General features: G+C 64.8%; 427 protein-coding genes, 8 tRNA genes and 4 pseudogenes (2 of these 439 cut by a window edge). 180 read left to right on the plus strand and 259 right to left on the minus strand.

Annotation, left to right across the window (positions count from 1 at the left end; all coding sequences use genetic code 11):
• The 3 genes in view from nthA to ACOIX3_RS20755 are tightly spaced (each overlapping or abutting the next) and all read left to right on the plus strand, a layout consistent with a single transcriptional unit that may run on beyond the window.
• A protein-coding gene (nthA, locus tag ACOIX3_RS20745; RefSeq protein WP_420971647.1) for a nitrile hydratase subunit alpha crosses the window boundary here: on the plus strand, positions 1 to 618 show its 3' portion. It extends 12 nt beyond the left edge of the window; 618 of the gene's 630 nt are visible here — the last part of the coding sequence; its start codon lies off the left edge, out of view; the stop codon is at positions 616 to 618.
• Positions 615 to 1274, plus strand: coding sequence for a nitrile hydratase subunit beta (nthB, locus tag ACOIX3_RS20750; RefSeq protein ID WP_420971648.1), 660 nt, complete (start codon positions 615 to 617; stop codon positions 1272 to 1274). The genes nthA and nthB overlap by 4 nt, the downstream gene beginning before the upstream one ends.
• The gene (locus ACOIX3_RS20755) at positions 1274 to 1651 is read left to right on the plus strand and encodes a nitrile hydratase accessory protein (RefSeq protein ID WP_420971649.1); all 378 of its coding nucleotides are present in this window, start codon (positions 1274 to 1276) and stop codon (positions 1649 to 1651) included. The genes nthB and ACOIX3_RS20755 overlap by 1 nt, the downstream gene beginning before the upstream one ends.
• A 421-nt stretch (positions 1652 to 2072) precedes the next feature.
• On the opposite strand, the gene queC is transcribed toward ACOIX3_RS20755, so the two are convergent.
• On the minus strand, positions 2073 to 2792 hold the full coding sequence (gene queC / locus ACOIX3_RS20760; protein ID WP_420971650.1) for a 7-cyano-7-deazaguanine synthase QueC: 720 nt from the start codon (positions 2790 to 2792) through the stop codon (positions 2073 to 2075).
• 128 nt (positions 2793 to 2920) lie between these two features.
• On the opposite strand from queC, the gene mazG reads away from it, so the two are divergent.
• Positions 2921 to 3775 (plus strand): nucleoside triphosphate pyrophosphohydrolase, encoded by an 855-nt coding sequence (gene mazG / locus ACOIX3_RS20765; RefSeq protein WP_420971651.1) that lies wholly within the window; start codon positions 2921 to 2923, stop codon positions 3773 to 3775.
• Between the two features lie 170 nt (positions 3776 to 3945).
• On the opposite strand, the gene mgtE is transcribed toward mazG, so the two are convergent.
• From mgtE to dusB, 9 genes are all read right to left on the minus strand, one after another.
• Positions 3946 to 5316 (minus strand): magnesium transporter, encoded by a 1371-nt coding sequence (mgtE, locus tag ACOIX3_RS20770; protein WP_420971652.1) that lies wholly within the window; start codon positions 5314 to 5316, stop codon positions 3946 to 3948.
• A gap of 158 nt (positions 5317 to 5474) precedes the next feature.
• Positions 5475 to 6650, minus strand: a complete 1176-nt coding sequence (locus ACOIX3_RS20775; protein WP_420971653.1) for an FAD-dependent oxidoreductase — start codon at positions 6648 to 6650, stop codon at positions 5475 to 5477.
• Between the two features lie 44 nt (positions 6651 to 6694).
• Positions 6695 to 8089 (minus strand): GTPase HflX, encoded by a 1395-nt coding sequence (hflX, locus tag ACOIX3_RS20780; RefSeq protein ID WP_420971654.1) that lies wholly within the window; start codon positions 8087 to 8089, stop codon positions 6695 to 6697.
• An 11-nt stretch (positions 8090 to 8100) separates the two neighbouring features.
• A complete protein-coding gene (gene hfq / locus ACOIX3_RS20785; protein WP_006020546.1) occupies positions 8101 to 8349 on the minus strand; it encodes an RNA chaperone Hfq in 249 nt (82 codons plus the stop codon).
• Between the two features lie 385 nt (positions 8350 to 8734).
• Positions 8735 to 10105 carry a sigma-54 dependent transcriptional regulator gene (locus ACOIX3_RS20790; RefSeq protein WP_342728992.1) on the minus strand — a complete coding sequence of 457 codons (1371 nt, stop codon included), beginning with the start codon at positions 10103 to 10105 and terminating at the stop codon, positions 8735 to 8737.
• 17 nt (positions 10106 to 10122) lie between these two features.
• On the minus strand, positions 10123 to 12588 hold the full coding sequence (locus ACOIX3_RS20795; protein ID WP_420971655.1) for an ATP-binding protein: 2466 nt from the start codon (positions 12586 to 12588) through the stop codon (positions 10123 to 10125).
• Between the two features lie 177 nt (positions 12589 to 12765).
• A complete protein-coding gene (gene ntrC, locus ACOIX3_RS20800) occupies positions 12766 to 14208 on the minus strand; it encodes a nitrogen regulation protein NR(I) (protein ID WP_029084144.1) in 1443 nt (480 codons plus the stop codon).
• A gap of 9 nt (positions 14209 to 14217) precedes the next feature.
• Complete coding sequence (locus ACOIX3_RS20805) at positions 14218 to 15384, minus strand: two-component system sensor histidine kinase NtrB (RefSeq protein WP_092114488.1); 1167 nt, start codon at positions 15382 to 15384, stop codon at positions 14218 to 14220.
• A complete protein-coding gene (gene dusB / locus ACOIX3_RS20810; protein ID WP_420971656.1) occupies positions 15381 to 16382 on the minus strand; it encodes a tRNA dihydrouridine synthase DusB in 1002 nt (333 codons plus the stop codon). The genes ACOIX3_RS20805 and dusB overlap by 4 nt, the downstream gene beginning before the upstream one ends.
• A 286-nt stretch (positions 16383 to 16668) precedes the next feature.
• Between dusB and ACOIX3_RS20815 the strand changes: the two genes are divergently transcribed.
• The 3 genes from ACOIX3_RS20815 (at position 16669) to ACOIX3_RS20825 (ending at position 19026) form a co-directional block, all read left to right on the plus strand.
• Positions 16669 to 17865 (plus strand): bifunctional 2-C-methyl-D-erythritol 4-phosphate cytidylyltransferase/2-C-methyl-D-erythritol 2,4-cyclodiphosphate synthase, encoded by a 1197-nt coding sequence (locus ACOIX3_RS20815; RefSeq protein WP_420971657.1) that lies wholly within the window; start codon positions 16669 to 16671, stop codon positions 17863 to 17865.
• Position 17866: 1 nt separating this feature from the next.
• Positions 17867 to 18466 (plus strand): CinA family protein, encoded by a 600-nt coding sequence (locus ACOIX3_RS20820; RefSeq protein WP_420971658.1) that lies wholly within the window; start codon positions 17867 to 17869, stop codon positions 18464 to 18466.
• Positions 18467 to 18639: 173 nt separating this feature from the next.
• Positions 18640 to 19026 (plus strand): BA14K family protein, encoded by a 387-nt coding sequence (locus ACOIX3_RS20825; RefSeq protein WP_420971659.1) that lies wholly within the window; start codon positions 18640 to 18642, stop codon positions 19024 to 19026.
• A 146-nt stretch (positions 19027 to 19172) separates the two neighbouring features.
• Here ACOIX3_RS20825 and ACOIX3_RS20830 read toward each other — a convergent pair whose 3' ends face one another.
• From ACOIX3_RS20830 to lipA, 3 genes are all read right to left on the minus strand, one after another.
• Complete coding sequence (locus ACOIX3_RS20830; RefSeq protein WP_420971660.1) at positions 19173 to 19637, minus strand: type II toxin-antitoxin system RatA family toxin; 465 nt, start codon at positions 19635 to 19637, stop codon at positions 19173 to 19175.
• Positions 19637 to 20176, minus strand: coding sequence for a DNA topology modulation protein (locus tag ACOIX3_RS20835; protein ID WP_420971661.1), 540 nt, complete (start codon positions 20174 to 20176; stop codon positions 19637 to 19639). Before ACOIX3_RS20835 ends, ACOIX3_RS20830 begins: the two co-directional genes overlap by 1 nt.
• Before the next feature lie 89 nt (positions 20177 to 20265).
• Complete coding sequence (gene lipA / locus ACOIX3_RS20840) at positions 20266 to 21225, minus strand: lipoyl synthase (protein WP_420971662.1); 960 nt, start codon at positions 21223 to 21225, stop codon at positions 20266 to 20268.
• Between the two features lie 132 nt (positions 21226 to 21357).
• Here lipA and ACOIX3_RS20845 point away from each other — a divergent pair, with 132 nt between their 5' ends.
• Positions 21358 to 21969 (plus strand): DNA-3-methyladenine glycosylase, encoded by a 612-nt coding sequence (locus ACOIX3_RS20845; protein WP_420971663.1) that lies wholly within the window; start codon positions 21358 to 21360, stop codon positions 21967 to 21969.
• Between the two features lie 9 nt (positions 21970 to 21978).
• On the opposite strand, the gene ACOIX3_RS20850 is transcribed toward ACOIX3_RS20845, so the two are convergent.
• From ACOIX3_RS20850 to ACOIX3_RS20885, 8 genes are all read right to left on the minus strand, one after another.
• Positions 21979 to 22749 carry a hypothetical protein gene (locus ACOIX3_RS20850; protein ID WP_420964085.1) on the minus strand — a complete coding sequence of 257 codons (771 nt, stop codon included), beginning with the start codon at positions 22747 to 22749 and terminating at the stop codon, positions 21979 to 21981.
• 250 nt (positions 22750 to 22999) lie between these two features.
• A complete protein-coding gene (locus ACOIX3_RS20855; RefSeq protein ID WP_420964086.1) occupies positions 23000 to 25867 on the minus strand; it encodes a valine--tRNA ligase in 2868 nt (955 codons plus the stop codon).
• A 234-nt stretch (positions 25868 to 26101) separates the two neighbouring features.
• Positions 26102 to 26851 carry a DUF2497 domain-containing protein gene (locus ACOIX3_RS20860; protein ID WP_420964087.1) on the minus strand — a complete coding sequence of 250 codons (750 nt, stop codon included), beginning with the start codon at positions 26849 to 26851 and terminating at the stop codon, positions 26102 to 26104.
• 330 nt (positions 26852 to 27181) lie between these two features.
• Positions 27182 to 28564 (minus strand): TolC family outer membrane protein, encoded by a 1383-nt coding sequence (locus ACOIX3_RS20865; RefSeq protein WP_420964088.1) that lies wholly within the window; start codon positions 28562 to 28564, stop codon positions 27182 to 27184.
• Between the two features lie 215 nt (positions 28565 to 28779).
• Positions 28780 to 29445 (minus strand): protein-L-isoaspartate O-methyltransferase family protein, encoded by a 666-nt coding sequence (locus tag ACOIX3_RS20870; RefSeq protein ID WP_420964089.1) that lies wholly within the window; start codon positions 29443 to 29445, stop codon positions 28780 to 28782.
• A gap of 135 nt (positions 29446 to 29580) precedes the next feature.
• Entirely contained in the window at positions 29581 to 29760 is a 180-nt protein-coding gene (locus tag ACOIX3_RS20875; protein ID WP_050404540.1) for a hypothetical protein, read from the minus strand.
• A gap of 133 nt (positions 29761 to 29893) precedes the next feature.
• Positions 29894 to 29968 (minus strand) — tRNA-Asn (locus tag ACOIX3_RS20880).
• Between the two features lie 355 nt (positions 29969 to 30323).
• A complete protein-coding gene (locus ACOIX3_RS20885; protein ID WP_420964090.1) occupies positions 30324 to 30809 on the minus strand; it encodes a DUF1772 domain-containing protein in 486 nt (161 codons plus the stop codon).
• A gap of 92 nt (positions 30810 to 30901) precedes the next feature.
• Between ACOIX3_RS20885 and ACOIX3_RS20890 the strand changes: the two genes are divergently transcribed.
• Together ACOIX3_RS20890 and ACOIX3_RS20895 are read left to right on the plus strand one after the other, a co-directional pair.
• Positions 30902 to 31573 (plus strand): TetR/AcrR family transcriptional regulator, encoded by a 672-nt coding sequence (locus tag ACOIX3_RS20890; RefSeq protein WP_420964091.1) that lies wholly within the window; start codon positions 30902 to 30904, stop codon positions 31571 to 31573.
• Positions 31574 to 31872: 299 nt separating this feature from the next.
• Positions 31873 to 32055: a hypothetical protein gene (locus ACOIX3_RS20895; protein ID WP_092114503.1), complete on the plus strand. Its 183-nt coding sequence runs from the start codon at positions 31873 to 31875 to the stop codon at positions 32053 to 32055.
• 43 nt (positions 32056 to 32098) lie between these two features.
• Here the strand turns inward: ACOIX3_RS20895 and ACOIX3_RS20900 are convergent.
• From ACOIX3_RS20900 to ACOIX3_RS20925, 6 genes are all read right to left on the minus strand, one after another.
• Positions 32099 to 32172, minus strand: a tRNA-Cys gene (locus ACOIX3_RS20900).
• A 55-nt stretch (positions 32173 to 32227) separates the two neighbouring features.
• Positions 32228 to 32953 carry a tRNA-uridine aminocarboxypropyltransferase gene (locus ACOIX3_RS20905; RefSeq protein ID WP_420964092.1) on the minus strand — a complete coding sequence of 242 codons (726 nt, stop codon included), beginning with the start codon at positions 32951 to 32953 and terminating at the stop codon, positions 32228 to 32230.
• A gap of 37 nt (positions 32954 to 32990) precedes the next feature.
• Positions 32991 to 36095 (minus strand): efflux RND transporter permease subunit, encoded by a 3105-nt coding sequence (locus tag ACOIX3_RS20910; protein WP_420964093.1) that lies wholly within the window; start codon positions 36093 to 36095, stop codon positions 32991 to 32993.
• Entirely contained in the window at positions 36092 to 39220 is a 3129-nt protein-coding gene (locus ACOIX3_RS20915; protein ID WP_420964094.1) for an efflux RND transporter permease subunit, read from the minus strand. The genes ACOIX3_RS20910 and ACOIX3_RS20915 overlap by 4 nt, the downstream gene beginning before the upstream one ends.
• 48 nt (positions 39221 to 39268) lie before the next feature.
• Complete coding sequence (locus ACOIX3_RS20920; RefSeq protein WP_420964095.1) at positions 39269 to 40732, minus strand: efflux RND transporter periplasmic adaptor subunit; 1464 nt, start codon at positions 40730 to 40732, stop codon at positions 39269 to 39271.
• Positions 40722 to 42218: an efflux transporter outer membrane subunit gene (locus tag ACOIX3_RS20925; protein ID WP_420964096.1), complete on the minus strand. Its 1497-nt coding sequence runs from the start codon at positions 42216 to 42218 to the stop codon at positions 40722 to 40724. The genes ACOIX3_RS20920 and ACOIX3_RS20925 overlap by 11 nt, the downstream gene beginning before the upstream one ends.
• A 589-nt stretch (positions 42219 to 42807) precedes the next feature.
• Here ACOIX3_RS20925 and ACOIX3_RS20930 point away from each other — a divergent pair.
• On the plus strand, positions 42808 to 43842 hold the full coding sequence (locus ACOIX3_RS20930; protein WP_420964097.1) for a cysteine synthase A: 1035 nt from the start codon (positions 42808 to 42810) through the stop codon (positions 43840 to 43842).
• Positions 43843 to 43988: 146 nt separating this feature from the next.
• Here ACOIX3_RS20930 and ACOIX3_RS20935 read toward each other — a convergent pair whose 3' ends face one another.
• The 4 genes from ACOIX3_RS20935 to ACOIX3_RS20950 are packed head-to-tail and all read right to left on the minus strand — an operon-like array spanning position 43989 to position 48504.
• Positions 43989 to 44729 carry an amino acid ABC transporter ATP-binding protein gene (locus ACOIX3_RS20935; RefSeq protein WP_029083902.1) on the minus strand — a complete coding sequence of 247 codons (741 nt, stop codon included), beginning with the start codon at positions 44727 to 44729 and terminating at the stop codon, positions 43989 to 43991.
• An 11-nt stretch (positions 44730 to 44740) separates the two neighbouring features.
• Positions 44741 to 46261 carry an amino acid ABC transporter permease gene (locus ACOIX3_RS20940; RefSeq protein WP_420964098.1) on the minus strand — a complete coding sequence of 507 codons (1521 nt, stop codon included), beginning with the start codon at positions 46259 to 46261 and terminating at the stop codon, positions 44741 to 44743.
• Positions 46258 to 47463: an amino acid ABC transporter permease gene (locus ACOIX3_RS20945; RefSeq protein WP_420964099.1), complete on the minus strand. Its 1206-nt coding sequence runs from the start codon at positions 47461 to 47463 to the stop codon at positions 46258 to 46260. Before ACOIX3_RS20945 ends, ACOIX3_RS20940 begins: the two co-directional genes overlap by 4 nt.
• Before the next feature lie 24 nt (positions 47464 to 47487).
• Positions 47488 to 48504 carry an amino acid ABC transporter substrate-binding protein gene (locus tag ACOIX3_RS20950; RefSeq protein ID WP_420964100.1) on the minus strand — a complete coding sequence of 339 codons (1017 nt, stop codon included), beginning with the start codon at positions 48502 to 48504 and terminating at the stop codon, positions 47488 to 47490.
• Between the two features lie 328 nt (positions 48505 to 48832).
• Between ACOIX3_RS20950 and metC the strand changes: the two genes are divergently transcribed.
• The 5 genes from metC (at position 48833) to ACOIX3_RS20975 (ending at position 54637) form a co-directional block, all read left to right on the plus strand.
• On the plus strand, positions 48833 to 50029 hold the full coding sequence (gene metC / locus ACOIX3_RS20955) for a cystathionine beta-lyase (protein ID WP_420964101.1): 1197 nt from the start codon (positions 48833 to 48835) through the stop codon (positions 50027 to 50029).
• 291 nt (positions 50030 to 50320) lie between these two features.
• Positions 50321 to 51124: a Flp pilus assembly protein CpaB gene (gene cpaB / locus ACOIX3_RS20960; protein ID WP_420964102.1), complete on the plus strand. Its 804-nt coding sequence runs from the start codon at positions 50321 to 50323 to the stop codon at positions 51122 to 51124.
• Positions 51125 to 51137: 13 nt separating this feature from the next.
• Complete coding sequence (locus tag ACOIX3_RS20965) at positions 51138 to 52604, plus strand: type II and III secretion system protein family protein (RefSeq protein ID WP_420964103.1); 1467 nt, start codon at positions 51138 to 51140, stop codon at positions 52602 to 52604.
• Positions 52605 to 52631: 27 nt separating this feature from the next.
• Positions 52632 to 53372: a CpaD family pilus assembly protein gene (locus ACOIX3_RS20970; protein ID WP_420964104.1), complete on the plus strand. Its 741-nt coding sequence runs from the start codon at positions 52632 to 52634 to the stop codon at positions 53370 to 53372.
• Positions 53369 to 54637 (plus strand): AAA family ATPase, encoded by a 1269-nt coding sequence (locus tag ACOIX3_RS20975; protein WP_420964105.1) that lies wholly within the window; start codon positions 53369 to 53371, stop codon positions 54635 to 54637. The genes ACOIX3_RS20970 and ACOIX3_RS20975 overlap by 4 nt, the downstream gene beginning before the upstream one ends.
• A gap of 27 nt (positions 54638 to 54664) precedes the next feature.
• Here ACOIX3_RS20975 and ACOIX3_RS20980 read toward each other — a convergent pair whose 3' ends face one another.
• The gene (locus ACOIX3_RS20980; RefSeq protein ID WP_420964106.1) at positions 54665 to 55489 is read right to left on the minus strand and encodes a tetratricopeptide repeat protein; all 825 of its coding nucleotides are present in this window, start codon (positions 55487 to 55489) and stop codon (positions 54665 to 54667) included.
• 139 nt (positions 55490 to 55628) lie between these two features.
• A complete protein-coding gene (locus ACOIX3_RS20985) occupies positions 55629 to 55874 on the minus strand; it encodes a PilZ domain-containing protein (RefSeq protein WP_021079298.1) in 246 nt (81 codons plus the stop codon).
• Positions 55875 to 56191: 317 nt separating this feature from the next.
• Between ACOIX3_RS20985 and ACOIX3_RS20990 the strand changes: the two genes are divergently transcribed.
• Complete coding sequence (locus ACOIX3_RS20990) at positions 56192 to 57874, plus strand: Na/Pi cotransporter family protein (protein WP_420964107.1); 1683 nt, start codon at positions 56192 to 56194, stop codon at positions 57872 to 57874.
• 19 nt (positions 57875 to 57893) lie between these two features.
• On the opposite strand, the gene ACOIX3_RS20995 is transcribed toward ACOIX3_RS20990, so the two are convergent.
• The 7 genes from ACOIX3_RS20995 to ACOIX3_RS21025 form a co-directional block, all read right to left on the minus strand.
• Entirely contained in the window at positions 57894 to 59699 is a 1806-nt protein-coding gene (locus ACOIX3_RS20995; RefSeq protein WP_420964108.1) for a M23 family metallopeptidase, read from the minus strand.
• A 198-nt stretch (positions 59700 to 59897) separates the two neighbouring features.
• On the minus strand, positions 59898 to 60236 hold the full coding sequence (locus ACOIX3_RS21000) for a lipid-A-disaccharide synthase N-terminal domain-containing protein (RefSeq protein WP_420964109.1): 339 nt from the start codon (positions 60234 to 60236) through the stop codon (positions 59898 to 59900).
• Positions 60236 to 61012: a glycosyltransferase family 2 protein gene (locus ACOIX3_RS21005; protein WP_420964110.1), complete on the minus strand. Its 777-nt coding sequence runs from the start codon at positions 61010 to 61012 to the stop codon at positions 60236 to 60238. Before ACOIX3_RS21005 ends, ACOIX3_RS21000 begins: the two co-directional genes overlap by 1 nt.
• A 67-nt stretch (positions 61013 to 61079) precedes the next feature.
• Positions 61080 to 61925, minus strand: coding sequence for a phosphatase PAP2 family protein (locus ACOIX3_RS21010; RefSeq protein ID WP_420964111.1), 846 nt, complete (start codon positions 61923 to 61925; stop codon positions 61080 to 61082).
• A 1-nt stretch (position 61926) separates the two neighbouring features.
• Positions 61927 to 63672, minus strand: coding sequence for an ArnT family glycosyltransferase (locus tag ACOIX3_RS21015; protein ID WP_420964112.1), 1746 nt, complete (start codon positions 63670 to 63672; stop codon positions 61927 to 61929).
• Positions 63673 to 63733: 61 nt separating this feature from the next.
• Positions 63734 to 65776 (minus strand): penicillin-binding protein 1C, encoded by a 2043-nt coding sequence (pbpC, locus tag ACOIX3_RS21020; protein WP_420964113.1) that lies wholly within the window; start codon positions 65774 to 65776, stop codon positions 63734 to 63736.
• A gap of 167 nt (positions 65777 to 65943) precedes the next feature.
• Positions 65944 to 71151: an alpha-2-macroglobulin family protein gene (locus ACOIX3_RS21025; RefSeq protein WP_420964114.1), complete on the minus strand. Its 5208-nt coding sequence runs from the start codon at positions 71149 to 71151 to the stop codon at positions 65944 to 65946.
• A 289-nt stretch (positions 71152 to 71440) separates the two neighbouring features.
• On the opposite strand from ACOIX3_RS21025, the gene ACOIX3_RS21030 reads away from it, so the two are divergent.
• The 4 genes from ACOIX3_RS21030 to ACOIX3_RS21045 all read left to right on the plus strand — a co-directional run bounded on the left by ACOIX3_RS21030 (position 71441) and on the right by ACOIX3_RS21045 (position 73869).
• Positions 71441 to 71517: transfer RNA gene (locus tag ACOIX3_RS21030), tRNA-Arg, on the plus strand.
• A gap of 557 nt (positions 71518 to 72074) precedes the next feature.
• Positions 72075 to 72530: a DUF992 domain-containing protein gene (locus tag ACOIX3_RS21035; RefSeq protein WP_420964115.1), complete on the plus strand. Its 456-nt coding sequence runs from the start codon at positions 72075 to 72077 to the stop codon at positions 72528 to 72530.
• A gap of 46 nt (positions 72531 to 72576) precedes the next feature.
• Complete coding sequence (locus ACOIX3_RS21040) at positions 72577 to 72858, plus strand: hypothetical protein (RefSeq protein WP_420964116.1); 282 nt, start codon at positions 72577 to 72579, stop codon at positions 72856 to 72858.
• Between the two features lie 714 nt (positions 72859 to 73572).
• Entirely contained in the window at positions 73573 to 73869 is a 297-nt protein-coding gene (locus ACOIX3_RS21045; RefSeq protein WP_420964117.1) for a hypothetical protein, read from the plus strand.
• A gap of 283 nt (positions 73870 to 74152) precedes the next feature.
• On the opposite strand, the gene ACOIX3_RS21050 is transcribed toward ACOIX3_RS21045, so the two are convergent.
• Genes ACOIX3_RS21050 through ACOIX3_RS21060 form a run of 3 tightly spaced genes read right to left on the minus strand, consistent with a single transcriptional unit; the run spans position 74153 to position 74956 of the window.
• A complete protein-coding gene (locus tag ACOIX3_RS21050) occupies positions 74153 to 74392 on the minus strand; it encodes a YdeI/OmpD-associated family protein (protein ID WP_420964118.1) in 240 nt (79 codons plus the stop codon).
• Positions 74392 to 74523, minus strand: coding sequence for a hypothetical protein (locus tag ACOIX3_RS21055; protein WP_420964119.1), 132 nt, complete (start codon positions 74521 to 74523; stop codon positions 74392 to 74394). The genes ACOIX3_RS21050 and ACOIX3_RS21055 overlap by 1 nt, the downstream gene beginning before the upstream one ends.
• Positions 74524 to 74542: 19 nt before the next feature.
• Positions 74543 to 74956, minus strand: a complete 414-nt coding sequence (locus tag ACOIX3_RS21060; RefSeq protein WP_092114531.1) for an SRPBCC family protein — start codon at positions 74954 to 74956, stop codon at positions 74543 to 74545.
• Positions 74957 to 75078: 122 nt separating this feature from the next.
• On the opposite strand from ACOIX3_RS21060, the pseudogene ACOIX3_RS21065 reads away from it, so the two are divergent.
• Positions 75079 to 75861, plus strand: a pseudogene (locus ACOIX3_RS21065) (IS5-like element ISBj2 family transposase).
• A 190-nt stretch (positions 75862 to 76051) separates the two neighbouring features.
• Entirely contained in the window at positions 76052 to 76357 is a 306-nt protein-coding gene (locus ACOIX3_RS21070) for a hypothetical protein (RefSeq protein ID WP_092114532.1), read from the plus strand.
• A 27-nt stretch (positions 76358 to 76384) separates the two neighbouring features.
• Here the strand turns inward: ACOIX3_RS21070 and ACOIX3_RS21075 are convergent, their stop codons facing one another.
• From ACOIX3_RS21075 to ACOIX3_RS21085, 3 genes are all read right to left on the minus strand, one after another.
• Complete coding sequence (locus ACOIX3_RS21075; protein WP_420964120.1) at positions 76385 to 77020, minus strand: 2-dehydro-3-deoxy-6-phosphogalactonate aldolase; 636 nt, start codon at positions 77018 to 77020, stop codon at positions 76385 to 76387.
• 10 nt (positions 77021 to 77030) lie between these two features.
• Positions 77031 to 77945, minus strand: coding sequence for a 2-dehydro-3-deoxygalactonokinase (locus tag ACOIX3_RS21080; RefSeq protein ID WP_420964121.1), 915 nt, complete (start codon positions 77943 to 77945; stop codon positions 77031 to 77033).
• A 175-nt stretch (positions 77946 to 78120) separates the two neighbouring features.
• Entirely contained in the window at positions 78121 to 78336 is a 216-nt protein-coding gene (locus ACOIX3_RS21085; protein WP_420964122.1) for a hypothetical protein, read from the minus strand.
• A gap of 208 nt (positions 78337 to 78544) precedes the next feature.
• On the opposite strand from ACOIX3_RS21085, the gene ACOIX3_RS21090 reads away from it, so the two are divergent.
• Complete coding sequence (locus ACOIX3_RS21090; RefSeq protein ID WP_171947593.1) at positions 78545 to 78721, plus strand: hypothetical protein; 177 nt, start codon at positions 78545 to 78547, stop codon at positions 78719 to 78721.
• A gap of 97 nt (positions 78722 to 78818) precedes the next feature.
• Here ACOIX3_RS21090 and ACOIX3_RS21095 read toward each other — a convergent pair whose 3' ends face one another.
• Both ACOIX3_RS21095 and ACOIX3_RS21100 read right to left on the minus strand, forming a co-directional pair.
• Positions 78819 to 79124 (minus strand): hypothetical protein, encoded by a 306-nt coding sequence (locus ACOIX3_RS21095; protein ID WP_420964123.1) that lies wholly within the window; start codon positions 79122 to 79124, stop codon positions 78819 to 78821.
• 140 nt (positions 79125 to 79264) lie between these two features.
• Entirely contained in the window at positions 79265 to 79477 is a 213-nt protein-coding gene (locus ACOIX3_RS21100; RefSeq protein WP_420964124.1) for a hypothetical protein, read from the minus strand.
• A gap of 150 nt (positions 79478 to 79627) precedes the next feature.
• Here ACOIX3_RS21100 and ACOIX3_RS21105 point away from each other — a divergent pair, with 150 nt between their 5' ends.
• Both ACOIX3_RS21105 and ACOIX3_RS21110 read left to right on the plus strand, forming a co-directional pair.
• A complete protein-coding gene (locus tag ACOIX3_RS21105) occupies positions 79628 to 79849 on the plus strand; it encodes a hypothetical protein (protein ID WP_420964125.1) in 222 nt (73 codons plus the stop codon).
• A gap of 203 nt (positions 79850 to 80052) precedes the next feature.
• Positions 80053 to 80409: a DUF6481 family protein gene (locus ACOIX3_RS21110; RefSeq protein ID WP_420964126.1), complete on the plus strand. Its 357-nt coding sequence runs from the start codon at positions 80053 to 80055 to the stop codon at positions 80407 to 80409.
• A 56-nt stretch (positions 80410 to 80465) separates the two neighbouring features.
• Here ACOIX3_RS21110 and ACOIX3_RS21115 read toward each other — a convergent pair whose 3' ends face one another.
• A complete protein-coding gene (locus ACOIX3_RS21115; protein ID WP_342728938.1) occupies positions 80466 to 80714 on the minus strand; it encodes a pentapeptide MXKDX repeat protein in 249 nt (82 codons plus the stop codon).
• A 347-nt stretch (positions 80715 to 81061) separates the two neighbouring features.
• On the opposite strand from ACOIX3_RS21115, the gene dctP reads away from it, so the two are divergent.
• Genes dctP through ACOIX3_RS21130 form a run of 3 tightly spaced genes read left to right on the plus strand, consistent with a single transcriptional unit; the run spans position 81062 to position 83990 of the window.
• The gene (dctP, locus tag ACOIX3_RS21120) at positions 81062 to 82084 is read left to right on the plus strand and encodes a TRAP transporter substrate-binding protein DctP (protein ID WP_420964127.1); all 1023 of its coding nucleotides are present in this window, start codon (positions 81062 to 81064) and stop codon (positions 82082 to 82084) included.
• On the plus strand, positions 82084 to 82635 hold the full coding sequence (locus ACOIX3_RS21125) for a TRAP transporter small permease (protein WP_420971768.1): 552 nt from the start codon (positions 82084 to 82086) through the stop codon (positions 82633 to 82635). The genes dctP and ACOIX3_RS21125 overlap by 1 nt, the downstream gene beginning before the upstream one ends.
• A complete protein-coding gene (locus tag ACOIX3_RS21130) occupies positions 82632 to 83990 on the plus strand; it encodes a TRAP transporter large permease (protein ID WP_420964128.1) in 1359 nt (452 codons plus the stop codon). The genes ACOIX3_RS21125 and ACOIX3_RS21130 overlap by 4 nt, the downstream gene beginning before the upstream one ends.
• A gap of 36 nt (positions 83991 to 84026) precedes the next feature.
• Here the strand turns inward: ACOIX3_RS21130 and ACOIX3_RS21135 are convergent, their stop codons facing one another.
• Together ACOIX3_RS21135 and ACOIX3_RS21140 are read right to left on the minus strand one after the other, a co-directional pair.
• A complete protein-coding gene (locus ACOIX3_RS21135) occupies positions 84027 to 84164 on the minus strand; it encodes a hypothetical protein (protein WP_158231348.1) in 138 nt (45 codons plus the stop codon).
• Positions 84165 to 84287: 123 nt separating this feature from the next.
• A complete protein-coding gene (locus ACOIX3_RS21140; protein WP_420964129.1) occupies positions 84288 to 85136 on the minus strand; it encodes an SMP-30/gluconolactonase/LRE family protein in 849 nt (282 codons plus the stop codon).
• A gap of 292 nt (positions 85137 to 85428) precedes the next feature.
• Here ACOIX3_RS21140 and ACOIX3_RS21145 point away from each other — a divergent pair, with 292 nt between their 5' ends.
• Positions 85429 to 87654 carry a transglycosylase SLT domain-containing protein gene (locus ACOIX3_RS21145; protein WP_420964130.1) on the plus strand — a complete coding sequence of 742 codons (2226 nt, stop codon included), beginning with the start codon at positions 85429 to 85431 and terminating at the stop codon, positions 87652 to 87654.
• A gap of 139 nt (positions 87655 to 87793) precedes the next feature.
• Here the strand turns inward: ACOIX3_RS21145 and ACOIX3_RS21150 are convergent, their stop codons facing one another.
• The 13 genes from ACOIX3_RS21150 to ACOIX3_RS21210 form a co-directional block, all read right to left on the minus strand.
• A complete protein-coding gene (locus tag ACOIX3_RS21150) occupies positions 87794 to 88762 on the minus strand; it encodes a tripartite tricarboxylate transporter substrate binding protein BugD (protein WP_420964131.1) in 969 nt (322 codons plus the stop codon).
• Between the two features lie 79 nt (positions 88763 to 88841).
• Positions 88842 to 90083 carry a threonine synthase gene (locus tag ACOIX3_RS21155; protein WP_420964132.1) on the minus strand — a complete coding sequence of 414 codons (1242 nt, stop codon included), beginning with the start codon at positions 90081 to 90083 and terminating at the stop codon, positions 88842 to 88844.
• Positions 90084 to 90251: 168 nt separating this feature from the next.
• Positions 90252 to 91673, minus strand: a complete 1422-nt coding sequence (lpdA, locus tag ACOIX3_RS21160; protein ID WP_342728931.1) for a dihydrolipoyl dehydrogenase — start codon at positions 91671 to 91673, stop codon at positions 90252 to 90254.
• Positions 91674 to 91690: 17 nt separating this feature from the next.
• Positions 91691 to 91933, minus strand: coding sequence for a hypothetical protein (locus ACOIX3_RS21165; RefSeq protein ID WP_420964133.1), 243 nt, complete (start codon positions 91931 to 91933; stop codon positions 91691 to 91693).
• Positions 91934 to 92110 carry a hypothetical protein gene (locus ACOIX3_RS21170; protein ID WP_420964134.1) on the minus strand — a complete coding sequence of 59 codons (177 nt, stop codon included), beginning with the start codon at positions 92108 to 92110 and terminating at the stop codon, positions 91934 to 91936.
• 12 nt (positions 92111 to 92122) lie between these two features.
• Positions 92123 to 93490 (minus strand): pyruvate dehydrogenase complex dihydrolipoamide acetyltransferase, encoded by a 1368-nt coding sequence (locus ACOIX3_RS21175; RefSeq protein WP_420964135.1) that lies wholly within the window; start codon positions 93488 to 93490, stop codon positions 92123 to 92125.
• A 2-nt stretch (positions 93491 to 93492) separates the two neighbouring features.
• On the minus strand, positions 93493 to 93798 hold the full coding sequence (locus ACOIX3_RS21180) for a DUF5076 domain-containing protein (RefSeq protein WP_420964136.1): 306 nt from the start codon (positions 93796 to 93798) through the stop codon (positions 93493 to 93495).
• Positions 93799 to 93803: 5 nt separating this feature from the next.
• Entirely contained in the window at positions 93804 to 95210 is a 1407-nt protein-coding gene (locus ACOIX3_RS21185; RefSeq protein WP_420964137.1) for a pyruvate dehydrogenase complex E1 component subunit beta, read from the minus strand.
• A gap of 45 nt (positions 95211 to 95255) precedes the next feature.
• Positions 95256 to 96275 (minus strand): pyruvate dehydrogenase (acetyl-transferring) E1 component subunit alpha, encoded by a 1020-nt coding sequence (pdhA, locus tag ACOIX3_RS21190; protein ID WP_420964138.1) that lies wholly within the window; start codon positions 96273 to 96275, stop codon positions 95256 to 95258.
• Positions 96276 to 96481: 206 nt separating this feature from the next.
• Positions 96482 to 96799, minus strand: coding sequence for an FtsB family cell division protein (locus ACOIX3_RS21195; RefSeq protein WP_092114550.1), 318 nt, complete (start codon positions 96797 to 96799; stop codon positions 96482 to 96484).
• 45 nt (positions 96800 to 96844) lie between these two features.
• Entirely contained in the window at positions 96845 to 97396 is a 552-nt protein-coding gene (locus ACOIX3_RS21200) for an NADPH-dependent FMN reductase (RefSeq protein ID WP_420964139.1), read from the minus strand.
• Between the two features lie 237 nt (positions 97397 to 97633).
• Positions 97634 to 98245, minus strand: coding sequence for a hypothetical protein (locus tag ACOIX3_RS21205; RefSeq protein WP_420964140.1), 612 nt, complete (start codon positions 98243 to 98245; stop codon positions 97634 to 97636).
• A complete protein-coding gene (locus tag ACOIX3_RS21210; RefSeq protein ID WP_420964141.1) occupies positions 98235 to 99980 on the minus strand; it encodes a YadA-like family protein in 1746 nt (581 codons plus the stop codon). The genes ACOIX3_RS21205 and ACOIX3_RS21210 overlap by 11 nt, the downstream gene beginning before the upstream one ends.
• A 238-nt stretch (positions 99981 to 100218) precedes the next feature.
• Between ACOIX3_RS21210 and ACOIX3_RS21215 the strand changes: the two genes are divergently transcribed.
• Together ACOIX3_RS21215 and ACOIX3_RS21220 are read left to right on the plus strand one after the other, a co-directional pair.
• Positions 100219 to 101352 carry a helix-turn-helix transcriptional regulator gene (locus tag ACOIX3_RS21215; protein WP_420964142.1) on the plus strand — a complete coding sequence of 378 codons (1134 nt, stop codon included), beginning with the start codon at positions 100219 to 100221 and terminating at the stop codon, positions 101350 to 101352.
• Between the two features lie 229 nt (positions 101353 to 101581).
• Positions 101582 to 102697 (plus strand): D-alanine--D-alanine ligase family protein, encoded by a 1116-nt coding sequence (locus ACOIX3_RS21220; RefSeq protein WP_420964143.1) that lies wholly within the window; start codon positions 101582 to 101584, stop codon positions 102695 to 102697.
• Positions 102698 to 102707: 10 nt separating this feature from the next.
• On the opposite strand, the gene ACOIX3_RS21225 is transcribed toward ACOIX3_RS21220, so the two are convergent.
• Together ACOIX3_RS21225 and eno are read right to left on the minus strand one after the other, a co-directional pair.
• Positions 102708 to 103847, minus strand: a complete 1140-nt coding sequence (locus ACOIX3_RS21225; RefSeq protein ID WP_420964144.1) for a zinc-binding dehydrogenase — start codon at positions 103845 to 103847, stop codon at positions 102708 to 102710.
• A 48-nt stretch (positions 103848 to 103895) separates the two neighbouring features.
• Positions 103896 to 105179 carry a phosphopyruvate hydratase gene (gene eno, locus ACOIX3_RS21230; protein ID WP_342728920.1) on the minus strand — a complete coding sequence of 428 codons (1284 nt, stop codon included), beginning with the start codon at positions 105177 to 105179 and terminating at the stop codon, positions 103896 to 103898.
• Between the two features lie 181 nt (positions 105180 to 105360).
• On the opposite strand from eno, the gene queF reads away from it, so the two are divergent.
• From queF to ACOIX3_RS21255, 5 genes are all read left to right on the plus strand, one after another.
• The gene (queF, locus tag ACOIX3_RS21235) at positions 105361 to 105837 is read left to right on the plus strand and encodes a preQ(1) synthase (RefSeq protein ID WP_420964145.1); all 477 of its coding nucleotides are present in this window, start codon (positions 105361 to 105363) and stop codon (positions 105835 to 105837) included.
• A gap of 313 nt (positions 105838 to 106150) precedes the next feature.
• Positions 106151 to 106333 (plus strand): DUF1059 domain-containing protein, encoded by a 183-nt coding sequence (locus ACOIX3_RS21240; protein ID WP_212314728.1) that lies wholly within the window; start codon positions 106151 to 106153, stop codon positions 106331 to 106333.
• A 119-nt stretch (positions 106334 to 106452) separates the two neighbouring features.
• The gene (locus tag ACOIX3_RS21245; RefSeq protein WP_420964146.1) at positions 106453 to 106749 is read left to right on the plus strand and encodes an antibiotic biosynthesis monooxygenase; all 297 of its coding nucleotides are present in this window, start codon (positions 106453 to 106455) and stop codon (positions 106747 to 106749) included.
• Between the two features lie 243 nt (positions 106750 to 106992).
• Entirely contained in the window at positions 106993 to 110115 is a 3123-nt protein-coding gene (locus tag ACOIX3_RS21250; protein WP_420964147.1) for a hypothetical protein, read from the plus strand.
• A gap of 207 nt (positions 110116 to 110322) precedes the next feature.
• The gene (locus ACOIX3_RS21255; protein ID WP_420964148.1) at positions 110323 to 110685 is read left to right on the plus strand and encodes a response regulator; all 363 of its coding nucleotides are present in this window, start codon (positions 110323 to 110325) and stop codon (positions 110683 to 110685) included.
• A gap of 1230 nt (positions 110686 to 111915) precedes the next feature.
• Here ACOIX3_RS21255 and ACOIX3_RS21260 read toward each other — a convergent pair.
• Together ACOIX3_RS21260 and kdsA are read right to left on the minus strand one after the other, a co-directional pair.
• Positions 111916 to 113124, minus strand: a complete 1209-nt coding sequence (locus ACOIX3_RS21260) for an MFS transporter (protein ID WP_420964149.1) — start codon at positions 113122 to 113124, stop codon at positions 111916 to 111918.
• A gap of 15 nt (positions 113125 to 113139) precedes the next feature.
• Positions 113140 to 114000, minus strand: coding sequence for a 3-deoxy-8-phosphooctulonate synthase (kdsA, locus tag ACOIX3_RS21265; protein ID WP_420971769.1), 861 nt, complete (start codon positions 113998 to 114000; stop codon positions 113140 to 113142).
• 165 nt (positions 114001 to 114165) lie between these two features.
• On the opposite strand from kdsA, the gene ACOIX3_RS21270 reads away from it, so the two are divergent.
• Entirely contained in the window at positions 114166 to 114501 is a 336-nt protein-coding gene (locus tag ACOIX3_RS21270) for a PAAR domain-containing protein (protein ID WP_420964150.1), read from the plus strand.
• Positions 114502 to 114556: 55 nt separating this feature from the next.
• Here the strand turns inward: ACOIX3_RS21270 and ACOIX3_RS21275 are convergent, their stop codons facing one another.
• Positions 114557 to 115501 (minus strand): LysR family transcriptional regulator, encoded by a 945-nt coding sequence (locus ACOIX3_RS21275; protein ID WP_420964151.1) that lies wholly within the window; start codon positions 115499 to 115501, stop codon positions 114557 to 114559.
• Positions 115502 to 115643: 142 nt separating this feature from the next.
• On the opposite strand from ACOIX3_RS21275, the gene ACOIX3_RS21280 reads away from it, so the two are divergent.
• Positions 115644 to 116726 (plus strand): alkene reductase, encoded by a 1083-nt coding sequence (locus tag ACOIX3_RS21280; RefSeq protein ID WP_420964152.1) that lies wholly within the window; start codon positions 115644 to 115646, stop codon positions 116724 to 116726.
• 93 nt (positions 116727 to 116819) lie between these two features.
• Here the strand turns inward: ACOIX3_RS21280 and ACOIX3_RS21285 are convergent, their stop codons facing one another.
• Positions 116820 to 117146 carry an NIPSNAP family protein gene (locus ACOIX3_RS21285; RefSeq protein WP_420964153.1) on the minus strand — a complete coding sequence of 109 codons (327 nt, stop codon included), beginning with the start codon at positions 117144 to 117146 and terminating at the stop codon, positions 116820 to 116822.
• 236 nt (positions 117147 to 117382) lie between these two features.
• Between ACOIX3_RS21285 and ACOIX3_RS21290 the strand changes: the two genes are divergently transcribed.
• From ACOIX3_RS21290 to ACOIX3_RS21305, 4 genes are all read left to right on the plus strand, one after another.
• The gene (locus ACOIX3_RS21290; protein ID WP_420964154.1) at positions 117383 to 120220 is read left to right on the plus strand and encodes a DUF3857 domain-containing protein; all 2838 of its coding nucleotides are present in this window, start codon (positions 117383 to 117385) and stop codon (positions 120218 to 120220) included.
• A gap of 128 nt (positions 120221 to 120348) precedes the next feature.
• The gene (locus ACOIX3_RS21295; RefSeq protein WP_420964155.1) at positions 120349 to 121023 is read left to right on the plus strand and encodes a response regulator transcription factor; all 675 of its coding nucleotides are present in this window, start codon (positions 120349 to 120351) and stop codon (positions 121021 to 121023) included.
• On the plus strand, positions 121020 to 122399 hold the full coding sequence (locus ACOIX3_RS21300) for a sensor histidine kinase (protein WP_420964156.1): 1380 nt from the start codon (positions 121020 to 121022) through the stop codon (positions 122397 to 122399). Before ACOIX3_RS21295 ends, ACOIX3_RS21300 begins: the two co-directional genes overlap by 4 nt.
• A gap of 121 nt (positions 122400 to 122520) precedes the next feature.
• Positions 122521 to 123183: a class I SAM-dependent methyltransferase gene (locus ACOIX3_RS21305; RefSeq protein WP_420964157.1), complete on the plus strand. Its 663-nt coding sequence runs from the start codon at positions 122521 to 122523 to the stop codon at positions 123181 to 123183.
• A gap of 19 nt (positions 123184 to 123202) precedes the next feature.
• On the opposite strand, the gene ACOIX3_RS21310 is transcribed toward ACOIX3_RS21305, so the two are convergent.
• Both ACOIX3_RS21310 and secG read right to left on the minus strand, forming a co-directional pair.
• Positions 123203 to 124834 carry a CTP synthase gene (locus ACOIX3_RS21310; protein WP_097676323.1) on the minus strand — a complete coding sequence of 544 codons (1632 nt, stop codon included), beginning with the start codon at positions 124832 to 124834 and terminating at the stop codon, positions 123203 to 123205.
• A 167-nt stretch (positions 124835 to 125001) separates the two neighbouring features.
• Positions 125002 to 125391 carry a preprotein translocase subunit SecG gene (secG, locus tag ACOIX3_RS21315; RefSeq protein WP_050419627.1) on the minus strand — a complete coding sequence of 130 codons (390 nt, stop codon included), beginning with the start codon at positions 125389 to 125391 and terminating at the stop codon, positions 125002 to 125004.
• A gap of 204 nt (positions 125392 to 125595) precedes the next feature.
• Here secG and ACOIX3_RS21320 point away from each other — a divergent pair, with 204 nt between their 5' ends.
• Both ACOIX3_RS21320 and ACOIX3_RS21325 read left to right on the plus strand, forming a co-directional pair.
• Positions 125596 to 126162 carry a helix-turn-helix domain-containing protein gene (locus ACOIX3_RS21320; RefSeq protein ID WP_420964158.1) on the plus strand — a complete coding sequence of 189 codons (567 nt, stop codon included), beginning with the start codon at positions 125596 to 125598 and terminating at the stop codon, positions 126160 to 126162.
• A 3-nt stretch (positions 126163 to 126165) separates the two neighbouring features.
• Positions 126166 to 126699 carry a GNAT family N-acetyltransferase gene (locus ACOIX3_RS21325; protein WP_420964159.1) on the plus strand — a complete coding sequence of 178 codons (534 nt, stop codon included), beginning with the start codon at positions 126166 to 126168 and terminating at the stop codon, positions 126697 to 126699.
• A 140-nt stretch (positions 126700 to 126839) separates the two neighbouring features.
• On the opposite strand, the gene tpiA is transcribed toward ACOIX3_RS21325, so the two are convergent.
• Entirely contained in the window at positions 126840 to 127592 is a 753-nt protein-coding gene (gene tpiA, locus ACOIX3_RS21330; RefSeq protein WP_420964160.1) for a triose-phosphate isomerase, read from the minus strand.
• A gap of 240 nt (positions 127593 to 127832) precedes the next feature.
• Between tpiA and ACOIX3_RS21335 the strand changes: the two genes are divergently transcribed.
• The 5 genes from ACOIX3_RS21335 to ACOIX3_RS21355 all read left to right on the plus strand — a co-directional run bounded on the left by ACOIX3_RS21335 (position 127833) and on the right by ACOIX3_RS21355 (position 135063).
• Positions 127833 to 129734 (plus strand): SurA N-terminal domain-containing protein, encoded by a 1902-nt coding sequence (locus ACOIX3_RS21335; RefSeq protein WP_420964161.1) that lies wholly within the window; start codon positions 127833 to 127835, stop codon positions 129732 to 129734.
• A 70-nt stretch (positions 129735 to 129804) separates the two neighbouring features.
• Complete coding sequence (trpD, locus tag ACOIX3_RS21340; protein ID WP_420964162.1) at positions 129805 to 130818, plus strand: anthranilate phosphoribosyltransferase; 1014 nt, start codon at positions 129805 to 129807, stop codon at positions 130816 to 130818.
• An 11-nt stretch (positions 130819 to 130829) separates the two neighbouring features.
• On the plus strand, positions 130830 to 131651 hold the full coding sequence (gene trpC / locus ACOIX3_RS21345) for an indole-3-glycerol phosphate synthase TrpC (protein WP_420964163.1): 822 nt from the start codon (positions 130830 to 130832) through the stop codon (positions 131649 to 131651).
• 4 nt (positions 131652 to 131655) lie between these two features.
• Positions 131656 to 132171, plus strand: coding sequence for a cyclic pyranopterin monophosphate synthase MoaC (moaC, locus tag ACOIX3_RS21350; RefSeq protein ID WP_420964164.1), 516 nt, complete (start codon positions 131656 to 131658; stop codon positions 132169 to 132171).
• A gap of 159 nt (positions 132172 to 132330) precedes the next feature.
• Positions 132331 to 135063: a bifunctional diguanylate cyclase/phosphodiesterase gene (locus ACOIX3_RS21355; RefSeq protein ID WP_420964165.1), complete on the plus strand. Its 2733-nt coding sequence runs from the start codon at positions 132331 to 132333 to the stop codon at positions 135061 to 135063.
• A gap of 141 nt (positions 135064 to 135204) precedes the next feature.
• On the opposite strand, the gene ACOIX3_RS21360 is transcribed toward ACOIX3_RS21355, so the two are convergent.
• From ACOIX3_RS21360 to ACOIX3_RS21385, 6 genes and pseudogenes are all read right to left on the minus strand, one after another.
• On the minus strand, positions 135205 to 136554 hold the full coding sequence (locus ACOIX3_RS21360; protein ID WP_342728902.1) for a S41 family peptidase: 1350 nt from the start codon (positions 136552 to 136554) through the stop codon (positions 135205 to 135207).
• A gap of 186 nt (positions 136555 to 136740) precedes the next feature.
• A complete protein-coding gene (locus ACOIX3_RS21365) occupies positions 136741 to 137928 on the minus strand; it encodes an NADH:flavin oxidoreductase/NADH oxidase (protein ID WP_420964166.1) in 1188 nt (395 codons plus the stop codon).
• A gap of 145 nt (positions 137929 to 138073) precedes the next feature.
• Complete coding sequence (locus ACOIX3_RS21370; RefSeq protein ID WP_420964167.1) at positions 138074 to 138223, minus strand: hypothetical protein; 150 nt, start codon at positions 138221 to 138223, stop codon at positions 138074 to 138076.
• 419 nt (positions 138224 to 138642) lie between these two features.
• Positions 138643 to 139659, minus strand: a complete 1017-nt coding sequence (locus ACOIX3_RS21375) for an ABC transporter substrate-binding protein (protein ID WP_420964168.1) — start codon at positions 139657 to 139659, stop codon at positions 138643 to 138645.
• Between the two features lie 199 nt (positions 139660 to 139858).
• Positions 139859 to 140771: pseudogene (locus ACOIX3_RS21380) on the minus strand (amino acid ABC transporter substrate-binding protein).
• A 107-nt stretch (positions 140772 to 140878) separates the two neighbouring features.
• Positions 140879 to 141808: a DUF2380 domain-containing protein gene (locus ACOIX3_RS21385; RefSeq protein ID WP_420964169.1), complete on the minus strand. Its 930-nt coding sequence runs from the start codon at positions 141806 to 141808 to the stop codon at positions 140879 to 140881.
• Here ACOIX3_RS21385 and ACOIX3_RS21390 point away from each other — a divergent pair.
• The 8 genes from ACOIX3_RS21390 (at position 141807) to ACOIX3_RS21425 (ending at position 149050) form a co-directional block, all read left to right on the plus strand.
• A complete protein-coding gene (locus ACOIX3_RS21390) occupies positions 141807 to 142022 on the plus strand; it encodes a hypothetical protein (RefSeq protein ID WP_420964170.1) in 216 nt (71 codons plus the stop codon). The two genes, ACOIX3_RS21385 and ACOIX3_RS21390, sit on opposite strands and share 2 nt — an antisense overlap.
• Before the next feature lie 10 nt (positions 142023 to 142032).
• Positions 142033 to 143454 carry a histidine kinase gene (locus tag ACOIX3_RS21395; protein ID WP_420964171.1) on the plus strand — a complete coding sequence of 474 codons (1422 nt, stop codon included), beginning with the start codon at positions 142033 to 142035 and terminating at the stop codon, positions 143452 to 143454.
• Positions 143451 to 144113, plus strand: a complete 663-nt coding sequence (locus tag ACOIX3_RS21400) for a response regulator (protein ID WP_420964172.1) — start codon at positions 143451 to 143453, stop codon at positions 144111 to 144113. The genes ACOIX3_RS21395 and ACOIX3_RS21400 overlap by 4 nt, the downstream gene beginning before the upstream one ends.
• A 1067-nt stretch (positions 144114 to 145180) precedes the next feature.
• On the plus strand, positions 145181 to 145813 hold the full coding sequence (locus ACOIX3_RS21405; protein WP_420964173.1) for an HAD family hydrolase: 633 nt from the start codon (positions 145181 to 145183) through the stop codon (positions 145811 to 145813).
• 19 nt (positions 145814 to 145832) lie between these two features.
• Positions 145833 to 147044, plus strand: coding sequence for a gephyrin-like molybdotransferase Glp (gene glp, locus ACOIX3_RS21410; RefSeq protein WP_420964174.1), 1212 nt, complete (start codon positions 145833 to 145835; stop codon positions 147042 to 147044).
• 243 nt (positions 147045 to 147287) lie between these two features.
• On the plus strand, positions 147288 to 147992 hold the full coding sequence (gene lexA, locus ACOIX3_RS21415) for a transcriptional repressor LexA (protein ID WP_092114589.1): 705 nt from the start codon (positions 147288 to 147290) through the stop codon (positions 147990 to 147992).
• Positions 147993 to 148248: 256 nt separating this feature from the next.
• Positions 148249 to 148677: a hypothetical protein gene (locus ACOIX3_RS21420; protein WP_092114590.1), complete on the plus strand. Its 429-nt coding sequence runs from the start codon at positions 148249 to 148251 to the stop codon at positions 148675 to 148677.
• A 145-nt stretch (positions 148678 to 148822) separates the two neighbouring features.
• Positions 148823 to 149050, plus strand: coding sequence for a hypothetical protein (locus tag ACOIX3_RS21425; RefSeq protein ID WP_092114591.1), 228 nt, complete (start codon positions 148823 to 148825; stop codon positions 149048 to 149050).
• Here the strand turns inward: ACOIX3_RS21425 and ACOIX3_RS21430 are convergent.
• Positions 149047 to 151332 carry a ComEC/Rec2 family competence protein gene (locus ACOIX3_RS21430; protein WP_420964175.1) on the minus strand — a complete coding sequence of 762 codons (2286 nt, stop codon included), beginning with the start codon at positions 151330 to 151332 and terminating at the stop codon, positions 149047 to 149049. The two genes, ACOIX3_RS21425 and ACOIX3_RS21430, sit on opposite strands and share 4 nt — an antisense overlap.
• A 107-nt stretch (positions 151333 to 151439) precedes the next feature.
• Positions 151440 to 151916 carry an L-2-amino-thiazoline-4-carboxylic acid hydrolase gene (locus ACOIX3_RS21435; protein WP_420964176.1) on the minus strand — a complete coding sequence of 159 codons (477 nt, stop codon included), beginning with the start codon at positions 151914 to 151916 and terminating at the stop codon, positions 151440 to 151442.
• A gap of 140 nt (positions 151917 to 152056) precedes the next feature.
• On the opposite strand from ACOIX3_RS21435, the gene ACOIX3_RS21440 reads away from it, so the two are divergent.
• Positions 152057 to 152665, plus strand: a complete 609-nt coding sequence (locus tag ACOIX3_RS21440) for a LysR family transcriptional regulator (protein ID WP_420964177.1) — start codon at positions 152057 to 152059, stop codon at positions 152663 to 152665.
• 154 nt (positions 152666 to 152819) lie between these two features.
• Here ACOIX3_RS21440 and ACOIX3_RS21445 read toward each other — a convergent pair whose 3' ends face one another.
• Positions 152820 to 153206 (minus strand): YybH family protein, encoded by a 387-nt coding sequence (locus ACOIX3_RS21445; protein ID WP_420964178.1) that lies wholly within the window; start codon positions 153204 to 153206, stop codon positions 152820 to 152822.
• Between the two features lie 35 nt (positions 153207 to 153241).
• Positions 153242 to 154921, minus strand: a complete 1680-nt coding sequence (locus ACOIX3_RS21450; protein ID WP_420964179.1) for a glutamine--tRNA ligase/YqeY domain fusion protein — start codon at positions 154919 to 154921, stop codon at positions 153242 to 153244.
• A gap of 179 nt (positions 154922 to 155100) precedes the next feature.
• Here ACOIX3_RS21450 and gltX point away from each other — a divergent pair, with 179 nt between their 5' ends.
• Positions 155101 to 156522: a glutamate--tRNA ligase gene (gene gltX, locus ACOIX3_RS21455; RefSeq protein ID WP_420964180.1), complete on the plus strand. Its 1422-nt coding sequence runs from the start codon at positions 155101 to 155103 to the stop codon at positions 156520 to 156522.
• Between the two features lie 159 nt (positions 156523 to 156681).
• Positions 156682 to 157983 carry a citrate synthase gene (gene gltA / locus ACOIX3_RS21460; RefSeq protein WP_092114598.1) on the plus strand — a complete coding sequence of 434 codons (1302 nt, stop codon included), beginning with the start codon at positions 156682 to 156684 and terminating at the stop codon, positions 157981 to 157983.
• Between the two features lie 176 nt (positions 157984 to 158159).
• On the opposite strand, the gene lpxB is transcribed toward gltA, so the two are convergent.
• The 3 genes from lpxB to lpxA are packed head-to-tail and all read right to left on the minus strand — an operon-like array spanning position 158160 to position 161009.
• Positions 158160 to 159341: a lipid-A-disaccharide synthase gene (lpxB, locus tag ACOIX3_RS21465; RefSeq protein ID WP_420971770.1), complete on the minus strand. Its 1182-nt coding sequence runs from the start codon at positions 159339 to 159341 to the stop codon at positions 158160 to 158162.
• On the minus strand, positions 159338 to 160195 hold the full coding sequence (locus ACOIX3_RS21470; RefSeq protein ID WP_342728855.1) for an LpxI family protein: 858 nt from the start codon (positions 160193 to 160195) through the stop codon (positions 159338 to 159340). The genes lpxB and ACOIX3_RS21470 overlap by 4 nt, the downstream gene beginning before the upstream one ends.
• A 19-nt stretch (positions 160196 to 160214) precedes the next feature.
• Positions 160215 to 161009, minus strand: a complete 795-nt coding sequence (gene lpxA, locus ACOIX3_RS21475; RefSeq protein ID WP_176531053.1) for an acyl-ACP--UDP-N-acetylglucosamine O-acyltransferase — start codon at positions 161007 to 161009, stop codon at positions 160215 to 160217.
• 148 nt (positions 161010 to 161157) lie between these two features.
• Between lpxA and ACOIX3_RS21480 the strand changes: the two genes are divergently transcribed.
• The gene (locus tag ACOIX3_RS21480; RefSeq protein WP_420964181.1) at positions 161158 to 161481 is read left to right on the plus strand and encodes a KTSC domain-containing protein; all 324 of its coding nucleotides are present in this window, start codon (positions 161158 to 161160) and stop codon (positions 161479 to 161481) included.
• A 68-nt stretch (positions 161482 to 161549) separates the two neighbouring features.
• On the opposite strand, the gene fabZ is transcribed toward ACOIX3_RS21480, so the two are convergent.
• From fabZ to dnaE, 12 genes are all read right to left on the minus strand, one after another.
• Positions 161550 to 162008, minus strand: coding sequence for a 3-hydroxyacyl-ACP dehydratase FabZ (gene fabZ, locus ACOIX3_RS21485; protein ID WP_016841580.1), 459 nt, complete (start codon positions 162006 to 162008; stop codon positions 161550 to 161552).
• Positions 162008 to 163069 (minus strand): UDP-3-O-(3-hydroxymyristoyl)glucosamine N-acyltransferase, encoded by a 1062-nt coding sequence (gene lpxD / locus ACOIX3_RS21490; RefSeq protein WP_092114606.1) that lies wholly within the window; start codon positions 163067 to 163069, stop codon positions 162008 to 162010. Before lpxD ends, fabZ begins: the two co-directional genes overlap by 1 nt.
• 32 nt (positions 163070 to 163101) lie before the next feature.
• Positions 163102 to 165645, minus strand: a complete 2544-nt coding sequence (gene bamA, locus ACOIX3_RS21495) for an outer membrane protein assembly factor BamA (RefSeq protein ID WP_420964182.1) — start codon at positions 165643 to 165645, stop codon at positions 163102 to 163104.
• A gap of 177 nt (positions 165646 to 165822) precedes the next feature.
• On the minus strand, positions 165823 to 166974 hold the full coding sequence (gene rseP, locus ACOIX3_RS21500; protein WP_420964183.1) for an RIP metalloprotease RseP: 1152 nt from the start codon (positions 166972 to 166974) through the stop codon (positions 165823 to 165825).
• 44 nt (positions 166975 to 167018) lie between these two features.
• Positions 167019 to 168245 (minus strand): 1-deoxy-D-xylulose-5-phosphate reductoisomerase, encoded by a 1227-nt coding sequence (dxr, locus tag ACOIX3_RS21505; RefSeq protein ID WP_420964184.1) that lies wholly within the window; start codon positions 168243 to 168245, stop codon positions 167019 to 167021.
• A gap of 4 nt (positions 168246 to 168249) precedes the next feature.
• Positions 168250 to 169038: a phosphatidate cytidylyltransferase gene (locus ACOIX3_RS21510; RefSeq protein ID WP_420971771.1), complete on the minus strand. Its 789-nt coding sequence runs from the start codon at positions 169036 to 169038 to the stop codon at positions 168250 to 168252.
• An 80-nt stretch (positions 169039 to 169118) separates the two neighbouring features.
• Entirely contained in the window at positions 169119 to 169877 is a 759-nt protein-coding gene (locus ACOIX3_RS21515) for an isoprenyl transferase (RefSeq protein WP_420964185.1), read from the minus strand.
• A 21-nt stretch (positions 169878 to 169898) separates the two neighbouring features.
• A complete protein-coding gene (gene frr / locus ACOIX3_RS21520) occupies positions 169899 to 170462 on the minus strand; it encodes a ribosome recycling factor (RefSeq protein ID WP_028334007.1) in 564 nt (187 codons plus the stop codon).
• A gap of 73 nt (positions 170463 to 170535) precedes the next feature.
• On the minus strand, positions 170536 to 171252 hold the full coding sequence (gene pyrH / locus ACOIX3_RS21525) for a UMP kinase (RefSeq protein WP_092114611.1): 717 nt from the start codon (positions 171250 to 171252) through the stop codon (positions 170536 to 170538).
• Between the two features lie 69 nt (positions 171253 to 171321).
• Positions 171322 to 172245: a translation elongation factor Ts gene (gene tsf / locus ACOIX3_RS21530; protein ID WP_212314810.1), complete on the minus strand. Its 924-nt coding sequence runs from the start codon at positions 172243 to 172245 to the stop codon at positions 171322 to 171324.
• A 128-nt stretch (positions 172246 to 172373) separates the two neighbouring features.
• A complete protein-coding gene (locus ACOIX3_RS21535) occupies positions 172374 to 173366 on the minus strand; it encodes a 30S ribosomal protein S2 (RefSeq protein WP_092114613.1) in 993 nt (330 codons plus the stop codon).
• Positions 173367 to 173585: 219 nt separating this feature from the next.
• Positions 173586 to 177110 (minus strand): DNA polymerase III subunit alpha, encoded by a 3525-nt coding sequence (dnaE, locus tag ACOIX3_RS21540; RefSeq protein WP_420964186.1) that lies wholly within the window; start codon positions 177108 to 177110, stop codon positions 173586 to 173588.
• A gap of 729 nt (positions 177111 to 177839) precedes the next feature.
• On the opposite strand from dnaE, the gene ACOIX3_RS21545 reads away from it, so the two are divergent.
• Positions 177840 to 178103, plus strand: coding sequence for a hypothetical protein (locus tag ACOIX3_RS21545; RefSeq protein WP_420964187.1), 264 nt, complete (start codon positions 177840 to 177842; stop codon positions 178101 to 178103).
• A gap of 198 nt (positions 178104 to 178301) precedes the next feature.
• Here the strand turns inward: ACOIX3_RS21545 and ACOIX3_RS21550 are convergent, their stop codons facing one another.
• On the minus strand, positions 178302 to 179036 hold the full coding sequence (locus ACOIX3_RS21550; protein WP_420964188.1) for an outer membrane protein: 735 nt from the start codon (positions 179034 to 179036) through the stop codon (positions 178302 to 178304).
• 294 nt (positions 179037 to 179330) lie between these two features.
• Here ACOIX3_RS21550 and ACOIX3_RS21555 point away from each other — a divergent pair, with 294 nt between their 5' ends.
• Both ACOIX3_RS21555 and ACOIX3_RS21560 read left to right on the plus strand, forming a co-directional pair.
• Positions 179331 to 179627 (plus strand): DUF3551 domain-containing protein, encoded by a 297-nt coding sequence (locus tag ACOIX3_RS21555; protein WP_420964189.1) that lies wholly within the window; start codon positions 179331 to 179333, stop codon positions 179625 to 179627.
• 117 nt (positions 179628 to 179744) lie between these two features.
• Positions 179745 to 180026, plus strand: coding sequence for a DUF3551 domain-containing protein (locus tag ACOIX3_RS21560; RefSeq protein WP_420964190.1), 282 nt, complete (start codon positions 179745 to 179747; stop codon positions 180024 to 180026).
• Between the two features lie 107 nt (positions 180027 to 180133).
• On the opposite strand, the gene ACOIX3_RS21565 is transcribed toward ACOIX3_RS21560, so the two are convergent.
• The 10 genes from ACOIX3_RS21565 to ACOIX3_RS21610 all read right to left on the minus strand — a co-directional run bounded on the left by ACOIX3_RS21565 (position 180134) and on the right by ACOIX3_RS21610 (position 191180).
• Complete coding sequence (locus tag ACOIX3_RS21565; protein WP_212314825.1) at positions 180134 to 180832, minus strand: ABC transporter ATP-binding protein; 699 nt, start codon at positions 180830 to 180832, stop codon at positions 180134 to 180136.
• 8 nt (positions 180833 to 180840) lie between these two features.
• Complete coding sequence (locus ACOIX3_RS21570; RefSeq protein ID WP_420964191.1) at positions 180841 to 182121, minus strand: lipoprotein-releasing ABC transporter permease subunit; 1281 nt, start codon at positions 182119 to 182121, stop codon at positions 180841 to 180843.
• Positions 182122 to 182193: 72 nt separating this feature from the next.
• Positions 182194 to 183513, minus strand: a complete 1320-nt coding sequence (proS, locus tag ACOIX3_RS21575; RefSeq protein WP_097673593.1) for a proline--tRNA ligase — start codon at positions 183511 to 183513, stop codon at positions 182194 to 182196.
• A gap of 164 nt (positions 183514 to 183677) precedes the next feature.
• Complete coding sequence (locus ACOIX3_RS21580; RefSeq protein ID WP_420964192.1) at positions 183678 to 185255, minus strand: copper resistance CopC/CopD family protein; 1578 nt, start codon at positions 185253 to 185255, stop codon at positions 183678 to 183680.
• Between the two features lie 3 nt (positions 185256 to 185258).
• Entirely contained in the window at positions 185259 to 185786 is a 528-nt protein-coding gene (locus tag ACOIX3_RS21585; RefSeq protein ID WP_420964193.1) for a YcnI family protein, read from the minus strand.
• Between the two features lie 7 nt (positions 185787 to 185793).
• The gene (locus ACOIX3_RS21590) at positions 185794 to 186321 is read right to left on the minus strand and encodes a copper chaperone PCu(A)C (protein ID WP_420964194.1); all 528 of its coding nucleotides are present in this window, start codon (positions 186319 to 186321) and stop codon (positions 185794 to 185796) included.
• 34 nt (positions 186322 to 186355) lie between these two features.
• Positions 186356 to 186853, minus strand: a complete 498-nt coding sequence (locus tag ACOIX3_RS21595; RefSeq protein WP_420964195.1) for a TlpA family protein disulfide reductase — start codon at positions 186851 to 186853, stop codon at positions 186356 to 186358.
• The gene (locus ACOIX3_RS21600) at positions 186850 to 188076 is read right to left on the minus strand and encodes an exo-alpha-sialidase (RefSeq protein WP_420964196.1); all 1227 of its coding nucleotides are present in this window, start codon (positions 188074 to 188076) and stop codon (positions 186850 to 186852) included. Before ACOIX3_RS21600 ends, ACOIX3_RS21595 begins: the two co-directional genes overlap by 4 nt.
• Positions 188077 to 188087: 11 nt before the next feature.
• Positions 188088 to 190475 (minus strand): TonB-dependent receptor family protein, encoded by a 2388-nt coding sequence (locus ACOIX3_RS21605; RefSeq protein ID WP_420964197.1) that lies wholly within the window; start codon positions 190473 to 190475, stop codon positions 188088 to 188090.
• Positions 190476 to 190559: 84 nt separating this feature from the next.
• Positions 190560 to 191180 carry a DUF2946 domain-containing protein gene (locus tag ACOIX3_RS21610; RefSeq protein ID WP_420964198.1) on the minus strand — a complete coding sequence of 207 codons (621 nt, stop codon included), beginning with the start codon at positions 191178 to 191180 and terminating at the stop codon, positions 190560 to 190562.
• 209 nt (positions 191181 to 191389) lie between these two features.
• Between ACOIX3_RS21610 and ACOIX3_RS21615 the strand changes: the two genes are divergently transcribed.
• The 4 genes from ACOIX3_RS21615 to ACOIX3_RS21630 all read left to right on the plus strand — a co-directional run bounded on the left by ACOIX3_RS21615 (position 191390) and on the right by ACOIX3_RS21630 (position 195587).
• Positions 191390 to 191815 carry a globin gene (locus ACOIX3_RS21615; RefSeq protein WP_420964199.1) on the plus strand — a complete coding sequence of 142 codons (426 nt, stop codon included), beginning with the start codon at positions 191390 to 191392 and terminating at the stop codon, positions 191813 to 191815.
• Between the two features lie 88 nt (positions 191816 to 191903).
• Entirely contained in the window at positions 191904 to 192938 is a 1035-nt protein-coding gene (locus ACOIX3_RS21620) for a sugar ABC transporter substrate-binding protein (protein WP_420964200.1), read from the plus strand.
• A 9-nt stretch (positions 192939 to 192947) separates the two neighbouring features.
• Positions 192948 to 194450 (plus strand): sugar ABC transporter ATP-binding protein, encoded by a 1503-nt coding sequence (locus ACOIX3_RS21625; protein WP_420964201.1) that lies wholly within the window; start codon positions 192948 to 192950, stop codon positions 194448 to 194450.
• A gap of 102 nt (positions 194451 to 194552) precedes the next feature.
• Complete coding sequence (locus ACOIX3_RS21630) at positions 194553 to 195587, plus strand: ABC transporter permease (protein ID WP_420964202.1); 1035 nt, start codon at positions 194553 to 194555, stop codon at positions 195585 to 195587.
• Positions 195588 to 196073: 486 nt separating this feature from the next.
• Here the strand turns inward: ACOIX3_RS21630 and ACOIX3_RS21635 are convergent, their stop codons facing one another.
• Together ACOIX3_RS21635 and mtnK are read right to left on the minus strand one after the other, a co-directional pair.
• Positions 196074 to 196253, minus strand: a complete 180-nt coding sequence (locus tag ACOIX3_RS21635) for a hypothetical protein (RefSeq protein ID WP_420964203.1) — start codon at positions 196251 to 196253, stop codon at positions 196074 to 196076.
• A complete protein-coding gene (mtnK, locus tag ACOIX3_RS21640; protein ID WP_420964204.1) occupies positions 196250 to 197554 on the minus strand; it encodes an S-methyl-5-thioribose kinase in 1305 nt (434 codons plus the stop codon). Before mtnK ends, ACOIX3_RS21635 begins: the two co-directional genes overlap by 4 nt.
• Positions 197555 to 197776: 222 nt before the next feature.
• Here mtnK and ACOIX3_RS21645 point away from each other — a divergent pair, with 222 nt between their 5' ends.
• Positions 197777 to 199066 carry a hypothetical protein gene (locus ACOIX3_RS21645; RefSeq protein ID WP_420964205.1) on the plus strand — a complete coding sequence of 430 codons (1290 nt, stop codon included), beginning with the start codon at positions 197777 to 197779 and terminating at the stop codon, positions 199064 to 199066.
• Between the two features lie 25 nt (positions 199067 to 199091).
• On the opposite strand, the gene ACOIX3_RS21650 is transcribed toward ACOIX3_RS21645, so the two are convergent.
• The 20 genes from ACOIX3_RS21650 to ACOIX3_RS21745 form a co-directional block, all read right to left on the minus strand.
• Complete coding sequence (locus ACOIX3_RS21650; RefSeq protein ID WP_420964206.1) at positions 199092 to 199367, minus strand: DUF1467 family protein; 276 nt, start codon at positions 199365 to 199367, stop codon at positions 199092 to 199094.
• Positions 199368 to 199373: 6 nt separating this feature from the next.
• Positions 199374 to 199778 carry a methylmalonyl-CoA epimerase gene (mce, locus tag ACOIX3_RS21655; protein WP_092114633.1) on the minus strand — a complete coding sequence of 135 codons (405 nt, stop codon included), beginning with the start codon at positions 199776 to 199778 and terminating at the stop codon, positions 199374 to 199376.
• Positions 199779 to 199820: 42 nt separating this feature from the next.
• A complete protein-coding gene (locus ACOIX3_RS21660; protein ID WP_420964207.1) occupies positions 199821 to 201491 on the minus strand; it encodes a ribonuclease J in 1671 nt (556 codons plus the stop codon).
• Positions 201491 to 202297: a biotin--[acetyl-CoA-carboxylase] ligase gene (locus ACOIX3_RS21665; RefSeq protein WP_420964208.1), complete on the minus strand. Its 807-nt coding sequence runs from the start codon at positions 202295 to 202297 to the stop codon at positions 201491 to 201493. Before ACOIX3_RS21665 ends, ACOIX3_RS21660 begins: the two co-directional genes overlap by 1 nt.
• Before the next feature lie 61 nt (positions 202298 to 202358).
• On the minus strand, positions 202359 to 203795 hold the full coding sequence (gene nuoN, locus ACOIX3_RS21670) for an NADH-quinone oxidoreductase subunit NuoN (protein ID WP_420964209.1): 1437 nt from the start codon (positions 203793 to 203795) through the stop codon (positions 202359 to 202361).
• A 10-nt stretch (positions 203796 to 203805) separates the two neighbouring features.
• Positions 203806 to 205320 carry an NADH-quinone oxidoreductase subunit M gene (locus ACOIX3_RS21675; protein ID WP_420964210.1) on the minus strand — a complete coding sequence of 505 codons (1515 nt, stop codon included), beginning with the start codon at positions 205318 to 205320 and terminating at the stop codon, positions 203806 to 203808.
• Positions 205321 to 207393: an NADH-quinone oxidoreductase subunit L gene (gene nuoL, locus ACOIX3_RS21680; protein ID WP_420964211.1), complete on the minus strand. Its 2073-nt coding sequence runs from the start codon at positions 207391 to 207393 to the stop codon at positions 205321 to 205323. It abuts the gene before it with no gap.
• A 7-nt stretch (positions 207394 to 207400) separates the two neighbouring features.
• Positions 207401 to 207709 carry an NADH-quinone oxidoreductase subunit NuoK gene (nuoK, locus tag ACOIX3_RS21685; RefSeq protein WP_027537255.1) on the minus strand — a complete coding sequence of 103 codons (309 nt, stop codon included), beginning with the start codon at positions 207707 to 207709 and terminating at the stop codon, positions 207401 to 207403.
• Positions 207706 to 208344 (minus strand): NADH-quinone oxidoreductase subunit J, encoded by a 639-nt coding sequence (locus ACOIX3_RS21690; RefSeq protein ID WP_342711418.1) that lies wholly within the window; start codon positions 208342 to 208344, stop codon positions 207706 to 207708. The genes nuoK and ACOIX3_RS21690 overlap by 4 nt, the downstream gene beginning before the upstream one ends.
• Before the next feature lie 9 nt (positions 208345 to 208353).
• The gene (nuoI, locus tag ACOIX3_RS21695) at positions 208354 to 208848 is read right to left on the minus strand and encodes an NADH-quinone oxidoreductase subunit NuoI (RefSeq protein ID WP_097673576.1); all 495 of its coding nucleotides are present in this window, start codon (positions 208846 to 208848) and stop codon (positions 208354 to 208356) included.
• 7 nt (positions 208849 to 208855) lie between these two features.
• Complete coding sequence (gene nuoH, locus ACOIX3_RS21700) at positions 208856 to 209926, minus strand: NADH-quinone oxidoreductase subunit NuoH (protein ID WP_223967244.1); 1071 nt, start codon at positions 209924 to 209926, stop codon at positions 208856 to 208858.
• Between the two features lie 10 nt (positions 209927 to 209936).
• A complete protein-coding gene (nuoG, locus tag ACOIX3_RS21705) occupies positions 209937 to 212012 on the minus strand; it encodes an NADH-quinone oxidoreductase subunit NuoG (protein ID WP_420964212.1) in 2076 nt (691 codons plus the stop codon).
• A 9-nt stretch (positions 212013 to 212021) separates the two neighbouring features.
• Complete coding sequence (gene nuoF, locus ACOIX3_RS21710; RefSeq protein ID WP_342728809.1) at positions 212022 to 213347, minus strand: NADH-quinone oxidoreductase subunit NuoF; 1326 nt, start codon at positions 213345 to 213347, stop codon at positions 212022 to 212024.
• Positions 213348 to 213366: 19 nt separating this feature from the next.
• On the minus strand, positions 213367 to 213591 hold the full coding sequence (locus tag ACOIX3_RS21715) for a hypothetical protein (protein WP_420964213.1): 225 nt from the start codon (positions 213589 to 213591) through the stop codon (positions 213367 to 213369).
• Complete coding sequence (nuoE, locus tag ACOIX3_RS21720; RefSeq protein WP_029080758.1) at positions 213591 to 214202, minus strand: NADH-quinone oxidoreductase subunit NuoE; 612 nt, start codon at positions 214200 to 214202, stop codon at positions 213591 to 213593. The genes ACOIX3_RS21715 and nuoE overlap by 1 nt, the downstream gene beginning before the upstream one ends.
• A gap of 41 nt (positions 214203 to 214243) precedes the next feature.
• Complete coding sequence (locus tag ACOIX3_RS21725; RefSeq protein WP_420964214.1) at positions 214244 to 215434, minus strand: NADH-quinone oxidoreductase subunit D; 1191 nt, start codon at positions 215432 to 215434, stop codon at positions 214244 to 214246.
• A gap of 2 nt (positions 215435 to 215436) precedes the next feature.
• Positions 215437 to 216054, minus strand: coding sequence for an NADH-quinone oxidoreductase subunit C (locus ACOIX3_RS21730; RefSeq protein ID WP_092114646.1), 618 nt, complete (start codon positions 216052 to 216054; stop codon positions 215437 to 215439).
• 10 nt (positions 216055 to 216064) lie between these two features.
• Positions 216065 to 216655: a NuoB/complex I 20 kDa subunit family protein gene (locus ACOIX3_RS21735; RefSeq protein ID WP_050402390.1), complete on the minus strand. Its 591-nt coding sequence runs from the start codon at positions 216653 to 216655 to the stop codon at positions 216065 to 216067.
• On the minus strand, positions 216646 to 217011 hold the full coding sequence (locus ACOIX3_RS21740; protein ID WP_018271860.1) for an NADH-quinone oxidoreductase subunit A: 366 nt from the start codon (positions 217009 to 217011) through the stop codon (positions 216646 to 216648). Before ACOIX3_RS21740 ends, ACOIX3_RS21735 begins: the two co-directional genes overlap by 10 nt.
• Positions 217012 to 217225: 214 nt before the next feature.
• Entirely contained in the window at positions 217226 to 217741 is a 516-nt protein-coding gene (locus ACOIX3_RS21745; protein WP_420964215.1) for a MarR family winged helix-turn-helix transcriptional regulator, read from the minus strand.
• Between the two features lie 132 nt (positions 217742 to 217873).
• Here ACOIX3_RS21745 and ACOIX3_RS21750 point away from each other — a divergent pair.
• Positions 217874 to 219063 (plus strand): annotated as a pseudogene (locus ACOIX3_RS21750) (Rieske 2Fe-2S domain-containing protein).
• A gap of 53 nt (positions 219064 to 219116) precedes the next feature.
• Positions 219117 to 220409, plus strand: a complete 1293-nt coding sequence (locus ACOIX3_RS21755) for a spinster family MFS transporter (protein WP_420964216.1) — start codon at positions 219117 to 219119, stop codon at positions 220407 to 220409.
• Here the strand turns inward: ACOIX3_RS21755 and ACOIX3_RS21760 are convergent.
• Positions 220406 to 221224, minus strand: a complete 819-nt coding sequence (locus ACOIX3_RS21760; protein ID WP_420964217.1) for an alpha/beta fold hydrolase — start codon at positions 221222 to 221224, stop codon at positions 220406 to 220408. The two genes, ACOIX3_RS21755 and ACOIX3_RS21760, sit on opposite strands and share 4 nt — an antisense overlap.
• A gap of 107 nt (positions 221225 to 221331) precedes the next feature.
• Positions 221332 to 222288, minus strand: coding sequence for a TRAP transporter substrate-binding protein (locus ACOIX3_RS21765; protein ID WP_420971772.1), 957 nt, complete (start codon positions 222286 to 222288; stop codon positions 221332 to 221334).
• Positions 222289 to 222544: 256 nt separating this feature from the next.
• Here ACOIX3_RS21765 and ACOIX3_RS21770 point away from each other — a divergent pair, with 256 nt between their 5' ends.
• The 5 genes from ACOIX3_RS21770 to ACOIX3_RS21790 all read left to right on the plus strand — a co-directional run bounded on the left by ACOIX3_RS21770 (position 222545) and on the right by ACOIX3_RS21790 (position 225023).
• Positions 222545 to 222748: a hypothetical protein gene (locus ACOIX3_RS21770; protein WP_420964218.1), complete on the plus strand. Its 204-nt coding sequence runs from the start codon at positions 222545 to 222547 to the stop codon at positions 222746 to 222748.
• A gap of 122 nt (positions 222749 to 222870) precedes the next feature.
• Positions 222871 to 223050, plus strand: a complete 180-nt coding sequence (locus ACOIX3_RS21775; RefSeq protein ID WP_420964219.1) for a hypothetical protein — start codon at positions 222871 to 222873, stop codon at positions 223048 to 223050.
• Between the two features lie 99 nt (positions 223051 to 223149).
• On the plus strand, positions 223150 to 223350 hold the full coding sequence (locus ACOIX3_RS21780) for a hypothetical protein (protein WP_050405629.1): 201 nt from the start codon (positions 223150 to 223152) through the stop codon (positions 223348 to 223350).
• 14 nt (positions 223351 to 223364) lie between these two features.
• Entirely contained in the window at positions 223365 to 223556 is a 192-nt protein-coding gene (locus ACOIX3_RS21785; RefSeq protein WP_173642771.1) for a hypothetical protein, read from the plus strand.
• A gap of 165 nt (positions 223557 to 223721) precedes the next feature.
• Complete coding sequence (locus ACOIX3_RS21790; protein WP_420964220.1) at positions 223722 to 225023, plus strand: hypothetical protein; 1302 nt, start codon at positions 223722 to 223724, stop codon at positions 225021 to 225023.
• A 76-nt stretch (positions 225024 to 225099) separates the two neighbouring features.
• On the opposite strand, the gene ACOIX3_RS21795 is transcribed toward ACOIX3_RS21790, so the two are convergent.
• Positions 225100 to 225978, minus strand: coding sequence for a methyltransferase domain-containing protein (locus ACOIX3_RS21795; protein ID WP_420964221.1), 879 nt, complete (start codon positions 225976 to 225978; stop codon positions 225100 to 225102).
• Positions 225979 to 226363: 385 nt separating this feature from the next.
• On the opposite strand from ACOIX3_RS21795, the gene ACOIX3_RS21800 reads away from it, so the two are divergent.
• Positions 226364 to 226552, plus strand: a complete 189-nt coding sequence (locus tag ACOIX3_RS21800) for a hypothetical protein (RefSeq protein WP_420964222.1) — start codon at positions 226364 to 226366, stop codon at positions 226550 to 226552.
• Position 226553: 1 nt separating this feature from the next.
• Here ACOIX3_RS21800 and ACOIX3_RS21805 read toward each other — a convergent pair.
• Positions 226554 to 226630, minus strand: a tRNA-Asp gene (locus ACOIX3_RS21805).
• Positions 226631 to 226961: 331 nt separating this feature from the next.
• Between ACOIX3_RS21805 and ACOIX3_RS21810 the strand changes: the two genes are divergently transcribed.
• Both ACOIX3_RS21810 and pepT read left to right on the plus strand, forming a co-directional pair.
• On the plus strand, positions 226962 to 227261 hold the full coding sequence (locus ACOIX3_RS21810; protein ID WP_016847738.1) for an HU family DNA-binding protein: 300 nt from the start codon (positions 226962 to 226964) through the stop codon (positions 227259 to 227261).
• 165 nt (positions 227262 to 227426) lie between these two features.
• On the plus strand, positions 227427 to 228683 hold the full coding sequence (pepT, locus tag ACOIX3_RS21815) for a peptidase T (RefSeq protein WP_420964223.1): 1257 nt from the start codon (positions 227427 to 227429) through the stop codon (positions 228681 to 228683).
• Here pepT and ACOIX3_RS21820 read toward each other — a convergent pair whose 3' ends face one another.
• From ACOIX3_RS21820 to ACOIX3_RS21845, 6 genes are all read right to left on the minus strand, one after another.
• Positions 228684 to 229535 (minus strand): class I SAM-dependent methyltransferase, encoded by an 852-nt coding sequence (locus ACOIX3_RS21820; protein ID WP_420964224.1) that lies wholly within the window; start codon positions 229533 to 229535, stop codon positions 228684 to 228686.
• A 34-nt stretch (positions 229536 to 229569) separates the two neighbouring features.
• The gene (locus ACOIX3_RS21825; protein ID WP_420964225.1) at positions 229570 to 229875 is read right to left on the minus strand and encodes a YciI family protein; all 306 of its coding nucleotides are present in this window, start codon (positions 229873 to 229875) and stop codon (positions 229570 to 229572) included.
• 22 nt (positions 229876 to 229897) lie between these two features.
• The gene (locus tag ACOIX3_RS21830) at positions 229898 to 230191 is read right to left on the minus strand and encodes a hypothetical protein (protein WP_420964226.1); all 294 of its coding nucleotides are present in this window, start codon (positions 230189 to 230191) and stop codon (positions 229898 to 229900) included.
• 58 nt (positions 230192 to 230249) lie between these two features.
• On the minus strand, positions 230250 to 230735 hold the full coding sequence (locus tag ACOIX3_RS21835; protein WP_420964227.1) for a hypothetical protein: 486 nt from the start codon (positions 230733 to 230735) through the stop codon (positions 230250 to 230252).
• A gap of 84 nt (positions 230736 to 230819) precedes the next feature.
• Positions 230820 to 230896: transfer RNA gene (locus ACOIX3_RS21840), tRNA-Val, on the minus strand.
• A 92-nt stretch (positions 230897 to 230988) separates the two neighbouring features.
• Complete coding sequence (locus ACOIX3_RS21845) at positions 230989 to 231393, minus strand: GFA family protein (RefSeq protein WP_420964228.1); 405 nt, start codon at positions 231391 to 231393, stop codon at positions 230989 to 230991.
• Positions 231394 to 231584: 191 nt separating this feature from the next.
• On the opposite strand from ACOIX3_RS21845, the gene ACOIX3_RS21850 reads away from it, so the two are divergent.
• Both ACOIX3_RS21850 and ACOIX3_RS21855 read left to right on the plus strand, forming a co-directional pair.
• The gene (locus ACOIX3_RS21850) at positions 231585 to 232253 is read left to right on the plus strand and encodes a GntR family transcriptional regulator (RefSeq protein WP_176530996.1); all 669 of its coding nucleotides are present in this window, start codon (positions 231585 to 231587) and stop codon (positions 232251 to 232253) included.
• 1 nt (position 232254) lies between these two features.
• The gene (locus ACOIX3_RS21855; RefSeq protein ID WP_420964229.1) at positions 232255 to 233466 is read left to right on the plus strand and encodes an MFS transporter; all 1212 of its coding nucleotides are present in this window, start codon (positions 232255 to 232257) and stop codon (positions 233464 to 233466) included.
• 81 nt (positions 233467 to 233547) lie between these two features.
• Here ACOIX3_RS21855 and lon read toward each other — a convergent pair whose 3' ends face one another.
• From lon to ACOIX3_RS21880, 5 genes are all read right to left on the minus strand, one after another.
• On the minus strand, positions 233548 to 235977 hold the full coding sequence (gene lon, locus ACOIX3_RS21860) for an endopeptidase La (protein ID WP_092114667.1): 2430 nt from the start codon (positions 235975 to 235977) through the stop codon (positions 233548 to 233550).
• Positions 235978 to 236296: 319 nt separating this feature from the next.
• Entirely contained in the window at positions 236297 to 237571 is a 1275-nt protein-coding gene (clpX, locus tag ACOIX3_RS21865; protein WP_024583449.1) for an ATP-dependent Clp protease ATP-binding subunit ClpX, read from the minus strand.
• Positions 237572 to 238025: 454 nt separating this feature from the next.
• The gene (locus ACOIX3_RS21870; protein WP_092114669.1) at positions 238026 to 238661 is read right to left on the minus strand and encodes an ATP-dependent Clp protease proteolytic subunit; all 636 of its coding nucleotides are present in this window, start codon (positions 238659 to 238661) and stop codon (positions 238026 to 238028) included.
• A 206-nt stretch (positions 238662 to 238867) separates the two neighbouring features.
• Positions 238868 to 240226, minus strand: coding sequence for a trigger factor (gene tig / locus ACOIX3_RS21875; protein WP_420964230.1), 1359 nt, complete (start codon positions 240224 to 240226; stop codon positions 238868 to 238870).
• Positions 240227 to 240389: 163 nt separating this feature from the next.
• Positions 240390 to 240474: transfer RNA gene (locus ACOIX3_RS21880), tRNA-Leu, on the minus strand.
• Positions 240475 to 240609: 135 nt separating this feature from the next.
• Here ACOIX3_RS21880 and ACOIX3_RS21885 point away from each other — a divergent pair.
• The 3 genes from ACOIX3_RS21885 (at position 240610) to ACOIX3_RS21895 (ending at position 243941) form a co-directional block, all read left to right on the plus strand.
• Entirely contained in the window at positions 240610 to 241941 is a 1332-nt protein-coding gene (locus ACOIX3_RS21885) for a multicopper oxidase family protein (RefSeq protein WP_420971773.1), read from the plus strand.
• 31 nt (positions 241942 to 241972) lie between these two features.
• Entirely contained in the window at positions 241973 to 243058 is a 1086-nt protein-coding gene (locus ACOIX3_RS21890; RefSeq protein ID WP_420964231.1) for an enolase C-terminal domain-like protein, read from the plus strand.
• Positions 243059 to 243230: 172 nt separating this feature from the next.
• Positions 243231 to 243941 carry a hypothetical protein gene (locus ACOIX3_RS21895; protein WP_420964232.1) on the plus strand — a complete coding sequence of 237 codons (711 nt, stop codon included), beginning with the start codon at positions 243231 to 243233 and terminating at the stop codon, positions 243939 to 243941.
• A 27-nt stretch (positions 243942 to 243968) separates the two neighbouring features.
• On the opposite strand, the gene ACOIX3_RS21900 is transcribed toward ACOIX3_RS21895, so the two are convergent.
• Positions 243969 to 244751, minus strand: coding sequence for a tetratricopeptide repeat protein (locus ACOIX3_RS21900; RefSeq protein ID WP_420971774.1), 783 nt, complete (start codon positions 244749 to 244751; stop codon positions 243969 to 243971).
• Between the two features lie 372 nt (positions 244752 to 245123).
• Positions 245124 to 246089, minus strand: a complete 966-nt coding sequence (locus ACOIX3_RS21905) for a LysR family transcriptional regulator (RefSeq protein WP_420964233.1) — start codon at positions 246087 to 246089, stop codon at positions 245124 to 245126.
• A gap of 101 nt (positions 246090 to 246190) precedes the next feature.
• On the opposite strand from ACOIX3_RS21905, the gene ACOIX3_RS21910 reads away from it, so the two are divergent.
• A complete protein-coding gene (locus tag ACOIX3_RS21910; RefSeq protein ID WP_420964234.1) occupies positions 246191 to 247018 on the plus strand; it encodes an oxidoreductase in 828 nt (275 codons plus the stop codon).
• 59 nt (positions 247019 to 247077) lie between these two features.
• Here ACOIX3_RS21910 and ACOIX3_RS21915 read toward each other — a convergent pair whose 3' ends face one another.
• The 3 genes from ACOIX3_RS21915 to ACOIX3_RS21925 all read right to left on the minus strand — a co-directional run bounded on the left by ACOIX3_RS21915 (position 247078) and on the right by ACOIX3_RS21925 (position 250781).
• Positions 247078 to 248673 carry a B12-binding domain-containing radical SAM protein gene (locus ACOIX3_RS21915; protein ID WP_420964235.1) on the minus strand — a complete coding sequence of 532 codons (1596 nt, stop codon included), beginning with the start codon at positions 248671 to 248673 and terminating at the stop codon, positions 247078 to 247080.
• Positions 248674 to 248833: 160 nt separating this feature from the next.
• Complete coding sequence (locus ACOIX3_RS21920) at positions 248834 to 249262, minus strand: GNAT family N-acetyltransferase (protein ID WP_420964236.1); 429 nt, start codon at positions 249260 to 249262, stop codon at positions 248834 to 248836.
• Between the two features lie 19 nt (positions 249263 to 249281).
• The gene (locus ACOIX3_RS21925) at positions 249282 to 250781 is read right to left on the minus strand and encodes an NAD(P)H-hydrate dehydratase (RefSeq protein ID WP_420964237.1); all 1500 of its coding nucleotides are present in this window, start codon (positions 250779 to 250781) and stop codon (positions 249282 to 249284) included.
• A 354-nt stretch (positions 250782 to 251135) separates the two neighbouring features.
• Here ACOIX3_RS21925 and ACOIX3_RS21930 point away from each other — a divergent pair, with 354 nt between their 5' ends.
• The 3 genes from ACOIX3_RS21930 (at position 251136) to ACOIX3_RS21940 (ending at position 253717) form a co-directional block, all read left to right on the plus strand.
• Positions 251136 to 251474: a P-II family nitrogen regulator gene (locus tag ACOIX3_RS21930; protein WP_011441447.1), complete on the plus strand. Its 339-nt coding sequence runs from the start codon at positions 251136 to 251138 to the stop codon at positions 251472 to 251474.
• A 150-nt stretch (positions 251475 to 251624) separates the two neighbouring features.
• Positions 251625 to 253034, plus strand: a complete 1410-nt coding sequence (glnA, locus tag ACOIX3_RS21935; RefSeq protein ID WP_420964238.1) for a type I glutamate--ammonia ligase — start codon at positions 251625 to 251627, stop codon at positions 253032 to 253034.
• 233 nt (positions 253035 to 253267) lie between these two features.
• Positions 253268 to 253717: a GNAT family N-acetyltransferase gene (locus tag ACOIX3_RS21940; protein ID WP_420964239.1), complete on the plus strand. Its 450-nt coding sequence runs from the start codon at positions 253268 to 253270 to the stop codon at positions 253715 to 253717.
• A 74-nt stretch (positions 253718 to 253791) separates the two neighbouring features.
• Here the strand turns inward: ACOIX3_RS21940 and ACOIX3_RS21945 are convergent, their stop codons facing one another.
• Positions 253792 to 254055, minus strand: coding sequence for a tautomerase family protein (locus ACOIX3_RS21945; protein WP_420964240.1), 264 nt, complete (start codon positions 254053 to 254055; stop codon positions 253792 to 253794).
• Between the two features lie 152 nt (positions 254056 to 254207).
• Here ACOIX3_RS21945 and ACOIX3_RS21950 point away from each other — a divergent pair, with 152 nt between their 5' ends.
• On the plus strand, positions 254208 to 255185 hold the full coding sequence (locus ACOIX3_RS21950) for a GlxA family transcriptional regulator (protein WP_420964241.1): 978 nt from the start codon (positions 254208 to 254210) through the stop codon (positions 255183 to 255185).
• A 185-nt stretch (positions 255186 to 255370) separates the two neighbouring features.
• Positions 255371 to 256600: an ABC transporter substrate-binding protein gene (locus ACOIX3_RS21955; RefSeq protein ID WP_420964242.1), complete on the plus strand. Its 1230-nt coding sequence runs from the start codon at positions 255371 to 255373 to the stop codon at positions 256598 to 256600.
• Positions 256601 to 256760: 160 nt separating this feature from the next.
• Here the strand turns inward: ACOIX3_RS21955 and ACOIX3_RS21960 are convergent, their stop codons facing one another.
• The 4 genes from ACOIX3_RS21960 to ACOIX3_RS21975 form a co-directional block, all read right to left on the minus strand.
• Positions 256761 to 257657 (minus strand): haloalkane dehalogenase, encoded by an 897-nt coding sequence (locus tag ACOIX3_RS21960; protein ID WP_420964243.1) that lies wholly within the window; start codon positions 257655 to 257657, stop codon positions 256761 to 256763.
• A 57-nt stretch (positions 257658 to 257714) separates the two neighbouring features.
• Positions 257715 to 258782 carry an ABC transporter substrate-binding protein gene (locus tag ACOIX3_RS21965; protein ID WP_420964244.1) on the minus strand — a complete coding sequence of 356 codons (1068 nt, stop codon included), beginning with the start codon at positions 258780 to 258782 and terminating at the stop codon, positions 257715 to 257717.
• 89 nt (positions 258783 to 258871) lie between these two features.
• A complete protein-coding gene (locus ACOIX3_RS21970) occupies positions 258872 to 259786 on the minus strand; it encodes a dipeptidase (protein WP_420964245.1) in 915 nt (304 codons plus the stop codon).
• A gap of 286 nt (positions 259787 to 260072) precedes the next feature.
• Positions 260073 to 262346 carry a PAS domain S-box protein gene (locus ACOIX3_RS21975; protein ID WP_420964246.1) on the minus strand — a complete coding sequence of 758 codons (2274 nt, stop codon included), beginning with the start codon at positions 262344 to 262346 and terminating at the stop codon, positions 260073 to 260075.
• Between the two features lie 345 nt (positions 262347 to 262691).
• Between ACOIX3_RS21975 and ACOIX3_RS21980 the strand changes: the two genes are divergently transcribed.
• Positions 262692 to 264986, plus strand: coding sequence for an NF038122 family metalloprotease (locus ACOIX3_RS21980; RefSeq protein WP_420964247.1), 2295 nt, complete (start codon positions 262692 to 262694; stop codon positions 264984 to 264986).
• A 64-nt stretch (positions 264987 to 265050) separates the two neighbouring features.
• Here ACOIX3_RS21980 and ACOIX3_RS21985 read toward each other — a convergent pair whose 3' ends face one another.
• A complete protein-coding gene (locus tag ACOIX3_RS21985; RefSeq protein ID WP_420964248.1) occupies positions 265051 to 265821 on the minus strand; it encodes a gamma-glutamyl-gamma-aminobutyrate hydrolase family protein in 771 nt (256 codons plus the stop codon).
• A gap of 276 nt (positions 265822 to 266097) precedes the next feature.
• On the opposite strand from ACOIX3_RS21985, the gene ACOIX3_RS21990 reads away from it, so the two are divergent.
• A complete protein-coding gene (locus ACOIX3_RS21990) occupies positions 266098 to 267267 on the plus strand; it encodes an AI-2E family transporter (protein ID WP_420964249.1) in 1170 nt (389 codons plus the stop codon).
• Here the strand turns inward: ACOIX3_RS21990 and ACOIX3_RS21995 are convergent.
• From ACOIX3_RS21995 to ACOIX3_RS22015, 5 genes are all read right to left on the minus strand, one after another.
• The gene (locus ACOIX3_RS21995; RefSeq protein ID WP_420964250.1) at positions 267260 to 267496 is read right to left on the minus strand and encodes a hypothetical protein; all 237 of its coding nucleotides are present in this window, start codon (positions 267494 to 267496) and stop codon (positions 267260 to 267262) included. The genes ACOIX3_RS21990 and ACOIX3_RS21995 overlap by 8 nt on opposite strands.
• Before the next feature lie 43 nt (positions 267497 to 267539).
• Entirely contained in the window at positions 267540 to 268757 is a 1218-nt protein-coding gene (locus tag ACOIX3_RS22000) for a diguanylate cyclase (RefSeq protein ID WP_420964251.1), read from the minus strand.
• A 246-nt stretch (positions 268758 to 269003) separates the two neighbouring features.
• Entirely contained in the window at positions 269004 to 269480 is a 477-nt protein-coding gene (gene rpsI / locus ACOIX3_RS22005; protein WP_097673499.1) for a 30S ribosomal protein S9, read from the minus strand.
• Entirely contained in the window at positions 269480 to 269944 is a 465-nt protein-coding gene (rplM, locus tag ACOIX3_RS22010) for a 50S ribosomal protein L13 (protein WP_050405657.1), read from the minus strand. Before rplM ends, rpsI begins: the two co-directional genes overlap by 1 nt.
• Positions 269945 to 270097: 153 nt before the next feature.
• Positions 270098 to 270526, minus strand: coding sequence for a PaaI family thioesterase (locus ACOIX3_RS22015; protein WP_342728767.1), 429 nt, complete (start codon positions 270524 to 270526; stop codon positions 270098 to 270100).
• 70 nt (positions 270527 to 270596) lie between these two features.
• On the opposite strand from ACOIX3_RS22015, the gene ACOIX3_RS22020 reads away from it, so the two are divergent.
• The 8 genes from ACOIX3_RS22020 (at position 270597) to nadC (ending at position 278514) form a co-directional block, all read left to right on the plus strand.
• On the plus strand, positions 270597 to 271424 hold the full coding sequence (locus tag ACOIX3_RS22020; RefSeq protein WP_420964252.1) for an enoyl-CoA hydratase: 828 nt from the start codon (positions 270597 to 270599) through the stop codon (positions 271422 to 271424).
• Between the two features lie 107 nt (positions 271425 to 271531).
• Complete coding sequence (locus ACOIX3_RS22025) at positions 271532 to 272116, plus strand: CoA-binding protein (protein ID WP_420964253.1); 585 nt, start codon at positions 271532 to 271534, stop codon at positions 272114 to 272116.
• 147 nt (positions 272117 to 272263) lie between these two features.
• Positions 272264 to 273544: an O-acetylhomoserine aminocarboxypropyltransferase gene (locus ACOIX3_RS22030; RefSeq protein WP_420964254.1), complete on the plus strand. Its 1281-nt coding sequence runs from the start codon at positions 272264 to 272266 to the stop codon at positions 273542 to 273544.
• A gap of 155 nt (positions 273545 to 273699) precedes the next feature.
• A complete protein-coding gene (locus tag ACOIX3_RS22035) occupies positions 273700 to 274104 on the plus strand; it encodes a hypothetical protein (RefSeq protein WP_420964255.1) in 405 nt (134 codons plus the stop codon).
• Between the two features lie 14 nt (positions 274105 to 274118).
• Entirely contained in the window at positions 274119 to 275078 is a 960-nt protein-coding gene (locus ACOIX3_RS22040; RefSeq protein WP_420964256.1) for an NUDIX hydrolase, read from the plus strand.
• 54 nt (positions 275079 to 275132) lie between these two features.
• Positions 275133 to 276119 (plus strand): quinolinate synthase NadA, encoded by a 987-nt coding sequence (nadA, locus tag ACOIX3_RS22045; RefSeq protein ID WP_420964257.1) that lies wholly within the window; start codon positions 275133 to 275135, stop codon positions 276117 to 276119.
• Positions 276116 to 277666 (plus strand): L-aspartate oxidase, encoded by a 1551-nt coding sequence (locus tag ACOIX3_RS22050; protein ID WP_420964258.1) that lies wholly within the window; start codon positions 276116 to 276118, stop codon positions 277664 to 277666. Before nadA ends, ACOIX3_RS22050 begins: the two co-directional genes overlap by 4 nt.
• Positions 277663 to 278514, plus strand: a complete 852-nt coding sequence (gene nadC, locus ACOIX3_RS22055; protein ID WP_420964259.1) for a carboxylating nicotinate-nucleotide diphosphorylase — start codon at positions 277663 to 277665, stop codon at positions 278512 to 278514. Before ACOIX3_RS22050 ends, nadC begins: the two co-directional genes overlap by 4 nt.
• 4 nt (positions 278515 to 278518) lie before the next feature.
• On the opposite strand, the gene ACOIX3_RS22060 is transcribed toward nadC, so the two are convergent.
• Positions 278519 to 279604 (minus strand): COX15/CtaA family protein, encoded by a 1086-nt coding sequence (locus ACOIX3_RS22060; protein ID WP_420964260.1) that lies wholly within the window; start codon positions 279602 to 279604, stop codon positions 278519 to 278521.
• A gap of 192 nt (positions 279605 to 279796) precedes the next feature.
• Between ACOIX3_RS22060 and ACOIX3_RS22065 the strand changes: the two genes are divergently transcribed.
• Positions 279797 to 280006 (plus strand): DUF2842 domain-containing protein, encoded by a 210-nt coding sequence (locus tag ACOIX3_RS22065; protein WP_029082837.1) that lies wholly within the window; start codon positions 279797 to 279799, stop codon positions 280004 to 280006.
• On the opposite strand, the gene ACOIX3_RS22070 is transcribed toward ACOIX3_RS22065, so the two are convergent.
• The gene (locus ACOIX3_RS22070; protein ID WP_420971775.1) at positions 280003 to 281031 is read right to left on the minus strand and encodes a polysaccharide deacetylase; all 1029 of its coding nucleotides are present in this window, start codon (positions 281029 to 281031) and stop codon (positions 280003 to 280005) included. The two genes, ACOIX3_RS22065 and ACOIX3_RS22070, sit on opposite strands and share 4 nt — an antisense overlap.
• A 168-nt stretch (positions 281032 to 281199) precedes the next feature.
• Between ACOIX3_RS22070 and ACOIX3_RS22075 the strand changes: the two genes are divergently transcribed.
• Positions 281200 to 282393 (plus strand): GNAT family N-acetyltransferase, encoded by a 1194-nt coding sequence (locus ACOIX3_RS22075; protein ID WP_420964261.1) that lies wholly within the window; start codon positions 281200 to 281202, stop codon positions 282391 to 282393.
• Positions 282394 to 282396: 3 nt separating this feature from the next.
• On the opposite strand, the gene ACOIX3_RS22080 is transcribed toward ACOIX3_RS22075, so the two are convergent.
• Positions 282397 to 283335, minus strand: coding sequence for a LysR family transcriptional regulator (locus ACOIX3_RS22080; RefSeq protein ID WP_420964262.1), 939 nt, complete (start codon positions 283333 to 283335; stop codon positions 282397 to 282399).
• Between the two features lie 324 nt (positions 283336 to 283659).
• Between ACOIX3_RS22080 and ACOIX3_RS22085 the strand changes: the two genes are divergently transcribed.
• The gene (locus ACOIX3_RS22085; RefSeq protein WP_420964263.1) at positions 283660 to 284997 is read left to right on the plus strand and encodes an MFS transporter; all 1338 of its coding nucleotides are present in this window, start codon (positions 283660 to 283662) and stop codon (positions 284995 to 284997) included.
• An 87-nt stretch (positions 284998 to 285084) separates the two neighbouring features.
• Here the strand turns inward: ACOIX3_RS22085 and ACOIX3_RS22090 are convergent, their stop codons facing one another.
• The gene (locus ACOIX3_RS22090; protein ID WP_420964264.1) at positions 285085 to 287421 is read right to left on the minus strand and encodes a GumC family protein; all 2337 of its coding nucleotides are present in this window, start codon (positions 287419 to 287421) and stop codon (positions 285085 to 285087) included.
• Positions 287422 to 287596: 175 nt separating this feature from the next.
• Between ACOIX3_RS22090 and ACOIX3_RS22095 the strand changes: the two genes are divergently transcribed.
• The 4 genes from ACOIX3_RS22095 (at position 287597) to ACOIX3_RS22110 (ending at position 292448) form a co-directional block, all read left to right on the plus strand.
• Positions 287597 to 288235, plus strand: coding sequence for a polysaccharide biosynthesis/export family protein (locus ACOIX3_RS22095; RefSeq protein ID WP_420964265.1), 639 nt, complete (start codon positions 287597 to 287599; stop codon positions 288233 to 288235).
• Positions 288236 to 288238: 3 nt separating this feature from the next.
• Complete coding sequence (locus tag ACOIX3_RS22100; protein ID WP_420964266.1) at positions 288239 to 289378, plus strand: glycosyltransferase family 4 protein; 1140 nt, start codon at positions 288239 to 288241, stop codon at positions 289376 to 289378.
• A gap of 115 nt (positions 289379 to 289493) precedes the next feature.
• Positions 289494 to 291035 (plus strand): undecaprenyl-phosphate glucose phosphotransferase, encoded by a 1542-nt coding sequence (locus tag ACOIX3_RS22105; protein WP_420964267.1) that lies wholly within the window; start codon positions 289494 to 289496, stop codon positions 291033 to 291035.
• 144 nt (positions 291036 to 291179) lie between these two features.
• Positions 291180 to 292448, plus strand: coding sequence for an O-antigen ligase family protein (locus tag ACOIX3_RS22110; RefSeq protein ID WP_420964268.1), 1269 nt, complete (start codon positions 291180 to 291182; stop codon positions 292446 to 292448).
• Here ACOIX3_RS22110 and ACOIX3_RS22115 read toward each other — a convergent pair.
• On the minus strand, positions 292420 to 292893 hold the full coding sequence (locus ACOIX3_RS22115) for a MarR family transcriptional regulator (protein ID WP_420971776.1): 474 nt from the start codon (positions 292891 to 292893) through the stop codon (positions 292420 to 292422). The genes ACOIX3_RS22110 and ACOIX3_RS22115 overlap by 29 nt on opposite strands.
• A 144-nt stretch (positions 292894 to 293037) precedes the next feature.
• Between ACOIX3_RS22115 and ACOIX3_RS22120 the strand changes: the two genes are divergently transcribed.
• Positions 293038 to 294237, plus strand: a complete 1200-nt coding sequence (locus ACOIX3_RS22120; RefSeq protein WP_420964269.1) for an FAD-dependent monooxygenase — start codon at positions 293038 to 293040, stop codon at positions 294235 to 294237.
• Between the two features lie 132 nt (positions 294238 to 294369).
• On the opposite strand, the gene ACOIX3_RS22125 is transcribed toward ACOIX3_RS22120, so the two are convergent.
• The 3 genes from ACOIX3_RS22125 to ACOIX3_RS22135 all read right to left on the minus strand — a co-directional run bounded on the left by ACOIX3_RS22125 (position 294370) and on the right by ACOIX3_RS22135 (position 297311).
• Positions 294370 to 295545: a saccharopine dehydrogenase family protein gene (locus ACOIX3_RS22125; RefSeq protein WP_420964270.1), complete on the minus strand. Its 1176-nt coding sequence runs from the start codon at positions 295543 to 295545 to the stop codon at positions 294370 to 294372.
• Positions 295546 to 295638: 93 nt separating this feature from the next.
• Complete coding sequence (locus tag ACOIX3_RS22130; protein ID WP_420964271.1) at positions 295639 to 296424, minus strand: DUF169 domain-containing protein; 786 nt, start codon at positions 296422 to 296424, stop codon at positions 295639 to 295641.
• A 92-nt stretch (positions 296425 to 296516) separates the two neighbouring features.
• Positions 296517 to 297311, minus strand: a complete 795-nt coding sequence (locus ACOIX3_RS22135; RefSeq protein ID WP_420964272.1) for a YdcF family protein — start codon at positions 297309 to 297311, stop codon at positions 296517 to 296519.
• Between the two features lie 66 nt (positions 297312 to 297377).
• Between ACOIX3_RS22135 and ACOIX3_RS22140 the strand changes: the two genes are divergently transcribed.
• From ACOIX3_RS22140 to ACOIX3_RS22155, 4 genes are all read left to right on the plus strand, one after another.
• A complete protein-coding gene (locus tag ACOIX3_RS22140; RefSeq protein WP_420964273.1) occupies positions 297378 to 298319 on the plus strand; it encodes an acetamidase/formamidase family protein in 942 nt (313 codons plus the stop codon).
• 87 nt (positions 298320 to 298406) lie between these two features.
• Complete coding sequence (locus ACOIX3_RS22145) at positions 298407 to 300233, plus strand: AMP-binding protein (RefSeq protein WP_420964274.1); 1827 nt, start codon at positions 298407 to 298409, stop codon at positions 300231 to 300233.
• A 173-nt stretch (positions 300234 to 300406) separates the two neighbouring features.
• Positions 300407 to 300607: a hypothetical protein gene (locus tag ACOIX3_RS22150; protein ID WP_016844973.1), complete on the plus strand. Its 201-nt coding sequence runs from the start codon at positions 300407 to 300409 to the stop codon at positions 300605 to 300607.
• Between the two features lie 48 nt (positions 300608 to 300655).
• A complete protein-coding gene (locus tag ACOIX3_RS22155) occupies positions 300656 to 301123 on the plus strand; it encodes a GcrA family cell cycle regulator (protein ID WP_420964275.1) in 468 nt (155 codons plus the stop codon).
• A 173-nt stretch (positions 301124 to 301296) separates the two neighbouring features.
• Here ACOIX3_RS22155 and ACOIX3_RS22160 read toward each other — a convergent pair whose 3' ends face one another.
• Complete coding sequence (locus ACOIX3_RS22160; RefSeq protein WP_420964276.1) at positions 301297 to 302259, minus strand: SDR family NAD(P)-dependent oxidoreductase; 963 nt, start codon at positions 302257 to 302259, stop codon at positions 301297 to 301299.
• 238 nt (positions 302260 to 302497) lie between these two features.
• On the opposite strand from ACOIX3_RS22160, the gene ACOIX3_RS22165 reads away from it, so the two are divergent.
• A complete protein-coding gene (locus ACOIX3_RS22165) occupies positions 302498 to 302629 on the plus strand; it encodes a hypothetical protein (RefSeq protein WP_420964277.1) in 132 nt (43 codons plus the stop codon).
• A 144-nt stretch (positions 302630 to 302773) separates the two neighbouring features.
• On the opposite strand, the gene ACOIX3_RS22170 is transcribed toward ACOIX3_RS22165, so the two are convergent.
• Positions 302774 to 302986, minus strand: coding sequence for a hypothetical protein (locus ACOIX3_RS22170; protein WP_420964278.1), 213 nt, complete (start codon positions 302984 to 302986; stop codon positions 302774 to 302776).
• A gap of 407 nt (positions 302987 to 303393) precedes the next feature.
• A complete protein-coding gene (locus ACOIX3_RS22175) occupies positions 303394 to 304929 on the minus strand; it encodes a porin (protein WP_420964279.1) in 1536 nt (511 codons plus the stop codon).
• 451 nt (positions 304930 to 305380) lie between these two features.
• Here ACOIX3_RS22175 and ACOIX3_RS22180 point away from each other — a divergent pair, with 451 nt between their 5' ends.
• Entirely contained in the window at positions 305381 to 305893 is a 513-nt protein-coding gene (locus ACOIX3_RS22180; RefSeq protein ID WP_171947606.1) for a MarR family winged helix-turn-helix transcriptional regulator, read from the plus strand.
• A gap of 64 nt (positions 305894 to 305957) precedes the next feature.
• On the opposite strand, the gene ACOIX3_RS22185 is transcribed toward ACOIX3_RS22180, so the two are convergent.
• From ACOIX3_RS22185 to ACOIX3_RS22215, 7 genes are all read right to left on the minus strand, one after another.
• A tRNA-Pro gene (locus tag ACOIX3_RS22185) sits at positions 305958 to 306035 on the minus strand.
• Between the two features lie 110 nt (positions 306036 to 306145).
• Positions 306146 to 306739 (minus strand): MerR family transcriptional regulator, encoded by a 594-nt coding sequence (locus ACOIX3_RS22190; protein WP_420964280.1) that lies wholly within the window; start codon positions 306737 to 306739, stop codon positions 306146 to 306148.
• 123 nt (positions 306740 to 306862) lie between these two features.
• A complete protein-coding gene (locus tag ACOIX3_RS22195) occupies positions 306863 to 307198 on the minus strand; it encodes an integration host factor subunit alpha (protein ID WP_021079083.1) in 336 nt (111 codons plus the stop codon).
• Between the two features lie 130 nt (positions 307199 to 307328).
• On the minus strand, positions 307329 to 308306 hold the full coding sequence (locus tag ACOIX3_RS22200; RefSeq protein ID WP_420964281.1) for a beta-ketoacyl-ACP synthase III: 978 nt from the start codon (positions 308304 to 308306) through the stop codon (positions 307329 to 307331).
• A complete protein-coding gene (gene plsX, locus ACOIX3_RS22205) occupies positions 308303 to 309364 on the minus strand; it encodes a phosphate acyltransferase PlsX (protein ID WP_420964282.1) in 1062 nt (353 codons plus the stop codon). The genes ACOIX3_RS22200 and plsX overlap by 4 nt, the downstream gene beginning before the upstream one ends.
• A gap of 321 nt (positions 309365 to 309685) precedes the next feature.
• Positions 309686 to 310273, minus strand: a complete 588-nt coding sequence (locus ACOIX3_RS22210) for a YceD family protein (protein ID WP_420964283.1) — start codon at positions 310271 to 310273, stop codon at positions 309686 to 309688.
• A complete protein-coding gene (locus ACOIX3_RS22215) occupies positions 310270 to 310821 on the minus strand; it encodes a ubiquinol-cytochrome C chaperone family protein (protein WP_420964284.1) in 552 nt (183 codons plus the stop codon). The genes ACOIX3_RS22210 and ACOIX3_RS22215 overlap by 4 nt, the downstream gene beginning before the upstream one ends.
• 137 nt (positions 310822 to 310958) lie before the next feature.
• Here ACOIX3_RS22215 and ACOIX3_RS22220 point away from each other — a divergent pair, with 137 nt between their 5' ends.
• Positions 310959 to 311438, plus strand: a complete 480-nt coding sequence (locus tag ACOIX3_RS22220; protein WP_420964285.1) for an outer membrane protein assembly factor BamE — start codon at positions 310959 to 310961, stop codon at positions 311436 to 311438.
• Between the two features lie 93 nt (positions 311439 to 311531).
• Positions 311532 to 312539 (plus strand): Bug family tripartite tricarboxylate transporter substrate binding protein, encoded by a 1008-nt coding sequence (locus ACOIX3_RS22225; protein WP_420964286.1) that lies wholly within the window; start codon positions 311532 to 311534, stop codon positions 312537 to 312539.
• Positions 312540 to 312613: 74 nt separating this feature from the next.
• Here the strand turns inward: ACOIX3_RS22225 and ACOIX3_RS22230 are convergent, their stop codons facing one another.
• The 9 genes from ACOIX3_RS22230 to glyA form a co-directional block, all read right to left on the minus strand.
• A complete protein-coding gene (locus tag ACOIX3_RS22230) occupies positions 312614 to 312769 on the minus strand; it encodes a hypothetical protein (protein WP_375789739.1) in 156 nt (51 codons plus the stop codon).
• Between the two features lie 127 nt (positions 312770 to 312896).
• On the minus strand, positions 312897 to 315017 hold the full coding sequence (locus ACOIX3_RS22235; protein ID WP_420964287.1) for a sodium-translocating pyrophosphatase: 2121 nt from the start codon (positions 315015 to 315017) through the stop codon (positions 312897 to 312899).
• Between the two features lie 223 nt (positions 315018 to 315240).
• The gene (gene thiL, locus ACOIX3_RS22240) at positions 315241 to 316242 is read right to left on the minus strand and encodes a thiamine-phosphate kinase (protein ID WP_420964288.1); all 1002 of its coding nucleotides are present in this window, start codon (positions 316240 to 316242) and stop codon (positions 315241 to 315243) included.
• Between the two features lie 149 nt (positions 316243 to 316391).
• A complete protein-coding gene (gene nusB / locus ACOIX3_RS22245; RefSeq protein ID WP_092114726.1) occupies positions 316392 to 316886 on the minus strand; it encodes a transcription antitermination factor NusB in 495 nt (164 codons plus the stop codon).
• A 2-nt stretch (positions 316887 to 316888) separates the two neighbouring features.
• Positions 316889 to 317380, minus strand: coding sequence for a 6,7-dimethyl-8-ribityllumazine synthase (ribH, locus tag ACOIX3_RS22250; RefSeq protein WP_092114727.1), 492 nt, complete (start codon positions 317378 to 317380; stop codon positions 316889 to 316891).
• A gap of 213 nt (positions 317381 to 317593) precedes the next feature.
• Positions 317594 to 318202 (minus strand): riboflavin synthase, encoded by a 609-nt coding sequence (locus ACOIX3_RS22255; RefSeq protein ID WP_420964289.1) that lies wholly within the window; start codon positions 318200 to 318202, stop codon positions 317594 to 317596.
• Complete coding sequence (gene ribD, locus ACOIX3_RS22260; RefSeq protein WP_420964290.1) at positions 318202 to 319374, minus strand: bifunctional diaminohydroxyphosphoribosylaminopyrimidine deaminase/5-amino-6-(5-phosphoribosylamino)uracil reductase RibD; 1173 nt, start codon at positions 319372 to 319374, stop codon at positions 318202 to 318204. Before ribD ends, ACOIX3_RS22255 begins: the two co-directional genes overlap by 1 nt.
• Complete coding sequence (gene nrdR / locus ACOIX3_RS22265) at positions 319371 to 319853, minus strand: transcriptional regulator NrdR (protein ID WP_176530931.1); 483 nt, start codon at positions 319851 to 319853, stop codon at positions 319371 to 319373. The genes ribD and nrdR overlap by 4 nt, the downstream gene beginning before the upstream one ends.
• A gap of 26 nt (positions 319854 to 319879) precedes the next feature.
• Entirely contained in the window at positions 319880 to 321181 is a 1302-nt protein-coding gene (gene glyA / locus ACOIX3_RS22270; protein ID WP_212315014.1) for a serine hydroxymethyltransferase, read from the minus strand.
• Positions 321182 to 321870: 689 nt separating this feature from the next.
• Between glyA and ACOIX3_RS22275 the strand changes: the two genes are divergently transcribed.
• Positions 321871 to 324099 carry a TonB-dependent siderophore receptor gene (locus ACOIX3_RS22275; RefSeq protein WP_420964291.1) on the plus strand — a complete coding sequence of 743 codons (2229 nt, stop codon included), beginning with the start codon at positions 321871 to 321873 and terminating at the stop codon, positions 324097 to 324099.
• 236 nt (positions 324100 to 324335) lie between these two features.
• On the opposite strand, the pseudogene ACOIX3_RS22280 reads toward ACOIX3_RS22275, so the two are convergent.
• From ACOIX3_RS22280 to ACOIX3_RS22290, 3 genes and pseudogenes are all read right to left on the minus strand, one after another.
• Positions 324336 to 326549: pseudogene (locus ACOIX3_RS22280) on the minus strand (TonB-dependent receptor family protein).
• 52 nt (positions 326550 to 326601) lie between these two features.
• Entirely contained in the window at positions 326602 to 326985 is a 384-nt protein-coding gene (locus tag ACOIX3_RS22285; protein ID WP_420964292.1) for a DUF2946 family protein, read from the minus strand.
• A gap of 130 nt (positions 326986 to 327115) precedes the next feature.
• Positions 327116 to 327397, minus strand: coding sequence for a hypothetical protein (locus ACOIX3_RS22290; RefSeq protein WP_420964293.1), 282 nt, complete (start codon positions 327395 to 327397; stop codon positions 327116 to 327118).
• Positions 327398 to 327863: 466 nt separating this feature from the next.
• On the opposite strand from ACOIX3_RS22290, the gene ACOIX3_RS22295 reads away from it, so the two are divergent.
• The 8 genes from ACOIX3_RS22295 (at position 327864) to ACOIX3_RS22330 (ending at position 333286) form a co-directional block, all read left to right on the plus strand.
• Positions 327864 to 328238, plus strand: coding sequence for a DUF2946 family protein (locus ACOIX3_RS22295; RefSeq protein WP_420964294.1), 375 nt, complete (start codon positions 327864 to 327866; stop codon positions 328236 to 328238).
• A gap of 57 nt (positions 328239 to 328295) precedes the next feature.
• Positions 328296 to 329300, plus strand: a complete 1005-nt coding sequence (locus ACOIX3_RS22300; protein ID WP_420964295.1) for a hypothetical protein — start codon at positions 328296 to 328298, stop codon at positions 329298 to 329300.
• A gap of 2 nt (positions 329301 to 329302) precedes the next feature.
• The gene (locus ACOIX3_RS22305; protein ID WP_420964296.1) at positions 329303 to 329653 is read left to right on the plus strand and encodes a copper resistance CopC family protein; all 351 of its coding nucleotides are present in this window, start codon (positions 329303 to 329305) and stop codon (positions 329651 to 329653) included.
• Positions 329654 to 329665: 12 nt separating this feature from the next.
• On the plus strand, positions 329666 to 330640 hold the full coding sequence (copD, locus tag ACOIX3_RS22310; protein WP_420964297.1) for a copper homeostasis membrane protein CopD: 975 nt from the start codon (positions 329666 to 329668) through the stop codon (positions 330638 to 330640).
• A 190-nt stretch (positions 330641 to 330830) separates the two neighbouring features.
• The gene (locus ACOIX3_RS22315) at positions 330831 to 331064 is read left to right on the plus strand and encodes a hypothetical protein (RefSeq protein ID WP_420964298.1); all 234 of its coding nucleotides are present in this window, start codon (positions 330831 to 330833) and stop codon (positions 331062 to 331064) included.
• A gap of 111 nt (positions 331065 to 331175) precedes the next feature.
• Entirely contained in the window at positions 331176 to 331565 is a 390-nt protein-coding gene (locus tag ACOIX3_RS22320; protein ID WP_420964299.1) for a PRC-barrel domain-containing protein, read from the plus strand.
• 683 nt (positions 331566 to 332248) lie between these two features.
• Entirely contained in the window at positions 332249 to 332629 is a 381-nt protein-coding gene (locus ACOIX3_RS22325) for a hypothetical protein (protein ID WP_420964300.1), read from the plus strand.
• A gap of 534 nt (positions 332630 to 333163) precedes the next feature.
• Positions 333164 to 333286: a hypothetical protein gene (locus ACOIX3_RS22330; RefSeq protein ID WP_342728721.1), complete on the plus strand. Its 123-nt coding sequence runs from the start codon at positions 333164 to 333166 to the stop codon at positions 333284 to 333286.
• A 320-nt stretch (positions 333287 to 333606) separates the two neighbouring features.
• Here the strand turns inward: ACOIX3_RS22330 and ACOIX3_RS22335 are convergent, their stop codons facing one another.
• The 4 genes from ACOIX3_RS22335 to ACOIX3_RS22350 all read right to left on the minus strand — a co-directional run bounded on the left by ACOIX3_RS22335 (position 333607) and on the right by ACOIX3_RS22350 (position 335912).
• Positions 333607 to 333828, minus strand: coding sequence for a hypothetical protein (locus ACOIX3_RS22335; protein ID WP_092114742.1), 222 nt, complete (start codon positions 333826 to 333828; stop codon positions 333607 to 333609).
• A gap of 20 nt (positions 333829 to 333848) precedes the next feature.
• A complete protein-coding gene (locus ACOIX3_RS22340) occupies positions 333849 to 334079 on the minus strand; it encodes a hypothetical protein (RefSeq protein WP_176530919.1) in 231 nt (76 codons plus the stop codon).
• Positions 334080 to 334266: 187 nt separating this feature from the next.
• Positions 334267 to 334785, minus strand: coding sequence for a transcriptional regulator LdtR (gene ldtR, locus ACOIX3_RS22345; RefSeq protein ID WP_018271925.1), 519 nt, complete (start codon positions 334783 to 334785; stop codon positions 334267 to 334269).
• Positions 334786 to 335450: 665 nt separating this feature from the next.
• The gene (locus tag ACOIX3_RS22350; protein ID WP_016845013.1) at positions 335451 to 335912 is read right to left on the minus strand and encodes a DUF6163 family protein; all 462 of its coding nucleotides are present in this window, start codon (positions 335910 to 335912) and stop codon (positions 335451 to 335453) included.
• Between the two features lie 208 nt (positions 335913 to 336120).
• Between ACOIX3_RS22350 and hemB the strand changes: the two genes are divergently transcribed.
• On the plus strand, positions 336121 to 337185 hold the full coding sequence (gene hemB / locus ACOIX3_RS22355; RefSeq protein WP_420964301.1) for a porphobilinogen synthase: 1065 nt from the start codon (positions 336121 to 336123) through the stop codon (positions 337183 to 337185).
• Positions 337186 to 337190: 5 nt separating this feature from the next.
• On the opposite strand, the gene ACOIX3_RS22360 is transcribed toward hemB, so the two are convergent.
• The gene (locus ACOIX3_RS22360; protein WP_420964302.1) at positions 337191 to 337781 is read right to left on the minus strand and encodes a DUF6151 family protein; all 591 of its coding nucleotides are present in this window, start codon (positions 337779 to 337781) and stop codon (positions 337191 to 337193) included.
• A 205-nt stretch (positions 337782 to 337986) separates the two neighbouring features.
• Here ACOIX3_RS22360 and ACOIX3_RS22365 point away from each other — a divergent pair, with 205 nt between their 5' ends.
• Together ACOIX3_RS22365 and ACOIX3_RS22370 are read left to right on the plus strand one after the other, a co-directional pair.
• Positions 337987 to 338544, plus strand: coding sequence for an RDD family protein (locus ACOIX3_RS22365; RefSeq protein ID WP_420964303.1), 558 nt, complete (start codon positions 337987 to 337989; stop codon positions 338542 to 338544).
• 86 nt (positions 338545 to 338630) lie between these two features.
• Positions 338631 to 339407 (plus strand): arginyltransferase, encoded by a 777-nt coding sequence (locus tag ACOIX3_RS22370; protein WP_092114746.1) that lies wholly within the window; start codon positions 338631 to 338633, stop codon positions 339405 to 339407.
• An 18-nt stretch (positions 339408 to 339425) separates the two neighbouring features.
• Here the strand turns inward: ACOIX3_RS22370 and ACOIX3_RS22375 are convergent, their stop codons facing one another.
• Positions 339426 to 340799 (minus strand): Nramp family divalent metal transporter, encoded by a 1374-nt coding sequence (locus ACOIX3_RS22375; RefSeq protein ID WP_420964304.1) that lies wholly within the window; start codon positions 340797 to 340799, stop codon positions 339426 to 339428.
• A gap of 121 nt (positions 340800 to 340920) precedes the next feature.
• Between ACOIX3_RS22375 and ACOIX3_RS22380 the strand changes: the two genes are divergently transcribed.
• The 5 genes from ACOIX3_RS22380 to ACOIX3_RS22400 all read left to right on the plus strand — a co-directional run bounded on the left by ACOIX3_RS22380 (position 340921) and on the right by ACOIX3_RS22400 (position 346828).
• Positions 340921 to 342051, plus strand: a complete 1131-nt coding sequence (locus tag ACOIX3_RS22380) for a PspA/IM30 family protein (RefSeq protein WP_420964305.1) — start codon at positions 340921 to 340923, stop codon at positions 342049 to 342051.
• Positions 342048 to 342710: an OB-fold-containig protein gene (locus tag ACOIX3_RS22385; protein ID WP_420964306.1), complete on the plus strand. Its 663-nt coding sequence runs from the start codon at positions 342048 to 342050 to the stop codon at positions 342708 to 342710. The genes ACOIX3_RS22380 and ACOIX3_RS22385 overlap by 4 nt, the downstream gene beginning before the upstream one ends.
• A 3-nt stretch (positions 342711 to 342713) precedes the next feature.
• Positions 342714 to 344471, plus strand: a complete 1758-nt coding sequence (locus tag ACOIX3_RS22390) for a flotillin family protein (RefSeq protein WP_420964307.1) — start codon at positions 342714 to 342716, stop codon at positions 344469 to 344471.
• 320 nt (positions 344472 to 344791) lie between these two features.
• Complete coding sequence (locus tag ACOIX3_RS22395) at positions 344792 to 345145, plus strand: PadR family transcriptional regulator (RefSeq protein ID WP_420964308.1); 354 nt, start codon at positions 344792 to 344794, stop codon at positions 345143 to 345145.
• Positions 345146 to 345580: 435 nt separating this feature from the next.
• Positions 345581 to 346828, plus strand: a complete 1248-nt coding sequence (locus tag ACOIX3_RS22400) for an MFS transporter (RefSeq protein ID WP_420964309.1) — start codon at positions 345581 to 345583, stop codon at positions 346826 to 346828.
• A 97-nt stretch (positions 346829 to 346925) separates the two neighbouring features.
• Here the strand turns inward: ACOIX3_RS22400 and ACOIX3_RS22405 are convergent, their stop codons facing one another.
• Positions 346926 to 348179 (minus strand): adenylate/guanylate cyclase domain-containing protein, encoded by a 1254-nt coding sequence (locus ACOIX3_RS22405; protein WP_420964310.1) that lies wholly within the window; start codon positions 348177 to 348179, stop codon positions 346926 to 346928.
• A 176-nt stretch (positions 348180 to 348355) separates the two neighbouring features.
• On the opposite strand from ACOIX3_RS22405, the gene ACOIX3_RS22410 reads away from it, so the two are divergent.
• On the plus strand, positions 348356 to 348547 hold the full coding sequence (locus ACOIX3_RS22410; RefSeq protein WP_420964311.1) for a hypothetical protein: 192 nt from the start codon (positions 348356 to 348358) through the stop codon (positions 348545 to 348547).
• Between the two features lie 45 nt (positions 348548 to 348592).
• Here ACOIX3_RS22410 and ACOIX3_RS22415 read toward each other — a convergent pair whose 3' ends face one another.
• From ACOIX3_RS22415 to recO, 4 genes are all read right to left on the minus strand, one after another.
• A complete protein-coding gene (locus tag ACOIX3_RS22415) occupies positions 348593 to 349396 on the minus strand; it encodes an N-acyl homoserine lactonase family protein (RefSeq protein WP_420971777.1) in 804 nt (267 codons plus the stop codon).
• Between the two features lie 148 nt (positions 349397 to 349544).
• A complete protein-coding gene (locus ACOIX3_RS22420) occupies positions 349545 to 350537 on the minus strand; it encodes a cation diffusion facilitator family transporter (RefSeq protein ID WP_420964312.1) in 993 nt (330 codons plus the stop codon).
• Positions 350538 to 350745: 208 nt separating this feature from the next.
• A complete protein-coding gene (gene parC, locus ACOIX3_RS22425; RefSeq protein ID WP_342728708.1) occupies positions 350746 to 353001 on the minus strand; it encodes a DNA topoisomerase IV subunit A in 2256 nt (751 codons plus the stop codon).
• A gap of 72 nt (positions 353002 to 353073) precedes the next feature.
• Complete coding sequence (gene recO / locus ACOIX3_RS22430) at positions 353074 to 353823, minus strand: DNA repair protein RecO (RefSeq protein ID WP_420964313.1); 750 nt, start codon at positions 353821 to 353823, stop codon at positions 353074 to 353076.
• A 355-nt stretch (positions 353824 to 354178) separates the two neighbouring features.
• Between recO and ACOIX3_RS22435 the strand changes: the two genes are divergently transcribed.
• The gene (locus tag ACOIX3_RS22435; protein WP_420964314.1) at positions 354179 to 354484 is read left to right on the plus strand and encodes a hypothetical protein; all 306 of its coding nucleotides are present in this window, start codon (positions 354179 to 354181) and stop codon (positions 354482 to 354484) included.
• A gap of 13 nt (positions 354485 to 354497) precedes the next feature.
• Here ACOIX3_RS22435 and ACOIX3_RS22440 read toward each other — a convergent pair whose 3' ends face one another.
• The 8 genes from ACOIX3_RS22440 to rpoZ form a co-directional block, all read right to left on the minus strand.
• Positions 354498 to 354878, minus strand: a complete 381-nt coding sequence (locus tag ACOIX3_RS22440) for a hypothetical protein (protein ID WP_092114758.1) — start codon at positions 354876 to 354878, stop codon at positions 354498 to 354500.
• Positions 354879 to 354922: 44 nt separating this feature from the next.
• A complete protein-coding gene (era, locus tag ACOIX3_RS22445) occupies positions 354923 to 355846 on the minus strand; it encodes a GTPase Era (protein ID WP_092114759.1) in 924 nt (307 codons plus the stop codon).
• On the minus strand, positions 355839 to 356660 hold the full coding sequence (gene rnc / locus ACOIX3_RS22450) for a ribonuclease III (RefSeq protein WP_050422613.1): 822 nt from the start codon (positions 356658 to 356660) through the stop codon (positions 355839 to 355841). The genes era and rnc overlap by 8 nt, the downstream gene beginning before the upstream one ends.
• A complete protein-coding gene (gene lepB / locus ACOIX3_RS22455) occupies positions 356657 to 357418 on the minus strand; it encodes a signal peptidase I (protein WP_420964315.1) in 762 nt (253 codons plus the stop codon). Before lepB ends, rnc begins: the two co-directional genes overlap by 4 nt.
• A gap of 281 nt (positions 357419 to 357699) precedes the next feature.
• The gene (acpS, locus tag ACOIX3_RS22460; protein ID WP_097673432.1) at positions 357700 to 358116 is read right to left on the minus strand and encodes a holo-ACP synthase; all 417 of its coding nucleotides are present in this window, start codon (positions 358114 to 358116) and stop codon (positions 357700 to 357702) included.
• Positions 358113 to 358886 carry a pyridoxine 5'-phosphate synthase gene (locus tag ACOIX3_RS22465; RefSeq protein ID WP_420964316.1) on the minus strand — a complete coding sequence of 258 codons (774 nt, stop codon included), beginning with the start codon at positions 358884 to 358886 and terminating at the stop codon, positions 358113 to 358115. The genes acpS and ACOIX3_RS22465 overlap by 4 nt, the downstream gene beginning before the upstream one ends.
• 94 nt (positions 358887 to 358980) lie before the next feature.
• Positions 358981 to 361272 (minus strand): RelA/SpoT family protein, encoded by a 2292-nt coding sequence (locus ACOIX3_RS22470; RefSeq protein WP_420964317.1) that lies wholly within the window; start codon positions 361270 to 361272, stop codon positions 358981 to 358983.
• A gap of 216 nt (positions 361273 to 361488) precedes the next feature.
• Positions 361489 to 361881, minus strand: a complete 393-nt coding sequence (rpoZ, locus tag ACOIX3_RS22475) for a DNA-directed RNA polymerase subunit omega (RefSeq protein WP_016844003.1) — start codon at positions 361879 to 361881, stop codon at positions 361489 to 361491.
• A gap of 360 nt (positions 361882 to 362241) precedes the next feature.
• On the opposite strand from rpoZ, the gene ACOIX3_RS22480 reads away from it, so the two are divergent.
• Positions 362242 to 362874 (plus strand): NYN domain-containing protein, encoded by a 633-nt coding sequence (locus ACOIX3_RS22480; protein WP_016844002.1) that lies wholly within the window; start codon positions 362242 to 362244, stop codon positions 362872 to 362874.
• Entirely contained in the window at positions 362855 to 363514 is a 660-nt protein-coding gene (locus tag ACOIX3_RS22485; protein WP_420964318.1) for a uracil-DNA glycosylase, read from the plus strand. The genes ACOIX3_RS22480 and ACOIX3_RS22485 overlap by 20 nt, the downstream gene beginning before the upstream one ends.
• A 40-nt stretch (positions 363515 to 363554) precedes the next feature.
• Here the strand turns inward: ACOIX3_RS22485 and ACOIX3_RS22490 are convergent, their stop codons facing one another.
• From ACOIX3_RS22490 to ACOIX3_RS22510, 5 genes are all read right to left on the minus strand, one after another.
• Positions 363555 to 364151: a peroxiredoxin gene (locus tag ACOIX3_RS22490; protein WP_420964319.1), complete on the minus strand. Its 597-nt coding sequence runs from the start codon at positions 364149 to 364151 to the stop codon at positions 363555 to 363557.
• A 49-nt stretch (positions 364152 to 364200) separates the two neighbouring features.
• A complete protein-coding gene (gene smpB, locus ACOIX3_RS22495; protein WP_173642523.1) occupies positions 364201 to 364674 on the minus strand; it encodes an SsrA-binding protein SmpB in 474 nt (157 codons plus the stop codon).
• A gap of 1 nt (position 364675) precedes the next feature.
• A complete protein-coding gene (mscL, locus tag ACOIX3_RS22500; protein WP_420971778.1) occupies positions 364676 to 365092 on the minus strand; it encodes a large conductance mechanosensitive channel protein MscL in 417 nt (138 codons plus the stop codon).
• Between the two features lie 59 nt (positions 365093 to 365151).
• Positions 365152 to 366042 (minus strand): 4-hydroxy-tetrahydrodipicolinate synthase, encoded by an 891-nt coding sequence (gene dapA, locus ACOIX3_RS22505; protein ID WP_420964320.1) that lies wholly within the window; start codon positions 366040 to 366042, stop codon positions 365152 to 365154.
• 245 nt (positions 366043 to 366287) lie between these two features.
• The gene (locus tag ACOIX3_RS22510; RefSeq protein ID WP_420964321.1) at positions 366288 to 366869 is read right to left on the minus strand and encodes a hypothetical protein; all 582 of its coding nucleotides are present in this window, start codon (positions 366867 to 366869) and stop codon (positions 366288 to 366290) included.
• Positions 366870 to 366873: 4 nt separating this feature from the next.
• On the opposite strand from ACOIX3_RS22510, the gene ACOIX3_RS22515 reads away from it, so the two are divergent.
• The 6 genes from ACOIX3_RS22515 to ACOIX3_RS22540 all read left to right on the plus strand — a co-directional run bounded on the left by ACOIX3_RS22515 (position 366874) and on the right by ACOIX3_RS22540 (position 371516).
• Complete coding sequence (locus ACOIX3_RS22515) at positions 366874 to 368883, plus strand: lytic transglycosylase domain-containing protein (RefSeq protein WP_420964322.1); 2010 nt, start codon at positions 366874 to 366876, stop codon at positions 368881 to 368883.
• 250 nt (positions 368884 to 369133) lie between these two features.
• A tRNA-Ser gene (locus tag ACOIX3_RS22520) sits at positions 369134 to 369227 on the plus strand.
• Between the two features lie 198 nt (positions 369228 to 369425).
• Positions 369426 to 369707: a hypothetical protein gene (locus tag ACOIX3_RS22525; RefSeq protein ID WP_420964323.1), complete on the plus strand. Its 282-nt coding sequence runs from the start codon at positions 369426 to 369428 to the stop codon at positions 369705 to 369707.
• A gap of 32 nt (positions 369708 to 369739) precedes the next feature.
• Positions 369740 to 370036 (plus strand): DUF3606 domain-containing protein, encoded by a 297-nt coding sequence (locus tag ACOIX3_RS22530; protein WP_420964324.1) that lies wholly within the window; start codon positions 369740 to 369742, stop codon positions 370034 to 370036.
• Between the two features lie 491 nt (positions 370037 to 370527).
• Positions 370528 to 371100 (plus strand): hypothetical protein, encoded by a 573-nt coding sequence (locus ACOIX3_RS22535; protein WP_420964325.1) that lies wholly within the window; start codon positions 370528 to 370530, stop codon positions 371098 to 371100.
• Positions 371101 to 371234: 134 nt separating this feature from the next.
• Positions 371235 to 371516 carry a hypothetical protein gene (locus ACOIX3_RS22540; protein ID WP_420964326.1) on the plus strand — a complete coding sequence of 94 codons (282 nt, stop codon included), beginning with the start codon at positions 371235 to 371237 and terminating at the stop codon, positions 371514 to 371516.
• A gap of 50 nt (positions 371517 to 371566) precedes the next feature.
• Here the strand turns inward: ACOIX3_RS22540 and ACOIX3_RS22545 are convergent, their stop codons facing one another.
• Complete coding sequence (locus tag ACOIX3_RS22545) at positions 371567 to 371791, minus strand: hypothetical protein (RefSeq protein WP_420964327.1); 225 nt, start codon at positions 371789 to 371791, stop codon at positions 371567 to 371569.
• A 160-nt stretch (positions 371792 to 371951) separates the two neighbouring features.
• On the opposite strand from ACOIX3_RS22545, the gene ACOIX3_RS22550 reads away from it, so the two are divergent.
• Positions 371952 to 372233, plus strand: coding sequence for a hypothetical protein (locus ACOIX3_RS22550; protein ID WP_420964328.1), 282 nt, complete (start codon positions 371952 to 371954; stop codon positions 372231 to 372233).
• Between the two features lie 98 nt (positions 372234 to 372331).
• On the opposite strand, the gene ACOIX3_RS22555 is transcribed toward ACOIX3_RS22550, so the two are convergent.
• Both ACOIX3_RS22555 and ACOIX3_RS22560 read right to left on the minus strand, forming a co-directional pair.
• Positions 372332 to 374056: a hypothetical protein gene (locus ACOIX3_RS22555; RefSeq protein WP_420964329.1), complete on the minus strand. Its 1725-nt coding sequence runs from the start codon at positions 374054 to 374056 to the stop codon at positions 372332 to 372334.
• A 270-nt stretch (positions 374057 to 374326) separates the two neighbouring features.
• On the minus strand, positions 374327 to 375232 hold the full coding sequence (locus ACOIX3_RS22560) for a DMT family transporter (RefSeq protein ID WP_420964330.1): 906 nt from the start codon (positions 375230 to 375232) through the stop codon (positions 374327 to 374329).
• Here ACOIX3_RS22560 and ACOIX3_RS22565 point away from each other — a divergent pair.
• Positions 375225 to 375854: an AraC family transcriptional regulator gene (locus tag ACOIX3_RS22565; RefSeq protein ID WP_420964331.1), complete on the plus strand. Its 630-nt coding sequence runs from the start codon at positions 375225 to 375227 to the stop codon at positions 375852 to 375854. The two genes, ACOIX3_RS22560 and ACOIX3_RS22565, sit on opposite strands and share 8 nt — an antisense overlap.
• Before the next feature lie 18 nt (positions 375855 to 375872).
• Here ACOIX3_RS22565 and gcvA read toward each other — a convergent pair whose 3' ends face one another.
• Complete coding sequence (gene gcvA, locus ACOIX3_RS22570; RefSeq protein ID WP_420964332.1) at positions 375873 to 376775, minus strand: transcriptional regulator GcvA; 903 nt, start codon at positions 376773 to 376775, stop codon at positions 375873 to 375875.
• Positions 376776 to 376998: 223 nt separating this feature from the next.
• Between gcvA and ACOIX3_RS22575 the strand changes: the two genes are divergently transcribed.
• The 4 genes from ACOIX3_RS22575 to ACOIX3_RS22590 all read left to right on the plus strand — a co-directional run bounded on the left by ACOIX3_RS22575 (position 376999) and on the right by ACOIX3_RS22590 (position 380364).
• On the plus strand, positions 376999 to 377478 hold the full coding sequence (locus ACOIX3_RS22575; protein ID WP_420964333.1) for a PaaI family thioesterase: 480 nt from the start codon (positions 376999 to 377001) through the stop codon (positions 377476 to 377478).
• Positions 377475 to 378737: an MFS transporter gene (locus ACOIX3_RS22580; RefSeq protein ID WP_420964334.1), complete on the plus strand. Its 1263-nt coding sequence runs from the start codon at positions 377475 to 377477 to the stop codon at positions 378735 to 378737. The genes ACOIX3_RS22575 and ACOIX3_RS22580 overlap by 4 nt, the downstream gene beginning before the upstream one ends.
• Before the next feature lie 57 nt (positions 378738 to 378794).
• Positions 378795 to 379511, plus strand: coding sequence for a helix-turn-helix domain-containing protein (locus ACOIX3_RS22585; RefSeq protein ID WP_420964335.1), 717 nt, complete (start codon positions 378795 to 378797; stop codon positions 379509 to 379511).
• Positions 379512 to 379584: 73 nt separating this feature from the next.
• A complete protein-coding gene (locus ACOIX3_RS22590; protein ID WP_420964336.1) occupies positions 379585 to 380364 on the plus strand; it encodes a sulfite exporter TauE/SafE family protein in 780 nt (259 codons plus the stop codon).
• 94 nt (positions 380365 to 380458) lie between these two features.
• Here ACOIX3_RS22590 and ACOIX3_RS22595 read toward each other — a convergent pair whose 3' ends face one another.
• From ACOIX3_RS22595 to gatC, 7 genes are all read right to left on the minus strand, one after another.
• Positions 380459 to 380725 carry a hypothetical protein gene (locus tag ACOIX3_RS22595; RefSeq protein WP_097673415.1) on the minus strand — a complete coding sequence of 89 codons (267 nt, stop codon included), beginning with the start codon at positions 380723 to 380725 and terminating at the stop codon, positions 380459 to 380461.
• A gap of 1527 nt (positions 380726 to 382252) precedes the next feature.
• Positions 382253 to 383740, minus strand: a complete 1488-nt coding sequence (gene gatB / locus ACOIX3_RS22600; RefSeq protein ID WP_420964337.1) for an Asp-tRNA(Asn)/Glu-tRNA(Gln) amidotransferase subunit GatB — start codon at positions 383738 to 383740, stop codon at positions 382253 to 382255.
• Between the two features lie 129 nt (positions 383741 to 383869).
• Positions 383870 to 385231: a patatin-like phospholipase family protein gene (locus tag ACOIX3_RS22605; RefSeq protein WP_420971779.1), complete on the minus strand. Its 1362-nt coding sequence runs from the start codon at positions 385229 to 385231 to the stop codon at positions 383870 to 383872.
• A 165-nt stretch (positions 385232 to 385396) separates the two neighbouring features.
• Positions 385397 to 385678 (minus strand): hypothetical protein, encoded by a 282-nt coding sequence (locus ACOIX3_RS22610; RefSeq protein WP_420964338.1) that lies wholly within the window; start codon positions 385676 to 385678, stop codon positions 385397 to 385399.
• Between the two features lie 3 nt (positions 385679 to 385681).
• The gene (gene gatA, locus ACOIX3_RS22615) at positions 385682 to 387157 is read right to left on the minus strand and encodes an Asp-tRNA(Asn)/Glu-tRNA(Gln) amidotransferase subunit GatA (protein ID WP_420964339.1); all 1476 of its coding nucleotides are present in this window, start codon (positions 387155 to 387157) and stop codon (positions 385682 to 385684) included.
• Positions 387154 to 387396: a hypothetical protein gene (locus tag ACOIX3_RS22620; protein ID WP_420964340.1), complete on the minus strand. Its 243-nt coding sequence runs from the start codon at positions 387394 to 387396 to the stop codon at positions 387154 to 387156. The genes gatA and ACOIX3_RS22620 overlap by 4 nt, the downstream gene beginning before the upstream one ends.
• 24 nt (positions 387397 to 387420) lie before the next feature.
• Positions 387421 to 387708: an Asp-tRNA(Asn)/Glu-tRNA(Gln) amidotransferase subunit GatC gene (gatC, locus tag ACOIX3_RS22625; protein ID WP_092114784.1), complete on the minus strand. Its 288-nt coding sequence runs from the start codon at positions 387706 to 387708 to the stop codon at positions 387421 to 387423.
• A 375-nt stretch (positions 387709 to 388083) separates the two neighbouring features.
• Here gatC and ACOIX3_RS22630 point away from each other — a divergent pair, with 375 nt between their 5' ends.
• Positions 388084 to 388260 carry a hypothetical protein gene (locus ACOIX3_RS22630; protein ID WP_342728675.1) on the plus strand — a complete coding sequence of 59 codons (177 nt, stop codon included), beginning with the start codon at positions 388084 to 388086 and terminating at the stop codon, positions 388258 to 388260.
• 29 nt (positions 388261 to 388289) lie between these two features.
• Here ACOIX3_RS22630 and ACOIX3_RS22635 read toward each other — a convergent pair whose 3' ends face one another.
• The 3 genes from ACOIX3_RS22635 to ACOIX3_RS22645 all read right to left on the minus strand — a co-directional run bounded on the left by ACOIX3_RS22635 (position 388290) and on the right by ACOIX3_RS22645 (position 390965).
• The gene (locus ACOIX3_RS22635; RefSeq protein ID WP_342728674.1) at positions 388290 to 388604 is read right to left on the minus strand and encodes an NIPSNAP family protein; all 315 of its coding nucleotides are present in this window, start codon (positions 388602 to 388604) and stop codon (positions 388290 to 388292) included.
• 102 nt (positions 388605 to 388706) lie between these two features.
• Positions 388707 to 389783, minus strand: a complete 1077-nt coding sequence (locus ACOIX3_RS22640) for an NAD(P)H-dependent flavin oxidoreductase (protein ID WP_420964341.1) — start codon at positions 389781 to 389783, stop codon at positions 388707 to 388709.
• Positions 389784 to 389939: 156 nt separating this feature from the next.
• Positions 389940 to 390965: an NAD(P)H-dependent flavin oxidoreductase gene (locus tag ACOIX3_RS22645; RefSeq protein WP_420964342.1), complete on the minus strand. Its 1026-nt coding sequence runs from the start codon at positions 390963 to 390965 to the stop codon at positions 389940 to 389942.
• Positions 390966 to 391082: 117 nt separating this feature from the next.
• Between ACOIX3_RS22645 and ACOIX3_RS22650 the strand changes: the two genes are divergently transcribed.
• The 3 genes from ACOIX3_RS22650 to ACOIX3_RS22660 all read left to right on the plus strand — a co-directional run bounded on the left by ACOIX3_RS22650 (position 391083) and on the right by ACOIX3_RS22660 (position 393460).
• Positions 391083 to 391973: a LysR substrate-binding domain-containing protein gene (locus tag ACOIX3_RS22650; RefSeq protein WP_420964343.1), complete on the plus strand. Its 891-nt coding sequence runs from the start codon at positions 391083 to 391085 to the stop codon at positions 391971 to 391973.
• A 75-nt stretch (positions 391974 to 392048) separates the two neighbouring features.
• Positions 392049 to 392531, plus strand: a complete 483-nt coding sequence (gene ruvX, locus ACOIX3_RS22655) for a Holliday junction resolvase RuvX (protein WP_420964344.1) — start codon at positions 392049 to 392051, stop codon at positions 392529 to 392531.
• Between the two features lie 2 nt (positions 392532 to 392533).
• Positions 392534 to 393460 (plus strand): AEC family transporter, encoded by a 927-nt coding sequence (locus tag ACOIX3_RS22660; protein WP_420964345.1) that lies wholly within the window; start codon positions 392534 to 392536, stop codon positions 393458 to 393460.
• A gap of 23 nt (positions 393461 to 393483) precedes the next feature.
• On the opposite strand, the gene ACOIX3_RS22665 is transcribed toward ACOIX3_RS22660, so the two are convergent.
• From ACOIX3_RS22665 to ACOIX3_RS22695, 7 genes are all read right to left on the minus strand, one after another.
• Entirely contained in the window at positions 393484 to 394695 is a 1212-nt protein-coding gene (locus ACOIX3_RS22665) for an ABC transporter substrate-binding protein (RefSeq protein WP_420964346.1), read from the minus strand.
• A gap of 216 nt (positions 394696 to 394911) precedes the next feature.
• On the minus strand, positions 394912 to 395670 hold the full coding sequence (locus ACOIX3_RS22670) for a CPBP family intramembrane glutamic endopeptidase (RefSeq protein WP_420964347.1): 759 nt from the start codon (positions 395668 to 395670) through the stop codon (positions 394912 to 394914).
• A gap of 65 nt (positions 395671 to 395735) precedes the next feature.
• Positions 395736 to 396506, minus strand: a complete 771-nt coding sequence (locus tag ACOIX3_RS22675; protein WP_420964348.1) for a CPBP family intramembrane glutamic endopeptidase — start codon at positions 396504 to 396506, stop codon at positions 395736 to 395738.
• A 10-nt stretch (positions 396507 to 396516) separates the two neighbouring features.
• The gene (locus ACOIX3_RS22680) at positions 396517 to 398160 is read right to left on the minus strand and encodes an acyl-CoA dehydrogenase family protein (RefSeq protein ID WP_420964349.1); all 1644 of its coding nucleotides are present in this window, start codon (positions 398158 to 398160) and stop codon (positions 396517 to 396519) included.
• A gap of 134 nt (positions 398161 to 398294) precedes the next feature.
• Positions 398295 to 398747: a hypothetical protein gene (locus ACOIX3_RS22685; protein WP_420964350.1), complete on the minus strand. Its 453-nt coding sequence runs from the start codon at positions 398745 to 398747 to the stop codon at positions 398295 to 398297.
• A gap of 35 nt (positions 398748 to 398782) precedes the next feature.
• Entirely contained in the window at positions 398783 to 399193 is a 411-nt protein-coding gene (locus ACOIX3_RS22690; RefSeq protein WP_420964351.1) for a hypothetical protein, read from the minus strand.
• Between the two features lie 129 nt (positions 399194 to 399322).
• A complete protein-coding gene (locus tag ACOIX3_RS22695; protein ID WP_420964352.1) occupies positions 399323 to 400069 on the minus strand; it encodes a M15 family metallopeptidase in 747 nt (248 codons plus the stop codon).
• Positions 400070 to 400276: 207 nt separating this feature from the next.
• On the opposite strand from ACOIX3_RS22695, the gene ACOIX3_RS22700 reads away from it, so the two are divergent.
• The 3 genes from ACOIX3_RS22700 (at position 400277) to plsY (ending at position 403359) form a co-directional block, all read left to right on the plus strand.
• Positions 400277 to 401230 (plus strand): aspartate carbamoyltransferase catalytic subunit, encoded by a 954-nt coding sequence (locus ACOIX3_RS22700; RefSeq protein ID WP_420964353.1) that lies wholly within the window; start codon positions 400277 to 400279, stop codon positions 401228 to 401230.
• Between the two features lie 4 nt (positions 401231 to 401234).
• Entirely contained in the window at positions 401235 to 402536 is a 1302-nt protein-coding gene (locus ACOIX3_RS22705) for a dihydroorotase (protein WP_420964354.1), read from the plus strand.
• Positions 402537 to 402762: 226 nt separating this feature from the next.
• Positions 402763 to 403359, plus strand: a complete 597-nt coding sequence (plsY, locus tag ACOIX3_RS22710; RefSeq protein WP_420964355.1) for a glycerol-3-phosphate 1-O-acyltransferase PlsY — start codon at positions 402763 to 402765, stop codon at positions 403357 to 403359.
• A 92-nt stretch (positions 403360 to 403451) separates the two neighbouring features.
• Here the strand turns inward: plsY and ACOIX3_RS22715 are convergent, their stop codons facing one another.
• Positions 403452 to 404690 carry an amidase gene (locus ACOIX3_RS22715; RefSeq protein WP_420964356.1) on the minus strand — a complete coding sequence of 413 codons (1239 nt, stop codon included), beginning with the start codon at positions 404688 to 404690 and terminating at the stop codon, positions 403452 to 403454.
• 101 nt (positions 404691 to 404791) lie between these two features.
• On the opposite strand from ACOIX3_RS22715, the gene dprA reads away from it, so the two are divergent.
• A complete protein-coding gene (gene dprA / locus ACOIX3_RS22720) occupies positions 404792 to 405907 on the plus strand; it encodes a DNA-processing protein DprA (protein ID WP_420964357.1) in 1116 nt (371 codons plus the stop codon).
• Positions 405908 to 406073: 166 nt separating this feature from the next.
• Here the strand turns inward: dprA and ACOIX3_RS22725 are convergent, their stop codons facing one another.
• On the minus strand, positions 406074 to 406472 hold the full coding sequence (locus ACOIX3_RS22725) for a winged helix-turn-helix transcriptional regulator (RefSeq protein WP_420964358.1): 399 nt from the start codon (positions 406470 to 406472) through the stop codon (positions 406074 to 406076).
• A gap of 99 nt (positions 406473 to 406571) precedes the next feature.
• Here ACOIX3_RS22725 and ACOIX3_RS22730 point away from each other — a divergent pair, with 99 nt between their 5' ends.
• Positions 406572 to 407180 (plus strand): FMN-dependent NADH-azoreductase, encoded by a 609-nt coding sequence (locus ACOIX3_RS22730; RefSeq protein WP_420964359.1) that lies wholly within the window; start codon positions 406572 to 406574, stop codon positions 407178 to 407180.
• A gap of 57 nt (positions 407181 to 407237) precedes the next feature.
• Here the strand turns inward: ACOIX3_RS22730 and ACOIX3_RS22735 are convergent, their stop codons facing one another.
• Together ACOIX3_RS22735 and ACOIX3_RS22740 are read right to left on the minus strand one after the other, a co-directional pair.
• Entirely contained in the window at positions 407238 to 407402 is a 165-nt protein-coding gene (locus ACOIX3_RS22735; RefSeq protein WP_420964360.1) for a hypothetical protein, read from the minus strand.
• A gap of 159 nt (positions 407403 to 407561) precedes the next feature.
• Positions 407562 to 408335 (minus strand): glucose 1-dehydrogenase, encoded by a 774-nt coding sequence (locus ACOIX3_RS22740; protein ID WP_420964361.1) that lies wholly within the window; start codon positions 408333 to 408335, stop codon positions 407562 to 407564.
• A gap of 109 nt (positions 408336 to 408444) precedes the next feature.
• On the opposite strand from ACOIX3_RS22740, the gene ACOIX3_RS22745 reads away from it, so the two are divergent.
• Positions 408445 to 408918 carry a winged helix-turn-helix transcriptional regulator gene (locus tag ACOIX3_RS22745; protein ID WP_420964362.1) on the plus strand — a complete coding sequence of 158 codons (474 nt, stop codon included), beginning with the start codon at positions 408445 to 408447 and terminating at the stop codon, positions 408916 to 408918.
• A gap of 369 nt (positions 408919 to 409287) precedes the next feature.
• On the opposite strand, the gene ACOIX3_RS22750 is transcribed toward ACOIX3_RS22745, so the two are convergent.
• Positions 409288 to 409539: a hypothetical protein gene (locus tag ACOIX3_RS22750; protein WP_420964363.1), complete on the minus strand. Its 252-nt coding sequence runs from the start codon at positions 409537 to 409539 to the stop codon at positions 409288 to 409290.
• 229 nt (positions 409540 to 409768) lie between these two features.
• Between ACOIX3_RS22750 and topA the strand changes: the two genes are divergently transcribed.
• Genes topA through ACOIX3_RS22770 form a run of 4 tightly spaced genes read left to right on the plus strand, consistent with a single transcriptional unit; the run spans position 409769 to position 416220 of the window.
• Positions 409769 to 412543 (plus strand): type I DNA topoisomerase, encoded by a 2775-nt coding sequence (gene topA, locus ACOIX3_RS22755; protein ID WP_420964364.1) that lies wholly within the window; start codon positions 409769 to 409771, stop codon positions 412541 to 412543.
• Entirely contained in the window at positions 412544 to 414904 is a 2361-nt protein-coding gene (gene rnr / locus ACOIX3_RS22760) for a ribonuclease R (protein ID WP_420964365.1), read from the plus strand.
• Entirely contained in the window at positions 414895 to 415332 is a 438-nt protein-coding gene (locus tag ACOIX3_RS22765) for a DUF983 domain-containing protein (protein ID WP_420964366.1), read from the plus strand. Before rnr ends, ACOIX3_RS22765 begins: the two co-directional genes overlap by 10 nt.
• A 36-nt stretch (positions 415333 to 415368) precedes the next feature.
• Positions 415369 to 416220 carry an NUDIX hydrolase gene (locus tag ACOIX3_RS22770; RefSeq protein ID WP_420964367.1) on the plus strand — a complete coding sequence of 284 codons (852 nt, stop codon included), beginning with the start codon at positions 415369 to 415371 and terminating at the stop codon, positions 416218 to 416220.
• On the opposite strand, the gene ACOIX3_RS22775 is transcribed toward ACOIX3_RS22770, so the two are convergent.
• Positions 416148 to 416663, minus strand: coding sequence for a hypothetical protein (locus tag ACOIX3_RS22775; RefSeq protein ID WP_420964368.1), 516 nt, complete (start codon positions 416661 to 416663; stop codon positions 416148 to 416150). The two genes, ACOIX3_RS22770 and ACOIX3_RS22775, sit on opposite strands and share 73 nt — an antisense overlap.
• Before the next feature lie 147 nt (positions 416664 to 416810).
• On the opposite strand from ACOIX3_RS22775, the gene ACOIX3_RS22780 reads away from it, so the two are divergent.
• The 3 genes from ACOIX3_RS22780 to ACOIX3_RS22790 all read left to right on the plus strand — a co-directional run bounded on the left by ACOIX3_RS22780 (position 416811) and on the right by ACOIX3_RS22790 (position 419073).
• Entirely contained in the window at positions 416811 to 418136 is a 1326-nt protein-coding gene (locus tag ACOIX3_RS22780) for an LLM class flavin-dependent oxidoreductase (RefSeq protein WP_420964369.1), read from the plus strand.
• A gap of 128 nt (positions 418137 to 418264) precedes the next feature.
• A complete protein-coding gene (rpmG, locus tag ACOIX3_RS22785) occupies positions 418265 to 418432 on the plus strand; it encodes a 50S ribosomal protein L33 (RefSeq protein ID WP_018271988.1) in 168 nt (55 codons plus the stop codon).
• 110 nt (positions 418433 to 418542) lie between these two features.
• Positions 418543 to 419073, plus strand: coding sequence for a hypothetical protein (locus ACOIX3_RS22790; protein WP_176530851.1), 531 nt, complete (start codon positions 418543 to 418545; stop codon positions 419071 to 419073).
• Here the strand turns inward: ACOIX3_RS22790 and ACOIX3_RS22795 are convergent.
• The 3 genes from ACOIX3_RS22795 to ACOIX3_RS22805 form a co-directional block, all read right to left on the minus strand.
• Positions 419070 to 419198, minus strand: coding sequence for a hypothetical protein (locus ACOIX3_RS22795; protein ID WP_263009972.1), 129 nt, complete (start codon positions 419196 to 419198; stop codon positions 419070 to 419072). The genes ACOIX3_RS22790 and ACOIX3_RS22795 overlap by 4 nt on opposite strands.
• Before the next feature lie 71 nt (positions 419199 to 419269).
• A complete protein-coding gene (locus ACOIX3_RS22800) occupies positions 419270 to 420667 on the minus strand; it encodes an ammonium transporter (protein WP_420964370.1) in 1398 nt (465 codons plus the stop codon).
• 504 nt (positions 420668 to 421171) lie between these two features.
• Positions 421172 to 422404 (minus strand): MFS transporter, encoded by a 1233-nt coding sequence (locus ACOIX3_RS22805; protein WP_420964371.1) that lies wholly within the window; start codon positions 422402 to 422404, stop codon positions 421172 to 421174.
• 133 nt (positions 422405 to 422537) lie between these two features.
• Here ACOIX3_RS22805 and ACOIX3_RS22810 point away from each other — a divergent pair, with 133 nt between their 5' ends.
• Both ACOIX3_RS22810 and ACOIX3_RS22815 read left to right on the plus strand, forming a co-directional pair.
• Positions 422538 to 423140: a TetR/AcrR family transcriptional regulator gene (locus ACOIX3_RS22810; protein ID WP_420964372.1), complete on the plus strand. Its 603-nt coding sequence runs from the start codon at positions 422538 to 422540 to the stop codon at positions 423138 to 423140.
• A gap of 131 nt (positions 423141 to 423271) precedes the next feature.
• Positions 423272 to 424477, plus strand: a complete 1206-nt coding sequence (locus ACOIX3_RS22815) for a serine hydrolase domain-containing protein (RefSeq protein ID WP_420964373.1) — start codon at positions 423272 to 423274, stop codon at positions 424475 to 424477.
• A 215-nt stretch (positions 424478 to 424692) separates the two neighbouring features.
• On the opposite strand, the gene ACOIX3_RS22820 is transcribed toward ACOIX3_RS22815, so the two are convergent.
• Both ACOIX3_RS22820 and ACOIX3_RS22825 read right to left on the minus strand, forming a co-directional pair.
• A complete protein-coding gene (locus ACOIX3_RS22820) occupies positions 424693 to 426066 on the minus strand; it encodes a PleD family two-component system response regulator (RefSeq protein ID WP_420964374.1) in 1374 nt (457 codons plus the stop codon).
• Positions 426067 to 426081: 15 nt separating this feature from the next.
• Positions 426082 to 426447: a response regulator gene (locus ACOIX3_RS22825; protein WP_016845968.1), complete on the minus strand. Its 366-nt coding sequence runs from the start codon at positions 426445 to 426447 to the stop codon at positions 426082 to 426084.
• 228 nt (positions 426448 to 426675) lie between these two features.
• Between ACOIX3_RS22825 and ACOIX3_RS22830 the strand changes: the two genes are divergently transcribed.
• Both ACOIX3_RS22830 and ACOIX3_RS22835 read left to right on the plus strand, forming a co-directional pair.
• Positions 426676 to 426975: a DUF3572 domain-containing protein gene (locus tag ACOIX3_RS22830; protein WP_050425563.1), complete on the plus strand. Its 300-nt coding sequence runs from the start codon at positions 426676 to 426678 to the stop codon at positions 426973 to 426975.
• On the plus strand, positions 426954 to 428270 hold the full coding sequence (locus tag ACOIX3_RS22835) for a DNA polymerase IV (protein ID WP_420964375.1): 1317 nt from the start codon (positions 426954 to 426956) through the stop codon (positions 428268 to 428270). The genes ACOIX3_RS22830 and ACOIX3_RS22835 overlap by 22 nt, the downstream gene beginning before the upstream one ends.
• A gap of 97 nt (positions 428271 to 428367) precedes the next feature.
• On the opposite strand, the gene ACOIX3_RS22840 is transcribed toward ACOIX3_RS22835, so the two are convergent.
• Together ACOIX3_RS22840 and ACOIX3_RS22845 are read right to left on the minus strand one after the other, a co-directional pair.
• The gene (locus tag ACOIX3_RS22840) at positions 428368 to 428769 is read right to left on the minus strand and encodes a RidA family protein (RefSeq protein ID WP_194460999.1); all 402 of its coding nucleotides are present in this window, start codon (positions 428767 to 428769) and stop codon (positions 428368 to 428370) included.
• Positions 428770 to 429011: 242 nt separating this feature from the next.
• Complete coding sequence (locus ACOIX3_RS22845; RefSeq protein WP_420964376.1) at positions 429012 to 429875, minus strand: cell envelope integrity EipB family protein; 864 nt, start codon at positions 429873 to 429875, stop codon at positions 429012 to 429014.
• A 263-nt stretch (positions 429876 to 430138) separates the two neighbouring features.
• On the opposite strand from ACOIX3_RS22845, the gene ACOIX3_RS22850 reads away from it, so the two are divergent.
• The 4 genes from ACOIX3_RS22850 (at position 430139) to ACOIX3_RS22865 (ending at position 433259) form a co-directional block, all read left to right on the plus strand.
• Positions 430139 to 430606 carry a RidA family protein gene (locus ACOIX3_RS22850; protein ID WP_050404836.1) on the plus strand — a complete coding sequence of 156 codons (468 nt, stop codon included), beginning with the start codon at positions 430139 to 430141 and terminating at the stop codon, positions 430604 to 430606.
• 3 nt (positions 430607 to 430609) lie between these two features.
• Positions 430610 to 431362, plus strand: a complete 753-nt coding sequence (locus ACOIX3_RS22855) for a glycerophosphodiester phosphodiesterase (protein WP_420964377.1) — start codon at positions 430610 to 430612, stop codon at positions 431360 to 431362.
• A 167-nt stretch (positions 431363 to 431529) separates the two neighbouring features.
• Positions 431530 to 432780 carry a GNAT family N-acetyltransferase gene (locus ACOIX3_RS22860; protein WP_420964378.1) on the plus strand — a complete coding sequence of 417 codons (1251 nt, stop codon included), beginning with the start codon at positions 431530 to 431532 and terminating at the stop codon, positions 432778 to 432780.
• 53 nt (positions 432781 to 432833) lie between these two features.
• Positions 432834 to 433259 (plus strand): HIT domain-containing protein, encoded by a 426-nt coding sequence (locus tag ACOIX3_RS22865; protein WP_420964379.1) that lies wholly within the window; start codon positions 432834 to 432836, stop codon positions 433257 to 433259.
• A gap of 234 nt (positions 433260 to 433493) precedes the next feature.
• On the opposite strand, the gene tsaA is transcribed toward ACOIX3_RS22865, so the two are convergent.
• The 6 genes from tsaA to ACOIX3_RS22895 form a co-directional block, all read right to left on the minus strand.
• The gene (gene tsaA / locus ACOIX3_RS22870; RefSeq protein WP_074128941.1) at positions 433494 to 433985 is read right to left on the minus strand and encodes a tRNA (N6-threonylcarbamoyladenosine(37)-N6)-methyltransferase TrmO; all 492 of its coding nucleotides are present in this window, start codon (positions 433983 to 433985) and stop codon (positions 433494 to 433496) included.
• A gap of 3 nt (positions 433986 to 433988) precedes the next feature.
• Positions 433989 to 434969: a Bug family tripartite tricarboxylate transporter substrate binding protein gene (locus ACOIX3_RS22875; protein ID WP_420964380.1), complete on the minus strand. Its 981-nt coding sequence runs from the start codon at positions 434967 to 434969 to the stop codon at positions 433989 to 433991.
• 60 nt (positions 434970 to 435029) lie between these two features.
• Positions 435030 to 435374 carry an AzlD domain-containing protein gene (locus ACOIX3_RS22880; RefSeq protein ID WP_298368903.1) on the minus strand — a complete coding sequence of 115 codons (345 nt, stop codon included), beginning with the start codon at positions 435372 to 435374 and terminating at the stop codon, positions 435030 to 435032.
• On the minus strand, positions 435371 to 436123 hold the full coding sequence (locus tag ACOIX3_RS22885; protein WP_420964381.1) for an AzlC family ABC transporter permease: 753 nt from the start codon (positions 436121 to 436123) through the stop codon (positions 435371 to 435373). The genes ACOIX3_RS22880 and ACOIX3_RS22885 overlap by 4 nt, the downstream gene beginning before the upstream one ends.
• A 238-nt stretch (positions 436124 to 436361) precedes the next feature.
• Positions 436362 to 436856 carry a protein-tyrosine phosphatase family protein gene (locus tag ACOIX3_RS22890; RefSeq protein WP_420964382.1) on the minus strand — a complete coding sequence of 165 codons (495 nt, stop codon included), beginning with the start codon at positions 436854 to 436856 and terminating at the stop codon, positions 436362 to 436364.
• A 95-nt stretch (positions 436857 to 436951) separates the two neighbouring features.
• Entirely contained in the window at positions 436952 to 438055 is a 1104-nt protein-coding gene (locus ACOIX3_RS22895; protein ID WP_420964383.1) for a transglycosylase SLT domain-containing protein, read from the minus strand.
• Between the two features lie 91 nt (positions 438056 to 438146).
• Here ACOIX3_RS22895 and ACOIX3_RS22900 point away from each other — a divergent pair, with 91 nt between their 5' ends.
• Entirely contained in the window at positions 438147 to 439076 is a 930-nt protein-coding gene (locus ACOIX3_RS22900) for a glycine/sarcosine/betaine reductase selenoprotein B family protein (RefSeq protein WP_420964384.1), read from the plus strand.
• Between the two features lie 156 nt (positions 439077 to 439232).
• Here ACOIX3_RS22900 and ACOIX3_RS22905 read toward each other — a convergent pair whose 3' ends face one another.
• Positions 439233 to 440222, minus strand: coding sequence for a bile acid:sodium symporter family protein (locus ACOIX3_RS22905; protein WP_420971780.1), 990 nt, complete (start codon positions 440220 to 440222; stop codon positions 439233 to 439235).
• Between the two features lie 119 nt (positions 440223 to 440341).
• Here ACOIX3_RS22905 and ACOIX3_RS22910 point away from each other — a divergent pair, with 119 nt between their 5' ends.
• Positions 440342 to 441193, plus strand: a complete 852-nt coding sequence (locus ACOIX3_RS22910) for a LysR substrate-binding domain-containing protein (protein ID WP_420964385.1) — start codon at positions 440342 to 440344, stop codon at positions 441191 to 441193.
• Between the two features lie 571 nt (positions 441194 to 441764).
• On the opposite strand, the gene ACOIX3_RS22915 is transcribed toward ACOIX3_RS22910, so the two are convergent.
• Both ACOIX3_RS22915 and ACOIX3_RS22920 read right to left on the minus strand, forming a co-directional pair.
• On the minus strand, positions 441765 to 442817 hold the full coding sequence (locus tag ACOIX3_RS22915; protein ID WP_420964386.1) for a phenylacetaldoxime dehydratase family protein: 1053 nt from the start codon (positions 442815 to 442817) through the stop codon (positions 441765 to 441767).
• A gap of 30 nt (positions 442818 to 442847) precedes the next feature.
• Entirely contained in the window at positions 442848 to 443855 is a 1008-nt protein-coding gene (locus ACOIX3_RS22920) for a carbon-nitrogen hydrolase family protein (RefSeq protein WP_420964387.1), read from the minus strand.
• A 208-nt stretch (positions 443856 to 444063) separates the two neighbouring features.
• Here ACOIX3_RS22920 and ACOIX3_RS22925 point away from each other — a divergent pair, with 208 nt between their 5' ends.
• The 3 genes from ACOIX3_RS22925 to ACOIX3_RS22935 all read left to right on the plus strand — a co-directional run.
• Positions 444064 to 445020: a helix-turn-helix domain-containing protein gene (locus ACOIX3_RS22925; protein WP_420964388.1), complete on the plus strand. Its 957-nt coding sequence runs from the start codon at positions 444064 to 444066 to the stop codon at positions 445018 to 445020.
• Between the two features lie 152 nt (positions 445021 to 445172).
• Complete coding sequence (locus ACOIX3_RS22930) at positions 445173 to 445526, plus strand: PilZ domain-containing protein (RefSeq protein WP_420964389.1); 354 nt, start codon at positions 445173 to 445175, stop codon at positions 445524 to 445526.
• 130 nt (positions 445527 to 445656) lie between these two features.
• Positions 445657 to 446933, plus strand: partial view of an MFS transporter gene (locus ACOIX3_RS22935; protein ID WP_420964390.1) — the 5' portion only. The gene runs 145 nt beyond the window's last position; only the first 1277 of its 1422 coding nucleotides appear in the window; the start codon lies at positions 445657 to 445659; its stop codon lies off the right edge, out of view.

A 446933-nucleotide genomic window follows, 5' to 3' on the forward strand; every position in this document is an offset into this window, starting at 1 on the left:
GATCATCACCACCACGATCACGACCATTCCGAACTGTCGGAGACCGAACTGCGCGTCCGCGCGCTGGAATCGATCCTGACCGAAAAGGGCTACGTCGAGGCTGCCGCGCTCGACGCCATCGTGCAGGCCTATGAGACCAAGATCGGCCCGCACAACGGCGCCAGGGTCGTCGCCAAGGCCTGGACCGATCCAGCCTTCAAGAAGGCGTTGCTCGAGGACGCCAGCAAGGCGGTCGGCACCCTCGGCCATGTCAGCCGGGTCGGCGACCATCTGGTCGCGATCGAGAACACGCCTGGCCGCCACAACATGGTCGTCTGCACACTCTGCTCCTGTTACCCCTGGGAAATGCTCGGCCTGCCGCCGGTCTGGTACAAGGCCTCGCCGTATCGCTCGCGCGCGGTCAAGGATCCGCGCGGCGTGCTCGCCGATTTTGGCGTCAGCCTGCCGAAGGAGACGGAAATCCGGGTCTGGGACTCGACGGCCGAAACACGCTTCCTGGTGCTGCCGATGCGGCCCGCAGGCACTGAAGGCTGGAGCGAAGACCAGCTCGCCGACCTCGTGACGCGCGATTCCATGATCGGCACCGGCTTCCCGAAAACCCCGGGAGCACCGTCGTGAACGGCGTCCACGACATGGGCGGCATGGACGGGTTCGGCAAGGTCGAGCCCGAGCCGAACGAGCCGATGTTCCATCAGGAATGGGAATCGCGGGTGCTCGCCATGGTCCGCGCGATGGGCGCGGCCGGCGCCTTCAACATCGACGCGTCGCGCTTCTATCGCGAGACCCTGCCGCCGCAGGTCTATCTGTCGAGCTCCTATTACAGGAAATGGCTGCTCGGGCTGGAAGCCCTGCTGCTCGACAAGGGCTATATCTCCAAGGACGACGTCGCGGCTGGACATTCCGTCGCGCCGGCGAAATCGCTCAAGCACGGCAAATTCTCGATCCCCGATGTCGAGCGCATCATGGTGCGCGGCAAGTTCGGCCGCGCGGCACCGGCGCCGGCGAAATTCAAGGCCGGCGATCGGGTGCGGGCGAAGAACATCCATCCCGCCACCCACACGCGGCTGCCGCGCTACGTGCGCGGTCATGTCGGGGTGGTCGAGCGGGATCATGGTTGTCACGTGTTTCCCGATACGGCGGCCAACGATGCCGGCGAGCATCCGCAATGGCTGTACACCGTCGTGTTCGATGGACACGAACTGTGGGGACCGGACTCCGATCCGACCATCAAGGTCTCGATCGACGCATTCGAGCCGTATCTGGAGGCGGTCTGATGGATGCCGGCGCCGCCGCACGCGCGACCAGCGCCGTGTCCAGCATTCCCCGCGATCAGGACGGCCCGGTGTTCCGCGCGCCGTGGGAGGCGCAGGCCTTCGCCATGGCGTTGACGCTGCATGACCGCGGTGTGTTCACCTGGCCCGAATGGGCCGCGGCGCTAGCCGATCAGATCAAGCGCGCGCAGGCGGCCGGCGATCCCGACACCGGCGAGACCTACTACCAGCATTGGCTGGCGACGCTCGAGCACCTCGTGGCCGCCAAGGGCGTCACGACGAGGGACGCGCTGCACCGCTACCGCGACGCCTGGGACCGCGCCGCCGACCGCACCCCGCACGGCCAGCCGATCGTGCTGACGGCTAAGGATTTTGGGTAGCGGTTAGACGCCCTTTTTTCGACATCGCCATAGCTGGCCGGACCTAGTTGCTGCTGTCGTCCCTGCGAAAGCAGGGACCCATACGCCGCGGCGGATGTTGTAGGCGGGACTCGTCGTTGCAGTGACGCTAGCAATTTGCATTTGTGGTTATGGGTCCCTGCTTTCGCAGGGACGACGACTGGGATGATTCTCGCTTGGTGTCATCAACCGCGTAGGCGTAGGCGGACGATCCAGCATTCCAGAGCCAGCAGGGGCGCCCGGTACGAGCCGCGCTTGCACGATTTCGGAATAATAGAAGAATATCGCTCAGTTGCCCGACGTGTCAAGCTGCCCGTGTCGAACGCCGGCAGCCGCCTACTTTGCATGGGGTTGTTTTCGATATTTTGGCAGTGCGCCCCTGCGGACGGCTATCCGCCCACGGTTACGGGCCATCCTGCGCGACATACTCCCGCCAGCCCCTGGCCCGCAGGCTGCAGGCCGGGCATTCGCCGCAGCCGTAACCCCAATCGTGCTGGGCACCGCGTTCGCCGAGATAACAGGTGTGCGAGTGCTCGCGGATCAGGTCGACCAGCCCTGCCCCGCCGAGTTCGTGCGCAAGCCGCCAGGTCGCCGCCTTGTCGAGCCACATCAGCGGCGTATGCAGCTCGAAGTCCCTCGCCATGCCGAGGCTGAGCGCGGACTGCAGCGCCTTGATGGTTTCGTCGCGGCAATCCGGATAGCCGGAATAGTCGGTCTCGCACATGCCGCCGATGATGTGGCGGATGCCGCGCCGATAGGCCAGTGCGCCAGCGAAGGTGAGGAACACCAGGTTGCGGCCGGGCACGAAGGTGTTCGGCAAGCCGTCCGCGCCCATTTCGATGGCGACGTCGCGGGTCAGTGCGGTGTCTGATATCTCCGACAGCGTCGGGATCGCGAGTGTGTGGCTGTCGCCGAGCTTCGCTGCCCAGTCCGGCCGCAGCGCCCTGATGCCGTCCAGCAGGCGGTCGCGGCAGTCGAGCTCGATCGCGTGGCGCTGGCCGTAGGTGAAGCCGAGCATCTCGACGCGCGCGAAGCGGTCCAACGCCCAGGCCAGACAGGTGGTGGAATCCTGGCCACCGGAAAACAGCACCAGCGCGGTGTCGGACTTGTTCTGATCGGTCATGGAACGCGATTTAGCACCTGACAGCGCCGCGGCCAATCCGTGGACAGTGCCGTGTTTCCGGCGTGTTTTGCTGGGATCGGGAGGGGTGTTTTGGCATAAAGCCAGGACCTCCCTGACGCCGGTGGCCCATGACCCCTTCCCGCGACATTTCCCGCCTGATCGAGATCATGGCCGCGCTGCGCACGCCGGTGACCGGCTGCCCATGGGACCTCGTGCAGAATTTCGAGACCATCGCGCCCTACACGATCGAGGAGGCCTATGAAGTCGCGGATGCGATCGCGCGCGGCGACTTCGAGGATTTGCGCGAGGAGCTCGGCGACCTCCTGCTGCAGGTGGTCTATCATGCAAGGATGGCCGAGGAGCAGAACGCCTTTGCGTTCGGAGATGTGGTCGAGGCGATCACCAAGAAGATGATCCGCCGTCATCCGCATGTCTTTGCCGACAAGGACGGCAACATCCAGCCCGCCGGCGTCAAGAGCGCCTGGGAGCGCATCAAGGCCGAGGAGAAGGCCGAGCGCGCCGCGCGGCGGCCGCCGGAGGAGACCGCGCACAAATCCTTGCTGGCCGGCGTGAAGGCCGGCCTCCCTGCCCTGACGCGGGCGATGGAATTGCAGCGCAAGGCGTCCACCGTCGGCTTCGACTGGAACGACCCGCGCGCGGTGCTCGCCAAGATCCGCGAGGAGGCCGACGAGATCGAGGCCGCGCTCGACCGCAACGACAGGGCGGAGATCGCGGAGGAAACCGGCGACCTGATGTTCGCACTGGTCAACCTCGCCCGCCACGTCGATGCCGATCCGGAAACCGCACTGCGCGCGACCAATGCAAAGTTCGAGCGACGGTTTGCCTATATCGAGAAGGCCCTCGCGGCGAAGGGCCGTTCGCTCGACGGCGCGACGCTGGAAGAGATGGACGCGCTGTGGAACGAAGCGAAGACCGCTGCCACCGCTGTCGTCCCTGCGAAAGCAGGGACCCATACCGCGTGATCTGACCTTCGGGTGACGATGACAGTTCCGCGCGAGTCATCGGCGGGCGAAGTTGTTAGTGTGGACCTGCGACCGAGCGCAATAACGATGGCCGGTGGTTATGGGTCCCTGCTTTCGCAGGGACGACATCGAATGTGTGGCGGCCGCGTCAAGATGCGCAGTCCCTCACCTCACAGCAGCGTGCCGTGCAGGATGACCGCCGCAACGCCGAAATAGATCACGAGGCCGGTGACGTCGACCAGCGTCGCGACGAACGGTGCGGACGCGCTCGCCGGATCGAACCCGATACGCTTGAGGATGAACGGCAGCATCGACCCGGACAGCGAGCCGAAGGTGACGATGCCGACCAGCGCGGCGCCGACGGTGATGGCCACCAGCATCCAATGCGGGCCGTAGTCGAACAGGCCGAGCGTCTGCCAGAGCGTGATCCTGACGATGCCGATCAAGCCCAGGATGGCGCCGAGCACGATGCCGGTCGGCAGTTCGCGCATGGCGACGCGCCACCAGTCGCGCAGCCGCACCTCGTGCAGCGCCAGCGATCGGATCAGGAGCGAGGTGGCCTGGGAGCCGGAATTGCCGCCGGAGCTCATGATCAGCGGGATGAACAGCGTCAGGACGATCGCCTTCTCGAGTTCGCTCTGGTACGACTGCATCGCGGTTGCGGTCAGCATTTCCGAGAGGAACAGCGCGCACAGCCAGCCGCCGCGCTTCTTGATCATTTCGAGGAAGCCGATCCGCAGATAAGGCTCGTCGATCGCTTCCATGCCGCCGAACTTCTGGGCGTCCTCGGTCGATTCCTCGACGATGGCGTCGATGACGTCGTCGACCGTGACGATGCCGAGTATATGGCCGGGGCCGTCGACGACGGCAACCGCGAGCAGATCGTAGCGCGAGATCAACCGCGCCGCCTCCATGCGGTCGGCCTCGGGCGAGATCATCAGCGGCTTCCGCGCGGGAGCCGCGGTGAGCACGTTGGCGTGCGGATCGGCCGAGATCAGGCGGCGCAGCGGCACGGCCTGGATCAGTGTCTTCTTGACCGGGTCGATCACGAAGATCGAGTAGACGGTCTCGCGGGTGCGCTCGACCATCCGGATGTGATGCAGGACCTCGGCGATGGTCCAGTTCGAGGGCACGCTGACGAATTCGGTCGTCATGATGCTGCCGGCGCTGCGCTCGGGATAGGCCAGCAGCGCTGAGATGACGTTGCGGGTCTCCGGATTGAGGCCGTTCAGCAGCGTGGTGCGCAGCGGCTCGACCAGTTCCTTGAAGATGTCGGCGGCGCGGTCGTCGGAGACGCCTGATAGCAGCGACACTGCGGCGTCCTTCGGCAGCTCGGCCAGGATCTCGCAGGTGTTGTCGAGCCCGGGCAGGTCGAGCACCTCGATCGCCTTCTCGGCCGGCAGCGATTGCAGCAGCTTCGCCGCATCCGCCGGCTCCCGGGCATTGAGGGCATCGACGATCTCGGGCGCCCGCACATGGGCAAGGTCCCCGTTCTGGCCGGCGAGCGTGTCGTGGGTGATGGTGTCGCTGGTGTCCTGCATCGATCGGCCTCGGCTTTGCGTCCTGCAGCGCAATGAACCAAGGCGGCGCAGATTTCAAACAGAAAGTGCGGCGGCACGTCGCAGGCGCCGTCGAGTGAGGCCGCGTCACGGCGCCGTCACAATTCGGGAGATTGCGCGGTGCCGTGCCGGAGCGCCGATCAGGCCCGGCTGAACAGTTTCGCGGCGTCGTCTACCGCCTGGCGCGCGGCGGCGAGATCCGGCGTCTCGTTGTCGTCGTTGAAGCCGAAATAGTCGTTCTCGCCGACCGGCTGGACCACGATGCCGTCGCGGCGGCCGAGCACGCTGAGGTTGCGGTAGAAGACGCCGTAGTTGACGTCCGGCTGGGGAATGAGCCAGGCGATCTGGCCGCGCACCGGAACGATGCTCTCGTCCCGAAACAACGCACGGGCGCCGTAGCCGGTGCAATTGACAATGACGGTTTCGCGGATCTTCGAAAGATCGGACGGCGCCTGCAACTCGATCGGCACGAACAGCCCGCCGGCGCGCTGAAACTCCGCTTCGAGCTGACGGTAGAGATCCGTGACGTTGTAGGTGAGCGAGGCGCTCTTCCACCCGTATGGCGCGGGAAACGGATTCGATCCGGCGGCCAGCAAATCCCATCGCGGCGTGAGCGACCTGATCCGGCCGCGCAATTCGAGGAATTTCTTCTGGCCCTCGCCCGCGGCATGCTGGCGCCGGAGCGGACGGCCGTCGGCGTCGGGCGCATCGTCGGAGAGCAAATAGCGATCGGTCCATTCGATCGGATTGCCGGCAAGGCCGAGATAGCTTTGATGGATGGCAAAGGTCGTGCGCGCCATCCTCTCCCAGCGGTCGGCAAAGTCCGGTGCGACGTCTGCTTCCATCGCGATACGCGAATCCGGCGACCAGTCCCCGGTCGCACGCGCCGAGCGCACCTGGGGGAAACGCTCCTTGGCGTAGATCGTGACGGTCGCGCCCATCCGTTGGGCGGTGATCGCCGTCGTCAGACCGATCGCGCCGGCGCCGAGGACCGCAATGTTGCGCGCGCTCAATTGCAGGGCGAGCGGCACCGCCTCCTGCGCGGCGCCCCAGGACAGCGACCAGCCGCTGCCGCCGTGTCCGTAATTGTGGACGACATATTTGCTGTCGATCCACTCCGCTTCGATGCGCGGACCGGCGGCGCGGAACGGACGCAGACATACGGTGACACGAAACATGCGGTCCGGACGCGCAAGAACCGGCCGGAGCGCGGGCGGGTCGACGAAAGCAGCGTTGTCGGCAACGCCACGCGTTGAGATCCCTGCGACCGCAGCGCTTGCCAGGCCGCCGCCGAGAAATGCTCGACGGTTGAACATCGATGCCACTTCGATCCCCCTTGCCGCCACGGACTTCCGGGACGTTACGTCCCGTGCGGAAGAGCATCGAATCGTGACATGACGATGTCGCGCTTGGTCTCGTCGACCCGCACCGTCATGTCGAAGCGCTCGCCATTGAGCTCCTTGTTCAGGACCTCGGCATTGCGATGCAGCCAGCTGATGCCGGCGCCGTCGGAGGCATCGATCGAAAGATTGAGCGTGATGCGCTTGGCCGCGAGGCGATCCTCGATTGCGGTCAGGAGCTCCTCGATCCCCTCGCCGGTCACAGCCGAGACCAGGAAGCACGGCCGCTCCGGCGGCCGGCGCGCGGCGATGTTGCGCAGATTGTCCCGTTCCTCCGGATCGAAGCGGTCGATCTTGTTCCAGACCTCGATAATGCGCTGGCCGCCGTCGGCGTCGGGATCGATGCCGAGCTGGTGCAGCACCGCCTCAACGTCACGCTCCTGCGCCTCCGCATCCTCGTGAGAGATGTCGCGTACATGCAGGATGATGTCGGCTTCCAGCACCTCCTCCAGCGTGGCACGGAACGCGGCCACGAGCTGAGTCGGCAGATTGGAGATGAAGCCGACCGTGTCCGACAGCATCGCCTTGCCGCCATGCGGCAAGTTGAGCGCGCGCAAAGTCGGGTCGAGCGTCGCAAACAGCATGTCGGCGGCCTGTACGTCGGCGCGCGTCAGGCGGTTGAACAGGGTCGATTTACCGGCATTGGTGTAGCCGACCAGCGCAACGACGCGGTACGGCACGCGCTGGCGTCCGGCGCGATGCAACCGCCGCGTCGCCTGCACTTTCTTCAGCTCGTTCTCAAGCCGCGTGATGCGGTCGCCAATCAGGCGGCGGTCGGCCTCGATCTGGGTCTCGCCCGGGCCGCCCATGAAGCCGAAGCCGCCGCGCTGGCGCTCGAGATGGGTCCACGAGCGCACCAGGCGGCTGCGCTGGTAATTGAGATGGGCAAGCTCGACCTGCAACGCGCCTTCCTTGGTCTTGGCGCGGCGGCCGAAGATTTCCAGGATCAGGCCGGTGCGGTCGAGCACCTTGGTGCTCCAGGCCTTCTCGAGGTTACGCTGCTGGATCGGCGACAACGCGCAATCCATCACCACGAGCTCGACCTTGTCGCCGGCGACGAGGCCGTTGATCTCCTCGACCTTGCCCTTGCCGAGATAGGTCGCGGGCCGAATTTGGCTGATCGGCGCGACGACGGATTCCACCACAGTGAGGTCGATCGCACCGGCGAGACCGGCGGCTTCCTCGATCCGCGCTTCGTAGTCGCGGACAGAGGAATCCGTTTGCGCATCGCCGTCGCCACGGCGCATGCGCAGGTACGGGCCGATGACGATCACCCGCCCGGTGCTCAAGTCCCCCGCCGACCCGGGCCTAGACTTAGTCCGGTCGACGCCCCCTTCAGGATTGAAGGGTTCCAATCAGTTCACTCTCAAGCCGGTGCGTCCTCACCACCTTCGAACAGCTGAATTGGAGCGCCGGGCATGATGGTCGAGATCGCATGCTTGTAGACAAGCTGCGAGTGACCGTCGCGCCGCAGCAGCAAGCAGAAATTGTCGAACCATGTGACAATGCCCTGCAGCTTTACCCCGTTGACCAGAAATATCGTCAGTGGCGTTTTTGTTTTACGAACGTGATTAAGGAAGGTGTCTTGTAGATTTTGTGCGCGGTCTGCCGCCATTGTTTTTGTCCCGCAGGCTTGTGCTTCTTTTTATTGAACCGGTTGCGGCTCTCTGACGGAGCCTCCTCCGGCCGCTCACCTGCCCTGAGATCCCCCTCTGGCAGGCGTAGCGGTAGGATTAGAGGCTACGCGCGGTTTTTAGGCAAGCCGGTTCGCGGTGCAGTCGGTAGGAACACGGTGGCAATTCTAAGAAAGTGCAGGGAAAGAGACGAATATTCTCGTGGAGAGTGGATAAATCCCCCGGTTGTGCCGGCCCTGCCCTCGCCTCGTTCGCCCGCCCGGACCCAACCTGGCCCTGCTTCCCCGGCGGGTGACCGCCGAGGCTTCGCGCCAAGTCGCCGGCGATTGCCGACCTGGGCGTATCGGGGTCAGCCGACCCCGAGCGTTAGCCGACCCCGAGCGCCTTCAGCTTGCGATGCAGCGCCGAGCGCTCCATGCCGACGAACTCCGCGGTGCGCGAGATGTTGCCGGAGAAGCGGCTGATCTGGGCGATCAGGTAATCGCGCTCGAACACTTCGCGCGCCTCGCGCAGCGGCAGGCCCATGATGTGCTCGCCATTGTTGGAGGTCGGCATCGCCGGCACCATGGAGCCGACGTCCTGCGGCAGCATGTCGGCGGTGATGATCGCCTCCGGTCCGCCGCCGGCCAGGATCATCACGCGCTCGACGTTGTTGCGGAGCTGGCGGACGTTGCCAGGCCAGACATGCGATTGCAGCACGGCCATCGCGTCCTGCCCGATCTGCCGCTTCGGCAGGCCGGTGGCCGCCGAGATCTGGTCCATGAAATAGTCGATCAGCTCGGGGATGTCCTCGCGGCGCTCCGACAGCGGCGGCACCCGGATCGGCACCACCGAGAGGCGATGATAGAGATCCTCGCGGAAACGGCCCGCCGCGATCTCCTCCTCGAGGTTGCGCGCGGTCGAGGAGATGATGCGGACGTCGACATGGACCTTGCCGGTGCCGCCCTGGCGCTGGAAGGTCTGATCGACCAGCACGCGCAGGATCTTGTTCTGGGTCTCGCGCGGCATGTCCGCGATCTCGTCGATGAACAGCGTGCCGCCATGCGCTTCCTCGAGCGCGCCGGCCTTGCGCTGCTGCTCGCCGTTCGATCCCTCGATGCCGAACAGCTCGATCTCCATGCGCTCCGGCGTAATCGCGGCCGCATTGATCACCACGAACGGCCCTTCGGCGCGCCCGGAGGCATGATGCAGCGTGCGCGCGGCGAGCTCCTTGCCGGCGCCGGACGGGCCGACGATCAGGATGCGGCTGTTGGCCTTGGCGGCGCGGTCGATGGTCTGGCGCAGCTGGTTCATGCAGGCCGAGCGGCCGGTCAGGACGCTGGCCGCCGGCGCCAGCTGCTTGAGCTCCTTCACCTCGCGCTTGAGCCGCGAGGTCTCCAGTGCCCGCGTCGCCACCAGGATCAGCCGGTCCGACTTGAACGGCTTCTCGATGAAGTCATAGGCACCGCGCTTGATCGCGGCGACGGCGGTTTCGATGTTGCCGTGGCCGGAGATCATCACGACCGGCAGATCGGCATTGTCCTTCTTGATCTGCTCGAGCAGCTGCAGGCCGTCGAGCTTGGAGCCCTGCAGCCAGATGTCGAGGAAGATCAGGTTCGGGCGGCGGTTGGCGATCTCGGCAAGCGCCGAATCGCTGTCGCGCGCGGTGCGCGTGGAGAACCCCTCATCGTCCAGGATACCCGCAACGAGGTCACGAATGTCAGCTTCGTCGTCGACAATCAGAATGTCACTTGCCATGGGTTACACCTGCGTTGTCAGTCGCCCGTCGCGGCTTTGAGTCTTGGCTGTTGGCTTCTTGGCTCTTGTGCATTTGGCTCTTGGTTATTTGGTTCTTGCTGATCGGGTTGTTGGATTGGTTCTTGGACTGGTTCTTGGATTTTTGGTTCATTGTTGGTCGCCTGTGCCGGGCCGTTGGTCGGCTCTTGCGGCGGAATTTTTTCGCTGACGGGGTCGGATGATTTGACGTCCGGCTTTTGTTCCTTGTCCGGCTTGGCCGCCTGGCCCGTGACGGAAAAGCGCAGCCGCATCCAGGCACCGCGCTGGCCGTCGCGGAAATCGGACGCGTCCTTGAGCTCGATGCGGCCGCCATGGTCTTCGAGAACGCGGCCGACGATCGCAAGCCCAAGCCCGGTGCCCTTGGCCCGCGTCGTAACATAGGGCTCGAGCAGCCGCGCGCGGGCGACCTTGGGCAGGCCGATGCCGTTGTCGACGACATCGATCAGGATGTCGTCGCCTTCGCGCTGCGCCACGACGTCGATGCGGCCCTTGCCGAGCTCCTCGCGCGGAACCTGCTCGATCGCCTCGGTCGCGTTCTTGATGATGTTGGTCAGCGCCTGCGAGATCAGCCGGCGGTCGAACTGTGCCGGCAGCGGCGACTGCTTGATGTCGGCCTCGATGTCGAGATCGGGATGCGCGACCTTCATCAGGAACACCGCCTGACGCACCACGTCGGCGACGTCCTCGCCTTCCATCACGGGCTTCGGCATCCGCGCAAAGCGCGAGAACTCGTCGACCATGCGCCGGATGTCGTCGACCTGGCGCACGATGGTGTCAGTGCACTGCTCGAAGATCGACTTGTCCTTCTCCTCGGTGATGGTCTTGCCGAACTTGCGGCGGATCCGCTCTGCGGAGAGCTGGATCGGGGTCAGCGGATTCTTGATCTCGTGGGCAATGCGGCGGGCGACGTCGCCCCAGGCCGAGGTACGCTGCGCGGAGACCAGTTCGGTGATGTCGTCGAGCGTGATGATGTAGCTGTCGCGCGACTGGCTGGTCTGCTCGGCCGAGACGCGAACCGACAGATTGCGCTCATTGCCATCGCGCAGGATCGTGACCTGCCCCTGCACCAGGCGCTGCGTGCCCTCGCGCGCGGTCTTCATCATCTCATCGAGCTCGGGCAGCACGTCCGAGAGCGGATGGCCGAGCGTCTCCGACTCGGCATGCCCGATTAGCTTCTCCGCCGACCGGTTGAGCACGCCGATGGTGCCTGAGGCGTCGACCCCGATGATCCCTGCGCTGGCCGACGACAGCACCGCCTCGATGAAGCGGCGGCGGCTGTCGATGGTCTCGCTGGCGTCGACCAGCTCATTGCGCTGGGTGCGCAGCTCCTGGGTCATCTTGTTGAAGATTTCGCCGAGCATCGCGAGGTCGCTTGCCGATTTGTGGACCGGCACCTGGACATTGAGGTTGCCGGTCGAGACCTCGCTCGCGGCGCCCATCAGCTGGCGGATCGGCGACACCAGCCCGTTGGCGAAATTCAGGCCGATCAGCACCGAAGCCATCAGGATGGTCAGCGCGATCACCGCGAACATCAGCGCGAACGCGACCTGGATGCCGAGCCGGCGGGTCTCGAGCTGGGCATACTCGGCGGCACTGGTCTGGGTCTGCTTGAGCTGGGCGACGACGGCCGGATCGAGCAGACGCGCCACATACAGGAACATGTCGTCATAGGCCCGCAGCCGGACCACCGAGGCGACGTAGTTTTCGGGAAAGACCGAGATCTTCGGCTCGGTCTCGTTGATGTCTTTGAGGATATCGGGTGGCGGCGCTTCATAGTTGAAGCGAACGCCGGTTTCGGCGCTGGCGACGATCTTGCCGTCCTTGTCCATCAGCACCGCGACCGGCAAGTTGCGCGACTCGGCGCCGGCCGTCATCAGCTGCAGGAACGTCATGCGATCCTGATCGTAGAGCGGCCGCGCATGGGCGAGGTCGTTGGCCATCGCCAGCGTGTCGCCGTTGATCAGCTGGGCGTGCTCCTGCATGTAGGCGCTGGCGATCGTCAGCGAGTTCTGGATCACCTGCTTGGTGGGGCCCGAGAACAGCCGGTCGAGGCCGCGCTCGATGGTGACATTGGCGACGATCGACACCAGCACGGCGGGCAGCACCGCGATCACCGAGAACAGGCCGACGATCTGGACATGCAGCCGCGCCGCCGCCCGGCCCCGCCGTCTCGCCTGCACCATCTGCCAGACTTCCCGGACGATGATGCCGACCAGCAGCAGGATCGTGGCGGCGTTGATCATCAGGAAGGAGCGGACGACGTCCGAGGTCGGCTCGATCGGGGTCAGGCCGGTCAGCACCACGAAGGTCAGGAAGGCCGACAGCAGCGCGATCGCCACGGCGAACGGCGCCAGCCAGCGCCGCAGCGGAAAGCCCCGCGCCTCTGCAGTGGGCTCGGCCGGGGGCGCGTGTAAAGTTGAAGCGGTGGTCTCTGCGCTGGTCATACCGGCAATTGAGCTGAGTGCGATCGCCCGCGGGAATTGCGAACTGATGCAATCATATCACAATGTTGCCGAATTGCGACATTTCCGCGACGCAAACCGAGGTGCGGCGCCGTGTCCTCAAAACCATTTGTGACTACTCAAAAACGGTAGCGAGGCTCGCGCCCCGCCCCGCCAACCCTAGCCGCCGCTCCGGTAGACCTGGATATCGAGGTCGCGGATCTTCTTGCGCAGCGTATTGCGGTTCAATCCGAGTAGGTCGGCGGCCCGGATCTGGTTGCCGCGGGTCGCCGCCAGCGCGGCGGTCAGAAGCGGGATCTCGATCTCCTTGAGGATGCGGTGGTAGAGGCCCGGCGGAGGCACGCCGTTCGGGAAGCCGGAGAAGTGCGAGGACAGATAGGCCTCCACGGCCCCACCGAGATTGTCGACGCCGACGGTCGCGGTGCTGCCCGAGGTGACCGCCGGCGGCGCCAGCTCGCCGTCGATCACCGAGGCGGTGATGACGTCCTGCGGATAGAGCGCGGCGAGCCGCCGGGCGAGATTTTCCAGCTCGCGGACGTTGCCCGGCCAGCGGTGCTGCTTCAGCCGCTCCAGCGCCTGGGTGTCGAGCTTCTTCGGCGGCAGGCCGTCCTTCTCGGCGAGCGAGAAGAAGTGGCGGATCAGGTCGGGCAGATCCTCGATCCGCTCGCGCAGCGGCGGCAACCGCAACGGCACCACGTTGAGGCGGAAGAACAGATCTTCGCGGAACAGGCCCTGCTGGATCAGGATGCGCAGATCCTTGTTGGAGGCCGCGACGATGCGCACGTCGGTCTTGATCGGCGTGCGGCCGCCGACGGTGGTGTATTCGCCCTGCTGCAGCACGCGGAGCAGGCGGGTCTGCGCCTCCATCGGCATGTCGCCGATCTCGTCGAGGAACAGCGTGCCGCCCTCGGCCTGTTCGAAGCGGCCGGAGGCGCGGGTGTTGGCGCCGGTGAAGGCGCCGCGCTCATGGCCGAACAATTCGGATTCGATGAGATCGCGCGGGATCGCCGCCATGTTGACCGCGACGAACGGGCCGTTGCGGCGCCGGCCGTAGTCGTGCAGCGCGCGGGCGACCAGCTCCTTGCCGGTGCCTGACTCGCCGGAGATCATCACGGTGAGATCGGTCTGCATCAGCCGCGCCAGGACGCGGTAGATTTCCTGCATCGCCGGGGAGCGGCCGACCAGCGGAATCGAGTCGAACTCGCCGTCGTCGGCGGGACTGGAAACCCGCTCCTTCGGCTCGGCCAGCGCGCGGCCGACGATGGTGATCAGCTCCTTCAGGTCGAACGGCTTCGGCAGGTATTCATAGGCACCGCGCTCGGAGGCGCGGATCGCGGTCATGAAGGTGTTCTGCGCGCTCATCACGATGACAGGCAGGTTCGGCCGCATCTTCTTGATCCGCGGCAGCAGATCGAACGCGTTCTCGTCGGGCATTACCACGTCGGTGATGACGAGATCGCCCTCGCCCTGGCTGACCCAGCGCCATAGCGTGGCGGCGTTACCGGTCAGGCGCACCTCATAGCCGGCGCGCGACAGCGCCTGGTTCAGGACTGTCCGGATGGCGGTGTCGTCGTCAGCGACAAGTATGCTACCTGCAGGCATTGTTGTTCCTCATCGTGAGGCAGGCGAGGACGTACCCGGAACGTCATCGCGGTTGCTATGGTCGTGTTGCTTGGCGGCGCTGTACATCGGCATCAGCACGCGGAAGGTGGTTTTGCGCGGCTGCGACTCGCATTCGATGATGCCGCCGTGATCGCCGACGATCTTGGCGACCAGCGCGAGGCCGAGCCCGCTGCCGGTCTGCTTGGTGGTGACGAAGGGATCGAACAGGTTCGGCAACAGGTCTTCCGGCACGCCTGAGCCGTTGTCCTTGACGCAGAATTCCAGCGGCAGCGAGACCCGCGATTTCTTGCCGGGCACCGACAGCCGCACGCCGGGCCGAAACGCCGTGGTGAGGTGGATCTCCGCATCGGTGCCGAGATCGGCAACCGCTTCGGCGGCGTTCTTCACCAGGTTGAGGAACACCTGGATCAGCTGGTCCTGGTTGGCCAGCACCGGCGGCAGCGACGGATCATAGTCCTCGATGAAGCGGACGTTGCGGGCGAAGCCGGATTGCGCCAGCCGCTTCACGTGGTCGAGCACCGAATGGATGTTGACCGGGCCACGCGCCACCGGACGGTCGTCGCCGAACACTTCCATGCGGTCGACCAGCGTCACGATGCGGTCGGCCTCGTCGCAGATCAGCCGCGTCAGCAGCCTATCCTCTGAGGAAGCCTGCTGCTCGAGCAGCTGCGCGGCGCCGCGGATGCCGGACAGCGGGTTCTTGATCTCATGGGCGAGCATCGCGGCCAGCGCGATCACCGAGCGCGCCGCGCTGCGATGGGTGAGCTGGCGGTCCATCTTGTCGGCGATGGTGCGCTCCTGCAGCATCACCACGATATGCCCGGGCCGCTCGGTCAGCGGCGCGACGTGCAGGTCGACCTGACGGTCGCCGCCGATCCGCGGCGTGCCGAGATCGACCTTGTATTCGTTGACCGGCGAGCCGCTCGCCCGCACCTGCTCGATCAGCGCGAGCAGCGGGCTGCCGAACGGCACCAGCTCCTTCAGCGACTGCCGGCGCAAGAACTGCGTCGAGATCTCGAAGAAGGATTCGGCGGCGATGTTGGCATCGACGATCCGCCCGTCGGGTGCGACCAGCAGCACCGGATTGGGCAGCGCGTTGAGGATGGCCTCGCCGTCGGTGGGCACGGGCCGGCGAAATTCCATGGCTGACGTCATGCGGCAGCACTCCAGGCGAAATCATCGTAGGCGTCTTCGAGCGCGCGATGCACGCTGGACGGCTGCTCGGCAGTCAGGATCGCCTGCCGCCAGGTCTTCAATGTTGCTGCCGGCGCGCAGCTATAGGCCGCAGCGGTTTCCAGCGCCCAGCCGAGATGCTTGCGCGCATGCCTGAGCCCGATGCGCAGGCCATAGTGGCTGCAGACCTCGTCATAGAGCGCGCGAACATGCTTGAGCTGCTCGGCAAGCGACGGCGCGGCCTCGGCGACCCCGGTCTCGAGCCGGCGACCGATCTGGCCGGGCAGCCAGGGCTGGCCCTGCGCGCCGCGGCCGATCATGACGGCGTCGGCGCCCGACATTTCCAGCGCGCCGAGCGCCTTGTCGAACGAGGTGATGTCGCCATTGACCACGACCGGGATCGTGACGGCGTCCTTGACCGCGCGCACGGCGCTCCAGTCCGCTTCGCCCTTGTAGAACTGGCAGCGGGTGCGGCCATGCACGGTGATCATCTGCACGCCAGATGCCTCGGCGCGGTGCGCCAGCTCGGGCGCATTGAGCGAGCGATCGTCCCAGCCGAGCCGCATCTTCAGCGTCACCGGCACCTTGACCGCCGACAGCGTCGCCTCGATCAGCGTGACCGCGTGGTCGAGATTGCGCATCAGGGCCGAGCCTGACTGGCCGCCGGTCACGTGGCGTGCCGGGCAGCCCATGTTGATATCGATGATGTCGGCGCCGGCGCCCTCGGCGATCCGCGCGCCCTCCGCCATCCAGTGGGTCTGGCAGCCGGCAAGCTGGACCACATGCGGTCCGATCCCGGCTGCCTCACAACGCAGCTTCGACATCGGCTTGCCGTTCACCAGATCGTCGCTGGCGGTCATCTCGGAGACCACCAGGCCGGCGCCCAAACTGGCCGCGAGTCGCCGGAAGGGCGCATCGGTGATGCCGGACATGGGCGCGAGGAGAACCCGGTTGGCGACAGCAATATCGCCTATCTTCAATGGGTTACGAGGAGTACTTTGCACGCCGGTCACAGCCGTCTCGTCGTTCTGTCAGCCACGCCATTGCAGCTGACGCCGTCTATTCTGCGCACAATTCTTGTGCAGTCAAGGCTCATGCCTACGGTTTAGACATTCCTAGCACCTGTGCAAGTGCACTGCAACAAAATCTGCTTTTCCCACAGTCATCGGCAAACGCTCTGTTTTTGCGCAGCGGTCATGCTAAGGGCTGTGCGCGGCGGTCCCCCGCCGCTCCCCTCATCCCCGATTCGTCTGTCACTGGTTCAACATGTCGAAGCCTGAGCGTACCGCAGCCATCCTTGTCGCAGCCGGCCGTGGACTGCGCGCCGGCGCAGGCGGACCGAAGCAGTACCGAACGATCGGCGGACAGACGGTGATCTACCGCGCCATGGAGGCGTTCTCCGGACACCCCGGCGTGTTTGCGGTGCAGCCGGTGGTTAATCCCGATGATGCCGCGCTGTTCGACGAAGCGGTGGCGGGCCTCCGCCATCAGCCGCCGACGCCGGGCGGCGCGACGCGGCAGGCCTCGGTCCATGCCGGGCTCGAGGCGCTCGCCAGCGAGAAGCCCGACATCGTGCTGATCCACGACGCCGCGCGCCCCTTCGTCACCGCGGCCGTGATCTCCCGCGCGATCGCCGCGGCCGGCCGAACCGGCGCTGCGATCCCCGTGATTCCCGTCACCGACACGATCAAGCTCACCGGCGATACCGGCGATGTCGAGGCGACGCCGGAGCGCGCCCGCTTGCGGATCGCGCAGACGCCGCAAGCATTTCGTTTCGACGTAATATTGGAGGCGCATCGTCGTGCCGCGCGCGAGGGCCGCAGCGATTTCACCGACGATGCCGCGCTTGCTGAATGGGCGGGATTGACCGTTGCGACGTTTGAAGGCGATGCTGCCAACATGAAACTCACCACACCCGAAGACTTCGTGCGCGAGGAAGCGCGGCTCGCGAGCCAGCTCGGCGACATCAGGACCGGCACCGGTTACGACGTGCACGCCTTTGGCGACGGCGACCATGTCATGATCTGCGGCGTGCGCGTGCCGCACACGAAGGGATTCCTGGCGCATTCCGACGGCGATGTCGGGCTGCATGCGCTGGTCGACGCAATCCTCGGCGCGCTGGCCGACGGCGACATCGGCTCGCACTTCCCGCCGAGCGACGCCAAGTGGAAGGGCGCTTCGTCCGACCAGTTCCTGAAATATGCCGTCGAGCGCGTCACCGCGCGTGGCGGCCGGATCGCCAATCTCGAGGTGACGCTGATCTGCGAGCGGCCGAAGATCGGCCCGCTGCGCGACACCATGCGGGCGAAGATCGCGGAGATCTCCGGCGTCCACATCTCGCGCGTGGCGGTCAAGGCCACCACCAGCGAGCGGCTCGGCTTCACCGGCCGTGAGGAAGGCATCGCGGCAACGGCAAGCGCCACGGTCCGTTTGCCCTGGGATGAGAAAGGCTGGGGTGCCTGACATGGGCGGCAGCGACGCTCGTGCCCTCTCCCGCGCGCTGCTTGACCTGTGCCGGATGCGCAAGCTGACCATCGCGACCGCCGAATCCTGTACCGGCGGCCTGGTCGCGGGCGCGCTCACCGATATCCCTGGATCTTCCGACGTGATCGATCGCGGCTTCGTCACCTATTCGAACGAGGCCAAGCGGGCGATGCTCGGCGTCAAGGCGGCGACGCTGGAGACGTTCGGCGCGGTGAGCAAGGAGACCGCGACCGCGATGGCGATCGGCGCGCTGGAAAAGGCCGGCGTCGACCTTGCGGTCTCGATCACCGGGATCGCGGGCCCCGGCGGCGCGACGCCTGGCAAGCCGGTCGGCCTGGTGCACTTCGCCGTCGCCGCGCGCGATGGCCGCATCGTTCATCGGGAGCAACGATTTGGCGCGATCGGCCGCAGCACGGTGCGGCAGCGCTCGGTGGTCGAGGCGCTTCGCATGCTGATGGAGCTCGCGCGGCCGCCGCAGGCCGCAAAGCCGCGCCGCGAGGCTGCCAGCCGGTTGCGGCCACGGGTGGCCCGTTCGCCGCGAAGCCACACCGCGAAACGCCGGCGGCCGCCGCGCGGATAGGCCTACGCAAGTCGCATCGCGCGAAGGCCAACCTCACACTACCCTCAAGTCAACTGCGACCCAGTGCCGCCTATCTCAGGTGGAACTGCGACGTCGCTTCGCCGTTTTCTATTGTTCCAACTCTGCTGTTTGAATTGTTCGTCCAAGCAGCAAAATCCCACAACAAGGAGAAAATGATGAAGTTGGGAACTTTGGTCGTGGCCGCAATCACCGCTGGCGCCATGACGCTGTCGACGATTGCCCCCTCGTTCGCCGCCCCGCTCGCGCCCGCGCGGTTGCAGGACCGGCCGACCTCCGTCGAGCACGTGCAGTATCGTCACTGGCATGGCGGCCCGCGTCACGGCTACCGCGGCGGCTATTATGGTCATCGCCATGGCGGCGGTGGAAACGGCGCCGCGATCATCGGCGGGCTTGCCGCCGGCGCGATCATCGGCGGCGCCATCGCGGCAAGCCAGGCCAAGGCCAACAACGACGCCTATTGCTCCCAGCGTTTCCGCACCTACGACCCGGCTTCGGGGACCTACATCGCGTCCGGCGGCGTGCGGCGTTCCTGCCCGTAACGGAGCACAAAGGGGCATACCGCTGAAGGCGACGATGCCCCTTCTCTCTGTCCGTCATTGCGAGGAGCGACAGCGACGAAGCAATCCATCTTCCTGCGCATGCGGTGCGGTGGATTGCTTGGCTCCGCTCGCAATGACGGATGGGTCTACGACACGGCCGGCTTGCCGTAGACTTGGTCGGCACGTTTCTCGAACGCGGCGGCAAAGCGTGAGAATGCGGCATCGAACATCGAGCCCATCAGCATCGCCAGCATCCGGCTCTTGAATTCGTAATTCAGGAAGAAGCCGACATCGCATTCGGTCTCCGACTTCGGCTCGAAGGTCCAGCGGTTCTCCAGATTGCTGAACGGGCCGCGCAGATATTCGACCAGGATCTTCAGATTGGGCCGGTCGAGCGTCACCCTGCTGGTGAAGGTTTCGCGCACCAGCTTGAACGAGACGGTCATGTCGGCCACCACGACCTCGGTGCCGTCGTCCTTGGGCGTCCGCTGGCGGACCTTGAGCGCCTGGCACAGCGGCACGAATTCCGGATAGCGCTCGACGTCGGCGACCAGATCGAACATTTGAGGTGCGGTGTGGCGGACCCGCCGCTTGCTTGAGAATCGTGGCATCAGTGGATACTCGCACGGTTTTGCTGGCGTGCGAGACGCTGCAGATAATCGTCCGCCTGGGCCCGATCGGTGAAGCAGACCAGCGATTGATCGGCGCGCAAGCCCGAAAAATACTCGATCAGCTTTGGCCGCTGCTGCTGACGATAGGTCCAGACATAGCGGAAGAACTCGAGATCGATCTTCTCCGGGCAGCCTTCCGCCATCTCGGGGCGAACCTGGCCATAGCTGCCGGCAATCCGCCCCAGGATTCCGAGCATGCAGGTCAGCCGCGGCAGGTCGAACCAGATGATCGTATCGGAGAGCTGCCGGCGCAGTTCACCTGCACCGCTCTTCATGTAGTTCCCATCCATGATCCAGCGCGGCGCTTGCGTGACCTCGACCATGCGGCGCTCGAATTCATCCTTGTCGGACTCGACCCAGCCCGGCTTCCAGAACAGCGCGTCGATCGACACGGTCGGGATGCCCGTCATGGCGGACAGCCGTCGCGCAAAGGTCGACTTGCCGGACCCCGACGATCCCATCACCAGCACGCGTTGCATTGGTCCCGTCCAAGATTCGGTCAAGGTTCGGTCGAGGCTCGATCAGGCAACGGCGCGTGGCGGCGCCGGCCTCCTGCCGTTTACAAAATCTAGCGGCCGCGAGCCGTGCGCGCCGCCTGCAGCTTCGCAAAATCCTCGCCGGCATGGTGCGACGAGCGCGTCAGCGGACTCGCCGACACCATCAGAAAACCCTTGGTATAGGCGACACGCTCGTAGCCCGCGAATTCGTCCGGCGTCACGTAGCGCATCACGGCGTGATGCTTGCGCGTCGGCTGCAGGTACTGGCCGATGGTCAGGAAATCGACCTCGGCCGAGCGCAGATCGTCCATCACCTGCAGCACCTCGTGCCGCTCCTCGCCGAGGCCGACCATGATGCCCGACTTGGTGAAGATGGTCGGGTCCATCTCCTTGACCCGCTGCAGCAGCCGGATCGAATGGAAATAGCGGGCGCCGGGACGGACCGTCAGATAGCGCGACGGCACGGTTTCCAGATTGTGGTTGAAGACGTCGGGCTTGGCCGCGACCACGCGCTCGAGCGCGCCGTCCTTGCGCAGGAAGTCCGGCGTCAGGATCTCGATCGTGGTGGTCGGGCAGCGCGCGCGGATGGCGCGGATCGTCTGCGCGAAATGCTCGGCGCCGCCGTCGGCGAGATCGTCGCGATCCACCGATGTGATCACGACATGGGTCAGACCCAGCTTCGAGACCGCCTCGGCGACGTATTCGGGCTCATGGGCATCGAGCGCGCCGGGCATGCCGGTCTTGACGTTGCAGAACGCACAGGCGCGCGTGCAGGTGTCGCCCATGATCATGAAGGTGGCGTGCTTCTTGTCCCAGCATTCGCCGATGTTGGGGCAGCCCGCCTCCTCGCACACCGTGACGAGGCCGTTCTCCTTCACGATCCGGCGCGTCTCGGCATAGCCGCGCGTGTTCGGCGCGCGGACCCGGATCCAGTCCGGCTTCGGCGGCGACACGGCATCCGGCCGGTTCACCTTTTCGGGGTGGCGCGGGCGGAGCTGAGTGGTGGAGATGGTGTCGACGATGGTGACCATTTGTGCCTGCAAGTCGCGAGAGGCCATAGCTAATCGGTGTTGACGCGGCTCGCAACCCGCCCTGCGACCCTAGCAGACCAGCCCATATATTGGCAGTGTTGCGGTCCGTTCCACGCCGATTCCCACCTCAAAATGGCTCAAAAACCCCGATCGACCCGCGCGACCGCGCCGCGCCTCGGCAAAGCTCTGAAACGCGCCTTCTTCGATCGCAGCGTCCATGAGGTCGCGCCCGACCTGATCGGCGCGACCTTCCTGGTCGGCGGTGTCGGCGGCATCATCACCGAGGTCGAGGCCTACCATCACACCGAGCCGGCGGCCCACTCCTTCAACGGACCGACCCCGCGTAACCAGATCATGTTCGGCCCGCCGGGCTTCTCCTATGTCTACCGCTCCTACGGCATCCATTGGTGCGTCAACTTCGTCTGCGAGGCGCCGGGCTCGGCCAGCGCCGTGCTGATCCGCGCGCTCGAGCCGACCCACGGCTTGGCCGCGATGCGCCGGCGGCGCGGGCTGGAGGATGAGCGCGCCTTGTGCTCGGGGCCCGGCAAGCTCTGCGAGGCGCTCGGCATCACCATCGCAGACAGCGAATTGCCACTCGACCGTCCGCCGATCGCGCTCCACGCGCGGCTAGAGGTGCCCGACATCGTCACCGGATTGCGGATCGGCATCACCAAAGCCGTCGACCTGCCCTGGCGCTACGGGCTGAAGGGATCGAAATTCCTCAGCAAGCGGTTTCCACCGTGAGACGCCCGGTCAGCGCCGGTCGATGGTGACGATCCCATACGGATTGAACTTGAAATCGTCTGGTTCATAGGCGGTCTCATAAGACAGCTGCGCCTTGCGGTCGGCGAGCACCGCCTCCAGCCCGTTTTGCGCAAGCTGGTCACCGACCTCATCCATCAGCGCAACCACCTCTCGTTCGCTGCCATAGGCTTTGGCCACATATACTTCGGGAAGCCCGACGAGGTGAAAGCCGACGGTCTCCAGGTGGGTTGCGCCGGCCAGCGGCCGCTTGGCGAAGGCCAGCCGGCAGGCCAGACGCAGAGCGATGTTGTCATCCGATTGCAAAGCTGAGGCCGCCTCGTGAGCGAGCGCGACCCAACGCGCGAGGCCGTGGGCAACGCCTGCGCTTTCACCCTTGGCAGCCGTCGCACCTGCCTTGATCACGGCGTCGACCAGAAACAACGCGCCGGCCGAGCACATGACGGCATTGTCCGCCGACATCGGCGGTCCCAGCACATAGAGAACGGACTTGTGGTTGGCGACAGCCGCCTCGTCGGCGTCGGTCCAGGCATTCGGCGCGACGCGATCCCAGCACACGCCGAATGAGCGGCTCATATTGGGATCCGCCTTCCCCTGCGAATAGGTGCTATCGACGCTGAAGCCGGCCGCGAATTGTTCGATCGCACGCGAGGCTGCATCCTGCAGCCGCGGCAGCTCGCCTTCGCCGCCGAGCAAGCAGAGCACGTGGCGCGGCTTGACCGTCGATGCAGCCGCCTGAGCGCGTTCGCCGAAACCTGGCATTGGCAAGACTCCTGTCGCGATCAGCAGCGTTCTTCGGGATATTGTCACGATGATCTCGCGGCTTGGGGGAGCCGGAACGAATTGAACGGCCGACCTCTCGGCTGGTTGGTCGGATGCCGGTGCGACCAGGTTCACACCGCGTGATGGCAGGCTGCCTCGATCCGGTTGCCGTCGGGATCGCTCAGGAACGCCGCATCATACGAGCTATGATCGTCGCGCAGCCCGGGCGCACCGTCATCGGTGCCGCCCGTTATGACGCCCGCTTCAGCAGCTCGATCGCCTCGAGGATCTTGGCCCGGCGCTCCGTTGCTGCCGCGCGCTTTTCCTTTTCTTCCTCGACGAGTTCTTCCGGCGCGTTGGCGACGAATTTCTCGTTGGAGAGTTTGGCGTCGACCCGCTTGATGTCGGCGTCGGCCTTGCCGAGCTCCTTCTCCAGCCGCGCCCGTTCGGCCGCAAGGTCGATCACGCCCTTCAGCGGCAGCGCGACGACTTCGCCGCGCACCAGCAGCTGCATGGCGCCTTCCGGCGCGGCGTTCGCGAAGGAAATCTCCGACAATCGAGCGAGGCGCTTGATGGTGTCGTTCCAGCGCTGGGCGCGGTCGCGCGTCTCATCGGAGGTGGTCACGATCACCAGCGGTGTCAGCGTCGACGGCGAGATGTTCATTTCCGCCTTCACCGACCGCATCGCGGTGACGAGATCGACCACCCAGCCGATCTCGGCCTCGGCTGCGGGATCGCTGAACTCGTCCGCGTCGAGCGCGGCAATGACCGGCGGAATGATCGGATCAACAATCGGCCCCGCCGTTGCGACCGCCGCCAGCTGCTCGCCGGTCACGCCCTGCTTCCGCGGCCAGGGCGCCAGCACCAGGAGGCCGTCGCGCTTCGCGGTGACAGCCCACAGCTCTTCGGTGATGAAGGGCATGAACGGATGCAGCAGCTTGAGGATCTCGTCGCGCGCCCAGGCGATCATGGCGCGGGTCTCGGCCTTGGCCGCCCCCTCCTCGCCCATCAGCACCGGCTTTGCGAGTTCGACTTGCCAATCGCAGAACACATTCAGCACGAAACGGTAGATTGTACCGGCCGCGTCGTTGAAGCGATGGTCCTCGATCGCCTCAGTCACCTCGCGGGTGACGCGCGAGGTTTCGTGCGCGATCCAGCGGTTCAGCGTTTCCTTCGCGTCCTTCGGATCGAAACCGTCCGGCTTCACGCACTCGTTCATCTCGGCGAAGCGGCAGGCGTTCCAGAGCTTGGTCGCGAAATTGCGGTTGATCTCGACCAAATGCGGCGACAGGCGGATGTCATGGCCCTGCGCCGCCTCGCGGGTCAGCGCGAAGCGCAGCGCGTCGGCGCCATACTCGTCGATCACGCCGAGCGGATCGATGACGTTGCCCTTCGACTTCGACATCTTCGCGCCCTTCTCGTCACGGACGAGACGGTGGATGTAGACGGTCGAGAACGGCGCCTCCTTCATGAAGTGGAGGCCCATCATCATCATGCGGGCGACCCAGAAGAAGATGATGTCGAAGCCCGTGACCAGCGTGTTGGTCGGGTAGTAGCGCGCGACCTCCGGCGTGTCGTCCGGCCAGCCCAGCGTCGAGAACGGCCACAGCGCCGAGGAGAACCAGGTGTCGAGCACGTCCTCGTCACGCGTGATGAAGCCCTCGCGCTTGGCGGGGTCGACCGCCATGTCGTGGCCCTGCTCCGGCGTGATGACTTCCTGTTCGACGTAATAGCCGAGCGCGTTGCCGACCGCTTCTTCCTCGGTCTCGGCGACGAACACCTTGCCGTCGGGCCCGTACCAGGCGGGGATCTGATGGCCCCACCAGAGCTGGCGCGAGATGCACCAGGGCTGGATGTTCTCCATCCACTCGAAATAGGTCTTTTCCCAGTTCTTCGGCACGAACGTAGTTTCGCCCGAGCGCACCGCCGCCATCGCCGGCTGCGCCAGCGTCTTGGCGTCGACATACCACTGGTCGGTGAGGTACGGCTCGATCACGACATTGGAGCGGTCGCCATGCGGCACCATGTGGGTGTTGGGCTCGATCCGCTCGAGGAAGCCGAACTCCTCCAGCCTTGCGACGATCTTCTTGCGCGCCGCGAAGCGCTCGATGCCGTGAAACTCTGCCGCGAATTCGTCGGCGCCCGCCGGCAGGCCGCGCAGATAGTCCTCGTTGCCGGTGAGGCTAAGGCAGCCTTCCTGGTCGAGCACGCTGATCTGCGGCAGGCCGTGGCGCTTGCCGATCTCGAAGTCGTTGAAGTCGTGCGCCGGCGTCACCTTGACCGCGCCCGAGCCCTTCTCCGGATCGGAATAGTCATCGGCAACGATCGGAATCTTGCGGCCGACCAACGGCAGGATCACGTGCTGGCCGACCAAGTCGGTGTAGCGCTCATCGTCCGGATGCACCGCGACCGCTGTGTCGCCGAGCATCGTCTCCGGACGCGTGGTCGCGACCACGATGAACGATTTGGGATCCTCGGGGCTGAAGCTGCGGCCTTCGATCGGATAACGCAGGTACCAGAGGTGGCCCTTGACCTCGACCTGCTGCACTTCGAGATCGGAGATCGCGGTGAGCAGCTTCGGGTCCCAATTGACCAGGCGCTTGTCCTTGTAGATCAGGCCCTGGCGGTGCAGCTCGACGAACACCTTGACGACGGCGCGCGACAGGCCCTCGTCCATGGTGAAGCGCTCGCGCGACCAGTCGCAGGACGCGCCGAGGCGCTTGAGCTGATTGACGATGGTGCCGCCGCTCTCGGCCTTCCACTGCCAGACCCGCTCGAGGAACTTGGCGCGGCCCATGTCGCGCCGGCCCGGCTCCTGCCGCTCCATCAGCTGGCGCTCGACCACCATCTGGGTAGCGATGCCGGCATGGTCGGTGCCGGGCTGCCACAGCACGTCACGGCCGCGCATCCGCTCGAAGCGGCACAGGATGTCCTGCAGCGTGTTGTTGAGCGCGTGACCCATGTGCAGCGAGCCGGTCACGTTCGGCGGCGGGATCACGATGGTGAAAGGCGCGGCGTCCTTGCGCTCGGGCCGGCCGGCCTTGAACGCACCGCTCTGCTCCCAAAGCTGGGCCATCCGGAGCTCGATATCGGCAGGCTGGTAGTTTTTCTCGATCATGACAATGCGCTGTGGACCATGGGGAAAGGGTAGAAAGCCGCCAGAACGCACCGAGTCAACCGGACCGGCACGTCAAAACGGCATTGAGAGCGTTTTCGAGCGAAGTGGACACCGGTTCGCGTGAAGAAACGGGTCGAAACAGGGAACTGGCGCTTCGGGTCTGATCCTATCAGAACCGAAACTCTGGGGCATTTGGGGGCTGAATGAGGGCTGCCAAGCCCCCTGCGGCAGGAGCTACCGCCCGCGGGAGACCCGCTCGATCTCGGCCTTCACGATCCGCTCGACCAGCCCCGGCAGATTGTCGTCCAGCCAGGACTTCAGCATCGGCCGCAGCATCTCCTTGACCAGATCCTCCAGCGTCCGAGCATTGTTGCTCAGCACGGTGTTGGCCAGCGAGTTGAAGGCGGATTCGACCGCCCGCATCGTGGTTCCCGAGATGATTTGCTGCATCGGCGCGGTCTCGATTGCCGGCGGTTCTCGCTCTCGAACCGGTTCTCGCATCGGCTCCGGCGCCCGTGCGCGGGCTTCCGTGAACTCGACGTCGTCCTGCGGCTCGACCTTGCGGAACGATGGTACGGCCGCCGGCTCCGGCAGCGCCATGTCGTCGGTGAGCTCGAATACGTCGGCTTCGGGCTGGGCTTCGGGCTGCGGCGACGGCCTGATCTCGGACGCGGGCGTCGCCTCGTCGAGGCTGGCGAGCAGCGAGTCGATGTCGTCCTGATTGTTACTGGCCGGCGCCGGCGCGGGTGGCGGTGATTTCGGCGCTGACGCGGCGGGCTTCGCGGCCGGGGGCGCTGCGGGCGGCGGGCTCTTGATCGCGGGCTTGGCAGCTGGTGGCGGCGATTCAACCTTTGGCGGCGGCGCAGCGACGGCCGCAGGTTTCTCGGCCGCGGCCGGCTTCGCCTCGTCGTCGGCAATGATGCGACGGATCGACGCCAGAATCTCCTCCATCGAGGGCTCTTGGACCTTCGCAGGTTGCGTCATCTCCGACTCCACATCGAAACTTATTTTACATCAAGCCCGAGAGGATTCGCCGGTTCCGATGAAGCGGGCGGAGATTTTCATTGCTCCCGCCCGACTTGTCCCCAGATCAAGCCCGCCCGAGGCTTTGTGCAAGCTTCGTGTCGCCCAATGCAGCGTGATCACAGGTGGCGTCGCACCTGCCATCACGCAACGCCGGCGCGAATCGCCTTGCTGCCCGACAAAACGGTATGTCAGGCCAATTATCGATTGCAAGCAAACGCGCCAGTCTGTGGTCCTGATTAACTCAGAACCACAAACATGGCGCGACAAGCGGTGTTGACGTGAAGGTGTTTAGCGGCCGTCGGGCGTGCGTACGCCGGCCCAATTGTCGCGCACCTGCTGGTAATGCACGCTGGCGTCATAGACGTTGGTCGAAAGGCCCATCACCTGCGGTGACAGCCGGCCAATCGCGCTCAGCACGTTATAGGATGCAACGACGCGGTCGTGTTGCGCGGTGACGAGTGCGTTGCGCGCATTGACCAGCGCTTGCTGCGCGTTGAGCACGTCCAGCGTGGTGCGCTGGCCGGCCTTGGCCTCTTCGCGGACGCCGTTCAGCGCGATTTCGGACGCGGTGACCTGCGCCTGCGCCGACGCGACCTGCGACTTGCCGGCGACCAGCTGGCCCCAAGCGGTGACAACGTTGGCGCGCGCCTGATCCCTGGTCTGTTCCAGCACCAGACGCTGCTGCGCCAGTGATTCCTTGGACTGCCGGATCAGCGAGTATTCAGCACCGCCCTGATAGATCGGCACCGACACCTGAACCTGCGCCGCCGCATTGAAGCTGCGGTTCACCGACAATTGTTGCTGGTAGCCTTCGGTCACCGACGCCTGCAACCCAACCGTCGGCAGCAGCGCGCCTTCGGCAACCTTGGTCTGCAGGAAGTTGACGTCGACGCCGTACATCGCGGACGTGACGTTCGGATTCTGGGTCAGGCTGAGCTCGACGGCGGCCGCAAGCGTCGCCGGCAGGAAGCGATCGACCGGCGAGCCGGGCGCGAGATTCTGCGGTTCGTTGCCGATGATGCGGCGGAAGTTCGACCGCGTCGTGGTCAGGTTCGATTCCGCGGTGAGCTGCTGGGTCTTGCCGGCCGCAAGCTGTGCTTCGGATTGCGCAACGTCCGTGCGCGTCACCTCACCTACGTTGAAGCGATCCTGGGTCTGCTTCAGCGTCTGCTCAAGCACCCGCGTGTTGCTGCGCTGGACCTCGACGATAGCGGCGTCGCGCAGATAATCCATGTAGATGGTGGCGGCGCTCAGGATCACGGTCTGCTCGAGCACGCGCAGACCTTCGCGCGCCGACGACACCTGGCTTTCGGCCGCGCGCACCTTGTTCGGGGTCTGCGCGTTGTACAGCGACTGGTTCACCGTCAGGCCCGCGCTGGCGGGATTCTGGGTGCCGTGGATCGCGTCCTTGCTGCCCGTCTGCTGCTGGTCGGTGTACTGATATCCGCCGCTTACGGTCAGCGCGGCTCTCGGACGATAGCCCGAGAGCGCCTGGGGAACGTTTTCGTCAGTTGCCCTCACCAGTGCGCGCTGCGCATTCAGCTGGGGATTGTTCTGGTAGGACCGCACCAGCGCGGCCTCGATAGAATCGGCGAGCGCGGGCACGGGGCCCATCTCCGCCAACAGAAGGACGGCAGTCGCAGCCGCGGTGATAAGCTTCACCCCACGCATCCCCGGTAATCCAATCATTGTAGTCGCCGTCTCCACAAGCAAGTCAGTTCCGGCGGTCGCTTCAGACGAAGTGAGTCCCGCCTCACCTTAGTCCGCAGCTAAGGGCAACGGAACTACCCCGCAACGGAACGCGGTGGAAACTCTTCACATGGGGCAAACGGGCCACACTTCTGATTCAGAACGGGATTTTATCAGCTGGCGCAGCGCGGTAGCGGTCAGAAGACGAACGCCGGAACCCGCTCGAATCCGGGCAGCACGGGGGCCGTGGCGTCGAACAGCTCGCGATGGCCGAAATCCCCGTGGGAGTGAGTCACGAGGGTGGCACGCGGCGGCGGCGTCAGGCCGAACACCCCGACCAGCCGGCCCCCCTCCTTGAGCTGGCTGAACAGCCCGGTCGGGATAATCTCGGTCGCACCGTTGAGAACGATGACATCATACGGCGCGCCGGCGGCATCACCGTCGGCAGCGGCCGCGGTCTTGACGGTCACATTCTGGATGCCGAGCTGGGCGAACGCTGCGGAGGCCTTTGCGGCCAGCGCCGGATCGCTTTCGGTTGCGCTGACCTCGCCGGCAAAGCGCTCCACGATGGCGGCGGCGTAGCCGGTCGCGCAGCCGACCACCAGGACGCGGTCGGTCGCCTTGATCTCGGCGGCTTGCAGCATCCTGGCGAGCAACGCCGGCGTGATCAGGCAACGCCTGGCCGCGCCGCCCTCGGTCACGTCGAGATCGAGGTCCAGATAGGCCAGCGCCTGCTTGCCGGCCGGCACGAACACCTCGCGCGGCACGGTCAGCATGGCTTCGAGAATACGATCGTCGGTCACGTCGCTCGGACGCACCTGACCATCCACCATGTACTGGCGCGCGGTCGAAAAACCGGTCATTGGCGGGACCCTGCAAGTCGCGGCATTGCCGCTGGAGAAGCTAGAACAGGGCCATCTTTTGGAACAAGCTCCGCCAAAACGCAACACGCCGTTGGCGTGCAAAACCCGCTCCCAAAATGCGCGCCGCGGTGTGCTCTACTCGATCGTGACGGCAAGCCGGCCGATCAGGCGGGCCACTTCATCGAGATGCTCGGAATCATGCTCCTCGACGGCCCTCGCGAGCCGGCGGACACACTCATCATCACTGATGTCGGGAGCATCGCTCGGAACAAGCGTCGGCTGCGGCATCGACAGGTCGATCAGGTTAATGGCCATCAAAATCACCTCTCAAGACCCGGCAGGACGAAGTGTTGACGGTTATTGAGTCGATTTGACGACGTATTTTGTCTGTCCGTAGCGGACCACAGGCTTGTGATGGGCGTTGAAGGGGTCTTGATGGGGCCAAAACTGGCTCCCCGGGCTGGATTCGAACCAGCGACCATTCGATTAACAGTCGAATGCTCTACCGCTGAGCTACCGAGGAATAGGCGAACAAAACGTTCGCGAGCGGGCAGCGTATAACAAAGCCTTTCGGCCTTGCAAAGAACCAAATGGGGCTCCGGCGAAACTTTAGCGTGGCACGGTAAACCTCTGCGGTGCAAGGCTTTGCCGGCGTTCCAGGGCGATGCAGGCCTGTCCCGGCTGTCCCGATATCGACGCCGCGGGCGCCTGGAAACACCCGCCGGGCGCGGCCATTTCGCCGCGCCGCCGATTCTTCCGCGGGCACGCCCCGCCCCTGATGTCATTCCGCGATGAACGAGGTGGTCTTGGTGCCGGGGTCGTAACGCAGCCTCAGGACGTCCCAATCGACCTTGCGAAGCGCCTCCCTTGAAAGCGCTCTATCGCGCGGCGATGGCGACGATGAACAGCGCCGTCGCCGCAAGCGAGGCGATGGTCCGCACGTGGTTCCAGAAGGTCCAGTCGGTCAGGTAGCGCGCCCAGACCGGCGCGGCCGCGGTGCTCGCGGGGTCTGTGGCCGCAAGCTGATCGTTCAGCGGCACGTTGAAGACGGCCGTGACGACGAACATCCCGACGACATAGAGGCCGCCGCCGCAGATCATCGCAAGCGCGCCCGGCTCCTGCCATCGCAGCCCGCCGAGCACGACCAGCCCGGCGCAAGACAGCGTGGTGCCGAGGAAGACTGGCATGAACAGCGAGCGCACGATGTCGACATCGATCGCGTTCATCGCCGAGATGCCGGCGGCCTGGTCGATGCGGCCGAGCGCGGTCATGACGAACGCCGAGAACGCGAAATAGACCCCGGCAAGCAGGCCGCAGCCGAGCGCGGAAAACCACAGCAAGCCCGAGGTCAGGATATTGCGCATCGCTCCACCTCCAAACGCGAGAGATGCTCGCATTTGTCAAATGCGATAAACTCTCGTATTTGAGACGTCAACCCCGATTGCGGAGGAGAGAGATGGCGAGACGAAAGGCCGCGCCGGCGGCAACGGCAAGGGCCGCGCCCGCGGTGGAAGCCCCCCTGCCCGGGCTGGCGCGGCTTGCCCCAACGCAACAGCGCAGCCGCGAGCGGTTCGAGCGCATCCTCGCCTGCGCGACCGAGATCATGGCGGAGAAAGGCAGCGAGGCCTTCCGCATGAGCGACATCGTCGAACGCAGCGGCGTCGCATTCGGCTCGCTCTATCAATATTTCCCCGACAAGGCCGCGATCATCGGCACGCTGGCGGAACGGCATAACGCCATCGGGCGCGATTGCGTCAGGCGCGATCTGGCCGCGGTCTCGTCGGCGCACGACCTGCATCCGGCGCTATGCCGGATCGTCGACAGTTACTACGAGATGTTCATGCGCGAGCCTGTGATGCGCGACATCTGGCAGGCGACCCAGGCCGACCGCGCCCTGCAAAAGCTCGATGCGGACGACATGGACGTGCTCTCAGGCCTGTTGTCCGACGCGATCAGGCGGGTTGCGCCCGGCATGCCGGCCGTCACTCTCACGAGCTTCTCGGGACTGACGATGACGCTGATCGCAGCCGCCGTGCGTCACGCGATCACGCTGCCGCCCCGGAAGGCGCGGCAGGTGCTGACGCAATTCAAGACCATGCTGCCGGGAGACCTCACCGGGCTGGCATGACCACGACCGCGCCGACGCCGGGAATTTGCCGGGATTGCCTCCACTGTCACGTCTCCCTAAAATTCCTGCGATATTTGACGGCTATGAATATTGCCGGGAAGTCCGGGAAGAGTTTTTCGCAAGATGTGATTTGTCTCACACGAGGAGCGGCCTTGCCGACCTAGGTTCCCCGAGGGGTCATCAGACATTTATTTACCAAAGCGGGCGCCATCGTTCTTTTCATAAAATTCGAACGAATCGCTCAATCCGGACCGAAGACAGTTTTGCGACCATGGCGCTCTCGAACCTCGGAGAGCGCGATGAGCGAAGTCGAATTTGATCTGCTGCTGGACGCCGTGCGAACGGCGATCGCGCCTATTGCTCAGGAGGATTTCGTGGCTCGACCCTCGCCCCGCATTCAGCCGCCGCCGCGCGCGGCGAATGACAACCAGGCGCCGTGGCCGCTAATTCCGTTTCCTGAAGGCTGGTACGCCGCAAGCTAATGCGGCTTCTCATTTGTCGGCTGCAAGCCATTGATGAGATGAGTGGAGGCCACGACCAGAATTGAACTGGTGTACACGGTTTTGCAGACCGTTGCGTAACCACTCCGCCACGTGGCCCCTTGCGGCGCACTTCATATACGCCCTGTCTGCGATAGGCAACCAAGCCGGACAGCTAACGCCGGCGCTTCCGGAAGTCCCGCTTCTTCGGTTTTGGCGCCAATTCCGGCATTTCGGCCTGCACTTCGCGGAATCTCGCCAGCATCCGCTCGAAACTATCAGTTAACGCTGCCGCGATATCAGGCCGCTTTTCCAGCCCTGCCAGCAGGACCGCGGCCGCCTCGATGGTGGACAGGCCGTCGCGCCGCGGTTCCCGGCGCAGCTTGCCGTACAGCGAGGGCCGTTTCGGCCCGAGAATCACCCGCTGGCACTTCAGCATCCAGGCATTGCGCCACCACAGCGCCTTGGCCTGGCTCCAAGTGCCGTCGAGTAGCACGATGCCCTCGATGTCGGAGAGGATCCCGCGCTGGTGCGGCTCCAGCTCACCCTTGCGGTTGATCGCGACTATCTCGGCGTCGGTTTCGAGGTCCTCGACCTTGGCCGAGCCGAGATAGAGCACCGCCCAGCGCGACGGATCGGCCACCCGCCGCCCGAGCGCCTTGGAGAGGCTGGGCCAGGACAGCCCGATTCGCACCACGGCGTTCTCGAAATGCCGCGCCAACAGTCGCGCGGTGCCGAGCGCCCTGTCCTGCTCCTGCGGATGGATCAAGATCAGGAGCTGGATCCGGCTTTTGATCGGCGTGACACTGTCGCAGATGCACAGCGGCATCGGCTTGCCGCAATGCGGGCACTCCGGGATCTCGGTGGCAAGTTCGGACTTTGCTTCGGTCGGTTCGGACATCGCTTCGCTATACGCGTGCAGAGCCGTTCAATCCAACCTATTCCGCTGGTGCGTGCACGCCTGACGGCGCCGGGCGCCGGCGCAACCGGTCGATCAGGAGATAGATCACCGGCGTGGTGTAGAGCGTCAGGATCTGCGACACGAACAGGCCGCCGATGATGGTGATGCCGAGCGGCCGGCGCAGCTCGGTGCCCGGGCCGGTCGCAATGACCAGCGGAATGCCGGCGAACAGCGCGGCCATCGTCGTCATCAGGATCGGGCGGAAGCGCGCCCGGCAAGCCTCGAAGATCGCATCCCGTGACGACAGGCCCTGATGCCGCTCGGCCTCGAGCGCGAAGTCGACCATCATGATGCCGTTCTTCTTGACGATGCCGATCAAGAGGATGATGCCGACAAAGGCGATCACCGTCAGCGGCGTGTTGGTGACCTGCAACGCCAGCAGCGCGCCGAGGCCGGCCGACGGCAGTGTCGAGATGATCGTGATCGGATGCGCCAGGCTCTCATAGAGCACGCCGAGCACAATATACATCGCAACCAGCGCGCCGAGGATCAGCAGCGGCTGCCGCCCGCTGGTCTTGTTGAAGTCGCCGGCATTGCCGTCGAAGCTGCCGCGAATCCCCTCGGGCATATGCAGCTCATCGACCGCCTGCTGGATGTTCGTGGTCGCGACCTCGAGCGGCACGTCCGGCAGCAGGTTGAACGACACCGTGGTCGAGGGGAAGCCGCCGGAGTGATAGACCGCGAGCGCCGACAGTCCGCGCTGGTAATGCACGAGCGCCGACAGCGGCACCTGCACGTCATTGGCGCCGGCGACATAGATGCGCTCGAGGTTCGACGGGTCGCTCTGGAATTTTGGATCGATCTCGAGCACCACCACGTACTGGTTGCGCTGGGTGTAAATGTACGAGATCTGCCGCTGCGAGAACGCGTTGTTGAGCGCGTTATCGATGTCCTGCACCCGGACGCCAAGGCTGGAGGCGATCTTGCGGTCGATCACGAGGTTGAGCTGCAGGCCGCCGGGGTCGCGATCGGCGGAGACATCGGTGATGCCCTCCACCGTCTCCATGCGCTTGGCGACGAGCGGCGCCCATTTCTGCAACAGATCGAGATCGGTCGAGGCGAGCGTGTACTGGTAGTCGGAATCGCTCTGCCGGCCGCCGGTGCGGATGTCCTGGGCCGCGAACATGAACAGGCGGATGCCCGGCACCATGAACAGATTGCGGCGCAGCCGGTCGATCACCTGCGCGGTCGACAGGCCTGCCCGCTCCTCCGGCGGCTTCAGACTGATGAACATGGTGCCGCGGTTGGAGGTGGCGCCCCCCGGGCCGCCGCCGGAGCCGACCGACGAGCCGATGCCGGCGACCGCGGGGTCAGCCATCACGATGTCGGCGAGCCGCTGCTGCAGACCGAGCATCGATTGGAACGAGATATCGGCGGACGCGCGGGTCGCCCCGATCACGAAGCCGCTGTCGTCGGTCGGGAAATAGGCCTTCGGCGTCTTGACGTACAGCACCACCGTCAGCGCGACGGTGGCGAAGAACACCACCAGGGTCAGGAAGGGATAGCCGAGCACGATGCGCAGGGTCGACGCGTAGAACGCCACGACCCGCGACAGCGTGCCCTCGATGACGCGATCGTACCAGGTAGCACGATCCGAGGTTGCCTCCTTGATGTAGTGCGCGCAGATCATCGGCGTGATCGTCACCGACACCAGGGTCGACACGATGATGGCAAACGTCAGGGTCAGCGAGAACTCGCGCAGCAGGCGGCCGACGATCCCGTCCATGAAGATCAGCGGCGTGAAGGCCGCGATCAGCGACAGCGAGATCGACAGCACCGTGAAGCCGATCTGCTTGGCGCCTTCGACCGCGGCCGGATATGGCGCCATGCCCTGCTCGAGATTGCGGTACATATTCTCGATCATCACGATGGCGTCGTCGACCACGAAGCCGACGGAGATCGCGAGCGCCATCAGCGACAGATTGTCGATCGAGAAGCCGGCGAGCCACATCCCGGCGCAGGTGCCGGCCAGCGCCAGCGGCACCGAGACGCCGGCGGCGATCGTCGGTACGATCCTGCGCAGGAACACGAACACCACCACCATGACCAGCATGGCGGTCGCCAGCAGCGTGAACTGCATGTCCTCGACGCTGGCGCGGATCGTTCCGGTACGATCGACCAGGGTCGAGATCTCGACACCGGCCGGGATCCACTGCCTCAGTTCCGGCAACATCCTGCGAACGCCGTCGACGGTGTCGATGACGTTGGCGTCGCCCTGCTTGGTGATCTGGATCAGCACCGCCGGCTGCTTGTTGAACCAGGCGATCGAACGCGAATTGCGGACGGAATCTTCGACCTCGGCAACATCCGAGAGGCGGACGAAATTGCCGTTCGAGCTCTTGATGACGATGTCGCGGAACTCGGCCGCGGTGCGCATCTGCTTGTTGATCGAAAGCGTCTCGCTCAGCCGGTCGCCATTGAAGATGCCGACCGGGCCCAGCGGATTGGCATTGATGATCGCAAGCCGGACGTCGTCGGTCGCGATCCCGGCATTGGCCAGCGACACCGGATTGAGCGCGATGCGCACCGCCGGCTGGTCGGCGCCGCTGACCGTTACCTCGCCGACACCCGGCACCTGCGAGATGCGCTGCGCCAGCACGGTATCTGCGACGTCGTACATCGCGCTGGTCGAGATCGTCTTCGAGGTCAGCGCCAGCACGAACACGGGTGCTGCGGCCGGATTGGCCTTGCGGAACTTGGGCAGCGACGGCAGGTCGCTCGGCAGATCGGCGAGCGAGGCATTGATCGCGGCCTGCACGTCGCGCGCGGCGCGGTCGATGTTGCGGCCGATCGAGAACTGCACCTGGATGCTGGTGGTGCCGAGCGAACTCGTCGAGGTGATCTGGTCGACCCCCGAAATGGTGCCGAGCTTGCGCTCCAGCGGCGCCGCGACAGTCGCAGCCATCACCGAGGGATCGGCGCCGGGCCGCGACGCCGACACGCGGATGGTCGGGAAGTCGACATTCGGGACCGACGACACCGGCAGAAACTCGTAGGCGACGATCCCGACCAGGAACAGCCCGATCGCCAGCAAGGTGGTGCCCACCGGCCGGCGGATGAAGGGCTCGGAGATCGAGATCACTGCATGCCCTCGGTGGCACCCGCGATCGGCGGGCCGCTGGGACCTGCCTCAGGCACGGCCCGCTCGATCCGGCGGTTGAGCCGGTCGAGCGCGAGATAGATCACCGGCGTGGTGTAGAGCGTCAGCAACTGGCTCAGCAGCAGGCCGCCGATGATCGATATGCCGAGCGGGAAGCGCAGCTCGGCGCCGGTGCCGCTTTCGATCGCGAGCGGCAGCGCGCCGAACAGCGCCGCCAGCGTCGTCATCATGATCGGCCGGAACCGCAACAGGCAGGCCTGGACGATCGCGTCATAGGACGACATGCCCTGGTGCCGCTCGGCCTCCAGCGCGAAGTCGATCATCATGATCGCGTTCTTCTTGACGATGCCCATCAAGAGGATGATGCCGATCAGGCCGATCACCGAGAGGTCCTGCCCGCACAGCATCAACGCCAGGATGGCGCCGACGCCGGCCGAGGGCAGCGTCGACAGGATCGTGATCGGGTGGATGTAGCTCTCATAGAGCACGCCGAGCACGATGTAGATCGTGATGATTGCAGCCAGGATCAGCCAGGGCTGCCCGGCCAGCGAGCGCGCGAATTCGGCGGCGTCACCGGAATAGATCCCGACGATGCTGCCGGGCATCCCGATCCGGGTCTCGATCGCCTTCACAGCCTCGACCGCGTCGCCGAGCGCCTCGCCCGGCGCCAGGTTGAAGCTGAGCGAAACCGACGGGAATTGTGCCTGGTGCGAGATCGCGAGCGGCGCCGTGGTGCGGACCAGCGTCGCGACCGCGGACAGCGGCACCTGCGCGCCGCCGGCACCGGGCAGATAGAGCTTGTCGAGGATCGAGGGATCGCGCTGATACATCGGCAGCGCCTCGAGCACCACGCGGTACTGGTTGGCCTGGCCGTAGATCGTCGAGATCTGCCGTTGCGCGAAGGCGTCGTTCAGCGTGTCGGTGACGCCCTGCAGGCTGACGCCGAGCTGGCCGGCGCGCTGGCGATTGATGTCGAGCGCCGCACGCAGGCCGCCATCCTGCGCTTCCGACGAGACATCGCGGAAGATCGGATCGCGCCGCATCTCGGCGACGAGCTTCTGCGACCATTGCGAGACCTCGGCGGCATCGGTCGCGGTCAGCGTGTACTGGTATTGCGAGCGGCTTGACTGGGTCGAGATCTGCACGTCCTGCACCGGCTGGAAGTAGACAGTCATTCCGGGGACCATTGCGATCTTCTGCTTCAGCCGCTCGATCACCTTGACGACGCCGTCGCGCCGCTGGTCGAGCGGCTTCAGCGTCATCACCAGACGGCCGACATTGGTGGTCGGATTGACCGAGCCGGCACCGATCACCGAGACCACGCCGACCACGTCAGGGTCGGCCTTGATGAGATCGGAGACCTCGCTCTGGCGGCGCTGCATCTCGGCAAACGAGACGTCGGGGCCGGCCTCCGTCACCGCCGTGATCGAGGACGTATCCTGCAGCGGCAGGAAGCCCTTCGGCGCCAGCACATACATGATGAGCGTCAGCGCGATGGTCGCGAATGTCACCAGCAGCGTCGCGCGCTGGCGCTGCAGCACCCAGAGCAGCGTGCGATGATAGAACTCCACCATGCGGTCGATGAAGCGGCTGACCGCGGCAAGGCCCGGGACCGCCATCTCCTCATGGATGTTCTTGAGCAGTCGCGAGCACATCATCGGCGTCAAGGTCAGCGAGACGATCGCCGAGGTCACGACCGCGATCGTCAGGGTCAGCGCGAACTCGCGGAACATGCGGCCGACCAGGCCGGACATGAACAACAGCGGGATGAACACCGCGATCAGCGACACCGTCAGCGAGATCACGGTGAAGCCGATCTCGCTGGCGCCCTTCAGCGAGGCCTCCATCACCGTCTCGCCGCCTTCCATGTGGCGGACGATGTTCTCGATCATCACGATGGCGTCGTCGACCACGAAACCGGTTCCGATGGTCAGCGCCATCAGCGACAGATTGTCGAGGCTGAAGCCGGCGAAATACATGACGCCGAAGCTCGTGATCAGTGACAGCGGCAGCGCGACGCCGGCGATCAGGGTCGCGCGCAGCGACCGCAGGAACAACAGCACCACCAGCGTCACCAGCACGACGCTCAGGATCAGCGTGAACTGCACGTCGTGGACCGAAGCGCGGATCGTCACGGTGCGGTCGGAGACGATGGTCAGCTTGACGCCGGCCGGAACGGCCCGCTGCAGCCGCGGGATCTCGCCGCGGATCTGCTGGACGACGTCGATGACGTTGGCGCCCGGCTGGCGCTGGATATCGATGATGACCGCCGGCGTGCCCTGGTACCAGCCGCCGGTGCGGTCGTTCTCGAGCCCGTCGACGATCTGCGCAACGTCGCCGATCGTCACCGGCGAGCCGTTGCGATAGGCTATGATGATCGGCCGGTAGGCGTCGGCGGCGGCGATCTGGTCGTTGGCGGCGATGGTGTAGGATTGCTGGGCGCCGTCGAGCGAGCCCTTCGGCCCCGACACGTTGGCGCCGGCGATCGCGTTGCGCAGATCCTCCATCGCGATGCCATAGGCCGCAAGCCGCGCCAGGTCGGCCTGCACGCGCACCGCAGGCTTCAATCCGCCGAGGATCGAGACCCGGCCGACGCCGGAGATCTGGCTTAGCCGCTGGCCGAGGATGGTATCGGCAAGATCGCTCATCGCCCGCAGCGAGATCGTGTCCGAGGTCAGCGCCAGGGTCATGACCGGCGCGTCCGCCGGGTTCACCTTGGCGTAGACAGGTGGATACGGCAGCGTCTTCGGCAGAATGCCGGCGGCGGCATTGATCGCGGCCTGGACGTCCTGGGTGGCGCCGTCGATGTCGCGGTTGAGGTCGAATTGCAGCGAGATCTGGCTGACGCCGAACGAGCTGGTCGAGTTCATCGACGACAGCGACGGAATTTGCCCGAGTTGCCGCTCCAGCGGCGCGGTGATCAGCGAGGCCACCACGTCGGGGCTCGCGCCCGGCAGTTGCGTCGTCACCTGCACGGTCGGGAAGTCGACCTGCGGCAGCGCCGAGACCGGCAATGCCCAATAGCCCAGCGCGCCGCCGATCAGCAGGGCGATGCCGAGCAGCGAGGTGGCGATCGGCCGGCGGATGAACGGTTCGGAGACGCTCATGGTTGCGTGCTCGCTGTTGGGTCGGACATTACGAGGTCAGGATGTCGGTCATGGCTGCGCCTTCGGCGCGCCGCCCGACTGTTCGCCCCCTGCCGCCGGCGCGGGCGCCGGTCCGGTCTGCCCCTTCTGATCGCCCTCGCTGTGGTCGCGCCGGCCGCGATGCTCGCCGCCCTGCCCGTCCTGCTTGGCGTCCTTGCTCTGATCCTTGCCCTGGTCCTTGCTTGGGCCCTCGCCTTGTGCCCCGCGTTTGCCGTCCGGAGTACGGCCGCGCTTGCGCGGCGCGAGATCGGCGGCCGGCGGCCCGTCGTCCTTGCCGACCACGACCTTGGAGCCATCCGCGAGATTGGCAAAGCCCGTCGTCACGACGCGGTCCGACGTGGTCAGGCCGCTGGCGATGACGGCTTCATGCTCGTTCTGCTGCGTGACCGTCACCGGCTTGGCGGTGACGGTATTGTCCGCGCCGATCACATAGCTGAAGGTTCCTGCGGGACCGCGCTGCACGGCCGAGGTCGGCACCACGATCGCCTGCGGCAAGGTCTCGACCTTGAGCCGGACATTGACGAACTGGCCGGGCCAAAGCTGGTAGCTGGCATTCGGCAGTTCGGCCTTCAGCTTCAGCGTGCCGGTGGTCGGATCGACCTGGTTGTCGATGCCGGTCAGCTTGCCGGTGTCGACCACGGTGACGCCGTCATTGCCGAACACATCGACCGCAAGCTGGCCCTTCGCGGCCGCGGCGTTGACCCGCATGATCTGCTGCTGCGGCAGGCTGAACCACACCGCGATCGGTTGCAGCTGGGTCAGGATCACGAGCCCGGTGGTGTCGGAGGCGTGGATGATGTTGCCCTGGTCGACCTGGCGCAGGCCGGCGCGGCCGGAGATCGGCGCGACGATCTTGGTGTAGCTCAGGGTGGCGTGCGCATTGTCGACCTGGGCCTGATCAGCCTTGATGATGGCTTCCTGCTGCGCGACCAGCGCACGCTGCGTATCGGCCTGCTGCTTGGAGCCCGCATTGGTCGCAGCGAGCTGCTCATAGCGAGCGAGGTCGATCTTCTGATTGGCGAGCAGCGCTTCGTCCTTGGCCTTCGTGGCCACCGCCTGGTCGTATTGCGCCTGATAGATCGCGGGATCGATCTCGCCCAGCACGTCGTCCTTCTTGACGTCCTGGCCCTCGACGAAGTTCACCTTGAGCAGCTTGCCGTCGACCTGCGAGCGCACCGTGACGGTGTTGAGCGCCTTCACCGAGCCGACGCCGTCGAGATAGACCGGCACGTCATGCACCTGCGGCGTGGCCGCAAGCACCGGCACCGGCAGATCGGGCCGCGCACTCGCGCCGCGCCCGCCGCCGCCATTTTGCTTGGGCTGGAAAGCGAGCCAGCCGAGATAGCCGAGCCCGCCGAGGATCACGAGCGTGATGAGCAGCGATACCATGCGCCCAAGCAGGCGCGAGAGGAGGCTTCGCTTGCGTGGGGCAGTGCTTTTCTCGTCGTCCGTCGAGTCGGGCTTAAAGAGCATCGACCGGTCTTTCCATCTTCGGTTCCCAGCCGCCCCCCAAGGCCTGATACAGGCTCACCATCGCCAATAGCCGGGCCAGCTGGGCCTGGGAATAAGCGTCTTCCGCCTGGAACAGGGTCAGCTGCGTGTTTAGCACAGTTACGATGTCGGCAGTGCCGGCCTTGAGTTGCTGCTCGGCCAGGTCGAAGGCGCGTCGCGACGACGACAGCACGTCGCGCTGCAGCTGCAGCCGCCGCGTGGTCTCGCGGATCGCGACCAGCGCGTTGTCGACATCGGTGAACGACTGCACGACCGTCTTGCGATAGGTCTGCAGCAGCTCATCCTGCCGCGCCTTCGCGTTCTCGAAATTGCCGAGGATCCGGCCGCCGTCGAAGATCGGCTGGGTCATGCCGCCGACCAGGTTGAAGAAGGCTGCATGCGGCTGGAACAGCGAGACCAGCGCCTGGCTCTGGTAGCCGCCCGTCCCGGTCAGCTGGATGCTCGGGAAAAATTGCGCCCGCGCGCTGCCGACATTGGCGGTGGCAGAGGCGAGCTGCGCCTCCTGCCTGCGGATATCCGGACGCTGGATGAGCAATTCGGACGGCAGGCCCGGCGTGACGCGCGGGATCGCGACCGAATTGAGCGAGCCGCCGGCGACGCGCACGCTCTCCGGCGGTCGCGACACCAGCACCGCGAGCGCGTTGATGTTCTGGTCGAGCGACTGCCGCAGCGGCGGCACCAGCGCACGCTGATTGGCCAGCACGCTCTCCTGCTGCGCGACATCGAGATCGGAGCCGGTGCCGGCCTTGAAGCGGTCCCGGATCGCATTGAGGATACGCTCGGCGCTGGCGATATTGCGCTGTGCGGTGCGCAGCCGGTCCTGTGCGGCGAGCACCGTGAAATAGGTGTTGGCGACGCTTGCGAGCGTGGTCAGCGCCACGACCTCGCGGTCGAACCGGTTGGCGACGGCGGTCTCCTCCGCCGCCTGCGCGGCGTCGCGATTCTGGCCCCAGAAGTCGAGCTGGTAGCTCGCGCTCAGCGAGGCGCTGTAGTTCACCACCTCGCGCCCGCCATTGGTCAGGCCGCTGGCGCTGGAGCCCGAGGTGCGTGAATAGGTTTCGGACCCGTTGAGATTGACGGTGGGCAGCAGCGCCGCGCCGGCCTGCCGCGCCAGCGCGTCGGCCTGCCGGAAGCGTGCGACGGCGGCGGCGATGTCGAGGTTGACGGTTTGCGCCTCCTCCATCAGCTGCGTCAGCTCCTTGGAGCGGAAGCCTCGCCACCAGTCGAGCGTCGGAAGCGCGTCGCCCGGCCGGCCCAGCCGGGCGGCCTTGTAGCCCTGCGGCACGTCGAGCGCGGGATCAGGGATGTCCTGGGTCAGAATGCAGCCGGCCGAACCCGCGACGAGGCCGAGCGCGACCAGCGATCGTCCCGCCAGCCGTCGCATGCGGACGGCGAGGCCGAACCGGCCTCCAGGCGCCATCACGGACGCGGGCTGGGTCACACCCATTCTCCGCCAAAGCCAGACTTCGCCCGTGGCGCGCGAATGACGCAGTCAGCAATGGTCTGGGTGACGTGCACGGGGTAATGCTTCCAATGGAACCTGGCTGTCCCATCCTACCCTTGGGACGATAGGGCGGACAGCCCTGTCACGATTGTGCGACGTCGCATCGCAAGCGATTCGTGGCTACCGGGAATGCCGACTTTTCCCTATTTTTACGGCATTTCCGCGCGTCTCAGACCGGTGCCGGAAGTCATCTTTCTTACAAAGATTTCATGGGGATTTCTCGGCCCTGTTGCTCCGAATCCGCAACATGCGCCGGAGTGACAACGATCTCGCCGCGCCAGGCGACGCCTCGTCAGGCCTTGACTTGGTCGATCGCGCGCAACTGACGCAAGAGCGCCGGCCGCAGAACGATTCTGCCAGACGACCCGCCCGCTGCAAAATTGCCTCCTCCGCGATGCCCCTGTGGTGCGCGCCAGTCGGGTTCGGCGTGGTGAACCCGCCATTTGCCGCAGTGCGAAAGCCCTTCCCTTTTTCGATCAGCACACTAGGTTCGCCGCAAGCAAGACACAGACCGGCAAAGAAATTCCCCGACATGGCATTCAACAAAGACGTCATTGAAGCGATCGGCAACACCCCCCTCATCAAGCTGAAACGCGCATCCGAACTGACCGGCTGCACCATTCTCGGTAAGGCCGAATTCATGAATCCCGGCCAATCCGTAAAGGATCGCGCCGGCAAGGGGATGATCCTGGAGGCCGAAAAGCGCGGCGATCTGAAGCCCGGCGGGCTCGTGGTCGAATCGACCGCGGGCAATACCGGCATCGGACTTGCGGTCGTGGCCAGTGCGCGGGGCTACCGCACCCTGATCGTCATTCCGGAGACGCAGAGCCAGGAAAAGAAGGACATGCTGCGCCTGTGCGGCGCCGAGCTCGTCGAGGCGCCGGCGCTGCCCTTCTCCAATCCGAACAACTATCAGCATCTCGGCAGGCGCCTCGCCGAGCAGTTGCGCAAGACCGAGCCGAACGGCGTGCTGTTCGCCGACCAGTGGAACAACCTCGACAATCCCAAGGCGCACTACGACACGACCGGACCGGAGATCTGGCAGCAGACCAACGGCAAGGTGGATGGCTTCATCTGCTCGGTCGGCACCGGCGGCACGCTCGCCGGCATCAGCCGCTATCTGAAGGAAAAGAACAAGGACATCGTCACCGCCTGCGCCGATCCACACGGCTTCGCGATGTACGAGCTGTTCAAGAACGGCCAGGTCAAATCGACGCCGGGTGACTCGATCACCGAAGGCATCGGCCTCGGACGCAAGACACCGGTGATCGAGACAGCGAACGTCGACGATGCGTTCCTGGTCTCAGACGAGGAAGCCGTGACCATCATCTATGAGCTGCTGGAGCACGAAGGCCTGTGCCTCGGCGGTTCGACCGGCGTCAACATCGCGGGCGCGATCCAGCTCGCCAAGCAGCTCGGCCCCGGCAAGACCATCGTCACCATTCTCTGCGACTCCGGCAACCGCTATCAGTCCAAGCTGTTCAACCCGGCCTTCATGCGTTCGAAGAATCTGCCGGTCCCGGAATGGCTGGAAAAGCGCAGCAAGATCGAGCTGCCGTTCGTCTGACGAACGACGTCCCCGCAGACGTCATTGCGAGGAGCTATTGCGACAAAGCAATCCATGCTTCCGATGCGGATAATTGGATTGCTTCGCGGAGCCTGTCATCCGGCGGCGCTTTGCGCCGACCGGGTGGCTCGCAATGACAGCGGAAATCACCGCAAGATCTGGCTCAGGAACAGCTTCGACCGCGCATGCTGCGGGTTGGCGAAGAATTCCTGCGGCGTGTTCGACTCGATGATCTGACCGGCGTCCATGAACACGACGCGGTTGGCGACCTCGCGGGCAAAGCCCATCTCGTGGGTCACGACCAGCATGGTCATGCCTTCCCTCGCGAGATCGACCATGGTGTCGAGCACCTCCTTGACCATTTCCGGATCGAGCGCCGAGGTCGGCTCATCGAACAGCATCACCTTCGGGTTCATGGTCAGCGCGCGGGCGATCGCGACGCGCTGCTGCTGACCGCCCGACATCTGGCCGGGAAACTTGTTGGCCTGATGCGGGATCTTGACCCGCTCGAGGAACTTCATCGCGGCCGCCTCGGCATCCTTCTTCGGGATATTGCGCACCCAGATCGGCGCCAGCGTGCAATTGTCGAGCACGGTGAGATGCGGGAACAGGTTGAAGCTCTGAAACACCATGCCGACCTCGCGCCGCACCTCGTCGACCCGGCGCAGGTTCGGGCCGAGCTCGATGCCGTCGACCACGATCTCGCCCTCCTGGAACTCCTCCAGCGCGTTGATGCAGCGGATCAGGGTCGACTTGCCCGAACCGGACGGGCCGCAGATCACGATGCGCTCGCCCTTGCCGACCTCAAGGTTGATGTCGCGCAACACGTGGAAGTCGCCGTACCATTTGTTGAGCGTGGAAATATTGACGATCGGGGTTGTGGACATGGTGACCTTGTTCAGTGGCGGCGGTGAGCGTTGAGCCGGTGTTCGACGAACAGCGAGTAACGCGACATTCCAAAGCAGAACACGAAATAGATCATTCCCGCAAAGGCGAAGCCGGTAAAGGCCGTCGTCGGCGTCGACCAGTTCGGGTCGGAGAATGACGCCCGCAGGGAACCCAATAGATCGAACAGCGCCACGATCGACACCAGCGAGGTGTCCTTGAACAGCGAGATGAAGCTGTTGACGATGCCGGGAATGACGTAGCGCAGCGCCTGCGGCAGTACGATCAGCGATGTCGTCTTCCACCAGGACAGGCCGAGCGCCGAGGCGGCCTCCGCCTGGCCGCGCGCCACCGCTGCCAACCCACCCCTGATCACCTCGGCCATATAGGCGCCGGTAAAGATCGCAACGCCGATCAGGGCACGCAACAGGCCGTCGACGGCGAAATTGCCCGGCACGAACAGCGGCAGCATGTAGGTCGCGAAGAACAGCACCGTGATCAGCGGCACGCCGCGCCAGAATTCGATGAAGGCGATCGAGAAGATCCGGATCAGCGGGATGCTCGAGCGACGGCCGAGCGCAAGCGCAATCCCGATCGGCATCGAGGCAACGATGCCGGTGATCGCGATCACCAGCGTCACCAGGAGGCCGCCCCACAGCCGCGTGTCGACGATGGGAAAGCCGCCGCGGTCGAGCCCCATCAGCTTGATGCCGATGGCGATCCCGGCAAACGTGAGCAGGCTGCCGATCAGCGCTCTGCGCCCGGTCCGCATGCCGCCTCCGAGCACAAACAGCACGGCCGAGACGATCACGGCAGTGACCAGGAAATCGCCCCAGAGCGGCAGCGACGAGAGCTGCAACTGGTCGCGCAGCCAGGTCAGCGGAAAGATCAGCCAATGGATCAGAAGGCCGACCAGGACGAGCAGCTTGCCCAGTGCCCATGGCAGCGGGGCGATCGCCGAACTCTTGCTGAGATTGACCAAGAGATCGCCGGCGCCGCCAACGCTCTGCTCGAACAGCTGCAACACGCCGGCGGTCCAGCTCACGCCGAAGCCCGCGACACCACCGCCATGCAGCAAGAAGAACGCCACCACCGGAAACGCGAAGAAGAACAGGCCGGAGTTGATGCCCTTGGCCGGCAGGCGCGGCATCAGCAGCGGCAACAACAGCGCGGCGCCGAGCCCATAGGTCAGATTGACCCGCCAGCGCTGCGCTTCCGGATAGAAGCCATAGATCAGCTGCGTCAGCTTGGCCTCAATATAGGGCCAGCAGGCGCCGACCTCGTGGCCCGCCTTTTCGGCGAGGCAAGCAGTGCGATCCTTGCCGGCCCAGACCGCGTCAACCAGCAGGAACTTGATCGTCGGGACAACGATGTACCAGGCGAGCAATAGCCCGAGGATCGTGAGCAGGATGTTGCCCGGCGAATTCAGCAGCCGCGTTCGCACGAAGCCGATGAAGCCGGTGGTCTTGGCCGGAGCCGCACGCTCGGCGACCAGATCCTGCCGGACAAAGGACGGGGCGGACAGATCGATCATGCCGCCATGCTCCGGTTGATGCGCCAGCCATAGACGCTCATCAGCGCGCTCGTCGCGAGCGAGAGCAGCAGGTAGACGCCCATCGTCATGGCGATGATCTCGATCGCCTGCCCGGTCTGGCTCACCGCGGTGCCGGCAAACACCGAGACCAGGTCCGGATAGCCGATCGCCACCGCCAGCGACGAATTCTTGGTCAGATTGAGGTACTGGCTGGTCAGCGGCGGCACGATGACCCGCATCGCCTGCGGCACCACGATCAGCCGCAGCGTCGCGGCGCGGCTGAGGCCGAGCGAGGAGCCCGCCTCCATCTGCCCCTTGTGGACCGACATGACGCCGGCGCGGACGATCTCGGCAATGAAGGCCGCCGTGTAGGTCGACAACGCGACCGTCAGCGCAACGAATTCAGGGATGACCCGCGCGCCGCCGGCGAAGTTGAAGCCTTTCAGCTGCGGCAGCTCGAGCTTCAACGGCCAACCGAAGATCAGCATCGAGACCAGCGGCAGACCTATCAGGCAACCCAGCACATAGGGCCAGATCCGGATCATCTGCCCGCGCTGGAACAGGGCGCGCCGCGCGTGGTGCCGCAAGCCAAGCGCCACGACGGTGCCGACCGCGAGCGCAACCAGGAACGGATAGAGGCCGGGCTCGCTGATCGGCTGCGGCACGACCAGGCCGCGGTTGTTGAGGAAGAACGCACCGAAGATCGAGACGCTCTGCCGCGGCGCCGGCAGCGCCGCGAGCACAGCGAGGTACCAGAACAGGATCTGGAACAAGACCGGCAAGTTCCTGACGATCTCGACATAGATGCCGCCGATCCGCGACAGCAGCCAGTTCGGCGACAACCGGCACAGCGCCACGACGAAGCCGATCACGGTGGCAAAGACAATGCCGATCACCGAGACCAGGATCGTGTTCAACAAGCCGACGAAGAACACCCGCCAGTAGGTGTCGGAGTTGTTGTAGGCGATCAGGCTCTGATTGACGTCAAAGCCCGCATTGTAATTGAGGAAGCCGAAGCCCGACGCAATGTGCTGTGTCTCCAGGTTCGTCCGCGCATTCGCCACGATCTCGTAGGCGATCCAGGCGAGGATCGCGGCGAAGGCAATCTGGGCGGCTAATCCGTTCCAGCCGGTCTTGCCGCCAAGCGCACGCTTCAGCCTGAGGGCAAATTGCAGCGGTGGTTTGCGGGGCGCGATGCTCATCGCGGCAGCCGTTGGGCGGACCGATCAGCGGATCGGCGGCGCGTACTGGATCCCGCCCTTGTTCCAGAGATTGTTGACGCCACGGGCGATGCCGAGCGGCGATCCGGTGCCGACATTGCGCTCGAAGGTCTCGCCGTAATTTCCGACCGCCTTGACGATGCGCACGACCCAGTCCTTGGTCAGGCCGAGCTGTTCGCCCAGATTGCCGTCGGTGCCGAGCACCCGCTTCATCTCCGGCTTGTCCGATTTGAGCATCGCGTCGACATTCTTCTGGGTGATGCCGAGCTCCTCGGCATTGATCATCGCAAACAGCGTCCACTTCACGATGTCGAACCACTGGTCGTCGCCGTGGCGCACCATCGGCCCCAGCGGCTCCTTGGAGATGATTTCCGGAAGCACGATGTGATCGGCCGGGTTCGCGAGCTTCAGACGGCTGGCATAGAGCCCGGAGGCGTCGTCCGTGAAGACGTCGCAGCGTCCGGATTCATAGGCTTTGACCGCTTCGTCGATGCTACCGAATGCGATCACCTCGTACTTCATGTTGTTGCCCTTGAAGAAGTCGGCGAGGTTCTGCTCCGTCGTGGTGCCGGTCTGCACGCAGACCGACGCGCTGTTCAGTTCGAGCGCCGAATTGACCTTGAGCGACTTCTTCACCATGAAGCCCTGCCCGTCATAATAGGTCACGCCGGTGAAGTTGGCGCCGAGCGAGGTGTCGCGCGACACCGTCCAGGTGGTGTTGCGCGACAGCACGTCGATCTCGCCGGATTGCAGCGCGGTGAAGCGATCTTTGGCCGACAGCGGCACGAACTTGACCTTGGTCGGGTCGTCGAGCACCACGGCAGCAATGGCCCGGCACACGTCGACGTCGATCCCGGTCCAGTTCCCCTTGTCGTCCGGTGATGAAAAGCCAGGCAGGCCCTGGCTGACGCCGCAGGACAGCTGGCCCCGGTCCTTGACCGTCTTGAGGGTTTGCGCCGAGGCGGACTGGACCGACAAGGCAGCGGCAGCGGCAAGGAAGACAGCCAGGGATACGCGTTTCATGGGTAGGCCTTTCAGGGTCGTCCGTTGGACGTTTGCTTTGTGATCGCCTCGCGTTCACGGGCCATCCCAATGATCCCCTGCAGCAAAAGATGCTGATCTGACAGTCAGTTTGACGTGCAAACCGGCCAGGCAACGGATCGTAGGTCGCGGCAGGCCCCTCAACGTGCGGCGACTGGTAGTTGCGGCGCATCACATAGCGACTGACGAGCCGGGTCAAGGGGTTGACGCACGTCTTCTACGTCTTGTTAGTAACACCTCCCGGCGTGGCCCCGTCTTCCCGACGCGGTACGACTGCGGCAAAAAGTCTAAAATCCAACGGCAGCAAACCATGACCTCCTCCGACGGCTCCACGCCCTCCCGCCCGCACGACGCCGCGACCCGCCTGGTCACGGCCGGCCGCGACACCAAGGCCCAGAAGGGTTTCGTCAATCCGCCGGTCTTTCACGGCTCGACCGTGCTCTATCCGACCGCCGAGGACCTCCACGCCCATCGCGCCGAATTTACCTATGGCCGCCACGGCAGCCCGACCACGCGGGCGCTGCAGGACGTGCTGATGGCGCTGGAGGGCCCGCAATGCGCCGGCGTCGGCCTCGCCCCGTCTGGACTGGCGGCGATCAGCACCACGCTGCTCGCCGTGCTGAAGACCGGCGATCACCTGCTGGTGTGCGACAACGCCTATCGGCCGACCCGCAATTTCTGCGACAACATGCTGAAGCGCTACGGCATCGAGACCAGCTATTTCGATCCGCTGATCGGCGCCGGCATCGAGGCGCTGTTCAAGCCGAATACCCGTGCGGTGCTGATTGAAGCCCCCGGTTCGCAATCCTTCGAGATGCCCGACGTCCGCGCGATCTCGGCCGTGGCGCATGCCCGCGGCGCGCTCATGATCGACGACAACACCTGGGCGACGGCGCTCTATCACCGCTCGCTCGAACAGGGCGTCGACATCAGCATGCAGGCCGGCACCAAGTATATCGGCGGCCACTCCGACATCATGTTCGGCACCATCTCGGCCAATGCGAAGGCCTGGCCGCTGATTCAGGAGGCGATCCGCCTGCTCGGCGTCTGCGCCGGCCCGGACGACGTCTATCTCGCTCTGCGCGGGGTCCGGACGCTGTCGGTGCGGCTGGCGCAGCACCACCGCTCCGGGCTCGAGATCGCGCGCTGGCTTGGCGCGCGGCCCGAGGTCGATCGGGTGCTGCACCCTGGCCTGGAGACCGATCCGGGGCATGCGATCTGGAAGCGCGACTTCACCGGCGCCTCCGGCCTGTTCAGCATCGTGCTGAAGCCTGTGCCGCAGCGCGCGGTCGATGCGATGCTCAACGCGCTCAAGCTGTTCGGCATGGGCTTTTCCTGGGGCGGCTTCGAAAGCCTCGCCATCCCGTTCGACTGCAGCGACTATCGCAGCGCGACCAAATGGTCGCCGGGCGGGCCAACGCTGCGGCTGCATATCGGGCTCGAGAATCTCGACGACCTCAAGGCCGATCTCGATCGCGGCTTTGCCGCGTTGAAGGCCGCGCTCTGACTTTCCACGCCGGCTGCGTTAGGCGACATTAACCACGACCGACCGGCCAGGACGCTGCCGCCGCCGCGTTGCGACTAACGTCGCACGCGTTGCGCACGCGCGATCTCCGGGATTCTGCGGAGATGCGACGGCGTCGATAACTCGCCGTTCACCATCCCCACCAATCCCTTAATTGTCCGGACCTTCCATCAAGTTCCCTTATACTTTTGCAGCCGTACTGATGCTCCCGGGAAGGGCTGTCAGTGCCGCAAGGACGTGACTGCTCTGCGTTAAGGGCATTCAGACAATCGCATGAAGACGGCACGCATCGTGGTCCTCGGCATCGCCGGCGTCGCAGGCCTCGCGGCCATGTATCTCGCGAGCGTTGGCGATCGCAAACCGGCGCCGGTCGCGCCGCCAGTGGTACAGCTGCCGACCGTCGAGGTGCTGGTGGCGAAGTCCGACATCGGGCTCGGACAGTCGGTCAAGCCTGAAGACGTGCAATGGCAGCGCTGGCCGGCCGAGACCGCGAGCAGCGCGTTCATCCGCCACGACACCAATGCCGACGCCATGAACGACGTCATCGGCTCGATCGCACGCGCTCCCTTCATCGTCGGCGAGCCGATCCGCGAGCAAAAGCTGGTCAAGGCCAATGGCAGCGGCTTCATGGCCGCGATCCTGCCCTCCGGCATGCGCGCGATCTCCACGGAAATCTCGCCCGAGACCGGCGCCGGCGGCTTCATCCTGCCCAACGACCGCGTCGACGTGATCCTGTCGCGACGCGACAAGAATCCCGATCAGCAACAGGGCAGCCGCGACATCATCACCACCGAAATCCTGCTGTCCAACGTCCGGGTGCTGGCGATCGACCAGGCGCCGAAAGAGAAGGACGGCAACAACTCCCTCATCGGCAAGACCGTGACCCTCGAGCTCAAGCCCGAACAGGCCGAGACGCTCGCGCGGGCCCGGCAGAGCGGCACGCTGGCGCTGGCGCTGCGCAGCATCGCCGACGTCAACGAGAAGACCGACGAGACCACAGACCATGCCCCGAAGCGGGGCGAGAGCATTCGGGTGGTGCGTTTCGGCATCCCGAGCTCTCAGACGACACAGAAGTGATGGGGGCTTCGATATGACAATTGCTGCAAAACAACGGGCGAGGCGGACCACGCTGGTCCGCCCGCTGTCTTTCTCGGCGGTCACCGCCCTGATGCTGATCCCTGCCCTCGCCAGCGCGACCGATCCCGACAAGAACGCGGACGTCGCGGTGACGAGCAGTATCGCCGCCAAGACGCGCTTCGTCTCGCTCGGCGTCGGCAAGTCGGTGGTGGTCGACCTGCCGCGCGAAGCCAAGGACGTCCTGGTCGCCGATCCCAAGATCGCCAACGCCGTGATCCGCTCGGCGCAGCGCGCCTATATCATCGGCGCCGCGGTAGGCCAGACCAACGTGGTGTTCTTCGACGCCGACGGCAACCAGGTCGCCTCCTACGACATCGCAATCAAGCGCGACCTCAACGGCATGCGTGCCGCGCTGAAGCAGATGCTGCCGGGCGTCCAGATCGAGGGCGTAGGTGAGAGCGTGGTGCTGACCGGCACGGTGGCAAGCCCGGTCGAGGCCCAGCAGGCCGGCGACATCGCAGCCAAGCTGGTCGGCGGCCCCGACAAGGTCGTCAACTCGATCGTGGTGCGCGGCCGCGACCAGGTGATGCTGAAGGTCACCGTCGCCGAAGTGCGGCGCGACGTCGTCAAGCAGCTCGGCGTCGATCTCAGCGCCAACATGAATTACGGCACCGCCGCGGTGGTCTTCAACAACGCCAACGCCTTCACTGCCAACAACGGACCGCTCGCCAACAACGTGCTAGCCGGCGCGGCCCTGAACAAGCTCGGCGTGCCGACCGTCACCGCGACGCTGCGCGCGATGGAAAGCGCGGGCGTGGTGAAGACGCTGGCCGAGCCCAACCTCACGGCGATCTCCGGCGAGTCCGCGACCTTCGTGTCAGGCGGCGAGTTTCCCATTCCGACCGGCGTCACCTGTCAGACCTCGTCGACAGGCACGATCGGGAATTGCGTCCAGACCGTCAGCTTCAAGAAGTTCGGCATCTCGCTCAACTTCACCCCGGTGGTGCTGTCCGAGGGGCGCATCAGCCTGAAGGTGATGACCGAGGTTTCCGAAGTCTCGATGGACAACGCGTTGACCGGCGGCCAGGGCGGCACGACCATTCCCTCGATCAAGACCCGCCGTGCCGACACCACGCTGGAAGTGCCCTCCGGCGGCTCGATCGCGATGGCCGGATTGATCCAGGAGCAGACCAAGCAGGCCATCAACGGCATGCCCGGTGTCGATCAGATCCCGGTGCTCGGACAGCTGTTCAGGAGCCAGGACTTCGTCAACAACGAGACCGAGCTCATGGTCATCGTGACGCCCTATGTGGTGCGCGCCGTTGCGCAGAAGGAATTGTCGCGTCCCGATGACGGGTTCGCCCCGGCCTCCGACGCGCAGTCGGCGCTGCTGGCGCGCGTCAATCGTATCTACGGCGTTGCCGCCCGTGCCGAGCCGATCGGCGCCACGCCGGTCAATTTCGGCTTCATCATCGACTGAGGCGCTGAAGGGTTGGGGGATGCCATGATGACACGCAACACACAAGCCGGCCATGCGAGGATGCTGTCGCTGTCCGGCGCCCTTCTCGCCACAGCGATCGCGCTCGGCGGCTGCAATCTGACCGGCGACAATATCGCGACCGGCACGGTGCCCGACGACTATCGGCAACGGCATCCGATCGCCGTCACCGAGGGCGAGCAGTCGATCGTCGTGTTCGTGGGCCGCGCCCGCGGCAATCTCACCGAAACGCAACGCGACGACGTCATGGGGATGGCCCGCACCTGGCGCCGCGACGGCACCGGCGCGATCGCGATCGACGTCCCGGCCGACACCTCGAATGCGCGCTCGGCGCAGGCGGTGTATCAGGAGATCCGCGGCGTGCTGGCGTCGATGGGCGTGCCCGCCCACGCCATCGTCAGGCGTTCCTATCGCGTCGACGATCCGCGCGCGCTGCCGACCATTCGCCTCAGCTATTCGAAGATGGCCGCGGTCGCCGGACCCTGCGGCTTGTGGCCGAGCGACCTGGGTCCCTCGATTTACAACCCGAGCTACAACGAGAACAAGCAGTGGGACAATTTCGGCTGCGCTACGCAGCACAATTTGGCTGCGATGGTCGCCAATCCGTCCGACCTCGTGCAGCCGCGGACCGAAACCGCATCCTACACGCCGCGCCGGTCGGTCGCGTTCCAGAAATACAGCAAGGGTGAGTCCACCGCGACCACCTACCCTGAAGCCGATAAAGCCAAGCTGAGCGACGCCGGGAAATGACCGAACAACAAGAAGAGCCGCAGCACGCCAACGACCACATCGCGCCGGCGCCACGGATTTCGGTGCAGGCCTTCTGCGCCAGCGTCGCGACCGCCACGACGGCGCGCGCCGCCGCCGAAGACCGCCGGCTCGCCAAGGCTCACCTCTCCGTCCATATGGGCGGCATCGCCGCCGCCATCGACGCCTATCACAAGGCGCCGACACCCAACGTCATCATGCTGGAGACCGAGCCGGACATTGATTTGCTCGCCGGTCTCGACGAACTCGCCACGGTCTGCGATCCCGGCACCCGCGTCGTCGTGCTCGGCATGCCCGGCGAGACTGCACCGTATCGCGAATTGGTCCGGCGCGGCGTCAACGACTACGTCATCGGGCCGGTCAAGGTGCTCGACGTCGTGCGCTCGATCTGCGGCCTGTTCTCGTCCTCGGAAGCAGTCTCTGTGGGCCGCCTGATCGCGGTCGCGGGCGCCAAGGGCGGCGTCGGCGCCTCGACCGTCGCTCACAATATCGCCTGGACCATCGCGCGCGACCTCGGGCTGGATTCGGTCGTGGTCGATCTCGACCTCGCCTTCGGCACCGCCGGCCTCGACTACAACCAGGATCCGACGCAGGGCATCGCCAACGCCGTGTTCGCGCCCGAACGCCCGGACAGCGCCTTCATGGAGCGCCTGCTGGCAAAATGCGGCGATCACCTGAGCCTGCTGGCGGCTCCGGCCACGCTTGATCAGGTCTACGATTTCGGCGCCGAAGCATTCGATGCCATCTTCGATACGATGCGCATGACCACGTCCTGCATCGTGCTCGACGTTCCCCATCAATGGACCGCCTGGACCAAACGCGTGCTGGTCGGCGCCGACGACATCCTGATCGTCGCCGAACCCGACCTCGCCAACATGCGCAACACCAAGAATATGATGAACCTGTTGCGGACCGCGCGTCCGAATGACCGCCCGCCGCTCTATTGCCTGAACCAGGTCGGCATGTCGAAGCGCCCCGAGATCGAGGTCAAGGACTTCGCCAAGACGATCGAGAGCCCGCCGATCGCGACCATCCCGTTCGATTGCAGATTGTTCGGTGAAGCCGCCAACAACGGTCAGATGATCGCGGAGGTCTCCGCGCGTCACCGCACCACCAAGACCTTCCTGCAGATCGCGCAACGCCTGACCGGCCGTCCCGATCTCGCCGAGACGCGCGAGTCGTTCCTGTCGCCGATCCTCAGGAAGCTGCAGTCGCGTCGAAGCGATGGACGCCGCGCCGCCGGCTAGCCTTCCAGACGTTCGCGTGAGAACGCTCTAGTCGCGGCGGCTGGCCGCGACCGGGATCTTGTCCGTATCGCTGCGGCTCGCATCCCTGCGCGTCAACAGCCGCTTCAGCGCGATGACATTGGCTGATCCCTGATCGGGCGGCAGATCGGCCTTCACGATGGTCTCAGCCTCGGCCTGGCGGCCCTGCAGGCCGACCACGACGGCGAGATTGGTGCGCACCCGCATGTCGTCGGGCGCGCGATCCCGGGCCCGGCGCAGCGTTTCCTCGGCCTTCGGCAGGTCTTTCGACAGCAGATAGGACAGGCCGAGATTGGAGAGCACCGATGGATCGTCGGGCACGATCTTCAGGGCGCTCGCGTAATATTGGCGGGCCTCGTCGTGGCGCTCGAGCTGATCGAGCACGGCGCCCTGCGCCGACAGGATGCGCCAGTCCGGGTCTTCCGGGGTGTGGGCGCGCCCGAGCACGTCGAATGCCTGCTGGAAATTGCCGTTGTCGGCGAGCGCCCGTCCGTAGCCCGCGAGCAGCGCCTTGTTGCTGGGCTGAGCCAGCACCGCCTGCTCCATGACCGCGACCGCCTGCGCCCGCTGGCCGGTGGCGCGCAGCGCCCGGGCGTATTTCAGCGCGGAGTCGGTGTCCTTGGGGTTGGCCCGGACGCGCTCGTGATAGGTCGCGATATCGCGCCGCGGGTCGGCTGGGGGCGGCGTGGATTCCGCCGTATCGCCCAATGACCCAGTGATGTCGGACGGACCCGAGGTCTGACAGGCGGACAGCCCGATCAGCAGGAGCGCGGCAGACGCCGAGCCGGCGAGACGGTGCATGCGGCCTGCAGGTCGGGGTAGTTTGTCAGACATCAATGAGACTCGGAACAGCGAAGGTTCCGGGATGCTCACAGCTTAACCCTAAGTTCCGGTTAAGGATGCCATCATCTCGCCGTCATCCGGCCCAGAAGCGGTGCCGGATGCGGCGCACACCGCCAGCCTGTCGGCTGGATCAGTCGACGAACTGGGCGCCGAATTCGTGCCCGATCCGCCAAGCCAAGCGGCACTGACGCGGACTGCCGCTCGACAGGATGATGGTGAATTCCGGCGGAATCTCCAGATATTCAGCGATCACCTTGACGCCGCCAGCCGAGATATCGGTGATCATGCAGTCGCGTGGCAGCGACCCTGTGCCCAACTGAATTTTGGCGACGCTCCGGCACTCACGGCGTTCGCTCTTGCGGCGATTGACAAACATTCTGATCCCCAAGCCCTTTTCTGGATAGCTTCTCGGCTGGACAGCTTCGCGTTCCCACCGTCATAACGGGGAAAGATTGGAAACTGCCTAGCGGAACCAATCGCAATTGAGCGGTCATGTTCGAGATTCGTTTACCGGGCCTCACCGTTGAACCATGAGGCCGGCTCCGGTGACCGCAGTGCCTCAATTGGCGGCCCGCGCTCGTTACAGGCCCTTCCGACAAGCCCGTTCCAACAGGAACAAAAAGGGGTTGATCCCAGGTCATTTGACGATAGCGTGACCCCTTCGACTCGAATTTGCCGGGATATCCAGGAAGTATGGGAAGTCTTGTTCTGCTTGATCTGATGGGGGGCGTCGCGCTCCTGCTATGGGGCCTGCACATGGTCCACAGCGGGATTCTGCGGGCCTTCGGGCCCGATTTGCGGCTGTTGCTGGCCCGGGCGCTGAACAACCGCTTCACCGCCCTTGGCGCCGGCCTTGGCCTGACGGCCCTGCTCCAGAGCTCGACCGCGACCGCCCTGATCACCAGTTCCTTCGCCGCCGAGGAGATCGTCAGCCTGGTGCCGGCGCTTGCGATCATGCTCGGCGCCAATATCGGCACCACGCTGATCGCGCAGGTGCTGTCGTTCAACGTCGCCGCCGTGGCACCGGTGCTGTTCATCGTCGGCCTCGTCGCATTCCGCAGCGGGCCGCGCTCCCGGATCAAGGATCTCGGCCGCGTCTCGATCGGCCTCGGCCTGATGCTGCTCGCGCTGCATATCCTGCTCGATACGATGGCGCCGGCCGAGAATGCCCCGGGCGTGCGCGTGTTCCTGAACGCGATCACCGGCGATCCCGTGCTCTGCATCCTGATCGGCGCGGTCGTGACCTGGCTGGTCCATTCCAGTGTCGCCAGCGTGCTGCTGGTGATGTCGCTGGCCTACTCCCAGTTCATCTCGCCCTATGCCGCGTTCGCGCTCGTGCTCGGCGCCAACCTCGGCAGCGCCATCAATCCGTTGATGGAGGGGGCGCGGCGCGACAATCCGGCGAGCTACCGGCTGCCGGTCGGCAACCTCGTCAACCGTGTCATCGGCATCCTGCTGGTGGCGCCGTTCCTGCGCCCGATCACCGAGCATATCTACGCCTGGCAGCCGGATCTCGCCAAGGCAACCGCGCTGTTCCACATTGCCTTCAACGTTGCGACGGCGCTGCTGTTCATCGGCGTGCTTGACCATTTGGCGCGTCTGCTCGAGCGGCTGTTGCCCAAGCGGGCGCAGGAGACCGATCCGTCAAGGCCACGCTATCTCGACGAGAGCGCACTGGAGACGCCCTCGCTCGCGCTGGCCGATGCCGCGCGCGAGGTGCTGCATATGGGCGACCACACCGAGGCCATGTTGCGCAAGGTGATGACAGCGATGCTGACCAACGATCGCGCAATGGTCGACCAGGTGTCGAAGATGGACAACACCGTCGACCGGCTGAACGAGGCGATCAAGCTTTACGTCACGAAGCTCACCCGCGGCAGCCTGGACGAGCGCGAAGGTCACCGCGCCATGGAGATCGTCGCATTCGCGATCAATCTCGAGCATATCGGCGACATCATCGACAAGAATCTGAGCGAGCTCGCGACCAAGAAGATCAAGCACCGCCTGCAATTCTCGGCCGAAGGCGCCGAGGAATTGTCGGCGTTCCACAAGCGCACGATCGACTCGCTGCGGCTCGCGTTCGGCGTGTTCATGTCGGGCGACGCCGCCGAGGCGCGCAAGCTGCTCACCGAGAAGGCGTCGCTGCGCGGGGCGGAACTCGCCGCCGTCGAGCGCCATCTGGAGCGCCTGCGCGAAGGCCGGCCCGAGACCATCGAGACAACCTCGCTGCATCTCGACGTGCTGCGCGACCTTCGCCGCATCCATTCGCACATCTGCTCGGTCGCCTATCCCGTGCTCGACGCCGCCGGCGAGACCGCGGCCGATCGCGCGAATGCGGTCGAGGCGGCCGAACTGCCGGCGCCCGGGCGGCTTTGATCGGACGTGCCTTCGAAGGCTACGTCGGCGGCCGATGTTCGGAACCGAGCGGCCGCTGCGGAAACGCGGAGGCCGCCGCGAGTTGGTCGATGCTGTCCCGCTGGCGATCGAAAGCCCCAAGCAGGTCGCCTTGCAGCAACCGGCCGCCTGACAATTTCATCCGCAGCGGATCGACGTTATGGCCGTTGATCCGCACCTCGTAATAGAGATGCGGTCCGGTCGAGAGCCCGGTCGATCCGACATAGGCAATCGTCTCGCCCTGACGAACGCGGTCTCCGATCTTCAGCCCGGGCGGGAAGCTCGCGACATGGGCATAGGTGGTCTCATAGCCCCGATCGTGCCGCACGCGGATATATTTCCCGTAGCCGTGCTCGTAGCCTTCGGTCTCGACGACGCCGGCGCCCGCGGCCGCAATCGGCGAACCATAGGGCGCGGCAAAATCGACGCCCTCATGAAAGCGGCGGTCGCCGAGGATCGGATGGATGCGCCAGCCAAAGCCGTCGCCAAGGCGGCCGCTGACCACCGGCTTGCGCAACAGGAATTTGGTGATGGACTGACCATCTTCATCGTAGAAGTCGGAGCTGCCGTCATCCGGGGCCGTGAAGCGATAGTAGCGGCGCGCCTGCCCGCCGGCCGTCAAGTCGATGAAGACCAACTCGGGCTGGCCAATGTCGTTGGGAGCATAGATGATGTTGGCGACGTCGGCGTCGCCGAGCGGCTCGTCGAGATCGAAATCGCGGCCGCAAAGCCGCATCAGTTCTGCAACGATCCCCTCGTCGACGTGATTGGAGCGAGCAAGCGCGTTAAGCCCGTCACGCAGCGTTTCACCGGGGACGGAATGGGCGTCGATCGACTGACGCAACAATTTCCCATTCGACACGACGACATCCGGCTGTTCCGGCACGATCGCCTGGTACCGGCCGCTGTCGGTGCGACCGACCGCGGACACTCCTGAGTCCGGCCGTTCGATCGACACTTTCGCGACGTGGCCGCGCGGCGCCCCGGGGTCTCCGTCCTGTTCGATGATCGTGATCTTCTCGCCACCAGACAGCGTCGCTTGACTGCCAGGCGACGGGAAGGCGGCAAGGATCGACGGCGCGTCCTCCGCTGCCGCGGCCAGCGCCCGCAGAATGGCGGACAGCGTGTCACCGCTCCTCGCGATAACGACATGTCGATGGTGACGCGACGAGGAAGGCGACTTCGGAAGATTGGTTACGTTGACAGCCTCCCCGATCGGAGAATGCGGCTGCGGCACATCTTCACCGTCAGCATAGGAGCTGGTGCGGCCCGGCAGCCCGCGGCGTGATGGACCCGCCCGTATGATGGCTGGTAACTCCGACAGCAATTGCGCGTTCGCTCGCTGCTCGTCCTTGCCGTCTGCCGATGCTTCGCGACGAAGGTCCTGTTGTGGTTCGGGATCGATCTCCGCGAGCCGCGCTGACACGCGGGTAAATCGACGGACCGAGCCGGCATCGCTCAGCTGCTCGATCTTGAGCGCCGAGGGACTGCCTTGCGAGCCTGGCCTCCGATCCAGGCGATCGCCGCGCTGCGCCTCGTCAACCACTTGCCCCGTGAAGCGCGGAAGTGAAACGACCGGCGATGCTGCGAATCGCGTGCGATAGCCGAATGCACCGCGCAGCGCGCCCCCAAGGAGCGCGACGGCCGCGGTCCCGATCAGAATCGTCCCGGCCATCCAGCGGATACTGACTGCACGCCGGTCCGGCAGGCCGCGCTCGCCGGTCAGCGGCGGCTCGTCGGGCAACCCGAGATCACGGACGCTCGATGGACAACCACGCGCTCTGGTCGGTTCGCCACGGCCGGTCATCAACGCCCCTCATCCCTTGGCGCATGGTCTCGGGATGCAGCCACGCCCACAACGAAGCGTAGATGCCATACGCCTTGGGGCGATTGTTTGACCGTCGTTTTGTTTCGATCACAATGTCGAGCGGAGCCCGGTGCTGGACTCCATCGAGATTGTCGAGGAGGCCCGGCATACCGCTCATCGCACTGACGACCACGAGGATCAGCTGTCGAGCGTCTTCGACGCCTTGCTGCGGTTCTTCACGATCAGCATGATGTTGCGGATGTAGATCAGCGTCGCGAGGCCCTGCCCGATGATGATGACAGGCTCGCGCTTGGCGAAACCGTAGACCAGCGTCATCAAACCGCCGCCCATCGAGAAGAACCAGAACGCCATCGGCACCACGCTCTGGCCGGCGCGCTCGCTGGAAATCCACTGCACCAGGAAGCGCGCGGTGAAGAGCAATTGCGCGATCAGGCCGAACGCCAGCCAGAAGTCGAACTTGGCGACGAACACTTCGTAGAAATAGGCGCTGAGCGCCTGGCCGAACTGAATCAGCATCACTTCACCTCGGTCACATCAGGCACTTCAGTGCCCGTCACTTCAGTGACGACCGGCGTCGGCTTCTTGCGGCGGATCAGCCACCACACGCCACCGAGATCCATGATCCCGATCCAGAGCCGGTCGAAGAAGCCATAATTCGACACGCCGGAATGGCGCGGGCGGTCGACGACATCGACATAGGCGATCGCCAGCCCCTCGCGGCGGACCAGCGCCGGAAGGAAACGATGCAGCCCGTCGAAATAGGGCATCGCCAGAAACACCTCGCGCGGAAACGCCTTCAGGCCACACCCGGTGTCGCGGGTGCCGTCGCGCAGGATGATGCCGCGCACGGTGTTGGCGATCCGCGATTGCAGCTTCTTGAAGCCGGTGTCCTTGCGTCCGACACGCTGGCCCGCAGCGAGGCCAACCCGGCCATTGCCGCTCTCGATCGCCGCGATCAGGTTGGGCAGGAAGGCCGGATCATTCTGGCCATCCCCGTCAAGCGTTGCCACGATCGCTCCGCGCGCGGCGCGCACGCCGCTGCGCACGGCGGCCGACTGGCCCGACGAGACGGTGTGGCGGAGCTGCCGGAGATTGGACCGCTGCGCCATGATCGCGCTCAGCCGTTCGCCGGTGGCGTCGGTCGAGCCGTCATTGACGTAGACGATCTCGTAGGCCCAGCGGCCGTCGAGCGCTGCCGCGATCTCGGCGATCAGCGGCGCGATATTGTCCGCCTCGTTGCGCACAGGCACGACGATGGAAACGGCGACCGGCGTCTGGTCGGAAGCAGGCAAATCGGCACTCGTGGTTGGTGTTGGCAGCGGCTGGAACCCGCCCGATCCGGCCATCGGGCGACCGCTTTTATGGGGCGAAGGCGTTCCTCGCAACCCTTTTAAGGCGCTCTTCCGACGGTCCTGACAGCGCCAACACGGTGCCATCCCGATCAATGGCGAAACCAAGGCGGCGGGCGGCGAACCAGTAGCGCACGGCCATTGCGCCGATCACGCCAACCAGCGCGCCGGCCACCACGTCGCTCGGATGATGGGCCAGCAGCACAAGCCGTGTCGCGATGATGATCAGCGCATAGACCAGCATCACACCCCGTGCACGTGGCCACACAGCCGACACGGCGAAGGCCAGCGCAAATGCCGTGATCGAATGTCCCGACGGAAAGCTCGAATAGGCCTCGGTGCCGGCGAAATGCTGGAAGTTGAACGCGTTGGCCTTCCCGCCGACAAACGGCCGCCCGCGGCCGACGATCCACTTGATCAGCTCACCGACCGCAACCGACAACATGACCGACAGGAACAGGTATTGCAGCCTCGTTCCGAGGCCGAGCAAAGTCGCGCGCGGCACACCGCGCAGCGCAGGCGCCGCCACCACGACCACAATCAGCAGCAGGCCAAGCGTGCTCAGCACATACTCGTCCTTGCCGAAATCGGTGAGTATCTTCACCCACCAGAGACCCGGCGTGCCGCGTGGCGGCATCAGGCTGATCTCGGCGACATCGACCACATACATCAGCGTGATGATCACGGCGCCGGTGACGACGACGAGCAGGAGCACGTGGCGCGCGGAGCGTCGCGCCGCCTCGGCCCGGCGCGAATGCGACGGTGCACGCACGAGCTGGGCAAAGGATAGCCAGACCAGCGTCAGCAATCGTCCGAAATAGTTGGCGGATTCCGCGGTGGCTGGCGGCGCCGCCATGTCACTCCGTCCCTTCGGAACGGAAGATCGCGATCGAAACGGCCTTGCCCTGCGAGATGTTGTAGCCGTCGATCCGCACCGGCGCGTTGTAGCGCAGGCCGATCGCCTCGGCGCGCTGCACGAAGGCGCGCTCGGAGCGCTGTTCGACCAGCGCGAAGCGGCAGGAGCCCTGCCCCAGGAAATCCGCGGCGCCCGATCCGTCGGTGAGCAGCGTCGAGGTATCGGTCATGAACACGAGGCTCGGCTCGTGGAAGCCGGCAGCCGCCGCCTTCGGGCCGACGCAGGTCACGGTGCGCAGCGCGCGCGCGACCTCCTGGCTCGGAAACACAGTGGTGAGCCGCGGCAGCACCACGCCATAGGTGGCGCCTGCCATCAGCGCCGCAGCGATCGCCGCATTGAGCAGCGAGCGCTCGGCACGGCTATCCTCGAACATCCACCACGCGATCAGGCCGAACACCATCGCTACGGCAAACAACGGCCAGGCCGGAAATACCGGCTGATGGATTGCCTTGATGGCGCCGACGATCACGAGCACGGCGCCGAACGCGGGGATGGCGAACCACCAGGCGGCGCCGCGCAACAGCCAGGGGGAACGCGACAGCACACGCCGCTCCAGCGCCCCGACGGTCAGGATCGCGATCGCCGGGTAGAGCGGCAACACGTAATGCGGCAGCTTGGTCAGCACCGCCTCGAACACGATCCAGGACGGGATCAGCCACGCCAGCAGAAACTGGGCACCCGGCTCGCGCCGCGCGCGCCAGACCGCCGGTGCCGCCAGGCCTGCGAGCGGCGCGCCGGGCCAGAACGTGATCCAGAACAGCAGCAGATAGAGCCCGGGCGGCGCGCCGTGGGATTCCTGTGCGCCGAGCTTACTCAGCATGTCGCCGCCGACGGAGTCGGCGAAGAAGGTTTCGCCGGCGCGCAGGAAGATCAGCACGAACCACGGCAGCACCAGCACCAGGGTCCACATCAGGCCCCAGACCGGGCGCATGCGCCAGAACCAGGCCGCCGATCGATCGAGGATCGCAAGCCCGGCCATGGCAAGGCCGACGAACATCAGGATCAACGGCCCCTTGAGCAGGATGCCGACCGCCAGCGCCGTCCAGAAGATCGCAGGCGGCACCCATGATGGATGCGCCGGATCCTCGCCGCGTTGCCAGGACAAATACACCCGCGCCATCGCGCCCATCGCCGCGGTGACCGTCAGCAGCAACATGGCGTCGGTCTTGGCGAGCCGCGCTTCGACCCCGAGCAGCACGCAGCTTGCCATCATCAAGGCAGCCAGCACCGCGCCCTGTCGCGTCACGAAGGCAAGCGCCGTCCAATAGGTCAGCAAAACGGCGCCGATGGCGCCGATCAGGGACGGCAGGCGGTACACCCAGATGCGGACCTGGGCGCGCGGCACCCCGAGCGCGGAGATCGTCTTCAGCGCCGCCGCCTGCATCCAGTAGATGCCGACCGGCTTTTTGTAGCGGACGTCGTCCTGGAAGCGGATATCGACGAAGTCGCCGCTCTCGACCATCTGCTTGGTCGCCTGGGCAAAGCGGACCTCATCGCGGTCGATCGGCGGGATGGTGAAGAAGCCCGGCAGGAACAGCACCAGGCAGGTCAGCGTCAGGAACAGGATCGAACGCCATTGGCTGGCCGTCGCGAACTCGAACGCCATGAACAGCCTGCGGCTCGAATGCGCAGGTTTTACAGACTGTTGCCCTGCTCCGAAGCGCCGGGGTTGGAGGCTATCCACCATGGGTTTCGCATACGATGAAACCGCAGCGCAAACAACCGTGCTGTTCCGCTTTCCCGCGCGATCATTGCACGCGGATCACAACGGTATCCGCTGCCCCCGTGGCGTCGATGACGGTCAGCCGCGCGAAGCCCGGCCCCGGCGGGTCGATCAGGCGCTGCCGCCGGCTGTCGATGTCCCCGGCTGAGACACCGTTCACGAGTACCGTCAGCGGTAGCACCCCGCCGGCGACCTTGACCGGCATCGCCGCATGACTGCCGCCCTCCGATTGATCGACGTCGATGCGTGAGCCGTTCAGCGGAAACTGGATGTGTGGCGCCTGGTCGTTGCCGCTGCGGACCAATTCGCCGAGTGGCCGGAACCGGCGCAGTGGCGGCGGCAATTTTGCGTTGGAGGCCACCAGCACGCCCCGCGGCGGCTTCGGCAACGCCGCCGGGATCTTGCCGGTGCGCGCAAAGGCATCGAACAGGATCGGCGCCGCCGCCGTGCGCCCAACCAGGCCCGGCACCGGCGCGCCATCCGGACGGCCGACCCAGACTCCGATCGTGATCCGGCCGTCGAAGCCGACCGACCAGGCATCGCGATAGCCGTAGCTGGTGCCCGTCTTGAACGCGATCCGGTTGTGCACGCCGTTCTCCGGCGGCGGCGTGCCGAGCAGGACATTGCCGACCTGCCAAGCCGCGGCCTGATCCATCAGCCGCATCGTGTCGCGGCCGTCATTCGCCTGCACGATCTCGCGCAGCGGCTTGGTCGCACCGAGCCGCGCCAGACCGGAATAGAGCTGGGCGAGATCCTGCAGCGTGATGCCGACGCCGCCGAGGCCCATCGCAAGACCTGGTGCCTCGTCCTTCGGCAGCACGAGGTTGGTGCCGGCCTGCTTCAGCCGCGACGACAGCCGGCTGGCGCCGACCCGGTCGAGCAGCGCGATTGCCGGCACGTTCAGCGACAATTGCAGCGCCTTGCGGATCGGCACCGTGCCCTGGAACGTCATGTCGAAATTTTCCGGCGCGTAAGTGCCGAAGCGGATCGGCCGATCCTCGATCAGGCTGTCGGGATGAACAAAGCCGTCTTCGAAGGCGAGGCCATAGATGAACGGCTTCAGCGTCGAGCCGGGCGAGCGCACCGCGCGCGTCATGTCGACCTGCCCGGCGCGCCGCTCATCGAAATAATCCGCCGAGCCGACGCGCGCGAGCACGTCGCCCGTCTCGTTGTCGACCACGACGATCGCAACCGAGACATCGGGCCCCTGCGCAATGGCGCGGTCGCGCGCCAGCACCTCCAGGTTCCGTTGCAGCGAAGCGTCGAGCGTCAGCTTGATGACGGGCGCATCCTTCATCGTCGCGATCGCCTGATCGGACGAATGCGGCGCCAGGATCGGGATCTGCTTGCGCAGCTTCGGCACGGGTGTTGCCCGGGCCTGCGCGGCGTCGTCCTTCGACACCACGCCGTCCTCGACCATGCGGTCGAGCACGCGGTCGCGCGCGGCATGGGCGGCTTCCGGATAACGATCGAGCCGCCGCCGCTCCGGCGATTGCGGCAGCGCCACCAGCAATGCGGCCTCGGCGAGCGAGAGCCGCTTCGGCTCCTTGCCGAAATAGGCGATCGAGGCGGCGCGCACGCCCTCGAGATTACCGCCGAACGGCGCCAGCGCGAGGTAGAGATCGAGGATCTGGTCTTTCGAAAGCTGCCGCTCCAGTTCAACCGCGCGCACCATCTGCCGCAGCTTGGCGTAGACCGAGCGCTGGTGCCGCGGCTCGATCAGCCGCGCCAGCTGCATCGTGACCGTCGAACCGCCCGAGACGATATGGCCGCTTGTGAGCAGCTGGAATCCGGCGCGCGACAGCGCCAGCGGATCGATGCCGTGATGCGCGTAGAAGCGCTTGTCCTCATAGGCGAACAATAGTCTTAGATAGGTGGGATCGACCGATGCCTTGGCGTCGACCGGCAGCCGCCAGCGCCCATCCGCCATCGCATAGGCGCGCAACAGTTTTCCGTTTCGGTCGACGACCGTGGTCGAGACCTGCTCCGCCTGCGCAAGCGGAAGCGGTCCGAGCGATACGACCCAGGCTGCAAACGCGCCGATGATCGCGACGAGCACGGCGGCCATTGCGGCAACGGCGCGAAGCACCAACCGCCCGCTACGCTTGTCATGCCCGGGCTTGACCCGGGCATCCACGTCTTTCTTGCCAGCGGACGCGTCCCTGGATGGCCGGGTCAAGCCCGGCCATGACCAGACGAGTTTTGGACGCGCGTCCTTGCTCATTCCACGATCACTCATTTCGCGGGCTTCACCTCGACCGCGCCGGTGCCGCTACGGCCGTAGCGCGAGGGATTGTACATGTCCTCGACATAGGCCTGCGGCAGCACGTATTTGCCGGGCGACACCGCGCGCACGACATAGGCGACCGTGAACACCGACTTGTCGTTGGCGCCCCGGTCGATCGCCGCGGTGAAGCGGTCATCGCGGAACTCGGTGTTCTTCGGCTCGACGCCGTCCTCGATCCACTCGAGCGTGCCGGAATCGCCCGACGACACCAGGTTCGGGTTGTCGATCTCGAGCCCCGCCGGCAGATAGTCGGCCACCATGATGTGACCGAACTCGGGTTTCGCTTCCGTCACCTTCAGCACAACCGCGAAGCGGTCATTCTGTTTCGCCTTGCTGACGTCGGCCGGCTTGCCGTCGAGCGTGAAATAGCCGCGCTCGATCTTGAAGCCGTTGGAGGCCGCGGGCTCCGGCGTCACCGGCGAGCCCGAAACCGAGATCACCGCCTGCACCGGCGCATCGCCGGTATTGGTGATCTTGAGCGGCTGGCCCGTCATCTCATCGGCCTTGTAACTGCGATAGACCGCGGTCTTGACCGGCTGGCCGTTGATGTCGAGCGCCATCGTCTCCTTGGCAAGCGCGCGTGCCGCCAGCACCATCCACGCATTCTCCTGCGTCGAGGTGTAGGGCGACAGCCCCCGGGCCGCTTCGACCCGCAGCACGGCCTGCGTCAGCGTCGTGCGCGGCGCATTGCCCTCGCCTGCGAGCGAAACCAGTGCCGCCGCATCGCGCAGCGCCGAGCCGTAATCGACCCGGCCGAACTCGATCACCGGCTTGGGGTTCAGCGCATCGAGCGCGGCACCATAGACCCGCTCGGCCCTCGCCTTATCGCCGACCAGGGCCAGCGCCGCGGCAAGCTGCGCCTTGGAGATCGGCGTCGCCAGATTATTCAACTTGGTGTCGGCGAGATAACGCAGGTCGCCGATCGGCGCAGCGCCGTTACGGGCGAGCACGTAGAGGCCGTAGGCCAGATCGCGGCCGCCGTCCTTCTCCGGCTCGTTGGCATTGACCACCGAATTCCTGACGCGGTCGAGTGCGTTCTTGAACAGCACGTCCGGCACCGCAAAGCCCTTCTCGCGGGCGCGGGTCAGGAAGTCGGTGACGTAGGCGTCGAGCCAGGCGTCGTCGCCGCCCGCCGACCACAGGCCGAACGAGCCATTCGAGCCTTGTCGCGCCAGCAGCCGCTCGATCGCGTCGCGGATGCGCTGGTCGACTGCGGTGTCCATCGCAAGATGGGCGCCGGCGGCGAGATCGTTGACATAGAGCAGCGGCAACGCGCGGCTCGTTATCTGTTCCGAGCAACCATACGGGTAGCGGTCGAGCGCCTTCAGGATGCTCGCCGCATCGAGCGCGGTTGACAGGCTCGCCGAGACCGAGACGCTGCCGGTGCCCGGCACGAGATCGGAGAACATGTCGGAGGTCAGCGTCAGGCTCTCGCCCTTCGCCAGCGTGCGGATCGAGCGGCGCGCCAGCACCTGGGTCGCCGGCTTGACGTCGAGCGCATAGTGCCGCGCCAACGTCATCCCGTTCGGCCCTGAAATGTCGACGTCGAAATCGGCGCGCCCCGCGCCACCGGCCTCGAGGCCGAGCGACAGCGACGTGCGCTGCTTGGCGGCGAGCTTCACCGTCGTGGTCGGATTGCCCGAAGCCTTGATCGGGCCGCTCGCCTTGACGCTGACAGCATAGTCGCCGGCGGCGCCTTCGACATTGTCGATATCCATCCTGATGGTGCCCTTGTCACCGGTCAGCAGGAAGCGCGGCAATGTCGCCGTCACCACCACGGGATCGCGCACGATGACATCAACATTGGCGCGGCCGAGCTTGGTGGCGCTCCACGCCACCGCCATCACCCGCGCGGTGCCGGCGAATTCGGGGATGTCGAAGCTCACCTCGGCAGTGCCGTCAGGGCCGACCGTGACGATACCGGAATAGAGCGCCAGCGGCTTCTGCGTCGGCGGCGAGCCCTGCAGCTCGGCGCCGGCGGCATCACCGCCGCTGCGGATCTGGCCGGCCGTGCCCTGCATGCCGTCGATCAGCTGGCCGTAGAGGTCACGGATCTCGGCAGTCAGGCGGCGCTGGCCGAGATAGTAGTCATCCGGCGCCGGCGGCTTGTAATTGGTCAGATTGAGGATGCCGACATCGACCGCGGCCAGCACCACCTTGGCGTCCTCGCCGGGATTGAGCCCGCCGAGCTTGACCGGAATCTTCAGCGCCGTGCCCGGCCGCACCAATGCGGGCGGCGAAAGCTCGACGGCCAGTGTGCGTGTCTTCTTGTCGATGCCGAACCATTTCAGCCCGATCGCGCGACCGGGCATGCGTCCAGCGGCGGCATCGAGCGGACGGCGCAGCGTCGTCATGACATAAGCACCGGTACCCCAGTCCTTGCCGACCGGAAGCTTGACCTGCTGGGTGCCCTCCTTGACGTCGACGCTTTGGGTTGTCAGCAGGCGGTCGCCCAGCACGTAGACCGTGAGCTTGCCGGCCGTGCGGGCGTTGACCGACACCGTCATGGTGTCGCCGGACTGATATTCCGGTCTGTCGATCGAGGTTTCGAGCAGATCTGGCGTGTCGGCGCTGCCGTCGGAGTACCAGCCGACATCGAACTGCACCGAGGTCACCGGACCGTCGGCATCGGTCGATTTCACATCGAGTCGGTAGCGGCCGGGCTGCGGCTGGAAGGTCAGGCGCATCGGCTTGTCGGCCGCGAGATTGACGTCGCCGTCGGCGACGCGGCGGGTCGATTTGACCGGCTCATACTGCCAGGACGAATTCTGCCGGTACCATTGATAACGCGACTCCAGCTTCAGCAGCTCGTAGCGCAACCCGTTGCGCGCCAGCTGCTTGCCGTCGGGCGCGACGAACACGACGTCGAACTCGGCCTTGTCGCCCTCGGCCACGCTCTTGTCGCCGAACAGCGGCCTGACGCCGATCAGCGAGGCCGCTGGGGCCACCGGCAGCACGATCTTGCGCTCGACCGAACGGCCGCCGGTCTCCGCCATGCGGATGAAGATCTGGGCTTCCTGCGGCCGGGACGAGGCCGGGACCTTGTCGAGCTTGACCGGGAAGCTGGCGGCGCCATTGGCATCGGCCTCCGGCAGGTCCTCGATCGGGGTCCGCTCGTTGCTCGCGGTCTGCTCGTCGTCGACGCCGAACTGATAGCCGGCGTAGCCGGGCCGGCCGGCCGCCGCTGGCGCGACCAGCATGTCGCCTTCGAGCTGCAGGCCCGAGGCCGGCGCGCCATAGAGGAAGTGGCCGGAAACCTGAAGTTCCACTGGAACTTCAGCTTTGATAACTTTCTCCTTGCTGATCAGGTCGAATTCGATCCGCTCGGGGATGTAATCCTCGACCATGAAGGTGGTCTCGCCGACCGACGAGCCCTTGGGGTCGGTAAAAACACGGGCCCGCCAGGTGCCGGTCGGCACCGCGGAGTTCAACGCGACCGCCAGCATGCGGCCGCCGGCGCCCTGGTCGGGCAGCACGGTGCGGCGAAATTCGACGCCGTCAGGGCGCTCGATCACCATGGTCAGCGGCGTCCCGGTCAGCGCGTTGCCCCGTCCGTCGCGCAGCAGCGCAGTCAAATAGACGGTCTCGTTGGAGCGGTAGACGCCGCGCTCGGCGTAGACGAAGGCGTCCGCGCCGGCCGGGATCGCGCGCCCTGCGACGCCGCGGTCGGTGAGGTCGAAGGCGTTGGTCTTCAGGCTGAGGAAGGCATAGTCGGCCTTCTCGCCTGTCACCGTCAGCAGTGCCGGCGACAATCCGCCCTCGCCGCGCGCCAGCCCCTGCTCGAACAGCACGTGGCCCGCTGCATCGGTTTTCCGGGTGGCCAGGATCTCGTTGTTGCGGGCGACCAGCTTTACCTCGGCATTGGCGACCGCTTCGGTAGAGGCCAGCGAATTGACGAAGACGTGGATACCGTCATTGCCGGAGAAGGCCGACAGGCCCATGTCGGAGACGATGAACCATTGCGTGGCCAGCGTGCCGTCGTCATCACTGCCCGGCCCCTTGGCCGCAGCGGTCATGACATAGACACCCGGCTGCAGGTCGCCGAGCGCCTGGTCGACCGGAAATGCGGTGACGACGTCCTGGTTCAGCGTGGTGGCGGTGGCGAGCTCGCCGGACCACACCTTGACGCCACGCTGGTCGCCGAGATCGGAGAGCTGATAGCGGCTCAGCGTGCTCTGGAAGTCGCTGTCGATCACGGTGTTGATCAGGTTGCGGTCGCCGATCCGGAACACGTTGACCGTGACCGCCGGCGTGTTGACGCTGACCACCGGAATACCGCGCTGGCCGGTCCGCGGCAGCACATAGGCACGCCCGGTGAACCGCACGAACGGCTTGCGGTCGCGGACATAGATGTTGAACTCGGCGGATTTCGGCAGGGTCTCCTTGACGGTCGACGGCAGGCCGGCGCGCAGATTGATGTTGTAGCGCTCTCCGTGCTTCAGCCCGTCGACGCAGAGCTGCTGGCCTTCCGCCGACAGAGCCGGCTTGTCGGTGCCGGCCAGGGCGAGATACGGCGCGAAGTCGACGCGCTTGGCGAGCTCCTCGGAGAACTGGAAGCAGGCCCGCGGCGAGGCCGCATCGGAATCGACGGTATAATCGAGCAGCCGGAAGCCGTGCTCGTCGCGCATCTTCTCATACTGGCCCCGCACATCGGCGACCTCGCGCAGGTCGAGCGACAGCCGCAGCGCGTCGAGCGCCGGACGCCACAGCTTGCGCTCCGCGAGCGCCTTGCCGAGCACGGCCAACGAATCGGCCTCCTCGCCCGCATTGCCGGCGCGCTGATAGGCGATGTAGGCGGCGGTGGATGCGCGCTCCATCAGGAAGGTCTGTTCGCTGGAGCTGGCCGACCGGATCTGGAAGACGGTTTTGGCAAGCCGCAGCCAGTTGGCGCCGTCCTCGGGCGCGGTTGCCGCGATCTGGCCGAGGATCGTGAGCCCGCCGCGGAAATCATTGCGCTTGAAGGCTGCGTCCGCGTCGGTGCGCAAGGTCGCGGCCGACTTGTTGACCGCGCCCGCCTCGCTCTTGATCTGGGCCTCCAGCTTGATCGCGGAATCCGCGAGATCGTCGCGCTTGAAGGCCTTGTCCGCAGCCTGGGCGCTCACCAGGCCGAGCGCCAGCGTGGCGCAAATTGCGGCGGCGCGAACCAATCCGATCATGATGGAGCTCCTGAACGCCCCGCGGTCGATCGCCGCGTTGGGGCTAAAAAATGCGCGAAAAGGTGACGGAGTGAAGGCGCTGACATGAACGGACGAAAACGTCGCAGATTGCATTGCCGACATTCCTTCCACCGGCTCCGGCGGCAGCGTCATGCCGGCTCGGCGCGCGGGTCTGGCCAACGCAGGACGGGACCCCTGCTCGCCTTTGTCGTTTGACCACAAAAATCGGTTCGGACGGACTTGGCGGAAAGGCGGATTTTTCATATTGCGGATGCTACAAGGCGGCCACGGTCCCGTAGCTCAACTGGATAGAGTAGCGGATTTCTACTCCGCGGGTTGCAGGTTCGAATCCTGCCGGGATCGCCACTCCACTCCCCTCGGCGAAACCATTTTCCGGAAGCCGCGAAGCCGGCCGGAAACAAAGCCGGGGTAGCGTCCCGTCATTGGACCAAAAGGGGATTCGGTCATGTGGGATTTCATCAACGAATTGTATCGGGATTTCTGCCTGGCTCGCCTGCAGGAGATGCGGAAGGTCGAGCATCATATCTGAACAGGCACGGAGCATGGACAACGATCGGCCCTTGGCCGGCGCCATCCTCACGGCGATGGTGATTGCCGCGGTGGTCTGGGCGATAATCGGACCTCCGCCGTCGCACAAGAAGGTCAGCAGCCAACACCAGACTGTCGCGAGACGCTAAGCCCCGTATGAATACGGGGTGCTCGAACCTTGGCGCCAGTCTTGCAGACAGAACATCACTGGGATTGCGGGCCCAGGTTGAAACAGACCGCCGCCGGGACAATTCATTTCGAGCCCGGCGGCGTAGTTTCGTTGGCGACCCAATTCTAAGGTTCTCTTAACCACCAGCGAAGGCCGCGCGCGAGAGCGTGGACCGATTGCGCGTCCGTTCGCGTTGTACAGCGCCATGCGTACAACGGGTCATTGGGTCATCGTTGCGGTGTGGGGCGCGGCAGTTCTCGCCACGCCCATCGCAACCGCCGAGGCACAACAGGTGCAGGCCGGAACGCTCGCGTGTCGCGGCGGCCCCGATACCGGTTTCGTCCTGGGCGCGGTGACCAATCTCGATTGCGTGCTGCACGCCGACAGCGCACCGGACAGTCGTTACGTCGCAGCCATTCCAAACCTCGGCATCTTCATCGGCGACGAGGAAGTCGCTCTGACCTGGAAGGTGATGGCGCCAGTGCCGTGGCTCGGGCTCGACCAACTCGCCGGCGGTTACACCCACGCAAGCGGCGCGCGTGACAATGTCCTCACCGGCGGCACGAATACTCCGATCACGCTGCATCCGTTGAACGAGGATGCTTTCTCTAGTCCGCCGGTCAAAATCGAGAGCCTGGAAATTCGGCCGATGGATCGCTGATGCTGCGCACTTTGTGCCAAAACGTCAGATTGCCGCGAATTGCGGCTTGATCGGCATCCAACAAACCGCCTGGATTCACGCAGGTTCCGTTCATGTGAGAGGGTTCACAGGCGCATCGCAATTCGAGTGCTACGCTGCAGGAATTCTTACAATCATTTTTGCCGACGAATTTCATGGCGAAGCTTTTGACGGTCACCGCAACGGTGTTTGCTGTTCTGGCAATGCTGCGGGGCCAGCCGAACGAGTTTGTTCCGCTGCCTACGAAGCCGATGCCTGGCGTTCTCATTCCGTGACGCCATGGACAGCGCCGGACAAGCATTCTGGCTGATGCTGCTGTTTAGCTGCCTCGGCGCTTGTCTCGTGTGGGCCCTCTACGAGATCGAGCAATCGCGAGACCGGGACCGTCGACGAGCGGACCTTGTCCGCAATGCAATGAAGTCCGTCGTGCCGCGGACCAACAGCCGGAGATAGGGCACGCCGTTTGGCGACGTCGAGAACAGCAACTTGTGACGGCGCCAGGCGAAGCGATTGCTCATCTGCGTTGGCACGAAATGCACAACGCCGCCCGCTTGAAATATACGCGGACGGCGTTGCTCCTAGCCCCAGGAAGGTGATGCAAAATCCTGACAGCTCCAAGTCTGCACGTTTTGTGCCAACGATCATGGTCCATATGGGCTATTTGGCTGCAGAAAAACGAATGTAGGTTAAGAACCGAGGCGCCGGTGACGGAGCCTCACGACCAAAGTGTCAACTTGGCCTCGGCGTGGCCCACGCGCTGAGGCCTTTCTTTTTTGATATCCGCGGTCTGCCCTGAAATCGCGTCTTGTTCTTATCATTCAGCGCACGAAACGATTCCGTAGTTCTCCGTGCGTGAACAAAGTTCCGACAACGGTCGAGATGCCGAACGTATTCGGTTCGTCACGTTGCAGGTTCCGATTCTCGCAGCGATCCTGGGCGGCGTGCTTCGTGATATCTTAATCTGGAATTGCTTCTTCAAGGGATTGCCAGCGTTCTCATTGTTCGCCGACATTTTGGGATCGATATGGAAGACTCCGTCCAGATCCGTTGCACGCGCTGCAAGAACGTTTTTCGTGATCGCGCCAAGCGGCTGCAGAATGGTTACTCGCGTCAGTGCCCGAGCTGCGAGATCGTCCTCTTCTTCGACGAGGATTCGCACGATTCAAATATCAAGCGCGCGATGCGAACCGCACGGCGCGCGCGGAACGAACTGCGTGAGAGCGAGGGCGTGAGCGCGAGAATGGCTGCGGCCGCCCCTCGGCGATACGGCGGGCGCTCGGCATCGAGCTCTCGGGGAACCGAGGACGACGACGCCGATTGAGTGTGGCGCGAGGGGCCACCGCACTATCCGCCGCCTCGGCCGGCATTTTCCGACGCGCGGTCGAGCCATTGCCGCGTCGACTCGTCACTCCAGCCGGGAACGGCGAAGCGCGCCGCCGGCGCTGTAGCCGCGGGCGAACGAACGGTCGCGGGTTGGCGTGTGTGGGAGTGACGCCGTGGCGCGGCGTTCGCAGACACGCACAGGATGACCAACAGGCCAAGTGCCAAGACACAACGCATCGCCTTTGCTCCTGACGACCATCGCGACCGCGCCGAGAGAACGATCACCTCGCCTGTTTGCTCGGCCGATGCGCCATTCCCATATAGACCCCGCCGGCTTTCAATTCTTCCAACATCTGGTCGATCCGCTTGCGCTTGGTGGCAGCCCGCACGCTGCGTTCGATCCAGTGCAGATAGTCATTGCGTTGATACGGCGGACGTTGCTTGAACGCCTCCGTCAGACCGGCGGCGTCGAGTTCGCGACGGATCCCCGCCGGCATGGTCGCGCGCGGTCGTTTCAGCATCATGCCGTCCTCTCGCGCGGAGCTGCGACCTGGCCCTGCGGGCGCTCCGCCACCGCTACCAGCCATTCGGAGACGAAGTGGTCGGAGGCGTGGACGTCGACCTGCAGGAGGCGGCCCGGCCCGCGCGGCACGTCGCCTCCAGTGGCCGGATCAGGACCGCTGCTTTGCCTCGACGTAGCGCTTGAAATTATCCAGGATCGCCTGCCAGCCGCCGCGCTGCTGCTCGACCGAATGGGTATCCTCGCCGTCGAAGCTGACCTGCAGTTTGACGCCGCCCGCCTCGGGCGTGAACGCAACCTGCGCGGTGCGGTCGCCGAACGCATATTCGAGCAGCCGGGGCGCCTCAACCTTGGTGTAAGTGCCGGCGAAATCGAACCCCATGCTGCCGTCCTTGGCTTCCATCCGCGACGAGAACGCGCCACCCGCGCGCAGGTCCACGGTCGCAGCAGTGGTGTGCCAATCGTCGGAGGCCGCATTCCACTGCTTGATGTCGTCGGGCGTGGTGTAGGCGCGCCAGACATCTGCGATCGGCGCGGCAACGGTCGTTTCGACGGCAATCTTCATATGCGTTCCTTCGTCGTTCCCTAATGAAGCGGATGCGCCCACGGCGCCCGGCCGGGGCGCCGGGCCGCGGACACTCTACTAGGGTCTGTACCTAAATAGCGACACGTGATTCTCTTGCCTACGTGTTGATTCGGGGGCGAGAGAATGCGCGATGGTTTGTTTTGGCTGAACGACAGGCAATGGGCGCGTATCGAACCGCATCTGCCGAGGGGACTGACGGGGCCGGATCGGGACGACGACCGACGCATCGTCAGCGGCATCATTCACATGTTGCAATCGGGTGCACGATGGCGTGATTGTCCACGTGAATACGGCCCTTACACGACGATCTACAATCGCTTCAATCGCTGGGCCAAGCGAGGACGATGGTGCGCAATCTTCGAAGCGCTGGCCAAACCTGGCGAAGACGGCGTCGTACTGTCGCTCGACTCGACCTCGATTAAAGCTCACCGGTGTGCCTCCGGCGGAAAAGGGGGGAGCACAATCAAGCAATCGGCCGCTCGCGCGGAGGCCGCACGACAAAAATCCATGCGCTGAGCGATCCGCTCTGCCGGCCGGTCGTCCTGCATCTGACTCCAGGCCAGTATGCCGATATCGCTGCGGCTCCCGATGTCCTGGCGCTCGCGCCACCCATGAGCGTGCTCCTCGCCGACAAAGGGTATGATGGCGACAAGCTTCGCGGCGAAATCATTCGTCGCGGCGCCAAGCCCGTAATCCCCAATAAATCTAACCGTGTCGTCATCCATCGCTTCAACAAACGCGCCTACAAAGGACGAAATGTCATCGAACGCTGCTTTTGCAGGCTCAAGGACTTCCGGCGCATCGCCACGCGATATGACAAGCTCGGCCGTAATTTTTTGGCCGCTGTTCATCTCGCCGCTCTCGTCGCATATTGGCTCAATTGAGTCTCAACCCTAGGGCTATTCGCCGTGATCCACAAATCGCTCCGCTGGACGACGGCGCCTGCCAGGGCCGCCGAAAACATGAGGTGGCCGGCGACACCGTTCAACAAACCAAATGGTGTGTGGCCGGCACAAGAATTTCGTCAGGAATGACCGTGTATGGAAGACGGGTCCAACGCCCGGAGAGGACGACATGCGGAACCTGAATACTGTGCTGAGCAAGCTGAACGACCGCCTGCTGCGGCTGGAGGGCGAGCTGTTCGTGCTGCGATCGATCGCGCGCGCCGCCCTGACCTCCGGCGACGAGTCCGCCATCCGCACCCGCAAACTGCTCGAAGGCGCCAAGCTCGCGCTGGCAGACGAAGCCGAACGGCCGCTCGACGCCGCGACCGGGAAATACGTCGCGGCCGCGATCGCCATGGTCGAAGAGCTGCTCGAGAATCCTCGCGAGGCAGCCCCGCTGTTCAGGGTGATCGATGGCGGAAAGCGCGACGATTAGCCCGCAGTCAGGAATAGCGGACCGGGCCTAGCTCGCGCCCTGCACGGCCCTGTCATACGCCTCGATCGTGACTTTCGCCCTGACCGCAACATCCGCGGCCGTCATGCCCGGCTTGTAGAGGCTGCTGCCGAGACCGAAGGCGCGAATACCCGCCTTCACATACTCCGCGAAATTCTGGTCCGAGACGCCGCCGACGGCGGCGAGCATCACATCCGGCGGCAGCACGGCGCGGATCGCCGAGATGCCGGAAGCGCCGAGCACGCTTGCCGGAAAGAATTTCAGGCTCGAGGCGCCCGCGCGTGCGGCGAGCAGCGCTTCCGTCGGCGTGAACACACCGGGCATCGTGATCATCGCGTGGTGCCGGGCGCGCGCCAGCACGTCGACATCGACGTTCGGCGACACCATGAGGCGCCCGCCGGCGTCATGGAGACGATCGACGTCTCCCGCGGTCAGCACCGTACCGGCGCCGATCAGGACATCAGCAGGCGCCCGCTTCGCCGCGATCTCGATCGAACGGAACGGCTCGGGGGAGTTCAGCGGAATCTCGATCGCGGTCATATCAGCCTCGAGCAGCGCGCTGACGATGCCCAAGGCCTCGTCCGGCTTGACGCCGCGCAGGATCGCGACCAGCGGACGCTTCATCGGAGGAAACGGAATGCTCATGCGTGATCCCTCAATTGTTCCAGATCGCTGCCGCGGCGCCGGCGAGGCCACGGCGAACCGCCTCCTCCGCATCCATCACGTTGAGCGGAATCGAAAGGCTTTCGAGCGCGATCCGATAGAGCCGTTGCAGCCGGCCCGATGCGATCAGCGTCACCGGCGTTGCTCGCTCCCGCTCGGCAAGGCCGGCCGCCAGCTCGGCACCGATCAACGTACCGGAGATCGTCTCACGGGCCGCCTGCGCGCTGCCGCCGAACAGCAACTGCCGGGATCGTACCCGAAACAGCAAATTGGCCGATAGCGCCGGCGTTGCGAACGCCTCGACGACGGCCGAGCGGAACGCATCTGCATCAACGGCCTCTTCCGCTCCGGCGACGGCATGCGACAGAATGGTGTCGCGCGCAACCACGCTGAACAACTCGCCGGTCATGAAGGTCGCAAAGCGCTCGACCGTTCCACCGCGCAGGCGCACCCATTTGGAATGGGTTCCCGGCATGCAAACGAGGGCCTCACCCGGCGCATCCAGACCGAGCGCGCCGAGCAACTGGGTTTCCTCGCCACGCATCACATCGGGCGCCGTAGCATCGCGCTGCGCAATCCCGGGCAGGATGCGGATATCGCGCGGCTGTCCCCTGGCCACGACGGCGCCTTTGAGGATATCGGAGAGATGCGCCGGTGTGTCGACATAGCCGGCCTCGACCCACCCCTGCCGCGCGCCGGCCATGCCGCAGATCACGACCGGCAGATTGGCCGCCGCGCCCAGCGCGTCGAGATGCGATTGCAGTACCGACGCAAAGCCGGCCCTGGCGGCCGCCGTCATGCCATCGTCGCCGCGGCGTTCGCCGAACACCTCGCCGCCGGCGCCCATCAGCCAGAGCCGAAAGCTGCTGGTGCCCCAATCGACCGCGACATAGGAAGGCCCGCTCATCGCGCTCTGTTCCACGCTCTTGGTTTCCGGCTCGGCGATGCCGCCGTCGAACAGACGCGATAACGGCGTTCATGACGCCGCGCAAGGCGCACGGATATCGCGCCGCCACGCGATCACGCGAACGCGCGCGCATGCGACCGCCGGGCCCGGTTCGCGTCGGTGCGTGCGCCGATCGTTACCGCGCGCCCTTCAGCGTACAGGAGGTCGTGCAGGTCGTGACGTTGCCATGGTCACACTTGATGCAGGCGTTGACGCACTGATCCATGACCTTGGGATTGTACTGACTATAAAGATTGGCCGCGCAGCTGTTGGTCGATCCCGTGACCTCCGGGTCGGACCAGCAACCGGACAGTAAAAATGCTGCGGCACTCAAAATGGCGACCTTGTGCATAAGGCCTCCTGCCACGCTCTATCCAAGTAACCTTGCAAGTAACCTTGATAGGTTAGGTTAAATTCCGGTTTCAATTGCGACCTGATCCGGAAGCAGTATTGCTTATCCACCGGACATTTCCCCAAGGTCCGGGCCCACACCGGCAAGGCCGTCAGGCGACCCCGCCTGGCGGCTTTGTTGCCCAGCAATGCACAAGGATACCAACAAGATGGCCCGAAAGCCGCGGTGGTCGTTCAAGGAGGACCGACGACTGATGGAATTGGCGCGCTCCTCCAAGTCGCTGGAGGAGGTCGTGAAGGCGACCGGCCGTTCGCCGGAGCGCATCAAGAAGATGGCAATGCGCCTTGGCCTCTCAATCAAGCCGCGTGGCGCCACCAAGAAATAGTTTGAAATACGGCCGCGGCCGCAGCCCGGCCGGCCAGTGTGCGTTCGAGCGAAGTGGGCACCGACCCGCTTGAAGACGACGCGTCAGAAGCAAGGATCTAGGGTTCCGGCGGACAATCGTCCTTCGCCCGCACCGGGATCGCCCTGACCTCGCCCTCGGTCTTCACCTCACGCTCAGCCTTCACCTCGCGCTCAGCCCTGGCCTCTTGTTCATCCCCGCCCGCCCGCGTGCAGGTGGTCAGCACGAAAGCCACGCGGCTGCATTGCCACGCCGGCCCGAGCGCCGCGCTCGACACCGGTTCTGGCGACGCCAGCGTCAGGGATACATACGCTACCAAAACGGCACCCGCCGCGGCTGCGGCAGCCAGTGCCGCGCCCGTTCCGGACCACAGCTTGGATATCATGGCCTTGGTTCCCGCCGATCTCTGGGAGTCGAGGCAGTCCGCCTGCCCGCGTGTGATCGGAATCACAACTGGGACCAAACAGTTCAGCCTGAACCTTTGGGCTTGATGTGGGAGCGATATTGCACTGCCGCAAGGCAGGATCAGCGCGCTGGCTCGATCACATTACAGTTGGTCCGGCCCGACATCAGGCAGTCCTGCATCTTGCTCGCCGCCGTCAGGTCATGCGCAAGCCAGAGACCGACCGCGAGCATGACCACCGCGACCAGCAGTCCGATCAGCGCCCCGCGGCGGTTGCCTCCGTCTTCGGATTCGCTCATGGCCGCTTCGGTTCCCTTTGCCATCGCCCGCATCATGACCGTTTGCACGGTTGCGTGCGATCAATTCTGCAACAGTCGCACAACGAAATGCGCGCCGGCGGCGATCGGCCCTGCAATTCCATTGCGGGCTGGCGCGACTCGGGAAAAACTGCTCGCTGAAGTGGAGCGCGTGTGCGGGGCGTGCCGGTGAGCGAACAAGAAGCGAGTTACGATTATCACCGTTACAGGCAGCTGCTCTCGGAAGCTGTCGACGAGACCAGCAGACTGCGGCTGATCAGCCTCCTGATCACCGAAAGGGCGCGCGACAGGCTGGAAGCGCAGCGCGCCTCGGACCGCAGCGCGATGACCGCCGAGACAGTCGCCAAGGTGCTCGGCAACGGCCGGCGCGAGCAGTTTCAGCGCGGCTAGCCTGTCGGCAGGTTCGGTGACCAACCACTCACCACGCCGGCCGAAAGCCGGGTGCAAACACCGCCGCCCGCCATTTGCTGTCCGCTCATATCTCCTTTGCTCCACAGCCCCTCGTTCACCACTGGCCTTTTCGCCGCCATTCACTTATTGAACGCCGAACCGAACCCCATCCATCAACGAACAGAAAGCAGCAGGCTTCCTCTATGAGTGGCTTCAAGGAACCGGGTTTTGCCGACCGCCAGAAAGCGGCCCTGCAGGCGCGGCAAAACCTCCTCAACAAGTTTCGCACCCAGCCGGGCGCTGACGATCCGACCGTGAAAGCACGGGCCGAGGAGCGCGCGGCTATCGCCGAACGCCGCGCCAAGGCCAGGGAAGCCCGTGAAATCGAGAGGGCCGAACGGAAGCGCCGCGACGAAGAGGCCGCCGCAGCCGAGGCCATCCGCGTTGCGCGGGAGAAGGAAGAGGAAACCGCGCGACTGGCTGCGCTCGAGGCCGAGCAGAAGGCCAAGCGCGACGCGCGCTACGCTGCGCGCAAGGAGCGCGGCAAGAAGAAGCGCTAAGGCGTAACCAGGCCCGCCACGACGGCGGGCCTGCGAAGGATGAGCGGTGGCGGCGGTCAGTTCTTCTTCATGCCGTCGTCTTTCTTCATCATCGCGCCGCCGTCCTTCTTCATGGCGTCGTCCTTCTTCATCATGCCATCGTCCTTCTTCATGGCATCCTTGGACATCGCATCCTTGGACATCGTGCCTTCCTTCTTCATCGCGTCGTCCTTGCCCATCTTGTCCTGAGCGAAGGCGGCGGGCGCCAGCGCCAGGCTGAACGAGAGCAGCGCGGCGGAAAGGCCGAGGCGGGTCTTGGTGGTCATGATGAGTGATCCCTTGTGTGGTCAAATGTGAGCGCGACGACTTGCCGCTCTCTCCTCGACGCACTTGCGCGGCCGGTTGTTACCTCCAATAACAAATTCTTGAAGCACACCGGCGCGTACGCCCATCGCCCATCGCGCGAGGATCGGACGGCGACGCTGCGGAAGCGCGGTGTGCACCGCAGCAACGGCAAGACTTTGCGGCCTAACGACTTGTGACCGCCTGTCGGCCCGCACTATCAGGGCGCCTCGAACTATCAGACTAGAGAAGTTTCACGCGAAGACCGGCTAAGCTAAAGCTCCGCGCGCCGGTCTAACAGCCACTCAAGAAGCTCTTCAGGGGAACAACCATGCTCACACGCCGCCACGTCCTCGCTTCCGCCCTCGCCGCACCCGCCGTCCTGCGGATGGGTGTTGGGACTGCGCATGCCGCGACCACGCTGAAGATCTCGCATCAGTTCCCCGGCGGCACCATCGAGAAGGGCGATTTCCGCGACAGGCTGTGCCGGATGTTCGCGGCCGAGGTCGCCAAGCGCTCGGGCGGCGACCTCACTGCCGAGGTCTATCCGAACTCCTCGCTGATCAAGACCAACGCGCAGTTCTCCGCGATGCGCAAGGGCGCGCTCGATCTCAGCCTCTATCCGATGCCCTATGCCGGCGGCGAATTGCCGGAGACCAATATCGGCCTGATGCCGGGCCTGGTCACGACCTACGACCAGGGCCTGCGCTGGAAGAAGGAGCCGGTCGGCAAGGCGCTGAGCGACTTCCTCGCCGACAAGGGCATTCTGCTGATCTCCTGGGTCTGGCAGGCCGGCGGCGTCGCCAGCCGCTCCAAGGCGATCGTGGCGCCCGAAGACGCCAAGGGCCTCAAGGTGCGCGGCGGCTCGCGCGAGATGGACATGGTGCTGCAGACCGCCGGCGCCGCCGTGCTGTCGGTGCCGTCCAACGAGATCTACGCCGCGATGCAGACCGGCGCCTGCGATGCCGGCATCACCTCCTCCACCAGCCTGATCTCGTTCCGCCTCGAGGAGGTCGCGAAGTCGCTGACCTCGGGCGCCGGCGCCTCCTACTGGTTCATGCTGGAGCCGCTGATGATGTCGAAGGCGATCTTCGACAAGCTGCCGAAGAACCAGCAGGACATCATCCTCGCCGTCGGCGCCGAGCTCGAGGCGTTCGGCCGCAAGGGGGCGCAGGACGACGATACCGAAGTCACCAAGGTCTATGAGAAGGCCGGCGCCAAGGTCAGCGCACTCGACGCTGCCATTGTCGGCAAGTGGCGCGACATCGCGCGCGACACCGCCTGGAAGGACTACGGTGCCAAGACGGCGACATCAGCCAACCTGCTGAAGCTCGCAAGCGACGTCGCCGCATGATGCATGGTCCGGCCGCGGATCAAGCCGAAACTCCAAGCATCGCCACGGGCCATGCACCCGTGGCGATGCTCGGGCGTGCGCTGTCCGTCTGCAACAACATCATCGTGGTATTCGCCGCGCTCGCCTTGATCGCGGCCTGCGTGATCCTGAGCTACAGCGTGCTCGGCCGCGCCCTGTTCCACAGCCCGAACTACTGGCAGGACGAGGCCGCCGTGTTCCTGCTGGTCGGCGCCACCTTCATGTCCGCGGCCTACGTGCAGAGCCAGCGCGGTCATGTCAGCATCGAGGCGTTCGTCGGCCTGCTCTCGGCGCGCGCCAACAGCATCAGGCTGTGGCTGGTCGACGTCGCGAGCTTCGCGTTCTGCACCTTCTTCGCCTGGAAGTCCTGGACCCTGGCGCACGAGGCCTATGTCGACGGCCAGGTGTCCAACTCGATGTGGTCGCCGCCGCTCGCCATCCCCTATGGGCTGATGGCGCTCGGCATGACGCTGCTCTGCGTGCAGCTCGTTCTGCAAATCCTCATTCCGCTGACCGGTGGCGCACGCCGATGACCGTGTTTGGTATTGGCATCTCCTACGGGCTTGCCACCCTGTTTGCGATGTTCTCCGGCATGCCGATCGCATTCGCGCTCGGTGCGGTCGCCGTCGTCTTCATGGCGATCTACATGCCGGCGGCCTCGCTCGATACGGTGACCCAGAACGTCTACGAGGAGATGGCCTCGATCACGCTGCTGTCGATCCCGCTGTTCATCCTGAAGGGCGCGGCGATCGGTAAATCCCGCGCCGGCCAGGATCTCTACTCGGCGCTGCATGCCTGGCTGCACCGCGTGCCCGGCGGCCTCGGCGTCGCCAACGTGTTCGCCTGCGCGTTGTTCGCGGCGATGGCCGGTTCCTCGCCCGCGACCTGCTCGGCGATCGGTTCGGCCGGCATCCCCGAGATGCGCAAGCGCGGCTATTCCGCCGGCTTTGCCGCAGGAATCATCGCCGCCGGCGGCACGCTCGGTATCCTGCTGCCGCCCTCGATCACGATGATCCTGTTCGCCGTCGCGGCCGAGAAGTCGCTCGGACGGCTGTTTCTCGCCGGCATCGGCCCCGGACTGCTGCTGGTGTCGTTGTTCGGCGTCTACGCCGTGTTCCGTTTCCGCAAGGAATACGCCATGGCCAAGGTCGCCTATGACGCGACCGGCAAGGATGCGGCGATCCTGCAGCGCGACGAATTCACCATGGCCGAGCGCTTCAGCGCGCTGCCGCGCGTGATCCCGTTCGTGCTGCTGCTGACCGGCGTGATGATCGCGCTCTATGGCGGCTACGCGACGCCGTCGGAAACCGCCGGCCTCGGCGGCCTCCTGGCGCTCGGGCTGATCGCCGTGATCTACAGCGTGTGGAAGCCCAGCGACCTGGCGCCGATCCTGAAATCGACCATTCGTGAATCGACCATGCTGATGCTGATCATCGGCATGTCGCTGCTCTATTCCTATGTGATGAGCTATCTGCACATCTCGCAGTCGGCGGCGGAGGCGATCGTCGCGATGCACCTGCCGCGCTGGGAGCTGTTGTTTGCGATCCTCGTGATGGTGATCGTGCTCGGCTTCTTCCTGCCGCCGGTCTCGATCATCCTGATGACCGCGCCGATCATCCTGCCGCCGCTCCGCGCCGCCGAGTTCGACATCATCTGGTTCGGCGTCGTCATGACCATCGTGATGGAGATGGGCCTGATCCACCCGCCGGTCGGTCTCAACATCTTCGTCATCCGCAACGTCGCGCCCGACATCCCGCTGAGTGAGGTGATCTGGGGCACGCTGCCCTTCGTGCTGCTGATGATGTTCGCGGTGCTGATGCTGTGCTTCTTCCCGGAGATCTCGACCTGGCTGCCGAACCTGGTGATGGGGCCGGACGGCGGACGCTAGACCGGTCGCCTGAAGCAAGCGCGTCAAGCGGGAGCTTCAGGCCGCCTCCTGCTCCCGTGCTGCGAGGGCCTGCTCGATCCGGCGGACCAGGAGCGCCGTCGGACGTCCCTCGCGCTGCAGCCGGCGGAGTTCATTCCATAGCCTGATGATTTCGCGGTCTCGCTCGGCGTCCATGGCGGCATTCTCCCGGCGCGCCCCATCATGAACGAAACAGGAACAATCCGCAAGACCGCAAGGAGCCAGGCCGAGGTCCTGAAAACGAAAGAGAAGAAAAAGAGGAAGCAGCCCCGCCCCCGGCTAGGGATAGCCGTCACCCGGCGTATCGACCTCGATCACGTCGATCCGCGACACCGATTTGCCCTTCCGCAGTTCCTCGTAGGACGTCTCCGCGCTCAGGCAGAAAAGCGTCCTGCGATCCGCGCCGCCGAGTGCACAGGCGAGCGCGCGGCGGCCAGGTACCGCGATGCGCACACGCTCCACACCATTGCGATCGATCCTGACAAACGCGTCTTCGGTGAAGGACGCGACCCAGATTGCGCCGTCGCCATCGAGGCAGATGCCGTCGGGATCATTGACGCGACCGAACCGCCCGCGGAGGCTGAGGCCGCCGTCCGGCGCGATGTCGTAGTCGGCCAGACCGCCACCATCCATCTCCGCGACGACGAGCCGGCGATGGTCGGAGGAGACGGCAATGCCGTTGGGAAAGCGCAAGCCGTCGGCGACGACGCGGGCGCTGCCGTCGGGCATCACCAGGATAATGCGGCCGACGGCGCCACGGCCCTCCGGCGGCGGCAGATTGAAGCCGAGATCACCGACATAGGCACGGCCCTGCCCGTCGACGATCATGTCGTCGATCGTGCCGGTCGCGATCCCGGAAAGATCGGCATACAGCGACAGCGCACCACCGGAAAACCGCAGCAGCCGCTTTTTGAACATCGTCAGCACGACGATGTCGCCATCAGGCAGCACGCCAAGACCGCACGGCGTGTCGTCGTTCACCGCCGCATGCTCCTGGCGTTCGCCTGACGGGCTGATGCTGAGCAGCGTTCGCGCCATGCAGTCGACGAACCAGAGCCGCCCGCGATGCCAGCGCGGGCCCTCGAAATAGCGCCCGCCATCCAGGATGGTTCTGAGCCGAGCCGTCATGACGCACCGGCCTGAAAGAACAGATCTGACATCAGAAGCGCCCCGCCATATGTATCGGCGAGGATATATCCCCGCTGGGACCGGTCAAACCGGCGTCTCGGCCCCTTAAAAAGACCCGCAAAACCCCGGTTCCCGCAGGGTTCCACACGCTGTATGCCATATTTTGCCGCGTTTTCCCTGTTGAGTTGCGGCAGCGTTAATACTCGAGAATCGAGGGTGGTAGTAATCTGCGGCGGTTGTGCCGCGTACGACGCGTTCCGTTTGTGCCTGATCGTTTCAGGGGGGCCAGGGAATGAACCGTTGCCTACGTCCGCTGGCGTGCCTCGCCACGGTGGCCGTGCTTGCGCTGCTTCCGCTTGAAGCGGCCGCCAAACCGCATCATCAGCACCAGGCCAAGAGCGGCCACGGGGACAGGAAGGCGCACGGCGCCAAGACGACGCGCGAGAGCGCCGCCGGCAAGCGGCGCCATGCCAGGCATGGCGCCGACAAGCGCAAATCCGCGAAGGCCAAATCCGCTCCGTCCAAATCGGCTGAGACCTCGAAGGCGCCCGAGCCGGAGAAGCCCGCCGGGCCGCAACTGTCGGGCGATCTCGCCGCGGTCAGGGACGCGATCACCGCGGCGCGCCGGGGCAAGACCAGCGACGCGACCGATATCCAGGCAAAGATCACCGATCCCGTCGGGCGCAAGCTTGTCGAGTGGTATCTGCTGCGCCACTCGGAGTCGAATGCGCTGTTCAGCCGCTATGCGGCATTCGTGACGGCCAACCCGGACTGGCCAAGCGTCACGCTGTTGCGCAAGCGGGCTGAAGCAAGGATGTGGCAGGAGCGCAGCGATCCGGCAACGGTGCACGGCTTCACGCTCGATCAGCCGATCAGCGCCAAGGGCAAGTTCGCGCTCGCCCGTACGCTGCTCGCCGAAGGCGATCGCGACGGCGCCACGCGGCTGGTGCGCGAGGCCTGGCGCTCGGACGAATTGCTGGACCGTACCGAGAGCGACGCCTATGACGCATTCAAGGACCTGCTGACGCGCGACGACCACCGCGCGCGCATGGACAAGCGGATCGGCGCCAAGGATCTTGCCGGCGCGCGGCGCGCGGCGCAGCACCTCGGCAGCGACGAGCTGGCCATCGTGAAGGCTTGCGGCGCGGTCCGCGGGCAATCCAGCAAGGCAGAGGACACCCTCAACGATGTCCCGGCGGACGCCCGCAGCGACCTCGGCTACACGCTCTGCCGAATCCAATGGCTGCTGACGAAGAACCGGATCGACGATGCGGCGCGCGTGACGATTGCCGCGGCGCCCGAGACCATGGCGCAGCAGGACACCGACCAGTGGTGGCGCGAGCGCCGCATCCTCTCCCGCAAGCTGCTCGACCAGGGTGAATACCAGGCGGCCTATGACGTCATCCGCGCCGCGGCACCGCCGGACAATCCGTATTACCGCTCCGACATGCACTTCATGCGCGGCTGGATCGCGCTGCGCTATCTCGACGACGCCAGGACCGCGGCGGCGCATTTCGCACGGATCGACGAAGGCCAAACCAACCCGACCGTGCTGGCACGCGCCGCCTATTGGCGCGGCCGTGCCGCCGAGGCGCTTGGCAACAACGTGGCGATGCGGGCCGACTACCAGGCCGCGGCGCGCTACCCGACCGCCTATTATGGTCAGCTCGCGCTGGCCAGGCTCGGCCGTGACGGCATCGAGTTGCGCGCTCCCTCGCCGGCGGCCAGCGCCGGCAGCATGGCGGCCGACGAGCGCGTGCGTGCGGCCGACATGCTCTATGCGATCGGCGAGCCCGACATCGTGCTCTATTTCGCCGCCGACCTCGCCGAGGAGAGCACAGATGTCGGGATGCTCGAGGCGCTCGGCGAACTCACCGGCCGCCATAACGATGCCCGCGCCATGCTGCAGATCGGCAAGATCGCGCTGGCGCGGGGCTTCGCCTTCGACCATTACGCCTTCCCGGTCATTGGCATTCCCAAGCATACCCCGATCGCCCCGGATATCGGGCGCAGCATGACCTACTCGATCGCGCGCACGGAAAGCGCATTCGATCAACGCGACAAATCGGCGGCCAACGCCGTCGGCCTGATGCAGGTGACGCCCGAGGCCGGCCGCGACACCGCCAAGCGTTTCGGCGTCAGCTACGACTGGAGCCGGATGGTTTCCGATCCGGTCTACAACACCCAGATGGGCGCCGCCGAGTTGAGTGCGCTGCTGGCGGAATATCGCAACTGCCACATCATGACCTTTGCCGGTTACAACGCCGGCCGTGGCCGCGTCCGCGACTGGATCAAGGCCTATGGTGACCCGCGTGATCCCAAGGTCGATGCGGTCGATTGGGTGGAGCGGATTCCGATCTCGGAGACGCGCAACTACGTCCAGCGCGTGATGGAGAACTTTGCGGTCTATCAGGCGCGGTTCGAGGACGCGGCCACGGCGCTGGCGGCCAAAAGCGGCGAGCGCGTGGTGACGCAGGAGAGCAACGCGGCGCCGGCGCAGACAATGCCGTCGCAATAATGCTGCGTCGTCCCGGCGAAAGCCGGGACCCACACGCCGCGGCCGACGTAAGGGGCAATCGGCTCGACGATTTGCGAACAAGCCACAGCGGTGGCTATGGGTCCCGGCTTTCGCCGGGACGACGTGGAGGGACCCGCCCTCACTCCACCTTCACATTGGCCGCCTTGATCATCGGCCACCATTTTGCGATCTCCGCCTTCTGCCAGGCGCCGAGTGCGTCCGGCTTGAGCTGGTCCTTTGGCGGCATCTGCAAGCCGAGATTTTCGAGCTGCTTCTTCACGGCAGGATCGTTCATTGCCTGGATCGCCGCGACGTTGAGCTTGTCCACGATCTCCTTCGGCGTGCCCTTCGGCACCCAGAGGCCGGACCACAGCGTCATGTGGAAGCCCGGCAGGCCGGCCTCGTCGACCGTCGGGACCTCAGCCGCGTTCGCGACCCGCTTGGAATCGGTGACCGCATAGGCGCGGATGTTGCCGGCGCGGACCTGGTTGATCGAGTTCGACGTCTGGTCGACGATGATATCGATCTGGCCGGCGACGAGGTCGTTCAGCGCCGGCCCGGTGCCGCGATACGGCACGTATTGCAGCTTGATGCCGGAGACGTTCTCGAAATAGAGCCCGGCGATGTGGCTGCCGCTGCCGGCGCCGGCGGTGCCCGCGGTCGGCGGCGCCGGCCGCGACTTCAGCCACTCCAACAGCTCCTTCAGCGACTTCGCCGGCACGGCATTCTTGCTGACGATGATCATCGGATTGCTCGGCAGCAGCACCACTGGCTCGAGATCATCGACGAGGTCGTAGCCGAGCTTGTAGATTGCGCCGTTCGCGACATGGGTGCCGAGATGGCCGAACGAGATGGTGTAGCCGTCCGGCGCCGCGCGCACCGCGCGACCGACGCCGAGCGAGCCGCCCGCTCCGGTCACGTTCTCGATCAGAACCACCTCGCCGAGCGACTGCTTCATGCGCTCGGCGAGGATGCGCGCCATCGCATCCGACGGACCGCCGGCGGCGAACGGCACGACAATGGTGATCGGGTGCGCGGGCCAGGTTTCCGCCGAAACGGTCCCCGTGAACGTCAACATCGCCAACACGGCCAGAACCAGCTTCCGCATCACGCGCTCCCCTCAATCTTCCCTGTCGTAGCATTTTTGAAGGGCCACCTTTCGACAAGATGGCCCTTCGGACGAGGCGTCAGAACTGCGAGAAGTCGATCGGCTTGTGCCTGTCGAGCGCGCGGGTCACCGGCGGCAGCGGGTATTTCAGGCCGCTGGCGCAATTGAACAGCATCACGCGGTCGGCCTTGGTGACGCGGCCGTCGGCAAGGCTCTGCTTGTAGGCGGCATAGGTCGCAGCTCCCTCGGGGCACAGCAACAATCCCTCCTCGCGCGCGACCTCGTCGAGGGCGGCGGTGATCTTGTCGTCGTCGACCGCAATCGCAAATCCCTTGCTCTCGCGCACCGCGCGCAGGATGAGAAAATCGCCGACCGCCTGCGGCACGCGGATGCCCGAGGCGATGGTGTGAGCGTCCTCCCAGCGCGTCGCATGCTCGGTGCCGGCCTCATAGGCGCGCACCATCGGCGCACAGCCGGAGGCCTGCACCGCGACCATCCGCGGGCGCTTCGAACCGATGAAACCGATCTTCTCGAGCTCGTCGAACGCCTTCCACATGCCGATCAGGCCGGTGCCGCCACCGGTCGGATAGAAGATCACGTCGGGCACGTCCCAGCCGAGCTGCTCGGCGAGCTCGAGGCCCATCGTCTTCTTGCCCTCGATCCGATACGGCTCCTTCAGGGTCGAGGTATCGAACCAGCCGACTTTTGCTTTTCCTTCGCCGACGATCTTGCCGCAGTCGTCGATGTAGCCGTTGACGCGATAGACGGTGGCGCCCTGCAGCTCGATCTCGCTGACATTCACCTCCGGCGTATCCGCCGGACAGAAGATCGTGGTCTTGATGCCGCAGGAGGTCGCATAGGCCGCGAGCGCCGCGCCGGCGTTGCCATTGGTCGGCATCGCCATGTGCTTGATGCCGAGCGCCTTGCCCATCGACACCGCCATGACGAGGCCGCGCGCCTTGAACGAGCCGGTCGGCAACCGGCCCTCGTCCTTGACGATGATCTCGCCGCCGCCGAGCCTTGTGGAAAGCTTCGGCAGCCGGATCAGCGGCGTCGCGACTTCGCCGAGGCTGACGATGTCCTTGCATTGGCGCACCGGCAACAGCTCGCGGTAGCGCCACAGGTCGGCGGGGCGCTCGGCCAGCCCGTCCTTGGTCAGGGCCTTCTTCACCCCGGCGAGATCGTAGCGCACCAAGAGCGGCTTGCCGGCCTTGGAGAGGTTGTGCACCTGATCCGCCGCATAATGATCGCCCTCCATCGCGCATTCGAGATGGGTCACGAAGGTCGGGCGTTCGATGGTGAGGTTGTCGTTGTCTTTCACGAGATGTGCTCTTTCTTTTTCTTTGCGAATTCTTTGGTGCCTGACCCGTCACGCTGAGGTGGCCGCTTCTTCAGCGGCCCTCGAAGGGCGACGAGCCCCGCTGCTCGATCCGGGCCGTGCATCCTTCGAGGCTCGCTGCGCGAGCGCCTCAGGATGACGGAGCAGAGACTAGATATTCAGCACGCGCCCGTAGGCGTCGAGCACGGCTTCCTTCATCATTTCCGACAGGGTCGGATGCGGGAACACGGTGTGCATCAATTCCTCTTCCGTGGTCTCCAGATTCATCGCCACGACATAGCCCTGGATCAGCTCGGTGACCTCGGCGCCGATCATGTGCGCGCCGAGCAGCTGGCCGGTCTTCTTGTCGAACACCACCTTGACGAGGCCCTGGTCCTCGCCGAGCGCGATCGCCTTGCCGTTGCCGACGAACGGGAAGCGGCCGACGCGGATCTCGCGGCCGCCTTCCTTGGCCTTGGCTTCGGTGAGGCCGACGGAGGCGACCTGCGGGTTGCAGTAGGTGCAGCCCGGGATCAGCAACTTGTCCATCGGATGCGGATGCAGGCCCTTGATCGCCTCGATGCAGATCACGCCCTCATGCTCGGCCTTGTGCGCGAGCATCGGCGGTCCGGCGACGTCGCCGATCGCGTAGATGCCGGGGACGTTGGTCTTGCCGAGACCGTCGATCACGATGCAGCCGCGGTCGGTTTTGACGCCGAGCTTCTCCAGCCCGAGATTCTCGATGTTGCCGACCACGCCGACCGCCGAGATTACGCGCTCGAATTCCTTGGTCTGCGGCTGGCCCTTGCCGTCGTCGATGGTCGCGACCACGCTGTCGGCCTTCTTCTCCAGCTTCGTCACCTTGGTCGAGGACATGATCTTGATGCCCATCTTCTCGAACCGCTTGCGCGCCAGCCCCGCGATCTCGGCGTCCTCGACCGGCAGGATCTGCGGCAGCACCTCGACCACGGTGACGTCAGAGCCCATGGTGTGGAAGAACGAGGCGAACTCGATGCCGATCGCGCCGGAGCCGACCACCAGCAGCGACTTCGGCATCCGCTCCGGCACCATCGCCTCGAAATAGGTCCAGATCAGCTTCTTGTCGGGCTCGAGCCCGGGCAGCACGCGCGGCCGCGCGCCGGTCGCCACGATGATGTGCTTGGCCTGATAGACGCCCTCGCCGCTCGCGCCCTTCGGAGCCTCGACCTCCGACTTCTTCACCGTGATCTTGCCGGGCGCGTCGATCGTGGCATCGCCCCAGATCACCGTGACCTTGTTCTTCTTCATCAGGAAGCCGACGCCGTCATTGAGGCGCTTCGAGACCCCGCGCGAGCGCTGCACCACCGCCTTCGGATCGAACGAGACGTTATCGGCGGACAGCCCGTAATCCTTGGCGTGCTGCATGTAGTGATAGATCTCGGCGGAGCGCAGCAGCGCTTTGGTCGGGATGCAGCCCCAGTTCAGGCAGATGCCGCCGAGATAGGACTTCTCCACGATCGCGGTCTTGAAGCCGAGCTGCGCGGCCCGGATCGCGGTCACGTAGCCGCCGGGGCCGGAGCCGATGATGATGACGTCAAAGGATGTATCGGCCATGGCGGCTCCCGTTCAACTCAATTTGTGACGCCGCGCGCGCGGCTCCTTGCGATCAACGACCTGACCAGCCATTCGAGCCCGATCACCACGGCCATGATGGCCAGGGCCGTCAGCACGATCGGCTGGGCGATGTTCCGCGCCAGCTGTTCGCCGGCGAAGAACGCGGAGTGCAGAAAATCCAGTCCGACCGGATTGAGCACCAGTGCGGCCGACAGCAATAGCGAGATCCAGGGCCAGCGCGTGCGAGCCGTGCCGGCCATTTATCCGTACTCCTGCCATACCGCACCGAGGAACACGGTCCACGCCAGCGCCAGCACAGCGGCGCCGATCATCATGATCCTGAACTGGATCGTCGATATCAGGTCGCGGTTGACAGCGAAGAGCAACGCGACGGCAACGGCGGCGAGCAGGACGTACGGACCGTAGATCGCGTACATGGCGGATGCCCGTCACACCATCATCATCACGGGATTCTCGATCAGCTGCTTGAAGGCGCCGATCAGCTCGGCGCCGAGCGCACCATCGATCGCGCGGTGATCACACGACAGGGTCACGCTCATGATGTGCGCGATCTCGATCTTGCCGCCACGCACCACCGGACGTTCCTCCGAAGTGCCGACCGCAAGGATCGAGGCATGCGGCGGGTTGATCACGGCGGTGAAGTGGTTGATGCCGTACATGCCGAGGTTCGACACCGCGGTGGTGCCGCCCTGATATTCTTCCGGCTTCAGCTTGCGGGCGCGGGCGCGCGCGGCAAAATCCTTCATCTCGTTGGAGATGGTCGAGAGCGTCTTGGTCTCGGCCTTGCGGATGATCGGCGTGATCAGGCCGCCCGGCATCGCCACCGCGACGCCGACGTCGGAATGCTTGTGCTTGAGCATGCCGCCCTCGGTCCAGCTGACGTTGCAGTTCGGGATCTTCTGCAGCGCGACCGCCATCGCCTTGATGACGAAGTCGTTGACCGAGATCTTGTAGAGCGGCTTCTTCTCCTTGTCCTTCGGCGCGGCGGCGTTGATCTCCTCGCGCGCGGCGAGCAGCTTGCCGATGTCGCAGTCGATCGTGAGATAGAAGTGCGGGACGTTCTGCACCGAGGCGGTGAGACGCTGCGCGATGGTGCGGCGCATGCCGTCATGCGGCACGACTTCGTACGAGCCCGGCTCGAACAGCGCCAGGATCTGCTTGTCGGACATCGACGGCGCGATGCTGGGACCTGTGGCAGCGGGCGCAGCCGCCGGCGCCTTCAGCCCCTTGCCGGATTTGGCGTCGTCGACGTCGCGCGCGATGACGCGGCCGTGCGGACCGGTGCCGGTGATGCGGCCGAGATCGATGCCGGCTTCCTTCGCGAGACGCCGTGCCAACGGCGAGGAGAACACGCGAGCGTGGCCATTGGCCTGCGCGGCCGGTGCAGCAGCCTGCGGCGCAGCGGCGGGCGCTGCGGCCGGCTGCGGCGCCCGCACAGCCGCCGGTGCGGCAGCCGCGGCAGGCGCAGCCTGGGCGGCGGGCTTCGGGGCCTCGGCGGGCTTGGCGGCTGGTGCAGCGCCCGCTCCGGCGCTGGCCGCCGCCTTCACGTCCTCGCCGTCACCCGCCATCACGGCGATGACGTCGTTGACCGGCACATCCTGTGTGCCCTCGGGCACCAGGATCCTGGCGATCGTGCCTTCGTCGACCGCCTCGACTTCCATCGTCGCCTTGTCGGTCTCGATCTCGGCGATTACGTCGCCGGACTTGACCTTGTCGCCCTCTTTCTTGAGCCACTTGGCGAGGTTGCCCTTTTCCATCGTCGGCGACAGCGCGGGCATGAGAATATTGATCGGCATTGTCAGTGACCTTGTTGCGACCGCGGTTTGGTTTGGCCCATGTCGGTCGGCCGGGCGATTTCGGCTTCGAACATCTCGACGATGCGCGCGAGCGCCTCGTCTTCGGTGTATTCGCTCTCGCGTGAATAGGCGCGTGCAGCGTGGCGGGCGACGTCGACGAGCATCAGCCCCCACATGTCCGGTTCCTCGAAGGCGCGCTGGAACGCGATCGACAGGCCGCCGTCGACGACAAAGGCGCGCAGCACCTCGACGGCGTCGTCGCGGCCCATCACGTCGGGCGGCAGCGGCTGCTCCTTGGGACCGGCCATCGGCGTTACCGGTAGGACACGGCCTTGGCGGCCGCGACCACCTCGGCGACGGACGGCAGAGCGAGCTTTTCGAGGTTCGCGGCATAGGGCATCGGCACGTCCTTGCCGGAGACGCGCGCGACCGGCGCATCGAGGTAGTCGAAGGCATGCTCCATGATGCGCGAAGCGACCTCGGAGCCGACGCCGCTCTGCTGCCAGCCCTCCTCCACCGTGACCGCACGGCCGGTCTTCTTCACCGAGTTGATGATCGTCTCGGTGTCCATCGGACGGATGGTGCGGAGATCGATCACCTCGGCCTCGATGCCTTCCTTGGCGAGTTCATCGGCCGCCTTCAGCGCATAGGACATGCCCATCGCCCACGAGACGATGGTGACGTCCTTGCCGGCGCGCGCAATCCGCGCCTTGCCGATCGGCACCACGAAATCGGGCAGCTTCGGCACCTCGCCGGTGTGGCCGTACAGCATCTCGTTCTCGAGGAAGACCACCGGATTGGGATCGCGGATCGCGGCCTTGAGCAGGCCCTTGTAGTCGGCGGCCGAGTACGGCGCGACCACCTTGAGGCCCGGGATCTGCGAGTACCAGGCGGCGTAGTCCTGGCTGTGCTGGGCGGCGACGCGCGCGGCGGCGCCGTTCGGGCCGCGGAACACGATCGAGCATCCCATCTGGCCGCCGGACATATACAGCGTCTTGGCGGCGGAGTTGATGATCTGGTCGATCGCCTGCATCGCGAAATTCCAGGTCATGAACTCGACGATCGGCTTCAGCCCGGCCATCGCGGCGCCGACGCCGACGCCGGCAAAGCCGTGCTCGGTGATCGGCGTGTCGATCACGCGGCGGGCGCCGAATTCCTGCAACAAGCCCTGCGTCACCTTGTAGGCGCCTTGATACTCGGCAACCTCCTCACCCATGATGAAGACGTCGCCGTCGCGCCGCATCTCCTCGGCCATGGCATCGCGCAGCGCTTCGCGAATGGTCTGGGTGACCATCTCGGTACCCGCCGGAATTTCCGGGTCGGGCAATGCTTCGCTGACCGGCGCGGCCGGCGCCTTCGCCGCGGGCTGCGGCGCTTCCGCCTTTGCATCCCCCTTGGCTTCTGCAGCGGGAGCCTCCGCGGCCTTCGGCTGCGGCGCCGGTGCGGCAGGTGCCTTGGCGAGATCGGCGGCGCTTTCGCCGTCGGCCAGGATGGTGGCGATCGGCGTGTTCACCGCAACGTCGGCGGTGCCTTCCGGAATCAGGATCTTGCCGAGCGTACCCTCGTCCGTCGCCTCGACCTCCATCGTCGCCTTGTCGGTCTCGATCTCGGCGATGACGTCACCGGACTTGATGGTCTCGCCTTCCTTTTTCAGCCATTTGGCGAGGTTGCCCTTCTCCATGGTGGGCGACAGCGCAGGCATCAGCACTTGAATGGGCATATCAGCTCCCGAAATCGGTCTTGAGATTCTTCTGCGCGGGTGGGGTCAGCGGTAGATGTCGGTGTAGAGCTCGGACGGATCGGGCTCCGGATCGTGCTGCGCGAAGTCAGCGGCTGCGTTGACGATCTCGCGCACCTCGGCGTCGATCGCCTTCAAGTCCTGCTCGCTCACGCCCACCGCCAGCAAGCGGTTGCGCACCTGCTCGATCGGGTCCTGGTCGTGGCGAACCTTCTCGACCTCCTCGCGGGTGCGATACTTCGCCGGATCGGACATCGAGTGGCCGCGGTAACGGTAGGTCTGCATCTCGAGAATGATCGGACCGTTGCCGCCGCGGCACCATGCCGTGGCCTCATCGGCGGCGGCCTTCACGGCGCGCACATCCATGCCGTCGACCTGCCTGCCGGGAATGTTGAAGGAGACGCCGCGCTTGGAGAAGTCCTGCTGTGCCGAGGCGCGCGACACCGCGGTGCCCATCGCATAGCGATTGTTCTCGATGACGTAGATCACCGGCAGCTTCCACAGCTCCGCCATGTTGAAGCTTTCGTAGACCTGGCCCTGGTTGGCCGCGCCGTCGCCGAAATAGGTCACGCTGACGTTATCGTTGCCGCGATAGCGGTTGGCGAACGCAAGGCCGGTGCCGAGCGACACCTGCGCGCCCACGATTCCGTGACCGCCATAAAAATGCTTCTCCTTGCTGAACATGTGCATGGAGCCGCCCTTGCCGCGGGAATAGCCGCCGCGGCGACCGGTCAATTCCGCCATCACGCCCTTGGCTTCCATGTCGCAAGCCAGCATGTGGCCGTGGTCGCGGTAGCCGGTTATGACCTCGTCGCCCGGCTTCAGCGCCATCTGCATGCCGACCACGACCGCTTCCTGGCCGATATAGAGATGGCAGAAGCCGCCGATCGCACCCATGCCGTAGAGCTGACCGGCCTTCTCCTCGAAGCGCCGGATCAGAAGCATGTCGCGCAGAGCCTTCAGCTCCTGCTCCCTGGAGAATTCGGGCGGAGAGCCGGCCTTCTCCTGCCCTGATTCCTTTGCGACGGTTTTCTTGGGTGTGGCCATGGCAATTCCGGGTGAGAGAAGTCGAAGAACCCTCTCTAACCCAACTCAAATCGCCTTGGAAGGATTGCATTCGCCGGATGGAATTTTGCTATGCCGCACTGCAACGCGGCGCGACATTTTTGTGATGTTGATCGATCAATTTTGAAATTTGAAGAACGGGCGCGAGTTATTTTCGGACAAGCGCTGTCCAAAAATCACTGCCGGTGTCAGTTCGCCTTGTTGATCCGAACCAGATCGCGCGGATTGGCGTAGTCGAGCTGGAAGCGCGCACGCTCGTCCAGCATGTCGGGATCGACCCGGTCCGACCGCAGCAGCGACACCCGCTGCTCGCCCTCCGCCCGTTCCTTCTTCAAGCGCGCCAGCTCCGAGGTCAGCGCGATGATTTCCTGGTCGAGCTCCTGCCGCGCGTTCAGGCCGTATTTGCCGGTATAGGCGTTGACGCCGAAATAGCCGACCATCAGCGCCGCCAGCGTGTAGAGGGCGAGCCCGGTCAGAATCGATTTGAGGCGTGTGCGGGAAACCATGGCCGCGAAGATGCGGCCATGGGGTTAATGGAAGCTAAATTTTGGTCAGCCGTTCTGCTTTTCGACGAAGGCGGCGAAGGCGGCGAGGTACTGCTGCAACACCGTCTTGAGCGCTTCCTTGATCAGTTCGCCGTTGTCGTCGAAGGCATCGCCGACGCCGTTGAGATAGGTTTCCGGCTGACCGAGGATCGGGCCGGAAATGCCCGGCAGGATGTTCTGCAGGTGCTTCGCCGCGCTGACGCCGCCGAGCGGACCCGGCGAGTTGGAGATGATGCCGACCGGCTTGCCGATGAACGAGCTCTTGCCGTAGGGCCGCGAGGCGACGTCGATCGCGTTCTTCAACACGCCCGGAACCGAACGGTTGTATTCGGGGGTCACGAACAGCACGCCGTTCGACTTCTGCAGCTTCTCGCGAAAGGCCAGCCAGTCCGCCGGCGGCGCCGCCTCGAGGTCCTGGTTGAAGAAGGAAATGCCTTCGAGGGTCGTCACATCGAGCTTAAGCGAGGCCGGCGCGAGCTTGGCCAGCGCATTGGCGATCTTGAGCGAGAAGCTCTGCTTGCGGATGCTGCCGACGATGGTGACGATGTTATAGGCCATTACAAAATTCCCCTCGGGTTGCGCGTAAGACTGGTCCACTTCACCTACCGGCACGCCAAGAAAGATGCAAGTGCATGGATCGTCCAATTCCGGAAACGCAGCGTTTATGAAACCGCTCCGCCGGGGCGTTCAACTCGCGTCCGCCCTCTGAAGTTTCAGGCGTTTGGCGAGGTCGCCGCTGAAAAGGTGCTGCTGGGTCAGGTCGCGGGATACAGCACGGCCATCGCCGGTGTCGGTCTATTTCGGCGCTGGGACATCGGCCGGCTTCTCCGCGGGCACGAGCTTGCCGCCAGATGAAGACTTTGCAGCCGCCGGTCTGGCGCCGTTTGTGGGCGCCTGTTTTTGCGCGGCCGGCGGCTCAGGCGCGGTGGGCCCGCTCTGTCCAATCGATACCGAGATTCCGAACAACCGCCACTGCCCGTTCACCGGTGCGAACGCCAGGTCGAAATTGACCTGGTTCGGCACTGAGGGAAAGAAGCCTGCCATATGCATCAGTCCGTTAGCCTCGATCTGCGGCAACAGATTGAGCTGCGGATCGATCACGGCGACACCGGAAAGATCGAGATTGTCGTTGCGCAGCTTGGCGAAGATCTCCCCGAGGCGGGCAGCCGAGTTGATTTGAAAGCCCGGCGCGCCGATATCGCGCAGCACCGTGTAGTTGCCCGTCTTGTTGGCGTGATCGAGTGCGAGCAGCGAGGAGCGGACCAGCATGAGCACGCCGTTGCGATCGATCTGGGCCGGCTTTGGCGCCGGCGGAGGCGCTTCCGCATGACAGGCGGCAGCCGTCGCCAGCAACACACCCGCAGCTACCAGAGCCAGCAGCCAGCTTGCTTTCCGATCACCACGCAACGGTCACTCCGGCCCGTCCGCCGACGCCGCCCTGCGCGAAACCGGCCGCGACGCCACCATTGAGCACGACATACTGGCTGAGCCGCATCTGTGCTCCGAGGCTCATGGCATTCTGTCCGCGGAACGTGCCCCAATTGGTCGAGATCGCAAACCTCTTGTCCGACGGCAGCGCCGCGCCGCCCATGGCGATCGCGATCGCCGTGCCCTCAAATGCCTGTCGCATCTGCGTCTGCAACGTCGAGACGTTGGACTGCAGGGTGGAAATATCCTGCCCGCTGAATCCGGCGGACGCCAGATTCCCGGCGGCATCCGTCGTCACGACCTGGGTCGGTCCGGATTGCGCGGCGAGGCTCGCGGCCGATGTTATGCCCGACAGGCGATAGGTGCTGGACGCGGTGCCCACCGCGATCTGGTTGGCGGCCGTCGTCGCTGCACCGGCGCCGATCGCGGTCGAATTGGCGAAGGTCGCCGTGGCATTGCTGCCGAACGCGGCCGAATTCGTTCCCGTCGCCACAGCGCCGTCACCGAACGCCGCGCCGCCATTGGAAGCCGAAGCGCCGGCGCCGACCGCGATCGAACCCGTCGCGACCGCGCCATTGCCGATCGCGATCGCATTGCTGCCGGTGGCAGCGGCATTGTATCCGACCGCGACCGCACCGGACGCGGTCGCCTTTGAATTGGCGCCGACCGCGGTCGCGCCGGTGGCGCTCGCGATGCTCGCCTGTCCGATCGCGGTCGTCGCCACCCCGGTGGCGTTGCTGCCCCGGCCGAACGCGCTGGCGGTCGTGCCGTTGGCGATGCTGTCCGCGCCGACAGCCGTTGCGGAATCGCCGGTCGCGGTGGCGGACCGTCCGATCGCGCTTGCGCTATCGCCGGTCGCGGTGCTGCCCGCGCCGGTCGCAGTGGCCCGATCTCCATTGGCGCTGCTGCCGGCGCCGGTCGCGGTTGCACCGAACCCGTTGGCGAAGCTGCCTTGGCCTGTCGCGGTTGCGAAGGTGCCGATCGCGTTGCTGCTTGCGCCGGTCGCGGTCGCTTCCGCGCCGTTCGCATTGCTGCCCGCGCCCGCTGCCGTTGCGAGGTTACCGATCGCGTTGCTACCCGCGCCGGTCGCGGTCGCACCGAATCCATTGGCGATGCTGCCTTGGCCTGTTGCGGTTGCATTAGTGCCCGTTGCGGAGCTCAACATACCGGTCGCCGTCGCGTTGGTGCCGTTCGCGAAGCTGCTCGCGCCCGTCGCCGTCGCGGCGGCTCCGGCGGCGGTGCTAAAAGTGCCGGAGGCGCTTGCATTGGCGCCGGTGGCCAGGCTGTCGTTACCGGTCGCGGTCGCCTGCGTGCCGTTCGCGAAGCTGCCCGAGCCGATCGCCGTCGCGGCGGCTCCGGTGGCGGTGCTAAAAGTGCCGAAGGCGCTTGCAGCGACGCCGGTGGCCAAGCTTTCGTGGCCGATCGCGGTCGCATCGGCGCCGGTCGCCGCACTGCCTGAGCCGTAGGCCGTCGCAGATATGCCGGTTGTGCTCGCGCCGGAGCCGACCGCCGTCGCAAACCCTGACGGTGCATTGACGACACCGCCACCCGCCGCGTAGTCCGCCGAGCGCGCCGCCGATGGGTAGAGCATCGCGCTGGCGCCGAGCAGGCAGACGACTCCGCGGGCAAGCGTGTCGCTTGTCAGCAAGCCGGCCTTGCGAGACCGGCTGCCGACCGGCGGGATGATGGTTTTGTGACGCCGATGACGGTCCATGCGAGCCCCCAGAAACGGACGGCGCGAGTCTGCCGATTGAACTGCCGCTGCGGCACCTTCGCCAAGCCGCACGGTGATCGCATCTGACGTTCGTCGGAGGTCCGGGAGGAAAGACTGCGTTGCAACCTGAATGTCGCCAGGTGAGGCTTTGCAGCAACAACGCGCGCGATGCCCCAAAATCGAGCTTGCGGCACGAATGCCATCCGGGTCAGATTTGGAAACAGGCAGGGGCTGATCGATGCTTGGCGGCACACTTTCCGGCGAAGACGGGGTGCTCGATCTCGTCGCCGCCATCTACGATGCCGCACTCGACGCCGCGCGCTGGCCTGATGTCCTCAACCGGATCGGTGATGCCGTCGGGGGGCCGGAGGTGATCTTCGGCGTGTACGATCCGGCGACCGGGCTCTCGAACCTGCTCGCACCGCGCATCGATCCCGTGCTGGTCAACCGCCTGCTGGACTGGGCGCCGCGCAATCCGCTGCTGCCGCTCGGCATCGGTCAGGCGCCGGGCAAGGTTTTCACCGTCGGCAGCTTTATCACACGGGACCAATTCACGGACACGGATTTTTATCAGGAGTGGTGGCTTCCGGCCGGTTACGACACCGAGCCGCTGACCACCAACCTGCTCGTCGACGATGGCGCGACGGGAATCTTCACGAGTCACGGATCGCTGCGCCGGCCGCCATTTGGCGCCGATCAGAAGCGCCTGTTCGCCGCGCTGGCGCAACATCTGGTCCGTGCCGTCGCGTTGCAGCGCCGCCTGTTTCGGCTGACCTTCGCCAGCGAGAGCGCGCTCGAGGGCTTTGACAGATTGCAGCAGGGCTTTTTGCTCGTCGATGCGGAGGCAAGGCCCCTGTTCACCAACCGCATCGCGGATGCGCTTCTCGACGCCGACGATGGGCTACGGCTCGAGGCCGGTGGTCTGTCGGCATCCGACGCGGACGACGGGCGGATGCTGCGGAAACTGGTGTTGTCCTGCGCGGCACCCGCCGCCATCGGTGCCGGCGGCGAACTCGCGCTGCGGCGGCACACCGGCCGGCCGCCGCTTAACGTTCTGGTGACACCGGTGCCGCTGGAGACAGCAATGGCCGCGCTGCCCTGGACCGTTTCGCGGTGCCCTGTCGCGATCGTGCTGGTGACCGATCCCGAGACCGACATGCAGGCACGCCTCAGCAGCCTGCAACGACGTTTCGGCCTGACGCCAGCGGAAGCCGCGTTCGCGCTGGAAATCGTCAAGGGCGACGGCCGTCAGGCCGCCGCTGATAGGCTCGGCATCACCGTCGGAACGGCACGAACGCATTTGTCGAACATCTTCGACAAGACCGGGTCGAAGCGACAGGCCGAGCTGGTGCGCTTGCTCTTGCAGAAGTGAACCAGGCCATTCCTCGATCGCCCGACGCGGCGGGCCGCCGCCGCGCGCATGGCAGCCGAAACATTGTCCCACCCGGCGGGACGCACCGGGCGGGCGCCAGCCGCATCAATGCAAGGGGATGGCTCGTCGAATTCCGGAAACGCGCCGCCCGGGGCCAATTGTCGACACGTTCTTCCAAACATAATGTGGCTGCATTTCACGGACCATCCCGCCGACCGAAGAGCAGGCAATGGCAGATCGCAAGACCCGGGTTGCAATCCTGTTCGGCGGCCGATCGGCCGAGCATGACGTTTCGCGGGCGTCGGCCGCAAACGTGCTTCGCTCGCTCGACCCGGATCGCTATGACGCCACGGCGATCGGCATCACCCGCGATGGCCGCTGGATCGTCACTGACGCGGGAAACGGCGCCGGCACCGGGAGCGGCGCGCTGACCATTCCGGACCAGGGACCGCAACTCGCTCTGCTGCCGGGCGGACAGGGCCGCGTCGTGGTGCTTCAGGGAGCGGCGGCGGGACCAGCGCAATTGCCGGCGTTCGACGTTGTCTTCCCGGTCCTGCATGGCCCGAACGGCGAGGATGGCACGGTGCAGGGCGCGCTGGAATTGTCCGATGTCGCCTATGTCGGCTCGCGCGTGATGGGCTCGGCGGCCGGCATGGACAAGGACATAGCCAAGCGGCTGATGCGCGAGGCAGGATTGCCGATCGTCCCCTTTGTCGCGATATCGGCCGTGGCCCCCATCAGCTATGACGACGCGGTCAGCGCCCTCGGGTCGCAGGAGGTCTTCGTCAAGCCCGCCAACATGGGATCATCGGTCGGCGTGTCGAGGGCGCGCACCGCGGAGGAGTTCGAGGCCGGCTGCAGACTGGCGTTCCGCTTCGATAGCAAGATCCTGGTCGAGCGCGGTGTCGCGCCGATCCGGGAGGTCGAATGCTCCGTGCTCGAGGATGCCGAGGGCCGCGTCCGCGCCTCCCAGCTCGGCGAGATCGTTCCGTCCGACAAGCACGGCTTCTATTCCTACGACGCCAAGTATCTCGATGCGGACGGCGCGCTGCTGCAGGTGCCGGCCAACGTGCCGGCTGCCGTCGCCGAGACCATCAGGGAGCTCGCCATCAAGACATTCCGCGTGCTCGGCTGCGAGGGCATGGCGCGGATCGACTTCTTCCTGCACGGCGAGCAGGCCTTCGTGAACGAGGCGAACACCCTGCCCGGCTTCACCAACATCAGCATGTATCCGCGGCTGTGGGAGGCCAGCGGCCTGCCGCAATCCGAGCTGATGGATGTCCTGATCGGCCACGCCCTGGAGCGTCACAAACGCTCCAGGAAGCTGGCCTTCGAGCGCGAGTAAACGCGGTTCGTTACGCGCCCTTGTTCGGATTGATCAGGAATTTCTCGCCAGTGGCGCGCTTGCCGTAGACCGCGATGTTGTCGAGCTGCAGGGTCTCCTGCAGCGACACCACCTTGGTGTAGTGGCTGGCGAAGGTCGTCTTCAGCTCGGCGACCACGCGCTGGCGCAGCTTGTTGCCGGCCTCCGGGCCGATCTTCATCAGGAACGGGAACAGCAGCCAGCCGCCGATGCCCCAGGCCATGCCGAAACCGCGCGGCAACTCGATGTCGCGGGTATCGAGGCCGCCATAGACATAGACCTGCTTGTGCACGTTCGAGCCGTAGCGGCTGTAGACCTTGGCGGTCTTGTTGATCGCGGTCTCCATCGCGACCAGGATCTGGCCAGCGAGCTTGCCGCCGCCGATCGCATCGAAAGCGATGGTCGCGCCGGTCTCGACCAGCGCGCCGGTGAGTTTGTCCATGAAATCGGGCGCGCTGGAATCGACGACATGCTTGGCGCCGATCTTGTGCAGGATGTCCGCCTGCTCCTTGTTGCGCACGATGTTGACGAGGCCGATGCCGTCCTTGAGGCAGATCTTGTTGAGCATCTGGCCGAGGTTCGACGCCGCCGCCGTGTGCACCAGCGCCTTGTGTCCCTCGCGCCGCATCGTCTCGGTCATGCCGAGCGCGGTCAGCGGATTGACGAAGCAGGATGCACCTTCCGCCGGCGTGATGCCGTCGGGCAGCGGCAGGCATTCGTTGACGCGCAGCGTGCGGTATTGCGCATACATTGCACCGCCGATCATCGCGACCGTGCGACCCATCAGCGCTTTCGCCGCGTCCGATGAGCCGGTCCTGATCACGACGCCGGCGCCTTCATTGCCGACCGGCATCGACTCGTCGAGCCGCGCGGCAAGGCCAGGCAACGCCGCTTCCGGCACGCGCGCGGTCACCACCGGCAGTTCCTTGCTGCCGGTGACCTTTGCCGCCGCCATGTTGGCCGGGCCGATCAGGAGCCCGAGGTCGGACGGGTTGATCGGGCTCGCCTCGACCCGGACCACGACCTCGTCCGGACCGGGCTCGGGGGTCGGAACATTGACCAGCGACAATTCCAGTTCGCCATCCTTCTTGAGCAGCGAACGCAGCTGCAGACCGCTCTTGCCGTCACTCATCCCGACCTCCCTTTTTTGCGTCTTGTTCAGTCCCGATCAGTTGGGGCGCTAGGCCAGCGCCTTCAAGGCCGCCCTGCCCGCGTATTTCGCCTGGGTGCCGAGCTGCTGCTCGATGCGCAGCAGCTGGTTGTACTTGGCGGTGCGGTCGGAGCGCGCCAGCGAGCCGGTCTTGATCTGCCCGCAATTGGTGGCGACCGCGAGGTCGGCAATCGTGGAATCCTCGGTCTCGCCGGAGCGATGCGACATCACGGCGGTGTAGCCGGCCTTGTAGGCCATCTCGATCGCCGCGAGCGTCTCGGTCAGCGTGCCGATCTGGTTGACCTTGACCAGGATCGAATTGCCGCGGCCGTTCTTGATGCCGTCGGCAAGCCGCGTCACGTTGGTGACGAACAAATCGTCGCCGACCAGCTGGCACTTGTTGCCGATCGCGTCCGTCAGCTCCTTCCAGCCGTCCATGTCGTCTTCCGACATGCCGTCCTCGATCGTGACGATCGGATAGCGGCTGACGAGATCGGCAAGATACTTCACCTGCTCCGAACGCGAGCGGGTCTTGTTCTCGCCGCCATAGACGTAGGCGCCTTCCTTGAAGAATTCGGTGGAAGCGCAGTCGAGGCCGAGCACGACGTCGTCGCCCGCCTTGTAGCCGGCCTTGCCGATCGCGTTCATGACGAACTCGAGCGCGGCGTCGGCCGACGGCAGGTTCGGCGCAAAACCGCCCTCGTCGCCGACATTGGTGTTGTGGCCGGCCTTCTTCAATTCGCCACGCAGCGTGTGGAAGATTTCCGAGCCGCAACGCAGCGCTTCGGCAAATGACGTGGCGCCGACCGGCAGGATCATGAATTCCTGGAAGTCGATCGGGTTGTCGGCATGCACGCCGCCATTGATGATGTTCATCATCGGCACCGGCAGCGTCCGCGCCGAGGTGCCGCCGACATAACGATAAAGCGGCATGTCGAAGGATTCGGCAGCGGCCTTGGCGCAGGCCAGCGAGACGCCGAGGATGGCGTTGGCGCCAAGCCGGCTCTTGTTCGGCGTGCCATCGAGCTCGATCATGATCTGGTCGATTGCGACCTGCTCCTCGACGGCCTGGTCGCTGAGCGCCTCGAAGATCTCGCCATTGACGGCCGCAACCGCCTTTTCCACGCCCTTGCCGAGATAGCGCGACTTGTCGCCATCGCGCAGTTCCACCGCCTCATGGGCGCCGGTGGACGCGCCCGACGGCACCGCCGCGCGGCCGATCGACCCATCCTCCAGCACCACATCGACCTCGACCGTGGGGTTGCCGCGGCTATCCAGGATTTCGCGGCCGATGATGTCGACGATGTCAGTCATGAGTACCTCTTGTGGCAGTGAGGGGGTCGGATGGCGGTGCTTCTAGCGCAATGCATCGAGGGGGAAAAGGCCGGGTGACGGACGCCCGATCATAGGGAGTCCTTGTTTGAGCATGATCTTTCGGAAAACCGGTTTCCACTTTTCCGGATCATGCTCTATGAGACCCCCACGGAGACCCCGAATGGCGAAGAAATCCAGCAAATCAACGACCTCCCCCGGCCTGCAACTCGGCCGTGCGGTGGAATGGCCCGACGCGCCGGAAAAGGCGCGGCTCGACCGCGTCACCAATCCGCAGGCTGGTACCGATTATCTGGTACGCTTCACCGTGCCGGAATTCACCTCGATCTGCCCGGTGACGGGCCAACCGGACTTCGCACATCTGGTGATCGACTATGTGCCGGGCCGCTGGCTCCTGGAATCCAAATCACTGAAGCTGTTCGCCGCAAGCTTCCGCAATCACGGCGCATTCCATGAGGATTGCACGGTCATGATCGGCCGGCGGATATCAGATGAGATCAAGCCGAAATGGCTGCGCATCGGCGGCTACTGGTATCCGCGCGGCGGCATCCCGATCGACGTGTTCTTCCAGACCGGCCGGCTGCCGAAGGGCCTCTGGGTTCCTGATCAGGGCGTCGCAACTTATCGCGGGCGGGGTTAGGTCGGGCCCCCTTCAGTTCGCCACGTCCGCTGATCCTCGGAAGCCGGCGCAGAAGCCGACATGCCTATCGGCCCTGGGCCAGGAACTGACATGGCGCCCCCTTCGATGTATGATATGTTCGAGCATGGCTGCTCCGATGTGGTCGAAGCGACCATGATCGAAGACGATCGGCACGCTCGTTGTCGGCGGCGCGTAAGCTGGCCGGTCATGAGCTATCATTTGAAGAAGTCAGGCTTAGTCAGCAGACGCGGGCATTATCGTGAGTGGAGTAGTTCAGCACGCGAATAGTTTACTCGTATTGATGGAGGCAGATTTGGGTAGAATGTTTGTGGATTGCCGAGAATACCCAAGTGAGATGAACTGCACGATCGCGATTTCAGCTGATACTCAAAAGGAGCTTCTGGAAGCAGCGGTACAACACGCTGTCGCGGTGCATGGCCATCAAGATAGTCCAGAATTGCGCCATGAATTGGCGAAGATGATAAAGACCCAGTAGGCAGGTCAATCGGCCTGTGACCGCCACGAAGCGGACGTGAGTGCATGCGCTTTTAACTTGCGCGCCCCGCGTAAGCGCGCTTCCTCTACTGGAGCGTCTCAGTACTTTGGGAGAAGACGGTGACCGCTTTCAATGCTGTGCGTTTTCGAGTGAAGCCGGGGCGCGATCAAGAGTTCCTGGACGCTCACAAGACAATTGGAGCAACTTGGCCGGGTCTATTGCACGCCAGCATCATCAAGACCGGTGATCGCTCCTACTGCATTATCGCCGAGTGGCAGAATATGGACGCGTGCATCGAGGCGCGGCCAGCCATGATTTCCACTCTCAATTCTTTTCGCGACACGCTCGAAGATCTCGGCAACGGTCTCGGCGTGACCGATCCGGTTGCGGGCCCGGTCGTCTCATCTTTGAAATAACGGTTGCACGACCATCGCGGCGGCGGAGACCAGCGCTGCGGTCCTGCCGTGCTGATTTTCACAGCAACACTTTCGTGATACGCGCGGAACACGCGCGAAAGCGCTTGAGCTATCGGGACGATTCGCAATCGCGAAAAGGTTCCGCCATCGTTGCAAAAATTCGCGCGGCCAATCGTCACATACACGTCGTCCACCACGCGTTTCCTCCGGTTTCCAAACATTGCAAACCCATGGAGGATCGACATGGTTACGATCAGCGGGATGAAGACGTTCGCGTCGGGGACATCGATTGGCGCGACGGCTCCGGATTCCATCACGACTGCAAACGGAACGATCTTCGTCGAATACGGCAATGGCGCGGATTCGACCGGTGCCGGCGGCTCGAGCACGATCGTGCAATACGACAACAGCGGCAAAGTCGAGCACACCTACACGATCGCCGGGTCGGTCGACGGGCTGAAATACAACCCTTACACCGGGCAGATCTGGGCGCTGCAGAACCAGGATGGAAACTCCACGCTGACGCTGATCGATCCCGTCACGCACAAGGTGACCGGTCCGCTGAGTTTTGCCAATCCCTCCGCGACCAGCGGCTACGATGACGTCGTGTTCGACGGCAACAGGGTCTTCCTGAGCTACACCAATCCGAACGGCGCCGGCGATCCGACGCTGGTGGAATTGCTGAACGGCGACCATCCGAGCGGCACACTGCTGACGACGACGATCCTGAGCGACGGCGCCACCGGCCTCGACACGGTGACCGGCAAGACCGAGCTCGTTCCGCAGTCCGATCCGGATTCGCTGAAGCTCGCCGCCAATGGCGATCTGATCTTCTCCAGCGCAGCCGACGGCTCGATCATCGATATCCAGCACCCCGGAACGGCCAGCCAGGCGATTTCGTTCACGCCGATCGCCGGAATCCCGGCAGCCTCCGTCGGCAATGCCGGCCTTGACGACGTGATCAAGCCGACTGCGACGGCGGGCACGTTCTACATGACCGATACGAAATCGGGGAACGTCTACTCATTCCACGCCAGCGGCCTCAACACCAACGACTACTACGCCGCGGTTGCCAGTCTCGGCGGCTTTGGCCAGGTCGATCCGACCACCGGCGCCTTCACGCCGATCGTCACCGGGCCAAATTTTTCCGCCGCGCACGGCCTGCTCTTCATTCCCGACAAGAATGCGCCGCAGGTGGCGCATGTCGATGCGATCCATACCTTCGCCAGCGCTCCAAACGGGGTGACCGGGCTCGACTCGATCACGATCGCCGGCAAGTACGTGTTCGTGGAGTACGGTAACGGCGTCGACTCGACTGGAGCGGTGCCCGGCGACAGCACAATCATCCAGTATGATCACGCCGGTCATTTCGTGCACGCCTATTCGATCGAGGGATCGGTCGACGGACTGAAGTACAATCCCGAAACCGGAATGGTGTGGGCGCTGCAGAACCAGGACGGCCGTTCCTCGCTGTCGCTGATCGATCCCAACACCCAGACAGTGACGGCTCACTTCAACTACGCCAATCCATCTACCTCGCGCGGCTATGACGACGTGGTGTTCAAGGGCAACGAGGTGTTCCTGAGCTACACCAACCCGACCGGCAACGGCGATCCGACCATCGTCAAATTGCTGAACGGCACCAGCCCGAAGCCCGGCGACCTCCTCGCCACCGCTCCCGTGCTGCTCGACGGCGCGATCGGCTACGACACCGTCACCGGCAAGATGGAGCTGGTGCCGCAGACCGATCCGGATTCGCTGAAGCTCGCCGCCAATGGCGACCTGATCTTCTCCAGCAACGCCGACGGCGCGATCATCGACATCCAGAATCCCGGCACCTCCAAACAGGCGATTGCCTTCACCCCGATCCAGGGAATTCCCGCGGGCTCGATCGGCAACGCCGGCCTCGACGACGTCATCAAGCCGAACGCGACGTCGGGTACGTTCTACATCTCTGACGCAAAGGACGGCCACGTCCTGTCGGTGCATGTCAGCGACCTCGATCCCAACGCTTACTATGCATCGGTCGGTGCGCTCGGTGCCTTCGGTCAAGTCGACGAGAACACCGGTGCGTTCACCGCACTGGTCTCGCAGGATAATGCACCGGGCTTCAGCTTCGGCTCGCCCCATGGCGTGGTGTTCGTCCCCGACAAGAACGCGGCGCCGTTTCCGCACATCGACACCGTCAAGACCTTCCAGGCTCCCTCCGACGGATCGACCCAACCGGATTCCGTCACCACCGCGCACGGCTCAACCTTCGTCGAGTACGGCAATGGCGCGGATTCGACCGGCGCCGGCGGCTCGAGCACGATCGTCCAGTATGACAAGCACGGCGACATCGAGTTCAGCTACTCGCTGTCAGGATCCGTCGATGGCCTGAAATACAACCCGGTGACGGGCGATATCTGGGCGTTGCAAAACCAGGATGGCAATCCCACCCTGACGCTGATCAACCCGGAGACGCATGCGGTCTCGGCACCGCTCAGCTATGCCGATTCGTCGGCCAGCCGTGGCTATGACGACGTCGTGTTCAAGGGCGACAAGGTGTTCCTGAGCTTCACCAATCCGGTCAATCCGGGCGATGCGACCGTGGTCCAGCTGCTCAACGGCGATCATCCGACCGGCACGCTGACCACCAAGCCGATCCTCGAATTCGGCGCGACCGGGCTGGACACCGTCACCGGCAAGATGGAGGTCGTGCCGCAAAACGATCCCGACTCGCTGAAGCTTGCCCCAAATGGCGACCTGCTGTTGTCGAGCGGCGACGACGGCACCATCATCGACATCAAGGCCCCCGGAACCGCCCACCAATCGGTGTCGTTCACGCCGATAGCCGGCGTCGGCGCCAAGGCCGGCCTCGACGACGTCATCGCGCCGGGCGCCAAATCCGGCACCTTCACCCTGACCGATACGGCGACCGACAAGGTCTTTTCGTTCCACGCAACAGGGCTGAACCCCGACGATTTCTATGCCTCGGTTGGAAGCCTGAAGGCGTTCGGTCAGGTCGACCCGCACACCGGCACCTTCACGCCGTTGCTGTCCGCCGACAACGCGCCGGGATTCAATTTCAGTTCGCCGCATGGCGTCAGCTTCACGCCCGATCCTTCGCCGGCTCCGGTTGCGGCCGACCATGGCGGCCCATGGGTCAGCACCGCCGGCGATGGCTTCGCATTTGCCGGCGGCGGCCACACCGGCGATGCGGTCAACAACGCCCCGCATGGCCTCTTCGGAGGTCCCTCAACCGCGGACACGCTTGCTCAGCTTGCGTCCGATGCCTCCCAATCGGCGCATGGCGGCCCTGAGGTGGACCATGACGTTTCGGCGATCTTTGCCGCGATGGGCATGCACACCTTCCATCTGATCTAGCGGTCGCAAACCCATGATGGGCTGCGAGGGGATGCGACCTTCCTCTCGCAGCTCCGCTCACTCTGAGCGGCTCGCGAGCGTCCGCCGGGCGCGTCTGCCGTGGCGAAGCGAGATAGTTGAATAGCCAGCAGGAACTGAGCCACCGCTGCCGAATTAGCCTAGGTCAATTTGCGTCCCACGCAGATCACAACCGGGCTTGTACATTCGATGACACGCTCGGCTGTTCTGGTCGTCGAAGACGATCTTCTGATCCGCATGCAGGCCGCCGACATGGTCGAGGCCGCCGGGTTCCGTTCCATTGAAGCCAGGAACGCCGATGACGCGATAGCCATCCTTGAAGCGCGTGACGACATCCGGGTGATTTTCACCGATATCCAGATGCCCGGCTCGATCGACGGCTTGAGGCTTGTGCATGTCGTTCGCCATCGTTGGCCGCCGATTGCGATCATTGCCACGTCAGCCACCGACGTAACCCTCGATGACCTCCCGGCCGGCGGTCATTTCATTTCCAAGCCGTACAGCCTCGCCGACGTCGGAATGCACCTCCGGCAGGTCACGGCTGACCAATAGTGGGATTGCGCACCGGCGTCACCTGGACGCCGCGGTTCGGCATGTGATCAATGCGCGAGAGATCAGGATGCGCGGCCCTTCATGACTCGGCTCCGTTGTCGAACATGTTGCGAAAGCCTCGCGGCAGCCGCGCCTCGCCTCCAGGCTTATTGCAATGAGGACATGGCGATCCGGCCCCACAACACGTGCAGGTGTCGGGACCTGTCCATGGCTGATCCTCGTGACTCTCACAGATCCAGCGCGCGTCATCACAAAGGATGCAATGACCGATCATGACAGCGCGGCGGACGTCCGGAACAATCGCCAGCCCAAATAGCTAAAGGTGCCCGACCATTGATGCACCAATCTGGCGCAATGAACGCAGTGAAACTTTCCACTGCGATCACTGCGATCCTGTGAGGCCTCATATGTGGCACCACAGCTCTCGCAGGAAAAATACACCGAAATAGGAGGCAAAGAAATATGAGGCAAACTGATCATTTGGCTACGCTGCTCCCTGAGTGGGGCGAAAGCGCAACCGGCGTTCTCATCACCGATAGAAGCCACGAGCCGGGCGGCGATGCGCAAAGCATACGCCGATCCGGCTGGCAGCGATAGGGCCACGATTGTTGAAGTCGCTTTGCGGCGACATTCGATGTCACGGTATCCGCACCTGGCATTTCAAACACTGAAAGCAACAGATATCCGGATCAATGCACGCGAAGCCGGCCGGCACATGGTCAGCGCGCGTACCGCTATCGCCTCTCACATAGGCATAGCCATCCACCTGAGACAGAATAGCTACGTCGATGCTCCCGCAGCGTGGGCACTCCAGGTCTACGGTCCAACTATCGCGCGCGACCATGGGTCAATATTGCCTCGTTGGAGCGACGTTGATCAGGTTGAGCTTTGCCATGATCACGTTAATGGTGGGGCTGATTGTTACCACTGACGAGATATTGCAGCTCCGGCGCGCTAACCACGCCAGACGACCACAGCGACCAGGCAGAGCAGAAGAAATAGCGGCACGATGACCGGCGGCACAATTCAGTCGGACATGCGACGTCCGGACAACGCGCACGCTCCTTCATCACCACGGCGGGAGCGTTCGTTACCCTCGGTCACCGCTAGAGGCCGCGTTGGAAGCACGGTGATAAGGCACGGTACGCGCATCCTGTTTGAATAGCGAGCACTAAGGCGACTGAGCGACACAATGCCTTGAAGCTTGTGTGTCCATGACCTGAGGGATCGCTAGGGCTCGACGTCCGGGCGCAGATCGGCATCGGCCGGTCGCCGCTGCTTCAGGAATCTCGCGCAGATGAAGCCAAGCACGACCATCACGGCGGCAGCGGAAACCAGCGTCGCGGTCTTTCCGGCGTGCTGCAGGCCGAAGCCATAGGCGATCGGGCCGACGGTCTGCCCCATGAAGAAGAAGAACGAGTGCAGCGACAGCGCGGTGGCACGCGCCTCGACCGACAGCTCGCTGGCGAACACCTGCAGGCAGCCATGGATCATGTAGAAGCCGAGGCCCATCACCAGGAGGCCCGCCATCTGCAGCTTCCAGTGCGGCCCGAAGGCGACGCCGACCAGCTGGATGCCGACCAGCGTTGCGCCGACGACCATCATGCCCCTCACGCCGATCAACGGCAGCAGGCGCGCCACTGTCAGCGTGTAGAGCAATCCGCCGATCGCAAAGCCCGCGATCACAATGCCCGCGATCGAAAGCGAGGTCTCGCCGAGCTCGAACAGGAACGAAGCGATGAAGGGAAACAGCCCGAGCACGCAGCAGCCTTCGATGAAGACCGCCGAATAGCAGATCCGCGCGTTCGGATTGGTGAAGATGGTGCGATAGCCGTGGCGAAGCGCCTTCAGGCTGGTGCGCGGCGGACGGTTCAGCGCAGCGCCGCGGAAGCCAGCCGCAACCGCCACTGCGACGATGATCACGAGGCCGCCAAGCACCGCGAGCACGCCGCGCCAGCCGAGGAAATCGCCGATCAGACCGGAGGCCGTGGCGCCGAGCAAATTGCCGGTCATCGAGCCCGCGAGCGTTCGCCCGATCGCAAGCTGCCGCTTGTCGGGACCCACGAGATCGCTGGTCAGCGACAGCGCCACCGGAAACACGCCGCCCGAGCCGATGCCGGCGAGGATGCGGGTCACGAACAGCATCGGAAACGAGGTCGAGAGCGCGCCGAGGATGTTGGCGACGCCGAGCAGCCCGAGGCAGATCGTCATCAGCCGCGCCTTGCCGAACAAATCGGCGGCGGCGCCGATCGCCGGCTGGACCGCGGCAAAGGTGAAGGCGAACACCGCAGCGAAGCTCGCCGCGGTCGCGATGCTGACGCCGAAATCCTCCGCGACATGCGGCAGCACCGGATCGAGCGCGCGCACCGACAGGCTCGCCGCGAAAGTCGCCAGCGTGATGACGTTGAGGGCCGGCGGCATGCCGCTCGTTGCGGTCATGTCGTTGTCCGCCGGTTAGGCTGCCGTCTTGGCTAGCGCGTCGAACTGCATCAGCCGCTTGACGAGGGATTCGAAATCGCGGAGCGGCACCATGTTGGGGCCATCCGACGGCGCGTGATCGGGATCGGGATGGGTCTCGATGAAGACGCCGGCGACGCCGACCGCGACCGCGGCGCGCGCCAGCACCGGCACGAATTCGCGTTCGCCGCCCGAGGACGTGCCCTTGCCGCCCGGCTGCTGCACCGAATGGGTGGCGTCGAAGATCACAGGCGCGCCGGTGGTGCGCGCCAGGATCGGCAGCGCGCGCATGTCTGACACGAGCGTGTTGTAGCCGAACGACGCACCGCGCTCGGTGACCAGCACATTGGCATTGCCGGCGCCGGTGATCTTGCTGACCACATTGGTCATGTCCCATGGCGCCAGGAACTGGCCCTTCTTGACGTTGACGACCTTGCCGGTCGCAGCCGCAGCCAGCAGGAGATCGGTCTGCCGGCACAGGAAGGCCGGGATCTGCAACACATCGACCGCCTGCGCCGCCTCAGCGCACTGGTCGGGTTCATGCACGTCGGTCAGCACGGGCAGCCCGAGCGAAGAACGGATCTCGGCGAAGATCGGCAGCGCCTGCTTCATCCCGATGCCGCGCGCGGCCGACGCGCTGGTGCGGTTCGCCTTGTCGAACGAGGTCTTGTACACCAGGCCGATCTTCAGCCGGGCTGCGATCTCCTTCAGCGCCGAGGCCACTTCAAGCGCATGCGCGCGGCTCTCGAGCTGGCAGGGACCGGCGATGATCGAGATTGGCAAGGCGTTGCCGAATTTCGCCGATCCGACGGCAACGATCGGCGCGGCGGCGGCCGCGGAAACCTGATTGGTCAAAATGCTGCATCCTTGTTGCCGGCGACCATGCAATCCCGCGCCGGAGGGATCAAGCCATCCTGCACGATGAGGGGGTTGCGCTGACGCCGTGGGTGCGCCGTGCTATCACAATCCTGCCCCAACCGCCCCTATAGACTGGTGCGGAACAGATTCCCAATGAGGAACGAAATGCGCATTTCGCTGATGATTGGAGCTGTGGCCGCCCTGTCGGCGATGTCGGGCCTGGCCTACGGCCAGACCAGCAGCCAGCCCGGCGTCGTCACCGGCGGCGCCGCCGGCGTCACCGTCAATGGCAAGCCGGCCGCGCGCAGCGGCGACACCACCAGCAATGGCGGCCCACTCGTCGAGGGCGTACCCAACGTCCTGATCAACGGCAAGCCGGCCGTGGTGATGGGCGATCGCACGCATTGCGGCGGCAAGACGACCTCAGGCAGCCACGGCGTCTTCATCAACGGCAAGCCGATGGTCCGCGAGGGCGATCAGACGTCGGGCTGCCCGCAATAGCGCGCATCTTGCCGCCCCGCGCGGCAGATCTGTGAGCATCGTCCGCAGTGCCCGATCAAGAGCTCCGGCTTGCGGTGGCCTGGACGATCTCATTTGAACACTCGCCGCCCCGGCAGTTCTTGAAGAATTCGATCATCCATCGCGCCGCGGGTCCCGGCGGCTCGGCAACCCGGTAGGCCGCGAACATCGGCAGCGGCAGTCCTCCGGGCGGCGCCTCCTCGATTGCAAGCTCGACCAGCCGCCCCGCGGCGATGTCGTTTGCCACGGTGTGATGGGGCATGCCTCCCCATCCGAGGCCGTTGAGGAGAAACGCGTGCTTGGCAAAGAGATCCGCCAGGCGCCACGTCGAAGCGGACATCACGCCGATCTCGCGGCCCTGCGAAAGCGTCGAACGATCCGTCAGGACGAGCTGCACATGTCGCGCCAGCTCCTCTTTCGGAATGGCGCCCCGATAGGACGCAAGCGGGTGGTTCGAAGCAGCGACGAACATGAACTTGATGCTGGCCACGCGCTCCTTGACCAGGCCAGTCGGAAGCGACGGCAGCGAACCCACGATCCCGACGCTCACGCGTCCGTCGATCACCGGTTGCACCGCGCCTCCCAGCGCTTCGACATAGAGCCGCAGCGGCGTCGCCGGAAACTGGACGCGAAACTGCCGGGCAAATGCGGCGACGGCCTCGATCGGCAGAAATACGTCCACGACCGCCGTCAGCTCGGCCTCGAGCCCGCCGGCGATGCCCTTCGCGCGCGCCTTCATGGCGTCGACGTCGGTCATGACCGTCCGCGCGTCCGCCAGCAGGATGACGCCTTCCGTTGTCAGCTTCGGATAGCGGCCCGCGCGGTCGAACAAGACGACGCCGAGATGGGCCTCCAGGTTCAGGATGGCCTCGCTGACCGCCGATTGGGTTCGCTGCACGCGGCGCGCTGCGGCCGAGAAGCTGCCCTCATCGGCAGCGGCCACGAACATCCGCAGCTGGTCGAACGATACGCTCTCTAGCATCGCGGCCTCATATCGGCTGATCCGATGGATAGTATCAGCATATAGTGGCTACCGCCGATATAGCCAAATCCTACTTCTGCCCTTGAAGGGCGACCTCCTCCTTGCGGCGAGGCGTCTGGAGCAAAGATAGGGAACCCACAAAATGGCACTCGGCACACAAAGATTTCTGCCCGTCCGTGTCGGACGCAACACCCTGGCCAACCGGTTGGTCATGTCACCGATGACCCGAAGCCGCGCGGGGCTCGATGGCACGCCCGGAGACCTCGCGGCCGAATATTACGCCCAGCGCGCCAGCGTCGGCCTCATCGTCACCGAAGGCACGCAGCCCTCGGATGACGGCCAGGGCTATCTCGCCACGCCGGGCATCTACACGGCCGCACACATCGCCGGCTGGAACAAGGTGACGACGGCCGTGCACGACAAGGGCGGCCACATCTTCATCCAGCTGATGCATGCGGGACGCATGTCGCACCCCGACAATACGCCGCATCATCGTCAGGGCGTTGCCCCGTCCGCCATCGCCCCGGGGGCGCCGATGTTCACGGCGACGGGGATGAAGGACATTCCGGTGCCGCGCGCGCTGTCGATCGAGGAGATCCGCCGGACAGTCGCCGATTTCCGTCATGCGGCGCGCGCCGCCATCGAGGCCGGTGCTGATGGCGTCGAGATCCACGGCGCGAATGGTTATCTCATCCAGCAGTTCCTCGCGCCAAGCGCCAACACGCGCACCGACCAATATGGCGGCTCGATCGAGAACCGCGCGCGCTTTGCGATTGAAGTCGCCACCGCAATTGCCGCGGAGATCGGTGCGGACAGGACGGCGATCCGTTTGTCGCCTGGCACAAAGCTCGGTGGCATCGACGAGGGCGCGGACGGCCCTGCCCTGTACCGTTATCTGGTCACCGAACTCGACAAGCTTGGCCTTGCCTACCTTCACGTGCTTCACAACGGCGACGACCGCCTGATCGCCGACCTGCGCGCGCTGTGGCAGCGGACCCTGATCCTGAACCGTCCCGGTCATCCCACCGAGCAGATCGGCGCTGATCTCGCATCGGGCCTGGCTGATCTTGAAGCCTATGGACGGCTGGTCCTCGCCAACCCGGATTTCGTCGCGCGGCTGAAGACCGGCGCGCCGATGAACGACGCCGATCACACCACATTCTTCGGCGGCACGGCGCGCGGCTACACCGATTATCCGGTGCATGCGGCGGCTGCGATGGCTTGATGGTCGATCCCTTAGAAAATGCCCAAGGAAAAGGAAACCTCCAGCAGACCGCCGGAGGTTTTCCTCAATTGCGCGCGCCCTCGTTCGGCAGCGTCACTTGACCGCCGAGAACGACGTCGGCACCAACAGCTGGTTGACGATGTTGAGGACGATCTGGCCGTCCTCCTCGGTCTTGGCGCGCGCGGTGATCCATTCCGGATCGGTCGTGAACGCGGTCCATTTCTTGTCGCGCTCGGCAAGCGATTCCCAGGCCAGCAGATAGGTCAGTTCCTGGTTGGATTCGCCGACCAGCGTCGTGAAGAAGCCGGCCTGCTTGATGCCGTGCTTGTCCCAGAGCTTCAGCGTGATGGTCTCGAAGCGCTTCAGCAGCGCCGGCAGCCGGCCCGGCAGGCAGCGATAGACACGGGTCTCATAGATCATTGGTGATCCTCTCAGATCTTGTTCGCGAAAGGGCGCAAGTTCTGACAACAAACCCGGGTCAAGTCAAAATCGCCAGTCAAATTGACGTGGTTCAGCCCCTCGCCGCCAGCAAGGCCCGTCCGCACGCGCCGCACACCTTCACATCAACTTCACCTCACCGACAAACTTGGCCGCTTGCGATAATTGCCGACCCGTCCGCCATCATCTATACAACCCCTAAGTGAAAGAGGTGGCGAATGTATCTCATGAGATCGTTGCGCGCTGGCTTGTTGCTGGTGGCTGCACTCGGATGTCTTTTGGGATGTCATGACGCCGCGGCCCAACAGGCGACCGATAACGGGCTCAAGGAAGTCCAGCTCGGCAAGGATGCGTTTACCCTGGGCGATCCGGTGCCGGCCTGGGTCGAGCAACTGCCGATCCCGGAGGTCCCCAAGACCGCATCATTGCCGGTAGTCATCCGTCTTGCTGACAGTCAATACCGGCTTGGAAAAACTTCCGAGCTCTACTTCCGGCGCGCCATGCAGATCAACGATGCCGCAGCGCTGACAGCGGCCGGACGCCTTTCGATCGCATTCGCCCCCGAATATGAGCATGTCCAGCTTCACACGATCCGCATCTTTCGCGGGCAGGAACAGTTCGATCGGACGCTGACGTCCAACATCCGCTTCCTGCAGCGCGAGCAGGATCTCGAGCGCGGCGTCTATAGCGGCCGGGTGACCGCCTCCATCCTGATCGACGATTTGCGCGTCGGCGACACGCTCGAGATCGCCTATACGAGCTCCGGTCAAAATCCGGTGTTCGGCGGCAAGGCCTTCGGCGCGGCGCCGTGGGACCAGAACGCACCAACCTTGCGGCGGCGGGTCGTTCTGAACTATCCGGCCGACCGATCGATCGCCTGGCGCGTGGTCGGCGACCGGCCGCTGCCTCCTCTCATTCCAGCCGAGTCCGTGCGCAACGGATTTCGGCGCGTCAGCTTCGACCAGCAGCCATTGCCGGGATTTCCCGGAGAGACGATGGCTCCGCCCGACTTCTTCGGGCTTCGCTTCGTGCAATTCACCGAGTTTGCGAGCTGGAGCGATGTCGCCGGCTGGGCAAGCAACCTGTTCGAGGCGAGCGCGCCAAAGGACGGCGAGTTTCAGGACGTCGTGAAGCGGATCAAGGCGCTGCCGTCCGAGCCAGTCCGCGCCATGGCCGCGCTCGAGTTCGTGCAATCCCAGATCCGGTATTTCTCGGTCGCGCTCGGCGAAAGCTCGCACCGGCCAACCCAACCCGACGAGGTGCTGCGCCGCCGCTACGGCGACTGCAAGGACAAGTCGCTGTTGCTGGTCACCTTGCTCCGCGAGCTCGGCATCAAGAGCCGACCCGTGCTGCTGCAGGCCGGACGCCATGGCGGACTGGAAAAAATGCTGCCCAGCCCGCAATTCTTCGATCATGCCATCGTCGAGGCCACGGTCGGCGGCAAGCCCTACTTCCTCGACCCGACTCGGCTGGGACAGCATGGCGAGCTCGACCGGGCGGGCCAGGCGCATAGCGGGGTCCAGGTCCTCGTCGCGGCGCGCGAGACCGATGCCGTCTCGCGCGTTCCCGGCGACACCGGCGATATCGTCGGCAATGAAATCACCGAACGCGCAACGCTGGCCAAGTTCGGCGAAGAAGGCCAGCTCGACGTCCGGCGCGTCTGGCGCGGGCTTGGCGCCGAGCAACTCCGTGTCGTGCTTGAACGGGCATCGCGCGAGCAGACCTCCAGGTTCGTCCGGGATGCCCTGGAACGCCGCTATCCCGGCGCGACGCTGGTCGGCGAGCCGGTGGTGCAGAACGACACCGTGAAGAACGAGCTCTCGATCTCGGCGCACTACAGGATTCCGAAGCTCGCCACGGAGGTGGAAGCGAGCTGGGTCGTCAGCTACGCGCTGGACAATATGCAGAATGTCCTGATCGCCTCGCAGTCGGCAAACCGCACCACACCGCTGCGGATTCCAGGCTTCCCGTTCCATGGCAAATACAGTTTCGAGATGAGCTTTCCCGAGCAGGTCAGCGCCAGCATCGACCCACGCGAGCACACCATCTCCAACAAGTACTTCAACGCCACGGTCACCGAATATTTTCGCGGCAGCAACGCCAGGAAGACCGTCGAGCTGAAGACGCTGCAGCCGTCGGTCGAGCCGGCGGATTACCCCGGCTATGCCGAGGACCTCCGTTCGCTCAACAAGGCGATCGGCGGCGCCTTTGCGGTCAACAAGGCGATGCTCAACAACAATGCCGCCAAGGCAGATATCGCGCACCGTCTGCACGAGCAGCACGAAGAGATCATCAAGAAGACCACCGAGAGCATCGATGGCGGCAAGCTCACCGGCAGCGATCTGGCCAACAGCTATTGCCTGCGCGGCCACGCCAAAGCCGACCTCGACCGCGTTGACGAGGCCCTGCAGGACGCCAACACGGCCGTGCGCCTCGCGCCGACCGCCGCGAACATCCTGACGTGCCGCGCCAGCGTCTATTTCCAGTCGGGACAGTTCGACAAGAGCGTGACCGACTACTCCAACGCGATCGCCTTGGGCGGCGGCGCCGACGGCCTCGCGTTCCGCTGGCGCGGCGTGTCGCGGATCTATGCCGGCCGGATGCAGGAGGCCATCGAGGACTTCGCCAAGGCGAGCGAACTCGGCGACCGCGAGGCCCGGCTCTACAGCGACATGTGGCTGGTTGCGACCTACGGCCGCCTCGGCAAGCCGGTCCCCGCCGACATAGTCAAGCGCGCCGCGACTGAGGTTCAGGGTGAATGGCCGCGTGCCGGCCTCGCCATGCTGGCGGGCCTGATATCGCCGGACGACGTGCTCAAATCGCTTGAGAAAAAGGCCGGCGACGAGCGCCAGATGGCGCTGGCGGAAGCCTATTTCTATATCGGCCTGCGCAACCTCGCGCTCGGCGACACCGCGCAGGCGCAGGCGTTCTTCCAGAAGACGCGCGATATCGGCGTGATCGAATATGTCGAGAACGACTGCGCGGCGTTCGAGCTCGATCGCTTGAAGAAGCTGGGCGCGACGACGTCAGCCAAGCCCGGTGCGGTCGCCCACTGATCTCGGGACCAAAGAGCGTCCCAGGGCCGCACCATACCCCGATACTGCGCGATGCGGGCGCGGCACCCGCAATGTTGCTGCAATGTTGCTGCCCCTAGAACCAGCGCTTGAAACCCGGATTTGGCGACATGCGGATATTGCTGGTTGAAGACGAGGCCGAAATGGCGGCGGCGCTGTCACAGGCGCTGAAGGGCTACGACATGGTCGTCGATCATGTGCCGACGCTTGCCGAGGCCGAGGAAGCGATTTCCGCCGACGTGCATGGCGCCGTCCTGCTCGACCGCCAGCTTCCCGACGGCGACGGGCTCACGCTGATCCCGAAGCTGCGCGCCAAGGCCGACGGCGTGCCGATCATCGTGCTGACGGCACGCGGCGATCTCGCCGACCGCATCACCGGCCTCGACAGCGGCGCCGACGACTATCTCGCCAAGCCGTTCGCCGTCGAGGAGCTGTTGGCGCGGCTGCGCGCCGTGCTCCGCCGTCCCGCCGGCGTACAGTTCGAGATCATCAAGGCCGGCCGGATGGCGTTCGATTGCAGCCATCGCGAGGCCAGCGTCAATGGCCGCCCGTTCGAGCTGCCGCGGCGCGAGCTTCTGGTGCTGGAGACGCTGCTGCGCCGGATGGGCCGCACCGTGCTGCGCGGGACGCTCGAGGAAGCCGTTTACAATTTCGAGGACGAGATTCAGTCGAACGCGCTCGATGCTCACGTCTCGCGGCTGCGGCGCAAGCTCGCCGACTCCGATGCCGGCGTCGAAATCCACAGCATCCGGGGCGTGGGCTACCTGCTGAAGCAGTCGTCATGAGCCACCCCGCCGATCACTACTGCCTGCGCTCGCAACTGAGCTGGCGGCTGGTGACGCTCCAGGCGCTGCTGCTTGCTATGCTGATCGTCTGCTTGATCAGTGCGTTGTGCGCCACCGGTTTCCTGATCGTTCCGCGCGACGAAGATCACGTCATCTCCATCGTGCAGAACGCGATTGCGCGCGATGCGCAGGGCAATCTGGTGTTGCGCTCGACCGCCGACCTCGAGCAGCTTCGCGAGAACACGCCGGACCTCTGGTTCCTGGTGCGCGACCGGCAAGGCCATTCGCTGTCGGAAGGCGCGGTGCCGCCCGAATTCACGAGAATCGGCGATGCACTCGACCAGATCAGCCAGGCGAGGCTCGGCTGGCAGATGTTCGAGGATGATCCGCGCAAGCCGCCGGCGCGACTGAAGCGCGTCAATTCCGACGCTGGCCCGGTGCAGGTGCTCACAGCCACGCAAGGGCCGACGTCGAGCGTCAAGACAGCCCTCGCCACGACTCTGGCATTCCTTGCCATTGCCCTGCCCGGCCTGTTGCTGATGGCGTGCGCCACCTTCATCGCGACGCCGATGGTGGTAAAGCGCGCGTTCGCCGGCCTCGACACCGCGGCCGACCAGGCGCGCCGGATCGATTTCCGCCAGCGCGGCAGCCGGCTCTCGGCCGATCATTTGCCGCTTGAAGTCGCCCCGCTGGTGAGCGCCGTCAACGACGCGCTGAAGCGGCTCGACGACGGCTATTCGCGCCACCAGCGCTTCGTCGCGGATGCCGCGCATGAATTGCGCACGCCGATCGCGATTCTCAACACACGACTGGAGTCGCTGCCCCCGGGGCCAGAGAAAACCCGCCTGCTCGAGGATGCAGCACGGCTTGCGACGCTCGCCGAGCAGTTGCTCGACATCCAGCGCTTCGACCAGTGCCGCAATCCGTTCGGCCGCGTCGATCTCGTCGCGATCGCGCGCAGCGTCGCCGCCGACCTCGCGCCGCTGGCGATCGCGGCCGGTTACGAATTGTCGCTCGATACCGCGACCGATCGGGTCGAGACGCTGGGCGACCGCGCTGCGCTCGAGCGTGCGCTGACCAATCTCGTGCAGAACGCCATCCAGCATGGCGGCCGCCGCGGCACCATCACCATCCATGTCGGCAGCACCGCGACGATCGACGTCACCGATGAAGGCAACGGCATTCCGAAGGATGAGCGCACGCGGATCTTCGATCCGTTCTATCGGCTTGCGCCGCTCGATCGCGGCGCCGGCCTCGGACTCAACATGGTGCGCGAGATCGCAAGACTGCATGACGGTCACGTCTCCGTGCTCGATGGCCCGAAGGGTGGCGCGAGCTTCCGTCTCACTTTACCGCCGGCACCGTTCGCATCGTGACGATTCAATCGCAACGGGCTCCCGCAACATCGCGCAATGTTGTCGCAATGCAGACCCCGCAAAGAAGAGATCGCGCCGCGCAATCGAGTCGAGGCGCTGCGACACTTTGCTGGGAATCCCAATGGCACATGATCTCCTGTCTTTCTTCACGGCGTGGATGGCGGCCCCCGGCCGCGTCGGCGCCATCGCGCCCTCGGGCACCGCGCTCGCCGAACTGATCACACGCGACATCAGCGCCAAGACCGGTCCGGTGCTGGAGCTCGGTCCTGGAACGGGCGCCTTCACCTATCAGCTGCTGAAGCGCGGCGTGCGCCAGCAGGATCTCACGCTGATCGAATACGGTTCGGATTTCATGCGGCTGCTGCAGCTCCGCTTTCCCGGCGCGCGCGTGCTGTGGATGGACGCCGCGCGGCTGGCTTCGGAACGGCTGTACGAGGGCGCGCCGGTCGGCGCCGTGGTCAGCGGATTGCCGCTGCTCAACATGTCGCCGCGCAAGGTGATCTCGATCGTCAGCGGCGCCTTCAGCTACATGCGTCCCAATGGCGCGTTCTATCAATTCACCTACGGCATGCGCTGCCCGGTACCGCGGCCGATCCTCGACCGGCTCGGCCTGCGCGCCACGCTGGTCGATCGCGCGCTGCTTAACGTGCCACCCGCCGCGGTCTACCGGCTGACGCGGCGCCCGCAGTACAAGCTCATCACGCGCGACGTCGCACCCGCGGCCGATGCAGGCGTCTCACCGGTCAAGAAGGAACGCCGGGCCAACGAGGACTGCGCCGTCTGACGGCGCAGCCGATGGCCGCTTACATCAGCCGGCTCTGCTTCGCTGCCGCCTCGATGAACGACGCAAACAGCGGATGCGGCTCGAACGGCCGCGACTTCAGCTCGGGGTGGAACTGGACGCCGATGAACCAGGGATGGTCCTCGTACTCGACGATCTCCGGCAGCACGCCGTCGGGCGACATGCCGGAGAAACGCAGACCGTGCTGCTCGAGGCGGTCCTTGTAGGCGGTGTTGACCTCGTAGCGATGGCGATGACGCTCTGAGATCTCGGTCGCGCCGCCATAGACCTGCGAGACGCGGCTGCCGCGGTTCAGCGCCGCGGGGTAGGCGCCGAGCCGCATGGTGCCGCCGAGGTCGCCGCTCTGCGAGCGTTTCTCGAGCTCGTTGCCGCGCAGCCATTCGGTCATCAGGCCGACCAGCGGCTCCTTGGTCGGACCGAACTCGGTCGAGTTGGCCTCCTCGATACCGACCAGATTGCGCGCAGCCTCAATCACGGCCATCTGCATGCCGAAGCAGATGCCGAAATACGGCACGTCACGCTCGCGTGCGAACTGCGCCGCGCGGATCTTGCCCTCGGCGCCGCGCTGGCCGAAGCCACCGGGCACCAGGATGCCGTTGACGTGCTCGAGGAACGGCGCCGGGTCCTCGTTCTCGAACACCTCGCTCTCGATCCAGTCGAGATTGACCTTCACCTTGTTGGCGATGCCGCCATGCGAGAGCGCCTCGATCAGCGATTTGTAGGCGTCCTTCATGCCGGTGTACTTGCCGACGATCGCGATCGTCACCGCGCCTTCCGGATTGCGGACGCGCTCGTTGATCACGTTCCAGCTCTGCAGCGCCGGCGGAATCTTCGCCGTGATGCCGAACGCGGCCAGCACCTCGTCGTCGAGGCCGGCGGCGTGATAGGCCTCCGGCACGGCGTAGATGTTGTCGACGTCGCGCGCCTCGATCACGGCGCTCTCGCGCACGTTACAGAACAGGCCGAGCTTGCGCCGCTCTTCCTTGGGGATTTCGCGGTCGGTGCGGCACAGCAGGATGTCCGGCTGGATGCCGATCGAGCGCAGCTCCTTGACCGAATGCTGTGTCGGCTTTGTCTTGAGTTCGCCGGCACTTGGAATGTACGGCAAAAGCGTCAGGTGAATGTAGACGGCGTGCTCGCGCGGCAGCTCGTTCTTTAGCTGGCGGATCGCCTCGAAGAATGGCAGGCCCTCGATGTCGCCGACCGTGCCGCCGATCTCGACCAGCACGAAATCGTACTCGTCGTTGCCCGACAGCACGAATTCCTTGATCGCGTTGGTGACGTGCGGGACCACCTGGATGGTGGCGCCGAGATAGTCGCCGCGGCGCTCCTTGGTGATGATGTCCTGGTAGATTCGCCCGGTCGTGATGTTGTCGGCCTTGGTGGCCGGACGACCGGTGAACCGTTCGTAATGGCCGAGATCGAGATCGGTCTCGGCGCCGTCGTCGGTCACGAACACTTCGCCGTGCTGATACGGCGACATCGTTCCGGGATCGAGGTTGAGATAGGGATCGAGCTTGCGAAGGCGGACTTTGTAGCCCCTAGCCTGCAGCAAAGCGCCGAGCGCCGCTGAAGCCAGACCCTTGCCGAGCGAGGAGACCACGCCGCCGGTGATGAATATGTACCGCGCCATGGGACTTTACCTTTAAGCCGCTTCCTGCGATTCGCAAAACGAATCGGCTGTTCCCGGCAAACAAATCACCGGGCTGTGGGTTAAGTTAAACTGAGAGCGATTTCAGAGCATTAATGGGGGTTTTGGATGCAGGATGCCAGCGCTGCATCCTGCATGGCGCCCCTGCTTTATTGCGACCGTGGCGCCTGCGGGCCGCTCGGGGCCTGCTGACCCTGCTGCTCGTCGGTCTTCTTCAGCGAATCGAGGATGCCGCCGGAGGTCGGAGGCGTCAGCGGCGCGCCGCCTGCCGGCTGGGTCTGCGCCGGTGCGCCGGTGCCGATGATCGAGCTCGGCTTGCGGTCATAGCCCGCGTACCAGGACAGGAACAGGCTGGTGAGGAAGAAGCCGGCCGCGAGGATCGCGGTGGTCCGCGACAGCAGATTCGCAGTGCCGCGGCTCGACATGAAGCCGGCGCCGCCGCCCATGCCGAGGCCGCCGCCTTCGGATTTCTGCAACAAAACAGCGCCGATCATGACGGCGACGATCATGAGATGGATAATGATAACGACAGTCTGCATCGCAAGCCTTCCGTCACAAGCCGCCAAGCGGCCAGACAAACGGCGCTATCGGCTTTGCGGTTTTTCGTGAAGTCGCGCCCTGTTACACGATTGGACCGGGCATTGTCACCCCCGAGATAGTCGCAATGGCTGACATCTCAAGCGGTGCCGATGGCATCAGCCTGAGGCTTGATCGGAACCGACTTTTTCTATTATAATAGACGTATGGATACTTTGGTAGACGATCTGAGCCAGCGCCTGGCGCAGCGGATCCGGCTCGAGCGCGACGGCCGGGGCTGGTCGCTGGCCGAGCTTGCCGAACGCTCCGGCGTCTCGAAGGCGACGATCAGCAAGATCGAGCGCGCCGAGGTCAGCCCGACCGCGGTCGTGCTGGTGCGGCTCGCCTCAGCCTTCGACCTCACCCTGGCCGGCCTGATGTTGCGCGCCGAAGGCCAGGGCGAGCGGCTGTCGCGCGCCGCCACGCAGCCGATCTGGAGCGATCCGGAAACCGGCTATCTGCGCCGCCAGGTGTTCAGCCGCCCCGATCATCCGGTCGAGCTGGTGCGGGTGGACATGCCGGCGAAGCAATCCGTGACCCTGCCCGCCTCATCCTACGCCCATATCCGCCAACTGGTCTGGGTGCTGAGCGGCAGCCTCGTCATCACCGAGGGCGGCGCGCGCTACGTACTCGCGAGCGGCGATTGCCTCGGCTTCGGCCCGCCCGCCGAGACCACCTTCGCCAACGAAACCAACGCCGGCTGCACCTACGTGGTCGCCCTGGCCCGGAGCTGATGCATGTCGAAGTTCGCCATCAAGCCGCTCGAGGATGCGCCGGATCTGCGCACCGCGCTCGGCGCGCTGCTGGTCGAGACCGTTGCGAGCGGCGGCTCGGTGAGCTTCATGCATCCACTGCCGTTAAATGACGCGAAGGCATTCTGGCAGGACTCGCTTGGCGCCGCGGCGCGCGGCGAGCGAGTCGTGCTCGGCGCGTTCGATGGCAATGACCTGATCGGCACCGTGACGCTGCTGCTCAAGCTGCCGCCGAACCAGCCGCATCGCGCGGAGATCGCCAAGATGATGACGCGCCTGAGCCACCGCAACCGCGGCGTGGCGACCGCATTGCTGCGCGCCGCCGAGCAGCTGGCGATCGCGCACGGGCGGACGCTGCTGGTGCTCGACACCGCCGTCGACGACGGCGCCGCGCCGCTTTACGAGAAGCAGGGCTTTCAGCTCAGCGGCATCATCCCCGATTACGCGCTGAAGCCGCATGGCGGCCTCACCGGGACGATGATCTACTGGAAGCGGATCGGGACGGCTGCGGCCGCGTAACTCCGCCTCTCATGACAGCCTGCGGTCTATCCCCGTCATTGCGAGGAGCGACAGCGACGAAGCAATCCATCGATCCGCATATGCGGTGGAATGGATTGCTTCGCCTCGCTCGCAATGACGCGGTTTGAGCCGAGGCGAGCCTAACAGCCCGCGGCGATCGCCAAGAAGTCCGACGCCTTCAGGCTGGCGCCGCCGACCAGCGCGCCGTTGACGTTGGCGACGGCCATCAGCTCGGCGGCGTTCGACGGCTTCACCGAGCCGCCATAGAGGATCCTGATCCGGTTTCCCTCGCTCTTGAAGCGATCGGTGAGCTGACCTCGGATAAACCTGTGAACTTCCTCGACATCTTTGGCGGTCGGGGTCAGGCCGGTGCCGATCGCCCAGACCGGCTCATAGGCCACCACCAGATTGGCCGCAGTCGGGCCGTCGGGCAGCGAGCCCGCAAGCTGGGTGCCGCAGACGTCGAGCGTCTTGCCGGCGTCGCGCTGCTCGCGTGTCTCGCCGATGCAGACGATCGCGGTCAGCCCGGCGCGCCAGACGGCCTCCGCCTTCTGCCGAATCAGAGCGTCGGTCTCGCCGTGGTCGGCGCGCCGCTCGGAATGGCCGACGATGATCGCGACCGCCCCGAGATCCCTAAACATTTCCGCGGAGAGGTCGCCGGTGTGGGCCCCCGACGCCTTCGGATGGCAATCCTGGGCGCCGACGGCGACCTTCGAGCCGCGCGCCTTGTCGGCAAAGGCCCCGACCAAGGTCGCCGGCGGACAGACCAGGAGATCGGCCTTCCCGGCGACATCGCCGGCGCCGGCCAGCATCGCGTCGAACTCGGCGAAAGAGGATTTCAGGCCGTTCATTTTCCAGTTGCCGGCGATCAGCGGCCGGATGGCGTCGGTCATGTCGGATTTCCCATCATTCAAGCGTGCCCCTGCGCTATCAGAGCCGGGCGGCGACTTCCAGAGCGCGGCTTCGCGCCTGCCGTGCGACGCTTCCGCCCGCGCGCCCGAGGTTGCGGGGGGACACGAGCCACTTTATAAGCGTTTTCAATTCGGTGACGCCCCGCTGCCGGACAAAAAGTCCCGACTTTTGGTCCCACTTGGGTACGATCCGGTTCCCCTCCTGTAAAACAAGTTGGACCCATGCTTCGAGGAATGCGGAAAGCCTCATCAAATTGGCTCGGCAAGACGATTATGGCCGTGGTGATGGGCGTTTTGATCGTCAGTTTCGGAATTTGGGGCATTGCCGACATCTTCAAGGGGTTTGGCCAGTCGACCTTCGCCAAGGTGGGCGGGACCGAGATTTCGGCCGAGCAGTTCCGCCAGATCTATACCGACCGCCTGCAGCAGCTTGGCCGCCAGTTCGGCCGTCCGCTGACCCCGGACCAGGCGCGCGCTTTCGGGATTGACCGCCAAGTGCTGCAGCAGACGCTCGCGGAAGCCGCGCTGGACGAGGAAGCGCGCCGCATGGGCCTCAACCAGTCCGACGCCGAGGTGCTGCGCACGATCTACAACGATCCGAACTTCAAGGGCCTCAACGGCCAGTTCGATCCGCAGCGCTTCCAGTCCGTGATCCGCAACTTCGGCTACACCGAGGGCCGCTACATCGCCGAGCAGCGCCGCGTCGGCCTGCGGCGGCAGATCGCCGGCACCATCTCGTCCGGGATCGAGCCGACCAAATCGATGGTCGAGGCGCTGACGCGTTTCCAGAACGAGCAGCGCTCGATCGACTTCGTCACGCTCGGCACCGCGCAGGCCGGCACCATCGATCCGCCCTCGCCCGAGGCGCTCGCCGCCTATTTCGAGGACCACAAGGTTCAGTTCCGCGCGCCCGAGTACCGCAAGATCGCCTTCGTCGCGATCACGCCGGAAGAAATCGGCAAGTGGGAAACCGTGTCCGACGAAGATGCCAAGAAAATCTTCGAGGAGCGCAAGGACCGGCTCAGCACGCCGGAGAAGCGCGAGGTCTCGCAGATCGTGTTTCCGGACGCCGGCGAGGCGCAGGCCGCGCGCGCCCGCATCACCTCGGGCGCCTCGTTCGACGACATCGCCAAGGAGCGCAAGCTCAATCCCGCCGACGTCAATCTCGGCCTGGTCGCGAAGTCTGCGATCCTCGATCCGGCCGTCGGCGACGCCGCCTTCTCGCTGCCCGCGGGTGAAGTCAGCCAGCCGGTCCAGGGCCGCTTCGGCGTGGCGCTGGTCAAGGTCGGCAAGATCGAGCCCGGCGTGACCCCGAACTATGAGAGCCTTGCTCAGCAGGTGAAGAACGAGATCGCGACCGAGCGCGCCCGCGCCAAGGTCGCCGAACTCCGCGACAAGATGGAAGACGAGCGCGGCGGCGGCTCCAGCGTGATCGACGCGGCGCAGAAGCTGAAATTGACCGCCGTCACCATCGACGCGATCGATCGCTCGGGACGTCTGCCGAACGGCCAGGTCGCGTCGAACATCCCGCGCGGCCTCGACGTGGTGTCGCAGGCCTTCAACAGCGATGTCGGCGTCGACAACGACCCGATCCAGTTCAACAACGGCTATGTCTGGTACGACGTAACAGGCATCACGCCGTCGCGCGAGCGCACCCTCGACGAGGTCCGCGACCAGGTCGAGGCCAAGTGGCGCGAGGACCAGATCTCCGCCAAGCTGCGCGCCAAGGCGACCGAGATGGTCCAGAAGCTCGACAGCGGCGCCAAGCTCGCCGACGAAGCTACCGCGGCCGGTGTCAAGGTCGAGACCGCTGCGAACTTCCGCCGCGAGGCCACGCTGCCCAACGTGCCGGCCGGCGTGATCGCGGCCGCATTCCGCACTGCCAAGGACGGCGACGGACAGACCTCCGCGGCCGGCGGCAGCCAGTGGGTGGTGTTCCGCGTCACCGACGTGACGGTGCCACCGGTCGACTTCGCCTCCAACGAGGTCAAGCAGCTCACCGAGGCGCTGCGGCGCTCGCTCAGCGACGAGCAGGTCGCGCAATATGTCGCGAAGATCGAGACCGACATCGGTGTGACCGTCAACCAGGCAGCCTTCGCACAGGTGACAGGCGCAAATAATTGAGCATGATCGGGACAGCGCGGCGACGCGCTGCCCGGCGACCACGCTCCAACAACAGACCCTGAGCCAGCGAATGGACGACCTGAAATCGATCATCGGAAAAGTCGCCACCGGCGCCACGCTGACGCGTGAAGAAGCGGCGTCTGCTTTCGACAGCATGATGTCGGGCGAAGCCACGCCCTCGCAGATGGGCGGGCTGTTGATGGCGCTGCGGGTGCGCGGCGAGACCGTCGAGGAGATCACCGGCGCGGCGACCGCGATGCGCCGCAAGATGCTGCCGGTCACTGCACCAGCGGAGGCCGTCGACATCGTCGGCACCGGCGGCGACGGCTCCGGCTCGGTCAACGTCTCGACCTGCGCGGCCTTCATCGTGGCCGGCGCCGGCGTGCCCGTTGCCAAGCATGGCAACCGCGCACTGTCGTCGCGCTCGGGCGCCGCCGATGTGCTGGCCGCGCTCGGCGTCAAACTCGACCTGACGCCGGCGCAAGTCGGGCGCTGTGTCAAGGAAGCCGGCATCGGCTTCATGTTCGCGCCTTCGCATCATCCGGCTATGAAGAATGTCGGCCCGACCCGGGTCGAGCTCGCCACCCGCACCATCTTCAACCTGCTCGGGCCGCTGTCGAACCCGGCCGGCGTCAAGCGGCAGATGGTCGGCGTGTTCTCGCGGCAATGGGTGCAGCCGCTGGCGCAGGTGTTGAAGAACCTCGGCTCCGACAAGGTCTGGGTCGTGCACGGCTCCGACGGCCTCGACGAGATCACCCTCACCGGCCCGACCTTCGTTGCAACGCTCGAGAACGGCGAGATCAGGACATCGGAGGTGACGCCGGAAGATGCGGGCCTCGGCCGCGTCGGCGGCGAGGCGCTGAAGGGCGGCGACGCCGACGCCAATGCGATCGCGCTGTCGAGCGTGCTCCAGGGCAAGCCGAGCGCCTATCGTGACGTCGCCCTGCTCAACGCGGCCGCCGCGCTGATCGTGGCCGGCCGTGCCAAGGATTTGAAGGAAGGCGTGGCGATCGGCGCCCAGTCGCTCGACAGCGGCGCAGCCGCGGCGCGGCTGAAGCACCTGGTCGCGGTTTCCAACGGCTGAGAGCGCGAGACATGTCCGACATCCTGACCAAGATCGAGGCTTACAAGCGCGAGGAGATCGCCGCCGCGAAGCGCGCGCGTCCGCTCGCCGAGGTCGAGGCGCACGCGAAAGCGGCCTCAGCTCCACGCGGCTTCGTCGGCGCCCTCAAGGACAAGCATGCACGCGGCGACTACGCGCTGATCGCGGAAGTGAAGAAGGCCTCGCCCTCGAAGGGGCTGATCCGCGCCGATTTCGATCCGCCGGTGCTCGCGAAAGCCTATGAGGCAGGCGGCGCGGCGTGCCTGTCGGTGCTGACGGACGCGCCCTCGTTCCAGGGCCATCTCGACTTCATGGTCGCCGCCCGCGCCGCGACCAATCTGCCGGTGCTGCGCAAGGATTTCATGTTCGACACCTATCAAGTGGCGGAAGCGCGCGCCCATGGCGCCGACTGCATCCTGATCATCATGGCCGCGCTCGACGACACGGCGGCCAGGGAGATCGAGGACGCCGCGCTCGGCTTTGGCATGGACGTGCTGATCGAGATCCACGACCGCGCCGAGCTCGACCGTGCCCTGAAACTTCGCTCGCCGATGATCGGCGTCAACAACCGCAATCTGCGCACCTTCGAGACCACGCTTGCGACCAGCGAGGCGCTGGCGCCGCTGATCCCCGGCGACCGCCTGATGGTCGGCGAGAGCGGCATCTTCACGCCTGAGGATCTCGCCCGCCTCGAGCGCGTCGGAATGTCGACCTTCCTGGTCGGCGAGAGCCTGATGCGCCAAGAGGACGTCACCGCGGCCACCCGCGCCTTGCTGACGCGGCAGGCGGCACCGCGCGCCACCGGCACGCGCTGACGCGATGGCGCGGAAGACCAAAGCCGGATCGAAGGGACCCGTCGCCGCCCTCACCCATATCGACGCCAAGGGCGAGGCGCGCATGGTCGACGTCTCGGCCAAGCCCGCGACCGAACGGACCGCGGTTGCCGAAGGCCGCGTCCTGATGAGCAAGGCAACGCTGGCGCTGATCGAGTCCGGCCAGGCCAAGAAAGGCGACGTGCTGGCGACCGCGCGGATCGCCGGCATCATGGCGGCGAAGCGGACCTCGGAATTGATCCCGCTCTGCCATCCGCTGGCGCTGACCAAGGTCACGATCGATATCGCAACCGACGAGAAGCTACCCGGCTGCATCGTCCGCGCCAGCGTCAAGGTGACGGGGCCGACCGGCGTCGAGATGGAGGCGCTGACGGCGGTTTCGGTCGCCTGCCTGACGATCTACGACATGGTCAAGGCGGTCGACCGCGGCATTCGGATCGAAGGCATTCACCTGGTCGAGAAGATCGGCGGCAAGTCCGGGCACTATCGCGCAGCCGAGTGATCGCGGCCGATGCGCAGGGATGGCCTTTCGCAAAGGCGCGCAACCATTCGTTAACCAATCTCGCTAACCGGCGCTCCATTTCGTTTGGATACGACTTTCGCGGGCCGGAGGTGCGCGAAAGCTACTTCCGGGTGAAACGCCTGGAAGCGATAGCGTCAGATGAAGCAAAACGGCAGCGCCTCGTTCAACGTCACCTCGGTGGTCGGCAGTGGTCCGATCCGCTGGCTGATCCTTGGCGGCGCCGTGCTGATGGCCGCGATCGCGATCGGCGCCACCCTGATGGCCGAGAATTTCCGAGAGCGCGCCCTGCACAACAGCGAGCGCGAACTCGAGAACACCGTGCTGCTGCTGGCACGGCATTTCGACCAGCAACTCGACGATCTCGAGGTGGTGCAACGCGACCTGATCGCGTTCATGCGCGACAACGGGATCGCGACCCCGGAGAACTACAAGCGCCGGATGTCCGCCGCCGACATCCATGCGATGCTCAAGTCCAAGATGGACGCGCTGTCCAATGTCGGCAGCCTCAACGTGTTCGACGCCGACGGCGTACTGATCAACAGCTCGGGCGCCTGGCCGCTGCCGCAGGCCTCGATCGCCGATCGCGACTACTTCAATATCTTCAAATCCAGCCCCTACTCGCCCGACATGATGGTCGCGCCGGTGGTCAGCCGCGTCAGCGGAAACTGGACCACCGCGATCGTCCGCAAGGTCACCGGTCCGCATGGCGAGTTCCTCGGCGTGGTCGGGCGCGGCATCGAGCCGGCGACCTTCGAGAAATTCTTCTCGACCGTTGCGCTCGGCGAAGGCGCCGCGATCTCGATGCACCATCGCGACGGCACGCTGCTGGCGCGCTATCCCCATGTCGAGGAGATGATCGGGAAGAATTTTCGGAGCGGCCCGGCCAAGCAGCAGCAGGTGTTCGAACGGCCCGAGAGCACTGCGCGATTGACCAGCCCGGTCGACGGCAAGGACCGCCTGGTGTCGTCGCGGGCGCTCACCAAATTCCCGATCATCGTCGTCGCCACGACCACCACGGAAGCGGCGCTCGCCAACTGGCGCGAGCAGATCGGCATGCTGATCGCGGTGACCGCAGCGTCCGTGCTGGCGATCGCGATCCTGCTGACGTTCGTGGTGCGCAAGCTGTTGCAGCAGCACCGAACCCAGCAGCAGCGCCTGACGCTGGAGAAGCTCCGGCTCGACACCGCCGTCAACAACATGACGCAGGGGCTGTTGCTGTTCGATGCCGCGCAACGCCTGGTGATCTGCAACAAGCGCTATATCGAGATGTACGGATTGTCCGCCGACGTCATCCGGCCCGGCTGCAGCTTCCGCGACGTCATCGTGCATCGCCACCTGACCGGCTCGTTCCAGGGCGACGTCGAGCGCTACGTCAACCTCGTGCTGCGCGACGTCGGCATCCGCAACACCATGGTGATCGCGACGCCGGACGGGCGCTCGATCCAGGTCGTCAACGAGCCGCTGGCCGATGGCGGCTGGCTTGCGACCCACGAGGACGTCACCGAGCGCCGCCGCGCCGAGGAGCGCATCACGCATCTTGCCCACTACGATGCGCTCACCGACCTGCCGAACCGCGCGCTGTTCCACGAGGAGATCAAGCGCGAGCTGCCGCATGTCGCCCCCGACAGCCAGCTCGCGGTGCTCTATATCGACATCGACGAATTCAAGGGCGTCAACGACTCGCTCGGCCACATGGTCGGCGATGAACTGCTCAAGTCCGTTGCACGGACGCTGAGCGGCGTGATCGGCGACGCTGATTTCGTCGCCCGGCTCGGCGGCGACGAATTCGCGATCGTGCAGACCGGCGTGAAAAGCGAGATCGAGGTCACCGACCTCGTCGCGCGCATCTACGAGGTCATCCGCTCGCCCTATCAATGCCTCGGCCATCAGGTCACGACCGACGCCAGCATCGGCATTGCGCTGGCGCCGAGGGACGGCACCGATCTCGACCAGATCTTGAAGAACGCCGACCTTGCGATGTATGCGGCGAAGTCGGCCGGCCGGCGCGTCTCGCGCTTCTTCGAACCGGCGATGGACGCCGATGCCCGCGCCCGCCGCGAGCTCGAGGTGGAGCTGCGGCAGACCATCGCCGCGGGCAGCGGGCTCGAAGTCTATTACCAGCCCTGCGTCGACCTGCGCAGCAACGAGATCACCGGCTGCGAGGCGCTGGTGCGCTGGCGCCATCCGGTGCGCGGCATGATCTCGCCGGCCGAGTTCGTGCCGATCGCGGAGGAAACCGGCCTGATCAACCAGCTCGGCGAATGGGTGCTGATGACGGCCTGCAAGGAAGCCGTGAACTGGCCCGATCACGTCAAGCTCGCGGTCAACGTCTCGCCGGTCCAGTTTCGGACCGGCACGCTGGCGCTCAAGGTGATCGCCGCGCTGGCGGCATCGGGCCTGTCGGCGGGCCGGCTCGAGCTCGAGATCACCGAGGCGGTGCTGATCCGCGACGACGAGACGGCGCTGGCCGCGCTGCACCAGCTCCGCGCCATCGGCATCAGGATCGCGCTCGACGATTTCGGCACCGGCTATTCGTCGCTGAGCTATTTGAAGCGCTTCCCGTTCGACAAGATCAAGATCGACCGCTGCTTCGTCACCGACATCGCCGATCCGCAAGGTTCGGCCGGCATCGTCGAGGCCGTCGTCAACATCGCCGCCGAGCGCAGCATGACCACGACGGCGGAAGGCGTCGAGACCGCGCAGCAGCAGCAATTGCTGCGCGAGCTCGGCTGTTCGGAAATGCAGGGCTATCTGTTCAGCCCGCCGAAGCCGGCCGCCCAGATCCGCGAGCTCTTGGCCGGGCATCGCCGTGGCCCCGCTGCGGGTCCGACCGCCGCGCGCCGGCGCAGGCCCGTCGCCGGCGCGGCGTAAGTTTCGGAAGGACGGGACTCTCGATCACGCGTCATGCCCGGGCGTGCCCCCGGGCATCCACGTCTTCGTTTCCGCAGAGGGAAAGTCGTGGACGCCGTCCTTCGGACGGCGATGCCCTGCCATGACGAAGCGGATATGCGCCTAGTTCGGCACCGGCCGCTTCTGCGCGGCCTTGTCCGCGTTCTTGGCGTCGGCGTTCACGGTGACGCCGCGCAGCTGGTTGAACGCCGCGGCCAGCGCCTTGTCGTTCTTCTCGTCCGGCGGCACGTAGGATTGCGAGCCGGTCTGCTCGGCACCCTCGGCGGAGAGGTGGCCGCGCATCGAGGCTTCGCCCTTGATCTCGGAGCGGGTCTTGAACTCGTCCGGCACGTCCTGCAGCACCTCGATGTCGGGCTTGATGCCAAGCGCCTGGATCGAATGGCCCGACGGGGTGAAATAGCGCGCGGTGGTCAGCGCCAGCGCGCCATTGCCGGCGCCAAGCGGAATGATGGTCTGTACCGAGCCCTTGCCGAACGAGCGGGTGCCGATCAGGGTCGCGCGCTTGTGGTCGTGCAGCGCGCCGGCGACGATCTCGGAGGCCGAGGCCGAGCCGCCATTGATCAGCACCACGAGCGGCTTGCCCTTGGTCATGTCGCCGCCATGGGCGGTGAAGCGCTGGGTCTCTTCCGGATTGCGGCCGCGGGTCGAGACCACCTCGCCGCGCTGCATCAGCGTCGAGGTCACCGAGACCGCCTGGTCGAGCAGGCCGCCCGGATTGTTGCGAAGGTCGACGACATAGCCGTCGAGCTTGTCCTGCGGGACCTGCTTCTGGATCTCGCCGATCGCCTTGCGCAGGCCTTCGGTGGTTTGCTCGTTGAACGAGGTGATGCGGATATAGCCGATGTCGCCGCCCTCGACGTGATACTTCACCGGGCGGACACGGATGATCTCTCTGACAATCGAGACCTCGATCGGCTTGTCGGCGTCCTTGCGGATGACCTTCAGCCGGATCGAACTGTTGGGCGCGCCCTTCATCTTGTTGACGGCCTGGTCGAGCGTCAGGCCCTGGATCTGCTCATCGTCGATCGAGGTGATCACGTCGCCCGACATGATGCCGGCGCGCGAAGCCGGCGTGTCGTCGATCGGCGCCACCACCTTGACGAAGCCGTCCTCCATCGTGACTTCGATGCCGAGCCCGCCGAACTCGCCATGCGTGGTCTCCTGCATCTCCGCCCAGCCCTTCTCGTTCATGTAGCGGGAGTGCGGATCGAGCGCGGAGATCATGCCGTTGATCGCCCCTTCGACGAGCTTGGAGTCCTCGGGCTTCTCGACGTAGTCGGTCTTGATCTTCTCGAACACCTCGCCGAACAGGTTGAGCTGCGAATAGGTGTTGTCGGCATGCGCGGCGGCATTGGCGACGGCGAACAGATGCGCCCCCTGCGGCGAGGCCACGAGCAGGGTGAGACACGCTCCCGCAACCGTCCCGAGGAAGAAGCCAACATGTTTGCGCATTATCCGCGATCCTTTTTCGCTATCGGCCGGCCACGTTCCGCAACGTTCACCTGCCCCACCCCGACGGGGGCACCACACAACGGCTTTTTGGTCGGATCAAGGCCGCCTTGTCACTGGACCATTACGGTCCTGTCACGATGCCCTGGTCAGCCCCAAAATCAGCATTTAGTCAGCACCACGTCAGCCTCAAGTCAGCTCCCGGTCGGCCTCTGGCCCAGCCTCCCGCAACCCGCTCTGCCAGGTCGACGGCCGGGTCCCGAATCCGCGCTTGGCCCGGGTGCCCAGCCAATAGCCAAACTGCGGAGGAACATGGCGAAATGGCCCTTCAACCCCGAGTTTTAGCGCGGCATCCATCGGCCAGTTCGGGTTATTGAGGATCTCCCGGCCGACAGCGATCAAATCTGCTTGTTTATCGCGCAGGATTTGCTCGGCCTGATCGCCGTGAATGATCAGACCGACCGCCATGGTCATGATATCGGCGTGCCGGCGGACATATTCCGCCAGCGGCACCTGATAGTTGTATTTGATCTCTTTGCCGAGGATCGGCGCCATCTCGCTGATTCCCCCCGACGAGCAGTCGATCACATCGACGCCCTTGGGCTTCAGGATCGCCGCCAGCCGTGCGCTCTGTTCCGGACCCCAGCCGGCATTGTCCTCGACCGACAGCCGCACGAACAGCGGCTTGTGATCCGGCCAATGCGTGCGCACGGCCTCCGTCACCTCGATCAGGAAGCGCATCCGGTTCGCTTCCGAGCCGCCATATTCGTCGCTGCGCTGGTTCGAGCGTGCGGAGAGGAACTCGTGTACGAGATAGCCATGGGCGCCGTGCAGCTCCAGCACCTCGAATCCGGCCTCGTGCGCGCGCCGCGCCGCCTGCCCCCAGGCCGCGACGAGGTCCTTCACCTCCTGCGTTTCCAGCGCGCGCGGCACCGGCCAGCGCTCGCTATGGGCGATCGCGCTCGGCGCCACCGGCGTCCAGGCGTCCCAATCCTCGATCGCGGCGCTGCGTTCGAGCGGACGGTCGCCCTCCCAGGGACGGCTTGCGCGCGCCTTGCGGCCGGAATGGCCGAGCTGGATGCCGGCGACTGCGTTCTGCTGCTTGATGAAGCTGACGAGCCGACTGAGCGGCGCGACGAACTTGTCGTCCCAGATACCGAGATCGCCGATCGTTCCGCAACCGCGCCGCTCGACCTTGGTCGATTCGACGATCACGAGACCGGCGCCGCCGGCGGCGAACTTGCCGGCATTCATCAGATGCCAATCGGTCGGAAAGCCCTTCTCGGCCGAATATTGATGCATCGGCGGCACCACGATGCGGTTCTTCAGCGTGACGCCGCGGATGGTCATCGGCGAAAACAACAGCATGTCGGACATCGCTTCCTCATGAGGTCGTTACCCGGCGCGCGGCACCGATATTTGGCCGACCTTGTAATTTCCGCCGACGATATACGCCCCGCGCGATCGCCGATAGAGGCACGCGGCGCGCATCACCGAGGCGACATCGATCAACGAGCTGATCCTACTGAGCGAGCTTTCGGTTCGCCGAGACGTCCGTCGGGCAGCCTAGCCCGCATGCGATCGCTTTCTTCTGGTCGGCAACACGCCAGACCAGCAGCGCGACCAGGACGATGATGGTGACGGTGAGCTTGGCCAACGTGTCGTGATTCAATTTCAGCTCCGAGCAACAATCAGCATCAGCGACAATCATCTGCTGCAAACAAAAACCGGCCCCGGGACCGTTGAAGGCGTGCCGGGGCTGTCTACCTGACGCGCATTCGATTCAACGCGGTCGAGATCATCATCGTACGGACCTGACGCGTCCCGCAAGCTCTTCGGTCTGCATGGCAGCACGGCACAACCCGCCGCAGCCATGCTGGAACTTTTCTCGTCAGTGTGCCGTTCGGCGGCTGTGCTCTGATCATTGCCCCAGAGGCACGCAACACCTCCTGCGGCTCCAGCCGTCATGCTGGGGTCGTAAATATCTGCAGTTCCAAGCGGTCTGGAATTTTATCGCGAGTAATGCCGCGATCTCCGGGAACCTGCCCGTCCATCACCTAGCCCATATGGGCTACATCCTCACGACGGCCGTCAACTCCGCGCGAGCCTTGCCGCACCCGCCGCGATCGCGTCGTTGAAGCTCGTGTCCCAGAATTTTCCGACCTCGGCGCGCGCGTCGAGCACGCCGAGCTTGAGGAAGGTGTCGGCAACCTTCTGGTGGGTCTCCGGCACGTCAGGGCTCACACCAGCCAGCGAGAAGTCGTCGCTGCGGCGGGCGAACTGGTCGAGAATGTCCTGCAACGGCAGATGGGTTTCGGCCACCTGTGCCGCCGCATAGAGCGGAAAATTCTTGTTGGCGAACGCATAGGCGCGCTGGATCCGCAGCAAAAGATCGCTGACGGCCGCGTGGCGCAGCGGATCGTCGACCGCCTTCGGATTGGCGTAGATCGGGAAATTCCCCGAGAGATAGCCGACGCCGGTCTTGAGCAGCCGCGCGCCTTGCTTGGCGATGGCGAGCTGCCCGTTGTAGCCGTAGATCGCCCAGGCATCGAGCTTGCCGGAGGCGAATGCCGAGTAGCCGTCGGACGGCGTCAGATTGATGGCCTCGATATCGCTGAACGCAAGCCCGGCCTCCTCGAGCTGCTTGGCGAGGAAGTAATGCGCCGTGGTCGTGCGCACATAACCGACGCGCTTTCCTCTGAGATCGGCGATCGAATGGATCGGCGCATCCTTTGCCGCCACCGTGACCTGGATGTTGAGATCCTCATGGGTGACGGCGATGAAGCGCACCTTGGCGTTCTGGCGCGCGGCGAACATCGCGGGAATCTCGCTGCCCGAACCAACGTCGAGCGCATCGCCGTTCAGGGCCTCGATGTGGAGCACGCCGTTGTTGAGCTCCTTCCATTCGATCTTGTAGGGCGTCTTGTCCTCGCCGGCGGCCTGCAGCAGCGGACGCCAGCCGCCCTTGTAATAGGCAACACGCAAGGTGACGCCGCCGAGATCGGCGCCGCCGCCCGCCCCGGTTTCCGCGCGCGCGCCGCGGGCAACCAGACTTCCAGCGAGAACGCCGAGCGCGGAACGTCGAGAAAGAGAAGATGGCGTGGTCACCGGCTTAGGCTCCTGATCAGCAGTTACATTGCCTGCAAGCTTAGGAGAAAACCCGCCGATGTATATGAGACGCTATTTCGTTTTTCGCTGCGCGCGCGAAAAGTCGTTCCAAGGATCGACGGATTTGCGCGGAAAACAATATCCGACGACGAAACGTAGCCCGGATGAGCGCAGCGATATCCGGGCTATTGCAGCCGCGCTACTTGGCGATCTCGTACACGTCGGGATCGAAGCTCGAGCTCGGATGGGCGAACGCGTTGCGCAGCGCCGGCGAGATCGGGACGTTGTAGTTGATGCCGTTCGGCGGGGTCGGCGCTTCCAGCCACTTCTTGTACATGACCTCGATCTCCGGGCTCTTGTACAGCTCGGCCGTCGCGCGGTCGGCGAGCGCCTTGAACGGCGCGTCCTCCCTCCGCAGCATGATTTCCGAACGGCTCGGCCTTCGAGAAGGCCTCCTCGCTGATCATGTAGAGCGCCGGCTGCTTGGATCGCGCGATTGCCACCGCGAGCTGCACATCGTCGAGGGCATAGGCCTGGGCGCGATCGGTCTCCAGCATCAGGAACGCCTCGGCCTGGTCCTTGGCCGGCTGAACGTTGATGCCGAGCTTGCGTTCGGTGTTGACCTTGATGAGCTGGGTCAGGTTCACCGAGCCCGCAACGGCGGTGACGGATTTGCCCTTGAGATCGTCGATGGTGTTGATGCCGGCGGACTTTTTGGCGGCAAAGCGCGTCGCGCTCAGGAAGTGCGAGTTCGTGAAGGTCACCTGCTTCTGGCGCTCGGCGCTGTTGGTGGTCGCCGAGCAATGCAGGTCGATCGTGCCGTTGACCATCAGCGGGATGCGGTTCGACGAGGTCACCGGGAGATAGTCGACCGCGATGTCGGGCATGCCCAGCTCCTTCTTCACGGCATCGACGATCTTGAGGCAGATATCGAGCGCGAAGCCGATCGGCCGCTGATTGTCGTCGAGATAGCTGAAGGGAACGGAAGCCTCCTGAAAGCCGAGCGTGACCTTCCTGGTCTCCTTGATCTTCTGCAGCGTGCCCGACAGCTCTTCGGCGGCCGCAGGGCCTACGGCGAGCGCGAGAGCGAAAAGGACGGCGGGCAAACGCATCCGCGGCTCCTGTGCGGTGATCGGATGGCGGTGATAGCCCACACACAGGCCTGGCGATAGAAGATGATGTGTCTATCAGCTATCGCGCTTTGCGATGGTCCGGATCGCTATTGCTGCGCGCCGTCCGCGAGCAGTCGGTCGCCGACCAAATGGACCGCGCCGCGGGTCCATGAATAATCGGCGCCCATCCGCAAGCCGCTGTCGCCCCGTGAGACGACCGCACCGCTGCGGGCATCGCGCACCTGGAAGCCGACCGTGTATTCGGTCCGGCTGACCCGCCTGATCACGCCGATCAGCGATTGATCGGCGCCGAGCTTCTGCGCGATCGCCGCCTCGCAGCCGTCGCAGTCGCGCAGCGCCCGCGCCTTGACGGCCTCGGCCATTGCGCCGCCGGTATCGACCAGGCGGTAGCGGCCGGATTGCGCAAGCCGGTCGCGGACGCCCTGGGTGACATCGGCCAGCGTGGCGGCGTCCGAGCCGGCAAGGCCGGACGACGGTGCCGCGGAATTATCCTCGAGCTCGAACTCGAACACCGCAAGCCCGATCGGCACCACGGCGGCGGCCTGTGCCGTCGGCAGCGCAGCGGCAAGAACGGCGCGCACCTCGCGCGACACGAACATCCGCGCATGGTCCCATGCCTCGTCATTGTCGCCGCGGAACGTGTAGAGCTTTTCGTACAGCACACGGCTCGCGCCGACATCGATCACCGCGACCTTGGCCCACTGCACCAGCGTGCTCATCTTCTGCACGCCGCCGACCACCTTGATCTGAGCCTCGCCGGCGGGCGCCGTCGACGGCACCAGGCGATAGCGGGGCTCGGCGGCGACATCGGCGCGCAGCGCGGCCATGAACGCATCCAGCCGCTTCTGATGGGTGGCGGTCTGGTCGATCACCTCGCCCGAGGTGTCGACATAGCTGAAATCATCGACGCTGACGCCAAGCGGGGATGCGGCGCCGGTTTCGGCGCGGAGCGGACAAGGTCCGGCCAGAAGGCCGATCAACGCAAGGGCGTGCAAGACGAAGCGGGATTGGCGCATGATCGAGGCCTTTCAGGTGCTGGTGCGGGGTGGATCGCAGCCTAGGCCGGCCAGCATCCGCGCCGCAGCGGAGCGCTTCCCGGCCGATGCCGGGAAAATTTCACGACGGTGGTCCGCACCCAAGGCGACACTTCTCGACGCCTTCGTTCTGCCGTTTAATGGGCGTGACGGCCCTGCCCGCAACCACGCGCCGAGGGTCGTCTGCGACCTCTGAGGATATGCCGATGCGGTATTGGTCCGGAAGCGATCTGAAGCTGCGGCTGACGTTGCGTGTGGCTGCGGTGTCGCTGCTCTGCTTTGCCGCGATCTCCGGCTACTTCCTGATCGAGGCCGACCGCTCGGTGCGCGCCAGGATCGCTGCCGTTGCCGATGTCGCCGCCAGGACGCTCGAGTTGCAGCAGAGCAAGATCCAGTGGCTGAACAATCCACGCTCCGATTTCCCCGATCTCGACAGCGTTGCTGCCTCGGTCATGGCGCCGGGCCTGTGCCTCGCCTTTCGCAGCAATGGCGGCGAGATCCGCCAGCGCTTCTGCGGCGGCACGCAGACCGATACGGCCGCGCCGCCGCAAGCCTTCGCGGCGCTCTATCGCCGCCTGTTCGATCCCGGCCGGGAGACCGTGCGCCCGGTGATTGCGCGCGGCCAGGCGATCGGCGAGGCCGTGGTCTGGGTCGATCCGGCTGTGCTGACGACCGAGGCCTGGCACGACGCCGGCCGGCTGATGACGGTGCTGATGCTCGCGCTGCCGCTGCTCTGCGCGCTGGTCTATGCGGCGCTGTCGCGTGCGCTGCGTCCGACGCGGCTGATCCGCGACGGGCTTGAACGGATCGCCGCTGGCGACCTCACCGCGCGCCTGCCGCCGTTCGACCTCGCCGAATTGTCGGCGATCGGCGACGTCTTCAATCAGCTCGCCGAGCGCCTCGCCACCGCGCTCTCCGACCGCAACGCGCTGACGCAGAAACTGATCGTGGTGCAGGACGAGGAGCGCCGGCATCTGGCGCGCGAGCTGCACGACGAGTTCGGGCAATCGCTGGCGGCGATCCGCGCGCTCGCCGCCTCGGCGCGCCTGACCGCGGTCCAGGATTGCCCGCCTCTGCTCGCCGAATGCGACGGCATCGCGCGGACCGCGACCGACATGATGGAGACGTTGCGCGGCGCCCTCTTCAGGTTGCGCCCGCCCGATGTCGACGAACTCGGCCTTGCGGCCAGCCTGGAGGGCCTGATCGCCGGCTGGAACGGCCGCAGCCGGGGACAGCCGCGGTTCGAGATCGCCGTATCGGGATCGTTCGAGCGCATCCCCGCCTCGACCGGCGCCAACCTCTATCGCATCGCGCAGGAGGCGCTGACCAACGCCGCCAAGCACGCCGGCGCCACGCGCGTCATGCTGCGGCTTGAGATGCGCGAGACGGCTTCGGCCGGCGGCGGCAGCGAAATCATGCTCGCGATCGACGATGATGGCAGGCCCGGCGATCCCCAGAGCGATCCTCAAGTGAAGTCCGGCATGGGCCTGCTCGGCATGCGCGAGCGGGTCGCCGCGCTCGGCGGGCGGCTGAGCTTCGAGGCCGGACAGCCCAACGGCTCGTCGCTCCGTGTCAGCGTTCCCGTCGCGGCCGGCCGAGAGGCCGCATTTGTGGAACGCGCCGCATGAGCAATACGGTGCGAACCATCATGCTGGTCGACGACCACGCCGTCGTTCGCGAGGGTTACCGGGCGATGCTGCAGAAGCAGCCGGGCCTCTCGGTCGTCGCCGAAGCCTCCGACGGCGTCGAGGCCTACCGCCTCTACAAGGAAACCGGGCCCGACCTCGTCATCATGGACCTGTCGATGCCCGGCATCGGCGGCATCGAGGCCATCCGGCGCCTCAGGCAGTGGGACAAGCGGGCAAAGATCCTGGTGTTCACCATGCACCAGAACGCGGCGTTTGCCGTGCAGGCGATCCGCGCCGGCGCGAGCGGCTATGTCACCAAGACCAGCCCGCCGGAGACGCTGGTGCACGCCGTGATGGACGCGCTGTCGGGCAAGATCGCGATCAGCCCGGACATCGACCACGAACTCGCGCTCAGCCACCTCGCCGGCGAGAGCGCAGCCGCCGACCTCCTGACCGCGCGGGAGTTCGAGGTGCTGCGCATGCTGCTTGCGGAAAAGACCACCGACGAGATCGCCGAGGCACTGCATCTCAGCCCCAAGACAGTCGCGAACCTGCATTCCCTGATCAAGGACAAGCTCGGCGTCGGCACGGATATCGAGTTGGTCCGCCTCGCGCTGCGGCAGGGTATTCTGACGCAGATCGATCTGGGCGAACGGTGAGTCCGCATCGGGGCCGGCTTGCATTGCTAGCCGCGCTCATCGAGATCGCTGCTCAAAGAAGGGCCCCAGCGAGGGGGTACACGCTGAGGCCAGAGCAACTTGGTCACACCATCCTAGACCTCGCCCCGGCGCTTTCCTTTGTTCCTTCGGAGTTACCGGATTCATACGGGTCGAAGACTGAACCTTATTGCTCGCTCGCGCGTATCCATAACGTCAGGATTTTGCCATTCCTCCTGGGGCTAGAACCAACGTCGCCCGTCCTATTTCAATGCGGGCGGCGTTGCGCGTTTCTGGCCTGCAACGAGACGCGCCATGCCGAGGCAGCCGACATTGATGAAAGTTCCCGGGCAGGAACCGGAACGGATATCAGCCGACGTTAGTTGGACAGCATGATCTTGAAGGATGGAGCGTCATCGCCGTGAGCCGAAAAACCCTGCAGGCACGTTCAGAGCAGGCGCTCGTCGTCGTCATCCTCAGCACCGGCGCGCTGATCGCCTACCTTGGCCTGGCGCTGTCCAGGATGTGAGAGGTCTGCCCGGCAGCCTGCAAGTCGATCGAGGGGCGCTTCGCGGTCGCCACGAACGTGGGTCGAGATGCGCTGGACGCTGCGTGCGGGACTGACGAGAGCGCGCAATGCGGACGGTGAAGTCGTGTGGTCCTGACGCCCTAGCGGCAGGTGTCTTTTCACGGATCGTGCAACAAATTCGGTGTCGTCCCGGCCTTGAGCCGGGACCCATAACCACCGAAGGTGATCGTTGCGCGACGCTGGGGCCACGGCCCTCTTTAACAACACGCCCCAGTGGTTATGGGTCCCTGCTTTCGCAGGGACGACGGGATGCAGGCCGCGCCACACATTCGGTGTCGTCCTGGCGAAAGCCAGGACGACGATTGGGGAGATCTCGAGTTCGTCTCTATCACCGTCACCCTGAGAAGCGCGGAATTGAAAGTTTGGCGTGGCCGTGAGCCTGCTTTCGCAGGGACGACACCCCGCCACCGTCGTCGCATGCCTGCCGCACAAATCGGGGACATTGCCGCCCGCCCGCAATTCTCGTACACGGTTTCACGCAATGACCTCGCAACTCTCTCCCGATTCCGTCGACGTGCTGCTGTTCGATATCGGCCGCGTCGTGCTCGACATCGACTTCGAGAAGGTGATGGCGCACTGGGCGCAGCATGCCGGCTGCGCGCCGGCCGACCTCGCCACGCGATTTGTCGTCGACGACAGCTTCAAGCATCACGAGATCGGCCGGATCGACGACGCGGCGTTCTTCGCAAATCTGCGCCGGACGCTCGGCATCGACATCACCGATGCGCAGTTCCTCGAAGGCTGGAATGCGATCTTCACCGGCGAGATGCCGGGCATCGCCCCCCTGCTCGCGACCGCCGCGAAGCGGATGCCGCTCTACGCCTTCTCCAACACCAATCCGGCCCACGTCGCGCATTTCTCGGTCATCCATGCCGAGCTGCTCAGCCATTTCCGCACCGTCTTCCTGTCCTCGACGATCGGCCATCGGAAACCCGACGCCGAGGCCTACGATCATGTGGTAAAAGCCATCGGCGTGCCGGCGTCGCGGATCCTGTTCTTCGACGACCTGGCCGCCAACATCGAGGGCGCGCGGGCGCGCGGCCTTCATGCCATCCACGTGACATCGACGGATGACGTGGCGCGGGCTCTGACTGCACTTGGTATTGAACATTAGGATTGAAGGAGCTCCGAGCGTGGCCCTGATGCCGGTTGCCGATGCCCTGTCCGCCGTCCTCGCCGGCGCCGAACCGCTGCCGGAGGAGATGGTGGCGCTCGATGCCGCCTACCACCGCACCCTGGCGCGCGACCTCGCCGCGCTGCGCACCCAGCCGCCGCAGCCGATGTCGGCGATGGACGGCTATGCCGTGCGCGCGGCCGACGCCGGTGATCTGACGGTCCGGCTCAAGGTGATCGGCGAAGTCGCCGCCGGCCGGCCGTTCGAGCGCACGGTCGGCGCCGGCGAAGCGGTGCGGATCTTCACCGGCGGCGTGATCCCTAATGGCGCCGACGCCGTCATCATCCAGGAAGACACCGCCGTCGACGGCGACCACATCACGATCACCGAGCCAGCTGCCGCCGGACGGCACATCCGCCCGGCCGGCGTCGACTTCCGTGAAGGCGACGTGCTGCTCGCCGCCGGCAGCCGCCTCTCCGATCGCGCGCTGTCACTGGCGGCCGCCATGAACTATCCGGACCTCGCGGTGCACCGTCGTCCGAAGGTCGCGGTGCTGGCGACCGGCGACGAGCTGGTGATGCCGGGCGCGACGCCCGGGCCCGGCCAGATCGTCTATTCCAACGGTTACGCGCTGCGGGCACTGGCGCGCGCCGAGGGCGCCGAGACCGTCGATCTCGGGGTTGCCGCCGACACGGTGGAAGCCACCACCGCCGGCATCCGCCGGGCGCGCGAGACCGGTGCCGACATCCTGATCACGACCGGCGGCGCCTCGGTCGGCGACCACGACCTGGTCAAGCAGTCGCTGGAGGCCGAGGGCGTTCAGATGGCGTTCTGGCGGATTGCGATGCGACCCGGCAAGCCGATGATGCATGGCCGGCTCGGCGCAATGCGGGTGATCGGCCTGCCCGGCAATCCGGTGTCCTCCTATGTCTGCGCCTTCCTGTTTCTGGTGCCGTTGATTCGGGCACTGAGCGGCCGAAAAGCTGTTCGTCATCGCCGCGAGAGCGCATTGCTCGGCCGCGACCTCGCCGCCAACGACCAGCGCGAGGACTATCTGCGCGCACGCATCGAGGCGCGCGAGGACGGCACGCTGATCGCAACGCCGGTCACACAGCAGGACTCGTCGCTGCTCGGGAATCTCGCTGCGGCACGGGCACTTCTCGTGCGTCCGCCGTTTGCGCCTGCCGCCGTCAAAGGCAGCGAATGCGAGATCCTGACACTGCCCGAGTGACGGCGCAGACCGCATCGCTTGAGCGCTCGCCGGATGCGTTCACCGGAAATTAAGTGGTTGCGGAACACATATCGAACATATAGTGTCCGTTCATGATTTGTTTCGAGTACTGGTGTGTACAAATGGGAGGCCGCGAGGGAGCGCTTGTGATGAGCACCGTGCTCCTGAGGTCAGGCCCCGCCTGCAGGCCTACCTGAAGAGTCTCGGAATCGAACGACGCTACCAACCGGGGGAATACTCGAGATGCTCACGCGCAAACAGTACGAACTTCTGCGTTTCATCAATGAACGTCTGAAAGAGGCCGGCGTACCGCCCTCGTTCGACGAGATGAAGGATGCGCTCGACCTGCGCTCGAAGTCCGGAATCCACCGCCTGATCACTGCGCTGGAAGAGCGCGGATTCATCCGCCGCCTGCCCAACCGCGCCCGCGCCATCGAAGTCATCAAGCTGCCCGAACTCTCGGCTGGCGGCGGCAACGGCCGCCGCGGCTTCACGCCGAGCGTCATCGAAGGCACCCTCGGCAAGCGCACCAGCTCGCCGCCGATCGCCGAGGACGACGGCAACCGTCCGGTCGCGGTCCCCGTGATGGGCCGGATCGCCGCCGGTACGCCGATCGAGGCGCTGCAGACCCGCAGCCACACCATCAGCGTACCGCCCGACATGCTCGGCTCCGGCGAGCACTATGCGCTGGAAGTGCGCGGCGACTCGATGGTCGATGCCGGCATCCTCGACGGCGACATGGCGCTGATCCAGCGCAACGACGTCGCCAACACCGGCGACATCGTGGTGGCGCTGATCGACGAGGAGGAAGCCACCCTGAAGCGCTTCCGCCGCCGCGGCGCATCGATCGCGCTGGAGCCGGCCAATACCGCCTATGAAGTGCGCATCCTGCCGCCGAACCGGGTCCGCATCCAGGGCAAGCTGATCGGCCTCTATCGCAAATACTGAATTTCAAATACTTGCGGCGGCGGGGAACGAGCAACACATCGGATCGTTCCTTGAATGATAGCGCAACGTGCTGTTTGCCCGATGCGCTCCGATACCTCTCACGCAGCGTCGCGTGTTTGTGATCGGGAGCGTTGGGCGACCAGTCGTACAATCGCCCAGAAACGAGGAGACACTCGTTCGCTATCGTCCACTCTGGTAGAGGCCCTATGCCTCAAGGAGAGGCACGGGTCGCTACCTCGATTAGAGGAGCCATCCGATGTGTGACTATAGTCTGCACGCCGTGGCGTCGCGCCCCGCCATTGTTGGAGAGACGCTGATCACCACGACTTTCCGCGGCACGTCGACCCGCGGCTTTGCTTCGGAGACCGATCCCACTGTCGCGGTCTGCATGCTGCCGGGCACCGAGCTCGCTTTCGCCGAGAACGTTCGCTACGACAGCCGCTGGATCTGGACCAAGACGATGAACTTCCGCGTCGGCGTGTTCAACGAAGTCGAGCCCGACGTTCCCGATCGCCATCATGACGCGGTCGAATTCCCCGACGGCAGCCATGTGCTGGTGACCCAGCTGGTCGAGGGACAACGCGTCAGCGTGCTGCAATTGCCGGCACTGCATCCGCCGGTCGAGCAGAAGCCGAAGGTGGTGGAGCGGCGGCCCTCCGCATTTGCGTCGCTGTTTTTGGGTTGAACGCATCGTCGCCGCGGAATGAGCTGTCCGGCGGCGGATGACCTAAGCGATTTCGAGCGACCCCGGACGCCGGGTTCCGGGGCGCAGCTGGAGAATTGCGTCGACACGCGCCTTGGCGCATCATCGGGCACGGAGGACGTGCGTGGTGGTCGACAAGGTCACATGGCAAAAGGCTGGACGCGTCACGGAGCCGGGCCGCTACATGTTCCGGTTCGGCTGGCTGACGGTGACGGCTGACGACCTGAAGGTCTGGGAGCAATTCCCCGAGGCTTCCTTCACCCTCGTCAAGAAGCCCGACGCCGGCCCTGACTCCGACGAATACCATCTCGGCCTGTTCGAGCTGCCGACCGGGCCCTCGCCCGACAACGGTTAATCATCGCCCTGCAAATCGGTTTCGGCCGGCGTCGCGTCGACGGCGGGCCGCGGAGCGGTCGCGGGCGTGCGCAGCGTGGTCTCACTCTCGCCGTCGCCGGGGACCGCCGGTGACCACGGCCGGTCGATCCCGCCGGGCTTGACCGCATCGATCACGTAGCCGTCCCTGATGCGCCGCAGCACCAGCGCGCCGTGGCGCCGCAACCGCTCGGCATCGATCACCGAGGCCGCGCAATCCTTCGGCGCCGGTCGCGCGCTCACGATCAGCACCGCACGCTCGCAGTCGTCGGCCAGCGCCTCGGGCCGGCTCGCCAGCGCGACGAAGGCGCCGCCGGGACCCTGCGTCACGCAGCCGCTCGGATCGCAGGAGACGCCCTCGCCGAGCGACGAGTCCGTCGCAGTCCGCGCGTCGGCATCCGCCGCCAGCCACTCCTTGACGAGGAATGCGTCCTTCGCGCTGTGCATCAGATGCAGCCGGCCGTCGCCGCCCCGCACCGCAACGTTGCGACCGTCGGCTGAGACCAGCACGTCCGGCTGCGGCACCCGCACCGCCCAGACCGAGGCCACCACCAGCAGCACGGCACCCGACCAACGCAGCGGCGTCCGCAACAGCCCGAGCAGGATGAGGCCCGCGCTTGCCACGACCATCGGCCCGATTCCGAACGCCGCCATCCGGCCGACCGCGCCCGGCAGCGCGGCGACCCATTGCGTCACCAGGATCATCCAGTCGATGCCGAACCCCATGATCGCCCAGAACACGCCGTCGAAGCCGAACGGCATGGCGAGCAGCCCGAGCAGGCCGGCCGGCATCACGACCGCCGACACCACCGGCATCGCCGCAAGGTTCGCCAGCAGCCCGTAGGGCGTCACGCGGTGGAAATGGAACGCGGCGTAGGGCGTCGTCGCGAGCCCGGCGACCAGCGAGGCCAGCATCAGCATCGTGAGCTCGCGCCCGCCCCACAGCGCTACCCGTGCGGTCGCCGAATGATCTGGTGACGCCAGCAGGTTCGGCAGCCCGATCTGCACCAGCGCCACCAGCCCGAGCGTCGCCGCAAACGACATCTGGAAGCTCGGATGCACCAGTGCCTCCGGCGCGATCGCGAGCACGATCAGCGCCGCCACCGCCAGCGTGCGGAAGGTGATCGCGCGGCGGTCGACGATGACCGCGATCAGCACCACGGCCGTCATGAAGAACGATCGCTGGGTCGCGACCTCCGCCCCCGACAGCAGGAGGTAGAACGCCGCCGCGACGAGCGCGGCCGCCGCCGCCCATTTCTTGATCGGGTGCCCGGCCGTCAGCGCCGGAAACAGCGCAAGCAACGCGCGGATCGTGAAGAACACGACACCCGCGACCACCGCCATGTGATAGCCGGAGATCGACAGCACATGGCCGAGCCCCGAGATGAACATCGCGTCGTTGACCGGCGTCGTGATCGCATCGCGCCGGCCGGTGAGCAGTGCCGTTGCGATCGCGCGCTGGTCGCCGTCCAGCGTGGTGCGGATCCGCGCGTCGATGGCATCGCGCAGCCACTGCATGAAGGCGGCATAGCGCAACGCAAGGCCACCAGTTGCCGGCGGCTCCCTGGTCCTCACCGCGCCCATCACGAAACCGGATGCGCCGATCCCCTGGAAATAGAGGTCGCGGCCGAAATCATAGGAGCCCGGACGCTGCGGCCCGAGCGGCGGCATCAGCCGCGCCTTCAATTCGACGAAACTGCCGACGTCGGGCGCGGTGCCCTTCTTCACCGAGAGCCTGACGCGCTCGAGTTTTGGCGCCTCGCGCTGGCTTTCCATCGTGACGACGCGCAGCACGAAGCGGTCGGTCTTCTCTCTGACGTCGCGCGTCTCGACAAAACCGGTCAGCGCCACGGAATATATCGGGCGCGCCAGCACGCCATGGGCGATCCGCGCGGTCTTCCATGTCGCCGTCGCAAAGCCCGCGGCAACCGCGGCCAGCATCACCACGGCGGCAAACACCCGATGCCGCCGCAGCAGCAGTGCCAGCAGGCAGAGCGCGATCGCGACTGACGCCGCGACGGACAAGACCGGCTCGTGCTCGGCCGCGAAATAGAACGCAATCCCGGTGCCGAATGCCACCGGCACCCACGGCAACAGCCGCCCGGCCCCCGTCTCCGCGCGCACCCATTGCCGCAATGTCTCGACGAGCGGCCGCCAGATGCTGGTGCGCACCGGAACGTAGCCACCGACCGGCGCAGCCGCGCGCGGCGGCCAAGTCCCCGCGTAGCCGCGTCTGCCGCCCGGCGTCGTGCCCTGCTCCGCCATTCCGCTTGCGATCCCTGCCGGGCCACAAAGCTAGCGGAAGCCCCCGTCGGCCGCCTAGCGGAACACAACCGGAACACGAAGGTATCCGGCAGCACGCGCTGCGGCTACTACGGGGTCCTGCGAAAGCGGAAATCACAGCACGAAGCCCCCTCCATCAAGGTCTGGGAACGGGAGAGCTGCAGGCCGTCGTCGAAGCCCGCGAGCATGGCATGGTCGCGCTTGCAGTGAACCTCGTAGCCGATGTCGGCGAGGCCGAGATCCTTGTAGAACTCGGCATAGCCGCAGCGCTTCACATTGAAAGCAAACTGTTGCTCCGACTGGTCCAGGATCTGGACCTCCATGGCGCCACCGGCCGCCCACAATTCATCTACAATCCGCCTCAACGACCCGATGCCCTGTCCATAGGTGGAGGCCCATGTTGCGCCATCCTCGGCCGCGAGCCGGCGTATCGTGGCATCGACGAGCTCCCGCGTGGCATCGTCGCCGAGCTTGTCGCGCAGCGTCTGGATGAAGGGGATCAGAACGCGGCCCTCGATCTTGCGCCGCTGCAAATGACTGATGGCCACGTCGTGAGTGTTGGGCATGGATGCTCTCCCTGGCAGAAACCGGTCGGGCTATTTCTGCGCGAGTGGACCGGCCGGATCAAACCAATCCTCCTTGCCCGTTGACTTAGAAAATCTATCCCTGAAAACTGCGGCTCCATAGACCCTGAGAAGTGCCGACAATGAGCTACCGTCTTCCTCCCCTGAACGGACTACGCGCCTTCGAGACGTCCGCGCGGCATTTGAGCTTCAAGCGCGCGGCCGACGAATTGTGCGTGACGCCCGGCGCGGTCAGCCAGCAGGTCAAGGCGCTGGAGACCGCGTTGGGGATCGCGCTGTTCCGGCGGCTGCCGCGCGGATTGCTGCTGACGACCGCCGGCGAAGAGTACCTGCCGTCGATCAGCCGCGCCTTCCGTGAGATATCGCACGCGACGCATCGTACAGCGCCCGCGCTTCGCGGCAGGCGGCTTCGGCTCGGCGTTGCACCAGCCATCCTGTCAAGGAAGTGCCCTGCGATCCAAAGCTTGACGCGGCAGGATCAACGGCAAATGCGCGTCACTCTCTCCGCGACCGGCGATCTCGGCGAACTGATCGACGGCAGGCTCGACGCCTTGCTGCGATCCACCACGCGATCGCATCCGGGGCTGCACCTCGAGCAGATTGAACTTCGCTCGCCGAAGGGCATGACCGTGCCGGCCACCCTGCTCACGCTGCCGGGATTGGCCGGCTGCCTGGAGCACCGGGCGCTCGTCCAAATCCTGCAAGAGCAGAATATGTCCGCCGAGACGTGATGCGGGCCGCGGCTAGAGCCTGCGGCGGCGCGCTGCATGATTTCGGAATAATAGAAGAATACCGCTGATTTGCCCGACGTGTCAAGTCGCCTTGCCGATCGCCGGCGGCCGCCGGCTACTTTGCATGGGGTTGTTTTCGATATTTTGACAGGTGCTAGATCAATGGCGTCTGCGACGAGACGTGATGGCAGGCGATCTTCCAGTCGCCGTCCTCGCGCGCGATCACCCAGGTGATCTTGACGGCGAGCGCGGGCGCATCGCTGTCGAGGAAGAACGAGGCGATAGCAGCCATGTTGACTAGGCTGTCATTGACCTGCTCCGTCCTGACCTCGCTGAACTGGACGCGCGGTGCCTGCCAGCGCGGCAGGCCGTCAAAGTAGGCTTTGACGCCGTCGCGGCCGCGATAGAGCGTCGGGTTCGAGCCGAAGAAGAACGCGTGCTGCGAGTAGAGCGCAGCAAGCGTATCCGCATCGAGCTTGCCGAAGCCTCCGGACCATCTGGCGATGATGGCGGAGGCGATACCGTCGGCTTCGTCAGGCATCGATCGCCTCCGTCCGTTGTTCGCGCTGGACTACGCTAACCCTTGCCGCCGACTTCCTTGGCGAAGGTGTCGCGCAGGCCGATGGTACGGTTGAACACCAGCCTGTCCGGCGTCGAATCCGCATCGCGCACGAAATAGCCCTGCCGCTCGAACTGCATCGCCTCTGGCGAATTGCTCTCGGCGATCGCAGGCTCGACTCGCGCATCGCTCAGCACTTCCAGCGACTGCGGATTGAGGTCGGCGGCGAAATCGGCGGCGTTCGGGCTCGGGTTGGCGAACAGCTGATTATAGATGCGGATCTCCGCCGGCTTCGACTGCGCCGCCGGCAACCAGTGCATCGTCGCCTTCACCTTGCGGCCATCGGGCGCGTTGCCGCCCTTGGTCGCGGGATCATAGGTCGCGCGCAGCTCGACGATCTCGCCGGCGTCGTTCTTCACGACGCTGGTGCACTTGATGAAGTAGGCATAGCGCAGCCGCACCTCATTGCCGGGCGAGAGGCGGAAGAACTTCTTCGGCGGGTTCTCCATGAAGTCGTCGCGCTCGATATAGAGCTCGCGGCCGAACGCGATCTTGCGGGTGCCGGCTTCCGGATTGTCGGGATGGTTGATCGCCTCGATCTCCTCGACCTGCCCTTCCGGATAGTTCTCGATCACCACCTTGAGCGGCCGCAGCACCGCCATGCGGCGCAGCGACGTCCGGTTCAGCTCCTCGCGGATGCAGAATTCGAGCATGCCGACATCGACCACGCTGTTGGCCTTGGCGACGCCGATGCGCTTGATGAACTCGCGCACGGCAGCCGGCGGCACGCCGCGCCGCTTCAGGCCGGCGACGGTCGGCATCCGCGGATCGTCCCAGCCTGACACGTGCCCGTCGCGGACGAGCTGGGTCAGCACGCGCTTGGACAGCAGCGTGTAGGTCAAATTGAGCCGCGCCATTTCATACTGGCGCGGCTTCGATGGCACCGGCAGCTTGTCGAGCAGCCACTCATAGAGCGGGCGGTGATCCTCGAACTCCAGCGTGCAGATCGAATGGGTGATGCCCTCGATGGCGTCCGACTGGCCGTGCGCGTAGTCGTAGCTCGGATAGATCGACCATTTGTCGCCGGTGCGCGGATGGTGGGCGTGCAGGATGCGGTACAGCACGGGATCGCGCAGGTTGATGTTGCCGGCGGCCATGTCGATCTTGGCGCGCAGTACGCGGGCGCCGTTGGTGAACTCGCCGGCCTTCATGCGGCGGAACAGGTCGAGGTTCTCCTCGACCGACCTGTCCCGGAACGGCGAGTTCTTGCCGGGCTCGGTCAGCGTGCCGCGGGAAGTGCGGATCTCCTCCTGCGACTGATCGTCGACATAGGCATGGCCAGCCTTGATCAGGCCCTCGGCCCAATCGTACAGGCGCTCGAAATAGTCCGACGCAAAGAAGAGGTTTTTGCCCCAATCGTAGCCGAGCCAATGCACGTCGGCCTGGATCGAGTCGATGTACTCCTGCTCCTCCTTGGTCGGATTGGTGTCGTCGAAGCGCAAATTGCACTGGCCGCCGAACTCCTGCGCGATGCCGAAATTCAGGGCAATCGACTTGGCGTGACCGATATGCAGGTAGCCGTTCGGCTCCGGCGGGAAGCGGGTCACGATCCGGTTGTGCTTGTGGGAGGAGAGATCGGCCTGGACGATGTCGCGGATGAAGTCGCGCCCTGCCTCTGCCGTCGTGTCAATCGTCATCAAAGGGTTCCCTGGAGGAGTCAGCCCAACCTTCTGCCAAATTCGCGCCGTCCGGCCAAGCCTGGTTTCAAAGTCTGGTTTCAAGCCTGGTTTGGCCGGCAAAAGGTCAGCCGGGGCTTTAGTTATGTTCGGTTCCTGATATACACCACCGCCCATTCCAGCATACGTCGCACTCGATCATGACCAATTCCGTCGTTACCCGCTTCGCCCCCTCGCCGACCGGCTTCCTCCACATCGGGGGTGCCCGCACCGCGCTGTTCAACTGGCTCTATGCCAGGAAGCTCGGCGGCAAGATGCTGCTCCGGATCGAGGACACCGACCGAGAACGCTCGACCGAGGCGGCGATCGACGCCATCCTGGACGGCCTGAAATGGCTCGAGCTGGATTGGGACGGCGACGTCATCTACCAGTTCAGCCGCGCCGCCCGCCATCGCGAGGTCGCCGAGGGCCTGCTCGCCGCCGGGCGCGCCTATTACTGCTACGCCACCCCGGAGGAGCTCACCGCGATGCGCGAGAAGGCGCGCGCCGAGGGCCGCACCCGCCTGTATGACGGCATGTGGCGGGACCGCGATCCGGCGACCGCGCCTTCCGACGTCAAGCCGACCATCCGCCTCAAGGCGCCGCAGACCGGCGAGACCGTGATCGAAGATCAGGTCCAGGGCCGCGTGGTCTGGCAGAACGAGAACCTCGACGACCTCGTCCTGCTCCGCGGCGACGGCACCCCGACCTACATGCTCGCGGTCGTGGTCGACGACCACGATATGGGCGTCACCCACATCATCCGCGGCGACGACCACCTGATCAACGCCGCGCGCCAGAAGCAGATCTACGACGCGCTGGAGTGGGAGCTGCCGAGCATGTCCCACATCCCGCTGATCCACGGGCCCGACGGCTCGAAGCTGTCGAAGCGCCATGGCGCGCTCGGCGTCGATGCCTACCGCGCGCTTGGCTATCTGCCGGCCGCCTTGCGCAACTATCTCGTCCGGCTCGGCTGGAGCCATGGCGACCAGGAGATCTTTTCGACCCAGGAGATGATCGACGCGTTCGATCTCTCGGGCGTCGGCCGCTCGGCGGCGCGGTTCGATTTCGCCAAGCTGGAGAACCTCAACGGCCACTACATCCGGCAAAGCGACGATCAATCCCTCGTGAGCCAGTTCGAGAGCGTGCTGGATTATGTTCCTGAGGGCGCCGCGCTGAAGGCCAAGCTCAACGACACCACCCGCGCGCAATTGCTGCGGGCGATGCCGAGCCTGAAGGAGCGCGCCAAGACGCTGATCGAGCTGATCGCGGGCGCCTACTTCATTTTCGCCGATCGCCCGTTGGAGCTCGATCCGAAAGCGGCCGCGCTCCTCACGCCGGAAACACGCGCATTGATCGGCCGGCTGCGCACCGCGCTGGAAGCCGTCAACGACTGGACCGCCGAAACCACCGAGACCGCCATGCGGAATTTCGCCGAGCAGAACAATCTGAAACTCGGCGCCGTCGCCCAGCCGCTGCGGGTGGCGCTGACGGGACGCACGACATCGCCGGGCATCTTCGACGTGCTGGCGGTCCTGGGACGCCAGGAGTGTCTCGCCCGTCTCGCCGATCAGGCGGCGTGATCCTGCATGGACCCCCTCCAGGGTCCATCTTGCAGCGCACATTGCAATGAGCTACCCATCGCCGGACGCTTTCTCACAAGCCGTTCCGCCCCGCCATGGGCCGCAAATTAGCGACTGGGCAAGGTCGGTTTTCGCAACGATTTCATCGGGGATCTCACGATGGACGCAAAATCCAGCAAGACAGCCACACTCACCATTGGCAACAAGAACTACGATTTCCCGATCCTGAGCGGCACGGTTGGGCCTGATGTCATCGACATCGGCAAGCTCTACGGCCAGGCCGGGGTGTTCACCTACGATCCCGGCTTCACCTCGACCGGCAGCTGCCAGTCGAAGATCACCTATATCGACGGCGACGCCGGTATCCTCGAATACCGCGGCTACCCGATCGAGCAGCTCGCCGAGAACGGCGACTTCCTCGAAACCTGCTACCTGCTGCTCTACGGGGAGCTTCCGACCCCGGCGCAGAAGAAGGACTTCGATCATCGCGTGATCCACCACACCATGGTGCACGAGCAGATGGCGCGTTTCTTCCAGGGCTTCCGCCGCGACGCGCATCCGATGGCGATCATGGTTGCTGCGGTCGGCGCGCTCGCCGCGTTCTACCATGACTCCACCGACATCAACGATCCGAAGCAGCGCATGATCGCCTCGATGCGGATGATCGCGAAGGTGCCGACGCTGGCGGCGATGGCCTACAAATACACCATCGGCCAGCCCTTCGTGTATCCGAAGAACTCGCTCTCCTTCGCTGAGAACTTCCTGCAGATGTGCTTCGCGGTGCCGTGCGAGGAATACAAGATCAACCCGGTGCTCGCCGACGCGCTCGACAAGATCTTCATCCTGCATGCCGATCACGAGCAGAACGCGTCGACCTCGACGGTGCGTATCGCCGGCTCCTCCGGCGCCAACCCGTTCGCCTGCATCGCGGCCGGCATCGCCTGCCTGTGGGGTCCGGCCCATGGCGGCGCCAACGAAGCCGCGCTCGCCATGCTGTCGTCGATCGGAACGGTCGACAAGATTCCCGAATTCATCGCCAAGGTGAAGGACAAGAACAGCGAAGTCCGCCTGATGGGCTTCGGTCACCGGGTCTACAAGAACTACGATCCGCGCGCCAAGATCATGCAGAAGATGTGTCACGCGGTGCTGGCCGAGACCGGCCACGGCGATGACCCGATGCTGAAGGTCGCGCTCGAGCTCGAGAAGATCGCGCTCAGCGATCCCTACTTCATCGACCGCAAGCTCTACCCGAACGTCGACTTCTATTCGGGCATCACGCTGAAGGCGATGGGATTCCCGACCTCGATGTTCACCGTGCTGTTCGCAGTCGCCCGCACCGTCGGCTGGATCAGCCAGTGGAGCGAGATGATCGAGGATCCGCAGCAGAAGATCGGCCGTCCGCGCCAGCTCTACACCGGCGTGGCGCGCCGCGACTATGTGACGATCGACAAGCGCAAGTAAGCTTCATCTCTGACAAGTTCGAGACGGCGCCATCATTCCTGATGGCGCCGTTTTCGTTTGCCCCGCGCGACTTCGGTCGCGAGCGCATCGAGGCGCGGCAGCCAGAGGTGCGGTGTTCGAAGCAAGCGGAACCGTTGCGGCCGTATGCCGCCGCTGACGACAGGATGAATGAATGACTAGGTCGAACTCCGGTCCATCTCCGCCAGCACGATGTCGGCGGCGCGGACGCTCGGCGGCTGGTCGCCGGTCGACATCTTCCCGTCCATCGTCGCGAACGCCACGAGCTGCCGCAGACGGTCGGGCGAATCCGCGAGTACATCGACCAGCGCGCGCGCGAGCTTGTCCGGCGTGCAGTCCTCCTGCAGAAACTCGGGAATGATATCGCTGCCGATCACGAGATTGGCGAGGATCACCGACGACACCCGAATCGCACGGCGCAGGATGAACGCCTCGGCGGCACCGACGCGATAGGCCGTCACCATCGGAATGCCTGACAGCGCGAGCTCCAGCGTCACCGTACCGGACTTTGCGAGCGCCGCGCGGGCCACGCGGAATGCGGCGCGCTTTTGGCTCTCACCGATCGCAAGCCGCGGCACCACGGGCCATGACGCCACGCCTTCGCGCACCATGGCCTCGAGATGCGGCATGGTCGGAAGCACGAGCTCGAACGGGGTTTGCTTGTTGAGCTGGCCGAGCGCCGCGCCGAACAGCGCCAGATGATGCCTGATCTCGCTGCGCCGGCTTCCGGGTAGCACCAGCAGAACCGGCGGCTGCGCATCGCGCCGCCTCTGCTCCTCCTCGTTCGGCCGCAGCGAAGTGAGCTGCTCGGTCAGGGGATGGCCGACATAGCTGCATGGCGGTCCCTGCAGCTTGCGATATTCCTCCGGTTCGAACGGCAGCAGCGCGAGCACGTGATCGACATAGCCTCGCATCGCGCGCGCCCTGCCCGGCCGCCACGCCCAGACCGATGGCGACACGTAGTCGACGATCGCAATGTCGGGGTTGCGCGCACGGACACGGCGGGCGACGCGGTGGGTGAAGTCGGGGCTGTCGATGATGACGAGCATGTCAGGGGCATCGGCGAGCACGGCATCGGCCGTGCGCCGGATCAATTGCAGGATCTTCGGCAATTGCTTCACGACCGCGGCAAAGCCGATGATCGAGAGCTCCTCGATCGGAAACAGCGGATCGATGCCCTCACCCGTCATCTCCCGGCCGCCGACGCCGGAAAATTGCACGGCATCGCCGAGGCGCTGGCGCAGCACTTTCATCAGCGCTGCGCCAAGGCGGTCGCCGGACTCCTCGGTCGCGACGAGGAAGATCTTGCGGCCGCTGCTGGGACTGCGCGCCTGCATCAGCCCGCCAGTCCGATGACAAACAGCCCTTTGGCGTCGGCGGCCTCGATCAGCGCCTGCGGATCGGCGGCAAGCGTGTTGCCGGCGATCACGGCGATCCCCGCGATGCCCGCCGCGGCCGCGCCCTCGACCGTGCGTGGACCGATGGTCGGCAGATCGAAGCGCAGATCCTGCTTGCTCTTCGGCGCCTTCACCAGCACACCGCGGCCGGCCTTGGCGCGGATGCGGCCGTCGGCACGCAGCCGCGCCACCCGCGCGAGCAGCCCATCGGTGCCTTCGATGTCCTCGACCGCAACCACGTGACCGTCGATCACCACGGCCGCCTGACCGATGTCGAACGGGCCGAGCGCATCGAGCACGCCGCGTCCGCGCGCGATGTCGGCGAGCGCGCTCGAGTCCGGCGTCGTGCGCGTCACGGCGCCCTCAGGCATCAGCAGATCAGGCGCGACATCCTTGATGCCGACCATGCGAAATCCCTGCTGCTCGAGGATGCGGCCGACGCTCGACAGCAGATGATCGTCGCCGCCGCGGAACGCGCGCACGACATGGCCGAGCAAACGCAGCGTGCCCCAGTCGAGCCGGATCTCCGACAGTGCGGGACGCACCAGGGTGCCGATGAAGATCAGGTCGCGGCAGCCTTCGTCGCGGAACAACCGGGTCGCGCGTCCGAGCTGGCCGACCGAGATCCAGCGATGACGAAACCGCTGCGCGCGCACCGGATCGCAGGCACCGCGCAGCGCGAACAACACCGGCGTGATGCCGCGCGCGGTGAGCTGATCGGCGACCGCGAACGGCATGGCGCCGCCGCCGGCGATCACGCCGACCGGCGAGGAAAGCGAGGGAGCCGCTGACGTCATGCTGGCGGCCATCCCCTGTTCAATTGACGTCGGCGGGAAGACAGAGCGGCCGGAGCTTGCCACCCTCGATGAAGGCAAGGATTTCCGCGATCGCAGGATCCTCACCCGCCAGAGGCTGCACCGAAGCCAGCCGCTCGGCGAAGATGCCGGGACCGTGGAACAGTTTTTGATAGAACGCGCGCACCGTCGCCAGCCGCGCCTTGGTGAACTGGCGCCGCCGCATGCCGATGATGTTGAGCCCTTCGAGCACCGCGTATTGACCGTTGGCTAATCCGAACGGGATGATGTCGCCGCGCACGCCGCAGACGCCGCCGATCATCACCTGCGAGCCGACGCGGGTGAACTGGTGCACCGCCGACAGGCCGCCGATATAGACGAAGTCGCCGATCTCGCAGTGGCCGCCGAGCGTCGCTGACGTCGCGAAGATCACGCCATTGCCGACCATGCAGTCATGGCCGACATGGCTGTTGTTCATGAAGAAGCCGCGATCGCCAACGCGGGTGAGCCCGCCGCCCTTGACCGTGCCGACATTCATCGTCACGCCTTCGCGGATCGTGCAGGCCTCGCCGACTTCGAGACGGGTCGGCTCGCCGCGATAGCTGAGATCCTGCGGCGGCCCGCCGAGCGCGGCAAACGGCGAGATGACGCAGCCGGCGCCGATCTTCGTATGCCCGCTGATCGTGACATGCGCGATCAGCTTGCAGTTCTCGCCCAGCACGACGTTGGGGCCGATGATGCAGTACGGACCGATCTCGGTGCCGGCCCCGATCACAGCGCCATCGGCAATCCGCGCAGTGGGGTCGATCATGCTCATGTCGTTACGGTCCGAAATTCGTGAGTGGCGCCAAGGCGCTATCAAGGCGCTATTGGTCGATTTGGGCGGTCGTTAGCGCGACTTTGACCGCCCTGTCCAGTGACGTATCATGACGGCCTGTTGCAAACGAGAAGGTCGCAACCGATCCATGGTCCGGGCCGCCGCGCTGATCCTCAGCCTGTTCTCCGCGCCGATCGGGCCGGAGACCGTCGACCTCGGCAACAGCACGAGCGTCGATCTCTCGACCTTCGACTGCCGCGACATCAACCGCAGCACGATCGTCCAGCGCGTCTGTTACAGCGCGGGCGAACGCACGCTGCTGGTCGCGGTCAGGGGCAGCTACCAGCATTATTGCGGCGTGCCTACGGAGACCTACGACGCGCTGATGATCGCACCATCGATGGGCGTCTTCCTCAATCGCGTCCTGCGCATCGCGGGCGCCGACGGCCGATACGCGTGCAGGACGCCTTGAGCTCGGCGGCCCAGGTTTTTTGACGCGTTTTCTTCACGCGAACCGGGGCCACTTCGCTCGAAAACGCTCTAGTCCGTCAACATCGCGCCGACATCGGCCTCGGCGACAACCTGACCGTTGACCTTGGCGTCGCCGTGAAACCACCACATCGTCTTGCGGCGGCCGAGCGAGCGCATGTGGTACTCGATGGTGTCGCCGGGCATCACCGGCTTCCTGAACTTGCACTTGTCGATGGTGAGGAAATACACCGCGCGCGGCTTCTCGGTGCCCTCGACCGACTTGATGCCGATCACGCCGGCAGTCTGGGCCATCGCCTCGATCATCATCACGCCGGGGTACACCGGGCGATCCGGGAAATGTCCCTGGAACGGCGGTTCGTTGAAGGTGACGTTCTTGATGCCGATACCGCTGTAGTCGGTGCGGATCTTGATCACGCGGTCGATCAGCAACATCGGAAAGCGATGCGGGAGCGTCTTCAGGATATCGTTGATATCCACGAGCTCGAATTTGACCGGTGCCTCCTCCATCACTCCTGTTCCTTGCCTTTGGCTTCGTTGTCGCGCACCAGGCGCTCCACCGCGATAATTTCCCTGAACCACTGCTTGGTCGGCTTGGCGAAATGCCCGCCCCAGCGACCATTGGCCGGAATGTCGTCCTTGACCGCGCTCATCGCCGTCACCTGGGCGCCGTCGCCGATCTTGAGGTGGTTGTTGATGCCCACCTTGGCGCCGAGCGCGACATTGTCGCCGATCGTCAGACTGCCGGCGAGCCCGATCTGGGCCGCGAGCAGGCAGTGCCGGCCGATGGTCACATTGTGGCCGATCTGGACCTGGTTGTCGATTTTGGTGCCCTCGCCGATCACGGTGTCGCGCAGGGAACCACGGTCGATGGTCGAGGCGGCGCCGACCTCGACATTGTTCTGGATCACCACACGGCCGGTCTGCGGCACCTTCACGTGCCCTGCCGGCCCGAAGAAGATGAAGCCGTAGCCGTCCTGGCCGATATTGCAGGCCGGGTGGATCAGCACGTTGTTGCCGATCAGTGCGAACTGAATGGTGGTCTTGGCGCCGACATTGCAGTCGCGGCCGATCTTGACGTCGGCGCCGATCACCGCGCCGGCGCCGATGATGGTGCCCGAGCCGATCTCGACTCGCGGGCCGATCACGACCAGCGGATCGACGATGACGCCATCCTCGAGGCGCGCGGTGGGATCGATGATCGCCGACGGGGCGATGCCCTCGGTCCCGAACCAGGATTGCGGCCGCAGCGCATCGGCGTGCCATTCGCGGGCGAGTTCGACGAACACCTGGAACGGTTTTGCGGCCCGCAGCACGGCGGTGCCCTTCGGCACCTGCGCCTCGAAACGCGGGCTGACCAGGCAGGCGCCGGCCTTGGTCGCGGCCAGCTGGTCGGCGTATTTGAGATTGTCGAAAAAGGCGAGATGCATCGGACCGGCCTCGTCGAGCGAGGCCAGCCCCCTGATCTGAAGCGCGCCCCTTTCGGGGTCGACCAGTTGCGCCTTCGTCAGCGCGGCAATTTCAGCCAGCGATGACGAAGGAGGACTTTTGAAGAAGATCGGCTGCGCCATTCCATCCGTCGCAGTCCGGTCGAGCAGCGGTTTTAGAAAGTCGTACCGCCGCCAAACCGGAATTCTTGCACGCGGTCATACGCACCCTTGGTCAGCGGTACAGCGTAGTCGAAGCGCAGCGGACCAAACGGCGACTGCCAGATCAGGCCGACACCGACCGAGGTACGGACAACCTTGCTGTCGTCAAAACTCAGGCCAAGGCAGGTACCCGGAGACGGCGGGTTGTTCGTCGGCCTCACGCAGTTAGCCGTGTTGACTTCGCCCGTCGCCGCCCACGAGGTCGGTCCCTTGTAGTCGTACAGGCCGCCGGCGTCGGCATAGACCGCGCCCTTGAGCCCGACTTCCTTCGGCAGGAACCAGAACGGCATCTGCAGCTCCGCCGACACGCCCCAGTACTTGGTGCCGCCGACCGCGTCCATGGTGCCGTAGGGATTGATGTCACGCGGACCGATGCCGTTCGGCGCGAAGCCGCGGACCAGATTCGGGCCCATCTGGAAGTGATCCAACATGCGCAGTTCGTCGCTGCCCAGCTTGTTCAGGATGCCGCCCTGGGCGTGGATCACGCCGACGATGTCCGACACCAGCGGGGTGTAGTACTTCGCGTCGATCGCGCTCTTGATGTAGCTGACGTCGCCGCCGACGCCGGCGAAGTCCTGCTTGAAGTCGATGATCAGACCGTCGGTCGGGTTCTTGTTGTTGTCGAGCGTGTTGTAGTTGAGCGTGTAGCCCAGCGCCGAGGTCAGGGTCTTGCCGCCCGCCAGCTCCTTGCGGACCGGCAGCGAGGCTTCGCCATCGCTGTAGCAGCCGAGACCGTTGGTCGACACCAGGCTGATCCCGTTCAGGTTCGCATAGGCCGGGCTCGGATTGAACGCAGGATTGGGCGTTACACCGTCAGACAGGAAGGGATTGTTGTTACAGTTGTTGAGCGTCGACGGTAGGGTGATTTCCTGCTGATAGATCGAGTAGCGCAGCTGCAGCGACAGGTCTTCCCGCAGGCTGAAGCCGAGGCGCGGGCTGAAGCCGAGCGTCTTGGTGCCGTAGGCGATGTAGCTGTTGGACAGCTGCTGGCGCTGGTAGAAATCGAGGCCGAGCGCGATACGATAGTCGAGCAGATAGGGCTCGACGAACGACAGCGAGTAGCCGCGGGCATACTGGCCATAGGTCACCGACGCCTTCGCGAACAGGCCGCGGCCGAGCAGGTTGCGCTCGGAGACGCTGACTTCAGCCAGCGCGCCGTCGGTGGTCGAATAGCCGCCCGACACCGAGAAGTCGCCGGTCGATTTCTCTTCGAGATCGACGATCAGGATGACGCGATCGCTGGAGGACCCGGGCTCGGTGGTGATCTTCACGGTCTTGAAGAAGTCGAGGTTCTTCAGCCGGCGTTCGGCACGGTCGACCAGCGCACGGTTGTAGGCGTCGCCTTCCGAGATATCGAATTCGCGGCGGATCACGTAGTCGCGCGTGCGGCTGTTGCCGCGGACGTTGATGCGCTCGATATAGGTGCGCGGACCTTCATCGATCGCGAAGGTGATCGACACCGTGTGATTGTCGAAATTGCGATCGCCGCGCGGACGGACCACCGCGAACGCGTAGCCGCGGCGCGACGCCTCGATCTGCATCTCCTCGACCGACTTCTCCAGCGCCTCGGCGTTGTACAGCGAGCCGATATTGACGCGCGAGAACGAGCGCAGCGCGTTCGGATCGAGCGTTGCGATCGACGACGTATAGTTGACGGCCGCGACGCGGTACTGCTGGCCCTCTTCGATCTTGAAGGTAACCAGGAAGCCCTTCTTGTCGGGATCGTATTCGGTCAGTGCGGCCACGACCTGGACGTCGGCATAGCCGTTCTTGAGGTAGAAGCGGCGAATCAAGTCGCGGTCAGCTTCGACCCGGTCCGGGTCATAGACGTCGTTGCCGCCAAGGAAGCTCAGGAGGTTCGATTCGCGGGTTTTGATGACGTCGCGCAGGCGGGACGCCGAGTAGGCATTGTTGCCCAGGAACTCGATCGACCGCACACCGGTCTTCACGCCTTCGTTGACCTCGAAGATCAGGTCGACGCGGTTGTTCGGCTGCTCGATGATCTGCGGATTGACCCGCACGTCGTAGCGGCCCGAACGGCGGTAGATTTCGGCGATGCGCAGGGCATCCGACTGCACCATCGGGCGCGAGAACGTGCCACGCGGCTTGGACTGGACTTCGGCGGTGAGCTGCTCGTCCTTGACCTTCTTGTTGCCTTCGAAGGCAACGCGGCCAATCACCGGGTTCTCGACCACGACCACGACGAGGCGCCCGCCCCGCTGGTCGATATGGACGTCCTGGAACAGGCCGGTCTCGATCAGCGCTTTCAGGCCGTCGTCGATCTGGGCCTGGCCCAGTCGACCGCCCGGTCCGGGATGGAAGTAGGAACGGATGGTTTCGAGCTCGACGCGGCGGTTCCCCTCCACCGTGATCGAATCGACCGTCTGCGCAAGCGCAGGCGCAGAGACAGCAACGGCCGCCAAGGTGGCCGCCACCGGCGCGGCGAACATGACCAAGGCGGCGAACAGCCCCCCCCTCACTCGCATTCCAAACATCATGCGCAACGCGCCCTTATCTTTCGCAATGCCGGACCGTTCCCCAACGACCCGACAGATTCCCAACCTGCCGCTCAGCTTGTAGCTAACTTTGCCAAGGGGGCAAACTTACTACAGCCGAACATTTCCATTTTCATACCAAGACGTTGCCCATTGGCAACGCCACAGAAAAGCCCCGTTTCAGGACCCAGCGATTCTGAGGATGTCGTTATACGTCGCAAACACCATCAGCATCAGAACCAAACCCAGCCCGATTCGGAAACCCACCTCCTGCGTCCGCTCCGAAAGCGGGCGTCCACGAAGCGCTTCCGCGCTGTAGAACAGGAGGTGCCCGCCATCCAAAAGCGGAATCGGGAACAGATTCAACAGCCCGATCGAGACCGACAGGATGGCGCAAAGATTGACAACGAACTGGAACCCGGCGCTCGCGGCCTGACCCGACAGCTTCGCGATTCCAATGACCCCGCTCACCTCGGCCGGATTGCCGGTTCCGACGAACAGCGACCCCAGGAACTTGAACGTGCTCGAAATAATGTACCAAACCTGCTCGACACCGATCTTCATGGCTTCAAAGACGCCGACCGGAGCGCTGGATGCTTCGCCGACCTGAGCCTTATGCTCGATTCCGAGCACGCCGATTCGGTGGGCATTGCCGAAGGGATCCTTGACCTCCTTCAGTGCTGGCGCAGCCTTTAGCGAAACGATCGCACCGTCCCGCTTCACTTTGAAGCCAAGCTCTGAACCGGCATTCGAAGCTACGATCCGCTGCATATCGGCGAAGCTCTGGATCGCGCTGCCGTCGATATCGACGACGACATCACCGACCTTGAAGCCTGCGTTCGCAGCGACGCTCTCGGCGACCAGGCCATCGACCCGGGCGATCGTGCTGGGCTTGCCATAATAGAGCGCCATACCCGCGAAAATCAGGGCGCCCAGAATGAAGTTCGCTATCGGACCGGCCGCGACGATCGCGGTGCGCCTGCCGACCGACTTGTGGTGGAAGCTGCCTTCGCGCTCCTCCGCCGTCATCGAAGCGAGCGCCTCCGTCGACGGCGTCGACGCTTCGCTATCGTCGCCGAAGAACTTGACGTAACCGCCGAGCGGAATCGCCGAGATCTTCCAGCGTGTGCCATGCCGGTCGTTGAAGCCGGCGAGCTCCGGCCCGAACCCCAGCGAGAACGTCAGCACCTTCACGCCGGCCCAGCGCGCAACCAGGAAATGGCCGAGCTCATGAAAGAAAACAACGATGGTCAGGACGAAGAGAAAGGGAACGATATAACCGAGGAGCCCATGGCTCAACGCATTGATACTATGAAGAAAATACTCGGGCATTCGAATTCCCCTCGACAAGAGCCATAGGCTCCGTCCCCAACCCTCTAGGTTGCCTTTAAGGCAATTTGAGGCAATAGGGCGGCAGCTTTATTTCGCGCGATATGGTCAACGGAAATCGCATCATCCGCCGAGTTCAGTGGTGGCTGATTCCCCGACCTGATCCAATCGTTCATCGTGGCCTCGACCAGCCGGGCGATCGCACCGAACTTGATCTTGCCGGCGATAAACGCCGCGACCGCGATCTCGTTCGCAGCATTGTAGACCGTTGTCGCGCCATTGCCGAGCCGCAGCGCCTCGTAAGCGAGCCGCAGCCCCGGGAAGCGCTGGAAGTCCGGCGCCTCGAATGTGAGCTGCCCGATCTTGGCGAGATCGAGCTTGGCGGATGGGCCGACGATCCGGTCCGGCCAGCCGAGGCAATGCGCGATCGGGATCCGCATGTCGGGCGTGCCGAGCTGGGCCATTACGGAGCGATCGGAGAATTCGACCATGCCGTGGATGATCGACTGCGGGTGCACCAGCACGTCGATCTCGTCCGGCGTGAGGGCAAACAGGTAGGACGCCTCGATCACCTCGAGGCCCTTGTTCATCATCGAGGCGGAATCGATCGTGATCTTCTGCCCCATGCTCCAGTTGGGATGCTTCAGGGCCTGTTCCAGCGTCGCCTGCTCGATGTCGGCGGGAGCCCAGGTGCGGAACGGTCCGCCGGAGGCCGTGATGATTACCCGCGTCAGTTCCTCGCGATTGCCGGAAGCCAGCGCCTGGAACAGCGCATTATGCTCGGAGTCCGCCGGCAGGATGCAGGCGCCGGCCTTCTTGGCCCGCTCCATGAAGATGTCGCCGGCACAGACCAGGCACTCCTTGTTGGCGAGCGCGACGGTTGCGCCGCGATCGACCGCGGCGAGCGCCGGTTTCAATCCGGCAGCGCCGCTGACCGCGGCCATCACCCAATCCGCCGGCCGCGCGGCCGCCTCGATGATGGCGCTCTCCCCGGCCCCGCATTCGATCCGGGTTCCGGCCAGCGCGTCCTTCAATTCGGAAAGCCGTGCCGGATCGGCAATGGCGGCGAACCGCGCGCCGAACTCCTTGGCGAGCTTGGCCAGTCCCTCGACATTGCTGTTTGCGGTCAGCGCCTCGACCCGGTAACGGTCACGCGCGCCACGCAGCAGATCCATCGTGCTGTCGCCGATCGAGCCGGTGGCACCGAGGACGGTCACGGACCGCGCGGCGGATGCCGCCGCGGCCTTGTTGTTACGCAACGGAACTGCGCTCATCTCATCACCAAACCATAAGACCGCGTCCGACGCCATCGGCGCCACCACGGAGAAAGCCGAAAATCGCCGCCACAACGACGGCCGCGACAAATCCGTCCAGGCGATCCAAAAGGCCGCCATGGCCGGGAATGATGTGGCTCGAATCCTTCACCCCGAACCGCCGCTTCACAGCGGATTCGAAGAGATCGCCAAGTTGCGAGACCACCGACAACACGGCGCCGAGCACCAGCAGCGGCCCGGCCGTGCCGATCTCGAAGGCGGCAAAGCAGGCCGCAACGAGCAGGCTCGCGACGAAACCGCCGGCCGCGCCCGCCCATGTCTTCTTGGGGCTGACCCGCACCCAAAGCTTCGGCCCACCGATGCTGCGACCCGCGAAATAGCCGCCGATATCGGTGACCCACACGATCAGCAACACGAACATCAGCGCGGCAAAGCCCTTCGCGGTATCGAGCCGCAGCAGCACCGATGCGATCTCGGCGGCCGCGGCATAGAGCAATCCCGCGATGGCCCAGTTGCGCCGCACGCCCGAGGTCAGCGCCACGACAACCGCACCGACGGCGAGCACCACCAGCGCCGCATCGATGCGGCCGGCGATCAGGCAAAGCCCGGCGAGCAAGAGCGCGACAACACCAGGCACCATAACGCGGAGCTCGCGTCCGAGCCCGGTGACCATGAGCCATTCCGCGAACAATCCGACCGCAACCAGCGTCACCAGCAGCGACCAGGCGATGCCGCCCAGATAGGCCAGCGCGATCGCAACCGGCGCCAGCACCAGCGCCGCAACCACGCGCATTGCGAAGTTGCGCGAACCCTGCTCGCTTGCTGCCGCCGGCGACTGCTCGCTTGCTGCCGCCGGTGCGGCTTCGCGCTCGCTCACGAGCCGGTTTTCGCGGCGAGGCCGCCGAACCGGCGCTCACGCTTGCCGTATTCCGCAATCGCGCCTACGAGCGCCGCCTTGTCGAAATCCGGCCAGTGAATCGGCACGAACACGAGCTCGCTATAGGCGGCCTGCCACATCAGGAAGTTCGACAGCCGCTGTTCGCCGCTGGTCCGGATGATCAGATCCGGGTCCGGAATATCGGGCGCATCCAGATAGTGCCCGAGCGTATCGGCATCGATGGAGTCGGCGTCGCGCTTGCCTTCGGCGACCTCGCGCGCAAGGCGCCGCGCGGCGGCAGCGATCTCCGCCCGCGAGCCGTAATTGAAGGCGACCACAAGGTTGAGCTTGACGTTGTTCCGCGTCAGCTCTTCGGCCTCGTTGAGCAGCGCGCAGATGTCCGGATCGAGCCCGGCGCGCTCGCCGATCACGCGCACCCGCACGCCGTCACGATGCAGCGTCGCCAGATCGTTGCGGATGAAGCGGCGCAGCAGGCCGAACAGATCGCCGATCTCGCTGGCCGGCCGCGACCAGTTTTCCGAGCTGAACGAAAAGATCGTGAGATAGACGATGCCGAGTTCATGGGCCGCACGCACCACGCGGCGCAGCGCCTCGACGCCGCGGCGATGGCCCTCGACGCGCGGCAGGCCGCGCGAAGCGGCCCAGCGCCCGTTGCCGTCCATGATGATCGCCACATGCAACGGACTGCCGGAGCGATCCGGTCCGTCAGTTGCTGGGGCGGCGGCGTTCGACATCTGCTCTTTCCCGTAGCGCCTTCAGACCGTCAGGATTTCCTTTTCCTTGGCGGCGAGCAGCTGATCGACTTCGGCGATCACGCCGTCGGTCGCCTTCTGCACCTCGTTCGACAGGCGCTCCTGATCGTCCTCGGAGATCTCGTGATTCTTCTCGAGCTTCTTGATCACGTCGAGGCCGTCACGGCGCACGTGGCGTACCGCGACCTTGGCCGCTTCCGCGTATTTGTGCGCGACCTTGACCAGCTCCTTGCGGCGCTCCTCGTTGAGCTCGGGAATCCGCAGGCGCAGCACCTGTCCTTCGGTTGCCGGCGAAAGGCCGAGGTTGGAGTCGACGATTGCCTTCTCCACCGCCTTCACCATCGTCTTGTCCCAGACCTGCACCGAGAGCAGGCGCGGCTCGGGCACGCTGATGGTCGCAACCTGGTTGAGCGGCATATGCGAGCCGTAAGCCTCGACCTGGACCGGCTCCAGCATGGAGGCCGCGGCGCGGCCGGTACGCAGACCGCCGAGCTCGTGCTTGAGCGATTGTGTGGCGCCCTGCATGCGGCGCTTCACGTCGTTGATGTCAAAACCAGCTGCGGCCATGACGCTTCTCCCTTTACTAGAAACCGGCTGTCGACGCCCTCGGGTCCAAAGTCTGGACCCGGAGGCGCGGCAATCAGCCGGCGACGACCGTGCCGTGTCCGGTACCGCGCAGAATCGCACCGATCGAACCGGGCTCCGCGATCGAGAACACGATGATAGGCAGCGACGTCTCGCGGGCAAGTGCGAAAGCGGTCGCGTCCATGACCTTGTAGCCGCCCTCGATCGCCTGCGAATGGGTCAGGCGGTCGAAGCGCTTGGCTTTGGGGTCCTTCTTCGGATCGGCGCTGTAGACGCCGTCGACATTGGTGGCTTTCAGCACCGCCTCTGCACCGATCTCGGCCGCGCGCAGCACGGCGGTGGTATCGGTGGTGAAGAACGGGTTGCCGGTTCCGCCGCCGAGCAGGACGATGCGTCCCTCGGCTAGATATTTGTGCGTCGCACTACGGGTGAACAGCTCGGAAATCTCCGGCATCACGAATGCCGACAAGGTCCGCGCCGGGGTCCCCTTGCGCTCGATCGCCGCCTCGAGCGCGAGGCAGTTCATCATGGTGGCAAGCATGCCCATGGTGTCGCCGGTCGGCCGGGACACGCCGCGCGAGGACACCTCGACGCCGCGGACGATGTTGCCGCCGCCGATCACGACCGCGACCTCGACACCGAGCTTGCGGGCCGCGATCAGGTCGTCGGCGACGCGGTCGACCGTCGGTTGATCGATACCGAACCCGTGGGAGCCGGCCAGATATTCGCCGGACAGCTTGATCACCACGCGACGATAGATCGGCTCAGCCATGATGCGATCGCTTTCTCATCCCGCGCAGGCAGGCCTCCGGCGCGGACGCCGGACGCCAGGTGTCAGCGGTTACTTCTTGCCGCTGGCGGCCGCGACTTCGGCGGCGAAGTCGCTTTCCTGCTTCTCGATTCCCTCACCGAGAGCATAGTTCACAAAGCCAGCGATTTTGATCGGCCCGCCGACCTTACCCTCAGCTTCCTTCACCGCCTGGGCAACGGACTTGCCGCTGTCGTGGATAAAGGCCTGATCGAGCAGGCAGACTTCCTTGTAGTAGGTCTTCAGGCCGGAATCGACGATCTTCTCGATGACGTTCTCCGGCTTGCCCTGCTGGCGGTACTTGTCGGCCAGCACGTCCTTCTCGCGCTTGACGGTCTCCGGGTCGAGCCCGGCCGGATCGAGCGCCAGCGGCTTTGCCGCCGCGACGTGCATGGCGAGCTGGCGGCCGAGCACTGCGAGTTCGTCGGTCTTGCCGGTGGACTCCAGCGCCACGATCACGCCGATCTTGCCGGCGCCTTCGACGACGGCGTTGTGGACGTAGCTCGACACCACGCCCTTGCTCACCTCGAGCGAAGCGGCGCGGCGCAGCGTCATGTTCTCGCCGATGGTCGCGATGGCGTCGGAGATCGCGGTCTCGACGGTGACGTCGCCGACCTTGGCCGCCTTGATCGTCTCGACATTGGCACCGTTATGCAGTGCGACCTGGGCGATCATCTTGACCAGGCCCTGGAACTGCTCGTTGCGCGCAACGAAGTCGGTCTCGGAATTGACCTCGACCAGCACGCCCTTGGTGCCGGAGGTCAGCGCGCCGATCAGGCCCTCGGCGGCCACGCGGCCGGCCTTCTTGGCGGCCTTGGACAGGCCCTTCTTGCGCAGCCAATCCTGCGCGGCCTGCATGTCGCCGTTGTTCTCGGTCAGCGCCGCCTTGCAATCCATCATGCCCGCGCCGGTCGATTCGCGGAGATCCTTGACCATCGCTGCTGTGATCGTTGCCATCGTTCAATGTCCTTCTTGCCTGTACAGAAACCGCGGCGCCCGATGGCGCCGCTGTCAGCGACAGGGAAATCGTTGTTCGTGGAATTAGGAGCGGCGGCCGGGCGAGACCCGGCCACGCCGCGTAACTTTTATTCCGCCTCGGCGAGCGTCTTGGCCTGGGCAACCCAGGCGTCGGCACGGCTCGGCAGACCGACTTCTTCGCCGATCTTGTGCGCGGTGTCATGGTCGAGCTCGGCGAGCTGCCAGTAGTGGAAGATGCCGAGGTCGTTGAGCTTCTTCTCGATCGTACCGGACACGCCGGTGAGCTTCTTGAGGTTGTCGGCGGTGCCGCGAGGACCAGCGAGACCCTGGAAGCCGGACGGCGCTGCCGCCGGGAGCTCTTCCTGCACGGGCGCAGCCGACGCACCGATATCGATTCCGGAATCGCCCTGCGCACGCGAGATGCCGTCGATGGCGGCGCGCGCCACGAGATCGCAATAAAGCGAGATCGCGCGGCCGGCGTCGTCATTGCCGGGCACCACATAGGTGATGCCCTTGGGGTCCGAATTGGTGTCGACGATCGCGGCGACCGGGATGTTGAGCCGCTGGGCTTCCTGGATCGCGATGTCTTCCTTGTTGGTGTCGATCACGAAGATCATGTCGGGAAGACCGCCCATGTCCTTGATGCCGCCGAGCGAGCGGTCGAGCTTGTCGCGCTCGCGCTGCAGCGTCAGCCGCTCCTTCTTGGTGTAGGAGCTGGCTTCGCCCGACGAGAGCACGTCGTCGAGATGGCGCAGACGCTTGATCGAGGCCGAGATCGTCTTCCAGTTGGTCAGCGTGCCGCCGAGCCAGCGCGAGTTGACGAAATACTGGGCCGAACGCTTGGCCGCATCGGCAACGCCATCCTGGGCCGAGCGCTTGGTGCCGACGAACAGGATGCGGCCGCCCTTGGCGACGGTATCGCTGACCGCCTGCAGGGCACGGTGCAGCATCGGCACGGTCTGCGCGAGGTCGATGATGTGGATGTTGTTGCGGGCGCCGAAGATGTAATCCTGCATCTTCGGGTTCCAGCGGTGGGACTGATGGCCAAAGTGAACGCCAGCTTCCAAGAGCTGACGCATGTTGAATTCGGGCAGCGACATCGATCTAATTCTCCGGTTGGATCCTCCGGAAACGTGTGAGCAAACGAGCCTGAATGGCCCGGTTGCCACCGGACGGCCTTTGAGAGCCATGTTTCCGTGTGAGATGGCGCGGTATATAGCGCGATTTGCGCCAGAAGCAAGGAAATACGGCCGGTTACACCGGCCGGACGGGCCCCAATCGTACCAAAACGGCCCCGTTTGGCGGCCCGGGGGACCCCTTTACAGGGTCTGCACGTCGACCACGCCCGCGACCGCCTTGATTGCGCCCGCGATCTGCGGCGAGACCTTGTAGCGGCCGGGCAGCTTCATCTCGACCTCGGTTTCGAGGTCCAGCATCATCACCAGCGAGACGTCGCCGTCGGCCGCACCTGCCGGTGCTGCTGACGGTGCGGGCTTGACGGCCGGCGGCTTTGCGGCGCCACCCGGGGCGGGCGCGGCGTCCGGCATGTTGAGCCGGCGGGCGATCGAATCCAGCGGCTTGGTGTCGCGCACGAAAATCCGCAGGCCCTTTTGCGTCTTGGCCGCGGCGTGATCCAGCGGCTCGGCGTGCAGCACCCTCGCCCGCACATCCTCGCCCTGCAGCTCGGCGCCGAGCTGCAGCAGCACGGCCGCGCCGGGCTCCAGCACATCGCGGTACTGCGCGAGGCCCTCGGAGAACAACACCGCCTCGAAATGGCCGGTCGGATCCGACAGGCCCATGATGCCCATCTTGTTGCCGGTCTTGGTGCGCCGCTCCATGCGCGACACCACGGTTGCCGCGACCTTGCCTGCCGTCGCGCCGGTCTTCACCGCACGGGAGAATTCCGCCCAGGATTGCACGCGCAGCCGCTTCAGCGCGGTCGCGTAGTCGTCGAGCGGATGACCCGAGAGGAAGAAGCCGATCGCATCATATTCGCGCCGCAGCCGGTCCGCGGGCAGCCATGGCTCGGCCTGCGGCAGCATGATGCTCGGCGCATCCGGAGCGCTGCCGAACATGTCGTTCTGGCCCGAGGTCGCCGCCTCGTGACTGCGCTGGCAGGCGGCGAGGATCGCATCGGCGCCGGCGAAGACGCGGGCCCGGTTCGGGTCCAGCGTGTCGAAGGCGCCGGCCGCCGCCAGGCTCTCGATGATCCGCTTGTTGACGGCGCGCGGGCTCACCCTTGCTGCGAAATCGGCGAGCGAGGTGAAGGCGCCCTTCTTGTTGCGCTCCTCGATGATCTGCTCCACCGCCTGGATGCCGACGCCCTTCAGCGCGGCGAGCGCGTAGTAGATCGTGTTGCCGCTGACCTCGAAGGTCGGGCCAGAGCGATTGATGTTGGGCGCCTCGACCTTGATGCCGAGCCGCTGCGCCTCGGCACGGAATTCGGAGAGCTTGTCGGTGTTGTTGAGTTCGAGCGTCATCGACGCCGCGAGGAACTCGACCGGGTAATGCGCCTTCATGTAGGCGGTGTGGTACGACACCAGCGCATAGGCCGCCGCATGGCTCTTGTTGAAGCCGTAGTCGGCGAACTTGGCGAGCAGCTCGAAGATCGTCTCCGCCTGCCCCTTCCCGACGCCGTTCTTCATCGCGCCGGCGACGAAGATGTCGCGCTGCTTGTCCATCTCGGCGCGGATCTTCTTGCCCATCGCGCGGCGCAGCAGGTCGGCCTGGCCGAGCGAGTAGCCCGCCATCTGCTGCGCGATCTGCATCACCTGTTCCTGGTAGATGATGACGCCGAAGGTCTCCTTCAGGATCGGCTCCAGGATCGGATGCAGATATTCCGACTCCTCATCGCCGTGCTTGCGCGCACAATAGGTCGGGATGTTCGCCATCGGGCCCGGGCGATACAGCGCCACCAGCGCGATGATGTCCTCGAAGCGGTCCGGCCGCATGTCGATCAGCGCGCGCCGCATGCCCTGGCTTTCCACCTGGAACACGCCGACGACGTCGCCCCTCGCCAGCATCTGGTAACTCGGCGCATCGTCGATCGGCAGCGTCGCGAGGTCGACATGAACGTCGCGCTGCTTGAGCAGCTTGACCGCAACATCGAGCACCGTCAGCGTCTTCAGGCCGAGGAAGTCGAACTTCACGAGGCCGGCCGGCTCGACCCATTTCATGTTGAACTGGGTGACCGGCATGTCGGATTTCGGATCGCGGTACATCGGCACCAGCTCGCTCAGCGGCCGGTCGCCGATCACGATACCGGCGGCGTGGGTCGAGGCGTGGCGGGTCAGGCCCTCGAGGCGCTGCGCGATGTCGAACGCACGCGCCACCACCGGATCCTCATCCCGGAACGCCTGCAGCTTGGGCTCGCCTTCGATCGCCTGTGCCAGCGTCACGGGAGCCGCGGGATTCTGCGGCACCAGCTTGGTCAGCTTGTCGACCTGCCCGTACGGCATCTGCAGCACGCGGCCGACGTCGCGCAGCACGCCGCGCGCCTGCAGCGTACCGAAGGTGATGATCTGCGCCACCTGGTCGCGGCCGTAGCGCTCCTGCACGTACTGGATCACCTCGCCGCGGCGGTCCTGGCAGAAGTCGATGTCGAAGTCCGGCATCGAGACGCGCTCGGGATTGAGGAAGCGCTCGAACAGCAAGGCGAAGCGCATCGGATCGAGGTCGGTGATGGTGAGCACCCAGGCGACCAGCGAGCCCGCACCGGAGCCGCGGCCCGGTCCGACCGGAATCCCCTGCGCCTTGGCCCATTTGATGAAGTCCGAGACGATCAGGAAGTAGCCCGCATATTTCATGCGGGTGATGACGTCGAGCTCGAAGGCAAGCCGCTTGGCGTAGTCCTCCTCGGTCATTCCCGGCGAGAGACCGTGTACCCGCAGGCGGTTGGCGAGCCCCTCCTCGGCCTGGCGCTTCAGCTCGGCAGCTTCGTCGGCGGCGGCATCGGAGCTGGCGGCGGCGCCGACCGTGAAGAACGGCAGGATCGGCTTGCGGGTCTTCGGACGGAACGAGCAGCGCTCGGCGATCTCCACCGTCGAGGCCAGCGCCTCCGGAATGTCGGCGAACAGCACCGCCATTTCCGCACGGGTCTTGAAGCGGTGATCCGGGGTCAATTGCTCGCGGTTGGTCTCGGCGATCAAATGGCCGCCGGCGATGCACAGCAGCGCATCATGCGATTCGTAGTCGTCGCTGCTGGCGAAATACGGCTCGTTGGTCGCAACCAGCGGCAGGCCCTTGCTGTAGGCGAGGTCGATCAGGCCGCCCTCGGTGCGGCGCTCCTTGTCGATGCCGTGGCGTTGCAATTCGATGTAGAGACGATCGCCGAACAGGCTCGCCAGGCGTTCGCAGCGGGTCGCGGCCAGCGCGGCCTGCTCGGCACGCAGCGCCAGCGCGATCGGCCCGTCGGGCCCCCCGGTCAGCGCGATCAGATCCTCGGCGTCGTCGGTGAGCCAGTCGAGCTTGATGTGCGGGGTCTGGTTGACCGGCGTCTCCAGGAACGCCCGCGAGTTCAGCCGCATCAGGTTCTGGTAGCCGCGCTCGCGGGCCGCCAGCAGCACGATTCGCGTCGGCCCCGTCGTCGCCAGGATGCTTCGCGTATTGGGGTCGACATCGCCGAAATCCACCGCCAGCTCGCAGCCGACGATCGGCTGGATGCCATAGCCGGCCATCTTGTCGGAGAATTCCAGCGCCCCGAACATGTTGTCGGTGTCGGTGAGCGCCAGCGCCGGCTGACGGTCAGCCTTGGCGAGTTCGCCGAGCTTGGCGATCTTGATCGAGCCCTTCAGCAGCGAATAGGCGGAATGAACGTGAAGATGAACGAATCCGGCATTCGGCATGGCTGCTCGGGGGTCTCTTGAACTCAGGGATGGCGCAAGTGCCCAAGCCGGAGCTCGAAAGCATCAGACCCGACTCGCATCCCCATCGTGGGGCCTCGACCCTGCCAAGTCCACGCCGAACGCGGCGTGGCGGCAGGTCGTCCTGCTTTTCCCCAGAAGCAACCTATGCCCCTGTCCCTGCGGGCACATTTCAGAACTGGGTGATCAGCTGGGCCCAAACCGCGATCATCCCGACGAACAGCGTGATCGATGCCAGCGCTGCAGCTTCCTGCACGAAAATCTTCAACATGGCCGCTCTCCCTGACTGGAACGTATACAGAACATTGTTCCTTTTTTGTTCTAGGAGTCAAGCGAGGGTCGTTGGTCAGTTTGAAAACTGCCCCCGAAATAAACGGCTTGGTTAACTGCGCCGCAGATCGGACCGGCCGTAAGGCTGATGTCAGCTAGAAATGTTTAGATACATGGACTGCAACATGGCGAGAACAGTTACCGCCCGGCGGCCTAGCGGCTGCCGGGCGTTGTTTTAATCGGCGCCCTTTTTGTTCTCCAGCAGCCAGCCCCGCGATTCATCTCTGACCCGTTCCAGCGCTTGCTGATAGCGCTCGGGCCCGTACGATTCCGGTACTCCCTGTGAGCAAGGGAAAGCGCAGGGGCGAGGCCTAGGATCGAGGAGCTGGGTGCTCCGGCCTCAGCGTGAAGTCGCGATCAATATCTCGGGGGAGCATCGTGATGCCTCGTATCTCCACCACGGTCACAGCAAGACTTCCAGTCAATGCACTCGCGATTCTGGTTCTAACCCTAACGCCCGCCGGCGCAGAAAAGATGTCCAAGCGGCAGCAGGCTGTCGTCAAGCACATCAAGGCCGAATGCAAGGCGAAGGCGGCGCAACAGGCCAAGGGCTACGGCTTCGTCGAAAGATGGCGCGCGTATTCGGACTGCATCAACGATGCATCGAAGACGAACGCCGGACTCGACTTCGCTGATTTCGATTAAGGCGCACGTGGCTCGTCACCGGCAACAGTTCCCGGCCTGCATTTGCCGCGGGAGAATTCCGTGTGAGCTGCCCTTTCCTCCAACCGGAGGCACAAGACGCCCGCGCGGCCAGCCTGGCCGATTGCTCATCCGCCAAGGCAACAAAAAACCCCGGGCCGGAGCCCGGGGTTTTCGATGCCGCTTGGATTAAGCGAGCGATCAGTAACGCGCGATGATCGGGCCACCGAACTTGTAGTTCAGACGGCCGAGGACCATGTCGGTGTCGCCACCGGTGTGGAAGCCGGTCACGCCGACGCCAGCCGGGGTCACGAAGGTCGCACCGTGCGTGTCTTCGAAGATGTGGTTGTATTCGACGCCGAGCGACCAGCCCTGAGTGAAGGCGAATTCGAGGCCAACGCCGACCGTCGGGCTCCAACGGGTGTCGTAGCCGGTCGAGGACGCCAGCGCGCCGCCGGGTGCCAGGAACTGGTAGTTGCGATCGGTGACCGCAGCACCGCCCTTGGCGTACAGCAGGACGTTGTTCCAAGCGTAGCCGATCTGGCCGGTGAACAGGCCGAACGCATCGGTCTTCGAGCGAACGGTGCCGCCCGGGACCAGCAGGTTGCCGGTGCTGCCGGAGAAGTCAGCCCAGTTGCCCTGAGCTTCCAGACCGAACACCCAGCCGCCGGTCTGCCAGCGGTAGCCGACCTGGCCACCGACGGTGCCGCCGTTGGCATCGTAGCTGCCGGCCTGGCCGAAGCCGTCGACCGAACGGTTGTCGTGGCTCTGGCCCCAACCACCGTTGATACCGATGTAGAAGCCGGTCCAATCATAAACAGCGGCAACCATGGGCGGCGGAGCCTTCGTGTAAGGGCGAGCCGCGAGGTCAGCCGCAGAGGCAGCGGTCGCGCTGAGCGCGAGCAGGCTGGCGGTGACAAGCAAAATCTTTTTCATTTTCCCGTTCCAACTTTTTCTACAGGCCCCCAAGGCCGCGAGACACCGTCATAGCAGCCCCCGTCGGAATTGCTGTAACTTCGCTGCAACAGGCAGGCCCAAACGACTTCGCTCAAATTTGAAGTTAATACTGCGTTACAAGCACTTCTTGGAACTTTTGCCACATAGCTGCCGCACAATTTTCACAATTCAAAACTGCGTGCGCAGCTGCGCGCAAGATCGTGTTGACCGGAACCGGCTTGTCCGATTTGGATCGTCGCCGAGATCGAATCTTCGCAGCGATAAGGAATGCACATGCGGACGATGATTCTTGCTGCTGCGGCGTCTGTGGTCACGCTCGCCACGCTTGGTACGGCGCCCTCCCATGCCGTCGGCGTGCGCTACCCGTTCTGCATCCAGGGCGACCGCTATCCAGGTCTCAGCAACTGCTCCTATCCGTCCTATGAGGCGTGCCTGGCCACCGCCTCCGGCATCGGACAGAATTGCATCGCCAACCCCTATTATGCCGGCGACAACGACCCGCGCTCCTATCTGCACGTCGCCCCGCGCGACCGCCGTGAGGGCAATTTCTTCGACCTGTTCATTCACTGACGCCCGGCCCGGCGTCGCCGCCGCGGGAATGTGAGTTGATCGTTCCCGCACGCCGGTGCCTATTCGCACGGATATTCGGCGCGAGCGTTGCCGGCGCCAGATCGACTGGAGCTTCTGATGCGAAACCTGATTCTGGTACTGTTTCCGGCGCTCCTGGCGCTAGGTACCATCGCAAGCACGCCAGCCAATGCCCAGAAATACGATTCGACCTCGCCGGTCTGCAAGACGAACTACCGATGGGGCGGTGAGGATACCGACTGCGGCTACATGTCGCTGGAGCAGTGCCGCGCCTCAGCGTCCGGCCTCGCCGCGATATGCATCAACAATCCCTATTATGCCGGGCCGCCGGTCGATCGTCGGCCGAGCCGGCCTGGCAGACGGCCCCGCCCCGCTTATTGAGGGCTCAAGCGCTTTCCACCCCGACTGAATCAGAGCGGAAAAGGCTCTAGCTTCCTACGCTTAGCGAGCGTTCTTCACACGAACCGCGACCCACTTCGCGCGAAACGCTATTCGAGCTCGACGACCTGTCCGTTCGACAGTGACACCCGGCGATCCATCCGTGCGGCGAGATCCATGTTGTGGGTCGCGATCAGCATCGCGACCCGGGTCGCCTTCACGAGCTGCATCAGCGCGTTGAAGACGTGATCGGCCGTTCCCGGATCCAGATTCCCGGTCGGCTCGTCCGCAAACAGCACCCGCGGTGCGTTCGCAACCGCGCGCGCGATCGCCACGCGTTGCTGTTCGCCGCCCGAGAGCTCGGCCGGACGATGGGTGATGCGGTCGCCAAGCCCGAGATAGGAGAGGATCTCGGTCGCGCGTTTCACGGTTTCGGAGCGCTTGAGGCCGCGAATCATCTGCGGCAGCATGACGTTCTCGAGCGCCGAGAACTCCGGCAGCAGTCGGTGCGACTGATAGACGAAGCCGATATCGGAGCGGCGAATCTGGGTGCGGTCGACGTCGGACATCTGCGAGGTCGGCGTGCCCGCGACATAGACCTCACCCTCATCGGGACTCTCAAGCAGGCCCGCGATGTGCAGCAGTGTCGACTTGCCGGATCCCGACGGCGCCACCAGCGCCACCGATTGACCGGCCCACAGCGCCAGCTTGGCGCCGTTCAGGACCGTCAGCGTCGCTTCGCCCTGCCTGTATTCCCGCTTGATATCATGAAGATAGACAACCGGTACGTCTTCCGCCCCCTCCGCCATGTGCGCTCCTATTCGTACCGGAGCGCTTCAACCGGATCGAGGCGCGCGGCGCGCCATGACGGGTAGAGCGTCGCAAGGAAGGACAGCGTCAGCGCCATGATCACGACGGCGAGCGTCTCGCCGAAATCGACCTCAGCCGGCAGCTTGGACAGGAAATACAGTTCCGGCGAGAACAACTCGGTGTTGGTGAGCCACGACAGGAACTGCCTGATCGATTCGATGTTCAGGCAGATCAGCATGCCGACCGCAAAGCCGGTCAGCGTTCCGACCACGCCGATCGAGGCGCCGGTGATCAGGAAGATCCGCATGATCGAGCCCTGCGAGGCGCCCATGGTACGCAGGATCGCGATGTCCTGGCCCTTGTCCTTCACCAGCATGATCAGCCCGGAGACGATGTTGAGCGCCGCGACCAGCACGATCATGGTGAGGATCAAGAACATCACGTTGCGCTCGACCTGCAGCGCGTTGAAGAAGGTCGAATTGCGCTGCCGCCAGTCGACCAGGAAGACCGGCCGGCCGGCCGCCTCCGTCACCAGCTTGCGATAGATTTCGATCTTGTCCGGATTGGTGGTGAACACCTCGATCGAGGACACGTCGTTGTTGCGGTTGAAATAGGCCTGCGCCTCGGTCAGCGGCATGAACACGAAGGTCGAATCGTATTCCGACATGCCGATCTCGAACACCGCCGTGATCTTGTAGGGCTTGATGCGCGGCGTGGTGCCCATCGGCGTCACCGCGCCCTTCGGCGAGACCAGCGTGATCATGTCACCGGCATGCAGCGAGAGTTGGTCGGCAAGCCGGCGGCCGATCGCAACCCCCTGCCCCTCGTCGAAGCCCTCGAGCGTGCCCTGCTTGATGTTCTTGGCGATCGAGGTGAGGTTGTTGAGATCATCGGCGCGAATGCCGCGGATGAAGACGCCGGCCGCATTGAACGGCGACGAGCCGAGCCCCTGTCCGTCCACGACGGGCGCGGCTAGACGGATGCCCTGCACCTGGCTGATGCGGTCGGCGACGTCCTTCCAGTCGGTCAGCGGCGATTCCAGTGGCTGCACCAGAAGGTGGCCGTTGAGGCCGAGGATCTTGTCGAGCAGCTCCTTGCGGAAGCCGTTCATGACGGCCATCACCACGATCAGCGTGGCAACGCCGAGCATGATGCCGAGGAACGAGAAGCCGGCGATGACCGAGATGAACCCTTCCTTGCGGCGCGCGCGCAGATAGCGTCCGGACAGCAGCCATTCGAATGGCGCAAAAGGCGGGGTACGGACTGGCTCGCTCATGGTCTCATCCATCTCTCGATAATCCCATGATTCGGGTCAAATGTGGCCGGATTACCCCGCCGATAGATACGGCGTGAATAAACTTTAACCCGCGAGCTTCGCGACCACGTCCGCGGGGCTCATGTTCTCGCGTGAACCGTCGCTGCGGCGCTTCACTTCGACCTTACCTTCCGCGAGCCCCTTGGGCCCTACGAGAATCTGCCAGGGGATACCGATCAGATCGGCCGCGGCGAATTTGGCGCCGGCGCGCTGATCGGTGTCGTCGTAGAGCACATCGACGCCCTTCGCCGAGAGCTCGCGATAGAGCTGCTCGCAGGCACCGTCGACCGCGGCGTCGCCCTGCTTGAGGTTGAGGATCGCGGCGCGGAACGGCGCGACCGCCTCGGGCCACTTGATGCCCGCGTCATCATGACAGGCCTCGATGATGGCACCGACCAGACGCGACACGCCGACACCGTAGGAGCCGCCATGGATCGGCACGTCGACGCCGTCAGGCCCCGCCACCATCGCCTTCATGGTGTCGGAATATTTGGTGCCGAAATAGAAGATCTGGCCGACCTCGATGCCGCGGGTGTTCAGCCGTTTTGCTTCCGGCACTTCCTGCTCGAAGCGCGCAGCCTCGTGGACGTCCTCGGTCGCCGCATAGACCGAGGTCCACTGCTTGATGATCGGCGTCAGATCGCCCTCATAGTCGACGTCCTCGCCCGGCACCGGCAGGTCCAGCACATCGCGGTTGATGAAGACGCCGGACTCGCCGGTCTCCGCCAGCACGATGAACTCATGGCTGAGGTCGCCGCCGATCGGGCCGGTCTCGGCCCGCATCGGGATCGCCTTCAGGCCCATCCGCGCAAAGGTGCGCAGATAAGCCACGAACATCTTGTTGTAGGAGCGCCGCGCGCCGGCCTCGTCGAGGTCGAACGAATACGCGTCCTTCATCAGGAATTCGCGGCCGCGCATCACGCCGAAACGCGGACGCTGCTCGTCGCGGAACTTCCACTGGATGTGGTAGAGGTTGAGCGGCAGGTTCTTGTAGGACTTGACGTAGGAGCGGAAGATCTCGGTGATCATTTCCTCGTTGGTCGGTCCGTACAACAGCTCGCGCTTGTGACGATCGAGGATGCGCAGCATCTCCGGGCCATAGGCGTCGTAGCGGCCGCTTTCACGCCAGAGATCGGCAAGCTGCAGCGTCGGCATCAGCAGTTCGAGCGCACCGGCGCGGTCCTGCTCCTCGCGAACGATCTGCTCGATCTTCTTCAGCACCCGAAAGCCGAGTGGCAGCCAGGCATAGATGCCGGCCGCCTCCTGCCGCATCATGCCCGCGCGCAGCATCAGCCGATGCGAGACGATCTCCGCCTCTTTCGGGTTTTCTTTCAGGATGGGCAGGAAAAACCGCGACAATCGCATGGCGTTACTCGGGAATCAGGAAAGCGTGGGAAGCGCAGCAGTGAAACCGGATCGGCTGTGAAAACACAAGGCCGCCAAATGACAAAAGCCCTTCAAATCAGGCTATTTTCCGCCATTTGAGCGATTTGCGTCCCGCCGGCGTGCCCGGCGCGCCGATCGTGCGTTTACCTGACCTCGAAATCGTCTTCCAGCGTCACTTTCTTGAAATCGTTCACCAGGGCGTCGATCTGCATGTGCCAGCGGCCCGGGACCGGCAACGGCACCTTCTTGACGTGCCAATAGCCGTCGGGACCCAGCGCGGCGCTGCGTTCCAGCGGCTCGATGCCGCGATCCGGCAGGCTCAGCGTCAGCGTCGCCTCCTTGGCCGCGAACGGGCTGGCATCGCCGTTCATCAGCTGCAGCACAAAGTCATTCTGCCCGACCTTGCCCGGCGCGATCAGCACCTGGAACATCGCGGCATCGGTGTGGATGTGGACCGCGAGCGGAACGTCGTCCGACATTGCCAGCACGCGGGGCGGCGGCGTGAAGCGCCAGAGCGCGACGAGACCGAGGATCGCGATCATCAGCACGAACTCGAGCGCGATCGAGCGCTGCAGCGGCCGCGTGCGGTGAAATTCGCGCGCGATGGCCGGCGTGAACACCAGCCGGTTCAGCGCAGCGAGCGTGAGCAACAGCGACACCAGCACAAGCTTCGCCAGGAGGACGTTGCCGTATCCGGTGTCGATCAGTGCGCCAAAGCTTTCGAGCTGAACGACGGCGAGTGCCAGGCCGGACAAGGCGATCAACGCGACGACCGGCACCGCGAGCATTGAAAAGCGCCCGAGCACCCGCAGCAGCGAATCCTTGCGCTGCCAGGCCAGCACCGCCAGTGGCCCGAGTGCGCCCATCCAGAACGCGAGGCTAACGCCATGGATGAACAGCGCGGACCTCGTCAGCCATTGCGGAGAGGCGGTGGCGGCATGACCGCTGACCGCAAGCGACAGCCCGACGCAGATCATTGCGACCGCGGTGCGGATCCAGGCCGCGCTGAACGACGGACTGCGCCAGCCGACCGCCGCGATCAACATCGCAGCCATCGCGAGCAGCAGTGCAGGAAACAGGCTGGTGCCGGCGGCGCTGGCCCACGCCGCCCAGGTCAGGATGCCCGTGATCGGCAGGTTCAGCAGGTCGACGCCCTGCAAGCCAAGCGAGGCGACCGCGCCGATGAGGCCGATCGCCAGCGACCACATGATCAGCCGTTCGCCGGCCGGGCCCTGCCCGATCCAGGTGGCAAAGAACACACCGCCGACGCCTGCAAACAGCCCGAGATAGAGCCCGAGTCGCGCCAGCCAGATCAGCCCATGGAGCAGGCCGTCGCCAGCCGGCGCCGCCGAGCCGGTGACGACGCCGATCGAGAACAAGAGCGAACCCGCAACCGGATGGCCGTCCTGCGACACCACCCGATAGCTGACCACCTGCGTGCCCTGAGGCAGGTCCGCCGGCAGGGTCACCATGACAGATTGATCGACGGCGCGGATCGTAACGTCGCGCGGCTTGCCCGCAGCGTCGAGCAGGCTGACCGCGGTCGGCGCCACCGCTTCGTTGAAGCGGAGCACCACCGTCTTCGGTGCCTCCGTCACCACGCTGCCATCCGCAGGTTCAGCGGCGATCAGGACGGCATGCGCATGGGCCGAGGTCGCAAGACACAGCGCCACGAGCAACGCGGCAAGACTAGCAACGACAAGACTTGCGACCGCCCGCACGGCTTACGACTTCGGCAGCAGCTTGACGCCGGGCGCCGGCGTCTTGCTGCCATGGTCGTGCCCGCCGCCCTGCCCCTCGGCCGGGATATCGATCCAGCGGCTGACGCCCTGTTCGCATTCCTGCACGACGGGGAAGTACAACGTGGTGTTCGGCTTCAGCGTATCGGTGAGAAACGTCTGCATCACGAACTCTTCGTAGTGCTGGTCGGAGAGCTTGCCACCGCTCCAGGCGACTTCCTTCACGCCCTCGGAGAGCTTGGCACCGTGATAGTCGTACTGGGCGGCGTATTTGCCGGTGACCGTATCGAGAGCCCAGCCGGGCTTCGGCATCGGCTTCACCCCGATCACGCCATCCGGAATCTGCACGCGGATCTTGATCGTCGCCGATCCCGCGCAGCCGTGCGGCACGGCGAAGACAGCCTTGTAGTAGGAGCCGACCGGCGCCTGCTTTCCCTCAAGCGTGATATGGGCGACCGCCGGCGACGCTGCGAGCAGCGCCGCCGTAGCAATGAGGAGCGTGGTTGACCGCATGGCTCCCTCACATCTTCTTCATGTCCATGTGACCGGAATGGTCGCCATGGCCGGAGTGATCGCCGCCACCCGGCGCCTGCGCACCGACAGCCTGGACGTCCAGCGAGACCGAGACCTTGCCGGCCTTCTCGAATTGGAGCGTGACCGGAACCTTGTCGCCCTGCTTCAGCGGGTTCTTCAGGTCGAACATCATCAAATGATAGCCGCCGGGTGCAAGCTTGACGGTCTTGCCCGGCTCGATGGTCAGTCCCTTGTCGAGCGCACGCATCTTCATCACGCCGTTGTCCATCGACATTTCGTGGACCTCGATCTTGCCGGCGACGTCACCCGAGCCCGACACCAGCCGGTCCGGCGTCGTCCCCTTGTTCTCGATCGTCAGATAGCCGCCGCCGATCTTGGCGCCGTTCGGCGTGGCGCGCGTCCACGCCTGGGTGATCACGAGGTCGCCGGCCTTGACGTCCTCCGCGCGTACGGACGTAGACACGAGCGCAGCAGTCAGCGTCGTGAGGGCGAGGATGCGAGAGAACGATTTCATGGCGACGGCTTCCTTTCAGATTGAAGTAGTTGTGCTATCGGATTGTTGCGGCCTGGGCCTCAGACCATTTGTTCAGATCGGCGATTTCGGCCGATCCCTCGATCGTTGTGATCGTTCCGTCACGGGCGATCAGCATGGTTCGCGGAATATCACCTTGCCACGCCGGATCGATCTCAAATCTCAATCGCTCGGCAAAGCCGTCGCCAAAAATCCAGTTCTCGGCGGAAGCGAGCCCGGCGTGATCCAGCATCGATCGCGTCGCCTCCGGAAGGTTCGGAACCAAATCCGCGCTGATCGTGACGACGTCGATATCGGGATGATCCTTCATGAACTGGCCAAGCTGCGGCAGTTCGACCTTGCATGGTCCGCAGGTCACGCCCCAAAAGTGCACCAGCGTCGAATGACCGGCGTGCGCACGCAGCAGCTTCTGCCAGCTGCCGCGTTCGAACGGCTTCGGCGCGCTCTCCCCCGCCGCCAGTGCGGACGGCAGCGTTGCGAACAGGACAAGCGCAGCGAGCAAATGACGTTTCATGGTTCGCCCTCGATCGCTTGAAAATGGTAGCCGTCGGCCTTGGTCATCCACGACAGGTAGGTCTGCCGGCTGTTCGAGACCAGCAGCGGATGGTCGGAGCTGTCGGCGGTGTCGGCGATATCAGTGGGCTTCGACCATGTCGCTCCATCGTCATGCGATGTCATCAGATTGATCGATGTCTTCTGGCCGTCGAACTCCTTCCAGGCCATTACAAGCCCCGGCGGCCCAGCGGTGATCTGCGGCCGTGACGGGCTGCGGTTCGGCTGACCGATCTGAAGCGGATCGGAGAAGGTTTTGCCGCCGTCGCGTGACCGCGCATAGAACAATCCCTTGCGCGCCTTTCCGTTGGTGTACCACGTCACGTGGTAGGTTCCTGCGGGCGAAATGGTCAGGCTGGGACCGTGGTGCGGACATGCCGCGATCTGCCAGTCGTCGCGGCTCACCCGATGCACCTCGCCAGGGGTGGCCAGATCGGTGAATGTCACGATCGCATGGTCACGCACGCCACCTTCGAAAATGTTCCGAAACACCACGACAGGATGGCCCGAACCATCGAACGCCAGGGCGAGACGGCAGCACTCGCAGGTGTTGTCAGCCACGAGCTGCGCGTCGGAATAGGTCGCGCCACCATCCTTCGAGGTCGCAAAGAACAATCCGGCACCGTCATACTTCTCGCCGCGCTGCTGCGCCGGCACGCGGTTGCGCTTGTCGAGCCAGACCGCGAACACCGCGCCTCCTGGATCGAAGCCGATCGCCTCGAAGCGCTGGCTCTCGTTGCTGGTGGTGATCGACTTCGGCGGATCGAAGCTGCGCCCGCCATCGGTCGACCGCGTGGTCAGCACCTGCCCATTGAAGGCCTGATCGCGGAAGGTCGAGAAAGCCAACGCAAGCTCCCCCTTGGCGTCGATCGCAAGCTTCGGCCGGGCGTCCGGCCCCCAATCCAGGTTGAGCCGCTCCCGCGTCACCTGCGCCGGCGCGGAAAAGCTCTTGCCCTGATCCTTCGAGCTCGCGACGGAGATCTGACCGCCGGCCATCCATGCGAGCCACAATGTCCCGTCGGGCGCGAAGGCCGGCGTGACCTTGGTCGCGCAGCGCAGCACGGTCTCTTCGCATGCCGCTTCGGAGGCGTGTTGATGGCTCATTTGCGCCATAGCACTGTTCGGCAAGGCCGCAAGCATGACCGTTGCCAGCACTGTCAGAGCCGCAGGTTTCTGGTATGTCATCGATGCGCTCCTCACTTGAACGCAATCTTCATGCCCGCCACGAAGGCGCGCGGCGATCCGGCATAGATCGAGTTGGTCGAGTTCGCCAGTACGCTCGCGGGATTTTGAATGCCCGCCGCGGTCACCGAATTCGTGATGTTGTTCGCCGAAGCCACATAGGTCCGATCGAAAACGTTCCTCACCTCGACGTACAGATTCAGCGTCTTGAAATAATCGGAGACGAGACCAGTCGTGTAGTGCAGGTTGAGATTGACGAGTTCGTAGCCCGGCGCCCTCAAGAGGTTGGCGTTGTCCATGTAGAAGCCATCCTTCCACTGGACCTCGACGAACCCGCCGAGTCCCTGGAACGGACCCGACAATTGGTCGTAGCCCAACCGCGTCGTGAGCTCGTTCGGCGAGATGCCGGGAATCTTGTTGCCGACCCGATTGAAGCTGAAGACCGCGCCATTCGTGATGTTCTCGACGTATTCCGTGTAGACCTCGTCGAGATGGGTGTAGGCAGCCGAGAACCGCCAGCCCGGCAGGAACTTCCAATCGGCGGCCAGTTCGACGCCGCGATGTTCCGATCGCGGCGCATTGAACGTGTAGGAGATGCCCGATAGCGGCGTTGCCTGCGAGACCAGCTCGTCTTTGAAGAACTCGTAGAACCCGGTGACGCTTACCTTGAGCGCATTGTTTGGCGTCCAGTCGGCCCCGATGTCGTAGCCCAGATTCTTCTGCGTCTGCAGCTGGGTGTTATTGCCCGAAGCGCCGCTCGGCAGGACGAAGAGATTGCTGACTTGCGGTGTGCCGTAGCCGGTTGCCACGCGGCCGCGGAATTGCCAGTCGCTGTTCAGCCGGTAGAGCAGCGCAAGCTCAGGCGCCGTATTCTGGAATTGGCGATCCGCGGTCGTGATCGCCGTGGTCGTCGTCCCGGCCGCGCCGGTGTAGCTATAGGCGGTGTTTCGCCCGGTAAGATTGGTGGTCTCCCAGCCGATCCCGGCAACGGCTGTCAGCGCAGAGGTGAGCTTTAGTTCCTCGCGCGCACGAAGGCCGTAGTTCGTTGTCGTGCTGAACAGATTGCTGGACAGGCTTCCAAGCGTCGCATTTCCGCCCGGCATCACATTACGCGTATCGCTCGAAGCGGTAAGCGTATTGTAGAAGCCGCCGAAATAGGCCGTCGAATCCATTCCGAAGATGTCGCCGCGCCTCACGACGTCGCTCATGTAGTTGTAGGACGGGAAGTCGCCGATCGAGCTCGTCGATCCCGTCGGTTGGCTGATATTGCGGTCGTCGAAGACGAACTGGTTGCGCCAGGTGGTCTGGTTGTCGAAATCGTGCTCCCAGCGGCCGCCGACGATGGTCCGGCGATCATAGCGCCCGAGACCCGCCTGGACTGCAGTCTCCTTGTCGGTCCCGGCTGCCGAATTGAACCCGTTGTTGAACAAGGTCACGGTTCCACATCCCGGCGCGGCCGTCGCTCCGGTCGCGCAGCCCTGCTGGAACGGGTTCTGGTTGAACTGGTTGAGCGACGAGCGGATCGGCAGGCGCGCGGTCAGGTCATTGTTGATCAGCTTGAACGTGAAACGGTCGTCCGGCGTGACCTGCAACGTGCCGAGGAAATTGACGGTCTGGGTATTGAACCAGCTGTTGCCAACATAGCCGTCGCCGCGCGCGTCGCTCGCGAACAGCGAGCCCTCGAAATTGCCGACCTTCTTGCCCGCGGCCAGATAGTTGTTGAGATAGCCGAAGCTGCCGCCGTCGACGCCGTATTCGACGCCGTCGATCGTGCCGCCCGGCCGGGTCCGGAAATTCAACGCGCCGCCGGTCGCATAATTGCCGTAGAGCGCCGATGATGGCCCGCGGACCACGTCGATCGCACCATAGGCGTGCGGATCGATCAGGTCGCTGCGCGACAGGCCGTCCGGCTGCGTGACCGGAAAGCCGTCGTCGAAGATCACGAGGTTACGGATGCCGAAGCCATTGCGTGCATTCGACCCGCGAATCGAGATGCCGAAATCACGCGGGCCGTTGCCCTGCTTGATCGAGATGCCGGGACTGTCGCGCAACACGTCCGCCACCGAGAAGGACGGCCGATTGTCGAACTGGCTGCGGTCGATGGTGGTTTGCGTCTGACCGGCTGGCCCCTGGTTCAGGCTGTCCCGCGCCGCGCCGGGCGCGATGCGCTGCGCGCGCCCAGCCGCCGCCACGGCCAAGGGCGCCAGTGGCCTTGCAGGCCGCCGGGCAGCAACCGCGCGCGTCTTCGGCTTGGATCTTGCCGGTTTCGCTCGCGCGGCCTGCGGTGCATCGACCGTGACGGACGGCAACGTCGTCTGGGCCTCTGCCCAACTTGTAAGCATGGAAAGCCCGACGCCCAGCGTGAGCGCACTGGCGCCGGCCCGCGGATGAAACCGAAACATGGATGAATCCTGACACCGGCTCTGCGGCCGGCTTGCTCTAAGGCACTCGCCGGCGCGCGACGCGCACCGGCAGCGAGAACGTCGTCAGGAAAAAAGCGGCGGCGCGCGGGCTTGCGCGGACAGGCGCGCCTGCGAGCGATCGAATTCGCCCGCGAAATCAAGCCAGGCGATGCGCGTCGAAGGCCGCTCGACGGCGTGCGCCGTGATCTCCGGATTATCAACGGGCGCACCGGTCTGCAGCACGCTGCATGCGGAGCAACAGCCGTCATGGGCATCATGACCGGTCTGGTCACCCTGCCCGGCTCCGGAGCCGGCATTGCCGTGGCAGATGGTGGCGGCCGCGAGCGGATCGGACGTGGCAAGGCTCGCCGCCCAGCAGGCCCCGATCGGTGCGAAAATCTGCACCAGCAGGGCAACCAGGACTATGGGCAGAAAAATCTTCAGCCGCCGGCGCATCGCAAAACCCATCCGGGACGGAACTAACCACCACAGCCGTCGGAAGTCGAGATCATCGACCTCGCTCGTTTCTTCCGGCTGACGGAAATAGCCGGGCGTGATGGTTGCGCCACGGCCACTCCACAGGCCTTTGTATCCCCTTACCCTGTCACGTGTTTTCAGCTCGCTTTCGCAACTGCCAGTGGCACCATCCCAATCATTTCGCAAATTGCTCGAAATTTGAACAATCGTTGCCGAAAATGATGACAAGGCTGGAAAGATAGTCTACCAATTCGGGCTCAGGCCAGCCGCGAGGTGTGTCCTGGTGGTCCAAGTCTCGGGAGGAGCCCGACGCGCACAAGCAGCGTCACCCCATCAATCAAGATCAAACCGAATTTTTGGGGCAAATAGGGTCGACACAATTTTTGGAGCAGGGCTTGGAGCCCTGCTCTTTTTTTATGTGATGATCGCAAAGCGCTATGACTCCATCATCGAATCCAATCGAACGCAGTTTTGAACTCGCAGCGGCGGCTTGCGATGATCTCACGCCGTTGGTGTACCAGCGCCTGTTTCGCGAACATCCCGAGGCGCAGGCGATGTTTCGCACAGAAGGCAGCGAGCCGGTGAAAGGCTCGATGCTGGCGCTCACGATCGAAGCCATCCTCGATTTCGCAGGCGAGCGCCGCGGACATTTTCGCCTGATCGAATCCGAGGTGTTCTCGCATGACGCCTACGGGACGCCGCGCGAATTGTTCGTCGCATTCTTCGCCGTGATCGCGGACTGCTTGCGCGACATTCTCGGTGAGCAATGGTCTGACGAGTTCGATGCTGCGTGGCACAAGCTGCTTCGCGACATCGAGGCCATCGTGCTGCAGCAGAAACATCTCGTGGACGCGAAGGCGTAGCGTCACCGTTCCGATTGTGACACACTCCCTTTATCCGCGGCGCGTGCAACTGACGCCGACGGTCAGAAAAACGAAGAGGGAGCAAACAATGCCAGGGACCGACAAGGGGATGGACAAGGCGTCGACGACTCGGCGCGATCTTCTGCAATTGGCGGCGGCAGGCGGAGCTGCGGCTGGCCTGTTCGGCGGAATGGGCGTGACGTCCGCGCTCGCAGCCGAAATGGGACGTTCGGAGAAGCCGCTGAAGGCCGCATTCTCCAACGCCGGACTGCAGGCGACATGGTGCGCGCAGGGCAAGCAAGCCGCCGAGTTCTGGGGCAAGCTGTTCAATGTCGAGGTGACCTGGTTCGACGGCCAGCTCGATGCCGTCAAGCAGCGCGCCGCGATCGACAACATGGCCTCGCAGAAATGGGACTTCGTCGCGATCCAGGCGTTCGGCATCGGCACGCTGACCCAGCCGGTGCAGAAGATGATCGACGCGGGCACGCCCGTGATCGACATGGACACGCTGATCGCGCCGCTCGACCAGATCAACGTCCATTCGTTCCTCGCCCCCGACAACGAGTTCATGGGCGCCTCGGTGACACAGGCGCTGTGCAACGCGATCGGCGGCAAGGGCAAGGTCATCATGACCCAGGGCGCGCTCGGCCACACCGGCGCGCAAGGCCGCGCCAAGGGCTTCAACTCCGTCGTGAAGCAGTTCCCGAACATCGAGGTGCTGGACACGCAGCCCGCCGATTGGGACGTCTCCAAGACTGCCCGCCTCTGGGAAACCTATCTGACGAAGTATCCGCAGATCGACGCCGCGTTCTTCCACAATGACGACATGGCGCTTGCCGCCGCCAACATCATGAAGGCGCACAACCGCACCAACATCCTGATCGGCGGCGTCGACGCCATGCCACCGGCGATCCAGGCGGTCAGCGAAGGCCGCATGTTCGCAACCGTGCGCAATCCGTCCTGCCGCATCCATGGCGGCGCGATCGTGGCGGGCGTCGCGGCCGTGGTCGGCGGCGAGAAGAGCGGCCAGGGCATTCCGAAGAACGTCGTGACCGATGGTCCCGTCGTGACCAAGGCCAACGCCGCCGGCATGCAATGGATGGAGGATCACTTCCTGATCTGAGCGGTCCGCATGTCGCAGGGACGCTCCCCGATCCTCGAGTTGAACCAGATCACGAAGGCCTTCGGCGGTGTCGAAGCCCTTCGTGGGGTCGACTTCGCGCTGCACGCCGGCGAGATCCATGGTCTCGTCGGCGAGAACGGCGCCGGAAAAAGCACACTGATGAAGATCATCGCCGGCGTGCATCCGGAGTTCTCCGGCCGCTTCGTGCTCGACGGCAAGGAAACCCGGTTCCGCTCCACCCGTGACGCCCATGCCGCCGGCATCGGCATGGTGCATCAAGAACTCAGCGTCGCGCCTGATCTGACCGTCGCCGAGAACGTCTTCCTCGGCAACCAGCCAACCAACCGCCTCGGCTTCGTGCAATGGCGGCGGATGGCGCGCGAGGCCGGCGAGCAGCTGTCCCGGTTCGGCATCGACGTCGATCCGATGACGCGGCTCGGCGACCTGCCGATCGGCCTGCAGCAGCTGATCGAGATCGCCCGTGTGCTGTTTTCCGGCGCGCGCATCATCATCCTCGACGAGCCGACCTCCGCGCTCTCCCCGCCCGAGGTCGAACGCCTGTTCACGACGCTGCACAGGCTCCGTGACGAAGGCACCAGCATCGTCTTCATCTCGCATTTCATCGAGGACATCCTGCGGGTCTCCGACGTGGTGACCGTGTTCCGCAACGGGCGGAAGATCGCCGAGACCACGTCCGCTGTTACCACCAAGGGCGCGCTGATCGAGGCCATGATCGGCCGCGGCGGCGAGGCGCTGGAGCACAGCTACACCGATGACCTGATGCTCCCGCAACCGGGTGGCGGTTCGACGGTGCTGAAGGTCGACCAGCTCTCGCTCCGCCGCAGCCTGCAGGACGTCTCGTTCGAGGCCCGCGCCGGCGAAGTGCTCGGCATCTACGGCTTCATGGGCTGCGGCCAACTGGAGCTGTCGCGGATCCTGTTCGGCAAGCTCCGGCCGGACGGCGGAACGCTTGTTGTCGATGGCTCCGCCAAGACATTCCGCAGCACCGCGGCGGCGCGGCGGGCCGGCGTCGCGCTGGTGCCGGAGAGCCGCCGCGCCATGCTGTTCCTCCAGGAGCCGGTCTACAAGAACATCTCGATCAGCATCCTCGAGCGGATCTCGGCGCTGCTGCTCAAGCCGATGCGCGAGCGCGCGATCGCCCAGCGCCAGGTCGAGCAATTGCAGATCAGGCCGCCGGTGGTCGGCCTCGATCTCGGCATGCTGTCCGGCGGTAACCAGCAGAAGGTGGCGCTGGCGAAATGGCTGACCTACCCGCCGCGGCTGCTGGTGCTGTGCGAGCCGACCCGCGGCATGGATGTCGGCGCCAAGAACGACGTGATCAACATCGTGCGCGACCTCCGCGCCAAGGGACTGGCGATCATCGTGCTCTCGACCGAACCGGAAACGGTGCTGTCGCTGGCCGACCGGATCCTGGTGCTGAAGCGCGGTGCGGTGGTGCGTGAGTTTGAGGGCGAGGCGGTCAGCAAGGATCGGCTGCTCGAGGCGGCCTAGAGCATGATCCGGAAAAATGCGAGGCGGTTTTCCGACAAGGTCGTGCTCAAAAAAATGAACGAGGCGCGATGACCAACTCAGCGCGCCTAATGGAGAAGTGTTATGGCGAGCAGTGACAGCGCGACGAGCCCAGCCGATCACAAGCGGCCGCGCGGGCTGGCGCCCTTCCTGCGCTCGCAGATGCGCAACATCGCGCCGTTCCTGACGCTGATCTTCCTCAGCGGCTTCTTCGCGATCGCCAGCCCGTCGTTTGCCACAATCGACAATCTCGGCAATATCCTGACGCAGGTGTCGGTGACCGGCATCATCGCCGTCGGCCTCACCTTCGTGATCCTGTGCGCCGAGATCGACCTGTCGATCGCCAGCATCGCCAACGTCACCGGCATTGCGGTGGCGTACTTCACGCTGCAGGAGTCCTACGTCAACATCGCCAACGTCCCGATGCCGGGTTTTGCCGCGATCCTGCTGGCGCTGGCGCTGTGCGCGCTGCTTGGCCTCGTCAACGCGCTGGGGCTGACCGTGATCGGCATTCCCTCCTTCATCATGACGCTCGCCATGATGCAGATCGCGGCCGGCGTCTCGGCGCTGCTGGTGCGCGGCCAGATCGCCTACAAGGTGCCGCCGCTGATCACGACGCTCGGCTCGGGCTCGATCGGCGGCATCCCCTGGATCGTGATCGTCGCCGCGGTGATGCTGCTCGGTGGCCATCTGATGCTGACCTACACGCGCTTCGGCCGCTACGTCTATATGGTCGGCGGCAACCGCGAAGCCGCGGAATTCGCCGGGCTGAACGTCAAGCTCATCCTCGGCAGCGTGATGGTGATCTCGGCGGTGTGCTCGGGGATCGGCGGCATGCTCGGCGTCGCGCATTTCGGCAGCGCACAGCAGAACGAGTTCGACACTTATCTCCTCGATTCGATCGCGGCAGTGGTGGTCGGCGGCACCAGCCTGTTCGGCGGCCGCGGCGGCATCGGCAACACCATCGTCGGCCTGTTCGTGCTCGGCGTGCTCAACAACGGCCTCGATCACGTCAATATCGACAGCTTCCTGAAGATCCTGATCCGCGGGCTGATCCTGCTCGCCGCGCTGATCATCAACGTCTACGCCCAGCGCCTGCGCGAGCAGGCGGCGGAGTAGCCGGGGAGCCCTCTCCATTCGTCGTCCCTGCGAAAGCAGGGACCCATACTCCGCGGCGGGTGTGATGAACGGGACTCGTCATTCCACGATCGCACAAGAAAGACGGTCGGTGGTTATGGGTCCCTGCTTTCGCAGGGACGACATCGAATGCGTTGCGCGGTTCCGGTGTCACACTTCCACACGTGCGCTGCGGCAATTGCGTCAAACTTTCCGAACAGCCGAGTGGGGGCTAATCTCCGGCCGGCAGCGGAGGATTACCCTTTTGTCGGCGTCGACGGCATATCGCGAGATAGCTGGGAGGATTGGCCCGACAATCGCCGTTGCCATCGGGCTCGCTCTGAGTCAGGCCGCGATCGCAGCACCACCCGATAACGCAGATCCGGCGCTCTCCCCATGGTTCGAGAGCCTGAAGCAACCAGGGACCGGTGCATCATGTTGCTCGATTGCGGATTGCCGGACGGTGGAGTTCCGACAGGACCGGGACGGTTACGAGGTATTGATCGATGGTCGCTGGAAGTTGTCGGCGCCATTCTGGCTGCGGGTCCCGCCAAACAGGATCATCGACAGAACCGACAACCCGACGAACCGCGCCGTGGCCTGTTTCACGCCCGAGGCCGGCATTCTCTGTTTCGTGCGTCCGGCAGAAAGTTGATCCTCCACGATCATCTGGCGAAATCCGGCTGCCAGTGACGCAGCTCGCGCGCGGCGTAGCTGACGGTGCCGATCGTCGTGTAGGACGCCGCCTCCAGCATCATGTTGCGCGCGAGCTTGAGGCTGCGCGCCTCGCAGATCGCGCGCTGCTTCTCGTCCGCGATCCACTCGAAATCGATGTTGTGCGCGAGGCCAAGAATGCGCCGGATGGTCTTGGCCGCGGCGAAGCCGACCGTGTCCTGGAACAGCCGCGCCATGTAGGCCTGTCGTTCGGCCTCCAGCCGCGCGGCGCCCGCCTCGCTGTCGAACAGCGACACCGGATAACCGTCGCCCCTCGCCTCGTTGCGCCACAGCTCAAGGAACTTTCGAGAAAACCCGGTCCAGACCCCCTCGATGGTTTCCAGCAGCCATGCCTCGAACGAGGCCCGCTCGCCCGTTGTGCGCTCGTGGCCGGCGGAGGCCAGATAGGCCATCAGCAGATTGCCGATAACGGCGCCGATGTCGAAGCCCATCGGGCCGTAGAACGCGAATTCGGGATCGATCACCTTGGTCTCGCGTTCGGTGACCATGATCGAACCGGTGTGCAGATCGCCATGGAGCAGCGCCTCCGGGCTCGCCATGAATTTCAGCTTGAGCCTGGAGATCGCGACATGCAGGTCGAGATCCTCGCGGAACGCCTCAGCCGTGGCATCGAGATACGGCGCGGTCCAGCGGTTCTGCTCGGCGATGCGATAGGGATCGGTGAAGATCAGGTCCTCGGTGATCTTGCAGAGCGCGTGGTTGCCGGCGAAATCGGCGATCCCCTGCTTCTTCTCCGCGGCCGACAGCGCGAGATCGGACGTGAAGAACAACGTCCGCGCCAGGAAGGTCGAGATATCCTCGACAAAGCGCGGATAACGCGTGGCCCCGATCAGGCCCTTGCGCATGATGATATGCGGCTCGAGCAATTCCATCGCGGTGAGCGCAAGCGGCGCGTCATGATGCAGCACCGCCGGCACGAGCTTTGGCGCCAGCCGCGCCTGATGCACCAGCGCCAGATGTTCGTAATGCGCCCGCGACAGCGGCAGCGGCCAGCTCTCGCCGACCAGCCGCACATAGGGCAGCGCCTGCTTGACGGCGATGCCGCCGCTGTTGCCCTTGACGATGAAGACGAGGTTGAGATTGCCGTCGCCGACCTCGCTGATCGACCAGTCGGCCGGCGCTCCGCCCAGTTGGGTGACGATGGCGGGAAGGCTCGCGAGATAGTCGCGCAGATCGGCCTCCCGCAGGATTCGATAGGCGCTCTGCCCGGAGCCTGGCTGGGCCTGCAGGTTCATCGTGGTCGCCTCCCCAATACTTCAGCCCGAGCCATTGGCCGCTCGTTGTGCTATTCCGGGCACGCAGCCGCAAGGGCTGACGGTCCGGTTCGATGCCCACAATCGCAGGCGACGGGACGCGCCGCAATGCTCCAGACAAGTCCCTAAAGCCAGGGATCGATCAGACCCCATCCGGCCGGCGTTGTTTCAGAACGCACGATGTATTTCCGAGTGGAGGACGCAATGCTCGTCGCCGTATTCTCGGTATTCGCGGCCAGCCGCAAGGACCCGCTCGTCGATATGGCCGAGCAGGTCCACGCAGGCTTCCTTGCCGCCGGGTTGGGCGAGCCGACGGTACGTCTCAGGCTTTCCGATCCCCCGCTCACGGCCGAGATCGCCGCCGTGCAAGCGATCGCGGGGACGAAGCGCATTTCCAGCATCGCCAGGGTGGTCAAGCGCTGGCCGGAATTGGAGCGCTTCGTGCGGACGACCGGCTCGGTTGGCCTGGGCAAGGCGGAAGCGCGGGTGCTGTCGAACGTGACCGAAACCGGTGCCGTCGAGGCGATCGACTTCGCGATCCTGAAGGAGATCGCACAGGGCGTCCCGAAGTCATTTCCTTGCCACGCCATCGACCTGCATTTCTCGGTGCCCGGCTTTTCAGACGGTCCGCAATTGCCCGCTCAGCCTGACCTTCAGACTCTCCGGGGCCTGATGCGCGCCGGCGTCGACATCGGCGCAGGGCACCCGACCTCGCCCGGCATCAGCGTGCACGACAAGTGGTGGGTGAACGGGCGGCAGCGGTCGCTCGCCGCGTTGCGCATTGTCGAAGCCGATCCGCAGGCGAAGAAATTGCCGGCACCTCCGGCCGATGTCGCAACCCTGCTATCGGCCTGCGGCAAGGTGCGAAAGACGATCCAGGTGCCGATAGTCGCGACACCCGCCGCCACGGCGGCTGCCGTGTCCCCCGGCGGCTTGACTCCGGACATGGACGACGCCATCCGCACGGTCGTGCGTGGGTATCGGGCGAAGATGACCGAACTGCTCGATACACTTCCGCACGATCTGCCGGATCAGGTCGGAAGCGCGCCCGCGACACCCGCCGACGGGGGCCCGAGCGCCGGCCCCAAGAAGCCTGATCTCGTTCGGGCCTTCACGCCACTCGGCTACGATTGCCGCGGCGAGAGCGGATCATTCAGGCTACAGCGGCGCACGCCGGGCAATCTCACCGTCACGCTCCAGGTCGATGTCGGCAGCTGGAACAGTTCGGTCGCGGCCTTCATGCAGGTGATCGGCATGGTGAACGGGCACGGCTTCAAGGCCACGCTGCCGCTCCATGCCTCGCGCCGCGCGGTTCGTGGTGAAGTGAGAGGGGTTGAGTTGCCGAGCCAGTTTCCGATCGGCAGCGCCGAGCGGTGGACGCAGATCGTCGACAACCTGGCAACGCTCGTCGCAGCGCTCGATCGCAGCTTCGTGCCCGAGGTCGAGGCAATCTCGGGCCCTTCACCCGAATGGTTTCGGCCGGAGCAAACCTAACCGCGCCGTTCACGAGCCCCGTGCGCTAGAACGGCATCCCCATCAGCTTCGACAGCCGTTCGATCGAGAGATAGCCGGCGTAATAGGCCCACATGCCGATCGCGAAGATCGCGGCCGAGATCAATGTGGTCCACAACAGCTTGCGGCCCATCCGCGCCATGATCGGCGCGCCGGGATCGGTGCCGGGCGCGCCGACGCCGTCCTCATGCTGGCTGCGGATGCCGAACGGCAGCGTCAGGAACAGCACGAGCCACCAAAGGACGAAGTAGATCGCAAGCCCGGTGGTGATCTGGTACGCCATATGGGCTCAGGCCTGTTCGATCTCGACCAAGGCGCCGGAAAAGTCCTTGGGATGGAAGAACAGCACCGGCTTGCCGTGCGCGCCGATCTTCGGCTGGCCGTCGCCGAGCACCCGCGCGCCCTCGGCGATCATGCGGTCGCGGGCCGCGATGATGTCGGGCACGTCGTAGCAGACATGGTGGATGCCGCCGTCGGCATTGCGCTCGACGAACTTCGCGATCGGTGAGGCCTCGCCGAGCGGCTCAATGAACTCGATCTTGGTGTTGGGCAGCGTCACGAACACGGTGATGACGCCATGCTCCGGCAGCGGCACCGCGTCGGAAATCTCGGCATTGAAGGCCGTGCCGTAGATCTTGGCGGCCTGCCTGGCGTCCTTGACCGCGATGGCGACATGATTGAGCCGGCCCAGCATATCTCTCTCCCTTTGTCGCTGCGCACGCCTTAAAGGCGTGTGTCATACCGTCAGAACGTGCACGACGCAGATCGGCTTCTTGCCCCAGTGCTCGTTCAGCGCGGCCCGCACCGCGCGGCGCACCGATTCCCCGAGCGCGTCCGGATCGCGGCGCCGCGGCTTGGGCAAGCCCTCGATCGTCGATACCACGACATCGAACACGATGTCGTCGAACAATTCGCCCGCGGCATTCTTCTCCGGCATGCCGACGAGATCAACCTCGGGATCGTCGAGCATCTCGCCCTGCGCGGTCATGGCGACGGCGACGAAGGCGCAGCCAGCAAAGCCCATCCGCCGCCGCTCGACCACGGCGCGCGACTTGGAGTCCTCAAGGATGGTTCCGTCCTTGTAGAGCCGTCCCGACGGCACTTCGCCGACGATGCCGGGATCGCCGGGCCCGAGCTTGACGAGGTCGCCGTTGCGGCAGGTCAGGACTTTTGGGACACCGGCGGCGCGCGCCAGCTTGGCGTGCTCGGCGAGATGCAGCGCCTCGCCATGCACGGGGATCAGGAGCTGCGGCCGCACCCAGGAGATCATGTCGCGCAGCTCGTCACGGCGCGGATGGCCGGAGACATGCACCAGATGCTCGCGGTCGGTGATGATTTCGACGCCCTGGGTCACCAGCCCGTTGATGATGCCGCCGACCGCCTTCTCGTTGCCGGGAATGGTGCGGGAGGAGAAGATCACGGTGTCGCCCCTGTTCAGGGTCACCTGCGGGTGGTCGTTGTTGGCGATCCGCGCCAGCGCAGCGCGGGGCTCACCCTGGCTGCCGGTGCACAGCGCCAGCACCTTGTCGGGCGGGAAATGACCGTAATAGTCAGCGCTGCGGAATTTGTGCGAGCCGTCGAGATAGCCGCATTCGCGCGCGACCTGCACCACGCGCTCCATGGCGCGGCCGACCACGACGACCTCGCGATCAGCGGCGTTCGCGGCGTCCGCCACCGCCCTCACGCGGGCGACATTGGAGGCGAATGTGGTGACCGCGACCCGGCCCTTGGCCGCCTTGACCAGCTTCTTGATGGTGGCGGCGACCTCGGTCTCCGAGGGCGAGCGCCCGTCGCGCACCGCGTTGGTGGAATCGCCGACCAGCGCCAGCACGCCTTCGTCACCGAGCTCGCGCAGCCGCCGCTCGTCGGTCGGCAGGCCGATGATCGGCGTCGGATCGATCTTCCAGTCGCCGGTGTGCAGCACGGTGCCGACATCGGTTTTGATCGCAAGCGCGTGCGATTCCGGAATCGAATGCGCGACCGGGATGAACTCGACATTGAACGGGCCGATATCAACCCGCCCGCCCGACGGGATCACCGTGATCGGGATCTTGGGCGGATTGCGCTCGGCGGCGCATTTAGCCTCGAACAGCGCCGCGCTGAATTGGGTTGCGTAGATCTTGCAGCCGAGCTTCGGCCAGAGATCGATGATCGCGCCGAAATGGTCCTCATGGGCGTGCGTCAGCACGAGGCCCATCAGATTGTTGCGCTCCTTCTCGAGAAAACGCACATCGGGCATGATCAGGTCGATGCCCGGCAGATGCTCCTCGTCGCCGAAGGAGACGCCGAGGTCGACCGCGAGGAACGAACGTTGGTGGCGGTTGCCGAGGCCATAGATCGACAAATTCATGCCGATCTCGCCGACGCCGCCGAGCGGTGCAAAAGTAAGCTCGTCAGGTCGCGCCATCACACCGCCCTCTTAGAGGCTGCGCTGCCGAAATAGACCTCGCCCGCCGCAACCGGGACACGCCTGCCCTCGGCCGTACACACGATCAGACAACCGGTCTCATCGATGGTTTCGAAGATGCCCTCGATGGTCGCCGAGCCCGTGTTGATCGCGACCTCGCCGCCAAGCCCGGCCGCGCGCTCGAGCCAGCGCCGGCGGATTTCGGCAAAGCCGCGGCCATTGTCCCAGATGCCGCGGAACTCGACCCAGGCATCGGATAGCGCCGTGAACAGCTCTTCCGCACTGATCTGGACGCCGAGCTCGGCCAGCGACACAGCAGGTGTCGGCGTGCCCTCGGGCGACGCCACGACATTGGTACCGATGCCGACAACGACCGCGAGGCGATCGCCGACGGCTTCGGCCTCCATGTTGATGCCGACCAGCTTCGCGTCACCCGCGAGCACGTCGTTCGGCCACTTCAGCGCATATCTCGGCCGGTCAGAACCGAGACGAAGGGACGCCTCGACACTGACTTTCGCCAGGGCGGCCTCCTCCGACAGCCCTGCGACAAAGCCGAGCGTCGCGGCAACGGCCGGCGGGACGTCCATCAACTCGAGAATACTGCTGGCAAGGTTGCCGCGCGGCGCGATCCAGACCCGCTGCCGCCGTCCCCGCCCTGCGGTCTGCTCTGATGTCACGAACCACATCGGCCCCTGCTCGCCGTCGCGGGCGCGCAGCATCGCCTCGGCATTGGTCGAGCCGATCTGGTCGAAGGCGGCGAGCTTGTAGCCCGCCGCAATGGCCCGGGGTCCGAGCGTGAAGGTCATAGTGAGGTTATGCGCATGATCCGATCCGAAAGCCAGCGTCCTGTTTTCGGGATCATGTGCTTTAGAACAGCGACTTCGCCGCCGCCGTGGCCACGCTCACCAGCGGTCCCGGATAGGCGAAGAAGAAGATATTGAAGATGCCTGCGACCGCCAGCACGGTGCGCAGCTCGACGCGGACCGGGTCGAGCTTGCCGAGCGGCTGATCGAAATACATCACCTTGACGATCGACAGATAGTAGAACGCGCCCACCACGCTGGTCAGCACGCCGATCACCGCGAGCGTGAACAGATTGGCCTTGATCGCGGCGACGAACACGTACCATTTGCCGAAGAAGCCGGCGAGCGGCGGCACGCCGGCCAGCGAAAACAGCAGCATCGCGAAGACGAAGGCAATCAGCGGGTTGGTGCGGGACAGGCCGGCGAAATCACTGATCTGCTCCAGCGCCTGGCCGTTGCGCTTCATGGCAAGGATGATCGAGAAGGTGCCGAGCGTCATCGCGACATAGATCGCGATGTAGATCAAGACGCCCTGCGCGCCCTCGACCGTGCCGGAGGCGAGGCCGACCAGCGCAAAGCCCATATGGCCGATCGAGGAATAGGCCATCAGCCGCTTGATGTTGGACTGGCCGATCGCGGCGAACGAGCCCAGCGCCATCGAGGCGATCGCCACGAACACCAGGATCTGCTGCCACTGAGTGACGATGCCCGGGAACGCGGTCAGCGTCGCACGGGTGAACACGGCGAGCGCCGCGACCTTCGGGGCGGAGGCGAAGAACGCCGTCACCGGCGTCGGTGCGCCCTCATAGACGTCGGGCGTCCACATATGGAACGGCACCGCCGAGACCTTGAAGCAGAGGCCGGCGAGCAGGAACACCAGGCCGAACACGATGCCGATGCTGCCGGTGGTCGCGGCCGCCGCGATGCCGGCGAAGCTGACCGTGCCGGTGAAGCCGTAGATCAGCGAGGCGCCGTAGAGCAGCATGCCCGACGACAGCGCGCCGAGCACGAAATACTTCAGGCCGGCCTCACTCGACTTGGCATTGTCGCGCTGGCTGGCGGCGACGACGTAGAGCGCAAGGCTCATCAGCTCGAGGCCGAGATAGAGCGAGATCAGGTCGCCGGCCGAGATCAGCACCATCATGCCGAGCGTCGACAGCAGCACCAGGATCGAGAACTCGAAATTGCGGGTCGATGGCTGGGACAGGTACTCAGTCGACAGGATCAACGTCGCCGCCGAGGCGATCAAGGCGAGGATCTTCAGGAAGCGGGCGAAGTCGTCGACGATGAAGCTGCCGCCGAAGGTGACGAGCTTGCCGGCCGGCAGCCAGAGCTCCAGCACGCCGGTCAGCACCAGCAGACACACCGCGAGCGTGGTGATCAGCCGGGTCGTGCCCTGCCCGCGATAGGCTCCGATCATCAACAGCACCATGGCGCCGACCGCGAGCACCAGCTCCGGCAGCACCGGCTGCAACTGATAACCTGCACTGGAAAAGCTCATGGCGGCGGCCTTACTGCGTAACCAGCGCGGCTGCCTTCACGGCAGTCACGGCGGTGTTGTAATTATTGACGAGCTGCTGCACCGAGGCGGCCGACATGTCGAGCACCGGCTTCGGATAGACGCCGAACAGGATGGTCAGCGCGATCAGCGGGAACAGCGTCACGCATTCGCGAAAGGTCAGATCCTTGATCGACATCAGCGACGGCTTGACCAGCGCGCCGAACACCACCTTGCGGTAGAGCCAGAGCGCGTAGCAGGCCGACAGGATCACGCCGGTGGTGGCGAAGAACGCCGTCGGCAGCGAGATCTTGAAGGTGCCGAGCAAGGTCATGAACTCGCCGACGAATCCGCTCGTGCCCGGCAGACCGACATTGGCCATGGTGAAGACCATGAAGGTCATCGCATAGAGCGGCATCCGGTTGACGAGGCCGCCATAGGCCGCGATCTCGCGGGTGTGCATGCGGTCGTAGACGATGCCGACGCAGAGGAACAGCGCGCCGGAGACGATGCCGTGCGAGATCATCTGGAACATGCCGCCGGCGACGCCCTGCGTGGTCACCGCGAAGATGCCCATGGTGACGAAGCCCATATGCGCGACCGAGGAGTACGCGATCAGCTTCTTCATGTCCTCCTGCATCATCGCCACCAGCGAGGTGTAGATGATGGCGATGACCGACAGCGTGAACACGAACGGTGCGAAGTCGTGCGAGGCCAGCGGGAACATCGGCAGCGAGAAGCGCAGGAAGCCGTAGCCGCCCATCTTCAGCAGGATCGCGGCCAGGATCACCGAGCCCGCCGTCGGCGCCTCGACATGCGCGTCAGGCAGCCAGGTGTGCACCGGCCACATCGGCATCTTCACCGCAAACGAGGCGAAGAACGCCAGCCACGCCCAAGTCTGCAACGAGCGCGGCACCGCGGTGTGCATCAGGGTCGGGATATCGGTGGTGCCGGCGTTCCAGTACAGCGCCATGATGGCGAGCAGCATCAGCACGGAGCCGAGGAACGTATAGAGGAAAAACTTGAACGAGGCGTAGACCCGGCGCGGACCGCCCCAGACGCCGATGATCAGGAACATCGGGATCAGGCCGCCCTCGAAGAACAGATAGAACAGCACGAGGTCGAGTGCCGAGAAGGTGCCGACCATCAGCGTTTCCAGGATCAGGAACGCCATCATGTATTCGCTGACGCGCTGCGTCACCGACTTCCAGCTCGCGATGATGCAGAGCGGCATGATCGCGGTGGTCAGGATGATCAGCGGCAGCGAGATCCCGTCGATGCCCATGTGATAGGTGATGCCGGTGGCGAGCCAGGACGTCTTCTCGACGAATTGGAAGTCGGTCGAGGCCGGATCGAAACGCGCGACCAGGATCAGCGACACCGCGAAGGTGATCAGCGTGGTCCACAGCGCGATCCAGCGCGCCGTGCGGCTCGCGCTCTCGTCGCCGCCCCGTGCCAAGAGGTAGACCAGGATCGCGCCGACCGCCGGCAGGAAGGTCGTGACGGAAAGGATGGGCCAGGTTGTCATTTACTGGCCTCCCAAGCCGAACATGAACCAGGTGATCAATCCGGCGGCCCCGATCAGCATCGCGAACGCGTAATGATAAAGGTAGCCGGTCTGCAATTTCACGACATTGCGGGTGACGTCGAGCACGCGGGCCGAGACGCCGTCCGGACCGAAGCCGTCGATGACGAAGCCATCGCCCTTCTTCCACAGCGTGTAGCCGAGCCACTTCGCCGGGCGCACGAAGATCCAGTCGTACAGCTCGTCGAAGTACCATTTGTTGAGCAGGAACTGGTACAGCATCGGCTGCTGGTTCGCGAGCTCGACCGGCAGATACGGCCTGCGGATGTAGAACAGGTACGAGACGAACAGGCCGAGCGCCATCATCACGGTGGGCAGCGGCGCGAGCCAGCTCGGCATGTGCTCCATATCCTCGAGGATGTGCGGGTTCATCTTCACGGATTCGCGGAAGAACTCCTCGACGCCGTGCGGGCTGGCGAACACTTCCTTGAACGGCAGACCGGCCAGGATCGAGCCGGCGGCGAGCACGCCGATCGGCACCAGCATCCAGACCGGACTCTCATGCGCCGCCTCATAGTGCTTCTGGTCGTGCGGCTCGCCGAAGAACGTCTTGAAGATCAGACGCCAGGAGTAGAACGAGGTCAGGCCGGCGGCCACGATCGTCAGCAGGTAGGCATACGTCGCGAACGGGTTGTGCGCCGCGTAGGCCGCCTCGATGATCGCGTCCTTGGAGAAGTAGCCGGCAAACAGCGGGAAGCCGGTCAGCGCCAGGGTGCCGATGCACATCACCGCGAAGGTGTAGGGGATCTTGCGCCACAGGCCGCCCATGTTGCGGATGTCCTGCTCGTGGTGCATCGCGTAGATCACCGAGCCGGAGCCCAGGAACAGCAATGCCTTGAAGAAGGCGTGCGTGAACAGGTGGAACATGCCGACCGAATAGGCCCCTGCTCCCATCGCCACGAACATGTAGCCGAGCTGCGAACAGGTCGAATACGCGACGATGCGCTTGATGTCGTTCTGCACGAGGCCGATCGTGGCGGCGAAGAACGCCGTGGTCGCGCCGAAGAACATCACCACCGCCTGCGTGGTCGGCGACAGCTCGAACAGCGGCGACAGCCGCGCCACCATGAAGACGCCGGCGGTGACCATGGTTGCGGCATGGATCAGCGCCGACACCGGCGTCGGGCCTTCCATCGCGTCCGGCAACCAGGTGTGCAGCAGGAACTGAGCGGATTTGCCCATCGCGCCCATGAACAGGAACAGACAGGTCAAGGTCAGCGCATCGGGATGCCAGCCGAAGAAGTCGATGGTCTTGCCGGTCAGCCCGGGCGCGGCATGGAAGATGGTCTCGAAGTCGGTCGAGCCGACCAGCGCGAAAATCGCGAAGATACCGAGCGCGAAGCCGAAGTCGCCGACGCGGTTGACCACGAAGGCCTTGATCGCCGCCGCATTCGCCGACGGCTTCTGGTACCAGAACCCGATCAGGAGGTAGCTCGCGAGACCGACGCCCTCCCAGCCGAAGAACAGCTGCACCAGGTTGTCCGAAGTCACCAGCATCAGCATCGCGAAGGTGAACAGCGAGAGATAGCCGAAGAAGCGCGGCCGGTTCGGGTCCTCGTCCATGTAGCCGATGGAATAGAGGTGGACGAGCGCGGACACGGTGTTGACCACGACCAGCATGACGGCGGTCAGGGTGTCGACCCGCAGCGTCCAGGCCACCTGCAGGTCGCCCGAGGTGATCCAGGGCAGCAGCACGACGCGCGCATCATGGTGCATGAAGCCGACATCGACCAGCGTGAACCAGGACAGCGCCGCCGAGACGAACAGCAAGCCCGTGGTGATCAGCTCGGCCAGCCGCGAGCCCGCCGCCGCCGGCTCGGCGACATGGTGGTCGTCATGGCTATGGTCATCGTGGCCATGATCGTCGTGGGCCGCGGAGGCATGGGCGTCGCCATGCGCATCGTCATGATGGTCGACGGTGTCGCCGCTCGGGCAGCGCGCATGCGCGCCAACCAGCGAGATGATCCCCGCGAGAATGGCTCCCAGCAGAGGCAGAAATACGATTGCCTGTATCATCGCCGGATTAGCCCTTCATCAGATTGACGTCTTCAACCGCGATCGAACCGCGATTGCGGAAATACACCACCAGCACGGCAAGGCCGATCGCGGCCTCGGCCGCCGCCACCGTCAGCACCAGCAGCGCGAACACCTGGCCGACGATGTCGCCGAGGAAGGTCGAGAACGCCACCAGGTTGATGTTGACCGAGAGCAGGATCAGCTCGATCGACATCAGGATGACGATGATGTTCTTGCGGTTCAGGAAGATGCCGAGGATCCCGAGCGTGAACAGGATCGCGCCGACCGCCAGATAGTGCCCTAGCCCGATCGTCATTTCACCCACTCCGCCGCATCGGCATCCTGCAGGCCCTGCCCCGACGCCACCTTGCGCATCGCCATCGCAATCTCGGGCGTGCGCGCGTTCTGCACGTTGATGTTCTGCCGCTTGACGTTGGCCTTGTGGCGCAGCGTCAGCACGATGGCGCCGATCATCGCGACCAGGAGCACCATGCCGGCGAGCTGGAAGTAATGGATGTACTTCGTATAGAGCACGAGGCCGAGCGCCTCGGTGTTGCTGACATTTGTCGGGATCGCCGCCGTGATCGTCTTGGTCACGGACGGGTTGATCACCCAGGCGCCGACCACCAGCAGAAGCTCGAACAGGAAGATGCCGCCGATCACGATGCCGATCGGCAGGTACTGCATGAAGCCCTCGCGCAGTTCGACGAAGTCGACGTCGAGCATCATGATCACGAACAGGAACAGCACCGCGACGGCGCCGACATAGACCACGATCAGCATCATCCCGAGGAACTCGGCGCCCATCAGGATGAACAGGCCCGAGGCGTTGACGAACGCCAGGATCAGGTACAGCACGGAGTGCACGGGATTGCGCGAGACAATCACCATGACCGCCGAGGCCACGCAGGCCGCGGCAAACAGATAGAAGAACAGCGCCGGAAGGATCATGCCCTCACCTCACCGGTACGGCGCGTCGAGCGCGATCGACTTCGCAATCTCGCGCTCCCAGCGGTCGCCATTGGCGAGCAGCTTCGCCTTGTCATAGTAGAGTTCCTCGCGGGTCTCGGTCGCGAATTCGAAATTCGGTCCCTCGACGATGGCGTCCACCGGGCATGCCTCCTGGCACAGGCCGCAATAGATGCACTTCACCATGTCGATGTCGTAGCGCACCGTGCGGCGGGTGCCGTCGTTGCGGCGCGGGCCGGCCTCGATCGTGATCGCCTGCGCCGGGCAGATCGCCTCGCACAGCTTGCAGGCGATGCAGCGTTCTTCGCCGTTCGGATAGCGGCGCAGCGCGTGCTCGCCGCGGAAGCGCGGCGAGATCGGCCCCTTCTCGAAGGGATAATTCAGCGTCGGCTTCGGCTTGAAGAAATAGCGCATGGCGAGAACGAACGCCGAGACGAATTCCGAGAGCAGAAGCGAACGGGCTGTTGCGTTGACGTTGACACTCATGACGACCTCACTTCGGCGCGATGCCGGCGAACTGCAGCACTCCGGCCACGATCACCACCATCGCCAGCGACAGCGGCAAGAACACCTTCCAGCCGAGCCGCATCAGTTGATCGTAGCGGTAGCGCGGCACGATCGCCTTCGCCATCGCGAACATGAAGAACATGAAGAACACCTTGAGGGCGAACCAGACGATGCCCGGAATCCAGGTGAACGGCGGCAGATTGACCGGCGGGAGCCAGCCGCCCAGGAACAGGATCGACGCCAGCGCGCACATCGTGGTGATCGCGACATACTCGCCGAGCATGAACAAGAGATACGGGGTCGAGCCGTATTCGGTCATGAAGCCGGCGACGAGTTCGGATTCCGCTTCGACCAGGTCGAACGGTGGACGGTTGGTTTCTGCCAGCGCCGAGACGTAGAACACGACGAACATCGGGAACAGCGGCCACACATACCAGTTCAGGATGGTGAGCTGCGGCAGGCCGATCAGGTGCGCGAGCCCGCGCGAGTTCTGCGCTTCGACCACCGCCGACAGGTTCAGCGAGCCGACACAGAGCAGCACGGTGATGATGACAAAGCCGATCGAGACTTCGTAGGACACCATCTGCGCCGCCGAGCGCAGCGCCGCCAGGAACGGATACTTCGAGTTCGACGACCAGCCGGCCATGATGACGCCGTAGATCGACAGCGAGGAGATCGCGAAGATGTAGAGAATGCCGACATTGATGTCGGAGATCACCCAGCCGAGATTGAACGGGATCACCGCCCAGGCGGCCAGCGCCAGGATGCACGAGACCAGCGGCGCCAGCAGGAACACGCCCTTGTTGGAGCCGGACGGAATCACCGGCTCCTTCAGCACGAATTTCAGGAGGTCGGCGAAGGATTGCAGCAATCCGAACGGGCCGACCACGTTGGGGCCGCGGCGGATCTGCACCGCCGCCCAAATCTTGCGGTCGGCGAGCAGGATGTAGGCGATCGCGATCAGCAGCACGACGAGCAGCAACAGGCTTTCCGCGACCATGATGATCAGCGGCCAGAGGAAGCCGGTCCAGAACGCGCTTGCGAAGAATTCAGCCATCAGGTCACGCTCACTCCGCTGCCGTCAGCATTCGCCCCGACGCCAGCCGCGAGCATTCCGCCATCACGGCAGAGGCCCGCGCGATCGGGTTGGTCAGATAGAAATCCTCGACGGTCGGCTTGAATGCCGCCTTGTCGACGCTGCCGCCCTTGCCGGCCAGCGCCTTGACGTCGTCGGCCTTGCCGGCCTCGATCTGGTCGAGCCGCATCAGATGCGGATAGGTCTTGAACATCGCCTGGCGCAGCGCCTGCAGCGAGTCGAACGGCAGCTTCTTGCCGAGCACGTCGGACAGCGCGCGGATGATCGCCCAGTCCTCGCGGGCTTCGCCCGGCGGGAACGCGGCGCGGTTGGCGATCTGGGCCCGGCCCTCGGTGTTGACGTAGATGCCGGACTTCTCGGTATAGGCGGCGCCCGGCAGGATGACGTCGGCGCGGTGCGCGCCCTGGTCGCCATGGGTGCCGATATAGACCACGAAGGTGCCATCCGGCGCCTTGATCTCGTCGGCGCCGAGCAGGAACAACACGTCGAGGGTGCCGAAGGTCGTCATCTGCGCCGTGGTCAGGCCGCCGGCCGAAGGCGAGAAGCCGATATCGAGCGCGCCGGCACGTGAGGCAGTGTCCTGCAGCACGGCAAAGCCGTTCCAGCCGTCCTTCAGCGCACCGACATCGACGGCGAGCTTGGCCGCCTGCGCCAGCACCGCCGCGCCGTCATGCCTGGTGTAGGCGCCGGCGCCGACCAGGATGATCGGGTTCTTGGCATTCTTCAGCACGTCGGCAAAGGAGTGCTTGCCGGCCACGAGATCGGCCAGCGTATCGGTGCCAGCGCCGAGATAGTCATGCTCATAGGTGAAATCGGCCTTCGAGCCGATCATGCCGACCTTGAGCCCGCCGGTGCGCCAGCGCTTGCGGATCCGCGCGTTCAGCACCGCCGCTTCCTTGCGCGGATGCGAGCCGATGATCAGGATCGCGTCGGCCTGATCGATGCCGGCAATGGTCGGGTTGAAGATGTAGGAGCCGCGGCCGGCCTTGGCGTCGAACGCATCGCCGCCCTGCACCGCCAGATTGACCGAGCCGAACTTCGCGAGCAGCTCTTTCAGCGCATACATTTCATCGACCGCGGCGAGATCGCCGGCGATCGCGCCGATCCGCTTGCCGTCGATGCGGCCGGCCTTGGCGGCGATGGCAGCAAAGGCTTCCTGCCAGGTCGCCGGCTTGAGCTGGCCGTTCTCGCGCACATAGGGACGGTCGAGGCGCTGCGTGCGCAGGCCGTCGACGACGTGGCGGGTCTTGTCGGAGATCCACTCCTCGTTCACCGCCTCGTTGATGCGCGGCAGGATCCGCATCACCTCGCGGCCGCGAGTGTCGACACGGATCGCCGAGCCGACGCCGTCCATGACGTCGACCGACTGCGTCTTGCCGAGCTCCCAGGGGCGCGCCGCGAAGGCATACGGCTTCGAGGTCAGCGCACCGACCGGGCAGATATCGACGAGATTGCCCTGCAGCTCGGAGCTCAGCGCCTGCTCGAGATAGGTGGTGATCTCCATGTCCTCGCCGCGCCCGGTCGCGCCCATTTCCGGCGCGCCGCAGACTTCGGCGGAGAAGCGGACGCAGCGCGTGCACTGGATGCAGCGGTTCATCGAGGTCTTGACCAGCGCGCCGAGATACTTGTCCTCGACCGCGCGCTTGTTCTCGGCGAAACGGCTGGTGTCGACGCCGTAGCCCATCGCCTGGTCCTGCAGATCGCACTCGCCGCCCTGGTCGCAGATCGGGCAGTCCAGCGGATGGTTGATCAGCAGGAATTCCATCACGCCTTCGCGCGCCTTCTTGACCATCGGCGAACGGGTCGAAATCTCCGGCGGCTCACCCTTCGGTCCCGGACGGCAGTCGCGCACGGCCCAGGCGCAGCTCGCGACCGGCTTCGGGCCGCCCTTCACCTCGACCAAGCACATCCGGCAATTGCCGGCGATCGACAGCCGCTCGTGATAGCAGAAGCGCGGAATCTCGGCGCCGGCCGCCTCGCACGCCTGCAACAGCGTGTACTCCGGCGGCACATCGATCTCTTTGCCATCGACGATGATCTTGCTCATGTCTCTTCTCTACTCCGCCGCGACCATGTGGACGGGATCACGAACGCCCTGATCGTCGAGATCGGCCTTGTGCGAATACTGATCGATGCGCTCTTCGATCTCGTGACGGAAGTGCGCAATCAGACCCTGGATCGGCCACGCCGCGGCGTCGCCGAGCGCGCAGATGGTGTGGCCCTCGACCTGCTTGGTGACCTCGAGCAGCATGTCGATCTCGCGCTTGTGGGCGCGGCCGTCGGCCATGCGGGTCAAGACGCGCCACATCCAGCCGGTGCCCTCGCGGCACGGCGTGCACTGGCCGCAGCTCTCATGCTTGTAGAAATAGGAGATGCGCGCGATCGCCCGGATCAGGTCGGTCGACTTGTCCATCACGATCACGGCTGCGGTGCCGAGGCCCGAGCGCAGCTTGCTCAGGCTGTCGAAATCCATCGGCGTGTCGATGATCTGATCGGCCGGCACCATGCGCACCGACGAGCCGCCGGGGATCACGGCCTTCAGATTGTCCCAGCCGCCGCGGATGCCGCCGCAATGCTTCTCGATCAGTTCGCGGAACGGAATCCCCATCGCCTCTTCGACGTTGCAAGGGCGCTCGACATGGCCGGAGATGCAGAACAGCTTGGTGCCGACATTGTTCGGCCGGCCGATGGCGGCGAACCAGGCGGCGCCGCGGCGCAGGATGTCGGGCGCAACCGCAATCGACTCGACGTTGTTGACGGTGGTCGGGCAGCCATAGAGGCCGACATTGGCCGGGAACGGCGGCTTCAATCGCGGCTGGCCCTTCTTGCCCTCGAGGCTCTCGAGCAGCGCGGTCTCTTCGCCGCAGATATAGGCGCCGGCGCCGTGCGCGACATAGATGTCGAACGGCCAGCCGTTGATGTTGTCCTTGCCGACCAGCTTGGCCTCATAGGCCTGGTCGATCGCCGCCTGCAGCCGCTCGCGCTCGCGAATGAACTCGCCGCGGATATAGATGTAGCAGGCATGCGCGCCCATTGCGAAGCTCGCGAGCAGGCAGCCTTCGACCAGGAGATGCGGATCGTGCCGCATGATCTCACGGTCCTTGCAGGTACCGGGCTCCGACTCGTCGGCGTTGACGACGAGATAGCTCGGACGGCCGTCCTTGGATTCCTTCGGCATGAAGGACCACTTCATGCCGGTCGGGAAGCCCGCACCGCCGCGGCCGCGCAGGCCCGAGGCCTTCATCTCGTTGATGATCCAGTCGCGGCCCTTGTCGATGATCCCCTTGGTACCATCCCAGGCGCCTCGGCGGCGCGCGCCCTCGAGGCCCCAATCATGCTGGCCGTAGAGGTTCTTGAAGATGCGGTCCTTGTCGTCGAGCATGCTCAAAACTTTCCGAACATCACCGATTGGCTTGCGAATAAGCGAGCCCGGCGGCACAGCCGCCGAACACGATGGCCCACAACAGGCTGGATTCCAGCGTGGCGCTCGGGCCGTAACGTTGCAGCAGGAACATGAAGCCGGCCGCGACAGTGGTATGCAGGGCGATCGTGCGCCAGGCCTTCATCGTAGCGCCCCTCCCCACCTTGTTTTCCTGCCCGTTTGCCTGCACCTGAAAGCCCCCCATCAGGTGGTTTCCTTCAGCGTCGTCGGCCCGCCTGCGGGCGCCGAGAACTGACGGTCGACCTGCGGGCCCGGCTTCGGCGGATTGCCGGCGGCAAAGCCGTCGAGCACCTTGCCGAAGCTTTCCTTGGTCAGGTCCTCGTAGGTGTCCTTCCAGATCAGCACCATCGGCGCGTTCACGCAGGCCCCGAGGCACTCGACCTCTTCCCACGAGAAGTTGCCGTCCTTCGACAGCTGGAAAGGATCGTGATGGATGCGATGCTGGCACACCTCGATCAGGTCGGCGGCGCCGCGCAGCCGGCACGGCGTGGTGCCGCAGACCTGGACATGCGCCTTCTTGCCGACCGGCGAGAGCTGGAACATGGTGTAGAAGGTCGCGATCTCCAGCATGCGGATATGCGGCATCTCGAGCAGGTCGGCGACGGCGCGGATCGCCGCTTCCGAGACCCAGCCGTCATGCTGCTCCTGCACGCGCCACAGGATCGCGATCGCAGCCGAGGCCTGACGGCCTGGCGGATACTTCTCGATCTGCTTCTTGGCCCAGGCGAGATTCTCGTCCGTGAACGTGAAGCTCGCGGGCTGCAATTCCTTCGGGGCGAGGCGGCGGACGGACATCGATCAAACTCTCATTGCGGGCGGTGCGGATGCGAACATCATCACCGGTCGACCTCGCCGAACACGATGTCCAGCGAGCCAAGGATGGCGGAAACGTCGGCCAGCAGATGGCCCTTGCAGATGTGATCCATCGCCTGCAGATGGGCGAAGCCCGGCGCGCGGATCTTGCACTTGTAGGGCTTGTTGGTGCCGTCGGCGACGAGATAGACGCCGAACTCGCCCTTCGGCGCCTCGACCGCGGCGTAGACTTCGCCGGCCGGCACATGCACGCCCTCGGTGTAGAGCTTGAAGTGATGGATCAGCGCTTCCATCGAGCGCTTCATGTCACCACGGCGCGGCGGCGCGATCTTGTTGTCCTCGACCACGACCGGGCCCTGCCCGTCCGGCGCCTTCAGCTTCTGGATGCACTGCTTCATGATGCGCACCGACTGGCGCATTTCTTCCATCCGGATCAAATAGCGGTCGTAGCAGTCGCCGTTCTTGCCGATCGGAATGTCGAAATCCATCTCGGCATAGCACTCATAGGGCTGCGACTTGCGCAGGTCCCAGGCCGCGCCCGAGCCGCGCACCATCACGCCCGAGAAGCCCCACTCCCAAGCCTCCTTCAGCGGCACCACGCCGATGTCGACGTTGCGCTGCTTGAAGATGCGGTTGCCGGTGAGCAGCGTGTCGAGGTCGTCGACGACCTTGAGGAACGGATCGCACCACGCCTCGATATCGTCGATCAGCTTCGGCGGCAGGTCCTGGTGCACGCCGCCGACCCGGAAGAACGCCGCGTGCATGCGCGAGCCCGAGGCGCGCTCATAGAACACCATCAGCTTCTCGCGCTCTTCGAAGCCCCACAGCGGCGGGGTCAGCGCGCCGACGTCCATCGCCTGCGTGGTGACGTTGAGCAGATGCGACAGGATGCGGCCGATCTCGCAATACAGCACCCGGATCAGTTGGCCGCGGCGCGGCACCGTGATGCCGAGCAGCTTTTCCGCCGCCAGGCAGAACGCATGCTCCTGGTTCATCGGCGCGACATAGTCGAGCCGGTCGAAATACGGGATCGCCTGCAGATAGGTCTTGTGCTCGATCAGCTTCTCGGTGCCGCGGTGAAGCAGCCCGATATGCGGATCGACGCGCTCGACGACTTCGCCGTCCAATTCGAGCACCAAACGAAGCACGCCGTGCGCAGCCGGATGCTGCGGGCCAAAGTTGATGGTGAAATTGCGAAGATTCTGTTCGTTCATGATCAGGCCTTCGGTTCCGCCTTCGCCTTTTCGTCACCCGGCAAGGGGTAATCGGCCCCTTCCCACGGAGACAGGAAATCGAACTTGCGGAATTCCTGGTTGAGCCGGACCGGCTCGTACAGCACCCGCTTCTCCTGGTCGTCGTAGCGAACCTCGACGAAGCCGGTCAGCGGGAAATCCTTGCGCAGCGGATGGCCGTCGAAGCCGTAATCCGTCAGCAGGCGGCGCATGTCGGGGTGGCCGATGAAGATCACGCCGTAGAGGTCGTAGGTCTCGCGCTCGAACCAGTCGGCGCCGGGGAAGACGCCGATGATCGACGGCACCTGCGTGGTCTCGTCGGCCTGGCCGCGTACCCGGATGCGCGTGTTCAGCGTCGGCGACAGCAGATGATAGACGACGTCGAAGCGCTTTTCGCGGCTCGGATAGTCGACCGCGGTCGCGTCTGTGAAGTTGACGAAGCGACAGTTGGGATCGTCACGCAGAAAAGTGACGACGTCCACGATTCTGCCAATCTCGACGTCGATAGTGAGTTGATTGAACGCGACCGAGTGCGCCGTGGCGGCGCCCGGAAGCGCGCTCACGATCGTCTGCCCAAGGGCGTCGAGCTTGCCGTCGTCCATGCCTGAAACCTTAGCGTTCGATAGTGCCGATACGGCGGATCTTCTTCTGCAGCAGCAGCACGCCGTAGAGCAGCGCTTCCGCCGTGGGCGGACAGCCCGGCACATAGATGTCGATCGGCACGATGCGGTCGCAACCGCGCACCACCGAGTACGAATAGTGGTAGTAGCCGCCGCCATTGGCGCAGGAGCCCATCGAGATGACGTAGCGCGGCTCCGGCATCTGGTCGTAGACCTTGCGCAGCGCGGGCGCCATCTTGTTGGTCAGGGTGCCGGCGACGATCATCACGTCGGACTGCCGCGGCGAGGCGCGCGGCGCAAAGCCGAAGCGCTCGACGTCGTAGCGCGGCATCGAGACCTGCATCATCTCGACCGCGCAGCAGGCGAGACCGAAGGTCATCCACATCAGCGAGCCGGTGCGCGCCCAGGTGATCAGGTCGTCGGCCGCCGCGACGAAGAAGCCCTTGTCGGACAGCTCGTGATTGACCTCGAGGAAAAACGGATCATTGGCGCCGACCGGTTTGCCGGTCGACGGATCGAGAATGCCTCTCGGAGCTTGCGCAATCGCCGGCTGCGAGGATGCGGCGGTGGGGCTCAATCCCATTCGAGCGCGCCTTTCTTCCATTCATACGCGAACCCGACCGTCAGCACGGCCAGGAACACCATCATCGACCAGAAGCCGGTCGCGCCCAGCTTTCCGAACGCCACGGCCCACGGGAACAGGAACGCCACTTCGAGATCGAAGATGATGAAGAGTATCGCCACCAGGTAGAAGCGGACGTCGAACTTCATGCGGGCGTCGTCAAAAGCGTTGAATCCGCATTCATAGGCGGACAGCTTTTCCGGATCCGGCGACTGGAACGCGACCAGGAACGGCGCGATCAGGAGCGCCAGCCCGATCAGGCTCGCGACCCCGATAAAGACCACAAGTGGGAGATAATTCTGCAGGATGCCGGTCATCGGCGAGGCCTTCTTGCTGCGGTTTCGGACGTGCCGCAGATTCGTTGATTGGAATTGTTCTTGAGGCTTTAGCGCAGCGCAACAGGGGGCGCAAGACAAGCTATTTTGACGCTTTTACCGCCCCTTGCCGCGGGCTGATGGCCTCATCGGGCGGATGCGCTGCCTCAATGGGCAACGCTGCGCCGACCACCCGGTGCCCTGCGCTCTCCCCATATCAGCCCAGCTCCCTTTCGGCAGCGAGCATCTCGGCCGCGGTCAGCGTCAGGCGGTCGATATGTCCGAGCAGCAACTCACGATCCTGCGGGCCGAGCTGTTCCAGCAGGCGCCGGTTTCGCTCCTGCGCGCCCGCCACAATGGCGTCATGGGCGGCGAGCCCGGCCTTGGTGAGGGAGACAAGTGTTTCCCGATTGTCACGCGGGTTGGCTTGCTTGGCGACCAGCTTGCGCGCAACGAGCTCGGCGAGGGCCCGGCTGATCTGCCCCTTGTCCATGCCGACGGCTTCGGCAAGCCGCACCACGCTCATCGGCGGCCGCCGGCCGAGCGAGGCAACCAGGCCGAATTCGACCGAGGACAGCCCGGTCAGCCGCTTGTAGCGCAGCAGCGCACCGCGCCTGAGCAGATTCGCCAGCACCATCAGCCGCGATGACATCATCGCGGTGATCGGCGCCAGCTCGGCATCGACCACCGCCTCCGGCGGCAAGGCCCTCGCAGTCCTGAGCTTCTCGGTCATCGCCAACCTCTGCCAACAAAGCCTGTCGCTGCCAAGCTAGACGAGATCGTTGACATTGTCATCGATATATCGTTGACTTCGTCAACAACACAACGACCGCAGGCAGAAGTCCGGCGGCGGGAGGAAACCAGCATGAGCATCACCCAGCTCGATCGCGATCTCGGCACGGCCTATGCGATGAAGCCGTCCACCACCCGGACCGAGCTCACCTCGGTCGTCCGCGGCACACCGATGGGCGAGCTGTTGCGCCGCTACTGGCACCCGATCGGGCTCGTCGGCGACGCCACCGATATCCCCAGAAAAGTCCGTGCGCTGGCTGAGGACCTGATCCTGTTCCGCGACCGGCATGGCCGCCCCGGTCTCTTGCATGCGCGCTGCGCCATCGCGGCACCACGCTTTATTATGGCAAGGTCGAGGAAGACGGCATCCGCTGCTGCTATCACGGCTGGAAGTTCGACACCGAGGGCCGCTGCCTCGAACAGCCCTGCGAGCCCGAAGGCGGCCTGTTCAAGGACAAGGTGCGCCAGCCCTGGTATCCGGTGCAGGAACGCTACGGCCTGATCTTCGCCTATATGGGCCCGGCCGATAAAAAGCCGGTGCTGCAGCGCTACGCGTGCCTGGAGAATATGGACGACGGCGAATTCGTCGAGGCCGACGATTCCTCGATCGGCGGCGGCGGGCCTGCCGTGATCCCATGCAACTGGCTGCAGCATTTCGAGAACGTCGCCGACCCCTATCATGTGCCGGTGCTGCACGGCTCGTTCTCAGGGCCGCAGTTCACCACCATGATGGCCTCGATGCCCGAGGTGAAGTTCGAGATGTCGCCGCGCGGCGTCGCGGTGCGCTCGATCCGCCGGCAGGACGACGGCAAGGTGTTCTATCGCGTCACCGAGGCCGCCCTCCCCACGCTCCGCGTCGTGCCCAATCCGCGGGTCGCGCAATTTGCCCGCGTCGAATCGATCGGCTGGACCCTGCCGATCGACGACAACTCGTTCCGCATCTATGTCGCCGGCCGGGTCAAGAAGTCAGGCGATATCGGCCGCATGCGCTCGAAGTTCAACGGCAAGTTCTGGTGGGACATGACGGAGCAGGAGCACCAGCAATTCCCCGGCGACTACGAGGCGCAGGTCGGCCAGGGGCCGGTGACCATCCATTCGGAAGAGCATTTCGGCCAGAGCGACCGTGGCGTCCTGATGATCCGCCGGATGCTCTCTGACCAGCTCGAGGCCATGGCCGCCGGCCGCGACCCGATCGGCGTGTCGTTCGATGCCGATGCCGGGCCGGTCGAATTCGAGGCAGGGAATTACATCCGCGAGGCGTAGGGCCCGCGCGCAGGCAAACAAGAAAAAACAAAAGACAATCGGGGGAGGAAGTCATGGTCGATGTCGCACCGCAGGCGGATGCGTCAACGCAGGCCGCTACCACGCCCGCGGCGCGCCGCTACTACGTCCTCGCTTTGCTCACGATCATCTACGCCCTCAACTTCCTCGACCGTACGATCTTCAACGTCCTGATCGAGCCCATCAAGAAGGAGTTCGCGCTCAGCGACACCACGATGGGCCTGCTGGCCGGGTTCGGTTTCGTGCTGTTCTACTCGCTGCTAGGCATTCCCATTGCGCGCATGGCCGATCGCCTCAACCGCCGCAACATCGTAGCAATCGCCTTCGCGTTCTGGAGCGCGATGACTTATCTCTGCGGCATGGCCTCCAGCGTCGCGACGCTGGCACTGGCGCGAGTCGGCGTCGGGGTCGGAGAATCCGCGGGCACGCCGGCCTCGCAATCGATGATTGCCGATCTCTTTGACAAGAACGAACGTCCCCGTGCGCTCGGCATCTACGCGATCGGCACCTATCTCGGCGTCTTCCTCGGCTATTTCATCGGCGGTTACGTCAATCAGCACTATGGCTGGCGGATGGCCTTCTTCACCGCAGGCCTGCCCGGCATCGCGCTCGCCGGGGTACTGTGGCTGACGATCTCCGAGCCGAAGCGCGGTGCGATGGCCGAGACCTTCAAGGCCGAGCCGATCGGGCCGACGCTGGGCTTCCTGATCTCGCAGCCGAGCTTCGTCATCGTGCTGGTCGGCTTCTGTCTCACGACCTACACTAACTACGCCACCGCGGTGTGGATCCCGCCGTTCCTGGCGCGCATCCATCATCTGACAAGCGCCGAGATCGGCACCTATGCCGGCACCTTCAAGGGTCTCGCCGGCATGGCGGGAACGCTGATCGGCGGCCTCGTGGTGGCGCAGATCGGCCGCCGCGACGACCGCTGGAAGCTATGGGCGCCCGCGATCATGTCCGGCCTCGCCGGTCCGGTCTTCGCATTGTGCATGCTGACGCAAAGCTTCACGCTGATGGTCGCCACGCTGGCGCTGACCTCGTTCATGGTCGGCTTCCATCTCGGCCCGATCTTTGCGATCGCCCAGACCGTCGCAAAGCCCAGCATGCGGGCGCTGGCCTCGGCGATCGTGCTGCTCACCGCGACCTGCTTCGGCCAGGGCGTCGGCCCCCTCGCCGTCGGCATGATCAATGACGCCCTGAAGGGCACGTACGGCACGGACGCTGTTCGCTACTCGCTGCTGTCGGCCGCGGTGACGACGACGCTCGGCGCGCTGCTGTTCGTCTGGGCGGCGCGCTGGATCCGTGCCGATATCGCGCGCGCCAGCTAAGCGTCCATGAAGGCCAGCAGGTCGGCCATCAAGCGCGCGCTGTGCGTCAGCGGCAGAGCGTGCGGCGCACCTTCATAGACGGCGAGCTTGCTGCCCTTGATCAGCGCCGCCGTCTTTGCGCCGGTCAGCTCGAGCGGCGCGCTGGCATCGTTGTCGCCGTGCACGATCAGCGTCGGGCGATCGATACCTTTGGCCGCGGCGCGCAGATCGGCAGAGGAGATGGTCTTGCGGCAGGCCAGCGCCACCGGCAGCGGCACGCTCAGCATCATCTCCCTGATCCAGGCCCGCGTGGCCTCGGGCGTGTCGGGCGTGAAGAACGGCGCCTCGTTCTCGCCCATCCATTTCGGGAAGTCCTGCGCGATCGCGGCATTCTGGGCCTCGACCATCGCTCTCGGCACTGCGACCGGATTGTCGTCGGTCTGGACAATGAACGGCGTGGTCGGCGCCACCAGGACCAGCCGCGCGATACGATCCGCGCCGTGACGCGCCAGATAGTTCACCGCCTCGATCGATCCCATCGAATGCGCGACGATCGTGACGTCGTGGAGATCGTGCTGCTCGATCACGGCGGCGACGTCATCGGTCAGCGTATCGAGATCGTATCCCGTCATCGGCATGTCGGAACGGCCGTGGCCGCGCCGATCCGGCGCGACACAGCGAAAACCCTTCGCGTTCAGCGCCACGATCTGGCTGCCCCAAACGCTGGAATTGAAAGTCCAGGCGGCAAGCAGCAGCACCGGCTTGCCCGAGCCCCAATCCTGGACGAACAGCTTTGTGCCATCGCGGGCGGTCGCATAGAGCGGTTGATTGGCCATGATGCATCTCCCTCTGCAGATCGATCGGCACCATCGCCGCCGATGCATCGACCATCGCAAAGGGAGATCGCGCGCGCGATTACGCGCGAGGTAATCATGCGCCGCGCTCAGGTCAGCTTGCCGGTGTATCTCTCCAGCGCCGCCCAGGCGTCCGCGCCATAGGTCTTCTGCCACTGCGTGTAGAAACCGGCTTTCACCAAGGCTGCCCTGAACTGCACGGGGTCAGGCTTGTTGAAGGTCATGCCCTTCCCGGTCAGCTCTGCCTGCAACGATCGGTCCATCTCGACCAGATCGGCGCGCTCCTTCACCGCCGCCGCGTCGAATGCCGCATTGATGAGCTCGAGCAGATCGGGCGGCAGGGCCGCCATCGCGCGGCGGTTGCCGAGGATCCAGTAGCCGCTCCAGCAATGGTTCGACAGCGCGCAGTATTTCTGCACCTCGTACAGCTTTCCGGTCGAGACCTGCGCCAGCGGATTCTCCTGCCCTTCGACGATGTGGGTCTGCAGCGCCGAATAGAGTTCACTGTAGGAGATGCTCGACGGCAATGCGCCGAGACCTGAGAACAGCGACGTCAGCAATGCCGTCACCGGTACGCGAATTTTGAAACCCTTGAGATCGTCGACGCTGTTGAGCTGCCGGCTCGACGACGAGGTGATCTGGCGGAAGCCGTTGTCCCAGACCTTCTTCAGCGGCACGACGCCGGTTCTGGCGATCGCGTCGCGGACGATGTCGCCGACGCCGCCGTCCATGGCCGCCCAGACCTGGTCGTAGGATTGGAACGCAAAGCCGATGCTGGGCAGCCCGGACAGCGGCACCAGTGTCGACAAGGTCATGCTGGGCGCCGCCAATAGCTCGATACCGCCGGCACGGACCTGCGACAGCATCTCCGGATCACCGCCGAGCTGGCTGTTGGCGAACACCGTGATGTTGACCCGGCCGGACGACTGCGTGCCGACCAGCTTGGCCGCCTCGGCCAGCCGGATTGTTAGCGGATGGGTTTCCGGAGTGTTGACGCCGAGCTTGAAGTCGAACTCTGCAGCGGCAAGAGACGGCTTACCAAACATCGCGGCGGCAACTGCCACGGAGCCGGTTCCCAGCATCCGGCGGCGGGTCATATTCCTTGTTTTCATTATTGTTTTTCTCCCAGGCGCAGTCCGCGCCCATGGCCAGTTTCAGCCCTCTCTTTCTGTGACGCAAGGCACGGTGAAACCAATCCTCCCGTGGCACGAAACCATTTCCGGGAACTCACGAAACGATCCGGAAACAGATGGGGCTTACCAGTACCTGCCATAGACGGCGCATAGACGCCCGGAGGCGACCATGAACCACTCGATCCATTCAGCCGATCGCGCGACCCACCTCAAGATTGTGGTTGTTGCCCTCGTTGCGGCCATCGGGGTTGCGGCTTTCGGCATTTCGGCCCGGAACAACGCGGAATTCACGCAGACCGCCCAGACCAACCAGGTCGTCAAGGCCGGCAAGCCTGTCGCGATCACCTCCTCGGGCACCTCGACGGTCCGCTAAGACGAATTCAGGCTTCGGCAGACAAAGCGGCCGCCTCCGGGCGGCTTTTTTGTTGGGCCTGTCGTCTCTCGCTCCGATCAGGGCGGCGTGGCCTTCGCCAGGTTCGGCTACGGCGATTGCAGGTGCAACCGAGACCGGGGCGCGCGAGATCGCTGCCGCTGGTGCACGGCCCCGACGACACCCTGATCAAGAATGACCTGTTCGATCTGAGCTTGTTTTCGATCCTGCGCCGCAATCCGCTGCTCGTTGTTGCATGCGCGGTCTGGCTGACGCACGACCGCGCAGCCGCGGCGAAATCTTAACTGCCTCCTAACGCGGTCGTTCGATTGCAATCCGCTCCGCGACCCCAGTTTTAAAAATTATTCCATTAAGGTCGGCGTCAACAGAGGCGCAGGCCCAAAATGAATTTGCAGCAGCAAGTAATTTCGACCGGCTTCAAGATCATCTGCACGGATTGCGGCAGCCTGGCGATCAAGGTCGCCGATCCCGCCCATGCGTCCGGCGACACCATCATCGAATGCCGCCGCTGCAACGCCGTGCGCGGCACGGTGGCGGACCTGCACACCCTGGCGCGGCGCGGCCGCGACCTGTTCGAATTCTAACCCCGGCGCCGCCGATGCTGTCAGACCCGAACGCGACCATGCAGAGCGACATTCCCCTGGATACGGTCTGGTCGATCCTCGAGGCCGCCAACGAACTGGGCGATACCCACACGGTTGACGCCTGCCGCCGTATCATCGACGCGAATTTGCGCGGCGACGCCCCGGGACAATCCGACCTCAACGCGGTCGCCGCATTCTTTGCCTGATCAAGGCAACGCGTTCCGCGTTTGTGAATTCAATGCGGCGCCGCGGTGACAGATCGCCGGCGGAAACATAACAATACAGACCGAGACGTCGCCTAACCTTGCCTGACTTGATTAGCCCGAGGTCGATCGGCTAGCTGTCGCACAGCTTTCGATTCGGACGGGCCGATGCAATTGACGCGCGACGACCTGACTGTCGGGGTCACCATCCCTGGGTTCCTCGTCCTCAGCACCGCCTCGATGATCGCGTGCGGGCACGCATTCCCGGCGATGCATGTCTGGCGCTCCGGCATCACTGCCGAGGCCATCCTCGGCACCGCCGTTATGGCCGCCTTCATCCCGGCGTTCGTCGCGGGCCGCTTCAGCTTCGGTTATCTGGTGAGCTTCTCGCTGCTGTCAGCGGTGTTCGGCTTCGTCTGGCTCAGCTTCTTCAGCGCGTTCGATTATCCGCATGCCATCGCCCGCTGGGCCATGATCGCCGCGCTGGCGGCCGCGATGATCCCCCTGATGTTCCAGAATATGCCGGTTTGGCGGCCAGGCCTGTCCGAAACGGCGATCAAACGCATTGCGCTGCTGCTGCTGGCGTCGTCCTTCGCCGTGCTGGTCGCCGACATCTCGTACGGCGCCAGTCTCGGCAATCCCTATGGCGCGGCCCGCAACGCCGTCACGCGGCCGGCGCTGTTGAATTATCTCACCGGGATCATGATCGGCGCGGTCCTGCCTTATCTGTTCGCGCATTTCGCGTCGCGCAGGCAATGGGTGCAGGCCGCTTGCGTGTTGCTGTTTGCGCTCTGCTTCTATCCGGTCGTCAACAACAAGACCGTGCTGCTGTTGCCGATCTGGCTGCCGTTTCTATTCTGGCTGTTCGGCCGGCTCACCCCGCGGCTGGCCACGGTGCTCGCATTCCTCATTCCGATGATCATTGGGCTGACGGCGTTCGCCGTGCTCGGCGCCGACAGGGACTACGTGGTGTTCAGCGCCATCAATCTGCGCTTCCTCGCAATCCCGTCGCTCGCCCTTGATCAATATGCCGACTTCTTCGCGCACCGCGACCTGACCCGCTTCTGCCAGATCTCGATCGTACGACAGGTGACCGCCTGCCCGTATGGCGAGCTCGGCCCCGCGCTCGGAGCGATCTATCGGGACGGCAATTTCAACGCCTCCTTCCTCGCCACCGAGGGCATCGCGTCGGTCGGTCTTGCGCTTACGCCGGTTTCGGCACTCGTATGCGGCCTGATCCTGTCGGTGGGATCGATGGTCTCACGGCACCTGTCGCCGCGCTTCATCGCGGTGTCCTCGGGCATCGCCGTTCAGGCCATCATGAACGTGCCGCTGACGACAAGCCTGATGTCGAACGGGATCGCGCTGCTGTTCCTGCTGTGGTGGCTGACGCCCGAATGGCGAGCGGAAGCTTCGCAGCATCAGCAACAGTCAACGCGGCCCATTAATGCCGTCGGTGTCGCGGCCTGACTTTTTTGGCCCTGCCGCGACACGACGCTGCGGCCTGAGCGATCGGCAGCCGCCACCAGGCAACGCCGATGTGGCCTCACTTCTTTCGGAGAACGATAATGCTCTGATACGGTGAGATCCCGTTCATGCCGACGTCAACGAGATCAAACCGGTCGGTCCAGTGCATCTCGATGTACCGCTTGCTGATGATCGTTTCGCCGTAGGTCATCTCGCCATCGACCGGGTAGCTTTGCGGATAGAAGTAGAATCCCTCCCGCGCCACAGTCTCGGTGATTTTTTGCTGATCCCAGCCGGGCAATTTCGAAATCGGCTCATAGAATGCGTATGCCGGCGGCCGAATGGTCAGAAGAAAGAGACCGCGATTCTCCAGCGAATCGTGAACCGCGGCCAGGCACGTCTCGCTTGCGGCAGGCGAGAGGTGCGTCCAGATCGATAGTGCGTAAGCGACATCGAATTTCCGGTTGAACGGCAGACGTCTGGGCAGGCTGTCCGACAACACGATGTCGGCGTGCGGGTTGGAGCGTTGCGCGACCTGGATGATGCCCTTGTGCGGATCGCACCCATGCAGATTGCGCAGCGGCACATCCTTCATGAAGTAGCGGAGCACACTGCCCCAGCCGCAGCCATAGTCCAGCACCTCGCATTCATCGAATGGCTTATCCAGATGACGCCTGAGCTTATCGTGCAACAGGCGATAGGTTTCGATGACGGCGGCACCTAACTCCATCCCGGAACGACCGCTCCAGTTTTTCTGGGTCCCGGCATCCGGCGGATCGGGAATGGCGGCCTTGATGGCCTTGAAGCCATCATATTCCTTCCAGAGCAGCACGTTCCACAGGTACGGATCGTCGATCCATTTGAGTGCGTCGTAGACGGACTCTCCCCTTCGGCAGGCGGCGTCAGCTCTTTCCAGTTCGTCGTTGTAGTATTCGTTCAGCCACGAACTCCAGTTCATCGGCACGCCTCCGTGTTAAGTTCGCTTGATCAGCCCTCGCCCACGCTCGCGTCGCTTGAATGTCCTGAACTGTCTTCGCTTACTCCGGCAACTTTAAGACCCATCGAAAGCGTGTGAGTTCCGCAAGGTGGTGGAACCGCTGATGTCGCTTCTGCGCCATTGACGAGCGATCGCTGTCACCAGGACTGACAGCGACAGACCTCAACCGCAGAACTTGGATCTGTTCCGTCAGCTTCCATCGCGCTGCCAGCGACAAGACGCGGAAGACGAAGCCGACGCATGCCGGTCGCAGAACCCGTGTCGGCAACGTCGAGCGCAATGTGGTCCCAGTTGATGACCGCTGACGAGGGTGACGCCGGCGGGCGCGGCGGAGAGGATCGACAAGATGGCAGACATGATCGATTGCAACGAGAAGGTGCGCAAGACTTGCGGTCCGGCAAACGTCGGGAGCCCCCGCCGTTTCGACCACGGCCGGCTCGTCAGGACGGACCTGCCCGCAGCACAAAAGCGCATTCCGGCGACCTCCCAAGAGATACTCTTGGGAACCGACATTTCTGCTAAGTCATTGAAATAAATGGCGCGAGAGACGGGACTCGAACCCGCGGCCTCCGCCGTGACAGGGCGGCGCTCTAACCAACTGAGCTACTCCCGCGGATGCCGATCATCGGATTGATCCGCGCAGGATCGAGGGCATAAAGGCCCGCATCCCGATAGTCAAGCACGTTGCGGAGCCCTGCACAGCGCGGGCATTTTCGCGCTATGGGCGCGAGTTGTCGCCTGTTTTCAGGGGAAACGGCGTAGTCAGCAAAGCCCCGAATCAAATAAGGCCTGATACGTCTGGGTTTCCTGTGGCCGGGCTCGGCGCTGCCCGTTCCCAGAACCGGCGGTTTCAGGACTTTTCCGGACGTATTTTCCCGACGCGAACGGCGCGCCATTCGCGTGAAAGCAGCAATCCAGCCATTCAGCAACGAGGAGGGCCACACATGGCGAAGAAAGCAGCGACCCCGGCGACGATCACGCTGAAGCACCTGGCGGCGGCCATCGCCGAGGAGCAGGAGCTGTCCAAGAAGCAGGCCGAGGCGATCCTGACCGACATGGTCACCCGGATCACCAAGCACCTCAAGAAGGGCGAGCGGATTCGCATCGTCGGCCTCGGCATCCTCCAGGTTCGCAAGCGCGCCGCCCGCATGGGCCGCAACCCGGCGACCGGCGAGCAGATTCACATCAAGGCCAGCAAGAAGGTCGCCTTCCGCGCCGCCAAGGAGCTGAAGGAAGCCGTCTAAGGCTTTCAACCTTCCCGGTTTGATACCAAGGCGCCATTCCGGCTCGTGACGCGGCCCCGGAATGGCGCTTTTCTGTTGTAGAGTTGTCTCTTGATGCGCTTTGCTCGCGCGAACCAATTTCGCCTGAGCGCCTTATTCCCGTTCTCCTACCCTTGCGCGGTCTTCATGCTGGCACCGGCTCTCGACTTCAAGCACACCGTCACCGAGCGCTTTCTGCGCTATGTCGTGATCGACACCCAGTCCGACCCGGATTCGCCGACCACGCCCTCCACCGAGAAGCAGAAGAATCTCGGCCGCCTGCTGGTCGCCGAGCTGCTGGCGATGGGCATATCGGATGCGCATCTCGATCCACACGGATACGTCTATGCGACGATCCCGGCCAACACCGACAAGACGGTGCCGGTGATCTGCTTCTGCTCGCACATGGACACCTCGCCCGACTGCACCGGCAAGAACGTCAAGCCGCAACTCGTGAAGAATTACCGCGGCGGCGACATCGTGCTCCCGGCCGACGCCTCGCAGGTGATCCGCGCCGCCGAGCACGAAGCGTTGGCCGACCAGATCGGCAACGACATCGTCACGACCGACGGCACCACCCTGCTCGGCGCCGACAACAAGGCCGGCCTCGCCGAGATCATGGATGCCGCGCATTTCCTGGTCACCAACCCGCAGGTGAAGCACGGCACCATCAAGATCCTGTTCACGCCGGACGAGGAGATCGGCCGCGGCGTCGACAAGGTCGACATCAAGAAACTCGGGGCCGATTTCGGCTACACCATGGACGGCGAGACCGCCGGCCATATCGAGGACGAGACCTTCTCCGCCGACGGCGCCAGCATCATCATCGAAGGCGTCGCGACCCATCCGGGCTTTGCCAAGGGCAAGATGGAACACGCGATCAAGATCGCGGCCGCCATCGTCGATCGCCTTCCCAAGGACACCTGCTCGCCCGAGACCACCGAAGGCAAGGAAGGCTTTCTGCATCCGGTCGCGATCTCGGGGGCGCTGGAGAATGCGCGGATCGACTTCATCGTGCGCGATTTCACCGAGCAAGGGCTGAAGCAGAAGGAAGCGCTGCTCGAGACGATCGTGCAGGACGTCATGAAGGGATATCCGCGCTCGGCCTACCGCATGGAGGTCAAGCAGCAATACCGCAACATGAAAGAGGTGATCGATCGCCACCCGCAGATCGTGGCCTATGCGATCGAGGCGATCGAGCGCGCCGGGCTATCGCCGGTGAAGACCTCGATCCGCGGCGGCACGGACGGCTCGCGGCTTTCGTTTATGGGACTGCCCTGCCCGAACATCTTCGCCGGCGAGCACGCATTTCATTCGCGGCTCGAATGGGTGAGCCGCCAGGACATGGAGAAGGCCGTGCAGACCATCGTGCACCTGGCGATGATCTGGGAAGAGAAAGCCTGATCAGGCCCGCGCCGTCACGATCCAGATCGCGCCCGGCAGCGGCACGGAATCGCCCTTGACGAACGGCGCCAGCGCCTCGCGGATCGAGTTGACGGCGGCGGCCCGTAGGTCATCCGGTTGTCCTTCCAGTGCGCGGCTCGCCGGCCCGATCTCGAGCGCGCTCTGGACGGCGGCGTCGATTCCGCGCCCGATCGCGACGTCGAACTCAAGCCGGCAGGGCTCCATCGCGATGCCGGAAAACCCCGCTTCGCCGAGGATCCGGTTCACGCGTGCTTCGGACGCGAATGAGAACGGACCCGGGTCTTCGGGACCAAGCTGCGGCAGCTTCGGCACATGCTTGTAGACGGCCTGCAACGGCGCCATGAAGAACGGATTATCGCGCGGCTCCTGCCAGCAGGCGAAGGCGAGCCGGCCCGACGGCTTCAGCGCCTTGTGCAGATTGGCGAACGATACCGCCGGATCGGCAAAGAACATCACGCCGAAACGCGACGCCAACAGATCGAAGCTTGCGGGATCGAACGGATAGACCGTGGCGTCGGCAAGCGCATAGGTGACCGGCGCATCCTTCGGCGTGCTTTGCCGTGCCCGCTCCAGCATCGGTCCGGAGACGTCGACGCCGAACACATGGCCTGACGGCCCCACCTTGGTCGCAAACCCATTCGTCGAGGCGCCGCTGCCGCAGCCGACATCGACGATGCGCTCGCCGGCTTTCGGCGCGGCGCGATCGATCAGCAGGTCGAGCACCGGCTGCAGCACGATATCCTGCGCGGCCTGCCTCGAGGCCCAGCGCTGACCGCCCGGCCCGTTCCAATATGCAATCTGATCGGCGTTTTGCGGATGGCCTGCGTTCATGCGATCCAAACCTTGTTGAGAAATTGCGCCGATCCTAGCAAGTCTCGCGCGTGGCCGCGCGCAACATCGGCGTGACCAGATAGGTGAATCCGGCATTCGCCTTGCTGACGGGATCGTTGGCGACGATCTCCTGCGGATCGGCATCGTCAGCCAGTTGCAGCACGCCCAGTCCCCAGACGCCGGCGGGATCGGCCACCGGCCCGAAGATCAGCGCCTTGCCGGCCTGCAGCAATTCGCCGCAATAGGCGACATGCGCCTGCATGATGCCGGCTTCCTGCGGCGTCATGTCCTGCGGGAAGGTCGAGCGCGGTCCGGTCAATTTGCAGACGTAATACTTCATCGACCTTGTCCGCTCTCTCGGATTATTTGGCGGCAGCGCTCGTGGGCTTGGCCGGCTTCGGCGCAGGCGTCTTCGCGGCATTGCCCTTGGGAGCGGCCTGCCCGTCATTGCTGCGCGCAATGCCCCACGGGTCGGTCGGCTTCTGGTCCGGCACACCGCTGAGCGCGCGCTGGTAGGCGCGCTGCTGCCGCGCCTCGTTGGCCACATCCGAAGGCGACTTCTCGATCTCTTCGCGATAGCGCTGAACATGGTCCTGCTGCGCCAATGCCGGTCCGGCAATCATGGTGAGAAGAAAAATCGCGGCGAGTTTGCGCATGCATCAAGTTCCCGGTTAGACACAGAGAATAGCATTGCAGCGGTGTCGGCGCCAATCATCACGACATCGAGCTGCGGCAGTTGTAGAGCCAGGGGCTGGGCTTCCCAAGCCTCAGGCCGTTCCTTATGCCCACCTTTCCTTCGGTTGTGACGGAATTGAAGTACCGCATGCGGAATGCGCCTTTGGTCTGAGGATCGTCCTCCCTTAGCAGCACGATCCAGAACGTCTTATCATTGAATTTCTCGAACTTCGGATCAGCGTTGCGGATGGTGATCTTCAGCATTGAAGGCGACATCATCTCTGCGCCATCAACAAAGGTCGCATAAATCGATCTCATACCGAAATCGAGCTCGCGCCTCGCAAGCCCTTCGGCATCCTCGGAGTAGATCGTACGAAAGTGGTCTACCGACGCTGGCTGCCTGCAGTCGTCCGCCCAGACGCCTGTCAGGCCAAAGCGTTTCAGAACGTCCCAGGCCGATTCAGCTGCAGATGCGGAACACGTTGCCGCAAGAAAGAATATCAACGCCGCTACGGATTGGGTCATGCCGTTCAGGAGCCGCGATTGATCCGCCAGAACCACATCGTTGAAGGCTGGCTTGCCCAGCCGTAGCCCGTGAGCGGCGAAGGCTGGTAGGCGGCGAGAGATTCGAACTCCCGACCCTCTCGGTGTAAACGAGATGCTCTAACCAGCTGAGCTAGCCGCCCTTACCTGCGCGCCTCTTTAGCCTCGCCTGCCCCTCGGGCGCAAGATCGCCCGGGTCGCAAGGCCTCAATCGATAGGCTTCAATCCTTCGGCTTCAATCCTTGGGCCGCGCCGGCAATCCCTTGAGATCGTTGATCCAGGGTGCGGCGGACTGGCACCAGACCTGGCGTCGCGGGGTCAATTCGCCGCGCTGGCGAATGCTGCCCCAGCGGATACCCCAATCGTCGGGACCGCCGTCCTCGCCGCTCGTGAACAACGGGGAACCGCAATCGCCGCAAAAGTGCTGGAAACGGATCCGGCCGTTATCGCCCCGCTTGCCGTAGATCTTCGGCGCGCCTGCGGTCAGCCGGACCTGCTCGGCGGCGCAGATCACCGTGACGCGATAGGGCGAGCCGGTCAGCGCCTGACAGTCCGTGCAATGGCAGATCGACACCCGTTCGGGATCGATCTCCGCCTGATAGCTGACGGCCCCGCAATGGCACTGCCCGTCGATCCGCATCTGCGTTCTCCCAATTCGGCGTTGTCCAATAAGGCAGTCGCCAAGAGGTCGTTCCGAGGGGTGCCGCCCGCAAAGCATCCGGAACACGGTCAGGTGCCCCGTTGGGGCAACGCTGGCATCCCAAAACGGGATTGTTTGGGATACCAACTTGGGATACGTCAGCAAAACCGTGCTCCCACCGGCAGACCGCCATGTCGCAGATGCTTCAGATCCACGACCAGCTCCGGGAGATGATCCTCTCCCTCGACCTCGGCCCCGGCGAGCGGCTGACGGAGCGCTGGCTCGAGAGCCGGTTCGAGGGATCGCGCACGCCAATCCGCGCCGCGCTGGTGCGGCTCGAAGGCGAAGAGCTGGTCCGCCGCGATGGCCGCAACTGGATCGTCGCACCGATCGACCTCGGTGAGCTGGAAGCGCTGGCCGAGTTCAGGATCCCGCTGGAAACGACGGCCGTCCGCCTCGCCTGCGCACGGGCGAGCGCGGCCGATATCGCCGGCGTCGAAGCGATGCTGGATGCCTGCCAGTCCGGCGCGCCGCGCGAGGAATGGCACCGTGTCGGCACCGATTTCCATGTCGAGATCGCACGCCTCTCCGGCAACCCCTTCATCGTCAAGGCGATCGCCGGCGCCATGACCCGGCTGTCGCGGGCGCGCTGGCTCGAAGTGTGGACCGAACCCTCGCGCGAGCAGGCCTGGCGCGAGCATCGGCGCATTCTCGGCTTCATCAAGGCCAACGATCCGGATTCGGCCGCGCGCGAAGCCGCTGATCACATCACCGATACCCGCGATCGCCTGTTGCGCTCGCTCAACGAGGATCGCCGCGGCCTGCGGGCGCGCGGCTTCGCCGTGATCGGGCTGCGCTGACATGAACATGGAGATCAATCGCGAAGCGGCCCTCGACGCCGGTCCCTGGAGGAGCAACCTGATCGTCTGCGTGCTCGGCTCCTTCACCACTATCGTGGGGATGACGCTGCTGCTGCCGTTCCTGCCGCTCTATGTCGAGCAGCTCGGCGTGACCGACCATGCTGCGATCGTGCAATGGTCGGGCGTAGCCTATGGCGCGACCTTCTTCAGTGCGGCGCTGACGGCGCCGCTGTGGGGACGGCTTGCTGATCGTTATGGCCGCAAGCTGATGCTGATCCGCGCCAGCCTCGGCATGGCGGTTGCCATGTCGCTGATCGGCTTGGCGCACAACGTCTATGAGCTGGTCGGCTTGCGGCTGTTGACCGGCCTGCTCGGCGGCTACGCCTCGGGCTCGACCGTGCTGGTCGCGGCGCAGACGCCGAAGGCGCGGTCCGGCTGGGCGATCGGTGTGCTGTCGGCCGGCATCATGGCCGGGAGCCTGGTCGGTCCCCTGATCGGCGGCGTGCTGCCGGGCGTGATCGGCATCCGCTCGACCTTCTTCCTGATCGGCGGCGTCATCTTCATCACCTTCCTCGGCACGACCTTCCTGATCCGCGAGGAGGCGCGTCCAAAGGCGGTGAAAGGCGCTAAGGCGCGCGGCGGCTGGTCGCTGGTTCCGGACAAGCGTCCTGTGATCGCGATGTGGGGCACCGGCCTGCTGCTGATGATCGCCAACATGTCGATCGAGCCGATCATCACGGTCTATGTCGCGCAGCTGGTCGAGGCACCGCAGGTGACGTTCGTCGCCGGCCTCGTGATGTCGGCGGCGGCGTTCGGCAGCCTGCTGTCGTCGTCGCATCTCGGGAAGCTGGCCGATCGTGTCGGCCATTGGCGGATCATCACCATCTGCCTGGCGGCCTCGGCGCTGCTGCTGATCCCGCAGGCCCTCGTGGTCAGCGGCTGGCAGCTGATCCTGCTGCGCTTCCTGATGGGGCTGGCGCTCGGCGGCCTGCTGCCCTGCATCGCAAGCGTGATCCGGCACAACGTGCCCGACACGGTCACCGGCAGCATGCTGGGCTATTCGATTTCGGCGCAATATGCCGGCCAGGTGATCGGCCCGCTCGCCGGCGGATTCATCGGCGGCCACATCGGCATGCGCGCGGTGTTCCTCGGCACCAGCGTGCTGATGGCACTCGGGGCGATCGGCAATTTCCTCGTCGAGAAGAAAGCGTAGTCGCCCGCCCGGCTCCCCGTGGTGACCAAAACAAAAACGGCGCCCGAGGGCGCCGTTTGATTTTTCGGATCGGAGTTTCGCTCAGTGCGCCGTCAGGCCGCCTGACGCCTCATCTGAAGCGTCGGGCTTGACGTCGACCTTGCTGGTCTCCTCTTCCCAGACGATCGGCACAGGCACCCGGGTCAGCGCCCTGGCAACGACCTCATCCAGCCGCGAGACCGGAATGATCTCCATGCCGCCCTTGATCGCATCGGAAATCTCCGTGAGATCCTTGGCGTTGTCCTCGGGGATCAGCACCGTCTTGATGCCACCGCGCGCGGCAGCCAAGAGCTTCTCCTTTAGACCGCCGATCGGCAGCACGCGACCACGCAGCGTGATCTCGCCGGTCATCGCGACATCGTGGCGGACCGGGATGCCGGTCATGACCGAGATGATCGCGGTGGCCATCGCCACGCCGGCGGACGGACCGTCCTTCGGCGTTGCGCCCTCCGGCACGTGAACGTGGATGTCGCGGCGGTCGAACATCGGCGGTTCGATGCCGTAGACGATCGCGCGCGAGCGGACGTAGGACGCCGCCGCCGAGATCGACTCCTTCATCACGTCGCGCAGATTGCCCGTGACGGTCATCTTGCCCTTGCCGGGCATCATGACGCCTTCGATGGTGAGCAGCTCGCCGCCGACATCGGTCCACGCCAGACCGGTGACGATACCGACCTGGTCCTCGTCGTCGATCTCGCCGAAGCGATACTTCGGAACGCCGAGGAACTCTTCGATGTTCGCCTCGGTGACCTTCACCGACTTCTTCTTGGAGATCATCAACTCCTTCACCGCCTTGCGGGCGAGTGTGGAGAGCTCACGCTCCAGGTTACGCACGCCCGCTTCGCGGGTGTAGCGGCGGATCATCAAGAGCAAGGCCGCGTCGTCGATCGACCATTCCTTGGAGTCCAGACCGTGCTTGGAGAGCGCGCTCGGGATCAGATGCTTGCGCGCGATCTCGACCTTCTCGTTCTCGGTGTAGCCGGCGATCCGGATGATCTCCATGCGGTCCATCAGCGGTCCCGGAATATTCAGCGTATTCGCGGTCGTGATGAACATCACGTTGGACAGGTCGTAGTCGACCTCCAGGTAATGGTCGTTGAAGGTCGAGTTCTGCTCGGGGTCCAGGACCTCAAGCAGCGCCGACGACGGATCGCCGCGGAAATCGGCGCCCATTTTGTCGATCTCGTCCAGCAGGAACAGCGGGTTCGAGGTCTTCGCCTTCCGCATCGACTGGATGATCTTGCCGGGCATCGAGCCGATATAGGTGCGGCGGTGACCGCGGATCTCGGCCTCGTCACGCACGCCGCCGAGCGACACGCGCACGAACTCGCGGCCGGTCGCCTTCGCGATCGACTTGCCGAGCGAGGTCTTGCCGACGCCGGGAGGCCCGACCAGGCACAGGATCGGTCCGGTCAGCTTGTTGGCGCGCGACTGCACCGCGAGATACTCGACGATACGATCCTTGACCTTCTCGAGCCCATAGTGATCGGAGTCCAGCACCGCCTGCGCGGCCTCGAGGTCCTTCTTGACCTTGGACTTCTTGCCCCACGGGATCGACAGCAGCCAATCCAGATAGTTGCGCACGACGGTCGCTTCCGCGGACATCGGCGACATCTGGCGCAGCTTCTTCAGCTCGTGCTGGGCCTTCTCGCGCGCTTCCTTGGAAAGCTTGGTCTTGGAGATCTTCTCCTCCAGATCGGCCAGCTCGTCGCGACCTTCGTCGTCGCCGAGTTCCTTCTGGATCGCCTTCATCTGCTCGTTCAGGTAATACTCGCGCTGGGTCTTCTCCATCTGGCGCTTGACGCGCGAGCGGATGCGCTTCTCGACCTGCAACACCGAGATCTCGCTCTCCATCAGGCCGAGCACCTTCTCCAGGCGCTGGGTGACGGACAACGTCTCCAGGATCGCTTGCCGATCGGCAATCTTGACCGCGAGATGCGAGGCAACGGTGTCGCCGAGCTTGGCGAAATCGGTGATCGCCTGAACCACGCCGACGACTTCGGCGGAGATCTTCTTGTTCAGCTTCACATAGCTTTCGAAGTCGGACACGACCGAACGCGCCAGTGCCTCGGCTTCGACCGAGTTGGCGTCAGTGTCGGCGAGCGCGACCGCGGTCGCCTCGTAGTATTCGCTGCGGTCGGAATACTTCTCGACACGCGCGCGCTCGAGGCCCTCGACCAGCACCTTGACGGTGCCGTCGGGCAGTTTCAGGAGCTGCAGCACGCTGGCAAGCGTACCGGTCTCGTAAATTGAATCGGGTGCCGGATCGTCATCGGACGCGTTCTTCTGCGTCGCGAGCATGATCAGCGCGTCGTTCTTCATCACCTCTTCGAGCGCGCGGATCGATTTCTCGCGGCCGACGAAGAGCGGCACAATCATGTGCGGGAAGACGACGATGTCGCGGAGCGGCAGCACCGGATAGGAATGGCTCTCGCCGTGGACGATCGTTGGCCGGGGTTTTGAAGTCGTCATGGCCTTATCCTTTTGTTTTGCCCCCTTGCACGCAGTCCGCCTGCTTGCGCAACCGCCACAAGGTGCCTTGGTGATCCGGAATTAGATTGCCGTCAGCAGCCGCATATTCCGCATCGTAAAGCGACGAATCTCAACGCATGAGATCCCTCACCGATAGCATTAGGTGGCTATCAGGCGGGGGGGTGTCAAGTCTGAGAAGTGCCGGGAAATATAGGCTAAACAGGCATTTACTGCGACGCGAAAATGGCCTGCTGCTGCGCCGCAACGGCCGCCGGATCGCCCGGCAGCCGCATGAATTGCGACGACAGAAAGTTGCGCCTCAGGCGCTCGCGCTGCTCTCGACGGCGCGGTCGGAACGATCCGCGTAGATGTAGAGCGGACGCGCCGTGCCCTCGACGACCTCGCGCGAGATCACGACTTCCTCGACACCTTCGAGGCCCGGGAGGTCGAACATGGTCTCGAGCAGGATGCTCTCCAGGATCGACCGCAGGCCCCGCGCGCCGGTCTTGCGCTCGATCGCCTTGCGGGCGACCGCGCCAAGCGCCTCGTCGGCGAAGGTCAGCTCGATGTTCTCCATCTCGAACAGCCGCTGGTACTGCTTCACCAGCGCGTTCTTCGGATCGGTCAGGATCTTCTTCAGCGAGGCCTCGTCGAGGTCCTCCAGCGTCGCGACGACGGGCAGACGGCCGACGAATTCCGGAATCAGGCCGTACTTCAGCAGGTCTTCCGGCTCGACGTGACGGAAGATCTCGCCGGTACGGCGATCCTCCGGCGCCAGCACCTGCGCGGCGAAGCCGATCGAGGTCGAACGGCCGCGCGCGGAGATGATCTTCTCGAGGCCCGAGAACGCACCGCCGCAGATGAACAGGATGTTGGTGGTATCCACCTGCAGGAACTCCTGCTGCGGATGCTTGCGGCCGCCCTGCGGCGGGACCGAGGCCACCGTGCCTTCCATGATCTTCAACAGCGCCTGCTGGACGCCCTCGCCCGACACGTCGCGGGTGATCGAGGGATTGTCCGACTTGCGGCTGATCTTGTCGATTTCGTCGATATAGACGATGCCGCGCTGCGCGCGCTCGACGTTGTAGTCGGCGGCCTGCAGCAGCTTCAGGATGATGTTCTCGACGTCCTCGCCGACATAGCCGGCTTCGGTCAGCGTCGTCGCGTCAGCCATGGTAAACGGCACATCGAGGATGCGGGCCAGCGTCTGCGCGAGCAGCGTCTTGCCTGAACCGGTCGGACCGATCAGCAGGATGTTCGACTTCGCCAGCTCGACGTCGTTGTGCTTGGTCTGATGGTTAAGCCGCTTGTAGTGGTTGTGGACGGCGACCGAGAGCACCTTCTTGGCGTGGCTCTGGCCAATCACGTAGTCGTCCAGGACCTTGCAGATTTCCTTCGGCGTCGGGATGCCGTCGCGCGACTTCACCAGCGAGGACTTGTTCTCCTCGCGAATGATGTCCATGCAGAGTTCGACACACTCGTCGCAAATGAAGACAGTCGGTCCGGCAATCAGCTTGCGAACTTCATGCTGGCTCTTGCCGCAGAACGAGCAATATAGCGTGTTCTTGGCGTCGCTCGTGCCGACCTTACTCATTCATTATCTCCGTCCGCCGTTCGACCTCGTTTGCCAGATCGACCCAATCCGGCACAAAACCGGAGTATTGGGTAGATAGAGCAAATTCCGTACCAAAAAAGACCCTACGCAATACTGACCGTGTGGATCACGGTTTATTCGAATCTCCGCGATCATAGCCGATGCATTACAGCCAACCATGCTGGCACCCGACTATCAAGAATTCGCTAATCGGGAGGCCGGCTCAAGACCGTGACAATACCGTGATTTTCCACGATCGCACGTGGAATACGCGTCGAAATCCACGAAACGTTGCGGGATTACCACGCCGAGCCATGAGCACGAAAGCGGAACTTTCTGCCCCCACATATGCACTTGCGGGGTACTCCGCCGTCCTGCTTTGCCGACAATGTGAGGCGTCAATGTGGAGATCACACCGACGCCTCGGGTCGCCTGTCCAGATCAGGCAGCCTTGTTAGGCCGCTTTGGCCGCCGACGGGTCTTCCGGCCGCTTGTCGATGACCTTGTCGACGAGACCGAACGCCTTGGCGTCCTCGGCGGTGAGGAACTTGTCGCGCTCGAGCGCGTCCTCGATCGCCTTGTAGGTCTGGCCGGTGTGCTTCACATAGATCTCGTTGAGGCGCTTCTTGAGATTCAGGATCTCCTGCGCGTGCAGCATGATGTCGGTGGCCTGGCCCTGGAAGCCGCCGGACGGCTGGTGCACCATGATGCGGGAGTTCGGCAGCGTGAAGCGCATGTCCTTCTCGCCGGCTGCGAGCAGCAGCGAGCCCATCGAGGCCGCCTGCCCCGTGCACAGCGTCGATACCGGCGGACGGATGAACTGCATCGTGTCGTAGATCGCAAGGCCCGACGTCACCACGCCACCCGGCGAGTTGATGTACATCGAGATTTCCTTCTTCGGGTTCTCGGCCTCGAGGAACAACAGCTGCGCGACGGTCAGCGTCGCCATGCCATCTTCCACCGGACCGGTGACGAAGATGATGCGCTCTTTCAGCAGGCGCGAGAAAATGTCGTAGGCGCGTTCGCCGCGATTGGTCTGCTCGACGACCATCGGCACGAGGTTCATGTAGGTTTCAACGGGATCGCGCATGAAAGAACCCAAGGGTTAGGGGTGATGCAGAACGTTAAGGCTTAACCCAGATATGGGCCAATTTCCGGCCGACAAGACCGGCACTGGCCGTACTAGCCACCTGGGCAGGACGCAGAAGTTCAAGCCGATTCGCGTCGGCACGCCTAGCGACGGGGACCCGCCGCGGGCGTGCTTTCGCGGTTCATCATTAACGCGAGGTGCCGCAATTAAGCGGCAGTTTGCTCGGCGTCTTCATCCTTGAACAGCTCATCCTTGGAGACCTTCTTCTCGGTCACGTTGGCGAGCTCCAGGACGAAGTCGACGACCTTATCCTCGTAAATCGGAGCGCGGAGCTGGGCCAGCGCCTGGGCGTTGCTGCGGTAGTAATCCCAGACTTCCTTCTCGCGGCCCGGCATCTGGCGTGCGCGCTCGATCACGGCGCGCGAGACCTCGTCGTCGGTCACGGTGATCTTGTTCTTCTCGCCGATCTCCGACAGCACGAGACCGAGGCGGACGCGGCGGTCGGCGATCTTCTGGTACTCTTCCTTGGCCGCGTCCTCGGTGGTGTTCTCGTCGGCGAAGGACTTGCCGGTCGAGTCCATCTCGGCCTTGATCGAGTTCCACATCAGGTTGAACTCTTCGGCGACAAGCGACGGCGGCGCCTCGAATTTGTGGCTCTCGTCGAGCCGGTCGAGCAGCGCGCGCTTGACCTTCTGACGGGTCGCGCCGGCGAATTCGGCGGTCAGGCGCTCGCGCGCGGCTTCCTTCAGCTTGTCGAGCGATTCGAGGCCGAGCGTCTTGGCGAACTCGTCGTCGATCGTGGCCTCACCAGGCGCCTCGATCAGCGTCGCGGTGGTCTCGAACTCGGCCGGCTGGCCGGCGAGCTTGTCGTTGAGGTAGTTCTTCGGGAAACCAACCTTCAGCGTGCGGGTCTCGCCCGTGCCGATGCCGATCAGCTGCTCCTCGAAGCCCGGAATGAACTGGCCGGCGCCGATCACGACCTGGATGCCCTCGCCGGTGCCGCCCTCGAATGCTTCGCCGTTGATGGTGCCCTTGAAGCTGATGGTGACGCGGTCGCCCTTCTCGGCCGTACCCTCGGTCTTGGCGCTGTACGGGCGGCTGCCCTCGGCGATGCGCTTGATGGCATCGTCGACGTCGGCGTCGGAGACATCGACCACCGGCTTCTCGACCGAGAACGACTTGAAATCGGCGAGTTGGATCTGCGGCACGACCTCGATCGCGACGGTGTAGGTCAGGTCGGTCTTGCCCGACAGCAATTCCTCGACCTGGTCCTTCTCGGTCGGCATCGTGATCTTCGGCTCGCCGGCGAGGCGGAAGCCGCGATCTTCGAAAATCTGCCGGTTGGTGTCGCTGATGGTCTGGTCGATGGTCTCGGCCATCACCGAGCGGCCGTAGATCTTCTTCAGATGCGCCACCGGCACCTTGCCGGGACGGAAGCCGTTGAGACGGACCTTGTCCTTGAGGTCGACCAGCTTGGCGCCCGCCTTGGCATCGAGATCGGATGCCGGAACGCTGATCTTGAATTCGTGCTTCAGTCCCTCGTTGAGGGTCTCGGTGACCTGCATGGTATCAATCTTCTTCCGCTTTTGCCGCGGCCCGAGCGGCCGTGGCAGTGTCAATCTGTTCGACGGTGAGCCTTGCGGCCTAACGTCTGTGGGTTCGGCGAACCCTCGTCCCCTTCGGGCCCAAGGTTCTCCAAGAATTCGTCATGCAAACGCTGTAAGCGCTTGGTGCGGGCGGAGGGACTCGAACCCCCACAACTTTCGTCACTGGAACCTAAATCCAGCGCGTCTACCAGTTCCGCCACGCCCGCGCGAAAAGCATCCAGTCCGGCCGCGATGCCGCGGGCGGCCGGGCTTATAACATGCGCCCACCGGTTCGCAGCAAAAAAATGGCCGCTGGAGAGCCCGCCATGCGACCGATCGCGACTGGACAGGTACACTTGAAAATGGTCCGCATCGGCCGGATGGCAAGCCCCCTAGCAAGTCCCGAATTTTCCCTGACCCGGCGCGACCTGATCGCCGGCCTCGGCGCCGCGGCGCTTTGCCCCGCCTGGCCGACCATCGGCTCCGCGCAGGGCCGGACGGCGGTCGCGCTGCAGGCCAAAGCCGACCGCATCCTGCTTCGTCCCGACGGACCGGAAACCCCGGTCTGGTCGCTCGGCAGCGGCGATCTCCGCTTCAAGCGCGGCGAGGTCCTCGACGTGACGTTCGGCAACGAGCTGCCGGTTGCGGCCGCACTCGATTGCCGCGGGCTCGATGGCGTCCCGGCCGCGGAGCCGCTGGCCTCCCGGGCGCCCCTTGCCGCGGGGGCAAAGGATACCTTCCAGCTGCCGCTTCGGCATGCCGGTACCTTCCTTTGCGAGCCGCTGTTCGGGGACGGCACGGCACCGGCACGGCCGCGCCCGCTGATCGTGACCGGCACTTCGCCGGTGGCGGTCGATCGCGATGAGGTTCTGCTGATCGAGGAGTGGCGCCTGCGGCCCGATGGAACCGCGATCCCGCAAGGAAGCGATCCAAAAGATTCGACGCAGATTCATACGATTAACGGCAAAACCTCATACGACATCTCGGCGCCTGCCAATGCCCGCCTCAGACTCCGCTTTATCAACGGCAGCCAACGCAGCGTGCTGGCGGTCAAGCTGGACAACCTCGACGTCCGGGTGATGGCGATCGACGGTCAGCCGGCCGAACCGTTCCCGGCCCGCAACGGTGCGCTGGTCCTGGCTCCGGGGAGCCGCACGGATGTCTTTGTCGATGCGGCCGGTCCGGCCGGAACGAGCTTCCCGATCCTGCTGCACGACGGCAAGCAGGCCCGCCCGGCCGGCAAGCTGGTTGTCTCGAACGAACCGCCGATCCGGACGGCGCCGTTCCCGCCGGCCCCGCCGCTGCCGGGTAATGACATGCCCGCCCAGCTCGATCTCAAGGGTGCAGCGAGATTCGATCTGGCGCTCGGCACGCCGACCGATTGGTTCCGCCCTGCGGAGTTTAAGCCCTCCACCGCCCCGGCTTTTCAGGCCAAGGCAGGCCGAACCGTCGTGTTGACCCTGACCAACCCGGGCGTAATCGCCAGCGTCTTTCATCTGCACGGCCATCACTTCCGTCTGCTCGACCGGCTCGACGATGGCTGGAAGCCGTTCTGGCTCGACACGCTCGCGGTCGAACCGGGCCAGACCCAGCGCATCGCGTTCCTCGCCGAATATCCGGGCCGCTACCTGATCGAGCAGGTCGCGACCGATTGGGCCGCGCCGCGGCTGCTGCGATGGTACAGTGTCCAATAACAAGAAGTGGAAACTGCCGAAGGAAGCACCGATGAGCCAGACAGTTGCAGCGATTCGCGGAGTGAAGGCACGAGGCGTCGTGGTGCCGCTCAAGCGTCCTGTGAAGACCGCGTTTGGCGTGATCGATTCCGGTCCGCTGGTGCTGATCGATGTCGAAACCGATCAAGGCGTTACCGGCCGCACCTACATCTTCGCCTACAGCAAGCTCACACTTCACCCTCTCGTCTATCTGATCGAGGAGATCGGTCGCGAGCTGATCGGCAGGCCGGTCGCTCCGTTCGATCTGATGAAGGCGATGGACGCCAAGTTTCGGCTGCTCAGCGCGCAAGGCCTGGTCGGGATGGCCGTGTCGGGCCTCGACATGGCCTATTGGGATGCGCTCGGCCAGCTCGCCGGCCGGCCGCTGGTCGAGCTGCTCGGCGGCTCGGCGAAGCCGATCAAGGCCTATGACAGCTATGGCGCGGTCGATCCCGTTGCGGACGAGCGCGCGCTGCGCCGCTCGCTCGACCAAGGCTTCAAGGGCATCAAGATCAAGGGCGGCGATGGCGATGCCGCCAATGACGAGCGCGTCGTGAAGGGCGTGCGCGCCCTGCTCGGCCCCGATATCGCGCTGATGATCGATTTCAACCAGTCGCTCGATCCGGCGGAAGCCACCCGTCGCATCGCCCGGCTTGCGCCCTACGATTTGCACTGGATCGAGGAGCCGGTGCCGCAGGAAAGCCTGTCCGGCCACGCCAGGGTCCGCGAGACCTCGCCGACGCCGATCCAGGCCGGCGAGAACTGGTGGTTTCCGCGCGGCTTCGCCGAGGCGATCGCGGCCGGCGCATCCGACTTCATCATGCCCGACGTGATGAAGGTCGGCGGCGTCACCGGCTGGATGCAGGTCGCGGGACAGGCCAATGCCGCGTCGATCCCGATGTCGAGCCATCTGTTCGCGGAAGTCAGCGCGCATCTGCTCGCGGTGACGCCGACCGCGCACTGGCTCGAATTCCTCGACTTCGCAGGCGCGATCCTCGCAAGGCCCGCCGAGATCACGGACGGCGCAGTCACCGCCGGCGGTCCCGGGCTCGGCATCGAGTGGAACGAGCCGGCGGTGACGAAGTATCTCGTGAGCTAACGCCCGGCGCGGCTTTTCTCCGTTTGCTTCCGATTGTGTCTGCCCCTGCTTCTGATGAGGGCGGCAACGGCTTGCCGTTTGTCTGACGCATGGCTGAGGTCGCCATCAATCGATCGTGAGCGAGAATTCACGGCGTCATCATGTAGGTCGATCGGGCGCACTGGAGCGCCCAATGACGAACAACAACAAGCTGACGCTCAAATTTCGCTGTCCGGAACAACTCGAAGGACTGATCCCGCGACCGCTCCCGGCGGCACAAGGCGTACCCGACTGGCTCAAGGCCATGCCGGCGACGGCCTTCTCGTCGATCAACCTGCACGACGAGGACACCATCAAGCGTTGCCCGCCATTCGTGGACGCGATGACCTGCGGGTTCCTGCTGCCGCTGGTCTGCGATCTCAAGGTCGAGGACGGCGAAATCACTTGGGATCACGACCTGCCGCCGGGAGGCACACCCGAATTTCCGCGCTCTCCGATCGGATTTCACGACCCGGGTCAGGTCAGCGGCACACCACTATTCGAAGCGGGCCGCTTCTTTCTCAAATTCCACAATCTGTGGACCGTCGAGGCGCCCGAAGGCTACGCGATCTACTTCACGCATCCCGTCAACCGCTTCGACCTGCCGTTCACCACGCTCAGCGGCCTGGTCAATTCCGACCTCTATGCCGACAATTGGGTGCACTTTCCGGCGTACTGGCACGACCGGAATTTCCGAGGGGTCCTCCCCAAGGGGACCCCCATTGCGCAATGCATTCCCGTCAAGCGCGACGACTGGACTGCGCAGGCATCCTCGTTCACCGCGGAAGAAGCCAGGCGCGTCGGCGCGTTCCGGAATGAGCTCAGGCGCCAGCCCAACCTCTACCGGAGAAACTTCAGGGCCTGAGGTGCGACGAGATTTTGTCCGATGCACTCAACCTGCTTCCCCACTGAGGAATCTCGCAGCGTCGTTCTGCGAGAAGAAGAAGCGGCCACGCGATCCCGCGGCCATGACGAATGCCGCGCGTCCCAACAGCTGGGGCTGACCACGAATGACGGAGCGCAGCGCCGCCTCGGCAGCGTCGCGCTCACCCTGCTCGAAAAGCGATGTGGCGAGGTAGGCGCGCGTCGAGCGATCATCGGGGTACCGGGCGAGCACGCGGCGGAAAGCATCCGCGGCTGCGGCGTAGTCGCCATTCAGGACCAGGACCCGCCCGAGCTGGTTGAGTACGTCGAGCCGTCCCGGCGCAGCATCACGCGCGGCCGCCAGGACACGCGCAGCCCGCGCGAAGTCATTGGTATCGTGCAACAGCCGTCCGAGATCGAGTTGCAGATCGACGCTGTCGGGGGCAAGCGCGAGGCCAGCCTCGACCGTGTCGATCGCCTCGTCGCGTAGACCGGCCTTGGCAAGCTGGCCGGCGAGTTCCTGAAAGGAAGGGAGATATGGCGGGCGGCGTGCCGCCGTACGCCGCAGCTGCGCGATCCCGTCCGTGGTGCGCCCTGCGCCACATAGCAATGCGCCGAGCAAAGTCTCGACCTCTCCGTCATCGCCGCGGCGTGCAACCCGCTCCAGCGATGCGATCGCCTCGCCTCCGCGGTTCTGCCCCCTCAAGGCATGCGCGAGGAGAAGCGCCGCGTTCCTGTCCGTGCGGTTGGATTTCAGGATGGTGGCCGCGATCTGCTCGGCCTGAGCGAATTGCTGCGTTTGTAGCGCCATCGCGCCTTGTTGCAGCGCTTGAGCGAGGAAATTGTTTTGCCTGCCACTCACGGGAAGCTTCTGGAGGGATGCGAGAGAGAATGTCGTTGGGCCTTAGCCCGCGTCTCTGCGCGCGTCCATCAACAGTCTCGTGAAAAACGGCAAGGCGGAACAAGCGCGGAAAGGCCGGCACGGATATCCGCTTCGACCTGAGCCGGACATCGCGTGTTTCATTCTGTTTCCACCCGATTAATGCCGGCTCTTCTCATCCGAGAGAAATCCGGTTCTTGGGCTCTGTAGTGCTCCAGCACCGCACAACCTGAAGACGTGTCGCCTCCACGAGGCAAGCGTCGAAGTGGTGCCGCATATGTAGAGGGCCGACGTGGCGACGGCTCAAGCGCGCTTGCGACGAACGCCCGATCGCTTGGCCGGGGGTGAGTGGACCTCCCCGCCCCTCGCGGCCAACTTCGTCTCCTCCCGCACCATGTCGACGAAAGCACGAAGCCCAGCCGTCATGTGCCGGTGCCGCGGATAGTAGAGACGCAAGCCGGGAAATGGCGGCGTCCAGTCGTCCAGCACGGCGCGCAGGGTGCCGGCGGCGAGATGCCCTGTTACCCAAAAATCGCTGACGAACGCCAGTCCCAGGCCGTCGAGCGCGGCTTCGACCATCAAGCTGTCATTGTCGAGGGTCAGCCTGCCCCTGACATCCACCACCATCTGCTCGCCGCCGCGCTTCTCGAACTCCCAGTGATAAAGCTTGCCGCTGGGCATCCGCCTGCGAATGCATTCATGGGCGAGCAGGTCGAGCGGAGACCGCGGCACCGAACAGCGCGCGAAATAATCGGGCGCGCCAACGACGATGAAGCGCGTGTCCGGGCCGCAGGGGATCGCGACCATGTCCTGCGGCACGGCTTCGGCCAACCGGATGCCGGCATCGAAACCTTCCGCGACGATATCGATGGGACGTCCCTCCAGGGTCAGTTCGACGTTCATGTCGGGATAGCGCCGCAGAAACTTTGCGACCACCGGGCGGAGGATCTGGTGCGCGGCGCGCTCCTTCAGGTTGATGCGCAGCGTTCCCGCGGGCGTGTCGCGAAACTCGTTCACATCCTCCATCGCGCCGGCAATCTCGCGCAGCGCGGGACTGACCCTGGCGAGGAAACGCTCTCCCGCTTCCGACAGCGCGACGCTCCGCGTCGTCCGATTGATGAGGCGCACGCCCAACCGCTTTTCCAGCGCGGCGATCGCATGGCTCAACGCCGAGGGCGAAATGCCGAGTTCAGTCGCGGCCGCGCGAAAGCTGCGATGCGTTGAAATCGCGACGACGGCGTTCAGCTCGAAAAGGCCGGCATGCTGCATTGTTCGATTTTCTGCATTAGGTCATGCCACTCTATGCCGATTATTGCACCAATCAAGTCGCCTATATCGAGCCCGCAATCTCGATCTGAAGGACATCCACTATGGCAAAGACTTTCCTCATCACGGGCGTTTCGTCCGGCTTTGGCCGCGCGTTGGCCGAGGCGGCATTGGGCGACGGCCATACCGTCGCCGGCACCGTGCGCAACGAGAACGACAAGCGGACATTCGAAGCGCTCGGCCCCGGCGTGCACGCGGTGGTTCTTGACGTCACCAACACCGAGGCCATCGCGCCCGCGGTCGCCGACGTCGAGCGCAGGATCGGCGCGATCGACATTCTGGTGAACAATGCCGGCTACGGCCACGAGGGCATTCTGGAGGAATCATCGATCGACGATCTGCGACGCCAGTTCGAGGTCAACGTCTTCGGCGCGGTGGCGATGATCCAGGCGGTGCTGCCCTTCATGCGCAAGCGGCGCGCCGGGCATATCCTCAACGTCACGTCGATGGGCGGGATCATCACAATGCCCGGCCTCAGCTACTACCATGGCAGCAAGTTCGCGCTGGAAGGGATATCGGAATCCCTCGGCAAGGAAATCAAGGACCTCGGCATCAAGGTCACCGCGGTCGAGCCCGGCGGCTTTCGCACCGACTGGGCCGGACGATCGATGGTACGGGCGGAACGGTCGATCGGAGATTACGACGCGGTCATCGATCCAATCCGCAAACGGCGCATGGAACTGAGTGGCTGGCAGGTCGGCGATCCTCAAAAGGCCGCGCAGGCGATGTTGAAACTCGCACTGTCGGCCGATCCGCCGACACATCTGCTGCTCGGCAGCGATGCCGTGCGGCTGGTCGAGGAAAAAATGAAACTGCTGCAAGCCGAATTCGATGCGTGGAAGAGCGTTTCGCTTTCCACCGACGTTGCCTGAGTCGCATCAGTTGCCCAAGAGTCGAGCGAACTTTGCCGCCCATCACATCCGTGATGAACTCACGGCACAAGCGCGGTGGCCCTCATCGGAGGCGCACCGTCCAGCTCGGCAATCCGGCGGTCAATCTCACCGATCACGTGCTTCGAGAACGGCCCGAAGTGCAAGTACAGCGCCATCAGCATCACGATGTAGCGCAGCGCGCCTGGATTGGACTTGGCGACCTCGACGAAGGTCTTCCAGAACGGCTCGCGAACCTCCGGCAGGGTCCGCATGATCTTGTGCACGCCCTCGATGCCGCCAAGCTTCGTGCGGACGTCGCCATCGGGCAGATCGCGGCGCCGGTCGGACCGGTCGAGCATGACGGAAAGCCGCGACAGCCGCCCTGCATATGCCGCCGGGCTGAACACGTGCCCGAGCACAGTCTTGTAGTCCACGAGGATATCACGAAGCGGACGCTTGGTTTCGAAATTGCAGCCGAGCGTGCATTGGTCGCCCGCCTGCTCGACCTTCATGAGATCATGGCCTTCGTGCAGGCGGCCTTCCTGGGCCAGCCGCCGCGTCAGCTGTGTGCCAGGCAGCGCATAGAGCAGTCCAACCATGCAGACTGGAATGCTCGCCTCCTCGATGAAGTCGATCATCGCCTGCGCCATCGAGAGTTTCTCGGTATCGAACCCGACGATGAAACCCGCGGTGACGAACATGCCATAGTCGTAAATCTTGTGAACGCTCTCGGCGATGTTGCGCCTGGTGTTCTGCTTTTTCTTCATCTGCACGAGGGTCTCTGGATCCGGGCTCTCAATGCCGACGAAAATTCCGAAGAAGTTCGCGTCCTTCATTGCCTGCAACAGCTCGCTGTCATCAGCGATATTGATCGAGGCTTCGGTCGAGAACTCGAACGGATAGTCCCGCTCTTCCAGCCAGGCTTTGAGCCGCGGCAGCAAGATCCGGAGGTTTTTCTTGTTGCCGATGAAATTGTCGTCGACGAAATCGACATGCCCGCGATAACCATGATCGTAGAGCGCTTGCAGCTCAGCGAGAATCTGATCCGGGGTCTTGGTACGCGGCACGCGGCCGTACAGCTCGATAATATCGCAGAACTCGCAGGTGAACGGGCAGCCACGCGAATATTGCACGCCAATAAAGAGATAATGATCGAACTTGATCAGATCGTAGCGAGGCATCGGGCTTAGCGTGACGTCGATCTTGAATTTCTCGGCGATGAATACGCCCTCCCGCTCGCCGCGTTCCCAGGCGGCGATGAATTCCTCGATGATGTGTTCGGCCTCGCCGATCACCTGGAAGTCCGCATCCGCGTAAAGGTGCGGGCTCGAGGAGACGTCAGGCCCACCGACACATACCGGCTTGCCGTGCCGGTGGGCGAGATCGATCAGGTGGAGAAAATCAGGCTGCTGGTTGAGCATACCGCCGATCATGACGAGATCGGCCCAGTCGAGGTCCGCGTCGGTGGAAGGCTCGGTGTTACGGTTGACGAGCCGAATCTCCCAATGCTTCGGCAGCATGGCGGCGACCGTGATCAGTCCGAGTGGCGCCGCCGGATACTTCGCGCCGACGAGTTCGCAAGCTTCCGTATAGTTCCAGAACGAGTCCGGAACGAACTTCGGATAGATCATTAGAACGCGGCAGGGACTCGTCATGATGCTCCGGTCCGTACCACGCAGCTTCGAGGCTCAAGGGTACATTCGCTCGTCGATACAGGCATTAAGTGCTCAAATGGTGGCCGATTGCCAGACGATCTTTCGTCCCGCCGTGAGCCCCGTCCGGTTCCCCGGATCCGCCTGGGGTCAGTCAATCCGATCAATTATGGCATCCGCCGGCCCTGCGCGCCCAGAGATAGCGCACGTCTGGCTCCCTCTCCTCGTTGCGGCTGCCGTCGGTTTCCTCGACCGCGGCAAAACCGCGCGCCTCGTAAAAGCGGCGCGCCCGCGCGTTGCGCTGGAAGGTCCAGAGTTGCAGCCGGTCCGCACCCTGCTGCGCGATCTCGAGCAGCGCGCCGCCGATGCCGCGGCCCTGCGCGGCCGGCAGCACGTAGAGCTGCTCAATCCAGTCGTCGTGGAATGCGATGACGGCGCTCATCGCCTCGTCGTCGAACGCGCCCCACAGCGCGTAATCCGCCAACATCCGCTCGCGATAGAACCAGCGATCTTCATCCGGCGTGTGCAGGCCCGCGAGCCACGGCAACGCTTCGTCGAACGCCGCGCGGTGCACGCGTGCGGCCGCATCCATGTCGGCAAGCTGGAGCTGCCTAATACTCAATCCCGAACTCATCATAGAGCCGGCGGAACACGGAAGGCAGCACCTCGGTGAGATCCTCCGCGATCAGGCCGGGTCCCGCCTCGCTGGCGCCTTCGCCGTGCAACCACACACCGATGCCGGCGGCCTCGAATGCCGCGACGCCCTGCGCCAGGAAGCCGGCGATGATGCCGGCCAGCACGTCCCCGGCGCCGGCGGTGGCAAGCCAAGGCGGCGCGTTGGCGGCGATGGTGGCGCGGCCATCGGGAGATGCGATCACCGTGTCTGCGCCCTTCAGCAGCACCACCGCGCCGGAACGCTCGGCCGCCGCGCGGACGCGCTCGAGCTTCGAGCGGCCGGGATGCTTGTTGGAGATGTCGCTGAACAGCCGCGGGAACTCGCCCTCATGCGGAGTGAGCACCACCCCAAGACCGTCGGAGGCCTTGATCGCCTCGAACAGCCGGTCCGGCGAACCGGCAAAACTGGTCAGCGCGTCGGCATCGAGCACCAGATGCCGCTGTGCCGACAGCGCGGTGTGAACGAAGTCGCGGGTACGCGCGCTGACGCCGGCGCCGGGTCCGATCACACAGGCATTGAGACGCTTGTCGTCGAGCAGTTCGGCGAACTGGATCGGATTGTCGACCGCGCGGACCATCACCGCGGTCAGCGCCGCCGCGTTGACGGCGAGTGCATCGCGCGGCGAGGCCAGCGTCACGAGGCCCGCGCCGGCGCGCAGCGCCGCGCGCGCGGCGAGCCGAGCCGCCCCGGTCGAGGCGATATCGCCGGAGACCACGACGGCGTGGCCCCTCGCGTATTTGTGGCCGTCGATCCGCGGCACCGGGAACGACCAGCGCCAGGCCTGCGGCAGATTCTCGGCAGTCAGCGGCTTGATCTCGTCGAGCACCTGCGCCGCGATGCCGATGTCCGCGACGCGCACCCGGCCGCAATACATCCGGCCCGGCAGCAGCAGATGAGCCGGCTTCTTGCGGAAGAAGGTGACGGTCTCGGTCGCCTGCACGGCCGCGCCCATCACCGCGCCCGTGGTGCCGTTGATACCGCTCGGCAGGTCGACCGCCAGCACCGGCGTACCGTTGGCGTTGACGGCCGCGATCATCTCCAGCGGATCGCCCTTGACCGGGCGATTGAGCCCGGCGCCAAACAGCGCGTCGATGATCAGCGCCGGCTTGCCGAGCGCCTGCGGGTTGAACGGCAGCACCGGATATTTCCAGCCCTTCGCCGCCAGCGCCGCGTCGCCCTGCAGGCTGTCGCGCTCGCAGAGCAGGATCACCGACACGTCGCGGCCGCGCGCGGCGAGCTCGGCGGCGGCGACAAAGCCGTCGCCGCCATTGTTGCCGCGACCGGCGACCACGACGATCGGCCCCTCCTCGACCAGCTCCATCGCGGCTTCAGCGACGGCCTGGCCGGCGCTCATCATCAGCGCGAAGCCCGGCGTACCGGCTGCGATGGTCAGCCGGTCGGCGCGCTCCATCTCGGTGGTGGTCAGAACGTCCATGCCGAATCCTCAATCGCTTCGCCTTTTCGAGAGGCAATTCCTGTGACGTTCGCGGGGTTTCTACTGGCCGACTGCATACGGATTGATCTATTTGCCTATTTGTTGGGCTTGGATATCATAGCCCATGTGGTTCGATATCAGCCGACTGCCTGTTAAAAGGCTGATAACATTCCAAAATCGGGGACCTTAACAACTTGGCATAGACCCTGCTTTTGAGGAAGCCGCGCACAATGCCGCTCGATGCGACCATTGCGCGTGTTTCCGGCCACCCGCCGGAAGGCTTAAGACCAACCAGACTGCGCCCCACGCGCATCGAACTCGACCCTGCAATCTGCAATGCCCGGGAGGCGCTCAGTGAAGAAGATTGAAGCCATCATCAAGCCCTTCAAGCTCGACGAGGTGAAGGAAGCGCTCCAGGAAGTCGGACTGCAAGGCATCACCGTGACCGAGGCCAAGGGATTTGGCCGCCAGAAGGGCCATGCCGAGCTCTATCGCGGTGCGGAATACATCGTCGATTTCCTGCCCAAGGTGAAGATCGAGATCGTGATCGGCGACGATCTCGTTGAGAAGGCGATTGACGCGATCCGCCGCGCGGCCCAGACCGGGCGGATCGGCGACGGCAAGATCTTCGTCTCCAACATCGAGGAAGCCATCCGCATCCGGACCGGCGAATCCGGGCTGGACGCTATTTAAGCCCGGTGCTATCCGGATTTTCTGACGGCAAAAGAGAAAAAAGGCTGCTTCGGCAGCCTCATTTCGTTTCAGCAGTCACACGAACTCGCCAAAAGCGGGAATAACGTCGCTCTCCGCTGGAAACCACCCGCACATCCATAAGGGGTATTCATGAAGACCGCCAAAGACGTCCTGAAATCGATCAAGGACAACGACGTCAAATACGTCGACCTGCGCTTCACCGATCCGCGCGGCAAGTGGCAGCACGTCACCTTCGACGTCAGCATGATCGACGATGACATCTTCGCCGAGGGAACGATGTTCGACGGATCGTCGATCGCCGGCTGGAAGGCGATCAATGAATCCGACATGTGCCTGATGCCGGACCCGGTGACTGCGACGATCGACCCGTTCTTCGCCGAGACCACCATGGTCATCACCTGCGACGTGCTCGAGCCGACCACCGGCGAGCCCTACAACCGCGACCCCCGCGGCATCGCCAAGAAGGCCGAGGCCATGGTGAAGTCGATGGGCGTGGGCGACACCGTGTTCGTCGGCCCCGAGGCCGAGTTCTTCGTGTTCGACGACGTGCGCTACTCGGCCGAACCCTACAACACCGGCTTCCGTCTCGACTCCTCCGAGCTGCCGATCAACTCGGCCACGGAATATGAGGGCGGCAATCTCGGCCACCGCATCCGCACCAAGGCCGGCTACTTCCCGGTCCCGCCGCAGGACTCGGTGCAGGACATGCGCTCCGAGATGCTCGGCGCGATGGCCAAGATGGGCGTCAAGGTCGAGAAGCACCACCACGAGGTGGCGTCGGCCCAGCACGAGCTCGGCATGAAGTTCGACACGCTGACGCTGATGGCCGACCATATGCAGATCTACAAGTACTGCATCCACCAGGTCGCGCACATCTACGGCAAGACCGCCACCTTCATGCCGAAGCCGGTCTATGGCGACAACGGCTCGGGCATGCACGTCCACCAGTCGATCTGGAAGGACGGCAAGCCGACCTTTGCCGGCAACAAGTATGCCGACCTGTCGGAAACCTGCCTGCACTACATCGGCGGCATCATCAAGCACGCCAAGGCGATCAACGCCTTCACCAATCCGTCGACCAACTCCTACAAGCGTCTGGTCCCGGGCTATGAGGCGCCGGTGCTGCTCGCCTACTCCGCGCGCAACCGTTCGGCGTCCTGCCGCATCCCCTACACCGCGAACCCGAAGGCCAAGCGCGTCGAGGTGCGTTTCCCCGACCCGATGGCCAATCCCTATCTCGGCTTCGCCGCGATGCTGATGGCCGGCCTCGACGGCATCAAGAACAAGATCGATCCGGGTCCGGCGATGGACAAGGACCTCTACGATCTGCCGAAGGAAGAGCTGAAGCAGATCCCGACCGTGTGCGGCTCGCTGCGCGAGGCGCTCGAGAGCCTCGACAAGGATCGCGCGTTCCTCAAGAACGGCAGCGTGTTCGACGACGACTTCATCGACGCCTATATCGAGCTCAAGATGACCGAGGTCGCCCGTTTCGAAATGACGCCGCACCCGGTCGAGTTCGAGATGTACTACTCACTGTAAGTCTTGCGGCCACTCACGAATGCGAAAGGCGCTTCCACCGGAAGCGCCTTTTGTTTTGGGTGATGTAGCCACGACGCGATCCGTAGGATGGGTGGAGCGAAGCGATACCCATCCTCGCGGACCTCGGCGAAAAGCGATGGGTTTCGCTGCGCTCCACCCATCCTACGCGCTAAAGGAATCAAGCACGGACTCTGATAGCATCCCTGCGAAGCCATGATCCGCGGTATCCGTCCATGACCGAAGCCATCGTCCGATCTGCGGCAGCACACGAACTGCCCGAGCTGTTGAAGCTTTACCGACACCTTCATCCGCACGATCCCGAGCTGGAGACAGCCGCTGCCGAGCGGGTCTGGTCGAATCTGCTTGCATCCAGCTTCATGACCGTGATCGTGGCGCAAACAGCGGAGCTGCTTGTCTCCTCGTGCACGCTCGCGATCGTGCCCAACCTGTCGCGAGGCGGCAGATCGTATGGCGTGATCGAGAATGTGGTCACTCACGCCGACTACCGCCGGATTGGACTCGGCCGACGAGTGCTTGCGCACGCGCTCGAAGTTGCCTGGCAGGCCGACTGCTACAAGGTCTCATTGGCGACGGGATCGAAGCGGGAGACGACCCTGCGCTTCTATGAGGAAGCGGGCTTTCAGCGCGGCGGCAAGACTTACTTCGAAGTACGTCGTCCTTAGCTACCGTCATGAACGGATCGTGACGCGTGCGAAAGGCGCTTCCACCGGAAGCGCCTTTTGTCTTGTCCAGGCGGCTAGGCTTTCGCCTTCGCGACCCGCCGTCCACCGGCGTCGAGCGGCCCGAAATTGCCCGCGATCATGTCTGGCGTCGGGATCATGCCGCCCAGCGACCAGCTCGCCGGCTCGCCCTCCTCGATCTTGACCCAGACGTTGCGGCGGAAATCGGGGTTACCCTGCCCCTCGACCTCGACCATGAGATCGGTGACGCGCTGCAGCAGCGTCTGCTTCTGCGCGACGTCGAAGATGCCGCGCACGGTGGAAATGGTGACGTAAGGCATAGACTCTCTCCATTGCTGAGGTTGTGACAACGCAACGAAGATGGACCGGCACGATGCGATCAGGCAGTGGCCGATCGGACAGAGATCGGGCAATATCCGCCACCGCCTGCCCGCGCTGATCGGGTAGGATGACGGCAAATTCCGGAGGTCCCATGAAGCTCGCGATCCTCGCGCTGGAAGGCTGCATGCAATCGGCGGTCGCCGGCATCGCCGACATCCTCACGCTCGGCAACCATGTGATGCAGCTGCGCGGCGGCAAGGCGCGCTTCACCTGGCAAACGCTCTCGCTCGACGGCAAGGCGGTGCGCGCCGGCGGCGGCAAACTGCTTGCCGTCGACGGCGCGGTCAGCAAGCGGACGGCATTCGACGCGATCATCGTGCCGGGCAGCCTGGTCGACCATCTGACCGCCGAACGCCTGCAACCGCAATATGACCGGGCCGGCGCCTGGCTGCGTCAGCAGCATGCCAGCGGCCGCCTGATCGGCGCCTTCTGCAGCGGCGTGCTGCTGCTCGCCAATGCCGGCCTGCTCGACGGCCGCCGCGCCACCATCACCTGGTGGCTGCAGAGCGAGCTCCGCCGCCGCCATCCCCGAATCGACCTCGCCAGCGACGCCGTGCTCACCCAGGCCGACCGCCTGGTCTGCGCCGCCGGCCCGATGTCGTGGGTCGATCTGTTGCTGCGGCTGATCGAGCTCGTCGAAGGCCCGGAGGTCGCAAAAGTCTGCGCCGACTATGCGGTGATCGACACCGCGCAACGCACGCAGGCGATCTTCATGCCGCTTGGCTACATGCTCGCCCAGGATCCGCTGCTGATGAAGGCGGACATGCTGGTGCGCCGCACCGGCAAGGCGCCGATCACGGTGCGCAGCCTCGCGCAGGCGCTGGGCCTCAGCGAGCGCACGCTGAACCGCCGCTTCCGCGAACTGACCCACGAGCCGCCACAGGCCTTCATCATGCGCCGCCGCGTCGAGCACGCGCGCACGCTGCTGGAGACCACGGCGCAACCGATCAAGGTCATCGCCCGCGCGACCGGCTATGAGGACGAGGGCAGCTTTCGCAAGGCCTTCCGCAAGCTGACGCTGCTGTCGCCTCAGGCCTACCGCGCACAGCGCGCGATGCGCGCGGCGTAGTTGCAAGCTGCCCGCAAGACTACGGTCAGCAATACTGACGAACCCAATGACGTGACGCGAGCCGACACGCCAAGCGCGATGTTCGGAATCGACAATTTGTGGAGTCGGGTGTTCACTTCCGGCAAGGCCTCAAAAGCGGTCTCCGATAAGACAAGCACATTCATTTTCGCATGGGGAGAAACGAGATGTCTTTCGTCGCACGACGAATGGCGGCGCTTTCGACCGCCATCATTATCATCGCCGTCGGTGCAGGCAGCGCATTGGCCCAGAAGAAATACGATACCGGCGCAAGCGATACTGAAATCAAGATCGGCAACATCATGCCATACAGCGGACCGGCATCCGCCTATGGCACCAGCGGCCGGGCCCAGGCGGCCTATTTCCGCAAGGTCAACGCCGAGGGAGGCATTAATGGCCGCAAGATCACGTTCATTTCCTATGATGACGGCTACAGTCCGCCGAAGACGGTCGAGCAGGCGCGCAAGCTGGTCGAAGGCGACGAGGTCTTGCTGATCTTCGCCGCTCTCGGCACCGCCTCCAATGGCGCGATCCAGAAATACATGAACACGAAGAAGGTACCGCAGCTGTTCATCCAGACCGGCGCGACCAAGTGGAACGATCCGCAGAACTTCCCGTGGACCATGGGCTGGCAGCCCAGCTACCAGAGCGAGGGACGGATCTATGCCAAGCACATCCTAAAGGAAAAGCCGCGCGGCAAGATCGCCGTCCTCTACCAGAACGACGATTACGGAAAAGACTACCTGAAGGGTCTGAAGGACGGCCTGGGCGACAAGGCGGCGTCGATGGTCGTGATCGAGGATGCGTATGAGGTGGCCGAGCCGACGATCGACACGCACATCGTCAAGATGAAGTCGATGAATGCCGATGTATTCGTCAACATTGCCACACCGAAATTCGCAGCGCAGGCCATCAAGAAGGCGGCCGAGATCGGCTGGAAGCCGTTGCATATCCTCAACTCGGTCGGCTCCTCGCTCGGCGCCGTGATCCAGCCTGCGGGATTAGAGAACGCACAAGGCATCATTTCGGTGGCCTACCTGATGGATCCGCTTGATCCGCAATGGAAGGACGACCCCGGCATGAAGGCATTCGACGAATACCTCTCCAAATACTTCCCCGAGGGTAATCGGGCCGATGGCCTGGTGGTGACCGGCTACAACGCGGCCCAGACGCTGGTTCAGGTGCTCAAGCAATGCGGCGACGACCTCACGCGCGCCAACGTGATGAAACAGGCCGCCAACCTGAAGGCCTTCCGGACCAACAACCTGCTGCCCGGAATCACGATGAACACCAGTCCGATTGATTTCGCGCCGATCAAGCAGATGCAGCTCAGACGGCTCACGGGCGAGCGATGGGAGCTGTTCGGGCCGATGCTCAGCGCAGAAGTCGGCGGTTAGCGCGATCTGCAGGATGGGTAGAGCCAACGGGTCCGCGCAACGCGCGGCCCGATGATAAACTCCGCGAGACCCGTCATCTCGCCCCTTGCACAGGCGATGGGTTTCGCTGAGCTCTACCCATTTTTCGGGCTGCGGTTGCCCGGCTTGCTCGCCTCCGCGTTCAGGACAGGAGCGGCAGCGCGCCCCTCAGGACATCCTCACCCCATTCCTGCACGAAGTGCCCGGCTGCGGTGAGCGTGACCGGCTCGGGGCAATTGCGGACCGTTTGCCGCATCTCCGCCATGACGGCCGGCCCGAGCACTGGATCGGTCATACCGATCACCATCGCGGTCTTGCCGGAGTATTCGTTTCGCCACCATTCGCGCGCCTTGCGCGAGATGGCCGCGCCGCCGGCATTGGGCTGGTCCGGCACGAGATTTGGGAATCTGCGCACACCGGACTTGTAGCTGGCATCAGGGAAAGGTGCGTCATAGGCCCCGGCCTCCGCGGATGAGAGCTGCGGGCAGGCGCGCGCCATCAGCTTTCCGACCGCCATGTCGGGATTTGCGTTGCTCCACGCGCGCCAATCCATGAAGCCCTTCGTCAGCGGGCGGTCCCCGGTCGCGAGCATGGTATTCATGACCAGCAGCGCTTCGAAGCGATCGGCGATCTCCATCGGGATGGTAAGACCGAGCAATCCGCCCCAGTCCTGGCAAACCAGCGTCATGCGACCGAGATCGAGCGCACGGATCAGGGCGATCAGGCTCTCGCGATGGAAATCAAAGGTGTAGACGGACTCCTCGACAGGCTTGTCGGAGCGACCGAACCCGAACATGTCAGGCGCGATCACCCGATAGCCGGAGGCGACGAGGCCGGGAATCATCTTGCGGTAAAGGTAGCTCCAGGTCGGCTGACCATGAAGGCACAGCGCAACGCGCGCATTGCCCCGTCCCTCGTCGAGATAGTGCATGCGCAAGCCGGCATAGCCGGGAAGATCGTCACGATAGTTGGGCGCGAACGCATAGCCGGGAAGGCCATCAAAGCATACATCCGCGGTCCGCAAAGCCCCGATCGCCATTGTCCAATGCTCCTCGTTGTTGACGTCGCTCGCAGGATGGGGGGCGAGGACGGGCCGTCACACGCGAAACAGCTTCGCGTAACGCGCCTTGATCTCTTCACTCTGCGCCTGCACCTGGACCGGGTCGGCCTTGAGCATCTTCAGCTTGTCGAGCGGCACGTGCCCGGCCTTTTCCTTGACCTTGGCGTGGAACGAGCGGTGCGCGAACTCGTCGGCCAGCATCTGCTGGGTTTCGGCGCTGAAGAAGTAGCTCTGGAACAGCCGCGCGGCGTTCGGGTTCGGCGCGCTTTTGAACACGCCGCTCGGCACGATGATCAGCGGCGCGCCCTCGGTCGGATAGACCACCTCGACCGGCTTGCCCTGATCCTTGGCCAGCACGAGATTGTAGTCGTTACCGTCGGCCATGACCGCGCGCTCGCCGAGCAGGATCTTCTTCGGCGGATCGGCCGCCGACTGCACCTGCATCACGCGCTGCTGCGCCAGCTTTTCCAGATACGGCCAGCCGAGATCGCGCGCCAGCACGAAGGTCGCGGTCAAGATCGCACCGGAGTAGCCCGGGTGGCCCTTGACGATCTTGCCGCGCCATTTCGGATCGAGCAAATCGGCGTAGCTCTTCGGCGCCTCCTCGCGCTTCACCTGCTCGGTGTTGTAGCCGATCACCTCGAACCAGGCGCAGGATGTCGCCGACGTGCCGTCGGGATCGATCTGATCGGCCGGAAAATGCCTGGCGACGTCTTCGGACAGATAGGCCGCGAGCCAGTCATTCTTCTTCCAGTCGAGATAATGCGCGGGATCGGTCGAGTTGGCGACGTCGACGGCATGGATGCCGCTGCCTTGCTCCTGGGCGATGCGCTGGAAGATGCGTTCGGCGCCGGAGCGCTCGACACGGACGCTGATCCCCGGATATTTCTGCTCGAAGTCGCGCGCGAGACGCTCCGCCGTGTTCAGCTCGAGCGCGCTATAGAACGAGATCTTGCCTTCCTTCTTGGCGGCTGCGATCAGCTCGGGCGTCACGGCCTCAGCCGGCGGCGGCGCCGCCCGCAGCGGTTCGGCGAACACCATGCCCGCGGCAGTCGCCGCCGTCGCCTTGAGCCAGTCGCGTCTCGACCATTTGCGGTCCTGCATTCCATGCTCCCTGAATCGGGCCGTTAGCCGGCCGCGCCATTGTTGTGCAGCCACAATAGATCACGATCGATGGACCCTGTGCAGCGGTTTCATCGCCAGCTTTGGCGAAACACACGCATCCAGTTGTCGAAGGCGATCTTGCGCAGTGTCGCGTCGTCGTAGCCGTGTGCCCACAGCGCCTGGATCAGGTTCGGGAGGTGGCTTGCATCCTTCAACGGAACGGGCATGAGTGCGCCGTCGAAATCGGATCCCAGCGCAACGTGGTCGTCACCCATCCGCTCGACCAGGTAGCTGAGGTGGTCGACGACCGTCTCGATCGGGATGTCCGGATCGCGGTGCCCGTCCGGGCGCACCTCGGACACACTGAAGTTGAAGCCGATGACGCCGGCTGATGCTCTGACCGCGTCGAGCTGCCGGTCGGTCAGGTTGCGGGTCGCGGGGCAGACCGCATGCGCGCAGGCGTGGGTCGCCACGATGGGCGCGGTGCTGATTGCCACGAGATCCCAGAAGCCACGCTCGTTGAGGTGAGCCGCGTCCAGCATGATTCCGAGCTCGTTGCAGGCCTTCACCAGCGCCTTCCCCGCGTCGGTCAGACCGGGGCCGGTATCCGGGGAGCGCGGATAGGCGAACGGCACGCCGTGGCCGAAGATGTTGGGCCGGCTCCAGACCAGGCCGAGCGAACGCAGGCCGCGGGCGTAAAGCCCCGCCAGCCCGTCCAGGTCGGCGTCGATCGCTTCGGCGCCTTCGAGGTGCAGCACGATTGAGAATGCGGAGTCGCGGCGTGCTCCCTCGATCTCGTCCACGCTCCTCGCCCATCGGATGTTTCCGCCGGCGCGGGCCACCATGGTCTCGAGCGCGCTCAGCTGGGCATCGATGGTCCGGCGCGCGTAGGCCGCGTCGAGCGGCTCGGCGAGGCGCACCTCGTACCCGTCGGCGGTTCGGGTGAAATCGCCTTGGCGCGGATGTTCTGCCTTGGCGTACATCGCGAACAAGCCGCCAACCATGCCGCCTTCCCGGGCACGCGGCAGATCAGATCGAGATGACCGCCCTCGGAGCGCACCAGAAAATCCCGCCCGCCTTCCCGGTATTCAGCGAGGTGCTGAGCCGCGTCGTTATGGCCGTCGAAGATCGCAACCTTGCTGTGGTCCTGCACTGTGCTGCCTCCCCCGCGCAGCTTACGTCACACCTGTAGGATGGGTAGAGCGAAGCGAAACCCATCATGTCAGACCTTGCGCAGGGCGATGGGTTTCGCTTCGCTCTACCCATCCTACGGGGTAGGCGCATAACGCGCTAATTCTTCTCGGGCGGGTTCTCGCGCAGGAAGCGTTCGAGATCGGGCTGCACCGAGTAAGGCTGCGGGACCGGATCGCCCTGAAAGTCGACCTGAAGATCGAGGCAGCGCCGCAGCATCCGCGCCAGCTCGCTGCGCCGATAGGGCTTGGTCAGCAGCGGAATGCCGTGGCCACCGCGGCCCTGTTGCGCCGGCAGCGCGCCATCGCTGTAGCCCGAGGTGAACAGCACCCGCAGCGCCGGTCGCCCGGCCATCAGCGTCTCCGCCAATTGCCGGCCGTTCATGCTGCCGGGCATCACGATGTCGGTGAACAGGAGATCGAACGCGGTGCCACCGTTGACGATTTCCAGCGCGGCATCTGCGTTTGCCGCCGCCAGCACCTTGTAGCCGAGGCTTTCGAGTTGGCCCATCACATAGTCGCGGATCGTCGGGTCGTCCTCAACGCACAGGACGGTCTCGTTGCCGCCCCTGACCGGCAGATCGTCCTCCTCGACCGCGCGCTGCGCGGTGCCGTCCGCCTTGGGCAGATAGATCCTGAAGATGGTGCCGCGCCCCTGCTCGCTCTTGACCTCGATCCCGCCGCCGCTCTGCTTGACGAAGCCGAACACCATGCTGAGCCCGAGCCCGGTGCCCTGCCCGACCTCCTTGGTGGAGAAGAACGGATCGAAGATCTTTTCCAGATGCGACGGCGAAATTCCGGTACCGGTATCGGTCACCTCGATCACGAGATGGTCGCCGGCGCGCTCGACGCCGTGCGCCACGGCATCGGGAATCCCGAGCTGCATGTTGCGGGTCGCAAAGGTCAGCGTGCCGCCCTCAGGCATCGCATCACGCGCATTGATGGCGAGATTGACCAGCGCGGCGCCGAGCTGGCTGCGATCGACAAAAGCGAGCCAGGCGTTGCGGCCGAGCTCCGTCCTGATCTCGGTCTGCGACCCCAGCGTCTGCGACAGCAGCCGGACCACCTCGCCGATCAGGTCGTTGACGTCGGTCTCGACGGGCTGCAACGGCTGCTTGCGCGCGAATGCCAGGAGGCTCGAGGTAAGCTGCGCGCCGCGATCGGCGGCATCGCTGATCAGCTTGGCGATTGCGGCAAGCTGCGGGTCATCCTTGACGCCGTCGGCGAGGATCTCGATCGTGCCGGTGATCACGGTCAGCATGTTGTTGAAGTCGTGCGCGATGCCGCCGGTCAACCGCCCGAGCGATTCCGTCTTCTGCGCCTGGATCAGCTGCTCTTCGGCGCGCCGGCGCTGGGTGACGTCCCTGACAAAGGAATTGATGATCCAGCCATCGCCACGGCGCAGCGCATTGAGCGATACCTCGACATAGAACCGGTGGCCGTCGCGGTGCACGGACGCGGTTTCATAGCGCATGCCCATGCCGCCGGCCGCGGTCTCCTGCAGGAAGCGGGTGATGCGCTGCCGATGTGCAACCCGCAGCTCCTCCGGAAAAACCAGTTCGACCACGCGCTGGCCAACCGCCTCGGACCGCGTCCAGCCGGTCAGCGCCTCGGACTGCGGGCTCCAGTCGAGCACGATGCCGTCCTGGTCGGTCTGGACGAAGGCGTCGAGCGCGGTCCTGACGATGGCCTGCGCCATCTGCTCGCTCTCCACCAGCGCCTGATGCGCCTGACGCTCCGCGGTGACATCGCGCAGCACGATGACCGCGCCGCGCAAATTGCCGGCATCGTCGCGCAGCGGCCTGGCGTTGGCGACAAGACAAACAGCGGGTTCCGGCCGCAGCGGTTTGACGATCAGTTCGCAATCGTCGATATCCTCGCCGCGCAGCGCACGCGCCATCGGCGTCTCTGCGATCGGCATGACAGTCGTGCCGTCAGCATAATAGTTCTGGAAGTTGCGAACGCCGGTCAGGGTGTCAAAACCGGGTTCGACACGGTACAGCCGCCGCGCCGCGGCGTTGACGATCACGATCATCGCATGCTCGTCGGCGACCACCACCGGATCGCGGATGCTCTCGACGGTCTTCTCCAGCAGGTGCTGCCTGCTGCCCAATTGCGCGGACAGTTCGGCAAGCGTCGCAGCGAGCTGAGCGGCCTCATCGTCGCCACTCGGGCGTATCGAGACCGGCTCGCCGCGCGACAGCGCCTCCGCCGCCCGCACCAACTGGGCGGGCGTTCTGGACTGCGACCTCGCAATCATCTCAGCCGTCATCAACACCACCGAAACCACACCACCGGCGAGCAGAATGCCCGGCCAGGCGACGCCATGGATGAAGCCCAACGCGAGCAGGAGTGTGACGACGGGAAGCATCATCCCGGCCGCCAGTCGGCCCGACAAATTCATCCCGACCAACTCATCGTGAGCAGTTGCACCGGAAAATGGAAAAGCAAAACAATATCGGAAAGGATCGTCGGCGCCGGGGCAATATCGGGTGGCTTGCGCCTTCTTGCTTAGCCGAGTCCGGCCGCGCAATCCGCCACTTTCGTATCCGTATAAGTACGGAGAACGCCCGCCGGCACCCGCCGATGCCGGTTGAACCGCCTCCGGCGCCGGGGAGTCCAAGCCGCCGGTCCCGATTTCGGGCATCTTCGCGCGGTCGCCGGCGCGCACGAGCCGCCGGCACTCCGCAAAGTCGCTCGCCGTCTCCGGGAGGCATCGGTGCAGATCAACGTCGTCTACGACCCGAGCGTCGCGTCCGCGCCGTCAGGCTTCAAGACCGCGGTCGCCTATGTCGTCAACCTGTTCGACACCGCCTTCACCAATAACGTCACCCTCAGCATCCATGTCGGCTGGGGCGAGGTCGGCGGCTCGGCGATCGCGTCCGGTTTCCTTGGTGAAAGCGAGGAGGCAAAGGCGCCGGCCTACGACTACGCCACGATCAGGAATGCCTTGATCGCGGACGGCACCTCCAGCGCCCAACTCGCGGCCTTCGCGACCTTGCCCGCATCGGATCCGACCGGCGGTGGAACGTTCGATATCGGGCGCGCGGAAGCCAAGGCGCTCGGTCTGATCGCCGCCAACGACCCGGCCAATGACGGCTGGGTCGGCTTCGATGCCACGGCGAACTGGTCCTACGACCCGACCGCCACGCCGGGGAGCAATCAATACTATCTCGTCGGCTCGATCGAGCACGAGATCAGCGAGGTGTTGGGTCGCGACTCCCTGCTCGGCGTCAATGGCGAGCACTATGCCAATGGTTGGGGCGTCCCCGACCTGTTCCGCTTCTCGGCGCCCGGCGTCCGCGAGCTCGTACCCGGCCCCATCCATTCCACCGGCTATTTCTCGATCGACAATGGCGCAACCAGCCTCGCAAGCTGGAACAACCACGTCGCCAAGGGCGATCTCGGCGACTGGGATTCCGGCTTCGGCTCCGGCGGGGGTCCGGGCCCGTTCGGCGACGACGCCTTCAACAATGACAGCAATTCCGGCGTCATCAACGGGTTTACCCAGACCGATTTCATCCAGATGCAGACGCTCGGGTGGAATCCGTCGGCGCCGGACAACTTCGTGTTCAACGGCGAGATCTATTTCGTCGCAGCCGGCCATACCGCCAGCGACCTCGTCGTGCAGCCGGGCGGCACGCTCGACGTCGCGGGTAACGCAACCGCCGTTGCGCTTGATGGCGGCAATGCCGGGATTTACAGCGGCGGTGCAATCCACGGCATCATCGTCGATGCCGGTAGCACGTTCACCGTCGATTCCGGAGGCTCGGCCGACGGCGTGACCATCGCAGGCGGGCTGGTCGACATCATGAGCGGCGCGGTGACCGGCGGCACGCCGATCGTGTTCCACGGCACCGGCGGCACGCTCGAGATCGACGGGCACACGCCGCCGGCCAACATCATCAGCGGTTTTGCCATCGGCGACACGATCGATTTCTACGGCGTCAACATCAGCAGCAATGCCGCGATTACGCTGCTGCCCGGCAACTTGCTCGAGCTCACCGAGCACAACAAGACCTTCGACTTCCAGCTCGATCCGAACGACAATTTCGCCGGCCAGACTTTTGGTGTCGGCGGCGACGGCTTTGGCGGCACCGCGATCTTCCTGCTGCCGTCGGTGCTGTCGGTGACGACGAGCGGCACCGGCATCTCCGACGGCAATGGCGACCTCAACGCTGGGCACGCCGTGACGTTCACCCTCAACATGAGCGACGCCGTCACCGTGGACACCGCCCATGGTACGCCGACCTTGCTGCTCAACGACGGTGGTGTCGCGACCTTTACGGGCGGCAGCGGCAGCGACGCCCTGACCTTCAGCTACACGGTCGCTGCCGGCGACAACACCGCCGATCTCGCGGTATCAGGTTTCCTGCTGCACGGCGCGTCGCTGACGGACAGCTACGGCCATCATGCGAGCCTCATAGGTGCGGTGACCAATCCCGGCGGCGTCCTGCAAATCGACACCACTGCACCAGAGACATCAGGCGTCACTACGACGCCGACGACCGGCGTCGAGACGGCGGGGGCGTCCATCGCCTTGACGTTCGCTTTCAACGAAGCCGTCACCGTAACGGGCGGCACGCCCACGCTTGCGCTGAACAACGGCGCGACCGCGACCTACGACGCGGCCGCGACCGCGGCCCTGCACGATGCGACCAAGCTCGCCTTCGACTATCTCGTCTCGGGGATCGACAATCCCACCGCGACGCTTGCAGTGACAAGCCTCAACGCGAACGGCGCTGCGATCGCCGACCTTGCCGGCAACGCCGCCGACCTGTCGCATGTGAATGCGAGCTTCAACGGCCTTTCCGTCAACGACGCGCCGGCCTTCTCGGCCGACGGCTTGACCCGTCCCGAGCTGCATTTCGGCACGGCAGGCAACATCGTCCTCGATGCCACCGCGTCGAGCTTCGCGGCGGCTTACGGTTTCGAATATCTCTATCTCGGCCTGCCCGCCAGCACGCCCTACCCGCCGGTGCCCGACACCGGCAGCGGGTTTCATCTGGTCTAGGCTCGCTTGAAACACGTTCGCGGCTGACGATACCGCTGCCCAAACTGTGCGGTGCGCGGGCTAGCTACGCCGCCCGCCGCCGCTCGCGCAGGGCGTCGCCGAAGGCCTCGAACAGCGCGCGGTTGACCGGGTTGCGCTGCGGATCGTATTCGGCGTGCCACTGTACACCGAGCGCGAAGCCCGCAGCATCGGCGATGCGGATCGCCTCGATGGTGCCGTCCTCGGCGATGCCCTCAATCACGACGCGCCTGCCGGGATCGAGGATGCCCTGGCCGTGGAGCGAATTGACCCGAATGGTCTCGCAGCCGAGGATCCTTGCGAAGGCGCCGCCCGGCGTCAGCGCGACGTCGTGACGGTCGGCGAACACCACAGTGGGATCGGGATGGATCTCGCCGTTCTCCAGCCGCGGCATCCGGTGGTTCATGCGGCCCGGGATCTCGCGGATCTCCGGATGCAGCGAGCCACCGAACGCGACGTTCATCTCCTGCAGGCCGCGGCAGATGCCAAAGATCGGCACGCCGCGCGCGACGCAGGCCTCCGACAGCGCCAGCGCGACGTCGTCGCGGTGGATGTCGTAGGGCTCGTGAGCCGCGCAAGGTTCGGTGTTGAAGCGGGTCGGATGAACGTTGGCGCGGGCCCCGGTCAGCACCACGCCGTCGACCACGTCGAGCAAGGCACCGACGTCGGTGATTTCGGGGCTGCCCGCGAACATCAAGGGCACGGCGCCCGACACCTCGGCAACCGCGCGAAGGTTGCGCTCTCCGACCATCTGGACTGTGAAACGATTTTCAATGCGATGGGCGTTTCCGATCACGCCGACCACGGGCCGTCTCATTATTGAAGTCTCGCGCAATGATTATTCTAAGTTTGCGACTTTGCGGAGACGATCATGCCTTCGAGTCCCCCCCGGATCAACTGCCTATATCTGCACAGGGGACCTTGCAGTCCTGCACAGATTCGCAGCCCTCGGGGCCCCAAATCCGGCCTGGCGCCCCACGGTCGCGCCCGGACCACGGCGCATCAGCGGCAAACCGGCACGGTCCGCCCAGCTTGATCCCGGCGGGATTTTCGCCAAAGACTGCCGGACACCGTCGCGAAGGGGGAATCACCCGTGACAGACCCGGCTGACAATCGCCTGCAAGCCCGCAACGACATGGCGTGGGCGATCGCCGTCGGCGGCATCGGCATCGTGCTGTTCGCCGCCCTGTTGACCTTCGCTTGGCAGTTCGCTGCGACCCTGTTCCTGCTGTTCGCGGGCATGCTGCTCGGGGTCGCCCTCAATGCCATGACCACCCTGCTCGGCCGGCTGACCGCGCTGCCTCACGCGTTGCGGCTTGCTATCGTCTGCCTGGCGATGGCCGGGCTACTGTCCGGCATCGTGTTCCTCGGCGGCACCACGATCGCGCAGCAGGCCACGGTGCTGAGCAACACGATCAAATCGCAGCTCGGCAACGTCAAGGAGTTCCTCGAGCAGCGCGGCGTCGATACCAGCTATCTCGACTTCACCAATGCCGCCGGCGAGGCGAAGGGCGAAGGCTCCGCCGTGACGACGACGACAGCGACGCCGGCAGCGCCGCAGTCGCATGGCATCCCCGGCGCCGGCGCGCTGGCCTCGAGCGGCGGCGCGATCATCAGTCAGACGTTGAAGGTGCTGCTCGGCACCGTCAGCGTCGTCGGCAATTTCTTCATCGTGCTGTTCCTCGGGCTCGCCTTTGCGGCCCAGCCGAGCATTTACCGTGCCGGACTGCTGTTCATCGCGCCGGCCAAATACCGCGCGCAGGCGACCGTCATCGTCGACCGCATCGGCGAGACGCTGGAACGCTGGCTGATCGCGCAGATCATCACCATGGCCGCGGTGTTCCTCGTCACCTGGATCGGGCTCGCCATCATCGGGATTCCGAGCTCGTTCATTCTCGGCATCCAGGCCGGCCTGCTCGCTTTCATCCCGACGGTCGGCGCGATCCTGGGCGGGCTGATCGTGGTGCTGGCGAGCCTCGCGAGCGGGTGGATCGCGGCGCTGTCGGCTTTCATTCTGTTCCTCGGCGTCCACGCGCTGGAAAGCTACGTGCTGACGCCGATCATCCAGCGCCAGGCGCTCGATATCCCGCCGGCAACGCTGTTCGCGTTCCAGATCCTGCTCGGCGTCGTGTTCGGCATCTGGGGGCTCGCGCTGGCGCTGCCGCTGATGGCGATCGCCAAGGTGATGATCGACCATTTCAAGGCGGAGGATCCGGCACCCGCGCAGACGCCCGCTCTGTCGAACGTGCCGCAGGTCAGTTGAATAGCAGGACCGTACCGACGACCATCAGCATCACGCCGACCAGCATCGCGATCGGCCAGCGGCGCTTCGGCGGTTGGTATCGCCCTTGCGCGCGGCGTTCGGCGATCAGCGCGGTCTCGTATTCGTCGGAGTCCGAGAACAGGCAGGCGAAGCCGCCGCGCGCTGAAGCCGCGTCGGCTTCGAGCGACATCAGGGCTGAATGCGGGTTGCGTGTGCGGATCGACTCCATGCCCGAAGCATGGGATCGAATGGTTAACCAGTCGTTACCACACTCACGCGCGGGCGGGCGCCGGCTTTTGCCGTGCCGATGCCGGCAGGCCCGCGGTCTTGCGCCGCCAGTTCTCCAGCGACAGCGGCAATTCCTCCGCTGCCTCGACGCGGTTGCGGCCGCCGCGCTTGGCCTGATAGAGCGCCGTGTCGGCCGAGGCCAAGAGCACCTCGAGCTCGGTCCCGGCGGGTCCACCGGCCACGCCGATGCTGACCGTGGTGTCGACCGCGCCGTCTTCACAGGTGATGTTGCTGTTCTCGAACGCCTCGCGCACGCGCTCGGCAACCAAGACGCCCTCTTCCAGCGAGCACGGCAGCAGCGCCGCGAATTCCTCGCCGCCGATCCGGCCCGACAGATCGCTGATCCTGAGGCTGTTGACCACCACGGCGGAGAACAGCTTCAGGATCTCGTCACCGGCGGGATGGCCAAACCGGTCGTTGATAGACTTGAAGTGATCAAGGTCGAAGATCATCACGGTGACCGGCCGGCCGGCCGTGGCCTCCCGCTCGATCACCCGCGTGCAGGCCTCGGTGAAGCCGCGGCGGTTGAGCATGCCGCTCAACGGATCGATCGACGCGGCCGTCTTGTGCACGGCGACCGCGCGGTCCGACACCATCATGAAGATCACGAACACGGTGCCGATCGCGTACAGCACGAGTTCGATCGAGAACAGCGTGACCCAGAAGCTGCTGACGAAATTCTGGCCGTTCAGCCGCAGCACGTCGCCGACCAGTATCGGCAGCATCAGGACACAGCCATGTGCGACCGGGATCGCGATCGCAATCCAGCGCCTCTGCATCGCGCGGCGGCGCTCGCTCCAGAGTTCGGAGGCGGTCAGCGCCGCGTAGATCGCGACGATCCCGGCGCCGATGGTCAGGCGCATCGCCGGATCCGCGATTGACGTCGCGGCACCGATCCACGCGATCGGGCCGAGCACGAGACCCGGCAGGTTGGCCTTGCGGCCGTGGAAGATACGCGCGGCATTCCAGACCATGCCGCAGGCAGCGAAGCCGATCGCATTGAGGCCCAGCAGAACCATCGGATCGAGCGTCGAGCTGCCGACCGTCCACAGCGCGACGGAGGCCGCACCGAGCAGATAGGCGGTGCCCCACCATTTCAGCGCGGAAATGTTCTCCTGCCTGCCGAACAACCAGAGCATGGCGCCGAGCATGCCCGCGACCATGGTGGCGAACAGATAAAGCGTCGATGGATCGAACGACATAGAGTCACCCCAGCCCGGTGATGCAACGTTCGCAGGCGCAAATAATACGGTGATGCAGCGCCAGTGCGAGCCCGCAAGCTAGAAGGCCCGAGTTCCAATTTCGTTTGCACGCACACGCAAGTTTTCATGAAAAACTGCGCTAATTCGCGTCGAAGCACGCGCGGTTGGGCGCAGCAAAAAGGGCGCCTCGCGGCGCCCTCTGCAACTCGATGCTCGCGGCAATTGCCGCGAATTTGAGAACTCGAATTAGCGCTTCGAGAACTGGAAGGACTTGCGGGCCTTGGCCTTGCCGTACTTCTTGCGCTCGACCGTGCGGCTATCGCGGGTCAGGAATCCGCCCTTCTTGAGGACGCTGCGCAGCTCGGGCTCGAAGTTGGTCAGCGCCTTCGAGATACCGTGGCGGACAGCACCGGCCTGGCCGGACAGACCGCCGCCGGCGACGGTGCAGATCACGTCGTACTGGCCGTTACGGGCGGCAGCGACCAGCGGCTGCTGGATCATCATGCGCAGCACCGGACGGGCGAAGTAGACTTCGATATCGCGGGTGTTGACTGAGATCTTGCCGGCGCCCGGCTTGATCCAGACACGGGCGACCGCGTCCTTGCGCTTGCCGGTGGCGTAGGCGCGGTTGAACTTGTCGATCTTCTTGACGTACTTCGGCGCGTCGGGAGCCGCCGGCTTGACCTGCGACAGTTGGTCGAGGGACTGCAAAGTATCGGACATTATGCGGCCCTCGTGTTCTTGCGATTCAGGGAAGCGATATCGACCTTCTCGGGGCTCTGGGCCTCATGCGGGTGCTCGGCACCCGGATAGACGCGCAGATTGCCCATCTGCATGCGGCCGAGCGGACCGCGCGGGATCATGCGCTCGATCGCCTTCTCGACGACGCGCTCGGGGAAGCGACCCTCGAGGATCTGCTTCGCGGTGCGCTCCTTGATGCCACCGATGAAGCCGGTGTGCTTGTAGTAGACCTTCTGGTCGCGCTTGCGACCGGTCAGCACCACATGCGCGGCGTTGACGATGATGACGTTGTCGCCGCAATCGACATGCGGGGTGTAGGTGGGCAGATGTTTGCCGCGCAGGCGCATCGCGACGAGCGTGGCGAGACGACCGACGACCAGACCCTTGGCGTCGATCACAACCCACTTCTTCGTCACTTCGGCGGGCTTGGCCGAGAACGTGCTCATGTGTGAAATCCGTGAAAAGGAAATCGGCGCCGAATGCGCCGAACTGCGTGGGTTTCTAGAGAAGCCGCGGGCGCGCGTCAACGTCGGCGCACGCGATTTAGATCAGCGAAAACAACAACTTGTAAATATGGTGCAATAATACCGCGAAAAAGCCTATTGATTTGGAATGGAATAGGTCGCCGTGACATGGGCGATCGGATCCGGAGAGGTGCCGGACAGCAGGTTCACCTCACCGACCGCAAGCCGCTTGCCGAGCTTGAGCAGCTTGGCGACCGCGAGCACGTCCTGGCCCGGCTGGCCCTTGCGCAGGAAGTTGATGTTGAGGTTGGTTGTGACGGCAAGGCCGATCGGCCCGATCGCCGACAACAGCACCACATACATCGCAAAATCCGCCAGCCCCATCAGGGTCGGTCCGGACACCGTACCGCCCGGCCGCAGCATGCGCTCGCTGTAGCGCTGGCGCAGCAAGGCCGTCTCGCCGTCGGCGCTCTCGATCCTGATGTCGTCGTGGGTGAATGCCTGCGGAAATTCCTTGCGCAGGAACTCCTCCAGATCAGCCACGCTCATTTTCGCAATCGCCATGCCGCCCCTGCCCTCGCTTCAGCCTGCCTGTTACATTAAGTTGTCATAGAGACCAAAGTGGAATTTCACCATGTCCGCCCAAGCCGCCCGCGCGGAAGCGCCGCAACACCAGCCGATCCTGCTGCGCGAGACCGTCGGCAGTATCGCGCTACTGACGCTCAATCGCCCTGCGGCGCGCAACAGCCTCTCGGAGGGCCTGATCGGCGAGCTGCACGCGGCGCTGAACGATATCGGCGCTGACAAGAGCATTCGTGCCGTCGTGCTCGCCGCTAACGGCCCGGCCTTCTGCGCCGGCCACGACCTCAAGGAGCTCACCGCGCGCCGCACCGACGCCGACCGCGGCCGCGCCTATTTCGCAGAGATCATGAACGCCTGCAGCGCGATGATGCAGGCGATCGTGCATTTGCCGAAGCCGGTGGTGGCGTCTGTCCAGGGCATCGCCACCGCGGCGGGCTGCCAGCTCGTCGCGAGCTGCGACCTCGCCGTCGCCTCCGAAGCGGCGGCGTTTGCGACGCCAGGCGTCGATATCGGGCTGTTCTGCTCGACGCCGATGGTGGCGCTGTCGCGCAACGTACCGCGCAAGCAGGCGATGGAGATGCTGCTGACCGGTGAACCCGTCTCCGCGGCAACGGCGCAGAGCATCGGCCTCGTCAATCGCGTGGCGCCGGCTGGCACCGAACGCGACGCGGCGATTGCGCTGGCGCAAAAGGTCGCGCTGAAATCGGCCTACACCGTCAAGCTCGGCAAGGAAGCGTTCTATCGCCAGGCCGAAATGAGCCTCGCGGAGGCCTATCGCTTCGCGGCCGAGGTGATGACCGAGAACATGATGGCGCGCGACGCCGAGGAAGGCATCGGCGCCTTCATCGAGAAGCGCGACCCGAAGTGGCAGGATAAATAGTCTCCCCGTCATTGCGAGCGAAGCGAGTCAATCCATCGCACCACAAGGAAGCATGGATTGCTTCGTCGCTTCGCTCCTCGCTATGACGCAATTGAAAAAGACGAACGATGAACCACGACGCCTACGACGACAACTACATCCGCAGCATCCTGAGCAACGTCAAATCGATCGCGATGGTCGGCGCCTCGCCGGTCAATGTGCGGCCGAGCTATTTCGCGTTCAAATATCTGGCGCAGCGCGGCTACGACATGATCCCGGTCAACCCCGGCCATGTCGGCAAGACGTTGATGGACAAGCCGTTCGTCGCATCGCTGGCGGACATCGATCGCCCGATCGACATGATCGACATCTTCCGCAATTCGAGCCACATCATGCCGGTCGTCGAGGAGGCGCTGAAATTGTCCCCGCTGCCGAAGGTGATCTGGATGCAGCTCGGCGCACGCGACGATGCGGCCGCCGAGAAGGCGGAAGCCGCGGGCCTCAAGGTGGTGATGAACCGCTGTCCGAAGATCGAGTATGGACGGCTGTCGTCGGAGATCTCCTGGATGGGCGTCAATTCGCGCACGCTAAGCTCCAAACGTGCGCCGATCCCGACACAGGGCATGCGGCTGTCGCTCAACCGGACGAGCTTCGGCGGCGGCCAGACTGCGGCATCCGACCGCGCGGCAAAAAACAAGACCGAGACGACCTGACGTCGCAGCGGAATAATCGCTCCGATCATCCGGTATAGCCCGGAATGCCCCTCCCCAGACCGACGGCGTGCCCAACTCGCTTGACGGCGGACGCCGCCGCCATCAGCATGCCGCGCGTTTCGACCAGGCCACAACAGGACACAAAGAATGACCGATCGCCTTCCGGGATTTTCCACCCTCGCCGTGCACGCCGGCGCACAGCCTGATCCCACCACCGGCGCGCGGGCGACGCCGATCTACCAGACCACGTCATTCGTCTTCAACGACGCCGATCATGCGGCTTCGCTGTTCGGCCTGCAGGCCTTCGGCAACATCTATACCCGCATCGGCAACCCGACCAACGCGGTGCTCGAGGAACGCGTCGCAGCGCTCGAGGGCGGCACGGCAGCGCTCGCGGTTGCCTCCGGCCACGCCGCGCAGCTCGTGGTGTTGCAACAACTGCTCCGGCCCGGCGACGAAATTATCGCCGCGCGAAAACTCTATGGCGGCTCGATCAACCAGTTCACCCACGCCTTCAAGGCGTTCGGCTGGAACGTGGCCTGGGCCGATCCCGACGAGATCGAAAGCTTCGAGCGTGCGGTGACGCCGCACACCAAGGCGATCTTCATCGAGTCGATCGCCAATCCGGCCGGCAGCATCACCGACATCGAAGCGATCGCAGCCGTCGCGCGCAAGGCCGGCGTGCCGCTGATCGTCGACAACACGCTGGCCTCGCCGTACCTGATCAAGCCGATCGACCACGGTGCGGATATCGTCGTGCACTCCCTGACCAAGTTCCTCGGCGGTCACGGCAACTCGCTCGGCGGCATCATCGTCGACGCCGGCACCTTCGACTGGTCGAAGGACAACAAATATCCGATGCTGAGCGAGCCGCGCCCGGAATATCACGGCATCCGGATCCAGGAGACCTTTGGCAATTTCGCCTTCGCGATCGCCTGCCGGGTGCTCGGCCTGCGCGACCTCGGCCCCGCGCTGTCGCCGTTCAACGCCTTCATGATCCTGACCGGCATCGAGACGCTGCCGCTGCGCATGCAGAAGCACTGCGACAATGCCAAGGCGGTGGCGGAATTCCTCTCCACCCACCCGGCCGTGTCAGCGGTGAACTACGCCGGCCTGCCCGGCGACAGGTACAACGCCCTGCAGCGCAAATACGCGCCGAAGGGCGCCGGCGCGGTGTTCACCTTCAGCCTCAAGGGCGGCTACGACGCGGGCGTCAACCTGGTGTCGAATCTGAGGCTGTTCTCGCACCTGGCCAATGTCGGCGACACCCGCTCGCTGGTGATCCATCCGGCCTCCACCACCCACAGCCAGCTCGACGACGCCGCCAAGGTGAAGTCGGGCGCCGCGCCCGAGGTGGTGCGGCTGTCGATCGGCATCGAGGACAAGGAAGACCTGATCGCGGACCTCGACCAGGCGCTGCGCGCCTGATCCCGCTATGGTTCCGGAGCGATGCGCCCGCATCGCTCCGGCAACCTTGCCCAAACGGCCGTCTCGTTAACGCTTAATATCGACGGGTCTCTCGTTAACGCTCAATCCGGCATAAAGTGGCAGTGATAGGCTCCGGATGATTCGGGAGACCATTGATGCTGCGCTGGATATTGCCGCTCGCGATCGCGCTGTTTGCGATTTCGCCTGCTGACGCCGCCGACGGCCCTGTCGTCACCAAACGCGCCACCGTCAAGGCCGCACGCCAGCTGCCGGCCGGCCTGCCGCGCCGGCACTACGCCTACCGCACCACCATCACGTCACCGACCTATGTGCGGCGCGGACGACAGCTCGTGGTCGTCGAGCCCAAGGTGATCCCGCTCAATTCACAGCCGTACATCCCGATTGTACGGGGCGAGCCGCTGCTGCCGGGATCGTCGTCGCTGCCCGGCTATTACGGCAATGCCCGCTCCTACAGCTATCTCGGCCCGTACTACGGCGGCGCCTATGTCGACTACTGGGACCGCCTGCCCTACGCCTGCGGCGTCTACGGCTACTGCTAGCCCGGGACGCGCGCGTGGCCAGATCGCCGCAGAAGAAAACCAGCGCACCGGCTTCGGGCAACGCTGTCACCGCCGACCTCGTCGCGGTGCTGGTCGCCGTGACCGACGGCACACCGAAGATCATGACCATCGCCGGCGGCTCCGCGCTGCCGAGCGGCCCGTTCGAGTTCACCCACCGCTCGCTGCAGACCGCGCTGCGCGCCTGGGTCGAGGCGCAGACCGGCCATCCGCTCGGCTATGTCGAACAGCTCTACACCTTTGCCGACCGCGGCCGGTCGGGCGACGCCAGCACGCCGCATAGCGTCTCGATCAGCTATCTCGGCCTGACCCGCGAGGACCAGGTCGGCGAAGGCTTTGAGGCGCATTGGTCCGGCTGGTACGACTATTTCCCCTGGGAGGATCATCGCGCCGGCACGCCGGTCTGCCTTGCGAAGATGATCGCGCCGAAGCTGAAGACGTGGGCGAAGGCGGCCCCGTCACCAACGCTGCAGCGCGAGCGCTGGCAGCGCTGCGCGATCACCTTCGGCCTCGAGGATCGCGGCTGGAACGAGGAACTGGTGTTGCAGCGCTACGAGCTGCTGTACGAGGCGTTGCTGATTCCGGAAGCCGGGCGCGCGCACGACCGCGAGGCGCCCGTCGTTCCGGGCAAGCCGATGACAGCGGATCATCGCCGCATCCTCGCCACCGGGATCGCGCGGCTGCGCGCCAAGATCAAATACCGTCCGGTGGTATTCGAATTGATGCCGGCCGAGTTCACCCTGCTGCAACTGCAACGCAGTGTTGAGGCACTCGCAGGCCGGCTGGTCCACAAGCAGAACTTCCGCCGGCTCATGGAACAGCAGGAACTCGTTGAAGAGACTGGCGCAATGGCCGCCGATACCGTCGGACGGCCGGCCAAGCTGTTCCGCTTCCGCCATGCCGTCTTGGCCGAACGGGCCGTCGTCGGCACCAAGCTTCCGCTTTCGCGCACTTGACACGCCTTATGCTCAGGATAAGTATAAGCCATCTTATGCTCAAGGAGAGTATAAATGGTTGCACTCGATACCGATCTGCTCACCCGCACCGCGCCGATCTATGAGCGCGTCAAGCGCGTCATCCCACCGTTCGAATGGGCCACCTTCGCCGAGGACGTCGATGCGATCCTCGACCTGAAACGCCGCCGCAACGCGGTGGTGCTGGCGCACAACTACCAGACGCCGGAGATCTTCCACGGCGTCGCCGATATCGTCGGCGACAGCCTCCTGCTCGCGCGTGAAGCGACCAAGGTCGACGCCGATGTCATCGTGCTCGCCGGCGTGCACTTCATGGCCGAGACGGCGAAGCTCTTGAACCCGGCCAAGACCGTGTTGATCCCCGACCTCAAGGCCGGCTGCTCGCTGGCGGATTCCATCACGGCACAGGACGTGCGGCTGATGCGAGCGCGCTATCCGGACGCGCCTGTTATCGCCTATGTCAACACCTCGACCGCGGTGAAGGCCGAGTCCGACATCTGCTGCACGTCAGGCAATGCGCTCAAGGTGGTGGAATCGCTCGGCGCGGAGCGCGTCATCATGCTGCCGGATGAATATCTGGCGCAGAACATCGCCAAGCAGACCAGCAAGAAGATCATCGCCTGGAAGGGTCACTGCGAGGTGCACGAGCTGTTCACCGCCGACGACGTGCGCCAGCTGCGTGAAAATTATCCCGACGTCACCATCCTGGCGCATCCGGAATGCCCGCCCGAGGTGGTCGCCGAAGCGGACTTTTCGGGGTCGACGGCAGCGATGCAGTCGTTCGTCGAGACCAAACGTCCGCCGCGCGTCGTGCTGCTGACGGAGTGTTCGATGAGCGACAACATCGCGGCCCGCAATCCCGATGTCGACTTCGTCCGGCCCTGCAATCTCTGTCCGCACATGAAGCGGATCACGCTGAAGAACATCCGCCACGCGCTGGAGACCAATCAGCACGAGGTCACGATCGATCCCGCGATCGCCGATCGTGCGCGCAGGAGCGTCGAAAGGATGCTGGCGATATGAGTACCGATATTTCCGATCTCAACGGCCGTCCGGTGATCATCGGCGGCGGCGCCGCCGGGCTGATGACGGCGCTGCAGCTCGCGCCCGAGCCGGTCGTGCTGCTATCGAAATCGCCGCTCGGCGCGGAAGCCTCCAGCATGTGGGCGCAAGGTGGCCTCGCTGCGCCGGTCGGCGCGGATGACACCCCTGCCCTCCATCTCGCCGACACGCTCGCGGCCGGCGCCGGCCTTTGCGATGCGGCCGCAGCATCCCGGATCGTCCACGCCGCGCCTGCCGCCGTGGAGCATCTGGCCGAACTCGGCGTCGCCTTCGACCGGCGCGCTGACGGCAGCTGGCGTCTCGGGCTCGAGGCGGCGCACGGCCGCAATCGCATCGTGCACGCCACCGGCGACGGCACCGGCCGCGAAATCATGCGCGCGCTGATTGCCGCGGTCCGCAAGACACCATCGATCACCTTGCTGGAAGGCGTCGAAGCGCGGCGGTTGCTGGTCGAGGACAATGCGGTCAGCGGCGTGCTCGCGGCCAGCGACCGCGGCGCGCTCACGATCGCGACCAACCGCGTCGTGATCGCGACCGGCGGCATCGGCGGGCTGTTTTCAGACAGCACCAATCCGGGCGGATGTTTCGGCCAGGGGCTCGCGCTCGCGGCCCATGCCGGCGCAAAACTGTCGGACCTCGAATTCGTCCAGTTTCATCCGACTGCCTTCGACGGACCGTCACGGCCGATGCCGCTGCTGACCGAGGCGATCCGCGGCGACGGCGCGACCCTGATCGACGAGACCGGCCACCGCTTCATGGCCGATCAGCTCGGCGCCGAGCTGGCGCCACGTGACATCGTCGCGCGCGCGGTCTGGCGCCACCGCGCCGCGGGACATCGCACCTTCCTCGATGCGCGCAAGCATCCGGGCGCGGACTTCGCGCAGCGCTATCCCGTGATCAGCGCGTTCTGCAAGATGGCCGGCATCGATCCCGCCACGGATCCGATCCCGATCCGGCCAGCGGTGCACTACCACATGGGCGGCATCGCCGTTGACGGCCATGGCCGCAGCACGGTGCAGGGCCTGTGGGCCTGCGGCGAGGCCGCGCGCACCGGGCTGCACGGCGCCAACCGGCTCGCCAGCAACTCGCTGATGGAAGCGATCGTCTGCGCGCGCTGGGTCGCCGAAAGTATCGAAGGCGTCAGCGCAGGTCCGCGCGCGATGCTGAGCGACGACACGATGCCGCCCGCCGCCGATCCCTCTACCGTACGTCCGATCCTGACCCAGGGGCTCGGCGTGCTGCGCGACCACGACGGGATCGCCCGCGCGATCCGGAGCCTCTATCCGCTCGCGCGCGGCCAGAGCGCGGCGTCCGACGCAGCATTGGTCGGACTGATGATCGCGGTTGCCGCCATCAGGCGCGAGGAAAGCCGTGGCGGTCATTTCCGCACCGATTTCCCTCACACCGCTTTGTCGGCGGCGCCGTCTTCCCTCACCCGTGCCGAGGCGCTCGCCGCCGCGCACGACATCGTTGAATCCAAGCTACCAGCCAGGAGTGCCCGCTCATGACCCTCAATCCCCTGTTGCCGCTGCTGTATGAGCCGATCGTGCAAACCGCCTTGCGCGAGGATCTCGGCCGCGCCGGCGATATCACAGCAGACGCCATCGTGCCGGCCAGCCAGCAGGCCCGGCTGGTGATGCGGGCGCGGCAGCCCGGCGTGATCGCCGGGCTCGACGTCGCGCGGTCAGCCTTCCAGACGGTGTCGCCGGCGATCGAGCTGCGCGCCGAGCGGCCCGACGGCAGCGCGGTCGAACCCGACCAGGTCATCGCGATCATCGATGGCCCGGCCCGCAGCCTGCTCACCGCCGAGCGCACCGCGCTCAACTTTCTCTGCCATCTGAGCGGCGTCGCGACCGCGACTGCCACGCTCGTCAAGGCCGTCGCCGGCACCCGCGCGCAGATCGTCTGCACCCGCAAGACCACACCCGGACTGCGCGCGCTGGAGAAGTACGCGGTCCGCGCCGGCGGCGGTGGCAATCACCGCTTCGGTCTCGACGACGCCGTGCTGATCAAGGACAACCACATCGCGCTCGCCGGCGGCATCCGCACCGCGGTCGAACGCGCCAAGGCCAATACCGGCCATCTCGTGAAGATCGAGGTGGAGGTCGACACGCTGACGCAGCTCGAAGAGGTGCTAGCGCTCGGCGTCGACGCGGTCCTGCTCGACAACATGACGACCGAGCAGCTCGGTCAGGCGGTGGCAATGGCCCGCGGCAAGGCGATCACCGAAGCCTCCGGCCGCATCACGGCTACGACCGCCGCGGCGATTGCTGCCACCGGCGTCGATTTGATCTCGGCCGGCTGGATAACCCACAGCTCGGCCGCGCTCGATATCGGGCTCGACTATCTGTCCTGATGGACTAGAGGGATTGGCCGACCGGAACGAGGGTCGGCTGGTCCCGTTCGGTTCGCCGCGCGGCAAAGCGCTCGGCTTGCAACACCGCGAGCGTCAGCACAACGATCGAGATTGCCTGGTGGGTCAGCGCCAGATCGATCGGCACCTGATGCAGCAGTGTCAGGATGCCGAGCGTCGCCTGCAGCGTGATCGCCGCCACCAGCCACCATGCGCCCGCTATCACCGCACTTCCGGCGCGCGCACGCACGGCATCGATCGCATGCGCGATCGCCAGCGCGAACAGCAGGTAAGCTGTCATGCGATGCTCGAACTGCACGGTCAGCGTGTTGTCGAACAGATTGCGCCACCACGGCGTCTCGAACCACAGCCGGTCAGCCGACGGAATCAAGCCACCATCGATCTCGGGCCAGGTGTTGTAGACCCGGCCCGCGCGCAGGCCCGCGACCAGCGCGCCGAAATAGAGCTGAACGAAGGTCAGCACGAGCAGCACCGCGCTCGTGATCTTCAGCCTGAGCGGTGCGATCACGGATGGGCGGTCCGTCAAGCGCCGCAGCGTCCAGACGATCGCCGCGAAGATCAGGAGCGCCAGCACCAGATGCGTCGCCAGCCGATATTGCGACACCTCGACGCGCTCCGAGAGGCCGGACGCCACCATCCACCAGCCGACGCCGCCCTGCAGCGCACCGAGACCGAAGATCACCCACAGCCGCCGGCCGAGCTCGCCGCTCACCGCGCCGCGCCACAGGAAGTACAGGAACGGCAGCAGATAGGCGGCGCCGATCACCCGGCCGAGCAGCCGGTGGCTCCACTCCCACCAGAAGATCGTCTTGAACTGCTCGAGCGTCATCCCGGCGTTGAGCTCGCGATATTGCGGGATGGTCTTGTAGCCCTCGAAGGCCTTCGTCCATTGCACCTCGGTCAGCGGCGGCAGCGCGCCGGTCACCGGCTTCCATTCGACGATCGACAGGCCGGACTCGGTGAGCCGCGTGGCGCCGCCGACCAGCACCATCAGCGCGATCAGGGCGGCGACCGCGATCAGCCAGACCCTGACGGCGCGGAGCTGCGATGGTTGTGCGGAAATACCGGCCATTTCGCCCTGACTTGATTGGATTTTCGGGCCCCTTATAGTCCGGCCCGCAAGCGGCGCAAGCGCCGCCTGAGGCCTCGTTCCGATCGGTTGGAACGCGGCCTCAGCAATCTTTGTTTTGACGCGTTTTCTTTGCGCGAACCGGTGTCCGCTTCGCTCGAAAACGCTCTGGATCACGAGTCATACATATCCGCCATGGCCATACGCACCCGCAAATTGCTCGGAACCATCGCCCTGCTGATCCTGGTCGTGGTGTGGTCGCTGCTTGGCATGACGATCGCCCAAACCCCGTGGCTTGCCAATTCGGGGCTGCTGCAGGCGATCTTCTACGTCGTCGCGGGCCTCGGCTGGGTGCTGCCGGCGATGCCGATCGTCTCCTGGATGTCGCGGCCCGACCGCGCCTAGATCGCGCCCTCGCCGCGCGCATGCCGCGTTGGCCGAACCGGTGCGAACATCACGCCCGAGAGCAGCACGCGCATCATCCGCAGCGACCGCACGCGGCCGTCCCACGCGATGCGCGGCAGTGCGTGGAGATTGGTGCGCCCCTGCGCCTCGACCACGCCTGCTATGGTCGACACTGCGCTGGCGAAGCCGGCCTCCTCGGCCATCACAACATGCGGACGGCGGAACGCGTCGCGGTCCCCGAAGGGGAATGCGAAATGCTTGATCGGCCGCCGCAGCGCGCTCTCGGCGACCGCCTTTCCCATCGCCATCTCGCGCTGCGCGTCGGCGTCCCTGAGGCTCGACAGGACGGAATAGTTCACCGTCGCGCTGCCAAAGGTCACGTTCGGATCCGCCGCAAGCTTCGCCAGATCCTGCCAGTCGAGCGACGCGCCGCGTGACAATTGCGCCGCATCGGCCGAATAGCGCCGGCCGAGATCGTTCACCGCATAGGACAGATCAGACGGCGACAGCTTGCGCAGCCAGCCGGACAGGAAATCGAACAGCTCGAATTTGTCCGACAGGCTCGTGACCACGAAGTGCCGTTCCCTACCGTCGATCATCAGGCTGATGCGGCTCTCGCGCGCGATGATGTCCTCGAGCACCAGCCACCATGCCGTGCCCACGCCGTCCGGGAAAGCTGTCGGCAGATAGAGGGCAAAGGGGACGCGGTGCCTGGCGAGCACGGGATAGCCGTGCGTGACGAAGTCCTTGGTCGCACCATCGAAGCTCACGCAGGCAAAGCGGCGGCGCTCCGGCAGGGTCACCGCGCGGCGGCAGGCCTCGTCGATCCCGACGATGTCGTACTTCCAGCGCTTCAGCGCGCGGATGGTGCGATCGAGGAAGGCAGGCGTGATCTCCTGGGATTTCAGCGGCTGAAACCGGCCCCGGCGCGCGGGACGGACGCGCGCGAAGCGCAGGATCACCCCGGCGCCCCCGGCCTCGTGTTCCCGCAGCCTGAAGGCGCCGCTGAAATAGGCGAGCTCCATCCGGGCCCGCCGCAAAATCCCGTTGTCCGGCGTCAAGATCCCCGCCTCTGCCCGGCGGTTCCCACACCCCGCCGCGGCATTGTTATTACTCTTTGTTGACATTTCCCTGCGAAGGTCGGCCGCAGCCGAGATCTGTAAATTAATACCTTAAAAAATTTGGGCTCCGAGATGATCATGGCGGCGGCAGTTGAAGGCCAGACGGCGGGGACGCGACCATGGCCGAACGCAATCCGCGTTGCCGGCGTCGACATCTTTCATGACCTCAGTGCGGCCGAGGCGACCTGGCGCAGTCTCGAGACACCGCAACACAGCTACACGCCCTATCAGCGCTTCGATTTCCTCGCCAACTGGCAACGCCAGGTCGGCGAGCGCGAGGGCCTGCGGCCCTTCATCGTCGTGGCCCATGACAGCGAACGCCGTCCGCTGCTGCTGTTGCCGCTCGCCGTCGAGCAGCGCCTGGGCGCGAGCTGCGCGAGCTTTATGGGCGGCAAGCATGCAACCTTCAACATGGCGCTGTACGACAAGGACTTCGCCGCCAACGCAACCGAGGCCGACGTCACGGCGCTGACCGGATCGATCGCCGAGCGGTCTCGCGTCGATGCGCTCGTGCTGTGTCAGCAGCCGCTGCGCTGGCAGGACCAGCCCAATCCGCTGGCGTTGCTGCCGCACCAGGCTTCGGTGAACGACTGCCCGCTGCTGGTGATCGAGCCCAGCGCAGCACCGGCGGCGCTGATCAGCAATTCGTTCCGCCGCCGCCTCAAGGGTAAGGAGCGCAAGCTGCAGGCGCTGCCCGGCTACCGCTATCATGTCGCGGCCGACAGCACTGACGTCTGCCGCCTGCTCGACTGGTTCTTCCGTGTCAAGCCGCAGCGCATGGCCGAGCAGAAATTGCCCGACGTGTTCGCCGAGCCGGGTGTCGAGCAGTTCATCCGCAGCGCCTGCCTTGCGCCGCGCGCCGACGGCAAGGGCTATGCGATCGACATCCACGCGCTGGAGTGCGACGAGGAAGTGATTGCGATCTACGCCGGCGTCTCCGACGGTCATCGATTCTCGATGATGTTCAACACCTACACGATGTCGGCCAATTCCAAGTTCAGCCCCGGCCTGATCCTGATGCGCGACATCATCGATCGTCATGCCGGCCTGAACTACCGCGCCCTTGACCTCGGCATCGGCTCGGACGAGTACAAGCGGCTGTTCTGCAAGGACGACGAAGCGATCGTCGACAGCTTCATTCCGCTCAGCCTGCGCGGCAAGCCGGCGGCGAGCGCGCTGTCTGCCATCAGCCGCGCCAAGCGCGCCGTGAAGCAAAATCCGGCACTGTTCGAAATCGCGCAGAACCTGCGCAGCATGTTCCGCTGAGTTTCAGCTCGCCACTTCACCCTGCTCTGCGCCGCCACTCGGCACGCCAAGCCGCCTCATCGCGTCGAATAGCAGCGCCGCGGCAGGTGACAGCGCACGCTTGCGCAGCTTGATCAGGCCATAATTCTCCAACAGGAGCCGGTCGCGAAGACGCAGCATCCTGAACCGCTGCGGGTCGACCAGATCGAACACCAGCATGGGAACCGGCACGATCGCGTCGATGCCGGCGGCAATTCCAACCGAGGCAAAGAACGACTCGGTGTTGATGACCCGGCGCGGTGGCGTCACGCCGCGGCTCATGAACAGCCTCTCCAGCGCCTGGCGCATGAAGGATTCCCGCGGCTGGCAAATCCACTGCTGGTCGGCCATGTCCTCAAGCTCGACGGTCTCGCGGCCGGCCAATGGATGCTCAGCACGAACCAGCAGCACCGCCTCTTCGGCACCGATCTCATAATAGTCGAATTGCCGGGGGTCGATGCCGGCCGGAATCCTGGCGACGACGAAGTCGAACTCGAGCGCGAGCAGACGCGTGATCAATGGCGGGCTGGTGCTGACATCGAGCGAGATGTTCACCCGGTTCAGCTTCTCGCCGAGATACTGGATCACGTCGACGACCAGGTCGATGCTGGGCTTGGCGACTGTTCCGACGGAGACGGTGCCGAGCTCACCGGACTTGTAGCCCGCGAACTCGTCGGTGACCTGGTCGAGATCGGCCAGCACGCTCTTGCCGCCGCGAATCAGGATCGAGCCATAGGCGGTAGGCTCGACGCCGCGCGCCGTCCGCTCAAACAGGGGAACCCGCGCGAGCGCCTCGATTTCGGCGAGCATCTTCGATGCCGCAGACTGGGTGATGTTCAATCGCTCGGCCGCCAGCTGCAGCTTGCGCTCATTGTCGAGAGCGACCAGCAGGCGTAGCTGGCGCAATTTCAGGTTATTGATCACGGCCTGCTACCATCCCGCCCGGCAAGGGCCTCTTCGTTCCGATTAGATCGGAACGGGGCTCCAGATTCTGTCCTGACGCGTCTTCTTTACGCGAACCGGTGTCCACTTCGCTGGAAAACGCTCTGGGGTTCCCGCGCTTATACCGCGGTGCATCATGACAGTTTCGCCGTGGCTCCATTCCCAAATGCCATTAGTCACGCGGCTGTCGATTACACAACAATGAATGCAATACTTGCAAGGGCAAGGCGACGGACCGCTGCGGCCGCACGAAGGTGCCGCCCGGACAGCGCGATCACCGTGCGCCGAATCGAAAAACCGGAAGGGATGGGAACGATGAGCGACGATGTCGAGAAGCGCGCAATCGGAAAGATGATGCGGCGGCTGATTCCGTTCCTCATCCTGTGTTACTTCGTGGCCTATCTCGATCGCGTCAATGTCGGCTTCGCCAAGCTGCACATGAATACGGCGCTCGGCCTCAGCGAAGCAGCCTACGGGCTCGGCGCGGGCCTGTTCTTCGTCGGCTACTTCTTCTTCGAAGTGCCCTCCAACATCCTTCTGGAGCGGTTTGGCGCGCGGCGCTGGATCGCCCGCATCATGATCAGCTGGGGCATCGTCTCGGCGGCATTCGCGTTCATCCCGCAGATGTCTGCGGCGAGCGGTCTCTCGAGCGAGTGGATCTTCTACTTCCTTCGCCTGCTGCTCGGCGCCTGCGAGGCCGGCTTCTTCCCCGGCATCATCTTCTACCTGACGCTCTGGTTCCCGACGATCTATCGGGCCCGCGTCATCAGCCTGTTCATGCTTGCGATCCCGATCTCGAGCATCATCGGGGCGCCGATCTCGGGCCTGCTGCTCAACCTGTCCGGAGGCGGTCTGACCGGGTGGCAGTGGCTGTTCATCTGCGAAGCGCTGCCGTCGGTCCTGGTCGGCTTCGCCGTGCTGGCCTTCCTGCCCGACTTCCCGCGTCAGGCGAGCTGGCTGCAGCCCGACGAGATCAAATGGGTCCAGAACACCCTTGAGATGGAGCGGCAGAAGAAGGAAGCGGTGGAGCACATCTCGGTGCTGCAATCGCTCACCGATTCGCGCGTGCTGGCCTGCGCCTTCGTCTACTTCTGCCTCAATGCCGCGAGCTACGGCGTCGCGTTCTTCCTGCCCACCATCATCAAGGCGTTTGGCGTCACCGACACCCAGACCGGCCTGATCGCAGCCCTGCCCTTCGTATTCGGCGCGGTCGGCATGGTGCTGCTCGGCCGCCATTCCGACAAGACCGGTGAGCGGCGCTACCATGTCGCCGGCGCACTCGTGCTGGCGGCAGTCGGCATCGGCCTGGCCGGACTGGTCTCAAGCCCGGTGCTGATCATCGGCCTGCTCTGCCTCGCGCAGATCGGCGTTTCGGCGGTGCCGCCGATGTTCTGGCCGATGCCGGCCAGCATTCTGAACGGCGCCTCGGCCGCGGCCGGCATTGCCGCGATCAACTCGCTCGGCAATCTGTCCGGCTTCGCGGGCCCGTTCGCAATGGGCTATCTGAAGGACCTGACTGGTGGTTTCACCGCGGGCCTGCTGCTGCTTGCGGTCGTCGGATTGATCGGCGCGCTGGTCACGATCAGGCTGCGGATCGATCCGGTGCTGGAGCGATCGATGCGCGAGCCGATGATGGCGCACTGAGGCGCCATCAGGAAGCATGTGAAGCGGCCTTCCAAAGCGAAGCGCGATGACGTCTCAAGCTGAGCTCATCGCGCCCTGGAGGTCCGGTCAGGCCGCCACCACGCGCGGACCCGCCACGACCGTTTCCGACGGCGCGCAGGGCTTGCTCAGCATCGTCACTTCGGAGAAGCCGACGGCCCTGAGCTGATCGACCATCGAGCGGCGGGCATCCTGCGCCATGCCGGCGTCGGGCACGACGACAGCTTGCGCCTTTGCGGTCAGCAGCTCGGCCGGCAGGTCGACGGCCGTGCCGGCGTCGAGCAGCACGTGGTCGTAGACCCGAAGCAGCGCGTCGATCGCAAGCGCCAGCCGCGGCGATTGCAGATGCGAGCGATCGAAGCCCGGACGCCCGGCGCCGACGATCTGAACCCGCGACTGCCGATCCTTGGTGATGATCTGTGCGAACGTCGCCTCGCCCTGCATCAATTCGGCAAGGCCGGGCGCGCCGGGATCGACCGTGGCCGCCGTCAGCGCCGGCGAGGACGCGACGAGATCAACCACCACGACCTTGGCCTGACGCGCCATCAGACGGGCCAGCGTCAGCGCGGTCAACGTGACGCTCTCGGCGGCAGCCGGGCCGAGCACCGTGACCTTGTGGGCGGCGGGACCGGCCGCGACCAGGCGCTCGGCCAGCTCATCGATCTCGTTGGCCGTCCGGGCGGACGCGGGCTGCGGCTCGCTGACGACCGGCTCATATGCAACTGCGGGTTCGGGCCTCAGATCAGGCTCCGGCGACAGGCTGGGCGCGAGCGGCGACGCGAGCTCGGGTTCAGGCGGCAGCGTCAGTGCCGGCTCGTCGACGGTTGCGGTTTCCATGACCGGCTCGCGGCGCCGGATCACTGCGGCGGCCGGCGCGAAGGCACGGCCCACCGCGCCGGGCGCGGAGACGCGCAGCAGCTCGCCGGTGATGATGATGCCGGCCGACAGCAGCAGCGTCGCCAGTGTCGCGATCAGCACGATCGGCAGCTTCTTCGGATAGGCCGGCGTGTTCGAGACCGTGGCGCGCGAGATGATACGGCCGTCGGTCGGCGCGGCCTCGATGTTCTCGCGTGCGGTCGCCTCGCGATATTTGGCGAGATAGGCTTCCAGCAGATCGCGTTGCGCCTTGGCTTCACGCTCGAACCCGCGCAGCTGCACGTCCTGGCTGTTGCTCGACGACGCCTGCCTCTTCGACTGGTCCAGGCCCGCCTGCTGCGCCTGGACGCGGGCATCGGCGACGCGGGCGTCGTTGTCGAGCGAGCGCGAAATCTTGCCGGCTTCCTCGCGCAATTGGCGGTCGAGGTCGGCGATCTGCGCCTTCAATTCCTTGATGCGCGGATGGTTGTCGAGCAGCGTCGACGACTGCTCGGCGAGCTGTGCGCGCAGCGTGCCGCGCTGTTCGGCGAGCCGGCGGATCAGCTCGGAATTGAGCACCTCCGTAGCCTCGATCGGCTTGCCGCCCTGAAGCATCTCGCGGATCAGGCGCGCCTTGGTCTCGGCATCCGCCTTCAGCGCGCGGGCATTGTTGAGCTGCGTGTTCAGCTCGCCCATCTGCTGGTTCGACAGCGGGATGTTGTTGGTGCCGACGAACAGGCTCGACTTCGAGCGGAATTCCTCGACCCGCGAATCCGCTTCCGCGACCTTGCTGCGCAGCTTGTCGATCTCGCCGAGCAGCCAGGTGCTGGCGGACTTGGCCTGGTCCTGCCGTGCCGCCTGCTGCAACACGAGATAACCGTCGGCAATCGAGTTGGCGACGCGGGCCGCGAGCTCGGGGTCCTCCGACTGGAACTCGATCACCATGACGCGCGACTTGTCGACCGCATAGGCCTGGAAGCGCTCGTAAAAGGAATCGAGCACCCGCTCTTCCGGCGTCAGGCTGAACGGGTCACGGCCGATGCCGAACAGAGCCAGCAGCGACTTCAGCGGGGAAAAGTCCCGCAGCACCGGATCGAACTCGGGGCGCTCGGCGAGCTTGTTCTTCTTGATGATGTCGCGGGCGAGATCGCGCGACAGCAACAGTTGCACCTGGCTGGTCACGGCCTCGGCGTCGAGCGAGGTGCGCTCGAGGTCGCGCTCGCCGTTCGGGCGCAGGAAGGCGTTCTCGCGGTTGTCGATCAGGATTCGCGCTTCCGACTTGTAGCGCGGCGTTATGACGTTGACGGCGGCAAGCGACACCGCAAATACGAGCACGGTCGGCACGATGATCCAGCTTCGCTTGCGCGCCAGCGCGCGCCCGAGCACATGCAGATCGAGATCTGTCGCCTCCGCTGGACGCGTCGGCTTGTCAGGAGCTGATATCGGAGAAACCGGCCTCGCAACGGCTTCGCCGGCAACGGGCGCAGACTTCGGCAACGCTCGTTGCACGACGGCCTTTTCCTTGCCTCTACGCCAGAATGCAAAACGCATAACGAACTCCCGCGGACGCCGCGATTCCATCTCAATGGCGGCGATTACAGTCCATTAAGGTTGCTGCTGGGTTAATCGGCGCGGTTGACGGATGCGGCGGCCACCACCGTTCCGTCATCGTTTATTAACCATGAGTGCCGTTAATCGACGCCGATATTGTTGCGGGATTCCTCACATGCGCGATCTGCGCGCTCCCCTCGTTTGTCTGATTGCTGCGCTCGCGCTGTCGGGCTGCATGGGCCGGACGTCGCCTGTTGCCGGTGACCCGGCCTTCGATTCGATGGCGTATGGGCAGCCAGCCTTTGCTGCGCCCGCGCCGATGGCCGTGGCCTATGCCGATCCCGCGCCGACGCGCGAGGCCTATAATCTTGGCCCCGGCGACAAGCTTCGCGTCGTGGTCTATGGCCAGGAAGGCCTGACCAATTCCTACGCGATCGATGCGGCCGGCGCGATCACGATGCCGCTGATCGGCTCGGTGCCGGCGCGCGGCCGGACGCCCGCCGGGCTTGCCGCCGAGATCACCGCACGGCTGCGCAACGGCTTCATCCGCGAGCCTTCGGTGGCGGTCGAGATCGAATCCTACCGGCCGTTCTTCATCCTCGGTGAGGTCGCAGCCCCCGGCCAGTATCCCTACGTACCCAACATGACGGTCGAGAGCGCGGTGGCGATCGCCGGCGGCTTCTCGCCGCGCGCCCGGCGCGACGAGGTCACCCTCACCCATACCGATGCATCGGGCGCCGGCCGTTTTGACGTTCCCTTGGGCACGCCGATCGGGCCCGGCGACACCGTCTTCGTCGGCGAACGCTGGTTCTGATCGATGGCACAGGATCAAAATCAGGAACGGCCGCTGCGCATCCTGCACGTCGTCCGCGCCCCGGTCGGCGGCATCATCCGTCACATCCTCGATGTCGCCAACGGCCAGATCGAACGTGGTCACCATGTCGGCATCGTCGCCGACAGCCTGACCGGCGGCACGCGGGCCGATGCGGTCCTCGCCGAGATCGAACCGCGCCTCAAGCTCGGGGTCCACCGGGTGGCGATACGCCGCGAGCCGCGCTTCGCCGACTTCATGGTCTGGGCGCATATCGCCAGCCTGATCCGCAAACTGAAACCCGATGTCGTGCACGGCCACGGCGCCAAGGCCGGCGCCTATGTCCGGCTGCGGCGGCGGTCGAACAAGGTGATCCGGGTCTACACGCCGCATGGCGGCTCGCTGCACTACCCGCTCGACACCTGGAAGGGCCGCTTCTACAGCCAGCTCGAGCGCACGCTGATGAACAGCACCGACCTGTTTCTGTTCGAGAGCGCGTTTGCCCGCGACACCTATCAGCGTACCGTGGGCAAGCCCTCAGGTCTCGTCCGCTGCGTCTTCAACGGCGTCACGTCGGAGGAATTCGAACCGGTCGCCAAGGCCGACGACGCCTCCGACGTGGCCTATGTCGGCGAATTCCGGCGCATCAAGGGCGCCGACCTCCTGATCGATGCGGTGGCGAAACTGCGCGCCGAGGGCAAGCCGGTGACGCTGACGCTCGGTGGCGACGGCGAGGAGTTCGAACGGCTCAAGGAGCAGGTGAAGCGGCTGTCGCTCGGCGAGGCCGTCCGCTTCATCGGCCACGTCAAGGCGCGCTACGGCTTCTCGAAGGGCAGCATTCTCGTGGTTCCGTCACGGGGCGATTCGATGCCTTATGTGGTGATCGAGGCCGGCGCGGCGGGAATTCCGATGATCGCCGCCAATGTCGGCGGCATCCCGGAGATCTTCGATACCCACACCGACGCGCTGTTCGCGCCCAGCAACGCCGGCGCGATGGCCGACGCCATCAAGGCTGCACTCGACAATCCCGCCGCGACCGCGGCGCGCGCCGCGCAACTGCGCGAACGCATTTCCGAACATTTCTCGCAGGGTGCGATGGTCGAGGGCGTGCTGGCCGGCTATCGCGACGCATTTGCCAAACATTAACCATTTCTTACACACGTAACCGTTTCTTCCGATTTGTCCCCTTAAGTCACGTCCGGGGGAATTTCACTGCTGCGCGCGGATGCTCATCTGCAAGCACAGGAACGGACGTGGACTCGTGGAACCGTTTAACGCACGCTTGATGCTGGATGCCGCTGCGTCTGCGACGGCCGCTCAGCCGCAGGTCGAACGCCGCCGCCGCCTGTCGCCGGCCGCGCTCGCCGTGACCAATCAAAAAGTTCGCAGCGCCTACTCACCGGTCGTAATCGCCGGCGTGGTTCGCCTCGCCGATTTCGTGCTGCTCAGCCTGGTCGGCGTCGGGCTCTATCTCGCCTATGTCAGGCCGCTCGCCGGCGGCATCCACTGGGGATACATCGGTTCGATCCTCGGCATGTCGGCTGCGGCGGTGGTCTGCTTCCAGGCCGCCGACATCTATCAGGTGCAGATCTTCCGCGGCCAGCTCCGCCAGATGACGCGGATGATCTCGTCATGGGCCGTCGTGTTCCTGCTGTTCATCGGCGTCTCCTTCCTGGCCAAGCTCGGCGGCGAGGTGTCGCGGGTCTGGCTGTCGTCGTTCTTCTGTGTCGGCCTTGCGGTGCTGATCGCCGAGCGGCTGGCGCTGCGCTCGATGGTGCGCGCCTGGGCGCATGACGGCCGGCTCGACCGCCGCACCATCATCGTCGGCGCCGACCAGAACGGCGAGAAGCTGATCGAGGCGCTGAACGCCGACGACGACACGGATATCCACGTGCTCGGCGTGTTCGACGACCGCAATGACGCCCGCGCCATGGACACTTGCGCCGGCTCACCGAAGCTCGGCAAGGTCGACGACATCGTCGAGTTCGCCCGCCGCACCCGCGTCGATCTTGTGCTGTTCGCGCTGCCGATCTCGGCGGAGACCCGCATCCTGGAAATGCTGAAGAAGCTCTGGGTGCTGCCGGTCGACATCCGACTGTCGGCCCATACCAACAAGCTGCGCTTCCGCCCCCGCTCCTATTCCTATCTCGGCAAGGTGCCGACGCTCGACGTGTTCGAGGCGCCTATCACCGACTGGGATCTGGTGCTGAAATGGCTATTCGACCGTGTGGTCGGCGGCCTGGCCTTGCTTGCGGCACTGCCGGTGCTCGGACTGGTGGCGCTTGCGGTGAAGCTCGACAGCCCCGGCCCGGTGCTGTTCCGCCAGAAGCGCTTCGGATTCAACAATGAGCGGATCGACGTCTACAAGTTCCGCTCGCTCTACCATCACCAGGCCGATCCGACCGCCTCCAAGGTCGTGACCAAGAACGATCCGCGCGTCACCCGCGTCGGCCGCTTCATCCGCAAGTCCTCGCTCGACGAATTGCCCCAGCTGTTCAATGTGGTACTGAAGGGCAATCTCTCGCTGGTCGGCCCGCGTCCGCACGCCGTGCAGAGCAAGCTGGAGAACCGCCTGTTCGACGAGGCCGTCGACGGCTACTTCGCCCGCCACCGCGTCAAGCCCGGCATCACCGGCTGGGCGCAGATCAACGGCTGGCGCGGCGAGGTCGACACCGACGAGAAGATCCAGAAGCGCGTCGAATACGACCTCTATTACATCGAGAACTGGTCGGTGCTGTTCGACCTCTACATCCTGCTCAAGACCCCGTTCTCGCTGCTGACCAAGAGCGAGAACGCGTACTGAGAATTGAACTAACCACCGTCATTGCGAGCGAAGCGAAGCAATCCATATCGCAGCTCGGGGATAGGTGGATTGCGTCGCCGCTTCGCTTCTCGCAATGACGAAGCGATGTATTGAGTGTTTTGTACCGCGTTGCGTGAGTATCCGATGGCCTATGCGGCGACAGCCGGGACGTCCCATTCGCCGGCATCAGCACCGCCAGGCGTGCTGGCGCTGCAGCGGGCGCTGGTGTGGCTCGCCGGCACGTCGATCGCCATCGTGTTCATCGAGCCGAGCCCGTATGAACTCGTCACGCTGACCGCCTGCGTGCTGTTCTTTGCGACGGGCCTGCGCATGCAGCTCGTGTTCATGCCGCTGCTGTTCGCGCTGATCGTGCTCAATGTCGGCTACAGCATCGGCGCGGTACCGTTCCTCGACAAGCCGGAGGTGGTCAACTGGGTCCTCACCTCCTGGTACATGGCCGTCACCGTCATCTTCTTCGCGATGGTGATGTCGGAGGATACCGAAGCGCGGCTCGACATGCTGCGCCGCGGCCTGATCGTCGGCGCGATGATCGCCTCGCTCGCGGGCATCGCCGGCTACTTCCATCTGGTGCCCGGCGGCTATGATCTGCTGACGCTGTATGACCGTGCCCGCGGCACCTTCAAGGATCCGAACGTGCTCGGCGCGTTCCTGATCCTGCCGGCGCTGTTCACACTGCAAAGCGTGGTCACCGACCGCTTCGGCAAGGCGTTCCGCAACGCCATCGCCTTCGGCATCATCTCGCTTGCGATCCTGCTGTCGTTCTCCCGCGCGGCCTGGGGCGGCCTGATCGTCACCGCGGCCTTCATGCTGGCGCTGATGGTGTTCACCAGCCGGTCGCAGGCGCAGCGCTCGCGCATCATCGTGATGACCCTGATCGCCGCGATCCTGGCCGTTGCGCTGGTCGCGGTGCTGCTGTCGATCGGCTCGGTCGCCGACATGTTCAAGCAGCGCGCGAGCTTCGACCAGAGTTACGACGAAGGCCGCTTCGGCCGGTTCGGCCGCCACATCCTCGGCGCCCAGATGGCGCTCGAGCTGCCGTTCGGCATTGGGCCGCTGCAATTCCACACCTACTTCCCCGAGGACACCCACAATTCGTTCCTCAACGCCTTCATGTCGGGCGGCTGGATCTCGGGCATCTGTTATCCGGCGCTGGTGTTCGTCAGCGCGATCATCGGCTTCCGCTACATCTACAAGCGAGTGCCGTGGCAACGCGACTATCTCGCGATCTTCTCGGCATTCCTCGGCATCGCCGGCGAGAGCTTCATCATCGATACCGACCATTGGCGGCACTTCTGGATGATGCTGGGCACGATGTGGGGCATGTACGCGGCGACCGAGCGCACCCGCGCGACACCGGCCGAGGTCAGCGGCGAGATTTCGGCGGCAGCTTGAGCTCGGCGCGCTGCTCCGGCGGCATGTCGATCACAGCCTTCAATGCGCCGGTCGCCTCCAGCACGCCCTTGTAGCCGTCATTGGCGAAGCGCAGCAGCAGGCGCAGTTCGTCGTCGCTGTAGCGGCCCCAGAGCTTGAGCATCGCCTCCTGCATCGGCACGTAGAACTTGCCGATCTCCGCCGCCTTCTCCTCAACGACCGAGATGAAGACCTTGCGGCGGTCGCTCTCGTCCCGCTCGCGGCGCACGTAACCCGCCTTCTCCAGTCGATCGACCACGCCGGTGATCGCGCCGGTGGTCAGCCCGGTGACTTCGGCGAGACGTCCCGCAGTCACGCGCCCTTCAAGGTGGAGGATATCCATGCATTCCATGTCGGAATTGGAAATTCCGGCCATGTTTGCAACGGCTTGGCCGTACATCACGCCCTGCGCGGATGACCGGCGCATCGCCTCCTCGAGTTCCTGCATCAGCGCTGCGCGCGACTTCGCACTTGACAAAGCTGCTCCTGTCTCTTACTTGCCTAATATCTTATCTTCTAAGATAATTAGCAACTGACCTTTCGTACCCCACACGGATGCATGGAGCAAGGCATGACCTCACGTCCCCGTAAAGCTCTGATCATCGGCGCCGGCATCGCAGGTCCGGTGACCGCGATGTTCCTGACCCGCGCCGGCATCGAGGCCGAGCTCTATGAAGCATGGCCCTACTCCACCGGGATCGGCGGGGGCTTGCAGATCGCGCCGAACGGCATGCATGTGCTGGCGGAGCTCGGCCTCGCCGACGAACTGATCCGCAGCGGCTCGGTCGCGGAGTCCTTCGATTTCTATTCGCAGGCCGGCAAGAAGCTCGGCTCGCTCAACCAGAACATGCAGCAGCGCTTCGGCCAGCCCGCGGTCAACATGTGCCGCGCGACCCTGAACGAGACGCTGATCGACAAGGCCTGGGCCTCCAACGTCTCGGTGTTCTTCGAGAAGAAGCTGGTGAAGATCGAGGATCGCGGCGACCAGCCGGTCATCGCCTATTTCAACGACGGCACCATTGCCGAGGGCGATTTCGTGATCGGCGCCGACGGCGTGCATTCGGCAGTGCGGCGGCACGTGATCCCCGATGGCCCGACGCCGTTCGACACCGGGCTGATCGGCTTCGGCGGCTTCGTGCCGCGGGCCATGTTCGAGCGCCTGTCGATCGGTCAGAAGGTTGAGACGACGTTCGGGCAAAGCGGCTTCTTCGGCTACGGCCTGTGCAGCCCCGATCCGGACACGGGTGGGATGTGGTGGAGCACGCAGCCGTCGCACGGCATGACCGCGGCGGCCTACCGGCTGCAGAGCCAGGACGCGATCAGGCAGCATCTGCGCGACTTCCACGCCGGCTGGCATGCGCCGATCCCCGAGATCATCGAGGCCGCCGAGAATATCGTGGTGACCGACACGCTCGATGTCGCGACGTTGCCGACCTGGTCGCGCAAGCGCACGCTCCTGATCGGCGATGCCGCGCACGCCACCAGCCCGCATGCCGGCCAGGGCGCGTCGCTGGCGCTCGAGGACGCCCTGCGGCTCGGCATGCTGATGCGCGACGGCCAGGAGCTCGGCATGACGTTCCAGGCCTTCGAGCACGAGCGGCGGCCGCGCGCCGAGAAGATCGTGGCGATCGCCCGCCGCAACGGCAACAGCAAGCGCGAGTTCGGCCCGACCGGCGCCTGGCTGCGCGATCACCTGCTGAAGCTGCTGCTGCCGGTGTCGTCCAAGGGCATGGACTTCATGTACGCCTACAACCCGCGCGCGGCAGCTTAGCCTCGGCTGTCATCACCCGCGCATGCGGGTGATCCAGTATTCCAGAGACAGCAGTGCCTGACCCGAGAGGCCGCGGCGTACTGGATCGCCCGGTCGAGCCCGGGCGATGACATCGATGGTGGTGACGCGAACTTACTTCTCGACCTCAAACGTCAGCCCGGCGTGATCGACCAGGCGCTTGATCAGCTTGTGCTGCATCGCCGCTCCCGGCGTCCAGAAGCCGGCGGCGACGCCGGGCGTGTCGCGCAACAGGCAGATCGCGCATTCCGAGATCATCTTCGAGGTCGAGCCGTAGCCGGGGTCGCGATCGCCCTTGATGCCGGCGCGGACCATGCGGCCGTCGGGCGCGACCGCGAGATAGAGCAGATCGTAGCGGCCGTTCTCGCGCTCTTCCTTCGACGGTCCCTCGCCCGGCTTCGGCGCGCCCGGACCGGTCTTCTCGGAATTCAGCGCCATCACGCGCTTGGCGTTGGCTTCGCCCTTCTCGCCCGGACCGGTCAGGACCATCTCGTCGTAGACGAACTCCTTGCCGTAGGGAAAGCCCATCAGCATGTTGGAGCGATGCACGTTGCGCGTGTTGATCAGCGCCATCATGAACGGCGCGGTCCATGAGTGCAGGTCGTCCTCATAGGCCGGCTTGCTGCCGCGCGGCTGCCTCACGCCCTCGAAGCCCGGCGTCAATGCGAACGGGTTGTTGAGGATCGCGACCAGGCTCAGATCCTTGGCGACCGCATCGAAGGTGGCCTTGGCGCTCGCGGCCGTGCCGCCGGACAGCGTGCCGCGCATGTCGCGCACGCGGCCCTTGACGCGCTGCGCCGGCGCACCGAACACCCGCTTGGCTTCCTCCTGGACGAAGAAGGCGCCGAGCTCGAACGGCACCGAGTCGAAGCCGCAGGAGAACACGATCCGCGCACCGCTGGCCTTTGCGGCCGCCTCGTGCTTGTCGATCATCTGCCGCATCCAGACCGGCTCGCCGCAGAGATCGAAATAGTCGGTGCCGCTGTCCACGCAGGCCGCGATCAGCTCATTGCCGTAGAGCTGATACGGACCGACCGTCGAGATCACAGACTTGGTCTGCGCCAGCATCGCCTTCAGCGACGCGGCGTCGCCGGCATCGGCAACGATCAGCGGCGTGTCGGCGGGCGCGCCGATCGCATCACGGACCGAGGCGAGCTTGTCCTTGCTGCGCCCGGCCATCGCCCATTTCAGGCTGCCGTCGCGATAATTCGCCGCGAGATATTCGGCGACGAGCTGGCCGGTGAAGCCGGTTGCGCCATAAACGACGATGTCGAGTTTCGACGAGGACATGGATCGGGCTCCCTGCGCAGCAAAATGGGCGCCCCTTTTGTCATCGCGGGCGCGGCGACGCAATCCAGTATTTCCTGCCGCTATTTCTTGCAGCTACTTCTTGGCATAGGACACGCCCATGCCGGCGCGGACGTCGGCCTGGATGCCATAGGGTGCGATCGGGTAGCGCAGGCCGTCCTTGGCGAGCTGCTTCATCCCCGCAATCGCCTTCACCAGATAGGCCGGCGGCAGCGCCATCAGCATCTCCTCGTCGGGCACGCCGCCATAGCGGCGCTCGGCGAAGCACGGCAGCGACAGGCTCGGCTCGCCGGTCTTCAGCGCCCGGCCCCACGAATCCGCGCACGCGGTTTCGCCAACCACGCCCCACTCGAACTTCTTGTAGCCGGTGTACTGCAGTCCGTTGATCAGGATGATCATCTGTCCCGGCGTCGCGTAGACGAGGCAGATGTCGGGCGGATTGAGACGTCCGCTTGTCAGCGGGCTCACCGCCATCGCCTGGTACTGGCCGTAAGGCACCACGTCGAGTGCCTCCTGGCGCTTGCGTGCGTCTTCTGCCGTGCCGTGCCAGACGCCGACATAATTCTCGCCGGCAAGCCACTTCTCGTCCTGCGGCGCGAGCCCGATCACCGCGCGGCATTGCGCGCCGACCAGATCATCGCCGGTGATGCCGACGGTCCAGCCAAGCCGCGAGGCCATGCTGACGATCTGGTCCGTGGTGTGAACCGCGGACGGACGGCGGATCTTCGCGATCGCCTCCATCTCCTCGACGCGTGCGAACATCTTGATGCCGATGACCGTGGTCTTCAGCCGCAGCAGGTTGTTCAGGTCGGCCACGATTGCGGAGAGGTCGAACTGTTCCGGCGGTGTCTGCTGTTGCATGGCGAAAACTCCCGTGATCGGCGGCTTGGCGCCGCCTGTTGATTTGATGTTAGCCGGATTGGCCGAGGGAAGCGACAAGCTCGTGGTGCGGCTCAACGTGCGGCCGGTCCCGGCAGCAAATCGTCGGTCTTGCCCGCCAGATGATAGGCAACCAGCCCGATCCACTCCCGCGCGCCGAGATCGGTGCGCGACAGGCCGTCGATCGCAAGCGTCGCGAGACCCATGACATTGCCGACGCGCCAATCGACCGGATAGGCCTCGACCTTGAATCCCGCCTTGCGGAACAGCCCGACCGACCGCGGCATATGATAGGCCGACGTCACGAGCAGCCAGCGCTCGCCCGGCTTGGGATCGACCAGCGCCTTGGAGAACTCGGCGTTCTCCACCGTGTTGCGCGAGCGGCGCTCGATGATCAATCGCGATTTGGCAATGCCGAGGCTCTCGAACATCTCGGCGGCGTAGTCGGCTTCGCGCGCGTCGTTCGAGATCAGGTTCGCGCTGCCGCCCGTGAACACGAGGCGCGCGTTCGGATATCTGCGCGCGAGCGCCGCCGCCGCGATGACGCGATCCGCCGCAGTGCGCACCACCGGCGCGCCATGCGCAACCGACAGATCGGCATCGATCGAGCCGCCGAGCACGATGATGCCGTCGGGCGCGCCGCGCGAAGCGTCCCATGGCGGGAAACGCTGCTCCAGGATGGAGATCAGGACATTGCCGAGCGGCGAGAAGCCGCAGATCGCGAGCAGCAGCGCTGACGCCACCATCAACCTGCGGCCGAGCCGGGCAAACCGCGTCAGCAGCAGAACGGCGCCGATCACGCCGATACCGATCAGGAAATTGATCGGCAGCAGCATGATGCCGAGCGTCTTGGAGAGCACAAAAAACAAGGGAAGCCTCTACGAAGTTCTGCTACAGCGTCATACGCTGCCGGGGATGCAATAAAAAGAAGTCACATGACCCATCATCATCTGAAATCCAGTCCCGAAACCTGCCATTGGGGCTTCTTCGAAGCAAAGCTGAGACCGGTCCTGACCATTGCGAGCGGCGACGAGGTCACGATCGAGACCGTCAGCGGCGGCCCCGACGTGGTGCCGGACCGCGGCAAGTTCTATGTGCCGACAGAGCTCGACGACATTCATGCGAAGAGTGAGCGGATGGTGCCCGGGCACATCCTGACCGGCCCGATCGCGGTCAGCGGCGCCGAGCCCGGCGACGTGCTCGAGGTCGATATTCTCGACGTCCAGCTCCGGCAGGACTGGGGCTACAATCTGATCAAGCCGCTGTCCGGCACCCTGCCCGACGATTTCCACGAGACCCGCATCCTCAACATCCCGCTCGATCGCGCACGCATGGTCGGCCGCATGCCGTGGGGGCTCGACCTGCCGCTGAAGCCGTTCTTCGGCGTGATGGGCGTGTCGCCGCCGCCGGCCTGGGGCCGCATCTCCTCGCTGATCCCGCGTGCGATGGGCGGCAATCTCGACAACAAGGAGCTCGGGGCCGGCGCCAAGCTGTACCTGCCGGTGTTCGCGCCGGGCGCGCTGTTCTCCTGCGGCGACGGCCATGGCGTGCAGGGTGACGGCGAGGTCTGCGTCACCGCGATCGAGACCGCGCTCACCGGCCGCTTCCGCCTGACCCTGCGCAAGGACCTCAAGCTCGCCTATCCACGCGCCGAGTCCGCCGACCATTACATGACCATGGCGATGGATCCCGATCTCGACCAGTGCGTGGTGCGGGCGCTGCGCGACATGATCGTGCTGCTCGGCGAGAAGCGCAATCTGTCGCGCGAGGACGCCTATACGCTGTGCAGCCTGGCCGCCGACCTGCGCGTCACGCAGACCGTCAACGGCTCCAAGGGCATTCACTGCATGATCGCCAAATCAGTCGTTCACGGCTGACGGCCGGTCGATAAGCCGCACTTGTGTTCCGCAAGTGCGGCTCGATACAATCCCCGTCCCAACGAACAAAAATGGACGGGGACGGATATGCTCAAGGACAGGCTTTCGCCGGCCGACGAGGCTGCGCGCGACAAGGAGATGCAGGAGACGCTCGCCGCCTGCCCGCGCATCCTCGATCTCATTGCCCGTGGCCCGCAGGGCGCGCCGGACGCCGAAGCCGCGATCTATCTGCGTTCGCCGCTCGATCCCAACCCGGTCGTGATCTCGAACGATCATCTGATGGGCTGCATCAAGGCCGCCGAAAACTATTTCCGTAAGCACGGCATCGGCAAGGACGACGCGGTCGCCGTCCTGGTCCCGGCCTGCCCCGCGACCGTGGTCGCGATCTTCGGCGCAGCCGCCTGCGGTGTCGCCGAGCCGCTCAATTTGCTGTTCACGCGCGAGGCGATCATCGCCCAGCTCAACGCCATCAAGGCAAAGCTGTTGCTGGCGCCGCCGCCCGGCATGCCGGGCGGGCTCTATGAGCGGGTCGAAGGCTTGCAGCGCGAGGTGCCGTCGCTCAAGCGCATCGTGATCGTGCCGCTTGACGGCAGCATTGCGTTCGACGGCGAGGTGCTGCGGCCTGATCCCGCGTGGCGCGACGACTACGGCAAGTCCAAGGACATGAGCGAGGCCGACCGTGTCGCGGTGATGCTGCCGACCGGCGGCACGACAGGTCATCCAAAGGTGGCGCGGCTCACCAACCGCGCGATGGTCGCCTCCACCGTGTCCTCGCGCATGGCACTCGACTTCCATCGCGGCGAGCGGGCGATGATCACGATGCCGCTGTTCCATGTCGGCGGCCTGTTCTGCACGACGGCCAATTGCCTTTCCGCCGGCACGACGATTTTCATCCCCGGCCCGGCCGGCGCCCGCGATCCGTCGCTGATCACGCATTTCTGGAAGATCGTCGAGAAATACCGCGTCAACATCTCCGGCAACGTGCCGACCACGCTCGGAGCGCTCGCCGACATCCCTGTCGCGGACAGCGACATCTCGACCCTGCGCGTCACCGCCACCGGGGCCTCGATCTGCCCGCCGGAGATCGAACGGCGTTATCTTGCGACCTGGGGCGGTGCCTGCATCCAGCAGCTCTACGGCATGACCGAGCTCGCCGGCGCCATCACCCACGACGTGCACGGCGTCAAGCCGCGCGCCGAGAGCGTCGGCACCCGCAATCCGCTGGTCGAACTCGCGATCCTTGACGGCGGCAAGCTGCACACCGGGCCGTGGCCCTCGCCGGTCGGCGAACTCCTGACCAGGGGCCCGCAGGTGTTCGCCGGTTACGTCGACAAGAAGCAGACCGAGGAGGCGTTCCGCGACGGCTGGCTGCGCACCGGCGACATCTGCCGGATCGACGCCGACGGCTTCGTCTACATCCTGGGCCGCGCCAAGGACGTCATCATCCGCGGCGGCCACAACATCGACCCGCGGGCGATCGAGGATGCCGCGCTGGCGTTTCCGGGCGTGGCGCTGGCCGCGGCCGTCGGGCGTCCCGACACCTATGCCGGTGAAGTGCCGATGCTGTTCGTCTCGGCGCAGCCCGGCGCCCATATCGATCCGAACGCGCTCGCCGCCTTCGTGCAGGACAACATCCTGGAGCCGCCAGCGCGGCCGCGCGTGGTCTCGGTGATTGCGGAGATGCCGGTCACGCCGGTCGGCAAGATCTTCAAGCCGAAGCTGCGCGAGATCGCCGCCGGCGAGGCCGCGCGCGAGCTACTGGCTCGAGAAGGCTTGTCCGGCGAGGTCAGTGTGGAGGCCATCACCGACCCATCCCGCGGGCTGTACCTGAGCGTGAGCGCGCCCGCGGACAAGGCCGAAACCGCTGAGCGGCTTCTCAAGAAGTTCCCAGTCAAGGTCGAGTTACGATCTTAACACACTCATTTGTCTAGCTAATTTGACAGCGGCAGCGCGCCGGAACCAGCTTCCGGCGCGCGCGAGCGTGCGCGTCCAGTTTCGCAGCTCATGGCTTGACGGACTGCCATATTCCTAAATAGACTCTAAATAGCTACTTTTCAGTACAGGCGTTCAGGGTTAAGCGTTTTCTCATGGCTACAGAAAAGGCCGAAACCGACCGCGTCCCGGTCACGCTGGCACTCTCGACCATAGGTTACCTCGAGAAGCTGGTGAGACAGGGCACCCACGGCACGAGCGTCCCGGGCGTCGCACGGACATTGATCGAGGAAGGCATTCGGCTCGCCATCAAGGACGGGTTGCTTGCAATCCGCGACAACGGACGCACGCCCTGACGGCGTGTGCGTCGGCGCGGCGGTTCAACAGAACGTGGAACCGTCAAAATGATTACCATCGAGCCGACCTGGACGCCGGAGCGCGTCGACCAACTCAAGATCTACTTTGAAGCCGGTCTCTCCTGCCGCGACATCGCCGCGAATATCGGCGTCAGCCGCAATGCGGTGATCGGCAAGCTGTCGCGCCTGAACCTCACGCGCACGACGCCGGACGAACGCCGGGCAAGGCGGAAGAAATCCAACGGCCACGCCGCGCAACGGGCGACCGCGAAGCAGCAGCTCCGGTTGCTTCAGGCGGTCTACGAACAAGTGCCCGACGATGCGCCGATCGTCAGCGCCAACAATTGCTCGCTGTTCGAGCTGAGCGAGCAGCGTTGCCGCTGGCCGATCAGCACGCCGGGCGCCGATGATTTCTGTTTTTGCGGCAACACGCCGCTCGGCGGCATGCCCTATTGCTCGGGGCATTACCGCCTTGCGTATCAGGCGGGATCACGCCAGCGCGCGATGCGCGGGTAGTTTGGTCGCATCACAAAAGCATCTAACCCCGTCATCCCCGCGCAAAGGCTTCGCCTTTGTCGCTGGAGGAGCCGCGAAGCGGTGTCTCGAAGGATGCACGGCCAGCAGCCGGGCCGTCGACCCTTCGAGACGCGCTACGCGCTCCTCAGGGTGACGGACCTTGGGATGCGCCGTCACCCGACCTTCCAGCCGGTCGCCGCCACGATGCCCTGGTAGAACTCCGGCGTGTAGGCCTGCTCCGGGGTGTTGCGCACGCGCTCGTCGAGCAGATGCGCATCGTCGCCGACCAGGATGCGCCAGCGATCGGCCTTCACGCCGTCGAGGATAATTTTGGCGGCGGCAGCCGCCGAGGTCGGTGCCTCGTCATGGAAGATGCGAGCACGGTCGAGCGCGAGCTGCTGGATGTCGGCATCTGACATCTTGGCGACGTCGATGCCCTGCCCTTGCAGACGCTGCCGGGCCTGCCTGAGTTCGTCGGGATTGAGCTGGTCGGCGCCATTCTGCACCTTGCGCGAGTTCGACACGATCGAGGTGCCGATGTGGCCAGGCATCACGACCGAGCATTTGACATGCGGCGCGTTGAGCCGGAGATCGTTGATCATCGCCTCGGTGAATCCCTTCACCGCGAACTTCGCCGCGCTGTAGGCGGTGTGTGACACGCCCATGCCGACCGACGCCCAGAAGCCGTTGACGCTCGAGGTGTTGACGATGTGCGCCTCGTCGGCCTTCACCAGCAGCGGCAGGAAGGTGCGGACGCCGAGATAGACGCCGCTCCAGCAGATGTTGAAGGTGCGCTCCCACTGCTCGCGCGTGTTGGTGAACAGGCTGCCGCCACCGCCGATGCCGGCGTTGTTGAACAGCAAATGGATCTTGTCGGTCGCCTGCTGCTCGATCAGCTCATCGCGAAAACGCTTGTAGTGATCCTCGATCGAGACGTCGGCAACGTGGGTGGTGATGCGCAGGCCCTGCGGCAGCTTCTCGACCTCGCAGAGCCGCTTGGTCTCGGCCATCGCCTCGGCCGAGACGTCGCACATCGCGACATTGCATCCTTCAGCGACGAGCTGCCGCGCCAGCTCGCGCCCCATGCCCGTGCCGCCACCGGTGATGACGGCAATCTTTCCGGCGAAATCCTTCATGTGAGATCCGTTCCTTCCTTGATTCTTCTTGCCTGCTTGTTCTTGGTTTCGGCTGGAGCGCGGATCGCAGTCCCAGCCGCTTGGCTGCGGCACTCTACATCACCGAATTATCGCGCAGCAACGGCGCCCGCCCTTCACGCGCAACTGTGCCGACGGCAGCAGATCAAGGCAGCCGGCGCTGTAACGAAATCATTCCGCGCAGCGAACAATCCGATATCGACAAGCGGAGACAACGATCGTGCAGATCTTGAATGGATTGGTCGCAACGACGTTGATGGCGATCGCGGCCGGCATTGCCGCTGCGGCTGCTGCCGCCGAGGTCATACCGCCGAAGCCGCGCGAAGGCGCCTGTGCCGACAGCTCACGCTGATCAGTTCAGACAAGCGCAGAAGCGGCGTGGCAAAATGCATCGTCATCGCATGCGCGCTCCCGGATGCCGAGATGATATCGCTCGATCTCGAACGCTTGTCCGCGCCCCCGTGAACGCCTAGTCGGAGCGCAGGACCGTTCCGTGCTATTCGGCCGTCTCGATCTGCACGGGCGCGCGCCGCCGCAGGACGCCGGTGGCAGCGCTCAAGACAAGCTTGAGCAGGCCGCGCCACGAGAAGTCGATGACAACCTCATGATGCCGCAACCCCTTGCCGCCCTTCACCAGCCCGAGATCCCGGATCAAGCAGTAATGGCCGCTGCTCATGCGAGCCAGGCGGCTGTTCTTGAAGCGTCCCATGACTGACGAGAATGCACTGCGGATCGATTCCGTCAAATCTTGACGACATCGAATCGATCAGACGGTGCGGGCCCTGCTGCGAGCAGCTGTTTGCGACGGCCGTGCGCGTCACGATCGTCGGAGGCGGTCCATGCCTTGAATCAAAAACCTCCGGCAGGGCATTGCCGGAGGTTTGGGAGGCTTAGCATGAGCTAAGAGCCATCATTCAATGTGTTGGCCGCCACGTATATAGTTTAGTAGATCAGGTAAGTAAATAAATTTGGCGCGAATGAATCGCATGGCACGTCTTCGTTGTTCGCCTGGACCGAAATGACGCAGCCAATCTTCCGCTACCTATCCCAGCTGAAGAAAAAACCCCGGCAGTTGCCTGCCGGGGTTCTGTTAGATCTTGATCAGATCAACCGGCATTACCAGTTGCGCTGAGCGCGGAAGAGCATCTGGACAGTGTCCTGATCCTTCAGCTCGTAGGTCGCGACCGGCTTGCCGATACCAGCCGACGAGGTGGTGATCGTGCCGGCATACTTCTGATCGAGATGGACGTAGGTCACGTCGGCCGAGAAGGTCAGGTTCTTGACCGGGGTCCAACGGGTGATCACGCCGATCTGCCCGATGTTGTAGTCGGGGTTGCAGTTGGTCACGCCAGCGCCGCCACCGAAGGCGGTGCGGAACGTGCCACCGACGCCGCCGACGCCGCAGATGAGCGACTTGGCCGTGTCGTTATACATGACCGCAGCGTAGGCACCGTACAAGCTGGTGTTCCAGTAGGGATCCCAGTTATGGGTGTACGCACCACGGAAGCCCCAGGTCTTGATGGACTGCTGCTGACCGTTCAGACCGAACACCGTGTCGGGTGCCGTGCCGAAGCCAACGCTCTGATAGACGCCGGGCAGGTTCGAACCGCCGTAGATGGCGACCGAGCTGAACTGGCTGGCCAGTTCCTGGATGTTGTAACGGGTCGCACCGTCGGTGTAGACGCCCTGGACGTTGATGGTGTCGCCGGGTCCGGTCGGGATGTTCTTGATCGACAGGGCCAGTGCACCAGCCCAACCCCACTTGTCGTCGGGATGACCGGTCAGCTCCGTACCGCCGTAGTAGGCAGCATGGTTGTCATGCGCCGCGATCGACGCCTGGAAGATACCCCAAGCCTGGTCGACCTTGAGCGCGGCGACGAAGTCCGGCGCGATCGTGCCGGCGTAGTCGCTCGAGCCGTAAGCACCGCCGACGCCGAGGTTGTTCACGCCAGCCTGCATGTACGCAACCTGGTCCTGCGCCGACAGAGCCAGCGACACGCCGTTGCCGAACTGTGCGGTGTAGGTGAACTGGTTGATGCCGTTGGTGGTGCTCACGCCACCGACGAGACCGTCGTAGTTGTTGCCCGGATAACCGTTCCAGGGAGCAGCGAACTGCGAGACCGCCTTACCCATGGTGAAGCCGGCGAACTGGATGAAGGCGTAGTAGACGCCGACCGAGCCGGCAGCGACGTTACCTGAACCAGCGTTGTTCGGCGCCGCAGCGGTGCCGATCGCCGAGTAGACGGACGAGCCGTTGCCCTGGCCAGTGTAGGAGTCGGACGTCCAGGTGAACACCGCATCGAAATAGGTCCGGACCACGCCGTACTCGGTCGCGGTGCGGGTGTCGATGTTGAAGTCTTCACGCGAACGCCAGGTGTAGCCGTTGGTGAAGCGGTTGTTGGCACCGCTGGCGCCGTTGACGTTCGGGCCGTAGACGCTGTTGCCGTTCACGACGACGTCGGCACGAACGAAACCGCCCAGCTTGATGCAGGTGTCGGTGCCGGGGATGTAGTAGAAGCCCGGACCATAAAGGGAGCAAACCTTCACGTATTCGACCGCTTTGGCCTTAACGGGAAGATCGGCTGCCTGTGCCCCGCCGACCGCGACCAGCGCAGCGGCTGAGCCCAGAATAAGGCTCTTCGCCAATTTCATATCAAACCTCCAAGTTGCTCATATGCGTAGAGTCCGGGTCGCGAGCGCCCCGTGATCCTCCCGCATTGTCCAAGACCGTTTTCCCCAAACCTCGCACCCTCAGATCAATCTGTGGTGCTACGGACTTGAACGATCACCGCAACGGGACGATCGAGATTCCCCTACCGCCGGGTTCAATATGCATGGGCGAGTTGCCCAATCAAAATAGTTTATAAAGTCAGGAATGCGAATGCGGCCACACTGTGTCTCGCCGGCAACGCTCGACTTAAGCCCCTTACCTGCATGGGCAAATTTGTCGCACCCCAAATAGCCGAACCGTCACATACGCATCATAATTGCTTTACGTTCACTTGCCTTCCTGAGCGACTTACTAGAAAAAACGTCCCGTCGACGCAGGAATCAAGAAATAAATCAGCACAAAGCTGAGTCGGCACCTAGGGAAGGGGAAGCTGTGTCAGTGACCAGGAAGGATCAGGCGCGCCTGCGCGCCATCGAGAATCTCGACATCATCAAACGCTTTACGCTCGAGATCTCGTCCATCAACTCGCATCTCGAACGGGTCCGCCAGCTCTGGGGCAAGGCGCTTGGCGTCAGCGGTCCGCAATGGATGATCCTGATCGCGATCTCTGACCTCGACAAGGATGACGGCGTGCCGATCAACGTGGTGTCGAAGCTGCTGCACGTCGATCCGTCGTTCGTGACCACGCAGTCCAAGCTGCTCGAGCAGAAGGAGCTGCTGCGCCGCGCGTCCTCCCCGGCCGATGCGCGCGTGGTCCGCCTGTCGCTGACCGACAAGACCCGAAAGCATCTGGCGGGCCTCGCCGACCAGCACAAGGCATTCAAGAAGACCGTGTTCGAGGAATTCAGCGAGCCCGAACTGGCCGAGTTCACGGCCAAGCTTGCGATGCTCAATAACCGCATGGAAAAGGCATGCCTGATCGCCGCGATGGATTTCGAGACCTGACGACTGCCGCATCGGGCGGCAAACAACGCCCGAATGCTCTCTCAACATCGCATGCTTTGAAAAATGGTCGGAGCGAGAGGATTTGAACCTCCGACCCCTAGTCTCCCAGACTAGTGCGCTAACCGGGCTGCGCCACGCTCCGATGCCGTTCCATTAGCTGCGATCCTGCGTTCGCGCAAGGCGCAGCAGGCCCTTTAGGGGCTGCAATCCGGCCCCGGTTCCCATGGCAGCTTGCTTGGCAGCTTCTTTGGCTCAGCCGTCCTTCATCGCCGCGTCGATCAGCTGCCGGCAGGCAACCAGCTCCTGCAGCGCGCGTTCGAGCCGCTCCCGATCGACTGGCGGAACGGTCGGGCGGACCGGCGGCGGAGCCGACGCCTTGCCCGGGTGGGCGTGCGCCTTGTAGGTCGACAGGATCGGATCCACGTCGGGATCGACGAATCGGTAGTCGATTCCCCCCTCGTCGCCGTCGCCCTCCTCGCCGTCGAAATCGAGGCCGTCATTGCTCTCGAGATCGTCGGGCTCGGCCATGCTGTTGCCGACCGCCTCCTCGACCGCGCCGAACGAGACGGCGGCGGTCTGGTCGGCGATACCCTGCACCGACTTGATGCCGTGCTCTTTCAGGATCCGCTGCACGCCGCGGATGGTGTAGCCCTCGCCGTAGAGCAGCCGGCGGATGCCCTTGAGCAGGTCGACGTCGTCGGGGCGATAATAGCGGCGTCCGCCGCTGCGCTTCATCGGCTTGATCTGCGCGAAGCGCGTTTCCCAGAATCTCAGCACATGCTGGGGAATATCGAGCTCATCTGCGACTTCGCTGATGGTACGGAACGCATCCGGCGCCTTGTCCAAATGCCCGCTCCTCTGGCTTCAATGCCTGGAGCCCGTTCCGTTCCGATCGAAACGGGGCTCCGGATTCTGGTTTTGGCGCGTTTTCTTCACGCGAACCGGGTATCCACTTCGCTTGAAAACGCGCTAGTCGGCCTTGCTGCCGTCGCCATTGGTGACGGCATGGCCATTGATCCGCTGCTTCAGGATCGCCGACGGCTTGAACACCATCACCCGCCGCGGCGAGATCGGCACCTCGGTGCCGGTCTTTGGATTGCGCCCGATACGCTGGCCCTTCTTGCGCACCATGAAGGAGCCGAATGAGGACAGCTTCACCGTCTCGCCCTTTTCGAGGCAATCGGTGATCTCCTTCAGCACCAACTCGACAAACGCCGACGATTCCGTGCGCGACAGACCTACCTTTTGGTAGACCGCCTCACACAAATCGACGCGCGTCACTGTTTTTCCGGTTCCCGTGGTCATCGCCTGCCCCGCACTCTCGGCGAACAATTTCTTGACTGAAATTAAAAGCTTAGCGCGCAATGGTCAACAGCGACCAGCATCCGGGCGTTGGAAAGATGCCGGCAACCTGCCGATACTCTTTGACGGTGCGCTACCAGCGCACGAGCGCAGAACCCCAGGTGAAGCCGCCGCCCATCGCCTCGAACAGCACCAGATCGCCCTTCTTGACGCGTCCGTCCCTCACGGCGACCGACAGCGCGAGCGGGATCGAGGCCGCCGAGGTGTTGCCGTGCTTGTCGACTGTCAAGACCACCTTCTGCGGCGCAATATGCAGCTTGTGGGCCGAGGCATCGATGATTCGCTTGTTGGCCTGGTGCGGAATGAACCAATTGATATCGTCGGCGGTAAAGCCGGTGGCGTTGAACGCATCGACGATCACATCGGTGATCATGCCGACGGCGTGCTTGAACACCTCGCGGCCCTCCATCCGGAGATGGCCGACCGTCCTGGTCGAGCCGGGACCGCCATCGACGAAAAGCTTCGACTTGTGGCGTCCGTCCGAGCGCAGATGCGACGTCAGCACGCCGGGATCGTCCGTCGTGCCGGGATGCTGCTGCGCTTCCAGCACCACCGCGCCGGCGCCATCGCCGAACAGCACACAGGTACCGCGGTCGTTCCAGTCGAGGATACGCGAGAAGGTTTCGGCGCCGATCACCAAGGCCCGTTTGTGGGCCCCGGCGCGCAGGAAATTGTCCGCGGTGGTCAGCGCAAAGACGAAGCCGGAGCACACCGCCTGCAGATCAAACGCGACGCCGTGGTTGATGCCGAGCGCGTGCTGGACCGCGACCGCGGTCGCCGGAAACGTGTTGTCGGGCGTCGAGGTCGCCAGCACGATCAGGTCGATCGACTGGGCGTCGATCTTGGCATCGGCGAGCGCGGCGCGCGCCGCGTTGATGGCGAGATGCGAGGTGAACTCGTCATCGGCGGCGATGTGCCGCTCGCTGATGCCGGTGCGCTGCACGATCCAGTCATCGGACGTGTCGATTCGGCTCGCCAGTTCGGCATTGGTCAAAACCCGCTCCGGCAGATATGAGCCGCAGCCGAGCACTACCGAACGTATCGCAGTCACGAGACAGCCTCCTGCGCGGTCTGCGCCTTTACCAGGGCGCCGCCATCGCGGTTGAGCATCTGATTGATCTTGGTGAGGAGATCGTAGTGGGCCATCTCATAGCCAACATCCACCGCATAGGCAAAGCCTTCCGCGTTGATGCCGCCATGGCTCTTGACCACCACGCCGTTCAGGCCGAGCAGCAGGCCGCCATTCGACTTGTTGGGATCGAGCTTGTCGCGCAGCTTCTGGAACGCGCCGCGGGCAAACAGATAGCCGATCCGCGCCAGCCAGCTCGACGACATCGCCTCGCGCAATAGCGTGAACATCTGGCGCGCGGTGCCCTCGGCGGCCTTGAGCGCGATATTGCCGCTGAAGCCTTCCGACACGATCACGTCGGCGAGTCCCTTGCCGATCGCATCGCCCTCGACAAAGCCGATATAGTTGAACTGGGGCGCGTTCATCGCGCGCAGCATCTCGGCGGCCTCGCGGATTTCCCCGTGACCCTTGATCTCCTCGGACCCGATATTGAGCAGGCCGACAGTCGGCCGTTCGAGATTGAACAGCACGCTCGCCATGGCGCTGCCCATCACCGCGAGCGTCACCAGATGGCGGGCGTCGCCGCCGATCGAGGCTCCGAGATCGAGCACCACCGAATCGCCGCGTAGCGTCGGCCACGCCGCAGCGAGCGCCGGGCGGTCGACGCCCGGCAACGTCCGCAGATTGATGCTGCCCATCGCCATCAGCGCGCCTGAGTTGCCGGCGGAGACCGCGACGTCGGCCTCGCCGTGCTTCACCGCATCGATCGCCAGCCACATCGACGACGCCCTGCGGGTCCGCCGCAGCGCCTGGCTCGGCTTCTCGTCATTCTTCACCGCGACGTCGGTATGGATCACCTTCGATACCGCCTTCAGCGCAGGATGTTTCGCAAGCTCCGGCTCGATCAGGGCCCGGTCTCCGACCAGCAGGAATTCGCTGTCGGGATGACGGCTCAATGAGATCGCGGCGCCGGGAATGACCACCGATGCGCCGACATCGCCCCCCATGGCGTCAAGCGCGATTCGAACCTTATGAGGCATGAACGTCCCGGAAGCCTTGCTCTCCCACAGCCCTTCAGATGAAGACCGCGAGCTTGAAGTCACCGCCGTCAACGGCGCGCGGCGAAACGCGAACTCGCGTCCCGGCCGGGCCGCGACAATAGCGTGTCCGCGGTCCGACACAACCTCTTGACCACAAACAACCGAGGCGCCGAACCGTCACGCGACACATCAAAACCTACCAAAAATACATGATATTTCAAAGCATTATGACGCGCATTTGAAGTAACTAAGAATCCCCCTCGCGCAGGCCTGCAGGCAGCCATCCCCTCAAATGTTGGCGCTGGCTGCCCTCTACTTCCCTCAACTCCCCTTCGGCTTCTTGCCGTCGGCCTTTTCCTTCAGCGCCTTGAGCGCCGCAAAGGGATGATTTTCCGGATCAGGCGCTTCAACCTGTTGTTCAAAGACCGCATCCGCCTTGCGCGGATAGGGATCGACGCCGAGAAACAGCGCATCGGTGGCGAGCCGGCCGATGTCGATGAAGCCGCCGACGATCGGCTCCGGCGGGTCCGGGGTCTCCTCGTCGCCTTGCTCGGCGTCGTCGACGAGATCGGCCATCTCCGGGATCTGCTCGGGCGGCGCGAACACCACGTCGATCGGCTCAATGATCTCGTTCTCGATCGGATCGAGCGTCACCACGCAGGTCTGCCCGACCCTCGCCCAAACCCGGCCGGTGACATGGCAGCTGCCGTCGCGCTTGGGCTGCAGATCGAACGCCGCCCGCGCGGAGACGACCTCGCGCAATTCGCCGACCTCGGCGATCGCCTTGCGCGTCGCCTCGTCGGCCACGATCTCGCGATGCAGCCCGGTATCCGGGATCTGCGCGACGTTGACGAGAACGCGCCAGGGGTCCCGCGCCGCATCGGGCCGTGCTGTGCTGCCGCCGCTCATGCCGTGGTCCTCGCAGTCTGCGGCGCCGGGAAGCGCCATGCCCCCTGGGTCAGCGCCGCGAGGTCCGCGCGCGCCAACACCGCCATCGCCTCTCTGGCATAGACGGCCAGTTCGCGGGCCTTGTCGATGTTCTGACCATTGAGGATGTTCTTGCAGAGCGACTGGGCCAGAGCCTCGTCGCCGTCGGTCAGCGCCAGGTCGTAGGCCGCGGTGCGGCCATAAAAAGCCTCGCCGAACGCCTGCATGCGCTTCGGCACTGTGAGGTCGCCGACGCCCATTTCCCTGAGATTGTCGTCCATGTCGATGCAGAAATGATCGAACAGGGCCTGCGACAGCCCCGCGCCGCCTTCCGCGGATTTCAAGCGCCGCAGCACCAGCCACAGATGCATCAGAAGCAGGTCAAAACGGCCATTAACCGTGTCCGGAACGCCCAAGTCACGGTAAAACAACGGTTCTCGCGCCTGCGTCACGATCATGCCATAGATGGTCTCAATGGTGCTGCGCGCGGGCACCCGGGGTTTTCTGAAGTGATTGAACGGCCAAAGCATAGCGGGTTCCGGCTGCCGGTCCCCAGAGGGACGCCTGTTGAGGGGGCGCCCGTAGGACGCCGGCATGATTGCAATCCATTGAGCTGCCCGGTACGTCAATGCCCCGGCCGATGCAAGAGGACGGATCAGATCCGCCGATGACCCACACCCTTTCACGACAGCCCCGCGCGGCTTCCGCGCGCGGGTTCCTCACGCGCTTCCGCGCTATCGCGGTCGTTGGTCTGTTCTGCGCCGCCGCGCTCGGCGGCTGCGCCGGCGAGCAATTCCAGAAGGGCTACATCCTGCCCGACGGAGCGCTCGAGCAGATTCCGATCGGTGCGAGCCAGGATCAGGTGCTGATCGTGCTCGGCACGCCCTCGACGGTCGCAACGCTCGACGGCGAGGTGTTCTATTACATCTCGCAGCGGACCTCGCGCCCGGTCGCCTTCATGAACCAGCGCGTGGTCGACCAGCGCGTCATCGCGGTCTATTTCGACAAGAACCGCCAGGTGCGCCGGCTCGCCAATTACGGCCTGAAGGACGGCAAGATCTTCGACTTCGTCAGCCGGACCACGCCGACGTCGGGCCAGGAAATGTCCTACCTGACACCGCTCTTCAAGTTGCTGAGCTTCAACTAGAGCTTAAGGACTGCGCCAGTTTGTCGCTAGCCCCACGGGCAAGCGGTCCCCTACGCTTGCTCGCAAACAAGAAGCCTGAGCAGGGGTACGCGCGTGAGAGCCAAGAGATTTTCCCGTCGCACGGTATTGTCGGGCGCGGCCGCATGGTCGGCGGCGGCGATCCTGCCGCGTGCCAGTCTCGGTGCCGGCGACTGGCGGCCGTCCGAGACGGTCCGGATCATCGTGCCGGCGGCGGCCGGCGGCTCGACCGACGTGATGGGGCGGCTTCTGGCGGCGCATTTGCAGCCGCTCTGGGGCCAGTCGGTCGTGGTGGAGAATCGCTCCGGCGCCGGCGGCACCATCGGCACCGCGGAGGTCGCGCGCAGCAAGGGCGACGGCCACACCATCCTGATCGGCAATCCCGGCCCGAACGCGATCGCCTTCAGCATCTTCCGGAACCTGACCTACAAGGCCGACCAGTTGCAGGCGGTCTCCAACATGATCCGGATCCCGAACATCGTCTCGGCGCATCCATCGACCGGCATCAAGTCGATCCCCGAATTGATCGCGTACCTCAAGAAGAACCCCGACAAGCTCACCTACGGCTCGTCCGGCACCGGCCAGAGCCCTCACCTCACCGGCGCCTGGTTCCTGCAACTCACCGGGCTGAAGATGACGCATGTGCCGTTCCGCGGCGCGGGCCCCGCGCTACAGGCCGGGCTCGCCGGCGACATCCAGATCCTGTTCGACAATCTCTATCCGTCGCTGCCGCAGGTGCAGGACGGTAAGCTGAACGGGCTCTGCGTCACCACGGCCGAGCGCAGCGAGTCCGCGCCCAATCTGCCTGTGATGCGCGAGGGTGCGCCGGAGCTTGCCAAGTTCGACGTCGCCTCATGGTTCGGCGTGTTCCTGCCGAAGACGGCACCGGCGCCCGTGGTCGACGAGCTGAACCGCCAGATCAAGGCGATGCTGGAGCGCGACGACGTCAAGAAGAACATCGCCGGCATGGGCGCCCGCGCCGACTACGGCACGCCGCAGCAATTCTCTGATTTCGTCAATGCGGAGACCAGGAAGTTCGCCGCGATCATCGAGAAGGAAGGCTTGCAGATGGAGGTCAAGTGACGGCGCAGCCGTCGTTCCGGGGCGATGCGAAGCATCGAACCCGGAATGACAGGAAGAGCGCAGTGCGGCTCACACTACGATGACTTGTTGATCTTCTTGATCTTCGCGTCGGTTGCTTCCATCGACATCGCCAGTTCCAGGATCGCCTGCGAGAGCAGCTCGATGGCCTCCTTCTGATCCTGCGACTTGGAGGCACGGAGTGCAAAGTTCCGGGCGGATGAGAGCGACATCGATTGATCTCCGTTTTGTTCGCGTCTGGTTTTCGGTGGACTTGGCAGTACACCGAACGAAGTCCATGCAAAACAAAAACCCCGCGGCTTGCACCGCGGGGTTTTGCATTCAATCTTGTCGTACCGCTTAGTGCGCCAAAATCGCCAGCAGCAGCAGCGCCACGATGTTGGTGATCTTGATCATCGGGTTGACCGCCGGGCCCGCCGTATCCTTGTAGGGATCACCGACGGTGTCGCCGGTCACTGCGGACTTGTGGGCATCAGAGCCCTTGCCGCCGTAGTGGCCGTCCTCGATGTACTTCTTGGCGTTGTCCCAGGCGCCGCCGCCCGAGGTCATCGAGATCGCGACGAACAGGCCGGTGACGATGACGCCGAGCAGCATGGCGCCGACCGCGGAGAATGCCGCCGACTTGCCGGCCGCACCGCCGCCCGCGATCGCATAGATCAGGAAGTAGACGACGATCGGCGACAGCACCGGCAGCAGCGACGGGATTATCATTTCCTTGATCGCGGCCTTGGTCAGCAGGTCCACCGCCTTGCCGTAGTCCGGCTTGTCGGTGCCCTGCATAATGCCGGGCTTCTCGCGGAACTGACGGCGCACCTCTTCAACGATTGCGCTGGCGGCGCGTCCGACCGCCGTCATGCCCATCGCGCCAAACAGATACGGCAGCAGGCCGCCGAACAGCAGGCCGACCACGACGTAGGGGTTGTTGAGCGAGAAGTCGGGATTGACGCCCTTGAAGTAGAGGTGGTTGGCAGAGTCTGCGATGAAGAATTTGAGGTCCTCATTATAGGCCGCAAACAGCACCAGCGCACCGAGACCGGCGGAGCCGATCGCGTAGCCCTTGGTCACCGCCTTGGTGGTGTTGCCGACCGCGTCGAGCGCGTCGGTCGACTTGCGCACTTCCTTCGGCAGACCCGCCATCTCGGCGATGCCGCCGGCGTTATCGGTGACCGGGCCGAAGGCGTCGAGCGCGACGATCATGCCGGCCAGGGCCAGCATGGTGGCGGTCGCGATCGCGATGCCGAACAGGCCAGCCAGGCTGTAGGTCACCAGGATGCCGGCGATGATGACGAGCGCAGGCAGCGCGGTCGCCTCCATCGAGATCGCGAGGCCCTGGATCACGTTGGTGCCGTGACCGGTGACGGACGCGGCCGCAATCGACTTCACCGGGCGATAGTCGGTGCCGGTGTAGTACTCGGTGATCCAGATGATCAGGCCGGTGACGACGAGACCGACCACGCCGCACTCGAACAGCGCCATGCCGGTGAAGCTGACGCCATCGAGCTTGCCGAAGCCGATCAGCCAGTTGATCACGGCCGCGACACCGACCAGCGACAGGATGCCGGTGGCGATCAGGCCCTTGTAGAGGGCACCCATGATCGATTGGCTGGCGCCGAGCTTGACGAAGAAGGTGCCGATGATCGATGTGATGATGCAGATGCCGCCGATCGCGAGCGGCAGCGTCATCATGTTCACCAGGATCGGCGTCTTGGCGAAGAAGATTGCCGCGAGCACCATGGTGGCGACCGCGGTCACCGCATAGGTCTCGAACAGGTCCGCCGCCATGCCGGCGCAGTCACCGACATTGTCGCCGACGTTGTCGGCGATGGTGGCCGGGTTGCGCGGGTCGTCCTCCGGGATACCCGCCTCGACCTTGCCGACGAGGTCGCCGCCGACGTCAGCACCCTTGGTGAAGATGCCGCCGCCGAGACGGGCGAAGATCGAGATCAGCGAGGCGCCGAAGCCGAGCGCCACCATGGCGTCGACCACGGTGCGGCTGCCGGCTTCCAGCCCCATGAACTTGACCAGCACCATGAAGTAGATGGTGACGCCGAGCAGCGCGAGACCGGCAACCAGCATGCCGGTGATTGCACCCGCCTTGAAGGCGAGTTCGAGGCCGCCGGCCAGCGAAGTGGTCGCCGCCTGCGCGGTGCGGACGTTGGCGCGCACCGAGACGTTCATGCCGATGAAGCCGGCCGCCCCCGACAGGATGGCGCCGATCGCAAAGCCGATCGCCACCAGAAGGCCAAGGAAGTAGGCCAGCACCACGAAGATCACGATACCGACCATGCCGATCGTGGTGTATTGCCGCCGCAGATAGGCTTGTGCACCCTCGCGCACCGCGCCCGCGATTTCCTGCATGCGGGCATTGCCCGCATCCGCGTTCAAGACCGACTGCGTCGCCCAGATCGCGTAGACGATGGAAAGCGCCCCGCAGAGCACAATCAACCATAGAGCTGTCATTGAATGTTGCCTCAGATCCTTGATGTAACCCCCGCGCCTTCTTTGTGCCGCTAGGGGGCGGCAGGCGCTTATTTTGCGAGGACAATCCTCCCCAAAAACGGATTGCCTCAAATCGGGCGCGACCTTGCCAAAATCGTTACCGCTGTGCAACGCCACCTACGGCCGAAAACGCCGATATCGGCAGCAATTTAGAAGGAAAGTCGGCGCGTTTCGGCCGGACGTTCTAGAAATGGCTGTAGGACAGCCGCTTCAGCGCCAGTTCCCTGCCCTGTCCGTCGAGGAAGCTTGGCGGTGACTGGCCTGCAATGAGACCGCCGATCGCGGTGACCGCGACCTTGGCCTGCCGTGCCTCGCGCACAAAGGCGTCCGCGCGATCGCCCGGGACCGCGCACAAGAGTTCGTAGTCATCGCCGCCAGCGACCAGGCTCTCGAACCCGATTGCCTTGCGCGCAAGCAGCCCCGCGGCCGCTGGCGACAATGGGATGCTTGGCACGTTGATCACGGCCGTCACGCCGCTGGCTGCGCAAAGCTTGGCCAGATCGCCGGCGAGACCGTCGGACACGTCCATCGCCGCGCTGGCGTAGCTGCGGACGGCCTTGGCAAGGGCGTTGCGCGGCTGCGGAACACGGTAGCGGGCGGCAAGAAAATCCCGGCCGGCGGCATCGTCGGCCAGTGCGGCCGCGACCGGACCGCTCTGGAGCACATCGAGGCCAAGCGCGGCATCGCCGATCGTCCCGGTCACGAACACGCGGTCGCCGGCCTTTGCGCCTGCGCGGTGCACCATCTTGCCCTGGGGCAGCCGCCCGAACGCGGTAATCGAGATCATCAGCGGGCCCGGCGTCGAGACCGTGTCGCCGCCGAGCAGCGGGCAGCCGTAATCGCCGGCATCCTCGCCGAGCGCCCGGGCAAACGGCTTGAGCCAGGCCTCCTCGGCGCGGCGCAGCGCCAGCGTCAGCACGAAGCCGGCCGGCACAGCCCCCTTGGCCGCGATGTCGGAGAGGTTCACCCGCAGCGCCTTGCGCGCCAACGTGTCGGGCGGATCGTTGCTGAGGAAATGCACACCCTCGACGATCGCATCCGTGGTGACCACGATGTCCTCGCCGGCCGCCCGCAGCGCGGCGGCATCGTCGTCGAGGCCGAACGCACCGGGGTCCGTCGCCAGCGGCTTGAAATAGCGCGCGATGAGGGAGTCTTCGCCGGAGGTCGGTTTGCTTGCTTCGGTCATCAACCCGTCATCCTGAGGTGCGAGCGGAGCGAGCCTCGAAGGATGCACGGCGCCGGCTCCACCACCGAGCTACGCCGCCACCCTTCGAGGCCTCCGCTTCGCTACGGCACCTCAGGATGACGGCTACGGCAAGAGCCGTCGTCTAAAACTTAACCCCGCACAAACTCGTCGCCGCGGAACTGGCGTGCGATCTGGTCGAGCACGGCGTTGACCATGCCGGTCTCGTCCTTCTCGACAAAGGCGTGCGCGACGTCGACATATTCGGAAACCACCACGCGGCCCGGCACATCGCGGCGATGCTCGAGCTCGTAGGACCCGGCGCGAAGCACCGCGCGCAAAATTGCATCGATCCGCTTCAGCGGCCAGCCCTTCGACAGCGCCTCGTCGATCAAGGGATCGAGCTTTGCCTGGTCGCGCACCACGCCGGAGACGACATCGCGGAAGAACGCCGCTTCCGCCGGCAGGTATTTCTCGCCCTCGACCTCGTTGCCGAGCCAATGGCTCTCGAACTCGGCGAAGATGTCGTTGATACCCGCGCCACCAATGTCCATCTGGTACAGCGCCTGCACGGCCGCGAGCCGTGCCGCGCCGCGCCGGTTGGCTTTCCTGTCGGGGGCTTTCGCGGGCTTCTTGTTGTCAGCCATGGTCAGGCCTTTGCCAGGCGGCGTTTGATCCGCAGCATCGCGATCGCCGCGCGCGCAGCGTCGCCACCCTTGTTCAACTCGCTGGCACGTGCCCGCGCCCAGGCCTGCGCCTCGGTGTTGACGGTCAGGATGCCGTTGCCGAGCGGGAATTTCCGGCTCACGGCCAGATCCATCAATCCGCGCGACGACTCCTGCGAGACGATCTCGAAATGGATGGTGTCGCCGCGCACCACGCAGCCGAGCGCGATCGCCGCGTCATAGGGCTTGCCGTTCGCCGCTGCGGCATCGATCGCGATCGCGATCGCAGCCGGAATCTCCAGTGCGCCCGGCACCGTGATCACATCGTGGCTGGCGCCGGCTGTCTTCAGCTCGGCGAGCGCGCCTTCCAGCAGCGCATCCTGGATGTCGTCATAAAACCGGGCCTCGACGATCAGCACGCGTGCGCCGGTGATGTCGGTCTGGTCCTTCAGGGGTGCGCGCCGCGCGTCAGCCATTGCAATACCAATCGGAACTTGGGGAGGAGTTGTGCTGCGTTTTAGGCGCAGCAGGCGGTAAAGCCAAGGGCAATACTGGCCCGGATGTCACCGCGATCGGCCTGAATTTTCTGGTCGGCTTCGCTCGCAATGCATAGGCCATCCGGCTGGACGCCGCCCGAGGTGAACTGGCAGATAAGGACGCCTGTCCCGGCCGCAATGCCGAGGCCGAGGCTATTTCATCTCCGACAGCCGCGCCGCATAGCGGGCCATCAGATCGACCTCGATATTGACTTCGCTGCCGGCCTTCCAGCCGCTCAGGGTCGTGACGGACAGCGTGTGCGGGATGATCAGCACCGAAAAGGTGACATCGTCGACCGTATTCACGGTCAGCGAGACGCCGTCCAGCGTGATCGATCCCTTGGCGGCGATGAAACGCGCCAGTTCGCGGCTGGTTCGCAGCTCGAACCGCGCCATGTCGGGCAGATCGTCGCGCTTGACGATGGTCGCGATCCCGTCGGCATGGCCGGCCACGATATGACCGCCGAGCTCGTCGCCGATCTTGAGCGCGCGCTCGAGGTTGAGCCGGCCACCCTGCGCCCAGTGCCTGGCGGTGGTCATGCCGAGCGTCTCGGCCGCGGCATCGACGTCGAACCAGGTCTTGCCGCCAGCCGTGCCAGAGGCGACCACGGTGAGGCAGACGCCGTTGCAGGCGATCGAGGCGCCGTCGGCAATCGTGGTCTGGTCGTAGTCGCAGGCAATCCGCAACCGGTGCAGCTGCCCCTGCGCGACCGGCTTCAAGCTGGTGATCTCGCCGATATCGGTGACAATTCCGGTAAACATTACGCACGCTCGTAGATGGTGAGACTGTCGTTATCGAGGGTTTCGCTAGCACGAAGGCGGAAGGCGGGCGACTGCGTGATTGCGTCGAGCGGCATTGCGTCCAGCGCGGGAACGCCATCGGCGCCGATCGGTTCAGGTCCGCGCAACAGCCAGATTTCATCGACCAAGCCGGCTGCCACGAAAGAATTTGCCACGCGCGCGCCGCCTTCGACCATCAGCCGCGTGATGCCCTTCTCCGCCAGCGCATGCAACACCGCGGGCAGATCGAGCCCCGGCTGCGCGCCGGAGGCAACGCGGATCACCTCTGCGCCGGCAGCACCGAGCTTCATCGCGGCCGGCGCCTCGGCAAGATCCGACGTCATCACCCAGAGCGGGGTCTCGCGCGCCGAATGCACCAGGCGGCTGTCGCCCGAGATCCGCAGCGCACGATCCAGCACCGCGCGCACCGGCGAACGCGCCGCCATGCCGGGCAACCGGCAGGTCAGGAGCGGATCGTCGGCCCTGACCGTGCCGATCCCGACCAGGATCGCATCGCTCTGCGCGCGCAACAGATGCACGCGCCTCTGCGCAGCCTCGCCGGTAATCGCTACCGGCCTGTGGCCGCCGGCTGCGATCTTGTCGTCGGCGGACACCGCGAGCTTGAGGATGACATGCGGGCGCTTGTCCGTGATGCGGCGGAAATGTCCGGCATGATCGCGCGCGGCCTCGGCCGCGCACAGCCCGACATCGACCGCGATCCCCGCAGCGCGCAGCTTGGCGTGCCCCTTGCCGCCGACCTCCGGATTGGGGTCCTCGACCGCCGAGACCACGCGGGCAAGTCCGGCCGCAACGACGGCGTCAGCGCAAGGCGGCGAGCGGCCGAAATGCGAGCACGGTTCGAGCGTGACATAGAGCGTGGCGCCGCGCGCCGCGTCGCCGGCACGCTTCAGCGCCTCGACCTCGGCATGCGGGCGGCCGCCGGGCTGGGTCCAGCCGCGGCCGACGATCACGCCGTCCTTGACGATCACGGCGCCGACCGCCGGATTGGGCCAGGTGCGCCCCAGCCCGCGACGGCCGAGCGCCAGCGCGAGCTGCATGAAGCGCAGATCGGCGGCCTTTGCCGTTTCCCTGGCAGCTTCCTTGGCCTCTTTGGCTTTCTGCCCGAGCTGCTCTTCCAGAATGCGGAAGATCATTTTCGCAACGTCGCGATCCGCGGGTCGTCTTCGCCGGTCAGCTCGTCGAGCACGGCCTCGAAGTCCTTGGCCTCGCGGAAATTACGATAGACCGAGGCGAAGCGCACATAGGCGACGTCGTCGAGCTGGCGCAGATGCTCCATCACGATCTCGCCGATCGCCTCCGAGGAGACCTCCGCCTCGCCGCCGCTTTCGAGCTCGCGGACGATCGTGGACACCATCTTCTCCACCCGCTCCGACTCCACCGGGCGCTTGCGCAATGAGATCTGCAGCGAGCGCACTAGCTTGTCGCGGTCGAACGGCACGCGGCGGCCGTTGCGCTTGATCACGGTGAGCTCACGCAGCTGCACTCGCTCGAAGGTCGTGAAGCGGAAATTGCAGGCCATGCAGACGCGCCGCCTGCGGATAACGGCGGAGTCCTCGGTCGGACGCGAGTCCTTGACCTGCGTATCGAGAGAATTGCAGCTCGGGCAGCGCATCCGACGGGACCTTTACGAGCGAACGGCTACTGGTAGATCGGGAAGCGATCGGTCAGCGCCTTGACGCGCTCCTTGATCGCGGCCTCGACCAGCGGCGCCTTGCCGTCCGGCGACTGCGCCAGCGCGTTCAGCACTTCCGCGATCATGCCGCCGACCTGCTTGAACTCGGCGACGCCGAAGCCGCGCGTGGTCGCAGCCGGCGTACCGAGACGCAGGCCCGAGGTGACGAACGGCTTCTCGGGATCGAACGGGATGCCGTTCTTGTTGCAGGTGATCGCCGCGCGCACCAGCGCCTTCTCGGAGATGTTGCCCTTCAGGCCCTTCGGCCTGAGGTCGACCAGCATCAGATGGTTGTCGGTGCCGCCGGACACGATGTCGAGGCCATGGCTGCGCAGCGTCTCCGCCAGCGCCTTGGCGTTCTCGACCACGTTCTTGGCGTAGACCTTGAAATCCGGCCGCAGCGCTTCGGCGAACGCGACCGCCTTGGCGGCAATGACGTGCATCAGCGGGCCGCCCTGCAGGCCGGGGAAGATCGCCGAGTTCAGCTTCTTGGCGAGCGTCTCGTCATTGGTGAGGATCAGGCCGCCGCGCGGACCGCGCAGCGACTTGTGCGTCGTCGTGGTGGTGACGTGGGCGTGCGGCACCGGCGAGGCATGCACGCCGCCGGCAACGAGGCCCGCGAAATGCGCCATGTCGACCAACAGATACGCGCCGACCGAGTCGGCGATCTCGCGGAAGCGCTTGAAATCCCAGGCGCGCGAATAGGCCGAGCCGCCGGCGATGATCAGCTTCGGCTTGACCTGCTCGGCCTGCTTCTGGACTTCGTCCATGTCGATGATCTGGTCCTCGCGGCGCACCGTGTAGTGCGCGGCCTTGAACCACTTGCCGGACATGTTGACCGGCGAGCCGTGGGTGAGATGGCCGCCGGCGGCGAGGTCGAGACCCATGAAGGTGTCACCGGGCTGCAGCAGCGCCAGAAACACCGCCTGGTTCATCTGGCTGCCGGAGTTCGGCTGGACGTTGGCAAAGCCAGCGCCGAACAGTTTCTTGGCGCGCTCGATCGCCAGGTTCTCGGCGACGTCGACCCACTCGCAACCGCCGTAGTAGCGCGCGCCCGGATAACCTTCTGCATACTTGTTGGTCATCACCGAGCCCTGCGCCTCCAGCACGGCGCGGCTGACGATGTTCTCGGAGGCGATCAGCTCGATCTCGTGGCGCTGCCGGCCGAGCTCGCCCTTGATCGCGGCGGCGATCTCGGGATCGGCCTCGGCAAGGGTTGCCGTGAAGAAGGAATCGGGCGCGGAAGCGGTCTTGGAGGAAGAGGTCATCGGCGAAATATCTCCACCGCCGCAAGCCTTTACACGGGATGCGGACGGTCACGAGTGGCGGTCGAAGCTGGTTTCAGAGGGTTATCACATCACCCCAAAATGGCCAAGCCGTTGCGGTCCCCGGCGGTCAATTATGCCAGATATGGTGGGGATGCCGGGGATTGCCAGCCAGCGGGGCCGGCCCCTCCCCGTCCCGGTTCCGGTCCCCCAGACGGCATGGCCGCGGCGGCCTGCGGGGCGGACGGACGCGCCCTTTCCCGAGCGTCCGCTCCATCGGGGCTGACGCCTCACGGCCCGAGCAGCATCCTCGAGCTTCGCCGGTGCCGGTCCCCCAATCACGCTTCACTCAATCACGCGACGACCGACTCTCTGGATCATTATGCGCGCGACCATGATGCACCGAGTCACGAGATGATTTTTTGAATCGTTCGATTTTTGAATCGTTCTTTGAATTGCTCAACACTGGATCGATTCAAGCCTCTCACGCGATGCGTGCAGTTATGCGTCGTACTCCGTTGTCTCTCAGTCACACACACCGGCTTTGCGCACAGCTTCGATAGCTTCTAACCGCGCGCGGGCTGTTCGCGAAAATCGCCGTGATAACGACGCCGAAGAAATCTTCTCTTTGGGGGCGTTGAATGACGGACGGATGGATTCGGCCGCAGCGGTTTGCTGCTTCGGCTCTGGTGATGCTTTCGGTTGCCGGTGCGGACGAGGTCTTCGCGCAGACGCAATTGCCGTCCGTGACGGTCGATGCGCCGCAGCACCGGCAAGCGGCGCGATCGCAGCAGCCATCGCAACGGACCACGCGCGCACGCAGCGCCTCGCGCCGCGCCACGGCAGCACCGGCAGGAGCGCAGCCACAGGCGGCACAGCAGGCCGCAGGCTCAGGCGCTGGGCACGAGCGCGCCGATGGCCCGGTCACCGGCTATATGGCGCGGCAGAGCGCCAGCGGCACCAAGACCAGCACGCCGATCATCCAGACGCCGCAATCGGTAACGGTGATCAGCGCCGAGCAGATCCGCGACCAGAAGATCGTCAGCAAGTTCGACGAGGTGCTGCGCTACACGCCGGGCGTCATCGGCGGCACCTATGGCGCCGACTTCCGCAACGACTGGTTTATGATCCGCGGCTTCCCCGCGCAGAACGAGTCGCTGTTCCTCGATGGCTTGCAGCTGTTCTACACCTCCTATGCGAGCTGGAAGCTGCAGCCCTTCAATCTCGAGCGCGTCGAGGTGCTGCGCGGTCCGTCCGGCATCCTGTATGGCGGCTCGGCGCCGGGCGGCCTCGTCAATGCGGTGAGCAAGCTGCCGTCCGCCGAGCCCATTCGCTACATCGAGACCGGCATCAACAACTTCGGCAACGCCTATACCCAGTTCGACGTCGGCGGCGCGGCGGCGCAGCCCGGCGGCAGCCAGCTGCAGTATCGCCTGGTCGGCCAGGCCCAGGGCGGCGGCACCCAGACCGACTATGTCTACGACAACAATTTCTTCTTCGCCCCGTCGGTGACCTGGCGGCCCGACGCCGACACCAGCCTCACCGTGTTCGGCTTGGCCTCGCACAGCAACACCCGCGCGCTGAACTTCCTGCCCTATGTCGGCACCGTCACCAACGCGCCGTTCGGCCGGATTCCGACCAGCCTGTTCGTCGGCGATCCCAGCGTCGATCAATTCCGCCGCGACCAGGAGATGGTCGGCTACCAGTTCCAGAAGAGCGTGACTGACAACGTCGACTTCCGCCAGAACGCGCGCATGGCGCATGTCGACGTCTATTACGCCGGCCTCTACGGGCTCGGCTACGCCACGACGCCGGCAGCCGCCGACATCACCCGCGGCAATTTCTACACCCGCGGCATCGCGACGCAGCTCAACCTCGACAATCAGCTCGAATATCGCTTCTCCACCGGCGCGCTGCAGCACACCGCGCTGGTCGGCGTCGACCTGAAATATTACGGCATCGACGACCGGCAGGGTTTTGGCATGGGCACGACTCTCAACGTGCTCAATCCGGTCTACGGTAACAATCTGCCGTATAGCGGCCCGCTGTATCAGAACGCCTACCTGACCCAGGGCATGGCGGGGCTCTATCTGCAGGATCAGGTCAAGCTGGATCGCCTGACGGTCGTGCTGTCGGGGCGCCAGGACTGGGTCGACCTCACCAACAACAACCGGATCGGCGCCGATCAGAGCCGCGACGACAGCAAGTTCTCCGGCCGGGTCGGCGCGATCTACAATTTCGACAGCGGTGTCGCGCCCTACGTCTCCTACATGACGGGCTATAATCCGGTCATCGGCACTAACGCCGCCGGCCAATTGCTGCTGCCGGAGACCTCCGAGCAGACCGAGGTCGGCGTCAAGTACGAGCCGGTCGGGCTCAATGCGCGGTTCGGCGTCGCGCTGTTCGACCTGAAGCGCAAGAACGCGCTGACGACAGATCCGAACAACACGCTGTTCCAGACCCAGAACGGCGAGGTCACCTCGCGCGGCGTCGAGCTCGAGGCGGTGGCGAACATCACGCGGGATTTCAAGCTGGTGGCGAGCTACACCAACTACGAGCTGTTCGTCAGCAAGGACCTCAATCCCGCGCTGATCGGCACGGTGCCGACCAACACGCCGCGGCAGCTCGCCTCGGTCTGGACCGACTATACGTTCCGCGACGGCCCGCTGAACGGCTTCGGCTTCGGCGGCGGCGTGCGCTATGTCGGCTCGTCCTTTGCCGACACCGCGAACACCGCGCGCGTCCCAGGCGTCGTGCTCGGCGACCTCGCCTTGCATTACGAATGGGACAACAACTGGCGCGCGGCGCTCAACGTCGTGAACGTCACCGACAAGATCTACGTCGCGAGCTGCGCGACGATCAGCTCCTGTTACTACGGCGATCGCCGGCGCATCACGGCAAGCCTCGCCTACAAATGGTGAGCGTGCCACGAAACATTCCGTTCACAAATCCATCATCGAGACAGGGGGGCGGCGTTCAGCCGCCTCTCCATTTTTTTGATGCCGTCAGGGTGGTGTCAGCATGTCGCGCTAGGTTCGCGGCGCGGCTACACTTGCCGCGCCCAGACTGGCCCGCTCCGAATTGCGAGCCCCGGAGCGGGCCTTTTACATGCCGAGCGCATGACAAGGTTTCACGCGACTGCCAGTCTGCATCCTGCTCACCATCGATAGCGCAGCCCCGCATAGATCGCCCTACCCGTTCCGGGCTCGAACAGCGGTGATGCCGCATTGGCCCGATCGATGATGCTGGCGCTCGCGATATATGCCTTGTTGGCGATATTGCGCGCCTCGATATAGCCGGACACCGGACCGCCATTGTCGAAGCCGGCCTTGAGTCCCCAGATCGCATAGGCCGAGGTCATCAGCGTGTCGGCGCTGTCGACGAAATAGGCCTGCGGCACCCATTCCAGATTGGGTCCGACATAGAGCCCGGTCGGATGCTTGTAGAGCAGCTCGGCCCGCACGAAGTGGCGCGGCGCACCCGGCAGCTGGTTGTTGCCGAACACCGGATCGTTGTCGAACCGGAAATCGTTCAGCGTGTAGGCGATGTTGAGCCAGATCTTGTCCGGCGCTGGTCCGCCCACAAAGATGTCGCGAACGATTGCTGCGCCCGCCCCGGCCTCGATTCCCTAGTGGACCGTCTTGTTGGCGTTGGTGACGTTGCAATTGCCGAACGCGCTGTAGAGGCACAATAGCTCGTTGTCGATTTCGGAACGATAGAGCGTGACCTCCCAAGCGTAGTCCGGCCGCTTCATGCGGGTGCCGACCTCGTAGGTCGTCGCGGTCTGCGGCTTGATCGAAAAGAACGGAATGTTCGGCAGGGTCGGATTGAGGAAATTCGGGCTGACGCTCTCGCCAAAGCTCGGCACCTCGGCGCTGCGCGAGACGTTGCCGAACACCTGCCAGCTCGGATCGACCTGCCACAGCAGGCCGGTCTTGGGGCTCCACAGGCTGAAGCTGCTCCGGCCGTTGAGATCACCATTGGTCGAGAAGTTGACGTGCTGATCGCGCACCGCAAACAGATATTGCGTGCCGGCGATGAAGGCGACGTTTGGCAGGAAGTAGAACGAATTCTCGGCGAACGCCGAATAGTTCTCCGGCGTCTGCCGCAGTGACGAGGTCTGTGCGCCCTTGAAGCCGCCGACATTGACGAACTGCTGGGCATCGATCGTGCCGTTGAGGATATTGGCGCCGGCGATGAACCGGTTTCGAAAGCCGCCGATGATCCGGTCGTCGGTGACCTTCGCGAAGCCGCCATAGTCCTTGTGGCGATAGTCCAGCCACTGGAAGATCGGATGCATCAAATGCCGGTCGACGCCGAACGCGCCGAGTTCGAGCTGCGTGTCGTCGAGGCGGATGGTCGTCTTGTTGGCGATCCGCACCGTGTCGATGTTGCGCTGCCAGTCATTGGCGACATTGACGGGGGCAGCCGTGGTCGGCGACGTCAGCGCCGTGGTCCGGTCGACGCTCCCCGGGATGCGTTGCCGCACCTCGTTGGCGTTCAGGTAAAACCGGGTCTCGACGTCGGGCGAGATCTGGTAGCCGACATTGGCGCTGAGCTTGTTGCTCGAGCCGAAACTGTGATCGCGGAAACCGTCGGAGGCTTGCGTGGACGCGGTGACGAAGCCGTCCCACGGCCCGTTCGCGCCACCGGCATTGACCTGCAGCCGCCTTGTGTTGAACGCGCCGAAGTCGAACGACGCGCCATTCGGGTTCGGATCGCGTCCGGTCGGCGTGATGAAATTGATCGCACCGCCGAGCGAATTGGTGCCGAACTGCAGCGCATTGCCGCCCTTGTAGACCTCGACATATTTGTAGGCGGTGGGGTCGACCTCCTGGAAATCGCCGTAGCCGTCGGAGGTGTTGATCGGAATGCCGTCCATATAGAGCTGGATGCCGCGCAGATGGAAATTGCGCGACAGGCCGGAGCCGCGGATCGAGAGCCGCGTGTCGTCGCCCCATTTCGGCTGCGCGAAAACGCCGGGGACATAGTCGAGGATGTCCTTGATCGTGTTGGCCACGGTCGAGTTGCGGTAGGCCGCGGCTGGCACCAGCGCGACGCCGCCCGGGGTGTTGTTGATTTCCGTGAGCGCCTGCTGCGCCGACAGCACGGCCAGCGCGGCCCGGGCGCCGCCGCCCTCACCATTGGCCGCTTGCACCGGCGCGGCAGGAACGCGCGCGGCCCGCGCCGGGGCGCTGCGCGCGGCGCGCCGCTGCGGACGCACCGATGCGTCCCGCCGCTGCTGGGGCGCGTCGACCGTGACGGACGGCAGTGTCGATTGCGATGTGGATTGAGCGCTCGCAGGCGAGATGAATGCTGCGGCGGTGCCGGCGAGCGCATAGGCTCGCAGCCGCGCGATGGCGGATGACATGACAGGACTCCGGATGTGAACTGACGAACGAAGGGCGCCGAAGCGCCGGCGGTCAGGTCAGTGCCGGAGGTCCACGGGATTGATGATCGTAGGATCGGAAACGTGCAACGAACCGCTCTTCGAAGGCACGGATCGTGGTGACCGCGACCGGCAGCCGTGCGCCGAGCGCGAACTCCGGCGGCGGCAGCGCGCCGGTGACGTGATGACCGATGCACAGCGGACAATGGATCGCACCGCCCCGCCCGCTCTTGCCCGCGTCGTCGTGGGCCGCATCGGCGTCGGCGCTGTTGATGCAGAGGATCTGGCCAGCTGCCGCGGCCACGGGCGATATACTGGCGACCAGGAGGCTTGACAGGATGACGTTGAGGACAAGCGCGTAGGCTGCGACAAACGCCGCCGCCCTACCCACACGCTGCCCGAGAACGAACCGCCTCATCTCCTACCCCGCCTCACGCCTATCACAGCGCAAGAGCGAGTCAAAACGCTGCGGCCGCCGATTCAACCGATCGCGCGGCGATGTTGCAGGCGAGCCATATGACGAATTGTCCTACGGCTACGAGCCGACGTCAGAATGCACTCTTGAACTGCGCGACATAGTCGGGGCTGCCATAGACCCACATCGGCTCGTCGCATTGTCGTGGGCCTGTGTCGTTCGTGCAGGCGGAACTCCACGGCGGAGCCGCGATCTGACGACCGACGATCCCGTATCCCTGCAGTCCGTTGCCGATGGTCGGTCCCGTGCGGACATGCGCTCGATCGCTGCCTTTGCCGGTTCGTGCATGAGCGAAGGCCTGGGTCGCAAGAGATGGCGCCAGCATGAGCGCCGCCAGAAGGTAAATGGTCTTCATCGTTCAGCCGCCTTGATAGCGCCTCGCGCGGGCGAGGCATGTGCGTTGCTGAAAGGAAGACCGAGATCGGAGTTTGGATATTTCCCGATCACGCAAATGTTCGCGGTGTTGCTCCCTGTCTCGACGAGTCAGGCATCGCGCCGCAGAACCAGGGCGCTATCGCCGCAGGTCGGATTCTCGCACGCTGGCTCCCGCCGTCACAGGCGATACGCTGACGACCAGGACGCCCGACAGCACGACATTGAGGACAAGCGCATAGGCCGCAATGAATGCGGCCAGCCGACCTTCCTGTCACCCGAAAACAAATCGTCTCATCAGACTGATCCCGCCTCAGGCCGTACCGCAGCGCGTACGCACGCCGTTGCCGACGCACAACACACTCCATTAAATCGTCACTCCTCCTCCCTCCATTGTCACTTGGCTCGACGGCGGCCCTCCCTTGCGATAGATTGTCGCAGGTGGACCGATGCGCCGACAGCTGAAGAGATTTCTACCGCTAGTTCTGGTTGCCCTGCTGGTGCAGATCTTTGCACCGATCGGCGCTTGCTGGGCGGCGAGTCTTGCGGCCTCGGATCCGCTTGCAGGCGCGGTCACGTGCCATGGCGGGGCGACACAAGCGGCCGACCAAAACGATCAGACCGGCCACCGCGCGCACGAAGGCTGCTGCGCCGCCTGTAGCGTGCTGCAGACCGGCGCACCGATCACTTCGCCGCAGACATCAGCCGCGATCGCGGTCGATCGCGTGACGAGCCAGGTCACCTGGCAGGATTTCGCGCCGCGCCTCTCCGGTCCAAGAGCCGCTTCCGAGGCCCAGGCGCGCGCTCCGCCGTTTCTGTCGTAAAGCCGCGCGGCCGCCGGCCGCTGAGACCTTTACACATCAACGCCCGCGGAGATTCCCATGTTCATCCGTCATGCGCGCACAGCCTTACCTGGCCTCGCCGTCGCGCTCATTCCATTTTCTGTCAGTACCGCCCACGAAATCGTCGGCAACCGCTTCTTTCCGGCCACGCTCGGCATCGACGATCCCGGTGTGAACGACGAACTCTCGCTGCCCACCGTATCCAGCTTCCACACCGGCGATGATCCGTCGTTCCGGCAGCGCGACTTCTCGGGCGAGTTTTCCAAGCGGATCACCGAGGCTTTCGCGATCTCCATCGGATCGACGTACAGCTTCCTCCATCCACCTGGAGGACCGACCGGAACCGGCGCCCATGGCTTCCAGAACGTCGATACCACCTTCAAGTATCGTGTCTTCAAGGACGCCGAGCATGAGTTCGTTATGTCGGTAGGGCTGAGCGTCGAATGGGGCGGCACCGGCGCCGGCAGCGTCGGAGCCGATCCGTTCAACACCTACACGCCGACCCTCTATTTCGGCAAAGGCTTCGGCGACCTGCCCGACACGTTGTCATGGCTGCGCCCCGTCGCGGTCACCGGGCAGGTTGGCTACGCCATTCCCGGTAGGTCATCCACCACGATCTTCGGGGTCGATCCCGATACTGGTGATTTGACCTCCGATACTGAGTTTCATCCAAGGGTGCTGAACTGGGGCGCCACGATCCAGTACAGCATGCCCTATCTGAAATCCGCGGTCGTCGATCTCGGTCTGCCGGATTTTATCAATCGCATGATCCCGCTTGTTGAGGCGACGCTGCAGACCCCGGTCGGAAACACGTTGACGTCGGGCACGATGACGACCGGGACCATCAACCCCGGCGTTCTCTGGGTCGGAAACACCTATCAGCTCGGCGTCGAGGCGCTGATCCCGATCAATCGGCAGAGCGGCACTCGTGTCGGCGTGATTGGTCAGCTCCATCTTTATCTCGACGATATCGATCCCCGGGGCATCGGCCGGCCGATCTTTGGCGGTCCGGTGCAGCCCGCCAGCCCGTTTGCGAGGAATTGATCATGCGACGCTCATCCCTGATCATCGCGCTCTTGCTGTCGCTTGCGGCCGGCAAGGCAGACGCCCACGCCTTTCTCGATCATGCCGAGCCGCGCGTCGGCAACAAGGTGGCGAGCGCGCCGCGCGAGGTGACGCTCACCTTCACCCAGAAACTGGAGGCAGCATTCAGTTCAGTAACAGTCACCGGTCCATCCGGGCAGCGGGTCGATGCCGGAAAGGCGCGCGTGAACGGCAACCAGATGTCGGTCTCGCTGAAGGGCGGCGGTGCTGGGACCTATCACGTCAATTGGCACGTGCTTTCCGTAGACACCCACACGACCGAGGGGAACTTCACCTTCCAGGTTGGCCAGTAGAGCTTGGTCGCAATGGATTGGTCCGCAGCAGGAGCGCCGTTGATCGCGACGCGTGCCGTGCACTTCGCGGCAACGGCGATAGCGGTCGGAAGCGTTGTTTTCGGCTGCCTGATCGCCATGCCGGTCTTGCACAACCACACCGCGGCGACGCTTGCGTTTCGGAGCCGGACGCGACGGCATATCTGGGCCTGTCTTGCCCTCGCGGTGATCTCGGGCGCAATTTGGCTTCTGCTGCAGGCGGCGTCGATGAGCGGAATGCCGCTCATCGACGCCTTGACCGCCGACATCCTATCAACCGTCATCACGGAAACCCAGTTCGGTGAGATGACAATCATCCGCGCAGGTCTTGCGATCTGCCTGGCGGTCTGCCTCATCTCAGACCGCGCGGTGGTCGCACAATGGCCGGGGCTCGCTGCGGCGATCGGGCTTGCCGGCAGTCTTGCCTGGACCGGCCACGCCGCCTCAACCATTGGTCCGACCGGCTATCTGCATCTCGCAGCGGATGCGTTGCACAGCGTTGCTGCGGCAGCCTGGATCGGTGGCCTGGTGTCACTGATCACCTTCTTGGCCACTCCCAAGGTCCGTGAGAGCATGTCGCTGGTCCGCGATGCTACCGAACGGTTTTCGATGCTCGGCATTGTCAGCGTGGCAACCATCCTGCTCAGTGGCGTTGTCAACGCCACCATTCTGGTCGGCTCGCTGCGTGGGCTCGTCGCCACCGAATATGGGCGCCTGCTGATGCTCAAGATCGCGATCTTCGCGGCGATGCTCGTCTTCGCGGCGATCAACCGCTTTCGCTTGACGCCGCGATTCGCCGCCACCGGAAGCGAACAATCGTCTGTCGCCCTTCGCCAACTGATCCGTAACAGTGCGATCGAGACAACACTCGGGCTGGGCATCATCGTCATTGTTGGGTTGCTCGGAACCCGGCATCCCGCCATTCACCTGCAGGACGTTTCCGACCTCTTGCTGACCAGGCAACACTGAAGCAACTTACCTGGTCCTCATTCGCCTTGAACCGCCCGAGTCCCAAGCCGTCTTGCATATCGCCGCACCTCGACAATCGGTTTTCGCTTGCCTTGACTCGAGCCGGGAGTCAGCGGGCTCAGCTCTAGGAACCATTGCTACTTCTTCCCGTTCCATCTCCGCCGATAGATACGGCATTGGAGGAGAGAACATGAAAGTTAAAACGATTGTCGCGGCAGCGTTGCTTGCCGCTTTTGTCACGCCGGCATTTGCAGCAGACGAATTCTACGTCGTGCAGGACGTGAAGACGAAGAAGTGCACGATCGTCGATCAGAAGCCGGTCGACACGACGACCACCGTCGTCAGCCCGTCGGGCACCATCTACAAGACACGCTCCGAAGCCGAGACCGGCATGAAGACCGTCAAGATCTGCACGTCCGACTGACAGGCGCTGAGCACGCCAGTCACCATACTTTGAGCCGAGCCGGCAGTCGTCATCCTGGGCGGTGGCGTCTGCCTGGTCGGTCATCTCCACTGAAGGCGAGGAGTTTCTCTTATGAAAAAGTTTGTTATCGGCTGCATCTCGGCTGCGGCGTTCGCTACCGCCGCGCATGCGGCGACCACGATGCCCGCCGCCCCGACGGACAGCTGGACCATCACCAACTACTACAAGCAGAACGTCTATGATCCGAAGGAATCCAAGATCGGGACGATCGACGACGTGCTCGTCGACAAGGCGGGCAAGGTGACCGGCCTCGTCGTCGGCGTCGGCGGCTTTCTCGGCGCCGGCGAGAAGGACGTGATCGTGCCGTACACGGCCGTCAAATCGCAAAAGAAGGACGACAAGTGGTGGCTCACGCTCGACGAGACCAAGGACAGCCTGAAGGCTGCACCGGGTTTCAAGTACGATCGGGCCAGCACAACCTGGATGCCTGAGAACAAGTAACACCGAAAGTCCGTCTGCTCGGCGATGCATTGCCGATCACGCAGCTTGACGAGCAAAGCGGAAACACGAGCCCCGGCGCATTCCCGCGCTGGGGGCTTTTGCTTGCGCCTCGAACTTCGCCGCAGCCGGGTGAACAAGACGCAGTGAAGCCGGGATTCCCGCGTTGATGACGATACCGCTAGCGGAAGACAACGAACACGCGACAACCGACCAACCCACCGACCAACCCTTGGGCGTGTTTCGGTTTCAAGATTGCTTGCTTGATCTGCAAACCAGCGATCCCCGGGCGCCGGAGGTTTCACAGCGCCGGGGATCGCTACTCCCGGAGGGCTTGGGGGCAAAGGCCGGGAGCTGCGAGTCTACTCTGTCGATTTTCGTTGGTTCCTCGACAGAACGAGGGCCACAGACCGTCAGGGATCAGCGGCTCTGCCGGGTGTCGATCCGTTGGATATGTGTCCCTCGCCCGCTGCTCGGGCGGCATGTGAGCGACCTCGCCAAAAGTCAGGCTGGTCAGGCGCGAGGCTCCGGCAGCTCCCCGTCCTCCCCTTCAGACCATGGCGTAGATCGCTGAGGGGCAAAGCCGTCGTCCGACCGTGGGGCGGCCGCGCTTAAGGGGACGCACAGGAACCAAGCTCCTCCGGGTCGGTTGTCGGAAAGCATCCATCCACACACAAAGTCTTGTCATGGCGTCACGACTGCTTTCGCTCATGGGCTTTCCGCTCCTGCTTGTTCTGAGTGGTTGCGGCGATCAGCTCGAGTGCGATTCGATCGACACCCGAAAGGCCGTGCTCCAGGCCATTGCCGATGACCATCGGAATCCGCTGGTCAACTACGCCGCCAGGGAGTCAACGGCGAAGCCTGATCCGGAAAACTCGCAGCCCCGATACCTGCTCGGTGAAACAATCGTCACCACTTCGACGAGCAGGGACAAGCGGACCCTGCAGTGCAGCGGCGGGATTTCGGTATCCGTCGGCGACGTCAAGGCGTCGAAAGAGGTGGAATTCACCGCGCAAAAATCAGCCGACGGAAAATTGTCCGTTTCGGTCGCTCCGTTTCAGTTTTGACTTCGTAGCGGCAGCGTGAAGCCCGCCAATTTGACGGCGGATCGCATCGACCGTCGCTTTGCTTGGAACCAGAACCGCAAGGACAGAGTTGTCTGTCATAGTCGGGAGCGCGGAGAAACTTCCGTCCCGGCAATTTTCATTCGGAAAGCTAGGTCGCTTCATTCATTCGCGCTCGCATCGCGAAGGGACGGTCGTGCATGCCGACGAAGCGGCATCATGGGATAACTGACATGAGCGTTTCGAGATCAAGGGAATCAACCATCAGGCGGCATACAGCCTCCATGGCGCGTGCACTGACATGGCTTAGTAAAGGGAAATGCATGGTACAAATCCGCCGCCGCGTGAAGCAAGCCGATGCGCTCGAAATCCGGCTCACCGAGGGAGCGAAAGAACTTCGCGACCGTGCTGGGCAACTTCCCGCTGGTCGAGACCGTGACGCGCTGCTCCAGCGAGCGCAGCATAATGAAGCCGCCGCGCACATGTCGGAATGGCTGATGTCCCCAAGTCAACGGACGCCCATCTAGGAGGGCGATGATGCAGGCGAACCATCACCGCAACCATCACCATTTCGACGGCGTGGAGCTTGCCTTTGTCGGCGCTGCGTTGGTGTCGCTGATGGCCCTGCTCGCCAGCGTGGCGTGGCTCCTGCTGCGGTGAGCAATCGAATCGAAAAGGACCGTCACACGGGCGGTCCTTTTCTGCCGGTTGGAATGGATCTGTAAAAACTCAAAAGTTGAAAAATGCTCTGTAAACAAAAGTAGTGCCGGCAGAGTTGTATTACGGCCATCCTGGCTTGCGATGAAATCCGGATCAGTACGGTGTTCCGGCGACGGAACCAGACGGGCGGCGCTTCCGGGACACACAGATTGCTGCGCGACGCTGGGCCCCCGGCCTGCCTCGACAGCACAATCCAGTGGTCATGGGTCCCTGCCCCCGTGCGCAACTGCGCACTAGCAGGGACGACAGAAAAGTGCGCCTTACAGCCCGGTAAACCCGGCCTTCACATGGTCGGTGCTGCCGTCGAGCTGGCGCAGATAGGTCAGCCCGCACACGGTCAACCGATGCGTATCGCGCTCGCCCGCCTCGAATAGCGTCTGCACGTACTCTGTCACCTTCGCCCGTGCTTCGTCGCTTGCAGCGGACGTGCGGTTGAGCAGCAGATCATACGTCTGCATGATCCGATCGATCGCGGCTTCCATTGATGACTCCGGGTTGACGCTCAGGCGACCACCAGCGTCTCGGCCTCGAACTTCGCGATCGCCTTGTTGGCGAGGCGGAGTCGGTTCAGCTCACCGCGCTGGAACAGCTTCACGACGATGCCGAGCAGGCGCTCATTGGTGGCGAATGTGTCGGGAATGGCGCCGGATTTGCGCAGATAGTTCGAGGCGATCGCGTAGGCGTCACCGACGACCTCGACGTTCAGCACCTCAATCCCGCGTTCGACCAGCATATCCCTGCCTCTCCGTTGGGAGACAGGATAAAGCGCAGGGAACGCCTTGGTTCCTCGCCGCGACCGATTTATTTTCGCAGGTGCAGCATGAAAAACGCATCGGCCGGGCATGACCGATGCGTTGACTGGAGGAAGGCTGCCGGTCTTTTGCGCGGCCGGCTTGGCCATCAGGCGAAAACGGGAAGGCTCAGAGGCGATACAGGATCTGGTCGGTCCAGAAGCGCTCGAGGCGATGCAGCGACTTGTTGAGGCTCGCGAACTCCTCGTTCGAGATGCCGCCGACCTGCTCGACCGTCTTGACGTGCTTCTGATAGAGCGCATCGACGATCTTGCGCACTTCCTGGCCTTGCGGGGTCAGACGGATGCGGACCGAGCGGCGATCGACGCGCGAACGCTGATGATCGAGGAAGCCGAGCTCGACGAGCTTCTTCAGATTGTAGGAGACGTTGGAGCCGAGATAGTAGCCGCGGGTGCGCAGCTCGCCGGCGGTCAGTTCCTTGTCGCCGATATTGTAGAGGAGCAGCGCCTGCACCGAGTTGATGTCGGCGCGGCCACGACGATCGAATTCGTCCTTGATGACGTCGAGGAGCCGGCGATGCAGCCGCTCCACCAAAGTCAGGGCTTCGAGATAGAGCGGCTGCACCGGAGCTTGACCGGTAGCGCGATCAGCGGCATCCGCCGCCGTTGTCGCAACGGCTTTCATCATGACACTTCCCCTGTTTGTCGTTTTTATCGACTTTATTTCGACGAAACTTGTGTCCCGCCTGATAGGTCCAACGTAAGGGGGCCGTTTGAATATCCGCTTAAATAAGAGAATAAAGAGATCATGAATTTAAGACAGTGAATCGTGGATTAAGCCCATGGATCAAGGACTTTTCGCAACTGTTCATTGACGGTGGCAGGCCCCTGTTCACGCTTCGTGTGCCTCACCTGTCACATTCGGAAACAGCAGCGTCCGAATTCGAAACGGTGGCGTAACGGGTATGAGGGAACCCTTTACGGTGACCGATCGGTTACCGGAAAATTCTTCGAAAATTTTATGGGAGTGCCTCGAGGCGGGACGCGTGGGACGCGCGCAGGCGGCCCCTCATTCGTCGCCGCGGCCAGATCGGTTCCGCCGTCGGCCCGCGCAAAGCCGGCCGGCACACGCGCCGAGATCCGGTAAAATGGGTCCCGACGGCAGGTCCCGTAAAGGCGCTGCCGCGATGGGACGCCTTAAATGGGGATGCGATCTGTGGCATCCACCTAGCAGAACCAGCGACGCTGTCTTCTCGCTCCGCGCACGACTGCGATATATTGCCAGTCATCGCGAGCTAATCACCGCGCTGTCGCCGCCAGGCAACAGTGCATCAAGCCATTGCAGCGGCGGGCCTATGGCGGGCGTTCGCGCGCCGACATCCAGGCCAGTGCAAGATAGGCCGCGAGCATCAGGGCCTCGAGCCCAACCACGGTGAGGCTGCCGCCATAGATGCCCGGAAACATCAGCTCGATGACCGCCATCGACACCACGGTGGTCAGCCAGACCACGGCGCCCCACGGCGTCGCGAGCCAGAGCCCGACGGCGGCGACGAGCTCAATGACGGCGAAATAGATCGTGGCGGTCTGCCAGGCCATCGACTGGTTCTCGAAGGCCTCCTCCTCGCCGCCGACGAAGCCCGTCACCTGAGCCCAGTGATAGAGGCCCTTGGCGACCGAGACGACGGCCATGATGCGCAGGAAGATGACGAGGCGTCGCGTCCAAGCATTGTCGTCGGGCTCGATCCGGTCGGACGAGATCGCGCTCACCGAGATGGCGTTGTCCCGCGCCTGATCGCGTGCAGAGGTGTCAGACATCCGAATCGCCGCATGGCGGCTGCAAAATGGGGTTCATGGCGCAGTCTTGGCCCGCCGGGGGCCCAAAATCAATCGCCGTTGCGGCAAATCAAGGGCACCAAGAGTGCAACAGGGCTGCAATAGCGGCGCAATGACGGCGCCCCTGACAGGTGCTAGAACCGGACTTATATCAGGACAAGACCCAGCCGTCCGTCGAGGAGAAGACAATATGGCGATCAAATTCGGGCGCCCGATCGAACTGCGCGATACGCCCCGGCGCCAGACCGACGCCCTCGCCTCCCCCTCGCTCGACCTTACGATCCGGATGCGCCGCAATCGCAAGTCCGAATGGGCCCGCCGCCTGGTGCGGGAGAACGTGCTGACCACGGATGACCTGATCTGGCCGATGTTCGTGGTCGACGGCCACAACACCCGCACACCGGTTGCCTCGATGCCTGGTGTCGATCGGCTCACCGTCGACCAGATCGTCCGCGACGCGGAGCGCGCCGCAAAACTCAACATCCCCTGCATCGCGCTGTTCCCCTTCACCGCGCCGGCGCTGCGCGACGAGCACGGCTCGGAGGCGCTCAACCCCGACAATCTGGTCTGCCAGGCGGTGCGCGCGATCAAGAAGGAGTTTCCCGATATCGGCGTGCTCTGCGACGTCGCGCTCGATCCCTTCACCAGTCATGGCCATGACGGGCTGATCGAAGGCGGCAAGATCCTCAACGACGAGACCGTCGCGGTGCTGGCCAAGCAGGCGCTGACCCAGGCCGAGGCCGGCTGCGACGTGATCGCGCCGTCGGACATGATGGACGGCCGGATCGGCGCGATCCGCGAGGCGCTCGACGACAACGGCTTCGGCGACGTGCAGATCATGTCCTATGCCGCGAAATACGCTTCCGCCTTCTACGGCCCGTTCCGCGATGCGATCGGCTCGGCCAAGACGCTGACCGGCGACAAGCGCACCTATCAGATGGACAGCGCCAATTCCGACGAGGCGCTGCGCGAGGTCGAGCTCGACATCGCCGAGGGCGCCGACATGGTGATGGTGAAGCCGGGCATGCCCTATCTCGACATCGTCCGCCGCGTGAAGGACCATTTCGCGATGCCGACCTTCGTGTACCAGGTGTCGGGCGAATACGCGATGATCGCGGGCGCCGCCGCCAATGGCTGGATCGATGGCGAGCGCGCGATGATGGAGAGCCTGGTCGGCTTCAAGCGCGCCGGCGCCGACGGCATCCTGACCTATTTCGCGCCGCAGGCCGCCGAGAAGATCAAGGCGGAATCGTAAGGGCGCTACACCGGTCCGGCCGACGCGGTTGGACGTGGACCGCAGAGCGGGCGCAGCGCCTCGCGCTCGTCCTGCGACAGCACCGTCAGCGGGTAGATCGGCTCATTTGTCTCGCGCTGGAAGAACGGATGCGGCCAGGCCTTGCCGCGCAGGCGCCAGCCCAACACCTTGCCGATCGCGCGCAGGATCAGCGGCAGGTTGAAGCCGGTCGATCCCTTCGGGGCTTCGCCGATCGCATATTTGCCGAGGATCGCGCCGCTTGGCCTGCCGAACACCTCGTCCACGCGCATCGCGCCGCCGTCGAAGGCCTGCGCCACGATTCCGACGAACGGGACGGCAGGTGTCAGCGAGTTGCCCACCGGGGAATTGCAGCAGGTGGTGTGCCATCGGTACAGCCCCTTGGGCGTCAGCCGCAGCCCGGCGATCTTGTCATGCCCCTGCACGAAACTGAGCGACGCCGGGGCGACCTGGACGATGTCGGTGCCGCCGTGGACATCGAGCAGATCGGCCCGGCCGACCCGATGCATGAACGCCTGGCAGTCGTCGCAGTAGCAGACGACGCGATTGGCAGCCGTCGGCGCGGCGTTCGTGACCACACCCCGAACCTCGCCACAGCGGCAGCGCAACCCGATTTGTGTGCCCATATGTCCCCCGCCGTCACGCAACCGCCAGCCTACACCGAGGCGGGCGGTTTCGGCCGCCGAATCGCCGGAATATTTCGGCTAGTTAATGTTCGCGCGGACTTGGCAGGCGAGCCTCCTGCTCCCATGTCCTGCGCGGGAGTTTCATCGGAGGTTGGTCATGTCCTACGGCAATGACAGCGGCACTTGGCGCAGGGAAGCCTGGCGCAACGACGGCGGCGTTCCCCCGCATGCGTTCGATCCGTTGATGCAGCCGGAACTGTTCCGCGGCGTGCTGACGCGGCGGGTGTTCGCGTTCCTGATCGACCTCTTCGTGCTGTCGGTGCCGGTAATCCTGGCGGTGATCTTCATTGCGATCTTCGGCATCGTCACGCTCGGCCTCGGCTGGGCGCTGTTCTGGCTGGTGTCGCCGGCTTCGATCGTCTGGGCCATCGTCTATTACGGCGCCTCGATCGGCGGGCAGCACTCGGCCACGCTTGGCATGCGCATGATGGATCTGGAACTGCGCACCTGGTACGGCGCGCGCGGCTATTTCGTGCTCGGCGCCACCCATGCGGTGCTGTTCTGGGTGACGATCTCGTTCCTGTCGCCGCTGGTGCTCTTGGTCGGCCTGCTCAACGGCCGCCGCCGGCTGCTGCACGACATCATCCTCGGAACCGTGATTATCAACAGCTCGGTCCGGACCCAGGTCACCCCGGCCGCGCGGGCCTCCTATTAGGCCCGCCTAAACCAATTGACCGTTAGCCTCCGGGGGGCGATGCTAACTCGGCTGCCTGTATTGTAAGTGGAGCCCGACGATCAGACGTGACCCAGCACTCGCGTGATACCCCCCAGTTCTATCTGACGGCGCCATCACCCTGCCCCTATCTGCCGGGCCGGCATGAGCGGAAGGTTTTCACGCACCTGGTTGGCGACAAAGCGGGCGATCTCAACGACTTGCTGACCCATGGCGGCTTCCGCCGCAGCCAGTCGATCGCCTATCGCCCGGCCTGCGACGCCTGCCGGGCCTGCGTCTCGGTCCGGGTGGTCGCCAACGAATTCCGCCCCTCCCGCAACTTCCGCAAGGTGCTGGCCCGCAACGCCGACATCATCGGCGAGCAGCGCACCGCGGTGCCGACCTCGGAGCAATATTCGGTCTTCCGCGCCTATCTCGACCGCCGCCACCGCAACGGCGGCATGGCCGACATGACGGTGCTGGACTACGCGATGATGGTCGAGGACAGCCATGTCGAGACCCGGATCATCGAGTACCGCAAGCGTAATGCCGACAGCGCCATCACCGGCCGCGGCGACGAGCTGATGGCGGTGGCGCTGACCGACGTGCTCAGCGACGGGCTGTCGATGGTCTATTCGTTCTTCGAGCCGGGGCTTGAGGCCCGCTCGCTCGGCACCTTCATGATCCTCGACCACATCGCCCGCGCCCGCCGGCAAGGCCTGCCCTACGTCTATCTTGGCTACTGGATCGAGGGCTCCAAGAAGATGGACTACAAGGGCCGCTTCCTGCCGCAGCAGCGGCTCGCGCCGTCGGGCTGGCTGCGCGTCGATGCGTCAGGCGAGGCGCTGGCCGAGCCGCAGGACTAGCACTTTCGGTCAGACGCTCTAGGTGCCGAAGATCGTGTCGTAGAGCAGCTTCACGTTCAGGACCACGATCAGGCCGGCGACGATCCACGCCGCCACGGCGACCGGGCGCGAAATCGCGAACGCACCCATCTTGCGCTTGTCGGACACGAATCGCACCAGCGGGATCACCGCGAACGGTAGCTGCATCGACAGCACGACCTGGCTGAACACCAGAAGCTGCGCGGTGCCGCTCTCGCCATAGAGCGCCGCGACCACGATGACCGGGACGATCGCGATGCCGCGCGTCACCAGCCGCTGCAGCCAGTCGGGCAGCTTGAGGTCGAGAAAGCCCTGCATCACGATCTGGCCGGCCAGCGTCGCCGTCACGGTCGAGTTGAGACCAGACGCCAGCAGCGCCACGGCAAACAGTGTCGAGGCGATGCCGAGGCCGAGCAGCGGCGACAAGAGCTCGAAGGCCTGGTCGATCTCGGCGACATCTGAGTGGCCGCTCTTGTGGAAGGTCGCGGCCGCCAGCACGAGGATCGCGGCGTTGACGAACAACGCCAGCATCAGCGCGATAGTGGAGTCGGTAGTCGCCCATTTGATCGCGTCGCGACGGCCCGCCTCGGTGCGCGGATAGGCGCGGGTCTGCACGATCGATGAGTGCAGATAGAGGTTATGCGGCATCACGGTGGCGCCGATGATGCCGATCGCGATGTAGAGCATCTCCGGATTGGTGACGATCTCGCGCGACGGCATGAAGCCGCCGATCACGCCAGCAATCGGCGGCGCGGCGGCGGCGATCTGGACCGCGAAGCAGACCGCGATGACGATCAGCAGCGCAATCACGAAGGCCTCGAGGAAGCGGAAGCCGCGGTTCATCAGGAGCAGCAGCAAGAACGCATCGAGCGCCGCCAGCAGCGCACCACCGATCAGGGGAATGCCGAACAAGAGCTTCAGCGCGATCGCGGTGCCGATCACTTCGGCGAGGTCGCAGGCGATGATCGCGGCCTCGCAGGCGAGCCACAGCAACAAATTCACCGGCCGCGAATAGGTCGCGCGGCAGGCCTGCGCCAGGTCGCGGTCGGTCGCGATGCCAAGCCGGGCGGAAAGCGCCTGCAGCAGGATCGCCATCAGGTTGGAGAGCAGGATGACCGACAGCAGCGTGTAGCCAAACTTCGATCCGCCCGCGAGATCGGTCGCCCAATTGCCGGGGTCCATATAGCCGACCGAGACCAGGTAGCCCGGCCCCGCGAAGGCCAGCAGCCGCCGCCACCACACGCCTGTGCTCGGCACCGCAACGGTCGCGTTCACCTCGGGCAGGCTGCGCGCATGCCCGGCGTCGCCCCGCCAGCCACCTGGCACGGTGTCGGCAACAGAAACGGGAGACATTTCAGGGGTGCGCGCGTCCATCCGCGAAGCATGACCGATCCCTCCCGTTATTGCAACTCATTTGCAACTGCATCTAGGCTCACGAAAATGATACCGGCTATCAGCCTTGTAAAGCACTGAGGAAGTGCTTTACGTTAGATGCATGATCAAGCTGCCCGTCGAGACGCCAACCGCAACGCTGCGTTACGCCCTCGCTCCCGACGCGTCGGGCATCCAGGCGATCGAGGCGACCTTTGCGGCCTATGACCGGATGATGGCGATCCTCGCCGAGGTCGCGCCCGTCGGCGCCAACCTGGTCTCGCTGCACGCCCAGGCTTACGAGAAGATCCGCAAGGAAACCGGCCTGCCCGCACGGCTGGTGACGCTCGGCCTGCGCGACCGCGCCAACTACGTCGCAGGCGCCGCCGACCGCAGGATACCGCTCGACGACAAGTTGTTCGCGATCAAGGGTCCAACTTCACTGACCATTAGCACTGTCAGCGGACGCGTCTTGGTGCCGTTCGACGTGCCGGGATATGTCTCGGGCTGGGAAAGCCCCTTCCCGGCGCATTTGATCTCGGACGGACGCGGCTACGAAATCCACATCGCCGTCAAATCGAAATCAGCACAACCGGAGGAGAAGACCATGCTTCACGAAGGCATCCTTGCGCGCATGGGCCGGCTTCTTGCCGCCATCGCAAGCCAGACCATCGACAACGTCGAGAGCAACAACAAGGTCGCGCTGGTCAAGCAGGCGATCCGCGAGATCGACGCCGGCGCCGACGAGGCGCGCTATGCGCTCGGAAAGTCGCGCGCCGAGGAATTCCGCTTGAAGCGGCGCCGCGAAGAACTGGATACCGAGACGACTGCTCTGAACGAGAAGATCCGTCTCGCACTTGCGGAAAGTCGCGAGGATCTCGCGCGCGCCGGCGTCGCACGGCAAATTGACCTGGAGTCGCAGGTGATCGCGCTGGAACGCGCGATGGATTTCATCGAGCTCGAGATCGACGAGCAGACCAAGGCGCTGCAAGCCATGCTCGGCGCGCGGCGAGAGGCAGAGGCGCGACTAGCCGATCTCGAACAAAGTCTGATCCGCGAGGCCAAGGACGAAACCAGCCGGGGCCCATCGACGACCAATACATTGAGTGCCGAACGCGCCATGGCGGCGATCGCCCGGGTCACCGGTGTCCCCGCTGCAAGCGTGCTCGGCGACAAGGAGCTAGACGAACTCGATCGCCTGCACCGCGAAAAGGAAATCGCGGCGCGGCTTGAAAGGATCAAGTCAGAAAAATGAGTGCAGTTGGCGACATTCTGCTCGCCCCGGACGTGCGGCCCTTCGCGGTCGCGGCTGCGATCATGGTGGCACTTGGCGGTATCGAGCTGCTGACCACCATGGTCGGACTTTCGATCAGCGAACTCGTCGGCAAGGATTTCGCGATCGAGGCCGAGAGCCACAACGCTCTCAGTGGCCTGTTTCTCTGGATCAACGCCGGGCGGCTTCCCCTCCTGATCCTGATCATCCTGATACTTGGCATATTCTCGATCGGAGGCTTCCTGCTTCAGGGACTGGCGCATGCCGCGGGCACCGCCATTCCAGTCTCGCTTGCCGCGGTGGTGGCTGCCGCCGGCAGCGTCCCCGTGATCAGAACCACGAGCCGCGGCCTCGCCCGCATCATTCCGCGCGACGAGAGCTATGCGGTCAACGACAGCGACTTTGTCGGCAAGGTCGCAACCGTGTCGGTCGGCCCGCTCGATCAAGGCCTGCCCGGAAGGGTCCGTCTCAAGGATGTCTTCGGCAACTGGCACACCGTGTCGGCGCGTGCCAGCGCAGAGTCCGAGGCGTTGCCGGTCGGCGCCAGCGTGCTGCTGGTCGACCGCGACGCCAAGGCATTCATCGCGATCGCCGCTCCCGCCGACCTCATTGAACGACAACAATCTTCCAACAGGGCATAACATATGTGGGAACTTGCTATACCGGTCGCCATTGGCGTCCTCGCTATCCTCGTCATTGGCCTGCTTTTCGCAAAACTCTACAAGCGCTCGACGCGCGACGAGGCCTATGTCCGCACCGGCCTTGGCGGCCAGAAGGTGGTGCTCGACGGCGGCTCGCTGGTGCTGCCGATCTTCCACTCCACCGCCGCGGTGAACCTGAAGACGTTGCGGCTCGAGGTCGCGCGCGGCGGCCCAGACTCGCTGATCACCAAGGATCGCATGCGCGTCGATATCGGCGCCGAGTTCTATCTGCGCGTCAAACCCGACTCTTCGTCAATCGCGCTCGCCGCGCAGACGCTCGGCAACCGCACCAATGACGCGGCCGAACTCCGCGAGCTGGTCGAGGCCAAGTTCGTCGACGGCCTGCGCTCGGTCGCAGCGACCATGAACCTCGAGGAACTGCAGGAGCAGCGCGCGACCTTCGTCAAGGCGGTGCAGGACGCGGTCGGCGCCGACATCCAGAACAACGGTCTCGAGCTCGAATCGGTGTCGCTGACCCGGCTCGACCAGAGCGACATCAAGCACTTCAACCCGAGCAATTTCTTCGACGCGCACGGCCTCACCACCCTGACCAAGATCACCAAGGAGCGTGAGCAGGAGCGCAACCAGATCGTCCGCACCACCGAGGTCAATATCGCCCAGCAGGACCTGGTGGCGCGGCAGACCACCCTGACGATAGAAAGCACCAAGCGCGAGGCCGAGCTCGCCCAGCAGCGCGACATCGCCAACAAGACCGCCGCGATGCGCGCGCAGACGGCGCAGGTCGAGCAGACCGCCCTGCAGAACGAAGCCGAATACCGCATCCAGCAGGAACTCGCGGTCGCCAACAAGCAGACCGAGGCCAACCAGGCCCGTGACACCCGCAAGATCGAGGCCGATCTCGCCGTGAAGCGCCGCACCACCGAAACCGACCGCGAGCTCCAGATCGTGGCGCAGGAAGCCGCGATCGCCGTCGCCACCAAGAGCAAGGAGCAGTCGGAAGCCCAGACCATCGCCGAGACGGCACGCGCACTCGCGATCGCAGCCGAGGAAAAGGTCACCACCGCCCGCGCCACCGAGGTCGCCGAGCGCGACAAGATCATCAACGTGATCGCGGCGCGCAAGGTTGCCGAGACCAACGCAATGCCGATCACCGTGATGGCGGAAGCCGAAAAGCAGGCTGCAGCGAACAAGGCCGAGGCCACCAACGTGCTGGCGAAAGCCGACGCCAACGCCGCCACCACCCGCGCCGCAGGCGTCAAGGCACTCGGCCAGGCCGAAGCGGAAGTCGCGACGTTGAAGGCGGAGGCGCGCAACAAGCTGAGCGCCGAGATGATCGACTACGATCTCAACCTCGCGCGGATCAACGTGATCCCGAGCGCGCTCGCCGAAGCGGTGAAGCCGATCGAGAAGATCTCCGACATCCGGATCTTCGACACCGGCAGCATGCTCGGCCGCGGCAGCGGCCATGCCAACGGCAATGGCGGGGGCAATGGCGGTCTTGGGCTCGGCGACGGCCTCGCCGCGCAACTGCTGTCGGTCTCGGCATTCAAGCCGATGATCGACAAGATCCTCGCGGAGGCAGGCTTCCCGGCCGGCCCCGACGCGCTCACCAGCCTGACCAGCGCGCTAGCGCAGCGCAAGACGGAGGTCGCTCCGGCGCCTGCGATCGGTGACGACAGCCGGCCCGCGACATTGGTCGGCACCATCACCGGCCAACTCGCGGCGGGACCCACACCGTGATGATGTGACCGCGCTCTGATTTCAGCGACAAGGCCCGCCTCTCACGGCGGGCCTTTTTGCTGCTAGCGATCCTTCAGTTTTCCACAGATGACATGAGACGCGGGCTGGCGAATAACCTACCAGATGATAGTATAATACTTGAGGATGTTGCGAGGCTGGCCCTCCGCCAAGCATTCCTCGGAGTCGCGTTCAATCCATGAAACCCTGAGAGGATACTATGGCTAAGAAAGCGAAGAAGGCGAAGGCAAAGGACGACCAATGTGCAAGATGAGACGGACTCCTTGCACACCCGCACCCTCGGCTTAGTCCAGGTTGCGATCATGAACGTGATTATTAACCGCCCCGATCGCGCGTACGGAACCGCAATATCAGCTGAGGTCTCTCGTATCGTCGGTCGCGAGCTCGCAGATGCGCAGATTTATATCGCTCTGGGACGGCTCGAGGAGCACGGGTTGATTAATTCTCGCGTTGATGAAATTTCGACGCCCTCCAAGAAATCGAGAGGGCGCCCGCGGAAGTATTATGCCTCGACTGCTAAGGGGCGGAGGGCGCTGAAAGACGCGGGCGCATACACCCTTTCGACTAGCCCCTTCATGAAATCTGTTGCCGCCACATTTGGAGGTGATCATGAAGGCACGCAGAATGGCCCGATGCCGCCCCCCGTGGTGGTGTAAAGCCGCTCTGTACGCGGCTCTATGGCCGCGTGCAGAGTTCTACGACTACCGTATTGGACTACAGCGTAAGTACTTGAGGCTTGTTCGCGATAAAGGCTTAAGCGAAGCAAAGAGATATGCGCGGCGACAGGCTTTAGGTTGGTGTTGGGCGTTCGGTTGGCGTGTTGCTAGGAGTACGGTCGTCTTGTTTCACATTGCAAGATGATGCGAGCAGGAATCAATGCGGATAAAGGCGGAGCCTAGTGCTCCGCCTTTTGCATCTAGAGCGCGCATTGCGCGCTCATGTACCGGATTCACTCCCGACCGTTCCAGCTAAGTTTTGCTATCCGCCTTGGCGCGTTCGCTTGGCTTTCTGGCGTTGTCGGGAAACGGGTGGGATTGGGCGTCTTCCAACCACACACTACGGCCAGATCGAATTTCCCAAGGGATTCTGCCATGTCCACCGATACGCCGCCGCCTCGCCTGCCGGCCACCTTCAACCGCCTGGCCTGGTCCAACCTCGCCGCGCAATCGGCCGAGCAGATTGCGCTCGCGGCCGCCCCCATCGTCGCCGTGCTGGTACTCGGCGTCGGCGAAGGCCAGACCGGCCTGTTGCAGACCGCACTGACGTTGCCGTTCATCCTGTTTGCAATTCCCGCCGGCCTGCTGGCCGACCGCGTGTCGCGGCGCTGGGTGATGGCGGGCTCCGAGGCGCTGCGCGCGGCAGCCCTTGCCGCGATCCTGCTGTTGCTATGGCTCGGCGCAATGACCTTGCCGCTGCTCGCTTTGCTCGGCTTCATCGCGGTCTGCGGCACGGTTGCCTACAGCGTCGCAGCTCCTGCGCTGGTCCCGTCGCTCGTGACCTCGCAGCAATTGCCTGCCGCAAATGCCCGTATCGAGCTTGCCCGCACCGTCGCTTTCGCCAACGGCCCGGCGCTCGGCGGCGTGCTGGTCGGCTGGGTCGGTGCCGCGCCTGCGTTCGGCTTCGCCGCGGCGCTGTCGGCGATCGCGGTGGTGCTGCTGGCCGGGATCTACGAGCCGGCGCGCCAGCCCGCCCCGCGACGCCATCCGATGCAGGACATCAAGGAAGGCGCCGCCTTCGTGATGCATCACGCCTTGCTGCGGCCGGTGTTCATCACCCAGTTCATCTTCAACACCGCGTCGTTCCTGCTGCTCGCCGTGTTCGTGCCCTATGCGGTGCGCCATCTCGGGCTCAGCGCCACCGGCGTCGGCACGACGCTCGCGATGTACGGCGTCGGCATGGTGGTCGGTGCGCTGTTCGCAACCCGCGTCATGAAGCGGCTGGCCTTCGGCACCGTGATCGGGCTCGGCCCGGTCACCGGCCTCGTCGCCTCGCTGGTGATGGCGCTGACCACCTGGATTGCGACGCCGCTGCTCGCGGGCCTCGGCTTCTTCCTGCTCGGCGTCGGCCCGATCCTGTGGGTGATCTCGACCACCACGCTGCGGCAATCGGTGACGCCGCCCTCGCTGCTCGGCCGCGTCTCGGCGATCAACATCATGAGCTACGGCGCCCGGCCGCTCGGCTCCGCGCTCGGCGCCGTGGTCGGTGGCCTCTATGGCGCCGAAGCCTGTCTCTACCTGGCGGCCGCAATCTTCGCCGCCCAGGCGCTGGTGATCCTGATGTCGCCCGCGGTGTCGCTCAGGCGGCAGCCCGACATGGTCGGCGAACCGGTGCGGTGCTGAACGATCGTCATTGCGAGAAGCGAAGCGACGAAGCAATCCATGTCTCCGCGAGCGGCACGATGGATTGCTTCGCTTCGCTCGCAATGACGGGGAGAGATCAGCTCGCCAGATAGCGCTCGTATTTGCCGCCGACGACCTCGTCGGCGGTAACGGCCGGATCCAGCGTAAAGAGATCCTGCGCATGGCCGATGCCGCGCAGGACGAAGCGGCCGGTGGAGACCAGATAGTTGCGGCCGGCGGCGTCGAGCCCGGTGCGGAAATCGGTCGAGGTCAGCAATTCGCGGTCGACCGAGGCGCACATCGAGGCAATCCGGCTGACCTCGTTGACGGCAGGCCCGACCACGGTGAAATCCAGCCGGTCCTCGCTACCGATATTGCCGTAGAAGACCTCACCGACATGGAGGCCGACATAGGCCGTGGTGGTCGGCCGGCTCTCGTTCTCGCGGCGATCGTTCAGCACGCGCATGTTATGGCGGAATCTGTGCTCGGCACGCAGCGCCGCGCGCCTGGCGCTTGCCATGTTCTCACCGGTGAACATCGCCAGCACGCCGTCGCCGATCAGCTTCAGCACCTCGCCGCCGGCATCATGGATCGCGTCGATCGAGGCCTGCGCGTAGTCGTTGAGGAACGGGATGATCTCGTCCGGGCCGATGCGCTCGCTGATCGCGGTCGAGCCGCGCACGTCGGAGTACCACAGCACGGCCTTGATCTTCTCGGTGATGCCGCGCTGCATGCGCCCGCGCAGCACCTGCTCCGCCGTCTCGCGGCCGAGATAGACCCGCCCGAGCGTGCGGGCGATCTCGACCTGGGCGGCCGATTTGATCGCAAGCCCGAGCACCGGCACGAGGTCGCGCAGCGCCGACATATGGTTCTCGTCGAAGCCATCCGAACGGCGGGTGGTGTAGTAGGAGTAGAAGCAGTCCATCTCGCCGATCGTGCCGGCCTCGCCGAAGCGGTGCACGAAGGCGGCAAAATGCTTGTGGCCCTTCTCGGCAAGGTCGCCGATCATCGAAAAATCGTGCGAGCCGTTGAGGTCGATCACCATCTCGTCATGGCCGTTTTCGAGCATGTGATGGAACGCCGACCGCCGCCAGTTCTGGCTGGCCTCGCCGCTGCTGGTCGAGCCGTATTCGAAGATGTCGGCCTCGTTGCTCTCGCCGTCGTTCCAGCGGAAGCCGCGGCCCTCGAAGATCGGATGCAGGGTGTCGATGAAGACGATCGCCCGCGACAAAGGCATGCCGGCGGCCCGGCAGCGCTCGCAGAAGCCGCGCAGCAGGTCGTTTTCCGGCAGGCCGGTCAGACCCTGGCGGACCAGCCAATTCATGAGGCGCAAACGGGGCGTCAGTTCCATAAGCAGGATTATGCCGGGCAATTGGTGCGGGAGGAAGGGCCGGTCGTCGCGTGACAGATGCGGACGCTAGTCCAGCATTGCAAGGCCGCCCCGCCTCACCTTTTTCGGCCGGAACGACGACGCCGAACGGCGGCGATTCCGCTTCCCTTTGCCCCGGCCTTCGCGCACAAGAGCGCATGGATAACGACGCCGGCCAGCCGAACCCGATCCGACGCCTCATGCGATGGGCGATCACCCCGCCGCAATCCTATGGGGTCTATCTGGCCGGCATCATCCTGGTCTACGCCCTGTCGTTCTACGCCGGCACGATGAAGCCGAAGCACGCGCCCACCCCGCCGGTGACCGCGCCGTCCACCCCGCACAGTTGATCAGGCCGATCGGGGCTGGTCGAAAGCGCGCGGTCGCGAAGCCGCTCAGTCATAGAAGTCCGGCGCCAGCTTCAGCCCGTCGCGCTGGGCCTTGTCGTGGTTGATCCAGAGCTGCGCCTTCTCCTTCGTCAGCGTGTCGGCGATCTTCTGCATCGAGGCCAGCGTCTGCTCCTTGCTCGCGTTCAAGGCCGGCACACGCCGGTTGTCCCAATTATCCTTGAAATGAACGGCATCGCCGGTCAGCACGACCGCGCCGGTCTTCGGCAGCTTCACCAGCAGCGACTGGTGGCCGGGCGTGTGACCCGGCGTCGACAGGACGGTGACGCTGCCGTCGCCGAACACGTCGCGGTCGCCGTCCAGTTTCGTGACGGGATGCTCGGGCTTGAAGCGTGGCGCGTTGTTGGCGCCGGGCCATTCATACTCTGCCTTCTGCACATACAGCATCGCGGCCGGGAACAGCTCGACATTGCCGATATGATCGGGGTGGGTATGCGAAACGGCGATCGCCGTGATGTCCGACGGCTTCACCCCGAGCTGGTCGAGCTGCGCGGCCAGCGTCTTCGGCCGCCGCCAGGTGATCGCCTTGGGATCGGCAGGCGCAAGGCCGTTCGGCATCGCCGCGACCGCGTCGGGAATGCCGGTGTCCCACAGGAACCAGCCCTGCGCGTGCTTGATCAGATAGCAATTGTCGACGAAGTCCATCGACTTGCCTTCATTGACGCCGGGCGACCAGCGCGAAATGTCGCCGGCAACGCCTTCGCCGCAGTTGAGGATGTAGAGCCGCTCGACCCCTGTTTTCGCCGGCTGGGCATCTGCCCGCGGCACGGCGCCCACGACCCAGAGCAACATTGCAAGACCGATTGCCTTCTTCACGTTGCCCTCCATTGATCGAGCCCGCTCAACGCGCGCGGCCGCAATGTGCCGCCTCATCGGCGGCCGTGGAAGACACGGACATCGGTCGATCGATCAATTGAACGCGAGTGAAGCCCGCCGCGGGCTAGACCATTTCCGCCGGCGCCAGCCGGCAGGTCTCGCTGCTGATTTCCACCTGCAGGGTCGCGTGGTGGATGCTGAACCGCTCCGACAGCTCGGCGCAGACATGATGCAGGAAGACATCGTCGTGTCCGCCGGGCCGCACCAGGTGCGCGGTCAACGCCGTCTCGCTGGTGCTCATCGCCCAGATGTGCAAATCGTGCACCTCGGTGACGCCCTCGAGCGCGCCGAGATAGTCCCTCACCTGCTTGAGATCGATGCCCCTCGGCACCGCGTCGAGCGCGAGGTTGACGCTGTCGCGGGCAAGCTCCCAGCCGCTCAGCAGCACCACCACGGCGATGACGAGGCTGATCGCCGGATCGAGCCACTGCCAGCCGGTCGCCATGATCAGCAGCGCGGCGATCACGACGCCGAACGAGACGCCGGCATCCGCTGCCATATGCAGATAGGCGCCGCGCACATTGAGGTCGCTGTCGCGGCCGCGCATGAACAGCAGCGCGGTGCCGCCATTGATCAGGATGCCGAGCGCCGCGACCCAGACCACGGTCCAGCTTGCGACCTCGGCCGGCTCGCGGAAGCGGTTGACCGCCTCGACCGCGATGCCGCCGACCGCGATCAACAGCAGCCCGGCATTGAACAGCGCCGCCAGGATCGAGGCACGACGATAGCCATAGGTGTGGGTGTCGGTCGGGCGCCGGCCGGCGAGCCACGCCCCGCCCCAGGCCAGCAGCAGCGCGATGACGTCGGAGAGATTGTGAACGGCGTCGGAGACCAGCGCCAGCGAGTTGGCGGAGTAGCCGAAGATCAGCTCGGCGATGACGAAGGCCGCGTTCAGCGACGCGCCGACCGCAAACGCCGTGCCGAAACTGTCGGGGGCGTGGCTGTGCCCGGCGTGGGAATGCCCAGCGTGGGAATGCCCAGCGTGGGAATGCCCGGCATGGGAATGTCCGTGAGAATGACCGCTGTGGTCATGGTCGTGGTCGTGATTGTGCGCCATGGCAACCGTCGCCCGATATCGTCGGCGACGGTTATAGCGCGGTGAAATGTGGATACTATCACACCGTGCGCTGAGCGCCCGTAGCCCGGATGGAGCGCAGCGCAATCCGGGATCGTGACCAAACGCGACAGCGGTCCCGGATTTCGCGGAGCCTGTCATCGGGCGCGCATTCGCGCGACCCGTTGGCTCCATCCGGGCTACAACACCGCTACTCCACGCCGCGATTGAACTTGTTCGACTTCGGCAGGCCGTGGGCGAGCCGGCCGGCATCGGCGCGGTTGCCGCGCCAGTCGGCCAGTTCCTTCAACGTCATGCTGTGCTCACGGCCGGCGGAGTCCTTCCAGGTCAGGCCGGCCTTGGCGTCGAACACCGCGACATCGGACAGTTCCGAGCTGCTGTATTTCTGCAGCCGAACGCCGCGGCCGCGCGCCATCTCCGGCACCTGGTCGAGACCGAACAGCACCATCTTGTGGTTGGTGCCGATCACGGCAACGGTGTCGCCGTTCACGGTCGTGATCGCACGGGCCTCGTTCGGCATCTCGACATTGAGCACCTGCTTGCCCTTGCGGGTGTTGCCGACGCAGTCCTCTTCCTTGACGACGAAGCCCTGTCCTTCGCTGCTCGCGATCAGGAATTTGCGCTCGCCCTTGTTGACGAACAGCGAGATGATCGCGGCGTCCTGCTCGAGGTCGATGAACATGCGGATCGGCTCGCCATGGCCGCGGCCGCCCGGCAGCTTGGCAACATCGAGCGAGTAGAACTTGCCGTTGGTGGCGAACAGCAGCAGCTTCGAGGTGGTCTCGGCAAAGAACGAGTGCTCGAGCTTGTCGTCGGTCTTGAAAGCGAGCCCGGAGAGATCCTCGACGTGGCCCTTCAGCGTCCGCACCCAGCCCTTCTCGGAGATCACGACGGTGCACGGCTCGCGCTCGACCAGGGCTTCCTCGATCGCGGCGAGATCATGCTCGGGCGCATCGGCGAAGGTGGTGCGGCGCTTGCCGAGCGGGGTCTTGGGCCCGAAGATATCGCGGACCTTGCGGACCTGATCGCTGACCTTGGCCCATTGCTCGGTCTCGGAGCCGAGCAGGCCCTCGATGCCCTTCAGCTCCTTGCGCAGCTCCTTGTCCTCGGTGCGGATCTCCATCTCCTCCAGGCGGCGCAAATTGCGCAGGCGCATGTTGAGGATGGCGTCGGCCTGGACGTCGGTGAGGTTGAAGGTCTTCATCAAGACCGGCTTCGGCTCGTCCTCGGTGCGGATGATCTTGATCACCTTGTCGAGGTTCAGATAGGCGACGAGGTGGCCGCCCAGCACTTCCAGCCGGTGCTCGATCTGCGTCTTGCGGAAGTTGGAACGGCGGACCAGCACGTCGCGCAGATGGTCGAGCCATTCGCGCAGGCACTCGGCAAGGCCGACCACCTTCGGGATGCGGCCCTTGATCAGCACGTTCAGGTTCAGCGAGATCTTGCTTTCCAGCTCGGTCAGCCGGAACAGCGATTCCATCATCAGCGCCGGATCGACGGTGCGCGATTTCGGCTCGATCACGAGGCGGATGTCTTCGGCGGACTCGTCGCGGACGTCGCCAACCAGCGGCAGCTTTTTCTCGTTGATGAGTTCGGCGATCTTCTCGACGATCCGCGACTTCTGCACCAGCCACGGAATCTCGGTGACGACGATCACCCAGGTGCCACGCGCGCCCTCCTCCTGGGTCCAACGCGCGCGGGTGCGGAACGAGCCGCGGCCCGTGGTGTAGGCCTCGACGATCGATTCCTTGGAATCGACGACGATGCCGCCGGTCGGGAAGTCCGGGCCCTTGACCCATTTCAGCAGCGCCTTCGACTTGGCGTCGGGCTTCTCGATCAGATGCAGCGCGGCGTCGCAGAGCTCGGCGGCGTTGTGCGGCGGGATCGAGGTCGCCATGCCGACCGCGATGCCCTGCGCGCCGTTGGCGAGCAGGTTCGGGAAGCCGCCCGGCAACACCACCGGCTCTTTCGTCTGGCCGTCGTAGTTGAGGCGGAATTCAACACCGTCCTCGTCGATACCTTCGAGCAGGAGCCGCGCGACCTCGGTCATGCGCGCTTCGGTGTAGCGGTAGGCGGCCGCATTATCGCCGTCGATATTGCCGAAATTGCCCTGGCCGTCGACCAGCGGGTAGCGCGAGGAGAAATCCTGCGCCAGGCGCACCATGGCGTCATAAATCGCCTGGTCGCCATGCGGATGGAACGAGCCCATCACGTCGCCGACGATCTTGGCCGACTTCTTGAATGCCGCGCGCGGGTCGAGCCCGAGCAAGTCCATGCCGTAGAGGATGCGCCGGTGCACCGGCTTCAGCCCGTCGCGGGCATCCGGCAGCGCACGATGCATGATGGTCGAGAGCGCATAGGCGAGATAGCGCTCCTCGAGCGCATCACGCAGCGGCACCTCGTGAATTTCGGCCGGCTTTTCCGGCGGTACCTGTCGTTTTCCCATGGGGAGGCGTTAAACCTTGGCGGTGAATCGGGCAAGCCGCGAATCACCGGGAATTTAGGGCCCGAATCGGCCTTACGGAACCGCCGTTCGGCTCCGCGGCCTGGTCACGGCGTTGATAAACCCGTCGCGGGCGTCGGAATGGCCCTGGCCACGGGGCTCCAGCACGTGGCGGAGCAGGAACAGGCCGGTGATCTGGAAGCCGTCGCGCAGGTCCTGCTCCGACCAGCTGTTGGCGCCGCTCTCGCCTTCGCGCAGGAACGCCGGCAGCGGCAACAGCCGGTCGCGCCACGGCTCGCCGGCGGCGCGGGACACGGCGCCGCCGGATTTCGGCGACACGTAGATCAGGTCGGTGGTCTCTCCAGTCGCCGCACAGTTCTCCAGATCGAGCCCGAAGCCGAGCTCGGTCAGCATCGCGAGCTCAAACCGGATCAGGTGCACGGCGGCGACGCCGGCATCGTCGAAATCGTCGAGCGTCCCCTGCAGCATCTCGTAGATGTCTTCATGCGGATCGCGCTCCGGCAGCAGCCGCGCCAGCGCCGCCAGATGGGTGACGCCATAGACCGCGTGCGACGAGGCGAGCAGCGTCGCCGCCCGCAGCCGCGTGCCTTCCAGCGCGTACATGCCGAGATGCTCGTCAAGCCGCGCCCGCCACACCGCCGTGACGCTGTTACCGGGCTGCAGCAGCGGCCGCATCCGCGAACCGGCGCCGCCGCGCACGAGGCCGAGATGACGGCCATGCTCGCGCGTCAAAAGCTCGACGATGGCGGAGGATTCGCCATGCCGCCGCACGCCCAGCACGATGCCTTCGTCGGTCCATTCCATGAAAGCGAGACTACAGGATTCCAGCCCACCGCGCAGTCATCATGCGCCGTCATGCCGACGGGCGATGGCGCATGCGCTATTTCGGAATATTAGAATTATGACACTGAGTTGCCCGACGTGTCAAGTGGCCTGGCCGAGCGCACGCCGCCACCGGCTACTTTGCATGGGGTTGTTTTCGATATTTTTGGCAGCGCCTCTGCGACGGACCGTGCTCGCGGGTCAGCAGCTCAACGGTGAGCAGTGTCCTCACCATGCCGCCGCGCCTCCAGCACGATACCTGTCGGTCCATTCCATATGCTAATTGCAGCGCGAACGATCCGATTCAGAAGTTGTCGGCAGATGCGGGACCATCGCAATGGCTAGCCTGATTGTCGACCTGATCACCGGTTTGATCGAACTTGCGTACTGGGTGATCTGGGAAATACTTCCCCTGCTCTGCCTCTTCACGGCATTTGCCGTGGTGTTCGCGGCAACATTCGGCAAAGTGAGCGTCGAATGGCCGGAGAAGCCCGGCAAGATCGGCTGGACCGGCATTCCGCGCGTGGCGCGTTCGCCTCGGGGCCGCATGATCCTGTCGCCCGCGCTTGGGGTCATCGTCGGCTTCATGATCTGGGCTGTCGTCGTCAGCGCGGCCGTGATCTTTCACGCCTACCGGTCGTAGGTGACACTGCACCTTACGCGTTGAACCAGCCCTGCGCATCGCCGGTGAAGGAATAATACAGCCCGGCCGTGGTCAGGATGCAGGACACCACCTCGATGGCGCTGTCGAGCTCCAGGCCCTTCTCGCCGATCACCTGCACCAGCGAGATCACCGACAGCACCAGCATCGCGCCCAGCGCCCAGCGCGGCCAGTTCTTGCGGTGCTGCGCCGCGAGCCGGACGAAATACACCAGCAGCAGGATCATGCAGCCGGCGGTCAGCGTCTCGCCGGTGATCATCTGATCGGTCCGCACGTCGGTCGGCGTGCGGTCCTGGAACGCCACCGATAACGCGTCGAGCGTCAGCGACAGATAGAGCAGCACCTCAAACCACAGCACATTTCTGGGCACATTCATTGCTTTGGGCACGCTCATTGCTCTGGGCACGTTCAGGCGCCGGCTCATTCCTTGGGGAAGTCCAGTCCCATTTCCTTGTAGCGGTCGGGATCGTCGCCCCAGTTCTCGCGCACCTTGACGAACAGGAACAGGTGCACGGGAACGCCCATGATCTCGGCGATCTCGGCACGCGCCTGCGCGCCGATCGACTTGATGGTGGCGCCGCCCTTGCCGAGCACGATTTTGCGCTGGCTCTCGCGCTCGACAAAGATCGTCTGCTCGATGCGGATCGACTTGTCCTTGCGGTCGGTCCAGCTGTCGGTCTCGACCGTCGACTGGTACGGCAATTCCTGATGCAGATGGCTGTAGATCTTCTCGCGGGTGATCTCGGCCGCCAAATGCCGCATCGGCGCGTCCGACATCTGGTCCTCGGGATAGAGGAACGGTCCCGCGGGCACCAGCTTGGCCAGCGCCTCGCGCAGATCGGCAACGCCATCGCCCGACAGCGCCGAGATCATGAAAGTGTGCTCGAAGCGCATCCGCTCGTTGGCGGCCTGCGCCAGCGCCAGCAGCTTCTCGCGCTGCACGAGGTCGACCTTGTTCAGCACCAGGATCTTCGGATGCGCGACGGTTTCGAGCTTGGCGAGGATCGCGTTGGCCTCCTCGTCGATGCCCGACTTCGCATCGAGCAGCACACAGACCAGATCGGCGTCGTGGGCGCCGCTCCAGGCGGTCGACACCATGGCGCGGTCGAGACGGCGCCGCGGCGCGAAGATGCCGGGCGTGTCGACCAGGATGATCTGCGCGTTGCCCTCGATCACGATGCCGCGGATCAGCGCGCGCGTGGTCTGCACCTTGCGCGAAACGATGGTGACCTTGGAGCCCACCAGCGCGTTGACCAACGTCGACTTGCCGACATTCGGCGCACCGATCAGCGCGACGAAGCCGCAGCGCGTCGCGTCCCCCTGCCCTTTGGGTTCGTCAGTCATTGGTGCCGACGCCTTCACGCTCGATCATCGCGGATGCTGCTGCTTTCTCGGCCGCGCGCTTGTTGCCCCCGAGGCCCTCGGCGGAGGCGAGGCCCGGCAGGTCAACCGCAACGCGGAATTGTGGATCGTGGTGCGGGCCGGTGCGTTCGACCTCGCGATAGACCGGCGTCGGCAATCCCTTGCCTTGCGCCCATTCCTGCAACACGGTCTTGGGATCGCGCAGCGGCCGGCGCAGCTTGTGCATCCGCTCGGTCCAGTTGCGCTCGACGAACTGGCGTGCCGCCTCGTAGCCGCCGTCGAGAAAGATCGCCCCGATCACCGCTTCGCAGATATCGCCGAGCACGGATTTGCGCAGCCGTGCGCCCTCGACCGCCTTCACCATGCCGAGCTTGATGTCCTCGAGCAGCCCGAGCGACTTGGCGACGTCGGCGCAGCTCTCCTTGCGCACGAGATCGGCGAGCCGCTTCGACAATTCGCCCTCGTCGGCCTTCGGGAACGCCCGGAACAGCATGTCGGACACGATCAGCCCGAGCACGTGGTCGCCGAGGAATTCCAGCCGCTGGTAGCTGTCGGCGCGATTGCGGGTGGCGGGCTTCAGCGCGGAGACGTGGGTGAACGCAGTGGTCAGCAGCGCGGCATCCGAGAACGTGTACCCGATACGCGCCTCGGTGCCGGCGATCGCGGCCTTCTCTTCAGCCGCCTTGGCGGCCTTGCTGCGCCGCTTCTTCGGCGCGGCCGTGCTTTCGGCGGCGGGCGTCTGGCTCGGCTCGCCGGTGGGCGCTTGGTCGTTGATGGCTGCGGTATCGTCGTTCATCGCACGATGGAGAATAGGCGGTTCCACCGCACGGCGAACGGCCAGCGCCAGATCATCCAGGCCTGCTCGCCCTCGGCGATCGAGAAGAAGATCATCTGGGCACGCCCGATGATGTTCTCGAACGGCACGTAGCCGACCTGCGACAGGAAGCGGCTGTCGGTGGAGTTGTCGCGGTTGTCGCCCATCATGAAGAAATTCCCGGGCGGAACGGTGTAGACGATGGTGTTGTCCATGTAGCTGTTGTCGGTGCAGTCGAGCGACTCATAGCTGACGCCGTTCGGCAGCGTTTCCTTCCAGCGCTTGACCCGGGCGGTAGCATCCGCCGAGCCGCAGGGATCCTCGCCGACGAAATCGCTGAGCCGCTCGCGCTTGATCGGCTCATCGTTGATGTAGAGCAGCCCGTTCCGGACCTCGATGCGGTCGCCCGGCAGTCCGATGACGCGCTTGATGTAGTCGGTGGAGTCATCCCGCGGCAGGCGGAACACCACGATGTCGCCGCGGTTCGGCTCCGAGCCGAAGATGCGTCCTGAGAAGATGTTCGGCGAGAACGGGATCGAATAGTGGCTGTAGCCATAGGAGTATTTCGAGACAAACAGGTAGTCGCCGACCAAGAGCGTCGCCTTCATCGACCCCGAGGGGATGTTGAACGGCTGGAACAGGAAGGTGCGGATGACGAGCGCGATCAGAAGGGCATGGATGACGACGCGGATGGTCTCGCCCAAGCCGCTCTCAGATTTGGTCCCGGTGGTCGCGCTCATTGCTTTCCCAATTCCCGCGGGCCCTGATGCCCACGCGGTGGCAGAACGTTCTCTCCACGCGAAGCGTTCGACCCCCGCGTGAGGAAAATGGCCTTGATTCTGATCTTGAGGGCAAATTCCGGCCTGAACCTGGAATCCGCGTCTCGCTCGATACCCTGCGGCGTTTTAGACGGTTGTTCGCAGAGGCGCAATCAATCGCCGCCTCAAAACTTCGCAATTCATTGAAATGTCAATGATTTTTAGTTTGCTGAAGTTTTCTGGCAAATTCCGGCGCCGCCCGCTCATCTGGCGGGAGCAACCGCCGAAATTATGACGAAGGCCTGTGCCAGCGGCCAATCGTCCGTGATCGAAAGGTCGATCTGCGCCTGCATGCCCGCGGGTGTCAGCTCCTGGAGCCGGGCCAGCGCCCCGCCGGTCAGCAGCATCGACGGCCGCCCTCCCGGCAGGTTCACCACCCCCATATCCTTCCACCACACCCCGCGCCGGATACCGGTGCCGAGCGCCTTGGAGCAGGCCTCCTTCGCGGCGAACCGCTTGGCGTAGGTTGCGACCACCATCTTCTCGCTGTTGGCACGGCGCAACGCTTTGGCGCGTTCGGCGTCGGTGAAGATGCGATCGAGGAAGCGCTCGCCGTGGCGCTCGATCACCTTCGCGATCCGGGTGATGTCGATCAGGTCGGAGCCGATGCCGATGATCATGCGCTGGCGGCACCTTGCGCCCTGGCACGGCCGCGGTCCATTGCCGCACGCATCTCGCGCACTGTGGCGGCGATGCCGACGAACAGCGCCTCGCCCATCATGAAGTAGCCGATGTTGAGCTCGCGGATTTCGGGCAGCGCGGAGATCGTCTCCGCGGTCTCATAGTCGAGCCCGTGGCCGGCGTGGACCTCGAGCCCGGCCGCCTGCGCGAGCCTGGCGCCGGCGACGATGCGCTTCCACTCGGCCTCCGCCTTGTCCTTGTGACCGTCGACCACGGCGTCGCACCAGCCGCCGGTGTGGATCTCGATCACGGGCGCCTTGAGCTGCGCGGCCATCTCGATCTGCCTGGGATCGGCGGCGATGAACAGCGAGACCCGGATGCCGGCATCATTGAGCCGTGCGATGAACGGCGCCAGCGCGTTGTGCTGGCCGACCACGTCGAGGCCGCCTTCGGTGGTGAGCTCCTGGCGCCGTTCCGGCACCAGGCAGACCGCATGCGGCTTGGTGGCGAGCGAAATCCGCAGCATGTCGTCGGTCGCCGCCATCTCGAAATTCAGCGGCTTGGAGATCTCGGCCTTGAGCCGCGCCATGTCCTCGTCGCGGATGTGACGGCGATCCTCGCGCAGATGCGCGGTGATGCCGTCGGCGCCGGCCGCGATCGCGGCAAGCGCCAGCCGCACCGGATCGGGCCGCGCCCCACCCCGCGCATTGCGCAGGGTCGCGACGTGATCGACATTGATACCGAGACGGAGCGGAGCAGCCTTTGACATGTCTCTAAACCTGCAGTTCTAGCCTGTCATGCGCGGGCATAGCCGTTCGAAGGACGGCGTCGCTACCGCTCGCCTGCGCCCTGCCCATCCAGCTTTACCCATTGACGCGCTCGACCTTGGCGACCACCGCCTTGGCGCGCAACTGCGCGATGATAGCGCTGAGATGCTTGAGGTCATAGACCTCAAGATCGACGGTCAGCTCCGTGAAATCGGGCGACTGGCGCGACATGTGGATGTTGTCGATATTGCCGTCATGCTCGGCGATCACGGTCGCGATCTGGGCGAGGCTGCCCGGCTCGTTGACATTGTGGATCAGGATGCGCGCGGGGAAGCGCTGCGGCATGGTCTCGTCGATGTCCCAGCGCACGTCGAGCCAGCGCTCCGGCTCCTCCTCGAAATCCTTCAGCGCCGGCGACTGGATCGGATAGATCGTGATCCCCTCGCCCGCCGTGACGATGCCGACGATCCGATCGCCCGGCACCGCACCGCCATTCGGTGCAAACTTCACCGGCAGGTCGGAATTGATGCCGCGCACCGGGATGACAGATGCGGCGCGCGCCGGATGCGGCGGGGTCTGCGTCTTCAGCTTGGCGGTGAGCCCCTTCTTGGCGCCATAGCGCACCAGCCGCTCTTCCTTGTAGTCGGGGTACATCGCGCGCGCGACGTCGGAGGCCTTGATCTCGCCGCGTCCGACGGAGGCCATCACGTCCTCGATCGAGGTGCGGGCGAGCCGCGGCAAGGCGCCCTTCAGCTTGTCGTCGGCATATTCGATCTTGGCGCGGGCAAACAGGCGGTCGACGATGCGGCGGCCGAGGCCGGCATACTGGTCGCGCACCGCATCGCGGGTGGCACGCCGGATCGCGGCGCGCGCCTTGCCGGTGCGGGCGAGCGCTTCCCAGGCCGACGGCGGCGCCGACTGCGCCTTCGAGGTCAGCACCTCGACCTCGTCGCCATTCTGCAACTCGGAGGACAGCGGCGCGAACTTGCCGTTGATCTTGCAGCCGACCGCGCTGTTGCCGACACCGGTGTGCACGGCATAGGCGAAATCGATCACGTTGGCGTTGCGCGGCAGCGCGATCAGCTTGCCCTTCGGCGTGAAGCAGAACACCTGGTCATGGAACAGCTCGAGCTTGGTGTGCTCGAGGAATTCCTCCGGATTGGAGCTCTCCGAGAGGATGCCGATGGTGTGGCGCAGCCAGGCGAAGGCGTTGGACTCGTGCTTCAGCCGCTCATGCGGCGAGCCCGCCCCCTCCTTGTAGAAGGCATGCGCGGCGATGCCGAACTCGGCGATCTGGTTCATCTCCTCGGTGCGGATCTGCAGCTCGACGCGCTGCTTGCCCGGCCCGATCACGGTGGTGTGGATCGACCGGTAGTCGTTCTGCTTCGGCGTCGAGATGTAGTCCTTGAAGCGGCCCGGCACGACCGGCCAGGTGGTGTGGACGATGCCGAGCGCGCGGTAGCAGGCGCCGACATCGTCGAGGATGACGCGGAAGCCGTAGATGTCGGACAGCTGCTCGAAGCCGACCGACTTGCGCTCCATCTTGGTCCAGATCGAAAACGGCTGCTTGCGGCGGCCGAACACCCGCGCGGTGATGCCGTTCTTCTGCAGGTTCTTGGAAAGCTGGGTTTCGATCTCGCCGATCAGGTTGCGGTTGCGCTCGGCCAGTGAATCGAGCCGCTGCTTGACCACCGCATAGGCCTCGGGATCGAGCACGAAGAACGACAGGTCCTCCAGCTCCTCGCGCATCTCCTGCATACCCATGCGGCCGGCCAGCGGCGCATAGATGTCCAGCGTCTCGTCGGCGATGCGGCGGCGCGAGGCCGGCGGCACGAATTCCAGCGTGCGCATGTTGTGCAGGCGGTCGGCGAGCTTGATCAGCAGCACGCGGACGTCGTCGGCGATCGCCAGCAGCAGCTTGCGCAAATTCTCGGCCTGCTTGGCCTCGCGCGACACCAGCTCCAGCCGCTTCAGCTTGGTCAGGCCTTCGACCAGCGCGCCGATCTCATGGCCGAACACATGGTCGATCTCGGCCCGCGTCGCCTCGGTGTCCTCGATCGTGTCGTGCAGCAGCGCCGCCACGATCGTGGCGTCGTCGAGCTTGAGGTTGGTGAGGATCGCGGCGACCTCGAGCGGGTGCGAGAAATAGGGATCGCCGGAGGCGCGCGTCTGGGTGCCGTGCGCCTTCATGGCGTAGACGTAGGCGCGGTTGAGCAGGTCTTCGTTGGTGTCGGGGTTATAGGAACGGACGCGCTCGACGAGGTCATATTGTCGCATCATGCGGGTCCGCGGCTTGGCTGGCCTCTCCGCCGCGGACGACGCCGGCGCCACCGCGACCGTTTCGGTTGCAGCCTGCATCTGGATGGAACTGCGGCGTCGATACGCCATGAACTCGCTGCCTCTCGCGGGACCGGAACGTCCCTTCTTCCTCAATCTAGTGCGCTTTCGAACGAAGCAGCACCCCGCGCGGGCCCTGGAACCATTCAATTTCGCGCGTCCGCATAGGACGCACCGTAACAGCAAAATTGTCAACAAAAGCAAAGGCCCGGAGCAATGTCCGGGCCTTTGGCAAATTGATCCGAGATGCGGAGCCGAACGACGAGCTTACTCGTCCTCCTCGGGCTGCTCTTCCGGGGGCGCCAGGCCCTCGAGGCCCTTCAGCAGCTCTTCCTCGGTCATGCGCTCGACCGCGACCTCGGTGTCGTCGGCATCGACGCTGGCACCGGCGGAACCGATCAGCGGCACAGTGTCCGGCTCGGGCTCGTCGACCTCGACGAACTTCTGCAGGGAGTGCACGAGTTCCTCTTTCAGGTCCTCCGGCGAGATCGTCGAATCGGCGATCTCCCGCAGCGAAACGACCGGGTTCTTGTCGTTGTCGCGATCAACCGTGAGTTGCGATCCCGACGAGATCATCCGGGCACGGTGCGCAGCCAACAGGACGAGGTCGAAACGATTGTCGACCTTATCAATGCAATCTTCGACGGTGACGCGAGCCATCTCGAGGCGCTCCGTGGTAAAAGGGACCGAACATGTAGGTTATGAGGGTTAGTTATAGGGCTAGTCCCCGTTTCGCAAGGTAAAATTTGTGATTTGCCTTCCCAACAGGCTCTGATAACCCCCTCTGCCGGGGCCAGAAGGGCCGGAGCGTCTGACGACATGGCTAGGTTGCTGTCCCAGGCAAGTAAATCTCTTCATTGCAATGTCAAAGCTCTAGGCTTTTTGCCCTCGCCTCACCATAATTGCGGTGGTGACTGTCGTGGGGAAAGATTCACAGAACTTTAGGCAGCAACGCCGGAAATTACGCGCGGTTGATCACCGCCGCGCTAAGAACACTAACAACCACGCGAGAACACTTTGATGTCGTCACCTGTTTCCAACAAGATCGCGCTCTTCATCGATGGAGCCAATCTTTACGCAACCGCAAAGACGCTCGGCTTCGACATCGACTACAAGCGCCTCCTCAAGGAATTCCAGAGTCGCGGCACCCTGCTCCGTGCGTTCTACTACACGGCGATCATCGAGGATCAGGAGTATTCGTCGATCCGTCCCTTGATCGATTGGCTCGACTACAACGGCTACACCGTGGTCACCAAGGCGACCAAGGAATTCATCGACGCCAGCGGCCGCCGCAAGGTGAAGGGCAATATGGACATCGAGCTCGCCGTCGATGCCATGGAGCTGGCCGAGCACATCGACCAGATGATCCTGTTTTCCGGCGACGGCGACTTCCGCTCGCTGGTCGAAGCCGTGCAGCGCCGCGGCGTCCGGGTCACCGTCATCTCGACCATTGCGAGCCAGCCGCCGATGATCGCCGACGAGTTGCGTCGCCAGGCCGATGTCTTCACCGACCTCGTCGAGCTGCAATCCAAGCTCGGCCGCGATCCGTCCGAACGTCCGGCCCCGCGCGAACCGCGTCACCACTCCCCGCAATTCCTGCAGCGCGCGACCACCATGGCCCCCCGGGGAGCCGATGACGATTTCGACGAGTAATCTCGTCGCCGCACCGACGCGCCCCGACAGCAACTGTCAGCTCTGTGTCAGGCTGGCCGACTTTCGCGCACAGGCCCGCACACTCCACCCGGACTGGTTCAACTCGCCGGTGGAATCGTTCGGCGATCCGAATGCGCGGCTGTTGATCGTCGGGCTCGCGCCGGGCATGCAGGGCGCCAACCGCACCGGCCGTCCCTTCACCGGCGATTACGCCGGCGATCTGCTCTACGCGACTTTGCTCGAATATGGCTTCGCCAGCGGCGTCTATCAGGCGCGGCCGGACGACGGCTTGAAGCTGGTGGACTGCCGGATCAGCAACGCGGTGCGCTGCGTGCCGCCGCAAAACAAGCCGCTGCCGGCCGAGATCAACACCTGCCGGCAATTCCTCCGCGCCACCATCGCCACGATGCCGAAGCTGCGCGCGATCGTGCTGCTCGGACGAATCGCACACGAATCAACGTTGAAGGCGCTGGATATTCGCCTGGCTGCCGCGCCCTTTGTGCACGGCGCCGTGCATAGCGCGGGCACATTCAAGCTCTACGACAGCTACCACTGCTCGCGCTACAACACGAACACCGGCGTGCTGACGACCGACATGTTCCGCAAGGTCTTCGCGACCGTGCGCAAGGAGCTCGGCTAGAGCCTTCTCCCGGTATCCACTTCGCGAACCGGTATCCACTTTATTTGGAAGCGCTCTCGTCGTTCCGCGGATTGGCCTGCAGCCATTCCAGCACGTCGCCGGCATTCCGGTCAGGCGGGAACACCGGATAGAACACGTGCGTGATGCGCGCATCGTCGATGATGAGCGCAAGCCGCTTGATCAGCGTCAGGCCAGCCACCGACATCGTCGGCAACCTTAGCGCGTGCGTCAGTTCCAGCGCGTCGTCCGACAGCACCGGGAACGGCAGATGCAGGCGCGACGCCATCTCGGTCTGGTACGCATTGCTCTGCGTCGACAGCCCGAACACCTGGGCGGCACCAGCCGCCTTCAGCTCGGCGAACAGGTCGCGGAAGGCGCAGGTCTGCGGCGTGCAGCCGCGGGCCCCCGGGATCATGTCCCAATCGTCGACCAGCCCGATCTTGCCGGGCTCGCCGGTTCGCGGATAGGCGAACACCACGGTGCGGCCCTCGAGCGCCGACAGCGCCACCGAGGTATCGTCGGTGGCGCGCAGCCGGACCGGCGGGATCGTCATGCCGGTCAGATGCGCGGCGCCGCCATCGTCCGTGGGTGCCGGGATCCTGCTCCAGTCGACGTCGGTGAGGCTGCTCTGGTTCATCGGACCAATCTCCATCCGCCGTCGTCGCAGTGACGGCACTCGGAACGCCCTACCCCCGCGCCCGCATCAGGCGGCCCTTTTCGCGGCCCCAGTCGCGCTTCTTCTCGGTCTCGCGCTTGTCGTGCAGCTTCTTGCCCTTGGCGACCGCGAGCAGCAGCTTGGCACGGCCGCGCTCGTTGAAGTACAGCTTCAGCGGAATGAGCGTCATGCCCTCGCGGTCGACGGCGCCCAGCAGCTTGTTGATCTGCTTGCGATGCAGCAAGAGTTTTCGCGGCCGCTTCGGCTCGTGGTTGAAGCGGTTGGCCTGCAGATATTCCGGGATATTGGCGTTGATCAGCCAAATCTCGCCGTTCTTGGAATCCGCATAGGATTCCGCGATCGTGCTCTTGCCGCTGCGGATCGACTTCACCTCGGTGCCGGTCAGCGAAATGCCGGCCTCGACCGTATCCTCGATGGCGTAGTTGAAGCGGGCCTTTCGGTTTTCAGCGACAACCTTGATCGGACGTTCGTTCTTGTCGGCCACGTTAGCCCTTCTTGAGGAGGTCGCGGATTTCCGTCAGCAGCACGACCTCGTCGGACGGCTTCGGCGGTTCGGCGGGCTTGGCCTCATCCTTGCGCTTGAACTGGTTGATGGCGCGAATGACCATGAACAGCACGAAGGCGATGATCAGGAAATTGAGCGTCAGCGTCAGGAAGTTGCCCCAGGCCAGCACCGCGCCCTGCTTCTTGGCGTCGACCAGGTTGGTTGCCGTGACGGCCTTGGAAAGCCCGGTGAAATAGTTGGAGAAATCGAGTCCGCCCGTGATCGCGCCGATGATCGGCATGATGATGTCGCCGACCAGCGAGGTGACGATCGCGCCGAAGGCCGCACCGATGATGACGCCGACGGCGAGGTCGACGACATTGCCCTTCATGGCGAATTCGCGGAATTCCTTCAGCATGCCCATCCCCTTCTGCTCGACATTGCGCACGGCATTGTTCACGGCGGTACCGGCCTGGCTCAGTTGATCAGGCCGGCATGCACCATGGCGGTGCGGACCGCCTGGCGGGTCGATTCAGAAACCGGCACCATCGGCAGGCGCAGCTTCTCGTCCAGCTTGCCGAGCAGCGACATCGCATACTTCACCGGCGCCGGATTGCTCTCGATGAACAAATTGGTGTGCAGCGGCATCAGCTTGTCGTGGATCTTCAGCGCGGTGGTGACGTCGCCCTTCTGCCAGGCGGTCTGGAACTCCGAGCACAGCCGCGGCGCGACGTTCGAGGTCACCGAGATGCAGCCATGGCCGCCATGCGCCATGTAGCCGATGATGGTCGCGTCCTCGCCCGACAGTTGATTGAAGTCCTCGCCCATCGCGGCGCGCTGCTGCGACACCCGCACCATGCTCGCGGTTGCGTCCTTGACGCCGGCGATGTTCTTCAGCTCGAACAGTCGCGCCATGGTGTCCACGGACATGTCGATCACCGAGCGCGGCGGGATGTTGTAGATGATGATCGGAATGCCGATCGCATCGTTGATCGCCTTGAAGTGCTGGTACATGCCTTCCTGGGTCGGCTTGTTGTAGTACGGGGTCACGACCAGCACCGCATTGGCACCGGCCTTCTCCGCGTGCTCGGCGAGCTCGATCGCCTCCTTGGTCGAATTCGAGCCGGCGCCGGCGATCACGGGCACCCGGCCCTTGGCCTCCTCGATGCACCACTCGACCACGCGCTTGTGCTCGTCATGGCTCAGCGTCGGGCTCTCGCCTGTGGTGCCGACCGGCACCAGGCCGTGCGTGCCCTCGGCGATCTGCCAGTTCACGAGGCCGCGGAATGCCGCCTCATCCACCGCGCCGTTTTTGAAGGGCGTCACCAAGGCAGTGAATGATCCCCGGAATTTTGTCTTGGCTGCCATGGACTTCCTCCAAACGCTTCAGGCTAAAGGCTAGGTCGACGGACCCTTGTTATTGTCGTGCTTCACGTCCGTGCAACCGGCACCCGGTTGATGCGAAACGCCATGAAGGGCAATTCATATCGGGTCTGACCGGCAGGCGAAAGGGCCGTACCGAACCTATTCCCAGCCGGTTCCAGCCGCGATTTCGCCGTTGTGCTGGCGCAAACAGCCGCACCGGCAGGCTTCTTAGTATTTTGTCTACGTTTTCAATCAAATAAGAACCCATGGCCCAACCGACCAGATGATTCGGGGCCGCAGAGGACTTCTGTGATCCGTTCCGCCCGCGCAGGCACTTTGCGATCGACGGCGCTGGCGACGAGCCTGGCGCTCGTCGTTGGCCTTGCCGCCATCACGGCCGAAGCATGGGCCGCCGAGGATGCTCCAGCCGCGAAGCCGGTTGCCCAAGACACAGCCACCAAGACGGCGGCCCCGAAGAACGCGACTTCGAAGACCGCGGCTTCCAAGAGCGAATCTTCCAAGACCGACGCTTCCAAGACCGACGCTTCCAAGACCGGCGCCTCGAAGCCGCATGCTTCGAAGCCAACCGCCGCCAAAGGCAGTGAAGCCAAGACCAGCGCTGCCAAGACGGATGCCGCCAAGACGACCTCTTCGAAGTCCGGCGCGGTCAAGACCGATGGCGCCAAGGCCGCTTCTTCCAAAACTGACGTTTCGAAGAGCGCCGCGTCAAAGAGCAGCACGTCCAAGGCCACTACGACGAAGACCACTTCTGCAAAGACCACTGCGTCGAAGCCCGCTGCTCCGGCTGCGACAGGAAGTCTGCCGAACAAGCCGGTGCCCGTCCGCGCCGCCGCCCCCGCGCTGGTTCCGGCGACCCGCCAGCATGCCGCGCCGATCGCGCGCAAGCCGGTGCTGCCCGCGGCCGTGGCCGCGACATCGTCGACGTCGCAGTCCGACAAGGAGGCGCTTGCGAGCGTCGTCGAGCTGCTGCGCAAGCGCAAGTCGGCGGACGCCACCGAGGCCGAAGCCTCGATCTCCGATCCGGTGGCGCGCAAGCTTGCCGAATGGCTGATCCTGCGCAGCGAGGACAACGGCGCCTCGGTCGAGCGCTACCGCGCCTTCCTTGACGCCAATCCGAGCTGGCCCTCGCAAACCTTCCTGCGCCGCCGCATCGAGGCCTCGCTATGGGACGACCATCGCGACGACTCCGCGGTGTGGGCCTGGTTCCAGAATGAATCGCCGGTCTCGGCCAAGGGCCGGCTCGCGCTTGCCAAGGTGATGATCGGACGCGGCGACCGCGGCAATGCCGAGCGGCTGGTGCGCGAAGCCTGGCGCAACGATCCGATGAGTGAGGACACCGAAACCACCGCGCTCGATCTGTTCGGCTCGTTCCTGACCGCAGGCGATCACAAGGCGCGCATGGACACCATGCTCTACGGCACCGACAACGAGGCCGCCGGCATCCGCGCGGCCAGGCGTCTCGGCTCCGGTTATCTGGCGCTCGCCAAGGCGCGCATCGGGGCCAACCGCAAGGGCTCGAATTTGCGCGCGCTGCTCGAAGAGGTGCCGCGCGAACTCTCCGGCGACACCGGCTATTTGTTCGCAAAGATCCAGCTGCTCCGCCGCGAGGAGAAGTTCAGCGAAGCCGCGCAGCTGATGCTGAGCGCGCCGAAGGACGCCGCGCGGCTCTTCAACGTCGACGAATGGTGGGTCGAGCGCCGCCTGCTGGCGCGCAAGATGATCGACGTCAACGAGTTTCGCACCGCTTACCTGATCGCGCGCGACGCGGCGCTGCCCGCCCGCGACATCTACAAGACCGAGCAGGAATTCACCTCGGGCTGGATCGCGCTGCGCTTTCTCAACGACCCCGCCCTCGCCTCCCAGCATTTCGCGCGGATCGGCGTCGGTAGCGCCAACCCGACCGCGCTGGCGCGGGCCGGTTATTGGCAAGGCCGCGCGGCGGAGGCCGCCGGCCGCGGTCAGGAGGCGCGCGCCGCCTACGCACGCGCAGCCGAGCAGTCGACCAGCTATTACGGCCAGCTCGCGCGCGCCAAGCTCGGCCTGCCGCAGATCGAATTGAACAGCGCGCCGCGCGGCCGCGGCGCCGACCGGCTGGAAATCGTGCGCGCGGTCGGGCTGCTCTACGAAATCGACGCGCGCGAGCTCGCGATCCCGATCTTCGGCGACATGGGCGACAATGGCGATCCGGAAGCGCTGGCCGGGCTCGGCGAGCTCACCGCGCGCCATGGCGATGCCCGCGGCATGCTGCTGATGGGCAAGGCCGCGCTCAATCGCGGACTGCCGTTCGACCACTACGCCTACCCGGTGAACGGCATTCCATCGTTCCGCCAGGTAGGGCCGGAGGTCGAGCAGAGCGTCGTCTACGCGATTGCGCGCCAGGAGAGCGCGTTCAATCCGGCGGTGGTGTCGCCGGCCCAGGCCTACGGCCTGATGCAGGTGACGCCGGACGCCGGACGCTATGTTTGCAAGCGCGCCGGCATCGGCTTCGACCTCAACCGGATGAAGACCGACCCGGTGTACAACGCGATGCTCGGCGCCGCCGAGCTCGGCGGCTTGCTCGAGGACTATCGTGGCTCCTACATCCTGACCTTCGCCGCCTACAATGCCGGCCGCGGCAGCGTGAAGAAGTGGATCGAGCGCTATGGCGACCCGCGCGATCCCAAGGTTGACGCGGTCGACTGGGTCGAGCTGATTCCGTTCTCGGAGACGCGGAACTACGTCCAGCGGATCATGGAGAACCTGCAGGTCTACCGCGCCCGCTTCGGCGGCGGCACCAGATTGCAGATCGATGCCGACCTTCGCCGCGGCGCCAGCGTGGAATGAGCCGGCGCGGCCGGTTTTCAACAGCCTTGCGAGGGGCCACGGTTAGCTCCGCGCAAACCTTGATCTAACTTATTGTTATAGCTTGCATTTCACGCATTCGCCCGAGCTATCGCACCGGAATCGGCGCGCAGTATAAAGGCTCAGTGCTCGCTCCCGGGCCGCCGGCAGCGGAGCTGCCACCAAATCACCTTGCCGCAAACTGAATCTGCCGCTTGCGGCTTAGCGCCCGCTCGGGCATATCGGCGCCATTGGAGACGTGGCCGAGTGGCTGAAGGCGGCGGTTTGCTAAACCGTTATAGGCTTGTAAAGGCCTATCGAGGGTTCGAATCCCTCCGTCTCCGCCAGTCTCATTGACATCATTGAAATTTCTGGAAAATCGCCGTTCAGCGCACCAGCGGCTGCACAAGCCGCCTTTGGCCTGAACCGGCAGTCACCTCCGCGTGAATGAAACACCATTCCCGGTGCGTTGAAGCGAGCGCGAAACAAACCGCGCGCAGCATCCCCTGAGTTTTTCATCACCTGAACATTTCCGGAGTAAAGCCATGCAGCAGGACAGTGGCATTCAATTCCAGGATATCGACCAGGTTTTGCGTAACGCCCAGCTTCGCCGATCCGCGGATTTGGCTCCCTGGTTACGGCAGCGCTTCTCATCCAAGACAGGCAGGCTCGTCATCACAACTTCGCTGGCTTGCATGGCTGTTGTACTGGCGATCGTCGCCGCCCCACGGCCCGTCTCGAGCGCTGCGCTTGGCAGCGATTGGCAATGTAGCAAGGCAGCGTTTGTCATGACGACCTGCCGTCAAACCGACCCCGCGCACTCATAGCAAGCGGCCTCGGCGTTCAGGGAACGTTGCCCTTGGCCCGGCGTTGCGTAGGCGGCGACGGCCCCCTCGCGAGGGCAACCGGTCCCCTCGTCGACCGCTCGATGTCGACGCAATGCCGCAACATCGCGAGCAACATGTCCTTTGCGAGCCAAGTCCCCATGAACAAGCGCAGGCAAACCTATTTTCGCAATTCGCTGGATCTGCGCGACAAGGTCCAGGTCAAAATATTGAGGAAGCGCCTCAAGGTCTCTGATCAACAGTTTGCTTCAATCCTTCGAAAATCGGGTCCCTCAATTGCCGCCATCACCAAGGAAGCAAAGGTGATCTGACCCAACAGGTCGAAGGGGCGGACGGTCGCGACGTCAATTGGCCGGCGAAACTATCTGGCCGGCGACGCCGTAGCTCGACAGCCGGCCCATTCTTCCATTTTGGTACCGCGGGCCGGCTGAGGCCGTTCGGTCGATCCCAGTCACGAACGGCCTCACTTTTCAGTCCATCAATGAAATGCGTCAGCGGCTACGCGATCGATCAACGAGCCTTGAGGCTTGACGTGACTGTAGCGGCCGGCGTAGCCACCGAGCCGGATGAGGGTTAGAGCCGGGGTGGAAGTCGCAGCTTCCCCTCGGCTTGATTATTTGGCATCAAATAATCATGAAGCCCGCACCAAGTATCCGCCGGCTGGTCGAGACCGGGCTGAAGGCAAAGAAACAAGATGGATGGCCCGAGTCGCGGTCTCAGGTTAGCGTTCTGCTTCGCACTGGCTATTGTCCTGCCTGCTGCTCAGACGCCGCCAACAATGCATTCGCGGGACGCGCGTCGTGTGATCGACAAGGAATGTCGCGATGTCTTGCCCGCGCAGGCAAAGATACAGGCATGCCTCAACCTGCTGAGCGATCGACGGCTCTCGACTGCCTATATTGCGCCGATCAACAGCGAAATATCGAGCACCTTCCAAAGCCTGCGCGACTACGACAACGCCATCAAATACAAGAAGATCGAAATTGAACGCGCGCAGAGCGCGGCGAAGCAACCTGCTGCTTCGGCCGATGCACTTCCAGCAAGTTTCGGCGCGATGTCTCAACGTTACACCGAGCTCGGAACGCTCCAGGCGCTCAATCGCCTGACCAGCTTCAACAGCCAGTCGGACGAAGCGCGCCGCGGCGCCGCTGAGGAGCAGGGCAACTACACCTTGGCGCTCCAGTACAACCCGATGAACTACAGGGCATATCGATACCGGGCCGAGATTCACAGCCTGCTCTGCGATAGCGCGTCTGCCGCTCAGGACATGGAGGCCGCAGTCAGGTTTGCCGCGGAAGCCGGAGATGAGACGACCGCTCGGGACTACAAGCGCGTCACGCTCAGCGCCTGCATTCCGGCTTGGCGCCGGGACTAGCCTTAGGGAGCCGTCAGACCGCGCCAGCCGTATTCCTACGGGCCCGCGACTGGCAAGCAACTTGCGATGTATCCGTGAATAGTTCGGCGCCAGCTGTTCTCGGTGTGCCGAACTCAGACATTCGGAGCACGCACATGAACATGCATCATCGTTTTGAGACAGCTCGCCCAAGCACCGGACGAGAACCGACGATCAGGAAGATGCTGTCCGATCTTGTCCTGGCCTGCCAGCAGATCGAAGCCGACATCTCGACCGAAGAAGCGCGCGCGGGAATTTATGACCGATCGAACCCAAGGTATCCGATCTTGGCAAGGTCGCTCCACGAGCGGCACGACAATCTCAAGGGAACCATCGCCACGCTCGAAATGCGTGTCACCGAGAGATCTCAGCAGAAGCTGGTCACCGGCGCAGCGTAGCTCGGTCCCCGAGAAGCGAAGGGGCCCGCTGGAAGCGGGCCCCTGGCTGCTTACTGCACCGGGAAGCACTGCCGCTTGCTGTTGTTCGGGCAGTAGAAGCAGACCTTCGAGGAACAGCCCGACAGGTCGCCAGCCTTGTTCAGGGTATAGTTGCATCCGGCGGTTCTGTCGCACGCCTTCACGACGGCCCCGACGGGGGCGGCGGAAGCCGACTGACCGAGCGTGAACAGAGCAATCGCAGTTGCGATGGCGAAGCTCAGTGAAATTGCACGCATGATTTACCCTCCTCCACAATTGGGCCGACGCACCATTGCATCGCCTTGACCGACACACTCCCAGATCAGCACCGGGAGTGATGTGAGGCGGGTCACTCAGGCACGCGGCTGCAGCCCTGGAACGATCACCCTTCGCCACCGAAACGCCGGCGCGTGCAGCGTGATCGATGTGATGGAGCTGCGCACTGACCCGACGTCAGCCGCTCCCGCGGGTGGATGGATCGAGATTTCGGTTCTCGCCTGGCGGGATCGGGCCGAAGCCGGGATATCTGTACCCGCTAGGTACGACCACCTCTTCGCTCGGACGGATGATGAGGTGCTGTCGCACACGCCGGTGATGCGCAGTGGCCGCGTCGGCAACCGCACCCCACAGGATCACAAGAGGCAACGTCAAGACCAAGGCAACACGCATGGCGATCACTCCGTTTCACCGAACAAGTGACCGCCGACCGCGGCGTTCTATTCTGCCCCGGCCTTTCACATGTGATCAAAACCGCGAGATCGCCTGCGCGCTATCGCGCAGCGTGAGCCCGCCGATGTCTAGGGGCGCGCCTCTGCCGAGCGAGGCTTTGATGCCCATTCTGCCCAGTACTTCAGGAGCGGGATCGCACTGCCAATCCAGCCTCCCGCCATCCTGGCTTCTTCCTCTCGATCCAGCATGCCCGCGGCAGCAGAAAGTTCGCCGATTGAATAGCGCCGCGATGGACACAGGATTTCACTCGCTTGCGCCCAGCAATCCCACTCGCCAATCGTTACGCCACCCAGCGCCCCCGTCTTGCGGTTATAGAGAACTGCCTTGGGTGATGAATTGGAGACGATGACAAGCCAGTTTGGGTCGCTCGCTATGCCGGTCGCATAGAAGGTCGACTCATCGCCAAACAAGTCTCCGCGGGCGGGCATCATCAACAGTGTGCCGTCGCTCGCTGCCAGCGCGCCATAGGCGGCACGCACAGTCTTGTCGAACATCTGATAGCTCGGCGCATCGAACTGGACGGATCCGCGCGACGTAACCGAGGGGTATCGAAATCGCGATTGATCAGCGATGTAGTTCCATCGTGGGTATCCGAACTCGAAAGACGTTGTCACTGTACCGCTGATAGCGATGAGCCTGTCCTGGTAGGTGGACAGAATATAGACTGCGTCCTTGTCCCGATAGGCACAGAACGGCGCAGACAGATTTGCATGGGTCGGACCGTTCGCGCCGTACACGTCCTTCACTTGAAGGTTCTTCGTCATCGTGAAAACGACGCCGGACACCGGATCCGAACCAATCAGATCGCCCGTGCTCTCGTCTTCGTTGATGCACGTGGCAAATCGAATCGGTTGAGAGCCGATATTTGCGCTCCTGGCGAGCTCCTGCCCGGTTTCCATCGACAGCTTGACAATGCTCCCCTGACCCGAGGCGAAGACCTCATCTCCGATCATCGCGATGCCGTGAGAGGCCAGCAAATCCCGCTTCCAGCGCAGAAACCATTTGTCATCTACGCGTTCGAACATGGAGACCACGTTGCCGTCGTAGTCCGCCACGCCCATAAATCGACCTCCTCGCGAGATCGCCACTCCCTCCGCCCCCTTGATGCCGATATCCGCTATCCGCTCGGTTAGGTGAAGCTTTGCGCCGGACGGCGTACGCTCAAGCTGGGCGACGATAATGTCCCCTCCAACGTAGTTCGCGATGAATATCCTGTCGTAGAAGGCCGAATAGAACACGGCCGTCGGACTCCAGACAGGCAGTTCGACGTCGATCTCAAGCGGCACCGCGGTGCGCTGATCCTGATCGAACAGATAAACATCCCGGTAGTTGGCGATCAGAAATTCTCGCGCCGAGATTTTCGTCATGGAGACCGGCGTCATCGGTCCATATTCGCTTTGAGGGAGCGAAACCTGAATCGAGTTGCCCTGCAGATCGGGCGCAGGCTGACCGCGCTTCTGCGTGTCGATGACCGCACCAATATCCGCCCGCAGTTTATTGACGGTCTGCTCCAGCTGACTTGCGGTCTGCTCCAGCTTGTTTGCAGTCTCGTCCTGCCTGCTCGCCGCCTGCTCCTGCTTGTTCGCAGTCTGCTCTTGCCTGCTCGCCGCCTGCTCTTGCTTGTTTGCGGTCTGCTCCTGCGCGTCCAGGCGGCTGGTAATGCTAGCCATGCGTTGACCGCTAGAGAGCAACGTCTCCGTCAGGAGATTCGCGGCGGTCCAAATTTTTTGCGCCAACAAGGCCAGGATGATTGCGCCAACCAGAATCGCACCATACGCGATCTTCTTTTTCATAATTCGCCCGAGACAACTATCGATGAAACCAGCAAACCCTCACGACTCGAAGTGAGAAGCTAGATATCCTTTAGTTTGATCGCGCTCGATGTGAAACTCATGATCCAACCGGGCTACAAACACGCCGATTCGGCAGCGATCGAACATCAATCAGCAAAGGTTAGAAACATCCTCTCGCGTTTTAGAACTCGGGAGTTGTGCGGGCTTGATGTCGCGACGCCAGCACGGCGGGAAATAGATCAGCCATCGCTGTGACGATAGGTCACATACTCAGGCACGCTGCGCTCGCAGCAGCGGCCGCGGAAAGGCCTGCGCGCAGGCGACGCCGAGCAGCGCGAGGCCGCCGCCGATGACGTGAAACGTCCTGACCGGCTCGCCCAGCATCACGATCGCGGCCGCGGCGGTCAGCACCGGCAACAGGTTCATGAAGATCGCGCAGCGGTTCGGGCCAAGCTGCGCGACCCCGCGGATCCAGAGGAACGGCAACACCACCGAGGCCAGCGCGCCGGCATAGACGATCAGCGGCCAGGTCTCCGCGTTGACCTGCCGCAGCGGCGCCGGCGTCGCGAGGAACGCGGGAAACGTCACGGCCAGCGCGCATAGCGCCTGCATGTAGGTGGATTGCCATCCGGTGATCGGCAGATTCCAGCGCTTCAGGAGCACGCCGTACAGCGCGTAGACGATCGCGGCGATCAGCATGAGTGCGTCACCCGCATGCACACCGTTCTGCAACAGCGATGACAATTCGCCGCCGCTGACGAGATAGACGAGGCCCGCGAACGACAGCGGCGCGCCGGAGACCATGCCGAGCGTCGGCTGCTCGCCGAGCAGCGCGGCGCTGAGCGCGACCGTGAGTAGCGGCGTCAGTGCGGTGAACACCGCCATGTTGGTCGCTGTCGTGGTCTCGGCCGCGAGATATGACAGGCTCTGGAACAGGCACATCGCAAGGAAGCCGAGGATCGCGAGCGGCCCGAGATGCGGCCAGATCGCGCGGCGATTGCGCCAGGCGGCGCGCACCACGAATGGCGACATCAGCAGCACCGCGACCAGCAGGCGATAGAAGGTGATCGCCTGCGGACCGATCGTGTGCGCCGACAGACGCGAGACAATGACGTTGCCGGCCCACAGCACGATGGCAACGAAGGGATAGAGAAGTGCAGCATTCTTCTTGAGCATCGTACGCTGCGCCGAGGGCACCTGGGTGGTGCCGCCCAATCGCGCGGTGTGGCTGGTGGCCGGTCTCGCGCACGAGGTCCGGATGTGCGGCGCGGTCAAGATCCGCACTGTGTTCGTCGATGCCGACGCGGTCCCCAATCTGCCGCGGACCAGCTGCGTGTTCACGGTCTCGCCGCTGCTGCGCGAATTGTTCGTCGCCGCGATGAGCGTGCCGTTGGATTATGCGCCTGCGACGTCCGACGAGCGCCTGATGCGCGTGCTGCTCGACCAGCTGCGCGAAATCGATGTGCTGCCGCTGCATCTGCCGATGCCGCGCGACCAAAGGCTCGCGCGGATCTGCGCGGCGCTGGTGGCCCGCCCGGACGACGCCTCCACCGCCGAGCAGTGGGCGCGCCGGCTGAAGCTGACGTCGAAGACGATCCATCGTCTGTTCGCCAGGGAAACCGGCATGACGTTCGGCGAGTGGCGTCAGCAGGCCCGCCTGCTGTTTGCGCTGGAGCGCCTCGCGCGCGGCGCGCGGGTGGTCGATGTCGCGCTCGATGCCGGTTATGCCAGTCAGAGCGCCTTCACCGCGATGTTCCGCAAGCATTTTGGTGTGCCGCCGAACGCGTTCTATCGATAGAGCGCGACGGCGAGATAGCTAGCGGTCCCCAAGCGCCGACTGGGCCACCGGCCCCAGGATCCATTCCCTGAACGCCGCGATCTTCGGAAGCCCCTGCCGGTTGTCAGGGCAGACGAGATAATACGCGAACTCCTCCAGATGCGCGGTCTCCAGCAGCTGGATCAGCTCGCCGCTCTCGATTTCGTTTGCAACCATCGCCGCCGGCAGCAGGCCGGCGCCCTGCCCGGTCAGCACGGCTTTCAGGAGCAGACCGCTGTCATCGAACGAAGGGCCGCGCGGCGTGCGCACCTCCGCGATGCCGTTGGCCTGAAACCACAGGCTCCATCCCTTGCGATCGGCATCATGCACCTGCGGCCAGCCCGCAAGCTCGCCAGGGGATGCCGGTCGTCCGAGACGCGCAACCAGCGACGGCGACGCAACCGCCACCATCTCGACCGTGACGACGCGGTCGCTGCGCAGTCCCGGATAGCGGCCGAGACCGTGGCGCACCGCGACGTCGATGCCGCTGCGCGAGAAATCGACCAGCGTGTTGCTGGTGACGATCTGAAGATCGATCTCGGGATGCGTCCCCTGAAACGACGCCATGCGCGGTACCAGCCAGGCCGATGCAAAGAACGGCGTGACGCTCACCGTCAGCGTGCCGACATCGACCGACGCAGCGACGCGGCGCGAGGCCTCGGCGATCTGGCGAAACGCATTGCGGATCGACGGCAGATAGTCACGCCCGGCGTCGGTGAGATAGATGCCGCGCGGCACCCGCTCGAACAGCTTGACGCCGAGATGGGCTTCCAGCGTCTTGAGCATCTGGCTGACCGCACCCGGCGTCACGCACAGCTCCTCAGCCGCCAGCTTCACCGAGAGATGGCGGGCGGCGGACTCGAACGCCTTGAGCGCGTTCAGGGGTGGAAGCCTACTCTCCATGATTTAGATTTTCTAATCTCAATCGCGCAGCAAATCTGGTTTGCCAACGGGGCCTTCCGGGCGCTCAATCAGCCTATCGTAACGCTGAGAGCCGCGTCAACTCAGAGAAATCCGGGCCAATAAGGTTAGTTTTTCTAATCTTATGCTGCGGCTCGCGACAGCGGCTCCCGGTTCCCTGATGGAGCCAGGACAGGACATGACTGAGGTCCCAAATAGACTCGCTTTGCACGAAATCGGTGCAGGCAGCGGTACCCGCCAACGCGTCGACCGCATCAACGCGTCGCAACCCGGCAGCCTGCCCGGCCTGCTGGACTTTCAATGGCTCGAAGCCGAACGCGGCCTCATCCGCGGCCGCTTCGAGATTGCCGCGAAGCACTTCTCGCCGCACGGGCTCTTGCACGGCGCAAGCATCGTCGCGCTGGCGGATACCGCGTGCGGCTTCGGCTGCCTCGCCTCCTTGCCGGACGGTGCGATCGGCTTCGCCACCGGCGAGTTGAAGACGAATTTCATCGGCGCCGCGCGCGAAGGCGGCGTCAGCTGCGAGGCGCGCCTCGTCCATGCCGGGCGCACGACCCAGGTGTGGGATGCCGAGATCCGCAGCGAAGCGACGGGCAAGGCCATTGCGCTGTTTCGCTGCACGCAGATGCTGCTTTATCCACCAGCCAAGGCAGGCAGCGGCGCAGCGCAGGGAGAACGATCATGAGGAACGCCGTCATGCACGCCGGTTATCAGAGAGCAAAGCCATTCTATGGCTGGTATGTCGTCGCAGCCGCCTTCGTCGTGACGTTCGTCGGCTTCGGCAGCGCGTACACGTTCTCGTCCTTTGTCGAGTCGTTGCAGCGGGAGTTCGGGGCCTCGCGCGGCTCGGTCTCGCTGGTGTTCTCGTTCGCGGGCTTCCTGTATTTCGGCCTCGGCATCGTCTCCGGCCCGCTTGCCGATCGCTGGGGCGCACGCAGGCTCGCCGTCCTTGGAATGGCGCTGGTCGGTCTCGGCATGGTGTTGGCGGGACAGGCGCAGACCATCCTTCAGGTCTACGCCGCCTACAGCATCGGCATCGGCGCCGGCGTCGGTTGCGCCTATGTTCCGACCTTGGGCGCCGTGCAGCGCTGGTTTGTCCGGCGGCGCGGTTTTGCGTCGGGCCTCGCCGTCAGCGGGATCGGGGTCGGGACACTGGTGATGCCGCCGCTCGCGACCTGGCTGATCACGAGCCTCGGCTGGCGCGATGCCTACGTCGTGTTGGGCGTCGTCGCTGCCGTCGCCGGGATCGGCGCATCGCTCCTGATCGCCGACGATCCGCGCCGCCATGGCACCGGACCGGATGGCGATCCGCTTGAAGCGGCTTCAGGCGCGCCGCTCCGCCAGGGCGTCTCGATCCGCGGCGCGGTCAAGACCGCCCGCTTCGCCGGGCTCTATGCGGCCTGCCTGATCAGCGCGTTCGGGGTGTTCGTGCCCTTCGTGCACCTGGTGCCCTTTGCCGTCGACCATCAGGTGGCGCCGACACTCGCGGTGCTGCTGCTCGGGATGATCGGCGTCGGCAGCACCGCCGGCCGCTTCTTCCTCGGCGGCATCGCCGACCGGGTCGGCCGCGATGCGTTCCTGATTGCGATGTATCTCGGCATGGCCGTCTCGCTGGCGATCTGGGCGATCGCCGGCACCTTCTGGTCGCTCACGGTCTTCGCGCTGCTGTTCGGCGTGTTCTATGGCGGCTGGGTGGCGATCCTGCCCGCTGTCGTCACCGACCATTTCGGCGGCCGCAATGTCGGCGGCATCATCGGCATCCTCTACACCAGCGTCGCCGTCGGCACGCTGCTGGGTCCGAGCGCTGCCGGCTTCGCGTTCGACGTCAGCCACAGCTACTTCATCCCGGTGGCGATCAGCGCAGCCGCCAACCTCGTCGCCGCCCTCATCGCTGTCGCGACGATGCGAACGGCCTCGCCGATGGCTTCAGTCGCGCGGCCGTGACGATGGGTGACCCCCGTGCTACGCTCGGGGATCACCCACCTATCGGTTCGAGCCTCTTTGATCACTCGCTTCGCCATGACCAATGCCTGGACCTACCGGCGCGCCGCCAACGACGACATCGTCGAGCTGGCGTCGTGGCGCGGTGCCGGCTCGCTCGCCCTCAGACCGCACTTCCATGACGAGAGCCAGATCGTGCTGGTGCTGTCGGGGTCGCGCGCCTTTCGCATCGACGGCGCGACCGTCACCGTGCCCGCGGGCCATGCCGCGCTGATCCCGGCGGGAATGCTGCACGCACCGATGGCGACACCGGACGCGGAGACGGTTTGCCTGAATGCCTATGTTCCGGCCAGTCGCGCCTGCTCGTCGCTCCGGATCATCAGTGTCGGGGACCGCTGGCGGAGCATCGACGAGATAGCGCCCGAGCAGATCAGCGAGATCGCCAACGACATTCTGTCGCGCGGGCGCTCGGCCAGGCGCATCGACAGGGCGAAGCTCGGCACGGCCTTGACGGAGAGCGTCGAGCCGATCAGCGCGATTGCCGCCAGCTTCGGGCGAAGCCGCGAAGGGTTCAGCCGCATGGTGAGGCGCGAGCTCGGCGTCGCGCCGCATGCCTTCCGCCTGCTCGCCCGGCTCAACCTTGCCCGGCAGTTGCTGCGCGCCGGCGAGCCGATCGCAGCCGTTGCGGCGGATGCCGGCTTCTCCGACCAGAGCCACCTCACCCGCCTGTTCCGCCGCACCTTCGGCACGACACCGGGCGTCTACTGGCGCGATTGAAGCGGCGTCACAGACGTTCCAGACCGGCCACTGCTCGGCCCGCTAGCCTGCTCACCCTGCAAAGGGGTGAAGGATGGATACCCAGACAAGTCTTCTGCTGCTCGCGGCCGGTGGCGCGGGAGGCATCATCAACGCATTGGCGGGCGGCGCGACGCTCATCACCTTTCCGGCGATGCTCGCCGCAGGCTTGCCGGCGGTCATCGCGAATGCGTCGAATGCGGTGGCGATCTCGCCGGGACATTTGATCGCAGCACTCGCCGATCGCGGCAAGCTGCCGCCGCCGACGCGACGCACGATCAGCTTCGTCGCCGTCTCCACGCTTGGCGGCGCAGCCGGTGCCGGCGTCCTTTTGCTGCTTCCCGAGCGGCTGTTCGTCCTGCCGGTGCCGGCCCTGATCGCATTCGCAACGCTGCTGTTTGCCTTCGCGCCACAGATCCAAGCATCGCAGATCCAAGCATGGACCGTCGGGCATCAGAAGGCAGCGGCTCTGCCCTCGACCGGCGCGAGCAGTGCTGTGCTCGGATTGGCGTGTGTCTATGGAGGGTTCTTCGGCGCCGGGCTCGGCGTCATCCTGACCGCGGTGCTCTCGATCACGGAACCCAACGACATCAGGGCGATCAAGGCATTGAAGAACCTGCTGGCGACCTGTGTGTCGCTCGCCGCTACATTGATCTTCATCGTGCAGGGAGCGGTACGGTGGCCGCAGACCTCTGTGATGCTGCTCGGCGCCGTGGTCGGCGGCTATGCCGGAGGCCACCTGATCCGGATCTTGCCGGCTCACATCGTCCGGCAGTTCGTCATCGCCACTGGGGCGCTGATGACCGTGATCTACGCCGTGCGATACTGGTTCTAGATGGAGCGAGGGAGCCGAGGCTCCCAGCTCGAGCTGTGCGTTTTCGAGCGAAGTGGATTACGGTTCGCGGGAAGAAAACGCGCCAAAACGAAGCTTAGTGCGTCGTCATCCAGGCGCGGGCTTCGCGCTGGGCGGCAGCGATCTCGACGTCGGACATCTGCTCGGCGACTTCGCGCCGGTGCGCGATCGCGTCGGTACGTCCCTTGAGCGCCGCCAGGTTGAACCATTTGTGCGCCGCGACGAGGTTGACCACGCCGGAGCGGCCGCTCGCCCAATACATGCCACGCTCGAACAGCACGTCCTGGATTGCAGTCGCAGCAACCGGGATAGCGCTTTCCTGATCGATGACCCCCTGAAACATTGTCGTCATTCCCCTTTTTGTTGTTGGCCGCCCTCCCCCGAGCGCGGCCCCCGTCCACTGTTGAAACGCCCTGTCATTCCCGGGCTGATCCTTTGGATCATGCCCCGCGCTGATCCTGGGATCATGCGCTCGCCGTTTGCCGGCTTGTTGGGATGATCATGGCCCATCAAATTTGAAGAGCGGTTTAAGTATCGCGATGAACGGGATGTAAATCGGGCCCGCCGGGCGCATTCACCGGAATCGCAGAAGTGCCTGTGCCGCAGGCATTTCCGTGCATTCGTGAACGCCGGTTTACCGTGGTGCTTCGGACAACGATAACCATCGCGGACAATGGCCGCGGGCGCCGGCCGGTCCCGGCCGCCGACGCATGTGATCAATCGATGAGTTGACGGCGGGCTGGCAGGTCTGGCGGACGGTCCACGGAGCCGCGGTACGGTCGTGCGCGCAACAACAATGCGAGGCCGTCAGGCCCAACGTCGATCCAGAACTGGGATTGGGAAATGGTTGCCCGGGGCGCGGACTGCGCGGGCCGCCGGAACGAGGGGGTCGGCGAACACGTCAGGACCAGATTTCAGCTCGGCATTCTCGCCGGTGAAATTGCGGAACCAAGCCGGCCCCGCACCGAACGAAGAAATCTCTGTTTCTTCTGCCGGACCGCTTCTGGGAAGGTTGCCCTCTCCGAAATTCGATCCAGCCGTTTGACCTGATGTCTCGCCGACACCCTCTTTCGTCAGCCAGAGCCTTGGGGTGGGATGTGCCTCTCAGCAGTCCGTCCGCTGGCTCTCGCGACGTGCCGGCATCAAGCTGCCGGCAATCCTCTCAAGGCGAGAGGCTTACTTCTTCTTGGCGACCTTGCGGGTCTTCTTCGCAGTCTTCTTCACTGCGCTCTTCGCCTTCTTCGCCTTCTTCGCCTTCTTTGCCTTCTTAGCCATGTTGCCCTCCAGTATGTGAGATGGCTCTCGCTGCGTGCACTCGGGAATCGATATGCACTACTTCCCGAATACACCAACAGACTGAAAAAAACAGTGTCCCGCTTAAGGAAGTGTTGACGCAGCGGTGGCAGTGCGCACAGCGCGCGGCACCGATCAAATCGGCGTTGTGTTCGCGCGACGATGCAAGAAATGCAGCAACGGCCGACATCGGCATTTGTCAACGTTGCAGGAAACGCCTGTATTGCAGGCATTTCTTGAATTCGCATTCGAGCGATCGACGCGCGATCGTCATTGCGTTGAGTCGCAAGCCGTGACGAAAAGCGTCGCGTCGCGAACGCCGAGTCGTAATTTTTGGCAACGAAAAAATTTTCGTGGGTAAGACCGCTTTTGCCTCGTTTGAGGTCACCGGGACCGGATTCGCGAACGAATCGCAGCTTCGGCGATTCGGCGCGGAAGGCGTCAGCGCGACCGTCGCGGGAGGGTGTGAGGCAGGATCACGCCGCGTTCACGCGCGCGCGACGACGCCGATGGCGACGGCGCGAGAGCATGATCCGACTGGATCATGCGCCAAGGACAACATCATTGTCCTGTTCGTTCAGACGCCGAGCTTGGACTTCAAGAGCTCGTTGACCGCCTTCGGGTTCGCCTTGCCGCCCGACGACTTCATCACCTGACCGACGAACCACTGAAGGGCTGCGGGCTTCGCCTTCGCCTGCTCGACCTTGTCAGGATTGGCCGCGATGATGTCGTCGACCACCTTCTCGATCGCGCCGAGGTCGGTGACCTGCTTCATGCCGCGTGCCTCGACGAGCGCGCGCGGATCGCCGCCCTCCTGCCAGACGATCTCAAACAAGTCCTTGGCGATCTTGCCGGAAATCGCTCCCTCGCCGATCAGATCGACGATCGCGGCGAGTTGCTCCGCCGACATCGGCGAGGCTGCGATCGCGACGCCTTCCTTGTTGAGACGGCCGAACAGCTCGTTGATCACCCAGTTGGCGGCGAGCTTGCCGTCGCGCGCCTTGTCGGCGAGACGCGCGAGCACCGTCTCGTAGAACTCTGCGCTCTCGCGCTCGGCGACCAGCACGCTCGCATCGTAGGACGACAGGCCGAAGCCCGTAATAAAACGGGACTTCTTCTCGTCCGGCAGTTCCGGCAGCTGCGCCTTGAGTTCGTCGACGAAGGCCTGGCTGAACTCGAGCGGCAGCAGGTCGGGATCGGGGAAGTAACGGTAGTCGTGCGCCTCTTCCTTGGAGCGCATCGAGCGTGTCTCGCCCTTGTTCGGGTCGAACAGCCGGGTTTCCTGGTCGATCGAGCCGCCGTCCTCGATGATCTCGATCTGGCGCCGCGCCTCGTATTCGATCGCCTGGCCGATGAAGTTGATCGAGTTCATGTTCTTGATTTCGCAGCGGGTGCCAAGCGCGGTCTCGCCGTAACGGCGCACCGAGACGTTGACGTCGGCGCGCAGGTTGCCCTTCTCCATGTCGCCGTCGCAGGTGCCGAGGTAGCGCAGGATCGAGCGCAGCTTGGTGACGTAGGCCTTGGCCTGTTCGGCATCGCGGATGTCGGGCTTGGAGACGATCTCCATCAGCGCGACGCCGCAGCGGTTGAGATCGACAAAGGACATCGTCGGCGACTGATCGTGCAGCAACTTGCCGGCGTCCTGTTCCAGATGCAGCCGCTCGATCCCGATGGTGACGCTGCGGCCACCATCGAGCTCGAGCACCACCTCGCCCTCACCGACGATCGGCGACTTGTACTGGCTGATCTGGTAGCCCTGCGGCGAGTCCGGATAGAAATAGTTCTTGCGGTCGAACACCGAGCGCAAATTGACCTGCGCATTCAGCCCGAGACCGGTACGCACGGCCTGGCGGACGCACTCCTCGTTGATCACGGGCAGCATGCCCGGCATCGCGGCATCGACCAGCGAGACATGGGAGTTGGGCTCGCCGCCGAACGCGGTCGACGCGCCCGAGAACAGCTTCGCGTTCGAGGTGACCTGGGCATGGACCTCCATGCCGATCACGACCTCCCAATCGCCGGTGGCGCTCTTGATCAGCTTGTGAGGGGCGGCAGATGCGGTCATGGATCTCGGTTTCCGGACAAGTGATATCTGGGACGGATTGGGCTTCGCGCAACCGATCGCGCCAGTCAAGCCGCCTTGCAATCCCCTCATAGTCCCCTTGCGGCCCGTACCGGCGCATTGGGGCAGATATCAGAGGCCACGCCGGAACTGCTGATAGGCCTTGCTGGAGCGCAGTGCGTCCGCGCCGCCCGTGATCAGCTGGTCGACCTGCTCGGCCGGCAGCGAAAGCCGCGTCGGGATGGCGTTCAGGATGCCGGCGCGCTCCGGTCCGAGCCGGTCGAAGCCGAGCCGCTCGACATAGATCGCGACGTCGCCGCACTTCCAGCCGGCGCCGACGCCGAGCCTGGTGCGATCCGCCGCCGACAGGCCGCAGCGCCAGTGCTTCAACTTGCCGGACCAGTCGCTGGCGAGCGACGTGAAGGCGGCGTAGCTCGAGCGCACGCTGGCATCGATCGCAGTGTCGGCGGCCGCGGACACCAGCTCGACGCCACTCGGCCCTTCGAGCGTCTGCACGAAGTCGCCGGAGATGCCGCGGCCGGCATCGACCACCAGGAACAGGATGCGCCTGAGCTTGGCCGCCTGCCGCTCGCTCAGCGGCTCATAGGGGCGTTGCGCGGCTAGCAGGCCGATGCTCAGCCCCGACAGGCCGTAATTGTCGACGAGGCCGCCGTCGAGCAGCTTGACGTAGCGCATCGAGCCGTCGCGGTAGCGTGCCTGGGCCTCGGCATAGGAGCGCAGCAGCGGCTGCGCGTTCGGATCGTTGCGCACCCGGTCGAGCCAGGGCGGCAGCGGCGCGGCGCAGCCGCCGGGATAGGTTTGCAGCACGATCGGGGCGAATGCCAGCGGCACCGCGGCCGATGCCGCCACCGCTTCGGCGACACGATAGGAGCGGATGTCGCTGCACAGCGCATCGAACGACGTCTTGCCGAACACGAACGGCGTGCGGTTATAGATGTCTGAGGCGTTGATCCACACCCGCGGCCGGCGGTCGTCGGGCAATGCCTCGAACCGCGCGCCATCGAACAGATTTTGATCGAGCCAGTCCGTGAACTGGCTGTCGTTGACGCCGCCGCCCAGCGCGCGCCCGATATTGCCGAGCGAGATCTTGGTCTTCAGTCCCTCCTCGGCGTTGCGCAGCAGGAAACGTTCGCGGAAATCGTCGAGCGCCGCACGCCGCTTCAAACCGAAATAGGCCGCGGTGACCGATCCGCCGGAGACGCCGGAGACAAAGTCGACACGGTCGAGCAGCGTCTTGGTGCCGGCGGCGCTGGAGCGCACCCGGTCGAGCTCCTCCAGCACGCCGAACGAAAATGCCGCGGCACGGGTGCCGCCGCCGGAGAACGACAGCGCGAGCAACAGATCGTCTTCATAGTTTGGAATATCGCGGACATCGTTGGCGTCGGCAGCCGCGGCGCCGAGCGGCACGTTGCCCGGGAGATTGTAGACGGTTGCGCAGCCGGCAAGGCCCACCGCCACCGCAGCCACCAGCAACGCTGACAGCCATCCCCCTATGCCCGACCCACGCACGAATACTCTCTTTGCCACTGGCCCCCGCCCGGTTCCACCAGCCTATCACGGCCAATCTGGGCGGCGGCATGGCGGCCGAAACAGGGTTAATGCTCGCGGTGCCAAGACACCGCACTTGGCACCGGTTGTTCAGACCAAAAGCGCGGAGACGATCCGCTCCCACTCGGCCTCGACGGTATCGTTCGCGACGGGCTGGCCGGCCCGGCGATACCAGTAGCCGGCATTGCCGAGATCGCCCTCGACGCGATGCAGATAGGCATGCACCCAGGCCGAATTGGCATCGCTCTCGTCCTGCACGATCTTGTGCGCCTGGTCCCAGTCGCCCTTCCGCACCCACCACAACGCGGCGAGCGGCGGCGACAACGTAGTCTCCGGCGCAGCGTCAGCGAGACTGGCGCGGAAATCCGCCATCGCTCACCACCATCTTGGCGCCGGGAAGCGGCCAGCCGCCTGCTCGATCACCTCGCCGAGCGAGAACAGCGTCTCCTCGTCGAACGGACGGCCGATCAGCTGCAGGCCGAGCGGCAGGCCTTGCGTGTCCTTGCCGGCAGGCACAGCGATGCCGGGCAGGCCGGCCATGTTCACGGTCACCGTGAAGATGTCGTTGAGATACATCTCGACCGGATCGGCACCGCCCTTCTCGCCGATGCCGAACGCCGCCGACGGCGTCGCCGGCGTCAGGATCGCGTTGACGCCCTTGGCGAAGCAGTCCTCAAAATCCTTCTTGATCAGCGTCCGCACCTTCTGCGCACGCAGATAATAGGCATCGTAGTAGCCGGCAGAGAGCACATAGGTGCCGATCAGCACGCGGCGGCGCACCTCGTCGCCAAAGCCGTCGGCGCGGGAGTTCTCGTACATCTCGATGATGTTCTTGGCCGGCTCGCGCAGCCCGTAGCGCACGCCGTCATAGCGCGCGAGGTTCGACGAGGCCTCCGCCGGCGCCACGATGTAATAGGCCGGCAGCGCGTATTTGGTGTGCGGCAGCGACACTTCGACGAGCTCGGCACCCGCGGCCTTCAGCCACTGCGCGCCCTCGCTCCAGAGTTTCTCGATCTCGGCCGGCATGCCGTCGAGCCGATACTCCCTGGGAATGCCGATCTTCATGCCCTTCACGGACTTGCCGATCGCGGCCTCGTAGTTGGGCACGGCGATGTCGACCGACGTGGTGTCCTTGGGATCGTGACCGGCCATCGAGCGCATCAGGATCGCGGCATCCCGCGTCGTGCGCGCGATCGGGCCGGCCTGGTCGAGCGAGGATGCGAAGGCGACGATGCCCCAGCGCGAGCAGCGGCCATAGGTCGGCTTGATGCCGACGGTCGCGGTGAACGCGGCGGGCTGGCGGATCGAGCCGCCGGTGTCGGTCGCGGTCGCGCCCATACAGAGCAGTGCCGCGACGGCGGAGGCCGAGCCGCCGGACGAGCCGCCCGGCACCAGCGTGGTGTTGGAGCCTTCGCGCCGCCACGGATTGGTAACCGGGCCGAAGCACGAGGTCTCGTTCGACGAGCCCATCGCGAACTCGTCATTGTTGAGCTTGCCGAGCAGCACCGCGCCGTCGCGCCAGAGTTGCGAGGTCACCGTCGACTCATAGGGCGGAATGAAATTGCCGAGGATCTTCGAGCACGCCGTGGTCCTGATATCGCGGGTCGCGAACAGGTCCTTGATGCCGAGCGGGATGCCGGCCAGCGGCCCGCCCTCGCCCTTTGCAATCTTCTCGTCGGCGGCCTTCGCCATCTCGCGGGCGCGGTCCGGCGTCTCGAGCACGTAAGCATTGAGCACGCGCGCGGCCTCGATGGCGGCGAGATGCGCATCGGTCAGTTCGCGGGCAGTGAAGGATTTGCTCGCCAGGCCCTCGCGGGCCTCGGCGATCGTCAGCGATGTCAAATCGGTCATTTATTGATCGGGCTGCAGAAGAACGGAGACAGGGTCTTGTCGTTGGCGGGGTCGTCCTGCCGGGGGCTGATATTTCTCTGGGCATTCTCCTTGGCGCGGGCGGCATCGAGCGCCTCGAGATGGTCGAGCACGGCGTCCATCGCCGCATTGGGATCGGCGACCTTCCCCTTGCGCTCCATCGCATCGAGGAAGTCCATATAGGCCTTATAGGCCTTCTCATCGTCGCAGAGCAGACACATCGTCATCGTCCCAGAACAGAGAAACTACTCGACCACCTTCGGCACCAGGAAGAAGTGGTTGGTCGTATCGGGCGCGTTGCGGACGATGTCGTCGGCGATCTCGCCGTCATTGACCACGTCGGCGCGCTTCTTCATCTCCATCGGCGTCACCGAGGTCATCGGCTCGACGCCGTCGATATTCACCTCCGACAGCTGCTCGACAAAGGCCAGCATCGCGTTCAGCTCGCCCTGGAGATGGGGAACTTCGGCGTCGCTGACCGCAATCCGCGCCAGATGCGCGATGCGGCGGACGGTCGTGGCGTCTACGGACATTATATAGGGCCCCAGATCCAAAAGGTCAGGCTGAAAGGTCAGCCCGCCGTATAGCAGAGGCCGGTTTTGCGCCGCAACCGCGCGAATCCCTCAGCCCCGGGGCTTCGGCACCCCTGCCGGGCACCCGGGCGAGCCATTCCGGCGCGCATTCAGGCCGCAAAAGCCTGCGACGAAACCACTTTGCGGCCGCCACGAAGTGGTGCCGAAACATTCGGGGCGCCTACTCCCTCCAAACAGAAAAGTTCGGAGTGCGTCATGCAAACGCTGGAAAACCGCCCCCGGCCGGAGGGCTGGGATCCCGCCCTGTGGTCGATCGGCACCGTGCTGGGGATTGCGATCCTCTACGTGGCCTGTCTGGTCTGAGCGAGGCGAGTGATGGCCAAGTCCCAGGCGAAAGCTCTGCAGGAAAAGGCCGAGATGTTCGAGCGCCGGGCCGAGAGTGCCACGGATCCGATCTCCCGGCAGCATTACAGGGAAATGGCCGCGCATTATCGCAGGCTCGCGACCGAGCACCTGGAGATCAACCCGAGCGAGCCCGCGCGTCAGGCCTGAGACAGAGCGATCCGGCCTGCCATGGCCGGCTAGGCCGGCTTCGGCAGCAACGGCCGAAAGAACGACCGCTCGTAGCGGACAAAGCAGCGCGTCTCCCTCGCGAAGGCGATGGCCTTCTGAACGTCCGGATCGAGCGCTGAGTCCTTGCGGTACTGTTCGTAGGCCGCAAGGCTCGGAAAGCTGAAAATCGCCAACGCGACGTCGCTCGCTCCCTCGGACGGCAGGAAATAGCCGTGATGAGTGCCGCCAAACCGCGGCACCAGCTCCAGCCACATCGCACCATAGGCCTCGAATTCGGCGAGCTTGTCCGGACGAACTTCGTATCGCAGATAACAGGTGATCATGCCGCGGTGCTCCTGCGCCAATTGAACTGCCGTCTCTCGATACCCGGATATCCGAGGCGGCAGTCCGGGGCATTCACCGAAATTGCGCAGACGAAGGTGAAATCAGCCCGCCATCTTGCCCATCCGCGCGAGCGCGGCGCCCGCCAGTGCGCGGGTCAGCTCGGCGGCCGGCATTTCCTTGCCCATCCGCACCGCCTGCCCGGCCCAGAGATTGGTGAAATCGACCTTGCCCTGTTTTTCGGCAGCCGCCTTCAGCGGCCCGAGGGCGGTCGCCGCATGCGGGAACGCCGGCGCGTCTGGTGAGATCGGGCCGACCTCGCGCATCACGCGGTTGGCAACGCCGCGCGCCGGGCGGCCGGTCATCACATTGGTGATCACGGTCGATTCATCGCTCGCTTGCGCCAGCGCGACACGGCCCTGCGCCGACACCTTGGATTCCGGACAGCGCAGGAACGCGGTGCCGATCTGCACCGCGGAGGCGCCGAGCGCAAAGGCCGCCGCGATCCCGCGTCCGTCGGCGATGCCGCCGGCCGCGACGACCGGCACCTTCACCGCGTCGACCACCTGCGGCAGCAGCGAGAACGTGCCGGGCTGCTCGGCGATATCATCGGTCAGGAACATGGCGCGATGGCCGCCGGCGTCGGCGCCTTGCGCGATGACGACGTCGGCGCCGTTCTCCTCGAGCCAGATCGCCTCCTTCACGGTCGTCGCCGACGACATCACGATGGCGCCCGCTGCCTTCACCCGCTGCAACAGTTTTGGCTCCGGCAGGCCGAAATGGAAGCTGACGACCTCGGGCTTCAGCTCCTCGACCACGGCGCAGAAGGCCGCATCGAACGGCGCGCGGTTCGCCGCGTTGATCGGCGCATCCGGATCGAGGCCATGTTCGCGATAGTAAGGCCCGAGCCGCTGCCGCCATTGCGCCTCGCGTGCCGGATCGGCGTCGACCGCCTTGTGGCAGAAGAAGTTGAGGTTGACCGGCGCGGACACGCGCTGGCGGATGATGTTGACCTGCTCACGCGCCTTCTCGGCCGAGAGCATCGCACAGGGCAGCGAGCCGAGCCCGCCGCCCTGCGCCACCGCAATCACGAGCTCCGCATCCATCACGCCGGCCATCGGCGCCAGCACGATCGGGAATTCGGTCTTGAAACGATCGATCAATCGACGGTCCGGCCACATGGTGTGTCTCTTTCCTGGCTTGCTCAGAATTACCCTCTCCCCTTGTGGGAGAGGGTGCGCTCGCAAAGCGAGCGCGGGTGAGGGGTTTGCCTCCGCGGATACAGACCCCTCATCCAGCGTGGACTTTGCGTAGCCGATGCGAACGCATCGGCGTCCTTACTTTGGTACGGCGGCCGAAGGCCGCCTATGGCCACCTTCTCCCACAAGGGGAGAAGGAAAAAAGTTGCGCCGGCCCTGCAACGTCTGCTCGGCCTCGGCGACGATGCGGCCGACGATCTCGGCCGCGGGAACGATATCATGGATCAGCCCGACGGACTCGCCGGCGAACACCGCGGCAATGTCGAAATTGGCCGCTTCCCTCGCGGCGGCGTATTCGACCGCGACCTCGTCGGCGCGCTGCATCAGCTCGATCTCGCGGCCAGACCAGCGCCGCAGATGATCGTTGGACAGCGAGCGCGCGGTGAATGGCGCCGGCCACAGCAATTTGCGCGACCAGTCCATCACCACGCCGCGCACCGTCTCGCCGCTCTTCGCCGTGCAGATCAGTTGCTTCGCCTGCTCGGGCGCATCCGCCTCGGCGCTGGCATAGAAGCGCGTTCCCATCAGCACGCCGGATGCGCCGAGCACCATCATCGCCGCGAGGCCGCGGCCATCAGCGATGCCGCCGGCTGCGATGACAGGGACGCGCCCCGCCGCGAAATCGATGATCGCAGGCACGATATCGAGCGTGGTGCGCGAGGCGCCGTGACCACCCGCCTCCGTGCCCTGCGCAATCAGGATGTCGGCGCCGCAATCGAGCGCTTGTTGCGCCATCTCCTCGCTCTGCACCTGGCAGATCAGCAGCGCGCCCGCGGCCTTGATCTTGGGGGCGAACGGCGCGGGATCGCCGAATGACAGCATCACCGCGCGTGGTTTTGCATCCAGTGCGATGTCGATCAGCTCGGGCTGCTTTGCGAGGCTCCAGGTGATGAAGCCGATCCCGAACGGGCGGTGATACCTCCTGAGCACCGCAGTCTCCGCCTCGAGCCAGGCTTTATCTCCATAGCCTCCGCCCAGGATGCCGAGGCCGCCGGCGTCGCTCACCGCCGTCACCAGCCGGCTTCCGGTGATCATCGCCATCGGCGCCAGCAGGATCGGATGCGCGATGCCCAGACGAGACGTCAATTCGGTGCCGATCGGCATGCGTTGCTCCCTGTTCTGGACTTGCTGTTCTGGACTCGCAGCCTAAGCGGGCCTAACTTTCTCGGAAAATGAATACTAGAGAACACTACCATCTCTAAAATGAAACGGTGGTCCCAGATGGAATTGACCGACCTGCTCACCTTTTCCACGGTCGCCCGGCTCGGCGGCATCACGAGGGCCGCCGACGAGCTGAACACCGTGCAGTCCAACGTCACCCAGCGCATCAAGGCGCTGGAAGCCGAGATCGGCACGGCACTGTTCGAGCGCCACAGCCGCGGCATGTCGCTGACCGGCGCCGGCCGCCGCCTGTTGCCCTATGCGCAGCGCATGGCGGCGTTGTCGCGCGAAGCCGTGCTCGCCGCGCGCGACGATGGCGAGCCGAAGGGGCCGCTGTCGATCGGCTCGATGGAGACGACCGCTGCGGTGCGGCTGCCGACGCTGCTTGCCGAGTTTCATCGCCGCTATCCGGCGGTGCGCCTGACCTTGCGCACCGCGCCGACCGCTGACCTCGTGGCGGCCGTGCTCGACGGCTCGCTCGATGGCGCCTTCGTCGCCGGTCCGATCGAGCATGCCGAACTGTCGGCGACAACAGCCTTCACCGAGGAACTGGTGCTCGTCACCGCGCAGCGCTGGAAATCGCTCGCCGCCTTGCGCGCCGGCACGCCGGAGTCGGGCCCCACTGCGCTGGTGTTCCGCACCGGCTGCACCTATCGGCAACGCCTCGAACAGGTGTTCACCGAGTTCGGCTGGCCGTCGGCCGCCCGCTTCGAGCTCGGCACGCTCGACGGCATGGTCGGCTGCGTCGCCGCCGACATGGGCGTGACGCTGCTGCCGCGTGCGGTGGTCGAGCGCGACCACGTCCAGCGCGACATCAAGATCCACAAGCTCAGTCCGCAGCATGCGCATGTCGAGACGCTGTTCATCCAGCGCCGCGCCGCGCACCAGTCCAGCGCGTTGCAGGGACTTGCCGCGTGCCTTGGCGGCGACGATCGGGTGATCGCCGCCTGACCGGCGTTTTCGCATGGACAGCCGCCCGCCGCCGGGCTTTGCCTCGGCGCGCGGGTGCGTGCTAAGCGCTGGGCCATGCCCGCCCCCATCCTCCCTCTGATCGAAGCTGCGCCGCACTGGCCTGACCGCGGCGCGCTGGTCGGCCTCGACCTCGGCACCAAGACCATCGGCGTCGCCGTCTCCGATCCGGACCGGCGGCTTGCGACCGGCGTCGAGACAATCCAGCGCAAGCAGTTCAAGGCCGACGCCGCGCGGCTGTTCGCGATCGCGGCCGAGCGCAATGCCGTTGGCTTCGTGCTGGGCCTGCCGATCAACATGGACGGCAGCGAGGGCCCGCGCGCGCAGTCGACCCGGGCCTTTGCGCGCAACCTCGCGGGCCTCACCGCGCTTGCGATCGGGCTGTGGGACGAGCGGCTCTCGACCGCCGCAGTCGAACGCGAATTGATCGGGATGGACGTCAGCCGCGCCCGGCGCGCCGAGGTGATCGACGAACACGCTGCGATCTTCATCCTGCAGGGCGCGCTCGACCGGCTGGCGAAGCTGCGCGGGGACCGCTGACGATGGCCGTGGTGATCGCGGCGCTGCTGCCGGTATTTTTGCTGATCGTGCTCGGCTTCATCCTGAGACGCACGCTGATGCGGCTGGATACGCAATGGCATGGGCTGGAGCAGCTCACCTACTACGTGCTGTTCCCGGTCCTGCTGGTGCAGACGCTGGTGAAGGCCGATCTGACCAAGGTGCCGGTCGCGGGCGTCGGCGGCGCGCTGCTGCTCGCCGCGCTCGTGATGTGCCTGCTGTGTCTCGCGCTGCGGGCTCCGCTCGCCCGCGCCGGGGTCGACGGCCCCGCCTTCTCCTCGATCTTCCAGGGCGCCACCCGCTGGCAGACCTATGTCGCGCTGTCGGTGTCGGGCAATCTCTATGGCAAGGTCGGACTTGCGCTGGCCTCGGTCGCGATGGTCGCGATCATTCCGCTGGTCAACGTCTTCAGCGTCGCCGTGCTGGCGAAATATGCTTCATCCGGGAAGCGGTCCGCCGGCGCCATCGCGATGACCGTCGTGAAGAACCCGCTGATCTGGGCCTGCGTCATCGGGCTCGCCATCAACGTCGCGCATGTCCCACTGCCGAAGATCTGGCACGACGTCGCCGACGCGCTGGGCGGCTCGTCGCTCGCAATCGGCCTGCTGGTGACCGGCGCCGGGCTGCATCTGGAAGGCATCTTCCGTCCCAGCCTCGCCGCCAGCGTCGCACTGGTGCTGAAGCTGGTCGCAATGCCCGTCCTGACCGTTGCGCTCGCCGTGTGGTTCGGCGTCACCGGCGCCAATCTCGCCATCGTCGCGGCCTGCGCCGCAGTGCCGACCTCGCCGTCAGCCTATGTGCTGGCGCGCCAGATGGGCGGCGACGCGCCGCTGCTCGCCCAGATCATCACGCTGCAGACGATATTGGCCGCGATCACGATGCCGATCGTGATCGCCGCGGTCGGGCCTTAGCATGCGGCCTGCGCTGATCGTCGCTATTTCCCGCTCGAACCTGTGAACGCCGTATCGAGCACATCGCCGATCGGCTGCCAGCTGCGGCCGTCGAACTGAAGCAACCGCAATTGCTCGACCGGATGGAACTGCGAGGTGTTGATCTTGATGCCCGGGAGCAAGGCGGATGCCTGATAATCCCTGAGCGCCGCAGCCTGCTTCATGACGTTTTCGCGCGACAGATCGTTGCCGCATTGCCTGAGCACCTGGACCATCGTTTCGGCGGCGGCATAGCCGTAGACTGCGGCAGCGTCATCCTTGCCGCCGGCTTTGGTAAACTTGTCGAGGAAGCTGCGCCAAGCGCCCTGATCTTCCCTCCAGGCCGGATCGCTCGCATCCTTCAGGAAGGCGGCGGTGATGACGCCGGTCGCATTCTCCGTGCCGGCCGGCTTGAGCACCGTCTCGATCGATGACGCCATCTGGTTCACGACGAACACTGGCCGCCAGCCGTGCTCGGCCGCGGCCCGGATCACCTTCGAGGCATTTTCCGGCACCCCGGCAAACACAAAGACCTCGGCACCCGATTGCTTCAGGATCGATATGTGGCCGTCCAGATGCTGATCGTCGACATCATAGGCGATGTCGACCCTGATGTTGTGGGCGACGTCTCCGAGGCCTTGCACCAATCCCTTGAACAATTCCCGGCCGAACTGGTCATTCTCCCAAAGCGCCACGATCTTCTTTCCGGGATAGAAGGCCTGGATGTAGTTGGCGTAGATGCGCCCCTCCTCGCGGTACGAGGGCTGCCAGCCCATGGTCCACGGATAGACCGACGGCTCGCTGAGATCCTGATCGCCGGAGGCAACAAAAAGCTGGGGGACCTGCCGTTCGTTGAGATACTTCCGGGCGGCGAGATTCCCCGGCGCGCCGAACGAACCGAACATCAAAAGCACATTGTCGGTCTCGACAAGAATGCGCGTGAGGTCCATGGCGTTGGAAGCATCCGACAGATCGTCGTAGGACATGAAACGGATCTTGCGGCCGCCGATGCCGCCGCGTTCGTTGATCATCTCGAAATAGGCAGCTTCCGCCTTGCCGATCTGGCCGAAAATCTCCAGCGCACCGCTGTACGGCATCAGATTGCCGATGCGGATTTCGGTGTCGGTCACGCCCTGGTCGCGCACCTGTTGCGTGATGGCGCCGAGCGACGCCAGCGCGACGACGCTGGCCAAGAGCGTTCGGATCAGCCTGGCCATGAGAAGAGCTCGCACGACGGCAGCCGCCGCTGCCTGGTTTCAGTCCGGCCCGCGCTCGTTCATTGATCTAGATCATAGCACTCGAGGTGGACGCTGGCATCCCCTTCGTCGGCCTCCTGAGCAGAGGCGGCGCGCCGTCAATGGTTCCGGACCATCACGCTGCAGACGATCGCGGCGACCATTACGATGCCGATCGAAACTTGGTTGCAGACAATCCTAGGTGTAAGGGCCCGCCGAGAGAAAAGCGACAATGTTCATGGCCGAATGAGCAATGACCGTCAGCCAGGTCGAATTGCTGCGCCAGCGGAAATGGCCGAGAGCAAGACCTGAGACGAATATCCAGAAGCGCCCAAACCAATCGTACTGAGTGTGGATCATCGCCCACGCGATTGATGTAAGGACGATGGCTCCCGTCGGACCGAGGAAAGACTCCGACCAACCGCGAAACGTGAATCCACGAAAGATGAATTCTTCCATGATCGGCACGGCAATGCACACGGCAATGAGGAGGGCCAGTAACCCGCCAGGTCCTTTGACAATCAGGAATGAATCGGGCGTGCCAAACTCTGAACCGATGAGGAGTCCGCTCAGGGTCTCGGCGCCCATAATGATGGCAGAGATCACCAGGGCGCGAACTACCTCACCCCTGCTCGGCCAGTTGAGCGCAAGATATTCGGCAAACCCGCGGCCAGCCTTCCGGATCGCGATCCACAGCACGGCGATTGTCAACGGGCTCGCAATGGCAATGACCGGGCCGAACCATCTCCCTTGCGATGCGAAATCCTGGAATTGAGCCGGCGACATCTTGGCTACGCCGTCTTGCAGCCTGACGATGAATGTCGCGGCTAGACCTCCTGCCAGCATATAAACGCCGTAGGCGATCAGGGTGACGAATGTCGTCTCCCAGAAGTCCCAGGTCCGCAGTGGCGGCGCCGAAGCAGATGACCGCCCGCCGGCATTTTCGAAGTTCGACATATGGATTTTTCTGCAACAGTTTTGCAGCGAAGGTGGGCCTGGCTTCAACCTACCATAGGGAACTCTCAGCCCGCCAGCCACCAGGTCTGCAGCGTCGCCGCAAAATTGTTCAGCCCGTGCAGCAGGATGGTCAGCCAGGTCGAGCCGGTGCGGAAGCGCAAATAGCCGAACAGGAACCCGATCGACAGCACCTCACAGAGGAAGAACCAGTCATACTGCAGGTGCATCACGGTCCAGACGATCGACGACAGCAGAATCGCGCCATAGGGGCCGAGCCTGGATTCCGACCAGCCGCGATAGAGCCAGCCGCGCCCGAACAGTTCCTCCCAGAGCGGCGCCGCCACGGCAAAGGCGATCACCAGAAGCCACAACGCGCTGTGCTCCTGTGCCGATTTCAGCACGTCGCCCATGAAGCCCGGTGTCACCTCGCGGCCGGCGGCGCGGGACACCATGTCCCAGGCGCCGACCAGCACGCAGAGCGCGACGACGCCGATGATCAGGTTCTTCCACGACGTCGCGCGCAGCCCGAGGTAATCGGCGAACGGGATCCCGGTCCGGCGGATCGCGATCCACAGCACCAGCAGCACCATCGGCAGGCCGGCGAGGACCGAGAGCGAGATCGTCAGACCGTCGGCGACCACATGGGTAATGCCGGCCGCCGACAGTTCGCCGCCCTGCGCGATGATGCGATAGACGATGACCGCGACCTGGCCGAGGAACATCGCGGCGAAGATCAGAAGGCCCCACAGCGCGGTGCCCCAGAACTTCCAGACCCGAGGGGGACGTGGCGGCGGTTCGATGGTGGTCGGCGGAGTATCGGGATTGAGTGCGTCCATCAGCAAACCTTCATGGCAGCGCCCGCGCCAGCAGCGCGCGCTGATCGGCATCGGAGAGGTCCACCGCGCCGTACATGCCGGCGTGGCGTTCGGCAAGCCGTGTCGCCGCGAACAGTTCGGCATTTTTCGGCGAGACCTGGTTGAGCGCCGCGGTGGCAGCCAAGAGCGCCAGCTTCTCGACTGCAAGCCGCGCGATGCGCTCGCTGTCCGGCCGGCGGAACGATTGTCCGATCGAGGCGACCGCCTCAGCGGCACCCGGCAGGCCCCTGGTCTCGTCGGCGAGCGTACGCAGCACGGCGAGCGCGGCATCGGCCTCGCGGCCGAGTGCGCGGAGCACGTCGAGACACATCACGTTGCCTGAACCTTCCCAGATCGCATTGACCGGCGACTCCCGGTAATGGCGCGCCAGAATGCCCTCCTCGACATAGCCATTGCCGCCGAGGCACTCCATCGCCTCGTAGAGGAAGCCCGGCGCGCTCTTGCAGGTCCAGTATTTGATCGCCGGCGTCAGCAGCCGCATGTAGGCGGCCTCGCCTGCATCGGTTGGCGCCCGATCGAAGGCGCGGCACAGCCGCATCACCAGTGCGACCGATGCCTCGACGTGCAGCGCCATGTCCGACAGCACCGCCTGCATCAGCGGCTGGTCGGCGAGATGCTTCTGGAACACGCTGCGATGCCGCGCGTGATTGAGCGCGTGCGCCAGCCCTGAGCGCATCAGGCCGACGGAGGCGATCGCGCAATCCTGCCGCGTCAGCTGCACCATCTGGATGATGGTGCGGATGCCCTTGCCCTCCTCGCCGATCAATTCGGCATGGGCGCCGTGGAATTCGACCTCCGAGGAGGCGTTGGAGCGGTTGCCGAGCTTGTCCTTCAGCCGCTGGAAGTGGATCGCATTGACCGTGCCGTCGGGCGCAAAGCGCGGCATGAAGAAGCAGCTCAGCCCCTGCTCGGCCTGGGCCAGCACCAGGAACGCGTCGCACATCGGCGCCGACATGAACCATTTGTGCCCGGTGATGCGCCAGGCGCCGCCATCGCGCTCGGCACGCGTCATGTTGGCGCGCACATCGGTGCCGCCCTGCTTTTCCGTCATGCCCATGCCGAGCGTCATGCCGCGCTTGGTCCACCATGGCGCAAAGCTTGGATCGTAGGCGCGCGTGGCGATGACCGGCATCGTCTTCGCCAGAATGTCCGGCTGCGAGGCCAGCGCCGCGACCGAGGCGCGGGTCATCGTGATCGGGCAGAGGTGACCGGTCTCGACCTGGGACGCGATATAGAACCTTGCCGCGCGCACCACCTCGGCCGCCGCGCCGGCCGGCTTGCCGTCGGCGGTCCAGGTCGAGTTGTGCACGCCGGCATGGGCCGAGTGCGCCATCAGCTCGTGATAGGCCGGATGAAACTCGACCTCGTCGCGGCGATTGCCCCTGGCATCGAAGGTTCGCAGCTTCGGTGTGTTCTCGTTGGCGACGCGGCCGCGCTCCGCCATGACGGCCGATCCCCAATGCTTGCCGAAATCCGACAGTTCAGCCGTGGCCGCCGCCCCGCCATTGGCGGCGACGGCGGCGACGAGCGGCGCGTCCGCCGTGAACAGGTCGACATCCCAAAAGGGCGGCGACTGGTTGAAGACATCGTGGGTGGCGAACGGAGCCTGCGTCATGGTCTCCCCGGCGATTGGTCGCACTGCGCGCGATGCCCGGACAACGGTCCTCGTTGGTGGCCGCAGCGCCATAACTGGAATCGGGGGATCATAAGCCTGCGAGCCGGCGCGGGGCAGCGAAAAGTACACGGCCGCTAGATGCTTCCATGCCTCGGCGCATGGCGGCCGAGCCACCGGTCGACCCAGTCGTTGGCGCGGGTCCGGTTCGCCTCCGTCCTGGACGCCTGGACCGGAAAGATGTCGCCGCTGTTCAGTCGCCGGTTATCGGGATATTCAGCCAGTTGCAGGTTCGATTCATGCGCGGCCCCGTCCGCCGGAGAGATGTAGGCAAACCGGATCTCGATCTTGTGCTTGATGTCGGCGCCCTGCCATTTCGGATGGTGGCGCGCCAGCAGCTCGACAAGTTCGCAAGGCAACAGATCCGAGATCGAGCTCCGATTGTCCTCGGTCTTCTCCAGATAGCATTGCTCCTTGACGCTGCTGACGCGCGCGTCGATCGGACGGAAGTTCACCCGCTTGTCGAGCTCGATGTAGGCATAGAGGCCCGCGACGCCGATGGCGATCATCCCGTAGAGGCCCAGGCGCATGGTTGAACTCCGATCCTCCCGAACCGACGCGACGATCAGATCATGCGCGTCTTGTCTGCCTTGGTCTTGGAGGCCAGTACCGGAAGAACCTCGCCGGCGCGCAGCGGCTTGCCGCTCGGGAAGTACGACATCTCCAGGCTCGACTGGTGCGAGACGCCATCGACCGGTGAGACATACACGACGCGCACCTCGATCTTGTGCATCACGTGATAGCCCTGCCACTTCGGATGCTCCTTCCGCAGCAGCTCGGCGGTTTCGCAGCGAGTGAGGTCCGACGTGAACGTCGTCTTGGTGATGACGCCGCGCTCGACCTTTTCCAGATAGCACTGGTCATTGACGCTGCTGATGCGCGCATCGACGCGCTGATAGTTCGCGCCCTTGTCGTACTGGTCGTAGATCGCGATGCCGAACGCACCGACGGCAACAATGACAACAGCCCAACGCATGTCTTCTGCTCCCGCAATGCCCGCACTTCATACGGCCACAATTAAGGAGTGTTGAAAGCGCATTCAGCTACTTCAGCGATGGCAAGCTTTGTCTTGTCGAAATGCCCCGGATTTGAACAAAATCCTGCACTAGGGCGCCCGGGTGATCGGGAAATCGTAGGCCACCCCGCCGCCGCCCGGCAGCGAGAAGTGCCACCATTCCTTTGAATAGTTGGCAAATCCCTGGCGGGCCATCGCCGCCACCAGAAGGTTGCGCCAGCGTCGCTGCGCCGGCGTGATCGCGCCGGCAGCGGTGTGGCCCTTCGCATCCGAGCAGTCATACCCGGTGCCCATGTCGACGCTGCCCTCCGGGGCGCGCTCGGCGACCGGCGCGGTGCAGTCGGCATAGTCCCTGGCCGGGTCGAACTTGCGCGAATTGTCGGCGCGAAGATCGACCAGCGTGAGATCGAGCGCGGCGCCGGTCGAATGACCGGAATGGGTGGCGATGTAGCCGAGGCGGAACAGATCCGCCTTCGAGAAGGCAGGGTTGTAGCGCCGCTCGCCGGCGGTCTCCTTGCCGTTCCTCGACCATGCCACCATGTCGGCGACCGCACGGGCCGGCCGGTAGCAATCGAACATCTTCAGCGACAGGCTTTGCCGCGCCAGTTCCTGCTGCACGGCCTTGAGCCGCAGCCCTACGTCCCGCTTCACCACGCATTCCGCCGCGCCATAGCCTGCGATCGGCCGCCCCATGAAGTTGTTGGAGGTTGCGTAGCGGATGTCCTGGATGATGGTCGGATCGATGTCGCGCAGGAACGCGAAGTCGCCGGGAAACGCCTGGGCGAGGACCGGTGAGACCAAGCCCGCAACAGCGACGAGGATCACGACAATTTTCATGAGCTCCCCCTCCGGTGCAGCCGCCGGGCTGATCCCGGCCGTGCACGTCTTGTTCCCGAAAAACCAGCAAAAGCAAGGCGCGGACAGCTCGCAATAGGCCCGAGCATGATGGCGGAGAAACCCAGCCCCATCTTACTCGGGGAAAACTCCGCCTAGCCCTCTTCGCGCTTGCCCCACCGGCCATCCGCGCCTATAGCTCTCGCTTTAATGACCCCATCATTAAAATCGACTTTTGTCCTCGGTCACCGGCATCTGCTGGGCATCGAGGGCCTTTCCGCTGACGACATCACGGGCCTGCTCGACCTCTCCGAGGAGTATGTCGAGCTCAACCGCCAGGTCGACAAGAAACGCGCCAGTCTGCGCGGCCGCACCCAGGTCAATCTGTTCTTCGAGGCCTCGACCCGGACCCAGTCCTCGTTCGAGATCGCCGGAAAACGCCTGGGCGCCGACGTCATGAACATGTCGGTGTCCTCGATGTCGACCCGCAAGGGCGAGACCTTGATGGACACCGCGGTGACGCTGAACGCGATGCACCCCGATATCCTGGTGGTGCGCCACCATGCCTCCGGTGCGGTCGAACTGCTGGCGCGCAAGGTTGACGGTTCCGTGATCAATGCCGGCGACGGCGCCCACGAGCACCCGACCCAGGCGCTGCTCGACGCGCTGACCATCCGCCGCAACAAGGGCCGGCTCGAGGGGCTGACGATCGCGATCTGCGGCGACGTGCTGCATTCGCGCGTGGCGCGTTCCAACATCTTGCTGCTCAACACGATGGGCGCCCGCGTCCGCGTGGTGGGCCCCTCCACGCTGCTGCCGCGCGGCATCGAGCGGATGGGCGTCGAGGTCGCGCGCGACATGCGCGAAGGGCTGAACGGCGCCGACATCGTGATGATGCTGCGGCTGCAGCGCGAGCGCATGAACGGCTCCTTCGTGCCTTCGAGCCAGGAGTACTTCCACTATTTCGGCCTCGACCAGAAGAAGCTCGCTTACGCGAAGCCCGATGCGCTGGTCATGCATCCCGGCCCGATGAACCGCGGTGTCGAGATCGACACGTTCGTCGCCGACGGCGCGCAGTCGCTGATCCGTGAACAAGTCGAAATGGGTGTGGCGGTGCGCATGGCAGTGCTCGAAGCGCTCGCCCGCAACCTGCCGAACGCGTGACGCCATGCTGACTGACCGCCGCCCCATCCTGCTCGCCAACGCCCGCGTCATCGATCCGTCCCGCGACTTCGACGGTCCGGGCGACGTCCTGATCGCCGACGGCGTGATCCGTGACGCCAAGCGCGGCATCGGCGCCGCCGGCGTCCCCGAAGGCACCGACATCGTCAATTGCGCCGGCAAGATCGTGGCCCCCGGCCTGATCGACATGCGCGCCTTCGTCGGTGAACCCGGTGCCAGCCACCGCGAGACCTTTGCCTCCGCCAGCCAGGCCGCCGCCGCCGGCGGCATCACCACCATCATCTGCCAGCCCGACACCTCGCCTGTCATCGACAACTCGGCGACCGTCGACTTCGTGCTGCGCCGTGCCCGCGACACTGCGATCGTCAACATCCACCCGATGGCGGCGCTGACCAAGGGCATGCAGGGCCTGGAGATGACCGAGATCGGCCTGTTGAAGGCCGCCGGCGCCGTCGCCTTCACCGATGGCGACCGCAGCGTCACCAATGCCCAGGTGATGCGGCGCGCGCTGACCTACGCCCGCGATTTCGACGCGCTGATCGTGCATCACACCGAGGATCCGCATCTGGTGGGCGAAGGCGTGATGAACGAGGGCGAGTTCGCCACGCGGCTCGGCCTCGCCGGGATCCCGACCGCCGCCGAGTCGATCATGCTCGAGCGCGACATGCGGCTCGCGGCGCTGACCGGTGGCCGCTATCACGCGGCGTCGCTGACCTCGACCGAGTCATTGGAAATCCTCAAGCGTGCCCGCGATAACGGGCTCCACGTCTCGGCCTCGGTCTCGATCAACCACGTGACGCTGAACGAGAACGACATCGGCCCCTACCGCACCTTCCTCAAGCTGGCGCCGCCGCTGCGCACCGAGGAGGACCGCAGGGCGCTGGTCGCAGCGCTCGCCTCCGGGCTGATCGACGTCGTGATGAGCGATCACAATCCGCAGGACGTCGAGGTCAAGCGGCTGCCGTTCGCGGAAGCGGCGAGCGGCGCGGTCGGCCTGCAGACCATGCTGCCGGCGGCGCTACGGCTGATCCACAATGGCGAGATGGACTTCAAGACGCTGATCCGGGCGATGTCGACACGGCCGGCGGAACTGCTCGGCCTGCCCGGCGGCACGCTGCGTGCCGGGTCCCCCGCCGACGTGATCGTGATCGACGCCGACACCCCCTGGGTGCTCGACCGCGACGACCTCAAATCGCTATGCAAGAATACGCCGTTCGACGACGCCCGCTTCTCGGGCCGCGTGACCCGGACGATCGTCGGCGGACGGACGGTGTACGAACACGTCTAAACTGGCGTGGAACTCAGCGCGCCGCGAGTTGCGACATAGCCTCCATCGTCGTTCCGACGACGATGGCCGCGACGTAAACGACAAAGAAAACCTGCTCCAGCCGCCTGCGAACAGAAGCCATGATAAGGTCCCTCATTTCCAAGGCCATGGTGCGGATTGATGGTTAATATTTCGTTGATGGGATTGCCCAAAATGGACCGAACCGACCGTCCGGGGAGTCACCGCGATGTCCGCTGACGCGATGCTGCTGGCCGCCTTCCTGACCGGCTATCTCTTGGGCTCGATCCCGTTCGGCATGATCCTCACCAGGCTCGCCGGCACGCAGGATTTGCGCACCATCGGCTCGGGCAATATCGGCGCCACCAACGTGCTGCGCACCGGCCACAAGGGTCTCGCCGCGGCGACGCTGATCGGCGACATGCTCAAAGGCACGGTCGCCGTCATCATCGCGGGCTCGATCGACGGCCCGAACGCGGCGATGCTCGCGGCGCTGGGCGCGTTCCTCGGCCACCTCTTCCCGGTCTGGCTCCGGTTTCGCGGCGGCAAGGGCGTCGCCACCTATCTCGGCGTTCTGCTCGGCCTGTTCTGGCCCGCGGCGCTGATCTTCGCCGTGATCTGGATCGGCACCGCCACCACCACGCGCTACTCGTCGCTGTCGGCGTTGATCGCCGCGTTCGTGACGCCGCTGTTCCTGTGGTGGTTCGGCCACAACGCGCTCGCCTCGCTGTTCGCCGTGCTGACGCTGCTGCTGTTCTACACGCACCGCGAGAACATCAAGCGGCTGCAGGCCGGCACCGAAGGCAAGATCGGCGAGAAGAAATAACTCTCTTCGTCATTCCGGGGCATCGCATCAGCGATGAACCCGGAATCTCGAGATTCCGGGCTCTCGCTTCGCGAGCCCCGGAATGACGGTGGTTATTTCCTCAGCGCGTCCTCGACAAAACTCGCCGCCGCCAGCGCCTTCGCATCCGCGCCAAAACCCGCGATCACGGTTACACCGACCGGCAATCCGCCCTCGGCGGTCAGCGTCGGCACGTTGACGCAAGGCACGCCCATCAATGTCCAGAGCCGGTTGTAGCGGGGATCGCCGGTCGAGGCCAAACCGTTCGGCGCGGCACCCGGCGCCGACAGCGTCAGCAGCACATCGACCTCGGCAAAAATCGCTGACAGCGCCTGCCGCGCCCGCAGCGTGACGTCCATCGCCGCGTCGTACTCGGCGGGTGTGCCGCCCTTGCTCTCGTCGAGCCGGCCGCGCAGCAGCGGCGGCATCGCATCGTAGTTCTGGCCGTATTCCCAGGCGAACGACTGATGCGCCTCGAACTCCTGCACCACCGGATGGATCCGCCACGCCTCGGCGATGATCTCAGGCATCACGAGCTCGCGCACGGTTGCGCCCGCATGCTCCGCCGCTCGCGCCGCCTTCTGCAATGCCTCCGCGCCGGATGGTTCGGGCGCGCCGGCGAAGCCTTGCGTCACCACGCCGATGCGCGGTGCCGCGACCTCGGACGGCACGACCAGCTCGGGACGCCTGGTCATCGCAGCCAGCCCGAGCGCGACATCGTGCACGCCGGCGCCGAACAGCCCGACGGTATCGAGCGTCCACGAAAAACACTTCACGCCGACGGTCGGCAGCAGCCGGTAGCTCGGCTTGATCGCGGCGACGCCGCAGAACGAGGCCGGCCGGATCACCGAGCCACCGGTCTGCGTGCCCAGCGCCAGCGGGATCATGCCGGCGGCGACCGCGGCCGCCGAGCCCGACGACGATCCGCCCGGCGTGTGCGCGTGATTGTGCGGATTGAGCGTTGCGGTCGGATCGTTCGCGGCGAACGCGGTGGTCGTGGTCTTGCCGATGATGGTCGCGCCGGCCTGCTTCAGCGCCATCACCACCGGCGCATCGGCGCGCGGCTGATGGCCGCGGTAGATCGCAGCCCCCATCTCGGTCGGGAATCCGGCGGTATCGATGATGTCCTTGATGCCGACCGCGATCCCGCGCAGCGGCCCGGCATCTTGCGCACGTGCCTCGTCGTCATGGCGGACGAAGGCGCCGATTGTCTTGTCCTGCGCGCTGATCGCCTCCAGCGATTGGCTGACGGCCGCTTCAGGCGAAAGCGCGCCCTGTTCGATACGCGCTTGGAGGTCGGCAAGTGAGATCATGGGCGGCTTCCTCGAATTGGCGACCGCTTGTAGCGCGTCACGCCAACTGCGCCAATGTAGCGGTTGATCACAATCCCAGGTTGGGCGAAGCTAGAGCCCGCATGCATGACCGGTCGCCCAGCACCACTGAACTCACCGACACCGAACGGCTCAACCGGCTGCGGTTGATCCGCTCCGATAATGTCGGGCCGCGCACCTTTGCATCGCTGCTCCGCCATTTTGGCGATGCGGCGCATGCGCTGGAGCGCCTGCCGGATCTCGCGCGCCGCGGCGGCGCATCCGGACCCGGGCGCATCACGAGCGAGGCCGATGCCGCCGCGGAGCTCGCGGCCTGCGCCAAGTTCGGCATCGATCTCGTCGCGCCGGAGGAAGCCCACTATCCGGCCCGGCTTGCCACCATCGACGACGCGCCGCCGCTGCTCGGCGTACGCGGTGCGCGCGACACGCTGACGCGCCCGATGATCGCGATCGTCGGCTCCCGCAATGCTTCCGGCGCCGGGCTGAAATTTGCGGGCCAGCTGGCGCGCGATCTCGGCGACGCCGGCTTCGTCGTGATCTCGGGCCTTGCCCGCGGCATCGACCAGGCAGCGCATCGCGCGACCGTTGCAAGCGGCACGGTCGCCGTGCTGGCCGGCGGCCACGACCGCATCTACCCGCCGGAGCATGAGGATCTGCTGGCCGCCCTGCTCGCGCGCGGCGCGGCGATTTCGGAGATGCCGCTCGGCCACGTGCCGCGGGCGCGCGACTTCCCTCGCCGCAACCGGCTGATCTCGGGCGCATCGCTCGGCGTCGTGGTGGTGGAGGCCGCGCATCGCTCGGGCTCGCTGATCACGGCGCGGATGGCCGCCGAACAGGGCCGCGAGGTGTTCGCGGTGCCGGGCTCGCCGATCGATCCGCGCGCCGCCGGCGCCAACGATTTGATCAAGCAAGGCGCCACGCTGGTCACCGAGGCCGCCGACGTCATCAGCGCGGTCACGCCGATCATGGAGCGGCCCGTCATGCTGTCCGCGCGCGAAGACGACGAGCCGCTCGACTTTGGGAGCGACTCCGGCGATCGCGCCCGCATCATCAATCTGCTCGGACCGAGCCCGATCAGCCTCGACGATCTGATCCGGATGGCCGATGTCTCGCCCGCTGTCGTTCGCGCGGTACTGCTGGAGCTCGAGCTCGCCGGCCGCCTCGAGCGTCACGGTGGCGGACTGGTGTCGATCATTTGACGCGGGCGAATAAGCGGTTCACGCCGACCCGTCACCGTCATCCTGAGGAGCCTGCGCAGCAGGCGTCTCGAAGGATGCACGGCCCGGCTGGTGGCCGTCGCCCCTTCGAGACGCGCTGCGCGCTCCTCAGGGTGACGGATAACAGTCGGGTGACGGATAACACTCCCTACTCGTTGCGTCCGTCAAACCGTGTCCGCGCGCCCTCGATCTCCGGCAAATGCGCGAACGCCCATTCGCCGAGCGCCTTCACGGGCGCGGCCAGACCGCGGCCAAGATCGGTCAGCTCGTAATCGACCCGCGGCGGAATGGTCGGAAACACGGTGCGCGTCACCAGGCCATCGCGCTCCAGCCCGCGCAAGGTGAGCGTCAGCATCCGCTGCGAGATGCCGTTGATCATCCGCTTCAGCTCGTTGAAGCGCTTTGGCCCATCGGTCAGCATCATGATCACGAACACGCTCCACTTGTCGCCGACCCGCGCCAATACGGAGGCGACCGCGCGGCAATCGCTGTGATCCTGGTCAGGCCGGGGGGGAAGGGCAGGCACACGGATGTGCTCGGGTTTCATTGCTGTGCTCGGGTTTCAAAAATGTGCGTTCTTGCGGACATTTAGGGCGGTCACTCATATAGCGCCAGTTACAAACCTATACCAAAGGTGACCCCTGCCATGAAACTTCTGCACATCGACTCCTCGGTCCTCGGCCCCCACTCCGTCAGTCGCCAGGTTTCTGCCGCCGCCGTCGAGCGGCTGCGCCAGGCCAATCCCGGCCTGGTCGTGAGCTACCGCGATCTGACCCAGACCCCGCTCGCCCACCTCTCCGGCCTGCACCTGGCCGCCAGCCAGGGCGCGGCGCCGGATCCGTCGGTGCGCGACGACATCGCGATCGGTCAGGCCGTGCTGGAGGAGTTCCTCGCCGCCGACATCGTCGTGATCGGCGCGCCGATGTACAATTTCACCATTCCCTCCCAGCTCAAGGCCTGGATCGACCGCGTCGTGGTCGCGGGCAAGACCTTTAAGTACGGCGCCGCCGGCGTCGAGGGACTGGCCGGCAACAAGCGCGTCATCATCGCGATCTCGCGCGGCGGCTATTACGGCGCCGACACGCCGATGGCCGCGCTTGAGCACCTCGAGTCGTATTTGCGCGGGGTGTTCGGCTTCATCGGCGTCAAGAATCTCGAGCTCATCCCCGCCGACGGCATCCAGGTCGGACCCGAGCATCGCGAGAAGGCGGTCGCCGGTGCGCTGCAGGCCGCCGGCAGCCTGAACGCCGCCTGACGTGATCACATTCCTGCCGTCACCTTGGTGGCGGCAGGCCGCTTCAGGTGGATGAAGTCAGAACCAGACGCCTTGAATGCCGAAGATGACGGCGACGAGCGAGATCAACAAACCGATGCCGGAGAACAGCGCGACCGTCACAAACTGCGCTGAGTCTGAATTTTCATTTTCGGACGGAGACGAAATCGGGATCGGCGTCGAAATGCGGGCTGCTTTCGGCATGAAGGAACTCCAAAATGATTCCGTGGTGATAAAAATCCCCGCCCATTCAGGAGTCCGGCGAGTACGTCAAAGGTTCAATGCACGCGATCATAGACGCGTACGAAATCGGCCGGTGTGAACCGCTTCACACCGGCCGATCGTTACAATGAGAAACGAAGTTTAGCCGCGATAGATCGGCGCGCCGGCGGGAGATGCCGTTGCACCGCCATCGATGAACAGTTCCTGCCCCTGCACATGCGCCGCGTCGTCGGACGCCAGGAACAACACCGTCTTCGAGATGTGATCGGGTTCACCGATACGTCCGAGCGGCGTGGACTTGCCGATCCGCTGCTCGAACGCTTTCTCGGCCTCGGGCGTTGCGGTCGCAGCGCCCCAGATCGGCGTACGCACCGCGCCCGGCGCCACCACGTTGACGCGGATGTTGCGCGGCGACAGCTCTGACGCCATCACCCGCGCCATCGCGCGCACACCGGCCTTGCTCGCCGCATAGGCCGAATAGCCGGGATTGCCGAGCACCGAAATCACCGAGCCGTTGAGGATGATGGACGCGCCATCGTTGAGATAGGGCGCGACCGCCTGCACCGTGAAGAACACGCCGGTGAGATTGGTGCGGATCACATTTTCGAATGCGGCCAGCGTGGTGCCACCGACCGGCGTCTGACCGGGAATGCCGGCATTGGCGAACAGCACGTCGTACTTGCCGAACTTCTCCGCGCCCTGCTTCACCGCGGCTTCCAGCGCCGCCGCATCGGTGGCATCGGCCACGACAGCGAGCGCGTTCGGTCCGAGTTCCCGCGCCGCCGCCGCGAGCGTCTCCTTGTTGCGTCCGGTGATGACGACCTTGGCGCCCTCGGCGACGAACAGCTTTGCTGTCGCAAGCCCGATGCCGCTGTTGCCGCCGGTGATCAACGCCGTCTTGTTTGCCAGTCTCATGTCCGCCTCCAGTTGGTTGCATTATTAAACTTCGTTGCCTACCTAGGGCATCAGGTTTAATATTGCAACCACACAAGACCGTGATGGCCCAACTTTCGGAGCGTGCGTCGTGAAACGAACCAGCCTTGCAGGCGACAGCTGTCCGGTGGCCCGCGCACTCGACGTGTTCGGCGACTGGTGGTCGCTGCTGATCATCCGCGACGCCAGCCTCGGCCGACGCCGTTTCGGCGAATTCCAGGCCAGCCTCGGGCTCGCGAAGAACATCCTCGCCACCCGGCTGCGCACGCTGGTCGAGCGCGGCATCCTGAAGACGGTCCCCGCCTCCGACGGCAGCGCCTATCAGGAATACGTCCTGACGCCGAAGGGCCACGGCATCTTTCCAATCCTGGTCGCGCTCCGGCAATGGACCGAGGAGTTCGACGACCATCCGGACGAGATCGCGACCATCATGGTCGACCGCGACAAGGGCAAGCCGGTGAAGAAGCTCGCGCTGCTTTCGCAGGACGGTCGCGTGCTTGGGGCGGCCGACACGACGCTGAAGCCGCGGCCTCCGCGAAAAGTGGCGAAACGCGTATCGGCGTAACACCATCCTCCGTCATTCCGGGGCTCGCGAAGTGAGAGCCCGGAATCCATTCCTCCGCTTGTTCTGCCGCACGATGGATTCCGGGCTCAGCCCTTCGGGCTGCCCCGGAATGACGACGGATAGAGGCCCCGAGGGGCGGATCGCGATCGTCACGAACGTGGGTCGAGATGCGGTGGAGCTGCATCCCATCCCCATCGTCGTCCTGGCGAAAGCCAGGACCCATTACCCCAAGTCTCAATTGGTGCGCGACGCTGGGGCCGCGATCACGCCGATCACGGAATGCGGTGGTTATGGGTCCCGGCTTTCGCCGGGACGACGAATGGAGAGCGCCCTGCGTAGGAGGCCGGCCCTGTCATCCCGCAACATCCCTCACGACAGCTTCCTTCGGCTGCGCGCGCGCAACTGCTCGTCGGCCTCGAGGCGGGTCATCGCGAGCAGATAGTCGAGGACTTCGAATCTGTGGCGCTGGGCGAGTTTGGCTAGCTCGGTCGCGGCCGCTGCGATCAGGACCAGGGCGTCATCCGGGCCGCCCTCCCCACCTGGCTCCCCATTTGGCTCGTCGCCCTCCGGTCGCCGTCGACCGGACGGCTTGGGCTTGCGCCCACCCCCTGTGCTGCTCAAAAGGCCTAATCCGATTCCCACCCTATATATAAAGAGATACGCCGTTTCCGGCCGCAACTCTAGGACGCATTTTTCAACCCTTGGGATAGAAACTCCACAGCTTGAGCCCTGCCTTCAATATCTGGCGATTTGACACCGACCGCCCCAACACCCATGTTCGCCCCGACACGGCGGGCCGCGAGTCTAGCGGAACCAGCCTTCAAGTTTTCCCGTAAGCTATTGGAATGACATGAATATCGTCATTGTGGAGTCGCCTGCCAAGGCCAAGACGATCAACAAATATCTGGGCTCCTCCTACGAGGTCCTGGCGTCGTTTGGCCATGTTCGCGACCTCCCGGCCAAGAACGGTTCGGTCGATCCGGACGCCAATTTCCAGATGATCTGGGAGGTCGATGCCAAGGCCGCCGGCCGGTTGAACGACATCGCCAAGGCGCTCAAGGGGGCCGACCGCCTGATTCTGGCGACCGACCCTGATCGCGAGGGCGAGGCGATCTCCTGGCACGTGCTGGAGGTGATGAAGGAAAAGCGCGCGCTGAAGGACCAGAAGGTCGAGCGCGTCGTGTTCAATGCCATCACCAAGCAGGCGGTCACTGACGCCATGAAGGCGCCGCGCCAGATCGACGGCGCGCTGGTCGACGCCTATATGGCGCGCCGCGCGCTGGACTATCTGGTCGGCTTCACGCTCTCGCCCGTGCTGTGGCGCAAGCTGCCCGGCGCCCGCTCCGCCGGCCGCGTGCAGTCGGTCGCGCTGCGGCTGGTCTGCGACCGCGAGCTCGAGATCGAGAAGTTCGTGCCCCGTGAGTACTGGTCGCTGGTCGCGACGCTGCTGACGCCGCGTGGCGAAGCCTTCGAGGCGCGGCTGGTCGGCGCCGACGGCAAGAAGATCGCGCGGCTCGACATCGGCTCCGGCGCGGAAGCCGAGGACTTCAAGAAGGCGATCGAGGCCGCGCTGTTCAAGATCGCGACCGTCGAGGCCAAGCCGGCCCGGCGCAATCCGCAGGCGCCCTTCACCACCTCGACCCTGCAGCAGGAAGCCAGCCGCAAGCTCGGCTTCGCACCGGCGCACACCATGCGCATCGCGCAGCGGCTGTATGAGGGCATCGACATCGGCGGCGAGACCACTGGTCTCATCACCTATATGCGAACCGACGGCGTGCAGATCGATCCGTCCGCGATCACCCAGGCCCGCAAGGTGATCGGCGAGGATTACGGCAACGCCTATGTGCCGGATGCCCCGCGCCAGTACCAGGCCAAGGCCAAGAACGCGCAGGAAGCGCACGAAGCGATCCGCCCGACCGATCTGTCGCGTCGCCCGGCCACCATCGGCCGAAGGCTCGATACCGATCAGGCGCGGCTCTACGAATTGATCTGGAAGCGCACCATTGCGAGCCAGATGGAATCGGCGGAGCTCGAGCGCACCACCGTCGACATCGAGGCCAAGGCCGGCGCCCGCGTGCTGGAGCTGCGCGCCTCCGGTCAGGTCATCAAGTTCGACGGCTTCCTCGCGCTCTACCAGGAAAGCCGCGACGACGAAGAGGACGAGGATTCACGCCGCCTGCCTGCGATGAGCCAGGGCGAGGCGGTGAAGCGCCAGAGCCTTGCCGTCACCCAGCACTTTACCGAGCCGCCGCCGCGCTTCTCGGAAGCATCATTGGTGAAGCGGATGGAAGAGCTCGGCATCGGCCGTCCCTCGACCTACGCCTCTATCCTGCAGGTGCTGAAGGACCGCGGCTACGTCAAGCTCGAGAAGAAGCGGCTGCACGGCGAGGACAAGGGCCGCGTCGTGGTCGCGTTCCTGGAGAACTTCTTCTCGCGCTACGTCGAATACGACTTCACCGCCGACCTTGAGGAACAGCTCGATCGCGTCTCCAACAACGAGATCGGCTGGCAGCAGGTGCTGCACGATTTCTGGCGCGGGTTCATCGGCGCGGTCAACGACATCAAGGACCTCCGCGTCGCCGAGGTGCTCGATGCGCTCGACGAAATGCTCGGCCCGCATATCTATCCGCCGCGCGCGGATGGCGGCGACGTCAGGCAGTGCCCGACCTGCGGCACCGGCCGGCTTAACCTCAAGGCCGGCAAGTTCGGCGCCTTCGTCGGCTGCTCGAACTATCCGGAATGCCGTTACACCCGCCCGCTCGCGGCCGACAGCGCCGAGAGCGCCGATCGCGTGCTCGGCACCGATCCCGACACCGGGTTCGACGTCACGGTGAAGGCCGGCCGGTTCGGCCCCTACATCCAGCTCGGTGAGCAGAAGGATTACGCCGAAGGCGAGAAGCCGAAGCGCGCCGGCATTCCGAAAGGTACCTCGCCTGGCGATGTCGATCTCCAACTGGCGCTGAAGCTGCTGTCGCTGCCGCGCGAGATCGGCAAGCATCCGGAGACCGGCGAGCCGATCACCGCCGGCCTCGGCCGGTTCGGGCCGTTCGTGAAGCACGAGAAGACCTATGCCAGCCTCGAGGCCGGCGACGAGGTCTTCGACATCGGGTTGAACCGCGCCGTCACGCTGATCGCGGAGAAGATCGCCAAGGGCCCGAGCGGCCGCCGCTTCGGCGCCGATCCGGGCAAACCGCTCGGCGACCACCCGACGCTCGGCGCCGTCGCGCTGAAGAACGGCCGCTACGGCGCCTATGTCGCGGCCGGCGGCGTCAACGCAACGATCCCGAGCGACCGCACCCCGGACGAGATCACGCTCGCGGAAGCGATCGCGCTGATCGACGAGCGCGCGGCCAAGGGCGGCGGCAAGAAGGCCAAAAAGGCGAAGGCGGAAAAGCCCGCCAAGGCCAAGAGAGCCAAGCCAGCAAATGCTGAAGAGGCTGACGGCGACGTCGAGGCCAAGCCTGCCAAGAAGGCTGCGTCGAAGAAGGCGGCTGCGAAGCCGAAAGCGGATGCGACCAGCAAGGCGCGCGCGCCGGTCGCCTCCGGTGCCAAGACCTCGCCTGCAAAGTCATCGGCACCAGCGAAAGCGCCCGCGAAGAAGAGCGCCGGCAAGGCAAGAGGATAAGTGAAACGAAAACCCGACCATGGCTTTCCGGGCCGGGACGCCATCGTCGCCTTCATTCGCGCCAATCCAGGCAAGATCGGCACCCGCGAAATCGCGCGCGAGTTCGGTCTGAAGAACGCCGACCGTATCGAGCTGAAGCGGATCCTCCGCGAACTCGCCGACGACGGCACGGTCGCCAAGCGCGGCCGCAAGATCCACGAGCCGGCGGCGCTGCCGCCGACCCTGCTCGCCGACATCACCGGCCGCGACAGCGACGGCGAGTTGATCGCCACCCCGGCCGAGTGGGACTCCGAAGACGGCACCGCCCCGAAAATCCGCATCGAGACGCCGCGGCGGCCAAAGCCCGGCACCACCGCCGGCGTCGGCGACCGCGCGCTACTCCACGTCGAGGTGACCGACGAGCACGACGGCACGCCCTACCGCGGCCGCGTCATCAAGGTGATCGATCACGGCCGCAGCCGCATCCTCGGCATCTTCCGCAAGAACCCTGAGGGCGGCGGGCGCCTGATCCCGGTCGACAAGAAGCAGGCCGGCCGCGAGCTCAATATCGCCAAGGCCGACAGCGGCGACGCCGAGGACGGCGACCTTATCAGTGTCGACCTGATCCGCACCCGCGGCTACGGGCTCGCCTCCGCCCGGGTCAAGGAGCGGCTCGGCTCGATCGCGAGCGAGAAGGCGATCAGCCTGATCGCGATCAACACCCACGACATCCCGCAGGTATTCTCCGCCGCCGCCGTGCGCGAATCCGAGGAAGCAAAACCCGCGACCTTGCAGGGCCGCGAGGACTGGCGCGACGTGCCGCTCGTCACCATCGACCCGCCTGATGCCAAGGATCACGACGACGCCGTGCATGCCGAGGTCGATTCCGATCCGGACAACAAGGGCGGCTTCATCGTCCACGTCGCGATCGCCGACGTCGCCTTCTATGTGCGGCCCGGCTCGGCGCTCGACGGCGACGCGCTGCAGCGCGGCAACTCGGTGTACTTCCCCGATCGCGTGGTGCCGATGCTGCCCGAGCGGATCTCCAATAATCTCTGCTCGCTGGTGCCGGGCGAGCCGCGTGGTGCGCTCGCGGTGCGGATGGTGATCGGCTCTGACGGCCGCAAGCGCTCGCACACCTTCCACCGCGTGCTGATGCGCTCGGCAGCAAAGCTCAATTACGCGCAAGCGCAGGCCGCCATCGACGGCAGGCCCGACGACACGACGGGTCCCCTGCTCGATCCGATCCTCAAGCCGCTGTGGTCGGCCTATGAACTGGTCAAGCTCGCGCGCAACGAACGCGACCCACTCGATCTCGATCTGCCCGAGCGCAAGATCCTGCTGAAACCGGACGGCACCGTCGATCGGGTGATCGTGCCGCAGCGGCTTGATGCGCACCGGCTGATCGAGGAGTTCATGATCCTCGCCAACGTCGCTGCGGCCGAGATGCTGGAGAAGAAGGCGCTGCCGCTGATCTATCGCGTGCATGACGAGCCGAGCCAGGAGAAGGTGCACAACCTCCAGGAATTCCTGAAGACGCTCGACCTGCCCTTCACCAAACAGGGCGCGCTGCGTCCCGCGCAGTTCAACCGTGTGCTGGCACAGGTCTCCGGCGAAGACTACGAGCCGCTGGTCAACGAGGTGGTGCTGCGCTCGCAGGCGCAGGCCGAATACTCCGCCGAGAACTACGGCCATTTCGGCTTGAACCTGCGCCGCTACGCGCATTTCACCTCGCCGATCCGCCGCTACGCCGATCTGATCGTGCATCGCGCGCTGATCCGCGCGCTCGGCCTCGGCGAAGGCGCCTTGCCGACCGACGAGAGCGTGGAGACGCTGGCCGAGATCGCCGCGCAGATTTCCGTCACCGAGCGCCGCGCGATGAAGGCGGAGCGCGAGACCACCGACCGGCTGATCGCGCATTTCCTTGCCGATAAGGTCGGCGCTTCGTTCCAGGGCCGCATCTCCGGCGTGACGCGAGCCGGCCTGTTCGTGAAGCTCGACGACACCGGCGCCGACGGCCTGATCCCGATCCGCACCATCGGCAGCGAGTATTTCAACTACGACGAAACCCGCCACGCGCTGATCGGCACGCGCAGCGGCGCGATGTATCGGCTCGGCGACGTCGTCGACGTGCGGCTGGTCGAGGCCGCGCCGGTGGCGGGCGCACTGCGTTTTGAGCTATTATCCGAAGGTCAGGCAATTCCGCGCGGCAGAAAACGTGACGGCGCAGGGTCCGAGCGCCGCGCCGCAGGATTCGGCAAGGGGCCGAATAAAGGATCCAGCAAGAAGGCGCACAAGGAACGGAAGGCACGCAAGAAAAAGGACCGCAAGCCGGCGAAGCCGACATCCGGCAAATCGAAGCGAGGCAAGTCATGGAAGTGACACCGCCCACAGTGGTCTGGACCCGCGACGCCGCTGAGCCCGAGAAGCGCGACGTGTGGACCGCGATGAAGCGCGGGTTCCTCAGCCGTTGTCCGCGCTGCGGAAAAGGCAAACTGTTCCGCAAGTTTCTCAAATGCGACGGCCATTGCCCGGTCTGCGATCTCGATTTCACCCCGCATCGCGCCGACGATCTGCCTGCCTATCTCGTCATCGTCATTGTCGGCCATATGGTGGTACCGACCGCGCTGTGGATCGAGACCGACTACTCGCCGCCGGTGTGGCTGCAACTTGCGATCTATCTGCCGTTCACACTGTTCGCATCGCTGGCACTGTTGCAGCCGGTGAAGGGAGCCGTGATCGGCTTGCAATGGGCCCTGCGCATGCATGGCTTTGACGAGAATCCCCCTAGCGACATCCCGCCGGTCTAGCTAAACCGGGCCACAAGAAGAAATGAAAGGGATGAAATGACTGAAGCTGCCGCCCCTGCCGCCGTCGTCCACCAGGGCGAAAAGGAAGCCGATCATCACGCATACTTCCGGCCGAAGGATGCGGCGACGCTGATCCTGATCGATCGTTCCGGCGCCAAGCCGAAGGTCCTGGTCGGCAAGCGCCACGACAAGGTGGTGTTCATGCCGGGCAAATTCGTTTTCCCGGGCGGCCGCGTCGACAAGGCCGACAACCGCGTGCCGGTCGCAGCCCCGATCACGCCGGAGCTCGAAGGCAATCTGTTGAAGGGCAGCCCGAAGATCACACCCGGCCGCGCACGCGCGCTCGCCAATGCCGCGATCCGCGAAGCCTGCGAAGAGACCGGGCTCTGCCTCGGCCGCAAGGTCGAGAAGACGACGAAGCTCGATGGCCCCTGGGCGCCGTTCGCCGACGCTGGTCTCCTGCCCGATCCGTCCGGCTTGTTCCTGATCGCGCGCGCGATCACGCCGCCCGGCCGCGTCCGCCGCTTCGACACCCGCTTCTTCACCGCCGACGCCTCGACGATCGCGCATCGTGTCGAAGGCGTGGTGCATGCCGATGCCGAACTGGTTGAGCTCGTGTGGGTCGAGATCGGCTCCGAGCCGCTCGCGGACGCGCACGCCATGACCAAGAACGTCCTCGCCGAGCTCGACCGCCGTCTCGCCACCGGCCCGCTCCGTCACGATGCACCGGTGCCGTTCTTCCATTTCTACGGCGGCAAGATGCACAAGGACGTGCTGGGGGCCTGCCCCCAGCAACACCGGGACACAACGTCAGGTCAGCGCACCGCGCTCATCACCGCGGGCAGCATGTGCGCGGCGACCACCCTGTGTCCCTCCGCCGTGAAGTGAATGCCGTCCGGCTGGAGATAGTTGCGCAGGACCTCATTCCACCACATCGGGATCACGCGGATGTGCCGGCCGCGAAGCCGAGCCTCGATCGCAGCCAGCTCGGCATTCTGATCTCCCTGCCCGCGTCGACGCGCATTCCAGCCGCCGCCGCGGCGGTCGAGCAGCACGATCCTGGTCCCTTCGGGGACCGCGGAATCGAGCCGCGCCAGCATGCCCGCATTGGTATCGCCTGATATCCCCGCATTGGTCACGTGAACGCTCCGGCCCTTCGCGGCGAGCATCCCCTCGAGCTGGGCCGGCCAGGCGTCCGAACTGCTGACGCCCTTTCCCGCGACATTGCTCGCACCGATCGCAACGATCTGCGCCCGCGCCGGGCTTCCAATACAGAGCACCATCGCGATCAGAACGCCCGCGATCAGCGACAGCCTTCCCGGATAGACCATATCCCCCTCCCCGATGACAAAGGTGCCGGGTTGAAAATATCCTCTGCTCGTCGCCCAGATTGCAAGATTCTTCTTGAACGCCCTCATGGCGTTGCCGCCCGGCCTCCCTATCTGTTCCGCTAACGACATCAAGAACGGAACGGGGCAATGGCGAAGCGTCAACTCAAGCTCGGCGCATTCATGCGGCCGATCAGCATCCACACCGGCGCCTGGCGCTATCCCGGGGCCTGGCCCGACGCCAATTTCAACTTCGATCACATCAAGACGCTGATCCGGAAGCTCGAGGCGGGCAAGTTCGACGCCTTCTTCATGGCCGACCATCTGGCCGTGCTGAACATGCCGATCAACGCGCTGAAGCGCAGCCACACCGTGACGTCGTTCGAGCCGTTCACCCTGCTGTCGGCACTCGCGGCCGTCACCGAGAATATCGGCCTGATCGCGACCGGCTCGACCACCTTCGACGAGCCCTATCACGTCGCGCGCCGCTTCGCTTCGCTCGACCATATCTCCGGCGGCCGCGCCGGCTGGAATATCGTCACCACGTCCAATCCGGACGCGGCGCTGAATTTCGGCCTCGACGATCACATGGAGCACGCCGAGCGCTACAGGCGCGCCCGCGAGTTCTACGACGTCGTCACCGGCCTCTGGGATTCCTTTGCCGACGATGCGTTCGTGCGCGATGTCGAGTCCGGGCTGTTCGTCGATCCCGACAAGATGCATGTGCTCGATCACAAGGGCAAATATCTCTCGGTCCGTGGCCCGCTGAACATCGCCCGCCCCGTGCAGGGCTGGCCGGTCATCGTGCAGGCCGGCGCATCCGACGACGGCAGGCAGCTTGCGGCCGAGACGGCGGAAGCCGTGTTCACCGGCGGCGGCAGCCTTGCCGACGGACAGAAGCTCTATGCCGACATCAAGGGCCGCATGGAGAAGATCGGCCGCGATCCCGAGCATCTGAAGATCCTGCCCGGCGCCTTCGTGGTGGTCGGCGACAGCGTCGAGGAAGCCAAGGAGAAGCGCGCGCTGCTCGACAGCCGCGTGCATTACGACAGCGCGATCGCCTCGCTCTCGGTGATCCTCGGCACCGATGCGTCCGACTTCGATCCCGACGGGCAATTGCCGCCGATCCCGGAAACCAATGCCAGCAAGAGCGGCCGGCAGCGCCTCGTCGATGTCGCCGCGCGCGACAAGCTCACCGTGCGCCAGCTCGCGCAGCGCGTCGGCGGCTATGGCGGGCTCGCCTTCGTCGGCACGCCGCAGACCATCGCCGACCAGATGGAGGAATGGCTGACCGGCCGCGGCAGCGACGGATTCAACATCATGTTCCCCTATCTGCCGCAGGGGCTGTTCGAGTTCGTCGACAAGGTGGTCCCGGAACTGCAAAAGCGCGGGATTTACCGCACCGAGTACGAAGGGCGGACCCTGCGCGAGAATTTGGGCCTGCCGCGGCCCAAAAATCAGTTCTTCGAGCGCTAATCGGCCCGGAATCGGGGTGGTTTTGGCTCGGAAATCCTTGACTTTGGGCGGTTTCTGGCTAGTTTCCCGGCCAAACGCGGGCCGATTTGGCCGGCTCCCGATATCCCTGCAGTTTCGAGGTTTTGCACATGGCCAAAGCGGTCACCATCAAGGTCAAGCTCGTGTCGACGGCCGATACCGGCTTCTATTACGTCGCCAAGAAGAATTCGCGCACCATGACCGACAAGCTGGTCAAGAAGAAGTACGACCCGGTCGCGCGCAAGCACGTCGAGTTCAAGGAAGCCAAGATCAAGTAAGATCGCTTGCTTCCGACGTTTCGAACGGGGCCCTCGCGGCCCCGTTTTTGCTTTGTGGCTTAGCGTCATCCCGCATGATTCCCGGACAAGTCCCGGGGCGCAGGGCTCAGATGATCGCAAGCTTGGACGAGGGAAACGCAGGCGGCTACTCGGTCGCCTACGGCCGCGAGGACATCTACTTTCCGGTCTATGTCACGGCCGCTTTGGCCGCGATCTTCCTGACCGCGAGCTGGATCACGGGCGAGATCTATTGGCTGGCGCCTGCGGCGGCGGCGGGCGGCTTCACCTATTACAACATCCCCCTGCTGGAGGCCGGTCGTCCGACCATCGGTGCCAACCAGTACGGCATTTTCATCCAGGCCTTCGGGCTGATTCGCTGGCGCGCCATCACGCGCATCGATCTCGTCGAGATCGCCGAGCGCGCGATGACCGTTCACGAATTGCAGATCGCGCTCAACGGGCCGCTCGGCAGCGCACTGGTGGCCGATTGGCGCAAGCGGCCGGCCTATCGGCTGCTGATGCGCTTGCCGTGGCGCATGGACCATCGTGGCGTGGTCCGCGTCAGTCTCGAGCCATTCGACCGGACGCCCGACGAGATCCATCGGACGTTCCTCAGGATGTGGCGCTACTACCGGAGCTAGCCTTTGAACGCCTCATCACGCAGATGCGCGTCCGCGATACGCGCATCCGGATTGTGTGTGATGGTCATGAACCAAATGAGGCTGAAGAACAGCGACCACGCTGTGTTCCAATAGAACCAGTTCATCGGATCACCTCGAACAGCTTTGATCCGCGCCACCCGGCGAAGATCGCCGGCTGTGCAGGATGCCGCCAAGTCTACTGCACGACCTCGCCGTGCAGTGCCAGATCCAACCCTTCGCGCTCGATGTCGCGCGTCACGCGAAGCCCGACGAAGAGATTGATCACGAACAGGATGATCAGGCTCACCACCGCATCATACACGAAAACCGTCGCGACGCCGATGCATTGATTGATGAACTGGCCGGGATTTCCCTCCAGAACGCCGGCCGTACCACCATACTGCTCGACCGCGAATACGCCGGTCAGCAGCGCCCCGACGATGCCGCCGAGGGCATGGACGCCGAAGCAGTCCAGCGCATCATCGTAGCTGAACAAGCGCTTCAGGCCGGTGCATCCCCAATAGCAGCAGACGCCGGCGGCGATGCCGATGGCGAACGCGCCGACCGGCCCAACGAAACCGGAGGCCGGCGTGATCGCAACGAGGCCCGCAACCGCCCCCGAGCAGATGCCGACGACGGTGGGTTTGCCCTTCAATGCCCATTCCACCAGCATCCAGGTGAAGCTCGCCACTGCGGTCGCGATCTGGGTCACCAGCATGGCCATGCCCGCCTGCATTCCCGCCGTGACGGCGGAGCCGGCGTTGAAGCCGAACCAGCCGACCCACAGCAGCGAGGCGCCGATGAAGGTCAGCACCATGTTGTGCGCCGGCCCGGTCTCGACGCGCTTGCCGAGCATGATGGCGCACATCAGCCCCGCCACGCCGGCATTGATGTGCACCACGGTGCCGCCGGCGAAATCGAGAACCTTGACATAGGCCGCATCGTTGCCCGCCGAGAAGATCCCGTCAGGACCCCAGACCCAATGCGCGATCGGCGCGTAAACGAAGATCGCCCAGAGCCCGATGAACCAGAGCATCGCCGAGAACTTCATCCGCTCGGCAAACGCACCCGCGATCAGCGCCGGCGTGATGATGGCAAACGTCATCTGGAAGCAGATGTAAACCGACTCAGGGATGGTCGCGGCAAGCGGATTGGGATTGCCGATGCCACCCTTGCCGATGTCGCTCAGGATATCCTTGAGGAACATGCGATCCAGACCGCCGATGAACGGCGTGCCGGCACGAAACGCCAGGCTGTAGGTCAGGACGGCAAACAGGATCGTGACCAGGCAGGTGACGGCGAAGCTGGTCATCACGGTGTCGCCGACGTTCTTCTTGCGCACCATGCCGCCATAGAACAGGCCGAGCCCCGGGATCGTCATCATCAGGACGAGCGCGACGGATGTGAGCATCCAGGCGGTGTCGCCGGAATTCGGCGTGCACTTCTCGAGAATCTTGCCGCCGCAGGCCGGCGGTGCCGCCGCATCTTCAGCCAGCGCGAGGTCGCTGAACAGCAGGCAAAGAACGGCCACCCCCAGCAAGGCAACCACGATTCTCACGAGCTTCTGGCGCGTATATGTCCCAGACTCCATCATCGTCCTCCCTTCACAAGAAATGCTGGTGTTCGGAATGGGCGCAGCGCGCTCCGCGCGTAGGCGCCCGAAGGGCCACCTGCGCGCTCAGTTGTCGGGATGTCTCGAAGTGCCGCGTTGCTGACGGCGCGAAGCAGCGAAGTCGTCGCGGCATCAGGCAGGACGCGAGGCACAAGAGCTTCCTGCTCGGCGGCGCGGCGACGGCCGTGGTGCGCGGATGGCTGGAGAATGACGGCGACTAGCCTCATCGCGGCCAGCCCTTCCCATGGGTCCCCAGGCCGGAAACCTCAGCGACGGCTTCCGGCACGATTTCTAGCCAAATTCTATCAAGATTCGTGCCACCGACGCGTGCGGCGTAACACGTTGAAGACGTTGTGACTTCAATCCGCACACAGAACGGCGTCGCGCTCCATTGCACGTTCTCTTAGCAAGCGATTGATGTAAAAATAGGCAGCAATCGGCGACTGCCTTCGCACGGGGCAGTCGCCGTCTTGCCCGGAACCGGAGCTAGGCGGCCTTGAGCAGCGGCGGTTGCGCCGGCCGGATCAGCGCGAAGGCGACCTGGATGATGCCGCCGGCAAGACCGAGCGCGACGCCGATCCGCCAGGCCATGGTGTAGGAACCGAGCGAGTCGTAGATCAGCCCGCCTCCGTAAGCGCCGAGGAAGCTGCCGACCTGGTGGCTCATGAAGGCAAGGCCCTGGATCATCGCCTGCCAGCGCAGACCGAACATCTCCGCCACCGCGCCCGCGACCAGCGGACCGACGCCCATCCAGAGGAAGCCCATGATGGCGCCGAAAAGCAAGGTCGAGCCCGGCGTCGCCGGCAGCATGAAGTACCAGGCGAGCGCCAGCGAGCGCAGGATGTAGATGCCGCCGAGCAGCGCGAGCTTGTTCCAGCGCTGGCCGGCCCAGCCGAAGAACAGCGAGCCCAGCACGTTGAAGCCGCCGATCATGCCGAGCGTCTGCGCGCTCAGCATCGGATCGAGCCCGCAGATCGCCAGATACGACGGCAGATGGGTGGTGAGGAAGACGAGCTGCATGCCGCAGACCATGTAGGCGCAGGTCATGACCACGAAGGACGCGTTGCCGAACGCGGTCTTGGCCGCGGTCGCCGCCGTGGCGTTGCCTATATCATCGGCCGCGGGCTTCGGCAGCGGGATCTTGTCGACGCGACCGGCGTACAACGCGGCTGGAATCATCCCGATCGACAGGATGACGAATCCGGCAAGCCCGACGCGCCAACCGAACCCTTCATTGAGCATCTGGCCGATCGGTGCCGACAGCAGTGCGCCGAGCGAGCCCGCCGCGGAGACGATGCCGAGCACGGTCGAGCGCACCGTTTCCGACACCGCGCGCGCCGCGACCGACATGGCGATCGCATTCGCGGTGCAGGCGAGCGACAGGCCGATCAGCACACCGGCGCCGATCATGATGGCGACGAGGCCATGCGCCGTCGTCATCAGCACGAGGCCCGCGATGTAGGCCAGCGCACCGACCAGCATGATCGGGCGGAAGCCGTAACGAACTGTCATCGCGCCGGCGAACGGCTGCAGGAAGCCCCAGGCGAGGTTCTGCACCGCCAGTGCCAAGGTGAAATGCGACACCGAGATGCCGATGTCGTGCGTCAGCGGCTGCATGAAGATGCCAAGGCTCTGCCGCAGCCCCATGCTCAGCGTGAGCATGATGGAGGCACCGATCAGAATGGGAAGCGTGGGACGCAGGACCTGCAACAGGGGCATTGTTCTTATTCTCCCATGACGGCGCGGCACGCGTGCCACAGCCTGCGATTCACGCATGTTTTGGTTACACAGACCTGTGTACTTAGGCTATACAGGGGGCGACCTGTCAAGCGAAGAGGATCACGGCCGGCGCATGGCTTCCCCGCCTCCCAAACAGACCATGAAAGAGCGGATCCTCGAGACCGCCGACAAACTGTTCTACCTGCAGGGCATTCGCGCCATCGGCGTCGACACCATCGCGGCCGAGATCGGCATCAGCAAGCGCACGCTCTACAATCACTTCCCGTCGAAGGACGCGCTGATCGAGGCCTATCTGCAGCGCCGCTTCGTGCAGCCCCGCTCCTCCGACAAGCCGCCGGCCGAGCAGATTCTCGCAACCTTCGATTCGCTGGAGCGGCGCTTCTCGGCGAAGGATTTTCGCGGCTGTCCGTTCGTGAACGCAGTCGCCGAGCTCGGGCCGGACGACGAGGACCGCACCGTCCGCAATATCGCTGTCGCCTTCAAGGAAAGCCGCCGGGTCTGGTTTCGCGATCTGCTGCGGCAGCTTGGCGTGACGGATGCCGAGGCACTTGCGACCCAGCTCACGCTCTTGGTCGACGGCTCGATCGCGCAGGACCTCGTACGCGACGATCCGGCCATGGCGCGCGCGGCCAAGGAAGCCGCCCGTGTGCTGCTGGCGAATGCGGGCGTCAAGGTCGGCGGCCCCGCGCCCGCGGACAACACGCGCACTGGATAAATCCGGTTGCGTACACAAGTCCGGTTTGGTTGGTAGCGTGACGGCACGCGACGGCATTCCTGATTGGATATTCCGTCTGGCGAGATTGACGGCGACCGCGCGACAACCTGCGGCACAACTGGGGAACGACCATGGAAGATCTGAAGGTGACGGCCACCGGCTACGATTTCGCGCCGGCGCGCGCCGCCATGCAGCGCTATATCGACAACAATCTGCTGTCCGGAATCTCCTGGTCGGTGCTGGTCGGGCGCGACATCGCCGACACGGGCTGCGTCGGATGGGCCGACAAGGAAGCGCAGACCGCGCTGCGCACCGACCACATCTTCCGGGTCTTCTCCAACACCAAGCTGATCACTTCCTGTGCGGCGCTATTGCTGTTCGAGGATGGCCGCTTCCAGCTCGACGATCCGATCGAGAAATTCATCCCGCAGCTCCGCAACCGCAAGGTCCTGCTGAAAGGCGCGACGTCGATCGATCAAACCGAGCCCGCGAAGAGTTCGATCACCATCCGCCAATTGCTCAGCCACAGCGCCGGCTTGAGCTACGGTTTCTTCGATCCCGGCACCGTCATTTTCAAGGCGCTCAACGAGCGCGGCGTGCACAATCCCAATACCACCCTGGCTGAAATGGTCGACGTGCTGGCCGATCTGCCGCTGATCTATCAGCCCGGCACGTCGTGGGAATACTCGCTCGCGATCGACGTGGTGGCACGCCTGGTGGAAGTCGTCAGCGGCCAGACCTTCGACAAGTTCATCAAGGCGCGCATCCTCGATCCGCTCGGCATGGTCGATACCGGCTTCGTCGTTCCGGAGCAGGACCAGGGGCGCCTTGTCGCGTATTACGCAGGCGCCGATCTGATGGAGCCGATGAAGCCGGGCCTCACCCGCACCGACGATGCGCCCTTCCCCGGCGCCTATCGGCGCCCGGTCGCAAGGCTCAATGGCGGCGGCGGCCTGGTGTCCACGCTGCCCGACATGGTCGCGCTGATCCGCAGCCTGCTGCCGGGCGGACCGACCCTGCTGAAGCCGGACACCATCGCGATGATGATGTCCAACCAGTTGCCCGAAGGACAGTGGATCCGCTTCGCGATGATGGGCGAACAACCCGGCAAGGCGCACGGACTTGCCGGTGGCCTGATCCTCACCCCCTCGCCGATCGACCATCCCGACGCTACCGGCGAGTTCTACTGGGGCGGCGTCGCGGGCACCCAGTGGTGGATTTCGCCGAAGACCGGCATGGCCGGCGTCATGATGGCGCAGCGCCAGATGGCGTTCGTCCATCCGTTCTCGTTCGAGTTCAAGCGGCTGGCCTATGACGCGGTGAAGCGCGGGAGGTAGGACACAGCTGGTAGCCCGGATGGAGCCAACGGGTCGCGCGAACGCGCGCCCGATGACAGGCTCCGCGAAATCCGGGACTATTGTGCAACTGGCGAGAACCCCGGATTGCGCTTCGCTTCATCCGGGCTACGGGAGCTGAAACGAGAGGCCGCGGCGTACTGGATACCCGCTTTCGCGGGGTATGACGACGGATGATACGGAAGGTATGACGCCCGCTACGCCGCCGCCGAGACCACGCGGTTGCGGCCGTCGTGCTTGGCGCGATAGAGCGCGGTGTCGGCGCGCTTGAGCACGTCGGTGACTAGCTCGCCCTTGCGCTCCAGCGTGGTGAGCCCGATCGAGATCGTGACCGTGATCCGCTTGCCGCCCTTCTCGACGGCAAACGGCTCGCCCGCGATCGAGCGGCGCAGCCGCTCGGCGACCATGCCGGCGACATGCAGATCCGTCTCCGGCATCACGATCACGAACTCCTCGCCGCCATAGCGGCAGGCGAGATCGATGCCGCGGATCGACTTGCGGATGCGAACGGCGAATTCGCGCAGCACGTCGTCGCCGGCATCGTGGCCGTAGGTGTCGTTGATCGCCTTGAAGTAGTCGATGTCGAGGATCATCAGCGCCAGCGGCTTGCCGCGGATCGAGGCCTGCTCCGCCAGGGTCGCGAGATGGCTCTCCATGTAGCGCCGGTTATTGAGGCCGGTCAGCGCATCCGTGATCGCCATCTCGATCGAGTTCTGCACGTTGTCGCGCAGATGATCGGTGTAGCGGCGGCGGCGGATCTGGGTGCGCGCCCGCGCCAGCAGCTCGTTCTTGTCGACCGGACGCAGCAGGTAGTCGTTGACGCCGATCTCGAGCCCGCGCATCAGCCGCGCATTGTTGTCGGCATCCGAAACCGCGAGGATCGGCACCTGGCGCGTGCGCTCAAGCGAACGGGCCTGGCTGCACAGCCGCAGACCATCGAAATTGTCGAGGCTAAGCGACACGATCAGGAGGTCGTAATTGCCCTCGGCGGCGTGGAACAAGGCTTCCGCCGGATTGGTTTCGACATCGACGGTGTGCTCGGCCGAAAGGATCGGCGCCAGCTTCTCGTAGGACGACGGCCTATCGTCGACCAGCAGGATGCGGCCGCCGGTGCCACGATCCGCGATCGCGCTGCGTTCGGGAGCCTGCATGCCGATCTCAAGCGAGGTGATGGCGCGCATGCGCAGCTCATCGGTCATCATCTTCAGCCGCGTCAGCGAGCGCACGCGCGCGATCAGCACGACGTCGGACACCGGCTTGGTGAGGAAGTCATCGGCGCCGGCCTCAAGGCCGCGCACGCGATCGGACGGACTGTCGAGCGCGGTGACGATGACGACGGGGATGAAATGGGTTGCCGGATTCGATTTCAAACGGCGGCAGACCTCGAAGCCGTCCATATCGGGCATCATGACGTCGAGCAGGATGATGTCGCATTCGGCGCGCGCGCAGATTTCCAGCGCCTCGGTCCCGTTGGAAGCGGTCAGCACATCGAAATATTCGGCCGACAGCCGGGCTTCCAACAGCTTGACGTTCGCCGGAACGTCATCGACGACGAGGATACGCGCGGACATGGCACCACAACTCCCCTATCCGATAAAGCGTCGGACAGTCTCAATAAATTTGCCGACCGAGATCGGCTTGGACAAATAGGCTTCGCAGCCGCCCTCGCGGATGCGCTCTTCATCGCCCTTCATGGCGAAGGCGGTGACCGCGACCACCGGAATCGTGCGCAGGTCGGGATCGTCCTTGATCCAGCGCGTGACCTCCAGGCCGGACACCTGGGGCAGTTGAATATCCATCAGGATGAGATCGGGGCGCAGCTTGCGGACGAGATCGAGCGCTTCGAAGCCATTGCTGGTGCCCGAAGTCTGATAGCCATGCGCTTCCAACAGATCGCGAAAGAGCTTCATATTGAGCTCGTTGTCCTCCACGATCAGGACGGTTTTGGCCATCCCGTCCCTCCCAGACTTAGGAAACAGGCCCGGCTGCGGCACCTCACGCACCGCGCGCGGAGCGCGTCGAAAATGTGAATTCAAACTAGCGCCAGAATCGCTCTAACCCGTTAACCCGACGTCCAACTTCCGCAGCGTGGTTTCAGTTGCTTGAACACATGCGGAAGACTCGGGCATGATGGGCCTCTCATTAGAGACCATAAGTTAACGGAAAGGCAAACCGGCGCGTTGAAAAAGCCTGTTCACAACCCCCGGGAAGTCGCTGAAATCGTTGCGATTCAGGCGCTCGGCTTCATTGCCGGCGATCCCGAGCGGCTCGGCTTGTTCCTGGCCGAAACCGGAATCGGTCCGGAGACGCTGCGGAACGCTGCGTCCAATCCTCAATTTCTTGCGAGCGTGCTCGATTTCGTGATGCGCGACGATGCCACCGTGAAGGCGTTCGCCGCGGCCTCCGAACTGCACCCGACCAACATCGCTGCCGCCCACCAGGTGCTGGGCGACCCGAAATGGGAGCGCGACGTGCCGTGACGACGGCAGCGCCAGCTCCCGACGGCTCCCTCAGTTTCTGCCGAGACTGCCTCGGCGATCTCGATATCAAGGTGAAGCGATGCAGCCATTGCGGCTCGCCGCGGCTAGTCCGTCATCGCACCCTGCCCGCGCTGGCGCTGGCGCATATCGACTGCGATGCGTTCTATGCCACCGTCGAGAAGCGCGACAATCCTGAGATCGCCGACCGCCCCGTCATCATCGGCGGCGGCAAGCGCGGTGTGGTGTCGGCGGCCTGCTACATCGCCCGCACCTACGGCGTCCGTTCGGCGATGCCGATGTTCAAGGCGCTGGAACTCTGCCCCGACGCCACCGTGATCCCGCCCGACATGGCGAAATACGTCCGGGTCGGGCGCGAGGTGCGCCAGGCCATGCAGGCGCTGACGCCGCTGGTCGAGCCGCTGTCGATCGACGAGGCCTTCCTCGATCTCTCCGGCACGCAGCGCGTCCACGGCATGATCCCGGCCAAGGTGCTCGCCAAATTCGCCCGCGACGTCGAGCGCGATATCGGCATCACGGTGTCGGTCGGGCTGTCCTGCAACAAGTTCCTCGCCAAGATCGCCTCCGACCTCGACAAGCCCCGAGGCTTCGCCACGCTCGACCAGGACGAGGCGCGCGAGATGCTGGCCAGCAAGCCGGTCGGCTTCATCTACGGCGTCGGCCCTGCGACCCAGGAGAAGCTGGTGCAGCGCGGCTTCCGCGTCATCGCCGACCTGCAGCGCGCCGACGAGAACGAGCTGATGAAGCAGTTCGCCAGCGAAGGCCGCAGGCTGTGGCAACTGGCGCGCGGCATCGACGACCGCAGCGTGGTGCCCGATCGCGGCGCCAAGACGATCTCGAGCGAGACCACCTTCGAGACCGACATCCGCGATTTTGCAATCCTGGAAAAGCTGCTCTGGAAGCTGTCGGAGAAGACCTCGGCGCGGCTGAAGAGCAGCGACCTCTCAGGCTGCACCATCACGCTGAAGCTGAAGACCGCCGACTTCCGTCAGCGCACCCGCTCGCAATCGATCCAGACCCCGACCCAGCTCGCCGCCAAGATCTTTGCGGTGACGCGCGAGATGCTGGCCAAGGAGATCGACGGCACCGCCTTCCGCCTGATGGGCGCCGGCGTCAGCGCGCTGCGCCCGGGCGCGCAGGCCAACGATTCCGACATGCTCGACCGCCGCTCGGCGCACGCCGAACGCGCGATCGACAATCTGCGCAAGAAGTTCGGCAACGCCGCCGTGATCCGGGGCATTGCCTATGAGGGGCCGGGGAAGCCGGCGGAGGAGTAATCGATCGTCATGGCCGGGCTTGACCCGGCCATCCATCCAGGAAGATTCTTTGAAGAGCGATGGATGCGCGGGTCAAGCCCGCGCATGACGACCCGTATCAATCCGCGACGGCCACCGCCTCGATCTCGATCAGCCATTCCGGCGCCGCGAGCGCGGTGACGCCGACAAGCGTCGAGGCCGGCGGCTCCATGCCCTCGAAGAACGCCGAGCGCGCCTTGCCGATGATCGGGCGAAGCTCCGGTCTGTAGCCGACGACGAAGGTCGTGATCTTGACGATGTTGGAATAGCTTGCCCCGGCGGCCTTCAACGCCATGCCGAGGTTCTGCATCACCTGCGTCGTCTGCGCGGCGAGATCGCCGGCGCCGACCACCCGGCCCTCTTCGTCGGTGGAAACCTGTCCGGAAATGTAGATGGTGCGCGCGCCTGACGCGACCACGACGTGGGAGTAAGCCGGATTGTGATGCAGACCGCTGGGGCGCAGATGGTCTGATTTGCTCATGAGATGCCTCCCTGACACGCGTGTTTTGGGAAGCGTACTCGTGTCTGATGGTTCCGGCCAGTGCGGTCTCGCGGAGCACTCCGCTGTCGTCCCTGCGAAAGCAGGGACCCATAACCACCGAAGGTGATTATCGCGCGACGCTGAGGCCACAGCGCCCTTAACAACTCGGCCCTGTGGTTATGGGTCCCGGGTCGCGCTTCGCTTGCCCGGGACGACACCGAATGGGTGGCGATCGCCAGCCGTCACTTGCAGGGCTTGGAATCCCTGACGTCGAACTTGTCGAGCGCGCCCGAGATCACGAAATCGTTGTAGTCCAGTACCAGCGCGCGGGAGACGCCGTTCTCGTAGAGTTCGAACGACATCGCGTAGACCGGCGTCTGCTCGCCATCCTTGGCGCGGGCATCGCTGTCGTAATAGCTCACCGTCACCGGCCAGCGCGTCATGGTCTTCATCGCGTCGCTCGCCGTCGACGGATCGGGCGATGACGGCGCGCGGTCGCCTGTGATCGGCCGGCCGATCACGGTCAGCGTGTTGTAGACCTTCTCGCCATTGTCGGAGCCGTCATAGACGGTCTGCTCAAGCACCGATTTGCCGTCGCGGGCGGCGGCGATGATGTGCTGGATCTGCTCGGTCGGGAACACGATCTTGCCGTCGAGGTTGAATGTCTTCTTCACCGGCTGGGTCAGCTTCACGGTGATATGATCGCCCACGCGCTCGGCGATCCCGTCGACCGGCGACGAGTCACTGTCGTTCATCCGCGTGTCGATCTTGAAGCGATAGCTCTTGCCCGACGCGTCTTCCCAGGACGAGGAGCGCAGATCGGACAGCGTCACCTTGCCCTCGCCGCTGTCGAGCTCGGACACCTGGCGGAATTCGGAGGTGTAGCCTTCGCAGGAGCTGCCGGAGAAATTGTAGAGGATGCGCCCGCGCGCATCGCTGACCGAATTGGAGCCGCGCGATTTCACCAGGCTGAGATCGTACAGCGCCTGATGCGCCAGAAACGGCCCGCCGGCCGCAGCGGCCGCCCCATGAACCAGACCGGTTCCTGCGGCAACCGCGATCGTGAGCACCAGGGCACGCGACGGATTCCGAAACGGCAAGGTCATGGTTTTTCCTCGAGGAGGCAGGGATTCGCCACAATAGTGACGGTGGTATTGCGCCGCAACTGGGGCAAGTCTGACAAAATCGCAATGTAAGCAGCGAAAACGCCGTCATTCTTGGCAGTTTTCCGCGCGATTCCGCACGTCATGGCCGCGCTGGCCTCACCTTACCGTCGCTTGCAACCGGCGGCACGATGCGCGAAACAATCGAAACAAACTTGGCCCTGACCGCGTTTCAGGCTTCGTGCAATTCCAATTGAGGGACAAAAATGGCGGGTACCGTCGAACAGAAACTGGCGTCACAGGGCATCACACTTCCACAGCCGACCTCCCCGGTCGCGAACTATGTCCCCTTCGTCCGCAGCGGAAACCTGCTGTTCGTCTCGGGCCAGGTCTGTTTCAACGCCGAAGGCAAGCTGATCGCGAAGGGCAAGTTAGGGGCCGGCGTCACGCTCGAACAAGGCGTCGCCGCGGCGCAGGGCTGCGCGATCAACCTCTTGGCCCAGGTCAAGGCCGCGCTCGGCGATCTCGACAAGGTGGTGCGCGTGGTGCGGCTCGGCGGCTTCATCAACTCGGCGCCGGACTTCTTCGACGGACCGAAGGTGCTGAACGGCGCTTCCGACCTGATGGTCGCAGCGTTCGGCGACAAGGGCCGCCATGCCCGCACCACCGTCGGCGTCGCCTCGCTGCCGGCGGACGCTGCGGTCGAGGTCGAAGGCGTGTTCGAAGTCGCCTGAGCGATGCGCGCTCCTGATTGGCTGACCAAGCGGCCGGTCGCCCATCGCGGCCTGCATGATGCCGCACGCGGCATCATCGAGAACATGCCGGCCGCGGCCACCGCCGCGGTCGCGGGCAATTTCGCGATCGAGTGCGATATCCAGCTCACCGCCGATGGCGAGGCGATGGTGCATCACGACGATGCGCTCGGCCGTCTCACCGAGGGTTCGGGCCTGCTGTCGGCCAAGACCGCAGCCGAGCTGAAGGCGGTGAAATTCAAGAACACCTCCGAGCAGATGATGACGCTCGGCGACCTCTGCGCGCTGGTCGCCGGCCGCGTCCCGCTGGTGGTCGAGGTGAAGAGCCATTTCGATGGCGACCGCAAGCTGGTAGCCCGGATGGCCGAGGTGCTGTCGTCCTATTCCGGCCCTGTCGTCGGCATGTCGTTCGATCCCGACCAGGTGCTGGCACTGCGCGAGGCCATGCCGAACCTGCCGCGTGGCATCACCGCCCAGCGCACCTATGACGACAGTTCCTGGACCAAGCTGACGCCGGCCCAGCGCGACGGCATGCTGTACCTGCGCCACGGCTTCAAGACCGAGCCGCATTTCGTTGCCTTCTGGGTCAACCAGCTGCCGGCGCCGGCGCCCTGGGTCGCCCGCAATGTGTTCGGCTGCCCGCTGCTGGCCTGGACCGTGCGGACGACGGAACAGCGCGAGCGCGCGGCCCGCTACGCCGACCAGATGATTTTCGAGGGGTTTGTGCCGGGAACCTGACATGTCGCCGGTAGTCTTGAACTCGTCGCTGCGACGCACGATCTTGGCAAGGGTTGGTCAAAGCGTTGGTCGTCATCGGCGATGGCGGAATGCGGAGCATGATCCGGAAGTGGAGCCAGCTGTTCCGGAAAGATCATGCTCAAAAGAGGCACCGGTCTTCACTCTCGATGGCGTCGTCTGAAATCACCCTAGAGGCTGTAGCTGATATCGGCGGTATTCCGGCCGCCGAATGGGACGCCTGCGCCAATCCGAAGGCGGATGCGGACAGCATCCACAGCCTCGACACGCTGGCCTCGCCCGGTTCCGCAGGCGATTGCCAGACGACTGCAGGTTCGAGCTATAACCCCTTCGTCTCCCACGCTTTTTTCGCCGCCGCCGAAGCCTCCAACTCGGCCTGCCCGCGAACCGGCTGGGGACCGCGGCATCTGATCGCAAAGCTCGATGGCCGGATCGTCGGCGTCGTGCCGTGTTACCTGAAATCGCACTCGCAGGGCGAATACGTGTTCGACCGCGGCTGGGCCGAGGCCTATCACCGCGCCGGCGGCAGCTATTATCCGAAGCTCCAGGTCTCCGTCCCCTTCACGCCCGCGACCGGGCCGCGGCTGTTGATCCGCGCCGGCGTCGACCGCGAGGCGATCGGCTCGGCGCTGGCGCGGGGCTTGCGGGCGCTCTGTAACGCCACCGAAGCCTCCTCGGTGCACGTCACCTTTGCCCGCGAGGACGAGGCCAAGTTTCTCGGCGCACACGGCTTCCTGCAACGGACCGACCAGCAGTTTCACTGGCACAATGAAGGCTACAAAACCTTCGACGATTTTCTGGGCTCCCTGAACTCCCGTCACCGCAAGGGCATCAAGCGCGAACGCCGCGAGGCGGTGACCGCCGGGATCACCATTCACTGGCTGACCGGCTCTGACATCACCGAGGACGCCTGGGACGCATTCTTCGAGTTCTACATGGAGACCGGCTCGCGCAAATGGGGCCGGCCGTATCTGACCCGGGAGTTCTTCTCGCTGATCGGCGAGAGCATGAGCCGGGACGTGCTGCTGATCATGGCCAAGCGCAACGGCCGCTGGATCGCCGGCGCCATCAACTTCATCGGGTCGGACACGCTGTTCGGCCGCAACTGGGGCGCGATCGAGCACCACCCGTTCCTGCATTTCGAGGTCTGCTACTACCAGGCGATCGATTTCGCGGTTCAGCGCGGGCTCAAGGTGGTCGAGGCCGGCGCGCAGGGCGAGCACAAGCTGGCGCGCGGCTACCTGCCGCAGACCACCTATTCGGCGCATTTCATCGCCGATCCCGGCCTGCGCCGCGCGATCGCCGATTATCTCAAGCGCGAGCGCGACTACGTTGCCGAGGTCGGCCGCGAGTTGGCCGAAGCAGGGCCGTTTCGCAAGACGGCCGACGACGACGCTTGACGTTTCAGCCGCGACCGAGACATTAGACCCACAAAATCCAGGGAGCCGCCGCCATGCCCGCCGCCTATGACAACAACAACCCCTTCGCAAAAATCCTGCGCGGCGAGTTTCCGTCCTACAAGGTCTACGAGAACGAGCAGGTGCTCGCCTTCCTCGACATCATGCCGCGCTCGCCCGGGCATACGCTTGTCATTCCGAAGGCCCCTGCCCGCAACATCCTCGACATCAAGGCGGACGACTACGCCCATGTCGCACGTGCCGCCCACAAGATCGCCGCCGCGGCGATGAAGGCATTCGAGGCCGACGGCATCACCGTGCAGCAATTCAACGAGCCGGCCGGCGGCCAGGTCGTGTTCCACCTGCACATGCACGTGATGCCGCGCAAGGACGGCGTCGCGCTGTTGCCGCCTGCGAGCCACAAGGAAGACGGCAAGGTGCTGGAGGCGCACGCGGCGAAGCTGATCGCGGCGTTGAAGTGACGCCGAAGGCGTCATCCCCCGGTGCGCAATTGCGCACCTGAGGGCGGCGCGTAGCGACGAACCCGGGATCTCGACGACGGAGAGCTTCACTCCTCGTCATTCCGGGGCGCGCCTCTTGGCGCGAGCCCGGAATCCATTTCACCACGAAACGCGCGGACCGATGGATTCCGGGCTCGCGCTCCGCGCGCCCTCAGGTGCGCAATTGCGCACCGGGGGAATGACGGTGGAGAGGTCTCACTCCGTCTCGAAATCCCCGGCCTGCGGCGGAGCCAGCGGGGTGAATTCGCAACGATCCGGCTTGACGTCGATCAGCGGCGTCTCGTCGAGGCAGTCGAGGCCGCGCACCAGGATGACATTGCCTTCGACGCCGACCAGTTTCACGATCGAGGTCCCGATCGGGTTCGGGCGCACCGGCGAGCGCAGCGAGAAGGTGCCGCGGGTGTTGCCATTGTTCTTCGGGCTTTGCAGCACGATGTCGCGGCGCGACTGGTGCAGCCAGTACAGCACTTCGAGGTTCGAATAGAAATCGACGCCCTTGATCGCGGCGACCCAGGGCTCGAAGATCTCGAGCCGGCACACCGGGCCGTCATGCCGCCCCTGCCGCGGCGTCGCCAGCCGCGAGGTCCAGGGCGTGCGGATGCGGCCGATGAAGACAAGCCCGGCGTCGCGTGCCGTCGGCATGTCGACGGCGACCTCGCCCTGGCGCAATTCCATTTCACGTACCATGTCTCAGTCCAACGATATGTTCAGCATCTTGACCACGCCCGCCCACCGCGCGCGATCGGTATCCACGAATTTGTCGATCTCGGCCTGGCTCTTGACGCGCAGCGGCGGAAAGCCGATCCGGACTAGCGAAGCGCGAAACGCCTCGTCGTTCAAGGCCCGGTCGAGGCTCTCCTTGATCTTGCCCGCGATGTCGTCAGGCACTTTCGACGGCGCCGCAATACCATACCAGACGCTGACCGCATAATCGGGATAGCCGCTCTCGGCAATCGTCGGCAGATCGGGCAGATCGGGGACGCGTTCGGTCGAGGTGACGGCGAGCGCGCGCAGCATGCCTGATTTGACCGGCGGTAGCGCGGTGCCGAGCGTGTCGAACATCAGCTGGATGTTGCCTGACAGCAAATCTTGCAGCGCGGGTCCTGCGCCCTTGTACGGCACGTGGGTCATCTCGACGCCGGCCATCTGCTTGAACATCTCGCCGGCGAGGTGAACGGTGCCGCCGGTGCCGGCCGATCCGAAATTGAGTTTGCCGGGATTTTTCCTGGCGTAGGCGACGAACTCCGCGATCGTCTTTGCCGGGACGGACGGATGCACCTCCATGATCATCGGCGCGTCCGTGATCACGGACAGCAGGCGGAAATCCCTGGCCGGATCATAAGGCAGCTTCTTGTAGAGCAGCGGATTGAGCACGAAGATCGAAGCGGCCGTCACGAACAGCGTGTAGCCATCGGGGTCGGAACGCGCCACTGCTTCGGCGCCTATCGCGCCCTGCGCGCCGGCCTTGTTCTCGACCACGACGACCTGCTTGAGATCGCGCCCGAGATATTCGCCGACGATGCGGCCGAGCACGTCGGTCGGTCCACCAGCGGCGTAGGGCACCACGAGCTTGATCGGACGCGTCGGATACTCCGCGGCACGCGCTGGCGGCGCGGCTACCAGCAAGGCAGTCAGAGCCACGATGAAGGCCGATGATGCGCGCCGCTGCATGACGTTCCCCGTTGTCGTTTTCTTGGAGAACGAGAGTAACGGATAATGCGGTTGCCGCAATCAGCCGAGCCAGTATTTGCCCGACAGCATGACGATTTCGCCCACGATCACGCCGGCGAAGATCGATTTCCTCGCCAGCATGAATGCAACGAAGCCCGCGGCGACGGCGCCGTAACGCAGCCAGTCCGGCACGCTGGCGAGCGCACCCGGCGGCTGCACCACGATCTGCGCAATGATACCGGCGAGGATCGCGGTGGCGACCGCCCTCACCCAGACCAGCAGCTCGGAATTCTCGTCGATGCCGCCGCCGAACCACAGGCCGAGCATGCGCCAGATCTGGTTGGGGATGACGCCCGCCACGAACAGGATCGCAAGCGCGTGCCAGTCGCCGATGAAGCCCGTCATGCGCTCGCCCTCACGATGCCCGCCCTCGCGCGGTGCACGCCGTAGGCGATGGTTCCCGCGACAACGCCGCTGACCAGGATGTCGACACCGCTGTTCAGCATCGCCGCCAGCGGGAACAGCAGCAGACCAAGCACCAGCGCAATGACGTCGGCGAGCTCGCGGCAGTTGCGCGCGGTGGAGAACAGGAAGGCGAGCGGCGTCAGCATCAGCATGCCGGCGGCGAGCAGCGGCGTGAGATTGGCCGCGAGCGTGTAACCGATCGTATTCGCGATCAGGCAGACCGACACCAGCCCGCAGCCGAGCCCGTGGATGAAGGCAATCCGCCGGTTGCGCGGCACCTGCGGCAGGAAGCGGAAGCACTCGACCCACAGCGTCACGGCTGTGAGGTGCGCCACAAGAATCAGATGCCGGCGCTTGGTGTCCTCCGTGCGCATCATCGGCAACACCGACACCACCATCGGGAACAGCCTGATCGCGCTGACGGTGACCGCGATGGCCGATTGCAGCACGGTGGCGCCGGAGCCGAGCGTGGTGATCACGATGATCTGTGCGGGCCCCGCCCAGACGAACGCGGTGCTCGCCAGGGTCCAGCCCAGCGAGAAGCCGGAATCATGCGCCAGCGCGCCGATGCCGAGATAGGTCGCAAACAGCACGAGGGTCAGCACGGTGGCGCCGATCGACCGCGCGCCCCACAGGAAGGCGCGGAACGAGGTCTGCCATTGCGGAGAATCGAGCGGAGGAAGCGCCACGGGAAGCCGGATGGTTTTGCAATATCGGCGGCTTAGGGCGTGGTGCTCAATGGGTCAAGCAAGCGGCTGCACAGCACTGCTATGCGACGGTGACAGTCCCAGCCGTCATTGCGAGCGAAGCGAAGCAATCCATTTCTCCGCGTCTGCGGGCCGATGGATTGCTTCGTCGCTTCAGCGCAAAATTGCTTTGCAATTTTGTCGCGAGCTCCTCGCAATGACGGCCCGCGCGCGGTCCGCGTTAGGACCCTCTGAGCGCTTCGCCGAAGGCGATCACCCAATCACGCTGTGCCTCGGTATCCGGGACCTTGATGCCACGGGCTTCTTCGATCAGCCTGAGTGCTTCGGCGGCCTCGATCCCGGAACAGATCATTGCACAGGCTGCGATCACGGATGAACGGCCGATGCCTGCCCGGCAGTGGATAGCAACCGAGCGCCCGCCCGAGACCTCACGCGAGATCAAACCAGCAAGGTGCCGCGTCGCGTCCATTGCGGGAATACCGCGATCGGGGATCGAGAAGGACAGAAACGCCATGTCCCTCTCACGGCAAAGTAGAGCTTCGTTCTGCAACCCGAGTTCAGAGACTTCGTCCGGCTCGAGGAGGCTTACGATCAGGTCGAGGCCGGCGGACTTCCATCCGTCTATGTCAATTGCGAGCCAGTCATCTGCCCTGGGACGTGCCATGATCGCGAGCCGTCCACGGGTCGGAATTGCGATCCAATGCAGTCTGGACATTCCAAGCCTCTCGTCCCCAGTGCATGTGACCGTTAGATCAAATGGTCGACGACCATAACCCCAAAAAGATTACGGCACAGGCTGCGCCCGTGCCCTCACGCCCTGTTCTTGAGAACAAAGCACGCCCCGCCCGCCTTGCGGATGCGGGTGCACAGGCCGTCGGCCTCGGGGCGCGTGTCGGCGCCGATGCGCACCTGGTAGAACATCGCGCTACCGCGGCTGCGCAGCCGTGAGCCGAGCAGGCTCGGATCCTGATCGCCGATCACACTCGATAGCCGCTTGATGGCGCGGGCATACATCGCGAGCGCCTTGTCGCGGCTGAAGCCGGCGGCGAGCTGCACACCCCAGACCTTGGCCGCCGACAGCGTGATGTGTTGCTCGAGCCCGGCCACGAACGGGTTGGGCGCGCGCTTCAACAATGCCATCAGCTCGCGGCAACTCGCGGTCGGCGCACGCGCTGGCATCTTGCCGTTGCGGCCGGCGGCGGCCCAGTCGTCGACGCTGGAGCCGGTGATCGCGGAGACGTAGTTGCGCGTCTCCTGCGGCATGTAGCCGGAGCCGGCGAGCCAGTCCTGGATCCGGCGCGGGCCGGCATTGTAGGCGGCGGCCGCGAGGCCGAGATTGCCGAACTGGTTGCGCAGCTCGCTCAGGAATTCGGCCGACTTCGGCAGCGCCTGGACGGGATTGAAGGGATCAAGAAGCCCGCGCTCGTTGGCCGTGCCCGGCATGAACTGCGCGATGCCCTGCGCGCGCTGGCCACTGCGGGTTATGGGACCGACCGCGTCGGCCTGGAAACGGCTCTCCTGCCAGATCACGCGCGCGAAGAATTCGAGCGGCAGGTCGTTCGCCCGCGCCGCCGACTCGATCATCAGGCACATCGCCTCGCGGGTGTCGCTCTCGCGCGCGTCGTCTGCGGGCTTGTCGGTTGCCGCTGCGGGCTTCTCGGCAGGTGGCGCGGGCGTGTCCGCCGGAGGTGCGGCAGGTTTCCCGGCTGATGGTGTGGCCTGCTCTCCCGGCGGCGGCGCAGGCTGCTCCGCCGGCGAGGCCGCGGGTTTCTCGGTGGGCTTGTCCGCGGGAGGCGTGGCGGGCTGCTCGGGGCTTGGCGACGTAGGCGGAGGTGCGGCAGGCGCGTCCTCCGCACCGGCCGGCGACACCAGCACCAGAAGCATGACCCATGCGGCGCAAAGACCTGTTCGCATCGCAAATCTGTTCCCGCGCGGCGTGGCTTGACACCGCAAGCTCGTGGTCTAGCTATGGACTGAAATGATGGCGCACAAAAGGGAGCGCAAAATGGCCGCAGCTTCGGACGACCAACTCGGCTTTGCCCCCGACGACGACGCCCCGATCGGCTACATGAAGCGGACCCGCGACTATTATGCGGCGATCGGCTACACCACCCCCTACCGCTGGGCGCACTACACGTCCGCCCCGTTTCAGCCGCTGAAGAAGCCGCTGAGCCAGTCCCGCGTCGCGATCATCACGACGGCGGCGCCATTCGATCCCGCCAAGGGCGACCAGGGCCCCGGCGCGAAATACAATGGCGGGGCAAAGTTCTATTCGGTCTATGACGGCGACACGTCAGAGGAACACGATTTGCGGATCTCGCACATCGCCTATGACCGCACCCACACCACGGCGACCGACAGCGGCACCTGGTTCCCGCTGGCGCAACTCAAGCGCCTCGCCGCGGAAGGCACGATCGGCGAAGTCGCGCCGCGCTTCTTCGGCGCCCCGACCAACCGCAGCCACCGCGTCACCATCGAGACCGATGCGCCCGAAATCCTCAAGCGCTGCCGCGACGACAAGGTCGACGCCGCGGTGCTGGTGCCGAACTGCCCGGTCTGCCACCAGACCGTCAGCCTGGTCGCACGGTATCTCGAGGCCAACGGCATCCCGACCGTCGTGATGGGCTGCGCCAAGGATATCGTCGAGCACGCCGCGGTGCCGCGCTTCCTGTTTTCCGACTTCCCGCTCGGCAACTCCGCCGGCAAGCCGCGCGACGTCGCTTCGCAGGCTCTTACGCTGGAGCTCGCGCTGCGCGTGCTGGAGCAAGCTCCCGGTCCGCAGACCACCGTGCAATCGCCGCTGCGCTGGAGCGAGGACGCCGGCTGGAAGCGCGATTACAGCAACGCCGACGCACTGAGCGCCGAGGAGCTCGCCCGCCTGCGCCGCGAGTTCGACGCGCAGAAGGAAATCGCGAGGGGTCTTCGCGTGGCGTAGGGCTCGGCGTTAGACACGATCACTCACCCAACTCACGGTGTCTTCGCCCGGCTCGACCGGGCGATCCAGTATTCCAGAGACACCGGTCAGTTACGGAGAAGCCGCGGCGTACTGGGTCCCCCGGTCAAGCCGGGGGACGACAGCGAGGCGAAATGCCTACGCGTGCGTCGGGACGGCATCATGTGACATTGCTTCCTCGCTGCCCGCATAACGCCGCGCCAGCGCGGCGCAGGTCATCAGCTGGATCTGGTGAAACAGCATCAGCGGCAGCACGACCAGGCCGACCGACTGCCCGGCGAGCAGCACGCTCGCCATCGGCAATCCGCTCGCCAGACTCTTCTTCGAGCCGCAGAACATGATGGCGATGCGGTCGGCGCGCGAGAAGCCGAGCAGCTTGCTGCCGAAATTGGTGATCAGCAGCACAATCACGAGCAGCAGCGCATCGAGGCCGAGCACGATGGCCATCTGTGTTGCGTTGACCTGGTGCCAGATGCCGTGGCTGACGCCGTCGCTGAACGCGGTGTAGACGATCAAGAGGATCGAGCCGCGGTCGACCAGGCCGAGCATCGCATGATGCCGTTCGACCCAGCGGCCGATCAGCGGCCGCGACAACTGCCCCGCCACGAACGGCAGCAGCAGCTGCACGACGATGTCGAGCGCGGCGTTGCCGGAGAACCCGCCATGGCTGGAGAGCAGCACACCTGCGAGCAGCGGCGTCGCGACGATACCGAGCAGATTGGAGGCGGTCGCCGAGCACAGCGCCGCCGACACGTTGCCGTGCGCGATCGACGTGAAGGCGACCGACGACTGCACCGTCGACGGCAGGATGCAGATCAGGATCACGCCCGCCCACAGCGCCGGCGTCAGCAGATGCGGCGCCAGCGCATGGGCCGCGAGCCCGAGCAGCGGGAACAGGGCGAAGGTCGACAGGAAGATCACGACATGCAGCTTCCAGTGCCGGGCGCCGACCAGCGCCTCCGTGGTCGACAGCCGGGCGCCGTGGAGGAAGAACAGCAGCGCGATCGCCACCTCGGTGGCATAGCCGCCGATCACGGTGCCCTGCCCGTGCAGCGGCAGCAGCGTGGCGAGGCCGACCATGCCGACGATGGCGGCGATGTAGGGGTCGACGGGCAGAAATGAGCGCAGGCGGGTGATGGTCATGGTGGCTTCCTTTCCTTGATTGAAAGGTGCTCCTCCCCTCGCCGATTGTGAACCGCGCTTACCGATGTTATCGTCATTACGTATTGTAATGATGGAACGCCGCCATGCTCGACCCGGTCCAGCTCGAAACCTTCCTGACTGTGGTGCAGACCCAGAACTTCACCGAGGCCGGCCGCCGCCTCGGCCTGAAGCAGTCGACCGTCAGCCAGCACATCCGCAAGCTCGAGGCCGCCGCCGGGCGCCGCCTGTTCGTGCGCGACACCCATTCGGTGGTGCTCACCGCCGACGGCGAGGCGATGACCGGCTTTGCGCGCCCGATCCTGGAGGCCAATGCCCGTGCCCGCGATTACTTCGCGGGGTCGCAGGTGCGCGGCAAGGTCCGGTTCGGCGCCGCGGAGGATTTTGCCAGCTCGCGCCTGCCCGATCTGCTGCGCGACTTCGTCCGCCGCCATCCACAGGTCGATCTCGAGCTGACGATCGGCCTCAGCGCCGTGCTGTACCAGCAGCTCGACGCCGGCGAGCTCGACCTCGTGCTGGGCAAGCGGCGGCCCGGCGATGCGCTGGGACAGCTGGTGTGGCAGGACCGCCTGGTATGGACCGCCGCGCCGGGCATGCGGCTCGATCCCGGCGAGCCGCTGCCCCTGATCCTCTACGCGCCGCCAAGCGTCAGCCGCAGCGTGGTGCTGGAGGCGATGGAGCGGTTCGGGCGGCCCTGGCGCATCGTCTGCTCCAGCGGCAGCCTCAGCGGCCTGCGCGCCGCGGCGCTCGCCGGTCTCGGCATCACCCCGCAGGCACAGGGCTTGATCCCGGACGGACTAGAAGCGCTGCCGGCGTCAGGATTGCCACCGCTCGGCAGCGTCGAGTTCGTGGTCCGCACCGCCCGCCGGACCAGACGCGGCCCGGCGGTCGAACTGGCGCAGGCCATCACGGAACGCGGCGGCCGGCTGCGGCCGTAGAAGTCTGGCTAGAACGATCTGCGCCGCGGCCCTTCGGCTCAAGCGCTGCGGTCTCTGGAATGCTCATCAACCGCATGCGCATGCGGGTGATGACACCGTGCGGCGTGACGCCTTGAATCGCGAACCATCCTCATCGTCGTCCCTGCCTAGTGCGCAATTGCGCACGGGAGCAGGGACCCATAACCACCAACGCTGATTGTTGCGCGATGCTGGAATAGCGAGTCCCTTTAACAAGGTCCGCCGCGGAGTATGGGTCCCTGCTTTCGCAGGGACGACGTGTTGGAGGAGCCGTGGACTCACGTCCCTCTCCGGTGGCATGCCCTGCACACGCATCCAGTACGCCGCAGCCTCTCGGCTCAAGCGCTGCGGTCTCTGGAATACTGGATCACCCGCAGTGATGACACTGAGCAAGCGGAGGGCGCCGGCACGATTTCGGAATAATAGAAGACTACCGCTGATTTGCCCGACATGTCAAGTTGCCGTGCCGAACGCCCGCGGCCGCCGGCTACTTTGCATGGGGTTGTTTTCGATATTTTGGCAGTGCGCCCCTGCTCGGACCAGGCGCCCCGCGTCAGGCGGATGGCACGGCCTCCACCTGCACCGCGCCCAGCATGCCGGTCCGTTCGTGGCAGCCGAGGTACTCGAAGAACTGCTCGTCGGCGGCAGCAACCGTGACCTCGTGATACAGCCTGAGCTTTGCGGCTGGTCCAAGGGTCGACAGATACTTCATCGCCGCGCCGAAGATCCGGACATGGGTCGGATGCGATTCCGCCCAGCGCTCCAGCGCGGCGAGAGACTTCCACCAGCTCTGGCCGTAGGACTTTTCCGTCAATCGCCCATCCGCGTCGACGACGCGCATGTAGCGATTGGCGTAGCAGCCGATCGGCACGCCGTCGTCGCGCAGGAAGTCCATGCCCTCGCGCAACACCGGCTCGACATCGTCGAGATACATCTTGCGCTCCGACGCCTCGGTGTCGCTCCAGTCCTGGCCGGAGCGGATCAGGCAGAGATTGTCGTGCGCGACCACGCGGATGCGCGCGCCGTCGCGGATCACGCGCGGCTCGCCGCCGGGCGTCATCGCGTCGGTCTGCGACAGCGGGATGCGGTCGCGCATGCCGCCCCAGTACGCGTGCTCCTGCACCTCGCCGCTCATGGCGTCGGCAAGAACCGCGACGCCCTCGGGGCGGCCGAGCGACGAGAACAATGTCTCGTAGCGTTCGACATGCGGCCGCAGCACCTCGATGAAGCGGCCGACGCCATCGCTGGCACCGCCGCCGGTCCAGGCCTCGCGCGCGGCCTCGAACCAGGCATCGAACCGCCCGGCATCGTCCCAATAGGCGACCGAGACGACGTTGGTGAGGCCGGCCTGGTCGACATATTGCGCACGATCCCAATGCGTCGGACCGTTCTCGCCGGCGAAGCGCTTTGCGATCGATGCCAGCGCCTCGGTTACCGCGGCGGTCGACTCGCCGCGATATTGCACGCCGAAATAGGCCATGATGACGCGTGCGACCGCGGGCTTGTGGCGCGCGACGAACGAGGGATAAGGCGGCGCGTAATCGTCGGGCACGCGACGATGACGGGAGCGCGCCGTTTGCAGATGAGAGGGAATCGCGGATTCCATGGCAGTCGCCTCCGGTTTGATGTCAGGCGTTCAGCTTGCGGCCGCGTCGATCTCTTCGATGTCGAGCGGCAGCGCGAAATGCTCGACGCGCTTCGACGGCTTTTTGTTCAGCAGCAGCCGCGTGACGTCGGGCCGCGAGTAATGCCCGGCCGGGTCGGCGGCGTTCTTGGCGATCCCGATCGCGCCGAGATCGATATCGGCGAGCAGCAGGCCTTCCTGGTCGGGTGGCAGCTTCTCGGCGATCGAGCTGCCGTCCGGCCCGTAGATCGCGGCGTGTCCGCCGCCGACATGCAGCAGCGCGTGCTTGTCGTCGCGGTCGCACATCTCGTCGATCATCGCCTGCGAGACGGTGGCGCAGGGCGCCAGCACGAAGCACGAGCCCTCAACGGCGTAGACCCGCGAGGCCGCGTTGTTGACCTCCCAGCCGAGCGCCGGCGCGAACGGATCGTACAGCGAGAAGCTCGGCCAGGCCGCGACATGCACCTGCTCGTTCTGGGCGTACATCGCGTATTTCGACAGCGGCTGCAGATGCTCCCAGCAGCATAACGCGCCGAGGCGGCCGATGCCGGGGCGGTCATGCACCGCAAGGTCGCTGCCGTCGCCCTCGCCATAGACGGTGCGCTCGGCGTGGGTCGGCCGCAGCTTGCGCCGCTTGGCGATGGTCTCGCCATCGGGGCCAACAAGCCATTGCGCCAGATAGAGGCTGCCGCCGTCGCGCTCCGACAGGCCGAGCACGGCGGTGATGCCGGCCTTCTTCACCGCCAGCCGCAGCTTCTCGGCCTGCGGGCTGTCATAGCTCAGCGAGTTGTCGAAATAGCGCTGAACGAAGCCGCGCCCGATCGCCCAGGCCGGGGAGTCCAGCCAGATGTACCAGGGATAGCCGGGGATAAAGGCCTCGGGGAACGCGATCAGTTTTGCCCCTTTGGCGGCCGCCTCCTCGATCAAGGCAATGCTCTTGGCGATGGAGGCGTCGAGGTCGAGCCAGGCAGGCGCGGCCTGCACCACCGCAACGCGATATTTCGGATGTTCGATGCCCATGATGTCCTCCTCGCAGGCGGCCGCTCCGGCCGGTTCGTACTTGATCGGGCCCAGCGGCCTCTGACATCATGCTGCCCCGGGACCGGGAGCGCCGTTCGACCAGGACGGAAGGAAAATTCGACTGCGGAGGAGATTCCCCCAGCCGTCCCCGGTACGAAGCTTGCTTTGTTTGCGTGGCCAGCGTTTGCACTCGTGAAGGGAGGAATTCATGCCGGCCCTGTTCACCACGGAAGCCGCGCCCACGCACCGGCGACTCGCGCTCTGGCGGGACATCGTCTGCGACGTGTTCGTGCAGCTCGACTGCAAGTCTGATCTCGGCACCGCCTTCCACGGCGCCATCACCAGCGCGCAACTCGGCGCGATGAAATGCTCCGTCGTCTCGTCGGGCCGGCAACGGGTGCTGCGCACACCGTCACGGATCGCACGCACCAGCGAGGATTTTGTTCTGTTCGCGCTCGGCCAAAGTGGCGCGGGCGCCGTGCTGCAGGACGGCCGCGAGACCGTGATCCGGCCGGGCGAGTTTGCGTTCTACGACACCACGCGGCCCTATGAGCTGCGCTTCGACGACGACTTCACGCAGACCATCTTCCAGGTGCCGCGCGCGATGCTGCACCGGCGCTTTGCCGGCACCCAGGGCCTGACGGCGACCACGTTCACATCGGATCGCCCGGTGCAGCGGCTGGCCTGGCAGTTCATCAGCGGGCTCTCGGAGATCGCCGACAAGCTCGATCCTGATAATGCGATCCGCCTCGCCGACCAGGCCGCCGACCTGCTCGCGATGGCGATCAGCGAGCGGCTCGGCGGCGCGGCGCTACCGGCTTCGACCCACCGCTCCGCCCTGCTCTACCGGCTGAAGGCGCATGTGCTGGCGCACCTGCCGAACCCCGAGCTTAGCCTCAGCGAAACCGCCGCGGCGCTCGGCATCTCGCCGCGCTACGTCAACAGCCTGCTGGCCGACGAGGACACCTCGTTCCAGCGCTTCGTGCTGGCGCAGCGGCTGGAGCGCTGCAAGCGCGACCTCGCCTCGCCGACACACGCGCATCTCCATATCGGCGAGATTGCGTTCGCCTGGGGCTTTAACGATCTCTCGCATTTCGGCCGCGTGTTCCGCGACCATTACGGCCTGTCGCCGCGCGATTGGCGGCACAGCCGGGTGCCGAACTAACTTCCCGGGTCGTTTGCGGCGCAAAATAGCCGGGAATCCTGACCTTCACAGATGCAAACAATTTACACTAACTCCAACGGGTTCCGTTCGTACCCTTCTTTTCGCGGGTGCGGACCGGTACAGTCCTGCCGTTAATTTAAGGAGGATTTCCCATGCAGGACCGGCGCCAGAGCTCACGTGACAAGGTGTTTTACGGTGCGGTTGCGGAGATCAATGAGCACGGCTCGACGATGGATTGCGTCGTCCGCAACATCAGCGAAGGCGGCGCCTGCGTCGAATTTGGTGATGCCACGCGACTGCCCGAAGAGATGAATCTGAGCGTCGCACGAAAGGGCCGCTCGTTCCTGGCGCGCATGATCTGGCGCCAGGCCAACAAGGTCGGCCTCGCGTTCCGGATCATGACCTCGGACACCCCGGTTAGCGATCTCGACGAGCGGGTCCGCCGCAGCGAGATCAAGAAACGGCAGTTGCAGCGGCGGATCAAGGAACTGCTCGGCCAGGGCTGAGCGTCCTCCAGCAGCTCCCCGGCCGCGTTTGGATCGCGGCCGGCATCTGTCATTTCGGGGGTTGCAAAGGCCAGGTTAATCCAGCATCCGGTAAGCCCGCCCATGCTGGAACCAAAGGCCATTTCACGACATGTCGTCCGCGATCATCGAGCATCCCGACGGGCTGCCGCAGCCGCAGCGCAATTGGGCCATTCTCACGATCGCGCTCGGCCTCGTGATGGCCGTCGTCGACGGCTCGATCGCCAACGTGGCGCTGCCGACCATCGCGCGGGATCTTAACGCCAGCCCCGCCTTCTCGATCTGGATCGTCAACGGCTATCAATTGGCGATCACGATCTCGCTGCTGCCGCTGGCCTCGCTCGGCGAGATCATCGGCTATCGCCGCGTCTATCTGGCGGGGCTACTGCTCTTCACATTGGCGTCGCTGTTCTGCGCGCTGGCGCATACGCTGCCGCTGCTGACGGTCGCCCGCATCCTGCAGGGGTTCGGCGCCGCCGGAATCCTCAGCGTCAACACTGCGCTGGTCCGCTTCATCTATCCGCATTCGCAACTCGGCCGCGGCATCGGCGTCAATGCGCTGGTGGTCGCGATCTCGGCCGCGGTCGGCCCGACCATCGCCTCGTTCATCCTGGCGGTCGGGACCTGGCCGTATCTGTTCGCCATCAATGTCCCGCTCGGCATCGTCACGCTGGCGCTGGGCTGGCGCTTCCTGCCGCATACCCGGCCCGCGGTTCACGCCTTCGACTGGCAGAGCGCCGCGATGAGCGCCATCGCGTTCGGGTTTGGCATCAGCGCGATCGACAGCGCCGGCCATGGCGAAGCGTTGTATCTCTGCGCATTGGAGTTCGCGATTGCCGCGGTCGCTTCCCATCTGCTGTACCGACGGCAACAGCATCTGCCCTCGCCGCTGCTGCCGGTCGACCTCTTGCGGATTCCGATTTTCGCGCTGTCGATCGGCACGTCGATCGCCTCGTTCTGCGGCCAGATGCTGGCCTTCGTCGCGATGCCGTTCTATCTCGAAAACCACTTCGGATATTCGGCGGTGCAGATCGGCCTCTTGATCACGCCGTGGCCGATCGCCGTCGCGTTCGCCGCGCCGATCGCGGGCTGGCTGGTCGAGCGCTATCCCGCCGGCCTGCTCGGCGGCATCGGCCTGCTGCTGTTCGCATTGGGTCTGGGCACGCTGGCGTTCATGCCGGCCACTGCGACACCGATCGACGTGATCTGGCGCATGGCGCTCGCCGGCGCAGGCTTCGGCCTGTTCCAGACCCCGAACAACCGCACCATGATCGCCGCCGCGCCGCGCGAGCGCTCGGGCGGCGCCAGCGGCATGCTCGGGACCGCGCGCCTGCTCGGACAGACCATCGGCGCCGCCTTGGTGGCGATGCTGCTGGCGCGCTTCCCGGC

The sequence above is a fragment of the Bradyrhizobium sp. B120 genome, from assembly GCF_049075665.1.
Lineage (GTDB): Bacteria > Pseudomonadota > Alphaproteobacteria > Rhizobiales > Xanthobacteraceae > Bradyrhizobium.

Excerpts from the sequence above, each read along its gene's own strand:
- mgtE (WP_420971652.1), bottom strand. The coding sequence starts at position 5,316 with ATGCAGGACACCAGCGACACCATCACCCACGACACGCTCGCCGGCCAG.
- ACOIX3_RS21355 (WP_420964165.1), top strand. The coding sequence starts at position 132,331 with ATGAAGCAAAACGGCAGCGCCTCGTTCAACGTCACCTCGGTGGTCGGC.
- mazG (WP_420971651.1), top strand. The coding sequence starts at position 2,921 with ATGACCCCTTCCCGCGACATTTCCCGCCTGATCGAGATCATGGCCGCG.
- ACOIX3_RS21115 (WP_342728938.1), bottom strand. The coding sequence starts at position 80,714 with ATGACCACCAAGACCCGCCTCGGCCTTTCCGCCGCGCTGCTCTCGTTC.
- lpdA (WP_342728931.1), bottom strand. The coding sequence starts at position 91,673 with ATGGCCGATACATCCTTTGACGTCATCATCATCGGCTCCGGCCCCGGC.
- ACOIX3_RS21915 (WP_420964235.1), bottom strand. The coding sequence starts at position 248,673 with ATGACGAGTCCCTGCCGCGTTCTAATGATCTATCCGAAGTTCGTTCCG.
- ACOIX3_RS22125 (WP_420964270.1), bottom strand. The coding sequence starts at position 295,545 with ATGTCCTCGTCGAAACTCGACATCGTCGTTTATGGCGCAACCGGCTTC.
- ACOIX3_RS20820 (WP_420971658.1), top strand. The coding sequence starts at position 17,867 with ATGGGCGGCAGCGACGCTCGTGCCCTCTCCCGCGCGCTGCTTGACCTG.
- ACOIX3_RS20940 (WP_420964098.1), bottom strand. The coding sequence starts at position 46,261 with ATGATCGATCTGTCCGCCCCGTCCTTTGTCCGGCAGGATCTGGTCGCC.
- ACOIX3_RS20915 (WP_420964094.1), bottom strand. The coding sequence starts at position 39,220 with ATGAGCGTCTCCGAACCGTTCATCCGCCGGCCGATCGCCACCTCGCTG.
- ACOIX3_RS21145 (WP_420964130.1), top strand. The coding sequence starts at position 85,429 with ATGAACCGTTGCCTACGTCCGCTGGCGTGCCTCGCCACGGTGGCCGTG.
- ACOIX3_RS22690 (WP_420964351.1), bottom strand. The coding sequence starts at position 399,193 with ATGCGTTGGGCTGTTGTCATTGTTGCCGTCGGTGCGTTCGGCATCGCG.
- dapA (WP_420964320.1), bottom strand. The coding sequence starts at position 366,042 with ATGGCAGCCAAGACAAAATTCCGGGGATCATTCACTGCCTTGGTGACG.
- ACOIX3_RS21015 (WP_420964112.1), bottom strand. The coding sequence starts at position 63,672 with ATGGTGGATAGCCTCCAACCCCGGCGCTTCGGAGCAGGGCAACAGTCT.
- gcvA (WP_420964332.1), bottom strand. The coding sequence starts at position 376,775 with ATGGAGAGTAGGCTTCCACCCCTGAACGCGCTCAAGGCGTTCGAGTCC.
- ACOIX3_RS22230 (WP_375789739.1), bottom strand. The coding sequence starts at position 312,769 with ATGTCGCTCTCATCCGCCCGGAACTTTGCACTCCGTGCCTCCAAGTCG.
- tsf (WP_212314810.1), bottom strand. The coding sequence starts at position 172,245 with ATGGCAACGATCACAGCAGCGATGGTCAAGGATCTCCGCGAATCGACC.
- ACOIX3_RS20905 (WP_420964092.1), bottom strand. The coding sequence starts at position 32,953 with ATGTCCGAACCGACCGAAGCAAAGTCCGAACTTGCCACCGAGATCCCG.
- ACOIX3_RS21755 (WP_420964216.1), top strand. The coding sequence starts at position 219,117 with ATGGTCGATGTCGCACCGCAGGCGGATGCGTCAACGCAGGCCGCTACC.
- ACOIX3_RS20895 (WP_092114503.1), top strand. The coding sequence starts at position 31,873 with ATGAGCGAAGTCGAATTTGATCTGCTGCTGGACGCCGTGCGAACGGCG.
- ACOIX3_RS21390 (WP_420964170.1), top strand. The coding sequence starts at position 141,807 with ATGATCGAGGCCTTTCAGGTGCTGGTGCGGGGTGGATCGCAGCCTAGG.
- ACOIX3_RS22835 (WP_420964375.1), top strand. The coding sequence starts at position 426,954 with ATGGGAGCGCGACGTGCCGTGACGACGGCAGCGCCAGCTCCCGACGGC.
- ACOIX3_RS21890 (WP_420964231.1), top strand. The coding sequence starts at position 241,973 with ATGAGCCAGACAGTTGCAGCGATTCGCGGAGTGAAGGCACGAGGCGTC.
- ACOIX3_RS21885 (WP_420971773.1), top strand. The coding sequence starts at position 240,610 with ATGGTCCGCATCGGCCGGATGGCAAGCCCCCTAGCAAGTCCCGAATTT.
- ACOIX3_RS20755 (WP_420971649.1), top strand. The coding sequence starts at position 1,274 with ATGGATGCCGGCGCCGCCGCACGCGCGACCAGCGCCGTGTCCAGCATT.
- ACOIX3_RS22645 (WP_420964342.1), bottom strand. The coding sequence starts at position 390,965 with ATGCCGATCGGCACCGAATTGACGTCTCGTCTGGGCATCGCGCATCCG.
- ACOIX3_RS21740 (WP_018271860.1), bottom strand. The coding sequence starts at position 217,011 with ATGACCGGCATCCTGCAGAATTATCTCCCACTTGTGGTCTTTATCGGG.
- ACOIX3_RS22480 (WP_016844002.1), top strand. The coding sequence starts at position 362,242 with ATGTCGTCACCTGTTTCCAACAAGATCGCGCTCTTCATCGATGGAGCC.
- ACOIX3_RS21630 (WP_420964202.1), top strand. The coding sequence starts at position 194,553 with ATGGCGAGCAGTGACAGCGCGACGAGCCCAGCCGATCACAAGCGGCCG.
- ACOIX3_RS22595 (WP_097673415.1), bottom strand. The coding sequence starts at position 380,725 with ATGTTTCAGGGGGTCATCGATCAGGAAAGCGCTATCCCGGTTGCTGCG.
- ACOIX3_RS21835 (WP_420964227.1), bottom strand. The coding sequence starts at position 230,735 with ATGACCCAATCCGTAGCGGCGTTGATATTCTTTCTTGCGGCAACGTGT.
- nuoN (WP_420964209.1), bottom strand. The coding sequence starts at position 203,795 with ATGAGCTTTTCCAGTGCAGGTTATCAGTTGCAGCCGGTGCTGCCGGAG.
- ACOIX3_RS22825 (WP_016845968.1), bottom strand. The coding sequence starts at position 426,447 with ATGGCCAAAACCGTCCTGATCGTGGAGGACAACGAGCTCAATATGAAG.
- ACOIX3_RS22385 (WP_420964306.1), top strand. The coding sequence starts at position 342,048 with ATGAGTGCAGTTGGCGACATTCTGCTCGCCCCGGACGTGCGGCCCTTC.
- parC (WP_342728708.1), bottom strand. The coding sequence starts at position 353,001 with ATGGGAAAACGACAGGTACCGCCGGAAAAGCCGGCCGAAATTCACGAG.
- ACOIX3_RS20965 (WP_420964103.1), top strand. The coding sequence starts at position 51,138 with ATGACAATTGCTGCAAAACAACGGGCGAGGCGGACCACGCTGGTCCGC.
- ACOIX3_RS22610 (WP_420964338.1), bottom strand. The coding sequence starts at position 385,678 with ATGGCGGATTTCCGCGCCAGTCTCGCTGACGCTGCGCCGGAGACTACG.
- queC (WP_420971650.1), bottom strand. The coding sequence starts at position 2,792 with ATGACCGATCAGAACAAGTCCGACACCGCGCTGGTGCTGTTTTCCGGT.
- clpX (WP_024583449.1), bottom strand. The coding sequence starts at position 237,571 with ATGAGTAAGGTCGGCACGAGCGACGCCAAGAACACGCTATATTGCTCG.
- ACOIX3_RS22015 (WP_342728767.1), bottom strand. The coding sequence starts at position 270,526 with ATGGCGATTGCGAAAATGAGCGTGGCTGATCTGGAGGAGTTCCTGCGC.
- ACOIX3_RS22405 (WP_420964310.1), bottom strand. The coding sequence starts at position 348,179 with ATGGAACTGACGCCCCGTTTGCGCCTCATGAATTGGCTGGTCCGCCAG.
- ACOIX3_RS21590 (WP_420964194.1), bottom strand. The coding sequence starts at position 186,321 with ATGAAATCGTTCTCTCGCATCCTCGCCCTCACGACGCTGACTGCTGCG.
- ACOIX3_RS21780 (WP_050405629.1), top strand. The coding sequence starts at position 223,150 with ATGAATTTGCAGCAGCAAGTAATTTCGACCGGCTTCAAGATCATCTGC.
- ACOIX3_RS21565 (WP_212314825.1), bottom strand. The coding sequence starts at position 180,832 with ATGGCGGAGGGGGCGGAAGACGTACCGGTTGTCTATCTTCATGATATC.
- ACOIX3_RS21940 (WP_420964239.1), top strand. The coding sequence starts at position 253,268 with ATGACCGAAGCCATCGTCCGATCTGCGGCAGCACACGAACTGCCCGAG.
- ACOIX3_RS21950 (WP_420964241.1), top strand. The coding sequence starts at position 254,208 with ATGAAGCTCGCGATCCTCGCGCTGGAAGGCTGCATGCAATCGGCGGTC.
- ACOIX3_RS22160 (WP_420964276.1), bottom strand. The coding sequence starts at position 302,259 with ATGAAGGATTTCGCCGGAAAGATTGCCGTCATCACCGGTGGCGGCACG.
- rpsI (WP_097673499.1), bottom strand. The coding sequence starts at position 269,480 with ATGTCCGATACTTTGCAGTCCCTCGACCAACTGTCGCAGGTCAAGCCG.
- lpxA (WP_176531053.1), bottom strand. The coding sequence starts at position 161,009 with ATGAGCATGATCGACCCCACTGCGCGGATTGCCGATGGCGCTGTGATC.
- ACOIX3_RS22050 (WP_420964258.1), top strand. The coding sequence starts at position 276,116 with ATGAGTACCGATATTTCCGATCTCAACGGCCGTCCGGTGATCATCGGC.
- ACOIX3_RS21150 (WP_420964131.1), bottom strand. The coding sequence starts at position 88,762 with ATGCGGAAGCTGGTTCTGGCCGTGTTGGCGATGTTGACGTTCACGGGG.
- ACOIX3_RS21790 (WP_420964220.1), top strand. The coding sequence starts at position 223,722 with ATGCAATTGACGCGCGACGACCTGACTGTCGGGGTCACCATCCCTGGG.
- ACOIX3_RS22700 (WP_420964353.1), top strand. The coding sequence starts at position 400,277 with ATGACCCCATCATTAAAATCGACTTTTGTCCTCGGTCACCGGCATCTG.
- ACOIX3_RS21385 (WP_420964169.1), bottom strand. The coding sequence starts at position 141,808 with ATGCGCCAATCCCGCTTCGTCTTGCACGCCCTTGCGTTGATCGGCCTT.
- glyA (WP_212315014.1), bottom strand. The coding sequence starts at position 321,181 with ATGACCTCTTCCTCCAAGACCGCTTCCGCGCCCGATTCCTTCTTCACG.
- ACOIX3_RS21555 (WP_420964189.1), top strand. The coding sequence starts at position 179,331 with ATGCGGACGATGATTCTTGCTGCTGCGGCGTCTGTGGTCACGCTCGCC.
- ACOIX3_RS22590 (WP_420964336.1), top strand. The coding sequence starts at position 379,585 with ATGGATACCCAGACAAGTCTTCTGCTGCTCGCGGCCGGTGGCGCGGGA.
- ACOIX3_RS22150 (WP_016844973.1), top strand. The coding sequence starts at position 300,407 with ATGGCTACAGAAAAGGCCGAAACCGACCGCGTCCCGGTCACGCTGGCA.
- ACOIX3_RS22115 (WP_420971776.1), bottom strand. The coding sequence starts at position 292,893 with ATGCGCCGGTCATCCGCGCAGGGCGTGATGTACGGCCAAGCCGTTGCA.
- ACOIX3_RS20995 (WP_420964108.1), bottom strand. The coding sequence starts at position 59,699 with ATGACCGGCCGTGGCGAACCGACCAGAGCGCGTGGTTGTCCATCGAGC.
- acpS (WP_097673432.1), bottom strand. The coding sequence starts at position 358,116 with ATGATCATCGGCATCGGCTCCGACCTGATCGACATCACCCGGATCGCG.
- ACOIX3_RS21660 (WP_420964207.1), bottom strand. The coding sequence starts at position 201,491 with ATGGCGCGACCTGACGAGCTTACTTTTGCACCGCTCGGCGGCGTCGGC.
- ACOIX3_RS22900 (WP_420964384.1), top strand. The coding sequence starts at position 438,147 with ATGGCCGCAGCTTCGGACGACCAACTCGGCTTTGCCCCCGACGACGAC.
- ACOIX3_RS22335 (WP_092114742.1), bottom strand. The coding sequence starts at position 333,828 with ATGGAAGCCGCGATCGATCGGATCATGCAGACGTATGATCTGCTGCTC.
- ACOIX3_RS22170 (WP_420964278.1), bottom strand. The coding sequence starts at position 302,986 with ATGGGACGCTTCAAGAACAGCCGCCTGGCTCGCATGAGCAGCGGCCAT.
- ribH (WP_092114727.1), bottom strand. The coding sequence starts at position 317,380 with ATGGCTGACGCGCGGCGCGCACCCCTGAAGGACCAGACCGACATCACC.
- ACOIX3_RS22305 (WP_420964296.1), top strand. The coding sequence starts at position 329,303 with ATGCGACGCTCATCCCTGATCATCGCGCTCTTGCTGTCGCTTGCGGCC.
- ACOIX3_RS21625 (WP_420964201.1), top strand. The coding sequence starts at position 192,948 with ATGTCGCAGGGACGCTCCCCGATCCTCGAGTTGAACCAGATCACGAAG.
- topA (WP_420964364.1), top strand. The coding sequence starts at position 409,769 with ATGAATATCGTCATTGTGGAGTCGCCTGCCAAGGCCAAGACGATCAAC.
- ACOIX3_RS21955 (WP_420964242.1), top strand. The coding sequence starts at position 255,371 with ATGTCTTTCGTCGCACGACGAATGGCGGCGCTTTCGACCGCCATCATT.
- ACOIX3_RS20830 (WP_420971660.1), bottom strand. The coding sequence starts at position 19,637 with ATGCCACGATTCTCAAGCAAGCGGCGGGTCCGCCACACCGCACCTCAA.
- ACOIX3_RS22560 (WP_420964330.1), bottom strand. The coding sequence starts at position 375,232 with ATGCTCAAGAAGAATGCTGCACTTCTCTATCCCTTCGTTGCCATCGTG.
- ACOIX3_RS21645 (WP_420964205.1), top strand. The coding sequence starts at position 197,777 with ATGCTCGTCGCCGTATTCTCGGTATTCGCGGCCAGCCGCAAGGACCCG.
- ACOIX3_RS21895 (WP_420964232.1), top strand. The coding sequence starts at position 243,231 with ATGACGAACAACAACAAGCTGACGCTCAAATTTCGCTGTCCGGAACAA.
- ACOIX3_RS22065 (WP_029082837.1), top strand. The coding sequence starts at position 279,797 with ATGGCCATACGCACCCGCAAATTGCTCGGAACCATCGCCCTGCTGATC.
- dxr (WP_420964184.1), bottom strand. The coding sequence starts at position 168,245 with ATGAGCGCAGTTCCGTTGCGTAACAACAAGGCCGCGGCGGCATCCGCC.
- ACOIX3_RS22285 (WP_420964292.1), bottom strand. The coding sequence starts at position 326,985 with ATGAGGCGGTTCGTTCTCGGGCAGCGTGTGGGTAGGGCGGCGGCGTTT.
- ACOIX3_RS21250 (WP_420964147.1), top strand. The coding sequence starts at position 106,993 with ATGGTTACGATCAGCGGGATGAAGACGTTCGCGTCGGGGACATCGATT.
- ACOIX3_RS20885 (WP_420964090.1), bottom strand. The coding sequence starts at position 30,809 with ATGCGCAATATCCTGACCTCGGGCTTGCTGTGGTTTTCCGCGCTCGGC.
- ACOIX3_RS20865 (WP_420964088.1), bottom strand. The coding sequence starts at position 28,564 with ATGCGTGGGGTGAAGCTTATCACCGCGGCTGCGACTGCCGTCCTTCTG.
- ACOIX3_RS21430 (WP_420964175.1), bottom strand. The coding sequence starts at position 151,332 with ATGGCGGAGCAGGGCACGACGCCGGGCGGCAGACGCGGCTACGCGGGG.
- gatC (WP_092114784.1), bottom strand. The coding sequence starts at position 387,708 with ATGTCCGTAGACGCCACGACCGTCCGCCGCATCGCGCATCTGGCGCGG.
- ACOIX3_RS21965 (WP_420964244.1), bottom strand. The coding sequence starts at position 258,782 with ATGCAGGACCGCAAATGGTCGAGACGCGACTGGCTCAAGGCGACGGCG.
- ACOIX3_RS21825 (WP_420964225.1), bottom strand. The coding sequence starts at position 229,875 with ATGAAGTATTACGTCTGCAAATTGACCGGACCGCGCTCGACCTTCCCG.
- ACOIX3_RS21335 (WP_420964161.1), top strand. The coding sequence starts at position 127,833 with ATGCTTCGAGGAATGCGGAAAGCCTCATCAAATTGGCTCGGCAAGACG.
- ACOIX3_RS22235 (WP_420964287.1), bottom strand. The coding sequence starts at position 315,017 with ATGACAGCTCTATGGTTGATTGTGCTCTGCGGGGCGCTTTCCATCGTC.
- frr (WP_028334007.1), bottom strand. The coding sequence starts at position 170,462 with ATGGCCGCAGCTGGTTTTGACATCAACGACGTGAAGCGCCGCATGCAG.
- ACOIX3_RS22410 (WP_420964311.1), top strand. The coding sequence starts at position 348,356 with ATGGATAACGACGCCGGCCAGCCGAACCCGATCCGACGCCTCATGCGA.
- ACOIX3_RS22420 (WP_420964312.1), bottom strand. The coding sequence starts at position 350,537 with ATGGCGCACAATCACGACCACGACCATGACCACAGCGGTCATTCTCAC.
- ACOIX3_RS20970 (WP_420964104.1), top strand. The coding sequence starts at position 52,632 with ATGACACGCAACACACAAGCCGGCCATGCGAGGATGCTGTCGCTGTCC.
- dprA (WP_420964357.1), top strand. The coding sequence starts at position 404,792 with ATGCATGACCGGTCGCCCAGCACCACTGAACTCACCGACACCGAACGG.
- ACOIX3_RS22670 (WP_420964347.1), bottom strand. The coding sequence starts at position 395,670 with ATGTCGAACTTCGAAAATGCCGGCGGGCGGTCATCTGCTTCGGCGCCG.
- ACOIX3_RS22685 (WP_420964350.1), bottom strand. The coding sequence starts at position 398,747 with ATGCGCCTGGGCCTCTACGGGATGATCGCCATCGGCGTCGCGGGCCTC.
- ACOIX3_RS21305 (WP_420964157.1), top strand. The coding sequence starts at position 122,521 with ATGGCACATGATCTCCTGTCTTTCTTCACGGCGTGGATGGCGGCCCCC.
- ACOIX3_RS22145 (WP_420964274.1), top strand. The coding sequence starts at position 298,407 with ATGCTCAAGGACAGGCTTTCGCCGGCCGACGAGGCTGCGCGCGACAAG.
- ACOIX3_RS21050 (WP_420964118.1), bottom strand. The coding sequence starts at position 74,392 with ATGCTGAAACGACCGCGCGCGACCATGCCGGCGGGGATCCGTCGCGAA.
- ACOIX3_RS21290 (WP_420964154.1), top strand. The coding sequence starts at position 117,383 with ATGTATCTCATGAGATCGTTGCGCGCTGGCTTGTTGCTGGTGGCTGCA.
- ACOIX3_RS22100 (WP_420964266.1), top strand. The coding sequence starts at position 288,239 with ATGGCACAGGATCAAAATCAGGAACGGCCGCTGCGCATCCTGCACGTC.
- ntrC (WP_029084144.1), bottom strand. The coding sequence starts at position 14,208 with ATGCCTGCAGGTAGCATACTTGTCGCTGACGACGACACCGCCATCCGG.
- mce (WP_092114633.1), bottom strand. The coding sequence starts at position 199,778 with ATGCTGGGCCGGCTCAATCATGTCGCCATCGCGGTCAAGGACGCCAGG.
- ACOIX3_RS21255 (WP_420964148.1), top strand. The coding sequence starts at position 110,323 with ATGACACGCTCGGCTGTTCTGGTCGTCGAAGACGATCTTCTGATCCGC.
- metC (WP_420964101.1), top strand. The coding sequence starts at position 48,833 with ATGACCTCCTCCGACGGCTCCACGCCCTCCCGCCCGCACGACGCCGCG.
- ACOIX3_RS22665 (WP_420964346.1), bottom strand. The coding sequence starts at position 394,695 with ATGGCCAGGCTGATCCGAACGCTCTTGGCCAGCGTCGTCGCGCTGGCG.
- tsaA (WP_074128941.1), bottom strand. The coding sequence starts at position 433,985 with ATGGTACGTGAAATGGAATTGCGCCAGGGCGAGGTCGCCGTCGACATG.
- trpD (WP_420964162.1), top strand. The coding sequence starts at position 129,805 with ATGGACGACCTGAAATCGATCATCGGAAAAGTCGCCACCGGCGCCACG.
- ACOIX3_RS22375 (WP_420964304.1), bottom strand. The coding sequence starts at position 340,799 with ATGGACGCGCGCACCCCTGAAATGTCTCCCGTTTCTGTTGCCGACACC.
- ACOIX3_RS20930 (WP_420964097.1), top strand. The coding sequence starts at position 42,808 with ATGGCATTCAACAAAGACGTCATTGAAGCGATCGGCAACACCCCCCTC.
- eno (WP_342728920.1), bottom strand. The coding sequence starts at position 105,179 with ATGACTGACATCGTCGACATCATCGGCCGCGAAATCCTGGATAGCCGC.
- ACOIX3_RS21770 (WP_420964218.1), top strand. The coding sequence starts at position 222,545 with ATGAACCACTCGATCCATTCAGCCGATCGCGCGACCCACCTCAAGATT.
- ACOIX3_RS21045 (WP_420964117.1), top strand. The coding sequence starts at position 73,573 with ATGGAAGACTCCGTCCAGATCCGTTGCACGCGCTGCAAGAACGTTTTT.
- rpoZ (WP_016844003.1), bottom strand. The coding sequence starts at position 361,881 with ATGGCTCGCGTCACCGTCGAAGATTGCATTGATAAGGTCGACAATCGT.
- ACOIX3_RS21080 (WP_420964121.1), bottom strand. The coding sequence starts at position 77,945 with ATGAGCGGGCCTTCCTATGTCGCGGTCGATTGGGGCACCAGCAGCTTT.
- ACOIX3_RS21400 (WP_420964172.1), top strand. The coding sequence starts at position 143,451 with ATGAGCAATACGGTGCGAACCATCATGCTGGTCGACGACCACGCCGTC.
- rnc (WP_050422613.1), bottom strand. The coding sequence starts at position 356,660 with ATGAACGACGATACCGCAGCCATCAACGACCAAGCGCCCACCGGCGAG.
- ACOIX3_RS22875 (WP_420964380.1), bottom strand. The coding sequence starts at position 434,969 with ATGCAGCGGCGCGCATCATCGGCCTTCATCGTGGCTCTGACTGCCTTG.
- secG (WP_050419627.1), bottom strand. The coding sequence starts at position 125,391 with ATGCAGACTGTCGTTATCATTATCCATCTCATGATCGTCGCCGTCATG.
- ACOIX3_RS21830 (WP_420964226.1), bottom strand. The coding sequence starts at position 230,191 with ATGCGCAAACTCGCCGCGATTTTTCTTCTCACCATGATTGCCGGACCG.
- ACOIX3_RS20855 (WP_420964086.1), bottom strand. The coding sequence starts at position 25,867 with ATGATCGAGAAAAACTACCAGCCTGCCGATATCGAGCTCCGGATGGCC.
- ACOIX3_RS21215 (WP_420964142.1), top strand. The coding sequence starts at position 100,219 with ATGCTTGGCGGCACACTTTCCGGCGAAGACGGGGTGCTCGATCTCGTC.
- ACOIX3_RS22730 (WP_420964359.1), top strand. The coding sequence starts at position 406,572 with ATGAAACTTCTGCACATCGACTCCTCGGTCCTCGGCCCCCACTCCGTC.
- ACOIX3_RS22880 (WP_298368903.1), bottom strand. The coding sequence starts at position 435,374 with ATGACGGGCTTCATCGGCGACTGGCACGCGCTTGCGATCCTGTTCGTG.
- ACOIX3_RS22735 (WP_420964360.1), bottom strand. The coding sequence starts at position 407,402 with ATGCCGAAAGCAGCCCGCATTTCGACGCCGATCCCGATTTCGTCTCCG.
- ACOIX3_RS21445 (WP_420964178.1), bottom strand. The coding sequence starts at position 153,206 with ATGCCTGACGAAGCCGACGGTATCGCCTCCGCCATCATCGCCAGATGG.
- ACOIX3_RS22435 (WP_420964314.1), top strand. The coding sequence starts at position 354,179 with ATGGCTAGCCTGATTGTCGACCTGATCACCGGTTTGATCGAACTTGCG.
- ACOIX3_RS20860 (WP_420964087.1), bottom strand. The coding sequence starts at position 26,851 with ATGACGCAACCTGCGAAGGTCCAAGAGCCCTCGATGGAGGAGATTCTG.
- ACOIX3_RS21195 (WP_092114550.1), bottom strand. The coding sequence starts at position 96,799 with ATGGTTTCCCGCACACGCCTCAAATCGATTCTGACCGGGCTCGCCCTC.
- ACOIX3_RS22340 (WP_176530919.1), bottom strand. The coding sequence starts at position 334,079 with ATGCTGGTCGAACGCGGGATTGAGGTGCTGAACGTCGAGGTCGTCGGT.
- ACOIX3_RS22675 (WP_420964348.1), bottom strand. The coding sequence starts at position 396,506 with ATGGACGCACTCAATCCCGATACTCCGCCGACCACCATCGAACCGCCG.
- ACOIX3_RS21225 (WP_420964144.1), bottom strand. The coding sequence starts at position 103,847 with ATGAGTGACGGCAAGAGCGGTCTGCAGCTGCGTTCGCTGCTCAAGAAG.
- pbpC (WP_420964113.1), bottom strand. The coding sequence starts at position 65,776 with ATGGCCGCCGTGCTCGTCGCGATCATCGGCGCGTTTGCAGCCTGGGTC.
- ACOIX3_RS22295 (WP_420964294.1), top strand. The coding sequence starts at position 327,864 with ATGCGCCGACAGCTGAAGAGATTTCTACCGCTAGTTCTGGTTGCCCTG.
- ACOIX3_RS22140 (WP_420964273.1), top strand. The coding sequence starts at position 297,378 with ATGACCCATCATCATCTGAAATCCAGTCCCGAAACCTGCCATTGGGGC.
- ACOIX3_RS22640 (WP_420964341.1), bottom strand. The coding sequence starts at position 389,783 with ATGTGGCCGGACCGTCGATTGATCGATCGTTTCAAGACCGAATTCCCG.
- ACOIX3_RS21480 (WP_420964181.1), top strand. The coding sequence starts at position 161,158 with ATGGTCCGGGCCGCCGCGCTGATCCTCAGCCTGTTCTCCGCGCCGATC.
- nrdR (WP_176530931.1), bottom strand. The coding sequence starts at position 319,853 with ATGCGCTGCCCGAGCTGCAATTCTCTCGATACGCAGGTCAAGGACTCG.
- ACOIX3_RS22865 (WP_420964379.1), top strand. The coding sequence starts at position 432,834 with ATGCCCGCCGCCTATGACAACAACAACCCCTTCGCAAAAATCCTGCGC.
- ACOIX3_RS20980 (WP_420964106.1), bottom strand. The coding sequence starts at position 55,489 with ATGTCTGACAAACTACCCCGACCTGCAGGCCGCATGCACCGTCTCGCC.
- ACOIX3_RS22215 (WP_420964284.1), bottom strand. The coding sequence starts at position 310,821 with ATGCTTTGGCCGTTCAATCACTTCAGAAAACCCCGGGTGCCCGCGCGC.
- ldtR (WP_018271925.1), bottom strand. The coding sequence starts at position 334,785 with ATGATGAAAGCCGTTGCGACAACGGCGGCGGATGCCGCTGATCGCGCT.
- ACOIX3_RS22770 (WP_420964367.1), top strand. The coding sequence starts at position 415,369 with ATGACTGAAGCTGCCGCCCCTGCCGCCGTCGTCCACCAGGGCGAAAAG.
- lepB (WP_420964315.1), bottom strand. The coding sequence starts at position 357,418 with ATGAGCGCGACCACCGGGACCAAATCTGAGAGCGGCTTGGGCGAGACC.
- ACOIX3_RS22400 (WP_420964309.1), top strand. The coding sequence starts at position 345,581 with ATGTCCACCGATACGCCGCCGCCTCGCCTGCCGGCCACCTTCAACCGC.
- ACOIX3_RS21535 (WP_092114613.1), bottom strand. The coding sequence starts at position 173,366 with ATGTCGCTGCCCGAATTCAACATGCGTCAGCTCTTGGAAGCTGGCGTT.
- ACOIX3_RS21615 (WP_420964199.1), top strand. The coding sequence starts at position 191,390 with ATGACTCCATCATCGAATCCAATCGAACGCAGTTTTGAACTCGCAGCG.
- nuoH (WP_223967244.1), bottom strand. The coding sequence starts at position 209,926 with ATGGCTGAATTCTTCGCAAGCGCGTTCTGGACCGGCTTCCTCTGGCCG.
- ACOIX3_RS22800 (WP_420964370.1), bottom strand. The coding sequence starts at position 420,667 with ATGATGGAGTCTGGGACATATACGCGCCAGAAGCTCGTGAGAATCGTG.
- ACOIX3_RS21175 (WP_420964135.1), bottom strand. The coding sequence starts at position 93,490 with ATGCCGATCAATATTCTCATGCCCGCGCTGTCGCCGACGATGGAAAAG.
- ACOIX3_RS20850 (WP_420964085.1), bottom strand. The coding sequence starts at position 22,749 with ATGCCAGGTTTCGGCGAACGCGCTCAGGCGGCTGCATCGACGGTCAAG.
- ACOIX3_RS21420 (WP_092114590.1), top strand. The coding sequence starts at position 148,249 with ATGTGTGACTATAGTCTGCACGCCGTGGCGTCGCGCCCCGCCATTGTT.
- lpxD (WP_092114606.1), bottom strand. The coding sequence starts at position 163,069 with ATGGCGCAGCCGATCTTCTTCAAAAGTCCTCCTTCGTCATCGCTGGCT.
- copD (WP_420964297.1), top strand. The coding sequence starts at position 329,666 with ATGGATTGGTCCGCAGCAGGAGCGCCGTTGATCGCGACGCGTGCCGTG.
- ACOIX3_RS22840 (WP_194460999.1), bottom strand. The coding sequence starts at position 428,769 with ATGAGCAAATCAGACCATCTGCGCCCCAGCGGTCTGCATCACAATCCG.
- ACOIX3_RS21675 (WP_420964210.1), bottom strand. The coding sequence starts at position 205,320 with ATGACAACCTGGCCCATCCTTTCCGTCACGACCTTCCTGCCGGCGGTC.
- ACOIX3_RS22695 (WP_420964352.1), bottom strand. The coding sequence starts at position 400,069 with ATGAAAATTGTCGTGATCCTCGTCGCTGTTGCGGGCTTGGTCTCACCG.
- ACOIX3_RS22545 (WP_420964327.1), bottom strand. The coding sequence starts at position 371,791 with ATGCGTGCAATTTCACTGAGCTTCGCCATCGCAACTGCGATTGCTCTG.
- ACOIX3_RS22000 (WP_420964251.1), bottom strand. The coding sequence starts at position 268,757 with ATGTCGTTCGATCCATCGACGCTTTATCTGTTCGCCACCATGGTCGCG.
- ACOIX3_RS22620 (WP_420964340.1), bottom strand. The coding sequence starts at position 387,396 with ATGTGTCTGCTCTGCGACGATGAGAAGGCCTATAAGGCCTATATGGAC.
- ACOIX3_RS22315 (WP_420964298.1), top strand. The coding sequence starts at position 330,831 with ATGAAAGTTAAAACGATTGTCGCGGCAGCGTTGCTTGCCGCTTTTGTC.
- lexA (WP_092114589.1), top strand. The coding sequence starts at position 147,288 with ATGCTCACGCGCAAACAGTACGAACTTCTGCGTTTCATCAATGAACGT.
- ACOIX3_RS22035 (WP_420964255.1), top strand. The coding sequence starts at position 273,700 with ATGCTGCGCTGGATATTGCCGCTCGCGATCGCGCTGTTTGCGATTTCG.
- nuoL (WP_420964211.1), bottom strand. The coding sequence starts at position 207,393 with ATGATACAGGCAATCGTATTTCTGCCTCTGCTGGGAGCCATTCTCGCG.
- ACOIX3_RS22650 (WP_420964343.1), top strand. The coding sequence starts at position 391,083 with ATGGAATTGACCGACCTGCTCACCTTTTCCACGGTCGCCCGGCTCGGC.
- ACOIX3_RS21960 (WP_420964243.1), bottom strand. The coding sequence starts at position 257,657 with ATGGCGATCGGGGCTTTGCGGACCGCGGATGTATGCTTTGATGGCCTT.
- ACOIX3_RS22635 (WP_342728674.1), bottom strand. The coding sequence starts at position 388,604 with ATGATCACCTGTTATCTGCGATACGAAGTTCGTCCGGACAAGCTCGCC.
- ACOIX3_RS21665 (WP_420964208.1), bottom strand. The coding sequence starts at position 202,297 with ATGACCTTCACGCTCGGACCCCGGGCCATTGCGGCGGGCTACAAGCTC.
- ACOIX3_RS21570 (WP_420964191.1), bottom strand. The coding sequence starts at position 182,121 with ATGGATGAGACCATGAGCGAGCCAGTCCGTACCCCGCCTTTTGCGCCA.
- ACOIX3_RS21760 (WP_420964217.1), bottom strand. The coding sequence starts at position 221,224 with ATGGCCAATCAACCGCTCTATGCGACCGCCCGCGATGGCACAAAGCTG.
- pepT (WP_420964223.1), top strand. The coding sequence starts at position 227,427 with ATGCTGGCACCGGCTCTCGACTTCAAGCACACCGTCACCGAGCGCTTT.
- ACOIX3_RS22580 (WP_420964334.1), top strand. The coding sequence starts at position 377,475 with ATGAGGAACGCCGTCATGCACGCCGGTTATCAGAGAGCAAAGCCATTC.
- lipA (WP_420971662.1), bottom strand. The coding sequence starts at position 21,225 with ATGGTCACCATCGTCGACACCATCTCCACCACTCAGCTCCGCCCGCGC.
- ACOIX3_RS22095 (WP_420964265.1), top strand. The coding sequence starts at position 287,597 with ATGCGCGATCTGCGCGCTCCCCTCGTTTGTCTGATTGCTGCGCTCGCG.
- ACOIX3_RS21165 (WP_420964133.1), bottom strand. The coding sequence starts at position 91,933 with ATGGCCGGCACGGCTCGCACGCGCTGGCCCTGGATCTCGCTATTGCTG.
- ACOIX3_RS21010 (WP_420964111.1), bottom strand. The coding sequence starts at position 61,925 with ATGGCGGCGCCGCCAGCCACCGCGGAATCCGCCAACTATTTCGGACGA.
- ACOIX3_RS22130 (WP_420964271.1), bottom strand. The coding sequence starts at position 296,424 with ATGCAACAGCAGACACCGCCGGAACAGTTCGACCTCTCCGCAATCGTG.
- ACOIX3_RS22925 (WP_420964388.1), top strand. The coding sequence starts at position 444,064 with ATGCCGGCCCTGTTCACCACGGAAGCCGCGCCCACGCACCGGCGACTC.
- ACOIX3_RS20990 (WP_420964107.1), top strand. The coding sequence starts at position 56,192 with ATGGGAAGTCTTGTTCTGCTTGATCTGATGGGGGGCGTCGCGCTCCTG.
- ACOIX3_RS22060 (WP_420964260.1), bottom strand. The coding sequence starts at position 279,604 with ATGGCCGGTATTTCCGCACAACCATCGCAGCTCCGCGCCGTCAGGGTC.
- ACOIX3_RS21090 (WP_171947593.1), top strand. The coding sequence starts at position 78,545 with ATGGCCCGAAAGCCGCGGTGGTCGTTCAAGGAGGACCGACGACTGATG.
- ACOIX3_RS20795 (WP_420971655.1), bottom strand. The coding sequence starts at position 12,588 with ATGACCAGCGCAGAGACCACCGCTTCAACTTTACACGCGCCCCCGGCC.
- moaC (WP_420964164.1), top strand. The coding sequence starts at position 131,656 with ATGGCGCGGAAGACCAAAGCCGGATCGAAGGGACCCGTCGCCGCCCTC.
- ACOIX3_RS20950 (WP_420964100.1), bottom strand. The coding sequence starts at position 48,504 with ATGAAACGCGTATCCCTGGCTGTCTTCCTTGCCGCTGCCGCTGCCTTG.
- ACOIX3_RS21275 (WP_420964151.1), bottom strand. The coding sequence starts at position 115,501 with ATGCTAGAGAGCGTATCGTTCGACCAGCTGCGGATGTTCGTGGCCGCT.
- ACOIX3_RS22120 (WP_420964269.1), top strand. The coding sequence starts at position 293,038 with ATGACCTCACGTCCCCGTAAAGCTCTGATCATCGGCGCCGGCATCGCA.
- ACOIX3_RS20805 (WP_092114488.1), bottom strand. The coding sequence starts at position 15,384 with ATGACGTCAGCCATGGAATTTCGCCGGCCCGTGCCCACCGACGGCGAG.
- ACOIX3_RS21560 (WP_420964190.1), top strand. The coding sequence starts at position 179,745 with ATGCGAAACCTGATTCTGGTACTGTTTCCGGCGCTCCTGGCGCTAGGT.
- ACOIX3_RS21545 (WP_420964187.1), top strand. The coding sequence starts at position 177,840 with ATGCCTCGTATCTCCACCACGGTCACAGCAAGACTTCCAGTCAATGCA.
- ACOIX3_RS21620 (WP_420964200.1), top strand. The coding sequence starts at position 191,904 with ATGCCAGGGACCGACAAGGGGATGGACAAGGCGTCGACGACTCGGCGC.
- ACOIX3_RS22220 (WP_420964285.1), top strand. The coding sequence starts at position 310,959 with ATGACCCACACCCTTTCACGACAGCCCCGCGCGGCTTCCGCGCGCGGG.
- ACOIX3_RS21135 (WP_158231348.1), bottom strand. The coding sequence starts at position 84,164 with ATGGACGCCGAGCGAGACCGCGAAATCATCAGGCTATGGAATGAACTC.
- ACOIX3_RS22415 (WP_420971777.1), bottom strand. The coding sequence starts at position 349,396 with ATGTTGCTCTGGGTCGTGGGCGCCGTGCCGCGGGCAGATGCCCAGCCG.
- ACOIX3_RS21595 (WP_420964195.1), bottom strand. The coding sequence starts at position 186,853 with ATGAAACGTCATTTGCTCGCTGCGCTTGTCCTGTTCGCAACGCTGCCG.
- ACOIX3_RS21995 (WP_420964250.1), bottom strand. The coding sequence starts at position 267,496 with ATGGAGTCGATCCGCACACGCAACCCGCATTCAGCCCTGATGTCGCTC.
- ACOIX3_RS21025 (WP_420964114.1), bottom strand. The coding sequence starts at position 71,151 with ATGATCGGATTGGTTCGCGCCGCCGCAATTTGCGCCACGCTGGCGCTC.
- ACOIX3_RS21365 (WP_420964166.1), bottom strand. The coding sequence starts at position 137,928 with ATGTCCGACATGCTGTTGTTTTCGCCGATGACCATCCGCGGCGTCACG.
- ACOIX3_RS21060 (WP_092114531.1), bottom strand. The coding sequence starts at position 74,956 with ATGAAGATTGCCGTCGAAACGACCGTTGCCGCGCCGATCGCAGATGTC.
- ACOIX3_RS21730 (WP_092114646.1), bottom strand. The coding sequence starts at position 216,054 with ATGGACGACGGCAAGCTCGACGCCCTTGGGCAGACGATCGTGAGCGCG.
- bamA (WP_420964182.1), bottom strand. The coding sequence starts at position 165,645 with ATGATGTTTGGAATGCGAGTGAGGGGGGGGCTGTTCGCCGCCTTGGTC.
- ACOIX3_RS21260 (WP_420964149.1), bottom strand. The coding sequence starts at position 113,124 with ATGACCGCAACGAGCGGCATGCCGCCGGCCCTCAACGTCATCACGCTG.
- gltA (WP_092114598.1), top strand. The coding sequence starts at position 156,682 with ATGGACGCAAAATCCAGCAAGACAGCCACACTCACCATTGGCAACAAG.
- ACOIX3_RS20845 (WP_420971663.1), top strand. The coding sequence starts at position 21,358 with ATGGCTCAAAAACCCCGATCGACCCGCGCGACCGCGCCGCGCCTCGGC.
- ACOIX3_RS21795 (WP_420964221.1), bottom strand. The coding sequence starts at position 225,978 with ATGAACTGGAGTTCGTGGCTGAACGAATACTACAACGACGAACTGGAA.
- ACOIX3_RS20890 (WP_420964091.1), top strand. The coding sequence starts at position 30,902 with ATGGCGAGACGAAAGGCCGCGCCGGCGGCAACGGCAAGGGCCGCGCCC.
- ACOIX3_RS21070 (WP_092114532.1), top strand. The coding sequence starts at position 76,052 with ATGCGGAACCTGAATACTGTGCTGAGCAAGCTGAACGACCGCCTGCTG.
- ACOIX3_RS22440 (WP_092114758.1), bottom strand. The coding sequence starts at position 354,878 with ATGAATGTGCCCAGAAATGTGCTGTGGTTTGAGGTGCTGCTCTATCTG.
- ACOIX3_RS22465 (WP_420964316.1), bottom strand. The coding sequence starts at position 358,886 with ATGTCAAAGGCTGCTCCGCTCCGTCTCGGTATCAATGTCGATCACGTC.
- ACOIX3_RS20985 (WP_021079298.1), bottom strand. The coding sequence starts at position 55,874 with ATGTTTGTCAATCGCCGCAAGAGCGAACGCCGTGAGTGCCGGAGCGTC.
- nadA (WP_420964257.1), top strand. The coding sequence starts at position 275,133 with ATGGTTGCACTCGATACCGATCTGCTCACCCGCACCGCGCCGATCTAT.
- ACOIX3_RS22075 (WP_420964261.1), top strand. The coding sequence starts at position 281,200 with ATGATCATGGCGGCGGCAGTTGAAGGCCAGACGGCGGGGACGCGACCA.
- ACOIX3_RS22860 (WP_420964378.1), top strand. The coding sequence starts at position 431,530 with ATGGCGTCGTCTGAAATCACCCTAGAGGCTGTAGCTGATATCGGCGGT.
- ACOIX3_RS22725 (WP_420964358.1), bottom strand. The coding sequence starts at position 406,472 with ATGAAACCCGAGCACATCCGTGTGCCTGCCCTTCCCCCCCGGCCTGAC.
- ACOIX3_RS22090 (WP_420964264.1), bottom strand. The coding sequence starts at position 287,421 with ATGCGTTTTGCATTCTGGCGTAGAGGCAAGGAAAAGGCCGTCGTGCAA.
- cpaB (WP_420964102.1), top strand. The coding sequence starts at position 50,321 with ATGAAGACGGCACGCATCGTGGTCCTCGGCATCGCCGGCGTCGCAGGC.
- nusB (WP_092114726.1), bottom strand. The coding sequence starts at position 316,886 with ATGGCTGACAACAAGAAGCCCGCGAAAGCCCCCGACAGGAAAGCCAAC.
- ACOIX3_RS21945 (WP_420964240.1), bottom strand. The coding sequence starts at position 254,055 with ATGCCTTACGTCACCATTTCCACCGTGCGCGGCATCTTCGACGTCGCG.
- glnA (WP_420964238.1), top strand. The coding sequence starts at position 251,625 with ATGAAGACCGCCAAAGACGTCCTGAAATCGATCAAGGACAACGACGTC.
- ACOIX3_RS21180 (WP_420964136.1), bottom strand. The coding sequence starts at position 93,798 with ATGGCCGGTCCCAAGGAGCAGCCGCTGCCGCCCGACGTGATGGGCCGC.
- mscL (WP_420971778.1), bottom strand. The coding sequence starts at position 365,092 with ATGCTGAAGGAATTCCGCGAATTCGCCATGAAGGGCAATGTCGTCGAC.
- ACOIX3_RS22155 (WP_420964275.1), top strand. The coding sequence starts at position 300,656 with ATGATTACCATCGAGCCGACCTGGACGCCGGAGCGCGTCGACCAACTC.
- ACOIX3_RS21270 (WP_420964150.1), top strand. The coding sequence starts at position 114,166 with ATGCGCATTTCGCTGATGATTGGAGCTGTGGCCGCCCTGTCGGCGATG.
- ACOIX3_RS21920 (WP_420964236.1), bottom strand. The coding sequence starts at position 249,262 with ATGGATGCGGCCGCACGCGTGCACCGCGCGGCGTTCGACGAAGCGTTG.
- ACOIX3_RS22020 (WP_420964252.1), top strand. The coding sequence starts at position 270,597 with ATGTCCGCCCAAGCCGCCCGCGCGGAAGCGCCGCAACACCAGCCGATC.
- ACOIX3_RS21185 (WP_420964137.1), bottom strand. The coding sequence starts at position 95,210 with ATGCCCATTCAAGTGCTGATGCCTGCGCTGTCGCCCACCATGGAGAAG.
- ACOIX3_RS21690 (WP_342711418.1), bottom strand. The coding sequence starts at position 208,344 with ATGATCCTTCCGGCGCTGTTCTTCTATCTGTTTGCCGCGGCCTGCGTG.
- ACOIX3_RS22275 (WP_420964291.1), top strand. The coding sequence starts at position 321,871 with ATGCTTTCGGTTGCCGGTGCGGACGAGGTCTTCGCGCAGACGCAATTG.
- ACOIX3_RS22820 (WP_420964374.1), bottom strand. The coding sequence starts at position 426,066 with ATGTCCGCGCGTATCCTCGTCGTCGATGACGTTCCGGCGAACGTCAAG.
- ACOIX3_RS22175 (WP_420964279.1), bottom strand. The coding sequence starts at position 304,929 with ATGAAATTGGCGAAGAGCCTTATTCTGGGCTCAGCCGCTGCGCTGGTC.
- rseP (WP_420964183.1), bottom strand. The coding sequence starts at position 166,974 with ATGCCCGAGTATTTTCTTCATAGTATCAATGCGTTGAGCCATGGGCTC.
- ACOIX3_RS22795 (WP_263009972.1), bottom strand. The coding sequence starts at position 419,198 with ATGAACTGGTTCTATTGGAACACAGCGTGGTCGCTGTTCTTCAGCCTC.
- nuoG (WP_420964212.1), bottom strand. The coding sequence starts at position 212,012 with ATGAGCAAGATCATCGTCGATGGCAAAGAGATCGATGTGCCGCCGGAG.
- tpiA (WP_420964160.1), bottom strand. The coding sequence starts at position 127,592 with ATGACCGACGCCATCCGGCCGCTGATCGCCGGCAACTGGAAAATGAAC.
- ACOIX3_RS20775 (WP_420971653.1), bottom strand. The coding sequence starts at position 6,650 with ATGTTCAACCGTCGAGCATTTCTCGGCGGCGGCCTGGCAAGCGCTGCG.
- mtnK (WP_420964204.1), bottom strand. The coding sequence starts at position 197,554 with ATGAACCTGCAGGCCCAGCCAGGCTCCGGGCAGAGCGCCTATCGAATC.
- trpC (WP_420964163.1), top strand. The coding sequence starts at position 130,830 with ATGTCCGACATCCTGACCAAGATCGAGGCTTACAAGCGCGAGGAGATC.
- ACOIX3_RS22330 (WP_342728721.1), top strand. The coding sequence starts at position 333,164 with ATGCAGGCGAACCATCACCGCAACCATCACCATTTCGACGGCGTGGAG.
- hemB (WP_420964301.1), top strand. The coding sequence starts at position 336,121 with ATGGCGATCAAATTCGGGCGCCCGATCGAACTGCGCGATACGCCCCGG.
- thiL (WP_420964288.1), bottom strand. The coding sequence starts at position 316,242 with ATGACCGAAGCAAGCAAACCGACCTCCGGCGAAGACTCCCTCATCGCG.
- ACOIX3_RS21295 (WP_420964155.1), top strand. The coding sequence starts at position 120,349 with ATGCGGATATTGCTGGTTGAAGACGAGGCCGAAATGGCGGCGGCGCTG.
- nuoI (WP_097673576.1), bottom strand. The coding sequence starts at position 208,848 with ATGAGTGTCAACGTCAACGCAACAGCCCGTTCGCTTCTGCTCTCGGAA.
- pyrH (WP_092114611.1), bottom strand. The coding sequence starts at position 171,252 with ATGGCTGAGCCGATCTATCGTCGCGTGGTGATCAAGCTGTCCGGCGAA.
- ACOIX3_RS22765 (WP_420964366.1), top strand. The coding sequence starts at position 414,895 with ATGGAAGTGACACCGCCCACAGTGGTCTGGACCCGCGACGCCGCTGAG.
- ACOIX3_RS21110 (WP_420964126.1), top strand. The coding sequence starts at position 80,053 with ATGAGTGGCTTCAAGGAACCGGGTTTTGCCGACCGCCAGAAAGCGGCC.
- ACOIX3_RS21785 (WP_173642771.1), top strand. The coding sequence starts at position 223,365 with ATGCTGTCAGACCCGAACGCGACCATGCAGAGCGACATTCCCCTGGAT.
- ACOIX3_RS21325 (WP_420964159.1), top strand. The coding sequence starts at position 126,166 with ATGTCGAAGTTCGCCATCAAGCCGCTCGAGGATGCGCCGGATCTGCGC.
- ACOIX3_RS21360 (WP_342728902.1), bottom strand. The coding sequence starts at position 136,554 with ATGCGCAAACATGTTGGCTTCTTCCTCGGGACGGTTGCGGGAGCGTGT.
- ACOIX3_RS22890 (WP_420964382.1), bottom strand. The coding sequence starts at position 436,856 with ATGTCCAGACTGCATTGGATCGCAATTCCGACCCGTGGACGGCTCGCG.
- ACOIX3_RS21985 (WP_420964248.1), bottom strand. The coding sequence starts at position 265,821 with ATGAGACGGCCCGTGGTCGGCGTGATCGGAAACGCCCATCGCATTGAA.
- ACOIX3_RS21035 (WP_420964115.1), top strand. The coding sequence starts at position 72,075 with ATGCGTACAACGGGTCATTGGGTCATCGTTGCGGTGTGGGGCGCGGCA.
- ACOIX3_RS20790 (WP_342728992.1), bottom strand. The coding sequence starts at position 10,105 with ATGGCAAGTGACATTCTGATTGTCGACGACGAAGCTGACATTCGTGAC.
- ACOIX3_RS21845 (WP_420964228.1), bottom strand. The coding sequence starts at position 231,393 with ATGCGGATCGACGGGCAGTGCCATTGCGGGGCCGTCAGCTATCAGGCG.
- ACOIX3_RS20825 (WP_420971659.1), top strand. The coding sequence starts at position 18,640 with ATGATGAAGTTGGGAACTTTGGTCGTGGCCGCAATCACCGCTGGCGCC.
- ACOIX3_RS22390 (WP_420964307.1), top strand. The coding sequence starts at position 342,714 with ATGTGGGAACTTGCTATACCGGTCGCCATTGGCGTCCTCGCTATCCTC.
- ACOIX3_RS21970 (WP_420964245.1), bottom strand. The coding sequence starts at position 259,786 with ATGGTTGGCGGCTTGTTCGCGATGTACGCCAAGGCAGAACATCCGCGC.
- ACOIX3_RS21585 (WP_420964193.1), bottom strand. The coding sequence starts at position 185,786 with ATGCGGTCAACCACGCTCCTCATTGCTACGGCGGCGCTGCTCGCAGCG.
- gltX (WP_420964180.1), top strand. The coding sequence starts at position 155,101 with ATGACCAATTCCGTCGTTACCCGCTTCGCCCCCTCGCCGACCGGCTTC.
- ACOIX3_RS21320 (WP_420964158.1), top strand. The coding sequence starts at position 125,596 with ATGGATACTTTGGTAGACGATCTGAGCCAGCGCCTGGCGCAGCGGATC.
- ACOIX3_RS22850 (WP_050404836.1), top strand. The coding sequence starts at position 430,139 with ATGGCGGGTACCGTCGAACAGAAACTGGCGTCACAGGGCATCACACTT.
- ACOIX3_RS22325 (WP_420964300.1), top strand. The coding sequence starts at position 332,249 with ATGGCGTCACGACTGCTTTCGCTCATGGGCTTTCCGCTCCTGCTTGTT.
- ACOIX3_RS21220 (WP_420964143.1), top strand. The coding sequence starts at position 101,582 with ATGGCAGATCGCAAGACCCGGGTTGCAATCCTGTTCGGCGGCCGATCG.
- ACOIX3_RS22490 (WP_420964319.1), bottom strand. The coding sequence starts at position 364,151 with ATGAACCAGAGCAGCCTCACCGACGTCGACTGGAGCAGGATCCCGGCA.
- dctP (WP_420964127.1), top strand. The coding sequence starts at position 81,062 with ATGCTCACACGCCGCCACGTCCTCGCTTCCGCCCTCGCCGCACCCGCC.
- ACOIX3_RS21210 (WP_420964141.1), bottom strand. The coding sequence starts at position 99,980 with ATGGACCGTCATCGGCGTCACAAAACCATCATCCCGCCGGTCGGCAGC.
- recO (WP_420964313.1), bottom strand. The coding sequence starts at position 353,823 with ATGGAATGGACCGACGAAGGCATCGTGCTGGGCGTGCGGCGGCATGGC.
- ACOIX3_RS21200 (WP_420964139.1), bottom strand. The coding sequence starts at position 97,396 with ATGGCCTATAACATCGTCACCATCGTCGGCAGCATCCGCAAGCAGAGC.
- ACOIX3_RS22470 (WP_420964317.1), bottom strand. The coding sequence starts at position 361,272 with ATGGCGTATCGACGCCGCAGTTCCATCCAGATGCAGGCTGCAACCGAA.
- ACOIX3_RS21600 (WP_420964196.1), bottom strand. The coding sequence starts at position 188,076 with ATGACATACCAGAAACCTGCGGCTCTGACAGTGCTGGCAACGGTCATG.
- ACOIX3_RS20975 (WP_420964105.1), top strand. The coding sequence starts at position 53,369 with ATGACCGAACAACAAGAAGAGCCGCAGCACGCCAACGACCACATCGCG.
- ACOIX3_RS22780 (WP_420964369.1), top strand. The coding sequence starts at position 416,811 with ATGGCGAAGCGTCAACTCAAGCTCGGCGCATTCATGCGGCCGATCAGC.
- ACOIX3_RS22915 (WP_420964386.1), bottom strand. The coding sequence starts at position 442,817 with ATGGAATCCGCGATTCCCTCTCATCTGCAAACGGCGCGCTCCCGTCAT.
- ACOIX3_RS21300 (WP_420964156.1), top strand. The coding sequence starts at position 121,020 with ATGAGCCACCCCGCCGATCACTACTGCCTGCGCTCGCAACTGAGCTGG.
- ACOIX3_RS21405 (WP_420964173.1), top strand. The coding sequence starts at position 145,181 with ATGACCTCGCAACTCTCTCCCGATTCCGTCGACGTGCTGCTGTTCGAT.
- ACOIX3_RS21440 (WP_420964177.1), top strand. The coding sequence starts at position 152,057 with ATGAGCTACCGTCTTCCTCCCCTGAACGGACTACGCGCCTTCGAGACG.
- ACOIX3_RS21905 (WP_420964233.1), bottom strand. The coding sequence starts at position 246,089 with ATGCAGCATGCCGGCCTTTTCGAGCTGAACGCCGTCGTCGCGATTTCA.
- ruvX (WP_420964344.1), top strand. The coding sequence starts at position 392,049 with ATGCCCGCCCCCATCCTCCCTCTGATCGAAGCTGCGCCGCACTGGCCT.
- ACOIX3_RS22070 (WP_420971775.1), bottom strand. The coding sequence starts at position 281,031 with ATGGAGCTCGCCTATTTCAGCGGCGCCTTCAGGCTGCGGGAACACGAG.
- ACOIX3_RS21435 (WP_420964176.1), bottom strand. The coding sequence starts at position 151,916 with ATGCCCAACACTCACGACGTGGCCATCAGTCATTTGCAGCGGCGCAAG.
- ACOIX3_RS20945 (WP_420964099.1), bottom strand. The coding sequence starts at position 47,463 with ATGAGCATCGCGCCCCGCAAACCACCGCTGCAATTTGCCCTCAGGCTG.
- ACOIX3_RS22395 (WP_420964308.1), top strand. The coding sequence starts at position 344,792 with ATGAACGTGATTATTAACCGCCCCGATCGCGCGTACGGAACCGCAATA.
- tig (WP_420964230.1), bottom strand. The coding sequence starts at position 240,226 with ATGCAGGTCACCGAGACCCTCAACGAGGGACTGAAGCACGAATTCAAG.
- ACOIX3_RS21170 (WP_420964134.1), bottom strand. The coding sequence starts at position 92,110 with ATGTACGCGATCTACGGTCCGTACGTCCTGCTCGCCGCCGTTGCCGTC.
- ACOIX3_RS22845 (WP_420964376.1), bottom strand. The coding sequence starts at position 429,875 with ATGACCTTGCCGTTTCGGAATCCGTCGCGTGCCCTGGTGCTCACGATC.
- ACOIX3_RS21000 (WP_420964109.1), bottom strand. The coding sequence starts at position 60,236 with ATGCTGATTCAGTTCGGCCAGGCGCTCAGCGCCTATTTCTACGAAGTG.
- ACOIX3_RS21280 (WP_420964152.1), top strand. The coding sequence starts at position 115,644 with ATGGCACTCGGCACACAAAGATTTCTGCCCGTCCGTGTCGGACGCAAC.
- ACOIX3_RS22630 (WP_342728675.1), top strand. The coding sequence starts at position 388,084 with ATGGCCAAGTCCCAGGCGAAAGCTCTGCAGGAAAAGGCCGAGATGTTC.
- ACOIX3_RS22855 (WP_420964377.1), top strand. The coding sequence starts at position 430,610 with ATGCGCGCTCCTGATTGGCTGACCAAGCGGCCGGTCGCCCATCGCGGC.
- ACOIX3_RS22805 (WP_420964371.1), bottom strand. The coding sequence starts at position 422,404 with ATGCCCCTGTTGCAGGTCCTGCGTCCCACGCTTCCCATTCTGATCGGT.
- ACOIX3_RS22195 (WP_021079083.1), bottom strand. The coding sequence starts at position 307,198 with ATGACCACGGGAACCGGAAAAACAGTGACGCGCGTCGATTTGTGTGAG.
- nuoE (WP_029080758.1), bottom strand. The coding sequence starts at position 214,202 with ATGTCCGTCCGCCGCCTCGCCCCGAAGGAATTGCAGCCCGCGAGCTTC.
- ACOIX3_RS21130 (WP_420964128.1), top strand. The coding sequence starts at position 82,632 with ATGACCGTGTTTGGTATTGGCATCTCCTACGGGCTTGCCACCCTGTTT.
- ACOIX3_RS20875 (WP_050404540.1), bottom strand. The coding sequence starts at position 29,760 with ATGGCCATTAACCTGATCGACCTGTCGATGCCGCAGCCGACGCTTGTT.
- ACOIX3_RS21850 (WP_176530996.1), top strand. The coding sequence starts at position 231,585 with ATGTCGCAGATGCTTCAGATCCACGACCAGCTCCGGGAGATGATCCTC.
- ACOIX3_RS22540 (WP_420964326.1), top strand. The coding sequence starts at position 371,235 with ATGAACATGCATCATCGTTTTGAGACAGCTCGCCCAAGCACCGGACGA.
- ACOIX3_RS21745 (WP_420964215.1), bottom strand. The coding sequence starts at position 217,741 with ATGACCGAGAAGCTCAGGACTGCGAGGGCCTTGCCGCCGGAGGCGGTG.
- ACOIX3_RS22920 (WP_420964387.1), bottom strand. The coding sequence starts at position 443,855 with ATGGGCATCGAACATCCGAAATATCGCGTTGCGGTGGTGCAGGCCGCG.
- plsX (WP_420964282.1), bottom strand. The coding sequence starts at position 309,364 with ATGCCTCATAAGGTTCGAATCGCGCTTGACGCCATGGGGGGCGATGTC.
- ACOIX3_RS21820 (WP_420964224.1), bottom strand. The coding sequence starts at position 229,535 with ATGAACGCAGGCCATCCGCAAAACGCCGATCAGATTGCATATTGGAAC.
- ACOIX3_RS22715 (WP_420964356.1), bottom strand. The coding sequence starts at position 404,690 with ATGATCTCACTTGCCGACCTCCAAGCGCGTATCGAACAGGGCGCGCTT.
- ACOIX3_RS22790 (WP_176530851.1), top strand. The coding sequence starts at position 418,543 with ATGATCGCAAGCTTGGACGAGGGAAACGCAGGCGGCTACTCGGTCGCC.
- ACOIX3_RS22705 (WP_420964354.1), top strand. The coding sequence starts at position 401,235 with ATGCTGACTGACCGCCGCCCCATCCTGCTCGCCAACGCCCGCGTCATC.
- ACOIX3_RS22775 (WP_420964368.1), bottom strand. The coding sequence starts at position 416,663 with ATGGTCTATCCGGGAAGGCTGTCGCTGATCGCGGGCGTTCTGATCGCG.
- ACOIX3_RS22680 (WP_420964349.1), bottom strand. The coding sequence starts at position 398,160 with ATGACGCAGGCTCCGTTCGCCACCCACGATGTCTTCAACCAGTCGCCG.
- ACOIX3_RS21635 (WP_420964203.1), bottom strand. The coding sequence starts at position 196,253 with ATGATCGTGGAGGATCAACTTTCTGCCGGACGCACGAAACAGAGAATG.
- nuoK (WP_027537255.1), bottom strand. The coding sequence starts at position 207,709 with ATGACGATCGGGCTAGGGCACTATCTGGCGGTCGGCGCGATCCTGTTC.
- ACOIX3_RS21125 (WP_420971768.1), top strand. The coding sequence starts at position 82,084 with ATGCATGGTCCGGCCGCGGATCAAGCCGAAACTCCAAGCATCGCCACG.
- ACOIX3_RS22660 (WP_420964345.1), top strand. The coding sequence starts at position 392,534 with ATGGCCGTGGTGATCGCGGCGCTGCTGCCGGTATTTTTGCTGATCGTG.
- ACOIX3_RS22030 (WP_420964254.1), top strand. The coding sequence starts at position 272,264 with ATGACCGATCGCCTTCCGGGATTTTCCACCCTCGCCGTGCACGCCGGC.
- ACOIX3_RS22350 (WP_016845013.1), bottom strand. The coding sequence starts at position 335,912 with ATGTCTGACACCTCTGCACGCGATCAGGCGCGGGACAACGCCATCTCG.
- ACOIX3_RS22320 (WP_420964299.1), top strand. The coding sequence starts at position 331,176 with ATGAAAAAGTTTGTTATCGGCTGCATCTCGGCTGCGGCGTTCGCTACC.
- proS (WP_097673593.1), bottom strand. The coding sequence starts at position 183,513 with ATGCGATTGTCGCGGTTTTTCCTGCCCATCCTGAAAGAAAACCCGAAA.
- ACOIX3_RS21975 (WP_420964246.1), bottom strand. The coding sequence starts at position 262,346 with ATGATGCTTCCCGTCGTCACACTCCTGCTCGCGTTGGGCTTCATCCAT.
- ACOIX3_RS22740 (WP_420964361.1), bottom strand. The coding sequence starts at position 408,335 with ATGAGACTGGCAAACAAGACGGCGTTGATCACCGGCGGCAACAGCGGC.
- ribD (WP_420964290.1), bottom strand. The coding sequence starts at position 319,374 with ATGATCTTCCGCATTCTGGAAGAGCAGCTCGGGCAGAAAGCCAAAGAG.
- ACOIX3_RS21100 (WP_420964124.1), bottom strand. The coding sequence starts at position 79,477 with ATGATGCGGGCGATGGCAAAGGGAACCGAAGCGGCCATGAGCGAATCC.
- ACOIX3_RS21095 (WP_420964123.1), bottom strand. The coding sequence starts at position 79,124 with ATGATATCCAAGCTGTGGTCCGGAACGGGCGCGGCACTGGCTGCCGCA.
- ACOIX3_RS22485 (WP_420964318.1), top strand. The coding sequence starts at position 362,855 with ATGACGATTTCGACGAGTAATCTCGTCGCCGCACCGACGCGCCCCGAC.
- ACOIX3_RS21550 (WP_420964188.1), bottom strand. The coding sequence starts at position 179,036 with ATGAAAAAGATTTTGCTTGTCACCGCCAGCCTGCTCGCGCTCAGCGCG.
- ACOIX3_RS21725 (WP_420964214.1), bottom strand. The coding sequence starts at position 215,434 with ATGAACGAACAGAATCTTCGCAATTTCACCATCAACTTTGGCCCGCAG.
- ACOIX3_RS21510 (WP_420971771.1), bottom strand. The coding sequence starts at position 169,038 with ATGCGCGTGGTTGCGGCGCTGGTGCTGGCGCCGGTTGCGATCGCGCTG.
- ACOIX3_RS21900 (WP_420971774.1), bottom strand. The coding sequence starts at position 244,751 with ATGGCGCTACAAACGCAGCAATTCGCTCAGGCCGAGCAGATCGCGGCC.
- ACOIX3_RS22085 (WP_420964263.1), top strand. The coding sequence starts at position 283,660 with ATGGGAACGATGAGCGACGATGTCGAGAAGCGCGCAATCGGAAAGATG.
- ACOIX3_RS21310 (WP_097676323.1), bottom strand. The coding sequence starts at position 124,834 with ATGGCGCGGTACATATTCATCACCGGCGGCGTGGTCTCCTCGCTCGGC.
- ACOIX3_RS20920 (WP_420964095.1), bottom strand. The coding sequence starts at position 40,732 with ATGCTCTTTAAGCCCGACTCGACGGACGACGAGAAAAGCACTGCCCCA.
- ACOIX3_RS21515 (WP_420964185.1), bottom strand. The coding sequence starts at position 169,877 with ATGTCGAACGCCGCCGCCCCAGCAACTGACGGACCGGATCGCTCCGGC.
- ACOIX3_RS21470 (WP_342728855.1), bottom strand. The coding sequence starts at position 160,195 with ATGACGTCAGCGGCTCCCTCGCTTTCCTCGCCGGTCGGCGTGATCGCC.
- rplM (WP_050405657.1), bottom strand. The coding sequence starts at position 269,944 with ATGAGCACGTTCTCGGCCAAGCCCGCCGAAGTGACGAAGAAGTGGGTT.
- ACOIX3_RS22525 (WP_420964323.1), top strand. The coding sequence starts at position 369,426 with ATGCAGCAGGACAGTGGCATTCAATTCCAGGATATCGACCAGGTTTTG.
- ACOIX3_RS22290 (WP_420964293.1), bottom strand. The coding sequence starts at position 327,397 with ATGAAGACCATTTACCTTCTGGCGGCGCTCATGCTGGCGCCATCTCTT.
- plsY (WP_420964355.1), top strand. The coding sequence starts at position 402,763 with ATGTCCGCTGACGCGATGCTGCTGGCCGCCTTCCTGACCGGCTATCTC.
- ACOIX3_RS21605 (WP_420964197.1), bottom strand. The coding sequence starts at position 190,475 with ATGTTTCGGTTTCATCCGCGGGCCGGCGCCAGTGCGCTCACGCTGGGC.
- ACOIX3_RS21800 (WP_420964222.1), top strand. The coding sequence starts at position 226,364 with ATGGCAGACATGATCGATTGCAACGAGAAGGTGCGCAAGACTTGCGGT.
- ACOIX3_RS22895 (WP_420964383.1), bottom strand. The coding sequence starts at position 438,055 with ATGCGAACAGGTCTTTGCGCCGCATGGGTCATGCTTCTGGTGCTGGTG.
- ACOIX3_RS21925 (WP_420964237.1), bottom strand. The coding sequence starts at position 250,781 with ATGGACGTTCTGACCACCACCGAGATGGAGCGCGCCGACCGGCTGACC.
- queF (WP_420964145.1), top strand. The coding sequence starts at position 105,361 with ATGGCGAAGAAATCCAGCAAATCAACGACCTCCCCCGGCCTGCAACTC.
- ACOIX3_RS21870 (WP_092114669.1), bottom strand. The coding sequence starts at position 238,661 with ATGCGCGATCCCGTTGAAACCTACATGAACCTCGTGCCGATGGTCGTC.
- ACOIX3_RS21735 (WP_050402390.1), bottom strand. The coding sequence starts at position 216,655 with ATGGGATTGAGCCCCACCGCCGCATCCTCGCAGCCGGCGATTGCGCAA.
- ACOIX3_RS21765 (WP_420971772.1), bottom strand. The coding sequence starts at position 222,288 with ATGTTTGGTAAGCCGTCTCTTGCCGCTGCAGAGTTCGACTTCAAGCTC.
- lon (WP_092114667.1), bottom strand. The coding sequence starts at position 235,977 with ATGACGACTTCAAAACCCCGGCCAACGATCGTCCACGGCGAGAGCCAT.
- nuoF (WP_342728809.1), bottom strand. The coding sequence starts at position 213,347 with ATGCTCGACGACAAGGACCGCATCTTCAAGAACCTCTACGGCCAGCAT.
- ACOIX3_RS22930 (WP_420964389.1), top strand. The coding sequence starts at position 445,173 with ATGCAGGACCGGCGCCAGAGCTCACGTGACAAGGTGTTTTACGGTGCG.
- ACOIX3_RS22255 (WP_420964289.1), bottom strand. The coding sequence starts at position 318,202 with ATGTTTACCGGAATTGTCACCGATATCGGCGAGATCACCAGCTTGAAG.
- ACOIX3_RS22815 (WP_420964373.1), top strand. The coding sequence starts at position 423,272 with ATGGAAGATCTGAAGGTGACGGCCACCGGCTACGATTTCGCGCCGGCG.
- rpmG (WP_018271988.1), top strand. The coding sequence starts at position 418,265 with ATGGCCAAAGCGGTCACCATCAAGGTCAAGCTCGTGTCGACGGCCGAT.
- ACOIX3_RS21650 (WP_420964206.1), bottom strand. The coding sequence starts at position 199,367 with ATGGCGTACCAGATCACCACCGGGCTTGCGATCTACTTCGTCCTTTGG.
- ACOIX3_RS21140 (WP_420964129.1), bottom strand. The coding sequence starts at position 85,136 with ATGACGGCTCGGCTCAGAACCATCCTGGATGGCGGGCGCTATTTCGAG.
- dnaE (WP_420964186.1), bottom strand. The coding sequence starts at position 177,110 with ATGCCGAATGCCGGATTCGTTCATCTTCACGTTCATTCCGCCTATTCG.
- ACOIX3_RS20815 (WP_420971657.1), top strand. The coding sequence starts at position 16,669 with ATGTCGAAGCCTGAGCGTACCGCAGCCATCCTTGTCGCAGCCGGCCGT.
- ACOIX3_RS21855 (WP_420964229.1), top strand. The coding sequence starts at position 232,255 with ATGAACATGGAGATCAATCGCGAAGCGGCCCTCGACGCCGGTCCCTGG.
- ACOIX3_RS20925 (WP_420964096.1), bottom strand. The coding sequence starts at position 42,218 with ATGGGTGTGACCCAGCCCGCGTCCGTGATGGCGCCTGGAGGCCGGTTC.
- ACOIX3_RS22110 (WP_420964268.1), top strand. The coding sequence starts at position 291,180 with ATGGCCTATGCGGCGACAGCCGGGACGTCCCATTCGCCGGCATCAGCA.
- ACOIX3_RS21085 (WP_420964122.1), bottom strand. The coding sequence starts at position 78,336 with ATGCACAAGGTCGCCATTTTGAGTGCCGCAGCATTTTTACTGTCCGGT.
- era (WP_092114759.1), bottom strand. The coding sequence starts at position 355,846 with ATGACTGACGAACCCAAAGGGCAGGGGGACGCGACGCGCTGCGGCTTC.
- ACOIX3_RS21395 (WP_420964171.1), top strand. The coding sequence starts at position 142,033 with ATGCGGTATTGGTCCGGAAGCGATCTGAAGCTGCGGCTGACGTTGCGT.
- gatB (WP_420964337.1), bottom strand. The coding sequence starts at position 383,740 with ATGACCGCATCTGCCGCCCCTCACAAGCTGATCAAGAGCGCCACCGGC.
- ACOIX3_RS22025 (WP_420964253.1), top strand. The coding sequence starts at position 271,532 with ATGAACCACGACGCCTACGACGACAACTACATCCGCAGCATCCTGAGC.
- ACOIX3_RS22300 (WP_420964295.1), top strand. The coding sequence starts at position 328,296 with ATGTTCATCCGTCATGCGCGCACAGCCTTACCTGGCCTCGCCGTCGCG.
- ACOIX3_RS20835 (WP_420971661.1), bottom strand. The coding sequence starts at position 20,176 with ATGCAACGCGTGCTGGTGATGGGATCGTCGGGGTCCGGCAAGTCGACC.
- nadC (WP_420964259.1), top strand. The coding sequence starts at position 277,663 with ATGACCCTCAATCCCCTGTTGCCGCTGCTGTATGAGCCGATCGTGCAA.
- ACOIX3_RS22380 (WP_420964305.1), top strand. The coding sequence starts at position 340,921 with ATGATCAAGCTGCCCGTCGAGACGCCAACCGCAACGCTGCGTTACGCC.
- ACOIX3_RS21715 (WP_420964213.1), bottom strand. The coding sequence starts at position 213,591 with ATGGGGGGCTTTCAGGTGCAGGCAAACGGGCAGGAAAACAAGGTGGGG.
- ACOIX3_RS22810 (WP_420964372.1), top strand. The coding sequence starts at position 422,538 with ATGGCTTCCCCGCCTCCCAAACAGACCATGAAAGAGCGGATCCTCGAG.
- ACOIX3_RS20935 (WP_029083902.1), bottom strand. The coding sequence starts at position 44,729 with ATGTCCACAACCCCGATCGTCAATATTTCCACGCTCAACAAATGGTAC.
- pdhA (WP_420964138.1), bottom strand. The coding sequence starts at position 96,275 with ATGGCCACACCCAAGAAAACCGTCGCAAAGGAATCAGGGCAGGAGAAG.
- ACOIX3_RS21910 (WP_420964234.1), top strand. The coding sequence starts at position 246,191 with ATGGCAAAGACTTTCCTCATCACGGGCGTTTCGTCCGGCTTTGGCCGC.
- ACOIX3_RS21075 (WP_420964120.1), bottom strand. The coding sequence starts at position 77,020 with ATGAGCATTCCGTTTCCTCCGATGAAGCGTCCGCTGGTCGCGATCCTG.
- ACOIX3_RS22210 (WP_420964283.1), bottom strand. The coding sequence starts at position 310,273 with ATGAGCGGCGGCAGCACAGCACGGCCCGATGCGGCGCGGGACCCCTGG.
- gatA (WP_420964339.1), bottom strand. The coding sequence starts at position 387,157 with ATGACCGATTTGACATCGCTGACGATCGCCGAGGCCCGCGAGGGCCTG.
- ACOIX3_RS20870 (WP_420964089.1), bottom strand. The coding sequence starts at position 29,445 with ATGACCGGTTTTTCGACCGCGCGCCAGTACATGGTGGATGGTCAGGTG.
- ACOIX3_RS22365 (WP_420964303.1), top strand. The coding sequence starts at position 337,987 with ATGTCCTACGGCAATGACAGCGGCACTTGGCGCAGGGAAGCCTGGCGC.
- ACOIX3_RS22910 (WP_420964385.1), top strand. The coding sequence starts at position 440,342 with ATGCTCGACCCGGTCCAGCTCGAAACCTTCCTGACTGTGGTGCAGACC.
- ACOIX3_RS22555 (WP_420964329.1), bottom strand. The coding sequence starts at position 374,056 with ATGAAAAAGAAGATCGCGTATGGTGCGATTCTGGTTGGCGCAATCATC.
- ACOIX3_RS21285 (WP_420964153.1), bottom strand. The coding sequence starts at position 117,146 with ATGATCTATGAGACCCGTGTCTATCGCTGCCTGCCGGGCCGGCTGCCG.
- fabZ (WP_016841580.1), bottom strand. The coding sequence starts at position 162,008 with ATGGAGGAGGCACCGGTCAAATTCGAGCTCGTGGATATCAACGATATC.
- ACOIX3_RS21810 (WP_016847738.1), top strand. The coding sequence starts at position 226,962 with ATGGCGAAGAAAGCAGCGACCCCGGCGACGATCACGCTGAAGCACCTG.
- hfq (WP_006020546.1), bottom strand. The coding sequence starts at position 8,349 with ATGGCGGCAGACCGCGCACAAAATCTACAAGACACCTTCCTTAATCAC.
- ACOIX3_RS21450 (WP_420964179.1), bottom strand. The coding sequence starts at position 154,921 with ATGACGATTGACACGACGGCAGAGGCAGGGCGCGACTTCATCCGCGAC.